We start from the raw sequence: 417,658 nt of genomic DNA on the forward strand, positions 1-417,658 counted from the left end.
CATGGTCGGCGGCCCGCTGGCCGGGGTGCTGGCGGCGCGCTTCGGTCCGGTGGTGACGCTGGCCGGTGCCGTGGCACTCGGAACCATCGGCACCGCAGGCATGTTCGCCGGTGTCGGCTCGTTCCCGGCCGCGCTGGTGTTCGCGCTCCTGCTGGGTTTCACCGTGGGAGCGCTGGGCACCTCCGGGTTCAACGTCGCGGGCAGCCTCGCGCCCGCGAGCCGGCAGGCGACGGTGTCGAGCCTGGTCATGGTCGTGGTCGCGATCGGCTCGGTGATGTTCAATTTCGCGGGCTCGGCGGTGCTCCGGGCCACCGCGCTGCCGGCCGCCTACTCGGGGGCGGGCGTGTTCACCTACATCGCGATCGCCTCCGTCGCCTTCGGCGTCTCCACCGTTCTCGCCGTCGTGCTCATCCGTCAGCGCAAGTCCACCAGGTGAAGGAGAAGAACATGAGGGTGTTGGTATCGGGCGCGAGCATCGCAGGCCCGGCTACGGCGTTCTGGTTGCACCGCAAGGGGTTCGAGGTCACGGTCGTGGAGAAGGCCCCGGCGGTGCGCGACGGTGGCTACCCGATCGACGTGCGGGGAACCGCGCTGGAAGTCGTCCGGAGGATGGGAATCCTGCCGCAGCTGCGGGAAGCCGACATCGAGAGCCGGCGGCTGACGTTCCTCGAAGCCGACGGGACCGTGGCGGCGGCGGTGCACCCGCAGCACGTCACGGGCGGCGTCGACGGCCAGGACCTGGAGGTCCGCCGCGGAGACCTGACCTCGGTGCTCCACGACGCGGTGCGCGAGGACGTGGAGTTCGTGTTCAACGACTCGATCGACGTGCTGGACGAGCGCTCGGAGGGAGTCCGGGTCACCTTCCGCAGCGGAGCGCAGCGGGACTTCGACCTGGTCGTCGGAGCCGACGGGCTGCACTCCCGGACCCGAGAGCTCACCTTCGGCCCCGAGCTCCAGTTCCACCGCTACCTGGGCTTCTGCTTCGCCGGGTTCACCATGCCCAACAACTTCGGGCTCTCCCATGAGGCCGTCCTGTGGAACGCTCCGGGTCGCGCCGCGGCGGTCTACGGCGTGCAGGACAGCGACTTCGTGCACGGGTTCCTCAACTTCCTCGGCCCGCAGCCGCCGATGGAGCTGCTGCGCGATCCCGAGGCGCAGCGCGAGCTGGTCGCCGCCGCGTTCGCCGAGGACGGCTGGGAGATCCCGTCGATGGTCAAGGCCATGCGCGAGGCCGACGACCTGTTCTTCGACACGGTCAGCCAGATCCACCTGCCCGCGTGGTCCCGGGGCCGTGTCGCCCTCGTCGGCGACGCCGCCCACGCCCCGTCCTTCCTGTCCGGTCAGGGGTCGAGCCTCGCGCTGGTCGGACCCTACGTGCTCGCCGACGCGCTGGCGTCGACCACCGACCACGCCGAGGCGTTCACCGCCTACGAAGCTCGCTCCCGGGAATTCGTCGAGCTCAACCAAGCCCTCGTCGGGGAAGGTGACGCGGCCTTGTTCCCGACCACGGCGGAGGCGCTGGAGAGGCGCAACGCGGGGCTTCGCGGGCTCACCGATCCGCCACCGGCGACCGGGCGCCCCGAGCACTCCGCGCTGACCCTCCCCGACTGACCGCCGCCCGCTCTACGGGAGGAGTTCTCGTCGGGCCGCTTCGGTCATCTCCGCCGCGTGGTGCAGGCCGGTTCCGGTGAAGTGGGCGTGCAGCTCGCTCAGTTCCCGCTCGACCGCGCTCGGCTCGGTGCCCCGGCGTGCTCGGCTCTTGACCAGGCCGAGCCGGGCCAGCGCCTCGCCCCGCGGTTCGCTGATGCTCGTGAACTCCTCCACCGTGTCCGAGTACACGCGCTCGGCCTCGGCGTAGCGGCCTGCGCGGTAGAGGACGTTGCCGCGCATCTTGTGGTTGTAGGCCAGCGCCGCTTCGAGGCGCATCCGGCGGCAGGCGACTTCGGCTTCGGCGAGCAGGGCCAGTGCCTCGTCGACCTCACCTCGCAGCGAGGTGAGGTCGGCGATCCCCCGCAACGCCCACGCCCGGCCGCGCTGATCATCACCGTCGGTCGCGATCTGGCACGCCTCGGTGAACATCGCCAGCGCGAGGTCGTAGTTGCCGTCGTGCCGGTGGATCTGCGCGATCCCCTCCAGCGCCCACACGATGTGCCTGGGCTGGCCGTCGGCCCGCGCCTCGGCGAGCAGCTGCTCGTGCAACCGCAGAGTTCCGGCGAAATCCCCTTGCACACGGCCGGTTTCGGCGAGCCCGGCCAGCGCGTACCCACGCGCCACCCGGTCGGTGCCATGCTCGGCGGCCGCCGCGGCACGGCTCAGCAAGCGGTGCGCCAGGACGTAGCGCCCGCACTGCCGGGCGAGCGTGCCGCCGCTCCACAGCGCCCACGCCATCGCGTCCTGATCGACGGCCTCGCGCGCCGCCCGGTAGCTCGCACGCCAGGCGCGCTCCGCCCGATCCACTCTGCCCAGTCGTCTGCACGCCTCGGCGATCGCCAGCAGCGCCCCCGCCCGCTCACCGGGTCCGGTCGCGGCCGCGTCGTGCTTCTCGGCCTGCGCCAGCACCTCGTCGAGCGACGCGTTCACCGACAACGCCGCGAGCCCACCGCGGTATTCGGCCGCCTTGGCGTGCATGGGTCTCCCTCCAGTAGGCGCATCGCCCGGCCCCCACCACGAGAGCCGGGCGATCATGTCCACTGGAAAAACTACGAACCTGACGGCGCCGTAACCTCCGGCCGAATCCCGGAAAAACCAGTTCGGGAACCCTGATTACAACCCGTACGACCAAAGTCGTACGACCCTGAGCGGAGCGGCCGATCAGCCGAAGAGCCCCTGACCCTACGAGCCTCCCGGCTCTGCTCCGGACGAGCGGGCGAACAACCCGGAACCGTTGTGCTGCAGATACTCCATCATCGGCGGCTCCCAGCGGTGCTCGGGACCGTCTCGCGCCGGTGGAGAGGTGGGATCGAAGCTTCTGGTGCGGCGCCTGCGGAGATCGTTCGGGAACAGGACGTCGGCGGCGCGCGTTCAACCTCGTCGGGCCGAGTGGTCCCAACAGGGAGGGAAGCCGATGAGCCTTCGCCAGTTCGAGTACGCGCTGGCCGTGGCCGAGCAGGGGTCGGTGACCGCGGCAGCCGAGTCGCTGCACGTCGCCCAGCCCTCGGTGTCGCAGCAGATCCGGGGACTGGAGCGCGAGCTCGGGGCGACGCTCTTCGCGCGCACGCCGAACGGCCTGGTGCCGACGTCGGTGGGGCTGGCGTTCCTGCGGGAGGCCGAGGTCGCGGTGACCGCGGCCAGGCGAGCGCGGGCGACCGCTCGGGCGGGCGGCGAGGAACTGGTGGGCGAGCTCGTGGTCGCGGCTCAGCTGGGGTTCGGCACCCGGCAGCTGCCGGGTGCCCTGCGCGCGCTGCGGCGACGCTACCCGCGCGTGGAGGTCAGCGTCTTCGAGGAGCCGAGCTCCGCCGAGCTCGACCGGCTGTGCAAGCGAGGAGTGCTGGACCTCTCGCTGATGGCGGCGTGCGAGCGGAGCCCCGAACGCGCCCACCACCTCGGCGACGAGCAGTTCGTGGTGGTGCTGGGCGAATCGCACCCGCTGCTGGCCGCCGATGAGGTCGATCTGCGCGAGTTGGGCGGGCAACCGTGGGTCCGGTTCGACCGCGACAGCGCGCTGGACGCCGTGCTGCTCACCGAGCTGCGCGACAGCGATCTGACTCCCGCCACCGCCGCCCGCGTCTCCCAGACCGCAACGGCCGTCCGCTGGGCCGCCCACGGCCTGGGAGTCGCACTGGTTCCCGCCTCCGCCGTTCCCGACGGCTACGAGCACCTCGCGCGACCGGTCTCACCGGTGGTCACGCAGCCCGTGATCGCCGTGCTCCGGCAGGATCCGGGTCCGGCGGAGTCGGCGCTCCTGCACTTGCTCCGCCAAGAGCTCTGGCACAACGCCCCGACGATCAGTTCGGTTCCCGCGGCGCAGCGTTGAGGTCCAGAAGCGTTCAGCCCCGGTGGAACTCACCGCCGTCGACGATGAGCTTGCTGCCGGTCACCCACTCCGCGCGGTCGGAGGCGAGGAACAGGATCGCGTTCGCGATGTCTTCCGGCGCTCCCTCCCGGCCGAGCGGGACCGGCGCCGCGTCCTGCCCCGGTTCCAGCCGCGCCCACTGGCTGCGCGTCTGCTCCCCGCCCGGCGTCACCACCCGGCCCGGCGTCACGGTGTTGACCCGCACCCCGTGCGGTGCCAGTTCGGCGGCCAGTCCCCTGCTGTAGGTCTCCAGCGCCACCTTGGCCGCCGCGTAGTGCAGGAACTGCGGTGGCGGGCTGTAGATCGCCGCCGAGGACACGTGCACGATCGCCCCCGAACGACGCTCCCGCATGCCCGGCGCCAGCAGCGCGTCCAGGCGCACCGAGGCGAGGAAGTTCAGGTCCAGCGCCTCCTGCCACTCCTCGTCCGGGATCGCCGTGGCCTGTTCGTGCGGCTGCGCGCCGCCCACGTTCTCGACCAGCACGTCCACCCCGCCCAGCACGTCGTGGGCTGCCTCGACGACCTCCTGGATCCCGGCACGTCCGCGCACGTCGGCGGTGACGAGCGCCGCCCCGTCCGGTGCGGTCCTGGCGGTCCTGGCGGTCGTGAGCACCCGGGCCCCCGCGTCGAGCAGACCACGCACGACAGCCGCTCCAATGCCCCGTGAACCACCTGTCACCAGGGCGCGTTTCCCCTCGAACTCCCGAATTCCGACGGCAGTCATGCCCACTCCTCGTTTTCTCGATGCGAAAACGGCCGCACCACGCTCTTTTCGAACCTCTCGACCCGAACAGCTTCACGCTACGTCCGCTCGAAAAGCGAAGGCAAAGACGAAAATGCAGCCGACCGCATAGGCATTCCCTATACCGCCTCGCAGCACGTTCTCGGAAGCGCACCCGGTCCGCACCGGGCGAGGATGTTCCCCGAGATCTTCACCAGGAGGGGCGTTCGATGCGGGAAGTGGTACTGGCGCTGGGTGCGGTCTTCTTCGCCGGGATGGGGGTGTTCGCCCTGGTGGCACCCGCCGCTCTGGTGCGCCCGTTCGGACTGGTGACCTCCAGCGCCGCGAGCAGGTCCGAAGTGCGTTCCGTGTACGGCGGTTTCGGTCTGGCCGTTGCCGGGGTGCTCGGATGGTGCGTGGCGGGTGACGACCCGGTGCGGACCGGTGCGGCGTGGGCGGTCGGAATGGCGCTGGCGGGCATGGCAGCCGGGCGCCTGATCTCCCGGATCCTCGACTCCCCGACCGCCTTCTACCCGATCTGGTTCTACTTCCTGGTGGAAGCCGTGACCAGCGGGTTGATCCTCGGCGTCGTGCGACCATGACGGCCATGAGCGCCGAACGCGCGAGGGTGCGGCTGTGGCCGGGCCAGGCCACCTACCTGGGTCCGCAGTTGCGGTGGGACCTGCACTCCACCCCGGTGCACTGCCTCGCCTTCGGCGTGGACGACGCGTTCGTGGTGCACGCACCCGACGGCGCCTGGCTCCGCCGCAGCGTTCTGATCCCGGCACGGCTCCCGCACCGGATCGAGGCCCGCGAAGGCCGGATGCTGTTCCACTACCTGGATTCCCGCACCGATGTCGCCGGCGTGCGCGAGCTCATGACCGAGGCTCTGGGCACGATCACCGCCACGCACCGGGACGAACCGGCGGTGCTCGACCAGGTCCACCAAACCGGCGAACTCCGCCGGCTCGTCCTCGGCACCCCCTCGGAACGCCTCATCGACACGAGGATCCGGGCGGCGATGGACTCGCTGCTGGCCGAACCCGGGCTCGAACGGGACGCCGAAGCGTTCGCCGCCGAGTCAGGGATCTCGACATCCCGCTTCCTCCACCTGTTCTCGGAGAACGCGGGCACCAGCTTCCGCCGGTTCCGAATCTGGTCCCGGATGCTGCGCGTGGGTGCCGGCGTCGAAGCGGACGCGAACCTCACCACGGCGGCGACCGACGCGGGCTTCGCCTCCGCGAGCCACTTCAGCGACACCTTCCGGCGCATGTTCGGCCTCTCGGCAACAGCGCTGCTGGCCAACGGCACCGAGATCACCACCGCTCCCGCGCTCACGCGAGAGGATCAGACCAGGGGTTTTCCGGCGCGCATGCGGCGGCGGAGGTCCCAGAGGAAGTAGTTGAAGGGGAACCGGCGCAGCGGCTGCGGCAGCCGGAGCGCGACCGCGCCGATCGCGCGGGTGACCCGGTCGAAGCGGCGCTGGTCGCGGTGAGTCCAGGACAGACCCATCTGGTCGCGGAATGTCTGCGGCAGGAAACCGGTGGTGATGAACTTGTTGAACGGCGCGAGGGGGACTCGCAGGACCGCGGGCAGGAAGCGGAGCTCGGCGATGTCCAGGAGGTGCCTGCGGACGGGGTCGTCGATGCGGACCTCGGCGAGGTTCTTCTCCCAGTAGTCGTCGAACTCGTCGCGTGTCGCGGGCCACATCTCCGGCTTGACCTGCAGCGTCGTCCCGAGCGGAGCCGAGGCCGCGTAGATCGGCTCCCTGCGGTCTCGCGGGACGGGCTGCCCCGACATCGCGACGAACGAGTCCTCGTAACCCCGGTACAGGCACGCCGCCACCCACAGCTGCAGCTGCGGGTCGAACGCGTTGTACTTCACCGGGCTCGACTCACCGGAGCGCACCTGGGCGTGCGCCCGGTTGACCGACCGGCGGTAGGCCTTCTTCTCCTCGTCGGTCCCCAGCGTCGCCACCGACAGGTAGGTGAAGGTGGTGCGGGAGCGCTTGTAGGGATGTTTGAAGAGGTTTCCGCTGTCCACTGTGCTCTCCAGGACGCCGTATCCGACTCCCGGGCGCCCCAGCTGCATGATCACGTTCGCGGCACCGGCCATCAGGCCCGCGCCGACGATGACGTCGCCGAACTCCTCCGCCGGTGTCATGGCCGCCTCCCCGTCCTCTCCCGGTCCTCACCTGCTCCCGGCCGCGAGGAGCCGAATTTCGCGCGAAGTTCGACTCCACCCCCGCGCCGGAGCCGGGGCACCCGGTCCGACCGGAGGCCCCACTGGGAATCTTGCCTTTTATTGACGTGTTGTCAATAGATCGATTCGGGTTGGTTCTCATGTATACGGCTCTGTTTGGCTGAGTTCGCTGCCTTCGCGAACGATTGGGCGAACCCTGTTGACATATCGGCAACAGCGGTTCAGCGTGTGTCGACGCAGTAGGTGCGCCCAGGGTTCGCAACGGAGGGAACAGGCCGTGACCACAGCCGAGCAGGTACACCGGGCCGTCGAAGGCCTGACCATCCCGCGCCTGCTGCGCCGCAACGCGCAGGAATTCCCCGACCACCCCGCGCTCACCAGCGGGATCGGCACTGACACCGCAACCCTGACCTGGTCCGAGCTGCGCACCGAGGTCGTCGCGCTGACCACCGGGTTCACCGCGCTGGGCGTGCGACGCGGTGACCGCGTGCTGATCTCGATGTCCAAGCGGCCCGAGCACTGGGTCGTCGACCTGGCGGCGACCCACATCGGCGCGCTGCCCTGCACCACCTACGACACGCTGAGCACCGAGCAGATCCGCTTCGTCGCCCAGCACAGCAAGGCGACCGTCCTGGTGCTGGAAGGCGAGGAGCAGCTGCGCCGCTGGCGCCCGGTGCTCGGCGAGCTGCCCCACCTGCGGACCGTCGTGACCGTGGACCCGGACATCATCCCCGACCCGAGCTTCGTCGACTACGCCGATCTCCGGGGCGAATCGCCGCATCCCGACGGCGCTTTCGAGAAGCTCGCCGACCAGGCCGATGCGGACTCGCCGCTGACCGTCGTCTACACCTCCGGCACCACCGGCGACCCCAAGGGCGTGGTGCTCACGCATCGCAACGTCATCCACGAGTCGCTGATGCAGGACCACCTCGTCCACGTCCCCGAGCACCCGCGGTCGGTCGCCTACCTGCCGCTGGCGCACATCGCCGAGCGGGTGCTGGGCATCTACATGCCGATCTGCAACGCCGGTCACGTCACCGTCTGCGAGGACCAGGCGCAGCTGCTGCCGACGCTGGCTTCGGTGCGCCCCCACGGCTTCTTCGGCGTTCCGCGGGTGTGGGAGAAGCTCGCCGCCGGCCTGCGCGCGAAGCTGGCGAACCTCCCGGCGGAGCAGGCCGAGGCGATCGAGCAGGCGCGGGCGATCGCCCTGGAGGTCTTCCGGCTGCGATCAGCGGGCGAGGACGTTCCCGCCGAGCTGGCGCAGCGCTACGAGCAGGTCGACGAGTTGGCGCTGCGGCCGATCCGCGCGGCCATCGGACTGGAGGACTGCGGCCGCGCGTTCAGCGGAGCCGCCCCGATCCCGACGAGCGCGCTGGAGTTCCTCGCGAGCATCGGACTCTCCGTCTACGAGGTGTGGGGGCTCAGCGAGACGACCGGCGCGGCGACGGTGAGCACGCCCGAGGTCTTCGCGCTCGGCGCGGTCGGGCGGCCCGGCCCCGGCATGGAGGTCCGCGTGGCCGAGGACGGTGAGCTGCTGGTGCGCGGCCCGGTGGTCTTCGCCGGGTACCTGCAGGAGGACGGCACGATCGACCCGGCAACCGATGCCGAGGGGTGGCTGCCCACCGGCGACATCGGGGCGCTGGACGAGCGCGGCATCGTGCGGATCACCGACCGCAAGAAGGAGATCATCATCACCGCGGGCGGCAAGAACATCGCGCCCACCAAGGTCGAATCGCTGCTGCGGGCGCACCCGCTGGTCGGCCAGGCCGTGGCCATCGGCGACGAGCGCCGCTACGTGACCGCGCTGCTGGTGCTCGACGAGGACGCCGCCCCCGGATGGGCCAAGTCCCACGACGTCGACACGACCGACCTCGGGGAGCTCACCACCCACCCCGAGGTGCTCGGCGCGCTGGAGGAGGCGGTGGCGGAGGCCAACCAGCAGCTGGCCCGGGTCGAGCAGATCAAGACCTTCCGGGTGCTCGCGGGCCCGTGGAGCGCCGAGTCCGGCGAGCTCACGCCCAAGCTCAGCCTCCGCCGGAAGGTGATCGCCGAGCGTTACGCGGACACCATCGAAGGGATGTACACGTGAGGTATTGGCACCTGGCCAACATCCCGTATCCCGGCCACCACCAGCACCGCTGTCCGTGCAGACAGGACGGTTGCGGTATCTTGTTGACACATGCACGGTCATCGGTGAGGAGTCGGGATGAACGCCCAGCGTCCGGTCCAGCGGCGACGGATGGAGCCAGACGCGCGGCGCGCCGAGATCCTGGCGGTGGCCCGCAGGCTGTTCGGCAGGGGCAGCTTCTCGACGGTGTCCACTTCGGACATCGCAGCCGAAGCGGGCGTGGCGCGAGCGCTGATCAACCACTACTTCGGCAGCAAGCGCGAACTCTACCTGGAGGTCGTGCGGCAGATGATGGTCGTCCCGGCGTCGGTCTCCGCGCGGCTGCCCCCGACGACGGCCGAGGAGCGGCTGTCGATCTGCGTGGACCGCTGGCTGGACGTCGTCGAGCGGAACCGGGACATGTGGTTGTCGGCGATCGGCTCGGAGGCGATCGGCCACGACGACGAGGTCGAGCAGATCATGCTGGAGGCCGACGAGATCGCGACCGACCGCGTGCTGGAAGCGGCGATGATGGCCGACGTCACCGAGGGCCGGGAGAAGTTGCGGGCGATGATCCGGGCTCAGAGCGCCATGCTCAAGGCCGCTTCCCGGGAGTGGCTCGTGCGCGGGAGCCTGAGCCGCAGCGATCTGCACGTGATGCTCACCCGCTCGGTGCTGCACCTGGTAAACGTGGTGTTCCCCGCCGTTCGCGACAGCTGACCCGGAACCCGCTCTCCGGCAGCGGTTCTCGTGCGCGCCTGACACCGTCCCGATCGGGACGCGGCGGATGAGCCGCCCTCCCGGTCCCGTCGCGGACGCGCTGCTGCAAGCCGGGCTGCTGCTGGACTTCGGCGCCAGGACGGTCGCGGCCACCGCGAGCGTGCTGGCGCGCGCTCGGCTCGCCTGGCGGGAGTGCCTGCACCAGGTGCACTTCCTGGCCGTGGTGACCACTCTCCCGTCGCTGCTGGTGACGATCCCGCTGGGTGTCGTGGTGGCGCTCAACGTGGGGTCGCTGGCCAGCCAGATCGGTGCCGAGGGTTACGGCGGGGCGGTGGTGGCCTTCGTCGTGGTCGGGCAGGCCGCTCCCCTGGTGTGCGCGCTGATGATCGCCGGGATCGGCGGATCGGCGATGTGCGCCGACCTCGGTGCGCGCACGATCCGCGAGGAGATCGACGCGCTCGAGGTGATGGGCGTGCGCACGCTCGAACGCCTCGTGGTGCCGCGGGTGATCGCGGCCGTGGTGACCACGATGCTGCTGGCATGCATCGTGATGCTGGTCGGCATCGGCACCACGTTCCTGTTCCAGGTCTCGGTCCTGGGTGCCTCGCCGGGCATGTTCCTGCAGACGCTGGTCCAGTACTCGCGGGTCTCGGACTTCGTGATGGCGCTGGTCAAAGCGGGGGCGTTCGCCGTGCTCACGGCTCTGGTGGCCTGCTTCAAGGGGATGACCGCCAAGGGCGGCCCGGGCGGCGTGGCCAACGCGGTGAACGAGGCCGTGGTGATCTGCTTCGTGTGCGTGTTCATCGCCAACACCGCCCTCACCGAGCTCTACCCGCTGCTGGTCCCGGCGAAGGGTGAGTTCTGATGCTCGCCGCGCCTTCCCGCTTCGCCTCGTCGGTCGTGCGGAACCTGGCGCTGATCGGGCTGCACGTGACCTTCTACGTCCGCGCGATCGCGGGCGTCCCGGCCGTCCTGGTGCGCTACCCCAAGCACATCGTGCGGCTGGTGACCGAGATCAGCTTCGGATCGGCGTCGTTGCTGGCCGGTGGCGGGACGGTAGGCGTGGTCTTCGCGATGTCGTTCGTCTCCAGCACGCAGGTCGGGCTGGAGGGCTACCGAGGCCTCGACCTGCTGGGCATGTCGCCGATGACCGGGCTGATGGGCGCGCTGGTCAACACCCGGGAGATCGCGCCGATCGTGGCCAGCATCGCGCTGGCGGCGAAGGTCGGGACCGGGTTCACCGCGCAGCTGGGCACCATGCGGGTCGCCGAGGAGATCGACGCGCTGGAGTCGCTGGCGATCCCGTCGCTGCGCTACCTGGTCAGCACGCGGATGGCCGCGGCGTTCATCTCGGTGATCCCGCTGTACCTGGTGGGTCTGTTCGCCTCGTACATGGCGACCGGGTTCGCCATCGTCTACCTCAACGGCGACTCACCCGGCACCTACAACGCCTACTTCCACCTGGCCCTCACCCCGACCGACGTGCTGTTCTCACTGGTCAAGGCCGTGGTGTTCGCGCTGATCGTGACCTTGATCCACTGCGCGCACGGCTACTACGCGACCGGCGGCCCGGAGGGCGTCGGCAAGGCGGCCGGGCGGGCGCTGCGCACCAGCATCGTGGCGATCACCGTGGTCGACGTGCTGCTGAGCCTGCTGTTCTGGGGCGTGCGGCCCTCATTGCCCGCGTTGGGGTTGTGAGCCGATGGCACGCAGGAGCGAACGGACGTCCCTGGCCTTGCGCGGAGTCGCGGCGATCGTGGTGCTCGTCCTCGGCGCGGCGGTCGCCGTCGCCGGCAGCGCGGGGGTCTTCCAGCCCGAACCGGAGGTGACCACCACGCTGCCCGCCGCCGCGGGGCCGATCCGGGAGAGCACTCCGGTGCAGTTCCGCGGCATCGAGGTCGGCGAGCTCTCCGAGGTCGAACCCGACGAGAGCGGGGCGCGGCTGACCTTGCGGCTCGACTCGGAGCGGATCGGCGAGATCCCGGCCGACGTCGTGGTCAGGCTGCTGCCCCGAACCCTGTTCGGAAACCAGTACCTCGACCTCGCCGGACCCGAGAAGCGCGGCGGCGCAAGGCTCGTAGCAGGCGCGAGGCTCGCCCCGGACACCTCGCGGCCCACCGCGCAGCTCTACACCACCTACACGCGGATGTACCAGCTGCTCGACGCGCTGGAACCCGCGCAGCTGCAGGTGGCGCTGACCGCCCTGGCCGACTCGCTGCGCGGGCGCGGTGAGCGGCTGGGCGGGATGATCGACGACAGCGCCGCCCTGATGGACGAGGCCGCTCCGATCCTCGACGGCCTCGGTTCGGACCTGGAGACGATGGCCGCGGTCAGCGACGACCTGCGGGCCGCCTCCCCGGATCTCGTCCGGACGCTGGACAACGCGGTCGCGCTGTCGGCGGTGGTGGTCCAGGAGCGGGAGAACATCGGATCGCTGCTGTCGGGCGGCATCGAGGTCACCGACCGGGCCCAGCGCTTCGTCGACGCCAACGGCGACCGGGCCGTGCAGCTGGTGCGCGCAGCCGACCCGATCACCGACATCCTGGGCGCCGATCCGGGGGCGCTCGGCGACGCCAAGGCGGGCGTCGACTCCTTCCTGGACGGCGCGAACCGCGCGTTCTCCACCGGGTTCTTCAAGATCCGCGCGAAGGCGAGCCTGGAGAGCCCGCACCCCTACGACGCGCAGGACTGCCCGCGCTACGGCGCGCTGCGCGGTCCGAACTGCGCGGCGGCCGACACCGGTCCGATCGGTCCGGTCGGCTCGGCGCAGGAGGACGACGTCCTGCGCCGGCTCGCTCCGCTGCTGCCCGCGCCGGAAGGTGCGCCGCCTGCTCCCCCGTCGCCGGACCTGCTCGGGTTGATGCTCGGCCCGATGGTGCGCGGATCGGAGGTGATGACGCCGTGAAGCGCGTGCCGTGGATCAGGCTCGCAGCGTTCGTGCTCGTCTCGCTTCTGTGCGGAACGGTCGTGATCAACACGATCGGCAACCCGGTGCTCGGTTCGACCCGGCAGTACCGGGCGGTGTTCACCAACGCCGAGGGTCTGATCCCGGGCAGCGACGTGATGGTCGCCGGTGTTCGGGTAGGCAAGGTCAGCGAGGTCGAGCTCGACGACGGGCTCGCCCGGGTGTCCTTCGAACTGGCCACCGACCAGCGGATCCCGTCGGGCGGTGTGGCGGCGGTGCGCTACGCCGACATGCTCGGCGGCCGATTCCTCTCGCTGGCACCCGGTTCGGGCGGTCCGCCGCTCGCCGAGGGCGCGGAGATCCCTTTGGAGCGCACGCGTCCCCCGCTGGACCTCACGGCTCTGCTCAACGGGTTCAAGCCGCTGTTCGAGGCGATCGATCCGCAACAGGTGAACCAGCTGGCGGGCGAGATCGTCGCGGTCTTCGACGGCGAGCGCGGGACGATCACCGACCTGCTGGCCAAGGTCGTCGCGGTCACCTCCGCGCTGGCCGAGCAGGACCAGGTCATCGGGCAGGTGGTGGACAACCTCAACACCGTGCTGGGCACGCTGAACCAGAACCGGGAGCAGATGCGCGGCCTGATCTCCGGGCTCTCGCAGCTGACCTCGGCGGCGGCGCAGCAGGCCCCGCAGATCGCCGAATCGGTGGACAGCGGTGCGGCGCTGGCGGGTTCGCTCAACGACGTGCTCGGCGACATCGGGCCCGGCCTTTCGCACGACGTGCGCTCGATGCAGCAGATCAGCGCCGCGATGGTGCGCGACCAGCAGCGCTTCGCCACCGCCGCGCACGAACTCCCGGGGTTCCTCACCTCGCTCAACCGGGCCGGCGGCTACGGGTCGTGGGTCAACGTCTACATCTGCAACCTCAGCGTCTCGGTCGGCGGGTTGGGCGTGAACCTGGGCGTGGGGCCGCACACGGAGGTGTGCCGATGACTCAGGTGCTGCCGGGCAAGGCCCTGCGCAACGGCACGATCGCCGCGATCGCGGCCGCCGTACTGCTGCTGGCCGCGGTCCTGGTGCCGCAGCTGGCCTTTCGCGCCCGAACCGACGAGCACGTCGCGGAGTTCGCCAACGCCGCCGGGCTGACCACCGGCACGCCGGTCAACGTCGCCGGAGTTCCCGCAGGGCGGGTGACCGGCGTGGAGCTGGCGGGTGACCGGGTGCTGGTGACCTTCCGGCTCGACGAAGGGCAGCGGCTGGGGACCAGCACGCGCGCCGGAATCAAGATCCGCACGGTGCTCGGCACCCGCTACCTCCAGGTCGAACCGGCCGGGCCGGGCGAGCTGGACGGCCCGATCCCGGTGGAGCGCACCGCGGTTCCCTACAGCCTCGACGAGATCAGCCGGGGCGCCACCGCGACCACGGCGGGCCTGGACGCCGACCAGCTGAACCGGATGATCGGCACCCTGCGCCAGGCGTCTCCGGCCGATCCGCGGCTCACCGGTGACGCGCTGGCCGGGATCAGCGACGCTGCGCAGGTCCTCGGTGAGCGCGGCGAGCAGATCAACGCACTGCTGCGCGGCACCCAGTCGCTGACCGCCGCGCTGCTCGACGAGCAGCACTCGCTGGTCACCATGCTCGGCGACGCCCGCCTGATCGCCGACGTGCTCCACCAGCGGCGCGCCACGCTGCGGCAGCTGATCACCGACCTCGATGGCATCACCGCGCAGCTCGACGGCCTGCTGCGCGACAACCGCGAGGTCATCGACCCGCTGCTGACCGACCTGCACACCATCACCGACGCGCTGGAGCGCAGCGACCGCGACATCGCCGAGAGCCTGCGCCAGCTGGGACCCGCGAGCCGCTACGTCACCAACGCGTCCGGGAACGGTCCGTGGGGCGATGTTTCGGCACCGCTCGGGCCCGTCCCGGACAACGTCCTGTGCGTCGCCGGACTGCTCCAGGGGTGCCGATGAACACCGCGACGAAGATCGTCGCCGCCGCGTGCCTGCTCGTGGTGCTGGCCACCACCGGCTGGTACGGGCTGCTGCGCCCGCACCAGACCATGGCCGTGTCAGCGGATTTCGCGTTCGCCGACGGCATCTACCCCGGCAACCGGGTCGCGATCCTCGGGGTTCCGGTGGGCACCGTGCGGTCGGTGCAGCCCGCCGGGACCGCGGTGGAGGTGACGATGGACCTGCCGCCGAACACCGAGATCCCCGGCGACGCCCACGCGTACATCGTCAGCCCTGCGGTGATCAGCGACCGCTACGTCGAGCTCGGCCCGGCCTACACCGGCGGCCCGAAGCTCGCCGACGGCGCGTCGATCCCGTTGCAGCGCACGCATTCGCCGATCAAGTGGGACGAGCTCACCAGTTCGCTGGACACCCTGCTCAAAGCCCTCGGCCCGCAAGGCGGAGCACCTGGTGGGCTCGGCGAGCTGATGCGCGTCGGCGCGGACTCGCTGGACGGACGGGGACCCGCGATCCGGGAGGCGATCACCCACGTCAGCCAGGCCACCGAGGTGCTCGCCGACGGCAGCGGCGACATCAAGGCGGTGCTGGCCAACGTCGACCGGCTGCTCGCGCTGCTCGTCGAGCGGAAGTCCACAATAGACTCGCTCGCGTCGAGCACCACCGATCTCACCGCCGACTTCAACGCCCAGGACCAGCAGATCGGCGACGCCCTGACCCGCTTGTCCTCGTCGTTGACGCAGGTCAACGATCTGATCCGGAACCACGGCGACCAGCTCACCGGCGACGTCGCCCAGCTCACCCAGCTGTCGCGGACGCTGTCCGACCACCAGCAGCAGCTCGCCGAAACCCTCGACGTGCTGCCGCTGGGCCTGGACAACCTGCAGCGCACCCTCGCGCCCGACGAGCGGATGCGGCTGCGGCTGGACGTGTCGACCAACCTCCGGCAGTTCGACACCACCGCCGCCCTGTGCGATCGGCTGCCGCTCCCGCTGTGCGACGGCCCGGGCATCGTCAACCCGATACCGATCCCCCTCCCGCTGCCCAGCGGCTCCACCGGAGGTGGCCGATGAGACGACGGGCGATCGCCGCGCTGCTCGCGGTGCTGACGACCTCCTCGTGCGGGCTGAACCTGCAGAACGCGGGAATCGGCACCGGCCTCGGCGTCCCGAGCAAGCACGTCACCGCCGTGTTCTCCGACGCGGGCAGGCTGCCGCTGGGCGGTGTCGTGCGCTCCGGGCAGGCCGAGGTCGGCCGGGTCACCGCCATCCGCACCCGCGACTTCCAGGCGCTGGTGGAGATGGACATCGACGCTGATTTCCCGCTGCCCAGCGGCACGTCCGCCCAGCTGCAGCTGGCGTCACCGCTCGGCGAGGCGTTCGTGATGCTGGACCGGCCGCCCGGCGGCCCGCAGCTGGCCGACGGCGCGGTCATCCCGATCGAGCGCACCACCCGCGGGCCCGACATCGAGGACACCCTGGCGGCCGTGGGAACCGTGCTCAACGGCTCCGGTCTCGACCAGGCGCGCACCGTCGTCGGCGAGCTCAACACCGCCCTGCAGGGTCGCGAGGACGAGGTCCGCGACCTGCTGCACGAGCTGCAGTCGGTGCTGGGATCGCTGCAACGGCACCGCGACGACATCGACCAGGTCATCACCTCGATGCATTCGGCCTCCGAGGAGCTTGCGCGCAACAAGCCGCTGCTGGAGGCGACCTTCACCGAGATCAAGCCCGGCGTCGACGTGCTGCTGGCCGAGCGCGAGCGCTTCGGCCGGTTGCTGTCCAACACCGCAGCGCTGAGCACCACCACGAACGAGCTCACCCGGCGCACCGCGGGCACCCTCACCGACGAGGTGCACCAGCTGCGCCCCGTGCTCGACGAGCTGCGCGGCTTCGACGGGGAGCTCGGGCGCACGCTCGACGGGCTGGCCCGCTTCTCGCAGCTGTTCCAGCAGGCCACGCCCGGTGACTACGTGCTGTTCAACGGAACCCTGGACGTGCCGGGAACGCTCGGCGAGATCGTCGCTCCGGGCGCTGGTCAGCCCGCACCGCCGGGAGGGGGGACGCCGTGAAGCAGGACCGGTTGATGCTCGTGCAGATCGCGCTGTTCGTGCTGATCAGCATCGGCTGCTCGATCTACGTGGTGACCAACGTGGTGCGCCCGCACATGATCTCCGAGCCGAACCACGTGTCCGTGCGGATGCCCGACGGTTCCGGCATCACGCCGGATTCGCTGGTGACGTTCCGCGGGGTCGAGATCGGTGCCGTCACCGACGTGCGCATCGAGGGCACCGGGGTCACCGTGCTGGTCTCGATCAACGCCTCGGCACGCGTCCCCGCGTCGTCCCGCGCGGTGATCGCCCAGGACACGCCGATGGCGTTGCAGCACCTCGACCTGCGCGCGGACACCGATGCGGGCCCGTTCCTGCGCGACGGCAGCGTCATCGAGGCCGACCGCACCGCGCGCCCGCTGCCGCTGGAGACGCTGCTGACCGACTTCACCGCGATCAGCGACAGCATCGATCCGCGCGACGTCGACCGGCTCGGCGAGGCGCTGGCGACCGGGCTCAACGGCGCGGGCCCGGAGCTCACCCGGATCCTGGACAACACGGCCGAACTGCTGCGCACGACCCGCGAGACCGTGCCGCAGCTGCGGCGGACCCTCGACAACGGCCGCACCTTCGTGGGCCCCGACGGCGAGCAGGGCGATCGGCTGCGCGTGCTCGCCGCGAACCTGCGCTCGCTGACCGACCAGGCGCGCGGCCAGGAACCGCAGGTCCGGTCGCTGCTGGCCAACGCGCCGGAGGGGACCCAGCAGGTGGCGCGGCTGATGGCCGACAACGAGCCGGCGGTGACGGCGCTGCTCGGCAACCTGGTCACCACGGGCCAGATCGTCAGCGTCCGGGGACCGGCGATGCAGCACGCGCTGGTCACGCTGCCCGGCACCTTCGGGGGACTGGGCAAGATCGTGCACGGCGACACCGCGGACTTCGACCTGGTCATCACCCAGGGACCGGTGTGCGTCACGCCGATCGAACGCCGCTCCCCCGCCGACGCAGAACCACGCGATCCGGCGCTGGACTGGCACTGCCCGGGCGACGATCCTCGGATGGGTCAGCGCGGCGCCGCCAACGCGCCCCGACCGATGGCCACCTACGACCCCGCGACCGGCGACACCGGTGCCGGGTTCCGACTCGGCACCTCCGGCGGGCAGAGCGACGTGCTCGGCTCCCGCTCCTGGTACTCGATCCCGCTGCAAGGAGTCCGATGATGACCGACACGACCACCCGGGACGAACCGGACACCGCCACGGCCGGACCGCTGCGCCGCAGCGCGAAAGCCCTTCGCAGGCCGCGATTCCTGGTGATCGCGGTGGTCGTGGCCCTCCTGCTCGGCGCACTGGCCTTCACCGGCCTGCAGCTGCGCCGGCACGCCGCCGACGAGTCGGCCGCCGCGTCGGCGAAGGAGGCCGCCCAGCGCTACGCGGTGGACCTCTCCACCTACGACTACCAGCGTCTGGACGACAACTTCGCCGCCGTCACCGCCAACGCGCACGGCCAGTTCGCCCAGCAGTACAAGCAGGTCAGCGCCAGCCTCACCGAGCTGATCCGGCAGAACCAGGCCATCTCGCGGGGCACCGTCCTGACCGCGGCCACCGTCGAGGCCGATCAGGACCGGGCGGTGATCGCCCTGTTCGTCGATCAGGAGATCACCAACAAGAACAACCCCGAACCCCGCATCGACCGCAACCGCATGCAGATGACGCTGGTCCACGAGGACGACCGCTGGCAGGTCGAGGGGATCCAGCTCCTCTGACGCGTCCTCAGGACTCGGCGCGCTCGTAGGGCAGGAGTTCACCCGCGGTCACCTCGAACGGCAGGTGGTTGCCCTCCGGCGGCAGCGGGCAGGTGGCGAAGTCGGTGAAGGCGCAGGGCAGGTTGATCGCGCGGTTGAAGTCGAGCGCGACGGTGCCGTCGGCGGCCGGTTCGGCGGTGAGCACCGAGCGGTTCGCCGGGTAGGTGGTCACCCCGCTGGTGGCGTCGGTGAACAGGATGTTGAGGCCGCTGCCGGTCTTGCCGTTGAACGCGGTCAGCACGTGCTCGGTGCCGTCGCGCTCGAAGCGCACGAGACCCGGCGCCTGGTACACGTGGTTGAGGCCGGGTGTGACGGCACCGACCGTCGTCGGCCGGGGCTCGGCGAACGGCTCGAAAGTACCGTTCACCACCCATTCCGGGTCCGGCTGGTAGGCCGGAACTCCCCGGAAGTCGCGCAGCGCGGTGGCTTTCGGCGAATGCACCCGGATCAGGTAGCCGGAGCGACGCGCCACCTCGACCTCCACATCACCGGCCGACACCCGCGTGCCCGGCCCGCTGTTGACCAGCTCGAAGCGCCGCACCCCGGTGATCGGTTCGCCCTCGTGGGACAGTTCGGCGCCCTGCGGGTCGACGTAGGCGGCCTCGGCATCCTGCCACCACACGCCCGGGGCTGCCGGGTAGGTGGCGGGAACGTCGGTCAGCCAGTCCAGGGAGACCAGGGCCAGCCAGCCGAGGGGGTCGGCGAGCTCGCGCTCCCGGTTGGCGTGCCAGTCCTGCCACTGCTCGATGTACGTGCTCATGGCCCCTCCATCACGTCGCGTCGTCCCGGTCCGGCGGGCGAAAGCGCCTCCCGGTGGGGACGCCCTCGACGATACGACGGTGAGGCGCGGGCCGACGGCGCCGTCCACAGCGTGGAACCGCCCACGGCACCGCGCTCACCCAGGAATGCGGCGGAGCCGTTGTTTCAAGTGTGAGGCTCAGCTACCCGCACCGCCAAGCACGGCGATTCTGCAATAACTCCTTACAAAGCTGATTGCTCAACAGCCTCAGAGACCGAAGGTCTTGCCGATGATGTCTCGTTGGATCTCGCTGGTGCCGCCGTAGACCGTGGACACCACGGTGGAGCGCAGCATGGATTCCATCCCGTACTCGGTGGCGTAGCCGTAGCCGCCCAGCATCTGCATCCCCTCCAGGGACACGTGCTTGGCGAGTTCGGTGCTCTTGAGCTTCACCATCGACGCCTCGCGCGCGAAGACCCGGCCCGGCTCGCGGTCGATGGCGGCGGCGACGCTGTAGAGCAGCAGCTGGGCGCACTCGATCTCGGTGGCCATGTCGGCGATGCGGTGCTTGAGCGCCTGGAACGACCCGATCGGCCTGCCGAACTGCTCCCGCTGCTTGACGTAGTCGAGCGTGTCGTCGAAGGCCCGGCGGGCGGCGCCGACCATGCTCGCACCCAGGATCATCCGCTCCAGGTTCAGCCCGGCCATCAGCTGCGTCCACGCCTGCCCGACGGTGCCGACCACCGCGGAATCCGGCAGGAAGCAGTCGGTGAAGTACAGGTCGTTGACCTCCCGGCCGCCCATCGTCTCGATGCCGCTGATCTGCAGCCCTTCGACGTCGGTCGGCACCATGAACTGGGTGAGCCCGCGATGCTTGGAGTCCTCGGTCGAGGTGCGCGCGATCAGCAGGACGTGATCGGCGATGTGGGCGTTGGAGCACCAGGTCTTCTGCCCGTTGACCACCCAGCCGCCGTCGACCCGTTCCGCGCGGCAGACCAGAGCGCCGACGTCGGACCCGGCACCGGGCTCGGACATCGACACCGCTTCGACCCGGCCGCGGGCGACCCCTTCGAGCACCGTGCGCTTCTGCTCCTCCGAGGCGAACTTCTCGTAGGCGGCCGCGGTGATGATGGTGGTCGCGAACCCGCTCATCGGCACTCGCCCGTAGGCGGTCTCCTCCAGGAACAGGCACAGCTCGGTCATGCCCTGACCGGCACCGCCGTACTCCTCGGGCAGGTAGATGCCCAGCCACCCCAGGTCGGCCAGCTTGTCGTAGAGCCCCTGGTTGTGCGGCTCCTCGCCGTGGGCGGTCAGCTCGTCCCGCTGCTCCTTGGTACCGCACTCGCGGCGGCAGAACTCTCCGACGGCGTCGACCAGGTCGCGCTGCTCATCGGTCAGGACTCTTGGCATGACGTGCCCTCCAAGGCTGCGAGCGCGATCAGCGCCGCGCCCGCGTCATCCGGCGCGGCACAACTCGCGCGAGATGTACCTCCGGAAGTCTGACAACACTGTTGACAGTCTGTCAATAACCGCACTGGCATCACTCCCGGACGATGTCCTCGTTTGCAACAATGCCAGGCTTTTCAGTTCTGTTGACCTGTGCACAACAAGGCGTTAACTTCGAAGCGTCGATGGTTGGGGAGGTACCTGAAATGCGGCGCTTCGATCGCCTGAAGACGATCCTCGCTCTGGACCCCGAGCAGGACTGCGACGAGATCTACCGGCTGCTGTCCCAGTACGAATTCCCCTGGGACTTCACGCGTTCGCTCGAACTCGCCCTGTTCCGCACCTACGCGGTCCCGACGATCGGCCGGCTGCTCGACCGCACCGGGGAGTTCACACGGTGCACCCAGAAGCGCTACGACGACACGGTTCTGGTGCTCTACGAGATCCTGCTCGGCGACTCCGCGCGCGACCGCGAGCAGGCGCTGGACCACCTCAACCAGATCCACTGGCGCTACCGGATCAGCAACGAGGACTACCTCTACACCCTCGCGACGTTCGTGGTCATGCCGGTGCGCTGGATCAACGAGTTCGGCTGGCGCCGGTTGCACCCCAACGAGATCCAGGCGCTGACGCGGGTGTGGAGCCGGATGGGCGAGGGCATGCGCATCGAGGGGATCCCGGGCACCTACGAGGAGTTCGAGCGCCTGCTCGACGACTACGAGCGCGAGCGCTTCGCCTTCGACGAGGGAGGCAGACGCGTCGCCGAATCCACCATGCGCCTGTTCGGCTCGTGGTTCCCCCGCCCGCTCTCGGCCACCGTCAGCGACGCGACCCGCCTGCTCATGGACCCGCACCTGCTCGACGCGCTGCACCTCCCCCGGCCGCCGCAGTTCGCGCGGCGAGCCGTGGAGCTGGCGCTCAAGGCGCGCGGGCAGTTCCTCCGCCTCGGCTCACCACCCCGTCCGGATTCCCGACCCGTCACCCCGAGCCCCGCCACCTACCCGGGCGGATACCGGCTCCACGACCTGGGGCCGGCGTCCTTCCACCGCAAGCCGACCCGGCGCGACGCCCCGCCGCCGATGTCCTGCCCGGTCACCGCAGAACCCGAGACCACCACACCGCCGCAGCTCAGGTGAGCAGACCCCGCACGGTCGAGGGAAGGTCGTCGCCGACGCTGTCGGCCGGATCGAAGGTCGGGTTGTAGCGGCCTTCGAGGCGGCTGACCCACCCGGTTCGCAGGCCCGCCCTCTTGGCCCCGTGGCAGTCCCACGCGTGCGCGGCGACGAGCGCGACGCGGTGCGGCGGCAGTCCCAGCCACTCCGCGGCGTAGCGGTAAGCGCCCGGCGCGGGCTTCCAGATCCCGACGTCGGCGCAGGACAGCACCGCCTCGACGTGCTCGGACAACCCGTTGTGCGCGAAGAATCCGCTGATCGTCTCGGCCGAGCCGGTCGTCAGGCCGATCACGCGCACTCCCGCCTCGCGGAGCTGCTCCAGCGCTGGGAGCACGTCGTCGTGGGCGGGGAACCGGCCCCACCCTCCGAGCACGTGATCCACCGTCGCCTGGTCGTCCTGACCGGTGACGTCGCGCAACGCGGCGGCGCAGATCTCGTCGAAGCTCCGATACCCACCAGCGGCGGCGAGCGCCATGCCGTCGCGCACCGCGCGGTCGAACCACGCGCCGAAGAGGTCGGCCGGATGGCCGCGTTCGGCCATGCGCCCGGGGACCTCCTCCAGCGACATCAGGGTTTCGACGACGTCGAACGCGACAGCCTTGATCTCGGGCACGTCCCCTCCCAGGGTGAAACGGTCGTTCTAGTAGAACGACCGTTACACTAGGCGGGTGATGACGAACCGGGCAACCCCGGCTCGCGACCGCCTGCTCGCAGCGGCGGACGAGCTGTTCTACGCGCGCGGCATCAACGCCACGGGCATCGACGCGATCGTCGAACGCGCCGGCGTGTCGCTCGCGACCTGCTACAAGCACTTCGGCGGCAAGGACAAGCTGGTCGCCGCCTACCTCGCCCGGCGCGACGAGCGGTGGCGTGCCGACTGGGAAGCGGCCATCGCCGAGAGCGACGACCCCCTGCTGGCCCTGTTCGACGCCCTGGAGCGGTGGTGGACCGCCACCGGGCACCGGCGTGGTTGCGCGCACGTGGACGCGACGGTGGAGCTCACCGACCCGGATCACCCCGCGCTCGCCGTCGTCGCCGAGCACAAGCGCCACCTGCTCGACCGGCTCGCCGAAATCGCTGCCGCGGAGGGGTTTTCATCCCCATCAGAAGTGGCCGCGGACGTCCTCCTGATCTACGAGGGCACCCTCAGCGCACTCCTGCTGAACATCACCCCGGCCCCCTTCGCGCAGGCCCGGCGCCTCGCCGCAGCACGCACCTCACGCTGACCGCGCAACGCACCGGGCCGACAGGAGGACCCACGCAACACCGTTCTGGGGTCGGATTGAGGTGGGTCGGGTCGAGGTGGGTCGGGTTGGGTTGGGTTGGGTTCGGGGGAAGTTTTCATGAAAACTTCCCCCACCCCAGCATCACACCTCCACGCAGGACGACCACGGACACCTCTCACGAAGTCTGCGCGCGCTTGAAGTCCTCCAGCCAGGCGTAGTTCGGGGTGGCTTCGCCGTTCGGTCCGGGGCGCACGGTATTGGAGGCGTAGATGCTGTTGAGCAGCCACGGGGTGCTCTTCGCGGTGAAGTCCTCGCCGGACATCGCCTCGTCCTGGCCGATTCCGTAGGTGGCGACGGCCAGCTTGCCGGTGGCGCGGAACTTCGCCATCTGCTCGCTGATGTAGTGCTTGTTGCCCTCGAACCACGGGCTTTCGCGCAGGAAGTCGTACCAGCGCTCCTTCGGGAAGGCCTCGTTCAACGCGCTGCGGATCACCTGCCAGACCTGGGTGCCCGCCGGAACTCCGTACTTCTCGGCGTAGGCTGCTGGGATCTCGTCGGTGAGGTGGTTCTTCCACAGGTGCACCAGGGAGAACTCGGTGGCGAGGAACTTCTTGTCGCCGAGCTTGGGCAGGACGTAGTCGAGGTACGCCTGGGCTCCGCCGGGCTCGTCGACGTGCGGGTGGATGTCGGTGCCCTCGATCTCGGGCGTCTCTCGGACGTAGGTCATCCAGCGCTCGGTTCCGCTGTGGACCCATTGGGGGTCGTCGAGATGGTTCAGCGCGCCCATGTAGAGGACGGTCTTGCACCCGTCGGGGAAGTTCTTCGTCCGGTAGTCGATGACGTGCTTCGCCACGGCTTCGTAGAAGTCATTGATCGCGCCGTTGGTCCGATCACCCGCCGGGCACTCGATGAACGGCTCGTTGCCGATGACGAGTACGTCGACCTTGCCCATCACCTCGGGCAGCACCTTGTCGACCCTGGCCAGGTCCTTTCTCATCTCCCCGGTTCCCGGGCGGGGAATTTCGTCGTGCGTCTTCGGGAAGTACGGGAACTTCAGCGACAGCACGGCCTTGTGGTCGCGAGCAACGGCTTCCAGCAGGGTTTTGACCGCCCGCTGGCCGGCCGGATCCGGCCCGTCGAAGTCGGGCATCGCCGCGAAGCCGCGCACCCAGGTCGCCTCGGCTCGATCCAGCCCTGTCCAGGTCATGATGCTCGGGTCGCCGTTGAAGTTCGCCCCGAGAGCACCGGTCGGGGAACCCGCCCGGACGGCGCTCGCGGCCGCGTTCGTCGTCGGCCGCACGCCGCAGGACGCGCCACCGAAAGCGGCGGCCCCGACCATTGCCGCCAGTTGGATCAATCGTCGTCTTGAAAAGGAGCTCATTCGTCCACCTCTACGCGACATGAATTCCTCCCACCCAGCATTTGCAGAAAGCCGGACATGATCGGCGCCACCTCGACTTGACGTACGAATGCCGCCGAAGCAGGATTCCCGATCACCATCCGAAAGCGGACACAGGAGTTGACTCGGGTGAAACTGCATCGTTCAAGCAGTGTGCTGGGCGCCGCGCTGCTGGTCACCGCGGGCGCGATGGTGCCCGTCGCGGGCGCTGCCCCGGCGAAGCCGCCTTCGCGTTGCGGGAGCGACGCCACGTGGGAGCTGTCGACCGATCGGTTCGACCCGGCCTACACCGCGCACGCCTTCGTCGGCAACGGCTACCTGTCCCAGCGCGTCCCGCCGACCGGGGCCGGCTACGCCGCCACCGGGGAGAAGACCGGATTCCCGCTCGAAACTCCCCGCTACGACGGTGCTTTCGTGACCGGACTCTACGGCGAAGGACCCAGTTCGCAGACCGACGTGCCGCGGCACGCGATCGCCGCCATCCCCACCTGGTCGTCGCTGACCGTCCGCGCCGGTGAGCACACCTTCACCCCGCAGACCCCGCCCGAGCAGATCTCGAACTTCCGCCAAGCGCTCAACGTGCAGTGCGGCATCCTGTCGACGTCGCTGACCTGGACCACGCCCGATGGCAAGGCCACCGACCTCGCCTTCGACGTCGTGGCCGACCGGACCAACCCGCACGTCGGCGCCGTCCGCGCACGGGTGACTCCGCGCTGGTCCGGGCAGGCCGAGGTGAACGGCGCCATCGAGGGCGCGGGCGCACGCCGGATGCAGCCGACCACGAGCGAGGCCGAGGGCGAAACGGTGCGAGTCGGCTTCGAGACCGACGGCGTCGGTGCGCGGGGCACCGTGGCGTCCACGCTGGTCGCACCCGACGACGTCCGCGGCACCCCCGAACAGCGGGCGGCCGGACTCGACGCCGAGCAGAAGTACCGGTTCGACGCCCGGAGCGGCAAGACCTACGAGTTCGGCAAGTTCGTCGGCGTCGACACCTCGACCACGACGCCGGACCACGAAGCCGCCGCCGTGCGGGCCTCGCAGGAGGCGGCCGATCGCGGCTGGGACGACCTCATCGACGCGCACGTCGAGGCGTGGAAGCGGTTGTGGGAGAGCGACATCCGCGTCCCCGACCGCCCGGATCTGCAGCGGTCGTTGCGGTCCGGCAAGTACGCGATCCTCTCCAGCATCCGCGAGGGCCAGGACACCAGCGTCGCTCCCTCCGGGCTCAGCAGCGACAACTACGCCGGGCTGAACTTCTGGGACACCGAGCTGTGGATGTACCCGAGCCTGCTGCTGCAGCACCCGGACATCGCGAAGTCGGTCGTGGCCTACCGCGAGAAGACGCTGCCCGCCGCCCGCGAGAACGCCCGCTCGATCGGCCAGCAGGGCGCCTTCTACCCGTGGACCAGCGCCGACAGCGGCGACCTGCAGAAGGACTGCCACAGCTGGGACCCGCCGCACTGCCTGACCCAGAACCACCTGCAGAGCGACATCGCGCTGTCCACCTGGCAGTACTACCTGGCCACCGGGGACGAGGCGTGGCTGCGCGAGCACGGCTGGCCGGTGCTGCGCGGCGTCGCCGAGTACTGGGCGGGCCGGGTGACCCCGAACCCCGACGGCAGCGTGTCGATCAACAACGTCGCGGGTCCCGACGAGTACAGCAACGGGGTCAACGACGGCGTGTTCACCAACGCGGGCGCGGCCACCGCGCTGCGCCACGCCACCGAAGCCGCCCGGGTCCTCGGCGAGCCCGCTCCGCCGGAGTGGAACGCCATCGCCGACGAGGTGCGGATGCCCTTCGACCAGCAGGCCCAGGTGTTCCGGCAGTACGACGGCTACGCGGGCCAGCGCATCAAGCAGGCCGACGCGGTGCTGCTGCAGTACCCGCTGGAATGGCCGATGCCGCCCGAGGTCGCCAGGAACACCCTCGACTACTACGCGGCGCGCACCGACCCGGACGGGCCCGCGATGACCGACTCGGCGCACGCCATCGACGCCGCCGCCAGCGGCGAGCCCGGCTGCACGACCAACACCTACCTCGACCGGTCCATCCGCCCGTTCGAGAAGGACCCGTTCGCCCAGTTCTCCGAGGCGCGCGGCGAGCGCGCCGGGGAAGGCGCAGGTGCGCCGACGTTCAACTTCCTCACCGGAGCGGGCGGCTACACGCAGGTCTTCACCCACGGGTTGACCGGAATGCGCTGGAGGGGCGACCGGGTCGTCCTCGACCCCGTGCTGCCGCCGCAGCTGGGCAGCGGTGTCGAGCTGACCGGGCTGAAGTGGCAGGGGCGCACGTTCGACGTCCGCATCGGCCCCGACCAGACGACGGTGATCCAGCGCAGCGGTGAGCCGTTCACGGTGCAGGACCCGCAGGGCGAGCACGTGGTCAGCGAGCAGCAGCCGCTGATGCTCAAGACCCGCAGGCCGGACCTGGCCCCGACCGACAACCTGGCCCGGTGCAAGCCGGCGGAGGCCGACAGCGAGGAACCGGGGCGCTACGCCGAGGCAGCGGTGGACGGCAACGCCTCCACGCCGTGGCACCTCAACGGGCCGCAGGGCTCGGCGACGGTCGATCTCGGCGCTGCGCAACCGATCTCGCGGATCACGCCGCACTTCAGCGAGATCGCCCCGTCCTCGCACCGGCTGCTGACCTCGGTCGACGGCCGGACGTTCACCGAGGTTCCGGCGGACCTGCCGGAGGGGCACATCGCCCGCTACGTGCGGGTGGAGCTCACCGGGCCGGAGGGACCGGAGCACACCGGCATCGCGGAGCTCGAAGTCCGCTGACACCCCGCTTGGGTGGTGGGGAAGTTTTCATGAAAACTTCCCCACCACCCAAGCTCAACGGGTCTCGGCGGGGTGGCGTGCGGTGGCCACGCCGTGGAAGAAGGCCGTGAGCTCCTCGTGGGCGTCGAGGGGTAGGACGTGGGAGACGTAGTGGTCCGGGCGGACGACGACCAGGACGCCTTCGCGGTCGAGGCTCCGGGCTTCGAAGATGTCGTCCGAAGGATCTGCCGCGTAGACCTTCTCGTAGTCGATCAGCTCGTACGGACCGACCTTCGGCAGGTACGCGTCGGGCACCCGGCCGAGGTCCACCTCCGCGTGCGGCTGCTGGTAGACGACCTTGACGTCGAACCAGGCGTCCGGGTCCACCCCGGCCGGTGTCCGCGCCACCACGGGTGAAGCGGGATCGGTCGCGATCCACTCGGCGAACTCCGCGGCCTTCGACCGCTCCCCCGGCGCCGGCCGGTCGGCGAAGGCGTAGAGGCGCCAGCGCCCGTCCGCGCGGTGGTGGTGGCCGAGCTGGACGGGGTTGCCGTCGCAGACCCGCCGCACCAGGTGCGATTTGAACCGCTTGCCGATCGGGAATCCCCCGGCCAGGTCCTGGTGCACCGCCTCCGCCGTGATCATCGACGGCTCGTACTGCGTCATCAGACCGGCCGGGAACTCCGCGGTCTTGACGTAGAAGTCCTCCAGCTCGGTCGGGTCGGAGAGTTCCTCGGGCCGGGCGGCCATCAGCTTCGACCAGCGGCGGTCGAAGTCGATGAGGTTCTGCGCGATCACCTGACGTTCAGCGGAGTAGGTGTCCAGCAGCGAGGGGTCGGCGCGACCGTCCAGGACGTGCCCCACCTTCCAGGCGATGTTCCACCCGTCCTGCATGGAGACGTTCATGCCCTGGCCGGCCTTGGCGCTGTGGGTGTGGCAGGCGTCGCCGGTGATGAACACGCGCGGGTGCCGCGCTCCGACGAGCTCGGCAGGCACGTCGTCGAACTTGTCGGTCAGCCGGTGCCCGACCTCGTAGACGCTGCGCCAGGCGACGTGCTTCACCGTCACCACGTAGGGGTGCATGATCCGGTTCGCGCGCGCCTCCACCTCGGCCTGGGTGGTGTGCCGGACCTCGCCGTGGTCGTCGTCGGAGGTCTCGCCGAGGTCGACGTACATCCGGAACAGGTGGTTGCCCTCACGCGGGATGAGCAGGATGCTGCCGCCGTCGTGGGACTGGATGGCGCACTTGGTGCGGATGTCGGGGAAGTCGGTCTCGGCGAGCACGTCCATCACGCCCCACGCGTGGTTGGCCTGGTCGCCGACGAGCTCCCGCCCGATCGACTCCCGCACCCGGCTGCGCGCGCCGTCGCACCCGATCACGTAACGGGCGCGCACCGTGCGCTCGGAGCCTTCTCCGGGCTCCGCGGTCCGCTCCAGCCGCACGCTCACCCCGTCGTCGTCGGCGTGCAGGTCCAGCACCTCCCACCCGTAGTCCGGTTCTATCCGGCCGGGGGCGTTGCGCGCGGCCTCGGCGAAGTAGTCCAGCACGCGCGCCTGGTTGACGATCAGGTGCGGGAACTCGCTGATCCCGGTCGGGTCGTCGGGGGTGCGCGCGGCGCGCACGATGTTCTCCGGCCGCGCGGGATCGGGCTTCCAGAAGGCCATCTCGGTGATCCGGTAGGCCTCCTCGATGATGCGCGCCGCGAACCCGAAGGCCTGGAACGTCTCGACGCTGCGCGCCTGGATGCCGTCGGCCTGGCCCACTTCGAGACGTCCCGGCCTGCGCTCGACGAGCCGGGTCGTGATGTCCGGGAACTGGGCGAGCTGAGCAGCGGCGATCATGCCGGCCGGGCCGCTGCCCACGATGAGAACGTCGACCTCGTCCGGCAGTTCCTCGGGGCGGTCGAGCCCGACGCCCGCAGCGGGCTGAACACGAGGATCACCGGAGACGTATCCGTGGTGGTGGAACTGCAACGATCTCTCCTCACTCCATCGTGAGTACTCGCTCAAAGCGAGGTGCCGAGTTTGAAGCCCTTCTCCTCGTCGCCCTTGCGCGTGTAGGAGAAGCCGTCGGCGCCCACGGTGACGGCCATCTCGCTGCTGTCGGTGCGCTCGTGCACGGGTTGCGGGTTGCCGTCGAGGTCCAGGACCGGGGACGCCTCGGTGTACCAGGACGGCACGACCGGGTTGCCCCACCAGTCGCGGCGCTGGTTGTCGTGGACGTCCCAGGTCACGACGGGGTTGTCGGGGTCGCCGGTGTAGTAGTCCTGGGTGTAGATCTCCACCCGGTGACCGTCGGGGTCGCGGATGTAGAGGTAGAAGGCGTTGGACACCCCGTGCCTGCCCGGCCCCCGCTCGATGACGTCGGACAGCCGCAGCGCGCCGAGCTTGTCGCAGATCGACAGGATGTTGTGCTTCTCGTGGGTGGCGAAGGCGATGTGGTGCAGCCGCGGCCCATCACCACCGGTCAGCGCCGTGTCGTGGACGGTGTCCTTGCGCCGCAGCCAGGCCGCGTAGGTGATTCCCTCGGCGTCCTTGATGTCCTCGGTGACGCGAAAACCCAACTCCTCCAGGTAATCCCGTCCGCGCGGCACGTCCGGCGTGACCTGGTTGAAATGGTCCAGCCGCACCAGGACGCCCGGGGTGTGGAGCTCGTAGCGCCACGCCAGCCGCTCCACGTGCTGCACCTCGTAGAAGAACTCGTACGGGAAGCCGAGCGGATCGGTGACCCGGACCGAGTCCCCGATGCCCCTGGCGAAGCCGTCCGCCCGGCGTTCGGTGCGACAGCCACGCGCGGCGAACCAGCGCTCCGCCCGATCCACGTCCTCGGGCGTGCGCACCCGGTAGGCGAAGGCCGCGGCCGCGGCGACCGGTCCCTGGCGCAGCACCAGGTTGTGGTGGATGAACTCCTCGGTCGTGCGCAGGTAGATCGCCTCGTCGTCCTCCTCGGTGACCACCAGGCCGAGGACGTCGACGTAGAACTCCCGCGACCTGGCCAGATCCGTGACCACCAGGTCGAGGTAGGCGCAGCGGACGATGTCCGGTGGGGTGAGGTCGGCGCTCATCGTCGAATGCTCCTTCGGTGCGGGCGTCAGGCGCCGAACTTCGGGGTGTGGACCGGGGCGAGCGAGATGTGCACGGCCTGCTGGTCGGAGTAGAAGTCCAGCGACCGGTACCCGCCCTCGTGGCCGAGGCCGGAGGCCTTGACCCCGCCGAACGGGGTGCGCAGGTCGCGCACGTTGTGCGAGTTGAGCCAGACCATCCCGGCGTCGACGCGCTGCGCGAACGTGTGCGCGCGCTCCAGGTTCGAGGTCCAGACGTAGGCCGCCAGGCCGTACTTGGTGTCGTTGGCCAGTTCCAGCGCTTCGGCGTCGGTGTCGAACGGCGTGATCGCCACGACCGGGCCGAAGATCTCCTCCTGGAAGATCCGCGCGGTGGGCGGCACGTCGACGAACACCGTGGGCTGGACGTAGTTCCCGCTCTCCATCCCCGGCGGACGTCCGCCGCCCGCAGCGAGTTTCGCTTCGGACTTCCCGATCTCGATGTAGCCGGTGACCTTCTCGTGGTGCTCCGGGTGCACGAGCGCACCGACCTCGGTGGCCGGGTCGTGCGGGTCGCCGACCTTGACCTTCTCGGCGCGAGCGACGTAGCGGCGGACGAACTCGTCGTAGATGCTGCGCTCCACCAGGATTCGGCTCCCGGCGGTGCAGCGCTCGCCGTTGAGCGAGAACACCCCGAACACGGTCGAGTCGATGGCTGCGTCCAGGTCGGCGTCGGCGAACACGATCGCCGGACTCTTGCCGCCGAGCTCCATCGACAGGCCCTTGAGGGTCGGTGCGGCGTTGGCGAAGATCAGGCTGCCGGTCGCGGACTCGCCGGTGAAGGAGATCAGCTGGACGTCGCGGTGCTTGACCAGCGCGTCCCCGGCCTCCTCGCCGAGCCCGTTGACGATGTTGAACACTCCGTCGGGAACCCCGGCCTCGCGGAAGATATCCGGCCACAGACCAGCCGAAAGTGGCGTGAACTCAGCGGGTTTGAGCACGACGGTGCACCCGGACGCCAGAGCCGGCGCGAGCTTCCAGCTCTCCAGCATGAACGGAGTGTTCCACGGCGTGATCAGGCCCGCCACGCCCTTGGGCTTGCGGTTGACGTAGTTGACCTGCTTGCCCGGCACCTTGTAGGTGTCGTCGGTCTGGGCGACGATCAGGTCGGCGAAGAACCGGAAGTTCTCGGCCGCCCGCTTCGCCTGCCCCAGCGCTTGGGTGATCGGCAGCCCGGTGTCGAAGGTCTCCAGCTCCGCCAATCGCTCGTTGCGGCTCTCGACGATGTCGGCGATCTTGTTCAGGATCCGGGCGCGTTCGCGCGGCAGCATCCCCGGCCACGGCCCGTCGTCGAAAGCCTCGCGGGCAGCGGAGACCGCGCGGTCGATGTCGGTGCTCTTGCCCGCCGAGGCCTGCAGGTAGGGCTTGTTGGACACCGGGTCCAGGACCTCGAAGGTGTCGCCGTCGAGGCTGTCGGTGAACTCGCCCCCGATGAAGTGCTGGATGCGCTCGGGCAGATCGGACGGCATGTGCTGGATGCCCATGTCAGTTCCCTCCGGCGAGGATGTCGGTGTCGTCGACCGGCGACAGCTGGTCGGTTCCTTCGGCGAGCAGCGCGCGGATCTTGTCCTTGCCCGCGTCCGTCGGGGTGATCAGCGGTGAGCGGACGTGGGCGGAGCGGATCAGGCCGCGCTCGGCGAGCACCCACTTGACCGGCGCCGGGTTGGTCTCCACGAAGATCAGGTCGACCAGCGGGTGCAGCCCGTAGTGGATGTCCAGCGCCTCGTCCATCCGCCCGGCGTGGAACGCCTCGTACATCTTCTTCGTCGCGCCGGGCGCGATGTTGGCCGTGGCGCTGACGAAACCGGTGCCGCCCAGGGCCAGCAGCGGCAGGCACAGCAGCTCGATCCCGGACCACACCAGCAGATCCCGGCCGGCGGCCTTGATCACGCGCGAGAAGTGCTCGAAGTCCTTGGTGGTCTCCTTGATCCCCACGAAGTTCGGCACGTCCCGGTGCAACCGGGCCACCGTCTCCGGAGCGATCTCCACCGCGGTCCGGCTCGGCACGTTGTAGGCGATGATCGGCAGGTCCGGGTACTCCCGGGCCACCGCGGAGTACCAGACGTAGAGCGCTTCCTGGGTCGGCTTCGCGTAGTACGGCGTGATGATCAGAGCCGCGTCCACGCCCGCCTCGTAGGCCGCACCGGTGAGCTCGATCGTCTCGTCCAGCTTCGCCGAACCCGTGCCCGGCACGACCGGGGCGCGGCCGTCGACGGTCTTGAGCACCGTGCGGATCGCGTCCGCGCGCTCGTCGATCGACTGCGCGCTGGGTTCACCGGTGGAACCACCGATGGAGATCCCGTCGGATCCCTGCTTGAGCTGCCACTCCACGAGGTTGGCCAGCGATTCGTGGTCCACCGCGCCCTCGTCGGTGAACGGGGTGATCACCGGGGCGATCGACCCCGTCAGCTGCTCGGGTCGGGTACGCCAGTTCGTCATCGCCGTACCGCCTCTCCGCGATTTTCAGTGGTGGTCACGTCCCGATGAATCCCTTCGGTCGCCGGGATTTCCTGCGGCTGAGTCACGTCACGGTCCCCTGAGGTGCGGTTGAGCGGAACTGCAGTTGCTACACGGTGGCTCATTCGGGTCCTCCCTGGTCTCGCTCGGCGTCGTAGCGGCGGCGCCACTCGCCTGTCAGCGGGTAGAGCCCGTCCACGGCCGCGCCTTCGGCGACGCGGGCGGCGATCCACTCCTCCTCGGCTTCCTGCTCGACGGCGGCGTCGAGCACCTGGTCCAGCAGCGCGGGCGGGATGACCAGCACGCCGTCGTCGTCGCCGACGATGACGTCACCGGGCTGCACGGTCGCCCCGCCGCAGGCCACGGTGATGTCGCTGTCCCACGGCACGTGCTTGCGCCCGAGCACCGCCGGGTGCGGGCCACCGGAGAAGGTCGGGATGTCGAGCCCCCGCACCGCCGTGTGGTCGCGCACCCCGCCGTCGGTGACGATCCCCGCCGCACCCAGCACCTGCGCGCGCAGCGCCAGGATGTCGCCGACGGTGCCACTGCCGCGCTCACCTCGCGCCTCGACCACCAGCACGTCGCCGGGGCGCAGCGAGTCGAAGGTGCGCTTCTGCGCGTTGTAGCCGCCGCCGTGGCTGCGGAACAGGTCCTCGCGGGCGGGCACGAAGCGCAGCGTGCGAGCGCGGCCGATGATCTTGCTGCCGGGCGAGTCGGAGCGAATCCCGTCGAGGGAGAGCTGGTTGTAGCCGTGCTTGCGCAGCTGGGCCGACAGCGTCGCCACCGCGACCGAGCGCAGCTTGGCGATGCGGTCCTCGGTGAGCTCGAACGGGGCCTCCAGCCCGGCGGCTTCCCTGCTCCCCCACGCTTCGGCGCGCTGCCCGTCGTCGACCGACGGCTGGGCGCTGAACTCCGGCAGCGGCTCGTCGCCCGCGACCACGCTGGTGCGCAGCCGTCCGGTGCTGCGGTCGGTTCCGGGCACGTCGACCTCGACCTCGACGACGTCGCCGGGATTCACCACGGAGGAGCCCGCGGGCGTGCCGGTGAGCACGACGTCGCCGGGTTCGAGGGTGATCAGCTGGGAGAGGTCGGCGACCAGCTCGCCGAACGGGAAAACCACGGTGCTCGACGAGTCGTCCTGGGCGAGTTCGCCGTTGACCCAGGTGCGCACCCGCAGCGAACCCGGGTCGATCTCCTCGGCCAGGAGGCTCGCCGGACCGAGCGGGGTGTAGCCGTCGCCGCCCTTGGAGCGCAGGTTCGCTCCCTTGTCCGCGGTCCGCAGGTCGTAGACGCCGAGGTCGTTGGCGGCGGTCACGGCGGCGACGTGCGACCAGCCGTCCTCGCGGGAGATCCGGCGCGCGGTCTTGCCGATGACCAGCGCGATCTCGCCCTCGAAGGCCAGCAGTTCGGTTCCGGGCGGCCGCTCGACGGTCTGGTCGGTGGAGGCGAGCGAGGTCACCGGCTTGAGGAAGTACGACGGCTTCGCCGGCGCCCGACCGCGCTGCGCGATCCGCGACGGGTAGTTCAGGTGCAGCGCGATGACCTTGCCCGGTCGACCGACGAGCGGGTGGTGCGCGAGGCCTTCGGCAGGTGAACGAGCGGCATCGGTCGTCATGCCTCAGGATCGTATACGATGACATATCTGATGACAACGCAGCACGCGACGACGTGGGAGGACTTCCTCCCGGCTCCGCAGACCCGGACTCGGTTCATGGAGGTGGGGAAGTTTTCATGAAAACTTCCCCACTGCTCGACACGAGAAGTTCACATGAAAACCTCCCCACCCCCCGGGAAGGGAAGTTCACATGAAAACTTCTCCCTCGGGAAAGATGCAGTGCCACGCGCGAAACGAGGATCGATGACCACCGACGCTGCGGACGACCGCACCGCCACCAGCAAGTCCCAACTGGCGTACGAGTGGCTCCGCGACCGGATCGTCACGCACCGGTTCACGCCCGGGTACCGCTTGGTCCTCAGCCAGCTCGCCACCGAACTGGGCGTGAGCACCGTCCCGGTCCGCGAAGCCGTCCGCAGGCTGGAAGCCGAAGGCCTGGTCACCTACGAGAAGAACGTCGGCGCGCAGGTCGCCCTGGTCGACGAGGGCGAGTACGTGACCACCATGCAGACCCTCGCCGTGGTCGAGGGCGCCGCCACCGGCTTCTCCGCCCCCCTGCTCACCGTCGAGGACCTCGCCAAGGCGCGCGCGATCAACCAGCGCATGCGCGACAGCCTGGAGCACTTCGACCCGCGCCGGTTCACCGAGCTCAACGAGGAGTTCCACTCGGTGCTGTTCCTGCGCTGCCCCAACGAGCACATGACCGACCTGGTCCGCCGCGGCTGGAGCCGGCTGCGCATGCTCCGGGACTCCACCTTCAGCTTCGTCCCGGGCCGGGCCGTGCAATCGGTGGCCGAGCACGACCACCTCATGCACCTCATCGAGACCGGCGCGGACCCCATCGACATCGAGCTGGCGGCCCGCAAGCACCGCACGGCGACGCTCGACGCCTTCCTCGACTCCCAGCACCCGCCGCGCGACTCCTGACCGGTCTCACAGGTGGTGGCGGCGGGCGAGGCGCTGCCGCTCGTAGCGCTCGCGGGCGGCACGAGCGCTGTCGCGGGTGGCGACCTCGGCGACCGGGACGTCCCACCACGCCTCGGCGGGCAGCGACGGCTTCGCCGGATCGGTTTCGACGTGAACCGCTGTGGGCCAGGCGTTCTGGCGGGACTCCCGCAGGGCCCGGCGCAGGTCGTCGGCGGTTTCGGCGCGCAGGACCCGCATCCCCAGGCTCGCGGCGTTGGCGGCGAGGTCCACCGGCAGCGGTTCGCCGGTGAAGGCCCCGCCCTCGGCGCGGTAGCGGTAGGCGGTGCCGAAGCGCTCGCCACCGACGGTCTCCGACAAGCCCCCGATGGACGCGTACCCGTGGTTGTCCACCAGCACCACGTTGATCTTGATGCCCTCCTGCACAGCGGTGACCAGCTCGGTCGGCATCATCAGGTACGTGCCGTCGCCGACCAGCGCGAAGACCTCGCGTGACGGGTCGGCCAGGCGCGCGCCGATCGCGGCCGAGATCTCGTACCCCATGCAGGAGTAGCCGTATTCGACGTGGTACTGACGGAAATCCCTGGCACGCCACATCTTGTGGAGATCACCGGGCATCGATCCGGCGGCGTTGATGAGCACGTCCCGCTCGTCGAGCACCTCGTCGAGCACGCCGATCACCTCGGCCTGACCGGGCCTCTCGTCGGCGCGCTCCACCCGCGTGACCGAGTCGACGACCTCGGTCCAGCGCCGCACCCCGACCCGCACCCGTCCGATGTGGTCGGTGGCGACCCGGAAAGCGGCCAGTGCGCCCGACAACTGCCGCAGCGTGCTGCGGGCATCGCCGATGACCGGCGTGGCCGCCTGCTTGTGCGCGTCGGTCGAGGCGATGTTGACGTTGACGAACCGCACCGCCGGGTTGGCGAACAGCGTGCCCGAAGCCGTGGTGAAGTCCGAGTACCGGGTGCCGACGCCGATGATCAGGTCGGCCTCGCGAGCGAGCTCGTCGGCGATCCGGGTGCCGGTGTGCCCGACGGCGCCCACCGCGCAGGGGTGGTCGTGGCGCAGGCACCCGCGTCCGGCCTGGGTCTCGGCGACCGGGATGCCGGTGGCCGAGGCCAGCTCGGCGAGGTCGCGCTCCGCTCCGCTGTGGTGCGTTCCCCCGCCCGCGATGATCAGCGGGCGGTGCGCGCTGCGGATCGCCTCGACCGCGTCCGACACCGACTGCGGGTCGGCGATCGGGCGGTGCACCCGCCACACCCGGTCGGAGAAGAACTCCTCGGGCCAGTCGAAGGCTTCGGCCTGCACGTCCTGCGGCAGCGCCAGCGTCACGGCACCGGTGGACACCGGGTCGGTGAGCACCCGCATCGCCTCCAGCGCCGAGGGGATCAGCGCCTCGGGTCGCCACACGCGGTCGAAGTAGCGCGAAACAGGACGCAGGCAGTCGTTGACCGACACATCGCGCGCGTGCGGCACTTCCAGCTGCTGAAGCACGGGATCGGCCGGGCGGGTGGCGAAGACGTCGCCGGGCAGCAGCAGGACCGGGATCTGGTTGATGGTGGCCAGCGCGGCCCCGGTGACGAGGTTCGTCGCGCCGGGGCCGATGGAGGTCGTGACGGCCCAGGTCGACATCCGGTTGCGCTGGCGGGCGAAACCCACTGCCGCGTGCACCATCGCCTGCTCGTTGCGGCCTTGCAGGTAGGGCATCCGGTCGCCGGATTCCAGCAGCGCCTGGCCGATCCCGGCCACGTTGCCGTGACCGAATATGCCCCAGCAGCCCTCTATCAGCCGCGTCCGCTCCCCGTCGCGCTCGGTGTGCTGGTGGGACAGGAACCGCAGCAGCGCCTGCGCGACCGTCAGCCGCCGGGTCGTCATCGCGCCTCGTCCTCGGCCGGAGCCCGGTAGAACGGCAACCTCGGATCGACCTGCTGGTCCGGCCACGTCCCGCGCACCCACGCGTGCGCGGGATCGTCGCAGATCAGCCACGCGCGGTCGGGCGAAGGGCCGGCCATGACGTTGAGGTAGTACATGTCGTAGCCGGGCACCGCCATCGACGGGCCGTGCCAGCCGTCCGGGATCAGCACCACGTCCCCGCTACGCACCTCGGCGAGCACGTCGGTGGAGCGCTCCGGGCCGGAGGGGTACACGCGCTGGTAGCCGATTCCGGGAGTGCCGTGGGAACCGGCGATCTCGAAGTAGTAGATCTCCTCCAGCCTCGATTCGCCCTCGCGGTCCTCGTCGTGCTTGTGCGGTGGGAACGACGACCAGTTGCCTGCCGGGGTGAGCACTTCGACGGCGATCAGGCGATCGGCCTCGAAGACGTGCGCGGCACCGAAGTTGTTGACCTGTCGGCTGACCTGACCCGCTCCTCGCAACTCCACCGGAACGCACGACGCGGGTCCGTAGCGCGCGGGCAAACGGTTCTCGCAGCGCGCCCCGGTCAGCGCGAACCTCCCGCCGCCCTCGCTCCCGATCCGCACCGAGGCATCCCTGGGAACGTAGGCGAAGTCCGTCACGCCATCGAAAACCCCTGCGCGACCATCGAGTTCGAACACATCACCGCAGGCAACCGTGCAGGACCCGCTGAGCGGGAGCACGATCCACTCGCTGTCGCCGGTGTCGAACTCGTGCGACTCGCCTGCCGAGAGCTCCAGCACCCGTAACGAGGAGTGCTCCCAGCCGGCCGAGCCGGGGTCGACGAAGGTCCGGTACCCGTCGCGCGCAGATACCCCGTCGGCGAGGTGAAAACCGCTGTTGCCCACCTTCTCTCCTCTCCTACAGCAGGGCGACCGCGGCGTCGACCGCGCTCGCGACGTCGTCGTCCTCCGGGTACAGCAGGCTCCTGCCCACGACGAGCCCGCGCACCTGCGGCAGTTGCAGGGCCGCGCGCCACCGCTGCCGGGTGGCCGCGGGATCGTCGGGCACCTCGCCGCCCAGCAGCACCGTCGGCAGCGTGGTGGATTCGAGCGCTCGGCCGATCTCGTCGATCTCGTCGACCACCGGCACCTTCAGCCAGGTGTAGGCCGAGGTGCCGCCGAGTCCCGAGGCGATGGCGATGGACCGCGCCACGGCCTCGGCCGAGACGTCGTTGCGCACCTCGCCTCCCGCTCGCCGCGACAGGAAGGGCTCCACCATCGCCACCAGCCCACGGTCGGCGAGCTCGTTGATGGCGTGGGCCGCGCCCTGCATGGTGTTCAGGGACCCCGGGTCGTCGAAGTCCATCCGCAGCAACAACTTCCCGGCGTCGAACCGCATCCGGTGCAGGTCCTGCGCGCGGTGACCGGTGAAGCGGTCGTCGAGCTCGAACGACGAGCCCGCCAGGCCGCCCCGGTTCATCGAGCCGATGACGACCTTGTTCTCCAGCGCGCCGAGCAGCAGCAGGTCCTCCAGCACGTCGGCGGTGCCCAGGACCCCGTCCACGCCAGGGCGTGCCAGCGCGGTGCACAACCGGTCGAGCAGGTCCGCGCGGTTGGCCATCGCCAGCGGGTCCCCGCCCGCGGCCAGCGATCCCCGGGCGGGGTGGTCGGCCGCCACGATCATCATCCGGCCGGACTCCCCGAGCAGCGGCCGGCGAGCGCGGGACGCGGCGGCCTCGGCGATGGACTCGGGCCTGGTGGCGCGCGCTTCGGGCAGGTCGGTGATGCTCAACGGGGACAACCGGGTTCTCCTCCCGTCGCGCTCACGCGTTCAGCTCAGTGCCGGAGTTCGCCGTCAGCTCCTCGACCTCGTGGGCGTAGGGCATCGCGGAGGAGCAGGCGAGCCTGCCCGCGACCAGCGCTCCCGCGGTGTTGGCGAAGCGCATGGTCCGCTCCAGCGGCCAGTCGAGCAGCAGCCCGTGGCACAAGGCGCCGCCGAAGGCGTCCCCCGCGCCGAGCCCGTTGACGACCTCGACGGGCACCGGCGGTGCCACCACATGCTGGTCGCGGGTGCGGGCGAGGACGCCGTTCGGCCCCTGTTTGACCACCGCCAGCTCCACGCCGAGCTCCAGGAGCCGCTCGGCGGCGTCCTCCGGGTCGCGGGTTCCGACGGCGACCTCCACCTCGTCGAGGTTGCCGACGGCGACGGTCACGTGCGCGAGCGCTTCCCGGTACCAGCCGGTGGCCTGCGCCTGCTCGCCCCAGAACATCGGCCGCCAGTCGAGGTCGAAGACCGTGGTGCCGCGCTTGGCCCGGTGCCGCAGCGCCGCCAGCGTCGACGAGCGGCTGGGCTCCTCCGAGAGCCCGGTGCCGGTCATCCAGAAGATGCGGGTGCCGGCGATCGAGGGCAGGTCCAGCTCGTCCTCGTGGATCTCCAGGTCCGGCGCCTTGGGACGGCGGTAGAAGTACAGCGGGAAGTCGTCCGGCGGGAACAGCTCGCAGAAGGTGACCGGGGTCGGGAACTGCGGCACCGGGCTGACCCAGCGGTCGTCGACGCCGAAACCGCCCAGCGCCTGGTGGACGTACTCGCCGAACGGGTCGGCTCCGGTCCGGCTGATGACCGCGCTGCGGTGGCCGAGACGGGCGGCGGCGACGGCGACGTTGGTGGCGGTTCCCCCGAGGTACTTCCCGAACGATTCCACCTGCGGCAGCGGGACACCGGTCTGCAGCGGGTAGATGTCGACCCCGATCCGGCCCACGGTGATCACGTCGAACCGATCGCTCATCGCACGATCCCCTCGTTGGGACGCTGCCGCGCGCGACAGCCGGAGCACGGACCTCCTCGTGTCTACGTGCGCGTGATCACCATGTCAAGATATGTCAGAACATCATGACCTGTTCACCTCGTGCGTCCTTGCTATCGTGGCCGCGTGACCGCCGTGCGAGACCGATCCCAGGAACCGAGCTGGGATCCAGCGAGGCAGATCTCGGTCGACCACCGCAGCCCGGTCCCGCTGTACTTCCAGGTCGCCAGCCAGATCGAGGAGGCCATCTCCTCCGGGGCGCTCCCCGTCGGATCCCGCCTGGACAACGAGATCGAGCTGGCCGGGAACCTCGGGCTCTCCCGCCCCACCATCCGCCAGGCGATCGGTTCGCTGGTCGACAAGGGGCTCGTGGTGCGCAAGCGCGGCGCCGGGACGCAGGTCGTGTTCAACCACGTCAAGCGCTCGCTCGGGCTCAGCAGCCTCTTCGACGACCTCAGCAGCATCGACCAGCGCCCGACGACGCGGGTGCTGGTCAACGAGATCCGCACGCCCCCGGAGGAAGCGGCCCGGGCACTGGGACTGTCCGAAGAGGACGAAGTGCGACACCTGGAGCGGGTGCGCTTCGCGCGCGGCGAGCCGATCGCCCGCATGCACAACTACCTGCCCGCCGCCTTGATCAGCCCCAGTGACGAGGCCCTGGCCGAGCGCGGGCTCTACGAGCTGCTGCGCTCGGCGGGCGTCCACCTGCACGCCGCGCAGCAGACCATCGGGGCCAGGAGCGCCACCGGTGACGAAGCCGAACTGCTCGACGAGCCCCCGGGCGCGGCGCTGCTGACCATGCAGCGCATCACCCACGACCACACCGGCAGCATCGTCGAGTACGGCACGCACGTCTACCGCGCCTCCCGCTACACCTTCGACCTCACCCTCCGCGGGGACTCCTGAAACCTCGGGAACGGGAATTCCCGCACCCGGGCCCGGCCACCGCTCCGAACGAACTAACGTTGGCGGGCAAGATGGAGACCGGTACAGGTCGTGATTCGTGAGGTTGTTGCCGTGACCGAAGCACCAGAGGACGAAGCGCGCGTCCCGCTGCGCGACCAGGTCCACGACGAGTTGCAGGCCCGGATCAGCGACGGCCGGCTGCGCCCCGGCGACCGGATCTTCGAGCAGGAGCTCGCGATCGAGTTCGGCATCTCCCGCGTCCCGGTGCGGGAGGCGATCCGGATGCTGCAGAGCGGCGGCATGGTCGAGGTCCGCCCGCGCCGACGCGGCGTGTTCGTCCGCAGCCTCGACCGCCAGCAGCTGGTGGAGCTCTTCGACGTGCGCGAAGCCCTCGAAGCGCTGGCCGCCCGGCTGGCCGCCGAGCGCTGCGACTCCGCCGACGTGGAGCACCTGGGAGAGCTGGCCACCCGTGCCCGCGAAGCGCTGGACTCCGCCGACACCGATGCCATGTCGGAGGCCAACACCGAGTTCCACGACAAGCTCGTGGCCGTCTCCCGCAACGACCTGCTCGCCTCGATGCTCGAACCGCTGCACGGGCGTCTGGCCGCCCTGTTCCGGCTGAACCTGGAGCCGGAGCGGGTCTGCGGCGAGCACGAGGAGCTCTACGCCGCCATCGCGTCCGGTGACGCCGAGCGCGCGGCGACGATCGCGCAGAGCCATGTGCGGGCGAGCCGCGCGATGGTCCTCGACCGCATGGTGCGCTGAACCCGCGCTGACCTCTCTTGACTGGTCCGACTCGCTGGCCATAGTTTACGTATACGTTCAAATATACTTTCGTACTGCGGAATTCGATCTCTCGTGATCGAAGTTCGAGGGAGGTGCCGCGTTGGTGAACTCAGCAACGCCGTTCGACCTGGTCTTCCGGGCGAAGCGGCTCATCGGGCCGAACGGCGAGACGTCGGGCAGCGTCGGCGTCCGCGACGGCCGCATCGCCGCCGTGGAACCGCTCGACACCGAGCTGGACGCCGCCCGGGTCGTCGAGCTCGCCGACGACGAGGTGCTGCTGCCCGGTCTCGTCGACACCCACGTGCACGTCAACGACCCCGGCCGCACCGAGTGGGAGGGCTTCGAGACCGCGACCCGAGCCGCCGCGGCCGGAGGCGTCACCACGATCGTCGACATGCCGCTCAACAGCCTCCCGCCGACCGTCGACACCGATGCGCTGGAGGTCAAGCGCAAGACCGCGCGGGAGAAGGCGCACGTCGACGTCGGCTTCTGGGGCGGCGCGATCCCCGGCAAGCTCGACGAGCTGCGCGGCCTGCACGAGGCCGGAGTGTTCGGCTTCAAGTGCTTCCTGCTGCACTCCGGCGTCGACGAGTTTCCCCCGCTGAACCCCGACGAGCTCGACTCCGCGCTGCGCGAGCTGGCGGGCGTCGACGCGATGATGATCGTGCACGCCGAGGACTCCGACTCGATCGACGCGGCACCGACCCCGCACGGCGAGGACTACGGCGACTTCCTCGCATCCCGCCCCAAGGGCGCGGAGAACGTCGCGATCGCCCAGGTCATCGAGCTGGCCAGGCGGATCGGGGCACGCGTGCACATCCTCCACCTGGCCTCCTCCGACGCGCTGCCGCTGATCGCCTCCGCCCGCGCCGACGGCGTGCGGGTGACCGTGGAGACCTGCCCGCACTACCTGAGCTTCACCGCCGAGGAGATCCCGGACGGCGCCACCCAGTTCAAGTGCTGCCCGCCGATCCGCGAGGCCGCCAACCGCGAACTGCTGTGGAAAGCGCTGGCGGACGGCACGATCGACTGCGTCGTCAGCGACCACTCCCCCTGCACGCCGGAGCTCAAGCGCTTCGACACCGGTGACTTCGGCGTCGCCTGGGGCGGGGTCTCCAGCCTCCAGCTCGGTCTTTCGGCGATCTGGACCCAGGCCCGCCAGCGCGGCTACACCCTGTCCGACGTCGTGACCTGGATGGCCCGCAAGCCCGCCGAACTCGCCGGGATGCGCAGCAAGGGGTCGATCGCCGTCGGAAACGACGCCGACCTGTGCGTGTTCGCCCCGGACGACGCGTTCGTCGTCGACGTCGGCAAGCTCCAGCACCGCAACCCGGTCTCGGCCTACCACGGACGCCCGCTCGCGGGAGTCGTGCGCGAGACCTGGCTGCGCGGCAGCAAGATCGCCGGCGCAGACGTGGAAATCGGCGAGCCCGGCGGAAAGCTCCTCACCCGCGGCGAGGCCTGAGCCCCCGGGCAGTTTTGGTCCGAACTGTCCCGGCAAAAGGGACATTGATCATGGACGGTTCGGACCAAAACTGCCCCCGCGCAAGAACGGGGCCGGACACGCGGCCCGGCCCTCGCCTTTCCTCTGCCGTTGTCTCGCACTTCCTCTGCTGTCCGGTGCTTTCTGACCGTTGGTCGGGCCGTCAGGCTGGGGGCCAGTTGTTCATCTTCTTCGGGCGCGGGGGTGCGTAGGTCCGCACCTTGGAGGTCTTCAGACCGAGGCGGACCAGCGATTCCGCGATCGTCACCGCCGCCGTCACGCCGTCGATCACCGGGACCCCGGTGCGCCCCACGACCCGCTCGGCCAGGCCCGACATCCCGCCGCAGCCCAGGCAGATCGCTTCCGCCCGGTCATCGCGCACAGCGCGCACGGCCTGCTCGGCGATGGCGTCGACGGCCGCCTGCGGATCGCGCTCCAGGTCCAGCACCGCCATCCCGCTCGCGCGCACCGACGCGCAGCGAGCGCTGAGACCCGCCGCGTGCAGCCGGTCCTCGATCAGCGGCACCGTGCGGTCCAGGCTCGTCACCACCGAGTAGCTGCGGCCCACGAACTGCGCCGTGCTCGCCGCGGCCTCGGTGATGTCCACGACGGGGACGTCGAAGAGCTCCTGCAAGCCCTCCCTGCCGTGCTCCCCGTAGCCCGCCTGAATGATCGCGTCGAACGGCTCGGGGTAGGCGCGCACGGCCTCCATCACGGCGATCGCGGCGAGGTAGCTCTCGTAGTTCCCCTCCACCGACTCCGCACCGAAGGACGGTGTCAGCGGCACGATCTCGGTGCCGGGCGCGGCGACTGACGCGGCCTGCTCACCGATCGCCTCGGTGATCGAAGTAGTCGTGTTGACGTTCACGACGAGAATGCGCATGGGATTGACTTTCTCGTGAGGCCCGGATCGGGGCCTGTTGCGGGTGAGCGCAGATCGGCGGTGCGGGACTCAGCCCGCACCGCCGACCGAACCGGTGGTGATGCCCCTCATTCAGCCGAGACCGCGAGGGATTCGCCGTCGACGTCCTGGGCGTCGGGCGCGCGATCCGCGATGATCGCGTAGATGACCGCGCCCAGGATCGCGCCGATGAACCAGGAGAACCCGGCGACCGAGTCGAAGCCGGGCACCAGCGCCAGGACCACGGCGATCGCGGCAGCGGGGAGGAACGCCCCGACCGCCTTCGGGTTGTACCCGCGCCGGTAGTGGTACTCGCCCGCGGTGTCCTCGGTGTAGAGCGCGGGGACGTTCACGCGGGTCCGCCGGATCAGCCAGTAATCGGCCATGATCACGCCGAACAGCGGGCCGAGCAGCGCACCCAGGCCGCCGAGGAAGTAGTTCACGACCACCGGGTTGTCGTAGAGGTTCCACGGCAGGATGAGCAGGCCGATCACCGCGCTCACCAGCCCGGCGCGGCGGAAGTTGAGCTGCTTCGGGAAGAGGTTGACCAGCACGTAGATCGGCGCGACGAAGTTGGCCAGCAGGTTCACCGCGATGGTCAGCACGATCAGCGCGAGCGAGGCCAGCGCCAGCAGGTAGGTGTTGGGGATCGTCTGCACGATGTCGGTCGGGCTGGTGATCACCCGTCCGTTGATCTTGAACTGGGCGCCGCTGAGCACCACCACGATGCCGGCGAAGAACAGCATGTTCACCGGGATCCCGACGAGGTTGCCCAGCACGATCGACCGGCGGCTCTTGGCCGACCGGGTGAAGTCGCAGAAGTTCAGCACGAACGTCCCGTAGATGACCACCCAGAGCGCGGCGCCCTGCAGGATCTGCAGCCACATCGCGCCGCCGGTCAGCGGCTGGGCCGTGGACGTCGAGATCGAGAAGTCCGCGCGGGCGAACATCCAGACCGCGAGGCCCAGCATGGTGATCAAGGTGGTCGGCGCGGCCACCGCCATGTACCTGCGGATGACGTGCATGCCGTAGCTGACGATGAGGACCTGCACCGCCCACAGCGCGAGGAAGGTGATCCAGCCGAGCAGCGAAAGCCCCAGCACCGATTGACCTTCCAGCGCCTTCAGGCCGGGGAAGATCGCCACCAGCAGGGCGTCGAGCACCGAGGAGGCGAGGTAGGTCTGGATGCCGAACCAGGCGATGGCCACGATCCCGCGCACCGCGGCGGGGATCTGTGCGCCTCGGGTGCCGAACGCGATCCGGCTCATCACCGGGAACGGCACGCCGGCCTTGTGGCCCATGTAGCCGGACATCGTCAGCAGCAGGAACAGCAGCGCGGAGGCCAGCACGAACGCGGCCAGGATTCCCCACACGTTGAGCCCGAGGGCGAACAGCCCGATCGCGAAGGCGTAGTTGCCGAGGCTGTGCACGTCGTTGGCCCACAGCGTGAAGACGTTGTAGGCGCCCCAACGGCGCCCCTCCTTCTTCGTGGGGGCCAGGTCGTAGCTGTAGAGCCGCTCGCTCGAAGCGGGCGGGATGTCCACGCCGGACTGGTCGTTCGTGGCAGTCACCTAGCCGCCTCCAAGCTTTCACCCCGCTGCGCTGCGAGATGACCCGTTCCGCAATGCGAAAGTATACGTGCAAGTTGGAGAAGACCGTAGGTCGCGCTCACCCCGTCGTCAACACCGCCGAACGGACGGGCGGGTGTGACCACCTACGCGAGGCGAAGGACTTTCGCAACAGCTCCCGGTTCTCTATGCTGCTCACCGAGCGCGCTTTTGTATACATGGATTTCGCAGTTCACGGGCACCGTCGGGCTCGGTTCGCCCGACGAGGATGGAGCCAGTTTGACCACGCCGTCGTACTACGCGCCTGCCGGCGGGCTGCCGCCGCAGACCGACCTGCTCACCGACCGGGCCATCGTGACCGAGGCCTACACCGTGATCCCGCGCGGCGTGTTGCGCGACATCGTCACCAGCAACTTCCCGGGGTGGACCCGCACCCGTTCCTGGATCCTGGCCAAGCCCGTGCAGGGCTTCGCGACCACCTTCGCCCAGTACGTCGTGGAGGTCGGGCCCGGCGGCGGCAGCGACCAGCCCGAGCCCGAGGCCGGCGTCGAGTCCGTCGTGTTCCTCATGACCGGCCGGCTCGACCTGACCATCAACGGCGCCGAGCACCACCTCGAACCCGGTGGTTACGCCTACCTGCCCGCCGGCGCCGCCTGGAGCCTCGCCAACCCCGGCGAGACGCCCGCGTCGCTGTCCTGGGTCCGCAAGCCCTACGAGCCCGCCCCCGGCATCGACGCGCCGAAGCCCTTCGTCACCCGCGAGCAGGACATCGCCCCCACCCCGATGCCCGACACCGACGGCACCTGGGCCACCACCCGCTTCGTCGACCCCGACGACCTGGCCCACGACATGCACGTCAACATCGTCACCTTCCAGCCCGGCGGCACGATCCCCTTCGCCGAGACCCACGTGATGGAGCACGGCCTCTACGTCCTGGAGGGCAAGGCCGTCTACCGCCTCAACGACGACTGGGTCGAGGTCCAGGAAGGCGACTTCATGTGGCTGCGGGCCTTCTGCCCCCAGGCCTGCTACGCCGGCGGTCCCGGCCCCTTCCGCTACCTCCTCTACAAGGACGTCAACCGCCAGATCCGCCTCACCTGACACCCGGGGCGCCCGTTCCGGGGTCCCGGTGGTGCAGCAGCAGCCATCCGTCCGCGTTGCGACCCCGCACGGAGGTCCGCAACGCGGACGAACCTGCTATCCCGGCATCGAGCCCGCGCCCTGGACCGGCTCAGTCCAGAACCGCGATCGCCTCGATCTCCACCAGGTGCTCCGGGACGTCGAGTGCGACGATCCCGAACAGGGAGGCCGGTGGGACCGGCTGGACCCCGAGCGCCTCGGCCGCCCTGGCGATTCCGTCCAGGACCTGCTCCATCAACTCCGGAGCCCAGTCGACCACGTAGAAGGTCAGCTTCGAGACGTCGTCGAAGGTCGCCCCCGCTGCGGCCAGCGCTGTGCCGACGTTGAGGTAGCACTGCACGATCTGAGCCGCGAGGTCCCCCTCGCCGACCGTCCTGCCGTCGGCGTCCCAGGCGACCTGGCCGGAGAGGAAGACGAGCTTGGTGCCCGAGGAGATCGAGACGTGCCGGTAGATGTCGACTTCCGGCAGCCCGGGTGCGTTGATCAGTGTGACGGCCATGCGAATCCCTCGCTCTCTTGTGGTTACTGGGAAACCGTAGGAGAGTCCTCGCTGACGTGGAAGAACGCACTTCTTGGATACTGAGGAACCTCATGGTGACCACACGGCTCAGCGGCTCAGCGGACGAGGCCGACCTCCGGCGAGCGGATTCCCTGGCGCGCGAGATCTTCTCCGACGTCGCCAACAAGTGGGCGTTGCTGATCATCGAAGCGCTCGGGGAACGCACCCTCCGGTTCAGCGAGCTGCGAACCGAGGTCGAGGGCATCAGCCACAAGATGCTCACCCAGAACCTGCGGATGCTCGAACGCAACGGGCTGGTCGACCGCACCGTGTACCCCACGGTCCCGCCGAGGGTCGATTACGCGCTCACCGGACCCGGTCAGGGCCTGCTCGCGACGGTCGATGCCATGTGCGAGTGGACGCACCGCCACATCGCCGACATCGACGAAGCCCGCCGGCGGTTCACCGCCTGACCAGGGTGCGGGCGGAGGGTCCCAGCCGTTCGTGTGGCGTCGGGCGGCACGCGCCATCGTGCTCATCCTGGAAACCGGAATAAGCTGGTCGCAGACCCCGGAACAGGAGACCCGCCCACGCGGAATCCGTCGATTCCCGGTCGGCTTGGTGAGAGACCAGAGGCGGTCTTGGATGACAGAGGTGCACCGGCTCGACCCGATGTCCCGCGTCCCCGGAAACACCACGGTGTACGGGGCGTGGGAGCGCTTCGTGCGCGGTGAGGACGACCTGCGCGGTGTGCGGCCCGAGGTCGCGATCTCGTGGCACCGCTGCCGGGACACCTACGGCGTCGATCCCGGGCTCACCAAGGCGCCGATCGCCGTCGCCGAGGTCGACCACACGCTGGAGCACGACGTGGTGTTCGCCGAGCTGGGGTTCCGCGCGGCCTCGATCGCCCACGAGGTGAGCAACGTCGGCGGTGTCGTCACGGTCGCCGACGCGACCGGCCGGATCCTGGCGGAGTGGGGCGATCCGGCCACCCGCAAGCTCGCCGCCGAGGCCAACCTCTCCACCTGGTTCTGCTGGTCCGAGCAGGCCACCGGGACCAACGGGATGGGCACGGCCCTGGAGACGACTTCGCCGGTGGTGATCCGCGGCGCGGAGCACTGGTGCCAGGCGTTCCACGACTGGACCTGCGCGGGAGTCGCCGTGCGCGACGTCGTGACGAAGGAACCGGTCGCCGTCCTCAACATCTCCTGCTGGCGCAGCGAACCGCCCAGCGCCGCCGGGGCCTGGCTGGGCAACGCCGCCACCCGGACCCAGAGCACGCTGCGGCAGCGCGCGCGGGACGCCAGCGCCGAGCTGATCGCCGCCTTCCACAACGCCCGTTCCCGCGCGGGGGTCGCGCTGGCCGCGCTGGACCCGGCGGGACGCGTGGTGATCGCCGACGACATGGCAGGCGTGCTGCTGGGCGTGCCGGGTTCCACCCCGGCGACCGACCCGGCCGTGCGGTGGAACCCGCGGCTGCCGGAGCTGATCAAAGCCGCGCAGTACGCCGTCAAGCAAGCCTCCCGCGACCCCGACTGGATCGGGTCGACGCAGGTCCACACCCACCTCAGCGACGAGCCGAGCTCGGTCACCATCCGCCCGGTGTTCCTGTCCGGCCACCTGGTCGGCAACCTCGTGTCGTTCGGCGTCGCCGAGGGCGAGCAGCTGCCGCGCAGCGAGCGCGGCGCACCGAACCAGCAGGGCCGGGCGGACCGGATCGTGGCGATGCGGGAGAACCGGATGGTGCTGCTGCGGTTGCCCGAGGTCTCGTTCGCCGAGTCGGAGGGCAACGACGTGTGGCTGTCCACCGACCAGGGACGGTTGCGCGCCGCCTCCGGGAGCCTCGACAAGCTCGAAACCGATCAGGGCGACGCCGGTTTCCTGCGCGTCCACCGCCGCTACGTGGTGAACCTCGATCGCATCCGAGAGGTGGAGCGGGGTTTCAAGGGCGAGCTGGCACTGGTGATGGACGACGGGGGCAACACGATGGTGCCGGTGTCCCGTCGCAACGCTCCTGCGGTGCGGCGGGCGTTGGACATCTGAGGGAGGTCGTCGTGCCGGAGAACCCGGATGCCGTCGCGATCACCAGGAACTACGACGAGGCGCTGGAGCGGCTCACCGACGGGCGAGTCCGCAACCATCCCGCCGCCGGGGGCGACGGGCGTGATTGGTGGCCGGATCGGCTGGATCTGGGGATCCTGGCCAAGCACCACCCGGCGGCGAATCCGCTGGGTTCGGATTTCGACTACGCGGCGGAGTTCGCCCGGCTGGACCTGGACGAGCTGGCGGCCGACATCGACCGGGTGCTGATCTGCTCGCAGGAGTGGTGGCCGGCGGACTTCGGGCACTACGGGCCGCTGGTGCTGCGGATGGCATGGCACTGCGCGGGGACCTACCGGATCGGGGACGGCCGGGGCGGCCCGAGTTCCGGGATGCAGCGGTTCGCACCGACCAACAGCTGGCCCGACAACCGCAACCTGGACAAGGCCCGGCGTCTGCTGTGGCCGATCAAGCAGAAGTACGGGCGGGCCATTTCGTGGCCGGACCTGATGATCTTCGCGGGCAACCGGGCCCTGGAATCGATGGGTTTCCGCACCCTGGGTTTCGCCGGTGGCCGGGTGGAGACGTGGGAGTCCGACGCGGATGTGTACTGGGGGCCGGAGCGCAGCTGGCTCGGCGACGAGCGCCACACCGGTGTGCGAGACCTCCAGGAACCCCTCGCGGCCGACGAGATGGGGCTGATCTACGTCGACCCGCAGGGGCCCGCCACCGTGCCCGACCCGATCGCCGCCGGCCGCGCCATACGGGAAACGTTCCGACGGATGGCGATGAACGACGAGGAAACCGTCGCGCTCATCGTCGGTGGTCACACCTTCGGCAAGACCCACGGTGCCGCCGACCCCGCCCGGCACCTCGCTGCCAACCCCGAAGGCGCGGGCCTGGAAACCCAGGGACTGGGCTGGAGCAACAACTACCGGACCGGTTCAGGACCAGATGCCATCTCCAGCGGCCTGGAAGGGATCTGGACCCCAACACCCAACCAGTGGGACAACTCCTTCCTGGAAACCCTGTTCGCCTACGAGTGGGACGTGGTGCTCAGCCCCGCCGGCCTGTGGCAGTGGGTCCCCCGCGACGACGCGGGCCAGGGCACCGTCCCCGATCCGCACGACCCGGACGTCACGCACTCCCCGACGATGCTCACCACCGACCTGGCGCTGCAAGAAGACCCGGTCTACGAGCGGATCGCACGCCGCTTCCTGGCCCACCCCGAGCAGCTGGCCGACGCCTTCGCCCACGCCTGGTTCAAACTCACCCACATCGACATGGGACCCCGCCACCGCTACCTCGGCCCCCTCGTACCGCAGGAGCACATGATCTGGCAGGACCCCCTCCCCGAACGCGACCACCTGCTCGTCGACGACACCGACATCCGCGAGCTCAAAACCCGCATCCTGGAAACCGCGATACCGGTACCCGACTTGGTGTTCACCGCGTGGGCCTCCGCCGCCACCTACCGCGACAGCGACAAACGCGGCGGCACCAACGGAGCCCGCCTCCGCCTGCAACCCCAAAACACCTGGGACATCAACGACCCCCACACCACCCAACCGGTCCTGACCACCCTGGAAACCATCCAGCACCGCTTCAACACCGAACAAACCACCGGGAAACAAGTCTCACTCGCCGACCTCATCGTCCTCGCCGGCTGCACCGCCATCGAACACGCGAGCACCGGCGTACGAGTCCCCTTCACCCCCGGCCGCACCGACGCCACCCAGGAATGGACCGACACCGACTCCTTCACCGCACTGCACCCCACCGCCGACGGATTCCGCAACCACACGGGACCGAAACCCCTCCTACGACCCGAACACCACCTCATCGACCACGCCAACCAGCTCACGTTGAGCGTCCCCGAGATGACGGCCCTGCTCGGCGGACTCCGCACCCTCGGCGCCAACCACCACGGCTCACCGCTCGGCGTCCTCACCACCCGACCCGGCGAGCTCAGCAACGACTTCTTCGTCAACCTCCTCGACAACAACACCGAATGGGTTCCCGGAGAATGCACTTTCGAAGGACGAGATAGGCGAACCGGCTCCGTTCGGTGGACCGCGAGCCGGGTCGACCTCGTCTTCGGATCTCACGCGGAACTTCGCGCGGTCGCCGAGGTCTACGCGAGCGACGAGGAGAAGTTCCTGCACGACTTCACCGTGGCCTGGGACAAGGTCATGAACCTCGGGGTCTTCCCGTCTGAGCGGTAGTTCCGGGGCCACGAGCGGTACGGACTCCCGGTCCAGCGGTTTCCGGTTTTGGACCGCCCGCACCCGGCGTAACGTCCGGATTCATTGCAGGACAATTGATTTGATCCACGAGTCGGTCACTCGATCGGCTTGAAGCGCTGTTCTCTCCAGCAATGCGCGCGGTGGGGGCGCCGGCGAATCGAATTCGAGTGGAATTCGCGCATTCCGGTTCAGCACCACCCTCTCGCCGAGCGCGTGCACGAGACGGATTCACAAGGAGGTGAGGTCCGATGACGACAGCGAAGGAACGAACAGACCTTCTCGCTCAGGTCGGATTGGACGTGCAGAACGGGGCGACGATCGGCCGCGTGCTCGGCACCGGGAACATCGAACACGCCACCGAGCGGGCCGACGGCACGATGGAGGCCACGATCCGCATCGAACCGGACGAGATCGCGTTCGACCCGTCGATCCTGATCCTCCCGCACGGCGGCGACCTCGAACTCACGCTCATCAACGACGACCTCAACACGCACTGCGCACTGCTGCCCAGCAACGGCGACCGCAAGTTCATCTGGCTGGTCAACCACTCCAAGGGCGTGGCCAAGCTGAACCTGGACGGCCCCGGCTACTACTGGTTCAGCTCCCCCACCGGCAACGACGAGGGCCGTGGTCTGACCGGCGCCATCGTCGTGCTCGGCGAAGTGCCGCCGGAAGCCCGTCTCGACCGCCCCGACCAGCCGCGCCCGTGAACAGGAGCACGTCATGACCGTGGAATACGTGGACGCCGGTGAGGCGATCGACCAGGGCCTGCTCACCAGCCTTCCCCGCAACGCGCCCGACGCCGCCATGAGCGTCGGGTACGAACGCCTGCTCGACGCGCGCAACGAAGCGCACAACTGGCTCACCTACTACGGCGCGTACGACGGCCAGCGCCACAGCCTGCTCGACGAGATCAACACCGAGAACGTCAAGAGCATCGGCCCCACCTGGATCTTCCAGGCCGGGACCGCGGGCATGATCGCCGGGGCCTCGACCTACGCGTTCGAGGCGACCCCGATCGTCGTCGACGGAGTCATGTACGTCTCCGGCTGGGACGGCTGGGTGTGGGCGCTCGACGCCAAGACCGGTGCCCAGCTGTGGCGCTACAAGCACGCCGTTCCCTACGACGTATCGCTGTGCTGCGGCAACGTCAACCGCGGTGTCGCGGTGGCCAAGGGCAAGGTCTTCACCGTCACCCCCAACGCCCACCTGCTCGCGCTGGACGCGATGACCGGTGAGCGCGTGTGGGACAAGACCATCGGCGACGTGCGGGCCGGGGAGAGCGCCTCGCTGGCCCCCTTGGTGGTCAAGGACATGGTCATCACCGGCAGCGCCGGTGGCGAGTTCGGCGTGCGCGGCCACATGGACGCCTTCGACATGGAGTCCGGTGAGCACCGCTGGCGCTGCTACATGGTGCCCAAGCCGGGCGAACCGGGCTCCGAGACCTGGCCTGCCGACGGCGAGGCGTGGGCGCGCGGCGGTGCGAACCCGTGGATCACCGCGACCTTCGACCCGGACACCAACCTGCTCTACGCGGGCACCGGCAACCCGGCTCCCGACTTCGACGGGGCGGTGCGCGAAGGCGACAACCTCTACACCGACAGCATCGTCGCCGTGGACGTGGACGCCGGGCGCATCCAGTGGCACTACCAGTGCACCCCGCACGACGTGTGGGACTACGACAGCACGATGGAGAACATCCTGTTCGACCAGGACGGGCGCAAGATGCTCGGCCACTTCGACAAGAACGGGTACTTCTTCGTGCTCGACCGCACCGACGGCGAGCTGATCTCGGTCACGCCCTACGTTGACCGGATCGACTGGGGCACCATCACCCGCGACGGCAAGGTGACCCCGCGCAAGTACCCGGACGCCGAAGGCGAGCCGGTCCACTTCTACCCCGGCCCGGCCGGTGCCAAGGAGTGGACGCACGCCGCCTACAGCCCGCGCACCGAGCTGTTCTACGTCCCGGTCCAGGACGTCGGGGCCACCGCCACCCGGCGCCGCCGCGAGTTCCGCGAGGGAATTCCCTACTGGGGTGCGGGTGTTCAGGTGGACGCCGACGACATGCGCGGATCCATCAGCGCTTTCGACTCCAAGGGCGAGGAGAAGTGGCGCTGGCGCAACAACCTGCCGATGTGCTCGTCGGTGCTGACCACCGCCGGGGACCTGGTGTTCGCGGGGACGCCCTCGGGTGAGTTCATCGCCCTGGACGCGCGCACTGGCGAGAAGCTGTGGGAGTTCCAGTGCGGGAGCGGCCACCACGGCAGCCCCATGACCTACTCGGTCGACGACAAGCAGTACATCGCCGTGCCGGTCGGCTGGGGCGGCTGGATCGAGGGGTTCCTGCCGGGGATGCTCGGAGCGGGCCACGGCAGCGCCCTCATCGTCTTCGCGCTGCCGGACATCCCGGCCATGCGGTAGGCGTTCGCACGACACGGCCCCGGGGACCCCGTCACGGTCCCCGGGGCCACTTCCGTGCGGCGCCCGAGGCCACGCTCCGCGACCTCGCGGCTGCCCGCCGACGCGGACCCGTATCCCGCCATGCACACCGCAGCGCGTGCGAACCCGGAGCGCGCGACCGAGAGGCCTCCTAGTCGTCGCCCGCCCGCGTGCGGTGCGAGACCGGCTAAGAAGCCTTCGAGCTTGGCGGAGATGTCGTGGGGCAAGGGCTGAAGGTCGCCGCCGCGACCGTTGGCACCGGCCACGACGACCGGCCCGTGAAGGGTTTCGGTCGGCCACCCGAGGAACGCCGTAGCGGCGGTTGCCGAGGGATTCGGTTCGAGGCCGGGCTTGCCGGGCGCGTCTTCGTCGCACCACAACGTCATCGCCTGCGGCAGCACGTGCACCGTGGAGTAGCCGCCGACGGCGTCCTGTAGGGCGCGCAGTAGCTCGAACTCGTTGCGGGCAGGTAGGTCGAGCTCCACAAACATGCCGTCAGGGTCGATCCGCAGGACTCGCATGTTCGCGTCCTTTCCGGAGAGAAGAGCGGCGGCCGAGCCTCAAAAGGATCGGCCGCCGGTGGCAAAGCATCGAGCAGGCGCTAGAACCTGTTGACCTCGACGACCTTGCACGTGATCTCGTCGGCCGACTCCGCGACCATCGTCATCGCCTCGAAGCCGGTCTTGTGGGTGACCTGTCCGGGCTGTAGCTCGCTGGCGGTGACGGCGATTTCGCCGAGCCGGTTCCCAGCGGCGTCGTCGACGGCGATCGTCGCCCAGTAGGAACGGGCGCGGTCGGTCGAGTTCGTCACGGTCACGTCGGCTTCGGCCTTCGTCGAGCCGTACTGCGATTCGGTCTTGCAGCCGGAAACCACGACGTCGGCAAGTGCGCCGTTGACGTTGGTTCCGGTCGCGGTTCCGCCGGACACGGCCGGAGCGGTCGCGCCGAGATCCTGACTGATCTGGTCCATGTCCTTGACGAACTGGTCGGTTGCCTGGAAAAGGATCACCATTCCCCAGATGCCAGCGGCGGCGACCAGGACGCCGAGCCCGGTGGATATGGCGGACATGGTTCTGTTGGTCGCGATGCCTTTGCGGGCGCGACCCAAGCCCATGAGCCCGAAGACGAACGCGAGTCCTCCGAGGATCAGGGCCATGAAGCCGGTCAAGGGGATCAGCGCGAACACAGCGCCGATGAGGGCGAGGACCAGCGCCGTGATGCCGAAGCCGTTGCGCGGTTGCGGGGCGTACTGCGGGTACTGCTGCTGGTAGCTGACGTTCATGAGTGGCGGGACCTTTCGAAAGTGGGAGTGGCGCAGCGGGAGCGGCGGAGTGACCGTCGCTCCCGGTGTGGTTACTGCCTGCGTGCGTAGGCGAGACCGCCGCCGACGGCACCGACCACCACGACCGTGCCCACCGCGATGCCCGTCCACAGCAGGGACGAGCTCGTGCCGGTCGGGGCGGAGGCGAGCTGCATCGTCACCTCCGGCGTGCCGACCGGGGTCGGCGCGGTGAGCGGAGACTCAGCGACCGATCCGGCCGACGGGACGACGGTCACCGGAGACGTGAGCGCTTTCGGGGTCGACGCCGGAGCAGCGGCCGGGCCGGTCGCGACGGGAGCCGGGCCGGTCGCGGCCACCGGTGCGGCGCTGCCGACCGGCCGCCAGGCCGACGCCTGGCCGCTCGGCGCGCTGGGCTGCACGACGGCGGGCACCTCCGGCGTGGGGTCCGGGGTCGGCTCCGGCGCGGGCTCGGGCTCGCAGACGGGAAGCGCGGCGTTGGCTTCGGCGTCGGCGAGCAGAGCACTGACGTCGACAACGTCGCGCTGACGGGTGGCCACCGCGTCGGCCGCCGCATCGCGGGCAACGGCAAGCTCGGGAATCTGCCGCTGTAGCGCCTGGTACTGCGGGTACAGGGACTTACCCAATGCCGTCATCGTGTCGACGGTGGTCTGAAGCTTCGCGATCCGGTTGCGCTGGTTCTGCTGGCTCGCCGGTCCGTAGTGCTCGATCTGCGCTTCGGCAGCGGCCTTGTCCACCCGGGCGGCTTCGGCGGCAGTGTGGGCGGCGTCCATGCCCGTTTGGTCACCGGCGTTCTTCGCCGTCCGGTAGTCGCGCTGAGCCTTGCCGATGAGGTCAAGGGCGGTTTCGCGCTTGACCTCCCAGATGGGCAACTTCGCCTGGAAAGCGGCGATGTAGCCCTCACGGGTGGCGATCTCGGCGAGCGCGGCGTTCTTGCTGGCGTTGGCCACGCGCACCTGCGCGGCCAGGCTCCCAGCCTGCGAACGGGCGTCGGTGAGAGCCGTCTCCGCGCCGGAGAGCTGGGAGGTTACCAGCGTGAGCGCGTCCTGAGCGGCGGCACGTTGCGCGGCGTAGTCGGTGACGTGACCGGTAGCGGTCTCGTGCTCGGCGGCAGTCACGCACTCGTCGGCCGCGAAGGCGACCGGACCGGACAGCGCCAGAGGCGCGGCGATGGCCGCGATGATGCCCACCTTCGAAACGATCTTCAGTTCTCGCATGGGGTGTCCTTTACCCACTAAGCCGCACACCCATCGGTGCGGACCATGCCGCCGGGAATGACGTCCGGTCGGCAACTGGATAAGCGCAAGACGACGCCCGTTCGTTACTGCGGCCGACGTGTGATCTGCTACGTCTCCGGGGCCTCGCCATGCGGTCTCGTCGGTGGGCCGTGAGAGGCTCGCGCGGGCCGAGCCAGGAGGATCACCGTGCCCATAGCGCACCGCAACGGAGTGCAGATCGCCTACGAGATCGTCGGCGACGGACCACCGATCGTGCTGCACCCGGGCATGTTCCAGCGCGGAGTGCAGTGGACGAAGGCCGGTTACACCTCGGCGCTGGCGCGCACCCACTCGGTGATCATCGTCGATCCGCTCGGTCTTGGCGGCAGCTCCGCTCCGCGCGATCCCGCCAACTACTCGCTGCCCCGACGCGCGGCATCGGTCACCGCCGTCCTCGACGATCTGGGGCTGGCCGAGGCCGCGTTCTGGGGCTACTCCCTCGGCGCCCTGACCGGTTACGCGGTGGCCGTGCACGCTCCGGAACGCCTCACCCGCCTGGTCGCGGGCGCGTTCGACCCGATCAACGGCTTCGGCCCAGCGGCCGACGCCATGCTCCGCGACCTCGGGCTGCCCGCCGATGCGGACCCCTATTCCGCCATGCACGCCGCAGCGCGGGCGAACCCGGAGCGCGCGGCCGAGATCGATGCCCTCGACCCGGCGGCGCTCCGCGCGAACTACGAGGCCTTCTCCCGCGAACCGGGCGTCCACCAGCAGCTGGGCCGGGTAGACGTCCCGATCCTGATGTACGCGGGCAGCGCCGACCCGTGGCACGACGCGATGCGCACGTTCGCCGACCGCACCGGCACGCCCTTCACCTCCCTGCCCGACGCCGACCACCCGCAGGCGTGGCGGGATGCCTCGCGAGCTCTGGCCCTCGCCCGACCTTTCCTCGCGGAGGATTGCGGACGGTGAGCGCGCGGCTCAGGCGCCCGGGGCGACCGCGCGGCCGGTCTCCGGGGAGATCTCGCCCGAACAGAGCCCCTTGCCCTTCAGGGTTTCGGCGATCCCGGGGATCGCGGCGAGGGTGTTGGGCGGCCAGTCGTGCATGACGATGACCTGGCCGTCGGTGAGGCTCGCGCCGGCCTGGACGATCTGATCGACGGTGGCGCCGTTCCAGTCCATCGAGTCGACGTCCCAGAGGATCTCGGTGAGCCCGCGAGCCTCCGCGACCGCGCGCAAGGTCTCGTTGGTCTCGCCGTAGGGCGGGCGGAACAGCACCGGCACCCCTCCCCCGGCGGCGGCGATCGCCTCCTGCGCACGGGAGATCTCCTCGTCCATCTGGGGCTCGGTCAACTCGGTCATGTGCGGGTGGCTGTAGCTGTGGTTGCCGACCCACATACCGGCCTCGACCTCGGAGGCGACCAGCTGCGGGTGGTCCGTCGCGTTGTCGCCCTGGTTGAACATCGTTGCGCGCAAGCCGTTCTCGCGCAGCGCGCTCAGGAGCTTCGCCGTCGTACCACCGGGGCCGTCGTCGAAGCTCAACCCGACGTAGCCGGCGCACCCCTCCACCCCCACCGCGACACCCACCGGACCCGCCACGACCGCCGCCGCGAACACCGCGGCCACGGCGCAGACCCGCACTCCCGCTCTCCCCGACATGCTCACCACGTCCTCTCCCCGCCCACTCCTCAACCCCGCCGAAGAGTCCGCGACTCCGGCGGCCCACCCCCAGCAGACGGACACACGATTAGGTGAAACACCGGGAGCAGCCCAGTTTTAGTCATAACTGAGCATGATCAATGTCCGTTTTGCCCGCTCAATTTGGACTAAAACTGGGACTTGGTGAGGCTCCGGGCGCAGAAGGGCGTCGCTCCGGGGGTTTCCGGTTCGGGGCGAGTATGGGTGTCGTGCTGGGTGGCGACAAAGGGATGCACTCGAAAGGCCTTCGGGATTCTTCTTCCTCGCGCTTCCTGAACATGGTCATCCGCAACGGCTTCGGGAGAGCAGGCCTTCGCGGCAGGGGCCGCCGCGGCCGAGGTCCCGGCTTCATGGGGGCGGCCCGAATTTAACCCTTGTGGTGATTCGTCCCGATGGATACCGTCCCCTAAAACTTACGCCGTTAGTTATCTGGGTCACAGACCCGTCCGACCAACACCACCGGAGGACGACCGGATGGCCGCCACCGCGACGAGTGCGCGTCGAGTAGCGCTCGCGAGCCTCATCGGCACCACCATCGAGTGGTACGACTTCTTCATCTACGGCACCGCCGCAGCGCTGGTGTTCAACCAGTTGTTCTTCCCGAAGTTCGACCCCGTCGTCGGGACCGTCGCCGCGTTCGCGACCTTCGCCGTGGGCTTCCTCGCCCGCCCCATCGGCGGCGTCCTGTTCGCGCACTACGGCGACAAGCTCGGCCGCAAACCCATGCTCATCGCCTCCCTGATGCTGATGGGGTTCGCGACGCTGCTGATGGGCCTGCTGCCGACCTACGCCACGATCGGCGTGTGGGCGCCGGTCCTGCTGACGCTGCTGCGGTTCGCCCAGGGCATCGGCGTCGGCGGCGAGTGGGGCGGGGCCGCGCTCATGGCGGTCGAGCACGCGCCGAAGGGCAAGCGCGGCTTCTACGGCAGCTGGCCGCAGGTCGGAGTGCCCGCGGGCCTGCTGCTGGGCAACCTGACGTTCACGGTGCTCTCGGCGAGCATGTCGGAGGAGACGTTCCTCGCCTGGGGCTGGCGCGTTCCGTTCCTGTGCAGCGCCGTGCTGATCGTGGTGGGCTTCGCCATCCGGCTGAAGATCAGCGAGAGCCCGGTGTTCCAGCAGGCGGTGGAGCGCGAGGATCAGGAACGCGCCGAGCGGATGCCGGTGGTCGAGGTGCTGCGAAGGCACCCGAAGACGATCCTGCTCGCCGCCGGGTCGTTCCTCGCCACCAACGCGACGTTCTACGTCGGAACGACCTGGATCGTCTCCTACACCACCACGACACTGGACTACGAGCGCACCACGATCCTGAGCGCGAACGCGCTGCTGGCGGCCGTCGACATCCCGCTGATGATGGCGTTCGGCCTGCTGTCGGACCGGATCGGCCGACGCGGCATGTCGCTGGGCGGGATGCTGGCGCTCGGGCTGTTCGCGGTGCCGTGGATCATGCTGGTCGACAGCGGGTCCATCGGGTTGTTCCTGCTCGCCGGCATCGTCGTGCAGGCTTGCCGGACCGCCGTGTACGGGCCGCAATCGGCGTTCTTCTCGGAGTTGTTCAGCACCCGGCTCCGCTACAGCGGCGCCTCGCTGGCCTACCAGATCGCGGCGATCCTGGGCGGCGGCATCGCCCCGATGATCTGCACCGCGCTGTTCGCGGCTACCGGGAGCTCCTTCTCCATCGCGGGATACGTCGTGGTGCTGTGCCTGATCTCGTTCGTCTCGACCTACCTGCTCGCCGAGACCTACAAGCGCGACCTCGACGACACCCCTGCCCCGGCCAAGGCCTGACCCCCATCGCGAGAACCGCAGTACTCGTCGACGCGAGTACTGCGGTTCTCGTGCGTCTGCGGCCCGGGCGCGCAGCAACTCCGCACCAGCTCCTAGCGGACGCCTGCGGTGACGGCCGCGAGGGTGACGAGCACGAGCAGGGCGAGGTAGGCGCGGGCGTGCACGACGTCGTCGATCTCCGGCGGGCGCCTGCGCAGCAGCACGATCACCGGGATCGCCGTCACCAGCAGGATCGCGGCCGACCGCAGGTCGATCAGCCCGACCACTCCCTCCCCGGTCACCGCGGGGGTCCCGAGGAAGAACACGACCAGGGCGGGGAGGCTAATCGCGAAGGTCAGCGGGTTGGCCAGCGGTGCCGCGACCGACATCGGCATCCCGCCGCGCCGCAGCAGCGGCACAGTCATGACGCTGCCGCCCACGCCGAGGAAGGAGGCCACAGCACCGATCGGCACGCCCAGGACGGTCGGGATCGGGAACCGCGCGCGGGCGGGAGCCGCAGCCGTGGAGGGCCGGAGGAACCCGGGACGCAGCAGGGCGTCGGCGATCGTCACGCAGAGGTAGGCGACAAAACCCCAGTGGATGAGCGGTGACGGCGCCAGTCCCGCGAGCAGCGCGCCGCAGAGCCCGCCGACCGCGAGCAGACCGCAGAGGACCTTGGCCCCGCCGAGCCGTCGCAGCACGGGGCGCGGCGTGGCGGAGGTGGCGACCGCGGCGTTGACGACCATCACCGCCGAGGAGGTCGCGATCGCGACCACGGCCGTCGATTCACCGAGCGGCGCGTCGACCCACATGATCACCGGGACGGTGACGAACCCGCCGCCGAACCCGAACAGCACGGTCGTCACGCCGGTCACCAGGCCGACCAGGGCGAGGAAGAGCAACTCCATGCCGCCCAGTCCATCGCGTCGACCGGCACGGCCACAATCCGCCCGTCCTTGCCCTGCGCCCCGACGATGGTCGATGATCCGTTTCAGCCCGAACCCCACCACAGGTCGAAGGGGACACCCGTGTCCGAAGACGTCGTCGAACTCATCCTGGCGGATCACCGCCGCTTCGAGGACCTGCTGCGCGCCCTCCGCAGCTCCGCATCCGATCGCGGATCCGCGCTCGGCGAGATCGCCGCGCTGCTGGTCGCGCACGCCGAAGCCGAGGAGAAGGAGGTGTACCCGGTGCTGCGCAAGCTCTCCTCGGAAGACGCGGAGGACGTCGACCACGGCGCCGAGGAGCACGCCGAGGGCCACGAGGCGCTGCTGGCGCTGATGGAGTGCGACGAGCCCGGTTCCGAGCAGTGGGACTCGCGGCTGGAGGAGCTCAGCGAATCGCTCACCCACCACCTCGACGAGGAGGAGCGCACGGTCCTCAACGACGCCCGCTCGGCGGTCGACGCGCAGCGCCGCGCGGAGCTCGGCAGGGCCTTCACCGCCAAGCGCCGCGAACTCATCGACTCGGGCTGCGGACGCATCGAGAACGTCCGAGAGCTCGTCCGCAGCAAGGGACCGTCGCAGCACCAGCACTAGAGCCGTTCGCGGGCCCGGGTTCTCGCGCCGATCGACAGGTCAGGCAGCTGCAGGGACCCGGGCGCCGATCGCTCGGCGCCGGTGGGACGAAGCATCACGACGGGAGCGGCACTCGCCGCGCTCGCGTGATCTAGCGCTGGTAGGTGCTCTCGTCCAGGCCGCTGAGCGTGGGGTCGTGGGCGATCTCGCCGACCTCGTACATCGAGGTCATCCAGTGGTAGAAGTTGTCGCCCCGCTCGCGGAGGAGTTCGTAGAGGCGTCGCATCAGGCGGCCCCGGACCTCCGCCATCTCCGGGTGCGGGTAGCGGTTGATGAGCTCGTCCGGATCGGTTTCCAGGTCGTAGAGCTCGTTGACCGAGTCCGGGTTGACCACGAGCTTGTACCGGTCGGTGCGCAACATCCGCTGGGGGTACGGGAAGTGGTGCCCGTGGAACTCGCAGACGAGCTCCTCCGGCCACTCCACACCGTCCTCATCGGACACCAGAGGCAGCAGGCTCCGGGAATCCACAGCGGGTTCCGGGTCGATACCGGCGAGTTCGAGGATCGTGGCCGTGCAGTCCAGGAGGCTGACGAACTCCGAGCGCACCACTCCCCCGGGCGCACCGGGAACGCGCACGATCCCGGGCGTCCGGTAGATGTCCTCGTACATCGCCGGGCCCTTGTCGTGCAACCGGTGGGCACCGGTGAACTCGCCGTGGTCGCTGGTGAAGAACACCGCGGTGTCGTCGGCCAGTCCCAGGCGCTGCATCGCCTCCAGGACCCGGCCGATCTCGTGGTCGATGAGCGCCACGTACCCCCAGTACACGGCGATCAGCTTGCGGGTGGTCTCCAGCGGCATCGTGTCGAACGTCCAGTGCGCGCTGTAGTTCTGCTGCACCGGGGGTTTGCCGTGGAAGGTCTCGGCGACCGAACGCGGCAGCGGCACGTCCTCCGGGTCGACCATGTCGAAGTACTCGTCGGGGATGATGTAGGGCAGGTGCGGGCCGAAGAAGCTGAGCTCCAGGAAGAACGGCTTCTCGCGCTCGCGCGCGTCGGCGGCGTAGCGCTCCATCATCTCGATGGCGCGGGTGGCCAGGTAGTGCTCGAAGGTCGCCTCGGTCGGCTGGTGCAGCCGGGCCGCCAGGAGGTTTCCCGGCCCGCCGTTGGGCAGGGTGCCGCGGATGCGGTCGCTGATCTCGTAGGGCGGCAGGTCGTTCTCGGCGAGGTAGGCCAGGTAGTCGGGGTGCTCGACGGGGTTGTGCCAGCCCGGCAGGTCCGGCCCGTCGAACCCGAAGCTCCCCGCGTCCCTCTCCGTCCCGATGTGCCACTTGCCGATGAGCCCGCAGTTGTACCCGTGGGCGCGCAACGACTCCGAGAAGGTGAACTTCCCGTCGGGCAGGTCCTCGATGTAGCCGACGTTGCGCTCGTGGTTGGCGAGCAGCTTGTGCCGGAACGGCGCCTGACCGGTGAGCAGGCTGGCGCGGGCGGGCGTGCAGATGGCCGTCGGCGTGTACCAGCGGTCGAATCGGGTGCCGCTGGCGGCCAGCGCGTCGAGGTTCGGCGTGACCGCCCTCGCGTTGCCGTAGGCGCCGAGGGTGTCGGTGCGGTGCTGGTCGGTCATCAGGAACAGGATGTTGCGCTGGTTCATCGATTTCCCGCCGAGGTGAACAGTTCTCCGGTGTAGTAGTCCTGCGGCCCGGTGCTCTGCTTGAGCTGGCCGGTCCCGGTGAAGTAGGCGTCCATCGCCGACAGCCAGCGCTGGGCGGTTCCGTCGCCGGTGATCCGGTCGAGCTCCTCGACGCCGAGCGCTCTCACGTTGGCGGCGTCGGCGCGGACCTGCGCCGGGTCCTTGTCCAGCATGTCGGCGGTGAGCTCGATGGTGCGCTCGGCGTTGTCGGTCCGGTACCGCATCGCGTCCCGCAGCACCGCCAGCACCCGGCGGGCCTTGTCCTGCTGGCCGGTCACCACCTCGTTGCCCGCCACGAACGCGGTCGGGAACTCCATCTGCCCGGCGAAGTCGGAGTTCTTGACCAGCTCGACGAGTCCCGGAACCTGCTTCTTGATCGTGTCGATCGCCGGGTACCAGAACCCGGCGGCATCGATGCGCTTGGCGGAGAAGGCGGACACGATCGTCGACGCGTCCATCGGCACGATCCTGACGTCGCCCTTGGTCATCCCGGCGTTGCGCAGCGCGAGGTCCAGGATCATCTCGCCGGAGGTGCCCTGCGGGACGCCGACCGTCTTCCCGCGCAGGTCCGCCACGCTGGTGATGCCCGGCTGAGCGATCACGCGGTCGGCGTTGCCGAGCGTGTTCAGGGCGACGACCTTGGCCTGCCCCGAAGCGGGCAGCCACATCGCGCCGGGACCGATGTAGCCGAAGTCGAGATCGCCGCTTCCCAGCGCCTGGATCTGCAGCGGACCGTTGGTGAAGACGCTGGTCGTGGCGCTGAGACCGTGCTTCTCCCAGAGCTTCTGGTCCTCGGCCACCGCCAGCAGGCTGGCGCCGTTGTAGTCGCCGATGTAGCCGAACCGGACCTCGTTGGCCTCGTCCGCGCCACCACCGCACCCGGTCAGCACCACCGCGAGCGCGGCGAGCACCGCGGCGATCCCTCTCCTCCTGCTGATCATGACGTCCTCTCAGTCGCTGCGGCGCGCTCGTCGTCCTGGTGGTACACGGAGTTCCAGACCCGGTTGCGCAGCGCCGTGAACTCGGGGCTCAACCGGACCTCCTCGTTGCGCGGGTGGGGCAGGTCGACGTCGACGACGTCGTATACGCGGCCGGGCCGGGAAGCCATCACGACCACCCGGTCGGCCAGGTACACGGCCTCGTCGACGTCGTGGGTGATGAACAGAACCGTCCGCCGTTCCCGGTCCCAGGCGCTCAGCAGCTGGTCCTGGAGCTTGACGCGGCTCAGCGCGTCGAGCGCGCCGAAGGGCTCGTCCATCAGCAGGATCGCGGGGTTCACGGCGTAGGCGCGGGCGATGGCGCAGCGCTGCCGCATCCCCCCGGACAGCGCCTTGGGCAGCACGTCGGCGAACTCCGAGAGCCCGACGACGTCGATGAAGTGCGCTGCGCGCCTGCGCCTCTCGTCTCCCGGGACGCCTGCGATCTTCAGGCCGAACTCGACGTTGCCGCGCACGGTCAGCCACGGGAACAGCGCGTACTGCTGGAAGATCACGCCGCGGTCGGGTCCCGGTCCCGAGACCTCCACCCCGTCGACCAGGGCACGTCCCCCGTCCGGCACCTCCAGCCCGGCGAGGATGTTGAGCAACGTGCTCTTGCCGCAGCCGGAAGGTCCGACGACGGTGACGAACTCGTTGTCGGCGATCTCCAGCGACACGTCGTCGAGCGCGACGAACCGCTCGCCGCCGAGGCTGAAGGTCTTGCCGACGCCCTCCAGGGCGATCTTGGGGTTCACGGCCTCTCCTGCCATCCGGTCAGCTTGCGTTCGGCGAGCAGCAGCAAGCGGTCCATGACCAGGCCGAGGATCCCGATGGTGATCAGGCTGACGAAGATCGTCGGCAGGTCGTAGTACAGCTGGGCGTTCTGCATCCGGAAGCCGAGGCCCTCCTGGGCGGCGATGAGCTCCGCCGCGACCACCGTCGCCCACGCCGAGCCCAGACCGACGCGCATGCCGACCAGGATGAACGGGGCCGAAGCCGGCACCACGACCTTGCCGAAGATGGTCGCGTCGCCCGCACCGAGCACCCGGGCCGCGTTGATCAGCGTCGGATCGACCGTGACCACGCCCTGCAGCGTCGAGATGACGCAGGCCAGGAACGCGGCCAGGAAGATCACGAAGATCTTCGGGACCTCGCCGATGCCCATCAGCACGATGGCGAGCGGGATGATCGCCAGCGGCGGGATCGTGCGGAAGAACTGCACCCACGGTTCCCCGAGCGCCCGCACCGGCCGGTACCAGCCCATCAGGAATCCCACGACGACCGCCAGCGCGGAACCCAGCGCGAAGCCGGCCAGCACGCGCGCGAGGCTCGCCAGGACGTCGTCGAGCAACGTGCCCTCGACGAGCATGTCGGCGCCCCGGGCCGCCACCTCGGGTGGTGCGGGGATCTTGACGCCCAGCGCGGACACAGCCCACCACGCGGCGATGCCGAGCAGGACCGAGGCCGCGTTGAGGGCGAGCGGTGCGCTGCGGCGGCGCGGCGCGGACCGCGGGCCCGCCTTCGGCGCGGCGGCGCGCTCACTGAGGACTGCCATGGTCAGGACTCCTTCGAGGGGCGTTCCGGCGCCCGCACCGCTGGTAAGGCCATGTCTGGAACAACTCCTCACGCCGGCAGCGCGCGCACGGCCGCCGGTTCCGGTTGGTCGGCCAGCAGGGGCGTGCCGCGGAAGAGCGCGGCCAGCGCACCGATCGCGCCGTCGTCGTCGGCGAGCCGCGCGGCCCGGACGACGGGCCTCGCCGCGATCCACGGGAACAGCTCCTCGCCGAGGGTCTCGCTGGTCCGCTCGACGAGAACGGGTGTCAGGCGGGCGATCTCGCCGCCGATCACGATCTCGGCAGGGTTGAACACCATCGCCACCGTGCCCACCACCGCGCCCACCGCCGAGGCGGCCTCGCGCAGCACCTGCTCGACCACCGGGTTCGCGGAGCTCGCCAGGTCCTCGATCGATCCGACGTCGGCACCGCGCTCCCGGCAGGCCGCCAGCATCGAGGGGACCGACGCGACCGTCTCCAGGCATCCGCTCTTGCCGCAGCGGCACCGCGCACCACCCGGCACGACGGTGACGTGCCCGAGTTCCCCGGCCAGCCCGGTCGCCCCGGAGACGATCTGGCCGCCGATCACCAGCGCGCCGCCGACGCCGTCGGAAAGCCGCACGTAGAGCAGGTTCTCGTCGTCGGCGCCGCCGGCCAGCGCCTCCGCCAGCGCGGCGAAGCGGGTGTTGTTCTCCACGATCACCGACGCGCCGAAGCGTTCCGCGAAGGAGACGTCCACGTCGTCGCGCGCGGCGGCGAACCCGGGGCCGAAGGCGCCCTCCGGGGCGAGCGGGGCCGAGGAGCGCGGGTGCGGCCCGGTGACGCCGATGCCGATCCCCTGCAAGGCGCGGAAGTGCACGCCGCGCTCGGCGCTGAGCCGGTCGATGAGGTCGAAGGCGATGCTGATGCGCTCGGGCCAGCCGGTGCTGTCGGGGTAGGCCTGCCGCCCGGACACCACCACCTCGTGGGAGGCGTCGGCCACGGCCACGCGCACCCGGCGGTGCCCGAAGTCGACCCCCATGAACTGCCCGGAGTCGGGGTCCAGCACCAGCCGCTCGGCCGGTCTGCCGCTGCCCGCGCGCGAGGCGGCGTCGGTGTCGAGCACGACGACGGACCCGTGTCGCAGCAGGTCACGGGTGATCTCCGAGACCGTGGTGCGCGACAGGCCGACCGCCTCGGCGATCTCACCCCGGCTCAGCGCACCCCGTTCGCGGAGCGCTCGCAGCACCCGCTCCTGGTGGCTGTGACGCACCAGGGCGTGCGCCTCGCCGGGCATTCGCATGTCGGCCATGCTCGGCGGACGTCATTTTTCCGGCAAGGCTCCGACAGAATTGTTCCGAGGAGTGGAACCCCACCAACCCGCAACAGCTCCCCTTGCCCCGCTGGTCACGCTGATCACCGAGCGCGAGAGTCCCCCTTTCGAGGCATTTCCCAGTTTTAGTCCAAACCGAGGGCCTTCGATGCCCGAAATGTCGGCTCAGTTCGGACTAAAACTGGGAAATGCCGGGGACGCGAGGGCGAGCTCGGCGTGGTGCGGGGGTCAGGTGGTCTTCGGGATGTCTTCGGCGAGGATCTTGGCGATGTTGCGCTCGGCGAGGGCCGTGATCGTGACGAACGGGTTCACGCCGGTGCTGCCCGGGATGAGCGAGCCGTCGGTGACGTAGAGGTTGTCGTAGCCCTTCACCCGGCCGTAGAGGTCGGTGGCCTCGCCCAGGACCAGACCGCCCAGCGGGTGGTAGGTGAACCGGTTCTCGAACGCCCGGGTGTCGCCGAACAGGTCGTAGCGGTAGCTGGTGCCGTTGACCGAGTTGATCCGGTCGAACAGCTGCTTGGCCGCGTCGATCGACGGCTGCCCCTGCTCCTCCCGCCACTGCAGGACGGCGCGGTCGGCCCCGGGGTCGTAGCGGAACGAACCGCGTTCCGGGTTGCGCGTGATGGCCAGGTACAGGCTCGCCCAGGTCTCCAATCCCGCTGGGACCGGGGCGATTTCGGCGAAGACCGGATTCACCGGGTCGTCCCAGGCGTCGATGCCCATCGCGGGCATGCCCGATTCGAGGGGACCGACCAGGTCCTGCGGGAGGTTGGCGCGGCCGAGCATCACGTTGCCGTTGTTGCCCCATCCCTGCCCGATCGCCTCACCGAGGTTCGGCAGCTTCCCGGTGTCGCGGGCGCGCAGCAGCAGCTCGGTCGACCCCAGGCTCCCGGCACCGAGGAAGAGGTGCCGGGTGGTGAGCTGGCGGATGCCGAGCACGTTGCCGAACTCGTCGATCCGCTTCACCGACAGCGCGTAGCTGCCGTCCTGCCGCTGGGCGATGTCGCGGACCTCGCTCAACGTCTCGATGGTCACGTTGCCCGTGCCCAGCGCGGCGGCGAGGTAGCTCTTGTCGAGGGAACGCTTGCCGTGGTTGTTGCCGTAGATGACCTCGGCCGCCAGCGCCGAGCGCGGCACCAGCTCGTCCTCCTCCTGGCGCATGTACTCGAAGTCGTAGACGCTGGGCACGAAGGTGGTCTTGTACCCCGGCCTTCTCCGCCGCCGCCCGCGACACCCGCGCGAACTGGTAGGACCGGGACTTCTCGAACCACTCGGGGTCGATGTGGTTGGTGCCGAGCATCGAGTTGGCCAGCGGGAAGAACCTGCCGTACATCTCGTCGGCGTTGACCTCGGGCAGGATCTCCTCGAAGTACCAGCGCTTGGGCGTCACCGCCATCGCACCGTTGACCAGCGATCCGCCGCCGACGCCCCGGCCCACGTAGACCGACATGTCACCGTGGTGGACGCGGTCGAGAACACCGGCGTAGGGCTCGATGTCCCGGTTCGCGACGTCCATCCACAGGAAGGACGCCAGCGGCATCTCGGTGCGGTCCTTGAACCACGTCGACCGGCGGTCCGGCGTGAGCATGTCGGAGAAGACCGTGCCGTCCTCAGCGGGCCTTGTCCACGACTGACCCATCTCGAGCATCACGGTCGGCACGCCGGCAGCGCCGAGGCGCAGCGCGGTCACCGCCGCTCCGTAGCCCGTGCCGATCACGACCGCCGGTGAGTGCTCGGCAGCCTGCGCGGAACGCCGCGTGGAGATGGTGGTCAGTCCCAGCGCCGAAGCGGAACCGAGCGCTGCCATGCCCATGAACTGGCGACGAGAGGTTGAAGCGCGCACAGAGGGCCTTTCTGTCGTTGACAAGCCTTACAACCACTGTCAACGATGTAAAGGTCAAGCGGTGACGTTCAATCCGCTTATCAGGTGACGGTGCAAGTAGGTGCGCAACTGGGCGTCCGAGCGCGACCTGGCGCTCTCGAAGAGCACCAAGGACACCAACCACCGCAGGCACGTCTCGGCGATCTCGTCCAGCTCGGGCTCCAACTCGGGCTGGAACTCCACCAGCGGGAGCAGGAACGAGCGCGACAGCTCCAACGCCCGCGGACCGACGGCGTCGCCCTCGAACAGGATGCTGCCCCGCTCCGGGAACGCGATCGGCGCCAGCGCCGGGCTGCTGCGGAACTCGGCCCGCGCCGCGACCATGACCTCCACGACGTAGTCGGCGGCCGTGGTCGCCTCCTCTCGGGCGCGCTCTATCACCCGCGAGATCACCTGGACCGCCGCCGTTTCCAGCGCTTCGGACACGAGCTGGTCCAAACCGCCGAAGTGCGCGTAGATCGTCGGCCGGGAGAACCCCGAGATCCGGGAGATGGAGCTGATCGAGAGCCCGTCGTAACCGGCGGTCGCCAAGCGCTGGATCGCAGCGTCGACGATCCTGGTGTGGACATCCATCGGGGCAGTATGCGGTGTCCGCTCCCGCCCGATCAGTCGGCCCGCACGTCCGCGGCGTCAGGCGGCGACACTGCCGGACGCCATCCCGCGAACCGGAGTCCCTCCGGTCCTCGCGCACCGGTGTTGACCACCAGCACACCGTCGAAACCGACGCCCACGAGCGTGATGTCGCCGTTGGGCTCGACCAGCGTTGCGGGGTGCTCGGTCACCGCTCCGCCCAAGTCGATCCACGGGCCACCCGCCCGGTCGGCGACGCGGACCCGCCCCGCGGCGTCCCGGCTCACCCTGATCAGGTCGGCGGATCCCCTCGGCCCCGGGTCGGTCACCGTCGGGTCGCCGATCCCACCGGGAGCGGGCAGAGTCGTGCGGCCGCTCCAGCCGCCGGCCGGGAGCGAGGTGCGCTCGACCAGCTCGCCACCTCGGTCCGTGCGCACGAGCAGCCGGATCGACCCGTCGCGAGCGTGCTCGGCCACCGGCGCGCCCGCCGGGCGGGCCGCGCCGATCGGCACCTGCTCGCCCCTCGCGGCTCCGGTTCGGGGGATCTCCCAGTGCAGCACCCCTCCTCGCGTCGCCGCGAACAGCTGCACCACGCCATCCCGGCCCGCGACGAGCGAGAGCCCGTCCTGGACGTCCCGGGCACCGAGCTCGACCCACGGCCGCCAGCGCCCCGGCGCGGACTCGCGGCGGACGCTGACCCCACCCGCGGAGTTCTTGACGGCGAGCACGATCCGGCCGTCGGAATCGGCGGTCGCCGCAGGCGCGCCGTTCTCGGCCCCGGCGGGGGCGTCCACGACCTCCCACCGCCGGGACCGGACGTCCGCACTCCCCTGCCGCAGGAGCAGGATGCGCGCTCCGTCCTCGCTCTGCGCCACCAGCACCGGCTTCCGGCGACCCTGGCCGAGCAACGACACCTGCGGGCGCAGCGGTTCCGGCAGCGGCAGCAGCTCCGGGTCGTTCCAGGCACCTCCGGGAGTGCGGACCCAGCGGGCGATTCCGTGCGCGCGCACGGCGAACGCCTGCGCCCCACCGCCTTCCGTCGTGATCGCCCACTTCCCGCGTCGCGGCCACCGGTAGGCGCTGTTGTCGCTCCAGCTCCGGTAGACATCGCCCCTGGCGAGGGCGTCGTGGCCGACGTAGGCGGCGAAGGCCTCGCGCGTAGTGGTCTTGTCGGCCTGGGACAGCGGCGACGGGGTGTCACCGACGTTGTAGTCGCGGTAGGTCAGCACCATCGGCGAGAACGCCCGGGGCCGGTGCGCGGTGACCGCTTCCTCGGCCAGGGCCGCTCCCGCGACGTGATCGGGGTGGTTGTGCACCCCGACCCAGTTGGACTGGTAGCGGTGGTCCGGCTGGTCGTCCTGCAACCGGATCACCGTGGGCTGGAAGGCGTCCAGCAGCGCCGTGAGGGACTCGACCACGGCACGCCGGTCGAACTGCTGCGGGTACCCCACGGCCGCCCCCGCCGGAACGGTCGTGGTGACGGTCAGCGCGGGGTCCTGCCGCAGCCGGGTCAGCGCGTGCCTGCCCTGCTGGGCGTTGGCGTCCTCGGGCAGGTTCAGCAGCACCAGCCGCACGTCGGGATCCGCGCGCAGGGTGTCGACCTCGGCGAGACGACCGCGGCCCACCGGAATCGTGGCGCGCGACCAGTCGTTGGGCTTGCCGAGCATCTGCGCGTAGGCGGCCCGCGTGCCTTCCTGCCTCCCGGCGCTGTAACCGGGTTTGTCGGGCATGTCGGCCTCACCGGCGGTCAGGTAGATGCTCGTGGTCGGCCGCCCGCTGCGCATGCCCTCGGCCAGGTCAGGGTTCATGAACAGCAGGTCGTCGTCGGGGTGCGCTACCACCTGCACGTAGTGCTCCTGCGGAACCGGCGGCGGGGGCTCGACCGCGAGCTGCTCCGGAGGTCCCTGGCAGGTGGCCAGGAACGCGAGCACGAGCCCGACGCTGAACGCGGCAGTCCTGCTCATCGGGCTGCTCCTCGTGACGCGCCCGTCTCCCTGCGACGAGCGAAGCCCTGCAGGAGCCCGACTCCCGCCGCGAGCAGCGCTCCGCCGGCGGCCGACATCAGGCCCAGGCGCGCGCTCGGCGGCGTCCAGCTGAGCTCCAACCGCCCTGCGAGACCGTCGGGCACCACGACCTCCAGCAGCCCGGCGGGTCCTGCGCGGGCGGGGACTTCGGCGCCGTTCCATGTCGCCGAGTAACCGGGCCAGGCCGTCCGCGCGAAGACCAGCCGGCCGGCCCCCGGCGCGGTCCGGCGGACCTCCACCTGTTCGGTGCCCGGTCCATCGGAGACGTCGGAGACCACCTCCAGCTGCGGCGAGGACCAGCTGAGATGTCCCGCGCTCGCCACCGGGCGGTCCCGCCGCAGCACGCTCACCCGCGCGTTGCGCTCGGCGAGGTGCCAGCCCCGCGCCACCGCGGGCTGCGGGACGATCGAGTGCTGGACGACGACCGTGTCCAGCAGCAGCAGGTCCGCGAGCGGCGCGTCGGTCCCGCGCGGCGCCCGCCACAGCGCGTCGTAGGTGCCCGGGCAGGCCGATCCTTCGTAGCGCAGGCACAGGACGTCCGAGAGCTCGCGGAAGCCGAGTCCGGTATAGGAGCCGATGCTGTCCACATCGGACAGCAGGAAACCGTTGCCGATGACCACGTCTCGCCACACCTCGCGCTCCGGATCGGGCGCGTTGAGCACGGGGTCGGCGATCTGCAGCACGCGACCCTCGTACCGGCCGGCGAAGTTCTCCCGCATCTGCTGGGGCGACGTCGGGAAGTACTGACCCAGGTCCGTTCCCCCGACGAACCACAGGCACTGCGCGGAGAAGGTGAGCGCCGTGCCGACCTGCAGCACGACCACCAGCGGCCCGGTCCCGTACCTGCGGTGGACCGCCACGGCGGCGGCGACGAGCAACCCGATCAGCACCGCGACGGCAGCCGCCCGGCGCAACGTCACCACGTCGGGAGCCCGCTCGGCGGTGAAGTACACCGACAGCAGCAGGAATCCCGCGGTCGCCGTGGCGCGCGCACGCGGCCGGTCCCGCCGCAGCCCAGCCGTGAGCACCACCGCCAGCAGCACGGCCAGGGCGAGGTATCCGTAGTGCACCACCCGCAGCGGCCAGCGGAACATCCACACCTCGGAGGGCCCGAGCGCGAACAGCAGGTACACCACCGCGATGACCGCGGGCGCGATCAGCTCGCGAAGGCGCTCCCGCAGCACCGAGAAGTCGCACCAGAACGCCAGCGGGACCGCGAACCAGCAGAAGTACACCGCGGGCACGCCCACTCCGGCGATCTCCGGGACGTAGGTGGGGGTGCTGAGGTTGATCAGGTCGGCGAGGTGCGGAGCGAGCGTCCCGCTGTTGTCCACACCGCCCGAGGTGGTCCGCCAGGTCATGTGCGCCGAGCGCACCAGCGGCAGGTACACCAGCGGGACGACCGCGGCGATCGCGGCCGACACCAGCGCGAGCCGGCGCGCGGCCGCCCACCGCCGCTGCACACCGCACTCGACCAGGAGAGCCGCGAGCACCACGGAGACGCCGAGCAGGCCGTAGGGATTTCCCGCGGTCACGGCGAGCGCACCCACCAGGAACACCCAGAAGGCGTTGGTGCGACCGCGAACCATGCGTCGCGCGAGCAGCCAGACGAACGGGACCCACACGAAAGCCAGCAGCGCCGCCGGCCACTTCGCGGCGTCGAAGTGCAGCAGCGGCCCGGCCAGCGGGAGCGCGGTGGCGAGCGCGCTGGACGACCAGCGCGCGGCACCGTGCTCGCGGCACAGCAGGTAGCAGCCCAGCGCGATCACGGCGAAAGCGACAGTCCGCACGACGATTCCGGCGATCCCGATGTCGGTGGAGTACGACACCCCCAGCCACACCAGGGCGTTGACCGGGCTCCACACGCCGAACAGAGTCTCGGCGGCGAGGTTCCCACCCATCATCAGATCGGGATCCAGCACCGGAGGCCAGATTCCCTGCCGCAGCTGATGCCCCAGGTGGTACCACATGGGCAAGATCTGGGTCGCCGCGTCGTCGACGAAGTAGAACCATCCCGGGCGCAACACCGGAAGCTGCGCCAGCGCGGCCACGAACAGGCAGGTGAGCAGCGGCGCCATCACCCGCCCGCGATCGCGCGCGGGCACCGTCCCGCGAGGTTCCACGTCCTCCGCCGCGGCGACCTCGTCGAGCAGTTGGGTCACGGAGTCCTCCCGATGGGCAGGGACGCGTCGGGGCGCGGGTCGGGAACCCGGCCGCGCGAAGTCAGGATCAAGCGGCTCACCAGGTAGGTGGCCGGGGTGGCCAGCAGACCGCCGAGGACCGTGGCCAGCAGCGGGTGGACGGCGACCACCTCGACGAGCAACCACATCGCGGTGACGCTGAGCGCGAGGTTGACGGCGTTCGACGCCGGGTACAGCAGGAAGGTCCGCCACCTCGGCGGGACCCGGAAGGTGAACCGGCAGTTGAGCAGGTACGACACCGACATCGCCGCGATCGTGGCGAGCACGTGGGCGAGCAGGTACCCGACGACGAACCACGCCGGGAGGTAGACCAGGTAGTGCACGACCGTGTTCAAGGCCCCCACCACCACGAAGCGGCCGAAGCTCCCTGCTCCGCTCAGTCGGCGCACTTCTGCCATCCGTTACTCGCGGCGCCGTCGGTCATCACCGGGACCGAGGAGGGGCGGCGAGGTGCGATCACCCTCGGCGCGGCCATCGGCTGCGCGAGACCGCCGGACTCCTTGATGAAGTAGGCCGGGCGGTGCTTGGACTCGACGTAGATGCGCCCGACGTACTCCCCGACCACGCCCAGCAGCAGCAGCTGCATCCCGCCGAAACCGCTGATGCCCACCATCAAGGTCGCGTACCCGGGCACACCGGGATCGCCGGCCAGCGCGCACCAGACGACGTAGACGGCGTAGGCGAAGGCGAGCGCGGTGACGGCCCCGCCCACGTACACCGCCGCGCGCAGCGGTGTGCTGTTGAACGAGACCACGCCGTCGATCCCGTAGTTGACCAGCTTGCCGAAGCTGTAGCAGGACTGGTCGTGCTTGCGGGTCACGTTGCGGTAGGGAACGGTCGCGGTCGGGAACCCGACCCAGGCGAACAAGCCCTTGGAGAACCGGTTGCTCTCCGGGATCGCCAGCACCGCGTCGGCCGCGCGCCGCGACAGCACCCGGAAATCGCCCACCCCGTCCTCCAGCGGGACGTCGGTGAGCTTGTTGACACCCCGGTAGTACAGCTTCGACAGCAGCGATCGGGTGCGCGGTTCGCCGTGCCGATCGCGGCGGGCGACGACCTGGTCGTAACCGGTGTCGAGCAGCCGCAGCATCTCCGGGACCAGCCACGGCGGGTGCTGCAGGTCGGCGTCCATCAGCAGCACCCGGTCACCGGACGCCTCGCGGAGTCCCGCGAGCATGGCCGACTCCTTGCCGAAGTTGCGGCTCAGCGACAGGTACCGGTACCGCGAGTCCAGCGAGCACAACCGGCGGGCCGCGTCGAGCGTGCCATCGGTGCTGCCGTCGTCGACGAGCACGACCTCGAACCGCCCCACCAGCTCGGGCAGCACGGCGTTGAGCTCGTCGCGGAGCTCCTCCAGACCGCGCGCCTCGTTGAAGCAGGGAACCACCACAGAAAGATCCATAATCGCTCTCGCGCCAGATTGAAAACGTGAAATGATCTGCCGAAAATTCCTCGAACAATGAGATCGATCAGGGCGGAGAGGTCTCATCGGAAATCGATCTCGCCGATACGAATCGAGCGGTGAATGGCGGCGAGGAACCGTCGGCCGACGAGGACGCCGCGCAGGACCCGCCGCAGAGGTCGCCGTCGCACGCGCCAGTGACCAGCACGAAACACCTCCACGCTCGCGGGCCCACGTCTCCCGCGCCGCTACCGGCGAGCCGGTGGAAATCCGCGAAAAGACTCACGCCTGAATTCTGATCAGTCCTGATCGACATTAAATGAACACGATCTGGGCCGCACAATTCAGTGGACACGCTCACCCCTTTGCGTGGAGTCGGCGAGCAGTTCCCGCAGCGCTGCGCAATCACCCCCGCACGGCCGCGAGCGCCGAAGCGGGAGGCATCACCGGTTCAGGTACCGGGAGGTGGCCGTCGGCGCCGAGGCGACTCCACGTCGCAGCTCGGCGCCGGAACGATCAGCGGGCGACGAAGGTGCTCAGCAGCGCCTGGACCTCGTAGACGTCGACGCCCTTGCCGAACTGCTGCGAGACGGGCTCGGCGGTGCTGGAGATCCAGATCTTCAGCTCGGCGTCGAGGTCGAAGGTGCCCGCGGTCTCGACGGAGAAGTGCGTGATGCTGCGGTACGGGATCGAGTGGTACTCGGTCTTGCGGCCGGTCACGCCCTGCTTGTCGACGAGGATCAGGCGCCGGTCGGTGAAGATCAGCGAGTCGCGGATGAGCTGGTAGGCGGCGTGGATCTGCTCCCCGTCCGCCAGCAGGCGCCCGAACTCCTTAGCCGCCGCCCGGGGATCGATCCCGGACGCGTTGCCCATCATCCCGCCGAACAGACCCATGTCCCGCCCCTCACTGAAGATCCTCTCCCGCCACCGTACAGAAGATCCGCGCTGCGCCGGGCCGTTCGCAGGAGCTGGGAGCACAAGTCGGCCGGCCCGCGGAAACCCGCGAGCCGGCCGACACCGGGGGCGCTTCTCAGCCTGTGACGGCCACGTGGCCTTCGGTCACCTCGGGCGCCGGAGCGGTGGGCAGCTCCTCGGAGACGTGCTCGACCGGCGGCTTGGGGTGGTGCGTCGGGGGCTTCGGGTGGTGCGTCGGAGGCTTCGGGTGCTCGGTCGGCGGCTGCGGGTGCTCCGTCGGCGGGTTCGGCTTCTCCGGCTTCTCCGGGTGGTCGACGATCGGAGCGTTCACGCACTCGGATTCCTGCGGCGAGCCGATGGGCGCCACGAGTCCGAGCACGCCGACGTTGTTGCCGCACAGCTGAACCGGAAGAACGCTGAGGTTGTTGTCGTTGCCGATGTTCAGGCCGTCGTTGTCGGAGCTGTCGGCGGACGCAGGAGTCGCGCCGACGAGCAATCCCGCACCGAGAGCGAGAACAGCTGTCCAATAAGCAGATTCACGAACGGTTCGCACCGCTACCCCACTTTCGCCAGTGGACAACGCCCGAATCCGGTCGCACATCCACGAACTACAGAGATCAACGCGGAGCGAACGTTAATTCTCCCCCAGCGAGTCCACCACACGAGCGGATCAACGTGAGAGAGAAACGGACATCCCAACTGACCTGCGAGAACGATCTCCTCCTAGATCAAATCGGCCACAATCCGTCCGCATGATCACCCGATCGTGGATCTTCGATCTACCCATCGGAGCGACAGGTGCCTGCTCGTCGGTTCGGACCAGGATCGTCCTCGGGTGGGGAGGTTTTCATGAGAACTTCCCCCTTGCGGAACGAGGTGCTCCCGGGGCGGGAGGGTTGCGCCCGGCAGTGCGCTCGTCTCCCGCCCCGGGCCCCTATCCCCGCACCGTGGATCGCTGGCGCCCGAGGTGCTGGACCTCGATCTCGACCACGTCGTGGGGACGGAGGAACGGGCGCGGCTCCGGGTGGAGAGCCGCCACTCCCGCCGGGGTCCCGGTCAGCACCAGGTCACCCGGGTGGAGCGTCATCAGGCCGCTGAGGTGCGACATCAGCTCGGCGACCCCGAAGACCATGTCGGCGGTGCTGCCCCGCTGCCGCCGAGTGCCGTTGACCCGCAGATCCAGGCTCAGGGCCTGCGGGTCGGGGATCTCGTCGGCGGTCACCAGCCACGGGCCCAGCGGGCTGAACGTGTCGTGGCACTTGCCGCGCACCCACGTCGGCCCGCTTCCGAGCTGGGCCCGCTCGGTGACGTCGTTGGCCGCCACGTACCCGGCCACCGCGCGCAGCGCCGCGGCGGGATCCGGGCAGGAGCGCAGCCGAGTGCCGATCACGACACCCAGCTCCGCCTCCCAGTCGGTGTGATCGCTGCCCGGCGGCAGCACGATCTCGTCCGTCGGGCCGGCGATCCCGCTGCTCGGCTTGAGGAACACGATGGGTTCGGCCGGTGGCGCGGTGCCCGCCGCAGCGGCGTGGTCGTGGTAGTTCAGGCCGATGCCCACGACCTTGCCCGGCTGCGCGAGGGGCGGCCCGAACCGGCCTGCGGGCAGAACCGGGAGGGCCTCCCGCCCCGCCTCGATCGCGGCGAGCCGCTCGGGATCGGCCAGCAGCGCGCCATCGATGTCGTGGGCGAACCCGGACACGTCGCGGACCAGGCCCGCAGCGTCCAACACCCCCGGCCGCTCGGCGCCGGGTTCGCCCACCCTGACCAGTCTCACAACCGGCCCGCTACCGCGGTCGGAGCGTCGTCGCCGGACTCCGCCAGCGCCTCGAACTCGTTGACCGCGTCGATCTCGTTGCCCATCGACACGTTGGTGACCCGCTCGACCACGACCTCCACCACCACCGGGACCCGGTGCTCGGCGACGAGCTTCTTCGCCTGTTCCAAGGCGTCGAAGATGCCGTCGGACTCGAAGACCCGCAGCGCCTTGCACCCCAGGCCTTCGACGACCTTGACGTGGTCGACGCCGTAGCCGGCGACCTCCGGTGCGTTGATGTTGTCGAAGGCCAGCTGCACGCAGTAGTCCATGTCGAAACCGCGCTGCGCCTGCCGGATCAGGCCGAGGTAGGCGTTGTTGATGAGCACGTGCACGAACGGGACGTTGAACTGCGCGCCGACCGCGAGCTCCTCCACGAGGAACTGGAAGTCGTAGTCGCCGGAGACGGCGACCACTGTGGACTCCGGGTCCGCGGTGGCCACCCCGATGGCGGCGGGCACCGTCCAGCCCAGCGGGCCGGCCTGTCCCGCGTTGATCCAGTGGCGCGGGCGGTAGACGTGGAGCATCTGCGCGGCCTGGATCTGCGAGAGCCCGATCGTGGAGACGTAGCGCGTGTCGGGTCCGAACGCGCGGTTCATCTCCTCGTACACCCGCTGCGGCTTGATCGGCGCCGCGTCGAAGTGGGTCTTGCGCAGGAGCCCCGACTTGCGGACCCGGCACTCCTGGCTCCACCCGCCGCGGTCGGCGAGCGTGCCGCTCTCCCGCCACTCGCGCGCGACCTCGACGAAGACCTCCAGCGCGGCGCGCGCGTCGGAGACGATGCCGTAGTCCGGGGCGAAGACGCGCCCGATCTGCGTCGGCTCGACGTCGACGTGGACGAAGGTCCGCCCTCTGCGGTAGGTCTCCAGCCCGCCGGTGTGCCGGTTGGCCCAGCGGTTGCCGATGCCGAGCACGAAGTCCGACTCCAGCATCGTCGCGTTGCCGTAGCGGTGCGCGGTCTGCAGCCCGACCATGCCTGCCGACAGCGGGTGGTCGTCGGGGATCGCGCCCCAGCCCATGAGCGTGGGCACGACCGGCACGCCCAGCGTTTCGGCGAACTCCACCAGCAGGTCCGACGCGTCGGCGTTGATGATGCCGCCACCTGCGACGATGAGCGGCCGTTCGGCGGCGTTGAGCATCTGCAGCGCGTGCTCGACCTGCGCCCGGGTCGCCGCCGGGGTGGCGACCGGCAGCGGCTCGTAGGTGTCGATGTCGAACTCGATCTCGGCCAGCTGCACGTCCAGCGGCAGGTCGATCAGCACCGGGCCCGGTCGGCCTGAGCGCATCAGCTGGAAGGCCTTCTGGAAGGTGCCCGGGACCTGAGCGGGTTCCAGCACGGTCACCGCCCACTTGGTGACCGGCTGGGCCACCGACTGGATGTCGACCGCCTGGAAGTCCTCCTTGTGCAGCTTCGCGACCGGGGCCTGTCCGGTGATGGCCAGGATCGGGATCGAGTCCGCCGATGCGGAGTACAACCCGGTGATCATGTCGGTGCCCGCGGGACCCGAAGTGCCCACGCACACACCGATGTTGCCCGCTTCGGCACGCGTGTAGCCCTCGGCCATGTGGGACGCGGCCTCGACGTGCCGGGCCAGCACGTGGTGGATGCCGCCGTGCTTCTTCATCGCGCTGTAGAACGGGTTGATCGCGGCGCCGGGCAGCCCGAAGGTCTGCGTCGCGCCCTCCTTCTCCAGGATGAGGGCGGCGGCGTCCACGGTGCGCATTCGCGTCATGTTCGTCCTCGTTTCGGCGGAGGGTCAGGTGTCGCTTCGGCCGGAGAGTCGTTCGACGCCGCGCAGCAGCGCGGAGTGGTCGAGGCCGCCGTCGCCCTGAGCCCGGGCGGCGGCCATCAGCTGCGCGAGCAGCGAGCCGACCGGCACGACCACGCCCGATTCGCGGGCCGCCGCGGTCACGATTCCCAGGTCCTTGTGGTGCAGGTCGATGCGGAAGCCGGGGTCGAAGGTCCGGTCGAGCATGTTCTGGCGCTTCTGGTTGAGCACCGTCGATCCGGCGAGTCCGCCGCCGAGGACCTCCAGCGCGGCTTCGGCGTTCACGCCGTAGGACTCGACGAACACCACGGCTTCCGACAGCGCCTGGATGTTCGCGGCGACGATGAGCTGGTTCGCGGCCTTGACCGTCTGCCCCGCTCCGGTCGGGCCGACGTGCACGACGGTCTTGCCGACGTGCTCGAAGACCTCTCCGGCGGCGGCGAAGTCCTCGCCGGGCCCACCGACCATGATGGACAGAGCGGCGTTCTTGGCGCCCGCCTCACCGCCCGAGACAGGGGCGTCGAGCAGCCGGAATCCCTTCTCCTCCGCTTCCCGGGCGAGCTCGATGGTGACGTCCGGCCGGATGCTGGAGAAGTCGATGATCAGCGCGTTCGGCTTGGCGTTGGCGTAGACGCCGCCGTCACCGGTGAGCACCTCGCGCACGTCGGGGCTGTCGGGAACCATGACGCAGACGATCTCGGCGCCCGCGACGGCCTCGGCGATCGAGTCAGCCGTGCTGCCGCCCGCGGCCTTGAGCGGACCGTACTTGTTTGGGGAGAGGTTGTATCCGGTCACGTCGTGGCCGGCGTTGGCGAGGTGCACGGCCATGGGGCTGCCCATGACGCCCAGGCCGATGAACGCGATCGAGCTCATGTCTTGCTTCCTCCTCGAGGTTCTGTCGTTCAGCTGCGGCGCTCGCGCGGGAGCCAGTCGAAGGGGCCCGCTTGACCGCTGGCCTTGTACTCCAGGCCGACCCAGCCGCGGTAGCCGCCGCCGGCGATCGCGGCGAGCTGTCGTTGCAGCGGCAGGGATCCCGTGCCCGGCTCGTTGCGGCCGGGGTTGTCGGCGATCTGCACGTGGGCGATGCGGTCGACGTGGTCGGCGATGACCTTGTCGACGTCGTCGCCGTTGACCGCGAGGTGGTACAGGTCGGCGAGGAGCCCGAGGTTGCTCGCGCCCGACTCCGCCTGCACGCGGTCGATGACGGCGAGGGCGTCGGCGGCGGTCCGCAGCGGGTAGGGCGGCGGACCGCTGACCGGCTCGACCAGCACGGTGCCGCCGATGCGCGCGGCGGACCGGGCGGCGAGCGCGAGGTTCTCCGCGGCGAGGGCGTCCTGCTCGTCCGGGGAGGCGTCGTCGACGCGGTTGCCGTAGAGCGCGTTGAACGCGGTGCAGCCCAGGCGCTCGCCGATCTCGACCGTGACGTCGATGTTGTCCCGGAACTCCTGGCTGCGCGCGGGCCACGAGACCAGGCCGCGCTCGCCGCCGGGCATGTCGCCGGCGAAGAAGTTCAGCCCGACCAGCCGCACGCCCGCGTCCTCGATGGCGCGCACGAAGGCGTCCACGTCGCGCTGCGCGGGCACCGCGGTGTCGAAGGGCCACCAGAACTCCACGGCGCCGAACCCGGCCGCCTTGGCCGCGGCCGGCCGCTCCAGCAGCGGTACGTCGGTGAGCAGGATCGAGCAGTTGACCTCGTAGGGCAGTGCGTGACTCATCGCAGCCGTCCCCTTAATTCCGTATCGCGGATGTATATTTCCGGTTTCCAAAATAGTGGCCGCCATCACCAGCTTTGTCAACACTTTGTTTAAGGGGGTGATCGGAGCGCGCGTCACCCGCGCGGACGGCGGGAAACGGTTGAAAACCGGGGCTTCGCGGTTGCGACTGGGTAGCGTGGGTGGGGTGAAGCGCCCGCACGTACTGCTCAGCGTTGCCGTGAGCGCGGACGGCTGCATCGACGACGTGGACGCGCAGCGGTTCCCGCTGTCCAACGCCGCGGACTTCGACCACGTCGATCAGATGCGCGCGGAGTCCGACGCGATCCTGCTCGGCGCGGGAACGGTCCGCAAGGACGACCCGCGCCTGCTCGTCCGCTGCGCCCACCGGTGCGCGCAGCGAACCGCGCGCGGACGTCCGGAGCACCCGCTCAAAGTCGTCGTCACCGGCAGCGGCGAGCTCGACCCCGCATCCCGGCTGTGGCACCTGGACGGCGGCAAGCTCGTCTACACCACCGACACCGGCGCGGCCGCGACCCGGAGATCACTGGGCGATCTGGCCGAAATCGCTTCTCTCGGAGCAGCACTCGACTTCGCCGCGCTGCTCGACGACCTGGCGGAGCGCGGCGTCGAACGGCTGCTGGTCGAAGGCGGCACCGGTGTTCACACCGAGTTCCTGAAAGCGGGTCTCGCCGACGAGATCCGCATGGCGATCGCTCCGATGTTCATCGGGCAGGCCGCTGCGCCGCGCTTCCTGAACCCCGCCGAGTTCCCCGGCGGCCCCGCCCGCCGCTTCCACCTCGAAGACGTGGCGAAGCTCGGCGATGTGGCCGTGCTGCGCTACTTCCCGAACATCGATTCCGAGAACGGCTGAGCCACAGCACATCCCGTCCGAAAGACCACAGGAGTGCCAGCAGCGCCAACGCGATCAGCTCGCGTGCGCGCGGCACGATCCCCGAGGACGCGGCGACAAGCACGATCCCCTGCACCGCGGCGACGGTCTTGCGGGCGAGGCTCGGCGGCAGCCCCGCGCGAAGCCACGGCACGCACCAGGACGCGGCCCCGAACGCGTAGCGCATCGCCCCGATCGTCAGCACCCACCACCCGAACTCCAGCGAGACGTGCGCGCTGAGCACCAGGATCAGGAAGGCGTCGACCTCCATGTCCAGCCGCGCGCCGAACTCCGACACCGTCCCGGTGCGCCGGGCGAGCTTCCCGTCGACGAAGTCGCTGATCAGCGCCAGCACCCCGAGCACGACGATGATCGCCGGCTCCGCGCGGTCGACCACCAGCGCGGTGATCACGGTGGTCAGCACCGCCCGGACCAGCGTGATCCGGTCGGCGAGGTGCAGCGCCGCCCTTCCGTGCCGCCGCATCGCCCGGAGCAGCAGCACCCCGACGACGATCGCGCAGGAGATCCCCGCCGCCCAGCCGGCCGGTCCGAGACCGGTGGTCGCGGCCACGGCTGCGAGCGCGCCGACCTGGACAGCGGCCCACGCCAGGTGCTCCGCTGTGTTGCGGTGGAGTTCGATCATCGCCACCCTGGTTTCGGAGGTCGTCCATGGCTGAGGCCGCACGAGCATTGTGGGTCACGTCGGCGGGCAAGTGCGAGATTCGGCCCGTTGCGCTGCCGGCGTGTTCTCCGGACCAGGTGGAGGTGCGCACCCTGCACTCGGCGGTGAGCAGGGGAACCGAAAGCCTCGTGCTGCAGGGGCGAATCCCCTCCTCCCAGCACCAGCGGATGCGGGCACCGTTCCAGGAGGGCGAGTTCCCGTGGCCGGTCAAGTACGGCTACCTCAACGTCGGCGTGGTCGAGAACGGCCCGGCCGAGTGGGTGGGGCGGACCGTGTTCTGCCTGTTCCCGCACCAGACCCGCTACGTGGTCCCGGTCGACGCGGTCTCGATCGTGCCGCCCGAGGTGCCGCCGGAGCGCGCCGTGCTCGCCGGCACCGTCGAGACCGCGCTCAACGCCCTGTGGGACGCGGCTCCGCTGATCGGCGATCGCGTCTCGGTCGTCGGCGGCGGCATGGTGGGGTGCGCGGTGACCGCGCTCCTGGCGCGCTTCCCCGGCGTCGAGGTGCAGCTGGTGGACGTCGATCCGGCGCGCGAGGCGACCGCGCACGCGCTCGGCGCGTCCTCCTCCACACCCCAGGACGCCGCCGGGGAGCGCGATCTCGTGGTGCACGCCAGCGCCAGCGAGGAAGGCCTGGCCCGGTCGCTGGAGCTGCTCGCGGCGGAAGGCCGGGTGGTGGAGCTGAGCTGGTACGGCGACCGGCAGGTGAGCCTGCCGCTGGGCGAGTTCTTCCACTCCCGGCGGCTCACCGTCCGCAGCAGCCAGGTCGGGGTGGTCGCGCATCCGCGCCGCGGCTACGCCGAGCGGATGGCGCTGGCGCTCCGGCTCCTGGCCGATCCGGTCTTCGACTCGCTGATCACCGGGGCGAGCCGCTTCGAGGAGATGCCCGACCTGCTGTCCGGGGACCTTCCGGCGCTGTGCCACCGGATTGACTACGGTGCGGACCATGCTCAGCGGTGACACGACGGAGGACGTGCGCGACCGCGGCGCCGACGTCGCGATGCTGCCGATCGGCAGCCTCGAACAGCACGGCGCTCACCTGCCGCTGGTCACCGACACGGTCATCGCCTGCACGATCGCGCGCGAGCTCGCCGCCGCCCACCCGGTGCAGCTGCTGCCGCCGGTGACGATCTCCTGCTCGCACGAGCACGCGGACTGGCCGGGAACCGTGAGCATCTCGGCGCGGACGCTGAGCCTGGTGGTCGCCGACGTGTTCGACTCGCTGCGCCGCTCCGGGGTGCCGAAGCTGGTGCTGGTCAACGGTCACGGCGGCAACTACGTGCTGTCCAACGTGGTCCAGGAGGCCGCCGGAGACATGGCGCTGTTCCCGATGGCCGGTGACTGGGACGTCGCGAGGTCCGCCGCGGGCGTCGAGACGCCGTCCCGCAGCGACATGCACGCGGGCGAGGTGGAGACCTCGATCCTGCTGCACGCCCACCCGGACCTGGTCCGGTCCGGGTACGAGACCGGCGATCACCTCGCCGACGACCGCAGGCACCTGCTCACCACCGGGATGCCGCGCTACGCCGGATCAGGCGTGATCGGGAGACCGTCCCTGGCCTCAGCGGGCAAGGGACGCGACCTCCTCGCGGCTCTCGTCGCGACCTTCGGAGACCACCTCGCGGCGCTGCGCTGAACGCCGGAGGAGCACGAGAGCCCCCGGCAGCGCGGCGATCACGGCGAGCACCCCGTAGACCACCGCGGTCGTCAGCCCCAGGTCCGGGGCGAGTCCGGTGGCGGCGAAGGCGACCGCCAGGAACGCCTCCCTCGGCCCCCAGCCCCCGACGTTGACCGGCAGGGCCATCACCAGCAGCGCCAGCACGAACAGCGGGAGCAGCGTCGCGAGCGGCACGTCGGCACCCGCGACCCGGGCGGCGACCAGGAACATCGCCAGGTGTCCCGCGACCGTCACCACCGAGGAGAGCGCCACGGGACCGGCGGCTCGCCGGGTGAACACGCCGCGACGCGCGTCCCGCCAGAGCGCCAGCACCGCCCGGCGCACCGCCGGGACCAGCAGGCTCAGGCACGCAAGGGCCGCGGCGACGACCAGTCCCGGACCGAGGTGGAACGGCAGCGACGGGCCGATGACCAGGACGACTCCCGCGACGGCGACGAGGGCCAGCTGCCCGGCGAAGCGCTCCAGCACGACGGCTCGGACACCGGCTCCGAGGGCGCCGGAGCGGTGCCCGTGGCTGACTGCTCGGTGCACGTCGCCGAGCACCCCGGCGGGCAGCACCGCGTTGAGCAGCAGCGCGCGGTAGTAGTCGGCCACCGCCACGCGCAGCGGCAGCCGCAGGCCGAGACCGCGCGCGACCACGCACCACCGCCACGCGCTGCACCCGGTGGTGACCAGCCCGATGCCCAGCGCCGCGAGCATCGCGGGCGGGTCGATCGAGCGCACCCCGTCCAGGAACGCGTCCGTGCCCAGCCGCCACACCAGCACCGCGAGGATGCCGACCGCCACGAGAACGCGCAGCCAGGGCCAGATCCGCCGGATCACGCCGACTCCCCCGGCATCGCCAGCAGATCGGCGTGGTGGACCACGACCCGCAGGTCCCCGGCCCGCCGACGCAGGTAGCCGGGAGCCTGCGGGCCCAGTTCCGGATCCTGCTCGCACGCGGCGCCGACCCAGCCGCGCAGCCACTCCTCGGCCAGCGGGCCCGGCCCGAGCCGCCAGGGGCTCGGGCGGGTGAGGACCCGGAAGCCGAGCGCTTCGAAGGCGCCGGCGGCGACCGGCACCGCGTCGGGCCCCAGCAGGTGACGGCGCTGGTGCCGGTTGAACGCCGCCTCGAAGCGCGCGTCCAGCGGCTCCGGCGGATCGAGTTCGACGCGCCCCACCACGGTCAGCGTCAGCAGAGCGGGACAGCGGGCTTCGACGCACGCGGCGGCCAGCGCGCGCACCTCGCCGGCGGTGAGCACGTCGAGCAGAGCCGAGGCCGTGACCAGGGAGGTTCCGCGCAGATCGGGTCCGCGCAGATCGGCCAGCTCGCCCTGGCGGAGCTCGACCGTGACGCCGTCACCGGTCACCGTCGCGCCCGCGACCTCCAGGAGCCGCGGATCGCGGTCCTGCAGCACCCAGTGCTGCGGTCGGCTGAGCTGCCCGGCCAGCCAGCGGCTCATGGAGCCGGTGCCGCAGCCCAGATCGCGGATGACCAGGCGGGACTTCGGCAGCGACTCGCGCAGCGGTACCAGCAGGTCCGCCGCGCGGGCCTCGGCATCGGCGTGTTCGCGGAGCGTCAGCCACTCCGCGGCGAAACCGGCGGCGGTCATACCTCCAGGCTAGTCAGCGCCGCGCCCAGCTGCCGCGCGTTCGCCGACCACGTCGGAAGCTCCTCCCTGCGGCGGAGGGCTGCCGCCCGCATCCCGGCCCGGAACCCCGGGTCGGCCGTCCAGCGGTGCAGGGCCTCGGCGAGCGCACCGGGGTCGCCGGGCGGCAGGAGCAGGCCGCCGTCGCCGAGCGCGTCCGGGGTGGCGCTGGCGATCACCGGGATGCCGCGCGCCAGCGCCTCGGTGACGGCCATGCCGTAGGTCTCGGCGCGGGAGGGCTGCACCACCAGGTCGGCGGCGGCGTAGGCGTCGTCGAGCGCGGTGCCGGTCAGCGGGCCGCGCAGGCTCACCCGCCCGCCGAGCTCGTACCGCTCGATCAGGCGCCGGAGCAGGTCCAGGGTGGCCGGATCGGGTTGCGGACCGACGACCTCGCAGGTCAGCGGCGTTGCCGCGAGGGCTTCGAGCAGGACGTCGTGACCCTTCCGGGCCGTCACCGAGGCGACGCAGAGCAGCCGCGTCACGCCGTCGGTCCCGGGTGCGAGCGGCGCCGGTTCCGTCCCGGGCGCGGCGGTGCGCACGCGTTCGGGGTGGAGCCCGTGGTGACGCACGAGCCGCTGCGCGGCCTGCGGGCCGGTGCCGATGACGAGGGAGGCCGCGTGCAGCGTCCGGCGCTCGGCGGCGTCGAGCATCGCGGCGTCCACCGGGCTCAACCCGGTCTCGTCGGCCAGCGGCAGGTGAACCAGCACCGCGATCCGCAGCCGTCCCGCGTGCGCACCGACGACCTCGGGAACGCCGCAGGCCACGAGCCCGTCGAGCAGCACCGCTCCCCCGTCGGTGACGGCGGCGAGCACGTCGGCCAGCCGGGTCCGCGCCGCCTCGTCCGGCCGCGGCCAGGTTCCCGCGACGGCGACCTCCCGCACGTCGAACCCGAGCTCCGAGAGCCCGGCCGCGGCGTGCCGGTCGTAGGCGTTGCCGCCGCTGGGGTGCGGGTCGTCGGGGACGACGAAGTGGACTCTCACAGCGCGCGTTCGTACCCGGCCCAGGCCACGTGCGACTCGTGCAGCGCCACGCGCAGGCCCTGCAGCCCGCGCCCGCCTTCGCCGAGCGCCCCTGCGTGCACCCTCTCGGCGAGCCGGTCGGCGATGACCTTGGCCAGGAACTCCGTGGAGGTGTTCACCCCGGCGAACTCCAGTTCGTCGTCGAGGTTGCGGTAGTTGAGTTCGCCGAGGACTTCGCCGAGCTGCCCGGTGGCCCGTCCGATGTCGACGACGATGTTGTCGTCGTCGAGCTCCTCGCGCGTGAACGTCGCGTCGACCACGAAAGTGGCGCCGTGCAGGCGTTGCGCCGGACCGAAGACCTCGCCCCGGAAGCTGTGCGCGACCATCACGTGATCACGAACGGTGACGGTGAACAAGATGACCTCCGTTGTCCTGGCGGGTTACTGTCGGGGTTCCGCACCGAGCGTAACGATCGGTGGCCGAGGTGACGAGGGGGTCGGATGCGCGGGGGAGCGAGCCGGGACATCATCGCGGAGGAGGACGTCGCCGAGTCGCAGCTGGTGACGCGACGAGGCCCGTTCCGCGCCTTGGCGTTCCGCGACCCGGTCGACGGATTCGAGCACATGGCCCTGATCTTCGGCCCCGCGACGAGCGAGGACCTCCTGGTGCGGGTCCACTCGGAGTGCCTGACCGGCGACGTGTTCGGGGCGCTGCGCTGCGAGTGCGGTGACCAGCTCGACCTCGCGCTGGAGCGGATCGTCGAGGAGGGGCGCGGCGCGCTGGTCTACCTGCGCGGTCAGGAGGGACGCGGGATCGGCCTGGTCGCGAAGGTGCGCACCCAGGTCCTGCAGGACTCGCGCGGACTGGACACCGTGGACTCGGCGACGACGCTGGGCTATCCCGTCGACACCCGCGACTACGGTCCGGCCGCGAGGATCCTCCGGCACCTCGGGGTGCGCTCGGTCCGGTTGCTGTCGAACAACCCGGACAAGTCGCGCGGGCTGGAGCGCTCCGGGATCGCGGTCGTGGAGCGGGTTGCGCTGCTGGCCCCCGCGCACGAGCACAACCTCGACTACCTCACCGCCAAGCGCGACCGCCTCGCCCACGACCTGCCGCACATCGACGCGCACGCCCTGGACTGATCAGCGCGCCCGCCAGGGACCGCCGCGCGCCAGCGACAGCGCGAGCCCGGACAGCGCGGCCACGCCCATCGCGCCCGCGGCCACCGCGAAACCCAGCCGCACGGTGCGATCGTCGGAGTTCGCGGCGTAGGAGGCGACACCGGAGGGCCCCAGCCAGCTGGTCAGGATCAGCAGCGCCACCGCGGTCCCGGCCGCTTGGGCGCTGTTGAACAGCATCGAGCGGATCCCGTTGGCCACCGCGCGCCGGTCGCTGCTGACCCCGGCCATGATCGAGCCGGTGTTCGGGGCGGTGAACAGCCCGGTCCCACCGCCGATGAGCCCCAGCCACAGCGCCATGAGCACCAGCGGTGCCCCCACGGTCGCCAGCTGACCGGCCAGGCCGGCGATGCCGACCACGACCAGCAGCGCGCCGAGGCTCGACAGGGTGCGCGCCGACCAGCGGGACGAGAGCCGGCCGCTCAACGGCGCGCACAGCATCATCAGCAGAGCCAGCGGCATCACGACGAGCCCGGCCTCCAGCGCCGTGCGGTGCTCCACCATCTGCTGGTGCAGACCGACCAGGACCACGACTCCAGCGCGGCAGAAGGAGTTGAAGAACGCGGCCCCGTAGGCCTGTCCGCGGCCGGGGCGGCGCACCAGCTGGAAGTCCAGCAGCGGAGCCGAGATCCGCAGCTCCACCAGCACGAACGCCACCAGCAGCGCGATTCCGAACAGGATCGCCACCCACACCCGCGGGTCGGCCGCGCCCCACGGACCGATGCGGTTGATGCCGAACAGCAGCACGGCCAGGCCGGTGCTGGACAACGCCGCCCCGGCGACGTCGAAGCGCTCCCCGGGCCCGCGAGTGCGCGACAACTTCGGCAGGAGCTTCGCACCCAGCGCCACGGCCAGGATCCCGATGGGGACGTTGACCAGGAACAGCGCCTGCCAGCCGACGAAGGTGACCAGCAGTCCGCCCAGCGCGGGACCGATCATCTGCGCGATGGACGCGGCGGTGATGTTCAGGCTGAGGCCGCGCACCAGCCGGTCGGGCGGGAAGACGTCGGTGAGGATCGCGGTGGTGTTGGTGACGGTGGTGGCGGCCGCGATGCCCTGCAGCGCGCGCAGCACGATCAGCGCGGTGGCGTTCGGCGCGAAGGCGCACAGCAGGCTGATCGTGGTGAAGCAGACCAGGCCGGCGAGGTAGATCGTCCGCCGCCCCAGCATGTCGGAGATCCGGCTGAACACCAGGATGGACGCGGTGTTGCTGAGCATGAACGCCACCAGGAACCAGTCGGCCGTGGCGGCCGGGACCTGGAAGGAAGCCGACAGCGCGGGCAGCGCCAGGTTCAGCGACGTGGTGTTGACCAGCACCAGCATCAAGCCGAGCGTGGTGACGCCGAGCGCCCGGCGACACCGGCGGCGGACCTCCCGCTCGTCGTCCGCGCCTGGAACCGCCGCATCGCTCCCGCTCGCGTCCTGCGCGCGCCTGGTCACGATCAGCACTCCTTAGCGTCTAAAACATCCTAACCTCCCTCCCCTTCCAACTAGTCACGACATCTCCGTCCTCACCAAGTCCCAGTTTTAGTCCAAACTGAGCAGACATTTCGGGCACGAAAGCCGCCCAATTAGGACTAAAACTGGGAACTGCCTCACGCCACAGCAACCGCAGCGGATCTGCCGAGGACCGCTCCGCCCGCGTCCAAGGCTTCGACCGCTACCAGCGGGTGGGCGCCTTGGGCGTCGATCTTGGTTTCGAAGCCGGACTTGGGGGCGTCCGCGACCGGTGCGAGGTTCTGGTCGTCGGGGCCCGCGAGGACTCGCCAGGTCGCGATCTCCGTCGCGCCGTTCCAGCTGGCGTAGACGCTGGTCACGTTGTCGCCGGGCTTGCCAGCCACCGCCGGGGAGTCGGCAGGCTTGCCGACCCACTGCGAGCGGTAGGCGCGGTAGGAGCCCATCGACTCGGCGAAGCGGCCGTGGAACAGCACCTCGTCGTCCGGGCCGAACTCCGTGAAGTACGGCTTGCCGCCCCAGCCGACGAACATGTGCCCGTTGGTCAGCATCTGCGCGTTGCCCTGGTTGGGAGCCAGCAGCCCCTCCGGACTCTCCGCGCTGCGCAGCAGCGTCGCCGTCTTCGCCGACTCGTCGACCTGCAACGTCATGCCGCGCGACTTGCCGCGACCCGCCGCGTCGGCGTTGTCGAACAGGCTGATCGACCCGTCCGCGTGCCGCCGGACGTCGTGCTGCCAGGCGAAGGCCGCGTCGTCACCCATCGCGAAATCGCTCTTGTTGCCGCACAAGCGCCACTTCACGTCCCCGCTCCTGCGGTCGATCCGGTAGACGGCGTGCGTGCAGCGAGCGGAGACCAGCAGGGCGTCGCCGTCCTCGCAGATCGCGTTGAGGTGGATGTAGTCGTGGAACTGCTCGGGGTCCTTCGGCACCGGGTAGAACGTCTCGTCCAGGCCCACGTGCTCCAGGCTGTTCCACTCGAAGACCAGCTCACCGGAGGCGATGTCGATCTCCTGCACCACGCCTTCCAGCACCTTCGAGTTCGGCTGCCCGCCCACCGACGTCGTGTCCAGGCGCACCTCGCGGTAGGCCAGCAGCAGTGCCGTGCCCTGCGGCGTGATGATGAACTCGTGCAGGTCACCGGTCAGCCCGTTGACCGGCGCGACCTCGGCGATCCGGGTGTAGGTCTCGTCGAGGACCACGAACTTCCCGTGGCCGAACCCGGGCGGCACCACGACGGAGCCCTCCCAGAACGTCAGAACCGGTTTCCCCTGGTACTGCTGGACCTTCAGGTCGAACTGCACGCCCTCGGTCGCCGGCCCGAACCAGACCGCCTGGCCGGTGTCGTCCATGAGCATCGAGCCCGGCTGGATCGGCGCGCGCGGTGCGGGCGCACTCGCGTCCATCGTGCTCGCACCGGTGGGCGTGAGCAGCACGTGCCCCGGCTCGGTGCCCGCCGCCGGGGTGATGATCTCCATCAGCGGCGGGTGCAGGTCGGGACGGCTGACCAGGTCAGCGCCCAGGGTGCCGACGGAGGACCGGGGCGCGGCCTGCGCCGTCCCCGACAACGCGGCAGGAACCAGCGGCGCTGCGGCGAGCATCCGCAACACCGATCTGCGGTCCAACTTGTTGGCGGACATGGATCTCCTCGAAGAGGCTCGAAACGCGAGTGGGTTGTGCGCCCTGTGAGGGGGTGGGGGAAGTTTTCATGAAAACTTCCCCCACCCCCTCAGGCGTCGAACGGCGAGGAGTACTTACCCTCGCGCTGGGTCTGCTCGACCAGGTCCCGGATCGAGCCCGAGTCGTTGACGTGCGGGAAGCTCTCCTCGGGAACCGGGACGTCGAGGAACTCGCACAACCGGTCCCAGCCCTCGCCGACCTTGTAGACCAGCAACCGGTCGGCCGGGACGGCGTCCTGAACGGCGGCGTTGTGGTCCTCGAAGACCTTGATGGCGTGCTCCCGGTCCTCGAAGCGACCGTCGAAGGTGCCGTTCCAGATCATCCGCTCTATGGTCGGCCGCATCCTGGTGCTGAAGTCGTCGTCGGACGGCGGCTCCTGGACGAACTGGTAGATCGTGTTGAACACGCTGTCGTACCAGCGCTCCGGGTCGCGGACGGTCAGCAGCACCTTGGCGTCCGGGTAGAAGTCCATGAGCTCGCGCCAGAAGGTGCAGCCCGGCCAGTCCACGGTGGACTCGAATCCGCCGAGGACGGTCTCCCAGTCGTCGACCGCCCCGTCGAGCGCGCGGTCCCAGTCCTCGGCCCGCTCGGGCTGCGCGATGACCTCGAACATGTGGTAGCACGGCGCGAATCCGAGGTGTTCCAGCGCCGCCTTCGTCGACGCGGTACCGGTCCGGCCGAACCCGGCCCCGATGATCTTGACCATTCCTTGCTCCTTCGTCGTGCTGTTCCCGGTCTGTCAGAGTGCGTCGCGGATCAGGACCGCACCGACCGTGGCGTGGCTGGACTCGTCGATGAGCACCGCACCGCCGGTGGACCTGTTGCGGTCGTAGGGATCGCAGAACACCGGTTGCGCCAGGCGGATCGCGACCTCACCGATGTCGTTGAGCTCCAACGACTCCGCGGGCGCGCGTTCCAGGGTCGTGACGTCGAGCCGTTCGCGGACCTCGGTGACGATCGCCTTGACCACGCGAGTGGTGTGCTTGAGCAGCAGCCGTGTTCCCGGTGTCAGCGCGGACTTCGGCGACATCCAGCACACCGTCGCGGTCAGCTCCTCCGCGGCGGCGGGCGGCTGCCCGACCGCGCAGAGCACGTCGCCCCGGCCGACGTCGATGTCCTCGGCCAGCCGCAGCGCGACCGACTGCGGTGCCCGGCCGCGCTCCAGCTCGCCGTCGGCGGTGTCGACGGCGACGACGCGGCTGCGCATCCCGGAGGGCAGGTGCAGGACCTCCTCCCCGGGCGCGATCGAGCCGCCCGCGATCTGACCGGCGTAACCCCGGTAGTCCTCCTCCTGCGCGCGGATCGCGTACTGCACGGGAAGCCGGAACAGGCCGGTCTCGTCGGAGACCTCGACCTGCTCCAGGTGTTCCAGCAGCGACGGGCCCTCGTACCAGGGCATCGTCACCGAGCGGTCCACCACGTTGTCCCCGCGCAGCGCCGAGATCGGGATGGCAGTGACGTCCTGGAGGTTCAGCCGCTCGGTGAACGCGGCGAACTCGGCGGTGATCGAGTGGAAGACGGATTCGTCGTAGCCGACCAGGTCCATCTTGTTGACCGCCAGGACCAGCCGGGGCACCCGCAGCAGACCGGCGAGCACGGCGTGCCTGCGGCTCTGCTCGGTCAGCCCGTTGCGGGCGTCGACCAGCACGATCGCCAGGTCGGCGGTGGAGGCACCGGTGACCATGTTGCGCGTGTACTGGGCGTGCCCGGGGGTGTCGGCGATGATGAACGCCCGCCGGGCGGTCTCGAAGTAGCGGTGCGCCACGTCGATGGTGATGCCCTGCTCGCGCTCGGCGCGCAGCCCGTCGGTGAGCATCGCCAGGTCCAGCTGCTCGTCGCCGCGCTCCTTGCTGGCCACCTCCAGCTGTTCGAGCTGGTCGGCCAGCAGCGACTTGGAGTCGTGCAGCAGCCGCCCGATCAGCGTGCTCTTGCCGTCGTCGACAGCGCCGGCGGTGGCGAAGCGCAGCAGGCTGTCGGCCGGGGCGAAGACCGGTTCGGTGGTGGTCATCAGAAGTATCCCTCCCGCTTGCGGTCCTCCATCGCCGCCGCGCTGGTGCGGTCGTCGGCGCGGGTCTGGCCGCGCTCGGAGATCCTGGTCGCGGCGATCTCGGCGATCACCTCGGACACCGTGATCGCCGTGGACTCGACGGCACCGGTGCAGGTCATGTCGCCGACGGTGCGGAACCGCACGGAACGCTCGACCAGCTGCTCCTCGGGATAACGCGGCAGGAACGGGTTGTCGGCCAGCAGCATCCCGTCGCGCTCGAAGACCTTGCGGTTGTGCGCGAAGTACAGCGACGGCAGCTCGACCCGCTCGTGGTCGATGTAGGTCCAGACGTCGCGCTCGGTCCAGTTCGACAGCGGGAAGGCGCGGACGTTCTCGCCCGGGTGGATCATGCCGTTGTAGAGGTTCCACAACTCCGGCCGCTGGTTTCGCGGGTCCCACTGGCCGAAGGAGTCGCGGAAGGACAGCATGCGCTCCTTCGCGCGGGCGCGTTCCTCGTCCCGGCGGGCTCCGCCGAACAGCGCGTCGAAGCGGTGCCGCGCGATCGCTTCCAGCAGCGACGCCGTCTGCAGCCGGTTCCGGCTGACCGCGCCCTCGGGTTCGGTGGTGCGCCCGGCGTCGATGGACTCCTGCACCGACGCGACCACCAGCCGCACGCCGAGCTCGGCGACGCGGCGGTCCCGGAAGTCCAGGACCTCCTCGAAGTTGTGCCCGGTGTCGACGTGCAGCACGGGGAACGGGATCGGCGCCGGGGCGAACGCCTTCTCGGCCAGCTTGAGCAGCACCGCGGAGTCCTTGCCGCCGGAGAACAGCAGCGCGGGGCGGTCGCTCTCGGCGACGACCTCTCGGATCAGGTGCACCGCCTCGGATTCCAGCACGTCCAGACGGGACAGTCCGGCGGGCATCATCGACTCCTCTCCAACGGGTCGGGCAGTGCGGCGAGCAGGTCCACGGCCAGCTCGCGGCGGCAGACCAGCAGGTCCGGCAGCCACGGGTCGGGGCGGTCGTAGACGAGTTCGGTGCCGTCGAGCCGGCTGGTGTGCAGTCCGGCGGCCTGCGCGATCCCGACCGGAGCCGCGCTGTCCCACTCGTACTGCCCACCGGCGTGCAGGTAGGCGTCGACGTGACCGAGGACCACGGCGGTGATCTTGGCGCCCGCGGATCCCATCGGGACGAGCTCGGCGCCGATCTCCTCGGCGATCTGGGCGACGAACTCCGGTGGCCTGCTGCGGCTGACGGCGATGCGCGGGCGCACCAGGCCGTGCGTGGGTTGCGCAGGCGGTTCTCCGGTGTCCAGCACGAGGTCCTGGGCCGGGAGGGCTACGGCGGAGGCGATGACCCGGTGGCCTTCGGCGAGGGCGACGTGCACGGCCCAGTCGGAGCGGCCGGCTTCGGTGAACTCGCGCGTGCCGTCGAGCGGGTCGACGATCCAGACCCGTTCCCCCGCAACTCGTTCCGGCCCGGCGATGCCGTGCTCGGAGAGCACCGGGTCGTCCGGGCGCTCCTGCGCGAGCGCGTCGACGAGCAGCTCGTGAGCCGCAGCGTCGCCCGCGTCGCCGAGCGCGCGCGGCTCCAGGTCGGACCCCTCGCGCACCTCCAGCAGGCGTTGTCCCGCTCGTCGTGCCAGCCGCGCGGCCAACTCGTGGTCGTCGCTCACCCCACTACCTCCTTCTCGATCATTCGCGGCGGGCGCCCGCCGCGACGACATCGCGCTGCGCAGCGGTGGGATCACCGCTCCGAGCAGCACCACCAGCAGTCCGGCCACCACTCCCGGGAGGACGTCGCTGCCGAGCATCATCAGTCCGGTGGTCACCAGCATTCCGCCCAGCGCTAGCCGGACCGGCCGGTCCGGGACCTTGGCCGAGATCAGCGATCCGACCAGCACGCCGGGGATCGAACCGGTCAGCAGCGAACCGACCAGTCCGATGTGGACATCACCTGCGAACAGGTGCCCGATGGCCGAGACCAGCACCAGCGGAACGGCCTGGACGAGATCCGTGCCGACCAGCCGCGCCGAGCTCAGCCCTCGGTTGAGCAGCAGCAGGACCACGATGATGATCGAGCCGGAGCCCACCGAGGTCGTGCCCACCACGAGTCCGGCCACGGCGCCGAGCAGCACCGTGGGAACGGGACGCACCCGGGTTCCGTCCGATGTGGAGGATCGGCGGGACAGCAGCATCCGGCCGAACAGCGTGATCGCGGCCAGCAGCACCGCGCCGCCGACGATCTCCTTGAGCACCGATTCGGCTCCGCTGCCCAGCGATCCGGCCAGCAGCGAGCCGACCGCGGCGCACGGCAGCGACCCGAGGCACAGCCAGCCGACGAGCTTCGGCTGCACCGTTCGCCGCCGCAGGTGCACCGCAGCGCCCAGCGGCTTCATCACCGCCGAGGCCACCAGGTCGGAGGACACCGCGGCCAGCGGCGGCACGCCGAAGACCAGCGTCAGCAGCGGCATGGTCAGCGCGCCGCCGCCCATGCCGGTCACGCCCACCATCAAGCCGGTGAGCAGTCCGGTCGCCGCTACACCGAAGTCCACGACCGCACCCAGCCCCGCTCGCGCAACAGCGCGACGACGCGCTCGACCGCTTCGTCCTGCGTCAGCTCCGAGGTGTCCAGCGCGAGGTCCGCGTCCTCGGGCACCTCGTAGGGCGCGGTGACGCCGGTGAACTCCGGCAGCGACCCGCTGCGCGCCTTCCGGTAGAGGCCCTTGCGGTCCCGGCGCTCGCACTCGCGCAGCGGTGTGGCGACGTGGACGAGCACGAAACCGCCCGCGTCGCGCACCATTCGGCGCACCGCCTCGCGGTCGGCGTGGTACGGCGCGATGGGAGCGCAGATGGCCGCACCGCCGTGCCGCGTGACCTCGGCGGCGACGTAGCCGATGCGGCGGACGTTGCGACTGCGGTCCTCGGCGGAGAATCCCAGCCCCTCGCACAGGGTCCGGCGCACCACGTCACCGTCGAGCAGCGTCACCGCGCGGTGGTCGTGGCGGCTGAGCTCGTCGCGCAGCGCTCGGGCCAGCGTCGACTTGCCGGCCCCGGACAGCCCGGTGAACAGCACCGTGAACCCGCGCGCGGTCAGCGGCGGGTGCAACCTGCGCTGCTGCTCGGCGATCTCGGGCGTGGTGAACCACTCGGGCAGCTCGGAACCGCTGTCGAGCAGCGCGCGCAGTCCCTCGTCGCTGAGCCCGGGCCTGCGCTCGGCGGGCGCGACCTCGGCGGCGGGACGCCACCGGTCCGTTCGATCGCGGACCAGCTCGGGGGGTTCGAGCACGTGGATCGGAGCCTGTTCCAGCGGGCCGTCCGCGATCAGGTGGGTGGCGCCGTACGCGGACGCGACGTGCGAGGCGAGCAGGGCGTCGCGCTTCGGATCGGCGCGGCGCACCAGCGGGACGGGGATGATCGTGGTGCCCTCGGGCAGTTCCGGGCGAGCCGCCAGCACCGACTGCACCAGAACTTCCGGGCGCGGGCCCGCCATGCGGGGCAGCACCAGCACGTGCGCGTCGAGTTCGGCGGAGAGCCGGCGGATCTGGGCGAGCTCGCGGTGGTGCAGCGGCGTCTCGGGCAGCACGGCGAGCACGTCACGCGACGAGAGCTCGGTGCGCACCTGGTGGGCGGGCGGGCGGATCTTGCGCAGCACCCCTGCCGGTTCCTCGGCGGCCACCACCGGACCCGCCGGGTGCCATCCGGCCCCGTCGCACCAGGGCTCGTCGTTGCGGACGACCGCGACCGGGGCGCCCTCGACGTCGTGCAGCTCGATCTCCTCGGCCGTCGCGATCTCGTCGGGGACGGTCAGCGTGATCGGTTCGGGCCACGGCACGTCGTCGCCGAGCTGCTGCCTGGTGCGCACGGACTCGACGTCGGCGGCGGAGAGGAAGCCTCGCAGCGGCGGAAAAGCGCCGTCCAGCAGCAGTTCCACATCGGACAGTTCAGCGGGTTCGGGAACCCAGATCGCGCGGCGCAGCGGACCGGTGGGGACGTCCGCTGCCCCGCTCGGGCCGGCATCCGTTCCGTTCGCGCTCACAGGCACCTCTGTCCTCTGGTCGAGGGACGAACCGGTCCATCCCGTGGGACATCTGGATCCATACGGTGGCCGACCGCCCCCACCCGGAGAAGCCCGCTGACGATTACTCGCCAGTTCTGATTTTTCCCATGAGCACGAACGGTTTCACGCCGCAGCGGCAGGCACAACCAGACAAACTTCGCCGCCCTGGCGGACGACCGAACCAGGGCGGCACCAGCGCACGGACCAACACCGCGCGGCACCCAGCGGACGTTAAGCGCGGGGCACCTCGCGTTAACGGGCCGGACGAACGTTCCCAGATTTCACCGAAGTCGCCGGGGAACTACGCGAACACCAGCGAACGAACTCCGAGCGCGAACCGCGTGCGCAGGAACGACCGGCCCAGCACCGGAACTCGGGCGGATCGAGCCCGGCTCGCGCGCACGCCCCTCAGGCCGGGTAGCCGAAGCGCATGATCGCCTGCGGGATCAGCGAGGTGCCCAGCCGCTCGGCGAGCCCCGTGCGGGTCTCCAGCGGGTGCAGCGGCTGCGTCATCATCGACACCACGAGGCCTGCGCTGGTCGCCTCCAGCCACGCCCGCTCGATGGCCTGGCCCACGCGCACGTGGTCCTCGGCGCGGTCGCCCCGAGAGCCCACCAGCAGCACCGACTCATCGCGGAGGAGGTCGGCCAGGGCGCGCTCGTCGGGCAGGTGCGCGCTCGGAGCCGTCAGGTCCCCGGCGTCGAGGCCACCGAGCTCACTGGACTCGTGCCCGAGCTGCCCGCCCTCCGACGTCACCCACTCGGCCAGCTCCCTGTCGCGCTCGTCGTCGGCGTGGACGGCGCCCGCCCGGCCCAGCATCCGGCTCACCTCGCGCACTTCGCCCTCGGTCTTGATCCAGCGCCCGCCGCAGCGGTGGCCGGCCGCGGCATCCCAGATCTTCTCCCGGAGCAGTTCCGGCACGCGCTTGCGGGCGAAGAGCGTGCGGTGGCTGTGGCGCTCGGCGATGGCGCGCGCCCAGGCCGCCTCCCTCGGGCTCGGCGCGTCCGGTTCACCGGCGTGGACGGCTGCGGAGACCAGGCCGCCAGCGGCCCCGACCTCGACCCGCGCGCTGAACCCCAGGTTCCGCACCGTCAGCACCAGGTTCATCACCGCCGCCCCGCAGGACATGCGCTGGTCACGGCCCTGCGGGTCGTGCGGCATCCGCGCGGCGGGGTCCTCCCGGAGCACCGCTGTGCGCTGGCGCAAAGTCAGGGACCACGGGCGGCTGTCGAGCGCCGACGGGGCTCGCCAGACCGACGCGTCGAGCTCCACGGTCTCCGCAGCAGACCACTCGGCCTCCTGCGCGAGAACGTCCGTTCGGATCACCTGTGCGACGCCCATCTGGTCCCTCCCCGTAGTTCCGCCCTGCTCAGGGCCGAGTGGCCAGCGGGCGCACCGCACCCGAGCCGACGTCGAGACTCCCGGTCACGGCCGGGACCGCACAGGGGACAAAGTCCCTGTCGTCCCGGCGCCCGGCCGGGGTGTGACCTATCTCGTCCACCGCGCGGCGCCGTGGTCAACTAGGTTCGGCCCCATGACCTCACACTCGGTGCCCCTGGACCTCCCGATCGCCGGACTCGCCGGGCTGTTCGCAGCCTCCGGCACGTTGCACCTGGTCAAGCCACAGGTCTTCGAGCCGCTGGTCCCGTCGGCGCTGCCCGGTGCACGCCGAGTCGTGGAGCTCTCCGGCGTCGCCGAACTGGTGTGCGCCGCCGGGCTGCTGCACCCGCGCACCCGCCGGGTCGCCGGGCTCGCCAGCGCCGCGCTCCTGGTCGGGGTCTTCCCCGGCAACGTCAAGATGAGCGCGGACGCGGGCAAGCGCGCTGAGCGCAAGCGGGACGCCAAGTCGGCGGCGTTCTTCGCGGGCACGCTCGCCCGCCTGCCGCTGCAGTGGCCGATGATCCGCACCGCGCTCCGGGCCGGGGGACGCTGAGCCCCGCTCAGAACGCGCAGGGCAGCTCCAGCACGGCGTTGACGAAGCTGGTGCGCTGCCGCACCGGCTCCGCGGTGGCGTGGATGTCGGGCACCCGCGTGAACAGCTCCCGCAGCATCAGGCTGATCTCGCGGCGCGCCAGGTGCGCGCCGAGGCAGAAGTGCGGCCCGCGCGAACCGAAGCCGAGGTGCGGGTTCGGGTTGCGCATGATGTTGAACCGGTACGGGTCCACGAACACGGTTTCGTCCCGGTTGGCCGACACGTAGTACATGATCAGCCGGTCGCCTTCCCGGTAGGCGTGACCGAGCAGCTCGGTGTCGCGGGCCACCGTGCGCCGCATCCAGTTCACCGGGGTCGCGTACCGGATCACCTCCTCGATCGCCGCGGGCATCCGCTCGTCGAGGTCGGCGAGCAGCAGGTCCCGCTGCTCCGGGTGGTCGGTGAACAGGGTGAGCGCGTGCGACAGGGCGTTGCGGGTGGTCTCGTTGCCCGCGACGACCAGCAGCACGAAGAACTTGCCCAGGTCGGCGTCGCTGAGCACCTCCCCGCTGATGTCACCGCCGACCATCGCCGTGATGATGTCGTCGGCGGGCTTCTCGCGGCGGTGGCGGGCGAGCTCGCGCATCAGCTCGTGCAGGAACCGCGCGTTGTCGGCCAGCACCGCGCTCCTCGGCTTGCCGCCGGGGTCCTGGTACCCCGGGTCGCCGAGGGCTCCGATGAGCGCGTTGGTCGCCTCGACGACCTCGGGCCGGACGGAGTGCGGCACGCCCATCATCCGGCACACGATCTCCAGCGGCATGGGCATCGCGACCTCGGCGACGAAATCGCACGGGCCTCGCAGCACCAGCCGGTCGACGATCTCGGTGGCGAGCCTGCTGACGTCCTCGGCGGCCTTGGAGATCATCCGCGGGGTGAAGGCGCGGGCGACGATGCGGCGCAGCTGCGCGTGCCTCGGGTCGTCCAGGCTCAGCATCGACCCGAGCAGCGCGGTCACCTCCGGCGGCGGGTCGTCCAGACCCACCGCGATGGGCTCCGAGCTGTAGAGCTGCGGGTTGCGGCTCGCCTCGGCGATCTGGTCGTACCGGGTGATCGCGTAGAACCCCGGGCCGTCCTCGCGCAGGCAGAACACCGGCTCGTCAGCGGCCCGCAGCGCGGCGAAGGTCTTGTCCCACTCGCTCCGGGGCCTCGCCCAGAAATCGAGGTCGGAAAGGTCGATGGTGGTCATCTGCGTTCTCCCCAAGTCGATCACCGACGCTAGGAGCAGGCGCTTGCACCGGGCTTTCACCGGCGGGATCGATCCATCATCGCCACGGGTGTTCTCGGGTGATCGCACCGATTAGCGTCGCGGTTCATGACGCCTCGCGAGCACACCGTCGCCCTCCCGACGCACGACGTCGGAGTGCTGGAGTGGGGTCCGTCCGACGGCGAGCTCGTCGTGGCGCTGCACGGCTTCCCGGACACCGCGTGGACCTGGCGCGCGGTCGCACCGGTGCTCGCCGAAGCCGGGTACCGCGTGGTCGCGCCCTTCCTGCGGGGGTACGCGCCCACCGAGATCCCGCTGGACGGCGACTACTCGGTGAGCGCGCTCGCCGACGACGCCAAGGCCCTGCACGAGCGCCTCGGCGGTGACTCCTCCACCGCGCTCCTCGGTCATGACTGGGGCGCGATCGCCGCGGGTGCGCTCGCGGCCGATCCGTCCTCGCCCTACGCCCGGGTGGGCCTGCTGTCGGTGCCGCCGCCGGCCTGGATGAACCCGACGCCGGCGACGGCCCGGTCCTGGATCTCCGCGCTGATCAGGCAGCCCGCGCACTCCTGGTACACCGCCTACAACCAGGTCCCGGGCTTGGCCGAGCGGCACTTCACCTGGCTGGCCCGGAGGCTGTGGCGAACGTGGTCGCCCGGGTACGACGCCGCCGACGACCTCGCGCACCTGGCGCGAGCGGTCCCCGACCGGGCCCGGGCGAAGGCGGTCGTCTCCTACTACCGGGCGCTCGCCTCGCGCGGCAGCCGAGCGGCGATCGCCGAACCCCGCAGCCCGCTGCTCTACCTCCACGGCGATCGGGACGGGGCCATCGACCCGCGCTTCTACCCGGCCGTGGAGAGCCGGATCGTCCCGCCCTCCCGCGCCGCCCTGGTGCCCGGGGCGGGGCACTTCCTGCACCTGGAGAAGCCTGCCGAGGTCAGCGGTCACCTGCTGGGGTTCCTGCGCGAAGCCGCCAGAGCGAGGTGATCTCGCCCCGCCGCGCCTGGTGCAGCGGATCCGCCTCGTCGGAGGCGCGGGGATGGCTCGGCGCGGTGTCGCAGCGGGCTTCCACGCTCAGCCCCGCGCCTGCGATGCGCTCCAGCAGTTCGTCCCGAGTGCGTAGGCCGAGCCGCTCGGCGAGGTCGGAGAGCACCAGCCAGCCCTCGCCGCCCGGGTTGAGGTGGCCGGCGAGCCCGTCGAGGAACTGGTGCAGCATCCCTGATTCGTCGTCGTAGACCCCGAGTTCCAGGGCCGAGGTCGGCCGGGACGGGATCCACGGCGGGTTGCACACGACGACGTCGGCGCGTCCGCTCGGCCACAGATCGGCGACCTGGACCGTGACCCGCTCGGTGAGGCCGAGGCGGTCGACGTTCGCGCGGGCGCACGCCACGGCTCGCGGGTTGATGTCGGTGGCGACCACCCGCGCCCCGCGCTGCCCGAGAACCGCTGCGAGAACCCCGGTTCCGGTTCCGAGGTCGAAGGCCACCGGGCTCGGACCCGGCAGCGGCGCTTCAGCGACGAGGTCGACGTACTCGCCGCGGACGGGCGCGAAAACGCCGTAGTCCGGGTGGATCCGCGCGCCGAGAGCGGGCACCTCGACTCCCCTGTCGTGCCACTGCTGCGCGCTGAGCACGCCCAACAGCTCCTGCAGGGACACGCACAGCGGCTCGCCGGTGGCGGGACCGTAGGCCTCCAGGCACGCCTCGCGGACGTCCGGTGCGCGCGGGAGCGACAGGGCGTGGTCGCCCTCCAGCAGCACCAGCACCCGGCCGAGCAGTTGGGCCCGGGCCGCGCGCGCCGCGCGGTGGGCGTGGAACTGCGCGGTGAGATCGCCTTCCTGCACCGGCTTGCGGAGCCGCCGGTCGAGGTCCTGCAGGAGCCGGCGGGCGAGGTGGTAGTCCCCGCGCCACAGCATCGCCGCACCCGATTCGGCGGTGCGCTGGGCGGCTCGGGCGGTGGTGCGGTCGTCGACGACCACGACGGTGCGCGGTACCGGCGCCGAGCTCTCGGAATGCCAGCGCGCGAAGTGCGACGATCCGTTCTCGGACCAGTTGATCGTGGCCAATGCCTGCTCCAGCGGGTGACGAAGGGCGCCTCGGGTCGGGGCAGCGCCACACCGCTGGAATGCGTCGGAGATCGCGACCGATCCCTCGTCGAGTCGGGCAATCTTCCCACACCCGTCTCAGCGTTGGGCCAGACGATCGAGATTCGTGCGCTGTTCGTGTGGCAACAACGGGAAAACACCCAGAACGCAGGGAGAATCGAAACCGCTGTCGGGTGTCGCGCGTGGGGTGCGCGACCGCGTCAGGGGGTGCGGGGCATGTCCGACGGATTATCGGGATCGCGGCCGAACATCGTGCTCGTCGTCCTCGACGACCTGGGGTACGGGGACCTGAGCCGGTACGGCTCGGCGGTCGCCACACCGCGCATGGACGAGGTCGGCCGCGCGGGGATGACCTTCCGCCAGGCGAGCTCGGGAGCGCCGATCTGCACGCCGTCGCGGACGGCGCTGATGACCGGCCGCTACGCGCAGCGCGTCGGGCTGCCGCAGGTGCTGTGGCCGGACGAGGACCGCGGTCTGCCCGACTGCGAGCACACCGTCGCGGAGGCGTTGCGCGGCGCGGGGTACCGCACCGGCATCTTCGGCAAGTGGCACCTCGGGGATCCCCGGCTCACCGGCAACCCGTGGAACGCGCAACCCCGCTTCCTGCCCTCCGCGCACGGTTTCGACCACTTCTGCGGGATCCCCTACAGCAACGACCAGGGGTGGGGAGCCAAGCAATGGCTCCCGCTGTACCGGGGCGACGCCGTGGTCGTCGACAACGTCAACACCGAGCGGGGGCAGGAGAGCCTCGCCCAGGAGTACACCGACGCTGCGATCGCGTTCATCCGCAGGAGCGTCGCGCTCCAGCGCCCGTTCTTCGCCTACATCCCGCACAGCTCGGTGCACCAGCCGTTCCACGTGCCCGAGGAGACCGGCGGGGTGGACGGCAGCTACCCCGACGTCATCCGCGAGGCCGACCGGCAGGTGGGCCGGGTGCTCGACGAGCTGCGCGCGCTGGGCCTGGTCGATTCCACGCTCGTCATCGTCACCAGCGACAACGGGCCGTGGTTCGAGGGCAGCACCGGCGGGTTGCGCGGCCGCAAGACCGACCCGTTCGAAGGCGGGATCCGGGTGCCGTTCATGGCCTGCTGGCCAGGCAGGGTCCCCGTCGCCGAGAACCGGTACCCGATCTCGTTCGTGGACGTGCTGCCGACGCTGATCGACCTCGCCGGAGCGCCACCGCCGCCGGCTGACCGCCCGATCGACGGCATCAGCGTCGTGCCCGCGCTGGAGGGCCGGGCGATGCCACCCGGTCGCACGCTCTACATCTACGGCGACCTGGAGGAGGGCCCCACCGGCGAGGTCGATCCTGCCTGGGTGTGGAACGTCGCCGCCGTCCGCCAGGACAGGTGGAAGCTGCTCTGGCCCGCGACCGTGTGGCCCGACCTGGGGCGCGAGATGCTGGTCGACCTGGACCGCGACCCGGCGGAGACCACCGACGTCGCCGGCGCCCACCCGCTGATCCTCCACTCGCTGGCCGAGCGGGCCCGCATCTTCAACGACGAGATCCTGCGCCACCGCGCGGCCGCGATCGAGCGCACCCGGCGGCACCGGTGAGGCGGATGAGAGGCTGCGCGGGTGAGCGTGAACCTGTGCCCCTGCGGACTCGGCGAGCCCTACGACGACTGCTGCGGCCCGCTGCACGCGGGCGAGCGCGAGGCGGCCACCGCCGAGCAGCTGATGCGCTCGCGCTACTCGGCGTTCGCCGTCGGCGACGCCGACCACCTGCTGCGCACCTGGCACCCGAGGACGCGTCCGGCGGAGCTGGACCTCGACCCGGCGCAGCGCTGGCTCCGGCTGGAGATCGTCGACCGCAGCGGCGGCGGCCCGTTCGACACCGAGGGCACCGTGGACTTCCGGGCCCACTACCGCCACCGGGGCGCGACCTCCTCGCTGGCCGAGCACAGCCGGTTCACCCGAGAGGGCAAGACCTGGCTCTACGTCGACGGCGACCACTAGGAGCTGTTTATTGATTCTTTTGCGTGGCGGTGCGGGTAGCGGAACCTGATCGCCGTGGACTCCGTGCGCCGCTCCTTGAGTATGCCGCTTACCCCGGGCGTGGACATCAGCGTCCCGGCGTACTCGCCACGAAGGCGATGGCGAACCCGCGGCGGTGCGAGCTGAGTCCCACACCTGAAACAGCGGCTCCGCCGCCTTCCTCAAGCAACTCCCAGCCGGAGCCCGGGCTCAGCCGGCGTCGAGGATCCTGCTGAGGAACCGGCGGGTCCGCTCCTGCTGAGGATCGCCGATGACCTCGTCGCTGGTGCCCCGCTCGACGATCACCCCGTCGTCGAGGAACAGCACCTGGTCGGCGACCTGGCGGGCGAAGCGGATCTCGTGCGTGACGATCACCGTCGTCCACCCCTGGGAGGCGAGGTCGGTGATCACGGCCAGCACCTCGCCCACCAGCTCCGGGTCCAGCGCCGAGGTGGGCTCGTCGAACAGCACGACCTTCGGCTTGAGCGCGAGCGCCCGCGCGATGCCGACCCGCTGCTGCTGACCACCGGAGAGCTGGAACGGGTAGGTGTCGCCGCGGTCTTCGAGCCCGACCTGCTCCAGCAGCGCGCGGGCGTCGGCGACGGCTTCCTCGCGGGGGCGGCGCTGCGCGACGACGGGTCCTTCGACGACGTTCTCCAGGACCGTGCGGTGCGGGAACAGGTTGTGCGCCTGGAACACCATCCCGCTCTGCGCACGCAGTCCCTCGGTCTTCCTGCGCCCGGAGCGGCCCGCCGGGAGTCCGGCGAAGTCGACCTCGACGTCGCCGATGGCCACCGAGCCTCGCTCGGGGACTTCCAGTGCGTTGAGCGAGCGCAGCAGCGTCGACTTGCCGGAGCCGGAGGCCCCGAGCACAACCGTCGAGGTCCCGACCGGGGAGTCGAAGTCGATGCCGCGCAGGACGGGCCGGTCGCCGAAGGACTTCTCGAGGCCGCGCACCCGGATCCGGAGGTTCTGCTGGGTTTCGGTCATCGGGCCACGTACCTGTCCAGTCGGGTTTCCAGTCGTTTCTGCACCGCCGAGAGCGCGACGCACATCAGCCAGTAGTACAGCCCCGCGAAGGCGTACAGCGCGAGGAACTCGTTGCTCTGGGCCGCCGCCAGCTGCGATTGCCGGAACAGCTCGGTCAGCAGCACCACCGAGGCCAGCGAGGTGTCCTTGAGCAGTGACAGCAGGGTGTTCGACAGCGGCGGGACCGCCGTACGGGTGGCCTGCGGCAGGATGATCCGGCGCAGGGTCTGCGGGTAGTTCAGCCCGATCGTGGCCGCCGCCTCGAACTGGCCCTTGGGCACCGCGAGGATCGCCGAGCGCACGACCTCGGCGGCGTAGCCGGCGACGTTGAGGCTGAAGGCGATGACCGCCGCGGTGAACGGCGGGAACTTCACGCCCAGCTGCGGCAGCCCGTAGAACACGATGAACAGCTGCAGCAGCAGCGGCGTTCCGCGGATGATCGAGATGAACGCGCGGGCGAGGCCGGAGAGCACCCGGTACGAGGAGATCCGGGCGAGCGCGACCAGCAGCGCCAGCGCCAGTCCGATGGCGAAGCTCAGCGCCGTGAGCGGGATGGTCACCTGCACCAGGCCGACGAACATCGGCCACGCCGTGTTGCGCACGACTTCCCAGGTGGACAGGTGGTCCCGCCCCTGCGACGGGTCGGCGCTGCCGCCGTCGGGCACCGAGACGTCGGCCTTGAAGTACTTCTCGGAGATCCCGCGCAGCGTGCCGTCGGCCTTCAGCGAGCTGATCGCGCGGTTGGCCGCGTCGAGCGTCTCGCGGTCGTCCTGCCGGAACGTGAGGACCTGTTCGCTGGTCTCCGAGCCGGCGTTGCCCGCGATCTCCACGTCACCGGATCCGGTGCTCGCCTGGTAGTCGAGCACCGCGATGTTGTCGTTGACGATCGCGTCGACGCGGCCCTGCGACAGCAGCGCGGCGGCCTGCGCGAAGCCCTCCACCGACTCCACCCGGGAGCCGGCTTCGGTGGCGATGCGCGCCCAGTTCGAGGTGGCCGACTCCGCGGTGACCTTGCCCCTGAGGTCGTCGAGGGTCTTGATGCTCTCATCGCCGGTCCGCCGGACGATCACACCGCGGGAGTAGGTGTAGGTGTCGGACAACCCGTACTTGGCCGCGCGCTCGGAGTTCTTGGACACCTGGTTGGCGATGACGTCGATCCGACCGGCGTCCAGCGCGGGGAACACCGCGTCCCACTGGGTTTCGACGAACTCCAGCCGCCACCCGGCGCGCTCGGCGATCGCCTGGACGACCTCGATGTCGTAGCCGGTGAGCGCATCGGATCTGGGGTCGTGGAACGAGAACGGCGGGTAGGTTCCCTCGGTGCCCACTCTGATCACGGGTTGTTCTGCGCCCTGCGCGGCCGCGGCACCTGCCTGCGCAGGAGCGAGCACCACCAGCGTCAGCAACAGCAGTGCGCACCTGAGCGCATGCCGCATCGGCCACTCCTCACCGTCCACAGTGCTCGGTTCGCGCACCGTGCCCGGGAGCATACGACTCGCGCGGCGAGCCCGCTTCAAGATCCACTATGTGGAACCGGGAGTTGACCGAACCTCAGCACCGGACCCGTTCCGTCGGGCACGATGCCGGTATGACGACGGGGACGAGCGCGGTTCTGGCGCTGCACTGGCAGGTCAACGTGATCAAGCCGGAGGGCTTCTTCGGCGCGATGCTCGCCGAGCCGGTGGCCCGCAGCGGCGTGGTCGAGCGAGCGGCGAGCTTCCACGCGAAGGCGGGCCTGCCGGTGCTGTTCACCCGTTTCACGGTCCCGGAGGGCGAGGGGGAGCTGGTGCGCAACACCGACTTCATGCGCGCGGTCGGCGACGCCCAGGAGCAGTTCCGGCCCGACTCCCCCGGCGCCCGGCTGATCCCGGAGATGTCCGGCGGCGGTGTCGTGGTGGACAACCAGAAGCTCTCCGGCCTCGCGGGCAACGACCTGGCCTCGCGCTTGCAGGCAGGCGGCGTCGAGACGGTGTTCATCACCGGCGTCGCCACAAACCTCACGGTCGAGCAGACCGCGCGCCACGCCACCGACCTCGGGTTCACCGCGCACGTGGTGAGCGACTGCACGGCGGCAGCGGACCCCGCCGTGCACGAGACCTCGGTGGCGAACCTGAACCTCACCACCGCGGGCTGCCTCAGCAGCGCCGAAGCGCTCGCCCTGCTGGGCGCGTGAGCCTGCCGGTCACCGGGCGGGCTTCGGCCGGAACTCCTTCGGGGTGAAGGTGAAGATCGTGTACGGGCGATCGTCGAGGGTGAACCTGGCGTGCTTGGTCATGCCGAGCGCGCGGTGCGCCTTCAGCGAGCGCTCGTTGCTGTTCTCGACGAACAGCGCGGCGCTGGGATAGCGGTCGCCGAGCATCATCGCCATCCCGGACAGCAGCAACCGGAGGACGCCCTTGCCGCGGTACTTCGGCGCGACCACCACCGGACCGTAGTAGAGGACGGGTCCTTCGAGCTTCTGGGTCAGCTCCACGGTCCGCCGAGCCGGCGGGGGCAGCGAACCGCCGCCCTCCGAGGTGAGCAGCACCCCGGCGAGCTTGTCCTTGTCCTCGACCAGGAAGATGCCCGGCCCACCGCTGAAGGCGGCGAGCTTGTCCTCGTCCCACTCGCCCTGGACGAACCCCTGCCGCCCGCGCTCGTCCTCCGGCACGGCGTCCTGCTGCGCGGACTGGAGGAGCGCGAGGACCGCGGGGCGGTCCTCGGCGGTGGCGAGGCGTACGGACATCGGCATGCCACGAGCGTATCCGGGCAGCTCACCTGCCGTTCAGTGGTGGTACTGGTGGACCACCGCGTGCCCCTTGCCCCGGCTGATCAGGGCCCGGTTCACCGGGACGGTGAGGACGAAGGCGATGGCCAGGGACGCGACGAGGGACCCCCAGAACAACCAGCTGGTCAGCCCGGCGTCCATGGCTCCGGGGATGAGCACCATGAACAGGTTGTCGACGATCTCCATGACGGTGATGGACAGGGTGTCGGCGGCCAACGCCACGCCGACGGCCGCGCCCAGCCCCACCCCGGCGCGCAGCACCGGCAGCATCGTGAGGCTGTAGCCGAAGACGAAGGCCAGCACGATCGCGAGCACGATGGTGCCGAGGTTCCCCCAGCCCAGCGCGGTGCCGATCACCATGCCCAGCACTTCGCCGATGGCGCATCCGGTCAGGCAGTGCGCGGTCGCGCTGATCGCCGACCGGGTCAGCGCGCGCCGGTCCTGCCCCGCGCCTGCGCCGTGGTGTTCGTGGTTCATGACGCCCCCTCGCAACGGTGCTCCACCCATCCGCACCGAAGATATACCCCCAGGGGGTATTCACGTCAAACCGACATCGGCAACAGCAGGCTCTGACCTGCGACGACGGCGGCGGAAAAAATCTGTTGCCCGTCGGGCCGCACAGGTCATAACCTGCGGGCACACAGGAAAGGAGGTGGTCCGAAGTTGAATACCAACAGGACTTGTGAGGTGGCTGTCCGCTAGGACCGCCCCGGCAACACAGCCGACCCGTCGTGCGCGGATCCCCTGGGTCTCGCCGCGGGAGAGCGGTCGGCGAATTCCAGGCAGCTACCCGGCCCCGGAGCCCCGAACTGCGTCCGGTTCGGCCTCCTCATCGAGGAGGAAACGGCTCCGGGGCTGCTGCTTTCCTCAGACCTGCGAGCGCTCCGCAGCGGACCGGTCGGCGAGCACCGCGCGGGCGTGGTCGACGTCGAGCGCTCCGTCCCACTTCGCGATGGCCAAGGTCGCCACGGCGTTGCCGTAGAAGTTGACCAGGGCCCGGCACTCGGACATGAACTTGTCGATGCCGAAGATCAGCATGATTCCCGCTGTCGGAACGGTCCCGATGGTCGACAGGGTGGCCGTCAGCGCGATGAAACCGCCACCGGCCACGCCTGCCGCACCCTTCGAGGTCAGCAGCATGACCGCCAGCAGGCCGAGCTGCTGGCCGATGCTCAGCGGCGTGTTCGTGGCCTGCGCGATGTAGAGCGTGGCCAGCGAGAGGTAGATCGCCGCGCCGTCGAGGTTGAAGCTGTACCCGGTCGGGACCACCAGGCCGACGGTCGAGCGGTCCGCACCCAGGAATGTCATCTTGCGCATCAGGCCGGGGAGCGCCGGCTCCGCGGTGGAGGTGCCCAGCACCAGGAAGAACTCGTCCTTGAGGTAGGCGAAGAGCTGGAAGATGTTCAGCCGCACGTAAGCGGCGAGGAACCCGCCCAGGACCACCACAACGAACACCAGCGAGGTGACGTAGAACAGGGCGATCAGCGAACCGAGGCTGGTCAGCGTGGAGAGCCCGAACTTCCCGATCGCGTAGGCCATCGCGCCGAACGCGCCCAGCGGAGCGGCCCGCATCACGAAGCTCAGGACCTTGAACACGATCTCGGTGAGCCGCTTGACCCCCGCCACCACGGGTTCACCGATCTCCCCCACCGCGTTGATCGCGATGCCGAACAGCACGGCCAGGAAGATGACCTGCAGGATGTCGCCCTCGACGAACGCGCCGAAGAAGCTCTCCGGGACGAGTCCGGTGAACAGCTCCCACCAGTGCTGGTCCTGCCCCGACTCGACGTACTGCTGGGCGGTTCCACTGGCATCGAGCGTCGCGGGATCGGCGTTGACGCCGTCGCCGAGCCGGACCAGGTTGATCGCCACCAGGCCGATGGCGAGCGCGACGATCGTTCCGGCCTGGAAGTAGGTCAGCGCCTTCAACCCGGTCAGACCGACCTTCTTCAAGTCCGCGACGCCGGCGATCCCGCCGATGATCGTGAGGAAGACGATGGGCCCGATGAGCATCTTCATCGCGGCGATGAAGGTCTCGCCGATCGGCTGCATCGACTCTCCGACGCCCGGCCACACCCCGCCGACCACGATCCCGAGGACGATGGCGACGAGCACCTGCACGTACAACTGCCGGCACCAGGGCTTCGGCTCGGGTCGAACCCCGTTGTGCGGCAACGGGTTCTGTGCGGTCTGCGTCATTGCACACTCCTGCACATCGATCAGGACGCCGTCGTCGGCGCGAATCTGGGGAGCACCACCGTGACCCCGGGCGCAACGGCAGGTCCAACAGGGAATCACTACCCGACTGATAGGTTGCGCGAATGAATGAGCTCTGACCGGGGAGGTCGTCGGTGGACGCGCGCCAGCTCGAATACTTCCTCGCGATCGTCGACCACGACGGCTTCGGCAAGGCCGCTGCGCGCCTGCACATCGCTCAGCCGTCGCTGTCGCAGACGATCGCCGGCCTGGAGAAGTCGCTCGGCGTGCGGCTCTTCCACCGGATCGGCCGCGGCGTGGTGCTCAGCGAAGCCGGCCGGGAGCTCATCGAGCCCGCGCGCCAAGTCCTGCGCGACCTGCGCACCGCCCGCGCGACGATGGAATCGGTCAAGGGCGTCGCGCGCGGCCGGGTGGAGCTGGTGACGATGCCCTCCCCCGGCATCGAACCGCTCGCGACGCTGACCCGCGTGTTCTGCGAGCGGCATCCGGGGATCACCGTCGGTGCCGACGCCGCCTTCACCCCGGACGAGGTGGTGGACAAGATCAGGCACGGGGCGTGCGAGCTCGGCCTGGTCGGCACCCCTGGCCCTGTGCGAGCACCCGGTGTCGACGTGCTGCCGCTCGGATCGCAGGACTTCGTGCTCGTCGGCACACCGGAGGCCGGCATGCCCGAGGGGACACCGGTTTCCCGCTCCGCGCTGGAGGGCGCCCGACTGATCGTCTCGCCGCGCGGCAGCCTGATGCGCCAGATCGCCGACGAGGTCCTGGCTTCCGGCGTCGATGCGCAGATCGTCGTCGAGGCGGCGCACCGGACCTCGATCCTGCCGCTGGTCACCCAGCACGTCGGGCTCGCGATCCTGCCGTCCGCCTGGGCGCCGCTGGCCCGCCGCGCGGGGGCGAGAGCCGCGCGCATCGAGCCGTCCGCCGAGCTGCACGTCGCCCTGCTGAGCCGGTCCGCCCCGCTGTCGCCGGCCTCCCGAGCCTTCCTCGACGTCGCCCGCACCCACCCGCTCGAACCGGTGGAGCAGCACGCATAGCCAGGTCCTATCGGTGCGATCGGCATCCGGTCTTGGACGGATCGTCTCCCGGCGCGCTTCACTCGAACCCGCAACGGCCGTCAGCGCAGCGGGGAGTGACCGACAGTGGCAGCACAGGAGTTCAAGATCGCCGCCATCCCGGCCGACGGGGTGGGCGCGGAGGTCGTCGCCGCGGGCCGCGCCGTCCTGGACGCGCTCGCCGCGGGTTCGGGGGGCGAGTTCTCCTTCTCGTGGACCGAATTCCCCTGGGGATGCGGCTACTACGAGAAGACCGGCCGCATGATGGACGAGGACGGCCTGGACGAGCTCCGCAACTTCGACGCCCTGTACTTCGGCGCGGTCGGCTGGCCCACGGTGCCCGACCACATCAGCCTGTGGGGGCTGCGGCTGCGGATCTGCCAGAACTTCGACCAGTGGGCCAACGTCCGCCCGGTGCACTTCCACCCCGGCATCACCTCGCCGCTGCGCAAGGCCGACAGCATCCCGCTGGACTGGGTGGTGGTCCGGGAGAACAGCGAGGGCGAGTACGCGGGCCTCGGCGGCCGGAACCTCGCGGCCCGGGGCCCGGGCAACGAGGTGGCGCTGCAGACCGCGCTGTTCACCGAGAAGGGCTGCGAGCGCATCATGCGCTTCGCCTTCGACCTCGCCCGCGGCCGGGAGCGCAAGAAGGTGTCGTCGGTGACCAAGAGCAACGCCCAGCAGTACGGGATGGTGCTCTGGGACGAGGTCTTCGAGCGCGTCGCCGCCGACTACCCGGACGTGGAGACCGAGAGCGTGCTCGTGGACGCGATGTCCGCGAAGTTCGTCCTCAAGCCCGAGGACCTGTCGGTGGTGGTGGCCTCCAACCTCAACGCCGACATCCTCTCCGACCTGGGCTCGGCCCTGGCAGGCAGCCTGGGGCTCGCGGCCAGCGCGAACCTCAACCCGGACCGCCGATTCCCCTCGATGTTCGAGCCCGTCCACGGCTCCGCCCCCGACATCGCAGGTCAGGGCCTCGCCAACCCGATCGGCGCGATCGGCAGCGCTGCGCTCATGCTGGAGCACTTCGGCCTGACCGAGGAAGCAGCCCGCGTCCGCCGGGCCATCGAGGCCACCACCGCGGCAGGCCTGCTCACCCCCGACGTCGGCGGGAACGCCGGCACCGACCGTGTGGTCGAGTCGATCCTGGCGAACCTCTGACAACCGTCGGGATTGCCTTGCGTGGCGAACCTCTGACAACCGTTCGGGACGCCTTGCGTGGCGATGCAGTTACCGGAAGCGCAAGGCCTCCGCCGATTCCATGCGCCACTCCTGATGCACGTCGTGTTGTGGGTGGCTTGTTGGTTGGGTGGGGAAGTTTTCATGAAAACTTCCCCACCCACCCAACAACACGACGGCGCCCGCCAACCACCCGCCAACCGCGTACCTAACCTCTCAGGTCAGTACACCTAGGCGCCGCCTCGCGCCGCCTGGAGATGGCCTGCGGCGGCGGCTTCCAGGTGCAGGAGATCGCAGGAGACGCTGGCGAAGGTGTAGCCCTGAGCCAATCGCGGCGCGACGCCGCTGCCCTCCGAGACGTGGAAGCCGGCGGCGATCCCGGCCTCGGCCGCCGCCTGCCGGATCGTCTCGACTGCGGCTTCGAACTCCTCGGCCACCGCGGGATCGCCCGGGTGGGCACCGCCGACGGCCAGGCACAGGTCGGCGGGACCGACGTAGACGCCGTCGAGCCCGTCGGTCGCGCAGATCTCGCGAACGTGGGCCAGCCCCTGCGGGGTCTCGATCATCGCGATCACCACCGTCGCCTCGTCGGCCTCCGACGGCCGCGGGCCGACCCGCAGGCTCGACCGCATCGGCCCGTAGGACCGGCGCCCGCGCGGCGGGTATCGGGTGGCTTCGACCGCGGCGGCGGCGTCCTCCGGCGTGTCGACCAGCGGCACGATGACGCCCGCGGCCCCTGCGTCCAGGGCGTGGCCGATCGCGGCGGGGTCGTTGGCCGCTACGCGGACGAGACCATCGGCACCACCCGCCGCGTCGATGGCGAGCATCGCGTTGAGCATCCCGGAACGGCCGATGAGTCCGTGCTGGACGTCCACGACCACGTAGTCGTAGCCCACCCGCGCGACCCGCTCCGTGGCGGCGGGCGCGTCCAGCGCGATCCAGTAACCGACCAGTTCGTCCCGAGCGCGGAGCTTGCGCGCGAATTCGGCTGCGGACACGAGGAACCCTCCCGGCGCGATGATCAGCGGCGAGCCCGGCCGCTGCCGCGCTCCTCCCTCGTTCCTACCGATCCGCACACGGGGTTCCAACAGACCGCGCTCCGGCATCACCCGGACGCGCGGGTGGCTCAGAGGCCGAACATCGACACGACCGAGACGAGCGCCAGTCCCACTACCGCGAGTGCACCGGAGGTGACCGCGAGCCGTTGCGCGACGACCTTGCGGCCGACCATGGCGGCGGCCGTCCCGATCACCACGGCGAGCGGGATCAACACAGCGCACAGCAGGTCAAGAGGCGCCATCGCCCGATCCCTCCCCTAACAGCGTCGTCAAGTCCGGACAGCGGCCCCCAAACTAACGATCAGGCAGGCCACCGTCCACACCTCACGGTCAGTGACTTCCGGCACCCACCCCATCCCGCGTGTCCACCCCGGCCCCACGACCGGTCGCACAGGCCGCGCCCTGGCAGCCGCCACGCCGCTGCGCCCACCCGAGCGTGATCCGGCGAGGGGCGACGATACGGGCCGTTGTCGTGTCACGAAAGAGAACTTCACAGTCTACTGTGGACTGTGACGGGTGGATCGGTATCCGCGAAGCTCGCTCCGCGAACGGTTCTCCACGACCTCAGCGGACACGCGCGCCCTCGCTGTGCTCGCGCACCGCGTCGGCGACGCGCTCGACCTCGCCGTCGGTGAGGTGCGGGTGCACCGGCAGCGCCAGGATCCGCGCGCAGGCGTGCTCGGCGTTCACCCACCGCTCGGCGACCGGTGCGTGCGGCGCGAACGCGGGCTGCTCGGGCAGCGGACGCGGGTAGTGCACGTGCGAGCCGATCCCCCGCGCGGCGAGGAATGCGCGCAGCTCGTCCCGCCCGTCGCTCTGCACGCAGTAGACGTAGTAGCACCGCCCGTCGTGCCCGGCCGGTGGCGGGACGATTCCGGGCAGGCCGGCGAAGCGCTCGGTGTAGTGCTCGGCGATGCGCGCACGCCGGGCCAGGCGCTCGGCGAACCCCGCCGACCGGTAAGTCTGGAACGCGGCCTGGATCTCGTCGAAGCGGCTGTTGAGGCCGATGACCTCGTGCACGAACCGCTCCCGCTGACCGTGGTTGCGCAGCATCCGGATCCGCGCGCCCAGCTCGGCGTCGCGGGTCACCACCGCTCCGCCCTCGCCCGGCATCCCGAACGACTTGACCTGCACGAAGGAGTAGACGCCCGCCTCTCCCCACAACCCGGCCGGGGTTCCCGCCATGACCGCGCCCTGGGCCACCGCCGAGTCCTCCACGAGCCGGAGCCCGCGCGAGGCTGCGATCTCGGTCAGCCGCGGCATGTCGGCCATGACCGAGAACATGTGCGCGGGCATGATCGCCTTCGTGCGGTGGGTGATCCGCGCGGCCACGTCGTCCGGGTCGATGACCATGGTGCGCCGGTCGACGTCGGCGAACACCGGGTGCGCGCCGACCTCCAGCACCGACGAGGCCAGCGGCGCGCAGCCGAACGCGGGCACCACGACCTCGTCGCCGGGCCCGATGTCCATCGCGCGCAGCACCAGGCCGAGCGCGCTGGTGCCGCTGCCGCAGGCGATGACGTCGGCCGCGCCGAGCTTCTCGCGCAGGGTCTCCTCGAACACCCGGGTGTGCTCGCCGAGGATGAACTTCTGCTCCGGCGCGACACCGATCTCGCGGATCAGGTCGAGCATGACCTTGCGGTCGTCCTCGAACAGGTCCGGCGGGAAGAACGGGATCTCCATCAGGGCCTCCCGGCGTAGAACTCGCGGATCGCCGCGCACACCCGGTCGACCTCGTCCGGAGTCAGGTCGGGGTGCAGCGGCAGGGCGAGGGCTCGCGCGCCGGCCGCCTCGGCGCGCGGGAAATCACCGCGCTCGTGCCCGTGCCCGGCGAAGCACGGCTGCAGGTGCAGCGGCGCCGGGTAGTAGGTCTCGGTGCCGATCCCCCGCTCCGCGAGGTGCTGCGCCAGCTCGTCGCGGAGCTCGACCTCGATCAGGTGCACGTAGAACACCGGGTCCTCCCCCGGCTCCGGCAGCCGCACGACTCCTTCGAGTCCGCGCCGGTAGCGCTCGGCGAGCTCCGCCCGGCGCGCGATGGCCTCGTCGAGGTGCCGCAGCTTGACGAGCAGGATCGCGGCCTGGATGTCGTCCATCTTGCTGTTGGTGCCGCACAGCGCGGTCTCGGAGGAGATCGCTGCGAAGTCGTTGAGGGTGCCTCCCCGGCGCCCGTGGTAGCGCAGGCTGGCGACGGTGTCGGCCAGCCGGTCGTCGTCGGTGAGCACCGCCCCGGCGTCACCGAGCGCGCCGAGCGTCTTGGTGGGGAAGAACGACAGCACCCCGCCGGCGCCGTGCAGGCCCGCGTGCACCCCGCGCTGGCGCATCCCGATGCCCTCGGCGCTGTCCTCGACGACGGTCAGCTCGAGATCGCGGGCGACCTGGTTCAGACCGCTCATGTCCGCCATCCGGCAGAACAGGTGCGCGGGCATCACGAATCGGGTTCGCGGTGTGGCCGCCCTGGCGACCTCCGCCGGGTCCAGCGCGTGGGTGATGGGGTCGATGTCGGCGAAAACCGGTGTGCCGCCTGCCAGGACCACGGCCGATGCGGTGGCGATGAAGGAGTACGCCGGGACGACGACCTCGTCGCCCGCGCTGAGCCCGAGCGCCCGCAGGAGCAGGACCAGTGCGTCGGTCCCGCTGTTGACGCCGACCACCCGACGCGCGCCGGTATATGCCGAAAGCGCGGATTCCAGTTCCCCGACCTGCTTTCCGCGGGAGAACTTCCCGCTGTCGAACACCTCCGCCACGCGGGCACCGATCTCCGGCCAGAACCGTTCGAAGGTGCGCGCCTGGGAGAAGAACGGAATCGGCTCTTCTCCCGCTCCCCCAATGAATTCCGTCCCGAGGGACACCTTGACCCAACCCCCTGCGAAGTGCTCGGTATCGCTGCCGGACCTAGATCGAACCTAACGACTCCTGATCGCTCCCGATGGCCGAAAGCACCATCTTCACTCCTTCCAGTGAGACGGCGTTTTTGCGTCTGCAGAACGACTTCCGGCTCATGCTCCGATCTGCACAATAGTCACCGGCCGGGATCAGTCCACAAAGGACGTCGATCCGGGCTGAGGCGAAGCTGGATCTCGCCTCAGCGGCCCGCGGCTGCCTCACGGGAGACCTGAAGCCGGTCGACTTCAACGGCACGTACGAGCTGAGCCGGCGACCTCGTCACGGGGTGGGGGCTGGGCGGGGCTACGGCTCCGGCCAACCCTCCACCTGCAAATCAATCATGCGCGCTTGATTTTTCTCCTTCGCGGGCTCACCCTGGTCGGCATGGCCAACGTGGGCGCGCTGCTGGATGACCTGTGTGCGGAAGGCGATGAGCTCGACGAACTCGTCGCCGGGCTCGACGAGTCGCGGTGGGCGCTCGTGACTCCCGCTGAGGGGTGGACGATCGCCCACCAGATCGCCCACCTGGCCTGGACCGATGATGTGGCGCTGCTGTCGACCACCGACCCGGACCGGTTCGCCACCGTCGTCGAAGAGGCGATGCAGGACCCGTTCGGCTTCGTCGACGCGGGCGCCGAGGCGGGTGCCCGCGCTCGCCCCGCAGATCTGCTCTCGACCTGGCGGCTCGGCCGAGGCCACCTGGCCGAGTCGCTGCGCCGGATCGAGGACACGCGCAAGCTCGCCTGGTTCGGCCCGCCGATGAGCGTCGCCTCGATGGCCACCGCGCGGTTGATGGAGACCTGGGCGCACGGCCAGGACGTCGCCGACGCGCTCGGCGTCACGCGCGCCCCCACCGCACGCCTGCGCAACGTCGCGCACATCGGCGTGCGCACTCGCGACTTCGCCTACGCCACCCACGGCCAGAACCCGCCGGCCGAACCGTTCCGCGTCGACCTCGTCGGACCGCGCGGCGAGGCGTGGGAATGGGGCCCGGCCGACGCCGCGCAGCGGATCTCCGGTTCCGCGCTGGACTTCTGCCTGCTGGTCACCCAGCGCAGGCATCGCGACGACCTGGCCGTCGAGGCGGTCGGCGAGGACGCGGCGCACTGGCTCACCATCGCGCAGGCCTTCGCCGGAGCGCCGGGCAAGGGCAGGAAGGCGGGGCAGCACTCGTGATCGGATCCGACCCGGAACTCCTCCGCATCGGCAACTGCTCGGGCTTCTACGGCGACCGGTTCTCGGCCATGCGCGAGATGCTCACCGACGGCGAGCTCGACGTGCTCACCGGCGACTACCTGGCCGAGCTGACGATGCTCATCCTCGGTCGCGACCGGCTCAAGGACCCCGAACTGGGATATGCCAGGACGTTCCTCCGCCAGCTGGAGGACTGCCTCGGGCTCGCCGTGGAGCGCGGCGTGCGGATCGTCGCCAACGCCGGTGGCGCCAACCCGGCCGGTCTCGCGGCGCGGATCCGCGAGCTCACCGGCCGGCTCGGCCTCGACGTCGCGGTCGCGCACGTCGAGGGCGACGACCTCACCGCGCGGGCCGCCGAGCTGAACCTGGGCTCTCCCCTGCTCGCCAACGCCTACCTCGGCTGCTGGGGAATCGTGGAGTGCCTCAACGCCGGTGCCGACGTCGTGGTCACCGGGAGGGTCACCGACGCCTCGGTCATCGCCGGCCCCGCCGCGGCCCACTTCTGCTGGGGGCGCGACGACCACGACGCGCTCGCCGGCGCGGTCGCGGCCGGCCACGTCATCGAGTGCGGCACGCAGGCCACCGGGGGCAACTACGCCTTCTTCACCGAGATCGACGACCTGACCCGGCCGGGCTTCCCCATCGCCGAACTGCGGCGCGACGGGTCCAGCACCATCACCAAGCACCCCGGGACCGGCGGCGCGGTCACCGAGGACACCGTGACCGCGCAGCTGATGTACGAGATCCAGGACGCGCGCTACGCCGGTCCGGACGTCACCACCAGGCTCGACACCGTCGAGGTCACCCAGGAGGGCCCGGATCGGGTCCGGCTCAGCGGCGCGCGCGGTGAGGCACCGCCGCCCGCGCTCAAGGTCTCGCTCAACTCCCTCGGCGGCTTCCGCAACGAGATGACCTTCGTGCTCACGGGTTTGGACGTGGAGGCAAAGGCCGAACTCGCGCAGCACCATCTGGAATCCGGGCTGGAGCGCCGCCCCGCGGAGCTGACCTGGACTCTGGCGCGCCTCGACCGCCCGGACGCCGACACCCAGGAACGGGCCAGCGCTCTGCTGCGCTGCGTGGTGCGGGACGCGGACCAGGACGTGGTGGGCCGCGCCTTCTCCGGCGTGGCCGTGGAGATGGCCCTGGCCAGCTACCCCGGGTGCTCGCTGACCGGCGTCCCCGGGAAGGCCTCGCCCTACGGCGTTTTCACCGCGGGCTACGTCGACCCGGCCCAGGTCCCGCACACCGCCGTGCTCCCGGACGGCGACCGGGTGGACGTACCGCCGCAGGCGGAGGCGCGACGGCTGGAAGTCCTGCCCGAACCGGCTCTGCCGCCGCCACTTCCCGAAGGCCCCACCCGCCGCGCCCCGCTGGGGACGTTCGTGGCGGCGCGCAGCGGCGACAAGGGCGGCAACGCCAACGTCGGCGTGTGGGTGCGCACCGAGCAGCAGTGGCGCTGGCTGGCGCACGCGCTCACCGCAGACCGCCTGCGGGAGCTGCTGCCGGAAGCCGCCGAACTGCCGATCTCCCGGACGGTGCTGCCGAACCTGCGGGCGCTGAACTTCGTGATCGAGGGCATCCTCGGCGACGGCGCGGCGGCCCAGGCGCGTTTCGACCCGCAGGCCAAGGGGCTCGGCGAGTGGCTGCGGTCCCGCCACGTCGAGGTCCCGGAGGCGCTGCTGTGAACCCGTGGGAGGACGACGAGCGCCGAGCGCTGCGGGACACCGTGCGCCGCTTCGTCGACAGCGAAGTCCTGCCGCACCAGGACGGCTGGGAACGCGACGGCGAGCTGCCGCGCCGGCTGCACGAGAAGGCCGGCGAGCTGGGACTTCTCGGCGCAGCCCTGCCGGTCGAGGTGGGCGGTGGCGGCGGTGATCTCATCGACGCGGCGGTCATCGCCGAGGAGATGCACTACGCGGGCGGCTCGGGCGGCACCTTCGCCTCGCTGTTCACCTGCGGGATCGCCGTGCCGCACATGGTCGCCGCGCACGATCCGCGGCACATCGAGCGCTGGGTGAGACCCACGCTGGCCGGTCGCAAGATCGGGTCGCTGGCCATCACCGAGCCCGGTGGCGGCTCCGACGTCGGGCACCTGCGCACCCGCGCCGACCGCGACGGCGACCACTACGTCGTCAACGGCGCCAAGACGTTCATCACCTCCGGCTGTCGCGCCGACTACGTCGTGACCGCCGTGCGCACCGGCGAGGACGGCGCGGGAGGCGTGTCGCTGCTGGTGGTGGAGAAGGGGACGCCGGGGTTCACCGTCTCCCGCCGGCTGGAGAAGATGGGCTGGCAGGCCTCCGACACCGCTGAGCTGTCGTTCACCGACGCCCGCGTTCCCGCCGAGAACCTGGTGGGCCCGGAGAACTCCGGTTTCCTCCAGATCGCGCAGGCCTTCCTCAGCGAACGCCTGTCGCTGGCCGTGCAGGCCTACGCGAGCGCGCAGCGCTGCCTGGACCTCGCCGAGCAGTGGTGCCGGGACCGGGAGACCTTCGGCCGCGCGCTGATCACCCGCCAGTCCGTGCAGACCACGCTCACCGAGATGGCCCGCAAGATCGACGTCGCCCGCGTCTACACGCGCAGGCTCGCCGAGCGCGCGGTCGCGGGCGAGCAGGACCTGACCGTCGAGGTGTGCTTCGCCAAGAACACCGCCGTGGAAGCCGGTGAGTGGGTGGCGCACCAGGCGCTGCAGCTGTTCGGCGGGCTCGGCTACATGCGCGAGTCCGAGGTCGAACGCCAGTACCGGGACATGCGGATCCTGGGCATCGGCGGCGGGACCACCGAGATCATGACCGGACTGGCGGCGAACCGATTGGGGTACCGAGCATGACGATCCTGCGATCCGCGCTGGACACCGGTTCCGGCGATTACGCCGAGGCCGTCGAGGCGATGACCGGCAAGCTCGCCGAGGTCGAGGCCGCGCACGAGACGGCGGTCGCCGGTGGTGGCCCGTCGAAGGTGGAGCGGCACCGCAAGCGCGGCAAGCTCACGGCGCGGGAGCGCATCGAGCTGCTCCTCGACGAGGACTCGCCGTTCCTGGAGCTGTGCCCGCTGGCCGCGTGGGGCAGCGACTTCCAGGTGGGCGCCTCGGTGGTCACCGGCATCGGCGTCGTCGAAGGCGTCGAGTGCATGATCGTCGCGAACGACCCGACCGTGCGCGGCGGCACCAGCAACCCGTGGACGTTGCGCAAGTCGTTGCGCGCCAACGAGATCGTGGAGCGCAACCGGCTCCCGGTGATCTCCCTCGTCGAGTCCGGTGGAGCGGACCTCCCGACGCAGAAGGAGGTCTTCATCCCCGGCGGCGCGATGTTCCGCGACCTCACCCGCCTGTCGGCGGCGGGGATTCCGACCATCGCGCTGGTCTTCGGCAACTCCACGGCGGGCGGCGCCTACATCCCGGGCATGTCCGACCACACGGTGATGGTCAAGGAGCGCTCGAAGGTGTTCCTCGGCGGACCACCTCTGGTGAAGATGGCCACCGGGGAGGACTCCGACGACGAGTCGCTGGGCGGCGCCGACATGCACGCAGGGGTGTCCGGCCTGGCCGACCACTACGCGCTGGACGAGCCCGACGCGCTGCGCATCGGCCGTTCCATCGTCAAACGCCTGAACTGGCGGAAGAGGGGACCGGCCCCTCGCGCGGAGGTCAGCGAACCGCTGCACTCCCCCGACGAGCTGCTGGGCGTGGTGCCCACGGACCTGAAGGTGCCGTTCGACCCGCGCGAGGTGATCGCGCGGGTCGTCGACGGCTCCGACTTCGACGAGTTCAAACCGCGCTACGGGTCGAGCCTGGTCACCGGGTGGGCCGAGCTGCACGGCTACCCGGTCGGCATCCTCGCCAACGCGCGCGGGGTGCTGTTCTCCGAGGAGTCGCAGAAGGCGACCCAGTTCATCCAGCTGGCCAACCGCGCCGAGACTCCCCTGCTGTTCCTGCACAACACCACCGGCTACATGGTGGGCGCCGAGTACGAGCAGGGCGGCATCATCAAGCACGGCGCGATGATGATCAACGCGGTGTCCAACTCCAAGGTCCCGCACCTCTCCCTGCTGATGGGCGCCTCCTACGGGGCCGGGCACTACGGCATGTGCGGCAGGGCCTACGACCCCCGGTTCCTGTTCTCCTGGCCCAGCGCGAAGTCCGCGGTGATGGGGCCCGCCCAGCTGGCCGGCGTGATCTCGATCGTCGGCCGCGCGGCCGCGGAGGCCAAGGGTCAGCCGTTCGACGAGGCCGGCGACGCGGCGATGCGCGAAGCCGTGGAGAACCAGGTCGAAGCCGAGTCGTTGCCGATGTTCCTGTCCGGTCGTCTCTACGACGACGGCGTGATCGACCCGCGCGACACCCGCACGGTGCTGGGGATGTGCCTGTCGGCGATCCACAACGCCCCGATCGAAGGCGCCGAGGGCTTCGGCGTCTTCCGGATGTGAGGAGCCACGCGATGATCACCCACGTTCTCGTCGCCAACCGAGGTGAGATCGCCCGGCGCGTCTTCGCCACGGCACGCCGGATGGGCCTGTCCACGACCGCGGTCTTCTCCGACACCGACGCCACCGCACCGCACACCGCCGAAGCCGACGTGGCCGTCCGGCTCCCCGGCGACACCCCCGCCGAGACCTACCTCCGGGCCGAGCAGCTGGTGCGGGCCGCGCGGTCGTCCGGTGCCGACGCGGTGCATCCCGGTTACGGCTTCCTGTCGGAGAACGCCGCGTTCGCCCAAGCGGTCATCGACGCCGGTCTGCGCTGGGTGGGCCCTCCGGTCGAGGCCATCGAATCGATGGGGTCCAAGGTCGAGGCCAAGGCGCTGATGGCAGACGCCGGGGTCCCGGTGCTGCCCGAGCTCGATCCCGACGCCGTCACCGAGGCCGACCTCCCGGTGCTGGTCAAGGCCTCCGCTGGTGGCGGTGGCCGCGGCATGCGGGTGGTCCGGGCACTCTCCGAGCTGCCCGGGCAGCTCGACGCCGCGCGCCGCGAAGCGGAATCCGCCTTCGGCGATCCGGCGGTGTTCTGCGAGCGGTACCTGGAAACCGGCAGGCACATCGAGGTTCAGGTCCTGGCCGACCGGCACGGGACGGTGTGGGCGCTCGGCGAGCGGGAGTGCTCGATCCAGCGCAGGCACCAGAAGGTCGTGGAGGAAGCCCCGTCCCCGCTGGTGGAGCGGATCGGTCAGCAGATGCGCACGCGCCTGTTCGACGCGGCGCGGCTGGCCGCCTCCGCCATCGGCTACGAGGGTGCGGGCACGGTCGAGTTCCTCGCCGACGAGGCGGGCGAGTTCTACTTCCTGGAGATGAACACCCGCCTCCAGGTGGAGCACCCGGTCACCGAGAACACCACCGACGTCGACCTGGTCCGGCTCCAGCTGCAGATCGCCGACGGGCACGCATTGCCGCCGACACCGCCCGCCTGTCAAGGGCATTCGATCGAGGTGCGGCTCTACGCCGAGGACCCCGCCCACGACTGGCGCCCGCAGAGCGGAACGCTGCGGCGGATCGAATTCGGCGGCACCGCAGCGGAGTTCGATGTGCTGACCTCCCCCGGTGTGCGGCTGGACTCCGGTTTCCGCAGCGGCGACGCGGTGAGCATCCACTACGACCCGATGCTGGCCAAGGTCATCTCCTTCGGCGACACCAGGGACGAGGCCGCCCGGCTGCTGGCCGCGAGCCTGTCCCGCGCGCGGATCCACGGCCTGGTCACCAACCGCGACCTGCTCGTGCGGATCCTGCGGCACCCCGCGTTCCTGGCAGGCGACACCGACACGGCGTTCTTCGACCGGCACGGCCTGGACACCCTGGCCCGACCGCTGGCGTCCGAGGACACCGCGGACCTCGCCGCCGTGGCCGCGACGCTGGCTTACGCTGCCGAGAACCGGCTCGCCGCAGGCGTCAACGCGCGGATCCCGTCCGGGTGGCGGAACCTGCCGTCGGTCCCGCAGACCAAGGTGCACACCTGCGGGGAGCGGGAGGTCGCGGTGTCCTACCTCGCGAAGCGCACAGGGTTCGAGATCGTCGAGCACCCCGGTCTCGCGGTCGTCGAGTCCTCCCCGTCGGAGGTGGTGCTCGACGTCCCGGGCGAGAACGGCCCGCTCAGGCGGAGTTTCAGCATCGCCCGCTACGACGATCTGGTCTGCGTGGATTCCCCGCTGGGCCCGGTGGCGCTGGTGCGCCGGCCCCGCTTCACCGACCCGGCGGAACGGGTCGTGGAGGGATCGCTGCTGGCACCGATGCCGGGCAAGGTCATCCGGCTGGCCGCGAGCGCCGGCGACCGCGTCACCGCAGGACAGCCGATCCTGTGGCTGGAGGCGATGAAGATGGAGCACACCGTGGCCGCGCCCACCGACGGGGTGCTCGCAGAGCTGAACGTGACCGCAGGACAGCAGGTCGAGGTCGGGACCGTGCTGGCCGTGGTCGACACCCCGGACTCCGAGGAGAGCTGATGAGCTTCATCGAAACCGACGAGCAGAAGGAGCTGCGGGCCTCCGTCGCCAAGCTCGCCCAGCGCTACAACCACGTCGACTACGTGCTGCCGAAGGCCCGGAAGCAGGAGCCGCTGACCGAGCTCTGGGCGGAGGCGGGCAGGCTCGGCTTCCTCGGCGTCAACATCCCCGAGGAGTACGGCGGGGGCGGCGCCGGGATCTACGAGCTCGCGCTGGTGCAGGAGGAGCTCTCCGCCGAGGGCGCCGGGTTGCTGCTGGTGGTGGTCTCGCCCGCGATCTGCGGCACGATCATCGGCAAGTACGGCACGCCGGAGCAGAAGCAGCGCTGGCTCCCCGGCCTCGCCGACGCCAGCACCACGATGGTCTTCGCGATCACCGAGCCCGGCGCGGGATCGAACTCGCACCACATCAGCACCACCGCCCGGCGCGACGGCGCGGACTGGATCCTCAGCGGCCAGAAGGTGTTCATCTCCGGCGTCGACCAGGCCGACGCCGTGCTCGTCGTCGCGCGCACCGAGGACGCGGCGACCGGCAAGCTCAAGCCCGCGCTGTTCGTCGTGCCCACCGACGCGCCGAACTTCGTCGCGCACCCGATGGAGATGGACATCATCGCCCCGGACCGGCAGTTCTCGCTGTTCCTGGACGACGTCCGCCTGCCGGCCGAGGCCCTGGTCGGCGAGGAGGACGCGGCGCTGATGCAGTTGTTCTCCGGCCTCAACCCGGAGCGCATCCTCGGCGCGGCGCTGTCCACCGGCATGGGTCGCTACGCGCTGTCCCGGGCCGTGTCCTACGCCAACCAGCGGCAGGTCTGGAAGACGCCGATCGGCGCGCACCAGGGCATCGCGCACCCGCTGGCGCAGCACAAGATCGAGGTGGAGCTGGCGAAGGTGATGATGCAGAAGGCCGCCACGCTCTACGACGCCGGGCAGGACATGGAGGCCGCGGAGGCGGCGAACATGGCCAAGTACGCCGCGGCCGAGGCGAGCATCGCCGCGCTGGACCGGGCCATCCAGACCCACGGCGGCTCCGGACTGACCGCCGAGCACGGTCTGGCGGCCATGCTCGGTGCCGCGCGCATCGCCCGCGTCGCCCCGGTCAGCCGTGAAATGATCCTGAACTACGTCGCCCAGCACAGCCTGGGCCTGCCGAAGTCGTACTGAGCGGCACCGAAACCCGGCCGGGACGGTGCGAGCTGCCAGAGCGGGGGGACCACGGAGATGACGTCGCGCGAGCCGAAGCAGGACCGCAGCCGAGCGACGCGGCAACGCCTGCTGGAAGCCACCATCGACTGCCTCGCGACCCAGGGCTGGGACGCGACGACGGTCACGGCCGCCGCCCAGCGGGCCGGGGTGTCGCGCGGCGCCGCGCAGCACCACTTCCCGGCTCGCGAGGACCTCATCACCGCTGCCCTGGAGCACATGTTCGACGCGCGGATGTCGGAGATCCGCGCGGAGAGCACGCACCTGCCCGACGGCCCCGGACGCACGGAGTACGTGGTCTCCCGGGTCGTCGACTACTACACGGGCGACCTGTTCAAAGCCGCCCTCCAGGTCTGGACGGCAGCGGCTGCGGATTCGGGCCTGCGGGAACGGATCGTCCCGCTGGAAGCGAAGTTCGGCCGCACGGTCCACCAGGTCGCCATCGAGATGCTCGGCGCGGACGACTCCGATCCCACCACCCGGCGCCTCGTCCAGGCCACCCTCGACCTCGCCAGGGGCCTCGGCCTGGCCGACGTCCTCACCGACGACTCCCCCCGCCGGAAGAACATCGTCGCCCAATGGGCCGCCACCCTCGCCGAGGCGCTGCCCAGAACCCCGTGACCCCACCACCTCTCAACCAGCCCCGCACACACCCCGAACCACCCCGAGCCGAGCTTCAGTCCGCGCCGACGGCATGATCTCGGCGTGCCGCTGCGCGCGGTCGAGAGCATCGCGAGCTGCGTCCAGATCTCCTGCGCGTGCGTGGGATTCGGCGAGCCACGACAGGTAGAGCGCGACCTCCCGAGCGTGATCCGGCGGGTAGTGGGCGATCGCCCGCGCCAGCAGCGGCTCGGCATCAGCCGGTCGACCCAGTTCGATCATGCAGCGGCCCGCCATGACATCGATCTCCGAACGGTCCAGCCAGTAGACCCACTCCGGCTCGCTACCGCTCCCGCCGCGTCGCTCGTACGCCTCGTCCACCGCTTCCAGCGCTCGCCAGGTGCCGGTGACGTCCGCGGCTCTCACCGAGGCCCAAGCAACCCGTTCCAGGAACAGCGCGCGAACGACCGGCGTGGCGCCCTCAGCGCCCAGGGCCGCCGTGCGGGCGAGCAGGACCGCGTCGCGCGGGTCGCAGACGTTCGCGACCTGGTAGCTCAAGCTCGACAACAGCTGCGCACCGAGCACGCGATCCGAGGCCTCTCCCGCAGCTCCCACGCCGGAGACGTAGAACCGCTGCGCCTCGGCGTGACGCCCGGCGTCGCTAGCGATCCAGCCTGCCAGTTGGGCCAGCTCGCCGACGGCGGTGAACAACCGCCGCCCGACCGGCTCCGAGAAGCTGGCCGACCGGACCAATTCCCCGGCATCCGCCAACTCGCGGGACACGGCGGGCAGGAGGTCCCGGCAAGCCACGACGTCGTCGAGATGCCGGAGCTCGACCACGCGCCTCTCCAGCTCGGTCGCCAGCTCGGCACCCACCCGTCGCCCCGCCCGCACCTGCACGACCATCGGCGACTCGCCCACGAGCCATTCGTGCGCGACCCGCACCGGGTCAGCAGGCGCAGGCCGCAGCGGGACACCGAGAACCTGCTCGTAGGCATCGGCCACATCCGGTGCCACGGGCCGCTTCCCGGTTTCGACCATGCTCAGGTAGGACTTCGCGAAGTGGGTTCGCCGCGCCAGCCCGCACAGGCTCACCCCAGCCGCTTCCCGGGCAGCTCGAAGATCCGCACCCGTGGCCATGCCCCCACCCCCGCTGCGAACGCCTGTGAACGGCCGAAGCCTCCGGCATGCCTTCTTCGGGATCAGCGGTGACGCCGGACCGTCGGCGACCTCTGCGTGCGACGGCGTTTTCGCGTTGGCCAGGCCGTCGGAGTTCGACTGGATTCATGCGCCCACCTGCGCGGACTGCAACGAGGTCTTGAAGAGCGCGAAAGGCCCGTGACTCCGGTTCCGCGAGTCACGGGCCTGGTCGTGGGGCGTCCGTTACGGGACGACCTGGACCTCGTCGCCGACCTGGAGCTTGTCGAAGAAGACCTCCGAGGACTTCTTGGACAGGTGGAGGCAGCCCGCAGAACGCTCGGTCAGGCTGCCCTGGTGGAACGCCACGCCGGTGTCGGTGAAGAACACCGAGTTCGGCATCGGGGCGTCGAACTCCTTGCTGTGGTGGTCCTTGTCCTTCCACGTTACGTGGAAGACGCCGGCCGGCGTGGGCGTCTCGGGGCGTCCGCCGAGCGCCGAGGCCTCGCCGTAGTAGACCTCACCGGCCCGGATCAGCCACGCCCGGTTGGCCGACAAGCTCACGCACGCGTGCGCTGTCGCCGTGCACGGCGTTCCCGGGACGAGTTCCGGTGCGGCCGGTTGTGCTGCGGCACTGGCCGCGCCGAGCGGCAGAACGGCGGCCGCAGCGGTCACCGACACCATCGCGATCCTGCTTAACATGGGTTCTCCCATCGTTGTCCACCTCGCCCGGAGCACCGGTTCACGCGAGGAAGGGACCAGGAACCTGTCTTTCAGTGATCATGACGACACGGACTGTAGCGGAGCGGATCTCGGCTTCGTGGCCGAATCCGTGAAAACCACCCGTGCCGCGCAATCGGCGGTTCAGCCCGCGACGCGACGCACCGAGTTGATCTCGCCCATGTACTCGACCTCTTCGACGGTGACCGTCTGCCCCTCGGTCGGGGCGTGCACCATCTTGCCGTTGCCGATGTAGATGCCGTCGTGGCTGGCGGAGCTGTAGAAGAAGATGATGTCGCCGGGCTTCATCTCCGACTGCGACACCGAACGGCCCACCGACACCTGCGACCGCGTCGAACCCGGCAGGTCGACACCCGCCTGCTTGTAGGCGTACTGCACCAGTCCGGAGCAGTCGAACTGCGAGGGGCCCTTGGCGCCGTACACGTACGGGGAGCCCTGCTTGCTCAGCGCGGCGTTGACCGCCTTGATCGCGGCACCGGAACCGGCGAGCTGGCCGACGGTGCTCTTCACGCCGGACAAGATCCCCTTGTCCTTCTCGCTGAGCTCGTTGTACTGCTCCTTGACCTTCGCGACCTGCGCGTCCATCTCCTTCTTGCGGCCCGCGATGTCGCCCTCCAGGCGCGCGGCGTCCGCCTCGGCCTTCTCGGCACCGGCACGCGCGTCGAAGGCTTGACGGCGGGCGCCCTCGGCGCGGTGGGTGGCGTCGGAGAAGGCGCGCACCGACTCGGAGTTGTGCTGCGCCATCAGGTCGAGCGTGGAGGCGCGGTCCAGGAACGCGTCCGGGTTCTCGCTGTCGAGGACCGCCGCGATCGAGTTCATCTGCGAACCCTTGTAGGAGGCCTTGCTCAGCCGGTCGACCTGGCCGCGCAGCTGCTCCTCCTGCACGCGCGCCTCGCCCGCGACCCGGTCGGCCTGCTGGGCTTCGGCGTTGAACCGGTCGAGGTCGTTGCGCTTGGCGGTGTGATCGTCCTGCGCCTTCTTGTAGTCCTCGGTGAGCACTTCCGCCTGCTTGGACAGCTCGCGCAGCTTCTGCGCCGCCTGCGAGGCTTCGCCCGATTCGGGCTCGGCGGTGGCCGGTGCGCTCCCGAGCACCACGGTGGACAGCGCTGCAGCCGCCACCAGCGCGGTGCGTCGCGGAGCGGGGTTGGCGTTCGACATGAGAGCCGATCACTCCTTCGAGTGGGGACTGCGGCAGTGGGCGGTCACCCTAGATCCCCGCGGTTGCAGCTCCGAGACCCGGTCGAAACCATCCCGCACCCGCCATGCGCTGGAACGATCGATGAATCGGCGGGCCGTCGTCCGTCTCTCGGCCACCGCTGGCCGATCGTGATCCTTCGCACCGCTCGAAGCCGCTAACGCTCGCAGCCCCGGGAACGACAAGCCGCGGCGTCCGGCGGAACGCGACGCGGCATTCCGACGCCGCGGATGCAGCGCGCGGCCGAGAGTCGTTGCGTAGTCCCGCCAAACTGGTCTAGACCCATTGACTGGGTGACCTGGTGCACATACCTTCCTCCGCGCTGGAGATCTCCGCAGTGCCCGTCCGGAGCCGAGCGCGCCGCGCTTCCGGATCGATTCACGACCCCGACCGATCGGCCGGGTCGTCCCGAGGGGAGCACCCTTTGACCAGGAAACCGGCCCGATGGGCGGCACTGGCCGCCGGCCTGCTGATGCTGCCGATCGCCGGCGCCATGACGGCGCAGGCCGCTCCGGGCGAGCTCAAGGCCGCGCCGTACTACATGCCGCTGGACAACGAACCCCAGGACATCGCCGAGGCCATCGAGGCCAGCGGGCAGAAGGACTACACCTTCGCCTTCGCCCTGGCCCCGTCCACCGACTCCTGCACTCCCACCTGGGACGGCAAGGTCGGCCAGGAAGTGGCCACCGACACCGCGGTGAAGGCCAACGCCGACGCCGTGCGGGCCGCGGGCGGCAACATCTCCGTGTCCTTCGGCGGCTACAACGGCATCGAGCTCGCGGCCGCTTGCGCTGACGCGACCGCACTGGCCGACGCCTACCAGCAGGTGATCGACAAGTACGAGTTGACCCACATCGACCTCGACATCGAGGGCGACGATCTGGGCGACGTCCCGAACGAGACCAAGCGCTTCGAAGCGATCAAGACGCTCAAGGAGCGCAACCCCGACCTCCACGTCACGCTGACGCTGCCGATGACCACCGTCGGGCTCAACGAGGCGGGCAAGGCCGAGATCCAGCGCGCCAAGGACATGGGCGCTGAGATCGACCTGTTCAAGATCATGGACTTCGACTACGGCGGCCCCGGTCAGGACATGGCCAACAGCGCGATCTCGGTCGCCGAGGCCTTCCACGAGCAGCTGCGCGGACTGCACCCCGAGTTCGACGACGCCGCCGCCTACGCGCGCACGGGCGTGATCCTCATGAACGGCCACACCGACCAGCCGTCCGAGCTGTTCACCCCGGACACCTTCCGCGCGCTGCTGGACTACGCCGAGCAGAAGCAGATCGGTCGTCTCTCCTACTGGGCGCTCAACCGCGACCGCGTGTGCACCCAGCCCGGCGGATGGGCCGACGGCAAGTGCAGCAGCGTCGAGCAGCAGCCCTACGAATTCACCAAGATCATCTCCGAGTTCCAGTGATCCCCTGGAGTAGCACCATGCGAATCCCCCGAAAGATCGTCACCGCGCTGGTCGCGGGCTCGATGCTCCCGCTGGCCGCGGGTTCCGCGCTCGCGCAGGAAGCGCCTGCCGAGATCAGGTCCGCGCCCTACATCGATGTGATGCAGGACGAGCCCACCCTGGTCGACGTCGCCAAGGCGACCGGCCAGCAGCACTTCACGCTGGCCTTCGTGCTCGGCAGCGCCGCGGGCTGCACCCCGATGTGGGGCGGCGAGCGGGCCATCGACGACCCGGCGATCAAGGGTCAGATCGACGAGCTGCGCGGCATGGGCGGCGACGTCATCGTCGCCACCGGCGGCGCCATGGGCCCGTACCTGGAAAGCGTGTGCGGCACCGCCGACGAGCTGCTGAACGCCTACAAGACGATCCTGGACGCGACCGGCGCCAACCACCTCGACGTCGACGTCGAGGCGACCATCCCGCACGACGTCGTCAACGAAGCCCTGGCCAAGCTGCAGGCCGAGCGCGGCACCAAGGTCAGCTACACGCTGCGGGTGCAGGCCGACGAGACCGGACTCGACCCGTACTCGCTGCAGGTGCTGCAGAGCGCCGCGGCGCACGGGGTCGACGTGCTGGTCAACCCGATGGCCATGGAGTTCGGCTCGCAGAAGCCCTGGGGCGATGCGGTGATCGCCGCTGCCGAGAGCACCCTGCGGCAGATGAAGGAGATCTGGCCGGACCTCAGCGACGCCGACCTCAAGGCGCGGCTGGGCGTGACGCCGATGATCGGCCGGAACTTCAACGGCAACATCTTCAACCAGGACCACGCGCGTCAGCTGCTGGACTGGGCGAACACCAACGGCATCGGCCTGCTGTCGTTCTGGTCGGCCGGCCGCGACAACGGCGACTGCCCCGGCGGCGCGGTGTCGCCTACCTGCAGCAGCATCGAGCAGCAGCCGTTCGAGTTCACCACCATTTTCAAGGGCTTCGGCGCCTGACCGACCCGGAAGCGCCACGAGCCGGCGGCCGAGAGGTCGCCGGCTCGTTCTCCTCCGATGCGATCAGGGGGTCTCGCCGAGACACTCGTAGGCGGTGCGCACGTAGTCGCGGGTCTTGGCCGCACCGACGAGCTCGGCGGCCATCTTGTTCATCGTGTAGGCCACCGTCATCCGCCGGTCGAGGTCGTTGACCACCACCGCGCCACCGTTGCCCACCCACCAGCAGATCCGCCCCGGGGGCGTCGGCATCAGCTCCGGCGCCGCCAGCGCGAAGCCGAGCCCGAAGGGGATGCGGCGGCCGAGAACCCGGTCGCGCGAATCGGAGTGGACCTCGAAGATCCGCTCGATCACCTCGGGCGACAGGAAGCGCCTGCCCGCGACCGCGCCACCGTGCGAGATCACCGATTGCAGGCGCGCGACCGAGCGGGCGTTGCCCTGCCCGTTGAACCCGCCCATCTCGGCTCCCAGGAACTCCCGCGTGGTGGTCACCTTCATCGAGAACAGCGGGTTGCCCAGCGCCCGCCTGCCGAACTCGTCGAGGTCGGGGGCGTGCGGCGGCGATTTCAGCATCGCGACCCGATCGTCCACGGATTCCGGTGCGCCGAGCCAGAAGTCAGCGTCCAGCGGCTCGGCGTAGTAGGTGCGCAGCACGGTCCCGGCGGTGCGGCCGGTGACGCGGAGGACGAGCTCGCCGAGGAGGTTCCCGTGGCTGATCGCCTGGTAGCCCGACCCGTCCCCCGGCTCGAACCACGGCTTCTGCGCGGCCAGCAGCGCAGCGGCACGACGCGGGTCGTAGAGGTCTTCCAGGGTCATCTTCTCGTCCCAGCCCGGAAGCCCGCTGCTGTGCGCGAGCAGGTGTCTGACCAGAACTCCCGACTTGCCCTCCGCCGCGAACTCGGGCCAGTATCGGGCGACCGGCGCGTCGGGATCGAGCTCGCCGGAGTCGATGAGGCCGAGCGCGACCAGAGCGAGCATCGTCTTGGTCACCGAGAAGGTGTTGACCAGCGTGTCCCGCTCCCACGGCACGCCCTCGCGGGCCTCGCCGGCCCACAGGTCGACCACCACTTCGCCGTCCTGGACGACGCAGAGCGAGGCACCGCGTTCCTCCCCTTCGTCCAGCTTGCGCTCCAGCAGGTCGCGCAGCGGTGCGAAGCGGGGCGCGCAGTCGCCGTTCATCGAGTGGCTCGCTTTCTGCCGGAGGCGATCTCGCGGTGCAGATCGCGCACGTACCGGGCGAAGTCGAGCTGGATGGTATGCCTGGGCGAGTTGTAGTACTGCCCGAGGTTCTTGCGCTCGTCGCGGTTCATGATCCGCTGCATCTCAGCGGCCCCCGGCAGCCGGTACTCCCCCGCCAGGTGCGCGGCGATCAGCTTGCTCTGCTGCTCGGCGAGGTTGACGATCGTCGGCGAGGCCTGCGCGAGCCCGGCGAAGTACAGGTTGTCGACCCCCGGCTTGACGATCCGCTTGAACAGCGGGAACCGGTGCTCGGCGTCCGGCTGCAACTCGCGGTCGTCGAAGAACGGGAAGCTCATCTTGTAGCCGGTCGCGAAGACGATCACGTCGGCCACGACCTTCGTCCCGTCGGTGCACACGACCTCCGAACCTTCCAGCCGCTCGATGGCGGGGACGCAGGTCAGGTCGCCGGAACCGGCCTTGGCCAGGAAGTCGATGCTCACCGACGGATGCGCGGACAGCGGCTCGTGGTCGGGTTCGGGGAGGCCGTAGTTCTGCATCGCCCCGACGTTGCTCTTGATCGCCTTGCGCGCCAGGCGAAGGCCCAGCTTCTTGGGCATCCACGGGGGCATCATCAGCTTGTCGGAGGGCTTGCCGCCCCGGTACTTCGGCAGCACCCAGACGCCACGACGTGCGGAGACCCAGACGTGCTCGGCGATGGAGCGGTGCGACAGCTCCGCGGCGATGTCGAGCGCCGAGTTTCCCATGCCCACGACCACGACCCGCTTGCCGCGCATGTCCACCGGCGAGAACGGGCTGCGGTAGGAGTGGCTGTGCAGCGTCGTTCCGTCGAACTCGCCCGGGTACTGCGGGGTTCGCGGATCCCAGTGGTGGCCGTTGGCGACCACGAGCGCGTCGTACCGGCGAGTCTCGCCGCTGCTCAACCGGACTTCCCAGCGTCCCTCCGGGGTCCGGCGCGCGTCCTCGACCCGGGTGTTGAAGGTGATGGTCTCGCGAAGCCCGAAGTGCTCGACGTAGTCCCGGAAGTACTCGTGGATCAGCGTGTGGTGCGGGAAGTCCGGCCAGTCTCCCTCGGCCGGGAAGTCCTCGAACTGCAGCCGGGTGGTCGAGGTGTCGATGTGCAGCGACTCGTAGCAGGCGGAACGGCCGTTGGGGTTGTCGAAGTACCAGTTCCCGCCGACGTCGTCGGATTCCTCGAAGCAGTCGTAGCGGATCCCCGCGTCGCGCAGCCGCTTGGCCGTGGTGAAGCCGGAGCACCCGGCTCCGATGATGCAGACCACCGGATCGGAACCCATCGGCAACCTCCTCGTCGAGCTGCGATCACCGATCGACCTTGCCATTTCGCTGACGTGGTGTCTAGTGAGTGGGCAGCGGTATGGTCGGACTCGTGACCGACGTTCAGCGCCCCACCCTCCGGCAGCAGCAGAAGGAGCGGACCAGAGCAGCGCTGGTCGCAGCCGCCCGGCGCCGGTTCGTCGAGGACGGGTACGCGGCGGTCACGATCGACGACATCACCGCCGAGGTGGGGTGCAGCCGCGCGACCTTCTACCTGCACTTCAGCGGGAAGCCCGACGTCCTTCGGCAGATCAGCGCCGAAACGGTGCACCAGCGCGCCGCCTCGGTCTACGCCGACCTGGACGAGGTGCTGGAATCCGGTTCGCGCGCCCGCTTCACCGACTGGCTGCGCCGGGCGATGAGCTGGTTCGAGGCGAACCGGGAGATCCTGCCGGTGTGGGACGAGGCGGTCGCGCTGGAGCCCTCGTTCCGGCCGATCGCGACGCAGGCCGTCGCGGACCTGCCCGCAGCGATGCCGAACTACCTGCGTCGCTGGGGCGACCAGCGCGTCGACGAGGCGCGGCTGCGGGTCGGCCTCCTGGTGACGCAGTTGGAGCGCTTCTTCACCCGCTGGGCGGTGCAGGGAACGCTGGACGCGGCCGATGCCGACCCCGCGGAGACGCTCACCGACATCTGGTACCCGGCACTGCTGCCGCCCGAGGAGCGCCACTCCGCAGTGGACGCATGAAACCGGTTTCCGCGCAGTTCGTTTCGCAGAGTGACGAAGTAGATCACCCCATCCAGCGACCCGAATTCGCTCGCGCGTTCGAGCCCTCATGCGGCATCATTTAGCACATGAGTTCGACGCTGAAGCCGCGCCCCACCCCTCGCACCGACCACTCCTCGCTCGGCCATCCCTCCCTTCACCCCACCACGCTCGCCGGTTGGGGACCACCGGACACCATCGTCCTGAGCGCACCCACCCCGCTCGCGCTCGACGCCCTGGCGGGATCACGGGGCCCGCCAGCGCTCGACCGATGAACCAGCTGCTCCACCGATTCCCCAACGTGCCTGCTGCGCTTGCTCTTTGACAAATTCAGAGTGGGAAAACGGGACCTCGCGCACTGCGCGGTCGCCGTGCCGGAGCGCTGGTTCCGCACGGCGACCGCGCGGAATGGCCGTTCGCGCTCACCGCGTTTCACCGGAGCCGAACCAAAAACAGTCCATGGCACGTGTGTGGAAAAAGACCCGACCGCCCAACGGAAGAGCCCGCATGCCGATCCCCGCCCCCGACTTCGACCAGATCTTCGTCGACGGTTCCCGCCACACCCTGCCCGATGGCGACGAGGCCACCGTCCAGCTGCGTCGGGAGGCCTCGCTGTGGATACCCTCCGGCAAGGTCTGCGCCGGCGAGCCGATGATGTTCGGTTCGGATGATGACGGGTCCTTCGTGCAGACCGTCGCACCCGGTACCTACCCGGTCGTGCTGGCCGAGGCGCGGTTCGGCGACGCCGACATGTCGAGCTGGTACCAGATGGTGGCCGCGCTCAAGATCGAGATCCGTGACGAACCCTCCACCTCCTGGGAGATGGCGGTGGTCGACGGGCAGGACGCGTCGACCCTCGGCGGCGGCTCGTTCTTCGGCTACCCGGTCGATGGCGGGACGGGTGGTTTCGTCGACGCGGGCAACCTCGCGTTCTGCGACGACGAGGCCTACATCGACGACGTGCTGGAGACCCTGGAAGAACGGGACCGCACCGGGATCGGGCGGCTCACCGATGACGAGGACCGCACCGTGGTGGTCGTGTGCTCCTCGGGCTGCGGGGACGGGCACTACCCGACCTGGGTCGGACGCAACGCCCGCGGCGAGATCACCTGCTTCGTCACGGACTTCTTCGTCCTGACCGACGACGAGGACGACGACCAGGCCGACACCGGCCCGGACGACGCGCCGGACTGCGCCCTCGGCGACTACGCGACGGGTCACGAGATGCGCGCCGGGCAGGCGCTGCGCCGCGAGTCGCTCACCTCGGAGAACGGGCGATTCACGCTCGTCCACCAGGACGACGGCAACATCGTGCTCTACGAGAACGAGACGCTGCGGGCGTGGTGGGCGTCGAACACCTGCGGTGCGGAGTCCGCCTTCTGCGCGCTGCGCGAGTCCGACGGGCTCGCGCTGTTCTCCCCCGGCGGCAGGCGGATCTGGTCCACCGGCGCGACCCGGCCTGCTGCGACGCTGGTGGTCCAGGACGACGGCAACGTCACCATCGCCGACGTCGACGGTGAGCCCGTCTGGAGCTCCGAGAGCGCGCCCTCGGTCCCGGGTGGCCCGGCGGCGACCGGCGACCGGATGCTCCCCGGTCAGACCCTCGGTCGCCAGTCCCTGACCTCGGAGTCCGGTCGCACCACGCTCGTGCACCAGGACGACGGGAACCTGGTGCTCTACAGCAACGAGGGCCGCGGTGCGCTCTGGGCGTCGGACACCCAGTTCCGAGGGACCGGTCGCTGCAAGCTCCTCGACGACGGCGATCTCGTCCTCTACGACCGGCGCGGTCAGGTCGTGTGGTCCACCGACACGTCGGGAAACCCCGGCGCCGGCCTCCTCGTCGGCGACGACGGCCTGGAGCTCCGAACCACCGACGACGTCGTGGTGTGGAGCGTGCGCACGACCCCGGGAACGGAGTTGATCAGCGGCGGCTTGACCGAGCCGGCTGCCCCGGCATCGGCGGTGGCGCCGTGCCTCGCGACGATGGCGCAGCCGCTGCAGCCGGTGGTGCAGAACGTGGGCGTCGAGGCGACCGCTGCCGTTCCGGCCATCCCCATGGGGTGGTCGATCCCGGCGGAGGAGGCCCAGGACTGATCCTCGGGGTTGCTCGGCGAGGCGGAGCGGCACGTGGGTGCCCGTCCTCGCCGAGCACCGCTCGACCAGTTCTCTTCCGGCCCGGTCCTCGCTGCCGGAACGGGGTCACTCCCCGGCGGCGACCGGCTGCGGCTTCGCAGGCTCCTCGTCCTCGACCTTGTCCTCTCCCCGGCGGCGGAAGAACTGGAACCCGGGGATGCCGGCGATCGCCCGCCGAACGTCGTAGGTGACTTCGAGGAGTTCGTGGATCTCCGGACCGACCCGGTCCAGGGTGCGCAAGATCGGCAGGATGTCGGTGAGAACGTGCTCGGTGAGCTGCGGCAGCTCGTCGACCAGGCGGATCGCCGCGTCGACCTCGGAATCGGAGAGCTCCTCGACGAACCGGTCCAGCAGCGGTGCGGCCTTCTTGGCCGTCGGCGAGTAGAGCGCGAGCAGTTCGTCGGCGTTGGCCGAGGTTCGCTGCGCCTCCACCACGGTCTTGGCGGCTTCGTCGCACACACCGCTCGCGCGTCCCACCACGGTTTCCGCCTGGGAGGAGACCTTCCCGGCGGCGGCCACGATGGGGGCCGCCGCGACGACGATCGCGCGGGCGTCCTGGACGGCCTCCTCGGCGGCCTCGACGGTTCCGTTGGCGCGCTCCGCGAGGTGCTCGACCTGGTCGACCACGGTGGTGATGCGTCCGACCAGCTTCTCCGCCTCTCCGAGGAGGCCGAGCACGCGGACCGGGGCGGTTGCCGCGGCCGTCGCCGTTTCGGTCACCAAGCCCACGGTGGACTTCGCGAGGCCTAGGACGTCAGTGGGCGTGGGTACGCGGAAAACCATGGTCTCCACTGTGCACACCGTCTGATCGAAACGCCACCACATCCCGGCCCTTCGCCTGTTGAGATCTCCCACTGGGGCGCGTTCGGGACACCAACAGTCCGCGGTAGCCGTGCCGGAGCGCGTCGGTGGCCGCGCTCCGGCTGTCGACCAGCACCGCTGCGCACCAGCCCCGAACTCCTAGGTCACCCGCGCGCGGTCGCTCTCACCCCCGGAGAGCAGCAGCGCCAGCTCACTCCCCCGCTCCAGCAGGTCCAGGCGCTGCGCACGCGAGAACGAGTGCAGCGGCGCGATGTTCACGCCCCCGTCGCGGAACTTCCAGGTGGCGGCGACACGTCCGTCCACCAGCACCACGCGCTCCCCGGCAACCGACAGGCCGCGGTGGGCGTCGTCGATGATCCGGCTGCGGTCGTCGTAGCCGAGGATGGCGTTGTCGAAGGCGGGCAGGAACAACGCGCGCACGGGCACGTCCGGGTCCGGCCGGGGTGCATCCGGTAGATCCAGCAGCTCGCGGCCGCGCTGGTCGCGGAAGGACACGAGCCGGTCACGCACCGACTTCACCGCGCCGGGCAGGCCGGCCAGTCCCGACCAGGCGCGGATGTCGGCGGTGGCGGCCGGCCCGAAGGCAGCGAGGTAGCGCAGCACCAGTTGCCGTCCGACCTCGTCGTCCGACGACTCCCGGTCGACCTCACGCCCCAGCCAGGTGGAGGCAGGCAGGTAGCGGGCGGCGCCACCGGTGCGCCACAGACCGCGCGGTGGCAGCTGCACCACGGGGATCAACGCCCCGACCACCACCTCACCCAGCGCGCGGGTGCTGCGGTCCGGCCAGCGGTGCGCGATGGCCCTCGCGAGCTCGGACTGCGAATGCGGTTCGCCCTCGGCCAGCACGTCCCGGCCCGCGGCGGCGAGCTCGTCGAGATCGATCTCCGCGAGCTCGCGCCGGTACACGCCGAGGACCCGCTGGAGCAGCATCGCCTCGTGCCGAGACCGCCAGGCCAGCAGGTCCTCGGCCGTCAGCAGGTGGATGGTGCGGCGCATCAGGTGGGTCCGCACCACTCGCCGTCGCGTCAGCAGCTCGGAGAGCTCGGCTGGATCGAACACGCGCAGCCGGGCCCAGAGTCCGACGAACGGTTCCTGCGGTTCCTGCGCCTGCAGGCCGCACAGGTGCCTGATGGCGTCGTGCGGTGCGAGATCCGCGGGTTCCAGCAGGAGCTGCCGGGCAAGCGTCGCGCGGTTGAGCGCGCGTTCGTCGAGAACGGTCATGCGGTCAGGTGGTCTTCTGGCCGTCGATGGTCTCGCGGATGATGTCCGCGTGCCCGGCGTGCTGGGCGGTTTCGGAGATCACGTGCAGCAGCACGCGCCGCGCGCTGAGCTCCGTGCCCGGTTCGTTCCACGGAGCATCGGGAACCGGGTGCGTGATCAGCAGGTCGGGCAGTTCGGTGACGATCTGCTCGGTGCGCGCGGCGACCTGCTCGTAGTGCGCGACGATCCCGTCGAGGGTGTCGCCGGGGAGCATCTGGAACTCCTCGGTCCGATCGATGATCCACTGCGGGTACTCGCGGGCCGTGCCCGCCTCGATGTCATCCCAGGTGACACCGTCCGGCAGTGCGAAGGTCATCGCTGAAGGACCTTCCAGCACGAACCTCAGCCACGAGTTCTCGGTGTTGGCGACGTGCTTGACGATCCCGCCTAGGCACAGCGCGCTGGCGGTCGGGCGCTGGCCCAGCTGCTCGTCGCTGAGCCCCCGCACGCTGGTGAGCAGCTGGCCGCGCAGGGTGGCGAGCTCGGTGAGCAGGTCGCGCTTCTCGACGTCGAGTGCGTTATCGGTGATGGGCATGGAAGAAGGATGGCACCGGTAGCGGTCAGGAGCTGTCCGCTACCGCGGGCAGTATGGAGTTCATGCGGAAGACCTCTGCCCGGCTGCTGGCCATGCTGTCGCTGCTCCAGGCACGGCGCGATTGGCCCGGATCCTTGCTGGCCGAGCGCTTGGAGGTCAGCGACCGCACGGTCCGGCGCGACGTCGACCGTCTGCGCGAGCTCGGCTACCCGATCTCGACGGTCAAAGGCCCGGACGGCGGCTACCGGCTGGAAGCGGGCAGCGACCTGCCTCCGCTGCTGTTCGACGACGAGCAGGCGGTCGCGCTGGCCATCGCGCTGCGCATCGCCACCACCGCCGGCGCGGGCATCGAGGAGAACGCCGCTCGTGCGCTGACCACGGTTCGCCAGGTGATGCCGTCACGACTGCGGCACCGCATCGACGCGGTTCAGGTCACGGCCGTCGAGCGCAGCTCGGCCCAGCGGGTGGGCAGCGACGTCCTGATGACGCTGAGCGGCGCGGTGCACGCGCGCGAAGAACTCCGGTTCGGCTACGCCGGTTCGGCCGACCCGCGCCGGGTGCAGCCGCACCACCTGATCACCTGGGGCGGCCGCTGGTACCTCATCGCCTGGGACCTGGACCGCGATGACTGGCGCACCTTCCGCGCCGACCGGATCACCCCGCGCGTCCCGACCGGCCCGCGCTTCACCCGGCGGGAACTTCCCTGCGGGGATGCGGCCACCTTCATCCGCAACAGGTTCCAAGGCGCGGAGAACTGGCCCTGCCGAGGCGAGGTCATCCTCGACCTGCCCGCCGCGACGGTCTCCCGCTACACCTACGACGGCGTGGTCGAAGAACTCACCGACGGCCGCTGCAAGCTCGTCTCGGGATCGTGGTCCTGGCGAGCGCTCGCAGCAGAGATCGGGAAGTACGACGCGGACGTGGAAGTGATCGGACCGCCGGAACTCAGATCGGCCTGCGCCCAACTCGCCGACCGCTACGCCAGAGCAGCTGCTGGCGAACCGAAATCGTTGTGAGGAAGGCTATTTCAACCTTCCCGACGAGTCGCCTTGGCGGCCTCGGCGTACGGGTGCACCGCCGCTCGCCCCGCGGCCGCGCTGAAGCGGTAGGCCAGCAGGAAGTAGATCGCCAGTATCTTCGGTCGAGTGGTCACGATTCCTGAACTCCTTCTGTCATGCGGTTTTCCACGTTCGGTAGTACCGCATGATCATGGAACCTCGACGAGGCCGGGGGCGTTTTGTCGGTGTTTAACCCGGATGAGCTATCCGCGTTGACCACTTCAGAGCGACGCAGCTCGACCTTTCGCCACCGAAAGTCCTTTCATGAACAAAATTCCCGAATTTCCGAGTCCGGCGCTCACGGTTCGATGAGGCCGGCCCTGATCGCGTAGCGGGTGAGTTCCAGCCGGTCCTTCATGCCCAGCTTCGCCATGAGGTTGGAGCGGTGCCGCTCGACCGTCTTGATGCTGATCACCAGCAGGTCCGCGATCTCCTTGGAGGAATGCCCCTCGGCCACGAGCTTCAGGATTTCCTCCTCCCGATCGGTGATGGCGCGCTCCGGAACGGCCTCGCCCTGACCCGCGCGGTCGAGGTAGCTGCGGATCAGCGAGGTAACCGCGCCCGGGTACAGGAACGGTTCGCCGCGCACCGCCGCGCGGCAGGCTTCCACCAGGTCGCGGTCGGCGACGGACTTGAGCACGTAGCCGGAGGCCCCCGACTTGAGCGCCTCGAAGAGGTACTGCTCGTTGTCGTACATCGTCAGAATCAGGATGCGCAGGTCCGGCAGCAGCCTGGTGAGCTGGCGGGCCGCCTGCAACCCGGTCATCCGGGGCATCGCGATGTCGAGGATCGCCAGGTCGGGTTGCTCGACGTGGGCGAGCTCGACCGCTTCGGCACCGTCACCGGCCTCGGCGACGACCGACAGATCGGGTTCGTTGTCCAGGATGAGTCGTACCCCACGGCGGACGAGCACGTGATCGTCGGCGAGCAGGATGCGCGTCGTGCTCCTCATCGCTCGCTCCCGCTCGTGATCGGCACGTCGAGCCGGACTTCCGTTCCGCCTTCCGGGCCGGGCTCGACCGCGAGAGCGGCGCCGGCCAGCAGCGCGCGCTCGCGCATGCCGCGGATGCCCGCGCCCTCCGGGGCGTCGCCGATGCCGACGCCGTCGTCGCGCACCCGCAACCGGACCTTCGCGGCGTCGGAGCGCACCAGCACGTTGATGCGCGTCGCGCCCGCGTGGCGGACGGCGTTGGTGATGCTCTCCTGCGCGACCCGGTAGATCACGAGCTCCACCTCCTCCCCCAGCTCCGGCAGCTCGCCCTCGATCCGGCACCCGGTGGACACGCCGTGCCCCTCACCCGCCAGAGACTTGAGCGCGCTGGCCAGACCGAGGTCCTCCAGCACCCCGGGGCGCAGCCGCCGCGCGATGCGACGGATCTCGTCGAGGCTGTCGCGGGTGGTCTCCTGCACGTCGTGCAACACCGCGGAGACGGCCTCCGGGGCGTCGTCGGCGACCCTGCGCAGCTCGAGCAGCACCGCGGTCAGGCTCTGCCCGACCTCGTCGTGGAGCTCGCGGGCGATGCGGCGCCGCTCCGCCTCCTGAGCCGACAGCGCCCGGGCGTTGCTGGTCGCGCGCTCGAACTCCAGCCGGTCCAGCATCGAGTTGAACGCCATGATCAGGTCCGCTATCCCGCCGTGCCCGGACACCGGCGGACGCATCCCCGGCCGCAGCAGGTCGATGGTGGTCATCGCCCGGGTCAGCCGCCGCAGCGGCAGGAACCCGATGCGCAGCAGCACCGCGTTGGCGACGAGCATCGCGCCGAGTCCCGCGACCAGGATCAGACCCTCCGCGGGCAGCACAGGCGTGGACACCGTCGCAGGGCTGAGCACCAGCAACGCCGTGGCGCCCGTGAGCACGGCGGCGTTGAGCAGGAACACCCGCCAGAACAACGACACGTCCAGCACCTCCTCCTCAGCGCTCATTCGACCACCGCCGGTGAGTCGAACACCCATACGGGTCGTGCGCACCAAAAATGGGTGTCAGCCCCGATGGCGAGAAGTCGCCCGCATGGGTGAGGCTTGTTCGGGAACTGACGCAGAGGAAGAGCAACAAGGGTGACGACAGCCGGACCCGGCGGTACGAAGAAGAGCCGCCGGAAGATCAGCTGGGATCTTGTTCGTGCCGGTTGCGTGGTGCTGGTGATGCTCTATCACTCCACGAGTCTGAGCGTCTTCCTCCACCCGGAGCTTGAGCCGCGGACCTTCACGTTCCCGTACCAGGTCGGAGCGAGCCTGCTGCTCGTCGTCTCCGCCTACTTCGTGTGCGTGACGATCCGCCGCGGGACCATGCTGCGCTACTGGTGGGGCCGGGTTGCCCGGCTCCTGCCGTCGTTCCTGGCGGCGGTGCTGATCAGCTACTCGGTGCTGCGGGCGTTCCCGATCGAAGGCTATTTCTACCCGCTTCCCGAGGACCTGCGGGCCAACCTCCTGATGCTGTGGCACTGGAAGCCCCAGTTCTACCTGTTCATCGACGGGTCGCACTGGACCGTGCCACTGCAGCTGATGGGTTTCACCGTCGCCGCCCTGCTCTACCGGAGCTGGTTGGGACACGGCCGCCGGATCCTGATCGTGCTGTGGACCGCGGTGCTGCTGCCGGTGGCGCAGTGGCCACTTCGAGTCGCCGACCCGGTCGACGAGACCTACCGGACCGTGGTCGACGGGCTGGGAATGCACCGCTGGCACCTGTTCGTGGCGGGTGTGGTGATCTGGCTCTGGTCGGTGAAGCGGCTGAGCACCCCGCACTTCGCCGCCCTGCTGGGGCTCTGCATGGCCGCGCAGGAGCTGCACAACTACACCCGCACGCCCGAGGGCCTGCTGGGCGACACCGGTTCGTCGATCGGCGTGGCCATCGGCATGTGCGTCATCGCCCTGGTCGCGCGCAGCCCCGACATGACGATGCCGCAGCCCGCCAGGCGCGCGATCAGCTGGTTCGCCGGCATCTCCTACGGCACGTTCCTGATGCACCAGGGCATCGGCTACATCGTCCTCCGCAAGCTGCAGGACGCGGGCGCCGACACCGTCACCCAGACCCTGGCGATGCTCGTGACCGGCACGCTCCTGGGCTGGATGCTCACCCGCGTGGTCGAACAACCGGCGCACAAGTTCCTGATGAAGCCGTTCGACCGGAGCCGGCCGGATGCGAACCGGGAAACAAAACCGGTCGGCCCGCGTTGAACCTGATGTGAAAAAGATCGGTTTCCTGTCGTTCGGGCACTGGTCGGCCTCGCCGCACTCGCAGACCCGCTCGGCCTCGGACGCGCTGCACCAGGCGATCGACCTCTCCGTCGCCGCGGAGGAGCTCGGCGCCGACGGCGCGTACTTCCGCGTGCACCACTTCGCCCGGCAGCACGGGTCACCGTTCCCGCTGCTGGCGGCGATCGGCGCCCGGACCAGCCGGATCGAGATCGGCACCGGCGTGATCGACATGCGTTACGAGAACCCCCTCTACATGGCCGAGGACGCCGGCGCCGCCGACCTCATCTCCGACGGCAGGCTGCAGCTCGGCATCAGCCGCGGTTCACCGGAGCAGGTCATCGACGGCTGGCGCTACTTCGGCCACCAGCCACCGGAGGGCCAGACCGATGCGGACATGGCCCGCACCCACACCGAGGTGCTGCTCCAGGTGCTCAAAGGCGAGGGCTTCGCGCAGCCCAACCCGCGGCCGATGTTCCCCAACCCACCCGGGCTGCTGCGCGTCGAGCCGCACGCGCCGGGCCTGCGCGATCGCATCTGGTGGGGATCGAGCTCCAACGCGACGGCCAGGTGGGCGGCGAAGCTGGGGATGAACCTGCAGAGCTCGACGCTCAAGGACGACGAGAGCGGCGAACCTCTGCACGTCCAGCAGCGCAAGCAGATCGAGGAGTTCCGCGAGGCGTGGCGCGCGGAGGGGCACGAGGGCGAGCCCAGGGTTTCGGTCAGCCGGAGCATCTTCGCCATCGTCAACGACCTCGACGACATGTACTTCGGCGACGACGACAACACCGAGGACAAGATCGGCCACATCGACGCCACCACCCGGGCGATCTTCGGCCGCTCCTACGCGGCGGAGCCGAACGTGCTGGTCAAGCAGCTGGCCGAGGACGAGGCGATCGCCGCGGCCGACACCCTCCTGCTCACGGTCCCCAACCAGTTGGGCGTGGAGTACAACGCTCACGTCATCGACAGCGTCCTCCGGCACGTGGCCCCGGAGCTCGGCTGGCGCTGACGGTGCCGCTCCGGTGCTCGTACCGAGGTCCGCCCACGCACTCGGCGTGAGGACCCACAACCGCCGCCCCAGAACTGGCTGAGCCAGTTGACCAGTTCGGTCTTGACTTCGCGCGTCGTTTCACGGAAAGTGGCTGAGCCAGTGAGCCACTGTGCCGCGCACCACACCCCCGTCGTGGTGCGCGGGCCGCGCAGGCAAGGAGGCAAAGGTGCCGCCCGAAGTCATATCGATCCTGGTGCTGGTCGCCGCGTTCGTCATCGCCACGACGCTGTCGGTGAACATGGGCGTGCTGTGCTTCGCAGCCGCGTTCCTGGTGGCGACCGTGTTCGGCGGGCTGTCCGAAGACGACATCTTCGACGGCTTCCCCGGAGACCTGTTCGTGGTCCTGGTGGGCGTGACGTTCCTGTTCGCGATCGCCCGGGCGAACGGCACGACCGACTGGGTCGTACAGCGCGCGGTGCGGCTGGTGGGTGGCCGGATCGCGTTGATCCCGTGGGTCATGTTCGGCATCGGCGCGGCGCTGACCGCCATCGGCGCGGTGAGCCCGGCCGCCGTGGCGATCGTCGCCCCGATCGCGCTGAACCTCGCCGCGCAGTACCGGATCAACCCGCTGCTCATGGGCGCGATGGTCGTGCACGGCACGCAAGCCGGTGGGTTCTCCCCGATCAGCATCTACGGCAGCATCGTGAACGAGGTCGTGGCCAACAGCGGACTGCCCGGCAGTCCGATGGTGCTGTTCCTGGGCAGTTTCGCGGCCAACGCGGTGATCGCCGGTGTGGTGTTCGTGGTGTTCGGCGGCGTGCGGCTGCGCCGGGCCTCCGAGGACAAGCAACTCGTCACGACCGGCTCCGGCGGGGTCGCGGAGACCTCCGACGACGAGCCCGCCGAGGAGCTGCGGCTCAACCGCGACCGGGCGCTGACCCTCACCGGCCTCGCCGTGCTGGTCGTCACCACGCTCGGATTCGGGCTGGACGTCGGACTGGTGGCGATGAGCGTCGCCGTGGTGCTCAGCGTCCTGTCGCCGAAGGCCGGCAAGGCCGCGCCCGGTGAGGTCGCCTGGCCGACAGTTCTGCTCATCTGCGGTGTCCTCACCTACGTCGGCGTGCTGGAGAAGATGGGCACGATCGACTACGTGGGGCATTCGGTGGCGGGCATCGGTGTTCCGCTGCTCGCGGCTCTGCTGCTCTGCTACATCGGCGCGATCGTGTCCGCATTCGCCTCGTCGGTGGGCATCATGGGTGCGCTCATCCCGCTCGCGGTGCCGTTCCTGCAGACCGGCAGCGTCGGCCCGATCGGCATGATCACCGCGTTCGCGGTGGCCGCGACGGTGGTCGACGTGAGCCCCTTCTCCACCAACGGCGCCATCGTGCTGGCCAACGCCAAGGACGTCGACAAGGAAGCCTTCTTCCGGAAGCTCCTGATCTACGGCGGTGTCATCGTCGCAGCGGCACCGCTGGCGATGTGGGTCCTGCTGGTGCTACCGGGCTTCGGCTGACCCCCGGCCGCGGCGGTTCCGCATGCACCGACCCGGAGCTCCTCAGTCCGCGAGGTACCAGAGCAGGCGGTAGTAGGCCGTGCGGTCCGGGTCCGGGGAGATGCCGTAGGCGTCGAGCAGCGGTTCTTCCCAGCCCGGGCCGTAGTTCCAGCGGGTCGCCAGCGTGGCGATGGCGAGGTCGGCCCAGCGGTCGGCCACGCCGAGCGCCCCGAGGTCGACGTGCCCGGCGAACCGGCCGTCCTCACCGATGAGCGTGTTGGGGGCGCAGGCATCGCCGTGGCAGACGACCGCGCGGTCCACGGGCGGGGCGTCGGCTAGGACGGCGAGCGCGTCGTCGACGTCCATGCGCGGCAGCTCGGGCGGCCAGTCCGCCGGGTCGATCCGGCCCGCGGCCGCCCGTCGGCGGGCGACGGTCGTCCTGACGTCGGCGGACCAGTCGAAGGGGCAGTCCGCCGTCGGCGCCGTCTCGTGGAGTGCGCGCAGCCCGGAACCGATCGCGCGCACCGCCGTTCGCGGCTCGGCGATCCACCGGTCGTCCACCGCGGAGAGCCCCGGCAGCCCGACGGTCACCATCCACTCCCCGGCGCTGTCCGCCCCGTGGTCGAGCACGCGAGGAACCGCGGCGTACTTCGCCGCCCAGCGAAGCCTTTCCACCTCGGGGGACAACGAGAATCCCGGTGGCGACCACTTCACGAACCGCACCTCGACCCCGGAGTCGATGCGGAACGTCAGGCCGCCGAGTTCGTTCTCCCACACCGCCTGAGCCGGGCTGTCGCCGGCGATCTCGCGGACGATGCGCGGTGGTTCCACCGGTTCTCGTGGTGCTGCTGCGATCACAACGCCATTGTCCACGCCGTCAGACCAGCTGACCGCCCTGAACGACGTGGCGGATGCGCTCGGGTTCGGCGAGCGCGGCGATGTCGGTGACGGGGTCGCCGTCGACGACCAGGACGTCGGCCGCCGCTCCGACGCGCAGCGTGCCGATCTCACCTGTCATGCCGAGCAGCTCGGCCGCGACGCTGGTCGCGGAGCGGATGACCTCCAGAGGCGGCTGGACCTCGCTGCGGATCCGGAACTCCTCGTTCTGGTGGCGGTGCATCCCGCCGAGCAGGTCCGTGCCGTAGGCGATGTTCACCCCGCCGCGGTGCGCGGTCTCCAACGCCTGCAACCCCGCACCCAGCACCTCGTCGACCTTGCGCCAGCTGTCCTCGGGCAGCCCGAACTCCCGCCCTTCGGTCTTGAGCGCCCAGTAGGTGACCAGCGTGGGGACCAGGAACGCGTCGTGCTCGCGGAACTCGGCCACCGTGGACTCGTCGATGAGGTTCCCGTGCTCGATGGAGCGGACCCCGGCGCGCAGCGACCTGCTGACCGAGCGCGCCGTGTAGGCGTGCGCCGCGACATAGCGGTTGGCGGCCTCGGCTTCCTGCACCACGGCGCGCAATTCGTCCATCGAGTACTGGGTGGAGTCGATGCGGTCGGTGGGTGAGGCGACCCCTCCCCCGGCCATCACCTTGAGGTGGTGGGCGCCCTTGCGCAGCTCGTCGCGGGCGGCGGCCCGCACCGCGTCGACGCCGTCGGCGATCCGCCCGAGCCCGGCGCAGCACTGGTGCCCGTCGTGCATCCGGGTACCGCGCGGGCGGCTGTCACCGTGACCTCCTGTCTGGCTCAGCGCCTTTCCGCAGAAGGCGAGCCGCGGCCCGCGAACGAGCCCTTCGGCCTGCGCGTCGGCGAGCCCGAAGTCCGCGCCGGAGGCGTCGCGGACTGTGGTGAAGCCGCGGTCGAGCATCCCACCCATGATCCGGGCGGCGTGCGCGGCGGCGTAGGACGGCGACCAGCTGGTCAACGCGCCCAGGTCCGCGGTGGCGGCGGTGACGTGCACGTGCGCGTCGATGAGTCCGGGCAGCACCGTCGCGCCGGCGAGATCGACGGTCCGCGCACCGTCCGGGGCCTTCAGCCCGCGCCCGGTCTCCACGATGCGACCGTCGGCGCACAGCAGGTCACCTTCGGCCTGCTCACCGGTCTCGACGTCGAGCAGCGCGCCGGATCGCAGCAGCAGAGCGGTCATGTTCTCGGTTCCTCCACTTCGGACCACCTCATCGCGAAGCAGTCCTCGTCCCTTCGGTTTCGGTGAGGTCCTCCAGCGAGCGTCCAGCCGTGGACAGCCCGAACAGCAGCGTGCACGCCACACCGACCGCGAGCACAGCGGTGGTGAGGCCGAAAACCCCCGCGAAGCCCAGCGTCGCGGCGGAGACGCCGATCACCGACGGTGCGATGATGCTTCCGACGCGGCCGAACGCGCTGGACAGCCCGGTTCCGGACGCGCGGATCCAGGTCGGGAAGACCTCCGGGGTGTAGGAGTAGACGGCCGCGTAGGTGCCGTTGAGGAAGAACGAGAGCACCGCCGCCGCGACGGTGATCAGCACCGGATCGGTCATCTGGCTCATCCAGAACGCGCTGCCGGCCGCTCCGGCGAGGTAGAGGGCGATGGTGTTCTTGCGATCGAGGAACTCGCCCAGCCAGGCGGCTGAGAAGTACCCCGGCACCTGCGCGAGGTAGATGATGATCGAGAACTCGAAGCTCTTGGTGACCGTGATCCCCTGCTGCACCAGCAACGTCGGGATCCAGGTGAAGAACCCGTAGTAGGAGAAGGTGATCACGAACCAGATCAGCCAGGTGATCGCGGTGCGCCTGGCCATGGACCCGCTCCACAGGTACTTCAGCGCCGAGAGCAGTCCGATCTTGCGCGCCTCCACCGGCTTGTCCACCACCGCTTCCGGGATCGGCGGGAGCGGTTTCCGGGTCGCGGCCCGCACCTTCTCCTCCAGGCCGACCACGACCCGTTCCGCTTCCGCGTTGCGGCCGTGGGCCAGCAGGTACCGGGGTGATTCGGGGAGCGAGCGGCGCCACCACAGCAGCATCACGATCGGCGCGGCGGTGATCACCTGCGCCCAGCGCCAGCCTTCGGGAACCGGTTGCACCACGAACCGGCCGAGCAGCGCGGCGGCGACGAAGCCGAAGGAGAAGAACCCCGCGAGGGCACCCACGAACCAGCCTCGCCGGGCAGCGGGCACGAACTCGGACAGGAACGGCGCGATGATCGCGCTCTCGGCACCCGCGCCGAACCCCGCCAGCACCCGGGCGCCCAGGAAGATCTCGTAGTTCGGCGACAACGCGCCGATCACCGAGAAGACCGCGTAGACGGCCAGGGCCCACATCATGACCTGGCGGCGACCGATTCGGTCCCCGAGCAGGCCGGCGCAGGTCGCCCCGAACAGGAATCCGAAGGGCGTGGCCGAGCCGATCAGGCCGAGCTGGGCGTTGGTCAGCCCCCACGCGTCCTGCACGCTGGGCAGCAGGAACGCCACCACGGCGGAGTCCATGCCGTCGAAGGTGTAGCCGAGCCCACCGAGCAGCAGCAGGACGTAGTGCGGTCGGCTGAGAGGTAACCGGTCGAGTCGGGCCAGCAGGGACACGAGGTGCCTCCAGACGGATCGCAGCGCCGAGCGAAGTGTCGAGCAACATATAGTGCAGTTGTGACGAACTGCAATGCCTGTTGCGGAATTGCGGATCGTTAAGCTGTGGACCCGCCAGCCGGACCACGAGGAGCCCGATGACCTCCACACGCTCCGAACCCGACGGGTTCGAGGCCTGGTTGCGGGGACGCGTGCCCGAACGCGGTTTGCGCAGCAAGGGCGCTTCGGTGCTGCAGGTGCTGCTCACCCGGCCCCGGCGGGTGTCCTACAGCTCGGCCGCCGAGACCGCCGAGCTCGCCGGGGTCAACGTCGCCACGGTCAGCCGGACCGCTCAATCCCTGGGGTTCTCCGGCTGGTCCGACCTTCAGCAGGAGCTGCGGGCCCGCTACCTCTCGTCGCTCAGCGCTCCCGAGGTCGCCGCCGCGCAGCACACCGAGGGCGAGCTGGGCGGCGCCTCGTTGCGCCGCGACCTGGACTCGCTGGCGCTGCTCAACCGGCGGCTCGACGAGCAGGTGATCCGCACCATCGCGGAGGCGATCGCGGGCGCCCGACGGGTCGTGATCGTGGCCAACGGCAGCTACTACTCGGTGGGGTCCGCGCTGGGGCACAACGTGCAGCTCGCCGGCTACGAGGCGACCGTCGTGCACGACGACGCCGAGCTGGCCAACGCGATGTCCCGGACCGATCCGGGTGACGTACTGATCGCGATCAGCTTCTGGCGGCTGTACCAGAGCACGGTCACCGCGGCGGAGGAAGCGCACGCCCGGGGCGCGCGGGTCTTCGCGCTCACCGACGCGGCCAGTCCCGCGCTGACGGCCGCGTCCGAGGAGGTCGTGCTGATCCCCGCGGAAGGCGTCGCGTTCTTCCCCTCGCTGGCTCCCGGTCTGGCCGTGGCTCAGGCCATCGCGGCCCAGCTCTCCGCCGTGGATCCCGAACGCACCCGTCGCTCGATCGAGGCGGCGGAGACGCAGTGGTCGCGCTTCCGCCTCCTGCACCGCCGGCCCCGCCACGGCTGAGCACCGATGAGTTCGCTCGCCGCGAGCAGTCCAACCCGATGACGACTACGGGGAAGGACGACGATGATGAAGCTGAGCGTGACCACGTTCCTGTCCGTTGACGGCGTGATGCAGGGGCCCGGCGGCCCGGACGAGGACCGCACCGGTGGCTTCGAGCGCGGCGGCTGGCTGGCGCCGCTGTTCGACGACGAGACCGGCCAGTTCATGGACAGGACGTTCCAGCGGGTCGACGCCTTCCTCCTCGGACGGCGCACCTACGACATCTTCGCGGCCTACTGGCCGAAGGTGGACGATCCCGACAACCCGATCGCCACGAAGCTCAACTCCCTGCCGAAGTACGTGCCCTCCACGACACTGGTGGACCCGGAGTGGGCGGGCACCACGGTGCTCACCGGCGACGTGGCGGCAGCGGTCCGCGACCTCAAGGCAGGCTCGGGCGGCGAGCTCCAGGTGCACGGCAGCGCCACCCTCGTGCGCTTCCTGCTGGCCAACGACCTCGTCGACGAGCTCACGCTCATCACCTTCCCGGTGATCGTCGGCCAGGGCATGCGGCTGTTCGCCGACCAGGGCTCCGACGTCGAACTCAGCCTCACCGAGAACCGCACGACGTCGAAGGGCGTGACGATCCGGACCTACCGCGCCGCGGGCCGTCCGGACTACGGCACGGTCGGCGACTAACCCAGCGAGACGGGTGCGTTGACCCGATTCCGGACCAGCGCTGCCCGCTCGGCTTCCGCCGGGGCGCGCCTGCCGGTGCCCACCAGCAGCGCGTCGACGTCGGAGAAGGAATCCGGGAACGCCCCGCCGACGATCTCGCCCAGGGCCGCTCGCGATGCGGCGAGCGAGTCGGCGGGCGGGCCCGGAACGTGGGGCAGATGCGCGATCAGGTCGAGGTGGTGCAGGGTCCACTCCACGACGTAGGCGTCGAGGTAGTCGCCGACCTCGATGACCTCGTCCTTGGTACCCACCCGCCCTCGCGGGTCGGCGCTCTGCGCGGCGCGACCGGCCGCCGAGCCGACGTCGTCCAGGTGGAACTTCAGCAGACGCGAGTCCTGGTAGGCCGCGGCCAGCCGGACGGTCAGCGCGTCCAGCGGATCATCGCCGGACGGAGGCGTTCTCGAAATCTCCCAGTAGGTGATCGCGTCCCGGGTCGGCTCGGCGTCCGACGGCGTGGCTAGCGTGATCAGGACGTCCTGCGCATCGATGATCAGGTGGCAGACCAGGTCGCGGACCAGCCAGCCTCGGCACCCGGACGGCCGCAGCAGGTCGTCGTCGGAAAGACCTGCCACGACCGAGCGCAACGAATCCCACGACGCGTTGAAGGACCCCATCCCGTCACGGTAGCGGCCGAACGACGCTCAGCCCGCCGATGCCCGTGCTCTGAGACCGTCGAGGAGCAGCTCCAGGCTCTGCTCGAAATCACTCTCACCGCCGGGGTTCCGGTCGATGGCACCGGCGCTGGCCGCCTGCATCGCCGTCTGCTCCTCGACGGTGTGGCCGAAGACCAGGTGCAGGATCGCGCGGGTGCCCACGTCCACCAGCTCAGCGGGCAGCCCGCCGTCGCTCAGCGCCGAGCGCAACGATGCCGCGGGCTCCCGCGCACCGAGCCCGAAGGTGTGGGCGGTGACGACGACCTCGGCGCCGTCGCGGTAGGCCAGCATGGCGTCGCGCAGCTCGGCGCAGACCTCGATCACCCGGCGGTCCCAGCGCTCGGCGCGCCGGGGCCGGGCACCTCGCTGGAGGATCTCGTCGGCCACGGCCGCCAGCAGGGATTGCTTGTTGGGGACGTGGTGGTAGAGCGCGCTGGCCTGCACGCCGAGCTCGGAGGCGAGGCGGCGCATGGTGAGCGATTCCAGCCCGTACTCGTCGAGCACCGTGATGGCCCGAGCCACGACATCGCTGCGGTGGTAGCGCACTGAACCTCCAATTGACCGGCTGCCTCTCCCAGTCTAGCCTGAACGGCGTTCAGGTGAACACTGTTCAGGTCGACTCCGGGAGATGGCATGGGCTCCACCTTCGATCAGCTCGCCGACGCGGTCCTCGCCGGGACCCCGGCCACCGCCGACGACGCGCTCGCCGCGCTGCGCGCCGACGACGCCGAGTTGATGTCACTCGTGGCGGCGGCGGGCAGGCTGCGTCGCGCGCACTTCGGCAACACCGTCAAGGTCAACTACCTGGTGAACCTGAAATCGGGTTTGTGCCCGGAGAACTGCAACTACTGCTCGCAAGCCCTGGGATCCAGCGCGCCGATCCTGAAGTACTCGTGGCTGTCCAAGGACGAGACGCTGCGGCAAGCGGGAGCCGGTCTCCAGGGCGGCGCGAGCCGGGTGTGCATGGTCTCGTCCGGCCGCGGGCCGTCCCACCGCGACATCGACAAGGTCACCGAGATGGTCGGGGCGCTGAAGTCCGAGCACCCGGACGTCGAGGTGTGCGCCTGCCTGGGCCTGCTGTCCGATGGCCAGGCCGAGCGGCTCAAGGACGCCGGCGTGGACGCCTACAACCACAACATCAACACGGCCGAGAGCAACCACGACAACATCGTCCAGACCCACACCTACGGCGACCGCGTGGACACCGTGACCAAGGCGAAGACCGCGGGCCTGTCGCCGTGCTCGGGCCTCATCGCGGGCTTGGGCGAGACCGACGAGCAGCTGGTCGAGGCGCTGTTCGCGCTCAAGGAACTCGAATCGGACTCGATCCCGGTGAACTTCCTGATGCCCTTCGACGGCACCCCGTTCGAGAACACCTGGGAGCTCTCCCCCGTGCGTTGCCTGAAGATCCTGGCCACGGCGCGGCTGGTCTGCCCGGACCGGGAGATCCGGATCGCCGGGGGCCGCGAGATGCACCTGCGCTCCTTGCAGCCGACCGCGCTGCAGGTCGCCAACTCGATCTTCCTCGGCGACTACCTCACCTCCGAGGGCCAGGAGGCCGAAGCGGACCTGGCGATGATCCGGGACAGCGGATTCGTCGTGCTGGGTTCCGACGAGGAGCTCGCGCAGCGGCCCGCCGACCCCGCGATCCGCCGCCGGGGAGCGGGAACCGACGTCCTGCCCAACGCGTGATGAGCGCACCGGACCTGCTCGCCTTCGACCGCGAGCACCTGTGGCACCCCTACACGTCGATGCACGATCCGGCGCCGACGCGGCTGGTCACCGGTGCTTCCGGGAGCCGGATCACCCTCGACGGCGTCGGCGAGGTCGTCGACGGGATGGCGTCGTGGTGGTCGGCGATCCACGGCTACCGCCACCCCGTGCTCGACGACGCCCTCCGCAGGCAGGCCGACGAGTTCTCGCACGTGATGTTCGGCGGCCTGACCCACCAGCCCGCGGTCGAACTGGCCAGGCGGCTGGTCGAGCTCACCCCGGAGGGACTCGACCGGGTGTTCCTGGCCGACTCCGGCTCGGTCAGCGTCGAGGTCGCGATGAAGATGGCGCTGCAGTACCAGCGCGGCGCGGGCCTCCCCCAGCGCACGCGGTTCCTCACCGTCCGCGGCGGCTATCACGGCGACACCTTCGACTGCATGAGCGTGTGCGATCCCGAGGGCGGCATGCACTCGATGTGGTCGGGCGTCCTGCCGGAGCAGGTCTTCGGCGAGCGACCACCCGGCCTCGGCGGCGACGTCGAGGCGTGGGCAGCCGGTTTCCGGGAGCTGGCCGCGGAGCACGCGGGATCCGTGGCAGGCCTGATCGTGGAGCCGCTGCTGCAGGGCGCCGGCGGGATGCACCCCTACCCGGCGGAGTGCCTGCGGGTGTTCCGGGAGGTCGCCGACGAGCACGGGCTGGTGCTGGTGTTCGACGAGATCGCCACCGGTTTCGGCCGCACCGGAACGCTTTTCGCCTCGGAGGCTGGCGGGGTGAGCCCGGACGTGCTGTGCCTGGGCAAGGCGCTGACCGGCGGCTACCTGACGCTGGCGGCGACGCTGTGCACCGCCGAGGTGGCGCGCGGGATCTCCAGCAGCGATTCGGGCGTGCTCATGCACGGTCCGACGTTCATGGGCAACCCGCTGGCCTGCGCGGTCGCCTCCGCGAGCCTCGACCTGCTGGCCACCGGCCGGTGGGAGGACGACGTCCGGCGGATCAACACCGGGCTGCAGGCGCTGCACGACATCGACGCGGCCGAGGTCCGGGTTCTCGGGGCCGTCGGCGTGGTTCGGCTCGATCAGCCCGTGGACGTGGCCAAGGCGAGCGACGCGGCGCTGCGGGCAGGGGCCTGGCTCCGCCCGTTCCGGGACCTCATCTACACGATGCCGCCGTACGTGTGCACCGACGAGGACGTGGCGACGCTGTGCGCGGGCATCGCCGCCGCGGTGGAGGCCGGATGAGCTGGGACGCGTGGCTTGCCGAGCAGCGGGACTCGCGGGAGGGCGCGGGGTTGCAGCGAACGTTGCGCCCGCGCTCGGCGGACGAGCAGGTCGTGGACCTCGCGAGCAACGACTACCTGGGGTTGAGCGCACATCCGGACGTCCGCCGGGCCGCGTCCGCAGCGGCGTTGTCGTGGGGCGCGGGGTCGGGTGCGTCTCGGCTGGTCACCGGGACGACGACGTTGCACGCCGAGCTGGAGGCCGAGATCGCCGACTTCACCGGGCGCGACTCGGCGCTGGTGATGTCCACCGGGTATCACGCGAACCTGTCCGCGGTGACCGCGCTGGCCGACCGCAACGCCCTCGTCGTCTCCGACGCGCACGTGCACGCGTCGCTGATCGACGCGGCCCGGTTGTCGCGGGCGACGGTAGAAGTGGTGCCGCACAACGACGTCGACGCCGTGCGGGCCGTGCTCGCCGATGCCGGGGAACGACGGGCGATCGTGCTGACCGAGTCGGTGTTCTCGGTGCTGGGCGACGCGGCCCCGCTCCCCCGGCTCGCCGAGGTCTGCGCCGACCACGGCGCGTTGCTCCTGGTAGACGAGGCGCACGGACTCGGGGTCGTCGGCGGCGGCGGGCGGGGGCTCGTGGCCGGTCTCGGCGAGGCGTCGCAGGTCGTCATGACGGCGACGTTGTCGAAGTCGCTCGGTGCGATGGGCGGTGCGGTGCTCGGGTCCGCCGCGGTGATCGACCACCTCGTCAACCGCGCACGACCGTTCATCTTCGACACCGCGCTGGCCCCGGCTCCCGCCGCGGGCGCGCTGGCCGCCCTGCGCGAGTTGCGCGAGCGGCCCGAGCTGCCGGGCGTCATCCACCAACGCGCCGCGCAGCTCGCCGACCGACTCGGGATCGACCGCGCGGCGGGCGCAGTGCTGTCGGTGCCGATGCCGTCCCCGCAGGTGGCGCTCACCGCGCAGGCCGCCGCGCGGGACGAGGGCGTGCGGGTCGGGTGCTTCCGGCCGCCGTCGGTGCCCGACGGCCTCGCCCGGTTGCGGATCACCACCCAGGCCGGGATCTGCGACGCCGACTGGGCGCGCGCGGTCGAGGTGCTGGCGGGCGTCGTCGAGCAGCACCGGGAGGACCCGTGATCACCTTCGTGACCGGTACCGACACCGGCGTCGGCAAGACGGTCGCCACAGCCGCTCTCGCGGTCCACCTCGGACCGGACGTGGTGGTGGCCAAGCCGACGCAGACCGGCGCGGACGAACCCGACGTCGAGGTGGTCCGCGGCCTGGCGGGCTGCGAGGTCGTCCAGTTCACCCACCTCGCGGACCCGCTCGCACCGGACACCGCCGCCCGGCTGCGGGAGGTCGAGATCCCCGGGATCGACGCCCACGAGTCCCGCGTCCGCGAGCTCGCCGAGCACCACGGCACGGTGATCGTCGAGGGCGCGGGCGGTGCGCTGGTCCGCCTCGACACCGCCGGCGGCACGCTGCCCGATCTCGCCGCCGCTCTCGCCCGCGACCACGAGGTCCGCGTTCTGGTCGTCACGCGGGTCGGGCTGGGCACGCTCAACCACACCGAGCTCACCGTCGAGGCGCTGCGCTCACGAGGCGTGCAACCGACCGGACTCGTGCTCGGTTCCGTGCCCGAGGAGCTCGACCTCGCCGCGCGGTGCAACCTCGCCGAGCTCCCCCGCATCACCGGCGTGCCGGTCCTCGCGGCGCTGCCCGAGGGCTCGGGCGCGCTGCCTCCCCAGGAGTTCCGGGCCCGGGCCGCCTCCTGGTTCCGACCGCGCTGACGGGGGTGCGCAGCGCCTTTTCGCCTCGTCGAAAACCCGTTGCCGACTCATCGCGTGCGTCGGCACGGTGTGGTCGGCCACACCCGGGGTTCTGGGGGTGGCGCCGAGACTTCTCCCGACGTCCGGCGCAGTCCCGGGTGTGGCCTGCGGACACCGAATTCGTGGGGGGCGCATGGTGCTCGACGGGGCTCGTCTGCGAGCCGACCAGCAGCGGCGACGAGCCCGTGACGCCTACTCGTGGTTCGTACGCTCCGCGCAGCGGTGTCCCGGCGGCGTCGCGCTGGAATCCGCCGGGCAGCGCGTCACCTACGCCGAGCTGCGGGACCAGGCGGAACGACTGAGCGCGGTGCTGGTCGAGCTCCGTCCCCGGCGAGTCGGACTGCTGGCAGGCCCCTCGCCGGAGGCCTGCGCGGGCCTCCTCGCGGTCCTGCGGGCCGGAGCGGCCGCCGTACCGCTCGATCCCGACGCCCCCGCCTCGCACGTGCGCGCCATCATCCGCGCCACCCGCCTCGACGCGCTCATCACCGATCGGGAGAACGCGGACACCGGGTTCGGCGTACCGGAATACCTCGCGGGCGTCGACGGAGCCGACCCGGCATCGAGGCCGCCGGCACCGTCGCTCCCCGGCAGCGATGCCTGCATCCTGTTCACCCGGGTGTCAGCCGAACGGCTCCGCGGTGTCCCGATCTCGCACGGCGACCTCGCGGATTCGCTCGACCAGGCCGTCGACGACGGGGAGCGAGTTCCAGTCGGCCTCGGCCGCGTCTCCTCGCTCACCGCGATGTTCCGGACCTGGGCACGCGGCGGAACGCTGGTCGTGCAGCACCCGGTCGCGCCCGCCGGACCCGGAGTGCGCACTACCTCGGCGTGACGAGGCGGTGATCGAAGGCGTAGACGATGGCGGCGGCTCGGTCCCGCAGGCCGAGCTTGACGAAGATGTGGCCGACGTGGCTCTTCACCGTCACCTCGGAAATGCCCAGTTCCGCGGCGATCTCGGTGTTGGACCGGCCTCCGCCGATGAGCACCAGGACGTCGTGCTCGCGAGCGGTCAGCTGGTCGACAGCGGCGGGCGGGGCCGGGGACGTCGCGCGGTAGGCGTTGAGCACGCGTCCGGTGACCGCCGGGTCCAGGCACGCCTCCCCGGCCGCGAGCGAGCGGACCCCGCGGATGACCTCCTCGGCGGGCGAGTCCTTGAGCAGGAAGCCGCTGGCACCCGCGCGCAACGCACCGGAGAGCAGCTGGTCGTCGTCGAAGGTGGTCAGCACCAGCACCGGCGGCGGATCGGCGGCCTGCTGCAGCTCGCGAGTCGCCTCGATGCCGTCCACGTGCTTCATCCGCAGGTCCATCACGACCACGTCGGGCCGGTGCTCGGCGACGCCCGAGGCGACCTCGCCGCCGTCCGCGCACTCCCCGACCACCGCGAAACCGTCCTTGCGGCGCAGGATCCGGCGCAGTCCCGAGCGGACGAGCTCCTGGTCGTCGACGAGCAGCACCTTGATCATCGCGCCTCCCCCGGTGTCGACAGCGTCTCCTGCGCTTCGGCCGCGAAATCCACGCGCACCACCCATTCGCCGCCCTCGGGACCGGCGTCCAGGCGACCGCCGAGCAGCTCGGCGCGCTGGCGCATCCCGGCGATGCCGTTGCCCGCCTCGACCGCCGCGACGGCGCTCGGCAGCTCATTGCGCACGGTCAGGCTCACCCCGTCGTCGACGACCAGCCGCACCAGCGCAGTGGAGCCCGGCGAGTGCTTCACGACGTTGGCCAGGGCTTCGCGGGCGATCCGGTAGAGCGCGAGACCCGTTGCGGCGGAGACGGACCGGGAGTCTCCCTCCACCCGGTAGGTCACCGCCACACCTGCGCGCACGACGTCGGTGACCAGTTCCTCGATGTCGTCGATCCCCGGCTCCGGACGGACTTTCGACGGCTCGGAGTCCAGGAGCCCCACGGTGCGGCGGATGTCGGCGACGGCCTGGCGACCGAGGCGCTCGGCGTCGGTGAGCGCCTCGACGGCGTCGTCGACGTCGCGGTCCTCCTGCAACGCGCGCCTCGCCCCGGTGAGGTGCAGCAGCGTGATGCTCAAGGAGTGGGCCACGACGTCGTGCACCTCGCGGGCGATGCGTCGGCGCTCGTCGTCGGCGGCCTGGGCCGCCCGCTCGGCCTGGGTCTCGCTCTCCTGCTGGAACAGCCGCAGCTGGGTCTTGATGATGAATCCCGTCGCCCAGCCCAGCGCGACCGCCACCAGGTAGAACGGCAGGCCGTAGCCGAGGTGCCCGACCACGGACGCCACCGTCGGGATCAGCGCGGCCAGCGCCGCGAGCGTCAGGCTGACCCGCCCGGAGGTCACGGCCGCGCACTCGGCGAGCATGACCACCAGGATCAGCGGTGCGAGGTCGTTGACCACCGGGTGCAGGAGCAGGATCGTGGTGCCCACCATCGCGCACCCGGCCACGCCGATCGGCCTCTCGCCGTTCCGGACGGGGAGCCCGGCCAGCAGGTACACCACGGGCAGGATCGCCAGCAGACCGCCGACCAGGGTCCAGTCCGCGACGTCCGCGGCCAGCCGTTGCGCCACGACCACCACCGACACCACCACCAGGCAGGCGTGCCCGGGCAGCACGACGGCGGGCGGGTAGCCGAACGGCAGCGCCGCCGCCCTGCCGTTCGCGTAGCGGATCAGACCTCGCATCCGGGCTAGCCTAGAACGCCGCTCGCTCTCGCCGGAACGATCGCGGGCTCCTCCTCAGGTAGGAGACGCGACCGGGCCCGCAGCACGATGTGCCCGCCGTCACTCGTCGATAGCGTCGTGGTCATGACGACCTCCACCGCAGCTTCCACGAGCGAGCACGGGCGCCACTGGTGGGAGGGCGCGACGCCGACAGGCTCCCGGGAGTTCGAGCCGTCGCCCGCCGGACCGACCGACGAGGTCGGCGCGCCGCCGCCGCTGCACGGTTCCGGACCGCTGCTGCAGACCGTGCGGTTCGCTCGCGACCAGGGGCGCGCGCTGTTCGACGGGGTCCGGCGGCACGGGGACGTCTTCCGCATCGACACGCTGCTGGAGAAGCGGCCGCTGGTCGTCACCTCGCACCCGGATCACGTGAAGTCGCTGTTCACGGCGGGTCCGTCGCTGGCGCCGAGCACGGCCGGGCAGTCGCAGCTGCGGCCGATCGTCGGCGAGTCGGTGCTGACCGTGACCGGCGCCCGGCACCGCAGGCAGCGCAAGCTTCTGATGCCGCCGTTCCACGGGAAGGCGATCGCCCGCTACCGCGAGCAGATCCTGGAGGCCACCACCCGCGAGATCGACGGGTGGCAGACCGGGTCCCGGATCCGGCTCGCCGACGCGGCACAGCAGGTCACGCTGGAAGTGATCATGTCCGGGGTGTTCGGCATCGACTACCGCTCCGGTGAGTCCGAGCAGCTGCTGCGCAAGCGCATCCGGCAGATGCTGGCGCTGTCGGTGAGCCCGCTCGCGCGGGTCAGCGAGCTCGTGGCGATGCGCAGGTCGCAACCGGTGGGGCTGCAGAAGTGGGGCCTGGCGCACCTCGACCGCGCGATCCTGGCGGTGATCGCCGAGCGCCGCGCGGCGCACGTCCCCGGCGAGCGGCACGACATCCTGTCGCTGCTGCTCGACGCCCGCGACGACGACGGTGCGGCGCTCACCGACGCGGAACTGCGCAACGAACTGCTGACGCTGGTGCTCGCGGGCCACGAGACGACCGCGAACTCCATCGGCTGGGCGTTCGAGCGGTTGGTGCGGCACCCCGATGCCTACGGCAGGCTGCGGGACGCCGCCCGCGCCGACGACGACGGCGGCTACGTCGACGCCACGATTCACGAGGCCATGCGGGTGCGGCCGGTGATCCCGGTGCTGGGCAGGCGGGTGATGGCGAACTGGCGGTTCGGCGATTCGGTCGTGCCCGAGGGGACGCGGGTGCTGATCGGCGTGCTCCCGCTGCACCACCGCGCGGACGTCTACGCCGACCCGTTCCGCTTCGACCCGGATCGGTTCGTCGGCGTGAAACCCGGTTCCAGCACGTGGATCCCGTTCGGCGGCGGCGACCGGCGCTGCCTCGGTGCCACCTTGGCGATGGAGGAGATGCGCATCCTCACCCGCGAGATCGCCCGCCGGGCCGACCTCAGCGCGCTCGCGTCCTCCCCCGAGCGGCCGGTGCACCGCAACGTCACGATGATCCCCGGCAGGGGTGGCGCGGTGGAGATCTGCTCGGTGGCGCCGTGATCTCTCACGTGGCGTGCGCAACTTCCGGCTAATCCCCGGCATCCCGGTGACGATCAACGGAGTGGGAGAACAGCCCGCCGATCGGAAGCCGAACCATGAGCGCTGACGCGAAGACCCGCACCGTGCTGGAGAACCTGGCCCCGCTCCTCGAGCGCGCCGAGCCCTACGACGACTGGCGCCGGCTGGAAGGCATCGCCGCGTCCGCGGCCCGCCGCGTGCTGGCCTGCGAACTCCCGGGCCGGCGCACGACCGCCGAGCGCGAGACCGCCGCGCACTGAGGAGTCAGGCGCCGGGAGCCAGCGCTTCGGCGTCGAAGCCGACGGCTTCCAGCTCGCTCTTGGGGTCGGCGACGAGCTTGCGGGCGTCGAGGTCCATGAGACCCAGCACGCAGGTGATGTCGGCCGAGATCGTGCCGTCGGCCTTGGTGATCACCGTGTCGAGGTGGAAGGACTTGCCGGAACCGAACTTCGCCTCGCAGGAGGCCTCGACGTGCTCGTTGGCGCGCAGCTCGCGCCGGAAGTTCACGGTGGTGCTCAGCAGGACCGGCGCCAGGCGTTGGGCGACCAGCCCGTGCCAGTCGCACCCGGCCGCCTGGAAACCCGCGACCCGCGCCACCTCGCCGTACTGGTGGTACACGGCGTGGTTGACGTGGCCGAGAGCGTCGAGCTCGTAGCTGCGGACCTGGAGCGGAACACGAAAAGTCACCCGTCCACCGTAAGCAGCGGTCGCGGCGCGAGCGTCGCAATCATGACGAGGATCGCACCAGGTCCGGACCGGCTCCGCGGCCTCCGCCGCGGGTTCAGGGGACCTGGTAGTCGCTGTCCCGGGCGTCGGTGATGGCCATGTGGCCGGGGGCGTGGCCGATCGCGAACGGCGGCTTGGAGTGCATCACCGCGGCTTGCGGCGTGACCCCGCAGGCCCAGAAGACCGGGATCTCGCCGGGCCGGATCTCCACGGCCTCGCCGAAGTCGGGGCGGGCGAGGTCGGCGATGCCCAGCTCCTCCGGTGCGCCGATGTGCACCGGGGCGCCGTGCACGGCCGGGTACCGCGAGGTGATGCGCACGGCGGCGGCGACGAGGTCGGCGGGGACGGGCCGCATCGAGACCACCAGCGGGCCGGACAGCCGCCCGGCGGGGCGACACTGCCGCGAGGTCCGGTACATCGGGACGTTGCCGCCGGTCTCGATGTGCCGCACGGGAACGCCCGCTTCCAGCAGCGCGGCTTCGAAGGTGAAGCTGCAGCCGACGAGGAAGCTGACCAGATCGTCCCGCCACAGGTCGGCGACCTCGGCGCGTTCCTCCACCAGTTCGCCGTCCCGGTAGACGGTGTAGGCGGGCAAGTCGGTGCGCAGGTCGCCGCGGAACAGCGACGCGCTGGTCTCCCCCGGCTCGGTCACGTCCAGCACCGGGCACGACTTCGGGTTGCGCTGCGCGAACAGCAGGAAGTCGTAGGCGTGCTCGCGGGGCAGCGAGATCAGGTTCGCCTGAGTCCACCCGGCGCTGAATCCCGAGGTCGGAGCGCGCAGACCGCCGCGGAACGCGGCCCGGGCCTCTTCGGGTGACATGTCCTTCGACATCGTGGCCTCCTCAGGTGAAGCGGAAGTGGACGCGCTGCCCCGGCCTCGCCTGCGCGGCCTTGGCCACGTCCGCGGCCACCACCACGCCGATCACCGGGTACCCGCCGGTCACCGGGTGGTCTGCCAGGAACAACGTCGGGGTGCCCAGCGGCGGCACCTGGAGCGCGCCGGTGACCATGCCCTCGCTGGGCAGTTCCTCGTTCCGGCTGCGCTGCAGCGCCGGCCCGTCGAGGCGCATGCCGACCCGGTTGCTCTCGGCGGTGACCTCGTACGGCGCGCTCACCAGCGCCGTCAGCGCCTCCTCGGTGAACCAGTCGGCCCGGGGGCCGCGGTGCACCCGCAGCACGAGCTCCTCGGGGGGTTCGGCGACCGGTGCCGCGTCCACGACCGGGAACCGGGAGGGCGCCGCACCGACGGGCAGCACCGCACCGGGCGCCAGCGGGTCGGGGCCGAGCCCGGAGAGCACGTCGGTGGAGCGGGAGCCGAGGACGGGGTCGACGTCGATGCCACCGCGCACGGCGAGGTAGCTGCGCAGCCCCCGCGTGGGGATTCCCAGGCGCAGCTCGGTCCCGGCCGCCACGCGCAGCACCGCGTTCGCGGCAGCGCCTCTGCCGTCCACGGTGACCGGGCACGGCGCGCCGGTGAGCGCCACCGTCACGTCGCGGGTCGCCCGCACTGCCAGGCCCCCGCAGGTGATCTCGATGGCGGCGGCGTCCTCGTCGTTGCCCACCAGCCGGTTCGCCAGCCGCAGCGAGGTGGTGTCGGCAGCGCCGGAGGTGCCCACGCCGATCCCCGCCAGGCCCGGCCTGCCGAGGTCCTGGATCGTGGAGAGCGGGCCGGTGGCCAGGACTTCCAATGTCATCCGATCTCCCGGAACCGCACTCGCACGCCCGGGCGCAGCAGGGCGGGCGGATCGCGGTCGATGCTAAAGATCTGCAGTTCGGTGCGTCCGATGAGCTGCCAGCCACCGGGCGACTCGCGCGGGTAGATGCCGCTGAAAGCGCCCGCCAGGCCGACGGCTCCGGCGGGAACGGCCGTGCGCGACTCGGCCCGGCGCGGCACCACGAGGTCCTGCGGGCCGCCCGCGAGGTAGCCGAAACCCGGTGCGAAGCCGCCGAAGGCGACCTTCCACTCGGCTCCGGTGTGCTTGTCGACGACCTCGCGCTCGGTGAGCCCGGTCAGCCGGGCGACTTCAGCGAGGTCGGCCCCGTCGTAGACGACCGGAACCTCCAGGCGCTCACCCTCGTCGCGCAGGCCCGCGCGGGGTTCGGCCGCGCGCACCGCGTCCTCGATGGCGCGGACGTCGGCGCGCTGCGGATCGAGTTGCAGCAGGAGCGTTCTCGCCGCCGGGATCAGGTCGGTGACGCCGTCCGGCGGCGAGTCGACGAGCGCCGCGTACAGGGCGTGCACCTCCTGCAGGTCGGCGAGTTCGACCAGCAGTCCCGAATCGGCGCAGGGCAGGAAGCGCATCAGCTCCCCCTGGGCGCGAAGGGCCGCAGCCGCACCCCGGCCTCGCCGAGCCGGTCGCGCACGGCCTGCGCGATGGCCACCGCGCCCGGGCTGTCGCCGTGCACGCAGATCGAGTCGGCCCGGACCTCGATCTCGGTTCCGTCGACGGCCCGGATCGGTTCGCCCGCGGCGAGCGTCAGGCAGCGCTGCGCGATCTCCTCGGGATCGTGCAGCACAGCGCCGGGTTCGCGCCGCGACACGAGAGTGCCCTCGGGGGTGTAGGCGCGGTCGGCGAACGCCTCGCGGAAGGTCCGCAGCCCGGCCTGCTCGGCTTGGGCGAGCCACTGCGATCCGGGCAGGCCGAGCACGGCCATGCCGGGGTCGTAGGAACGCACCGCTTCGACCACGGCGGCGGCCTGCTCGGCGTGGTGCACGATGGCGTTGTAGAGCGCGCCGTGCGGTTTGACGTAGGTGACCTCGGTGCCGGCGACGCGGGCGAAACCGGCCAGCGCGCCGATCTGGTAGATCACGTCGTCGGTCAGCTCGCGCGGCGGCACGTCGATGAACCGTCGCCCGAACCCGGCCAGGTCCCGGTAGCCGACCTGAGCGCCGACCGCCACGTCCCGCTCGGCGGCGCGGGCGACCGCCTCGCGGATGACGACCGAGTCGCCGGCGTGGAACCCGCAGGCCACGTTCGCACTGGTCACCACGCCCAGCAGCGCTTCGTCGTCGCCGAGCTCCCAGCGACCGAAGCCCTCGGCCAAGTCCGCGTTGAGATCCATGGTCGCCCTCACTTCCACAACGCCGCGATGCCGCTGACCGAGTTGACGCCCAGGTAGACCGTCAGCAGCCACGCGAGGATTCCGATGGCCAGCAGCCAGCGCGGGTAGCGGTAACCGCCGAGCAGGTCGCCGCGCCGGGCGGCCACGAACATCAGGACGCCGAAGCCCACCGGCAGGATCAGCCCGTTGAGCGCTCCGGCGAGCACCAGCAGTGTGGTGGGTGCCTGGTCGAGCATCACGAACACGAGCGCGGAGATCGCCACGAACGCCACGACCAGCCAGGTGCGGGCCTTCTCCAGGGAGCGGGAGAACGTGACCAGGAACGAGACCGAGGTGTAGGCGGCGCCGACCACGGAGGTGATGCTCGCGGCCCAGAGGATCATGCCGAACATCCGCAGCCCGACCTCGCCGGCGGCGTGCTGGAAGGCCTCGGCGGTGGGGTTGCTGGAGCCGAGCGCGACGCCGCCGGCCACGACGCCGAACACCGCGAGGAACAGCACCAGCCGCATCACGCCGGTGACCAGCAGCGAGACCACGGAGCTGCGGCTGACGTCGACGATCTTCTCCGGACCGGTGACCCCGGCGTCGACCAACCGGTGCGCGCCAGCGTAGGTGATGTAGCCGCCCACGGTGCCGCCGATGAGGGTCGTGATGGCCAGGAAGTCGACCTCGCTCGGCCACACCGCCTGCACCAGGGCCTGGCCGACCGGGGGCGCTGAGGAGAACGCGACGAAGGCGGTCAGCGCGATCATGACCACGCCGAGCACCACCACGACGCGGTCCATGGCCACGCCCGCGCGCTTGCTCAGGAAGATCCCGATCGCGATCACCGCGGACAGGGTGCCGCCGATCTTGGCGTCGAGCCCGAACATGGCGTCGAACCCCAGCGAGGTGCCCGCGATGTTGCCGATGTTGAACACGAGGCCGCCGAAGATGACCAGCGCGGCCATCACGTAGCCGAGGCCGGGCAGCACCTTGTTGCCCAGGTCCTGGGCGCGCATGCCGGAGACGCCGATGACCCGCCAGACGTTCAGCTGGACGGCGATGTCGACCAGGATGGACACCAGGATCGCGAAGGCGAACGCCGCACCGAGTTGCACGGTGAACTGCGTCGTCTGGGTGATGAACCCGGGTCCGATGGCGCTGGTGGCCATGAGGAACACCGCGCCGAGCAGCGTGCTCCGCCTGCCCTTCGAACCGTTCTGCCGGGGCGTGCTCGTCTCGGTCATGGCACTCCGATCCCGCCGTTGCTGTGGTTCGGAACAAGATAGAGAATTGTTCAACAATACTGCAATACCCTGAGCTGAACTTCTTCGATAAACTGTTGATCAGCTACACCTACGTACTGGGGAGCCGGATTGACCACGACGGACCCGTGGGCGGACCTGCTGGCGGCCGACCGGGCGCTGCTCGACCGCACCAGCACCGCCGAGCGGGTCGCCGACGTGCTGCGCCAGCGGATCATCGACGGTGCGCTCTCACCGGGCACCCGGCTGTCGGAGGAGAGCGCGGGCAAGGCGCTGTCGGTCTCCCGCAACACGCTGCGCGAAGCCTTCCGGCTGCTGGTGCACGAGCGGCTGCTGGTGCACGAGTTCCACCGCGGCGTGTTCGTCCGCGTGCTCTCCGCCGAGGACGTCATCGACCTCTACCGGATGCGCCGGCTGCTGGAGACCAGCGCGGTGCGCCGCGGTGAGCACCCCGACCTGGTCGCCGCCGTCGATCGCGCGGTCTGCGACGGCGAGCGCGCGGCCACCGAGGAGCGCTGGTGGGACGTGGGTACGGCGAACATGCGCTTCCACGAGGCGCTGGCCGCCCTGGCCGGTAGCCCTCGCGTCAACGACACGATGCGCCAGCTGCTGGCCGAGCTGCGCCTGGCGTTCCACGTGATGTCCCGCCCCGAGGAGTTCCACCGCCCCTACCTCGGGTTCAACCGGGAGATCGCCGACCTGCTCACCCAGGGGCAGCGCGAGGCGGCGGCGGAGAAGCTCGACGCCTACTTCGACGCCGCGGAAACGCAGCTCGTCTCCGCCTACCGCGACTACCAGGGCTGACGCAGCCGGCCACTTCCTCGACCCGCTCCTAGAAGAGCGCGAGACTGGTGAGCAGGACGTGGGCCGCGGTGCCGCTGAGAATGCTCAACACCGCGTTGCGCCGCCACAGGTGCAACCCGACCGTCAGCGCCAGGGCGAGCGCGGTCGGCGCGTACGCAGCGACCTGCGTGTCGTGCAAGGTGTAGACGGCGAGGATCACCATGACGCCGACCGGCATCCGTTCGCCCAGGAACCGCACGGTCGCGCTGTCGCGCAGCGGGGCGAGCGCGGCGAACGGCATCGCCCGCAGCGCCCACGTGATGGCCGCGGACACCGCCGCGGCACCGGCGATGTGGATCGGGTCAGGCATCGGAGTTCTTCTTCCTCAACGCGATTCGGCTCACCAGCAGGGCCGCGGTGAAGAGACCGAGGGAGACCGGCAGCATCTGGTCCGGGAACAGCACGGCGCTCACCAGCGCGCAGACCATCGCCATCGCCGGGACGGGAACGCTCCGCCGCACCCGATAGGCGTCGATGGCCAGCACGACGAACAGCGCGGTGAGCGCGAAGTCCAGGCCGTCGAGCCGGAACGGGACAAGTGCGCCGAACAGAGCGCCGAGCGCCGCACCCGTCACCCAGTAGCACTGCAGCAGCACCTGCAGCCACACGATCCGCTTGCCGCTCCACCCCTGAGCGGCGGGCGCGGTGGCCAGCGCGTAGGCCTCGTCGGTGAGCGCGAAAGTGCTGTAGGCCTTGCCGATTCGGCTCCGAACCCGGTGCAGCGGGAACGAGAGCGCGTAGAACACGTGCCGGAAGTTGACCAGGAAGGCCGTCACCGCGACCTGCGTCAGCGGCGCGACGGCCACGACGAGCCCGATCAGCAGGAACTCCAACGATCCGGCGTAGATCAGGGCGGCGAAGGTCGGCGCCCACCACCAGTCGAGCTCGGCGTGCACCACGAGCAGTCCGAACGCGATCCCCAGCGGAATCATCGCCAGTCCGACGGCGCTCGAATCCTTCAGAGCGCCCCGGAATTCGCTCCGCGCGGGCGTAGCGGTCTTGTCGACCAGAACGGCAGGCATACCTGCAATTTTAGGTGGCGAACCGAGTAACATGGTTGCTCTGCGTTCTCCACTTTCGCCTCTGAGAGCAACATGATGTCGATGGATGACCTTGATCGAGCAATATTGTCGCACCTGCGTCAGGACGGCAGGTTGACCAACGTCGAGTTGGCCCAGCGGGTCGGGCTCACGCCCGCACCGTGCCTGCGGCGCGTGAAGCGCCTGGAAACCGAGGGGATCATCGCGGGCTACCGGGCGCGCATCGATCCGGCCGCGGCCGGACGCGGGTTCGAGGTCATGGTGTCGGTCGAGATCAGCATCAACGACCGGGAGACCGTCGAGGAGCTCGAAGGAGCCATCACCGCCTACGACGAGGTCATCGAGGTCCACCGCCTCTTCGGCCGTCCCGACTACCTCGTCCGCGTCGCCGTGGAGGACTCCGCGACCTTCGAGACGTTCCTGACCACCAAGCTCATGTCCTTGCGGGCGGTCGCCCGGGTCGACTCGCACATGATCATGAAGAAGCTCAAGACCAGCGACTGACCCGCCGCGAACTGCCGTCAGAGCTCGGTCCCGGTCCGGTCGGCGGTGAGCAGGGCCGCTCCGAGACGGGTGAGGCTGTGCAGGACCGCGCCACCTCGGCGGTCGCTGCTGATCAACCCCGATTCGCGCAGGACAGCGGCCTGCTTGCTGGCCGTGCCGACCGAGCAGCCGAGGCTCGCGGCGAGATCGCTGGTGGTTCTCGGCGAGCTGAGGGCGACGAGGCATTCGGCCCGGGTGCGACCGAGCAGCGCGACCAGCCGGGGCGACGGGGAACTCGGCTCCCCCGGCTCGGGCACGGGAGCGGCCGGGTAGATGAGCACCGGCGGGAGTTCCGGGTCGATCCAGGTGACCGGGGTCCCCACGCAGAAGTAGCTGGGCACCAGCGTCAGTCCGCGCCCGGCGAGGTCCACCGTGCGCGTGGACGGGTAGGCGGTTTCGAGCACCGTGCCGTTCCAGCCGGTGACGGTCGGCGTGCCGGCCAGCAGCTCGTGGACACCGCCTCGGGCGAGTGCGTCGAGCCTGCTCTCGCGGTCGGTGGCGACCGTCCGCCGGATCTGGTGCCACTGCGGCGCGATCAGCGCGTCGTGCGCGCCGCGGACAGCGCCCACCACCGAGTGCAGCGCATCGCGGTCACCGTCGGCCAGCGAGCGCACCCAGCTGGGCACGTCGCGGTCGGCGAACACCGCACCGAGGTCGGCCCGCAGGCGCGAGCGCGCGGTGCACGCGATCCGCTCGCAGCCCTCTTCGTGGTGGGTCGTCGTCGGTGCCGGGGTGAGGAAGTCCGGGAACCCGCCCTGGGGCGGCACCAGCGTGAACAGCGTCCGCAACCAGTCCTGGGCCTGTTCGCTCGACCCGGCCCGCTGCCTGGCCCTCCTCAGCCACGGCAGGTAGTGCTGCGGCACGCGCTGTTCCCTCGCCAGGTGCGAGCTCAGCACCAGCTCCCACATCGGATCCGGGGATTCGGCAAGCCGGACCCGGGCCAGATCATCCCGGTTGAACACCAAGCGCAGCGTCACGTCCCACCCCCCGAGACCCAGGAGCCCGCGCTCCGGATGCTCCCAGCCGCGCATTGCGCGCCGCTTTCCCTCATCCGGAGGTCGCGGGCGCCGGGACGGCGTCAGCCCGCCACTTCACCCGTGGGTTTGCCGGGGCGGTCGTGGTTGCCGTGCCTCGGCGGGTGCATCGGTTCCGGCGAGCCGGACGGGCTCACCGGCGACCCCTTCGGGGTGTCGCGCGCCTCGGCGGGCTCGGCCCGGTGCTCACCCGGAGCCGGTTCGGCGCCGTTGCGGAGTTCGTCGAGCCGCTGGTTCATCGCTTCGACGACCTGCGGGCGGTTGTTGTGCGCCTGTTCGTAGTCCAGCACGCGGGTCAGCTCTGGCCTGCCGAGCGAACGGATCATGTGCTGGATCGAACCCGTCGACAAGTGGTCGTAATCCGGCAGCGGGAAGTCCTCGTCGGACATCTGGAGCCTCCTCCTGGAGAACCACCGGACCTCCCCGGCGGGAGCAGCCCCGCCCGGGAATCCGGTCGAGCAGCAGCGACTTCCACCGAAGTCACTCGTTCGGGCGGATCGCGTCCTTCGCGTTCTCGCCCGCCTGCTTGAGGCTTCCCTTCGCCTGCTCGGTCTTGCCCTCGGCCTGGGTCCTGCGGTCGCCGGTGGCACTGCCGAGCTTCTCCTTGGCCTTGCCGACGGTCTCCTCCACCTTGTGGCGGGCCTTGTCCATCGCAGACATGTGGTGCTCCCTTGCTCATCATCGGGAGACCAGGGGCTACCCCGCGCACCCCGGACCCGAAACACCCGTGCTGCGGGCCGGGAGTCACTTCCCGCAGTGCGGGCCGACCACCGTCAGGCCGGATCGTCCTGCGGAAGCGCCGCCGCGGGCACGGCCAGGGCCGAGGGGACCAGCAGGACCGCGACGAGCAGCAGCGCGTGCAGGGTGCCGACGTGGTCGGCGAGGTAGCCGAGCAGCGGCGGGCCCGCGAGGAACGCGGTGTAGCCGACGGTGGACACGACGCTGACCCGGGCGGCCGCGCGAGCCGGATCGTCGGCCGCCGCGCTCATCCCGACCGGAAATCCCAGGGAGGCACCGACTCCCCAGACCACGGCACCGAAGAAGACCAGCGGGAGCCAAGTTCCGTAGACCACGAGCAGCACACCGACGGCGGCGGTGGCCATGGTCGTCCAGAGGACCTTGGTGCGGCCGAAGCGGTCGAGCAGCACCGTCCCGACCACGCGGCCGGCGGTCATGGCACTGAGGAACACCGCGAAACCGACCGCGCCGAGCCACGGCGGGATGCCGTGACCGTCGACCAGGGCCACGGCCAGCCAGTCGTTGGCGGTGCCCTCGGTGAGCCCGAGCGCGAGCACCATCAAGCCGATCAGCAGGGTCCGCGGTTCGGCCCACGCGCGCAGGAGGCCGCCACTGGGCGAGGAATCGTCCTGCTGCTCGTCGTCGCGCGCGGGCAGCAGGAACGGGGACGCGAAGGCCGGGACCACCGCGACCAGGACCGCCGCGCCGATCAGGTGCACCACGACCGGCACGCCCAGCCCGGCGCAGGCCGCGCCGACCCCTGCGCCGATGACGGTGCCGAGGCTGAAACCCGCGTGGAAGCGTGGCATGATCGTGCGGCCGATCCGGCGTTCCACCGCAGCGCCGTCGATGTTCATCGCCACGTCCCACACGCCGGTGCCGAGACCGAACGCGAACAGTCCCGCGGCGGTGACCCAGACGTCGCCGAACACGCCGGCGCCGGTGCCGGCCAGTGCCACGCCGAAGGCGTCCAGCACCGCAGCACCGGTGATGACCGCGCGAGCACCGAAGCGGTGCACCAGAGCGCCCGCGAGGGGCAGCGCGAGGATCGAGCCGAGGGAGATCGCCAGCAGCAGCCTGCCCAGCTCCCCCGGTGTCACCGACAGCGCGTCGCGCGCCTCGGGGATCCGCGACATCCAGCTGGCCATCGCGAAACCGTTGAGCGCGAACACGACCGCAACGGCGTTGCGAGCGCGCAGCACACCGGAATCGACGCGCGTTTCGACCGCCACGACACCCCCAGCATCGATCCAGAACCCGCACGAGTCTGCGCGTGCGGTTCCCTCCGGTCAAACCGTTTTCAGCCGGGCCCGGCGTTGCTCATCCGACGTCGACGTGGCTGTCGAGGCCTGCCGGATCGTGCGCTGCGAAGATGTCGATCCCGTCCGCGCTCGTGGCGAGTTCTCGAAGCCGCGCCTGGTTGGCCAGTCGCGCCCGGTCGTCCACCGCCATGATCCGCTGGAAGGCGCGCAGCGCCGGCGGGCAGTGCGGCGGCTGCGCCAGCTCTCCGGACGAGAAGCACGCGTCGCCCGCGTGCAGCAACCACTTCGCGCCCACGTCCACCGCGACACCGACGTGGCCGGTCGTGTGACCGCGCAGCGGGACGAGCAGGATCTCCTCGGGCAGGCCGTCGAGCGCGCGCACCGCTTCGAAGCCGAACCAGTCCTGCCCGGACGGGTCGTCGTAGACGGCCCAGTCGGGCCCGTGCGCCCACTGCCGCTGCCGGTAGCGCATCTCCGAACTGCCCGTCGCCGCGCGCAGTTCCGGTCCGTGGACGTGCACCTTCGCCTGCGGGAAGTCCCGCAGTCCTCCGGCGTGATCGAGGTCCAGGTGGGTCAGCACGACGTGCCGCACGTCGGCGGGGTCGAACCCGAGCCGCCTCAGCTGCGCGACCGCGGTGGTGGCGGGGTCCAGCTGCGGGTTCATGAGCATCCGGAACGCCCGGGGCAGCGACGTCCGCGCGGGATCCGAGTCCTCGGTGGCGAAACCGCTGTCGACCAGCACCAATCCGGCCTCGGTCTCGATCAGCAGGCAGTGGCAGACCATCCGCGCGCGGCGCAGCGGATGGCCTCGGCCGTCGATCAGGCTGCCGCCGAACGGCAGCATCGGGCCGCAGTCGAGGTGGTGGACCAGCATGCGAACCTCCGCGTCGGAGAAAGGGCCACCACCCTAACGACGATCAACCGCCCGCCATCGCCCCGATGATCATGTACGGCTCCTTTCCCGCCACGACCTCCTCCGGCAACGGCTCGTCGAGGGGTTCGTTGGACAGGTCCTGCTCGCAGGCGAAGAACCGGATGAACGCGCGGCGCTTCTTGGTGTCGTGATCGCGGACCGTGCCGCGCAGCGCCGGGTAGCGGGTTTCCAGCGCGTCGAGCACTAGGCGTTGAGTCGCCGGGCCGTCGACGTCCACGACCACCTCGTGCTCGGGGATCTTGGCCAGGGTGCGCAGGTGCGCGGGCAGCAGGATGCGGATCATGGCGTCTCCTCTCGGCGGGCTCCGCGGGGACCGGCCCTCAGGGCAGCGTCTGCACCTCGACCGACAGCACCGAGGGCAGGTTGTTGACGATGGGCCGCCAGGTGTCGCCGGAGTCGGGCGAGACGTACACGTCGCCACCGGTGGTGCCGAAGTAGATCCCGCAGTCCTCCAGGTCGTCGACGCACATGGCGTCGCGCAGCACGTTGACGTAGCAGTTCTCCTGCGGCAGGCCCCGGGTCAGCGGCTCCCACTCGTTGCCGCCGACGCGACTGCGGTAGACCCGCAGCTTGCCCTCCGGCGGGTAGTGCTGCTCGTCGCTGTGGATCGGCACCACGTAGACCGTGTCGGGCTCGTGGGCGTGCACGTCGATCGGGAAGCCGAAGTCGGTCGGCAGGTCGCCGCTGATCTCGTACCAGGACTCGCCGGCGTCGTCGCTGCGCATCACGTCCCAGTGCTTCTGCATGAACAGCACGTCGGGCCGGTCGCGGTGCAGGGCGAGGCGGTGCACGCAGTGGCCGACGTCGGCGTTCGGGTCCGGGATCTGGCCGGAGTTGAGCCCCTTGTTGATGGGGCGCCACGACTTTCCGCCGTCGTCGGTGCGGAACGCGCCCGCCGCCGAGATGGCGATGTAGAAGCGGTCCGGGTTGTGGGGCGCCTGGATGATCGTGTGCAGGCACATGCCGCCCGCGCCGGGTTGCCAGCTCGGTGCGGAGTCGTGCTCGCGCAGGGCGGGAAGCTCGTGCCAGCTGCGGCCGGCGTCGGTGCTGCGGAACAGCGCGGCGTCCTCGACCCCGGCGTAGATCGTGTCGGGGTCGATGGCCGACGGTTCCAGGTGCCAGACCCGGGTGAACTCCCACGGGCGCTGCGTGCCGTCGTACCAGAGGTGCGTGCCGGGTGTTCCGTCGTAGGAGAAGTGGTTGTCGACCGGCTGCCAGCTGCGCCCGCCGTCGTCGGAGCGCTGGATCTGCTGCCCGAACCAGCCCATCGACTGGGAGGCGAACAGCCGGTCGGGGTCGACCTCGGAGGCCTTGAGGTGGTACAGCTCCCAGCCCCCGAAGAGCGGGCCCTGCACCTCCCAGGACTCGCGCTTGCCGTCGGCGGTGAGGATGAAGGCTCCCTTGCGGGTGCCGACGAGGACTCGGACACGACTCATGAGTGGCTCCCTGCGCTGGTCACAGCTGGTGTCTGAGTTCAAGCTAGGCCTGCTGCGAGGGGCTGTCTTCTCCGATCTTGCGCAATCGGCGAAGCCAGCGGCGGCAGCGCGACCAGCACCGGAGCCGACCAGGGCGGCACCACCTGCAGGGTGATCTCGCGGTGTTCAGGCGGCCGGGCCGGTCCGACGCGCACCGGTGTGGCGGAACCGCCGACGACGTTCCAGCCGGGCACCAGCTGCTGGGCGTGGTCGGCCCGCGCGGCGAAGGCCGTGGCCAGCAACCAGTAGCTGCCAGGCGGGATGCCGGTGAGCCCGAAGCGCCCCTGCTCGTCCAGCAGCGCGCCGACGATCGGTACGCCCCTGGGCGCGCGTTGGGCGAACAGGCCCACGTAGATCGCGGCCGCGCCGCCGACCGCGGCACTGGCGGCGGGGTCGAGGTGGACCGCGCCGGTGACCACGCCTCCCGCCTCGGCGCCGCCGGGCACCAGCACCGGGCGCGGTGGTGCGTCGCTGAGCACGTCGGGAAGCCGGCGGAAGCTCACCGGCGAGAGGCCGATCTCCGCGGTGAAGCGGCGGGTGAAGGTGCCCACCGAGCTGAAGCCGACCTCGCAGCAGATGTCGCTGACGCGTTCGTCGCCGGCCAGCAGCAGCCGTTTCGCGCGCTGGAAGCGGTGCGCAGCCAGGAACCTGCCGGGCGGTTGGCCGTGGGCGCGTTCGAACGAGCGGGCGAGGTGGAACGGGCTGTAGCCGACGTGGTCGGCGACGTCGGCCAGGGTGATCGGCTCGGCGGCGTGCTCCGCGATGAAGCACGCGGCCCGCACTGCGACGTCTGCCATCTCCACTCCCCCGACCGGCCCATTCCCCCGCTGAGCGCGACGGTACCGCGCACATCCGACAATCCGGATTCGGAATCGGGCCGTGACACGGCTGGGCTACGCTCCGACCCGAGTTTTGATCTTGAGCTTCGGGAGTGGCGGTGCGGAAACTGGTGCGGCGCGCCCGGTCCAGGTCCGATTACGCGTGGTACCTGGCGGCGCGCGAGTGGCCGCTGCTGGTGATGGCGCTGGGTGTGCTGCTCGGTGCGCTCGTGGCGCTGCCGGTCGGGGCCGGTGCCGCTCTGGCGCTGATCGTCCTGGTCCTCGGTGCCGTCCTGCTCACCCGCGATGTGCGCGGCCTGCGCGGCCGCTGGTCGGGATTCGAGTTCTCGCCGGACGGTGAGCCCTTCCCGCGCACCGAGATCGCGGTTCCCGCCGCCTACCCGGCCCCGTTCTACAGCCACCTGCCCGGTCGCGGGACGGCGCTGCTCAGCGACGAGATCGACCACGCCGTGCGGGAGCGCCGGTTCGACGTGCGGGTCGCCGAGCAGCGGTACCGGCCGGCGCCGCGGTTGCGGGCGACCGCGCCGCACCTGCCGCAGCTGCGCTCGGCCGCGCGTCCCTTGCTCGACCGCCCCGTCGTGGGCCTGCGCTCGGACCCGCTTCCCGGGGCCGGTGACGCCGAGATCCGGGTCCACCGGGCGCGTTCCTTCGACGTCCAGTGCTCCAACGACCTGTGCGGGATGCGGATCGCGGACCGGGAGACCGGCGAGGAGTTCGATCCGCGGCGCCGGCTGCGCGAGTCGACCGGGCTGTCCCGGGGGTCGGTCGCGGGAACGGAGCTCACCGGGTTCGCCCGCTGGATGGAGCGCGGCGCGAAACCGGAGTTCTTCGGCATCACCCGTCTCTCGGCGTCCAGCAACAGCATCCGCGGCGCCGACCTGTCGTTCTTCGAGGTCGACCTGGCGACGTTGCGCCGCGAACTCCGCACCGGCGCGGCAATGCTGGACGCACCGAGCCTGCCCGTGCAGCTCCGGGAAACCGGCTCGCTGCGGCTGCTCCTGGCGGTGCGTGCCGCGGCGCTGCGGTAAGAGGTTCCCGCGGAGCCCGCTTCGGAAAATGTCCAATGCCGGGGTGCGGCTACCATCCCTGATCTAGGTTTGGCCCAGACCACGGGGACACCCGGGGCCGTTCCTCGAACGACAGGACTCGCCATGCCTGTGACCAGTGAGAACGACGCCACGCGCACCAGTCTCAGACGGGTCGGACTGGCCAGCGGCGTGGGTTCCACGCTGGAGTTCTACGACTTCGCCATCTACGGCACGGCCGCGGCGCTGGTGTTCGGGCAGATCTTCTTCGTCAGCGACGACGAGTGGTTCAGCGCGTTCCTGGGACTGGCGACCTTCGCCGTGGGATTCCTGTTCACCCCGCTGGGCGCGCTGCTGTTCGGGTGGATCGGCGACCGCTACGGGCGCCGGTTCTCGCTGATGCTGACGTTCGTAATGATGGGGTCTTCCACGCTGCTCATGGGTTTGCTGCCCTCGTACCTCGCGATCGGGATCACCGCGCCGCTGCTGCTGGTCGTGCTGCGGGTGTTCCACGGGCTCTCGCGCGGCGGGGAGATCGGCGGGGCCGCGGTGCTCGCCGTCGAGCACGCGCCTGCGCAGCGCCGCGGGCTGTACGGGTCGTTCGCGCCGCTGGGCTCGCCGATCGGCCAGCTGCTGGCGAACCTGGCGTTCGTGCTGGTGCTGCTGCTGCCGATGCAGGCCGTGATCGACTGGGGCTGGCGGGTGCCGTTCCTCGTCGGCGGTGTCGTGCTGGCGCTCGGCGTGTGGGCACGCCGCGGCATCGACGAGACACCGGAGTTCGCCGCCCTCCCGGCGAAGCGCTCGACACCGTTCTTCGCGGTGTTCCGGCGGGACTGGCGGCGGCTGCTGCTCGGCGCCGGGGTGAACTTCGGCCTGAACGCCAACATGTTCATCCTCGTGACGTTCATGCTGTCCTACGCCACGGCCGCCGCACCGGAGGGACTGGCGCTGCCCCGGCAGCCGATCGTGCTCGGCAGCATGGCCGGGCTGCTGTGCCACGGGATCACGACCGTGCTGGCCTGCTGGCTGTCCGACCGGGTGGGGCGCAAGCCGGTGATGCTCTCCGGCGTGGTGGCGTCTCTGCTGTACGCGCTGCTGATGTTCCAGATCACCGACATCGGCACGCCGCTCGCGGTCAGCCTGGCGCTGATCATCGGGTTCACCCTCACCGGGTTCGTGTGGGGCCCGCTGCTGACCTACTTCTCGGAGCTGTTCACCGTCGAGCAGCGCCAGTCGGGCGTCGGCCTGGCCTTCCAGCTCGGCAGCGTGCTGGGAGGCGGGCTCGCACCGATGATCGCCAACCGGCTCGTCGCCGTCACCGGCAGCTCGGCGTCGGTCGGCTGGTACATCGCCGCTGGACTGCTGGTGTCGCTGATCTGCCTGCGGGCTCTGCCGGAGACCGCGCCCGCGCGCACCAGGGAGGCAGCATGACCGATCCGACGATCGCCGCGCTGACCAGGCGGATCGAGGTCCTGGAAGCCGAGGCGGAGATCCGCCGAATCCAAGCCCGCTACATGTTCCTCTGCGACACGCCGTGCCCGGAGTTCGCGGTGCGCGACGACGCCGAGCGCATCGAGAAGATCGTCGAGCTCTACGCGGCCGATGCGGTGTGGGAGGGCGTCGGCGAGTACTACGACGGCCAGTTCGGCCGCGCCGAGGGGCATTCCGAGATCAGGGCGCACTTCCAGCGGTTCTGGAGCGAGGATCGACACCCCGCGCTGCTGCTCAACGCGCACTACCTGACCTCCGAGCAGATCCAGGTGGACGGCGACGAGGCCACCGGGCTGTGGATCCACATGCAGCCCTGGCTGTTCGCCGACGGCAGCGGGGTGCTGCGTTCCAGCAGGCTCAACAACGCCTTCCGCAGGGAACCCGATGGCTGGAAGATCACCCGCACGCGCACGGAGAACGTCTTCATCGCTCCCCTTCCCGACCGCTTCGCCTCCGACCACCCGTCGGAGTCGGTGCTGCTGCGGCCCACCGACGACCGCTGAGGGATCCGCCGGGCCGAGACCGCAACTCCGCGCACACCGTTCCCCTGGTTCGTCTGGAGGGATCCTGTGACGACGACGCTTCCCGCGGTGGTGCACATCGTCGACGACGACGAGGCCCACCGGCAGTCCCTGGTGTTCCTGCTGCAGACCGTCGGCATCCATGCCCTGACCTACCCCGACGCGGCCGGTTTCCTCGCGGAGTTCGACCCGGACGAGCCCGGCGTGGTGATCGTGGACGTGCGGATGCCGGGGTTGAGCGGATTTCAGCTGCAGGAGGCGCTGGTCGAACGGGAGTACCCGGCACCGGTGATCTTCTGCTCCGCCCACGGCGACATCCCGATGTCGGTGCGGGCGATGCGGCGGGGAGCGGTGGACTTCCTGGAGAAGCCCTACGAACCGCAGCGCATGCTGGAGGTCGTGCAGGACCAGCTGCGCGAGGCCGAGCGGTGCTTCACCGCCCACGCCGAGCGGCTGCGGGTCCGCGACCGGGTCGCCTCCCTGACCCCGCGCGAGCGGGAAGTGCTGCGCCTGGTGGTCGACGGCCTGTCCAGCCAGCTCATCGCCCGCGAGCTCGGCACCAGCGTGAAGACCGTGGACGTGCACCGCGCACGCATCAAGGCCAAGACCGGGTCGGAGAGCCTGGGCACGCTCGTCCGCGACGTCCTGCAGCACGGCGTCCCCATCTAGCAGCTGTTTCAGGAGCGGACTCGCTCAGCGGTCATGGCGTCATCGCCCAGGTCGGTGAGGCCGAACAGCAGGACGCTGACGGTGTCACCGCGCGAAGGCGCGGCGGTAGGCGGAAGGCGTGAGGCCCGTCTGGTCGGCGAGACGCGTGCGGAGGTTCGCGGACGAGCCGAGACCGCTGCGACGCGCGATCTCCTCGACGACGAGGTCCGTCCGCTCGAGAAGCCGTCGGGCGTGCTCGACCCGCACGCTCGTCAACCACTCAAGCGGGGTGCAGCCGAGCTCGCTGCGAAAGCGCCGGTGCAGAGTGGCAGGGCTCATCGCCGCTCGCGAGGCGATGTCCGCGACCGAGACGGACCCCAGAGCAGCCCACCCACCTCGGGCCGGTCGATCGCCAAGCCCTCGGTCAGGCATGCCAGCTCGAACGGGTTGGAGCCCTCATCGACCAGTGCGACGACGACGTGCGGGCGCGAGAAAACTTGCGACATGCGTCATTTCTCGCACTGTCGGCAGCGCGGTGCAAGCCGCAAGATCGGCGCATGACGAACATCGACACCGTCCTGGCGTCCTTCGAGGACCGCTGGAGCCCGCGAATCCTCACCCAGGTCAACGATTGGGACGTCCGCCTGGCGAAGGTCGAGGGCACCTTCGTCTGGCATTCCCACCCGGACACCGACGAGCTGTTCATCGTGCTCGACGGCAGCCTCGACATCCGCCTCCGGCTGGCAGCGGGTGAGACCGTCGTGCACCTCGACCGCCACGACGTCTTCGTCGTGCCGCGCGGAACGGAGCATTGCCCGGAATCACCGAGCGGCGCATCGGTGATGCTGTTCGAACCGACCGGAACGCTCAGCACCGGCGACTACGACGACGACGTCCCAGGCCACATCAACTCGACGACAGGGCTCCCCGCCTGACCCGGCCCGTCATGGCCTTCGACCTGACTCCACTCCCCGAGCCGTTGCCAGCAAGGCTGTTTCGTCGTCGCGGCGGCCGATCAGCTGGATTCCCAGGGGAAGTCCGGCGTCGTCGCGCGGGCCCGGGACGGTGGCGACCGGGAGTCCGAGCGCCTGCCACGCGCGGCTCAGCACGGGATCACCGGTCGCCTCGATCCCGTGCGGCGCGGCACCGGGGGCAGCGGGTCCGAGGACGGCGTCGCAGGACTCGGCGAGCTCCGCGATCCGGCGGCCCGCCTCGATGACGACCCGGCGGGCCGCGCGGTAGTCGGCGTCCGGGGTGGCCGCTCCGGTGCGCAGCAGACGGGCGAACCGGTCGCTGATCTCGTCGGCCGCCGCGAGTTCCTCGGCGCGTTCCCGAGCCGCCTCGTAGGCCATGACCACCGGGTGAGCTTCGGTGAGCTCGGCGACGAGCTGCCCTCCCGGGAAGTCGGTGATCAGCGCGCCTCGCGCGGCCAGCCTCGCGCAGGTCTCCTCGACGGCCGCGCTCATCGCGTCGTCGACGCCCAGCGGCGCGGCGTCCCAGCGCAGCAGCCGCGGCTCGTGGTTCGGGGCGGCTTCCGGTGTTCGGCTCAGCGCCGCCCACGCGAGGGCGAGGTCGTCGGCGGTCGCGGTGAGCAGGCCGTGCGAGTCGAGGCTCGGTGCGAGGCCCACGACTCCGTCGGTGGGAAAGCGGCCTCGGCTGAGCACCAGCGAGGCGACCCCGCAGAACGAGGCGGGCCGGGTGACCGAGCCCGCGGTCTGCGAGCCGAGGGCGAGCGGGACCTGGCCGGAGGCCACCGCCGCGGCCGAACCGCTGGAGGAGCCACCCGGGGTGTGCTCGGGCGCGGCGGGGTTGCGGGTCGGTCCCGGCGAGAAGAACGCGAACTCGGTGGTCGCGGTCTTGCCGACGGGCGAGGCGCCGGCCTCTCGCCAGGCCCGCACGATCGCGGCGTCCTCGGCCGCTTCCCCGGCGTGCGCGCGCAGTTCCGATCCGCACCGGGTGGCGGCACCGGCGACGTCGATGATGTCCTTGACGCCGAGTGGAACGCCGCCCAGCGGGCCTGCTTGCGGACTGACCTCGCCGAACCGCTCGACCCACGCGCGCAGCACCGGCTCGGTGTCGGCGATGCGGGCGCGGCTGCGCTCGCACGCCTCGGCGGCGGTGGTGCGCCCCGCCGCCAGGTCGCCGACCAGCTCGCGCAGCGACCACGGGTCCCACAGCGTCACGCCTGCCCCCACTCGGCATCGGCCACCCAGTAGTCCATGCCGGACGCGCTGACCCCGTGCCGCCACGACGAGGTGCGGCGCAGCAGCGGTTCGACCTCGGCGGTGGCGGCGTCGGCGGCGTCCGGCCCGTCCGCGGCGACCTGCCAGTGCACCCACTCGACCTCGCGGCCCTCGGCGTCGTGCACGAACAGGTCCACGTGCCGCCACCCATATCCGTGGGTGTCGTTGTAGCAGGTCAAGGTCATGTTCCGGTCATCCACGACTGGCTCCCGCAAGGCTGTGGAACTCCCGCTGGAAGTACACCAGACCACCGCTGCCGGAGCGCGTGATCACCCGATCGACCTCGACGATCATCACCGAGTGCGAGCCCTGCGGCCGAACCCAGCTCACGCGCCCGATCAGCGATGCCGCCGCGTCGCGCAGCACCGGCACCTCGGCGAAATCGCAGGCCGCAGCGGCGAAGCGCTCGTGCATCGGCTGACCGGTCGCGCCCGCGAACCGCAGCGCGAGGTCCTGCTGCCCGGAGCCGAGGACGTTGACGCACGCTCTCTCGTTGGCGGCCAGCACGTCGTGCGCGCGACTGCTGCGGTGCACGCACACCAGCATCGTCGGCGGTTCGTCGGTGACGGAGCACGCCGCGCTGACCGTGATCCCGGCGCGTCCACGTGGCCCGTCGGTGGTGACGATGTTGACCCCTGCCGACAGGTTCGCCATCGCCGCGCGGAACTCCCGCTGCGCGGACGTCAGATCCGCCACGACCCCTCCTCCCGACGCTTCCCCGGAAACATACGGGCGGCCGTCCGGTCCCCGGTATCGAGATTTCCCAGCCGAGCCCTGAAGCTTTCCCCTAGACGACGGCGCGGTTCAACGCCTGACCAGGCTCGGAGATCGTCACGCTGACGGCAGCGAGAAGCCGAAGACCGATCCGCCTCCCTCGCGCGGCGCGCACCAGATCGCGCCGTGCTGCCGGGTGATGATGCGGTAGCTGAGCGCCAGACCGATGCCGCTGCCGTGCTCCTTGCTGGTGAACGACTCGACGAACACGTCCTCGCGCACACCCCGGCCGTGGTCGGCGACCGTGACGGTGCCGCCCTCGTCCCGGGTTTCGGTGACGAGCTCGATCCGCCGGTCCGCGGTGTCGCTCTCGGCCATCTCGTCGATGGCGTTGAAGCAGAGGTTGAGCACCACCTGGCCAGTCAGCACCCGCTCGCAGCGCACCAGCACCGGGTCCTCGTCCAGCCGCACCTCGACTTCCACGCCGACGGCGGCCGCGCGCAGCCGGACGAAGTAGAGGCATTCGCCGATCACCGCGTTGAGGTCGGCGACCTGCTCCAGGTGTTCGAGGTGACCGACGAACGACCGCAGCGCGCTGACGATCGCCGACACCCGGTCGATCTGCCGGTTCGCGCTGTCCAGGCCGTATTCGAGCTGTCCGGTGGTCCCCTCCGGGACGTGCCCGGAGCTCTCCAGCAGCTTCGCGCGGGCGTGCACGCCGGCGATGAAGTTCGCGGCCGCCGCCAGCGGCTGGCCGAGCTCGTGGGCGATGGCCATCGCCATGTCGCCCATCGCGTTGTAGCGGGCGAGGTAGTTCTCGTGGCGGAGCTCCAGGCTGCGCTGCTCCTCGCCGCGGACCCGGGTGGAGACGTCGTGCAGGATCATCAGGTACGCGTCGACCTCGCGCAGCCGTTCCAGGCTGCCTTCCAGCGTCACCGGCTCGGTTCCCGGCACTTCCAGCCGCACCGGGGCCACCGGGGCCGCCGCGGCGGCGGCCTGCTCCCAGCCCGCCTCGCCGCCTTCGCCGCGCACCGTCGCGTAGGACTCCAGCAGCCGCCCGACCGGTGGTTCCGCGTCACCCGACAGGCCGAGGTGCGCGAGGGCCGTGTCGGTGGCGAAGCGGATCGCACCGGCGGAGTCGAGCATGAACGCGACCGTCGAGGTGTGCCGGGCGAGCGCGTCGACGTAGGAGGTGGTCTGGCGCAGCTCGCGCTCCACGCGCTGCTCCCGCTCCACGTCCCGGAACTGCACCATCACCGCAGTTCCCTGGGCCAGTTCGACCCGCGTCGCGATCGCGTCGGTGGGGATGACCCGGCCCGACTTGGACCGGTAGTGCCACTCGATGCGGCTCATGCCCTTCTCGACCGCTTCGTGCAGCCACGCCCGGCCGATCACCCGGTCGTACTGCTGGGCGGAGCTGCTCATGTGGTTGGCCTTCAGCGGGCGCAGCTCGGTGACGCTCCACTCCAGCAACTCGCAGGCAGCGGGGTTGGCCCACAGGATGTTCTTGGTCGCGGAGTCGTGGATCAGCACGCACAGGTGGGAAGCGCGCATCATCGCGACGAAGTCGGAGTCCACCATTTCGGGAGCCTGCGGGTCGACCACCACCGCCCCAGGCTAGATCCTCGCGACCCGGTGAGCGGATAGGTCATCGGCCCACCGGGGCTGAAGGATTCCCCTACTCTTCATCTGGGCAATCCCGATGTCGCCCAGCGTTGCCCCTGCATAGCGTCGAATCGCAACCGCCAGACGAGGAGCGTGTCATGCCCGAGGCATCCGCCGACGACGCGGCGTGGGAAGTCGTCCTGGCCGAGCTCGCCGAGCGCCGCGAGGAGTTCCACGCGCAGTCCTACGTCCCGCGCGACTTCGTCGAGCGGCTCGAGGAGCTCGGCCTGTTCCGCGCCTCGACCCCGGCGATGTTCGGGGGTGCCCCGATGCCGCCGCCGGAGTTCCTGCGCCGCATCGAGCAGATCTCCGCGGTCGACGGCTCCACCGGCTGGGTGGCCGGTTTCGGCTCCGCCGGGACCTACCTGTCGTGCCTGCCCCTGGAAACGCAGGCCAAGCTCTACGCCGACGGGCCCGACGTGGTCTACGGGGGCGCGATGTTCCCCGTGAACCCGGTGACGCCGACCGAGGACGGGTACCGGGTCTCGGGCCGGTGGCGGTTCGCCAGCGGCTGCATGGCGGCCGACATCCTCAGCGTCGGCATCCCGGGCGACGCCGAGGGCGACAACCGGCCGCGCGCGGCGATGCTGCGGCCCGAGCAGGTCGAGATCGTGCAGGAGTGGGACGTCTCCGGGATGCGCGCCTCGGGTTCCTTCGACGTGGTCGTCGACGACGTCGAGGTGCCTCGCGAGTGGACGTTCATCCGCGGTGGCAGCCCGTACGTCGACGAACCGCTCAACCGCTACCCCACCATCGGCTACCAGGCGCAGGTGCACTCGGCGGTGGGCATGGGCGTGGCCCGGGCGGCGCTGGAGCACGCCTCGCGGGCGGGTTCGCGCACCGGCGTCACGGCTGCGCCACCGCTGGCCGACCGCGCGTACTACCGCACCGGGTACGCCCAGGCCGTGGCCGCGCTGCGGTCGGCGCGGGCGTTCTACTTCGAGGTCGCCGAGGACGTCTGGAACACCGTGGCTTCCGGCGGCCAGGCCACCGACGAGCAGAACGCGATGATCCGGCTCTCGGCCACCAACATGGCCTCCACGGCCGCGCAGGTCGTGCACGACGTGTGCGGCTTCTCCGGGACCTCGACGATCGACAACTCCCACCCGCTGCAGCGGATGCGCCAGGACTCGCAGGTGCCGACGCTGCACGCCTTCCTGATGCCCTCGATGTACGACGCAGCGGGCGCCGTGCTGCTGGGACGACCGCCGACCGTTCCCGGATTCCGCTGACCCACCACAACACAGGAGATCTCATGGCCAACCCGCCGCTGCGCGTGCTGTTCTGCATCGGCATCAACCAGAACTTCTTCGACCTGCCGCGCGACGGGGTCACCGCGGGAGACGTCTGGTCGGCCTTCGTCGAGATGATGGACGGCATCAAGGCCCTGCCCGGGGTCGACTTCATCGGCGACATCGACGACGACAGCCACCTGGTCGGCCCGTCCGATTCCTGGCCGTGGACCTGCTACCTGCTGGCCGACGTCGACACCCAGGAGACCGTGAAGGCCGCTTGCAACCTCTTCCGCACCGTCCAGGTAGGACAGTCGGAGTGGAAGCTGTGGAAGTACGCCAAGATCGAGGCCCGGATCGGCCGGGCGCTCACCCCGCGCGAGTACTGAGGTGCCCATGACCTCCGAGATCACCGCGAGCAACGTGCACGACCTGGCGCCGGCCGACCTCGTCGCGCCGGACCGGGTCGCCGCCCGGATCTACACCGACCCGGAGATCTTCCAGCTGGAGATGACGCGGATCTTCGAGCGCACCTGGGCGTGGGTGGCCCACGACAGCGAGCTGCCCGGCCCGGGCACGTTCAAGTCGACCCACGTCGGCGGCCAGCCGGTCATCGTCACCCGCGACCGCGAGAACGTCCTGCGCACGATGCTCAACCGCTGCCGCCACCGCGGGGCGAGCGTCTGCGAGCGGAAGTCGGGCAGTGCCAACGGTTTCACCTGCCCCTACCACGCCTGGTCCTACGGCCTGGACGGGTCGCTGCGCGGCCTGCCCTACCCAGACGGCTACACGGGCGTGATGGACCGCAGCGGGATGGGGCTCAAGAGGCTGCGCACCGAGTCCTACGGCGGCATGATCTTCGCGACGTTCGCGGAGGACGCCGAGCCGCTCGCCGAGTTCCTGGGCGACGCGCGGGGCTGGATCGACCGGTTCATGAAGCAGGGCGCGGGATACCCGGTGAAAGTTCTGGGCACGCACCGGTTCCGGTATCGCGGGAACTGGAAGATCCAGTTGGAGAACACCACCGACGGCTACCACTTCCCGATCGTGCACCGGTCCTGGATGGCCTCCGTGGACGCCGAGACCGCCAACATGATGAGCTTCATGACCGACCCCGAAGCCATCACCCACGACCTGGGCAACGGGCACTCGGTCATGCAGATGGTGCCCGAGCACTCGGATCTCGACGTCGACGACGGCGCGGAGAAGCTCCAGGACCGCTTCAGCGGCCTCATCGCCCAGCTGGAGGCGGCGGGCGTCGAGGACGCGCAGGTGCGCAAGCTCGTGCGCGCGATGCACGGGACGGGGTTCAACCTCAACCTGTTCCCGAACGTGTCGATGTCGATCTCGTTCTTCCGGGTGCTCCGCCCGATCAGCGTCGACGAGACCGAGATCGAGCACATCGCGATCGGTCCGGACGGGCCGCCGGAGATCACCGGCCCGGTCAACCGAGAGCGGCTGCGGGCGCACGAGCACTTCCAGGGCCCGTTCGGCTTCGGCACGCCCGACGACGCGGAAGGCTGGGACCGCGTGCAGCGCGGCACCGCAGGCGCCCCCGAGATGCCGATCATGGTCAACCGCGGCCTGGGCCGCGAGAAGCCGTCGGCCGAGGGCTGGCCGACCTCCCACGTCACCGACGAGACCGGGATGCGCGCCGCCTACGAGAAGTGGAAGCGGATGATGAGCGATGACTGACCTGCGCGGCGCGACCACGCTCGGCGACGTCCGCGTGTCCCGGGCCATCGAGCTGGTGTGGCGGGAAGCGGATCTGCTCGACCGCAAGGACTACGTCACCTGGCAGGAGCTCTACGCCGAGGACGGCGTCTACGTCGTCCCGATCGACCGCGATGCCGAGGAGTTCGACGACGTCCTCAACATGGTCTACGACGACCGGCGGATGCGGAGGCTGCGGGTGAACCGGATGACCGAGGGGTACGCGATCGCCGCCGTCGACTCGGCGACCACCGTGCGCACGGTCTCCCGATTCGTGACCACCGAGGTCACCGACACGGCGGTGTCGCTGCGCGCCGCGCAGGTGCTGGTCGCCTACAAGCGCGGTACCCACGACCTGTGGGCCGCCGACATCGACTACGCGGTCCGGCTCGGCGCGGATCCCACGCAGGACCTGCTCGTGCGCAAGGTGGTTCGACTGGTCAACAGCGAAGACGCCGTTCCGGCAGCGGGATTCCTGCTGTGACCGCCGTCGTCACCGGAGGCGCGCGCGGACTGGGCGAGGCGATCGTCCGGCGGCTGCACTCCGGGGGTCAGCCCGTGGCGATCGCCGACGTCGACGGCGCAGGCGCGGTGCGGCTGGCCGAGTCGCTGGACGCAGATGGGCGGACCGCGCGCGGCTACACCGCGGACGTCGCCGACCGCGCCTCGCTCGGCGAGCTGCGGGACTCGGTCGTCGCGGACTTCGGGCCGATCCGGGTGCTGGTGAACAACGCGGCCCGCACCCAGGCCACGCCGCTGTTCGAGATCACCCCCGAGGAGCTGGAGTCGGTGATGGCGGTGAACTTCACCGGGACCTTCAACGCCTGCCAGATCTTCGGCGCGCACATGGCCGAGCAGGGCTACGGCCGCATCGTGAACATGGCCTCCCTCGCAGGTCAGAACGGCGGCACCGCCACAGGCGGGCACTACGCCTCGTCCAAGGGCGCGGTCATGTCGGCCACCAAGGTCTTCGCTCGGGAGCTCGCGGCCCGGGGCGTGACGGTCAACGCCGTCTCCCCCGGTCCCCAGGACTCCCCGATGGTCCGGGACATCGTGGGCGAGCAGAACGTCGAGGCGTTCCAGCGCTCCATCCCGGTCGGTCGCCTCGGCGATCCGGCGTTCATCGCCGAGACCGTCGCCCTGCTCGCCTCGCCGGGTGCTCACTCGGTCACGGGTGCCTGCTGGGACGTCAACGGCGGCCTGTTCATGCGCTGAGGGAGTTCCGCTCCGCGGAATCGCGGCGCGCTGACCGCGTCACAGCACCCGGGTCCGGTCTTGTACCCGCGCGCGCTCGTCCGCGGGTCCCAATTTCACGCGAAATTGGTAATCGCCCACGCGGCCGTGCGTGTCTGCCGAGGTCAGTGGCCGTTTCGAAGCGGGCATCTCAATTTCGCGCGAAATTGGGAGCCGCCCTGTGGTCGGGACTCCGGGCTCGTGCGGTGCTAGGTGGAGGTTCCGACGTAGACGGTGTTGGCGGACTTCCCACCGGTGTAGTGGTTGTCGAACTCGACGACGTGGGCGGTGACGTCGTCGAAGACCTCCGCGAGGGTGCGGGTGAACCCGTCCTCCGGCGGGTCGTCGGACCACAGCGCGAAGACCCCGCCCGGACGCAGGTGCGCGGCCATCTTCCGCAGGCCCTCGGCCGCGTAGAAACCGGTGTGCCCGCTGTCGAGCACGTTCTGCGGCGAGTGGTCGATGTCGAGCAGGATCGCGTCGAACTCCCGACCGCCGTCGAAACCCTCGGCTGATTCGGCGAGCGCGAAGAAATCACCGTGCAGGAACCGGTTTCGCGCATCACCGGTCAACTCCGGCGCGAGCGGGAGCAGACCGCGCTCGTGCCACTCGATCACCTCGCCGAGCCCCTCCACGACCAGCAGCGACCGCACGCGCTGGTCCTCCAGGGCCGCGCGAGCGGTGTAGCCGAGCCCGAGGCCGCCGACCACGACGTCCAGGTCGGACCCGGGCAGCCGAGCAAGGCCGAGCCGCGCGAGCTCGACCTCGGCGACCGTGAACAGGCTCGACATCAGGTACTCGTCGTCGAGCTTCACCTCGAAGACGTCCACGTCGAGCACCGGGTCTCGCCGTCGCCGCAGGCTGATCGCACCGATCGGCGTCTCCTGCCAATCGAGCTCCTCGAAACGCACGCCCACAGCTCCCACCTCTCACGAAATGCCCGACCCTACCCGCCACCGGCCGGAACCCGGCACGAGCGGGGCCCGTTGCCTCGCGATGGCCGATTTCGCCGGTATTTCCGGATGGCGCAACGTTCGAACGCGAAGACGGTTCCTCCGCAACGAATGCGGGTTCTCTGTACACGACGGCCTCGCTAACGTAGCCCGCCGAGCGAGGTGTGGCAGTTCACATCGAGCAACCGTGTCACGGGCGCACCGCAGCGTCCGAAGTGGAGGAATTCGTGGTGGAGGACGCTCTCGCGCCGTCGCGTGGTCCCGGCAACGGCGTGGGGGCGCAGCTCCTGCGGCGCAAACCCATCGCGGACCTCGTGGCCGACAGCGGCCAGGGCGAGGGCGGCTCGCTGCGTCGCTCGCTGGGGCTGTGGCAGCTGACCATGCTGAGCGTCGGCGCGACGCTGGGCACCGGGATCTTCGTGGTGCTGGGCGAAGCCGTGCCGCTGGCCGGGCCGGGTGTGGCGCTGGCGTTCGTCATCGCCGGGGCCACGGCGCTGCTGTCCGCCCTGTCCTACGCCGAGCTCGCGGGCATGATCCCGGTCGCCGGATCGTCCTACTCCTACGCCTACGCGACGATGGGCGAGCTCGCGGCCTGGGTGTGCGGCTGGTGCCTGATGCTGGAGTACGGCGTGTCCGTGGCGGTCGCGGTCGGCTGGGGCCAGTACGTCAACGAGCTCTTGCAGCTGCTGGTGGGCGTGTCGCTCCCCGAATCGCTCAGCGCGCCACCGGGTGACGGCGGAATCCTGAACCTGCCCGCCGCCGTGGTCGTGATCCTGGCGATGGTGGCGCTGCTGGGTGGCGCCCGCGAGAGCGCTCGGGTCAACACGGCGATGGTGCTGATCAAGACCGCGACGCTGGTGCTGTTCTGCGCGCTGGCGTTCACCGCCGTCCAGGACGGGAACTTCTCGCCGCTGCTGCCGCTGGGCATGGGCGGGGTGACCGCCGCAGCGGGCAAGCTGTTCTTCTCCTACATCGGCTTCGACGCCGCCTCCACCGCCGGGTCGGAGGCACGCGATCCGCAGCGGGACCTGCCGCGGGCGATCATGCTGTCGCTGGCGCTGGTCACGGTGCTGTACTGCCTGGTCGCGCTGGCGGCCGTGGGCGCGATGCACTGGACGCTGTTCGAAGGCACCGAGGCCGCGCTGAGCAAGGTACTGGGTGGCACGACGGGGTCGATCCTGCTGTCGGCGGGGGCGATCGTGGCGGTCGCCAGCGTGGTCCTCACGGTCCTCTACGGACAGACCCGCATCCTGTTCTCGATGTCCCGGGACGGGCTGGTGCCCGGGATGTTCTCGCGAGTGGACCCGCGCACCGGCGTGCCGAGGGCCAACACGGTCCTGGTGTCGGTGTTCATCGCGGTGCTCTCGGCGGTGGTTCCGCTCGGCGAGCTCGCCGACGCCACGAGCATCGGGACCCTGTTCGCGTTCGCCCTGGTCAACATGGCGGTGGTGGTGCTCCGACGGCGCAATCCGGAGCTGCCGCGCTCGTTCCGGGCACCGCTGGTGCCGCTGGTGCCGGTGCTGGGCGTGCTCTCCTGCTGCTACCTGATGTTCAGCCTGGGCGCGGCGACGTGGCTGACGTTCGGAGCGTGGATGCTGGCCGGGATGGCGATCTACTTCGGTTACGGGCGACGGCGCTCTAGTCTGTCGAACTGATGCTCACCGTCGCACTGGACCAGGGTCCGCTCGAACCGCACACCCCGCAGGAGGCGTTGCGACGCCTCGACGAGATCGCCCGCCGGGCCGCTGCCGGCGGCGCCCGGCTGCTGGTGTGCCCGGAGCTGTCGATCTCCGGCTACAACATCGGGGCCGACATCGAGCGGGTCGCCGAGCCCGCGAGCGGTCCGGTCGGCGAGCGCGTCCGCGCCATCGCGATGGAGAACGGGATCGCGATCGTCTACGGCCACCCCGAGCGAGACGGCGACGCGGTCCACAACACGGCGTTCCTGGTCTCCCCCACCGGCGAACTGCTCGCGGCCTACCGCAAGACCCACCTCTACGGGGAGATGGAGCAGGCGCACTTCAGGCCCGGAGCGGTCCCGGTCGTGCAAGCGACCCTCGACGGCGTCCGCGTCGGCCTGCTCATCTGCTACGACATCGAGTTCCCGGAACCGGCCCGCGCCCACGCGCTGGCGGGCACCGAGTTCCTGGTGGTCCCGACCGCGCTGCTGCCACCGGAGGACGTCGTAGCCGAAACCCTGGTTCCCGCAAGGGCTTACGAGAACCAGATGCACGTCGCCTACGTCGACCGCTGCGGCACCGAAGCCGACCTCAGCTACCTCGGCAAGTCCTGCCTGATCGCCCCCGACGGCACCGAGCTCGCCCGCGCGGGAAGCAGCGAGGAGCTCCTGTTCGCCCGCGTCGACCCGACAGCCACCACCGCAGCCAGGCGCGTGAACACCCAGCTCGCCGAACGCCGCCCCGACCTCTACGGACACCTGACCGAGGCTCCCTGACCGGTCTGGTTACGGGATGATCTTCGGGACGGTTCTCGTCTCTCGTGTGGGGAAGTTTTCATGAAAACTTCCCCACACCCACACACGACCGCCACACACGACGGCGTCCTCTCACCGAGGCCGGGCCATCCCCGCGATGGCGATGTGCGCGTTGTCAGCGGCCTGACGCGCTTCGGCGAGCCGCGTGCGGGCCTCGCCCAGCCACTGGTTCGCGGTGAGGGCGGATTCGACGGGGTCACCGGCGAAAGGGCCTTCGACGTTGGCGAGCTCGCCCGCGCACGCGCGGTCGACGAGACCGTCGCCGAAGCTGCCGAACGCGGCGTCGAGCGAGGTCAGCAGCCGGCGCAGCGAGCCGAGCGTCCAGTAGGCGTCGTCGCCCAGCGCGTTCGCGCCGGTCTGCCGCGCCGCGACGGTCAAGGTCTCTCCGACGGAGCGGTAGGCCCGGTCGGGCTGTTGTGATCGCACGAGGACCAGTGTTCACGGGATTCGACCTGAGCGAAAGTTACTTTTTCTCCATCACTGATTTAGCCTGAGTGAATGCCGCTCGACCCTCGCCGCCTGCTGATCCTGCGCACCGTCCGGCGGACGGGCAGCGTGCTGGGCGCGGCGCACCTGCTGCACCTGACGCCGTCCGGGGTGTCCCAGCACCTCACCAAGCTGGAGAACGAGCTCGGCCTCGAACTCGTCGACCGGGAGCAGCGCGGCGGCGGCCGCACGATCCGCTTCACCCCCGCGGGCAACGCGCTGGCCGACCGCGCCGACCGGGTCGCCGAGGCGCTCGCGGAGGCCGAGCTGGACATGGAGCAGTTCCGCGACGGACCGGCCGGACCGCTGCGCATCGGTGGCTTCTCGGTGGCGCTCAGCGAGCTGGCGGCACCGGTCGCCATGCGGATGGCCGCGGTGAACCCGGCGCTGGACCCGTGCATCTACGAGATCTCCGAGACGGAGCGGCTGCACGCGCTGAGCACCGGTGAGCTGGACCTGATCCTCAGCGAGCGGCCCGGCGACGACGGGCCGGTGCGACCGCCCGGAGTCGTCGAGGTCGATCTGATGCGCGACCCGTTCCGGGTGGTCGTGCCCGTCACCTGGCCGTCGGACTCCGAACCGGCGACGCTGCTGGCCAGGCCGTGGATCACCACGTCGTTCGGCCCCGCGACCCGGCGCCACCTGGAGCGGATGTGCCGCGAGCACGGGCTGGAGCTCGACGCGCACGACATCGGCACGGGCACCACGCCGACGTTGCTCGGACTGGTCGCGCACGGGCTCGGCGCGACGATCATCCCGTCGCTCACGCTGCGCCAGAACCCCTCGCCGAACGTGCGCCTGAGCAACGCCATCGCCGATCCGGGTTCGCGCGTGCTCACCTGCCTGCACCGGGAGAACGCTCCCGCGCTCGTGCACCACATGATCAACGAGATGCGCCACTACGCGGCGACCGAGCTGCAGCACGTACCGTCGGGGTGAGGACGAAACCCGGCAGAAGGGCGGAGAGTTGCGCAAGGTCAAGGACCTCACTGGACCCGGCATCACCGACCACCTGGGCATCGGCGGCACCGATCTCGGGGTCGCGACGATCGCGCCGGACGGAAGACTGGTGGCGGTCTTCGGGGACACCTTCGACCGCGCCGGGGTCGGCGGACCGGGCTGGCGCTCACCGGTCGTGGTCTTCGGCGACGCGGCCACCGCGCTGTCGGGCATCCGGTGGACCGGATCGTTCGGCCCGCGCAGCGACTACGCCGACCAAGCCCTGCCCTACCACCACGATTCGGTCATCGAGGGCTACCAGGTCAGCACCGTGCTGCCGACCGACGTCATCACCGTCGGCGACGAGATGTTCTTGCACGTCATGGTGTGCCAGGGGCTCGGCAACGTGCACTGGACGGAGATCCACCGCTCGACCGACAACGGCGAGACCTGGGAGCACACCGGGGCGACCTGGTCGGGCCAGGCGCACGGCGGCCTGTTCCAGATGCTGACCTGGGAGCTCGGCGACGACGGGTTCGTCTACGCCTTCTCCACCGGTTTCCAGCGCGACCAGGGGCTGCTCCTGCACCGCGTGCCCGCCGACCGGATCACCGATCCGGGCGCGTGGCAGGGCTGGGGCTTCCGCGACGGCCAGTGGGCGTGGCACAACCCGCCGACGGTCGTGCTCACCGGCGCCTACGGCGAGCTGTGCCTGCGGAAGGTCGAGAACCGCTGGCTGCTGGCCCTGTTCAACGCCGGTGACTACCGGGTGGACGTGCTCAACCTCGGCGAGCCGACCGAGAACCTCTACGAGGCGGTGCGCGGCACGGTGCTGCACGGCTGCGCGTGGGGCTGCGAGGACCACGACGCGGGCCACGTCGCCCAGCTCTACGGCGGCTACATCGTTCCCGGCTCCACGCTCGACGACCTGCACCTGGTGGTCAGCCAGTGGAACACCGAGCGCAACTGGCCGTACCGGGCGATGCAGTTCGCGGGCACGGCACCTCGCCCGGGGGATCAGCCGCTGCCGCCGCCTCCGCCACCCGGCGAGGGCGGTGGTGTGCTGCGCGGTGCGGCGAAGCTGGCGCGGAGGTTCCTGGGCTGAGGAGCGTGAGCCCGGGCACCACCACCTGATGGTTACTGGCGAGTAATATAGCCTCTCGGTCATGAGCTCCCAGACTCCGACCTTCGCGCTCTGGAACAAGATGTCCAAGGTCTTCGGCGGCCGCGGACTGTTCTCGCTGAGCGTGAGCCTCAAGGCGCCCTACTTCCGGACGATCCTGCCCACGATCAGGGAGATGAAGCCCGGGCGCTGCGTGGTCAGCTCGCCGAAGTGGTGGGGCGTGCACAACCACATCGGCACCTACCACGCCATCGCCGCGTGCAACCTCGCCGAGGTCGCGATGGGCATGGTCGCCGAGGCGACGGTGCCCACCACGCACCGCTGGCTGCCGAAGAAGATGAACGTCGAGTACCTCGCGAAGGCCGAGACGAGCCTGCGCGCCGTCGCGGAGCTCGACTCCATCCCCGACTTCGGCGACGAGGGCCAGGAGATCGACGTCCCGGTCAACGTCTACGACAAGAAGGACCAGGTCGTCGTCCGCGCGACCATCACCATTTGGGTCACCCGCAAGAAGAAGTAGCCCCGGTCCGTCCGGACAGGACGAGCCGACCCTGCGAAGTTCGCCGCGCCGCCGGGACTTTCACACTGGGCCGCGACCGATCCTCCCGCAGACACGACGAGACCCCGCCCAGTGGACGGGGTCTCGTTCGCGTTCAGCCTCAGACCAGGTCGTAGCGGTCCAGGTTCATGACCTTGACCCACGCGTTGACGAAGTCCTGGAGGAACTTCTCCTTGCCGTCGGCCGAGGCGTAGACCTCGGCCAGCACGCGCAGCTCGGAGTTCGAACCGAAGACCAGGTCCGCACGGGTACCGGTCCAGACGACCTCACCGGAGGCGTTGGTGGCCTCGAAGGAGGACTGGTCCTCCGAGGTCGAGCGCCAGGTGTAGGCCATGTCGAGCAGGTTCACGAAGAAGTCGTTGCTCAGCACGCCCGGCTTGCTGGTGAGCACGCCGTGCGACGACCCGTCGTAGTTGGCGCCCAGCACGCGCAGGCCACCGATCAGCACCGTCATCTCCGGGGCGCTCAGCGTGAGCAGGTTGGCCCGGTCGACGAGGCTGTACTCGGCCGGCATTTCCGCGGCCTTGCTCGAGTAGTTGCGGAACCCGTCGGCGATGGGCTCCAGCGCGTCGAAGGAGTCGGCGTCGGTGTGCTGCTCACCGGCGTCGACGCGACCCTGGGTGAAGGGCACCTCGATGCTGGAACCGGCGTCGGCGGCGGCCTTCTCGATGGCGGCGGAACCGCCGAGCACGATCAGGTCGGCCAGCGAGACCTTCTTGCCGAACGACTGCTGCACGCCCTCCAGCGCGGAGAGCACGGTGGCCAGCTGGTCCGGGTTGTTGACCTCCCAGTTGCGCTGCGGCTCCAGGCGGATGCGGGCACCGTTGGCGCCGCCCCGCTTGTCGCTGCCGCGGAACGTCGAGGCCGAGGCCCACGCGGTGGACACCAGCTGCGACACGGTCAGGCCCGAGTCGAGGATCTTGGCCTTGAGGGCCTTGACGTCCTCGTCGGACAGCGCGTCGTTGTCGTTGGCCGGCAGCGGGTCCTGCCAGATCAGCTCTTCCTCGGGAACCTCAGGGCCGAGGTAGAGCGACTTGGGACCCATGTCGCGGTGGGTCAGCTTGAACCAGGCGCGGGCGAAGGCGTCCGCGAACTGGTCCGGGTTCTCCATGAAGCGACGCGAGATCGGCCCGTAGATCGGGTCGACCTTCAGCGAGATGTCGGTGGTCAGCATGTTCGGCGCGATCCGGTTGGACGGGTCGTGCGCGTCGGGCACGGTGCCCTCGCCGGCGCCGCCCTTCGGACGCCACTGCCAGGCGCCACCCGGTCCCTGGTAGACCTCCCACTCGAAGCTGAGCAGGTTCCACAGGAAGTTGGTGGTCCACTTGGTGGGCGTGGAGGTCCAGGTGACCTCCAGACCGCTGGTGATGGTGTCGCCACCCTTGCCGGTGCCGTAGTTGTTCTTCCAGCCCAGGCCCTGGGCTTCCAGGCCCGCGCCCTCGGGCTCGGCCTCCAGGTTGGAGTCCGGTGCGGCACCGTGGGTCTTGCCGAAGGTGTGACCACCGGCGATGAGGGCGACGGTCTCCTCGTCGTTCATCGCCATCCGGCCGAAGGTTTCGCGGATGTCGCGCGCGGCGGCGACCGGGTCGGGCTGACCCTCCGGGCCCTCCGGGTTGACGTAGATCAGACCCATGTGGGTCGCGCCGAGCGGACGCTCCAGCTCGCGCTCACCCGACTCGGTCGAGATGCGCTTGTCGCTGCCCAGCCAGGTCGTCTCGGCACCCCAGTAGACGTCGTCCTCGGGCTCCCACTCGTCGACGCGGCCGCCGCCGAAGCCGAAGGTCTTGAAGCCCATCGACTCGAGCGCGACGTTGCCGGTGAGGACCATCAGGTCGGCCCAGGACAGCTTGCGGCCGTACTTCTGCTTGACGGGCCACAGCAGGCGGCGCGCCTTGTCCAGGCTGACGTTGTCCGGCCAGGAGTTCAGCGGGGCGAACCGCTGCTGACCGCCGCCGGCGCCGCCGCGGCCGTCGCTGATGCGGTAGGTGCCCGCGGAGTGCCAGGCCATGCGGATCATCAGCGGGCCGTAGTTGCCGAAGTCCGCGGGCCACCAGTCCTGCGAGTCGGTCAGGACCGCCTCGATGTCCTTCTTGACCGCGGCCAGGTCCAGCTTCTTGAACTCCGCGGCGTAGTCGAAGTCCTCGCCCAGCGGGTTCTTGTTGGGGTGCTGCTTGGCCAGGATCTTCAGGTTGAGCCGGTTCGGCCACCAGTCGCGGTTGGCGTCACCTTGGGTGGGGTGAGTCAGGCCCCCGTGCGCGACCGGGCAACCCCCGGATTGGTTCGTCTCTTGGGTGTCAGGGCTGTCAGACACGGGAATCCTTCCGAATTTCAGTGCGGTTCTTCAGCGGATTCGGGGGCGCAGGTTGCGCAGAGCCCCCAATAGATGACCTCTGCTTCGTCGATGACGAAGCCGTGGGCGTCGGACGCCTCCAAGCACGGCGCGGAACCCACGGAGCAGTCGACGTCGTGGATCTCTCCGCACGACCGGCACACGACGTGGTGGTGGTTGTCCCCGACCCGCGCCTCGTAGCGGGCCACGGACCCCATCGGCTGGATCCGGCGCACCAGACCGGCCACGGTGAGCGCACGCAGGACGTCGTAGACGGCCTGGTGGGACACCTTGGGCAGGTCGTTCCGAACTTGACCGATGATCGAATCTGTGTCGGCGTGCGCGTTGTCGTGCACTGCGGAAAGCACTGCCACCCGAGGTCGCGTCACACGCAGAGCGACCTCGCGCAACATGCGCTCGTAATCCGCAGTCGTCGTCACGTCCGCCACCCTGCCGCATTTTCTTGAACTAATCAAGTCAAACTCCGGACTCATCACCGACCCGAGTGATCCGGAAGCACCCCACCGGCCGTGTGGTGGTTGCGGAACGCACCGCGCGACGATCGACGACCGGAAGTGAGACACCCGTGCCCGTACCAGGTTTTCCACCGAGCGCTCTGGACGACGACGGCGATCCGAAGTGGATCACGGAGCTGGCCTGCGCGGACCCGAACCACGTCCTGCACGTCGTCCGCGTCCTCGACCCCAAGGCGGCGCTGGAGGCCATCGGCGCCAAGCCGCACCTGATCCAGCCCTGCGTGCTGCCGGAGAGCAAGCCCGACGACTGGACCTCCCTGCCGGGATCGGCGCTGGGCATCGAGCCCGGCACGTCCGCCGCGCTGCTGGCCGGCCAGGTCGGCGAGTGGACCTTCGTCTACGACGACTCCGGGCACACCGGCGAGGACGCGACCGAGAACCTGTCGGCGTCCGGCCGGACCGCGGCGACCAGCGTGTTCACCATCAACGCCGACGCCAGCATGTCCTTCGCCGTCGACGGCGAGGAGGTCGCCTGGATCAACGTCGACGACCTGGTGGAGGACGACCTCGCCGGTTTCCCCGAGGAGCTCCGCACCGCGTTCGAGCTGGCGGGCGTCGTCGAGGACGAGGACCTGGAGCCGGGGCAGTTCGACTACGCGGTGACCATGCGCGCCACCTGCGCCCTCGCCAACCTCACCTGCACCCTCGACCACATCCGGACCCTCCCCCTCGTCGGCGCCTCCTTCGGGTGACCGCTCCCAGTTTTAGTCCAAACTGAGCCGACATTTCGGACATGATCATGGCTCGGTTTGGACTAAAAACTGGGACTTGCCGCACCGCCCAGCACCACGACCCGACTCCTCGGGTGGCCGCTCGGGGTCACTTCGCGGCTGCGGCTTGGAGGGCTGGGCGGAACTGGTCGAGGGCGTAGGGAAGCGAGAGGGGTGACGGGGTGTTCAGGCCTGCGATGGTCGGGTAGGCCAGCGACGCCACCGTGCCCGGCAGCCGGTCGAAGCCGGGGATCTGCGAGAGCGAACCCCGGTCACCTCCGGTGACCAGCAGCGCCACCAGGTCCGCGCGCAGCAGGTCGACGCGTTCCGGGCTGACCCGGATCCTGGCCTGGTGACCGGCCTTCCCGGCATCCACCACCGGCGGGAGGATGTGCATGCCGAGCGCGCGGAACAGCTGCATCGCCCCGTCCTGCTCGTCGGCCACGATGTAGAGCGCGTCGCCGACGACGTACTGCCCCATCGCGAAGGACTTGCCGCGCAACCCCGGCAACCGCCGCGCGGTGTCGGCGATCCGCCCCTCCACCGAGGCCACGACCCGCTCGGCGTCCCCCGGCCTGTCGAGCATCCGGCCCGCGGTGCGCACGAGGTCCTGCCAGGCCGGTACTGAATCCGCCTTGGCGGGCGCGGCGATGGTGGGCGCGGCGTTGGACAGCAGGCGGTAGGTCGCCGGATCGGTGATGGCGTAGGACGAGACGATGAGGTCGGGCTTGAGCGCCAGGATCCGCTCCACCGGCACACCACCGGTGGTGTCGATGCCCATGCTGCCCGGACCGACGTTCTCCCAGGGGATCTCGCCGACGGGCATCCTGGCGTCCACGCCGTACCCGACCGGCTGCACGCCGAGCGAGAGCATGACGTCGGTCCACTGCCGGTCGAGCGTGACGACGCGTCGCGGGACGTGGTCGACCGCGGTGACGCCGAAGCGGTGCCCTACCGCGACCGGCGTCGCCAGCGGCTTGGCGTGCTCAGCTGAATCCTGCTGTCCCGGCGCACATCCGGTGGTGCTCGCCAGGAGCAGCAGCAGTGCGACGAGCACCCCGACCCGATCTCTCACGGGAGATCACGCTAGCGCCGCGGAGATCGGGTGGGAACCCGTCATCGCCTTCGATCACCTCCGCCGCAGCACCACCGGCAGCCCGTCCACGGGCACCGGCAGTGACACGTAGTCCCACTTGACCTCGTAGTCGTCCGGGACCGTCCAGGTGTAGGCGCGCAGCATCTCGTGCAGCAGCAGCTTCACCTCCAGGGTCCCGAAGTGCAGGCCGATGCACTTGTGCGCACCGCCACCGAAGGGCATCCAGGCGAACCGGTGCGACTTGTCCTCCCGGCGGTCCTCGCCGAAGCGCTCGGGATCGAACTCGAAGGGGTTCGTCCAGTGGTCCTCCGAGAAGTGGTTGACCAGCGGGGACACGCCCACCATCGTTCCGGCGGGGACGTGGTGGCCCAGGACGTCGGTGTCGCGGACGGTCGTGCGCACCATCGAGGGCACCGGCGCGACGAGCCGCAGCGCCTCCTTGATCACCAGGTCCAGCGTCTCCAGCTTCTCCACCGCTTCGATGTCGGGGATGTCGTCGCCCAGCGCCAGCGATTCGGCGCGGGCGCGCTCCTGCCACTCGGGGTGCTTGGCCAGGTAGTAGGCCACGGCGGAGCTGGTGATGGTGGAGGTGTCGTGGGCGGCCATCATCAGGAAGATCATGTGGTTGATGACGTCGTCGTCGCCGAACTGCTCACCGTCGTCGCTGCGCGCGTGGCACAGCGCGGAGAACAGGTCATCGCCTTCGACCGCGCGGGCGGAGCCGATGTTGTCGGCGAAGTAGCGCTCCAGCAGCTTGCGGCCGGCCAGCCCCGCGGCCCAGCGACCGCCGGGGACCGGGTAGCGCACCACGGCGGTGGCCGCGCGCACCGAGTCGACGAAAGCGCGGTTGACGCGGTCGGCTTCGGCACCGCTGCCGCGGCCCATGAACACCCGCGTCGCCACGTCCAACGTCAGCTGCTTGAGCAGCCAGTACAGGCGCGGACGCTCCTGGCCGCCCCACGCGACGACGCCTTCCCGCAGGGTCGGGCCCATCTGGTCGACGTAGCCGGTGAGCCGCTGCCGGGTGAAGGCCTGCTGCATGATGCGCCGGTGGCCCATGTGCTCGTCGAAGTCCAGCAGCATCAGACCGCGGTGGAAGAAGTTGTCGATGAGCTTGCGCCAACCGCCCTGGGAGAACGCCTTGTCCTTGTTGACCAGGGCGATCGAGGTGGCTTCCGGCCCGCCGAGGGTGACCATGCGCTGGCCTAGCGAGTACGCCCAGGAGACCTGGCCGAAGAGCTGGTAGCGGCGCAGCGCGAACGCGGGTCCGTAGCGCATGAAGTCCAGCGAGTGGCCGATCAGCGGCGCCCCTGAGTCGCCGAGCACGGGCTTGAGCCCGCTGCCCGCTGGCGGCGGCGCCAGTTCGGTTACCGGCCAGCGCTTTTCGAATATTCGTCGATCCACCGAGCGCGGCAGCGGCATCGAGGTGAGCGGTGGAACCCGCCTGCGGATAGCTTCGTTGACCTTCTCCAGCTGGAAAACCATTGCTGCTCCTCCCCCTTTGGAAGAACGGCTTGGTTCCTGCCGAGCTTTCAGCCGACCATCGAGCGACGACCTCCGCCCGGGAAACGGCCTGAGCAGGAAGGAACCTCGGCGAACGAAGAGGAAGATCAGCTCTAGAACTCAGCGGAACGGGCTCTGTCGCGGCACGTCGTGGACAACGTCGTTGACAGCGATAGTGGCACCGCGCACCCTCCGGGTCAACATCACACCAGAACTGATACATGAAAGGAGTCCCACCTGCGCTGTTCAAGGGCGGGACACCATCGATCAGCGATCTGACCTGTTCACAAGGTGTCCATCTTGGACACCAGCCAGTCTTCCCCGGTCTTCTCCAAGGTCACCCGGACCCGGGCACCTTCGATCAGCGGAGTTGTCTGGCGGGCGCTGGTGGTGAGCTGGTTGATGAACGCCAGCACCACCACGCGGTTCTCCTCGGCGCTGACGACACCCAGGGCGGAGACCGTGGTGCGGGTGCTGATCCGGTCGCGCACCGCGGCGGGACGCACCGCGCTGCGCTGCAGTTCGAGGTAGTCGCGGGCGAAAGGGCCGGTGACCGCGCGCTGGGCCGCGTCGAGGTCGCGGTCGAGGGTGTCGTGGCTGTAGCTGAGCACTTCCGGGATGCGCTGCGCCGCGGCCCGCCCGGCCTCGGCCCGCGCCGAGTCGAGGCGCGCGGCGGCCGCCTGCCGCAGGTGCAGGACGCCGACGCCGGTGGCTGCCGCCAGCAGCACCACCACGACCAGTGCGGTCACGATCCTCCGCCGCCGCGGCGTCGCGACGGCCTCCTGCTCGTCGGTGGCTTCAGCGGTGGTGGTCATGGCACGAACTCCAGGTTGGCGACGAGCCAGTGCTCGGCGGTCTTCTCCAGCGTGATCCGGAGCCGGTACTGGCGCTGCTGCCCTTCCGGCGAACCCGCGTTGCCGACCGTGGCGCGCACCGCGGCGAGCGCGACCGCCGTGCGGTCGTCGGAGTGCGACAGGGCCGACTCCACGACCTCACCCCGGGAGGTCACCTGGGAACCGGTGACGATGTCGTGGAATGCCGTGCTCTGCTGGGCGAACTGGTCCGAGAAGGCGCCGGTCGCCAGCGACGCCAGCCGCTGGGTGTCCTGTTCGATGGTCGGCGCGCTGATGTTGGTCAGGGCCAGCGCGGCCTGGCGGGCGACGGCGACGGCCTGCCGGCCGGACTCTTCTCGCTCGGCCGCTGCCCGCGCCGAGTCGTGGAACCGCGTGCCCACCACCACGAGCCCGATGAGCAGCGCGGTCGCCACCACCAGGCCCGCGGTGCGCCTCACTTCAGCAGCAGATCGCGCCACGTCCCCTGCTCCTCTCCTCGTTGTTCTCGCACGTCGCCGAGCAGGACCAGGTGTCCGTCGGGCAGCATCGCGTTGCCGGTGCGCGGGTCGTAGGGCGCCACGACCTCCTCCTGCCGGGCCCCGCAGGCGGCCGCGCTCGGGCCGCGCCGTCCGGGGTCGTTGGCGCACGGGTAGTTCCGCGTTCCGCGGACCGAGCGCGGGTCGTCGGGCGCGACCTTGCAGTACTGGTCTGGCGGCGTCTCGGCGGGTGCTTCGTCGCCGAAGGCCCGCTGCTGCGACATCGGCGTGTAGCCGGTGTAGCAGGGCGGCGTGCTGTTGATGCTGGTGCGGATGCCCAGGTGCGCGCTCCCGGGCGCGGCTCCCGGTTGCTGCACGACTCGTTGCAGCGCGGCGGTCACCGCCGGGTAGAGCACCAGGGTCTGCGAGACCCCGGGCAGCTGGGTCCGGATGACCTGACCGGTCGAGTCCAGGTCGGCGAGCAGCTGCGGCAGCGCGGGCGTCAGCCTGTCCTGCAGACCGATCAGCGCGTCGGCCGCGGGCGGCGCGTCGGCCAGGACCCCGCGCAGGTCCGCGTCGCTGCGGCGCAGCTGGTCGGTGAACGACGCGAGATCCCGCAGGGTGGACCGGGTTTCCGGTGCGATCTGGTGCTGGGTCCGCAGGAACGGCCCCAGCTCGTGGATCAGCCCGACCGTCGGTTCCAGGTCGATCCCGGCCCGGTGCAGCACCGTCCGGGTGTTCTCCAGCAGCGCGCTGACCTGCGCTTCCTGGCCTCCGAGCCCGGTGATCAGCTCGTCCAGGACGACGTTGAGCTCCTCCTGGGGGACGGAGGCGGCGAGATCGTCGAGGCTGGTGATCAGCTCGTCGGTGCGCGGCAGCGTCGCCGTCTCGGTGATGCGGTCGCCCGGTGCGAGCCACGGCGGACCGCCGTCGGACGGGGTGAGGTTGACCGACTGCTCCCCGATCGCCGATTTGCTGCGGATCGCCGCGCTGACCCGGGCCGGCACGCGGACGTCGTCGTCGATGCCGAGGGTGGCCACGGCGGTGCCGTCGCCGAGCTCGACCGAGCGCACCTTGCCGATCTCGACGTCCCGGTAGCCGACCATGGCTCCCGGGTGCAGCCCGGTGGCGTCGGTGAACACGGCGGTGACCTCGTACTGCCCGAAGCCCAGCAGCTGGCGCAGGTCGAGGTAGTTCACCAGCACGGTGCCCACGCCGAACACGGTGAGCGCGGCGAAGACCGCCAGCTGGACCCGGATCTTTCTGGTCAGCATCAGTTGCCTCCCAGCAGGTCGCCGAGCAGCGGGAGCTCGGGGTCGGGCGGCGGGTTCTCCGGCGGCGGCGAGGGCGGTGCTTCCTCGATGGGGGAACCGATGCCCAGCGGTCCGCGGATCGGGTCGGTGGCCTGCAGCGCGGTGCGGGCGACGCCGAGGACGGTCTCGACGGGAGTCCCCGCCAGCAAGCCGGATTCGAGCGCGGGGACCGAGAGGTCGAGCGTCACGGCCAGGTTCAGGTAGTCGCCGCGCACGACCTTCTTGTAGGTGCTCAGCGGGAAGAGCAGGGTTCCCAGCGTGTCCAGGGATTTCGGCACGCTGTCACCGGCTTCCACGAGCTGGTGCAGGGTGGGTCGCAGGTCGCGCACGCCTGCCAGCAGGTCGTCGCGGGAGCGGTCGAGCACGTCGGTGCCCACCGCGCCCAGGCGGCTGGAGGCGTCCAGGGCCGAGCGCAGCGAGTCGCGCTGCTCGTTGAGCACGCGGATTCCCGGGCCCAGGTCGTCGAAGGCGCGACCGAGCCGCTGGGAGTCCGCGCGCAGCCTCGCGGCGAGCCCGTCGACCGCTTCGATGGAGCGGATGATCTGCGCCTTCTGCTCGTCAGCGGAGCGCGCGAGGGTGTCGAGCCGGTGGATGAGGTCCTTCGCCTGCTGCTCGTTGCCGCTCAGCGCGCGGTTGAGCTCGTCGGTGATCTCCCGGACCTGGCGCAGCCCACCGCCGTTGAGCCACAGCGACAGCGCCGCGAGCAGTTCCTCGGTGCCCGGGTAGCGGTTGGTCCGCTCCACCGGGATGAGGTCGCCGTCGCGCAGCCGTCCCGTCGCCTGGCCCTCCGGTCTGGCCAGCTCGACGTACTGGGCGCCGAGCAGGCTCTTCTGCCCGATGTTGGCCACGGCGTCGGCGGGCAGCACCACGTCCGGCTCCAGGCCGATCTCCACCTCCGCCTGCCAGCCGTGCAACCGGATGCTGCGCACCGTGCCCACGGTGACGTCGTCGACCTTGACCTCCGAGCGGGGCACCAGGTTGGCGACGTCGGCGAAGCGCACCACCACCACGCACTGCGCGTCGGATCCGCTGCCCGGTCCGCCCGGCAGCGGCACCATCTGGGCGCTGTCGACCGCGCAGCCGGCCAGCAGCGCGGGGACCAGCAGGAGGGCGGCGAGCCGGCGCATCACGGGCCTCCCGGTGGCGGTTGCTGGTGCGGGTTGCCCGTGCGGTGCAGCGGGTCCAGGCCGACCGGCGGGTGCGGCAGGTCCAGCGGCCGCAGCAGCGGGTCCAGCGCGGCCCTGCAGTCGTCGATGGTCCCGCCTGCGGAGAACACCATCTGGCAGGTGAAGCTGGAAAGGCTGGCGGTGTAGGGCATCTGGAGGCGGGTGCTGGCCGATCCGGTGGACGGTTCGTAGACGTTGTAGAGGTTGGCCAGCGTCTGCGGCGCGATGTGCAGCACCTCGGCGAGATCGGCGCGGCTCGCGGCCAGCGTGGAGGTGACGTCGCGCAGCGAGCCGACGGTGTCGCCGAGCTGCTGCTGGTGGGTCCGGGTGAAGTCGGTGATCGTGACCAGCGCGCGGTCCGACGAGGCGAGCGCCTGGCCCAGCTGCGCGCGGTTGTCCTCGGCCAGCGCGCTGATCGAGGCGAGCTGGGTGGAGAAGGTCCGCAGCCGGTCCTGGCTCGCGTTGAGGCCCGAGGTGAACTCGTCGAGGTCGCGCAGGCTCGCGAACAGGTCCTCGCTGCCCGCCGCGACGGTGGTGGAGGTCCCGGCGAGCTGGTCGAGGGTGCGGCGGAACTCCGCGCCGTTGCCGCCCAGGTTGGCGGCACCGGCTTCGACGGCGCGGGACACGGCCCCTTCGCGGTTCGCGCCGGCCGGTCCGAGCGCTTTCGCCAGTTCGGTGAGCTCGGCGTTGGTCTGGTCCCACTCGGCGGGCACCACCGTGCGCGACTGCGGGATCTCGGCCTCGTCGGCGAGCAGCGGGCCGCCCCGGTAAACCGGCGCCAGCTGCAGGTACCGGCCGCTGACCAGGCTCGGCGCCACCAGGGCCACCGAGGTGCCGGCCGGGACGGCGCGGTCGGCGTCGTAGCCGAAGCGGACCCGGACCCGGGTGCCTTCGGGGACGATCTCGTCGATCTCGCCGACCCGCACGCCCAGCACCCGCACCTCGTCGTCGACGTGGATGCCGCTCGCGCTCGGGAAGTAGGCGGTCGCGTGCTTCTGCCGCTCCGCGGTCAGCAGGCCGACCGCGGCCGCCACGATGAGCGCTCCGAGCAGGATCGCCAGCACTCGCCGGATCATCTGGTCCCCCTCCCGAGAAGCTGTTCCAGCCCGGGCACCGCGTTGGTCGGCGGGATGTTCGCGAAGTACGCGTCCAGCGCGGGCATCGTGGCCAGCACCTCGCCGAGGGTCCGCAGCATCGGGACCGCCTCGTGCACGGCGGCGGTGATGTTGTCGCGGTTCTCCCGCAGGATCGTCAGCACCGACCGCAGTTCGGTCAGCGCCGGGCCCAGCTGGGCGTCGTTCTCGCGGGCGAGCGCGTCGAGCTCGTCGGCGGTCGTGGTCAGGTCCGCCAGCAGCCGCTCGATGGCGGCTTGCCGTTCGTTGAGCGCCAGCAGTAAGGTGGTTCCCTCGTCGAAGACGGCGCGCAGGTCCGCGTCGTGCTGCGCGAGGACCTGCGTGGTGGCGCGGGTGTGCTCCAGCAGCGAGCGCAGTTCCGCGTCGCGGGCGTTGACGCTCTCGGCCAGCCGCCGCAACCCGCTCAGCGCGCCGGGAACGCTGCGTGCGGTGCCTTCGAGGGTGTCGGCCACGGTGTCGATCGCCGTGGTCAGCCGCGCGGTGTCCAGCCGGGAGGTGTTGTCGGTGAGGCCCTGCAGCGCTTGGGCCACGTCGTAGGGCGGCACGGTCCGCGACAGGGGGATGTGGGCGTCGGCGGGGAGCTCGCCGGGCCCGGCCGGGGCGAGGCTCAGCGCCTTCTCGCCGAGGGCGCTCTGGGCCTTGACCGCAGCGGTGCTCGTCTCCCCGATCCGCAGGTCGGGCTCGTCGACGTGGAAGGAGATCAGCACGTCGGTGTCGCGCAGTTCGACCTCCTCGACGCGGCCGACGGTCATGCCGGAGACCACCACGGGATCGCCTTCGACGAGTCCTCCGGCCTCGGCGAACACCGCGTGCAGGCTGCGTCCGGCCAGCAGCGGTGAGATGGCGTCACCGCTGAGCGAGAGCAGCACGAGAACGGCCAGCAGCGCTGAGCCGATCACGCCGAGCTTGGAGTCGGTCATCCTCCGCCCTCCGGTTCGGCGCAGCGCCGCACGTCGCTGTCGATCCACGGCGTGTAGAGGTACCCACCGGTCGGGGCGCTGGACCGGATGCGCACGCTGCACAGGTAGGCGTTGAAGAAGTTGCCGTTCACTCCGATCCGCCCGATGCGGCGGTAGGCCTCGGGCAGTTCGGTCAGCGCGGTGCGCAGCTGCTCGTCGTTGGCGTTGAGCGTGCCGGAAAGCGTTCGCAGGTCACCGATCTCGGCGTGCAGGTCGGGTCGCAGCCGGGGTAGCAGGTCGGCCGCGGCCGCGGTGAGCCCGTGCAGGTGGTCGACGGCCCCGGTGATCGAACCGCGGTCGGCGGCCAGTCCGCTCACCAGTTGCCGGGTCTGGGCGATGACGTCGGAGACCTGTCGGTCGTGCTCGTCGAAGGTGGCCAGCGCGGCGTTGAGGTTGCCGATGACGTCGCCGATCAGCCGGTCGCGGTCGGCGAGGGTGTGGGTGACCGACGCCAGGGACGTCAGGAACGAGTTCAGCGCCCCGGCTTCGCCCTGCAGGGTCTGGATCAGCGAGCCGGACAGCTGGTTGACCTGCTCCGGCGACATCGCCTGGAACAGCGGTTGGAAGCCGCCGACCAGGACGTCGAGGTCCAGGGCCGGTCGGGTGCGCTCCAGCGGGATCACCCCACCGGCCAGCGGCGGGCCTCCTTCGCCCTCGCCGAGTTCCAGGTAGCGGTTGCCGACGAGGTCGCGGTACTTGACGGTCGCGCGCGTTCCCTCGGTCAGCGGCGGGGCTCCCGAGACCGCCATCGTCACCAGCACGGTCGCGTCGGGTCGCATCCGCAGCGCCTCGACGTGCCCGACGCGCACCCCCGCGACCCGCACCGGGTCCCCGGTTTCCAGGTAGGACACGTCGGAGAACACCGCCCGCACCGCGGTCTCCGGTCCGGCGCGGCGGGTTTCGCCCAGCAGGATCGCGATGTAGCCGGCGGCGACGGCCGCGATCGCGAAGAACACCGACAGCTTGACGATCTCGCCCCTCACCGGCCACCTCCGAGCGGTGAGAGCGGCCCGAACAGGTAGAGCGCCAGCAGGTCCGGGTTCAGCGTCACGGTCTCGTCGGGTCCCCGGTACGGGTTGGCACCGGTGTCGTAGTTGACGTACGGCGGGATGCCCCGCACCTCCGGCAATCCGTGGCATTGCGGGCCGGTGTCGACGCCGGTCTTGGGCAGGTTCTCCGGGTACCGGTAGGCGGGCATCCCGGGCAGCAGGCTGATGGTGACGTGCGTGTTGGGGTGGGTTCCGCCGAACTCGGGTCCCCCCATGACCGCGCGGATGAGCCGGCCGTTGTGCTCCATGCCCCGGAAGAAGCACGGCACCCCGGGCGAGTAGCGGCGCAGCAGTTCGGTGCTGGGCGCGAGGGTGTCCAGCGTGGTCACGAGCTGGTCGCCGTGGCGTTCCAAGTAGTCGCCGGTGGTGTTGCCGACTTCGGTCATCGACAGCAGGAACGCGGCGAACTGCTCGTCCTGCTGGACCAGCGTGGTGCTGGTGCCGCCGAGGTTGCTCGCGGTGGTGGTGAAGTCGCCCGCGACGGCCCGGTAGTCGTCGGCGACGGCTGCGATCTGGGGCAGACGGGCTTCGAGCTCGGGCAGGTTCGGGTTGAACGCGCGCAGGTAGCCGTCGGTGTCGGCGATGATCTGGTGGAGGCGCTCGCCGTTGCCGCGCAGGGATCCCGAGACGGAGGTCAGGGCAGCGTTGATCTTGCTCGGCGGCACGCCCTGCAGCGTGCGCATGACGTGGTCGAAGGTGTGGTCCAGCTCGACGTTCACCCGCGCGCGGTCGATCACCGCACCCGCCGCGATGTGCTCGCCGGCCCCCTCCCGCGCCGTCAGCTCGACGTACTTGGCGCCGAACACCGTGGAGGGAACGAGGTTCGCCGACACCTCGGCCGGGATCCGCTCGGCCTGGTCGGGGTCGAGCTCGACGGTCACCCGCGCCCCGGAGCCGTCGGTGCTCACCTCGCTCACCGACCCGACCTCGACGCCGCGCAGCTTGACCGGTGAGCCCGGTTCCATGAGCAGCCCGGACCGGTCGGCGAGGAGCGAGACCACGACGACGCGGTCGAACACCCGGTGGTACTGGGCGATCGACAGCACGGCCAGCAGTCCCAGGAACGCCGTGAATCCGGCGCCCGCGAGCACGTACCTCCAGTTCACCGGCATCACCCCGCGATGTGGACCGACGAGTCGGAGCCGTAGATCGCGAGGTCCAGCAGCAGGTCGACCAGCATCACGCCGATCAACGAGCCCCGCACGGCCTTGCCCACGGCCTGGCCCACGCCCGCAGGACCGCCGCTGGCGGCGAAACCGTGGTAGCAGTGAACCGACATCACCACGACCGACATGGCCAGCGCTTTGACGAACGACCACAGCAGGTCCGAGGGCACCAGGAAGACGCTGAAGTAGTGGTCGTAGGTGCCGCCGGACTGTCCATACGCGACGGTCACGACGAGCCTGGTCGCCGCGAACGATCCCAGCACCGCCAGCGAGTACAGCGGGATGATGGCGACGAACCCGGCGATGATCCGCGTGGTCACCAGGTACGGAACCGACCGGATGGCCATGACTTCCAGCGCGTCGATCTCCTCGCTGATCCGCATCGCCCCGAGCTGCGCGGTGAAGCCGGCGCCCACGGTCGCGGTGAGCGCCACCCCGGCGATCACCGGTGCGGCCTCGCGGGTGTTGGCGTAGGAGGAGACGAATCCGGCGAGAGCTTCGACGCCGATGTTGGCCAGCGAGGAGTAGCCCTGGAGTCCGACCTCGACACCGATCGCGGCGGTCATGAACACCACGATCACCACGGTCCCGCCGATCACCGCGAGGCCGCCGGTGCCGAGGCTGACCTCGGCGATCAGTCGTGCCACCTCGCGCTTGTAGCGGGCGAGCGCCGTCGGCACCGAGGCGTACACGCGGCCGTGGAAGACGACCTGGCGCCCGGTGTCCTCCAGCTTGCGCAGCGGCACCCGGATCACCTTGCCGCGCTTGGACTCGCCGATCGCCATGCGCTAGCCCCTCGCCTGCAGGAACACGGCCGTGATCAGCGAGTTCGCGGCGAACAGCAGGATGAAGCTGAACACGACGGTCTGGTTCACCGCGTCGCCGACGCCCTTGGGCCCGCCCTTGGCGTTGAGACCGAGGTGGCAGGCGACCAAACCGGACAGCAACCCGAAGACGGCCGCTTTCAGCTCGCTCACGAGAAGATCGTCGATCCCGGTCAGCAAGGTCAGGTTCGCCAGGAAGAGCCCCGCGCTGGAGTTCTGCACGAGCACCGAGAACAGGAAGCTCCCGCCCAGTCCGACGAACGTGACCAGCCCGTTGAGCGCGAGGGCCACGACCGTGGAGGCCAGCACCCGCGGAACCACGAGCCGCTGCACCGGGTTCAGGCCCATCACGCTCATCGCTTCGATCTCGTCGCGGATCTTGCGCGCCCCCAGATCAGCGCAGATCGCGGTCGCACCGGCACCCGCGACGACCAGCACGCTGACCATCGGCCCGATCTCCCGCACCACCGCCAACCCCGCTCCGGCCCCGGCCAGGTCAGCCGCACCGAGCTCGGTGAGCAGCTGGTTCAGCTGGAACACGACGATGACGCAGAACGGGATGGCCACCAGCAGCGTCGGCACCACCGACACGCTCACGATCATCCACGCCTGCTGCAGGAACTCACGACCCTGGAACGGACGCCGGAACCCGAGCCGGAACACCTCCGCCGACAACCGGTAGAACGACCCGACGGGAACGCTGATCCTGCCCAGCCCGGAATCAGCCATCGACCAACCTCCCCCGAACGGGCGGAAATCCACGACGAGGAATCAACCCCGCGTAGCGATTAGTGAGGAAAGGACACCAAGCAAACAGAACGTGCACGAGCGAAAATTCGGCGATGGCTGGCTCAGCGGTGCGCTAGATAGTCGCATTACGCACCCTTAACGTCAACAACCGCATCCTGAAACCCCGTCCAGCGGAACACGATCCAGCATCCAGGGTTGCTCCAACGAGGTGAAGATCGTTTCGGCCTGCCTTCGATCCCGAGATCCACCCGTTCAGTGGCAACCAATCGCTCGAAAAGCGCTAGCTGTGTCCGCGATTTCCCACGGATGATCACCGGGTGGATCTTGGGGGCACGGCAGAAGACGTCGACACCGGCTATCTGCCCGCGCAGGACAGCTTCGTCACTCATGCGGGCACGGACCTCTGCACCGAGCTACGCGAACTAGGTGCTCGGGCCGACTTCGACCGCAACGAACTGCTGTTGCTCGTCGATCGGCCGAGCGACTACGTCCTGCTCATCGAGCGCGGATTCGTCAAAGTTCAGCTGGCCGGCAATGGTCGCGACCTGATCGCGGGACTGTACGGCAAGGGCGAACTCATCGGCGAGCAAGGCGTGATGGAATCCAAGCCTCGCAGCGCCACGGTCGTGGCGCATACCGCGTGCGAGGCTACGAGAATCCACCATCGGGACTTCAAGGACGTCTTGCGACGACACCCGGAGCTGCCGCTGATCCTCGGTCGCATTGCTTACGAACGCCTGCATCGCGCGGATCAGCGCCAGATCAACCTGGCATCTGAGGACGTGCCCACCAGGGTGTGCCGTCAACTTCTCGCGTGGGGCCAAGCACTCGGTGAACGGACCCACGACGGCGTAGCCATCAGCGGCCTGAGCCGCAAGGACCTGGCTCAGTGCGTCGGTGCCGGTGAGGCGACCGTAGACGCGGCGTTGAAGCAGCTGGGAGACCTGGGTCTGCTTCACACCCGTCGGCTGACCTTCGTACTGCCCGATCCCCACCGCCTCCGCGGCCACCTACGCGCTCGCCCGATCACGTGAAGTAATCGAAAGAACACGCGCATCTCCCTGATTTCGGGGAGATGCGCGTCCATCTACTCAGCAAGACTCCGTTCACCCACCCGGAGTGACAGAACGGAGTCGACCCTTGCGCCGAACGAATGACCCAACGCTGATGCCCGAGCACTGCGCTCTGCTGACCGCGGACACGATCGAATCGGGCGGGACCAGGCCGGAACACCTCGGCACGATTCCCCACCTCGTGGAGAAGATCGTAGCGGAGGCCTCGAGCGAAGTCGGAATAGCCGAGAACGTGCACCGCAATGGGCAGTTCAGCGGCGACGGCTTCCTGCGGGCATACCCGAGTCAGTACCTCCCCGCGCTGATCGACCTGGTCGCTTCGATCGACGCGCTGCTGATCCAGCACAACCTGTCGGCCAAGCCCGAGATCCGGCTGCGCATCGCGTTGCACCTCGGCCCCTTGCCGACCGAGTTCGGGCTGTACCGGCCCAACATCGACGTCTGCCGACTTCTGGACGCCGACGAGTTCCAAGCACTCGTCAAGCGCTGGCGTTCCTCCCTGCACGCCGACCGTTTCACCACGGCGCTCATCCTGTCCGATGACGCACATCGAGCGGTCTTCGGCGGTGACTACACCCGGACCATCACCCGCCACGACTTCGGGCCGATGAACATCGAGCACAAGGAGTTCGAGCAGAAGGCCTGGGCACGCATCGCAGGTGTCAACCCGGCACAGCTCACCGAGCCTCCTGCGAGCCCGCCGGACTCGCAGGAACCTGGCGATGACACTCGCCCCGCCGGTCACTCGGTCAGCAACAGCGGGGGCAACCAGGGAGTTCAGATCGCAGGCGACCGCAACCACGTGGAACAGCAGCCACGACAGGTCCACGTCAACAACTTCACGGGTGAGAACAACTACGGCGTCAGCGCGGGCCAGATCAACGGGTCGGTCAATTACAACACCCGGGAGTCGCGATGAACTCCGTCGAAACACCGGAACGCACTGCGGATTCCGACACCACTCCCCCGAAGAACGACGCCGCGAAGACCGCCTCCACGAGCACGGTCAACAACGATACGAAGACCAACAACGGCGTCAGCGTCGGCCATGTCAGCGGGTCGGTCAACTACAACAACTACACGGGGTCGGCGTTCTCCAAGCCGGAGCTGCAGGACTTCCGCGTTTCCGACCACGATCTGGAACGTGCCAAGAATCATTTCGTCCCCTGCCCGGGGTTCGACGATGCCTTGGCCACGCTGAAGAAGACCAATCTCGTTCTCTTGCGAGGTAAGGGCACCGGCAGGTCGTTGGCCGCGATCCGGATGCTGATCGACTGCGGTGCGCGCACGTTTTCACAGCTCAACGTACGTCGTTCGTTCGACAGCATCACCGACGAGCAGCTCGACAGCGACGGCGGATTCATCTGGCAAGGAACCGAATCGCAATGGCAGCAGAAGATCGCGCCCCACACGGCCGAGCGCGTAGCGACCTGGGCTCAGCGGAATCAGTGCTACGTGGTGGTCATCGTCGACGAGGTGTTGGAGCTCGGTCTTCAGAAGTTCGAGAGCTGGCTCGGTCGACCCGACTCCACCGAGGTAGCGAGGGAGTTCCTGAGATCGCACCCGGACTGCCCCACGGATCTCGTCGACACGATCCTCACCGAGAAATTCCGCGCACATCTCCGCGACGATTCCGCACCGAACGAGGCAGAACTCGTAGCCATCCGTGCGTGGGACGTGCACGAAAAGAAGCGAGAGCTTGAGCCGGCTCTCGCCGATCTCTCACGTGAAGCCCAGCACCTGGTCGCGGACTGGTTCCGCGAGGATCGGTCGACGATCGAGTACGCCATGCTGGTCGCGATCTCCGTCTTCACGAACCGCGACTACGGCGACGTGATGAGCGCCGCCGAGGAGCTGGAGGAGATGATCGCCGAGGCGGACAATCCGGAGGACAAGCGTCTCAGCCAGCGGAAGATCTTCGACTTCAGCAAGAGCGTCATCCTCAGCAGCTTGAACGCGACGACGACGTGGCATCCCCATGCCAAAGGGGCCAGTCTCTTCCGAGAGACCGTCCACTTCAGACGATCAGACGTCGCGAAGTGGGCCTTCCGCCGAGCTTGGCTCGAATACGACCTGTTCCGCCCGGTGATCGTGGACTGGATGGCGCACCAGGCCAAGAACGGATTCCAGTGGTACTGCGCGAAGGCCTTGCACGATGTCATCACCGGTCTTCCCCACACCGACCCGTTGGAACACATCAAGACGCTCGCGAGCAAGCAATCTCTGACTTCCAACGAGCTCGCCGCGGAGCTCCTGGCGAGGTTCGCCGACGATCCCGGCACGAAGGACTTCGTCGAACCGCTTGTTCGGGACTGGTGCACGGGATCGGGCTTCCACCGCAAGTGGACTGCCGCTCTGGTGTACGCCACCGAGCACGGCGTGCGTGATCCGGATCGAGCGATGACCCGTCTTGAGACGGTCGCTCGAAGCGACGCTCGACTGGTTCCAGCCGTCAAAGTCGCGGTGACCTCGCTGCTGAGCCGGCCGGCCAACCGCGAGCTGGTTCTTCGTGCCCTGGTCAAGTGGACGCGGCCGCACGGTCACCGTCGTGACGCCGAGAAGCTGAGCAATCTCCGCTCAGTCGGGCTCGACTGCGCACAAGCCGCACTCGGCCTCACCGACCCGAAGTACTACTTGCAACCCCTTCCCAAGCAGGAGGACCCGCTCCTCATCGACCCGCACCCGAATCTGGTCGCGCGGCTCTTCTGGCGGGTCTTTCTCGACCAGCGCACTCGCGCTTCATCGCTACGAGCCTTGCTCAGCCTGTGCGAGCAGTGCGAGAAGAACCCCCGCAGCGAACGAGCACGTGGGGTGGCACAGCTGGTCGCCACTGTCGCCCCGGACCTCCACCGGGACGATCACCATCGACTTTTCGAAGATTGGAAGACGGAGTACCCGGGCAACTCCGGCCGAGTCGATCGGGCCTTCAGTACCGTGCAGTTGCTCCACCAGAGGTACGCGCCGTCTCAGACCCCCGGGTAACAGCATGCGAGTCACCGGTGTCGTCGTCGAGGCGGGAGAGCTCGGCGGGGAGTTCGGTGCGCTTGCGGACGTCGAGCTTGCGGTAGACGCGGGTGAGGTGCTGTTCGACCGTGCTGACCGTGATGTAGAGGTGGCGGCCGATCTCGCGGTTCGTCTGGCCCTTGGCGGCGAGTTCGGCGACCTTGCGCTCGGCGTCGCTGAGCAGCGGCCCGCTCGCCGGGGCCGGTTCGCGTTCGGCGCGTTCGTCCTCGCAGGACTCCCCGCTCCGGGCCGCCAGGACGTCGACCTGGCAGGTCTTGGCCATCTGATCGGCCTTGCGCAGGACCAGCCGGGCGTTGCGGAGCTGACCGAGATCGCTGTGCGCCTGGCTCAGGTCGGCCAGCGCGCGAGCCAGCTCCAGCCGGTCGCCGCAGCGCTCCAGGAGCTGGATCGCCTCGCGCAGCACGGCCACCCGCTGCCGGGGTTCGCTGCAGGCGGCCAGGACCCGCAGGGTGATCGCGCGGACGCGGACACCGCCGGACGAGCCACCGAGCTGCTCGGCGACCAGGTCCCGCGCCTCCTTCCGCCTGCCCAGCAGCAGGTAGGTCTCGGCGAGATCCGCGCGCCACGGGAACGTCGTGGGGATCGCCGGATCACCGGCTCGCATCCGGGCCGCGACCCTCTCGAAGGCGTCCAGCGCCGCGAGGAGCCGACCGGTGGTGAGGTGGTGCCTGCCCGTCGCGTGCAGGTGGCGGAGGCCGATGGCGGTGCCGGCCATCTCCTCCGGGACCGGGCGGGCGAGCAGTTCGGCCGCTGCGTCGTGCCTGCCCAGGGCCGAGTTGATCAGGATCAACGTGGACAGCGGCAGCCCCACCAGCACGCCCCAGCTCTGCTCGTGCAGCAGCCGCAATGCCTCCTCGGCCCGGGATTCGGCGAGGACGAGTTCGCCGCGCCGCCACGACAGGTCCGCGCGCACCGCGGCGATCAAGGCCTGCGCGGTGGTGGCCCCCTGCCTGCCGGCCTGGGCCGCCAGGACGTCGCACCAGTGCCGGGCGCGTTCGGCGTGCCCGGTGTGGTCAAGGGCCAGGACGGCGGCGCACACCGCCTCGGGCAACGACTCCCCCGCGTTGCTCTGCAGGACGTGTTCGGCCGCGCGCAGCGTCTCGCCGGGTCTCTCCCCCGCCCACGTCCGCAGCAGACCCGCACTGGCCCGCCACGAGCCGTCCTCGCAGTTCAACGCCTCGGAATGGCGGATCCCGCCGTGGATCCACTCGGCGGCGATGCGCAGTTCGGCGACGGCGCGGGGACGCGGCCGCCCGGCGAGCGCGCGGGTGGTGCGCAGCAGCTCCCCCGCCGCGTCCGGATCGCCCTTCCAGAGCCGCAGGCGCGCCACGGCGATCGCGTCCCGCCAGCCCAGGTCCCGCCGATGCGCGAGCGGGCCGAGATGCCGGACGGCGATGGCGGGGTTGATGCGCCAGGCCGCACGGACCAGGGCGGCGCCCACCGCGACGCGCTCGCCCTCGTCCGGGCAGGCGCCGAGGGCGAGCTCCAGCGCGTGGACGGCGAGACCCGGATCGTCCACCTGGGCCTGCTCGGCGGCGTCGCGCAGCAACCGCGTCGCCCATCGCCCGGGAACCTCACCTGCCGCGATGAGATGGCGGGCGATCTCGACGGCGGGAGCTCCACGCCGGTGCAGCAGCGATGCGGCGCGGGCGTGCAGCCTCGCCGCCTCGGCAGGGGCGAGGCTCTCCAGCACGACGTCGGGATGGCGCAAGCCGTTGCCGCAGCACAGGCCCGCCGCGCTCAGCGCGTCGAGGGCGGAGTCGACCGCGCGCGGGGTCATCTCCAGCAGATCCGCGATCAGCGCGGAGGAGGACGACGTGCCCAGCACGGCGAAACCCTCGGCCACCGCGAGGAATTGCGCGTCCCAGCGGGTCAGGCAGTCCAGCACCGCGCGCCGGAAGTGGGACCCCACGACCATCCCGTCTTGACGCAGAGCGTTGAGCAGGAACGGATTTCCACCGCTGATCTCGAAAGCGGTTGCCGCATCCTCGACTTCTACACCGAGCAGTTCGGCGGCACCGGCGGCCGAAAGCGGGGCGAGGCAGATCCGGTGATCCGGCTGCCGGGCCAGCTCCGCGTGCAGGGGTTCTCGCACGAGGCTCGGACGTTCCCACTCGGTCAGCACGAGCAGCATCCGAGCCGAGGCGACCCGCCTGCGGAGGTAGAGCAGCACCTGCTGGGACTCGGGATCGGCGAAGTGCACGTCGTCGACCGCCAGCACCAGCGGCCGGCCCCCCGCGCGGCCGTGCAGCAGCGCGGCGACCTCTTCCACCGAGCGGACGTCGAGCGGCTCCGCGGCGAGGCTCGCGAGCCGGTCGCGGACCTCGGGTTCGGCATCGGCGAGCAGCTGGTTGACCACGCCGAGCGGCAGCTCGCGCTCGCCGCGCGAACCGACGGCGCGCAGCAGCGGCGCGCGCCGGCCGACGAGGTCGCCGAGCGCGTCCAGCAACGCGGACTTGCCGGTCGCCGGCCCGCCACCGATGAGCACCACCCGACCGCGACCCCGGGCGCAGTCGGCGAAGGAGTCGGCCAGTCGGGCCAACTCGCTGGTCCGTTCGGTCACCATCGGTGGTCTCCACATCCTCACCCGCGCAACGGTTCTCGCGCTGCGCTGAGCCCTGCCCAACACCGGTCGGACGTAGCCGACCCCGGTGCGGTTCCCGCGGCGGGCGTGGAGAGCCGACCCGCTGCGGCCCGGTCAGCCCGGGGTGGTGGAGGTGCGGAGGAGGCGGGCCGCTTCCAGGGCGGCCGGGTCGAGGTCGTGCGGAGGAACGTCGGCGAAGCGGTCGAACTCCGCCCTCATCCGCGGGTCCCAGAACATCCTGATGTGCTTCGCGACCTCGCCGGCCGCCTGGTGGAACGGGAGGTGCGCGAACTGGACCGCGATGTCGTTGGCCATCCGGACCTGCGGCGATTCACTGGTGCTCATGACTCGGTCAACACCGCCTCCCGGTGCTGCTCGGCGGCCTTCTCCGCGCTGGTCTCGCGAGCGACCTGCACGGCGGTGACCTTGTACTCCGGGCAGTTGGTCGCCCAGTCGGAGTTCTCGGTGGTCACCACGTTCGCGCCGGTGATCGGGTGGTGGAAGGTCGTGTACACCACGCCCACGGGCATCCGGTCGGAGATCTTCGCCCGCAGCGAGGTCGTGCCCACCCGGCTGGACAGGTTGACCACGTCGCCGGAGGAGATGCCGCGGTCCTCGGCGTCGTGCGGGTGGATCTCCAGCACGTCCTCCGGATGCCAGGCGACGTTGGCCGTGCGCCGGGTCTGCGCGCCGACGTTGTACTGCGACAGGATGCGGCCGGTGGTGAGCACCAGCGGGAACCTGCGGGTGCTGCGCTCGCGGGTCGCGACGAACGGGGTGAGCACGAACTTGCCCTTGCCGCGCACGAACTGCTCGGCGTGCATGATCGGCGTGCCCTCGGGAGCCTTGTCGTTGCAGGGCCACTGGACGCTGCCGAGCTCGTCGAGCTTGCCGAACGACACTCCCGCGAAAGTCGGCGTCACCGCGGCGATCTCGTCCATGATCTCGCGCGGGTGGTCGTAGTGCATGTCGTAGCCCATGGCCTGGGCGATCTCGCAGGCCACCTGCCACTCGTCCTTGCCGGTCTTGGGCACCATCACCGGGCGGACCCGGTTGATCCGCCGCTCCGCGTTGGTGAAGGTGCCGTCCTTCTCCAGGAACGAGGTACCCGGCAGGAACACGTGCGCGAACTTGCTGGTCTCGTTGAGGAACAGGTCCTGCACCACCACGAGCTCCAGTGCCGAGAGCGCCGCGGCGACGTGCTGGGTGTTGGGGTCGGACTGCGCGATGTCCTCGCCCTGCACGAACAACCCGTGGAAGCTGCCGTCCACGGCGGCGTCGAACATGTTCGGGATCCGCAACCCGGGTTCGGGCAGGATCGGGCGCTCCCAGAGCTTCTCGAACACCTCGCGCACCGCGTCGTCGGCGACGTGGCGGTAGCCGGACAGCTCGTGCGGGAACGAGCCCATGTCGCAGGAGCCCTGCACGTTGTTCTGCCCGCGCAACGGGTTCACGCCAACGCCGTCGCGCCCGATGTTGCCGGTGACCATCGCCAGGTTGGCCATGCCCATCACCATCGTGGAGCCCTGGCTGTGCTCGGTGACGCCGAGCCCGTAGTAGATGGCGCCGTTGCCGCCGGTGGCGTACAGGCGCGCGGCTTCGCGCAGGTCCTCGGCCGGGACGCCGGTGATCGACTCGACGGCTTCCGGGCTGTTCTCCTCGCGGGCGATGAACTCCGCCCAGTCCTCGAACCCCTCGCAGCGCGACGCCACGAACGACTCGTCGATGAGCCCTTCGGTGACCACGACGTGCGAGAGCGCGTTGACCATCGCGACGTTGGTCCCCGGCGCGAGCTGGAGGTGGTGCGCCGCCTCGATGTGCGGGCTGCGCACGAGGTCGATGCGGCGCGGATCGATCACGATGAGCTTCGCGCCCTCGCGCAGCCGCCGCTTCATCCGGGAGGCGAACACCGGGTGCCCGTCGGTCGGGTTGGCACCGATCACCACGATCACGTCGGAGGAGGCCACCGACCGGAAGTCCTGCGTGCCCGCCGAGGTCCCGAAGGTCTGCTTGAGCCCGTAGCCGGTCGGCGAGTGGCAGACGCGTGCGCAGGTGTCGACGTTGTTGTTGCCGAACGCCGCGCGCACCATCTTCTGCACCACGTAGACCTCTTCGTTGGTGCAGCGCGACGAGGTGATCCCGCCGATCGAATCGGACCCGTGCCGCGCCTGGATGTCGCGGAACTTCTCGGCGACGTAGGAGATCGCGGTCTCCCAGTCGGTTTCGCGCCACTCGTCGGTGATGCTCTCGCGGATCATCGGGTTGAGCCGCCGGTCCGGGTGGGTGGCGTAGCCGAAGGCGAAGCGGCCCTTGACGCAGGAGTGCCCCTCGTTGGCGCCACCGTCCTTGTACGGCACCATGCGCACCAGCTCGTCGCCGCGCAGCTCCGCCTTGAACGAGCAGCCCACACCGCAGTAGGCGCAGGTCGTCAGCACCGACCGGGTCGGCATCCCGAGGTCCACCACCGACTTCTCCTGCAGGGTGGCCGTCGGGCAGGCCTGCACGCAGGCGCCGCAGGACACGCAGTCGGACTCCAGGAACGGGTCACCGGCACCCGCGGCGACCTTGGAGTCGAAGCCGCGCCCCTCGATGGTCAGCGCGAAGGTGCCCTGCACCTCGTCGCAGGCCCGGACGCAGCGGGAGCACACGATGCACTTGGAGGCGTCGAAGTCGAAGTAGGGGTTGCTGCTGTCGGTGGGGGCGTCGAGGTGGTTGGCGCCCTCGTAGCCGTAGCGGACCTGGCGCAGGCCGACCACCCCGGACATGTCCTGCAGCTCGCAGTCGCCGTTGGCCGAGCAGGTCAGGCAGTCCAGCGGGTGATCGGAGATGTAGAGCTCCATGACGCCCTGGCGCAGCTTCTCCAGCCTCGGCGTCTGGGTGCTGACCTTCATGCCCTCGGCGACCGGTGTCGTGCACGAGGCCGGTGTTCCCTTGCGGCCGTCGATCTCCACCAGGCACAGCCGGCACGAGCCGAACGCCTCCAGGCTGTCGGTGGCGCACAGCTTGGGGATGTCGGTGCCGGACTCGGCGGCGGCGCGCATCACCGAGGTGCCCTCGGGCACGGTGACCGGCACGCCGTCGATCTCGACGGTGACGGTGTCCTCCCCCGCCCTGGCCGGGGTGCCGTAGTCGGGTTCCTTCAGCAGACCCATCGCCTACTTCGCCTCCTTCAGGAAGTCCTCGGGGAAGTGCGTCAGCGCGCTGCGCACCGGGTTCGGGGTCAGCCCGCCCATCGCGCACAGCGATCCGTCGGTCATCAGCTCGCACAGGTCGCCCAGCACGGCGAGGTTGCCGTCGCGGTCCTCGCCGCCGACGATGCGGTCGACGGTCTCGACACCGCGCACCGCGCCGACCCGGCACGGCGTGCACTTGCCGCAGGACTCCTCCGCGCAGAACTCGAACGCGAAGCGCGCCATCGCCGCCATGTCCACGGTGTCGTCGAAGACGGTGATGCCGCCGTGACCGAGCATCGCCTGCGCCTCGCCCATTGCCTCGTAGTCCATCGGCAGGTCGAACTGCTCTGGCGGCACGTAGGAGCCCAGCGGCCCGCCGATCTGCACCGCGCGCACCGGGCGGCCGGAGCGGGTGCCACCCCCGTAGCCGTTGACCAGCTCCTCGATGGTGATGCCGAACGCGGACTCGAAGACGCCGCCGCGCGCGACGTTGCCCGCCAGCTGGAAGACCTGCGTCCCCCGCGAGCGCTCCACGCCCAGTTCGGCGTAGGACTGACCACCGTCGGCGAGGATCGCCGGAACGCTGGCCAGGGTGAGCACGTTGTTGACCGCGGTGGGCTTGCCGAACAGGCCGGTGATCGCCGGGATCGGGGGTTTGGACCGGACCATGCCGCGCCTGCCCTCCAGGCTCTCCAGCATGGAGGTCTCCTCGCCGCAGATGTAGGCACCGGCGCCGACCCGCACGAACAGGTCGAAGTTCAGCTCCGACCCGAGCACTCCCTCACCGAGCCAGCCTGCCGCGTAGGCGGCGTCGATCGCGCGGCGCAGGGCGCGCACGGCGTCGGGGTACTCGGAGCGGACGTAGATGTAGCCCTCGGTGGCGCCGACCGCGTGGGCGGCGATGGTCATGCCCTCGATGAGGCAGAACGGGTCGCCTTCCATGAGCATCCGGTCGGCGAAGGTCCCCGAGTCGCCCTCGTCGGCGTTGCAGCAGACGAACTTCGCGGGCCCCTCGGCCTTGAGCACGGTGTTCCACTTGATGCCTGCGGGGAATCCGGCGCCGCCGCGCCCGCGCAGCCCCGAGGTGGTGACCTCCTCGACGACCTCGGCGGGTGTCGCGGCCAGTGCCGCGCGCAGCCCGCGCAGTCCGCCGTGCGCCTCGTAGTCCGATGTGGACAACGGGTCGGTGACGCCGACCCGGGCGAAGCACAGCCGCTGCTGGTCGCACATCCACGGCAGGTCGTCGACCACGCCGTGGCAGAGCTCGTGGTCGGCGCCGCGCAGCATCCCGGCCGCCACCAGCTCCGGAACCCGCCCGGCGGTGACCGGGCCGTAGCCGACGCGACCGCGATCGGTCTCGACCTCGACGAGCGTTTCGAGCCACAGCATGCCGCGAGAACCGTTGCGCACCAACCTGATGGGCTCGTCGGCCGCGTGCTGGAGGGCCGCGGCGACCTCGTTGGCGCCGACCGAGACCGCTGCCGAGTCCTGGGGAACGTAGACGGTGATCACGCGCGTCCCTCCGCGAGGATCTCGACGAGCCGGCCGCGGTCCACCCGGCCGTACAACCTGCCGTTGACCTGCGCCGACGGGCCGAGAGCGCAGTTGCCCAGGCAGAACACCTGGCCCAGGGTGACCGACCGGTCGGTGGTGGTCTGCCCGACCTTGACGCCGAAGACCTGCTCGGCGTCGGCGACCAGCCGTTCGGCCCCGACCGACTGGCACGCCTCGGCGCGGCAGATCTTGACCGTCGTGGTGCCTGCGGGCTCGGAGCGGAAGTCGGTGTAGAAGGAGATGACGCCGTGCACGTCGGCGCGCGAGAGGTTGAGCTCCTCGGCCAGGACCGGGATCACCTGCGGATCGATCCAGCCGAACTCCTCCTGGAGGTGGTGCAGGATCGGCAGCAGCGCACCGCGCTCGCCCCGGTGCGCTTCGACGACGCCGCGCACCCGTTCGGATATCGTCATCTCCGGGCTCCACTCCGTTGTAGATTGGCTCCACCGTCGCGCCGCGTGGCCCAGAGTTCAACGCACGCGTTTTTATGCAGCGATAAGCACCGGGTATCGCTGCGCACTCCCTGTCACCAAATTGATTGCGTTCTCGCTGGACAGGTGGCTTCGTGAACTGTTTTCGCGCCATTTTCGGCGTTTTCGCCCACGCAGCGGAACCGGCGGCGACCAGCCTTTTCACCCATACGCGTCACGCCGTGATCATTTCACCGGTCATGCCCGGAGGCTCCCGCTGGTTGTGCCGAGGATGCCGCTCATGCGGGGTTGTCGCGCACTCGTCCCGCTCGGCTTGCCCGGGGCTCGCCGGTGCGCCTAACTTCGATTCCAGCGCGGAATTCGGGAATTGTTGCGTTCCCGGCTCCCGCTGCGGCCGGAAACCTCAACCGGCCGGGACGAACTGAGGAGAATGCGATGACCTGGGAAACTCCTGAATACACCGTGATCGACGTCTGCGCGGAGGTCACCGGATACCTCCACCGCGCTGAAGAGGACTGACGCGACCGCTCCCACCACGCGGCTCGAACCGCACTGAGTGCCGCAAGGCCCTCGCCGCATCCGCCTGCCGGATCGGACGAGGTCCTTGCGGCACCGTCATCAGCGGGGCCGGTCGGAGTCACCGGCGCCGCCGAGCTCCTGGTGAAGGGGAGTGACATCGATGCCCCCGGCCACGCATCGAGTCCGGGTGTGCCGGCTGCACGAGTTCCCGCCGGGAACCGTGAGACGGCTCAACACCCTGCCGCCGGTCGCGGTGTTCAACGTCGCCGGACGGCTCTACGCGATCGACGACATCTGCTCGCACGACTACGCGCTGCTGAGCGAGGGCCACTTCGACGGCACCTCGTTGGAGTGCCCGGTGCACATGTCCCGCTTCGACGTCCGCAACGGCGAACCGCTGTGCCTCCCGGCCACCGAGCCGCTGCGCACCCACCGGGTCGAAGTCACCGGAGACGAGGTCGTGGTCCACATCGACATAGGCCGCCTCCTCTAGACCCCAAAATACCTCCCAAATCCCAGTTTTAGTCCAAACTGAGCCGACATTTCGGGCACCGAAAGTCCTCGGTTTGGACTAAAACTGGAAGCTCCCCGCCCACCCGCACTTCGGCGACGATCGCGAGGGAGGCGGAGGTCAGAAGACGACTACCGAGCGGAGGACCTCTCCTCGCTCCATCTTGGCGAAGGCGTCCTCGACCTCGTCGAGGGTGATCTCCTCCGTCACGAACTTCTCCAGCGGCAACCGGCCCTGCTGGAAGAGGTTGGTGAGCATCGGGAAGTCGCGGCTGGGCAGGCAGTCGCCGTACCAGGAGGACTTCACCGCACCGCCGCGCCCGAAGACGTCCAGCAGCGGGAGCTTGAGCTCCATCTCCGGAGTGGGCACGCCGACGAGCACCGCCGTGCCCGCGAGATCCCGCGCGTAGAAGGCCTGTTCGAAGGTTTCCGGCCGACCCACCGCGTCGATCACGACGTCCGCGCCGTTGCCGCCGGTGAGCGACCGGACCGCGGACACGGTGTCGAGCTCGGCGGCGTTGACGGTGTGGGTGGCGCCGAATTCCTCGGCCCAGGCCAGCTTCTTGGGGTCCCGGTCGACGGCGATGATCTTCTCGGCCCCCGCGAGCGCCGCTCCGGCGATCGAACCGTTGCCGACGCCGCCGCAGCCGATGACGGCGACCGAGTCGCCCCGGGCGACCCCGCCGGTGTTGATCGCCGCGCCGATCCCGGCCATCACGCCGCATCCCAGCAGCGACACCACCACCGGGCGGGCGGCCGGGTCCACGCGCGTGCACTGACCGGCGTGCACCAGCGTGCGCTCGGAGAACGCGCCAATGCCCAGGGCAGGCGACAGCTCGGTGCCGTCTTCCAGCCGCATCGGCTGGTCGGCGTTGTTGGTGTCGAAGCAGTACCAGGGCTTGCCGCGCGAGCAGGCGCGGCACTGGCCGCACACCGCGCGCCAGTTGAGCACCACGAAGTCGTTCTCCGCCACGTCCGACACCCCGGGGCCGACGGCTTCGACGACGCCGGCGGCCTCGTGCCCCAGCAGGAACGGGAACTCGTCGTTGATCCCGCCTTCCCGGTAGTGCAGGTCGGTGTGGCAGACACCGCAGGCCTGCACCCGGACGAGGACTTCACCGGGTCCGGGCTCGGGCAGGTCGATCCGGACCACCTCGACGGGCTTGCCCTTCCCCGGTGCGATCACGGCGCGCGATTTGATCATCTGGTCCTTCCTCTCCCGAAAAGGCGCCGGTGGCGGCGGGAGCGGTCGGGGACGCTCGCACCGCCACCGGACAGCTCGACTCCCACACGCCGAGTCGAGGACCGGTTGGTCACCGACACCATCGCGCGCCGGATCCGGAGTGGACAACGAATCCGGTACGGGCGGAGCGTGATCACCAACGAGCGGCGGGATTTCGGTGACGAATCGCGATCACTCCGCAGACGCGCGCGGACGCCGGTAGACCGGTTCGGGCGCGCTGGCGGGAACCTGGTTGGCGCGGTCCACGGCGTCCTGCACGAGGTGGTGGTCCGGCGAGTAGGTGCACACCGGGTCGGTGCGCGCGGCGTCGCCGGTCAGCGCGAACGCCTGGCACCGGCATCCGCCGAAGTCGATCTCCTTCCGGGAGCACGACCGGCAGGGGTCCGGCATCCAGTCGGTGCCCCGGAACGCCTCGAACGCCGACGAGGTGAACCAGATCTTCTCGAGCGGGTGCTCCAGGACGGTCGGGAACTCGAGGGTCTCGATGTCGGCGGCGACCGGGCACGGGTAGACCGACCCGTCGGGGGCCACGGTCAGCGCGGTCTGCGCCCACCCGCCCATGCACGGCTTCGGGAAGCGCTCGTAGTAGTCCGGCAGGATCCACAGCAGTTCCATCCGGCCGGCGAGCTCGGCCTTGCGCCGCTCGTAGACCTGCTGGGCGGCGGCCAGCTGATCCCGGCTGGGCAGCAGCAGGTCCCGGTTGCGCAGCCCCCACCCGTAGTACTGGGTGTTGGCGAGTTCGAGCCGCTCGGCACCCCACGATTCGCAGACGTCGATGATGGCGTCGAGCCGGTCGAGGTTGAGCCGGTGCAGCACGACGTTCATGTTCAGCGGCAGCCCGGAATCGACGATGATCCGCGCGGCGTCCCGCTTCTTGTCGAACCGCTTGCTGTCCGCGACGAGCTCGCTGGCCTCGGCGTTCTCGCCTTGGATGCTCAGCTGGACGCTGTTGAGGCCGGCGGCGACTAGCGACTTGGCCCGTTCGCGGGTGAACCCGAGACCGCTGGTGATCAGGTTGGTGTAGAGCTCGCAGCCGCGGGCTTCGGCGATCAGCTCGGCGAGGTCGCCGCGCACGAGCGGCTCGCCCCCGGAGAAGTGCACCTGCACCACGCCGAGATCGGCGGCCTCGCGGATCACCCGCAGCCAGTCCTCGGTGCTGATCTCGGTGTTGCGCGCGCGCAGCTCCAGCGGGTTGGAGCAGTACAAGCAGTGCAGCGGGCACTGGTGGGTCAGCTCGGCGAGCAGACCGTAAGGCGCGGGAGTCATCCGGACACCACCCAACCCTGACCGTGCGCATCGCGCAGGAACGTCAGCACGTCGTCGAGGAGCCCGGTCGCGCCGAACTCCTCCTCCAACCGGTCCACGAGCTCCTGCACCGTGCGGGTCCCGTCGCAGAGCCGCAGGATCGCCGCGCCCGAGGTGTTGAGCCGCACCACCCGCTCGGGCAGCAGCAGCATGTCGGCGTCCCGGACCTTGTCGTGCTTGAGCATCGCCTTGGGCACCAGGCGAGGCCTGCTCCCGGCGTCCATCACTCCGCCTTGCCGTAGGTGTGCTGCACCGTGTCGAGCAGGGTCCACAGCACGTCGCACTTGAACTCCAGCGAGCGCAGGCAGGCCTCCTGCTGCTCGCGGGTCTCGGCGTGGGTGAGCACCAGGCCGAGCAGGTGCGCGATGTCCGCGGGCTGCTGGGTCAACCGGGTCCGGAAGTACTCCAGACCCCGCGAGTCCAGCCACGGGTAGTGCTTCTGGACGTCGACGATGCGCCTGCTGAGCAGGTCCGGCGCGAACAGCTCGGTCATCGCCGAGGCCACGGCCTCCAGCCACGGCTTGTGTCTGCAGAAGTCGACGTAGGCGTCGACGGCGAAGCGCACGCCCGGCAGCACGGTGCGGGTGTCGTAGAGCTCGTCGCGGGTCAGGCCGACGGCTTCGCCGAGCCGGACCCAGCGCTCGATGCCGCCCTCGACCTCCGCGGTGCCGTCGTGGTCGGTGATGCGCTTGATCCACTTCCGGCGTTCTGCGCCGGTGGGCAGCTTGGTGAGGATGAAGGCGTCCTTCACCGGCAGGTTGATCTGGTAGTAGAAGCGGTTGCGCACCCAGCCGCGGAACTCCTCCTCGGTCAGGTCACCGGCGTGCATCCGCTCGTTGAACGGGTGCAGGTGGTGGTAGCGCGCCTCGCCGACCGCCCGCAGCTCCGCCTCGAACTCCTCAGACGACCAGGGCCTCATAGTTCTACCTCCAGACCCGCACGCCCCACCTCGATGCCCAGCGCCGCGAGCTCGGCTCGTTCCGCTGATGCCTCGTCGAGGATGGGGTTGGTGTTGTTGACGTGTACGTAGATCTTGCGCCGAGCGGGCAGCGCGGCCAGGTGTCGCGCGGACCCGTCCGCTCCGCTGACGGGCATGTGGCCCATGGACCGGCCGGGCCGATCACCGGTGCCGTGGCGGGACATCTCGTCGTCGGTCCAGAACGTGCCGTCGACGAACACGCAGTCGGCCTCGGCGACCTGCTCTGCGAAGTTCTCGTCCCAGCTTGGCACGGTCGGGGCGTAGACGGCGGTTCCGCCGCTCACCGGGTCGTGCAGCAGGTAGCCCGTCTCCCAGTCCCCCGGCCCGGCGTGGTGCCCGACGTAGCGCGGTGGTTTGGAGCCCGTGGCGAAGGCGGTCACCCGGAGCCGTTCGTCGAGGTCGATGGGCTTGCCCAGGTCGACGGTGTTCCACCGCACGGCGGCGTAGTCGGCGACGAGGTCGCGCACCGGGAAGTGGTCGGTGAGCGCCGCCAGCACCGGTGCGGTCCCGTGGACGTCGAGCGACGAGCCCTCGCGCAGCACCAGTAGACCGATCGTGTGATCGAATTCGGCGTCGGTGAGCAGCACTCCCGCCACCGGCGTCTCCCGCGCTCCGGGTCCCGGGTGCAGGCTGGGGTCGGCGGCGATCTGGTGGTGCACGTCGGGCGTGGCGTTGAGCAGGAACCACCGCTCGCCGGTGCCGGAGACCGCCATGCCTGCGTGCGGCGAAGCCTGTTCGGGTGCGGTTCGAGCCTTGCGGCAGCCGGGGCAGGCGCAGTTCCACTGCGGGTACCCGCCCCCTGCCGCGACTCCCAGGCAGTGGAGAAGCACGGCGGGCCCTCAGCTCTGGCAGGGGTGGCCGATGATGTCCTCGCGGTCGGGTGTCCACCAGGTCATGAATGCCTCCTAGATCCGCGTTCCAGCAGTTCACAGCCTCAGCGATCGGTCACGGCGATGACAACCGATCCCCGACCGGCGGCGCGGAACTCCCAACGAACGGCATCGCCGCCACGACGAGCGGTGCGAGTACGAGAGTGCGCTCCCGCACGCGGTCCGGCAGCGCGCACCACTCGGCGGTCGGCCGTTCGCGCTGGTGACGGCCTGGCCGTCAAACGCCCAAGAGGCGGCGGATTTCGGGTGCGTGACGGCGGGACACCGGGACCAGCTCGGGCACCCGCGGGTCGGTGACGAGGAACAGCTCGCCCTTGGTCCCCCGCTCGACCTCGGCGACCCTGCGGAGGTTGACCAGGAACCGGCGGTGCACCCGGCGGAAGCCGTGGCGGGACAGCGCCTGGTCGACGTGGTCCAGACCCCTGGTGGCGGAGAGGATGCGGCCGCGGTCGGTGCTGAGCCACACGGTGTTGCGGTCCGCTTCGGCGTAGCGGACCTCGGACGGCGCGAGCAGCACCAGGCGGTCGTTGCGGATGCCGATCACTCGGGGCGGCATGGGCACGGCGCCGCCTTCGGCCGCCCGGCCGTAGGGCTCGCCTTCCTGCAGCCCGAACGCGCAGAGCATGCCGACCACGCGTCCCGCGGAGGTGATCGGTCGCAGCGTGGCGGGCATCGCGCCATCACCCGCGACGCCGAGCTGCGCGTAGCCGCTCCACTGTGGATTCTGCGCGGACCGGCCCGCCGCCCAGCGGACCACATCGGACAGCTCGGGGATGTCCGGGGTGGAGCGCTCGGCCGGTTCGATCGCGCCGCGGGAGGCCGGGCTCCCGGCGGGCAGGCGCAGCACCGACAGGGCGGCGTCGTTGGCCGCGACGACCCGGCCACCCCGGTCGAGCGCGACCAGCGGACCGCTGCTGTCGGTGCGCTCCTGCTTGAACGCGGTGCACACCTGCTTGGCCTCGCCTACGGCCCTGCGGTGGATCTCCTGCTCGATGCCCGCGGCGGCGCGCTGCAACCAGCCGGGTACTTGATCGGAAAGCGTTGCCCCCCAGCGTGAGATGTTGATGGAGGCGATGGGCGATCCGGTGACCACGTCGCGGATGGCGATGCCTGCGCACGCCCACTGGTGGAATCCCTCGCACCAGTGCTCGGCGCCGGTGACCGTCACCGGCCCGGTGACCTCGAAGGACGTCCCCATCCCGTTGGTGCCGGTGCACTGCTCGGACCACGACGACCAGGGCGCCATGTTCGACTGCTCGGCTCGGCGCCGGGCGGACGGATCGCCCCAGGTTCCGAGGATGCGCCCACCACCGTCGGTGACCGCGACGACGCCGCCGCTGAGCTCCACGTCCCGGCCGGCCAGCGCCCCGAGCCCGCCGAGCTGGGTGAAGATGACGTCGTTGTCCGGGCCTTGGTCCTGCTGGCCGGGTGCCGCCGGGGCGACGTCGAGCGCGGGGTCCACTTCGTACTGATCACGACATCGGTACCAGGACGCGAGGATGTCGGGGCGGATGCTGGAGGTGACGTCCTCTCCGGTCGCGAAGGCCTCCCACGCCTTGGCGACCTGCGTCGACGACCCGGTGGCGAGCGAATCTCCGCCCGGCGATTTCGACGCGATCTCCAACGGCGTGACCAAGCCGGTCATCACGACCTCCTCGTCGAACGTCGACATGCGTCATCGACCGACCCGGGCCGTGACCTCGATCACGCTAAGGGGTGTTCACCATCGGAATCAAGCACGGCCATCCGCTTGCAGCAGTCACCGGGCGTGCTGTTGGTCCAGCTCGGGAGCAAGGAGAAACCACCGATCGGGTGTTTTCTCCGCGGTGAATCTTGTTTTCCAGGATCGACTTCCACGATTCCGCAACTGCCCCGGCGCATCCCCCGCCGGGGGGAGGCCGAGGACTTCAGCGCTCCGTAACGTCGAGACCTCGCCACCGGGCGGAAACCTCGCCGAGGGCAGGCCGATCGAACCCAGCGCGCCGGAGGAGCAGCGCCGACGGAGGGAGAATTCCGTGCCCGACAAGCAACTGCGCATCCACCGCGCTCAGGCGGCGCGACCGGACACCCGCCCCACGATGCTCGGCATCTCCGGCGACAGCGCCGCGGGCAAGACCACCTTGACCCGCGGCCTCGTCGACGCCCTCGGAACGACGCGCAGCACCTCGATGTGCGTCGACGACTACCATCGCTACGACCGCCGGGAGCGCAGGGACCTGCCCTTCACACCGCTGCACCCGGACTGCAACTACGTGCAGATCATGGAGCAGCACCTGCGGCTGCTGGCCACCGGCAACCCCATCCTCAAACCCGTCTACGACCACTCGACGGGCGAGCTGGCCCGGCCGGTGCTGGTCGAACCGCACGAGTTCGTGCTGGTCGAAGGCCTGCTGCCGCTGCACACGAAGCTCGCGCGCGCCTGCTTCGATGTCACCGTCCACCTCGACCCGCCCGAGGACGTGCGCGCGGCGTGGAAGATCCAGCGCGACACCCGCAAGCGCGGTTACCGGCCGGAGCAGGTTCGCGCCGAGCTGGGCCGCCGCGAACCGGAGTCCGCGGAGTTCATCCGGCCGCAGCGCGAGCTCGCCGACATCGTCATCTCGTTCGCCCCGATCGAGGGACGCGACGACCCGCCCGGGACCCCGCTGTCGGCGACGATCCTGATGCGCCCGACGATCCGGCACCCCAACTTCACCGAGATCCTCGCCAAGGCGCCCACCAAGGCGTTGCACCTGGCGCTCAAGCGCGACAGCGACGGCCGGCCGGTCGACGCCCTGCACATCCACGGCTACGCCCCGCCCGAGGAGAGCACGATGGTCGCCAAGGCCATCTGGGAAGGGCTCGACGTGGACGACCCGCTCCCGGAACACCTCGGCGTGCTCGACGACGGCAGGCGCAACGAACCGCTGCGCCTGGCGCAACTGATCCTGCTGCACCACCTCATCCGCGGCAGCGGCTGAGGTGGCACCGAGCCGTCGACCGGGCGATTAGCATGCCCGCATGCTGCTGCGGCAACTGGAATACCTGACGACCTTGGCGCGCGAGAAGCACTTCGCCCGCGCCGCCGAGGCCTGCTTCATCTCGCAGCCGGCCATGTCGGCGGCGATCCGCAAGCTCGAAGCCGAGCTGCACGTCCAGATCATCCAGCGGGGGAACCGGTTCATCGGTTTCACCCCGGAGGGCGAGCGGATCTTGAAGTGGGCCTACCGCATCCTGGCCGAGCGGGACTCGCTGATCGAGGACGTCGGGGCGATGCGGGAGGGGCTCAGCGGCCGCCTGCGGATCGGGTGCATCCCGACGGCGCTGTGCGTGGTGCCGATCCTGACGTCGCTGCTGTGCCAGGACCAGCCGCGCGTGCGGGTGCAGGTGAGCTCGATGACCTCGATCGAGATCCAGCGGGGGCTGTCGCAGTACGGGCTGGACGTCGGCGTGACCTACATCGACAACGAGCCGCTGACCGGTGTCCGCACCGTCCCGCTGTACCGGGAGCGCTACCTGCTGCTGGCCGCCGAGGACGACCTCGACGAGGGCGACGCGGCGACCTGGGCGGAAGCCGCGGAGCACCCGCTGTGCATGCTCTCCGAGGACATGCAGAACCGCCGCATCCTCAACTCCGTGTTCGAGCAGGCGCAGGCCAAGCCGCAACCCGCGGTGGAGACCAACTCCATCAGCGCCCTCTACGCGCACGTGCGCGAAGGCCCGTGGGCCACCGTGCTCCCCCATTCGTGGCTTCTGCGGTTCGGGGTCCCCGAGGGGATGCGCGCGGTCCCGCTCGTGGAACCGGAGATCAGCAAGACGATCGGCCTCGTCCTGCACGACCGCGACCCCGAACCCATCCTCGCCAGAGCCTTCGTCGACACCGCCCGCCGAGTCGACCTCGACGAACTCCTCAACGCCACCACTCCAGCCTGATCACGCACCGTTTCGCGTCAGCTTCCGGTTATGCCCTTGTCTGCGTACTCTTTTCGAATGAGCCTGGGCGAGGAGCCGTTGCGGCTGGTGGTCGTCGACGACCACCAGATGGTGCTGGACGGGCTCAAGGCGATGCTGGAGCCGCACTCCGACCGGGTTCGGATCGTCGGTGAGGCGGGCACTCCCGCGCAGGCGGTCACCGAGATCCTGGAGCACGCACCGGACGCGGTGCTGCTCGACGTCCGGTTGCGCGGTTCCAGCGGTTTGGACCTGTGCGGCGAGATCCTGGGGCACCGCCCGGACTGCAAGGTGGTGTTCCTGACCGTCTACGACGACGAGCAGTACCTCTACCAGGCGCTGCAGCTGGGCGCGTCCGGGTTCCTGCTCAAGCGGGTCCGCGGCTCGGAGCTCGTGGAGTACCTGACGCGCATCCGCGGCGGAGAGGTGCTCATCGACCCGGCGCTGGACACCAGGGTGGCGATGTCGGCGGCGCGGATCCGCAACGGCGAGTTCTGGCCCGGCGCCCACCTGGGCATCACGCAACGCGAGAGCGACGTGCTGTCGCTGCTGGTCGCGGGCTTGTCGAACCGGGCCATCGCCGCGAAGCTGTTCATCACCGAGGAGACCGTCAAGACCCACCTGCGGGCCCTCTACCGCAAGCTGGACGTCGGCGACCGGGCCGGAGCCATCACCGTTGCCCTGCGGGAGGGGGTGTACCGGTGAAGCGCAGATCGTTGGGCATGGCCGACGCCGAGCAGGAGTCCCACCTGCTCATCCGCATCATCGAAACCATCTCCGCGCGGCTGGATCTCGACGAGATCGTGCAGAACGTCGCGGCGATCATCACCGAGATGACCGCGACCGACGTGTGTTTCGTGCACCTGCTCGACGACGACCGGCAGCGGCTGAAGCTCTGCGGCGCGACACCGCCGTTCGACCGGCTGGCGGGACAGGTGGAGCTCGCCGTCGGCGAAGGAATGGCCGGCTGGGTCGCCGCGCACGGCGAACCCGCGGTCATCGTGGAGGACAAGCTCGCCGACCCTCGCTACAAGTACATCCCGGAGCTGCACGGCGAGGAGTTCACCTCGATGGTGTCCGTGCCGATCCTGACCCGGCTGGGCCACCTGGTGGGCGTGCTCAACCTGCACAGCAAGCGGCGTCGCGAGTTCGGCGACGACGTGGAGCTGCTGCGCTCGCTGGCCGGTCTCGTCGCCGGCGCCATCGAGAACGCAAGGCTGTACCGCAGGCTCGCCGACCGGGAGGAGGCGCTGGAGCGCTTCACCGAGCGGATGGTGCAGCTGCAGGAAGCCGAGAGCCGCCGCCTCGCCGGGGAGATCCACGACGGCATCAGCCAGCGGATCGTGAGCCTGTTCTTCCACCTCTCCGCAGCACGCGACCTGGTCGGTGACGACTCGTCGCGCGCGGAGCAGCAGATCGCCACCGCGCAGGACCTGGCCGCCGCCGCGCTGGACGAGACCCGCTACGCGATCGCGGGCCTGCGGCCCCCGGTGCTCGACGACCTGGGCCTGACCGCGAGCCTGCAGAGCCTCGCGAGCGGGATCGCCGACCTGCGAGTCCGCGTCGACGCCGGGGTCTGCGACGTGCCGGAGTTCCTGGAGAGCGCGATCTACCGTAGCGCTCAGGAAGCGCTGCAGAACATCCAGAAGCACGCGCAGGCCGGCAGCGCGGTGATCCGGCTGCGCGCCACCTCCGCCGGGGTGGTGCTGCAGGTCAGCGACGACGGCGTGGGATTCGACCCGGCCTCGCTGCGCGTGAGCACCGGCCCGACCGGCCACGGCCTGTCCGGTCTGCGCGAACGCGCCCGCCTCCTCGGCGGCACGCTGGACGTCCGCAGCACACCGGGCGAGGGCACGACGCTCACCCTCAACGTCCCACCCCAGCAGGATTCGTCCTAGGACCACAACCGCAGGGTGTTGTGCTTGAGGATCACATCCTTCTGTCCTGTGTCCTGTGTGTGGGGTGTGTGGGGTGGGGAAGTTTTCATGAAAACTTCCCCACCCCACACACGGGATACCCCACCCACAGGACACAGGACACAGGACACAGGACACAGGACACAGGACACAGGACACAGGACACAGGACACAGGACACAGGACACAGGAGGAGCCAAACCCGGTGTCAGGACTTGAAGTCGACGGGCTCGAGGCGGATGAGATCGTCGAGACCGCAGTCGTCGAGGGTGTCCACGAGACGGCTCGCGTGCCGCAACCGGGCTCGTTCCAGCACGTTCCGCACCGTCCGGGCGTTGGCGAAGCGAGGTTGCGCCCGCTGCTCGTCGAGGAGTTCGCGGAACACCTCCGCCGCCTCGCCGCCGATGCGGTAACCGTCCTGTTCAGACATCAGACCGGCGATGGACTCCAGCTCACCGAGGTCGTAGTCGCCGAACTCGATGTGGTGCGCCACCCGCGAGCTCATGCCCGGGTTGGAGCGGAAGAACTCCGCCATCCGGTCGCCGTATCCCGCCAGGATCACCACCACGTCCTCGCGCTGGTTCTCCATGACCTGCAGCAGGATCTCGATGGACTCCTGCCCGTAGTCGCGCTCGTTCTCGGCGCGGTAGAGGTAGTAGGCCTCGTCGATGAACAGCACACCGCCCATCGCCCGCTTGAGCACCTCCTTGGTCTTGGGCGCGGTGTGGCCCACGTACTGGCCGACGAGGTCGTCGCGGGTGACGGCGACCAGATGACCGCGTTCCAGGTAACCGATGCGGTGCAGCAGCCCGGCCATCCGCATCGCGACGGTCGTCTTGCCGGTGCCCGGGTTGCCGGTGAAGCACATGTGCAGGTTCGGGCGCGTGGAGCTCACCCCGAAGCGCTGGCGCACGCGGTCCACCAGCAGCAGCGCGGCGACCTCGCGGATGCGGGTCTTGACCTCGTGCAGCCCGATGAGTTCGGCGTCGAGCGAGGCGATCAGCTCGTCGATGCCCGCCTCGTCCCGCTCGGCCGCGAGGTCCACGCGCGACCGCTGCGAGAGGATCGATTGCGTTGCTTCCGTGTCCATTTCGCCGGGTCGCATGCCGAAACCCGGCCGCGTCGCGGTGTTCACGATGAGTACCGGTCGCCTCTCGGTCGGTCCAGCGCGTAGGGGTGGGTGCTGTAGCGCAGCCGCCGGTCGGCGGCCTCCTGCCGGTCGAGCCGGAACCCGGGTTCCTCGGGCGGCCGGTTGACCAGGAAGGTCAGCGCCGTGGTCTGCCTGCCCAGCGAGGCGTCGTAGGCGTTGACCCGGATGTAGTGGTGCGGGTAGGCCTTCCGGCACTCGTTGACCTCGTAGAGCACGCCGGCCGCGTCGGCGAGGTCGAACATCGGCAGTCCCCACATGTCCCAGTAGTTGTTGCGGGGATGCGGGTCGTCGGTGAACTCCACCGACAGCGGCCAGCCGTTGTCCAGCGCGTACTGCGCCTGCGCCCGGATCTCGGCGTCGGTCAGCTCCGGGAGGTAGGAGAAGGTTCCTTGGGTGATGCGCATGTCGGGTCTCCTCACACCAGGGTCGGCATCTCGACGACGTCCGGGGAGTCGGTGGAGTCGTAGTTGAAGCTCACGTCTCCCCACAGGGCCAGCGCGGTGTCGAGCTCGCGGCTGTGCCGCGCGGCCGCGCGCAGGATGTCGGGTCCTTCGGCCAGGAAGTCGCGACCTTCGTTGCGCGCCTTGATCATCGCTTCGAGCGCGACCCTGTTCGCGGTGGCACCGGCTGCGATGCCCATCGGGTGACCGATCGTGCCGCCGCCGAACTGCAGGATCACGTCCTCCCCCAGGTGGTCGAGCAGCTGGTGCATCTGACCGGCGTGGATGCCCCCGGAGGCCACGGGCATGACGCCCGGCATCGACGCCCAGTCCTGCTCGAAGTACAGGCCCTTGGCCGGGTCCGGCTCCGCCTTGTTGACGCGCAGCACGTCGTAGAAGCCGGCCACCGAGTTCGGGTCGCCTTCGAGCTTGCCGACCACCGTTCCGGCGTGGATGTGGTCGACGCCTGCCAGCCGCATCCACTTGGCGATCACCCGGAAGCTCACGCCGTGGTTCTTCTGGCGCGTGTAGGTGGAGTGACCGGCACGGTGCAGGTGCAGCAGAACACCGTTGGCGCGCGCCCACTTCGCCATCGACTGGATCGCGGTGTAGCCGACGGTCAGATCGATCATCACCACGACGCTGCCGATCTCCTTGGCGAACTGCGCCCGCTCGTACATGTCCTCCATCGTCGCGGCGGTGACGTTGAGGTAATGGCCCTTGATCTCACCGGTTTCGGCCTGGGCGCGGTTGACGCCCTCCATGCAGAACAGGAACCGGTCGCGCCAGCGCATGAAGGGCTGGGAGTTGATGTTCTCGTCGTCCTTGGTGAAGTCGAGACCACCGCGCAGGGCCTCGAACACCACCCGCCCGTAGTTGCGCGCGGACAGCCCCAGCTTCGGCTTGACGGTGGCGCCCAGCAGCGGCCGCCCGTACTTGTTCAGGTACTCCCGCTCCATCACGATGCCGTGCGCGGGCCCCTGGAAGGTCTTGGTGTAGTGCGGCGGGATCCGCATGTCCTCCAGCCGCAGCGCCTTGAGCGCCTTGAACCCGAAGACGTTGCCGATGATCGACGAGGTCAGGTTCGCGATCGAGCCCTCCTCGAACAGGTCGAGGTCGTAGGCGATGTAGGCGATGTGCTGACCGGGCTGGCCGGGCACGGGGTCGACCCGGTAGCACTTGCCCTGGTAGTGCTCGTAGGTCGTGAGCCGGTCGGTCCACACCACCGTCCAGGTCGCGGTCGAGGACTCCCCCGCCACCGCGGCTCCGGCCTCCTCGGGCGGCACCCCGTCCTGCGGGGTCACGCGGAACGCGGCGAGCACGTCGCTCGGCTTCGGCTCGTAGTCGGGCTGCCAGTAGCCCATCTCGGCGTAGGGGATCACTCCGGCGCCCCAGCGCTCGTTCTCGGCTGCCATGCGTCCTCCCTCGACGTGAGTGGATGCGTTTGACGATGGCGGCCGATTGAGCAACTGTCTATCAAGAATCCGGGCACGACACTTGAGCGAACGGTTGAGAAGATGACGCTGACGCAGCTGCGCACGTTCCTGGCCATCGCCGACACCGGCTCGGTGCACGCCGCCGCGCGCCAGCTGTACGTCACCCAGTCAGCGGTCTCGGCGGCCCTCAACGCTCTGCAGAAGTCGCTCGGCCTGCATCTGCTGGAGCGCGACGGGCGCGGCCTGCGGCTCACCCGCGCGGGCGTGGTCTACGCCGACCACGTCCGCACCGCCCTCGGCCTGCTCGACCAGGCCCACACCGCCGCGACGGCGGAAACCGACCCGGAACGCGGTGAACTGCGCATCGCGGCCCTGACGACCGCGGGCGAGCAGATCCTGCCCGGCGTGCTGGCGAGCTTCCGCGAGCGGCACCCGCACGTGGGCGTGCGCCTGGAGGTCGGCAACCGCGAAACGGTCCGCCGACTGCTGGAGCGCCACGAGGTCGACCTGGTCCTCGGCGGACGCCCGGAGCCCGGCCGCGAGGTCGAGGTCCTCGCCACCCGGCCGCACGAGCTCATCGTCGTCGCCCACTCCCCCGGTCCGGGCGACCCCGCCTGGCTCGCGGCCCAGACCTGGCTGCTGCGCGAACCCGGCTCGGGAACCCGCGCCATCACGGAGTCCTTCCTCGCCCAGCTCGAACTCGACCCGCCGCCCCGGACCCTCACGCTGGGCTCGAACACCGCGGTGATCGAGTCCACGTTGGCGGGCCTGGGGATCACGCTCGTCTCCCGGGACGCCGTCAGCCGTCATCTCGACGACGGCCACCTGACCGAGATCAGCACTCCGGCCACGCCCCTCCCCCGCGACTGGCACCTCACCGCCAACCCAGGCCTCAAAGCCCCCACCACAACCCTCTTCACCACCCACCTCACCACCACGGCCCACTTCCACACGCCGGAGGACTAGGAGCCGTTCAAAGCTGCGGCGAAGCGCATCCTCTTTCACCACTTGGGCAGCTGGCACCTTCACCACCTGGGCAGCCGGCACCGCCGCGGGATCGCCCGCGATTTCGTGGCGAGCACGCCGGGACGCCGTGTGGGTGGGGTGGGGTGGGGAAGTTTTCATGAAAACTTCCCCACCCACACGACATGCAACAGGTTCCGCGACCCGCACCGCCCGCCAGACCAATTCCCGAACGGTTCTTAGGTGCTCAGATGGAGCATGACCTTGCTGCTGCCCGTGGTGCGGTCGGCTGCGACCGCGAGGGCTTCGGCGGCCCGCTCCAGCGGGAAGGTGTGGGTGATGAGCGGGGTGACGTCCAGGCCGTCGCGCAGCGCGGTCAGGGCGTCGGTGATCTCGTCGACGAAGCGGTAGGAACCGACCCAGGTGATCTCGCGGGTCACCAGGTCGCCGAGCGCCGCCGGAGCTGTCTCACCCGGGAGGTTCCCGACTTGGACGACGGTTCCGCCTCGCCTGGTGGCACGCAGCACGGGGCCGATCGCGGCCGGTGCGCCGGAGGCCTCGAACGACACGTCCACCTCTTCGGGCAGCGATTGCGTTGACAGATCGCGGGTTTCGTCGGCGCCCATGCGTTTCGCGATGTCCAGCGAGGTCGCGGCCAGGTCCGCCGCCACCACCGCGGACGCTCCCCGGTGCTGGGCCGAGGCGACCACGAGTGCCCCGATCGGACCGGCTCCGTTGACCAGAACCGTTCTGCCGCGCAGAGATCCGGCTCGACCGACCGCGTGCAGCGCGACGCCGAGCGGCTCGGCGAGCGCACCGAGCCGCGTGGACACCCCGTCCGGCAGCGCTCGCAGCTGGTCCGCCGGGACGACCCGGTACTGGCTGAAACCGCCGTCGGTGTGCGGGTCGAAGGCGGCCGATCCGAAGTAGCGCACGTGCGGGTGCAGGTTGCTGCGCCCCTCCGGGAAGGCGTGCTCCCCCACCAGCTCGGCCGGGTGAGCCGTCACCGGCTGCCCGACCTCCACCCCGGTCACACCAGGACCGAGACCGGCCACGCGTCCGGCGATCTCGTGCCCGAGGATCATCGGATGGCGCAGCGCGGCCGTTCCGGTGCCCCCGTGGCGCCAGTAGGAGATGTCGGACCCGCAGATCCCGCCCCACTCCAGCGCCAGCAGCACCTCGCCCTCGCCGGGCACCGGGTCCGGCACCTCGTCGACGCGGACGTCGCGGGTTCCGTGCACGACAACGGCTTTCACAGGGCATCCTCCATTCGGACGAGGTCGCGGCCGCGGGTCTCCGGCGCCAGCCAAGTGGAGACGAACGTGATCAGCGAGTAGGCGACGAGCATCGCGGCGATCGGCCACCAGTGCTGCGTCCAGGCGGTCAGGCCGGCGGCCAGGACCGGTCCGATCGCGGTCGCCAGCGTGCCGCCGATCTCCTTGGCCACGGCCAGCTGGGTGAAGCGGGTGCGCGAGCCGAACAGCTCGGCCATCGTCACGCTCTCCACCGCGAACAGCCCCAGCACACCGATGTTGAGCCCGAGGATCATCGCGAGCGTCAGCATCACCTCGTTGCCACCGGCGATGGTCGCCATCATCGGCACCGCGAGGATCGCGGTCAGCAGGCTCAACCCCAGGTAGACCGGACGCCTGCCGAACCGGTCTCCGAGCAGGCCCACCAGCGGGATCGTGGCGAAACCGAGCAGCGAGCCGTAGACGATGGCGTTGGTGGGCACCGCACGGCTGACCGCCAGCGACGAGGCGATGTAGCCCACGAGGAAGGTCTGCACGAGCCCGGAGTTGCCGGCCTGGCCGAAGCGGAGCCCGAGCGAGAGCAGGAAGGCCCTGCCCTTGCGCCGCGTCAGACCGGCCTCGACGGGCACGGAGTCCTCGCGCTCCTCGAACACGGGGCTCTCCTTGAGGTTCGAGCGCATCCAGACGCCGAACAGCAGCAGCACGAAGCTCAGCAGGAACGGGATCCGCCAACCCCAAGCGATGACCTGCTCCTCGGACAGCACGAGGAGCAACAAGGCCCACAGCCCGGATGCGGCGAGCGTGCCCGAGTTGGTCCCCAGCGATACCAGCGAGGAGATCAGCCCGCGTCGCTTGACCGGCGCGTACTCGACGAGCATCACGGTCGCACCGGCGATCTCGGCGCCCGCACCGAATCCCTGGATCAACCGCAGAACGACCAGCAAGATCGGCGCCGCGATGCCGATCGTCTGGTACGGCGGCAGGACGCCGATGAGCGTGGTGGAAGCGCCCATGATGACGATCGTGAGGAACAGGACCTTCTTGCGGCCGATCCGGTCGCCCATCCGCCCGAAGTAGAAGGCGCCGACGAGCCGCGCGACGTAGCCGACGCCGTAGGTGGCCATCGCCGCGATCAGCCCGATGGCGGGGCTGACGTCGGGGAAGAAGATCTTGTTGAACACGATGGCCGCCGCCAGCGAGTAGAGCTGGAAGTCCATGAACTCCATCGCCGTGCCCAGCCAGCCCGACACGGCGGCCTTGCTCAGCTCGCGAGTCGACCGTCTCGCGGCACCCGCCGTCTGGGTGCTGTCCGTCATCGTGCGCTCCTTCGCTCCACGCCGACCCACTGGTAGGTCAGTACTGGTATACAAGCACTGACCGATCAGGGTGGTCAAGACTCGTCTAGTCTTGGCCCGTGCCCGCACCCAGGAACCGCCCGAACCGCCGCGTCATCTACGAGACGTTGCGTCGCAAGGTGCTGACCCTCGAACTCGAACCGGGCTCGGCCCTGTCGGAGAAGGACCTGGCCGCGAGCCTGGGCGTCAGCCGCACGCCGGTGCGCGAGGGGCTGATCCTGCTCGCCGAGGAAGGCCTGGTGCAGGTGTTCCCGCAGATCGGCTCGTTCGTCTCCCGGGTCGATCCGCAGCGGGTCGCCGACGCTCAGTTCCTGCGCGAAGCCGTCGAGCTCACCGCGCTCGACGACGTGCCCGACGACCTCGACGAGGAGCTGCTGGCGGAACTGGCGGACAACCTCGCGCGGCAGCGCTCGGCGGAGGTCGACGTCGAGGAGTTCTTCGCCCTCGACGAGGAGTTCCACCGCGGCTTGCTGCGCCTGTCGGGGCACGAACGCGCCTGGCCGACGGTCGTCTCGGCGAAGGGCCACCTGGACCGCGCTCGCCGGCTCGGGCTCTACGAGTCGAGCCCGCCCGAGGTCTACGCCGATCAGCACGTCGAGATCCTGGACGCGATCCGCGCTCACGACCTCGCGCGGGCCCGCGCGACCATGCGCACCCACCTGCGCGCGGTCTTCGACGACATCGAGCGCCTCCGCGCCCGCAAGCCGGAGCTCTTCGCCTCCAACGCCGAAGCCACCCCGGTCCGCAAGTCCATCACAGTCTGGCAATGACCCGAGAAGTGATTCCGGGGGTCGAGTTGCCGGCGTCACCGCGGCAGGTCCCAGTTTTAGGGGTCGTTGCAGAATCACCTTGCTTGGCGGTGCGGGTGGCGGAACCTCACACGCCGTCTGGACTCCGTGCGCCACTCCTGATGTATGCCAATACACGGCGTCGCGGCGTACTCGCCAGACGACGTGTGAGAACCCGCGGCGGTGCCAGCTGAGTCCCACACCTGAAGCAACGGCTCCGCCGCATTCTGAAACGACTCCTTAGTCCAAACTGAGCCGACATTTCGGGCATGAACCCGGCTCGGTTTGGACTAAAACTGGGATTTGGGGGGCACTCCCCCCTCTCGGGCGACGCTGACCGCTTGACGCGCGGAGGCGTCGCCGTCCCCCGGTTCGGCCGAGGGGGACGGGGGAAGACCTCGGGCGACGGGGGTACGGCGACGGCCCCGGACCGGAGCGCGCTCACCTCGGGGGCGTTCGGGCTTACCGGTTTACTGGACGCCGCAGGGCCACGTCAATGGTTTGTCCGGACATTCTCACCTGTTGGCGCAAGGTGGCGGTGCGGGGACCGCCGTTCGGAGCATTCCCGCGTGCTCCACAATGGACATGACTTCTGGAACTGCGCTGGAAATCCGGGTCTTGACATCGTTGTGATTCACCGCACAGCATTGATCGGCGCCCAGCGTTCCCCCAGACGAATCGAGGCCCTCGCCGAGATGAAGATCGGAGTAGCCGGGGTCGGTCGAATCGGCTCCATGCACGCCACGAATCTCGCCGCGCTCGACGAAATCGACCAACTCCTGCTGTTCGACCCTGCACCGGGCAGGGCGGAATCGGCTGCGGCCGAGATCGGACCACCCGCCACCGCGGTGACCACTGTGGACGAACTCCTGCGCGCCGACGGCGTGCTGATCGCCACCCCGACCGACACGCACCCCGACCTGGTGCGCGCGGCGCTGGCCGCCAGAACTCCGGTTCTGTGCGAAAAACCGCTGGCCGCCGACCTCCCCTCGATGTCCGCGCTCGTCGACGAGATCGAGCGAGCCGACGTCCCGGTCCTGGTCGGGTTCCAGCGCCGCTTCGACCCCGACACCGCCGAGGTGCACCGGCGGTTGCGCGACGGCACCGCCGGTTCGGTGTACCTGGTGCGGGCGGTGTGCAACGACCACCTGCCCCCGCCGAAGGAGTTCGTCGCGACCTCCGGCGGGCTGTTCCGGGACTGCCTGATCCACGACCTCGACGCCGTGCCGTGGCTGCTCGGCGAACCGGTCACGGAGGTCTACGCGTCCGGATCCGTGCTGGTGGACGAGTCCTTCCGGGAGGCGGGCGACGTGGACAACGCCGTGGTGTCGCTGCGCTTCGCCGGTGGTGCGCACGCGCTGCTGTCAGCCGCGCGGCACGATCCCGTGGGCTACGACTGCCGCCTGGAGGTCTTCGCCTCGCGCGACACCCTCACCGTCGGCCTCGACGAGCGCACACCGCTCAACACCGTCGGCGGAGTCGGGCCGGACCGACCGTGGAAGTCCTTCACCGAGCGCTACCACGACGCCTACGTGCAGGAGTCCCGCGTGTTCCTCGACGTCATCGCACGCCGCGCCGAGAACCCCTCACCGCCTGGGGAAGCGCTGGTCAGCCTGCGCCTCGCCGAGGCCTGCGAAGAGTCGCTGCGCGCGGGCGCACCGGTGGAGGTGAACCAGTGAAGTTCAAGGTCGCCGCCGCGCCGATCTCCTGGGGCGTGAGCGAAGTTCCCGGCTGGGGGCGGATTCTCGAGCCCGACCATGTCCTCTCCGAGATGGCGGGGCTGGGCGTCTACGCCACCGAGCTCGGCCCGCCCGGCTACCTCCCCGACCCGCGGACCATCATCGGCCGGCACGGGCTGGAGCTGGTGGGCGGCTTCCTCGCCGTCCCGCTGCACGACGCCGCGACGGCCGACGACAGCGTCGCGCAGGCCGCGGGCGCAGCCCGCGAGATCGCTCGCGCGGGCGGCGAGATCGTGGTGCTCGCGGCTGCCACCGGTCTCGACGGCTACGACGAGCGACCGGCGCTCGACGACGCGCAGTGGGCCGCGCTGATCGACACCTGCCGCCGCGTCACCGAAACCGTCACCGCCGAGGGGCTGCGCGTGGCGATGCACCCGCACGTCGGCACCCACGTGGAGACCGAGGCGGAGGTCGAGCGCTTCCTCACCGACTCCCCGATGCCGTTGTGCCTGGACACCGGGCACCTGCTGGTCGGCGGCACCGATCCGGTGGCGCTCGCCGAGCGTCACCCGGACCGCATCGGGCACCTGCACCTCAAGGACGTCCGCGCCGACCTGGCCACCGCGGTCCGCAACGGCGACGTCGGGTTCGCCGACGCCGTCGCCCGCGGGCTGTTCGTGCCGCTCGGGGACGGCGACGTCGACACCGACGCCGTGGTCCGCTCGGTGCACGGCGCGGGATACCGTGGCTGGTACGTGCTGGAGCAGGACACCGCGCTGGGCCCGGACTCCGCCATCGGCGGCCCCCGGCGCGACACCGCGCGCAGCCTGGTCCACCTGGACCAGGTCTTCTCCCGGATCCAGGAAGTCCGATGACCCAAACCCGCAGGTCCGCACCGTCGCGGTTGCTGCCGGTGCTCCTGATCGGAGCGCTGGCGCTGGCCGGGTGCACCGGCCCCAAGGCGTCCGGCCCGATGCCGGGCGCGCACGAGCGCACCGAGAACCGCGACGGCCCACTGCGCATCGCGGTGATCAGCCACAGCACGCCCGGCGACGCGTTCTGGAACGTCGTGCAGAACGGCGCCGAGCGCGCGGGCGAAGACCTGGGAATCGAGGTCCAGTACCACGCCGACCCCGACCCGGGGAACCAGGCGAAGCTGGTGGACAACGCCATCGCCCAGGGGGCCGACGGTCTCGTGGTCTCGCTCGGCAGCCCGGACGCCATGCGCACGTCGGTGACCAGCGCTGTCGCCGCGGGCATTCCGGTGATCACGATCAACGCGGGCGAGGAGGTCAGCGCCGCGTTCGGCGCGATCACCCACGTCGGGCAGAGCGAGACCGTCGCGGGACAGGCTGCGGGGCAGCGCTTCTCGCAGGAGGGCAAGCGCAAGGTGCTGTGCGTGATCCACCAGGCCGGCGTGGAGACGCTCAACCAGCGCTGCGAGGGTGCGCGCGAGGGGTTCTCCCCCGGCCAGGTCACCAACCTGCAGGTCGACATCAACAACCCGACGGACGCGCAGTCCCGGATCAAGGGAGCGCTGCAGTCGGATCCCGGCGTGGACGGGGTGCTCACGCTCAACCCGCAGGTCGCCGCGAACGCGGTGAACGCGGTCCGCGAATCCGGTTCCCGCGCGGCGGTGTCCACCTTCGACCTCAACGGCGACGTGGTCGCCTCGATCCAGGCCGGTGAGCTGCTGTTCGCCGTCGACCAGCAGCAGTACGAGCAGGGATATCTGCCGGTGGTGCACCTGAAGCTATTCCTGGAGAACGCCAACACGGTCGGCGGCGGCAAACCCGTCTACACCGGACCGGGTTTCGTCGATCGGTCCAACGTGGACGTGGTCGGCGAGTACGCACGACGCGGAACGAGGTAGGCATGACGACTCCGTGGGCTCGGCTGCTCACCCGGCCGGAGCTGGGCGCGGTGATCGGCGCGCTCGGCGTGTTCGCGTTCTTCTCGCTGGTCACCGACGAGTTCCTGTCACCGCTGGGAACGGCGACCTGGCTGGACGACTCGGCGACGCTGGGCATCATGGCCGTCGGAGTGGCGCTGCTGATGATCGGCGGCGAGTTCGACCTCTCCGCGGGCGTCATGACGGCCTCGACCGCGCTGGTCACGGCCATGGTGGCCACCGAGCTGGGGTGGAACGTCTGGGCCGGGCTCGCGCTGTCGCTGGTGTTCGCGCTGGTGGTCGGCGCGTTCAACGGCCTGCTGGTGATGCGCACCGGGTTGCCCAGCTTCATCGTCACCCTCGGCACGTTCTTCGCGTTGCAGGGTCTCAACCTCGGCGTGACGCGGCTGGTCACCGGGACCGTGCAGGTCTCGGGGATCCGCTCGGCACCCGGTTACGAATCGGCGGGGTTCGTCCTCGCCTCCACCGTGGACATCGGCGGCACGTCGTTCCAGATCTCCATCGCCTGGTGGATCGGTGCCGCGCTGGTGGCGTCGTTCCTGCTGCTGCGCACGCGATTCGGCAACTGGATCTTCGCGGTCGGCGGCTCGTCCGCGAGCGCCCGCGCGGTCGGCGTGCCGGTGCTGAGCACCAAGGTCGGGCTGTTCATGACCACCGCGCTGTGCGGGTGGCTGGTGGGCTCGATCAACATCCTGCGGTTCACCACCGTGCAGGCGAACCAGGGCGTGGGACTGGAGTTCCAGTTCATCATCGCCGCGGTGATCGGCGGTTGCCTGCTCACCGGCGGTTTCGGCTCGGCGATCGGGGCTGCGGTCGGCGCGCTGATCTTCGGCATGGTCCGGCAGGGCATCGTGTTCGCGCGCTGGGACAACGACTGGTTCTTCCTGTTCCTCGGCGTGCTGCTGCTCGGAGCGGTGCTGGTCAACAACTCCTTCCGCCGCCGCGCGGAACGGCAACGGAGGTAGGGCGATGACTCCGCTCCTGCAAGCGCGCGGCATCGGCAAGAACTACGGCAGCGTCTCCGCGCTGGAGGACGTCTCGACCGTGGTCAACCGAGGCGAGGTCACCTGCGTGCTGGGCGACAACGGCGCAGGCAAGTCGACGCTGATCAAGGTCCTCGCGGGCGCGCACCAGCACGACGCGGGCGAGCTGCTGCTCGACGGTGCGCCGGTGCGCTTCGGCTCCCCGCGCGACGCGCTGGAGCGGGGCATCGCCACGGTGTTCCAGGACCTGGCGGTGGTTCCGCTGATGAGCGTGTGGCGGAACTTCTTCCTCGGCTCCGAACCCGGCCGGTGGGGGTTGATCGACCGGAAACGGGCACGGGAGACGACCCGCGACGCGCTCGCCGAGATGGGCATCGAGCTGCGCGACGTCGAGCAGCCGGTGGGCACGCTGTCGGGTGGTGAGCGGCAGTGCGTGGCGATCGCCCGCGCGATGCACTTCGGCGCGAAGGTCCTCATCCTCGACGAGCCGACCGCCGCGCTGGGCGTCAAGCAGGCCGGGCTCGTGCTCAAGCACGTGGTCCGGGCCCGCGACCGCGGCCTCGGCGTCGTGCTGATCACCCACAACCCGCACCACGCCTACCCGGTGGGCGACCGGTTCCTGCTCCTCAAACGGGGCCGGAGCCTCGGCAGCCACGAGAAGGCGGACATCACCCTGGACCACCTCACGCACCAGATGGCGGGCGGCGCGGAACTCGAAACCCTCACCCACGAGCTGGAATCCGACTGACCCTGGTCATCTCCGGAGCGACCGGTTAGCCTACCAAGCACTTGCTTGTGGCATGAGCTGCGGCTGCTCGACGAGGTGAGGAGACGGGATTGGCGACGCTGCCGATGTTCCGGCTTGAGGGCCGGGTCGCGTTGGTTTCCGGCGCGGGGCGCGGGATCGGGGCCGCGACGGCGTTGGCGCTGGCGGAGGCCGGCGCCGACGTGGCGGTGCTCTCGCGCACGCCGGATCAGATCGAGGCGGTGGCCCAGCAGATCCGCGATCTGGGGCGGCGCGCCGTGGCCATCCCCACCGACGCCGGGGACGCCGAGGCGGTCTCCGCCGCGGTCGCCCGGGCCGCCGACGAGCTCGGGCGCATCGACGTCGTGGTGAGCGTGACGGGCGGTTCGATGCCCCGCCCGTTCACCCACACCCACGACGAAGCGCTGCGGAAGTCCTTCGAGAACAACGTCGTGCACGGGGTCCGGCTGGTGCGCGAAGCCGTCCCGCACCTGGTGAAGTCGGACGCGGCGAGCGTCGTGATGGTCTCCAGCAGCACCGGGCACCTCGTCGGGCGCGGCTACCTCGCCTACGGTGCCGCCAAGGCCTCGCTCGACCACGCGGTGCGCATGATGGCCGCGGACCTCAACCCGCGCATCCGGGTCAACGCGGTCGCGCCCGGCGCGATCCTCACCGAGGCGCTGGAGGTCGTGGCCGCCGAGCCGCAGATGAAGGCGACCTTGGAGGAGCACACCCCGCTGCGGCGCATCGGCACCCCGGAGGACATCGCGGCGGCGATCCTCTACCTCTCCTCCCCCGCGTCGTCCTACGTCACCGGCCAGGTCCTGGCGGTGGACGGCGGCCTGGTCACCCCCAACATGCCCCTCCCCATCCCCGACGTGGACGCCGAGTAGGGCAGTTTTGGTCTGAACTGACCGGGCAAAACGGACTTCGATCATGGACGGTTCGGACCAAAACTGCCCCCTGCCCCGGCGAACGCCACCCGGCACGCGGTATCCGCGCGGAGTGACTCGGCGGTAGCTTCGGGCTCGGACAGCGTCGTGCCCGCGGGGAGGAGCCGCCGTGCGTGATGACCTGGACGTGCTGATCGTCGGAGCCGGACTCGCCGGGATCGGGGCCGCGCACCAGCTGCAATCGGCGTTCCCCGGCCTCGACTACGCGATCCTCGAATCGCGGGATGCGCTGGGCGGGACGTGGGACCTGTTCCGCTACCCCGGAGTCCGCTCGGACTCCGACATGTTCACCATGGCCTACCGCTTCCGGCCGTGGCCCGGCGCGCAGTCCTTCGCCGGCGGCGAATCGATCCTCGACTACGTGCGCTCCACCGCCGCCGACGGCGGCGTCGACCGGAGGATCCGCTACCGGCACCGGGTCCTCAGCGCCTCCTGGTCCAGCGACGATGCCCGCTGGACCGTGCTCGCCGAGCACGACGGCGAGCAGGTCCGGCTGACCGCGAAGTTCCTGCACCTGTGTCCGGGCTACTACCACTACGAGCAGCCCCACGCGCCCGAGTTCGACGGCGTCGAGCGCTTCACCGGAACCCTCGTGCACCCGCAGCACTGGCCCGACGACCTCGACCACGCGGGCAAGCGGGTCGTGGTGATCGGCAGCGGGGCCACGGCGATCACGCTGGTCCCCGCGATGGCGGAGACCGCCGCGCACGTCACGATGCTGCAGCGCTCCCCCAGCTACGTGATGGCGACGCCGGCGCAGGACCCGCTACTCGCCCGGCTGGGCGGCAGGCTCGGCCGGCGCGCGACCTACGCCCTGGTGCGGTGGAAGAACATCGTGCTCGGTTCGAGCACGTACCGGTTCAGCAGGCTGTTCCCGAAGTGGATGCGCCGCTCCATCCGCAAGTCCACCGCCGAGCGGCTACCAACGGGCTACGACGTCGACACGCACTTCAACCCGCGCTACGACCCGTGGGACCAGCGCATGTGCCTGGCCCCGGACGGCGACATCTTCGACGCGCTGAGCAGTGGGAAGGCCTCGGTCGTCACCGACCACGTCGAGGAGTTCACCGAGACCGGACTGCGCTTGCGCTCCGGGCAGCAGCTCGACGCGGACCTCGTCATCACCGCAACCGGCCTGCGGCTGCGCGCGTTCGGCGGCATCACCTTCACCGTCGACGGACGTGACGTCGCGCCGAGCGAGACGACCGTCTACAAGGGAGCGATGCTCTCCGGGATCCCCAACCTGGCCTTCACCTTCGGCTACACCAACCACAGCTGGACGCTCAAGGCCGACCTGGTGGGCGAGTTCGTGATCCGGCTGCTGCGCGAGATGCGCCGCAACGGCCACGACCTGTGCGTCCCGGTCGCGACGGACCGGGGCACGCTCCCGATGATCGAGAACTTCACCTCGGGCTACGTCCAGCGCGGCATCGACGCCTTCCCGCGCTCGGGCTCGAAGGCCCCGTGGCGGGTCAAGATGGCGTACTTCCACGACCTGCTGGTGCTGCGCCACCTCCCGGTCGCCGACCACCACCTGCGCTTCGGCCGCGCTCATTCGCAGGCGAGACCGTCGCCGTCGCTGTCCATCTCGGACGAATAACCGGTGTCTCCCCTGCGCAGCGGCACCGCACCGGCGGCTTCGGCCTGGCGGCAATCGGCGTAGTCGGCCGGCCGCACCTCGGCCTCCGGCGTCGTCGACGGCGTCCCGGCGCCGCACTGCGGCCCCCACACGCCCAGGCCGGCGGACTTCGCGGTGGCCTCGGCCTGGCCGAGCTCCGATGCGAGACCCTCGCCGAGGAAGGCCTGCGGGTAGAGCCGGGCCGCGCCCTGCTGCAGCGCCAGCGACGAGTAGCCCGCCCCGTCGGGCAGGGTCAGCGCGACCTCGGGGTCGGGGCTGCGCCCGCTGCTCCAGCCGACGCCGAAGGTGACCTGCACGGTCGCCCCGTCGAGGGCCTGCTCGGCGAACGCCCGCGACTCCGAGCTCCAGCACTCCCCCGCAGCAGGCGCCTGGACACCGGCGATGCGCACGACCTGCGGATCCGCGCCCGGGATCTGGAGCCGTACCCGGTCGTCGTCGAGAACGTCCTGCACCAGCGCCTCCTCGTGCAGCGGAGGCGGTGCGACCACCGGTTCCGGTGTGATCACCGACGGTGGCGGCGAGCTCGGTTGCCGCAGCAGCTGCGGACCGGACGGCTGCGCGCGCTGCGCGGGTTCCGCGAGTCCGCCGACCACCATCAGCACCACCACGGCGCCCAGCGCGCAGCCTCCGGCGACCAGCGGGGCCCGCTTCGAACCGCCTTCCCGGTGCCAGTACGCGGCGACGGCGAGGCAGAGCGTCAGCGGCCAGAGCGCGGCCGCGACGAGACCGGCCATCAGCCACGGCCACGCTCGTCCCTGCCTGGCGCGCTGCCGCCAGAGCAGAGCGCTCATCACCACCGTCGCCACCGCTCCGATCAGGTGGACGATCCCGAAGACCATCGAACTCCTCGCTGCGCTCGGGTTGAACGCCCGATCATCCCTCACTCGATCGAGTGACCACCCGCAGGTCGGGAGCAACACCACCCCACTGGAGCAGTCGGAGCTTGGAAGGCGATCCGCAGCTCGGAGGCGGGGGTGGGGTGGGTGTGGGGGTGGGGGGAAGTTTTCATGAAAACTTCCCCCCACCCCCCCACGAATGCGCGCAGCGACGAGACGACGATCTCCTCGCGAATCCCGGACGAGCGCGCAGCGCGTGGGAGTAGCATTCGTATGCAGCACGCCGAGGGGAGGACGACCTTGATCACCAGTCGCGATGTGGCACGTCTGGCGGGTGTTTCGCAGCCGACGGTGTCGCGGGCGCTGCGCGGTGATCAGCGCGTGTCGGCGGCCACCCGCGAACGGGTCCAGCGCGCGGCCGACGCGCTCAGCTACGTGCCGAGCGAGACCGGGCGCAGCCTGTCGACGCGGACGACCAAGCGCATCGGCGTCGTGGTCACCGACCTGACCAACCCGTTCTACCCGCACCTGATCGGCCCGCTGCACGACGAGCTGGAGCAGCACGGCTACCGGATGATGCTGTTCACCGAGCGCTCCGAGACCGCGGTGGCCAGCCAGCGGCTGCTGGACCGATCCATCGACGGCGTCGTGCTGGCGACGGCGACCATCGGTTCCCGGCTGCCCAACGACCTGCAGCAGCGGGAGCTGCCGTTCGTCTTCCTCAACCGCGAGTCCGGCGGGCAACCGGCCGACGCCGCCGTGGTCGACAACGAGCTGGGCGGGCGGCTGGTCGCCCGCGAGCTGGCCGAGCTCGGGCACCGCGACATCGCCCACATCGGCGGCCCGCAGGACACCACCACCGGGCGCGATCGCGAAATGGGTTTCCGCGTGGGGCTTTCCGAAGCCGGCATCGGGCTGGCCGAGGACGCCGTGCGGCGCGGGTCCTTCGACTTCGACACCGGCTACCGGGGTCTCACCGAGCTGCTCGCCGGGCCGACGCGCCCCACGGCGGTGTTCTGCGGAAACGACGTCATCGCCATCGGCGCCTTCAACGCCGCGCGCGCCCAGGGCGTGCGCATTCCCGAAGACCTGACGCTCATCGGTTTCGACGACATCCCGATGGCGGCGTGGGAGGCGTTCGGGCTCACCACCGTCCACTACGACCTGGGCGAACTCGCCCAGGAGGCCGCGCGCCTGCTGGTGCGGCGCATCGACGCCGAGGGCGAGCAGGAACCCCGCCGGACGCTGTTCACCCCGGAACTGGTCCTGCGCACCACCCACGCAGCGCGCTGATCAGCAACGGCGTGCTCCCGCGAGCGTCACGCCGTTGCTGATCCGGACACGGCCCATCCCCTTCGAGCGAGCTTCAGGACGCGAGCGTCCTCAACAGCTGCATGAGGATGTGGGTGAGGTTGTAGAGCACCATCCCCGGCGGGGCCTTCGCGCCCTGCTCGGTGGAGCCCACGATCGTCATCAGCGGTTTCCCGGCCGCCGCCTCGACGACCTGGGCGAGGCGGGCGGCGACGTCCGGGTCCGCCGGGCCGCTGCGTCCCATGGCGACCGAGAGGTCGGCCGGCCCCACCAGGACCGAATCGACTCCCCGGACGGCGAGGACGTCCGCCGCCGCGTCGCATGCCTGCGGGGTCTCCAGCATCGGGATGACCATCGTGCTGCGCTCGGCCTGCGCCAGGTGCTCGGCGATGCTGTTGGTGCCGAACCGGCCCGCGCGGCTGTAGGTGGCGAACCCGCGCTCGCCCAGCGGCGGGTAGTGCGCGGCGGACACCACTGCCCGAGCCTGCTCCGGGGTGTCGACGTGCGGGACGATGACCCCCTGCGCGCCGAGGTCCAGCACGCGCAGCACCAGGGCCGGCTCGTGCTCCCCCACCCGCACCAGCACCGGGAGGTCGTGAGCAGCGGCGATCTGCAGGTGCTGCTGGAGGCTCAGCAGATCCGCGGGACCGTGCTCGCAGTCGATGACCGCGTAGTCGAGCCCCGCCACCGCGGCCATCTCCAGTAGGTTCTCCGACGGCAGCCGCAGCAGGCCGCCGTGCAGCCGCTCGCCTGCCCGCACTCGTTGCTTCAAGGTCGTCATCGCGCCACCATTCCCGCCGACAGGTCGATGTCGGCTCCGCACATCCCGCGCATCTGCAGCATCGCCACCAGCGCCTGCCCCACCTCGTCCTCGGTCACCATGCGCTGCAGCAGGGCCCGCGAGACGAACTCCCGCTCGGCGGCCTCCTCCGTCGTCCCGGTCCGCTCGGCTTCGAGCCGGAAGTTGCGGGCCATGCGCGGCCCGTCCACCGGCCCCGGCGACAGCGAGTTCACCGTCACCCCGTGCGGACCGACCTCGCCCGCGAGCGTCGTGGTCAGCCCGATCACCGCGGTCTTCGACGCGCAGTACGGGGTTCGGCGCAGCAGCGGGCGCTTCCCGGACACCGAGGCGACGTTGACGACGTCACCGCTGCCCCGGTCGACCATCTGCGGCAGGAACGCGCGGCACATCAGGTAGACGCCGCGCACGTTGATGTCGAACACCTCGTCCCACTCGTCGGGTTCGATCTCCAGCAGCGGCTTGACCGGGCCGGCGATCCCGGCGTTGTTGACCAGGACCGAGATCTCCTCGCCCGCCAGCTCCTCGGTCAGCACCGACACCGAGGACGGATCGGAGACGTCGCAGGTCGCCGCGCGCCCGTCGAGACCGTCGAGGGTCTCCTCCAGCACGTCGAGCCTGCGGCCCACGGCGACGACCCGGGCGCCCGCGGCGGACAGAGCTCGGGACATGGCCCGCCCCAACCCGTTTCCCGCGCCGGTGACCAGGGCTGTTCGCCCGGTGAGCGGTGTGGTCATGCTTCTCCTCGTTCCAGTAGTCGCCGGATGAGCGCGCCCACCACGGCGGGTCGTTCCAGCGGCAGCAGGTGCCCCGCTCCGGAGAGCACGTGCAGCCGTCCGCCGGGCGCGTGCTCGGCGATCTCCTCGTGGAAGTCCACCGGGCACAACGCGTCCCGGTCGCCGCACAGCACGCTCACCGGGCCCCCGTACTCCGCGAGGGCGCCGTAGGCCTCGGTGCGGGTGGCCTGCGCGGCGAGCTGGGCGCGGAAGACCTCGGGCCCGATCCGCTCGGCCATGCTCCGGAACCGGTCCTGCAGCGGGCTCGCGGGTTCGGCGAACATCGCGGGCAGGATCTCCTCGACGACCTCGTCGAACTCCCCCATCGCCTGACGCCGCCAGGCCCGGCGCTGCTCCGGCCGGGGCGCCCCGGCGTTGGTGGACAGAGCGCCGAACGCGCGCACCCGCTCCGGGGCCCGGCGCAGCACCTCGAAACCGACGATCGCGCCGAGGCTCAGCCCGATCAAGGTGAACTCACCCTCCACAGCGGACAGGACCTGGTCGGCCATGCCGCCGATGCTGGGCTCGGTGATCGCCGCGTGGACCACCTCGCCCGGCAGCTCCGACAACTCCGAGAACAGGTCGGCGTCGCAGAGCATGCCGGGCACCAGGACGATCGGGCTCACTTGCCGACCGGCCGCGGGATGAGGTGGAACGGTGCCAGGTAGCCGTTGTGGTCGACGCCGACGCCGGCGTCCGCGGCGGCCTTGACGACCTCGTCGTCCCACTCCAGCCGGACCCGGCCGTCACCGCTGTTGATCACCAGCATGCTCGCGGTCTCCCCGGAGACGTTGCGGACGCTGCGCCACGCGCCGGCGGGCACCGAGACCATGTCCCACGGGCCGAGCCGCACGGAGACCTCCTCGTCCCGGTTCAGCGTCACGTCCCACTCGCCGTCGAAGACCATCAACACCTGCGTCTCCGGGTGCCGGTGGGTGAGCATGCCCTCGCCCGGGGCCGCGCGCAGCCAGGAGATGTTGTGGCCGTGCGGGTTGTAGATGCGGGGTTCCTGCACCCGGTCCTCTGTCATGCCGAAGCCGATGACCTGCGCCAGCTCGGCCGCCCCGCCCGGCAGCGCCGACCCGAGCAGCCCCGCCGACGACCACTCCAGGTCGTCGGCGGTGGCGACGCGCTGACGCATCTTCTCCACCGGGTAGGAGTGCAGGCCGCTGATGTCCTCCGGGCTCATCGGCCGCTTGAGCTCGACGTCCTCGGGCTTCTCGTCCCCGGCGACCGTGTCGACGAGCCGGTTATCCTCGGTCAGGAACAGCCCGTGTCCCTCGGCCTTCCGCAGCACGCTCGGACCCCAGATGATGCCGCCGGTGTCGTCATGCCCGAGGCAGGTGAACAGCCAGCCGTCGTCGGGGCCGATGTTGGTGAAACCCCGGTAGATCCAGGTCGGGATGGAGGCGATGTCGCCCTCCCGCAGCACGAGCTCGCCCTCCTGCCCGTCGGCGCCCCAGCGCAGCAGGAACTCGCCCCGGAAGCAGAGGAACACCTCGGCGGTGAAGTGCAGGTGCAGGTTGTTGACGATGCCGTTCGGCATCGCCGCGGCGCCGATGTTGTAGCCGTGGGCCTCGCGCAGGTTCACCACCTGGTTCGCGCTCTGGGTCACCCCCGGCCCGATCATCGAGTAGTTCTCCTTGCGGTCGGAGCCCGGCGTCCGGCAGTCGATGAACGCCTGGTTGCACGAGACGAAGTCCGATCGCCGGATCGTCCGCCGCTCCAGTTCCTGCCGGGTCACCTCGACCTGAGACATCAGCACCTCCGTGTGAATACGTATGTATCGATAAGAACCCTTGCGCCGAGCCATGTCAAGAGCAACCGGGAAACCGTCTACCGGTGACGTAGGGTTCGGCCGTGACCCTCAACCAGCTGCGCGCCTTCCTGCTGGCGCACCGACTCGGCACGTTCACCGCGGTGGCCGGGGAGCTCGACATGGCCCAGCCGTCGGTGTCCGAGCTCGTCCGGCGGCTCGAAGAGGAGCTGGGCGCCGCGCTGTTCGTGCGCGGCAGCCGCAAGCTGACGCTGTCGGAGGCCGGGCGCGAACTGCTGCCCTTCGCCGAACAGGCGTTGACGGCGGTGGACCAGGGCGGATCGGCGGTCCGGGCGCTGAACTCGCTCAGCGGGGGCACGGCCACGTTCGGCCTGCTGCGCAACGCCGACTACTACCTGCTGTCGGACCTCGTGCAGCAGTTCCTCAACCGCTACCCCGACGTGAAAGTCCGCCTGGTGGGCCAGAACTCGGCCGAAACGGCCGCCGCGGTCCGCGACGGCGACCTGGAGGCCGGGCTCGTCGTGCTGCCGATCGACGACGAAGCCCTGTCGGTCACCCCGCTGGCCCGCGACGAGGTCCTCTACGTCAGCCCCTCCGCCGAGCGCACCCTGCAGCCGGTCACCGTGGAAGATCTCACCGCCGCGCCGCTGATCCTCTACGACGCGCGCTACGGCTGGGCCGATCCGACCCGCCGCCAGCTGGCCGACCGCGCACAGCTTGCCGGAGTGGCGCTGGACGCCGCGATCGAGGTCGAGCACGTGGAATCCGCGCTGCGGCTGGCGGCCCAGGGCATCGGCGACACCATCGCCTCCCGCGCCGTGGTCAGCAGCCGCCGCTTCCCGGCCGAGCTGCACACCGCGCCGTTCGCCGAACCGCTCTACGACACGATCGCCCTCATTCACCGCCGCAACCGCACGCTCTCCCCGGCCACCGGCGAACTCGCCCGCCTCGCCCAGGAAGCCCTCCTCGGAGGAGCGACTTCCCGGGTGGACGCGTGAACTCCCGGACCGGACGCGAGCGGTGCGGCCGCGAGACCTGAGAACCGGCCCGCAACCTGCACCGCCGCGCGTTCCGCCACCCGCCGAGCAGGCCTAGGACATCGGCTTTCCCGTGGTCAGGTCGAGCCGGTAGCTCTCCTGCATCCACTTGACGACCACGACCAGGGAGATCACCGCGGCGACCGCGAGGTAGCCCCAGACCGCGTAGATCGTGCCGAAGGTGCTCACCAGCAGCGCCGAGACGAACGGCGTGATGCCGGAGAACAGGGCGAACGAGCTGTTGTACGCGACGCCACCGGCGCTGAACCGGGTCTTGGTCGCGAACAGCTCGGCCACGCAGACCGTCACGATTCCGGTCAGGAAGAACTCCGGGATCACGTAGATGAGCTGCGCGATCACCGCGGTGGTGAACGTGCCCATCTGCGCGAACGCGAAGGCCACCGGGATCAGCACGAGCGCCGAGAGGTACCCGGCGATGAGCATCGGGCGCCGGCCGATGCGGTCCGACAGCGCGCCCGCCAGCGGCAGCAGCGGGATGATCACCGCGACCGAGATGGCGTTGGAACCCAGCGCCTCCGCCCGGGACAGGCCGGCGTTGGACGACAGGAATTCCGGCAGGTACGTGACCCAGGTGTAGGACACGATCGCCAGGGTGATCGACGAGCCGCAGAACACCAGCATCTCGCGCCACTGCGACTTGAACGCCTGGGTGAGCGGCGCCTTGACGACCTCCGCGCCGTCGGCGGTGGCCTTGACGAACTCCGGCGTCTCACCGACGCGCTTGCGCACCCAGAGCCCGACGAGGCTCAGCGGCAGCGCGAGCAGGAACGGGATGCGCCAGCCGTAGCTCTGCAGCGCGGCCTCGTCGAAGACAGCGGCGGTGAGCGCGGAAACGCCTGCGCCGCCGAGGATTCCGACGAACACGCTGATCGAGACGAACGAGGTGTAGTAGGCACGTCGTTTCGGTTCGGCCCATTCCACGACGAACGCGATGGCGCCCACGTACTCGCCGCCGGAGATCAGGGCCTGCACCATCCGCATCGCCAGCAGCAGCAGCGGTGCGAGCATGCCGACCTGCGCGTAGGTGGGCAGCACACCGATCAGCGCGGTGCACAGACCCATCAGCGCGATCGTCCACAGCAGAACGCTCCGGCGGCCGAAGCGGTCGCCCCAGCGCCCGAGGATCATGCCGCCGAGGGGGCGGATGATCGTACCGATGGCCAGGATCGCGTACGTGCTCAGCACGGCGACGACGGGATCCTGGGACGGGAAGAACACCGGCGCCATGACCGGTGCGAGATAACCGTAGATGCCGAAGTCGAACTGCTCGACGAAGTTGCCGATCACGCCGGCCGTGACGGCTCTGCGCATCGGTGTCTTGGACTGTGCCTGCTTTTCGGGCACGGGAGTGGAAGTCGACAAACCTAGCTCCGAGATCCGGGGCGGGCCTCTTCGCCCGCGCATGCCTGTTGCTCGCTGAAGACGAGTCGGCGGATTCGGAAGAGAGTTGCAGCGCCTGAATCGTGTGTCAAGCCCCACATGCATACGGATGAATTCACGATGAGGGAGGGTCAGGCCAGCTCGACACCGGCTGTGCATACGGATTAGCCGATCGTGACGGAATAGGGTTTTCCTATGCTTCGCACAAGGAACTCCTCCCTTGTCCTGTGCTCCGGCCCCGCTTAGCGTTCGCCCCATGCGATTCAGCCCACGACTGCTCGGCGACCTGGCCGGACGGTTCGAACACCTCAAAGCGCCCGCCGCGGACGCACCCGCGGCGCAGCAGGATCCGGCCGTGGCGCAGCGCGTCTCGGAGATGCTCGGCGAGATCGAGCGGAACGGCTTCGACGCGGTGCTGCGCTACGCGCGCGACCTCGACGGCTGGACCAAGCCCGACGTCGAGCTGAGCCCGGACGCCGTCCGGGCAGCGGGCGACGCGCTCGCGCCCGAGCACCGCGCGGCGCTGGAGCTCGGCGCCGAGCGGACCCGCCGCTTCGCCGAGCTGCAGCGTTCCGGGCTCTCCGACGCCGAGATCGAGCTCGCGCCCGGTCTGACCACCGGCTACCGCTACGTGCCCGTGCAGAACGTCGGTGCCTACCTGCCCGCAGGACGCTTCCCGCTGACCGCGGGCGCGTTCATGACCGTGGGCGTGGCCAAGGCCGCCGGGGTGCCGACCGTGGTCGCGTGCCTGCCGCCGGGGCGCAACGGTGAGGCGGACCCGGCGGTGGTGCACGCCGCGCACCTGTCGGGCGTGGACCGGGTGTTCGTGCTGGGTGGCGTGCAGGCGCTGGCCGCGATGTCGTTCGGGCTGCTCGGCGAGGCACCGGTGGACATGATCGTCGGCGCGGGCAACGCCTTCGTCGCCGAGGCCAAGCGGCAGCTGTTCGGCCGGGTGGCCATCGACCTGCTGGCCGGCCCGTCGGAGGTGGCGGTGATCGCCGACGAGACCGCTGACCCGGAGCTGGTCGCGGCCGACCTGCTCGGCCAGGCGGAGCACGGCATCAACTCCCCTGCCGCGCTGGTGACGACGTCCCGGGAGCTGGGCGCGGCGGTCGTCGAAGAAGCGGACAAGCAGCTGTCCGCGCTGTCGACCGCAGAGATCGCGGGCCCGGCCTGGCGGGACTTCGGCTCGGTCACCGTCGCCCAGGACCGCGAGACGGCCGTGGCGCTGATGGACGACCTGGCTCCCGAGCACCTGGAGATCCAGACGGCCGACGACGACTACTACCACGACTCGCTGCGCAACTACGGCTCGATCTTCCTGGGAACGTGGAGCACGGTCGCCTACTCCGACAAGGGGATGGCGGGCACCAACCACGTGCTGCCCACTGCGGGCGGCGCCCGGCACAGCGCGGGCCTGTCGGTGTCGCGGTTCCTGAAACCGCTCACCTACCAACGCGTTTCGCGCGAGTCCACTCCGCTGCTGGCCGAAGCGGTGGAGACGATTTCCGAGTACGAAGGCATGGCGGCGCACCAGGCCACAGCAACGCTGCGGCTGGAGCGCCTCCGGGAAGGCGGCGAGGCATGACCGAGATTTCCGAACAGCCCGCGGGTTCGCCCGGCGGCACGATGGAGTCCGGCAAGCGCACGATGCCGAGCGACTTCAGCATCGCCGTGCGTCCCGGCGCGGGCGCCACGTTGGGCGCGGCGAACTACGGCGGCGAGCGCCGCCAGTCGATGGAGGGGTTCGAGGACGCCTACACCGACATCGTCGACTACATCGTCCGGATCACCCACCGCATCTGGGAAGACCAGGACATCGGCTACATCTACGACACCTACGCCCCGGGCTGCCGCCTCTACGACGACAGCGGCGTGAAGTTCGGGGTGGAGCGGCTGATCGACGGCACGACCCAGAGCATCAACGCCTTCCCGGACTGCCGCCACTACGCCGACGACGTGATCTGGGCCGGCAGCGACACCGAGGGCTTCGTGACCTCGCACCGGGCCATCAACCTCGGCAGCCACACCGGCCCGTGGCGCTGGGGCCCGCCGACCGGCCGCAGGCTGGAGACCTGGGTGATGGCCAACTGCGTGGTGTGGCAGAACGAGATCTACGAGGAGTGGGTCCTCTACAACACCGCGGCCAAGCTGCAGCAGCTCGGCATCAACGTCGCCGAGGCGGCGCGCACCTACGCCCGCGAAGGCGGTCTGACCCCGGTCACCGAGCGCCCCTCCTCGGAGGCTCTGCGGCTGGTCGGCGGGCGCAAGCCGATCGCGCTCCCAGAACCGGACAACCAGGCCGGTTTCGACGTGGAGGGGTCGGTGCGGGCGTTGTGGCACAACGTCTTCAACCGGCGCGACCTGAGCGCGATCGACCGCTTCTACGCCGAGAACGTCCGCTGGCACGGCACCACCAACCGAACCGGGTACGGGCGCTCGGACGTGCGCGCGATGGCCCGCGGCCTGCTGGCGACCTTCCCGGACCTGGGCGTGCAGGTCGACGAGGTCTACTGGATGGGCAACGACACCGACGGGTACAGCATCTCGGCGCGCTGGTCGGGCGTCGGAACCCACCGGGGATTCGGCCTCTACGGCAAGCCCACCGGCAAGCGAGCTCATCTCTGGGGCATGTCGCAGCTCTACGTGATGAACGGCCGCATCGTCGAGGAGTGGTCGCTGTTCAACGAGTTCGACGTGATCGCTCAGCTGGTCGCGGAGGACGGCGGGCCCGAACTGGGCTGACCTGGTACGGCTCGGGTGTCCGCGGCTGCGGGCACCCGAGCGCGGGGTCCACGTCCTGGCGAACTCCGGTGCTGGCAGACTCGACGAGCTAGACATTACCAACAGGTAATGGCACATTCGAGGTTGCACGCACGGCCGCGAGGAGGCAGTGGACGTGAGCGGTTCCGAGGTCGACGCCCTGCTCGACGAGCTCCGCAGGCACGGCTGGGAGACCTACGTGTTCGGGCGGCGCGACAACCCGCACGCGGTCGGCATGGCCTACCGCTGGGAGGCCTGCGCCGACGTCCTGATCCTGCACGCGGAGGACGACGCCACCGCCTACCGGATGCCGCTGCTGCCCGACGCCGACCTGTTCGCCCCGGAAACGGTGTCCTGGCACTACCACGCCACGGCCGCGTGGACGATCCGCGCCGTGCTCGCCCTCCCCCGCCCCGGCGCCCCCGGCGCACCGCTGGCGATGCTGACCCCGCCACCGGACTGCGGCGTCCCCGCGCAGCTGCGGCGCACGATGACGATCCGGCCGAACCCGAACGCCGGTCGGCAACGCCGCGTCACCACCTGATCGAGCGCTGCCGCGGCCCGCATCTCGGGGCAACCTGAGCTGGTGCCGCTGACGCATCCGGACAACACGCCGCGCCCGAGCCGCGACGAGATCGCGGTGAACCCGATCTTCGCGCGCGAGCCCGCGCACGTGCCCGCCTTCGACTTCCCCAGCGCGGGAACCGATCCCGAGGTCGCCTACCAGGTCGTGCACGACGAGCTGATGCTCGACGGCAACGCGCGGCTGAACCTCGCGACCTTCGTGACGACCTGGATGGAACCGCAGGCCGCGCAGCTCATGGCGGAGTGCTTCGACAAGAACATGATCGACAAGGACGAGTACCCGCGCACGGCGGCCCTGGAGGACCGGTGCGTGCGGATGCTCGCCGGGCTCTGGCACGCGCCCGATCCGCACGACGTCATCGGCTGCTCCACCACCGGCTCGTCCGAAGCGTGCATGCTCGCGGGCCTCGCGCTCAAGCGCCGCTGGAGCGGACCCGGCAAGCCCAACATCGTGCTCGGCGCCAACGTGCAGATCTGCTGGGAGAAGTTCGCGAACTTCTTCGAGGTCGAGCCGCGCTACGTGCCGATGGAGGGCGACCGCTACGTGCTGTCGGCCGACGAGGCGCTGAAGCGGGTCGACGAGAACACCATCGGCGTCGTGACGATCATGGGATCGACCTTCGACGGCTCCTACGAGCCCGTGGCCGAGGTGTGCCGCGCGCTCGACGACCTCGCCGCTCGCGGTGGCCCGGACGTGCCGGTGCACGTCGACGGGGCGTCCGGGGCGATGATCGCGCCGTTCCTGGACCCAGAGCTGGTGTGGGACTTCCGGCTGCCCAGGGTGGCCTCGATCAACACCTCCGGGCACAAGTACGGGCTGGTCTACCCGGGAGTCGGCTGGGTCGTGTGGCGCGCCTCCGACGCGCTGCCGGAGGACCTGGTGTTCCGGGTGAACTACCTCGGCGGGGAGATGCCGACCTTCGCGCTGAACTTCTCCCGGCCGGGCGCGCAGGTGGTCGCGCAGTTCTTCACCTTCCTCCGGCTGGGGTTCGAGGGATTCCGCCGGGTCGCGCAGGAGTGCCGCGACGTGGCGACTCGGCTGGCAGGTGAGATCACTGCGCTCGGACCGTTCGAGCTGATCAGCGACGGCAGCCACATCCCCGCCTTCGCGTTCGCGCTGCGCGAGGAGGTGGAGGGGTATTCCGTCTTCGACGTGTCGGAGGCGTTGCGCGCCTGCGGGTGGCAGGTGCCCGCCTACACGTTCCCGGCGAACCGGACAGATCTGGCGGTGCTGCGCATCGTGGTGCGCAACGGGTTCAGCCACGACCTGGCGGACCTGCTGCTCGACGACCTGCGCAGGGCCCTGCCGCGGCTCAGCGCCCAGACCGCGCCCGCCCGCGGGCGCGAATCCGCGAGCTTCGCCCACGGCGCCCGTTCCCGCACATCGCAGCGCGACCGGTGAAAATTCCCGGACACCGGGAAAGCGCAGCGCTGAGCGGTGCGAGCCGTCCGCTCAGCCGATCAGCTGATCAACCGCCTCACCGGGCCGACTAACCTGCCTGGTTATGAGTCGTTCCGAGGACGCCAACGCGCGGCTGACCGAGCTGGCGCTGCACGCGCGTCGCGGTGACCCGCACGCGATGGAGTCCTTCATCCGGGAGAGCCAGCACGACGTGTGGCGCTTCGTCGCGCACCTCTCCGGGCCGCACCTCGCCGACGACCTCACCCAGGAGACGTTCCTGCGCGCGTTCCGCAGCGTCCGCCGGTTCAACGCGCGCTCCTCGGCGCGCACCTGGCTGCTGACCATCGCCCGACGCGTGGTGGTCGACCAGATCCGCTACGAGCGCTCCCGGCCGCGGACGACTCACACCACTCCCGCCGCCGAGCCGGCCTCACCGGACACCGGGTTCGAGAACATCGTCGAGCTCAACCTGCTGCTGCAGGACCTCGACCCGGAGCGCCGGGAAGCGCTGATCCTCACCCAGGTCCTCGGCCTGCCCTACGCCGAAGCCGCCCACGTCACGGGCTGCCCGGTGGGCACCATCCGCTCCCGGGTGGCCAGAGCCCGAGACCAGCTCCTCACCACCCACTCCCACACCGACGAGGAAACCGGCTGACCCCCTCACCTCGGCAGGTCCCAGTTTTAGTCCAAACTGAGCCGACATTTCGGACATGATCATGGCTCGGTTTGGACTAAAACTGGGATCGGGTGACCCGGTGGGAACTTCCGGAGGGCTCGGCGCGACAGTAGTGACGTGGAGTGTTCTGCTTGTCGGGAGTCCTTGTCGGCCCGGCTGGACGGCGAAGAACCGTCGGCGGCCGAGGCCGAGGTGCAGCAGCATTTCGCCGAGTGCGGCGCCTGCGCGGATTGGGAGCGTCGCGCCGTCGCGCTGAGCCGGGAACTGCGGGTGCGGGCCGTGCCGACCACGCCCGATCTGAGCGCCGCGGTGATGCGGGCGCTGCCTGCTCCCGCTGTCCGGCGCTGGCCGCGGGTGCTGCTCGGGCTGGTCGCCGCCCTGCAGATCGGCTTGGGCGTGCTGCAGCTGCTGGGCACCGGCGGCCACGAGGCGATGGCCGGGCACCTCTTCCACGAGAGCACCGCCTGGAACCTGGCGCTGGGCGCGGGCTTCGGCTGGGCGGCCTGGCGGGTGCGGGCGGGCGCCGGGATGCTGCCCGTGCTGAGCGCGTTCCTCGCCGTGCTGACCGTCGTCAGCGTCCAGGACCTCATCTCGGGAGTGGTCACGGCCGGCCGACTCGTCTCGCACCTGCCGCTGGTCGCGGCGCTGGTGCTGCTGCTGGTGGTGCGGCACGACCACCGCGACAGCGAGCCCGGACCGGGGCACGGCGTCCGGCCGGACGAGGACGCCGTCACCACCGACGACCCCGACGAGCCCGCACCGCCGCGCGAACTGGGTCCCACCGCCTACCGCGAGGCGAGCTGACCCTCCCGCCACCCGACAGGGCGGGGAATATTCGAATCGCGCCTGCGCGTCGCAGCGTTGCCGCTCGACTGCCTAGTTCTTGCGGCCCATCGCGGCCCAGTAGTAGGCGCTGTGCGGGTCGGCCAGGTGTTCCGGGTGGAGCCTGGTGAGCTCGGCGGGCTCCGGGTCCGGTCGCCACGCCAGCACCGGCGCGACTCCGGGCTCGACCAGTTCCAGGCCGTCGAAGAGCGCCGCGACCTCGTCCCGGCCGCGGGGCTGGAAGGGGATGCCGGACTGCTCGGCCGAGGCCACCACACCGGCCATCGCCTCGGGATCGAAGTCGGCGGTGGGGTGGGTGATCGTGAGGTAGCTGCCGGCGGGAACGGCCTTCATCAGCTTGTCGAGCACCTGCCGCACCTCGCCGGTCTCCCGGAAGTACATCAGCACCGCCACCAGCATCACCGCGGTCGGCTGCGTCAGGTCCAGGGTTTCGGCCACCGCCGGGTCGGACAGGATCGAGTCCGGGTCGTGCAGGTCGGCGAAGACGAACCGGGTCGCCCCCTCCTCGGTGCTGGTCATCAGCGCGCGGGCGTGCGCGAGGACGATCGGGTCGTTGTCGACGTAGACCACCCGACTGGCCGGTTCCGCGCGCTGGGCGACCTCGTGCACGTTGCCGCTGGTGGGGATTCCGGTGCCGATGTCCAGGAACTGCCGGATGCCGCACTCCCGCACCAGGTGCCGAACCGCGCGCCCGACGAAGGCCCGGTTCGCCCGCGCCATGGTCTTGATGGTCGGGATGTGCTCGGCGATGGCGTCGCCCAGCGCCCGGTCGGCCTCGAAGTTGTCCTTGCCGCCCAACCAGTAGTCGTAGACCCGCGCCTCGTGCGCGACGGTGGTGTCGATCTCGACCGGAAGCCGGCCGGCCTGCTCGCTCATCCGCGTCCTCTTCGGTTCAGTACTCCTGCATCAGCGCGCGCAGCAGCTGCGGGGTTTCCTCCGGAGTCGCCGCCTGCACGCTGAGCATGTTCATCACGGCCTGGTACTGGTCAAGGTCGTTGCGCTTGTCCAGGTACAGCGCGCTGGTCAGCTGCTCCAGGTAGACCACGTCGGGCAGGTCGGACTCCGGGAAGCGCACGATGGTGAACGGCCCACCCGCGGCAGCGTGCCCACCGACGCTGTAGGGCAGCAGCTGCACCGTCACGTTGGGCAGCTCGGCGATCCGGATCAGGTGCTCGATCTGCCCGCGCATGATCCGCTCACCGCCGATCGGGCGCCGCAACGCCGCCTCGTCGATGACCGCCCACAACGTCGGCGGTTCCTGGCGGGTGAGGATGTCCTGGCGGCGGGTGCGCAGCGCGACGCGGCGATCGACCTCGCTCGCCGGTTCCTGCCCGTGCCCGAGCAGGATGACCGCGCGCGCGTAGTCGGGTGTCTGCAGCAGGCCCGGCACGAACTGCGCCTCGTAGGTGCGGATGATCTCGGCCGCCTGCTCCAGGCCCAAGTAGGTCTCGAACCACGCCGGCAGCAGGTCGCCGTACTGGTGCCACCAGCCGGGTTCGTTGGCCTGCTTGGCCAGCGACAGGAACGCAGCGCGCTCCTCCGGGCTGTCCACTCCGTAGAGGGTGAGCAGGTCGTTGAGATCCCGCTCCCGGAAGCTGACCCGCCCCAGTTCGAGTCTGCTGATCTTCGCGTGGGACCCGCGGATGGCGTCACCGGCGGCCTCGCGGCTGATCCCGCGCTCTTCCCGCAGACGGCGGAGCTGACCGCCGAGCGCGATGCGCAGCACGGTGGGGCCGGCGGTGGACCCACCCTGCTGCCCGCCGCGCTGAGAGCTGGGCCTGCCTTGTCTCTCCGGCTCGATGCTCATCGTGTCGATACCCCCATCGGGAGCAATGCGGCGTCCGATCGCCGCCAAAGCCAGTCAGCAGATTAGATCATCGAAGTCGCCTTCTTTAACCCCTTCGAGAAAAGCGGCAATTTCCTCACGTGTGTAGACCAGCACCGGCCCTTCGACGAAGCGGGAGTTGCGCACGGCGATCCGGCCGCGCTCCAGCTCGGCGACCTCGACGCAGTTCCCGCTCGGATTGCTGTGCGCGCTCTTCCGCCAACGCAGGTCGGACCGCCAGCTCAGGTCAGCCCACCGCGGCCCTCCCGGCACCACGGAGTCCGGCATGGATGCCTCCAACATTCGGGCGAAATCGCGTCCGTGCTTGCAAGTGTTCTTGCAAACGTTCTTGCATCTGCAAGGCCCGTCCGGGACAGTAGCAGCAGCAGGTCGATCGTCGATCTTGATCCGACAGCGGGAATCCGGTGTCCGGCAAACGGACTCCGGAACGCGCGGGAGGAGGCCGAGGGCATGATCCGCTCGTCGCGGCGACGCATCGCTCGCCGCGCGCATCCGACTCGCCCGGCTTCGACTCAGGTTCGGGTTGTGCGATGAGCGGGCTGGTCGCGGTCTGCGCGTTATGCGCCTGCGCGGTTCTCGCCGCGGGCCTGCTGGATTCCCGCATCAAGCGCCGAAAGCTCGAGCAGCAGCTCGCCGTCGCCGATCGCGCGGCGCACACCGATCCGCTCACCGGCCTGTCCAACCGCGCGGGCTTGAACCGAGCGCTGGACCACCAGCGGGCCACCGCTCGACCCGGCGATCACGTCGCGATGATCCTGCTCGACCTCGACGGACTCAAGCAGACCAACGACATGTACGGCCACGAGTTCGGCGACAGCGTTCTGGTCGCGGTGGCGCTGCGGATCCACGAAAAAGCCGGGCACGCGGCGTGCGCGGCCCGGCTGGGTGGGGATGAGTTCGTGGTTCTGCTCGGCGCCGAGGGCTATGCCACCGGGGACGCCGAGTCGCTGGCCGACGATCTGTGCGCCGACATCGCCTCCGCCGAGGTCATGGCGGAGATGCCGATCCGCTGCACGGCCAGCGCGGGGGTCGCGGTGCTGCCTGCGCACCGGATGCACCAGCTGATCACCGCCGCGGACAAGGCCATGTACCGAGCCAAGTCCTCGCGCGCCGGAGCTCTCCGGTACCAGCCTCTTGCGGACGTCTCGGACCGGATCCCGCGCAACCGCGCGGCGCTGGTGGCCTTGGAAGGCGGGGCTTCGAAGGAAGCCCAGGGCTGACGGGCTCGCACCTCAGGGCGAGCCGGATTCTCCTCAGACGGGCGCTGTCTGCCGGACGCCGCCGACCATGCGGTGCGCTTCGGCGTTGCAGGCCGGGCACGTGGTCCAGAGCCAGGCCATCTCTCCCACCTCGGCGTGCATGTCCTGCTCGCAGAGCGTCGTGATCGTGCTGCCTGCCGGGTAACCCCCGGACGGCCGGGGATCGGTGCTCGCGTGACGCTCCCCGAGGGCCGGAACCCAGTGGAACGGATGCATCCGCACTCTCCTTCGCTGCCGTTGTCCCGCTAGCGCTGTCTCACGTCGTGCCTGATCAGGACCCGGATCGCTGGCCGGGGCGCAATCCGGATAATCAGGCGGTCAGATCGATTCCAGTCCCACGATGTTGGCCGTCGCCGCCAGGCACTGACAGCAGGGCGAGGCCCCGTCGGATGGAATATTCCTAATCATCTCATGCCGGAGGACGAGTCCGCACGCAGCACGTGTGGTGTCGGCCTGTCGGCCCACTCCCGAAACGGCGTGCGCCTGCGGGAGCGTCACCCGAGAGGCGGTATGCACGACCCAGATCTGCTCCAGGTTGGAGCCCTCCGCCTTCACCCTCGGGGTGTGCCCCGCCAAGCTGAGTGGCATGATCCCTCCCGTGATCGTCTACGATTAATCGTAAGCATATTCGAGCGATGGAGTCGAGAGCTCCGGAAGGGATCACAGCGATGCGTCACCCGGAACCGAACGAGAACCCGGTCTTCAGCGCCACCGGCTGGGGTTCGGCGTCCGCCTGCGGGCCCAACGGGGGGAACTGCGTCGAGGTGAACTTAACCGCCCCAGGACGTGTCGCCGTGCGTGACAGCAAGCGGCTCACCGGTGACGTCCTGCTCGATTTCGACACGGCGAGCTGGAGCCGATTTCTGACCGGGATGCGCTCCGGGATCTTCGACGTCGGCTAGATCGCCGCAGCTCACGAGGCCTATGTGGATTAATCGGACCCACGCCGGATCACCGCCCGCGACCCGTTTGCCACGCCACCACGTCCGAGTGCATTACAGTGTTGTTCTTGACAGACGCGTTTGCGCTCGTCAGACGTGGTGACGGCAAGAGCACACGAAGCGGAGATCTGGTGCCGAGCACGGTAACCTCGCGGCGCAGGCAACTCGGGAACGAGATTCGCCGCGCGCGGCAGGCCGCGGGCATGACCCAGCAGGACGTCGCCGAGCTGCTCGGATGCAGCCAGGGCAAGATCAACAAGGTCGAGTCGGGCACGGTCGCGGTCAAGAAGGCCGAGCTGCAGAAGATGCTGGAGTCGTTCAACTCCGGCAAAGCGGAGGCCGAGCTGATGCTCGAGCTGGCGCAGTCCAGCTCCGGGCAGCGCGGCCAGTGGGCCGGCTACCGCTCCGCCGTCCCGCAGTGGTTCCGCACGTTCACCGACCTCGAACCCGCCGCGACGGAGATCCTCAGCTGGCACGGCGAGCGAATCCCGGGGCCGCTGCAGTCCGAGCACTACATGCTCACCCAGTTCTCCGAGGACCGCGCCACCGACGTGACCGCGCTCGTGCGCAACAGGCTGGACCGCAGGCGGGTCTTCGACCTCCCGCGCCCGCCCTACTACCGATTCGTGCTCAGCGAAGCCGCTTTCCACCGGATGCCGGGCGGACCGAACCCGTCGGTCGCGCTGGACCAGGTGGAGCACCTGCTGGACCTGCAGACCCGGTACCCCAAGGCCTACGTGCACATCCTGCCGTTCGACGTGCGGCTGCCCTACGTGCCCAACGACTTCACCATCATGCGCTTCGCCGACGGCACCAAGGACTTCGTGTTCGTCGAACACGTCGCGGGCGGGCTGTACCTGGACGACGAGGACGACTTCAACCTGTTCAACGACGCCTGGGACCGGCTGCGCGGAGCCGCTCTGGAGCGTCACGACACCGTGGCCCACCTGCAGGAACTGGCCAAGAAGTACAAGTCCCAGATCGACTTCTGATTAATCGTGAAAGCACACGATCGGGTTTAGGGATCCTTGCAGAATCACTTTGCTTGGCGGTGCGGGTAGCGGAACCTCACACGCCGTCTGGACTCCGTGCGCCACTCCTGATGTCTTCCGCTTACCCAGGGGTGGACATCGGCGTCGCGGCGTACTCGCCAGACGACGTGTGAGAAATCCCCACAGGGGAAGGCCACAGCGGTGCGGGCTGAGTCCCACACCTGAGGCAACGGCTCCGCCGCAATCAGAAACGACTCCTCAATCCAGCATGTCGACGATCATCGAGGCCATCACGCCCGGATCGCCGGTCTCCGGCCGCAGCACCAGGTCCGGGTCCTCCGGGGTCTCGTAGGCGTCGTCCACGCCGGTGAAGCCGGTGATCTCGCCCGCGCGCGCCCGTGCGTAGAGCCCCTTGGGGTCTCGCGCCTCGCACACCTCGATCGGGGTGTCGACGAAGATCTCCACGAAGGTGAGCCCGGCTTCCTCGTGCGCCCGCCGCGCTCGTTCGCGGTCGACGCGGTACGGGCTGATCAGCGACACGATCGACACCACTCCGGAGTCGGCGAACAACCGCGCGACCTCGCCCACCCGGCGCACGTTCTCGGTGCGGTCCTGCGCGCTGAAGCCCAGGTCGGCGTTGAGCCCGTGGCGCAGGTTGTCGCCGTCGAGCAGGTAGGCGGGCTTGCCCGCGGCGACCAGCCGTCGTTCCAGCTCGACGGCCACGCTCGACTTGCCCGAGCCGGACAGCCCGGTGAGCCAGATCGTGGCGCCGCGGGTGCGGCGCTGCTCGCGGCGAACCGCGGTGGAGACCCAGGTGACGTTCGACTCGGCGACGTCGGGGCCGGTGATCATGCCTGCGGCGACGGTGTTGTTGGTGTTCTCGTCGACGAGGATGAAGCTGCCGGTGGTCCGGTTGCGCCGGTAGGCGTCGAACAGCAGCGGCTGCTGGGTGCGCAACCGGATCCGGCCGATCTCGTTGAGCGACAACGACTTCGCGCCCGTGTCGCGGTGCAGGGTGTTGACATCGAGCCGGTAGTCCAGCTGCCGCACCCGGGCGCGCGTGCCGCGCGAGGTGTGCTGGAGGGCGTAGCGCCCGCCGGGTTCCAGCGCGGACTGCTCGGTGAGCCAGCAGACGATGGCGTCGACGTCCTGACCGGCGTGCGGCCGGTTCTGCGGACGGCAGATCATGTCGCCGCGCGAGACGTCGAGGTCGTCGGTGAGCCGCACGGTCACAGCCTGCGGGGTGAAGGCCTCCTCGACCGGTTCCCCGCCCGGCCCCCGGATCTCCTGGATACCGCTGGTGAAGCCAGAGGGCAGGACCACGACGTCGTCGCCGGGCTTGAGCACGCCGCCCGCGACGGTCCCCGCGTATCCCCGGAAGTCGCCGTCCCGGATGACGTACTGCACGGGCAGCCGCACGTCGATGAGGTTGCGGTCCGACGCCACGTGGACCTCTTCGAGGTGGTGCAGCAGCGAAGTCCCCTCGTACCAGGGCATGTTCTCGCTGCGGTGCACGATGTTGTCGCCGCGCAGCGCCGAGACGGGGATGAAGGTCAGGTCGGGCGCGTCGAGCTTCATCGCGAAGGAGGCGAACTCCGCGCGGATCTCCTCGAACCGCTCCTGCGAGTAGTCCACCAAGTCCATCTTGTTGACGCACAGCACCAGGTGCGGAATGCCCAGCAGGCTGGCCAGGAAGGCGTGCCTGCGGGACTGCTCCAGCACGCCCTTGCGCGCGTCGATGAGCACCAGCGCGAGGTCCGCGGTGGAGGCGCCGGTGACCATGTTGCGGGTGTACTGGATGTGCCCGGGGGTGTCGGCGATGATGAACTTCCGCCGGGGCGTGGCGAAGTAGCGGTGCGCGACGTCGATGGTGATCCCCTGCTCGCGCTCGGCCCGCAGGCCGTCGGTGAGCAGAGCCAGGTCCGGCCCGGTCTCACCCCGATCACCGCCGGCCCGCTCCAAGGCCTCCAGCTGATCGCTGAGGATCGTCTTGGAGTCGTAGAGCAGCCGCCCGATCAGCGTGGACTTGCCGTCGTCGACGCTGCCCGCAGTGGCCACCCGCAGAAGCTGCCCCATCGAAGCTCCTTGGAAGAGAGGTAGTTTCAGGACGCGGTGGCACCAGCCACCGCTTCAGTGAAGGGACGCCGGAGGATTCAGAAGTAGCCTTCCTTCTTCCTGTCCTCCATGCCCGCTTCCGAAACCCGGTCGTCGGCCCGGGTGGCACCGCGCTCGGTGACGCGGGCCGCCGCGACCTCGGCGACGACGTCCTCGGCGGAGCGCGCCGCGGAGGGCACGCAGCCGGTGCACGTGGTGTCCCCGACGGTCCGGAACCGGACGGTCGCCTGGTAGGGCTCCTCGTCCTCCCCCGGCGTCAGGTGGGGGTTGGTGGCCAGCAGCATCCCGTCGCGCTCGAAGACGGTGCGCTGGTGCGCGTAGTAGAGGGACGGGAGCTCGATGTCCTCGTCGAGGATGTACTGCCAGATGTCGAGCTCGGTCCAGTCCGAGAGCGGGAAGACGCGGATGTGCTCGCCCTTGCGGTGCCTGCCGTTGTAGAGGTGCCACAGCTCGGGCCGCTGGTGGCGCGGGTCCCACTGGCCGAATTCGTCGCGGAAGCTGAACACCCGCTCCTTGGCGCGCGCCTTCTCCTCGTCGCGGCGGGCTCCGCCGAAGACCGCGTCGAACCGGTGCTCGTCGATGCTGCGCAGCAGTGTCGTGGTCTGCAGCCGGTTGCGGCCCGCTCCGGGCCGCTCGACGGACCGGCCGGCGTCGATGTCGTCCTGCACGCTGCCGACCAGCAGTCGCAGGCCCAACCGCTGCGCGGTGCGGTCGCGGAAGTCCATGACCTCGTCGAAGTTGTGCCCGGTGTCGATGTGCAGTACCGGGAACGGAAGCGGGGCCGGCCAGAACGCCTTGACCGCGATGTGCAGCATCACGGCGGAGTCCTTGCCGCCGGAGAACAGCAGGGCCGGCCGCTCGAAGGACGCGGCGACCTCGCGGAACACGTGCACCGTCTCGGCTTCCAGGCCGCGCAGATGGGTCAGTTCGTAGGTCGCGGTCACCATCGACCCGCCCTTTCATCGAAACCTGACTAGAACTAGTTTCACAGAAAAGTAGAACAAGTTCTTGCGCTCGGTCAAGCTGGGCGGAAAGCTGGGCCCCACCCTCGGAGCCAACCCGCGGAAGACACTAGGAGGCGTCATGGACCTGGTCGCGCTGGAGGAGATCAAACGCCTGAAGTACCGCTACCTGCGCGCGGTGGACCTCAAGCTGTGGCACGTCCTGGCCGAGACGCTCACCGAGGACGCGGTCGCCGAGTACGGGACCGAGGCCATGGGTTCCAAGCTGGACCTGACCGGCCGCGAGGAGATCCTGAAGTTCATGCGGGAGAACCTCGGCCCGACGATCATCACCACGCACTCCGCGGGCCAGCCGGAGATCGACGTCGACGGCGACGCGGCGAAGGGCATCTGGAGCTTCGAGGACACGGTGGTGGCCACGGAGTTCAAGACGGTCATCAAGGGCGCCGCCTTCTACGAGGACACCTACCGCAGAGAAGCGGACGGCCAGTGGCGCATCAGCAACACCGGCTACACCAGGACCTACGAGTTCATGCACACCTTCGACGACCTCCCCAACTTCAAACTGACGGGAAACCGCTGGGCGTGAGCAGACCTCCTGGGCACAACCGAAGTTTTCATGAGAACTTCCCCAACCCACGACCCAAGACCCAGACCCACGTCAGGCAAGCACCGAAGGTGCTTTCTCAGTGCCCCACCCCAGCAACCGGCACCGCCGGGGGTTCTCAGACACCTTCTGGGGAGGACAGCCGACGCGTCGTGTATTGGCATACATAAGCCTCGGATCCCGGACCCAGAAGGCGTCTGAGGTTCCGCTACCCGCACCGCCAAGCAGAGGGACCACTGAGTAGTTGTCAGTAGAACCCGCACCGCGAACCACAGGAACCACCGAACTACGCGTCAGCAACCCCAAAGAAGAACCCAAACTCCTAGAACGCGTTCTAAAGAGGACCCCATGCTGACTCAGCCATTCGCCGATGCCATCGCCGAGGCCGAGAAGGTCATCACAGGCGCCAAGCACATCCAGGACGAGCAGGATCTGATCGAGGGTTACGAGTACCTGGCAGGCAGCATCCAGGCCTCCTTGATGCTGGCCTGGGCCTACGAGCGGGATTTCCCGTACTTCGTCCAGTCCACTGGCCCGTACACGAAGATGGGCTTGGACAACCCGGATGCGCTGTACTTCCACTCCTACATCCGCGATGACGCCGAGTACGTGGTGACGGGAAAGCGCGGCAGCACCACGGATCTGAGCTTCCAGGTGCTCAACGGCGACTACTCGCCGGTGGACGTCCCGGACAGCCTGGCGGCTTTCGACGACCGGCGGATCGAGATCGACTCGCACGGTGAGTTCGAGGTGCGGTTCGGTCCTGGCCCGGCTGGTCCGAACTACTTCACGCTGGCACCGGGTTCGGCGATGCTGGTGGTGCGCGAGGTCTACAGCGACTGGGATTCGGAGCAGCGCGGGCGGATCCGGATCCGGCGCGAGGACACCACGGGCACCGCTCCCCCGCCGCGCACGATGGACGCGTTGACGAAGCGCTACGGCGTGGCGGGCAAGATCCTGCTCAGCCGGTTGCGGACGTTCTTGGCGTTCCCGGAGTGGTTCTACTTGAACCAGCCGGCGAACACGATGAACGAGCCGCGGTCGACGCCGGGCGGGCTGGCGACGCAGTTCTCCTCGGCGGGGCACTTCGAGCTGTCGGAGGACCAGGCGATGATCGTCACTGTTCCGCGATCAGAGGCTCCTTACCAGGGGATTCAGCTGGGCAGCGGGTGGTACATCTCCACCGACTACATCAACCACCAGACGAGCTTGACCGCCGAGCAGGCCCGCACGGATCCGGACGGCAAGATCCGGTTCGTGCTCTCGGAGCGGGATCCGGGTCTGGCGAACTGGCTGGAGCTGACCGGTCACGCGCGCGGGTACGTCCAGATCCGCTGGCAGCGGCTCTCCCGCGATCTCGGGCCGGAGGACGGTCCGCAGGTCGAGGTGGTCAGGTTCGACGAGTTGCCGAAACGACTTGCGCACCACGAGCGTTCGCGGGTGTCTCCGCAGGAGTGGCGCGAGCGCATCGCCGCGCGGCAGGCCGCCGTGCACGACCGGATGCTGGGGTGAGGCTGATGCTGGACGGGATGTTGCGCGACAAGGTGGTCGTGGTCTCCGGGGTGGGGCCGGGCCTGGGCAGGGCGCTGGCGCAGCGCTGCGCGATGGCCGGCGCGGATGTGGTGCTGGCGTCGCGGACGGAGTCGCGGTTGGAGCAGGCCGCCGAGGAGGTCACCGACCTCGGCAGGCGTGCGCTGGTGGTGCCGACCGACATCACCGACGAGGACGCGGCCGGCGAGCTGGTGACGCGCTCCGTGGAGACCTTCGGGCGAGTCGACGCGCTGATCAACAACGCGTTCGCGATCCCGCCCCTGTCCGATCTCGCCGACACCGATCTGGACGCGATCCGGCAGGGCTTCGAGACCAACGTGCTGGCCGCGTTGCGACTGACCAGGTTGTTCACCCCGGCCCTGGCCGATGCCCGGGGCGCGGTGCTGATGGTGAACTCCGCCGTCCTGCGGCATTCCCGCCGCAACTACGGCGCCTACAAGATGGCCAAGTCGAGCCTGCTGTCGCTGGCCCAGAGCCTGGCGACCGAGCTCGGGCCGAAGGGCGTGCGGGTCAACTCGATCGCGCCCGGCTACATCTGGGCGGATTCGTTGAAGTGGTACCTCGGCTACCTCGCCGAGCAGCGCGGCATCACCCGCGACGAGGTCTACGAGGAGACCGCGGCGACGACGGACCTGCGCAAGCTGCCGGAGCCGGAGGAGATCGCGGACGCGGCGCTGTTCCTGATCTCCGACCTCTCCCGGATCATCACCGGCCAGTGCCTGGACGTCAACGCAGGCGAGTTCCACCACTGAATCGGCTGCGCGCGGGTGCTTTCCGGTTCTCCCGGAGCACGCCGAGGGCGGCGTCGCGCCCGCACGCGCACATCACGAACGAGGACTGAGGAGTGTGTCCATGAGCATCGGCCGCGAGAACGTGGGCACGGTCGAGGACCTGCACGCATCGGCGACCCGCCTGATCGGCCTGGACGACTTCGGCACCGACGACTACACCGAGGGCCTGGGGGTGCTGCTGGAGTCCTACGAGCGGGACGCCGACCTCACTCCGCTGGGCAACAAGGTCAAGCGGGCGTTCCTGCGGGGTGCGCTGACCGCCCGGTTGTTCAGCGAGGCCGCGTGGCGGAAGCACCCGCAGCACGCCGATGTCGCGGTCGAACGCCCGATCTTCGTGACCGGGCTGCCGCGCACGGGCACGACCGCGCTGCACCGGCTGCTCACCGCCGACCCCGGCAACCAGGGCCTGGAGCTGTGGCTGACGGAGGTGCCGCAGCCGCGGCCGCCGCGCGAGACCTGGGAGGACGACCCGGTCTTCCAGGGCATCCAGCAGGGCTACACCCAGCACCACGTGGAGCACCCGGAGTTCATGGGCGTGCACTACATGTCGGCCGAGCAGGTCGAGGAGTGCTGGCAGCTGCTGCGCCAGTCGATGCGCTCGATCTCCTACGAGTGCCTGGCGCACCTGCCGACGTACTCCCGCTGGCTGGCGGGCCAGGACTGGACCTCGGCCTACGCTCGGCACAAGCGCAACCTGCAGCTGATCGGGCTGCCGGAGCAGAACCGCCGTTGGGTGCTGAAGAACCCCAGCCACCTGTTCGCGCTGGACGCGCTGCTGGAGGCCTACCCGGACGCGCTGGTGATCCAGACGCACCGGGAGCCGCGCACGGCCATCGCCTCGGTGTGCAGCCTGGCCGCGCACGCGACCGACGAGTGGTCGGAGACCTTCCACGGCGAGACGATCGGCCGCGACCAGCTGGAGCTGTGGTCGCGCGGCCTGGCGGAGTTCACCGCCGCGCGGGCGCGGCACGATCCCCGGCAGTTCTTTGACGTGCGCTACGAGGACTTCGTGTCCGATCCGCTCGGCGTGGTGGAGCGGATCTACGACCACTTCGACCTGCCGCTGGGCGAGGGCGCGGAGCGGTCGATGCGGGCGTTGCACTCCGAGAGCACCGCCGGTCACGCGAAGCCGAGCCACCGGTATGCGCTGGCGGACTTCGGCTTGCGGCCGGAGGAGGTCGACGAGCGCTTCGCCGGGTGGGCACCCGTCGGTTAGATTCGCGTCGGATCCGACACCGGAGGGACGCGCATGGCTCACGGCGATTACCAGCTCGAGATCTACCTCAACGGACTGAGCGGGGTGGTGCCCGATCTGCCGATGGAGTTCGAGGAGCTGGCGCAACGCGCGAAGGCGGCGATGTCGCCTTCGGTGTGGTCCTACGTCCACGGCGGCGCGGGCTCGGAGCGCACGCAGCGGGCGAACGTCTCGGCGTTCGACCGCTGGGGGCTCGTCCCGCGCATGTTCGTGGGCGCCGCCGAGCGCGACCTCGAGGTGGACCTGTTCAGCCTGAAGCTGCCCTCACCGATGTTCATGGCGCCGATCGGGGTCCTGGGGATCTGCGGTCAGGACGGCCACGGCGACCTGGCCACCGCCCGCGCGGCCGCGCTCAGCGGAGTGCCGATGGTGGCCTCCACGCTGTCCTCGGATCCGCTGGAGGACGTGGCCGGGGAATTCGGGGACACACCGGGCTTCTTCCAGCTCTACACGCCGAAGGACCGGGAACTGGCGGAAAGCCTGGTCCACCGCGCCGAGAAGGCCGGTTACCGGGGCATCGTCGTCACGCTGGACACCTGGATCCCGGGGTGGCGGCCGCGCGACCTGGCCACCTCGAACTTCCCGCAGCTGCGCGGGCACTGCCTGAGCAACTACTTCAGCGATCCGGTCTTCCGGGCCGGCCTGGACAAGAGCCCGGAGGAGGATCCCGGTGCGGCGGTGCTGCGCTGGGTCTCCACCTTCGGCAATCCGCTGACCTGGGACGACCTGTCGTGGTTGCGTTCGCTCACCGACCTCCCGCTGATCGTCAAGGGGATCTGCCACCCCGATGACGCGCGCCGCGCCAAGGACGGCGGCGTCGACGGCATCTACTGCTCCAACCACGGCGGGCGCCAGGCCGACGGCGGTCTTCCCGCGCTGGAGGTGCTGCCCGAGGTCGTCGACGCCGCGGACGGGCTGCCGGTCCTGTTCGACTCCGGTGTCCGATCGGGCGCCGACGTCGTCAAGGCCCTCGCGCTGGGCGCCACGGCGGTCGGGATCGGCCGTCCCTGCGCCTACGGCCTGGCCCTCGGTGGCACGCCCGGTGTGGTGCACGTCCTGCGGAGCCTGCTGGCCGAGGCGGACCTCCTGATGGCCGTGGACGGTTACCCCGCTCTCGCGGACCTGACGCGGGATGCGTTGCGCCACCTGGCCTGAGGTTCCGCGAAGGTCGCGGTTTCGCATCGTCGTCGTTGCCGGATAACCGTTTTCGCAAGCCATGACCGGCCAATTCCGCAACGCCTGCCCGAAAACGCCCTGCGGCGCGGGGAACCGATCTCCGCGCCAAGTCGATCCCCGCTACACTGCCCGCCAAGAGGTGATCAACCCCACTGGAGCTCTGGACCGATGGGATTCGAAGGCGGGGCCGCTGGAGTCGGACCGGACACCGGCAAGGCGAGCATCGCCCGCGTCTACGACATGTTCCTGGGCGGCAAGGACAACTTCGCCGTCGACCGCGAGGTCTACGAAGCGATCCAGGCCGTCTCGCCGCACGGTGACGACGTCGCCAAGTCGATCCGGCGTTGGCTGATCCGGGTCGTGCGGCACCTCGCGGGCTTCGAGGTCGGGGTCGACCAGTTCCTCGACATCGGTTCCGGCCTGCCGACCGTGGACAACACCCACGAGGTCGCGCAGCGCCACAACCCGGACGCGACGGTGGTCTACGTCGACAACGACGCGACCGTCGCCGCCTACGGCCGCGCGCTGATGGCGGAGAACGACCACACCCACTTCGCCACCTCCGACCTGCGGGACCCGGCGACCCTGCTGGCGACCCCGCAGGTCGCGAAGCTGGACTTCTCCCAGCCGATGGTGCTGATCCAGTGCGCGACGCTGCACCACGTGGACGACGACGCGGAGCCCGCCGCGTTCATGCGGCGCTACGTGGACGCGCTGCCGTCGGGCTCGTACCTGGCGATCTCGCACTGGTGGGATCCCGGCGAGGAGCTGCCCGAAGGCCACCGGATGGCCCGGGAGCTGGAGCAGCGCTGGCGGGAGTCGTCGATGGCCACGGGTCGTTACCGCACGCGCGAGGAGATCACCGAGTTCTTCGGCGGCCTGGAGCTGGTCGCACCGGGCCTGGTCGAGCTCAACGACTGGTGGCCGGACGGGCCACCGATGCGCGAGCCGTCGCTGGTGGAGCGGCTGATCCTCGGCGGCGTCGCCTACAAGCCCTGATCAGCCCGCAGGCGCTCGACGAGGGCCGCCTGCAGCAGCTCCGCCTGCTCGTCGCTGACCGAGGCGGCGAAGTGCGCGAGGACCGCGTCCGGATTTCCCGAGACCGCGAGGACCTGGTGCAGGGTTCGCGTGGCCGCTTCTTCTCGGGTGCGCCGCGCCTCGTACCGGTAGGCCCGGCCGTCCCTCTCCCGCTCGACCCAGCCCTTGCGGTGGAGGTTGTCGAGCACCGTCAGCACCGTCGTGTAGGCACGCGAGCGACCGGTGTCGAGCCGTTCCAAGACCTCTCGCACCTTGATCGGCTCCGCCGATTCCCACATCACCCGCATCACCGCGGCTTCGAGCTCACCCAGACAACGCATCGGCCTTCCTCCCCGGCCCCATCGTACGTCTGGAAGCGCACGTCGCGCGCGCTTTGTGAACGCGGTTCGGGTTTTCTCGACGGCAGCGATCCATTTAGGACCGCTTGCGATCCGAAACACCGTTGACCCGCAACCAGATTCACATCTACTATGATCATTAGTAGCGGCGCCCCATCCCCCGACGTCGCTACCACGCGAGGTGACCGGTGCTCCCCCCTCATCGGCCCTCGCCCAATGCTGGGCGGGTCCCACTCCCCCAGGGATCCCGCCCAGCCCCTGGCGAAAACAACGCGTTGAAACGGAATTCCCATTTCCGCATCACGCGATTCGCCGAATTCCGCGGACAGGCCCGATCAACCTTGCCCCGAGCGCTTTCGCTCCCGCAACGCGGAGCTCAGGGCTCCGGTCGGCGCAAAGCCGCTGCGAACAGACCCGGGAGCTGCGATTCGGTCGCCCCACCAGCGCAATCACGACCGCACTCGCCGAAGGAGGTTACCGGCGCGTGATTGGCGCGTTTTCGGATCGTTTTCAACGATGTGAATTCGATCCTATTTCGCTCCGGTGGGCTCTGCGATGCTAGCTCGCCGTTCCCGGACGACAGCCGAACCAGCGCACCGCAGAAGAATTCGGACGGCTCCCATGACACCCACCGCACCGCAATCACCGATCGCCGACGCCGCGCACCTGCGGGGCGACCGGTGACCGCGCAGGACGACCTCGGCGAAGTGGAGCAGCTGCTGCGCACCTTCGAGGCGGCGCTGGCCGAGACGGACCTGCTCGGCAGGCACGCCGACCCCGACGAGGAGCCCGAGGAACTGCGCGCCCTGCGCCACCGGGTGGTGCAGCAGGTGCAGGCGGTGCCGGCGGCCGAGCTGCCGCGCGAGCAGTGCCGCAACTGCGAGGGCCGGCGCGAGGTGTCGGCGATGCACGTGCGGCGGGACGAGGGGACCTCCCCACCGGAGGTCACCACCACGCAGCGGCTGTGCCCCAACTGCTGGGGAACCGGGCTCTCGCTCCGGCACACCGACCAGCCGCCGGATCTACACGAGTAGCTCACTCACGCCCAGGAACCCTTCCCCCGAACCGGGTTTCGCGCTGGTCAGCGCGATCCTGAGCCGGTCGGTGGTGACGGGCTCGAAGGTGATCCGGGTGACCGGCGACGGTTCACCGCTCTGCTCGCGGACCGGTGCGAAGCCGGTGCCGTCCCAGTAGCTCACCGCTACCGAGGCGGGCACCGCGTGCGCGGCGTCGACGGTGAAGGTCAGCTCGACCGCCTCGACGCTCCGGGCGTCCGGCCACCTGATCGACACCCACTCGCGCGCGTGCGCCGCGCTCACGGCGTGCAGCAGGCCGGTGGCCTCCTTGACGTAGTGGTTCGACCAGCGCGTGCCCGGGTCACCGTCGATCATCTTCGCGGGCCCGGTCTCGGCCGAACCGGAGTAGCTCGCGTCCGCGACCGTCCCGGACGGCCGCGGGGGCTCGGCCATCGTGACGCGCACCTCGGATCCTGCGGGCGCGATGGCCAAGGCCCTGCCGCCGAACGCCTTCCGGGTCGCCGAGCGGTAGTTGGCGGCACTGTCCTGCTCGCCGTTGTCGGTACCCAGCAGGCTCCCGCCCACGACGGTGAAGGTCAGCTCGTACTCCGCCGAGGGGACCAGGACACCCGCCGCATCCACGACCTCGGCGGTGACGAACGACAGCGCACCGACGTCCTCACCGCTCAGCCGCACCTCGGCCGCCGGCCCGGCCGTGCGCAGCACGTCCCGGGCGATCTCGGTGCCGTCCTGCTTGGCCACCGCGACCAGCTCCCCCGGTTCGAACGGGACCTCCCAGGTCAGGTGCAGCTTCCCGGCGCTGCCGTTGGGGCTGGTGTAGCTGCCCGGGAACGGACCGCCGGTGACGGTCTTGTCGTCGCCGGTCGCCTCGGTGGTCTCCAGGTACTCGCGGCCGTCGGTGGTGGTCTTGCGGTCGAAGCTGCGCTCCCCCAGCGAACGGCCGTTGAGCAGCAGCTCCACCGTCCGCGCGGTGCTGTGCGCCCACACCACCACCGTCTCGCCGGGTTCGTGGTCGGTCCAGTTCATCGGCACCAGGTGCACCATCGGCTCGCGGGTCCACTGGCTGCGGAACAGGTGGTACTGGTCCTTGGCGAACCCCGCGGTGTCCACCGCGCCGAAGAACGAGGCCTTCACCGGGAAGACGTCCGAGTACGGGGTGGGTTCCCCGATGTAGTCGATGCCCGACCACAGGAACTGCCCGGCGAAGAACACCCGGTCCCGGTCCTTCTTCAGCCCGTACTCGCCGCTGTAGGTCCACGACGAGAGGTTGTTGTCGTAGGAGGACGTCCCGTGCTTCCCCGGCGTGTGGTTCTCGCCGGTGTTGAGCTGGTGCGGGCTGTCGTAGACGCCGCGCGTGGAGGTCTCCGACGACGACTCGGACTCGAAGAGGAACACCTGCGGGTACTTCGCGTGGAGCTCGTCCACCGAAGAGGCGTTGTTGTAGTTGAGCCCGACGCCGTCGAGCATACGCAGGATCTCGTCCTGCGGCGAGCCGTCGGCCGGGACCTCGCGGTGCTTGTCCGAGCCGATGACCACAGGACGCGTCGGATCCAGCGCCCGCACGCGGTCGACCAGGCGGCGCGCGATCGGAACCCCTTCCGGGAGCGTCGAATCGGGGATCTCGTTGCCGATCGACCACATGATCACGGCCGGGGAGTTCTTGGCGGCCTCGACCATCTCGGTGAGGTCCGCGTCGCTGTGCTCGTCGAAGAACCGGTGGTAGTCGTTGTCGGTCTTGCCGGTGCGCCAGCAGTCGAAGGCCTCCACCTGCAGCAGCACGCCCTCCCGCTCGGCCGCGCGCAGCAGCTGCGATGACGGCGGGTTGTGCGAGGTGCGGACGGCGTTGACGCCCATGCTCCGCATGATCCGCAACTGCCGGACGATCGCGTCGTAGCTGGTGGCGGCGCCGAGCGCACCCAGGTCGTGGTGCAGGTTCACGCCCCGCAGCTTCATCGCCTCGCCGTTGAGGGAGAAACCGCGCGCGGGATCGAAGGCGAACCAGCGGATGCCGAAGGGGGTTTCGGCAACGTCGACGACCGCTCCGCCCGCGCTCACCGAGACCTCGGCGGTGTGCAACCGCGGCGAATCCAGCGACCACGTCTGCGGATCGTCCACGCGGAGGTCGAGCTCGACCGCGCGGGGTTCGGGCCCGAGATCGACGGGCGCGCTCGCGCGGGCGACCTCCGCTCCGCCGGGGTCGCGCAGGACCACGGTCAGTCCCGCCCGCGTCGCACCGGTTTCGGCGACAGCGGTGGCGGTGACTCGCACGTTCGCGTGCCCGGGCAAGGTCTCGGCGAGACCCGGTGTGGTGACCGCGATGCCGTGCCGGACCACGTGGACCGCATCGGTGATCACCAGGTGCACGTCGCGGTAGATGCCGCTGCCGGAGTACCAGCGGCTGCTGGGGATCTGGTTGCGCGCCTTGACCAGCAGCTCGTTCTCCCCGCCGTCGGTGCGCGCCTGCGGGGTGAGGTCGACCGCGAAGCCCGTGTAGCCGTAGGGGTGCGCGGCGACGCGATGGCCGTTGAACACGACCTCGGAGTCCATGTACACGCCGTCGAACTCGACGGAGATCTTCTTGCCCGCGGTCGTCGGTGGCAGCGCGAAGGTCTTGCGGTACCAACCGAGCCCGCCGGGCAGGAAACCGGTGCCTCCCGTGGTGCGCTCGTCGTCGACCGGGTCGAGCCCGATGCTCCAGTCGTGCGGCAGGTCCAGGGGCCCCAGGCGGGATCGTCCGGCGCGGGCGCGGGGGCGTCCTCCCCGGTGGTGTTGAGCAGGCAGAACCGCCAGTCACCGCCGAAGTCGATGCTGCGCTGCGCCCCCGGCGCCGCGAACGCCCGCGGTGCACCGCTGAGCAGGGCGGGTACTGTGACCGCAGCTGCGGCGAGCACGACCATCCGCCGCCGGGTGAGCACGAAGTCACACATGATCGAACACCCCTCATCGTGATTCCACGCCCGCTTCAACACGACCGAACGGGATGTTTCGCGACCGCCGAGATGATGTCAACGCTGCCGATCGGGTGCTCGCGGCCGAAAAATCGGTGGCGCACCCGGAACTTCGGTGTCATCGTTCGGCACGTGGTTGTGGACCATTTCGGCGAGGCCGTCGCGGCGGAGTACGACTCCGACGAGGCGGAGATGTTCGCCCCCGCGGTTCTCGGGCCCGCGGTGGAGTTCCTCGCCGGGCTCGCCGGTTCCGGTGCCGCGCTGGAGCTCGGCATCGGAACCGGACGGGTGGCGCTGCCCCTGCACGAGCGCGGTGTGCCCATGCACGGCATCGACCTGTCCGAGGCGATGCTGTCGCGGTTGCGCGCGAAGCCGGGTGGCGATCAGATCAGCGTCACCGCAGGTGATTTCGCCGAAACCCGGGTTCCCGGGGAGTTCGGGCTGGTGTACCTGGTCTTCAACACGATCAACAACCTCACCACCCAGGAGGAGCAGGTCGACTGCTTCCGCAACGCCGCCCGGCACTTGGCTCCGGGCGGGCACTTCGTGATCGAGGTCGGCGTGCCCGAGCTGCAGAAGCTGCCGTTCGGCGAATCCCACGTGCCCTTCGACTTCCGCGCCGACCACGTCGGCGTCGACGAGTACGACGTGGTGAACCAAGGCCTGATCTCGCACCACTTCTGGATGCGCGGGGGCCGGTGGCACCTCGACTCGATGCCCTTCCGCTACGCCTGGCCCGCCGAGCTCGATCTCATGGCCAGGATCGCGGGTCTGCGGCCGGTGGAGCGCTGGGCGGACTGGGACCGCAGCCCGTTCACCGCCACCAGCACCAGGCACGTCTCGGTCTGGCGCAAGCCCGCTGGGTGAAACCGTGCTGATCGTCGCGCCATTCGCCATTCTCTTTCCATTGTGGACGATCGACGGATGGGGTCGGCTCTGGTAGGAATCGCGCATGCGCTTCTACGCCGAACGTCCGGTCCGCCTCGCGGGGCAGCTGCTGTCCGATCTCGTCGCGATCACCTGGGTGGCCGCGTTCTGCTGGCTGGCCGGTGAGGCGAAGTCGGCCGTGCTCCAGCTGCAGGCACCGGGGCACCGCATGATCGAGGCCGGTGGCGGACTTCGGAGCACCTTCGCCGACGCCGCCTCCACCGCCTCGGGCGTCCCGTTCGTCGGCGACGACCTGGCCGGAGCGCTGGGTCGCGGCGGTTCGGCGGGGGACGTGCTCGTCGACGCGGGCGCGCAGCTGCTGGAGGCGATCGGACTGGCCGCCACGAGCGTCGCGGTGGTGATCGTGGCGGTCTCGCTGATCCCGGTGCTCGCGTGGTGGTTCCCGCGGCGGATCCGCTACGCGCGCGCCGCCGGGCAAGCCGTGGCGATGCGCGCGCAGGGCGCGGACCTGCTGGCGTTGCGCGCGCTGACCGAGCTGCCCCACCGACGGCTCCAGCGGATCGGCACCGAGCCGGCCGCGGCCTGGCGCGCGGGCGACGCGGAGGTCATCGAACGGCTGGCCGGGATGCGGCTGGACGCGCTGGGGTTGCGCGTCAGCTGATCGCGCCGGAGCGGTCGACGAGCCCCAGCCGCAGGTGTTCGCTGTGGTAGACCGCCTCGTCGAGCAGCTGGGCGACGTGGTTGTCGTAGAGGCTGTAGACGATGCTGCGCCCCGAGCGCGCCCCGACGACCAGGCCGAGGTTGCGCAGCAGCCGCAGCTGGTGGGACACGGCGGATTGCTCCATGCCGACCGCCTCGGCGAGCTCGGTGACCGGACGCGACCCCTGCCGCAGTTCGGTGAGGATCAGCAGCCGGCTCGGGGTCGCCAGCGCCTGCAGCGTGTTCGCCACGTGCGCGGCCGACTCCGCGTCGAGCCTGGTCGCCTCCCGGTCCACTCCGTGTCCCATGAGTCGCAGTCTAAGGGGGCATTGCGCAATCGCCTTGCTTGGCGGTGCGGGTAGCGGAACCTCACACGCCGCCTGGACTCCGTGCGCCACTCCTGATGTATGCCAATACACGGCGTCGCGGCGTACTCGCCAGACGACGTGTGAGAACCCGCGGCGGTGCCAGCTGAGTCCCACACCTGAAACAGCGGCTCCGCCGCATCTTGAAACGACTCCTAAACCGCAGTTTGCATGAACATCTCTTCATGTGATCCCCTGAGCGGGTCAGCTCGGCTCTGCGGAGGTCCCACCCGTGGTCACGTCCACCCCCACTCCCCCACGTCTCGCCCCGCCCGCGCGCACGCGGCTGTTCGGGCTGCCCGAGATGCGCTGGGCCGCCGCGGCGCTCGGGCTGTTCGCGGCCGGGCTGTGCCTGCAGCTCGCCGGCGGCCCGGAGTGGTCCTGGTGGTCGCTCTACCTCGCCTGCTACGTCACCGGCGGCTGGGAGCCCGCGCTGGCCGGGCTGCAGGCGCTGCGGGAGAAGACCCTCGACGTCGACCTGCTGATGGTGCTGGCCGCGATCGGCGCGGCGTCCATCGGCGAGATCACCGACGGCGCGCTGCTCATCGTCATCTTCGCCACCTCGGGCGCCCTGGAAGCGCTGGCCACCGCGCGGACCGAGGACTCCGTGCGCGGGCTGCTGAACCTGGCACCGGACACCGCGACCGTCGTGACCAGCGCCGGTGCGGAGCACCTCCGCCCGGCATCCGAGCTGGAGGTCGGGGACGAGGTGCTGGTCAGGCCCGGTGAGCGCGTCCCGGCCGATGGTGAGGTGCGCTCAGGCGCCAGCGCCGTCGACCAGGCGACGATCACCGGCGAACCGATCCCGGTGGACGTCTCGACCGGGTCCGAGGTCTTCGCAGGCACCCTCAACGGCACCGGTTCGCTGCGCGTGTGGGTCAGCCGCCGCGCGGAGGACTCCGTGGTCGCGCGGATCGCCGCCCTGGTCGAGCAGGCCGGGCGGACCAAGGCCCGCACCCAGCTGTTCATCGAGAAGGTCGAGCAGCGCTACTCGATCGGCATGGTCGCGGCGACCGTCGCGCTGTTCGCGATCCCGCTGCTGCTCGGCTCCGATCTGCGGGAATCCCTGCTGCGGGCGATGACCTTCATGATCGTCGCCTCGCCGTGCGCGGTGGTGCTGGCCACGATGCCGCCGCTGCTGGCCGCGATCGCCAACGCGGGCCGCCACGGCGTGCTGGTGAAGTCCGCGGTGGTGATGGAGCAGCTGGGCACGACCACCAAGGTCGCCTTCGACAAGACCGGCACGCTCACCAGGGGAACCCCGGAGGTCGCCGAGGTCCGGGTGCTCGACGCGGGCTGGAGCCGGGACGAGCTGCTGCGGATCTCCGCCGCGGCCGAGAAGCCCAGCGAGCACCCGCTGGCCGCCGCCGTCGTGCGCGCCGCCGAACGGGCGGAGCTCGCACTGCCCCCGGCCGAGGACTTCGCCGCCCAGCCGGGACGCGGCGTCATCGCCCGGGTGGACGGCCGGCGCGTCGAGATCGGCGCCGCACCAGCGGAGTTCGAGGTCGAGGCGGGCTGCACGGCGGTGCTGGTGCGCTGCGACGGCGAGCCGATCGGGCTGCTGTCGATCAGCGACCAGCCGCGCCCGGAAGCCCCCGCCGCGGTGGCCGCGACGCGCGCGCTGACCAGCGATCCGGTGCTGCTGACCGGCGACACCGCCGCCGGGGCCCGCCGCCTGTCCGAGCACGTCGGCATCACCGACGTCCGTGCGGGCCTGCTCCCGGACCAGAAGCTCGACGAGGTGGACCGGCTGCGCTCGGACGGCCACCGGGTGGCGTTCGTCGGCGACGGCATCAACGACGCACCCGCCATGGCCGGCGCGCACGTGGGCATCGCGATGGGCGGCGCGGGCTCCGACCTCACCCTCCAGGCGGCGGACGCGATCATCGTCCGCGACGACCTCCACGCCATTCCGGCCGTCGTCGAGCTCTCCCGCAGGGCGCAGCGCGTCGTCACCGCCAACCTCGTGATCGCGGGAACCTTCATCGCGGTCCTGGTGACCTGGGACCTCGTCGGCCACCTGCCGCTCCCCCTCGGAGTCGCCGGCCACGAAGGATCCACGATCCTCGTGGCCCTCAACGGCCTCCGCCTCCTCCGCCGGAACGCCTGGGAATCCGCCTGACCCTCGCCCCTCGCCCCTGCTGAGGAGCGACGACGACCGCACCGGGATCAGGCCGTCAGAGGTCGAGTTCGAGGGTGCCCCTGGCCCGGGACACGCACGGCGCGATCCTGGTCGCGCGCTCGTCGTCGGCGAGGCAGAGGTCCTGGTGGACGAGGTCTCCGGACACGACGGGCGTGATGCACTCACCGCACACCCCCTTGCGGCACCGGCTGGGGACGTCCGCCCCCGCTGCCTCCAGCGCGTCCAGGAGCGCGTCGCCTTCCCCGACGCGCAAGGTCGTGCCCGTCGCGCGCAGGCGGACCGAGAAGGCCTCGCCGGTCGCGGGAGTCGCGCCGAAGCGCTCGGTGTGGATGCGGGTGCGCGGCCAGCCCGCCTGTACCGCCCGGACTACGACCTCGTCCATGAACGGAGCCGGGCCGCAGACGTAGAGGTGGGTGCCCAGCGGCTGGTCGGTGAGGTCCAGGCCGTTCCAGAACTCGGTCCGAGACGCGGTGATGCGCGCCCGATGCTCCCGGAGATCGTCCGCGTGGGCTCCGTTGCGGGATATGTAGTGGATTTCGGCTGACCGCTGCCACCTGCGAGCCGCCCTGGCGTGCGAGAGGATCGGGGTGATGCCGATGCCCGCGGCCACCAGCAGGTGGTGGCGCGCGGTCTGCACGGGCGCGAAACCGCTTCGCGGACCATCGGTTTCGACGACATCACCAGGCCGCAGCGCGTGCATCCAGCGCGATCCGCCGTCCCCGAGGCGCACCGAGATCTCGTGGTGCGACGGCCGGAACCCGTCGCCGGTCAACGAGTAGGAGTTGCGGCGCGGCCGTCCCCGCTCGTCGACGCCGCACCGCACGTCGAGGTGGCTGCCGGGCGGGTGCGAGGTGACCTCGCCGCCCAGGCGGATCCGTCGGACGCCGTCGGCGATGAGGCCGGTGTCGGTCACGGTGAGCCTGCTCATCGGCGCAACCACTCCAGCAGCGCGGGACGGATCTCGCCGTAGCCCTTGTAGTCGGCCATCTCGTCGGGCAGCTCGGCGAGCACGGTCGCGAACTGCTCGCGCCACGACGGGACGAGCGCGAGTTCGCGCATCGGCAGCAGGTAGGTGCGGATCAGGAACATGATCGAGCCCGTCATCGGCAGCCGCACCAGGTGCTGGACCTCCACCCGCAGGTGCAGCGACTCGGCGATGTCCACCTCCCCTGCGCGTTCGGCGCCCCACCGGTCGTAGGTCTCCAGCGAGGCGTCCAGCCGGTGCCCGACGGTGGAGCTCCAGTTCTGCCGCCGATAGCACTCCCCCGGGTGCAGGCCGAGCAGGAAGCGCTCGGCCCGGGGGATCGCCCCGTCGGCGAAGTCCCGGGGAACCGGGCCGTGCAGCTCGGCGAAGGACATGCCGAGCACGAACCGGATCGACCAGTTCGACGCGAAGGTCACCACCCCGGCGTCGGCGAACAACCGGCCCTCCCGCTCGTCGAGCAGCACGACGTCGTCGGGCACCTGGGAGGCGGCGAACCGCAGCGGCGGCTCGCCGAGCGAGTCCTCGTCACCGAACCGGAACCGCCGCGAGACCCCGAGTCTCGCGTTCTCCCAGAGGAATTCGCGATCACCGCAGCGCGTCAACGTCATCGCCGGGTCGGTGCGGGCGGCATCGGAGAGCAGGTGCAGCAGGGCGTCCCACGACGCGGCGCGCATGTGCCCGAGCTCCACGTGCCTGCCCGGGTCGCGGTCGAGGATCGCCGCGCGCTCGGCGAGCTCGTCCTCGTAGGCGGCGTCGAAGTCCAGGACGGTGCTGCCCCACTCCCCGGCGGCCGTGCGGTGCGCTCGCGGCGCCGGCTCGACGTTGACGCCGTAGCGGTAGCGGTCGCCCTCCAGCGGCCACGGGAATCGCCGGACCCGCTCGGGCAGGCTCACCGGAAGGCCTCCACGTCGGCGCGGAAACCCAGGTAGGCGCCGCGGAGCCGGGACACGTGGGAGTAGACGTGCAGCGTTTGTCCGCACCCGCCGCACCGGATCTCGGATCCCGGCGAGGCCGTCACCTCGGTCTCGGCGGCGCAGTGCGCGCAGTGCACGACCAGCCGCTCCCGCGAGGTGACCTGGCAGCGGATCTCCTCGTCCACGGCACCGGCGGCGATCGCCCGCGAGCGCAGTGCCAGCACGTCGGCCTCCGGCCCCGCCAGCATCAGCCGCCACCCGACCCGAGCCGCCCGCAGCTGCGCGTCCAGCGCCTCGGCCACCTCCTCGGCGCGATCCCCGTGCACCGCCCAGCAAGCGCCCGGTGCCGAGCAGGCCCAGCGCCGGGTGATCTCCCGGGCGCCGGGGCCGATTCCGATGATCGCGAACCGCCGGCCGGTCGGATCGACCTCGACCGGCTCGTGCCACTCGGGCAGGCTGGTGCGCGCACCCGCCGCCATCCGCTCGTCGCTCATCGCACCCGAGTACACGAAAGCCCGGGGCGGGTGTCAACCGCGCCCGCCCGAGGTCACCGGGTCACTGGACCGCCCAGTAGCCGAAGGACTTGTAGTCAGGAGACGGGCCGAACGAGGTCATCGCGGCCATCCGGACGGTCAGCTCGGTGCCCGTCACGTGCTCCGCCGGGATCCTGATCACGGTCTCCGACCAGCCCTTGGTCTCCGGCTTGAGCCAGTGCTTTCCCAGGTCCGCACCATCGGCGAACACCCGCACGTCGCGGGCACCGGTGTACAGGCCGGGTTTCGGGCCGGTCGAGTCGTGCCGCGCGATGAGCCGGACCTCGCGTCCCGGAACGAGGCCGCGCAGTGTGAACTCCTCCTCGCCGATGACGTGCCGGGCGCTGTCGACGACCTCGCGCCCGCCGACCTCCAGCGTGCGCGCCTCGGTGAGCGGCTGGAAACCGGCGCGCGCGGTGCTCACCACGTGGTCGTGATCGGCTTCCGAGTCCCGGGATCCGACGTTGACGTGATCGCGGATGACGCCGCTGATCGGCCTGATCGGCACGTCACCGGTGTCGATCAGGCTCCAGTCCGCCTTGTAGACCGTCATCACCGGCAGTGAGAGCACCGGCGCTCCGAGGACACCGGCGTCGGCGAGGTGCTCCAGCTGCACTCCGTTGGGCATCCGGTCGTAGATGGCGATGTAGTCGGGGCGGTCGTCGGGCGACATCGCGCGCAGTTCCTCGTAGAGCGCACCCATCCCGTGCAGAGCGGGCTCGGCCAGGCCGTTGGTCGTCAGACCCACGAGGTCGACCGTGGGATGTCCGCCCAGGTAGGCGGCGGCACCGACGTCGTGCACGCCCAGCCGCGCCCCCTCCGGCAGGTTCCCCTTGGTCCAGGTGGCCAGGGCGACGACGCGTTCGCGGATCCCGCCGGAGTCCTGAACGGTGTTGTGCACCCAGGTCGGCACGGACAGGGCCGTGAACAACCCGGCCACCGCCAGCAGCGCCACCGGTGTCCTCTCCCCCAGGCGCAGCCGCTTGCCGACCTCGACCAGGCCGATGACCGCGACGAGCACGAACAGCGGCAGGAACGGCTGCAGGTACCGGACCTGCTGCCACAGCGCGGTTCCCATCGTGGAGATCGCGCCGAGGCCCAGCACCGTCCCGACTCCGATGATCCAGCCGACCCAGCTCCGCGTTCCGCCGTCGCGCACCAGCACCGCCACGCCGAGGGCCGCGAGCAGCAGCGCGCCGGGGAAGGCGAAGTCCTGCCGGTTGAGACCCGCCAGGATCTCCATGAACGCCGAGAAGTTGTCGGCTGTCTTGCCCGCCAGCTCGCCGAAGCTCAGGTTCGGCATGCTCAGGTGGGACTTGGCCTGCGACCCGTTCGGCGAGGAGTGCCCCGTCGCGACCAGGTAGAACACCAGCTGCGAGCCGATCACGGCGAAAGGCAGCGCGCACCAGGCGGTCGCAGCGATCCGGGTGCCGAGGTGGCGCCCGCGGCGCGCGCTCACCGCCATCATCAGCGCGGGCACCAGCACCAGGAACACCAGCGCTTCCATCCGGCACAGCGCGGCGAGAGCCACCAGCACCGGGGTGAACCTGAAGACCCCGCTGGGCGCTTCGCGGACCAGCATCAGCAGCGTCGCCACCAGCAGCAGCGCGGTCGCGGAGACCTCCATGCCGCTGGTCGCGCCCCACAGCAGCGGGCCGCTGAGCGCGACCAGGGCGCCCGCCCAGGCACCCGCGACCGGGCCGGCCACGCGACGGCCGAGCAGCACCACACCACCTGCGGTCAGCGCGTGGCAGACGACGCCGAGGAGCACCGCGGCGGGCAGCAGCGCCGCACCGTGCAGGCCGACGAAGTGCAGCGCACCCAGGACCACGACGTAGAGCAGGCTGCTGGCACCGGTGCTGATCGGATCGCCGTCGTTGTAGCGCAGGAACTCGCCCTGTCCGATCTGCTTCGCGTACTGGAGGTGGATGTAGGTGTCGTCCAGCGGCGGGATGTAGAAGCCGCCGTTGTAGTGGACGTTCACCAGCACGAAGCCCAGGCCCGCGACCGCGGCCAGCAGCGGCACCGCCCACAGGGCGATCCGGTCCCAGCGCCGCCGGGGAGCGGGGACGTCACCACCTCGTCGCGTCTGCTCGGATAACTCGTGTTCGTCGAGGTCGTTCGTCACGCTCAACCCTGCGGGTCCTTCCAGGCGGATGTTCTCGAGTGCTGCGCACCACCGGGGTGTCGACCTGATCGACTATAGATGGGCGTTTCGTCGGCTTTTTCGGGACGTCCGGTTCGCCGTCGCATCTCGACGAGTCGCGGCGCGACCGCACCCGGGATCCACACGCGACAGAGGTCGATCGGGTTGCCCGTCACACCCAGGTGTCGACGGCGTGGAGGAGGCTTTCCGCCCAGGCGTTGAGGATTCGTCGTCCTTCGGCGGCACCGGCGCCGCGCGGGTCGCCGAGCACGCCGTTGTCGCTGACCGCTGCGGTCCCGCCCGCGCGCAACCTCTCGACTAGCGCGGACAGCGGTTCGGTGTTGCCGATCTCGGCCCGTTCCAGGTGAACCGCGTGCGGACGGAGGGCGAGCATGACGGAGGTCTCGGTGCGCCCGGCGTGGCTGTCGTCGGCAGGACCGCTGGGCGACCAGGCCAGGACCTCACGGCCTTCCTCGCGCAGGAGACGAACGGCTCGCCGCACCGGTCCGGCGTTGCCGCCGTGGCAGGACACCAGCACGACACCGGCGAAGGCGTCGGCGGACCGGCCGAGCTCGACGAGCAGGAGCTCGGTGGCGCGCTGGCCGAGGGACAGGGTTCCGGGGAACGCGGCGTGCTCGCCGCTGGAACCGTAGGCCACGGCGGGCGCCACCACGACGCCCCGCTGCTCGGCCAGCCTGTCGCACAGCGCGACCGCGATGTCGGTGTCCACGGTGCAGGGCAGGTGCGGCCCGTGCTGCTCGGTCGCGCCGACCGGCACCGCGAGCAACCGCGGCTCGCGCAGCTCGGGCCAGGCGGTGTCGCCGAGGTTCACGACGCGCCTCCGCCGACCGGAACGCTGCTGCGCCCTCCCCTGTCGGTGAGCACGGGCCGCAGCGCGGTGGTGCTGCGTTCGCGCAGCGCCCCGCTCAGGACACCGCATCCGTAGGCGGCGTCGTCGGCGAGGTGGGCGAGGCAGTGCCGCACCGGGTCGAGTTCGCCCACCTCCGCGAGGTGCCGGGCGGCGACGAGCACGAGGACGCGGCGTCCGCGCTTGCTCAGCAGCAGCGGCGGGATCGCCAACGGCGCCCAGGAACGGCCGATCGCGTCCGCGAGGAGCCGTGCCGCCCCGAGGTTCCCGTGGAGCGCGAGCTTGACCGACTCCGACGCGGGAACGCCCAGCGCGCCGAGCTTCCGGGTGAGCAGCGCAGCAGCAGCACCGGTGACGACCAGCGCGAGCCGGGGACGTCCGGCGGCGATCAGCGACCAGGTCAGCACGCTCCACAGCGAGATCCGCACGGGGGCAACGTGTTCGCCGTGCCGTCGGCCGAGAGGCCCTGCGGAGCAGCCGTAGCCGTAGCGCTGGCGCAGCAGCGCCGCCCAGCTGCGGCGAGGGGTGTGCTCGACGATCGCGGCCGGCTCGTACCGGGCCTGGTGAGCTGCGCTCAGCCGCCACACCAGGTCGACGTCCTCGCCGAAGCGCATGGTCTCGTCGAACCCGCCGAGTTCGGCCAGGACGTCGGTGCGGATCAGCAGGGCGGCGGTGGGCACGTAGCTGATGCGACTGCCCGGCAGCACCGGTCCGGGCCGGGGTCCGAGGTCCAGCGGCGAACGGGTCCGCTCGTAGCGCTCCAGCGCTGAACGTCCCCGCGTGCTGCGCACTCTCGGCGCCGCGGCCGCGACACCGGGTGCCTCGAAGTGGCGCAGCAGCGGGTCCAGCCAGCCCGGTTCCGGGAGCGTGTCGGCGTCGAGGAACGCCACCAGCGGCGTCGTGGCCAGGCGCCACCCCGCGTTGCGAGCGGCGGCGGGGCCGCGCGCGGTGTCGTGCCGCACGGCCGCACCGGGGATCGGCGTCGGGGATCCGTCGTCCACGACGACGACCCGCATGCCCTCCAGCGCGGCCAGCAGCGCGGTCGGGTTCGGCCCGTGGACCGGGACGACGACGGTGACGTCGTCGGGTCCCAGGCTCGCGGCGTCGTGCTCCGGGTGCACCACGCCGGTGCGGATGAGCCGCTCGGCCAGCGAATTCCCTGCGGTGACGGGCTTTCCGCCGAGCCAGTCGTCGAGGAGCGCGCTGCCGCGCGCGGTCAACCGCAGGACGCGGTAGGGCGAACCGCCCGCGACGGTCCTCCCCTCCTCCCAGCGCTGCAGGCTGGGATCGGCCACCAGCCTCACGCCGTGAACCCCCCGTCCGCGTGGACGACCGTGCCGGTGACCGCGGAGGCGCGTTCGTCGCACAACCAGCACACGGCGGCGGCGACCTCCGCCGGCTCCAGCAGGCGCTCGACGACCTGGTGCTCGGCGAACTCCTCGACGTCGTCGAGGTCGTAGCAGGCGGCCGTGGCGGTGAGCATGGCCGTGCGCGTGGAGCCGGGCGAGACCGCGGTGGCGTTGATGCCGGTGCCGCGCAGGTCGGTGGCCAGCCCGCGGATCAGCCCGACCACCGCGTGCTTCGCCGCGTTGTACCCGGCCAGGTGGTAGAGCCCCCGGTGCGCCGCTGCCGAGGCCAGGGCGACGAAGCGTCCCGCGCGCGGTTCGGGCCGTCGCAGCATCGCGGGGACGGCTGCGCGCGCCAGGTTCGACACGCCTCGGACCCCGATGTCGAAGAGCAGGTCGAGCTCGGTGTCGGTGGTCTCCCACAGCGGTGCGCCCCCGGCCATCACGGCCGCGGCCCCGACTGCGGCGTCGAGCCCGCCGAACTCGTCCTCGGCCACCCGGACCGCTTCGGCCAGCGCCTCGGCGTCGCGGACGTCGGCGACCACGTCGCGCACCGAACCCGGGTGCTGCTCGGCGAGCCGGCGCAGTTCCTCCCGGCTGCCGAGCGGGTAGGCCACGCCGGGCAGATCGGCGCACACGTCCAGCGCGACCACCCGCCAGCCGTCCGCGGCGAGCTGCCGCACCACGGCCGCACCCACTCCCCTGGCGGCTCCGGTGACGATCGCGACCCTGCTCATGAGCTCACCCCGAACCCGTTGCGCTGCAAGTAGGACAACAGCTCGTCGGCCGCGTCGGCGGCGCTCAGCGGGCCGATCACCGTGGGCGGCGTCCTCTCGACCAGCGCGCCGGTCAGCTCCAGCACCCGGTGGTGGGGCGTGTCGCCGCTCGGCGCGGGGTACTCCCGCGCGCGGGGGCGCCGGGGGCGAGCGCTCACGACGTCGGTGCGAAACCCCTTCTCCGGCGCGGCAACGACTTCGACCTCCGCGTCCTGCGCCGCCAGCACGGCCGGAAGGGACGCTCGGCGCAGCCGCAGGCCGCCCTCGACGGAGACCACGGCTGGGCTGGGCAGGCGCAGGATCTCGCGGGCTCCGCCGTCCAGGCGGCGGTGGGCCAGCAGCCGGTCGCCGTCGAGCTCAAGGTGGACCGCGCCGAGAGCTTGAGCCGCGCCCAGGTGCGCGGCGAGGAACGCCGGTGTGGCACCGGTCCCCCCGTCCGCGGACCGGTCGCCGCACAGCACCAGGTCCGGCGTCTCCGGCAAGGCCGCGATCAGCGCAGCCGCCGCAGACGTGCTGCGCGCCAGAACATCCGGGGTCAGCGGGGTGTCGAAGTCGACGCGGCTGGCGTGGTGCGCACCGGCGGCCAGCGCTTCGCGCAACCCCTCCTCGGCCTCCACCGGGCCTGCGGTGAGGGCGTGCACCCGGCCACCGGTCCGTTCGGCGACCCGCAGCGCGTGCTCCAGCGCGGCGTGCTCGGCCGGGCTCTCCCCGCGATGCCCGCCGCTCATCGCACCGGTGAGCGGGTCGACCTCGACCCGCTGCCAGGACCGGCTCAGTGCCACCGCGATGCGCATCTCCTCAGCCCTTCCGGAACACGACGCCGTGACCGCCATCGGGGTAGGTCCAGCTGATGGCGCCCTCGTTGTTGCAGATCTGGTAGCAGGTCCCGCATTCGAAGCACTGCTCGTAGTTGAACAGGATGCCGCCGTCACCGGTCGGCACGAACAGCTTCGCCGGGCACGCCGACACGCAGGCCTGGGTGGTGCACGACCGGCAGACCTCGGTGTCGACGGTGATGTGCGCTCGCTCGCCGACGTCGAACTCGACCGCGTCCATCCGGTCCTCGAACGAGATGTCTCGGTACATCGCCTCGCCTCCTCAGCCGAAGGTGCGCAGCCCGGTCCAGGCGTCCGCGGCGAGCTTGCGCAGGCGGACGCCGTGACGGGCCGCGGTGTCGCGGAAGAGCTTGCCCATAGCCGGTTTCGGCTTCGGGTTGCCGACGGTGAACACGCCTTGGGCGAAGTCGCACAGCAGCTTCGGGTACTGCTGCTGCACCCGCTCGGACAGCACCAGACCGGGCGCGCGTTGCAGCCGCTTGTGGTCGGCGAGCACGAAGTTGTCCTCCAGGCGTTTCCGGTAGCCGTCGAGCGCACCGCCGTTCTCGACGGCGTCGGCGGCGGTGCGTCCGGCGGCGAGCCCGGAGCCGAGGGCGAAGTTGACGCCCTCCAGCCAGATCCCGGCGGCCAGGCACATCGCCGCCGCGTCACCGGCGATCAGCATGCCGGGAGCCGACAGCGGTGGCATGCTGCGGTATCCGCCTTCCGGGATGAGGTGCGCCGAGTACTCCTTGAACTCCGCCCCTCGCAGGTAGGGCGCGATCGCCGGGTGCGCCTTGAGGTCGGCGAGCACGTCCTCCGGCCGCCTGCCCGAGGACGCCAGACCGGTGAGCGAGAGCACGACTCCGACGCTGACCGTCTCGCGGTTGGTGTAGAGGAAGCCGCCGCCGGGGATCTCCCCCGTGCAGCCGAGGATCTCGAAGTCCGCGCCCTGGTCGCCGCCGAGCTGGAAGCGCTCCTCGATGGTCTCGCGCGGCAGTGCGAGCGTCTCCTTGACGCCGAGGGTCTGGTGCTCCGGGTCCTTCTCCGGCAGCAGCCCGGCCTGCTTGGCCAGGAAGGAGTTGACGCCGTCGGCCGCGATGACCACGCCAGCCCGGATGTCGCCGTCCGGCCGGTCGGTGCGCACGCCGGCGATCCGGCCGTTCTCCCGCAGCAACCCGGTGGCCACCGTCGAAGTCACCAGCCGCGCTCCGGCCTCGACCGCCTTGTCCGCCAACCACGAATCGAAGTCCGCGCGGTAGGTGGTCATCCCGTTGTAGGGCTCGCTCCCCCAGTCCTCGCTGCGGAAGTCCACGGTCAGCGCCTGGTTCTCGGTGAGCATCATGGTGCTGCGCCGGGTCACCCAGCGCTGCACCGGCACCTCGCGCCACCACTCCGGCAGGACCTCGTCGAGCACCCGGCCGTAGACGACCCCGCCGTAGACGTTCTTGGAGCCGGGGAACGGCCCGCGTTCGAGCAGGATGACGCTGCGCCCGGCGCGGGCGAGTTCCAGCGCGGCGGCCGACCCGGCGGGTCCGGCGCCGACGACGACGGCATCGACTTCAGGCATCTCGTCTCCGGCGGTCGAGTTCGCGCAGGACTTCGGGGGCGTCGGCGATGATCCCGAGGTCCGCCATCGCGGTCATCGGGCACGACGGGTCGGTGTTGATGCTGACCACGTGCTCGGGCCGGCCCAGGCCGCCGGTGTGCTGGGTGGCACCGGAGATGCCGAAGGCGACGTAGAGCTGCGGGTCGACGACGACGCCGGTGGTCCCGATCTGCCGGTCGTGCCCGGCCCAGCCCGCGTCGGTGACCACGCGGGTGGCCCCGGCGGAGGCTCCCAGCCACGCCGCGACCTCGGTCAACGTTCGCATCGCGGCGGTCCCGTCCGCACCCGGGCCGACCAGACCGGCGCCTCCGCCGAAGATGCGGGTGGCTTCGGTCAGCTCGACCGTCTCCGGTTCGGGCTCGCGGACCTCGACCACCTCGGCGTCGAGCGCCTCCACCGGATCGACGGTCAGCGCGACAGGTTCCGGCGGCGGGAGCGGGTGGCCGACGCCGCGCACTCCTGGCGTCAGCGTGACCACGACCGGTCCGTCGAAGCGGACCACGACCTCCACCGAATCGTCCACCCTGGACAGTTCTGCAGCGTCGGTGCCGCAGCGGACCGCACCCGCGTGCAGCGGTCGACCGGACTCGAACGCCAGCCGTGGCGCGAGGTCTCGCCCGTCCGGCGAGGCGGGCAGCAGCACCACCCGCACCCCGTGCAGCGCGGGCGCCAGCGTCGCGGCCAGCGATCCGGGTGCGACACAGGGTGTTTCGACGTTCCAGGCACTGCGCGCGGTCCGGAGCCCCTTCGCCGCGCGTCCCGTCCCCGTGCCCGCGAGCAGCACGGCACCGCCGGCCTCGGCGACCGCCTCGTCCGCTCCGCCGGGCAGTGCGCCGTCGCGGACCACGACCACGGCCAGGACCTCCGGGAGCGCGTTCACAACGCCACCGCCGCTCGATGCCCCTCGACCACGGCGGCGTGCGCTCGGCGCGGGGCGAGGCAGTCGCCCACCCGGTGGACCGGGAAGGGGGCGTCGCGCAACTCCTGCCACAGCTCGTCGACCGGGCTCTGGTGCACGGCGCACACAACCCAGTCGAAGACGTCCTCGGTCATCGCACCGGTGGTGTGCTTGAGGATCTGCAGCGACACTCTGTCGCCGTCGGCCGCAGCGCCCATCACGACCTCGTCGGTGCGCTGCCCGATCCCCTTGGCGTGGGCGCGGATGGCGAAGGTCTCCATGTCCAGCGTGACGCCGAGGTCCTGGCAGACGACCATCCCCGGGGTGCTGATCTGCACCCGGCAGCCCCGGTCGGCCAGCAGCTCGGCGACCGAAGCCGCCTGGTGGAAGCCGAGTTCGTCGACGATCAGCACCTCGCCCTCGGGCGCGGCGTCACCGGTGAGCACGTCGCGGACGTCGACCACGCGCGGCAGCTCACCCGCCCAGTGCGGAGGCTCCGGGCGAGCACCCGTGGCCAGCACGACCGCGTCGGGCCGCTCCTCGCGCAGCAGCTGCGCGGTGGCCTCGACCCCGGTCTTGATGTCGACGCCGTAGCGCTGGCACTCGGAGCGGAGGTTGCGCACCACGTCCAGGAATTCCGCCCGCCCCGGCACGCTCGCGGCCTCGGACACCTGCCCGCCGGTCTCCGGTGAGCGTTCGAAGAGGGTCACGTGGTGACCGCGTTGGGCGGCGGTGGAGGCCGCTTGGAGGCCCGCGGGCCCACCTCCGACCACCAGGACCCGGCTGCGCCTGCGCGGTTCCGGCAGCGCGACGGATTCCCGCCCGGTGCGCGGGTTCTCGATGCAGCCGAGCCAGCGGTTGAGACCCATCCGGCCCACGCACTCCTGGTTGCAGGACAGGCAGGTCCGGATCTCGGTGGCGTGACCCGACCGGGCCTTGGCCGCGAAGTCGGCGTCGGCGATCTGGCCGCGCACCACGCCGACCAGGTCGCAGTGTCCCTCCTCCAGCGCGCGTTCGGCCTGCAACGGGTCCTTGATGCGGCCGACGCCGACGACCGGGAGGTCCACCGCCTTGCGGATGGCGTTGGAGATGAACAGCGCGTAGCCCGGCGGGATCGCCATGGACGCCTCGATCATGTACAGCGTCGAGGTGGCCACGCCGATCGAGGTGTTGATGTAGTCGACCTGTCCGGTGGCCTCCACCATCCTGGCGACCTCGACCGCCTCGTCGATGGTGGTGCCGCCCTCGATCAGCTCGTCCCCGCAGATCCGCACGCCCAGCGCCCGGTCCGGCCCGAGGGACTCGCGGACCGCGGCGACGATCTCCAGCAGCAGCCTCGCCCGGTTGGCCAGCGATCCGCCGTAGGCGTCGGTGCGCTTGTTGGTGGCGGGTGAGAGGAACCCGCGCACGATCGACGAGTGCGAGCACTGCAGCTCCACCCCGTCGAACCCGCCTTCGGCGCAGTGCGCGGCGACGGTCGCGTACCCGGCGACGATCTCGGCGATCTCGTCCGCATCCACGGCTTTGGGCACTTCCCGGAACATCGGGTCCGGCACAGCGGAGGGTGCCCACACCGGCAGCCGCGAGTACATCGACGACGCCTGCCCGCCGTTGTGGTTGAGCTGCGCGAAGATCGGCGCCCCGTGGGCGTGCACGGCCTCGGTGATCCGGCGGTACCCGGAGATCACCGACGGGTCGAACCCGTGGATGAGCTTCTCGTACGGCCAGTCGGTGGGGTGGGTCGAGTGCTCCTCGGTGATCACCAACCCGGCACCGCCCTCGGCCCGGGCGGCGTAGTACGCGGCGTGCTGCTCGGTCGGACGGCCGTCGCGGGCGTAGTTGGTCAGGTGCGCGGAGAACACGATGCGGTTGCGCACCGTGACCGGTCCGAGCCGCAGCGGGGAGAACAGGTAGCGGGTCATCGCAGACCTCCCGCGACCCGGCGGCCTTCCAGGACCGCCTCGTGGATCGTGCGGGGCGCGACGCAATCCCCGATCCGCCGTCCGCCGAGCTGCTGATCCGGCAGCCGGTGTCCGCAGTGGACGACGGTCGCGGCGGACCGCTCCCGGGGTTCGGCGGTGTGGACGTCCTCCAGGACCACGTGGTCGTCGCGCACCTCGCGCAGCAGGGAGCGCTTCTCCAGCGCGACCCCCGCCCGCTGCAGCCGGGCGTTGGCGTCGGCGAGGTCGCCGGTGAGCGCGAGCTGCGTGCCCACGACCTGGTCCTGCGTCACGATCGCGGTCTCCACTCCTCGGGATGCCAGCAGCTCGGCCACGCCGACGCCGACGAAGTCGCCGACGGGATCGTGCACGACGACAGGGCCTTCCGGCGTCTGACCGCTCAGCGCCTCGACCACGTCCAGCACGACGCCTCCGTCGATCTTGAAGCCCCAGGGGCCGGGCGCCGAACCGGTGGCCACCACGACCTCGCGGCCGGACAGCTCCTCGTGCCGGGCCTCGGCACCGAGACGCACGGCGACCCCGAGGCGCCGGATCTCAGATTCCCACCACCGGATCAGTTCGAGCAGGCGCCCGCGCCCGGCCACCTCGGCCGCGGTCGGCACCATCCCGCCGAGGCGCTCGGCGCGCTCGACGACTTCCACGCTCCGCCCCCGCAGCGCCAGCACCCGCGCGGCCTCCAAACCGGCAGGTCCGCCGCCCACGACCACGACCGGTTCCCCACCGGGTGAGGTGATCTCCACCGCGACCGGGTCCGGCTCGGTCTCGTGGCCCGCGGCGGGGTTGCCGATGCAGGTGACCAGCGGGTTGCGGTTGTCCCGGACAACGCACTTCTGGTTGCACAGGACGCACGGGCGGACCGGGGTGCCCGCGCGGGTCTTGACGACGAGGTCGGGGTCGGCGATCTGAGCTCGGGTCATCTCGACCAGGTCGGCGACGCCGTCGTCGAGCGCCCACTGGGCCTGTCCCGGATCCACGACGCTGCCCTGGAGGACCACCGGCGTGCCACCCGCGGACTCGCGGATCGTCCGGCAGAGCTCGACGTTGAAGCCGGGCTCGGTGTGCAGGTCGGGACGGGTCGCGGAGGTGCCCATCGCAGAACCGCGGACCACCGCGACGTAGTCGGCCTGATCGCGGATCGCCTCGACGATCCCGGCCGCCGCGTCCGGGGTGATCCCCGCCCACGGGGCGAGCTCGTCGCACGACAACCGCACGCCGATCACGCCGTCGCCGACCGCGTCACGCACCGCGTCCAGGACCTCGCGCAGCAGGCGGGTGCGATCGGTCCCGTAGTCGTCCCCGCGCAGGTTGGTCAGCCCGGACAGGAACTGCCGCAGCAGCGAGAACTGACCGGCGTTGAGCTCCACGCCGTGCAGGCCGCTGCGCGCCGCCTCACCAGCGGCTCGGGCGAAACCCCGTACCAGCTCGTCGATCTCGGGTTGTTCGAGCTCCATCGGCATCTCGCGGCCGGCCACGTCGGCCACCCGCGAAGGCGCCCACAGCACTCGCTGCGAGAACGCCGACGAGCCCTGCGAACCGGAGTGCCCCAGCCCGGCCAGCACCACGGTCCCGTGCGGGCGGCAGGCCTCGGCCACCGCCGCCCAGCCCGGACCGCAGTCCGAGGCCAGCGGGGCGCGTTCGTAGGGCCAGTCCGAGTCGTGCACGCTCGCGGTCTCGGTGACCAGCACGCCGGCACCACCGGCGGCGCGCGCCGCGTAGTAGGCGACGTGCCGGTCCGAGATGTCGCGAGCGCGGCCCAGGTTCGTCTCGTGCGGTCCGAACAGGACGCGCGACGGAGCGGAGCACGGGCCGAGCCGAAACGGTTGGGCGAGGCTCATGGCTAGCTCACCAGCGGTGAGGAGTCGCACGGCTTCGCGGGCATGGCCGGCATCCCGAGCCCGACCTTCCGCGAGGAGCGCGAGTGGTCCTGGGTGGCCTTGGGCAGCTCGTCCTTGTCCACGATGGACAGCGCGGACTGCCCGTACCCCTGCACGCACTCCGGATCCGGACCGTCGAGCGGGAGCCCGGTGAAGAACTTCGCGGCCATGCACCCGCCCTGGCAGGCGTCGAAGTGCGAGCAGGAGGCGCACGCACCGGCCGACTGCGGCTGGCGGAGGTCGTTGAACAGCTCCGATTCCCGCCACACCTTGGCGAAACCGCCTTCTCCGCGGACGTTCCCGCCCTTGAAGACGTCGTGGATGGCGAACGGGCACGCGTAGACGTCGCCGACCGGGTCGATCAGGCACACCACCCGGCCCGCCCCGCACAGGTTCAGGCCCGGCAGCGGGGTCGAGCCCAGTGCGTTGAGGTGGAAGAACGAGTCGCCGGTGAGCACCTGGTCGCCGCGGGCCACCAGCCAGTCGTAGATCTGCCGCTGCTGGGCGTCGGTGGGGTGCAGCTCGTCCCACACGTCGGCACCGCGCCCGGACGGCCGCAGCCGGGTGATGCGCAACTGCGCGCCGAAGCGGTCGGCGATGACCTTGAAGTCGTCCAGCTGGTCGACGTTCTGGCTGGTCATCACCACGGAGATCTTGAAGTCGCGCATGCCGGCGTCGGAGAGGTTCTGCAGCGCGGTCATCGCCATGTCGAACGATCCGGGACCGCGCACCGCGTCGTTGACCTCGCGCGTCGCGCCGTCGAGTGAGATCTGCACGTCGACGTAGTCGGTGGCGGCCAGCCGGCGCGCGCGTTCGGCGTCGATGCGCAGGCCGTTGGTGGAGAACTTGACCCCGACCTGGTGGTCGATGGCGTAGTCGAGGAGTTCCCAGAAATCGGGCCGCACGGTGGGTTCACCACCGCCGACGTTGACGTAGAAGACCTGCATCCGCTGCAGCTCGTCGATGACCGCCTTCATCTCGTCGGTCGAGAGCTCGTCCGGGTCTCGCCTGCCCGAGGAGGACAGGCAGTGCTCGCAGGCCAGGTTGCAGGCGTAGGTCCATTCCCAGGTCAGGCAGATGGGCGCGTCGAGACCGCCCTTGAACTGCTCGACGAGGGAGGGAACCGGTGCTGTGGTGGTCATGTCGGCTCACTTCCAACGGGACTTCGTCGTCTGCATTGGATCCGGGCATGTTCCCCGCCCCCGAGCGCGCTTGGCGCTCCGCGCGCGGTTCGTGTGTGAGGTGCGCGAAGTTTTCATGAAAACTTCCCCCACCCACAAAAAGCTCCTAGTCGTTCTGCGGACGAATCATGTCCGAGGCCGCGAGGGAGGCCAGGGCGTCGCGGAACTGCGGCCGACGCTGCTCGGGGATGTCCGCCAGCGCGTCTTCGACGCTGGCGTGGTCACCGAGGTGGCGAACGAGTTCCACCAGTTCGGGCACTTTCAGGAACGACAGCTTCCGGTTTCCGAAGTGGTACGCGAGCGCCCCGAAGGGCTCGGGGCGCAGCGCGACCTGCGGGTTCAACCGGTAGCCGCGGTCGATGTCGAACTCCGCGGCGGCCACGGTCAGTAGACCCCGCACATCCCGTCGATGGAGACTTCTTCGACCAGGAGCTCTTCCTCGACGACGGGCTCGGTTCCGGTGCTCTGTTCGATCTGCTGCTCAGCCATGCGATGCTCCTCACAGTGTCGAGCTACCATCGACACGGTATTTGCACCGAGTGCACATTCACAAGACGTGGAGCGGAATTCGTTGCGGCCTGACACATCTGGAGCACAGCGACCCGGTGGACGGCGAAAGATCACCACTGCGGCGGAACTTGAGCAGGTCGCCTTCGACCTGTTCGACGAACAGGGCTTCGAACGCACCACGATCGCCGACATCGCCGCTGCCGCCGGCATCGCCCGGCGCACGTTCTTCCACTACTTCCCGTCGAAGAACGACATCCCGTGGGGCGACTTCGAGGCGGGGCTGGAGCGGATGCGCGCCGAGTTCCGCGCGCTGCCGGAGGACGTCCCGCTCATGGAAGCGGTGCGGCACTGCCTGGTGGAGTTCAACCGGGTGCCGGACTACCAGGTCCCCGCTCATCGCAGGCGGATGCGCCTGATCATGGGAGTGCCCGCGCTGCAAGCGCATTCGACGCTGCGCTTCGAGTCCTGGCGCGAGGTGGTGGCCGAATGGGTCGGCCACCGCCTCGACCAGTCGTCAACCGCGCTGATCCCGCAGACCATCGCCCACGCCGCGCTCGGCGTGGCCTTGGCGGCCTATCAGCACTGGCTGGACCATCCCGAGAGCAAGATCGCGGATCTGCTCGACACGGCGATGCGCGAACTCGCCCGGGCTCACGCCGATCAGTAGTCGGCGTCGGTGTAGCGGATCAGACCGCGGAGGTTCTTGCCCGCCATCATGTCGGCGTAGCCGGTGTTGATGTCCTCCAGCTTGTACTCGGTGGTGACCAGCTCGTCGAGCTTGAGCGTGCCGTTGCGGTAGTGCTCCAGCAGGCGCGGGATCTGGGTCCGCGGGCTGACACCGCCGAAGATCGCTCCCTGCACCCGCTTCTGCAGCAGGGTCAGCTCGAAGAGGCTGAGCTGGGCGTCGATCTGGTCCGCGCGCCCCATGCCGGTGACCACGACCTGACCGCCCTTCTTGGTCGTCGACAGCGCGGGTTGCAGGTGTTCGCCGGTGGTCTCGCCGATGCAGATCAGCACGCTGTCGGCCATCTGACCCCAGGTCAGCTCCCCGACGGCCGCTTGGGCCTCCTCCATCGTGGCGAAGGAGTGCGTGGCGCCGAGCTCTTCGGCCTTGGTCCGCTTGAAGTCGACCGGGTCCACCGCCACGACGTAGCGCGCTCCCGCGGCGGCCGCGCCCTGCACCGCGTTGATGCCGACACCACCGCAACCCACGACGACCACCGTGTCGCCTGTGCGGGTCTCGCCGATCTCGGTCGCCGTTCCCCAGCCGGTCGACACGCCGCAGCCCAGCAGCGCCGCCTTGTCCAGCGGGATGTCCTTCTCGATGGTCAGCACCGAGGCCTGGTTGACCGTCACGTACGGCGCGAAGGTTCCCAGCAGGCACATCGGCGCCGCCGGAGCCCCGTTGACGGTGATGCGGTGACCACCGGAGATCGCGGTGCCGGAGAGCAGGCCCGCGCCCTCGTCGCAGAGGTTCTGCATCCCCTTGGCGCACGCGCGGCATCGGCCGCAGCCCGGGATGAACGTGAGCACCACGTGGTCGCCCTCGTTGATCCCGGAGACGCCCGCCCCCACCTTGGTGACCACGCCGGCGCCCTCGTGGCCGCCGACCGCGGGGTAGAGCGCCATCGGGGTGGCACCGGTGCGCAGGTGCTCGTCGGAGTGGCACAGGCCCGAGGCCGCAAGCCTCACCTGCACTTCGCCCTCGATCGGATCGCCCAGCTCGATCTCTTCGATTTCCCAATCTCTGCCCGGCTCGTGCAGGACTGCGGCCTTCGTCTTCATGTCCACTCCTCGTCGAGTGCGGAAGAACGTTCGGAACGAGAATGAGAAACCGATCAGACCCAAGTCAAGGCCGCGAACGAACGATCAGCAGCGGTGACGGTGTGTGGTGGATCAGCTTGTGGCTGGTGGATCCCAGGTGAGCGCCCGCGACTCCACCTCGCCCGTGCGCGCCGACGACCACCAGTTGCGCCTCGGTCGAGTGGTTGATCAGCGCGGCCACCGGCGAACCGCGGCCGACGATCCGCTCGACCGCGACACCGGGGAAGCGCTCCTGCCACCCGGCCAGGGCCTCGGCCAGGAACCGCTGCTCGGTATCCGCGATCTCGTCAGTGGGCAGCCTGCTGCGCAACCACTTCAGGTCGATGCCGACGATCTCCCAGGTGTGCACCACGCGCAGCGGTTCACCGAGCGAGTCGGCCACCCGGAACGCCTGTGCGAGCACCGGAGCGGCGGACTCGGCGTCGTCCACACCGGCCACCACCGGCCCGGCGGACGGGAAGGTCGGCGGTTCGCCGACGTCGGGCACGACCGCCACCGAGCCGAGCGCGTGCGCGGCGACCTTGACCGCCACGGCGCCGGCCAGCAGACCGGTGAAGCCGCCGAAGCCTCGGTCGCCCACCACGAGCAGTTCGGCCGCGGCCGACTCGGCGACGAGCACCCGCTCCGGAGGTCCCGGCAGCGCCGCGGTGGTCACCTGGAGGTCGGGCTGCTCGGCGGAGGCCTGCCCAACGGCGTCGGACAGCGCGCGGGCGACCGGCTCGCGGACGTGCTCCTCGCCGGGATGCTCGGTCGGGTCCGCGTAGACGATCCGCAGCCCGCACCCGCGACGCACGGCTTCGCGCGCCGCCCACGCGGCCGCGTTGCGCGCGACCGCTGAGCCGTCGACTCCCACCACGACGTTCATCGCGTCCTCCCCGGTCGAGACCTCCAGGGTCCTCGACCGGGGCTCCGCCCGCCTTCCGGATCAGCGCGGCAGGCGGCCCGGCAGGAGCAGCTCGGTGTTGCGGTCGGTGTGCTCGCCGAGCTGCGACAGATCGGTGTGCGGGTCGTTGAACGACAGCTCCCGGTACAGGGCGGCCAGCGCCGCGGGCGAGCGGTCGTCGTAATCGGCCTGGTAGGGGCTGTCTGCCTCGATGAGCGTGGTGAACAGCGAGACCGTGCCGTCGTGGTTGTCGGCGATCTCGATGACCCTGGCCAGCTGCGGGAAGTCGACGTGCGACGCGGTGTTGATCTCCCAGAAGCCGCGTTCCGGTTCGTCGGCGGTGTGCGGGGTGATGGTGTTGCGGTGGGTGTGCCCGTTGACCCAGGCCAGCACGTTCGGGAACCGCTGGAGCAGCCGCACCACCCCGGCACCGCTCACGCGGGCCTCGCCGGGCGAGCGGAAGTCGGGCCACAGCGCGGTCATCGTGTCCGAGGTGTGGTGGCTGAACAGCACGAACATCTCGTCGGTGACGTGCTGGGCCTGCTTGCGGCCGACCTCGTCGTAGTAGCCGGAGCTGCCCCGGGTGAGCACCTGCTCCAGCCACCGGTACTGGCTGAGCCCGAGCGAGCCCTCGGCCAGACCCGCGGTGTTGGTGCTGTCCATGGCGATGCCGGTGACGCCCGGCGCGATCCGGAAGGTGTAGTGCGACGCGGGGTCGTCGGCGTCGAAGCCGTGCCCGACCGGACCGGGCCCGGTGTGGGCCTCGTCGAGGTGGGCGGCGATGAACTGCTCGGGGGTGAAGGGGTGGCGCCGCTCGTCGGGCGTCACGGTGCGCACGATCGTGTTGCCGCCGAGCACCATCTGGCCGGAGGTCTCCCGCGTTCCGCGCAGCATCTCGGCGACCGCCCGGGCTTCGCGCTCGTCCCGGCCGATGATCTTGCGATCACCGGTGTACCAGTCGTTGACGCGCGGGATGGCCTGGTCGGCGAGCGTACCCATGACGCTGTTGTCGTGGTTGCCGAACACGGCGTACCAGGGGATGTTCAGCCCCGGGCTCTCGAAGGGCCGCAGCGCGTCGGTGAGCAGCCCCGGCAGCACCGGGAAGCCCCGCTCCCGGAAGCGGTCCTCGACGCCGCCTTCGGGGTGCCAGTACAGCGGATCGCCGGAGTCCTGGACGCCTTCGTAGTGCGCGGCCCCGGTGTTCTGCGCGATCCGCCCGCCGTTGAGGACGGCGAAGTACCAGTCGAGCTCGGCGAACTCGTGGTTGTCGGTGCTGTCGCCGGTGGTGATCATGAAGTCCATCGGGCGGCCGGTGACCGGGCCGGTGCGCAGCTCGTTGACCCGCTGCACCAGGTGGGAGGCCGACAGCGCGCCCAGCGTCTCCTGCGGCCGGAACGCCCCGCCGGCCAGCGGGTGCAGGTATTCGAAGCGGGCCGGGCTCTGCGCGTCGGTCACGTGCAGGTCGGTGAACTGGGTGAACGCGGTGACCGGGGTCCGGCGGTCCACCCGTCCGGGATCGGCGGGGGCGAGTTCGGTGCGCACCACCTGCGGCCAGCCGGGTCCGGCGATCAAGCGCCGGTAGCCCTCGCCCGCCGACGGTTGCGCCGCCACCTCCAGCGTCGTTCGCGCAGGTCGAGCGCTCGCCGACGCGGAGCCGAAACCGAGTGCCATGCCCGTGATCCCTGCGGCCAGCATGAAGCCGCGCCTGCTCACATCCGCCATGTCCAGTCCTCTGATCGCCCCGTTGAACTGATCAGAAAACCTTTCATGTTTTGCGCTTCCGATACACCCCGGTTCAGGTGAAAACGAGGGGAACACCGCCCGAACGGCTCAATCGAGCACTCCGACCGGCAGCACCGCGTGCACTCCCCAGGTGCCGTTCGCGATCTGGGTGATGCGCAGGTCCACCGTCGCGCTCGCCAGCGCCAGCGCGGCACCGCGGTCCAGGGCCTGCTCGATCTGCAGCCAGTCGAGCATCGCGCTCAGCGCCGTGGCGGTGGCCTCGTTGAGGTCGGCGTCGAACCCGAAGGTGACCAGCCCACCGGGAGCTTCCGCGTGCACGCCCGGAACCGGACGGTCCACGACCAGTTCGAGGCGCACCCGCGTGGTCATCCCGCACTCGATCGCGGTGCCGCCGACTTCTCCGTCGCCCTGCCTGGCGTGGCCGTCGCCCAGCAGCAGCATCGCGCCGGGGACCGTGACCGGCAGGTACAGGGTCGAGCCTGCGACCAGCTCGCGGCAGTCGATGTTGCCGCCGCCTTCGGCGCGCGGCGGGATCGTCGAGTGCTCACCCGGCTCGTCCGGCGGCATGCCGACCACTCCGAGGAACGGCGCGAGCCGCACGGTGTGCCCGTGCTGGTTCGTCGCGGTTCCCCCGCCCAGCTCCCACAACAGCCAGGCCCGCTCGACGTCGGCCACCCGCAGCCTGCGCAGCAGCCACTCGTCCTTGCCCGCGGACGCGGTCCAGCCCCACTCGGCCGGCGTCAGCTGCTCGAAGTGCACGGCCAGCACCATCCCCGGCTTGGCGCCGCGCACGGCGATCGGGCCGGTCAGGCAGTGACCCCGGCGCTCGGCGAACATCAGGGGCCGCTGCTCCCCCGGCACCGCTTGGCGCTCCAGGTGGCCGCTGGAGTCCAGCGACTCCACCGTCACCACGTCCCCGGAGTCGACCTCCAGGACGGGCGCGGTGTCCCGGCTGAACACGTCGACGACGCTGTCGGGCTCTGCCCTGACCTCGAACGAACCCACCACGACCTCCGCCCCTCGAACCTCCCACACCCAACCAGGGCAGGCGTGCCGAGGCCAAGAGAAGGAGCCCAGGTCAGCTGTGGGTCACGTCGAGGGCGGCACGGATGATGCTGTCGGTGTCGAGACCGTGGTGCCGGTAGACGTCGTCCAGCGAACCGGACTGGCCGAAGCCGGTGACACCCAAGTGCGCACCGCGAACCCCGTTGACACCGGCCAGAAACGCCAGCGCGTGCGGGTGTCCGTCCAGGACGGTGACCATCGGCCTCGCTCGCTCCGCGGGCAGGACCTGGCCCAGCACGCCCCGGTCGGCATCGCCGCGGTGAGCCCGGAACAGCAGGTCTGCGCTGGTCACGCAGACGACATCGGCCCCGATGCCCTGGTCCGCCAGCCGGTCGGCCGCGGCGAGGGTCTCGGTCATCAGCGCGCCCATGCCCACCAGCGTCACCTGCGGGTCCGGGTCGCGCCGCAGCAGGTAACCGCCACCGACGACCTGCCTGCGGCGACGCTCGCGGGCCGCCGGATCAGCGGGCACCGACCCCAGCGACTGGTCCACCGGACGCGTCGAGAGCCGCAGGTAGGACGAGGACCCGCCGGGCTTGCCCAGCTGCGACATGGACTCCAGCAGGCACCACTCGGTGTCCACCGCGAACGCGGGCTCGTAGCTGGTCACCCCGGGTTGCTCCAACCCGATCGACGGCGTGCCCACCGACTGGTGCGCCCCGCCCTCGGGCGCCAGGCTCACCCCGGAGGGAGTTCCGACCAGGATCGACTGCCCGCCCGCGTACACGCCGAAGGACCACGGTTCCAGCGCGCGCCCCAGGAAGCAGTCGTAGACCACCCCGATCGGCAGCAGCGGCTGACCCCACCGGCTCCACGTCGACCCGAGCTCGCCGAGCAGACCGACCAGGTTGGTCTCGGCGATACCCAGCTCGATGTGCTGACCGGCGGGCCGTTCCCGCCAGTGCAGGATCGTCTCGGCGTCGTCGGCGAACCAGTCGACGCGTTCCGCAGGCGACCACACGCCGACCTTGTTCAGCCAGCCGCCGAGGTTGGTGGTGGAGCTGACGTCCGGCGCGAGCGTCACGATCCGCTCGGCTGCCTCCGGCGCCTCGCGGGTCAGGTCCAGCAACGTCCGTCCCAGCGCCGCCTGCGTCGTGGTGGTCCCGCTGGGGGTGCGCCCGATGTCGGCGGGCAGCTTCGGCGGCTTGACGCGGGCGCGTTCGCGACGACGCAGCCGCGAAGCCGTTTCCGCGCAGCGCTTCCCGGCCTGGCTGTCGTCGGCGAAGCGGTGCCACGGGTCGTCGAGGTCGGCGCCGAGGAGCGTCGCCAGCTGCCGCATCTGCTCCTCGCCGAGCAGCGAACCGTGGTTCTGCGGGTGGCCTTCGGTGGACAGGCCGTAGCCCTTGATGGTGTAGGCGAAGATGACCGTGGGCCGGGTGTCGTCGATGGCCTTGAACGCGGAGTCGAGCGCGTCCAGGTCGTGCCCACCGAGGTTGCGAATCGCCGTCGCGAGGGTGTCGTCGTCCACATCGGACAGCAGTTGCTCGAGCGCGCTGTCCCCTGCGGGAATCCGCTCCCGGAGCTGTTGCGGGGTGCAGCGCAGCAGGCGCTGGTACTCGGGGTTGCTCATCCCGTCGATGCGCTCGCGCAGCGCCGCACCTCCCGGGCGGGCGAACAGCTCTTCCAGCACCTGCCCGTACTTGAGGGTGATCACCTGCCAGCCCGCGGCGGTGAACATGCCCTGCAACCGGTGGGCGGCGATGTTGGGCACGACGCGGTCCAGCGACTGCCGGTTGAGGTCGACGATCCAGACCACCTCGCCGAGATCGGCGACGGTCGGGTCGAGGATCGCCTCCCAGCAAGCACCTTCGTCCAGTTCGGCATCTCCGAGCAGCGAGTACTGGCGTCCCTTGCCGGATCCGCCGCCGTGGGTGTCGACGTAGCGGCGGGCGACGGCGCCCCAGATCGGCGCGGTGGCACCGATGCCGACCGAACCCGTCGAGTAGTCCGCCGGGTCGGGGTCCTTGGTGCGGCTCGGGTAGCTCTGGATGCCGCCGTAGGAGCGCAGCGTGCCCAGGTGCTTCTCGTCGAGCGAGCCGAGCAGGTAGTTGATCGCGTGCAGCACCGGCGAGGCGTGCGGTTTCACCGAGACGCGGTCGGCGGCGGTCAGGTGCTCGAAGTACAGCGCGGTCATGATCGACACCATCGAGGCGCACGACGCCTGGTGCCCGCCGACCTTGAGCCCGGAGTTGTTGGGCCGCACCCGGTTGGCGTGGTCGATCATCGCGGTCGCCAGCCAGAGCACCCGCTGCTCGACCGCGCGCAGATCCGCCGTCTCGGTGCGCTCCGGTACCAGGCTCGTCATCACGCCTCCTCGCGTTGCCACATTGCGCTCAGAAGAACACCAAGACAAGAATCACTGCACAAGCCCTGTCCGGCGAATCGAGCAATCTGCTCACCGGGCGGGGCGGGAACGACCGACGAGGTGAACAGATTGCCCACCGCCGAGCCGCTCGACGACATCGACATCCGGCTGCTGCTGGCCCTGCGCGAGGAACCGCGGGCGACCGTGGTCGCACTGGCCGATCGAGTCGGTCTGTCCCGCAACACCGTTCAGGCGAGGCTGGCGAAGCTGGAACCGAAGCTCGGTTCGTTCGAACGCCGCATCGACCCGTCGACGCTCGGTTACCCGCTGACCGCGTTCATCACCGTCCAGGTCACCCAGCAGCACCTCGACCGGCTCGCCGACGCCCTGGCCGAGATCCCGGAAGTGGTGGAGGTTTTCGGCCTCACCGGTGACTCGGACCTGCTGGTGCGGGTGGTCGCCACCGACGCCGACCAGCTCTACCGCATCGCCGGTCGCGTCCTGGACACCCCGGGCGTGGAGCGCACCAGCTTCTCGCTGGCCATGCGCACTCTCGTCGACTTCCGCGTCACACCGCTACTCGCGGACAAGCTCCGCACGGACGCCCAGTAGCCGGACCGGCCGGTCCAGCGGGAACCGGCCCAGGGCCAGCTGCGCCGCGACGTCGATGGGCCCGAACGCCCTGGTGGGTTCGGTCAGCGTGACGCCGTGGGTGTGGGTGCCGAAGCGGGAGTCGCGGACCTTGACCACCACGCGCCTGGCCAGGGTGTCGTCGGCGGCCAGGTCCTCGGATACCTGGCGGGCGAGCCGGGTGATCTCGGCGCGCATCGGTTCGACCTCCCGCAGGTCGCGCTGGAAGGTGACCTCGCGGCCGTGCGAGCGGGCGCGGAACGGCTCGTCGCTGACCGGGCTGGAGTCGTAGCCGTGCGCGACCGCCACCAGCCACGGACCGATGTTCGGCCCGAACTCGCCGGCCATGTCCGCCATCGAGGTGGCCGCCAGGTCGGCGACGGTGGCGATGCCCCGGGCAGCGAGCTTCTTGGCGGTCTTGCCGCCGACGCCCTGCAACGCGTCGGTCGGCTTGCCCGCCATCACCTCGACCCAGTTGGACATGTCCAGCCGGAACACGCCAGCCGGTTTTCCCATGCCGGAGGCCAGTTTCGCCCGGAGCTTGTTGTCGCCGATGCCGATCGAGCAGTTCAGCGCCGTGCGCTCGCGCACGTAGCGCTGGATGTAGCGGGCCGTGTCGACGGCGTCCTCGGTGTCCACCAGCATGAACGCCTCGTCCCAGCCGATGACCTCCAAGATCCCGCCCAGCTCGCCGAGCGCGGTCATCACGTCGGCGGACGCGGCCAGGTAGGTCTCCCGGTCCGCAGGCAGGAACACCGCCTCCGGGCACCGCGCCGCCGCGGTGCGCAGCGGCGTCCCCGACTTCACGCCCTGGGCGCGAGCCTCGTAGGACGCTCCGGCGACCACGCCGCGTTCGGTCGGATCACCCGATCCGCCGACCAGCACCGGCTTGCCGACCAGCTCAGGATGCCGGAGCAGTTCCACCGCGACGATGAACTGGTCGAGATCGATGTGCAGCACCACCCGTTCCACGACGGTCAGCATCGTCGGAAACGCCCGGTCGCGCCAGGTCCCGCGCCGATGCGCGAGACTGATGCGGTGAGCAAGCGAAGTGCCGGAATCCTGCTGTACCGACTCGACGGACCGAGCGTGCTGGTGGTGCACCCGGGCGGACCGTTCTTCAGGAACTCCGACGCCGGGGCCTGGACGCTGCCCAAGGGCGAGCACGAACCGGACGAGGAGCCCCGGGCCGCGGCGCTGCGCGAGTTCGCCGAGGAGACCGGCATGTCCCTGGACGACCGCGAGATGCTGCCGCTGGGCGAGGTCCGGATGCGCAGCGGCAAGGTCGTCGTCGCGTGGGCCGTCGAGGGCGAGTTCGACGTGGACTCGTTGCGCAGCAACACCTTCGAGATCGAGTGGCCGCCGCGGTCCGGCCGCAGGCAGACCTTCCCCGAGGTCGACCGCGCACTGTGGTGCGACCCGGACACCGCCCGCGAGAAGCTCAACCCCGCCCAAGCCACCTTCGTCGACCGCCTCGTCGAACTGTTGCGCTGATCTCGGGGGCCCGCCTCCGGCACACTGCTGCCATGGAGCAGATCGACCCACCGATGACCGGCGGCGAGCGCGAGACGCTGCGCCGCTTCCTCGACCACCACCGCGGCATCCTCGCGAGCAAGTGCGCGGGGCTCACCGACGAGCAGCTGCGCCTGCCCGCCTCGCCCCCGTCGACGCTGACGCTGCTCGGGCTGGTCCGGCACATGGCCGAGGTGGAGCGCGTCTGGCTCCGGCTGTGCGTCAACGGCGAGCACGACCTGACCCGGGTGTGGGCGCACGAGGACTTCCAGGTCGCCTTCGACGTCTCCGATGCCGGCACCGACGAGGCGTTCGGCGCGTGGGAGGCGGAGGTCGAGCGAGCCCGCCAGATCGAGCGCTCCGTCGACTCGCTGGACACCGTGCTCTGGCACCCGCGGTGGGACGAGCACCTGTCGCTGCGCTGGATCGTCCTCCACATGATCGAGGAGTACGCGCGCCACAACGGTCACGCTGACCTGCTCCGCGAAGCCATCGACGGCAAGACGGGGGACTAAGCGCTGTTCAGGGGTTGTCTTGCACGGCGCCACCGGGGAATGACGCGATCGGGCCCCGCCCGGAGTGACCGGACGGGGCCCGACCCGCCAGAGCCTCAGGCCTCCAGGGAGCGGTCCCTGGTTTCGCGGCTGGCCAGCAGGGCGCCCAGCGTGATCGCGCCGGCGACCGCCAGGTAGACGCCGACCCAGCCCAGACCGAACGAACCGGCCAGCCAGGTGGCGATGTAGGGCGCGACCGAGGCGCCCAGCAGGCTCGCCAGGTTGTAGGACACCGAAGCGCCCGTGTAGCGCACCGCGGTCGGGAACAGCTCGGGCAGCAGCGCCCCCATCGGACCGAAGGTCATGCCCATCAGGCCCAGGCCGACCACCAGGAACAGCACGGTCGCCACCGTCGAGTGGGCGCCGAACCACGGCCCCATGAGCAGGCCGAACACGATGATCGCGGTCGTGGTGACCACCAGCGTGGGACGCCGCCCGTAGCGGTCGGCCAGCAGCCCGGCCACCGGCACGGTCAGCCCGAAGAACACGACGCCGACCAGCAGCATCACCAGGAACGTCGAGCGCTCGTAGCCCAGACCGGACTCGGAGGTGCCGTAGGACAGCGAGAACACCGTCATCAGGTAGAACAGCACGTAGGTGGCGAGCATGATCAGCGTGCCCAGCACCAGCGCCTTGAGGTCGGTGCGGAAGACCTGCACGAACGGCACCTTGGCGCGCTCGTTGTTCTCCAGCACCTTCGCGAACGCCGGGGTCTCGTTCAGGCTCAGCCGCACCCACAGGCCGACGATCACCAGCACCGCCGAGACCAGGAACGGGATCCGCCAGCCCCACGAGGCGAACGCGGCGTCGGACATCACGCCGGAGAGGATCAGGAACAGGCCGTTGGCGAAGAAGAACCCGATCGGCGCCCCCAGCTGCGGGAACGTGCCGAACAGCGCTCGCTTGCGCGGTGGTGCGTTCTCGGTGGCCAGCAGGGCGGCTCCGCCCCACTCGCCGCCCAGGCCCAGTCCCTGGCCGAACCGGCACAGCGCCAGCAGCAGCGGCGCCACGATGCCGATCTGAGCGTAGCCGGGCAGCAGGCCGATCAGCACCGTCGAGATGCCCATCGTCAGCAGCGACGCCACCAGCGTCGCCTTGCGCCCGATGCGGTCGCCGAAGTGGCCGAACAGCGCCGAGCCGACCGGCCTGGCGACGAAGGCGATGCCGAAGGTCGCCAGCGAGTTCAGCGTCGCCGCCGCCTCATCGCCCGCCGGGAAGAACAGCTTCGGGAAGATCAGCACCGCGGCCGTGGCGTAGACGTAGAAGTCGTAGAACTCGATCGAGGTGCCCACGAGGCTGGCGAGCACGACCTGTCGGGTCGAGTTCCGCGGGGCCGGCGGCCCCGATTCCCCGGAGCCTGGCACATGCGATGCCGAGGCGTGGCCGACAGCCATAGCGCCGAACCTCCTGATTAACACGAACGGACGAACGACACCCTAAACCTTCGGCGACCACGTCCCGAGACGGGGTTCCCGCATGCTGGACGCTCAGGAGGCGAGGAAATCCATGATCAGCGCAGTCACCCGCGCCGGGTTGTCCTCCTGGACGAGGTGTCCGGCCTGTGGGATCCACTCCAAACGGGCCTGCGGGATGCGCCGCGCCAGCTCCCGGCCGCGGTCCGCCGGCAGCCAGGAGTCCTCCTCGCCCCAGCCGATGAGCACCGGGCAGTCCAGGTCGCCGTAGCGGTCCTCGACCTCCCGGGTGTAGCGCTCGTCGGCCTGGGCGATCTGCCGGTAGAAGGCGGGCTGGCCGTCCTCGCCGAGCCACGGCTCGACCATCCTGTCCAGCACCTCGGGCCGCAGCTCGCGGTGCGCGGCGGTGGCCAGGTAGCCGCGCACCAGCGACTCGTGCAGGTGCGGCGGCAGCGCGGCGAACACCGGTGCGTTGACGTTGACCAGGCGGAAGAACTCCGAGCCCCACGGCCGGACGCTCACCGCGTCCAGCAGCGCCAGCCGCCGGTACCGCACCCCGTCGAGCAGCGCGCTGCGCAGCGACACCGCGCCGCCGAAGTCGTGCGCGATCACCGAGGGCTCGTTGATCCCGCAGTGCCGCAGCAGCCCGGTGAAGACCTCCTGCTGCGCGGCCAGCGACACGTCCTGCCCCTCGAACTTCTCCGAGGTCCCGTAGCCGGCCATGTCCCACAGGTGCACGCGGTAGCGCGCGCTCAGCGCGTTGGCCACGTCCCGCCACACGAAGGAGGAGAACGGCGTGCCGTGCATGAGCACCACGTCCGGCCCCTCCCCGAAGCTGTCCCACCGGACCTTCCCGTGCGGGGACTCGTAGACCTCGGCGAGCTCCCAACCCATCTACGCCTCCGCAGCGATCGAGGAAACACCTGGCCGCACCCGCCTCCCGCCCCGCAGGCGCGGTTCGAATCCCACGCGAAATTCGGATCCGGAACCCGACGCCGCGGTCACACGACGGCCTCTTCTTCGTCCGGGGTGTCGTCGGAGCGGGTCGGCAGGCTCGCGAAGGCCGCGGGCGGATCCTGCCAGTACGTCGCCGAGGAACCCTCGCTGATGGCCCGCCACACCCGTTCCGGCGTGGTGGGCATGTCGATGTGGCGCACGCCCAGGTGCTTGAGCGCGTCGACCACGGCGTTCTGCACCGCCGGGGTGGACCCGACCGTCGCCGACTCGCCGATCCCCTTGGCGCCCAACGGGTTCAGCGGCGTCAGCGTCTCGGTGTTGGACGCCTCGAAGAACGGCAGCTCGGCCGCCGACGGGATCGTGTAGTCGGCCAGGGTCGCGGTCTCCGGGTTGCCGTCGGCGTCGAAGGTGACCTGCTCCCACAGCGCCTGCGCGATGCCCTGCGCCGCCCCGCCGTGCTGCTGGCCGCGCACCAGCAACGGGTTGAGCACCCGGCCGCAGTCGTCGACGGCGATGTGCCGCAGCGGCGTGACGTACCCCGTCTCGACGTCTACCTCCACGACCGAGACGTGCCCGCCGAACGGGAAGGTCGCGCCATCCGGGGCGAAGTCGACGTTCGCCGCCAGCCGCTCCCCCTCGCTCGCGGCGGCCTCGACCAGATCCGCCCACGCCACCGTCGCGCTCGGGACTCCGGCCACGCCGAGCTCACCGCCGTCGGTGACCTCGATGTCGTCGACGTTGGCCTCCAAGCGGGACGCCGCGATCTCCTTGGCCCGCCGCAGCACCTTCGCGCCCGCCTCGCGGACCGCGCTGCCACCGATCTGCAGCGAGCGGGAGCCGCCGGTGCCGCCACCCCGCGGCACCTCGGCGGTGTCGGACTGGACGAACTCGATGGACTCCAGGGGAATCCCGAGCGCGTCGTTGACGATCATCGCGAACGCCGTGGCGTGCCCCTGACCGTGCGCGGAGGTGCCGACCCGGATCCGGGCGCCCTCGGAGTGCACCTCGACCTCGGCGTACTCGCCCGCGCCACCGCCGGTGATCTCGACGTAGGCGCTCACACCGATGCCCAGCAGCTTCTGCTCACCGGCGGCGATCCGGCGGGCCTGCTCGGCGCGCAGCTCCTCGTACCCGGCCAGACGCAGCGCCTCGTCGAAGGGCACCGCGTACTCGCCGCTGTCGTAGGTGGCACCGGTCAGCGTCTTGTAGGGGAAGCTGTCGGGAACCAGGAAGTTCTTGCGTCGCAACGCGACCGGATCCACCCCCAGCTCGGCGGCGGCCAGGTCCATCATCCGCTCCACCATCGCCGCGGCCTCCGGGCGGCCGGCACCGCGGAACGCTCCGACCGGCGTGGTGTTGGTCAGCGCGGCGATCCCGTCGTAGCTGATCTTCGGGATGTCGTAGACGGCCTGCGCCATGGTCCGCGTCGGCCCGAGCGCGAGCGACCCGCCGAAACCGGCGTAGGCACCGCAATCCCCGACGACCCGGCAGCGCATCCCGACGATCTCGCCGTCGCGCCGCAACCCGAGCTCGGCGTACTGCACCTGGCCGCGGCCGTGCGGCATTCCCTGCATGTTCTCGGAGCGGCCCTCGACCCAGCGCACCGGCCGGCCCAGCTTCAGCGCCAGTCCGACGGCCACCACGTGCTCGGAGATCGCACCGGCCTTGCCGCCGAAACCGCCGCCGACGTGCGGCGAGATCACCCGCACGCGATCGGCGTCGAAACCGAACGCCTTGGCCAGGCCCCCGCGCACGCCGTGCGGCATCTGGGTCGAGACGTGCACGGTGATGTCGTGGTCCTGGTCGGGCCCGCCCGGCTGGACCGCGACGGCGTTGCCCTCCAGCGGGACCACGGCGACGCGCTGGTTCTCGATGCGGGCCCGCACCACCACGTCCGCGCCGTCGAGCACCGAATCTCCCGCGCGGTCGCGGTAACCGGCGGCGATGTTCGACCCGAGCTCCGGGAACTGGCGCTCGGCGTCGTCGTCCAGCGCGCGCTCCACGTCGCTGACCACCGGCAGTTCGCGGTAGTCGACGTCGACGAGTTCGATCGCGTCGGCCACGGCTGCGGCGGACTCGCCGACGATGACTGCCACCGGCTCTCCGACGAACCGGACCCGGTCGGTGGCCAGGGGCGGGCGCGCGACCTCCGGGTTCACCTCGACGAACGGCGCTGGAATCGGCAGCCGCAGGTCGGCCGCGGAGTAGGCGCCGACGATGCCCGGTGCGCTCGCGGCCGCGGAGGTGTCGATCTCGGCGATCTCGGCGTGCGCGACGTGGGAGCGCACGAAACCGATGTGCAGCAGTCCTTCCACGCCCAGGTTGCCGATGTAGGTGCCGCGTCCTCGCAGCAGATCCGGATCTTCGACGCGCTGAACCTCAGTCCCCAGCAGTGAACCCACCATGCGAAAAACCCTATCCCTCCGGACGAACACCGGCAGCGGTCGAAAAACCGCGTCGCGATGGGTGATCAACCAGGAGCGCGGGGGAAAAATTCCCGGCTCACCGGACCGATTGACCGCCCCTGTTCGCGTGGGTAGCTTTTCACAACCCAACAAAACTTTCACAACCGTGAAAACTCAGGTCGTCTCTTGCAGAACCTCTAGGCACAAGGGAGTGCCCGATGGGAACCAAGGTCGCGAGCGCCAACGGCGATCCCTACCTCCTGACCGCCGACGGCATCAAAGAACCACCCACCGGCTGGGCCGGCAGCCTGCGCTATCTCGGCCCGGGACTGATCGTCAGCGCCTCGATCGTCGGCTCCGGCGAACTCATCGCCACCACCGCGCTCGGCGCGAAGGTCGGGTTCGCCCTGCTGTGGATGGTGATCCTCTCGACGGCGGTGAAGGTGGCCGTGCAGGCCGAACTCGCCCGCTGGACCATCCTCACCGGCAAGCCCGCGCTGACCGGGTTCAACGAAGTACCGCCCAAGATCGGCAAGCTCGGCTGGATCAACGTGCTGTGGATCCTCATGGCGATGTCGAAGTTCCTGCAGATCGGCGGGATCGTCGGTGGCACCGCCTCGGCCCTGAGCTTGCTGATCCCGGTCGGCGGGGAACCGCTGAGCGCCACCTCGCTGGGCGTGTGGACCCTCATCGTGGTGGCGGGCAGCATCGCGCTGCTGTACTCCAACAGCTACTCCCTGATCGAGCGCGGCGCGTTCGCGCTGGTGGTGGTGTTCTCGGTGGCCACCGTGGTCATCGCGCTGGGACTGCCGTTCACTCCCTTCTCCTACGGCGGCGAGGACGTGCTCGGTGGCCTGACCTTCACCATCCCCGCAGGGGCGATCGGCGCAGCGGTGGCGATGTTCGGCATCACCGGCGTCGGGGCTGACGAGATCACCTTCTACACCTACTGGTGCGTGGAGAAGGGCTACGCGCGCTGGGTCGGCCCGAACGACGGCAGCCCGGAGTGGAAGAACCGCGCCCAGGGCTGGATCCGCGTGATGTACAAGGACGTCTTCGTCTCGTGGATCATCTACACGGTCGGCACGCTGGCGTTCTTCATCATGGGCGCGGCGGTGCTCCACCCGCAGGGCCTGGTGCTCGAGGGCAACGAGATGATCACCACGCTCTCGCAGATGTACACCGACGTGATCGGCGAGTGGGCGGCCATCGGCTTCCTCATCGGCGCGATCGCGGTGCTCGGCTCCACTTTGTGGGCCTCGATCCCGAGCTGGTCGCGGATGTACACCAACGTGCTGGCCACCATGGGCGTGCTCGACTGGAACAACCCCGTGGCCAGGGAGAAGTGGGTCCGCGGCTTCATCGTGGTGCTGCCGATCCTGTGGGGCGCGACGTACCTGTCGATCTCCTCGCCGGTGGTGATGGTCCAGATCGGCGGCGTCGCCACCGGCATCTTCCTGCCCGCGGTGGTGATCGCGACCTGGTACCTGCGCAACCACCAGGTCGACCCGGAGCTGCACGGCGGGCGCTGGTTCAACGTCGTGCTCCTGGTCAGCAGCATCGCCATCACGCTGCTCGGCATCTACACCCTCCTCAACGTCTTCGGCGTCGAGTTCGGATAGGACCTGTTCCGCCACCCGCTCCGGCCGGCGGAGCGGGTGGCGCGCGACCACGGGCGGCGAAATCCGGTGGACGCGGCGACGAGAATCGTCACGTGCGCACTCAGCGGAAGGTCGTTCCCACCGCGGTCGACGGGCCGCTCGCACTCGCCCTGCTGCGCGAGTACACCGACGAGATGGTCAGCCGGTACCACGGTCGCGCGGCCACCGGGTCCGAGGTGGACGCGGCGATCGCCGAAGACCCGAACGACGGCCTGCACCCGCCGGAGGGCGTCTTCCTGGTCGCGTTCGACGGACCCGACGCCGTCGGCTGCGTCGGAGTCCGCGAGCTCACGCCGGGCGTCGCGGAGCTGAAGCGGATGTACGTCGTCCCCCGCTCACACGGGCGCGGGTGGGGTGGTGCGCTGCTCGACGAGGTCGAGCAGCGCACCACCGCTCTCGGATACCACGCGATCCGGCTGGACACGCGGTCCGATCTGGTCGAAGCGCGTGGTCTGTACGCCACGCGCGGTTACGTCGAAATCCCGGCTTACAACGATGCGCCCTACGCCTCACACTGGTTCGAGAAGACCCTGTGGAGAGGACGTGTGGTGGGCAACGCTTTCGACGCCGTGACCATCGAGGACCTTCGTGCGCGCGGCAGTCTCAAGTGGACGTTGCACGGCGACGCGATCGGCGCCTTCATCGCGGAGATGGACTTCGGCACGGCTCCGCCCGTGCTGGAGGCCCTGCACGTGGGCGTCGACTCGCTGCACCTGGGCTACCAGCCGCCTCGCCTGTTCGCCGAGTTGTCGCAGGCGTGCGCCGACTACCAGCTCGCGCAGCACGGCTGGCGGGTGTCCCCGGAGCGCGTCCACGCGATCCCGGACGTGATCCGCGCCCTGACCCTGACCATCGAGCACTTCAGCGCGCCGGGCGGCAAGGTCATCCTGCCCACTCCGGCGTACATGCCGTTCCTGAAGGTCCCCGGCGGGATGGGCCGCGAGCTGATCACCGTGCCGATGGTCGTCGACCAGGACCGCCCCGCGCTCGACCTGGACGCGCTCGACGCGGCGTTCAAGGCGGGCGGGGACCTGCTGGTCCTGTGCAACCCGCACAACCCGCTGGGCCGGGTGTTCACCCCCGAAGAGCTGACCGCGGTCTGCGAGGTCGTGGACCGCAACGGCGGCCGGGTGTTCTCCGACGAGATCAACGCTCCGCTGGTCCACCCCGGTCACCGGCACGTGCCCTACGCGTCGTTGTCGGACACCGCCGCCGGTCACACGATCACCGCGACGTCCGCGTCGAAGGCCTGGAACCTCCCGGGCCTGAAGTGCGCGCAGCTGATCATCTCCGACGAAGCCGACGCCGCCACCTTGCGCTCGCTGGGCGAGCACGTCACCGAGGGGGCCTCCAACCTCGGTGTCATCGCCAACACCGCGGCCTACGTCTCGGGTCGGCCGTGGCTGGAGGAGGTGCTGGACTACCTCGACGGGAACCGCCACGCCGTCCGGTCCTCGCTGGCCGAGCACCTGCCGGAAGTCGGCTACCGGATCCCCGAGGGCACGTACCTGGCGTGGCTGGACTTCCGCGCGCTGGACCTCGGAGACCACCCGGGCGAGTTCTTCCACGAGAAGGCGGGCGTGGTGCTCACCGACGGCCCGGCGTGCGGCGAGGAGGGACGGGGCCACGCGCGCCTCAACTTCGCCACCCCGCGCCCCATCCTCGAGCACATCATCGCCACCCTCGCCAAAGCCGTCCGCAACCGCTGATCACTCCCCGCGAGAAACGTCGCCAAGTCCCAGTTTTAGTCCGAACTGAGCCGACATTTCGGACATGATCATGGCTCGGTTTGGACTAAAACTGGGAAATGCCCCGCGCACCGCCGCACGCGGTCCCGGCGCGGAGCGACTGCCCGGGGATGTGGGGAGAGTTTTCGCCGAAGGGTCGTTCTCGCTTCACCCTCGCCTTACCCCGCGAGGAACTCCCGACCGCACGATGATCACGTGCAAGACGCGACGACAGCCGGGTGGCCCGGCTCGCGAAGAGCGCGCAGCCTCGCCGTCCTCGGTGACTCCGTCGCCGCGGGAATGGGCGATCCGGTCGCGGGCGGCGGGTGGCGCGGCTTCGCGCCACTGCTCGCCGACGCCGTGCAGCCCGCGCGCTTCACCAACCTCGCCACCAGCGGCGCCCGGGTCGCCGACGTCCGGCGCAGCCAGCTGCCCGCCGCGCTGGACGCGCGACCGGACGCCGCGGTGCTGATGATCGGCATGAACGACACGATGCGCTCGGACTTCGACGTCCTGCTGCTGCGGCAGCAGCTCGACCACGTCGTGTGCTCGCTGGTCGGGGCGGGCGCGGCCGTGGTGACGATCCGCTACCACGATCACGCACGGGTGTTCCGGGTTCCGGGACCGCTGCGGCGGTTGCTGACCCGGCGCATCGAAGCGCTCAACCGCGTCCTCACCTCCGTCGCCGAAACCCACGGCACCGCCATCGTGGACCTGGACCGCCTTCCGGGCGCCTACCACCCGGACGCGTGGAGCGTGGACCGCCTGCACCCCTCCGAGCTGGGCCACCGGATGCTGGCAGCGGCCTTCGCCGAAGGCCTCGCCGATCAGGGCGTCGCGGTGCCCTCGGAGGTCCCGCTGACCTGCTCGGGCGGGGTCCCGGTGACGCGGCTCGACCACGTGCGGTGGCTGCTGATCAAGGGCGTGCCGTGGCTGGCGGGCAGAACCGGGGATCTGACGCGGTATTCGCTGCTCTCGTTGCTGCGCGCCCTCCTCCGCAGGCGGCGCCGGCCCGAGGTCGTTCCCACCCACGTGTGCCCGGCTAGCGAGTCGCCCCGGGCGTGGCCGGCCGGTTGAGACCGTGCCGCCCGCCCGGCAGCCGGGTCGGCGACTGTCCGGGCAACCGCAGGGTGGCGACGCTGCCCCGGGGGACCTCCACCTCGAACTCCCAGGTGTCCTCGCGCCGCCGCCAGGCCACCCCGGCGTGCCCCTCGGGAGTCGAGTGGCGGACGTCCGCCCAGTTCACCCGCTCGTCCTGCACCGGTGCGATGTCGAAGGTCCGCCACCCGGGACTCGTGGCCCGCAGTCCGCCGATGCGCTGCTGGATCCACGCGGAGGCGGCGCCGAGGAAGTAGTGGTTGTGGGATCGGGCGGTCTCGTCCCACGACTCCATCAGGGTTTCCATTCCCGACCGCTGCCAGACGCCCCATCCCGGCCTGTCCGGCTGGGTCGCGACGGTCACGGCCAGGTCGGCGCGTCCCACGTCGGCCAGCACTCCGAGCAGGTGCTTGGCGGCCACCGCTCCGCAGTCCAGGTGCCCGCCGGTGCGTTCCTCGATGTCGTCGACGAGCCCGGCACCCACCGCCCCGGCGACGTAGGCCGGAACAGCGCCGAAGGCCAGCGGCAGCACGTTCATCGACTGCCGGTAACCGGCTGCTGGCGACCGGTAGGTTCCGCTGGGCTCGTGGAAGTACTTCGCGTGGTAGGCGGCGGCGATGGTGCGTGCGGCGTCGCGGTAGCTCTCCGCCTCGCCCGTCATCCCCAGCGCGTGGCAGATGTCGGCGGTGCGGCTGGTGACGCGGTGGAGCATCATCGTCGCGGTCGGCTCGGGACCTTCGGGCGCGTGCCAGTGACCGGGAGAAAGCCAGTCGCCCCAGCTGTCCCCGTGCCACAGACCGTCGTCGGAGAGCTCCAGCAACCGGTCCGTGTAGGTGCGGATCGGGTCCTGGTAGCGCTCCAAGAGGGCCGGATCTCCGTGCTCCCAGTAGAGGTTCCACGGGATGAGCACCATGGAGGCGCTCCACGCCGGATCGGGTTCTCTCCCCCACCCGGGAGTGGGCACGATCATCGGGACCATCCCGGTCGCATCGCGCGCGTCGACGTGGTCGTCGAGCCACTTGACCAGGAAGGAGCGCAGGTCGAAGTGGTGCAGCACCGCTTCGGTGCCGAGGTGCGCGTCGGCGGTCCAGCCGTTCTTCTCGTACACCGGCGTGTCGGTGGGCACGCCGTGGAGGTTGTTCAGGAAGGTGCGCGCGGTGGCCGCGTCGATCCAGCTCAGGATCGGGTCCTCGCAGGTGAACGAACCGCTCGCCGCCACATCGGCGCCCAGCCGGACGGCCCGCACGTCGCTCACCGACGCTTCACCGCGGACCTGCACGCTCAGGTAGCGGAAGCCCTTGTAGCTGAACTGCGGTTCCCACCGGACGGGGTCATGGCCCAGCACGTACCGGTCGACCTGCGACTCTCCGGCTGCCAGCACGTTGTCGCAGCGCACGGAGCCGTCTGCGGCGAGCTGCTCCGCGTAGCGCACGACGACCTCGGCTCCCGGCTCACCGCTGATCGTGCACCGCACCCGGCCCGCGAGGATCGTGCCGAAGTCGTGGACCGTCACGTCGCCGACTCGCGTTTCCCGCTGCGCTGACAGGACTTCGGTGCGCCGGACGGGTGGCGCGGTCGCCTCCCGGAGCCGTCCACCCGGCGGTGGTACGACGATCGCGCGCTCCCAGCGGGTTTCGGCTGATGCGTCCACTGCTTCCCCGGTGTAGAGCACGTCCTCGGTGGTGTTCCCCGCCGCGGCTTCCCAGTCCGGCCCCGAGGTGACCACGTGCCGGACGCCCTCCTCGTCGAAGTGCTCGAGGTGCGCGAGCAGCACGGGTTCCCGGTGCCACGGCGCCAGGTTCCAGCCCCACGTGTTGGCTCCGCGCGCCGCGTAGAAACCGCGCCCGAGTTCGGCGGTGAGCGTGTTGTGACCAGGTTCCAGGAACTCCGCGACCTGGTAGGTGCGGTGCAGGATCGTCTTGTCGTAGGCGGTCTGGGCGGGTTCGAGGACGTCCTCGGTCACCTCGCGCCCGTTGATGCGGAACACCCCGTAGCCGAGTCCCACCGCGGTCAGCCGAGCGTCGCGCGTTCCACCGGGTGCCTCGAAGGTGGTGCGGAACACCGGGTTCGGGGCCGGGACCGCCTCCACCGCGATCGCACGGGTTCCTGCCTCCTCGATCCCGTCGCGCGTCGCGATGCCCTCGATCGGCAGCGGCGAGACCCCGTCGTCCTCGCCTGCGGGCACAGGTGAGGAGCTGGTCCGCCAGCCGACCTTCCCGCTCTCCAGGCTCAGCCTGACCAGGTAGTCGCCGGGCTCGGCCGGTTCGGGCAGCTCCAGGTAGTGGGCGAACCGGTCCCACCGGAACCCGCCGACCTCCACCGCAGCGCTCACGAGCACGGCACCTTCGGGACCGCGCAGTTCGAGCCGTCCGCGCGGTTGCCCTTCGCAGACCAGGTCGACGCAGACCGCGGTGAACCTCCCCGGCGCGGTGAAGGACTGCCCCAACCACTCCCCCGGTCTCATCCAGGCGATCTCGTCGGAGTCGATCGAGCGCCGGATCCGGTGGGCCGGGTCGGTCCACCGGCCGATCCAGAGCGCGGAGTTGTCGATTCCTGCAGGGGACTGCGGTTCCACGAGGTCCTTTCGCCGTGCGTGTCAGTGATCGGTCACCGCGAGCTGCCGCGCGCCCGGAAGCCGCGGTATCCAGAGAAGGCCAATGCCACCGGCCAGGACCGCCAGGACCGCGACCCCGGCGAACGTCAGCCCGGGACTGGCCGCGGCCAGCGCGGGAGTCCCGAACCCGACCAGCGCCGCCACGACGCGGCCGAACGCGATCGTGATTCCCTGCGCCGTTCCGCGCAGCAGCGTCGGGAACGATTCCTGCGACCACACCTTGTAGATGGTCTCGCCGGCGAAGGAGTTGCCCAGCCCGGACAGCAGCAACGTCGCCAGCAGCGAGAACTCGCTGAAGCCCAGCACCAGCGGGACGAGCCACGCCAGCACGATGAGCACCGACCCGGCGGCGAACATGTGCGGGCGCGCGGTGGTGTCGACGAACCGCATGAACACGAGGCCGGCCAGCAGGCCCACCCCGAGACCGACGGTGCTCACCAGCGAGTACGTCGCGACTTCACCGCCGCCGACGTTGACGTAGAGGAACGAGCCGAACTGGCCCATCGTGTTCGCGCCGACGTTCCACATCGCGTAGTACAGCCCCGTCGCCAGCAGGGCCACGAGCAGTGGCGGGCGGACCAGCTGCGCCAGGTCGCGGAACCGGACCGACTCTCCGACCTCGACGGCACGCCGGGCGGCCTGCCACTCGGCGGATTCCCGCATCGTCAGCCGCAAACCCAGGACGATCAGCGCGACCACGACCAGGTAGCCGAACAGCGCTCGCCCACCGGCCGCGCCGAAGCCCGACAGCACCGCGCTGATCAGCATCGTCACGGCGATGCCGATGTTCCACAGGACCGAGGAGAACACGACGAGGGTGGCCTTCTTGCCCTCCGGCGCCTGCTCGTTGATCATCGCGAGCGACACCGGCAGGTCCGCACCGATCGCCAGCCCGATGACCACCGCACCGATGACCAGCGGGGCCGGCCCGCCGGCGACGGCCAGCAACGCGGCGCCGAGCGCGTAGACGGCCATCGACCAGGTGAACACGCGGCGACGGCCGAACCTGTCGCCGAGCCTGCCGCCGAACAGCGCGCCCATCGCGAAGGCCAGGGTCTGCGAGCCGAGGACGATCCCGATCTGCGCTTCCGAGAGCCCCATGTCCTCCGCGTAGAGCGCGCCGACGACGATCCCGGCCGAGACCAGCGCGCTGGAGTCGAGGAACGAGGCCATCCCGGCGAGAAGCGCGGTGCGCCAGGGGCGCACCGGAGTCGGGGTGCTGTCCATCGAGCTCTCCACGGTCGATGTTCCACCGATCTCTCGCAGCGTGAGCGGATCACGAAGCAAGTCCCGCAGGTCTCATGCTAACGATCGATGACCGCCTCCGGTTCGGAAGATCGGGTGACGGTCGAGGTCTGGGAATAGCGGCATCGGAATCCACGCTCACCTGTGGATTCGTCCATAGTGGTCGCTCAATGGTGTTGTTTTGGCGTCGGTTTCGAAGCGTGACCGAACATCTCACCGGATCGTGCGTCCGCTTTTCCTCGCCGTTCCGTTCGACCGTCCGGCACAATGGGAATACCAGTTCGAACTGGCTGCCCTTTGACAACTCAAGAGTGGGAAACCAGCGCCCCGGACCGCTCCGGGGACGAGCGAGGACGTCCGCCCCACCGCTCCGCAGCACCCGTTCACGCTCAACGAGAGGAGCGCAGCCGTGCTTTCTGCACCTTGCCCGAACCCGTTTTCGGCAATCCGTCCACGACGTGGAGCTCCCGCGGGATCTTGTACTTCGCCAGCCGCGAGACGAGGAACTCCCGCAGCGCCTCCAACGTCGGCCGCTCGCCCGATCCGCACACCACGTACGCGCACCCGACCTCACCCCACGTGGGGTGAGGCACTCCGATCACCGCCACCTCGCTCACCGACGGGTGGTCGAAGATCGCGTTCTCCACCTCCGCGGGGTACACGTTCTCGCCCCCGGAGATGAACATGTCCTTGACCCTGTCCACGACGTAGAGGTGGCCCTCGTCGTCCACCTTCGCCACGTCCCCGGAGCGGAACCAGCCGTCGGCGGTGCGCGACGCCGCCGTGGCCTCGGGATCCCGCCAGTACCCCGGGCTCACGTTCGGTCCCTTGACCAGCACCTCGCCGGGCTCGCCCGGCGCTGCGCCGCTGCCGTCGCCGCGCGCCACGCGGACGCTGGTGAACATGGTCGGCACGCCCGCCGACCCGACCTTGCGCGCGCTCTCGCTCCCCTCGAGGAAGGTTGCTCCCGGCGCTGTTTCGGTCAGCCCGTAGCCCTGGCAGAACACCAGCCCGCGCTCCTGGAAGGTGCGGATGAGCGATTCGGGCACGGCGGAACCGCCGGTCATCACCGTGCGCACCGACGACAGGTCCGCCTCCGCCCACCGGGAAGATCCCGCGAGTCCCGCGAACATCGTGGTCACGCCGAACAGCAGGGTGATGCGCTCGCGCTCGATCAGGTCGTAGGCCAGGTCCACGTCCCAGCCCGGCAGGATCACCGCGCACCCGCCCTTGAGCAGCGTTGGCAGCAGGCACTGGTTCAGCGCGGCCACGTGGAACAGCGGTGAGCTGATCAGCGTGCGCTCCTCGCTGGTGATGTCCACGCCCACCAGCAGGTTGTAGGTGTTCCAGACGAGGTTGGCGTGGCTGAGCATCGCGCCCTTGGGCCGCCCGGTCGTGCCCGAGGTGTAGAGGATCAGCGCGATGTCCTCGCCCCGCGCCGGCACGTCGGCAGCCCCCGGAGCGTCTTCGCTCTCGTGCAACCACGTCTCGTAGTCGAGCTGGCCGTCGTCCGGCCCCTCCAACGCCACCACCGCGCCGGGCAGGTCGTCGAGCGCGCGGACCACCTCCCGCGATCCCGGCCCGTAGATCAGCACCTCCGGGTCCGAATCCGCCAGCGCGTAAGCGATTTCGGGAGCGGCCAGCCGGAAGTTCAACGGCACGAAGATCGCGCCGAGCCGGTAAGCGGCGAACATCGCCTCGACGAGCGACGGGTGGTTCGTACCGAGGTAGGCGATCCTGCTTCCCGGCCCCACACCGGCTGCGCGGAACCGGTCGGCCAACCGCGCGACCCGATCGGCCAGCTCCGCGTAGGTCAGCGACCGCTCGCCGAAGAGCACGGCCGTGCGGCCCGGTGTCATGACGGCCCGGCGGGCGATCCAGGCGCCCACGCCTTCGTGCTCGGTCACGTCGCCTCCCGCGGTGATCCGGTCCCTCCCGACGCGCGATCAGCGCGGGCGAGGACCGGGAAAACGCCCCAGCGCCAAGAACATAAAGCGGCGCACGAGATCGGTCAAAGGGCCGTTCGGCGTTCCCCGGAAAAGAGCCCGGTCGATCACCGGCGGCGGTTCGTACCGCGCGTCGGCACCGCGTCGGTCGGGTCCTCGGGCCACGGGTGCTTCGGGTAGCGGCCGCGGAGTTCAGCGCGGACCTGCGGGTACCCGTTCCGCCAGAACGATTCGAGGTCCCCGGTGACGGCAGCGGGGCGGCCGGCGGGCGACAGCAGGTGCAACACCACCGGGACCCGGCCCTCGGCGATGCGCGGCGCCTGCCGCCAGCCGAAGACCTCCTGCAGCTTGACGGGCAAGGCGGGCTGCTCGGCTCCGTAGTCGACCCGGATGTGCGATCCGGTGGGCACCTCGATTCGGTCCGGCGCCAGCTCGTCCAAGCGCCCCGCCTGCGACCACGGGATCAACCGCCGCAACGCCTCCCCCGCCGACAGACGCAGGTCCGCGCGGCGGCGCGCTCGCGACAGCTCGGGCTCCAGCCAGTGCTCCGCCGCCGCGAGCAGGGACTCGTCGTCGGTGGCCGGCCAGGGCTCGCCGATCGCCCCTCGCAGGAATCCGAGGCGCTGTCGCAACCGGCGGGCGTCCTCGCTCCACCGGAGGAGGCCGAGGGATTCCGCGCGCAGCCCCTCCAGCAGCGCCTCGCGGACGCGGTGCGGCTCGGGGTCGCGCAGCGCCCGCGTGGCCAGCGCGATCGCACCCAACCACTCCACCCGGACGGCCCGCACGTCCCCGTCCGCCCAGCCGATCTCGTCCTCGCTGCTCACCAGCGCTGGGGCGGCGCGGCGGGCGAGCTCTTCGTCCGCGGTCGCAGCGAGCCGGGCGATCCCGGTGGAACGGCCGGGCGAGCGATCCGCGACCGCCACGGCCAGCCATTCCGAACCGCGCAGCGCGGATCCACCGGGGAGCTCGACCGCTGTGCCCGAGGCCATCAGGTACGTGGCGGAGTCCTCGTCACGCCTGCGCGCCAGCCGCTCGGGCTGGGCCAGCGCCACCACCAGCGCCGCGTCCCCGTCCCGGCTCCGGCGAGGCGCGTCGGGCACCTGCGAGGCGAGCCTGCGGACCTCGTCCTTCCACCGCTTCGCGCCGGGCCCACCGCGACGCAGCCGGGACAACGCGCTGGACACGTCTGTTTCACCAGTCCGGTCATCGTTGTCGAGCAGCGCGACGACCTCGGCCGCGACCTCGCTGCCCGCGCTGTCCGCACCGTCGAGCAGGGCCCGCGCGAGTCGCGGGTGCAGGCCGAGCCCCGCCATCCGCCGCCCCCGCTCGGTGACGGTGCCCGAGTCGTCGAGCGCACCGAGGCCTCGAAGCACCTCGCGACCGGCGGTCAGCGCTCCGCTCGGCGGGGCGTCCCACCACGACAGCGCCGAACCGTCGGGAGTGCCCCAGCAGGCCAGTTCCAGTGCGAGCCGGGTGAGCTCAGCGGTGCGGATCTCCGGTTCCGGGTAGGCGGGCAGCGTCGAATGCTCGTGCTCCGGCCAGCAGCGGTACACCGACCCGGGCCCCTGCCTGCCGGCACGACCCGCTCGCTGCTCGGCGACCGCGGTGGACACCCGCACCGTCGCCAGCCCGGACAGGCCCCGCCGGGTGTCGACGCGGGACACCCGGGCGAGCCCGGAATCGACCACGGCCCGCACCCCGGGGACGGTCAGACTGGACTCCGCGATCGCCGTGGCCAGCACGACCCGCCTCCGGTCGCCCTCACGCAGCGCGCTGTCCTGCTGCGCGTGCGCCTGACGGCCGTGCAGCGCAACGACGTCCACACCGGACAGATCGGCGAGCTGCTCGGCGACACGCCGGATCTCACCTGCTCCCGGCAGGAACACGAGCACGTCACCGTCCTGTTCGGACAGAGCGCGGCGAGTCGCCCGGGAAACCACCGATTCCGCCCGCTCGCCGCGTTGCGGCGCCACGTGCGCCACCCGGACCGGATAGGTGCGGGCTTCGGCGTGCAGCACCGGGGCACCGGCGAGCAGTTCGGACACGCGCTCGGCCGCCACCGTCGCCGAAGTCGCCAGCACCTTCAGATCAGGACGAAGCCCCTCCCTCGCGTCCAGCAGCAGCGAGAGCAGCAGATCGGCGTCGAGATGGCGTTCGTGGCACTCGTCGAGCACGACCACGTCCACCCCGGGAAGTTCCGGATCAGCCTGCAACCGGCGCACCAGCAGCCCCGAGGTCACCACCTCGACGACGGTGTCCCGTCCTCGTCTGCGCTCGCCGCGCATCGAGTAGCCGACGCGGTGCCCGACCTGCTCCCCCAGCAGCTCGGCCATGCGCCCGGCCGCAGCTCGGGTCGCCAGCCTGCGCGGTTCGGCGACCACGACCCGGAGCCCGGCCTCCGCCAGCGCCAGCGGCACGAGGGTGGTCTTGCCTGTGCCCGGCGGAGCGACGAGAACGGCCGTGCCGTGCGCGGTCAACGCGGAGGTGACCTCACCGAGGACCGGCCGGACCGGGAGATCGGGGAACTCCATCGACGGCGCCGGACTCAGACGAGTTCGTCGTCTTCGGGGTCGTGCTTGAAGATCGTCTGCCCGCGCAGGACCGTGCGCAAGCAACGCGGCATGGCCGCCTCCGGCGACAAGTCCGGCAGCGGCGGCACGCCCGAACGCGGATCGGTCGACCAGCGCTGCACGCGCGAATCGGTGGCGGCCACCACGAGCTCCCCGGTGTCCCAGACCGCGTAGGTCGCGGGGGCACCGGGCACCAGCGTGCCGGTCACCCCGTCATCGACGCCCGCAGCCCGCCAGCCACCACGGGTGTGCGCGGTGAACGCGGCCCGCGGCGAGATCCCGAAACCGTCGGTGCGGTGGTTGACCGCGGCCTGCACCGAACGCCACGGATCGACCGGCGTCACCGGCGCGTCCGAACCCAGCGCCAGCAGCACGCCGTTGGCGGCCAGCTGCGAGAAGGGGTTCAGCTGCGTGCCGCGCGGCAGTCCGAGACGACGCGCGTACATGTCACCGGTGCCGCCCCACGAGGCGTCGAAACCCGGCTGCACCGACGCGACCACGCCGAAGGAGCCCAGCTCCGCGGCCTGCTCCTCGTCGATCATCTCCAGGTGCTCCAGCCGGTGCCGCATGCTCGCCAGCGCGGGAGCGCCGAGCACCTCGGCCGCCTTCCGGAACCCGGCGCTCACCTCGGCGACGCCTGCGTCACCGATGACGTGGAACCCGGCCTGCAGACCGGCTTTCGTGCACGTCACCAGGTGCTCGGCGACCGCATCCGCGTCCAGGTAGAGCACACCGGCGGTGCTCGGGTCGTCCGTGTAGGGCTCGCGCAGGGCGGCCGTGCGAGACCCGACGGCACCGTCCACGAACAGGTCACCCGCCAAGCCCCGGGCACCGAGCTCGCGAGCGCGCTCGACGGCGCTCAGCTCACCCCAGTACCCGACGACCTCCGGCACACCGCCCTGCTGCGACAGGGCCAGCAGCTCGACCAGGTCGTCGGCACCGGAGATGTCCGGGCCGGCGCACTCGTGGACGCAGGCCACGCCCCGGGCGGCGGCCTGCTGGAGGAACGCCAGCTGCGCCTCCTTGCGCTGCCCGGATCCCAGCGCATCGCGGGCGGCGCGACGCACGTGGTGGTGGGCGACGCGCGTGAGCGGGCCGTCCTCGCTCCAGCCCTCGGCGCTGCGCGCCAGCGGAGCGAGGTCGACCAGAGCCGTGGACACCAGCGCGGAGTGGACGTCGATGCGCGAGAGGTAGACAGGAGCTCCGCTGGAGGCGGTGTCGATCTCCTCGCGTGTCGGGGGGCGGCGCTCCGGCCACCAGGTCTCGTCCCACCCGTGACCCCACACCAGCGCGCCCGGGTACTCGGCCACGTGGTCGCGCAAGGCGTGCAGGAACTCGGTGAGCGACGCGCAGCCGGTCAGGTCCAGGCCGCGCAGCAGAAGTCCGGTCGAGGTGGCGTGCACGTGGGCATCGACGAAGGCCGGCGCGACGAACGCGCCTTCCAGATCGACCACCTCGGCATCGGGGTGCAGCGCACGGCCGACCTCGTCGGCGCCGAGCCACGAGATGACGCCATCGGTGACGGCCATCGCGGTGGCGGCGGCGTCGGCGGGCGAGTGGATTCGGCCGCCGAGCAACAACGTGGTCTCGGGCATGTCCTTCGTGCTTTCCGCGTTCCGGGGTTCAACTGCGCCGTTCGCTCTCGTCCGGGCGACTCAAAGGCGCCCGACCCCTTGATCGAACTCAGCCCCCGATCCGCCCCGGCAACGATCGTTCTGACGAGCTTACCCGCACTAAACACCTGAGTTTGAAAGTGTCGTGCTTAGCGAGAACGCAAAGCTCAGGCACACCGCCCGCGATCACACCGGTCTGAGCACGTCAGCGCTGCGGGGGCTCATCGAGCCGTTCGGCGCGCACCGACTGCGGAGGAAGGATGATCGGCGTGCCGCGGGAGGCACCTGCGGCGGTCCCGTCGCCCTCGGTCTCGTCCACGACCTCGCCGTCGACGAAGTCGCCCGGCCGACCGCCGGCCCGGTTGAACCGCTGCTGGTGCAGCCACACCTGGTCCTGCATCTGCTTGGCCCGCTTCTCCGCCGCGCTCATCATCCGCTTGCGCACCAGCGCCCTGGTCGGCGGCAGGAGCAGCAGCAGGCCCGCGACGTCGCTGAGGAAGCCGGGCAGCACGATCAGCAGGCCACCGGCCGCGATGAGCATGCCGTCGGAGATCTCGCGGTCGGCCGGCCTGCGCATCCGTGCGGCCTCGCGGACCTCGCCGAGGGTGCGGCGCCCCTCGCGGCGCAGCAGCCAGCTGCCCACGACCGCGGCCAGCACCAGCAGACCGATGGTGGGCAGCACACCGATCGCCTGCCCCAACGCGATCAGCACCGCGAGTTCGGCGACTCCGGCGACGAGCAGCAGCACGAGAATCGGCACCCAGGACCTCCAGTGATAAAGCCTTCTCAACGCCCCAACGAACGGGGCGCTCGAAATTCTCCCAAAACGCATCGGCGCATTTCGGGCGAACCTCTCGACCTCGGCGTTCCACCGGGTGCGGGCGGCCACAACGCCGCGTAGTCGAACTCCCCGCACCGCCTTCGGCCACCGCTCGGCGACCCGGCTCCTCGCTCGCGCGGGCATGTCGGCGCTCACACCGCCGCGCAGCAGGAGCGTGAAAGCGGACCCGCAACTCGGCGGTGCTGCCGTGCCTCCGGCGAGAAGTTCGTAGACTGCCTGGTGATGCGGGCGTACAAGTCGAAATCGCTCATCCTCGTGCTCGCGGGCTGCCTCCTGGCGCTCGCGGTGCTGATCAGCGATCGGAACCTCCCTGGTCTGCCGCTGCAGCCCAAGCCACTCCCGGCCGCCGTGGTGACGGTCGGTGACTCGACGCTGTCCGGAGAAGGCGGCGGCAACTACACCGCGGGCACGAACGGGGAGGGCGACAACTGGTGTCACCGCTCCCCCGCCGCACCGGTGCACCAGCTGCCGCTGCCGCCCGACGTGACGCGGATCAACCTGGCCTGCTCGGGGGCCCGCGCCGAGTCGCTGCGGTCGAGCCCGGAGCACGTCGGCGTGGAGAAGTCGCAGTCGGCCCAGCTGGCGGAGCTGACCCAGCGCTACCGGATCACCGACGTGATCGTGCAGATCGGGGCCAACGACGACCCGGGGTTCTCCGAGGTCGTCAACCAGTGCGTGGAGGCCTGGGCGCGGCGCGCACCGGTCGGCTGCTCGGCGCAGCTGGAAGGCCCGTGGCAGGAGCGCATCGCCCGGATGCAGCCGAAGGCGCTGGCAGCCGTGCGCGACATCCGCGCGGCGATGGACGGCGCCGGCTACGCGCACGACAGCTACCAGCTGATCATGCAGTCCTACGCCTCACCGGTGGGTCCGGAGGTGCGACCGGAGTTGCAGGGCCTGTCCGGCTGCCCGTTCCGGACCGAGGACCTGGCGTGGATCAGGGACGTGGGCGTGCCGCAGCTCTCAGCCGGGCTGCACGACGTGGCCCGCGAGGCCGGGGCCCGGTTCCTGGACCTCTCCCGCGCGGGCGTGGGTCACGAGGCGTGCACGGGCGACCCGAAGACGGCTCAGGGCGAGTGGTTCACCCGGCTCACCGTGGACTGGGAGGCGTTGAAGGACGAGAAGCGCGCACCGCACGCGATGCAGGAGTCCTTCCACTCCAACGCGACCGGTCACGCCCAGTTCGCCCGCTGCCTCGGCGAGTTCATGGCCACCACCGATCCGGGCGCCTCGTGCGTGCCCGACGAACGCGGCAACCTCACGGCGGTCGCGCTGTCGGACGCGCACCGCTAGCAGCCCGGAACCGGGCGAGGAGCGCGACTTCTCACCACGGCCCGGATCACCGGCTGCCGTTCGTCCTAGATCGCGGGCGGGCGGTTCTCGAACGGCGTCGAGAGCACGACCGTGGTCCGGGTGGAGACCTTCGCGGCCTCGCGGATCTGGCGCAGCAGCTCCTCCAGTCCGAGCGGCGACGCCACTCGCACCTGGAGGATGTAGGACTCGTCACCCGCGACCGAGTAGCAGGACTCGATCTCCGGAAGGTGCTGCAGCCGCTGCGGGTAGTCGTCGGGCGCTGCCGGGTCGATCGGCGTCAGCGAGATGAACGCGGTCAGCGGCAGACCGATCTGCTCACCGTCCACCTTGGCCGTGTAGCCCTGCAGCGCCCCGCGCTGCTCCAGCCGCCGCACGCGCTGGTGCACGGCGGACACGCTCAACCCGACGCGTTCGGCCAGGTCGGTGAAGCTGCACCTGCCGTCCCGGGCGAGCTCGCGCAAGATCGCCCGGTCGGTGTTCTCCAGCGGCCCCGGGCCCCCTGTCCGTTCGCTCACGCCGGCAGCACCACCAGCTCGTGCGGCTGGTTGTTCACGCTCTCCACGCCGTCCTCGGTGACGATCACGATGTCCTCGATCCGCGCACCCCAGTGGCCCTGCTGGTAGATGCCCGGCTCGATGCTGAAGGCCATGCCCGGTTCGAGCACCAACTCGTTGCCGCCCACGATGTAGGGCTCCTCGTGCACGTCGAGCCCGATGCCGTGGCCGGTGCGGTGCACGAAGTTCTCGCCGAAACCGGCAGCGGCGATCGGCTCGCGGGCGGCGGCGTCGATCGACTCGGCGGTAGCGCCGGGCCGGACGGCATCGACCGCGGCCCGCTGGGCCGCCTGCAGCACCGCGTAGGTCTCGCGCACGTCCGCTTGGGCGGGCTCGCCGACCGCGTAGGTGCGGGTGCAGTCGGAGTTGTAGCCGTTGGCGATCGGCCCACCGATGTCGATGACGACCACGTCACCGCGCTCGATGACCCGGTCGGACACCGAGTGGTGCGGGCTCGCGCCGTGGGGGCCGGACCCGACGATGATGAAGGCGGCTTCGGTGTGGCCCTCGGCGAGGATGGCCTCGCCGATGTCGGCGCCGACTTCGGCCTCGGTCCTGCCGGGCTTGATGAACTCGGCCATCCGGGCGTGCACCCGGTCGATCGCGGCACCGGCGTCGCGCAGCCCCTGCAGCTCGGTCGCGTCCTTGCGCATCCGCAGCTCGCGCAGCACCGGCGAGGCGAGCACCTGCTCGGTGCCCGGCAGCTTGGCGCGCAGCGGGAGGGTGTGCAGGGCGGGCATCGCGTCGGCCAGCGCGACCCGCGAGGGCGCGCCGAGCCGGTCGACCACCAGGCCGTGCGAGTCCTGCCCGTCGACCCAGGTCACGACCTCGATTCCGAGCTCGGCCAGCGGGAGGTCGTCGTACCCGGGCGCTTCCAGCTTGGGCACCACCAGCGCGGGTGTGCCCTGCGCGGGCAGCACCAGGCAGGTCAGCCGCTCGTGCGACTCACCTCCGGCGCCCAGCAGGTACTGCAGGTCGGATCCAGGCGTGATCAGCAGCGCGTCCAGGTCGGACGCCGCTGCGGTCTGCGCGGCACGGGTCAGGCGAGCCGCGAGCACTGCGGGATCCTGCTTCAGCGAGACAGTGGCCATGCGCCAAGCCTAATCCCGCAGCGCGTCGACGCGGTTCGCACGGTCCGGACGTGCTGCGGGAGGTTCCGGGACCGCCTGCCGACCGACGAGCGCTGGGACGCCTCCGGTCGTCTGCGGTCCTCCGCGGAAACCCCGCGGTGGTGCGCGCTCTCGACGCCGGACCGCACCGGCGCACCGCGACCGGTTCGGGGTCGGCGAGCGCGCGGATCGGCAGGTCGGAAGCGTGAGCCGGTCTGAACATGACAAGCTGGGGCACGTGACCGGACCTCTCATGCTCGTCGATTCGGCCGGGTTGTGGTTTCGCTCGTTCTACGCGCTGCCCGACTCGTTGACCGCTCCTGATGGCACGCCGGTGAACTCGGTGCGCGGCTTCTGCGACATGCTGGCGAAGCTGATCACCGACCGCCGCCCGTCCCGGCTGGTGGCGTGCCTGGACAACGACTGGCGTCCGCAGTTCCGGGTCGACGCGCTGCCGTCGTACAAGACCCACCGGGTGGCCGAGGAGGACCCGGACGCGGAGGACGTCCCCGACACGCTGTCCCCGCAGGTCCCGGTGATCCTCCAGGTCCTCGACGCGGCGGGCGTCGCCACCGCCGAGGCGGAGGGCTTCGAGGCCGACGACGTCATCGGGGCGCTGGCCGACCGCGAGCGCACCGACCCGGTGGAGGTCGTCACGGGTGACCGGGACCTGTTCCAGCTGGTGCGCGACGAGCCGCCGGTCCGGGTCATCTACATCGGCGCGGGTCTGGCGAAGGCGCAGGACTTCGGCCCCGACGAGCTCGCCGAGAAGTACGCGCTGTCACCGCGCCGCGCGGGGGCGGACTACGCGGAGATGGCCGTGCTGCGCGGCGACCCCTCCGACGGCCTGCCCGGTGTGCCCGGGATCGGCGAGAAGACCGCGGCGAAGCTGATCACCCAGTTCGGGTCGCTCAACGCGCTGCTGCGCGCAGCCGCCGACGGCGACGCACGCCTGACCTCGCGGGTCCGCACCAAGCTCGCCGAGTCCGCCGGGTACCTGGCCGCGGCACCGGCCGTGGTCAACGTGGTCCGGGACGCCCCGGTCGTGATGGACCGCGAGTCCGACGCCGTGCCCGCCGCCCCCGACCTCGACCGGCTGCGCGAACTCCAGTCCAGCTGGGGACTCGGTGCCAGCATCGACCGCCTCATCGCGGCCCTCCAGGACTGAGGGGTGGTTGCAGAATGCGGCGGAGCCGTTGTCCCAGGTGGGGAACCAGCCCGCACCGCCAAGCAAGGTGATCCTGAAAGAACCCCTGAGCCACCCCTACGGGCGCGCGCCTGTCAGAAGCCGGTGCCGCACCACGGCGCGCGCCTCGTCTGGAACAGCTGGTCGGCCACCGCCAGCGCCCCCGGCTCGTGGACCTGGACGAGTCCTGCCGCGGCGAGCGCCGACGCCGGCTGGTCGCCCAGGTAGAGAGCCGCCAGTGCAGCGGCGTCCACGGTCAGCTGCGGGCTCTCGTCCGCGGTCGTGACGCCGTCCGGGCTGATCAGGTAGCGGCCCGCGTTGGCGGGCAAGAATCCGTCGGTGACCTCCAGGACCAGCGGCGCCCCGTGCTCGTAGCTGCGAGCCCGCAGAGCCGCCGGGACGTCGACGAGCCGAACCCACAGGTCGTCGTCGACTCCGGTGGTGCGGCACGCCCTGCGGTCGGACAGCCACCACTCCACGGGTTCGTCGACCGGGCGTCCGAGACCGGCCACGGTGCTCACCAGGTCGATCCCCAGAAGGAAGCGCCACAGCTCGCTCGCCGCGATCTCGTTGTCCGCCACCAGGTCCCAGACGTCCACAGTGGTCGATTCACCGCGCGACTGGTACACCGCGAACCCGTCGTCCACACCGGAATCGTCGGCGTGCACGGCGATCACGTGGTTCTTCTTCATCACACCGGCCCGGCCCGGCCACCAGCCGTCAGGGCGGTGCATCCGGCCAGCCCGGTCCGCCGCGCAGGTCCGGTGTAGCTCGGGCAGCAGCTCCCCGGCGCGTTCCTGAGTGACCAGGCGGACCCGCCCGCCGCGCGGCACGGTATCGCGCAGTCGCGCTTGCGCGCGGTCGATCTCGACGGTGCGGGTGCGACAGGCCACGCCGTACCCGAACCGCTCGTAGATCCGTCCCTCGCTGGCGTGCAGCATCGCCACGACTTCGCCGCGCTGCGCGGCGTCGTCCAGCTGGTGCCGCATCATCCGCGTGAGCAGGCCCTGCCGGGTGGCGTCAGCTCGGACGGCCACCCCGGTCACCGCAGCGGCCGGCACCGCTGCTCCGCCGGGAACCGCCAGCGAGCTCGTCATCGACAAGGCGGTGCCCGCGAGCTCGCCGTCGACGAACGTGCCGAGCACCCTGCCGGGTTCCATCATGGCCCGCGTGTGCGCCGACCACGTCTCCTCGTCGGTCGCCGGCAGGAGCAGCGCCTGCCGGAAGAGCTCGTTGGCCGCGAAGTAATCGGATTCGGACAGCACGCGCAGTTCGGGTTCGCCCACGCCCACGATCGTCGCCGACCGCGCGCACCGCGTCCACCGAGATTACTTCGGGTGCCCGACCTCGTAGACGCCTTGGTCGTTCTTCACGGTCACGCTGACGGTCTTGTCGGCGCCGTTGATCTGGACACGGCAGTCGAAGCGGTGCGCCACCTCCACCGGCTCATCGTCCGGGCAGGTCACCGCCCCCACACCCGCGATGTTGTAGGAGCCCTTGAGCGTTTGCGTGACGCCCTTCTCCACGCTGGCCGCGTCGAACACCGAGCGCACGAAGAACCCGGGCGCGACGAATCCCAGGATCAGCACCACGGCGAGGACCACCAGCGCACCGGCACCACCGAGGATCCACGGCAGCGCCGAACGCTTCCGCTTCGGCGGAACCGTCGGGAAGCCGAACCCGCCCGGCGACTGGTAGTAGGGCTGCGGCTGCCCGTACCCGTAGGGAGGCGCGTACTGGGGCTGCTGGATCGGCTGCTGCTGCACCGGCTGCGCGGGCGGCGGGGCCGCGTACCCGCCCTGCTGCGGATAGCCCTGCTGGGGATAGCCCTGCTGCGGGTAGCCCTGCGGCACCCCGCCCGGCTGCATCCCGGGCCCCTGGGGCTGCTGCCCCCACTGGGGGTAACCCCCTGGCGGGCCGTAGGGCGACGACATCTTCACCTCCGGACGACTTCAGCCGGCGCGGCCGGCTGCCAGTGATCCAACCACAGCCGGGTCACACACCACCGGCGGCCACCACACCGCGGCGGATCGCCGTGACAGCCTTGGCCGCCGAGTCGCCGACCTGCTGCTTGGTCCCGACGACGTCGCGGATCTGGTCCAGCAGGTCGATCACCTGCCGGCACCAGCGCACGAAGTCACCGGCGGACAGTTCGTGCCCGCTGGACTCGGCGGCGGTGAGCACCTTCTCCAGCGACTCGCCACGCGCCCACCGGAAGACCGGCCAGGCGAAACCGGCGTCGGGTTCGCGGGTGCGGTCGAGCTTGTGCCGCCGCTCGTCGTCCTCCAGCTCCGCCCACAGCTGCCAGGTCGAGGTCAGCGCGTCGGTGATCGGACCAGCAGGCACCTGCGGCGAAGGTCCTTCCCGCCGCGACTCGTAGACCAGGGAGGACACCACCGCGGCCAGCTCCGCCGGACCGAGCCCCTTCCAGGTCCCGACCCGCAGGCATTCGGCGGCCAGCAGATCGGACTCGCTGTAGAGGCGGGAGAGCCGCCGGCCGTGCTCGGTGACCTGCCCCGCCTGGGTCTCCGGCTCGTCCACGTCACCGGGCTTGCCCTCCGGAGCGGGCAGGTAGTCGCGCTCGGTCAGCAGCGCGACGATCCGGTCGAACGACCGGGCCAGCGAATGCGTGGTGCTGCTGACCTTGCGGCGCAGGTTCTCGTTCTCGCCGCGCAGCCGCTCGTAGCGCTCCGCCCAGCGGGCGTGCGCCTCGCGCTCGTCGCAGCCGTGGCAGGGGTGCGCCTTCAACGCGCGCCGCAGGGTCGCCAGCTCCGAGTCATCTCCCGCGCTGGAGCGCTTACGGCCACGCCCCTCCGAGGAGCTCAACCCCGTGCTGCGCAGCGAGGACGCAAGGTCCCGGCGCGACCTCGGCGAACGGGTGTCCACGTGCTTGGGCAGCTTGAGCTTGCCCAGCGCTTCCACCGGCGAGGTGAAGTCGGCGACCGACAGACGACCCGACCAGCGGTCCTCGGTCACCACCAGCGGGCGCGGCTCGTTCATCGGTTCCAGCCCCGGGTCGATCACCACGGCCAGCCCGGACCTGCGTCCGGCGGGCACCGCGATGACGTCGCCCTTGCGCAGCTTCTCCAGCGACTTCGCCGCCTCGGCGCGCCGCGACTGCCGGTTCTGCCTGGCCAGGGCCTTCTCGCGCTCCGAGATCCGGCGCCGGAGGTCGAAGTACTCGGCGAAGTCGCCCAGGTGGCACTCCATCGCCTCGGTGTAGCCCGTCAGCGCTTCGGCGTTGCGCTCCACCCGGCGCGAGAGCCCCACGACCGACCGGTCGGCCTGGAACTGGGCGAAGGACTGCTCGAGCAGATCGCGCGCCGAGTCCTGCCCGACGCGCTGGACCAGGTTGACCGCCATGTTGTAGCCGGGGCGGAACGACGAGCGCAGCGGATAGGTGCGGGTCGAGGCCAGACCGGCCACCTGCTTGGGGTCAACACCGGGCTGCCAGACCACCACCGCGTGGCCCTCGACGTCGATGCCGCGTCGCCCGGCACGACCGGTCAGCTGCGTGTACTCGCCCGGGCTGAGGTCGACGTGCGACTCGCCGTTGAACTTCACCAGCCGCTCCAGCACGACCGTGCGGGCAGGCATGTTGATGCCCAGGGCCAGCGTCTCGGTGGCGAACACGGCCTTGACGAGGCCGCGCACGAACAGCTCCTCGACGGTCTCCTTGAAGGCAGGCAGCAGGCCCGCGTGGTGCGCGGCCACTCCGCGCTCCAGCGCCTCCCGCCACTCCCAGAAGCCCAGCACGCCCAGGTCGGAGTCGGGCAGGTTGGCGGTGCGCTCGTCGATGACCTCGCGGATCTCCTCGACCTCGGACTCGCTGGTCAAGCGCAGCCCTGCCCGCACGCACTGCGCGACCGCCTGATCGCAGCCGTTGCGGCTGAAGATGAACACGATCGCTGGCAGCAGTCCTGCGGCGTCGAGGCTGGTCAGCATCTCCAACCGGGACGGCGGCGAGAACCGCGGCGGCCGGGGGCCCTTGCGCTTGTGCGGCGGCCCGCCCCGGCGTCCGCCCTGGGGCAGGTGGGTGCGGGCCAGCTGCTGGGTCTGCCGCAGCAGCTGCGGGTTCATCTTCAGCTCGTGGTCTTCGGCTTCCCCGCCGAACAGGTCGAACATCCGCGGGCCGACCTGCATGTGCTGCCACAGCGGCACGGGCCGGTGCTCGTCGACCACGACGGTGGTCTCACCGCGCACCTCTTGCAGCCACTCGCCGAACTCCTCGGCGTTGCTCACCGTCGCCGACAGGCTCGCGACCTGCACGTAGTCCGGCAGGTGCAGGATCACTTCCTCCCACACCGCGCCCCGGAACCGGTCGGCCAGGTAGTGGACCTCGTCCATCACCACGTAGCCGAGCTGGTCGAGCCCGCGCGACCCGGCGTAGAGCATGTTGCGCAGCACCTCTGTGGTCATCACGACCACCTGCGCGTCACCGTTGATCGAGGTGTCGCCGGTCAGCAGCCCGACCGCGTCGTTGCCGTACCGCTCGCAGAGGTCGGCGAACTTCTGGTTGGACAGCGCCTTGATCGGCGTGGTGTAGAAGCAGCGGCGCCCTTCCGACAACGCCAGGTGCACGGCGAACTCGCCCACCACGGTCTTTCCCGCGCCGGTCGGCGCGCACACCAGCACGCCTCTCCCGGCCTCCAGCGCCTGACATCCGGTGAGCTGGAAGGGGTCTAGTTCGAAGGACAGCTCCGCGATGAAGTCGGCCAGTTTCGGGTGGGCGTTGCGACGGGAATGCGCCGCGAACGCGTCGGCCGGCGAGAGCTTGGTCGGGTTGGAACGGCTGGCAGCCACACCCCAAGGTTTTCACATCACCCCGACCGGTGTCTCAACCGAATCGGCCTCACCCGCGTGTTGGGGCGCAAGCCACGCTCAGTGCAGCGGGCGTGCAGCGGATGGTCAGCGGCAACCTGGCCTGGGGTTCGCCGTCGGCGTAAGCCAGCCACCCGTTGTCACCGCCCAGGCGCACGGACTTGGCGCGCAGCGTGGTGACCGCCGGGTGGTCCACGTGGCGTCCGGTGCGCAACCTGGGCAGGATGCGCACCAGTTCGCGGCGGGCCACCTCGCCCACCACCGTCACGTCGAACAGGCCGTCGTCGGCGACGGCGTCCGGGCAGATCGGGATGCCCCCGCCGTAGGAGCCGGTGTTGCCGACCGCGATCAGCGTGGCCTCGACGTCGCGCACACCGTGCTCGGTCTCCAACCGGACCGACCTGGCGCGCAGACCCAGCAGCTCCCGCACCAGCGCGATGTCGTAGCGGCGCTGCCCCCGAGGCCAGTGCATCCGGTTGGCGCGGGCGTTGACCTTGGCGTCGAACCCGGCGCACAGCACGGTCGCGAACCAGCCGGTGCCCGCGATCTTGCCGAGGTCGATGTGCTGCCTGACCCCCGCGGAGATCGCCTTGGCCGCCGCACGCGCGGCCGCGACCGGTTCACGCGGGACGCCCAGGCTTCGGGCGAGATCGTTGCCGGTGCCCGCGGGGATGAGCGCCAGGGCGGTGGCCGACTCGGCGCACGCCTGCACGGCCAGGTGCGCGATCCCGTCCCCGCCCACCACGGCCAGCACGTCGGCGTGGTCCTCCACGGCGCGCCGGACCGCGGACTCCGTCCCAGCCGCATCGGTGGCGATGACCGTCCGGACCTCGCACACAGCGCGAAGGTGGTCGGTGAGTTCACCGACCACCTTCGCGGAAAGGCCACCACCGGCCACCGGGTTGATCACCAGGACGCAGCGCATGGGCATGCATCTAATCGCATGCGCGCCCCCGTTGGCCAGGGTTCGACGGGATGGACCGTCAGGTGACGTCGTCGTGCTTCGGCGGTGCCGACGGAGTCGTGTCCAGCTTGGACGCCATCGGGTCGATGTCGGACGCCTCGTCGAGGCCGACACCGGTCAAGCCCTCGGCCGCCAGCTTCTTGGCCTTGCGCCGGTCGTGAGAGCGGCAGATCAACGCCGCGATCAGGAACAGCAGCGACAGGGCCGCCGACAGCGCCAGCATCGAGAACGGGTCCTGGCCGGGCGTGGCGATCGCGGCGAACACGAACAACGCGAACACCAGTCCCCGCCACCACCTGCGGAGCTTCTCGTAGGTGACGACGCCCGCGCGGTTGAGCATCACCAGGATCAGCGGCAGCTCGAAGCTGACCCCGAAGATCACCAGCAGCAGCAACATGAAGTTGATGTACTTGCCACCGGTGAGCGCGGTGAAGAACGCCTCCCCGCCGAAGCCCGCCATGAAGCTCAGCGCCTCGGGAACGATGTAGTACGCCAGCACCGCGCCCGCGACGAAGAGGACCGTCGCGAAGAACACGAAGGACCGGGCGAACTTGCGCTCGTTGAGGTGGAGACCGGGCGTGATGAACGCCCACAGCTGGTACAGCCACACCGGGCTGAACAGGACCGCACCGACCGACAGACCCACCTTCATGCGGAGCATGAAGATCTCGAACGGCTCGGTCTGCAACAGCTGGCACGTGCCGTTCGGGCTCAGCCGCTGCTCAACGGGCAGCGCGCAGTACGGTCCGAGCAGCACATCACCGAGCGTCGGCCAACCGAACGGTGCGGTGGAAAACCAAATGAACCCGAGGATGGCTCCGATGATCACTGCGGTCATCGCCACCCCGAGCCGGTAACGCAGCTCGAAGAGGTGATCGATGATCGTCATGGTGCCGTCGGGGTTGTGCCTGCGTCCCCACCGACGGCGATCATTTCGGAACGGGTTCAAGCGACGCAGTGGACTGGCACCCACTTCGCTAGCCCCGTCCTCAGTCAGTTCTTCTGTTCGTTCTGCTGCTTGTCCTCGACCGGTGACGTAGCCGGGGGCGCGCTCGGCTCACCAGCCGTCAGCTCCGGCTTCTGCTCCTTCTCCGACTGAGTCTTCTTCGCAGCTTCCTCGTCGGACTTCATGCCTCGCGTCTCAGCCTTGAACACCCGAGCGGACTGTCCCAGAGAACGGGCCATCTGCGGGAGCTTGGTGGCGCCGAACAGCAGCACCAGCACCAAGACGATGAGGACCAGCTCCCAGCCACCTGGCAAACCCATCCGTACACAACCTTTCGTGATGTCCCTGCAGACGCCATGGTACGCGGGGCAGGGGTCGGCAAATAGGGCCGTTTCTGGTTCTCGTCAACTACCCCGGCGCTGCGAGACCGCGACCTTGAGGCCGGCGATCCGCGCCTTGACCATGCCGCTCCGGCCGGCGAGGTCGCGGGTCGCCCCGCGCTGCACGCGCTGGAAGCGGCGCACCCCGAGAAACGTCCTGACCAGCAGGAACACCAGCAGGACGAGGCCTACGGCCAGCAGCACGAGAGTCCACACGAACGGCACGCTGTTCACCGTATCGGGCTCAGGTGGACGGTAGGTGACGGGTCCGCTTCAACGCGGCATTGGCTCGTTGACGCACGTCACCCCCGAGTTCCGGTGGGCTGATCACCTCGACCTGGCCTCCCAGGCCGAGGAGCAGCCGGGTCATCCACGCGTGGTCGGCGTAGCGCATCCGCACCCGGGTGCGACCGCCGTCGAGCTCGGTGACCTCGTCGACCTGGTAGTACTCGGCGACCCACCGGGCGTCCGGTTCCAGTTCGAGCTCGGCGGTCTGCTGATCGGGCGCCGGCTGGAACAGACCTGCGGAAACGTCGGTCGGCTCGGCTTCCGACGGCGGCCTGGCCGGCTCGTCGAGCTGCCCGGCCTCGTCGATGCGGTCCAGCCGGAACATCCGGACGCCGCGCGCGCTGCGGCACCACGCTTCCAGGTAGCTGCGACCGTCGACCAGCAGCAGCCGCATCGGATCGACCGTCCGCTCGCTGATCTCGTCGCGCGAAGCCGTGTAGTAACGGATGCGCAACGCTTTGCCGCCGGTGACAGCGCTGTGGACCGTTCGGCGGACATCGGCGTCCACCGCTTCCTCCGCACCGAACCCGATCACGACGCCCGAGGGGCGGGCTTGGCCGACCGCGTTCTCGACCTTCGCCAGCGTCCGCTGCACCGCGTCGGAGTCGGGCACGCCGGGGGTGTCGGCGAGCGCCCGCAACGCGACGAGCAGCGAGGTCGCCTCGGAGGCGGTCAGCCGCAGCGGACGCCGCATCCCGGCGTCGTAGGTGACGGTGATCGAGTCGCTCTCGAAGGACAGGTCGATCAGGTCGCCCGGTCCGTAGCCGGGCAGCCCGCACATCCACAGCAGTTCCAGGTCCTTGCGCAACTGCTGGGAGGTGACGCCGAAGTCGGCTGCCGCGTCGGCGACGGGGATGCCCGGACGGCTGAGCAGGTAGGGAACGAGCGCCAGCAGCCGGGGCAGGCGTTGCGTCGCGCTGGTCATCTCCGCTCCTCCCCCAGTGCGTCCAGGTGGATCTCGTGGACGGCCTTGCGCAGGGTGTCGGGCTGCAGCACGGCGACGTCGGGCCCGTACCCGGCGAGCCAGCTCGCGGCGGACTCCGGGTACTTCACGTCCAGCTCCAGCACCTCGCCGGGATCGCCGTCGAGCTCGGCGCGCTCCACGACCTTGCCGATGCGCCGCACGCCGTGCGCGCGACCGTCGGCCACCCAGACCCGGGACGCGGTCGGCGGTGGCGCGTCACGCTGGTCGCCGGCGACCATGCGCAGCAGGTCCACGTCCTGAGGCCGGTGCACGACGCCGCTTCTCCCGACGGCCTCGACCTGGCCCTGGATGCGGGAGAGCCGGAAGCAGCGCGGTGCCTGCCGGTCGCGGTCGTGGCCGACGACGTACCAGCGACCGCGCCAGGACACCACGCCCCAGGGTTCGACGACCCGGTGCCGGACCTCGGTGCTGCTGGGCCTCCGGTAGTCGAACTCCACAACGCGACCGGCCTGCACGGCCGAGTGCAGCGCGCCGAAGGCGGGTTCGCTGGTGCGCACCTTCGGTTCCACGGCCGCGGAGGCGTGCTCGTCCACGTCGACGCCGGCGGCGCGGAGCTTGAGCAGCGCACCGTGAGCGGCGGAGGTGAACTCCGGGGAGTCCCACAGCCGGACGGCAAGCGCCACGGCGGCGGCTTCGTCCGGTTCGAGGTCGATGTCGCCGAGTTCGTAGTCGCGCCGGGCGATGCGGTACCCGTCAGCGCTGTCGAACGCCGAGTTGCGCCCGGTCTCCAGCGGGATGCCCAGGTCTCGCAGCTCGGCCTTGTCCCGCTCGAAGGTCCGGAAGAACGCCTCGTCGGAGGGCGCGTCGGCGTACCCCGCGACGATATGACGAATCCGCTCTGCGGTGAGGTACTGGCGGGTCGACAGCAGGCAGAGCACCAAGTTCACCAAGCGTTCAGCACGCGCAGTGGCCACTCCGAAACTCTAGCGCCACAGCGTTCGATCATGAGTTCGGGTGCGGGCGTGTCGTCGCCGAAAAGACCCGTTCGACGGACGGTTGATTTCGATCGGCCCTGAAACCATCGTCGACGCGAAAGTCGTTCATGTCGCGTTCGGGTTCCTATCCTGGTTCCATGCCCGTTCTGATGATCACCGGTGCCTCGCGGGGCATCGGGGCCGCCACCGCCCGGCTCGCCTCCGCCGAGGGCTACCGGCTCGCCCTGCTGGCCAGGGATGCCGATGCGCTGTCCGGTCTCGTCGAAGAGCTGGGCTCGACCAGCGCGGTGGCGTTGCCCTGCGACGTCACCGATCACACGAGCCTGACCGAGGCGGTCGCGGCGACCGAGGAACGCTTCGGCGGTGTGGACGCGGTGCTGGCCAACGCCGGGATGAGCGTGCCGACCTCGTTCCTGGGCAACGGCGGTGCCGAGCCCGAGCAGTGGCGCGAGATGGTGCTCACCAACGTCTACGGCGCGGCCATCACGGCCCGAGCGGCGCTGCCCGCCCTGGTCCGCAGCCGGGGACACCTGGTGCTGACGGGTTCCAACGCCGGCCGGGGCATCCGCCCGGGCAACCTCTACTCCGCCACCAAGTGGGCGGTGACCGGCATGGCCCAGAACATCCGCGCCGAATGCGTGGGCACGGGTGTCCGCGTCACGCTGGTCCAACCGGGCATGGTCGAAACGGACATGACGGCCGACCGCCAAGACGTCCCCAAGCTGGCAGCCGACGACGTGGCCCGGGGCATCCTCTACGCCCTGACCCAACCCGAGACCGTGGACGTCAACGAACTCACCATCCGCCCCACAGGCCAAGCCCCGCAGAGCTGAACGAAAGGCACAAAACCCCAGCCGGGGAGCACCCGAGCAACCCACGTCAGGCAAGCACCGAAGGTGCTTCCTCAGTGCCCCAAGCAAGCAACCGGCACCGCCGCGGGTTCTCAGACGCCTTCTGGGGAGGACAGCCGTAGCGCCGGAACCCGCCACCGCGAAGCAGCGAGACCCCCTGAGCAGTTGTCAGTGAACCGGCACAACCCAGCAACACGAACCGCTGAGCAGTCACCGGCACCCGCCTACAAAGAGCTGATCAACCGCTCGACCCGCTCATCTACAGCCCGGAACGGATCCTTGCAGAGCACTGTCCTCTGGGCTTGATCGTTGAGCTTGAGATGCACCCAATCCACCGTGAAGTCCCGCCCAGCCGCTTGAGCGGCGGCGATGAAGTCTCCGCGCAGCTTGGCCCGGGTGCTCTGCGGCGGCGTGTCCTTGGCCGCCTCGATCTCGCCGTCCTCGGTGGCCCGGTCGACGAGGTCCTTGCGCTGCAGCATGTCGAATAGGCCGCGTCCGCGCCGGATGTCGTGGTAGGCGAGGTCGAGCTGCGCGATGCGCGGGCTGGACAGCTCCAGGCCGTGCTTGCTGCGGTAGCGCTCGAGCAGCCGGAGCTTGATCGCCCAGTCGACCTCCCGGTCGATCAGCGAGTAGTCCTCCTGCTCGACGGCGTCGAGGGCGCGGCCCCACAGGTCGAGGATGCGTTCGGACATCGGGTCCGACCCGCGTCGCGCGACGTGGTCGACGGCCCGGCTGTGGTACTCGCGCTGGATGTCCAGGGCTGACGCTTCGCGGCCGCCTGCCAGCCTCACGGTGCGGCGACCGGTGAGGTCGTGGCTGATCTCGCGGATGGCGCGGATGGGGTTGTCCAGGCTGAAGTCCCTGAACTGCACGCCCTGCTCGACCATCTCCAGCACCAGGTTGGCCGCCCCGACCTTCAGCAGGGTGGTCACCTCCGACATGTTGGAGTCGCCGACGATGACGTGCAGCCGCCGGTAGCGCTCGGCGTCGGCGTGCGGTTCGTCGCGGGTGTTGATGATCGGGCGGGAGCGGGTGGTGGCGCTGGAGACGCCTTCCCAGATGTGCTCGGCGCGCTGCGACAGGCAGTAGACGGCGCCGCGCGGGGTTTGCAGGACCTTCCCGGCACCGCAGATGAGCTGGCGCGTGACCAGGAACGGGAGCAGCACGTCGGCGATGCGGGAGAACTCGCCGGAGCGCCCGACCAGGTAGTTCTCGTGGCAGCCGTAGGAGTTGCCCGCCGAGTCCGTGTTGTTCTTGAACAGGAAGATGTCCCCGCCGATGCCCTCGTCGGAGAGCCGGCGTTCGGCGTCTATGAGCAGGTCTTCGAGGATTCTCTCGCCTGCCTTGTCGTGCGTGACCAGCTGCGTGAGGTCGTCGCACTCGGCCGTGGCGTACTCGGGGTGGGAACCCACGTCGAGGTAGAGGCGGGCACCGTTGCGCAGGAAGACGTTCGACGACCTTCCCCACGACACGACCCGCCGGAACAGGTACCTGGCCACCTCGTCCGGGGACAGTCTGCGCTGCCCGTGGAACGTGCAGGTGACCCCGAACTCGGTTTCGATGCCGAAGATCCGCCGCTGCATGTCTCCACACTAGGCGCAAAACCGCCCTCGCGGCGGTCCGCCGTTCGGGCAAGTGTCAGATCGAGTTCGACAGATTTTGGTCGCAGGCCGTCACGCACCCGTTCCGCACGCCCCCGCACGGAGCAGCCGAAATCGCCGTACATCCGTACGATTTCCCGGGATGTGGGCGCGCCGCACCCGCGGCGGCGCACGCGCTCCCGCACCCACCGGCGGGTGCGGGAGCGGTCAGCTCAAGCGCCGGCTCACTTGCCGGAGGGGGTTTCCTCGTCCCCGGACTTGCCGGAGTCCTCAGTCGACTCGGGCAGCAGGGCGGTGAGGGCGGCACCTTGGATCCGGCGGAACGTCCGGTTGGGACGGGCCCGGTCGAGGACCGCGACCTCCAGGGCCTTGGTGCCCAGTTCCCTGCCGGAGTCGCCGCTGGACGAAAGTCCCTTGACAGCAACCCGGATGGCGTCGCCGAGTTCCATGCCGTCGCTGAACGAGTCCTTGAGGGAGCTGGTGATCGTGTCGGCCTGGCCGCCCATCACCACGTACTGCGGTTCGTCCACGATGGAACCGTCGTAGGTGAGCCGGTACAGCTGGTCGGCTTCGGCGGTCGTTCCGACCTCGGCGACGCAGATCTCCACCTCGAACGGCTTGATCTGCTCGGTGAAGATCGCACCGAGGTGCTGCGCGTAGGTGTTGGCCAGCGACCGCCCGGTCACGTCGCGGCGGTCGTAGGAGTAACCGCGCACGTCGGCGATGCGCACTCCGGCGACCCGCAGCGCCTCGAACTCGCTGTAGCGGCCCACCGCGGCGAAACCGATGCGGTCGTAGATCTCGGACACCTTGTGCAGGGTCGGAGACGGGTTCTCGGCGACGAACAGCACTCCACCGGCGTACTTGAGCACCACCACGCTGCGGCCCCGGGCGATGCCCTTGCGGGCGAGCTCGGAACGCTCCCGCATCAACTGCTCGGGGGAGGTGTAGAACGGCATCGTCACGGCTTCTGCACTCCTGAATCTGCTCGCTGTGGCAGGCGGGATCGTGGGACGGCGCTGGTCAGCCGCCCGGGTTCTCCATGCGTCCGCTGACCACGGCTGTGGCGATCTCCGACGTCTGCTCCTCGGTCAGCCGCACCGCGCCGTCGGCGGCGGTGATGGTGATGACCGACGGGTAGATCCGCCGGGTCACGTCCGGGCCACCGGTGGCGCTGTCGTCGTCGGCCGCGTCGTAGAGGGCTTCCACCGCGGCGCGCGCGGCGGTGTCCCGGTCGGCGTCCGGGTCGAAGCGCTTCTTGAGCGCGGACTTGGCGAACTGCGAGCCGGATCCGACCGCGTGGTAGCCGCCGGCTTCGTTGTAGCGGCCGCCGACCACGTCGTAGGACACGATCCGCCCCGCGCGATCGGGGTCCTCGGCGTCGGTGTCGTACCCGGCGAACAGCGGTACGACCGCCAGGCCCTGCATGGCGGCGGAGAGGTTCCCGCGCAGCATGGTGGCGAGCTTGTTCGACTTGCCGTCCAGGGACAGCGAGATTCCTTCGAGCTTCTCGTAGTGCTCCAGCTCAACCGCGTAGAGCTTGACGAGTTCTTGCGCGACACCGGCCGTTCCGGCGATGCCCACCGCCGAGTAGGCGTCGGTGACGAACAGCTTCTCCATGTCGCGCTGCGCGATGACGTTGCCCATCGTCGCCCGGCGGTCGCCTGCCAGCAGCACGCCGCCGCGGAAGGTGACCGCGACGATGGTGGTGCCGTGCGGTGCCTGCACGGTGCCTTCGGGCGCCTTGCGCCCGCCCGGCAGCAGTTCTGGCGACGTTTCTCGGAGGAAGTCGGTGAATGACGAGGATCCGGGGGTCAAGTAGGCGGCGGGAAGCGCCTGGCCGGGGAACTGGGCCGAGCTCTGGTCCATCAGCGACATCGTCTCCGTTCTCACAGGACTCCTGCGACAGGATGCACTGTAGTCATGATCGAGTGCGCAGCGAGAGTCACCGGGCCGGTGTTTCTCCGGCCCGGTGACCGGTTCTCGCTTCGATCGCCGCCCGGTCGCACCGGCGGCAGGGGGCCTACTGGCCGCCCTTCTGCACGTAGGCGCGCACGAAGTCCTCCGCGTTCTCCTCCAGGACGTCGTCGATCTCGTCCAGGATGGCGTCGACATCTTCGCCGAGCTTTTCGCGGCGTTCCTGACCGGCGGCCTCTGGACCGTTCTCTTCCTCGCCGTCGCCGCCGCCCTGCCGCTGAGCCTTCTCCTGAGACATCTCGCCTCCCGGTGTTGAAGTCCCGGACACCCCCGGATTCGGGGACGTCCTGCCTTGAACACTACCTAGCCGACCACCCGTTCGCCCACGCCCAGCCGGGCGTCTTTGACGATCTTTCCGACTACCTGACGTGCGCGAAACGCAGTTTCGGCGGGTCATCCCCTCGTCAGCGAGTCCACCAGTTCCTCGGCGCTGTTGCTGGCTTCCAGCAGCGCTCCGACGTGGGCCTTGGTGCCACGCAGCGGTTCCAACGTCGGGATCCGCACCAGGGATTCCCGGCCGAGGTCGAAGATGACCGAGTCCCAGGACGCGGCGGCCACCTCGGCTGGGTAGCGCTCCAGGCAGCGTCCGCGGAAGTAGGCCCGGGTGTCCTCCGGCGGGGCGCCGACGGCTTCCTGCACCTCTTCCTCGCTGACCAGGCGTTTCATCGATCCCCTGGTCACCAGGCGGTTGTAGAGGCCCTTGTCCAGCCGCACGTCGGAGAACTGCAGGTCGATCATGTGCAGCCGGGGCGAGGCCCAGCCCAGGCCATCGCGGCTGCGGTAGCTCTCCATCAGGCGCAGCTTGGCGGGCCAATCCAGCCTGTCGGCGCAGGACATGGGATCGGTGCTGAGCATGTCGAGCACCTCGCCCCAGGTGTTGAGCACGTCGCGGGAGGCGCGCTCGGCGCCGTGGGCGTCGAGGAATTCCGCGGCCCGATCGTGGTAGGCGCGCTGGAGGTCCAGACCGGTGAACCGGCGGCCGTCGGCGAGCTCCACGGACTGCTTCAAGGTCGGGTCGTGGCTGATCAGGTGCACCGCTTGCACCGGGTCGGCCAGCTTGAGGTCGTCGAACCGCAGCCCGTTCTCGATCATGTCCAGCACGAGCGCCGTGGTGCCGAGCTTGAGGTACGTCGCGGTCTCGGCGAGGTTGGCGTCGCCGATGATGACGTGCAGCCGCCGGTACTTGTCGGCGTCGGCGTGCGGTTCGTCGCGGGTGTTGATGATGCCGCGCTTGAGCGTGGTCTCCAGGCCGACCTCGACCTCGATGTAGTCCGAGCGCTGGGACAGCTGGAAGCCCGGTTTCTCGCCTGCCTGGCCGATGCCGACCCGGCCGGACCCGCACATCACCTGCCGGGAGGCGAAGAACGGCGTCAGACCACCGATCACGGAGGTGAAGGGGGTGTTGCGGGCCATCAGGTAGTTCTCGTGGGTGCCGTAGCTGGCGCCCTTGCCGTCGACGTTGTTCTTGTAGAGCTGTATCGGCGCGGTGCCGGGCACGCTGGCCGCGCGCATCGCGGCCTCCTCCATCACGCGCTCGCCTGCCTTGTCCCAGATGACCGCGTCGCGCGGGTTGGTGACCTCGGGCGCCGAGTACTCCGGGTGCGCGTGGTCGACGTAGAGCCGCGCGCCGTTGGTGAGGATGACGTTGGCCGCGCCGAGGTCGTCGCCGTCCGAACCGTTGGACTGCTGAGCCGCTGAGCTGAGGTCGAACCCGCGCGCATCGCGCAACGGCGACTCGACCTCGTAGTCCCACCGGGCACGTCTCGCCCGGGGGATCTCGGCCGCCGCCGCGTACGCCAGCACGATGTGGGTGGAGGTCAGCACCGGATTGGCGCTGGAATCGCCCGGTACGACGATGCCGTACTCCACCTCGGTTCCCATGATCCGCCGCATACCTCGCAGAGTACGGGGTATCGGCGACCGAGCAGAGTGCTTGAAGCAACAGGTTCGCCGATCGTGCCCCGAAACCGCTGCACCGACCGGGTGGCACGATCGTGGTGTGGGTGCGGATGAGGAGCAGGTCGCGCTGTACGACGCGGCCGGGCGTGTCGTGGGCCGGACTTCGAGGCGCGAGATGCGCGAGCGGGGCTCGTGGCACGCGGCGGCGGCAGTCCTGGTGGTCTCCGGCGACGGCCGGCGGATCTACGTGCACCGGCGCACCGACACCAAGGACGTCTACCCCGGCATGCACGACTGCGCCGCCGGAGGCGTGGTCGGCGCAGGCGAGGACCCGTACGACGCCGCTCGCCGCGAGCTGGCCGAGGAGCTCGGCGTCCACGCCGAGCCGGAGTTCCTGTTCCGCGAGGACTTCGTGCAGGGCACCGTCCGCTACCACGGTTTCCTGTTCCAGGCGAGCTGGGACGGGCCCGTGGTGCACCAGCCCGAGGAGGTCGCCGACGGGTGGTGGATGCCCATCACCGAACTGCGGCAGCGCCTGGACGACCCGGACTGGCCGTTCGTGCCGGACGGCCGCCAGTTCGCCCTCCGCTGGCTCCGGTCCCGCGAGGAGCCGGCTGACACCACCGGGTCACCCCGATGACCGGAGCTCCGGCCGGACGCTGACGGTCAGGGTCCTAGTGCCACGGGAGTTCGGCCCGGTCGCCCCAGTAGGTGGCCGGATCCGATGCCTGCGACTTCAGCGCGGCCAGGTCCTGGTCGCCGAGCTCCACGTTCACGGCCTGGAGGTTGGTCTCCAACTGTTCGACGCTGGCGGGGCCGAGCAGCACCACGTCGGCCCACGGCTGGGCCAGTGCGTGGGCGACGGCGACGGCGTCCGTCCCGACGCCGTGGCGCGCGGCGATGGTGGCGACCTCGTCCGGCGGTTTCATCGCGAGCCGGCCGTTGGCCAGGGTTTCCTTCAGCAGGACCCGCCACCCGCCGGTGTGCACCTCGTTGAGGACCCGCCCGACCGACGGTTCGAGGGTGTTCCAGGTCGACTGCACGGCGCTGAACAGCTGCGTGCCGCCGACCTCCAGCTCCCAGGCCCGCTCGATGCTCTCGCCCTGCGCGGCGCCGCTGGTGGAGAACCCGAGGCGCACTCCGGAGTCTCGGATGCGGGCCAGCTCGTGCTGCAGCTCCATGTCCTCGAACAGCGGGCTGGCGTTGGTCAGCGAGTGCACCTGGTACAGGTCGATGCGATCGCCCAGCAGCGCGCGGGTCTCGGCCCACTGACCGCGGAGCCGCTCCAGCGAGTGCTCCTTGATCTCGTGGACCTCGGTCTCGATGCGCCACTGCGCGACGTAGGCGTAGCCCCACTTGCTGGAGACGGTCACGTCCTCGTGGCCCCGCTCCCCCAGCCAGTCGGCCAGGAACTGCTCGGCGCTGCCGTAGGAGCGGGCGGTGTCGACCCAGCGGATGCCGCGCGCGTAGGCGGCGTCCAGGACGGCGCGGGTCCGTTCGCGCATCGCTTCGGCGGTGCGCTGCTGCGGGAGCACGTCGGCGCGACCCACGTTGATGTAGGCGGGTCTGCCCAGCGCGGCCAGCCCGAGTCCCAGTCGCTGCACGGGCTTCTGCGCGGAGATCATGCCTAGCAACGTAGCCCGTCGCGAAGCGGCCCGCACGAGCTCGGGGCCGCCACCCCGAAGTGGGGTGACGGCCCCGAAGCACCGGCGGCCGCGCGGGTCCTTACAGGTACTGACCCGTGTTGGTGGCGGTGTCGATCGCTCGGCCGGATTCCTGGTTCTTCCCGCTGACCAGGGTGCGGATGTAGACGATCCGCTCGCCCTTCTTGCCGGAGATGCGGGCCCAGTCGTCCGGGTTGGTGGTGTTGGGCAGGTCCTCGTTCTCGGCGAACTCGTCGATGATGGCGTCCTGCAGGTGCTGGACCCGCAGGCCGGGCTGGTTGGTCTCCAGCACCGACTTGATCGCCGCCTTCTTGGCCCGGTCCACGATGTTCTGGATCATCGCGCCGGAGTTGAAGTCCTTGAAGTAGAGGACTTCCTTGTCACCGTTGGCGTAGGTGACCTCCAGGAACCGGTTCTCGTCGGTTTCGGCGTACATGCGCTCGACCGTGGCCTGGATCATCGCGTCCAGGCACGCGGAGTTGTCGCCGCCGAACTCCTTGAGGTCTTCCTCGTGGATGGGCAGTTCCGTGGTGAGGTACTTGGAGAAGATGTCCTTGGCCGATTCGGCGTCCGGACGCTCGATCTTGATCTTCACGTCGAGACGGCCGGGCCGCAGGATCGCCGGGTCGATCATGTCCTCGCGGTTGGAGGCACCGATGACGATGACGTTCTCGAGCCCTTCCACACCGTCGATCTCGCTCAGCAGCTGCGGGACGATGGTGGTCTCCACGTCGGAGGACACACCGCTGCCGCGGGTCCGGAAGATCGAGTCCATCTCGTCGAAGAACACGATCACCGGCGTGCCCTCGGAGGCCTTCTCCCGAGCGCGCTGGAAGATCATCCGGATGTGCCGTTCGGTCTCACCGACGAACTTGTTGAGCAGCTCGGGGCCCTTGATGTTCAGGAAGTAGGACTTCGCCTGACCATCGTCGTCGCCTCGCGCCGCGGCCACCTTCTTGGCCAGCGAGTTGGCCACCGCCTTGGCGATGAGCGTCTTACCGCAGCCCGGTGGTCCGTAGAGCAGGACGCCCTTGGGCGGGCGCAACTGATACTGCACGTAGAGGTCGGAGTGCAGGAACGGCAGCTCCACGGCATCGCGGATCTGCTCGATCTGCCCGCCCAGGCCACCGATGTCGCGGTAGCCGACGTCGGGCACCTCCTCGAGCGTGAGGTCCTCGACCTCGGCCTTGGGCACGACGTCGTAGGCGTAGCCGGCCTTGCTGTCGACCAGCAGGGAATCGCCGGACTTGAGCCCGGAGTCGGCCAGGGGTTCGGTCAGCCACACGACGCGTTCCTCGTCGGTGTGCCCGGTCACGAGCGCGCGGGGGGCCTCGCCCTCGGCGTAGGACAGGATCTCCCGGAAGGAACACACCTCACCGGTCTGCTCGAACGCGCCCGCCTCGACCACCGTCAGGGCCTCGTTGAGGCGAACCGACTGCCCCAGCTTCAAGCCCTCGATCTCGACGTTCGGCGACACCGCCACCCGCATCTTGCGACCGGAGGTGAATACGTCGACCGTGCTGTCCTCGTAGCCGTGCAGGAACACGCCGTACCCGCTCGGGGGTTGGGCGAGGCGGTCGACCTCCTCGCGCAGGGCCGTCAGCTGGCCTCGCGCTTCTTTCAGGGTCTCGGTGAGTTTGGCGTTCCGTTCGGTGAGCTGGCTCACTCTCTCGGATGCCTCGGCCAGCCGCTTTTCCAGCAGGCGGGCCTGTTGAGGAGACTCGTTGAGCCTGCGGCGAAGCAGTGCGACCTCGTCTTCGAGAAGACGGATCTGGCTGCGGAGCTCCGCGGAGCCCGCACCCTGCTCGCCGTCGCCCTCCTCAGGCCGGCTGCCGGGACGGTCGTGCTGCATGTCGGCACCCTCCTCCCGTGCTCGTACCACCACGGTACCGGCGATCACCGACGACGGCGGCGTCGTGAGGTGTCCGCCGGATCGCCCAGCGTGCCACAGAAATCCCCGAATACCCATGACTTAAACAAGGTTGTTCCTCCCGCGTTACATCGTGGCTGGTCGGGGCGGATACGGTGGGTTGTCGATCATGGTCCGTTCGATACTCCCGGAGGGGTCGCCGACACCCCCTCGGAAACCCCGCGACCACGGGTTTTTCCGTTGCGCCACAGCGGTCGTGTGCGCTCTGCGATCAACCGGGTTAACCACTCCGGCATCCGGGTGGCATTTCATCGGGAGCCGCGCGACTTCTCCCATCATTTGGAACAACTTGCGGCGTCCGGACATTCCGGACTCCCGATGAGGAGCTCGACTTAGGTTGTAATCCGGTTACTCCGCAACCGCGGGCCGAAAGCCTCTGGTCTACTTACCGCCGCTAGCGCACAACCCGGCGTCGAATGCCGCAAGAACACTCCTGGGAGGAGTCCATGACCTATCCGCCGCAGCAGCCTGGACAGGGCGGGTGGGGGCAGCAACCCACGGGGAACGGATTCCCCCCTCAGCCTTCCGGCAACCCGCAGCAACAGCCCAACTGGTACGGCAACCAGCACACCGGATGGGGACAGCAGGGCCCGGAGCAGGGACAACCCGGCCAGATGCACCCGGGTCAGCCGCAACCCGCGCAGCCGCAGCAGCCCGGCCAGCCGATGCCGCCGCAGTGGGGCAGCGAGTTCGGGCCGGGTTCCTGGCTCAACGAGCCGGGCGGCTTCGGCGACGTCGAACCGCCGGAACCGCAGAAGTCGAAGCTGCCCGTGATCCTCGGGATCGTCCTGGGCGTGCTGGTGCTCGCCGGCGCGGGCGTCGGCCTCTTCTTCTGGCTCGGCAGCGGACCCGGCGAGCCGCGTCCGGTCGCCCAGGAAGTCGTGTCCAAGGTGAACGCGGGCGACTTCGGCACCATCGGCGCGCTGTTCTGCGACTCCAACAAGAGCCAGCTCAACACCGCGGTCGGCCAGCTCAAGCAGTGGAAGTTCGACGTGCGCCTGGGCGAGGTCACCCGCAACGGTGACAAGGCCTCGGCTCGGCTCACCGGAACCTACGAAGCCGACGGAGCGTCCCAGCCGGTGGACCAGACCATGGGCCTGGTCGTCGAGAGCGGCGAGTGGAAGGTCTGCGACCTCGGCGGGTAGCCGGGGGCGTTTTCAAGGGGAACAACAGAAGAGAATCAGGGGGATTCCACGTGACGTACCCACCGCAGCAGCCGCCCGGACAGGGCGGGTGGGGGCAGCAGCCCGGTGGCCAGTACCCGCAGCAACCCGGCGGGCAGTTCCCGCCCAGCGGCGGCCAGCAGCACCCGCAGCCGGGCGGCGCCTACCCGCCGAGCGGCGGCCAGCAGTACCCGCAGCAACCCGGTGGCGCCTACCCGCCCAGCGGGGGCCAGCAGTTCCAGCAGGGCGGCTACCCGCAGCAGTACCCGAACCAGTTCGGCGGTTACGGGCAGCCCCCGAAGAAGAAGTCCCCGCTGCCGTGGATCCTCGGCGGTCTCGGCGGCCTGGTCGTCATCGGCGTCATCATCGCCCTGGTCGTCGTCTTCACCGGCGGCCCCGGTGATCCCAAGGCCGTGGCGCAGGACGCCGTGGAGAGCATCAACGCGAAGGACTTCGCGGCGCTGCAGTCCGTCAGCTGCAAGAAGGAGCGAGCGGGGCTGCAGGAGGTCATCGACTCGATGGAGGGCAAGGGCGGTGACGTCGCCCAGCTCAAGGAGCTGGGGCTGACCGACGCCGACGTCAAGAAGTTCGTCGACGGCTTGTCCTTCCGCGCCACCCTCGGCCCGGTCGTCGACAACGGCGACGACACCGCCACGGCGAAGGTCACCGGCGAGATGCGGGCGACCGGCACGGTCATGGGCAGGGACCTGAGCCAGATGCCCCCGTTCCCGCTGGACGAGGACTTCAAGATGGTCGTCGAAGGCGGCGAGTGGAAGATCTGCTGACGTCCGGCCCCGGATGTCAGGACGGCCCGCACCGAGCGATCGGTGCGGGCCGTTCTGACGTCTGGATCAGCCCTTGCTGGGGCGGCGCTGGACGCGCGGGGGTGTGACTCCGTCGGCGAGGCGGCGGGTGGTGAGCAGGAACGCCGTGTGGGCGACCATCCGGTGCTCGGGGCGGACGGCCATGCCGACGACGTGCCAGGGCCGCAGCAGCGTTTCCCACGCCTGCGGTTCGGTCCAGTTCTGCTGCTCGCGGATCGCTTCGGTGACCCGGGAGAGCTGGGTCGTGGTCGCCACGTAGACGATCAGCACGCCGCCGGGGTTCAGCTTCTCCTTCACCAGCTCCAGCACGTCCCAGGGAGCGAGCATGTCGAGCACGATGCGGTCGACCGGCTCGCCGTCGTACTCCAGCAGGTCGCCGAGCCGCAGGTCCCAGTTCTCCGGGATCTCGCCGAAGAAGCGCTTCACGTTGCGCTCGGCGTGCTCGTGGTGGTCCTCGCGCACCTCGTAGGAGGTGACGCTGCCCTCCGAACCGACCGCGCGCAGCAGCGAACAGCTCAGCGCGCCGGAACCGGCACCGGCTTCCAGCACCTTCGCGCCCGGCCGGATGTCGCCCCACATCAGGATCTGGGCGGCGTCCTTGGGGTAGATGACCTGGGCGCCGCGCGGCATGGACAGCACGTAGTCGGCCAGCAGCGGGCGCAGCGCCAGGAACGACGTGCCGCCTGCGGAGACCACCACCGAACCCTCCGGCTGCCCGATGAGGTCGTCGTGCGCGAGCGCGCCGCGGTGGGTGTGGTACTCCCCTCCCTTTTCCAGCAGGACCGTGTACTTGCGCCCCTTGGGGTCGGTCAACTGGACCCGGTCGCCGGGCTGGAACTCACCGCTGACGGTGCTGCTCAACTGCTGCCTACCTTCTCCACGCTCACCTCGCGTGCTCGATGCACGGCGAACCATCGTCGCAGACCGACCGGTCTTCACCCCCGCCGGGAGCGCAGCGCGGAGCGCAGGTCTTCGCGGCGGAGCACGCCGCTCGGACGACCCTCGGAGTCGATGACGAGGAACTGCCACGCCAGCACCGACTGCACCCTCTCCAGCACGGCGTCCGGGGACTCGCTGTCCAGCAGGATCGTGTCCGCCTCGACCGGTTCGGCGGCGCGTTCGGCAGGCTCGTTCGGGGCGTGGGTGGCCAAGCGCTCGGCGGCAGTCTGGTCCAGCAGGCCGACCGCGATGCCGTCGGCCCTGACCAGCACGACACCGCGCCCTGCGGCGGCCACCAGCGCGTCGGAGACCGGGCTCTCCGCGGGCAGCTGCAGCACCGGGCGCACGAGATCGGACAGTTCGAGCCCGCTGGGCCAGCGGCGGCGCTGCTCCGCCTGGTGCTCCGCGCTCGCCCCCGCCACGACGAACCAGGCCATCAGCACGCACACGCCGAGGCGCAGCCACTGGTCCTCGGCTCCGCTGAACAGCCCGACCAGCGCGTAGACCAGCAGTGCGACGGCGACCGCACCGGCGCCCACGACGCCGGCCGTGGTGCCCGCGACGCGGCGTCCGGTGACCTGCCACAGCAGCGCCCGCAGCATCCGCCCGCCGTCCAGCGGCAGTCCGGGCAGCAGGTTGAACACGCCGACGGCGAGGTTGGCCACGCAGGTCTGGGCGACCAGCAGCCAGATGGCACCGCCCGGCGTCATGGCGTACCAGGCGATGCCCGTCGCACCGGCCAGCACCAGCGACACCGCGGGGCCGGCGGCGGCGATCAGGCCTTCCTGGGACGGTCTGGGCGGCGTGCGGGAGATCTCGGAGAGACCGCCGAGCAGGAACAACCGCACCCGCCGCACCGGCAGCCCCATCCGCAGCGCGACGATGCAGTGCCCGAGCTCGTGCAGCAGCACCGACGCCGCCAGCAGCACCGTGAACACGGCCGCCAGCACCGCGCTCGCCCACACCCCGGCGCCGGGCAGGATGCGACCGACCATGGGCGTGTAGAGCAGCACGATGAGCGCGGCGCCGAGCCACCAGGATGTGGACAGCAGCACCGGCACTCCGGCCACTCGGCACAGCAGCAACCCGCCGTCGTCGAGCTTGGGCCGGACGGGCGAGGACGCGGTCGGCGGCATGGCCGAAGGGTAGTCCGTCGGAGGTGAGGCGACTGTGACGCCCGGATGCCGTGACGCGAATTCGCGACGATGTCGATCGGAGGTCCCTCCCGCGCCGACGTGGTGTCAGGCGGTTTCGTTAAGGTCCGTGGTCATGGCCGAGACCGTGCAGCAGGAAACCGCCAAGCCCGCGGACGCGACCCGGCGGCGTCCGGCGCTCTCGCCTTCGCGGGCCGGGGATTTCAAGCAGTGCCCGCTGCTCTACCGCTTCCGCGCGGTGGACCGGCTGCCGGAGAAGCCGACGCGCGCGCAGGTGCGCGGCACGGTCGTGCACTCGGTGCTGGAGCGGCTCTACGGCCTGCCCACCGAGCAGCGCGACCGGCAGCGGGCGGGAGATCTGCTGACACCGGCGTGGGAGGAGATCCTCGCCGAGCAGCCTGAGCTGGAGCAGCTGTTCGAGGGCCCGGACGATCCCGAGCTGGCCCAGTGGCTGACGTCCGCGAGCAGCCTGCTGGACGCCTACTTCGAGATGGAGGACCCGCAGCGGCTGCAACCCGAGTCGTGCGAGCTGCGGGTGGAGACCGAGCTGCCGTCGGGTGTGCTGCTGCGCGGTTTCATCGACCGCGTGGATGTCGCCCCGACAGGTGAAATCCGCTTGGTGGACTACAAGACCGGCAACGCTCCGCGTGAGATCGGCGAAGCCAAGGCGATGTTCCAGATGAAGTTCTACGCCTTGGTGCTGTGGCGGTTGCGCGGTGAGGTTCCCCGGCAGCTGCTGCTGATGTACCTGGCCAACAAGCAGAAGCTCGCCTACTCCCCCGACGAGGACGAGCTGCGCCGCTTCGAGCGCACGCTCGAAGCGATCTGGCAGGCGATCCTGCGCGCGGGCAAAACCGGGGATTTCCGGCCGAATCCGAGCAAGCTCTGCGACTACTGCGATCACAAGGCCCTCTGCCCTGCCTTCGGCGGCACCCCGCCGCCCTACCCCGGCTGGCCGGAAGACCCCACCACCAACGAAGAGTCCATCCTGGACCGAACGGACTGAGGTAAACGCGCCGCCAGGTGAGCGACACCGCCGCGCGGACTCGGTTCCTGCTGGGGGACCAGGTCGAAGTTCTCATGAAAACTTCCCCACCCCAGGCAACCGGCGAAGCCGGTTTCTCAGTGCCCCACGCAAGCAACCGGCACCGCCGCGGGTTCTCAGACGCCTTCTGGGGAGGACAGCCGTAGCGCCGCGTATCCGTTCCATACTCAAGTCTCGGATCCCGGACCCAGAAGGCGTCTGAGGTTCCGCATCCCGCACCGCAAAGCAAACAGACCACTGAGTAGTTGCAGTAGAACCCGCACCGCGAAGCAGCGAGCTCCCTGAGCAGATGCGGTGAACCGGCACAACAGAAGCAAATCCGTCGGTAGCACCCGATGAACGGGACGATCAGTCCTCGTACGGGTCGTAGTTGGCCGCGGTGCCGTACTCGCCGGCCTGCGTCTGGTCGATGACCGCGAACCGCGCGCCCGTCGGGTCCCGCAGCACGGCCATCCGGCCGATGCTGGAGTCGTAGGGATCGACCCGGACGCGGCCGCCGTTGGCGATGGCCGTGCGGACGAGCTCGTCGGTGCCGATGTCCGGGTCGGCCCCCAGGTACAGCAGCCAGTGCGGGTGGGTGGATTCGGTGATGAAGTCGCGGATCATGCTGACCCGGGCCAGCACGGATTCTTCGCCGAGGTACCAGACCGAGTAGTCCGAGCGGTGCACGGTGCCGAACTGCTCCGCGCTGTAGCCGAACAGCTCCTGGAAGAAGTTGTCGGCGGCCTGCGCCTTGATGGTGACCAGCTCGGCCCACATCAGGGTGCCTGGCAGCCCGACGTCGAACTGCCAGGACTCCTCCGGTTCGAGCAGCCCGAACTCCGCGTCGGAGGGGCCCATCAGCACGGCCTTGCGGCCCACCCTGGGCACCGTGTTCAGCGGCACGGTCTGCACGGCGCCGTGCTCTTCGGCTTCGGCGACCTTCTCCGCGCAGTCGGCAGCGGCGAGGTAGAGCCGCCACATCGACTGGTCACCGGAGGCCGCGCGCAGGCTGGCGACCGGGAAGCCGTCGCGCAGCGCGATGACGTGTTCCCCGGACACCGGGTCGGAGTGGGTCTCGTACTCCCAGTCGAACAGGTTCGCGTAGAACTCACGGGCTTTCTCGAGGTTCGTCGTGATCAGCTCGATCCAGCAGGGCATACCTGCGTAGAGCTGCCACTGCGGCGGCGTTTTCCCCGGGACCACTACTGCCATGCCAACCCCCATCGGCGTCGCCCAAGATCGTCACCGTCGAAAATACGCCTCCGGTGTGACAACCGCGGACGCGCCGGACCAACTCGCGCTCACCCGACCCAGCGTCCCCCGACGAGGGCCAGGTGAACACGATTGAGACACCTGTTCGCCCGAATGGCGCAACCACTCCCAGTTTAGGTCCAAACTGAGCCGACAAAACGGACATGATCATGGCTCGGTTTGGACTAGGGAGTCGTTTCGGGATGCGGCGGAGCCGTTGCTCCAGGTGTGGGACTCAGCCCGCACCGCCGCGGGTTCTCACACGCCGTCTGGGTGAGTACGCCGCGACGCCGTGTATTGGCATACAAAAGGAGTAGCGCACGGAGCCCAGGCGGCGTGTGAGGTTCCGCCACCCGCACCGCCAAGCAAGGCGATCCTGCAAGAACTCCTAAAACCGGCCGTTGCTCAGAGGCGGCAGGCTCGGATGTCGGAGGAGAGGATCGCCTTGGCTCCCACTTCCACGAGCCGGTCCATGATCGCCGGGGCGTCCTTGCGGGACACCATGGCGCGGACCGCGACCCAGCGCTCGTCGGCCAACGGCGACATGGTCGGCGAGCCGAGTCCCGGGGTCATCTTCGTGGCGTCGTCGATCAGTTCCTTCGGGCAGTTGTACTCCAGCATCACGTACTGCTGGGCGAACACCACGCCCTGCAACCTCGCGATCAGCTGGTTCTTCACCTGCTCCTGGTCGGAGCCGCGACGTTCGAGGACCACCGCCTCGGACTTGCAGATCGGGTCGCCGAAGGCCACGAGCCCGTGCTGGCGCAGAGTGCGGCCCGACCCGACGACGTCGGCGATCGCGTCGGCGACCCCGAGCTGGATGGAGATCTCCACCGCTCCGTCCAGGCGGATCACCTCGGCCGTCACCCCGTAGCGGGCGAGATCGTCGGCCACCAGCCGCGGGTAGGAGGTCGCGATGCGCTTGCCCTGCAGATCGGACACCGTCCACTCACCGGCCTCGGCGGGCGCCGCGTAGCGGAAGGTCGACCCGCCGAACCCCAGCGCCAGGCGCTCGTCGACCGGTGCTCCGGAGTCGAGCGCCAGGTCGCGTCCGGTCAGACCGAGGTCGAGCTCACCGGAGCCGACGTAGATCGCGATGTCCTTGGGCCGCAGGAAGAAGAACTCGACCTCGTTGGCGTTGTCGATCACCGTCAGGTCCCGCTGCTCATGGCGCTGCCGGTACCCGGCTTCCGCGAGCATCTCGGACGCGGGACCGGCAAGCGTGCCCTTGTTGGGCACTGCGACGCGCAGCATGGGGAACTCCTCCTGGGACAGCACTCGGCTTGACGAACCGGGAACGCGGACGCCCACCGGTTCGAGATCTCGGAGCTCATGTGCGCCGCGGAGCGGCTCCGACGCGCCCGCGGCGACCTGAGCTCTGGTTGCGTACTACAGGTAGCGGTAGACGTCCTCCAAGGACAGTCCGCGACCCAGCATGATGACCTGCAGCCGGTAGAGCAGCTGCGAGATCTCCTCGGCGAGTTCCTCGTCGGACTCGTGCTCGGCGGCGAGCCAGACCTCTCCGGCCTCTTCCAGGACCTTCTTGCCCTGGGCGTGCACACCGGACTCGAGCGCGGCCACCGTCGAGGAACCCTCTGGGCGGGTCCGGGCACGTTCCTGCAGCTCGGCGAACAACTCGTCGAAGGTCTTCACGTTCTCGATCCTTGCATCCGTCCTGGGCGGGTTCACATCGGACCCGTCCGTTTGCGGGCTCGATCACGGCCGATCAGCGGAAGCCGGTGGTGGCTTCCAAGACCGCGCCGAGCGTGTCCTTGATCATCGCGAGCGCCGCTCCTCGCGGACTGGAGCGCCCGCCGGAGACGGTGATCTCCCCGGCGTCGCCGCAGTCGTAGCGCACGGCCTTGTCCGGGCCGCGCAGCGCCCCCAGCGACGAGCCCTCCGGCTCCGCTGACAGCACCACCCGCACCACCCCGGGCTCGTCGCGCACCGCCCTCGCCACCTGCCGCAAGCGATGACCTGCTGGGACAGCGGGCAGCGGAGTCGCGATCGGCTCGGCCTCCACCCGGGTCCCCGCCGGGTCCCAACCCCACAGCAGCGCGCTGATCAGCCGGAACTTGGTCGCGGCGTCGGCACCGGAGAGGTCGCTGCTCGGATCGGCTTCGGCGATGCCTGCGCGCTGCGCATCGGCCACGGCCTGCGCAGGCTCAACACCGTCGGCGAGGCGGTCGAGGACGAACGTGGCGGTGCCGTTGACGCAACCGGACACCTCGGGCACGTCGAAGCCGCGCAGCACCGACCGGGCGAGGTCGCCCGCGGGCATCGCGGCGCCGGTGGCGCCCGAGATCCGCACGGACCGCCCGGCGGCCTCGGCCGCTGCGTCCAGCTCGTTCCAGTGCGTGAGCAGGTGCGACTTGGTCGCGGTGACCACGTGCGCGCCCGCGCGCAGCGCCTGCAGCGCTTCGCGCGCCGCACGCGGGTCGCCGTCGGAGGGCACTGCCTGCGCGAACACGCGCGCGCCGGTCCGCTCCAGGAGCTCGGGCAGGTCGGTGAGCGACTCCCACTCCCCTGATTCCCGCTGGCGGTCCCGGCCGCGCACGGCCACAACCCGCAGGTCCAGGCCGTGCCGCCGGCCGCGTTCGGTGACGAGGCCGGCGTAGGCCCGGCCGACCGGCCCGCAGCCGGCGAGCACGATCGGCAGCGGGTCGGTCACGCCGCCGGGGCGAGCAGATCGCCCAGCGCGGCGAAGTCGACGTCGGTGAGCGAATGGCGCAGCGTCCGCCGGGGGCCGTCCTCCAGCGGCACCTCGCACGGGATCGCCAGCACCGCGCAGCCGGCGGCCTCGGCGGAGGCGACGCCGGTGGGCGAGTCCTCGACGGCGACGCAGTCGGCGGGGTCCACGCCGAGCAGGCGGGCGGCCTTGAGGTACGGCTCGGGGTCGGGCTTGTTCTTGCCGTCGACCTCGTCACCGCAGACCGTGACGTCGAAGGAGTCGTGGCCGAGGGTGTCCAGAGCCATGTCGGTGAGCGGCCGGATCGTGGAGGTCACCAGCGCGGTCGGCAGACCCAGCTCCTTGGTGCGGCGCAGCGCTTCCTCGGCGCCCGGACGCCAGGGCAGACCCTCGCCGAACAGGCGGGTCATGCGGCGCGCGACCCAGCTGGCGGCGCCCGCGATCTCCGACGGCCCCTCGGGCAGTCCGAGGTCGACCAGCAGGAGGCGCATGCTGCGGGTCATGTTGGAACCGACCATGTCCTCGCGCACCTGCGGCGAGAGGCTGCCGCCCCGATGCGCCGCGTAGTCGTCGAGTGCGATGGTCCACAACTTCTCGGAATCGACGAGCGTGCCGTCCATGTCGAACAGCACGGCGGCGGGCTGGGCCACGCGCAACACTCCGTTCACAGCGGTAGAGGGTTCCGCCACCAGTACACACGACTCTCTGTACCGATTCCTACCCAACGTGTCCGAAGACTCCTCAGATGACGCCGCGGTGTTGCAGGTAGCGGAACATGAGGATGCCCGGTAGGACCGGGATCCAGTAGGTGAGCAGCCGTGACAGCAGCACGGCGGCCACGGCTTCGGTCGGCGGCACGCCCATCGCGCCGAGCCCGGCGAGCAGGACGGCTTCGACCGCACCAAGCCCGCCCGGTGAGGGCACCAGGTGGCCGAGGGTGTTGCCGACGACGAACACGATGGTCACCGCGATCCAGGAGAAGTGCGGGTGCAGCGCGGCCAGCGACGTCGCCAGCCCCAGCCCGGAGACCACCAGGTATCCCAGAGCTCCCCCGAAGAGCTGCAGCGCTCGCACCGGGTGCCGCAGGGTGTCCACCAGTTCCCGGCCGACCTCACGCACCGAGGGCATCAACCGGCGACGGCCCGGTGGCGAGAGCAGCACCACGACGGCGACCACCACCAGCGCCGCGACGGCGACGATCAGCTGCCAGCCGGGCAGCGACAGGTTGGTGAAGGTGCCGGAGAGGCCGACGGCGAAGACGCCGACCACCGAGACCACGAACGCCACGGCTCCGGTGCCCGCCTGGTTGAGCAGCGTCACCCCCACCGCGAGCGGCCTGCGCAGACCGAGCCGCTCCAGGTAGACGACGTTGATGCCGAAGAACCCGGCACCGCCCGGTGTGGTGCGCCCGGTGAACCCGGCGGCGATCTGCACCTGCAGGGTCTGCCAGAACGGCAGCGGGATACGGCTGGAGCCCTGCACCGAGATCGACGACAGCAGGATCGCGACGAACCCGGTCACGACCGCCACCGCCAGCCAGCCCCAGTGGGCGTGCCGCAGCGCCCCGAGCACGTCGCGCGTGTTGGACAGCTCCGGGATCAGGAGGTAGACGGCGGCGCCGACGAGCAGCAGGCTCAGCACGGTGGTCGGGCGCACGGGCGAGCGGAACCCCGGGATCGGCAGGCCGAGCCGGTCGGCGAGGGTCTCGCGCAGTTCCGCCAGGAAGTACCGGCCGCGTTGGGCCTGCGCCCGGATTCGGCGCGGCAGCGCCAGCGGCACCAGGCTGCCCAGCGCGGCCGACAGCGATTCGACCGGCAGCGCGGAGATCGCGCTGCTCACGGCCCGCTCCACGCCGACGAGCGCGGCAACCGACACCAGCGCTTCGGCCAGGTCCTGCGCGCACCGCGCGTCGTCGGCACCCGGGTGGCTGAAGGTGAACGACAGCAGCCAGGTCCTACCCTGCTCGTCCACCAGGACGTTCTTGGCCCGCAGGTCGTGGTGGGCGATGCGCGCGTTCGCCAGCAGCGCGACCTGCTCCCAGATGTCCGCCAGCAGCTCCTCGTCGATCTCCTCCGGCCGCAGTTCGGTCAGCCGCCGCCCGCTGACCTCCCGCACCACCAGCAGGGCGGGCGCGTAGGCGACGTCGCAGGCCAGCACGACTTCGGGGGTCCGCACCCCTGCGCGGGAGGCCAGCAGGGTCGCGTAGGCCTCGTGCTCGACCTCGTGGTGCGGCGTCGACAGGCTCGGCTCGTCCTGCACGTCGAGCAGCATGAGCAGCCGCTTGAACTTGTACCAGCCGCCCGCGCGGCGGCTGAGCCTGCGCACGACCTTCACCCGCAGCGGCGGCCCGTCCACCGTGTCCACGGCGAACTCGCGCGGTTGCAGCAGCCGGTGCCGGAGCGCGGTGATCGCCACCGGCGCGAGCCCTGCCTGCTCCAGCTCGTCGAAGATGAGCAGCTGCGAGACCTTCCTGCCGGGTGCGCCCCACGCGACGTGGCACAGCAGCCCGACGCCCCACCCCAGCAGCGCCCCTCCGACCGCGCCCAGCGGCAGGTCCAGGTTCAGGTGCACCACCGCGATGCCGGTCAGCAGGACCACGCCCCACCCGAGGTAGCGCGCGACCCGGCCGACGTAGGGGGTGGCGACGACGGCCAGCACGGTCACCACCGCGACCTCCTCCGACGGGAAGGACCGGCCCAGCAGCTGGTGCATGAGCATCGCGATGCACCAGGTCAGCGCCCCGGAGCCGCCGCACAGCAGCGCCACCCTGATCCAGCCCAGGTAGGAGGTCACGACCACGACGCCGACGATCCCGGCCCACGACCCGACCCAGGTCAACACCACCCAGAAGGGATCGGCGACGCGGGAGAGAGCGATCAGCTGTTGGTGAACAGCGAGCTCCACCGGGTTCGCCGGGATCAGCGCCAGCAACGCCCCCAGCACCAGCAGCCCGGCGACCAGGCCTAGTTTGCCCAGGTCACCGGGGTGACGTCCGATCGACAACCGCAGCCGCGAACGTGGGGAAACACCTGTTCTCCCACTCGGCGCTGAAGGACTCCGCTCCACAGGCACCTGCTCCGCACAGACTGTCAACCCAGCCTCGGACTCCGGGACAACGCCGTCAAACCGACCTCGCCGCCGGGCCCCTGCCGAGGAGAAACCGCACCGCAACCGGGGTTTCAGAGACAGCCCGGGACCGCGTGCGGGCGGGCCGCCGACGGGCCTGCGAGGGGCTTCGCCACGTGATCATGAATTACCCGAGGGAGTAGCGCTGGGGGATGGCTTAGGTCGTAGGCTTGCGCGGTGACCGATCGCGAACAGACACCCGAACCGAACGCCGACCTGCCGCGGTTGACGGACCCGATCGTGGTCTGCGCGTTCGAAGGATGGAATGACGCCGGGGACGCAGCCAGCTCCGCGATCGAGCACCTGCAGCTCATCTGGGACGCCGAGTCCCTCAGCGAGATCGACCCCGACCCGTACTACGACTTCCAGGTCACCCGTCCGACCGTCAAGCTCGTCGACGGCGTCACCCGGCAGGTCACCTGGCCGACCACCCGCTTGACCGTCTGCCGCCCGCCCGGCGCGGAGCACGACGTGATCCTCGTGCACGGCATCGAGCCGAACATGCGCTGGCAGGCGTTCTCCAGCGAGCTCGTGGAGCGGATCGAGAAGCTCGGCGCGCGCACCGTGGTGACCTTGGGGGCCTTGCTGGCGGACGCCCCGCACACGCGCCCGGTCCCGGTCAGCGGGACGGCCTACGACGCCGATTCGGCGGAGACGTTCGGTCTGGAGCGCACCCGCTACGAGGGCCCGACCGGGATAGTCGGGATCTTCCAGGACGCCTGCGTGCAGGCGGGCATCCCGGCGATCTCGTTCTGGGCGGCGGTACCGCACTACGTCTCGCAGCCGCCCTCGCCGAAGGCGACGCTGGCGCTGCTGCACCGCGTCGAGGAGGCCTTGGACGTGGAGGTGCCGCTGGGCAACCTCCCCGACCAGGCCGAGGAGTGGGAGGAGACGGTCAGCGAGATGGCCGAGGAGGACGAGGACGTGCGCAACTACGTCCGCGCCCTCGAGGAGCGCGGCGACGCGGAGGTCCGGCTGACCGAGGCCAGCGGCGACGCGATCGCCGCCGAGTTCGAGCGCTACCTGCGCCGCCGCGGGCCGGGCGGCAAGGGCCCGCTGGGCCCCGGTCCCGGCTGAGCACCTGATCCACGAGCGGCCGAGGCGCGATGGCTGATCGCGCCTCGGCCGTTGCTCGTCAGGCCGCGCACTCCGCGATGAAGGCCCCCGCGGCGTCCGGGTCGAGGAACCACGACGTCAGGTCATCGGGGTTGGCGAAGCCGTCGGCGAACCGCTCGCCGACCGCGGGCAGCTGCCCGGCGGCGCCGAAGATCTCCAGCACGTGCGGGGGCGGCGGCTGCAGGGCAGCGTTCGCCCACATCGTGATGTGCTGGGCGAAGTCCCAGTAGCGGTCGAAGGTGCGCTGCATCCAGTCCCAGTCGAACGGACCGCCGGCGCGTTCGAGGATGCTCTCCAGGTAGATCTGGGCGCCCTGGCACGCGGCGTTGGAGCCCTGCCCGGTGACCGGGTCGTTGAGCACCACGCTGTCCCCCAGGCCGAGCACCAGGCGTCCGGAGGGCAGCTGCCCGATCGGCTTCTTCACCGTCGGGGTCACCGCGCCGACCAGGGTCGCGCCCTCGTCGGTGAGCTCGGCTTCGGCGAACCGGTCGAACTCCCACGGGCAGTGCTCGCGCAGCAGGCCGAGCATCCGCTCCCACTGCTGCTGCGGCGCGGGCCGGTCGCCGAAGGCGTCCAGCGGGCCGCCGGGAACACCTTCCAGCAGCACGATCTCGCAGGTGCCGTCGACCGTCTCCGCGGGGAAGCTGATGACCTCGCCGAGGCCGGCGAGCGCGCTGAAGTGAGCCGCGGACGAGTCCGCCGAGTCGGTTCCGCTCCGGGTGCCCCGCACGTAGGCGACCGCGAGCGCGCGCTGCGGTTCGGCGTAGGGCGAGCGCTGCGGGTCGCGTTCGAACAGCGCGGCGAGCTCTCCCCCGCCCGCGGCTACCACCACGAGGTCGTGGTCGCCCGCCATCTCGTCCAGTTCGGACACCGTCAGCGCGCGGTGGTCGACCTTGCCGCCGCGTTCGGCGAACAACTCCAACCAGGCGGCGAACTTGACGCGCTGGTCGACCGACAGCGCGTATCCCTTCAGCGGCGCGAGCCAGTCGACGGCCCGTTGCCCGTCGGGACCCGCGACCGACATGCGCAGCCCGGTGAGCCTCGGGGCCGTGTCGTTCCAGAGCGAGAGTCCGTGCCGCCGTTCGATCTCCAGCGCCCGGTAGTACATGGTCTGCGTCGACATGACGCCTCCGCCGCGGATCTCCTCCGGCGTCCGCGCCGAGACCAACGTGACGTCGTAGTCCTGCGCCTGCAACGTGAGAGCCAGCTGCAGGCCCGACTGCCCGGCACCGACGATCAGGACTCTCCGCATTTCCCCGTCACCTCTCGACCATCCGCAGATTCGCGTTGCGGGGCGCGGGGCGGCCTTTCGGATCGGCACCATCGCTCCCCGTGACTACGCGATGATCAAACCAAACCCGTTCGGACCTGTCGATGGACGGCGGATCTCGTTTCGGCGGAGCCGAGATCAACCCGCAGTTGCCGTTTTTGCCAGATGCGATGGGAAAAGAGTGACCGGTGAGTCCATTGCGGACTCACCGGTCAGCTTCGCAGTGCTTCGTTCAGAGCTCGACGCCGAGCAGAGCGTCCACCGCCGCGCGGACCTGAGCCGGCGCACCGCCCTCGCCGCCGCCGGAGACCAGCGCCGACTCCACCCAGGCGTCGACCGCGCGCAGCGCACCCGAAGCGTCCAGGTCGTTCGACAACGCCTCGCGGAGCCCGGCGATGGCCTCCGCGGCCGGAGGGCCGGAGTTCAGCGCGACGGCCTCCCGCCACCGTGCCAGCCGGGCGCTGCCCGCGGTGAGCGCATCGGCGGTCCAGGAGCGGTCCTGGCGGTAGTGCCCGTCCAGCAGCGCCAGTCGGATCGCCATCGGGTCCACCCGGTCACCGCGCAACCGCGAGACGAACACGAGGTTCCCGCGCGACTTGGACATCTTCTCGCCGTCCAGCCCGATCATGCCGGAGTGCACGTAGTGCTTGGCGAACGGGAAATCGCCCGAGAGCGCTTCGGCGTGCGCGGCGCTGAACTCGTGGTGCGGGAAGATCAGGTCCGAACCGCCGCCCTGGACGTCGAACCCGAGCCCGAGCTTGTTCAGCGCGATGACCGAGCACTCCAGGTGCCAGCCGGGACGACCGGCGCCCAGCTCCGATTCCCAGGACGGCTCGCCGGGCCGGGCCATCCGCCACAGCAGGGCGTCCAGCGGGTGCTCCTTGCCCTGCCGGTCCGGGTCTCCCCCGCGCTCGGCGAAGAAGGTGTTCATGGTGGCTTCGTCGTAGTTCGACTCGGAACCGAACCGGCCGGTGGCCTGGTGCCGGAAGTAGACGTCGGGGTACTCGCTGTCGTCGGCCCGGTAGGCGGCGCCGGAGGCCAGCAGCTTCTCGACCGCCTCGACGATCTCCGGGATCGACTCGACCGCGCCGATGAAGTCGCCGGGCGGCAGGACCCGCAGCGCCTCCATGTCCTCCCGGAACAGCGCGGTCTCGCGCATCGCGAGGACCACCCAGTCCTCGTTGTCCCGCTCGGCCCGCTCCAGCAGCGGGTCGTCGATGTCGGTGACGTTCTGCACGTAGTGGACCTGGTGACCGTTGTCCAACCACACCCGGTGGATCAGGTCGAACGCGAGGTACGTCGCGGCGTGACCGAGGTGGGTGGCGTCGTACGGGGTGATGCCGCAGACGTACATCCGCGCCTCGGGCCCGGGTTCGGTGGGCCTGACCTCACCGGCCGCGGTGTCGAACAGCTGGAGTGGACGTGGGGTGCCTTCCACCTTGGGGACGGAAACCGATGACCAGGGTTGCATGCATCCGACCTTAAACGTCCGGGCAGAGGTGCCGCCGCCATCTGGACCATCGCCCGTGTCACATGCTGGGACACCCGCGGTCGCAGATCTTTTCCGCAGATACCCGCATTTGGTTTCCTAATTTCCGGTTACGGCAATTCACGACGAACTGTAACGATTCTTCGGTTCCTTTTCGGACACTTCCCGCACGCCACCCCGAGAGTGGGTCTATCTTTTCCTGAGAACGCCGAGTTTCCAGGTCAACCGTGCAACACGAGCCACACAAGGCACTGCGGAACACAAACGCGACAAACGAGATCGACGATTTTCGCCGAGCTGCAACGCTGGAGGCGATCGGTGAGTTCGGTACGCGTGGAACGGCTGTACAAAATCTTCGGGCCACAACCGGCGGAGAAGGTTCGGCTCCTCGAGGAGGGGGCCGATCCGGCGGACCTCGTGGCCGGAGGGGCGACCGCCGCCGTCGTGGACGCCACCTTCACCGTCTCGGAGGGCGAGACGTTCGTGGTGATGGGCCTTTCCGGGTCCGGGAAGTCGACCCTCATCCGCATGCTCAACGGGTTGCTGGCACCCACCGCCGGCGAGGTCTTCGTCGACGACGTCGACGTCACCGCGATGAGCGCCCGTGAGCTCCGCTCCATGCGGCAGCAGAAGATGAGCATGGTCTTCCAGCACTTCGCGTTGTTCCCGCACCGCACGGTGCTCGACAACGCCGGTTACGGGTTGCACGTGCGCGGCACCGACGAAGGCGAGATCTCCGAACGCGCGAACGAGGCCCTGCGGCTGGTCGGGCTGGAGGGCTGGGAGCAGCGCTATCCGCAGCAGCTCTCCGGCGGGATGCGCCAGCGCGTCGGCCTGGCCCGCGCGCTGGCCGCGGGGACCGACGTGCTGCTGATGGACGAGGCGTTCAGCGCCCTGGACCCGCTGATCAAGCGCGAGATGCAGGACCAGCTGCTGGAGCTCAACGCGCAGCTGGGCAAGGCCATCATCTTCATCACCCACGACCTCAACGAGGCGATGCGCCTCGGGGACCGGATCGCGGTGATGCGCGCGGGCCGGATCGTGCAGATCGGCACCGCCGAGGAGATCCTGCGGGAGCCCGCCGACGACTACGTGGCCGAGTTCGTCCAGGACGTCGACCGCAGCCGGGTGCTCACCGCGGCGGCCATCGCCGACCCGCACGCCGAACCCGCCGACGGGGTCGCACCGGTGCCCGGCTCGACCCCGTTGAAGGACCTGTTCGCGCTGATGAGCGACCGGGCCGAACCGCGACCGGTGGTCGACGAGCAGAAGCGGGTGCTGGGAGTGATCACCCCCGCCGCGTTGTTCGCGGCGCTGAGCCACCGGGAGGCGACCTCCGATGCTTGATCCGGTCCTGCTCACCCAGCTGCCCCGGGTGCCGATCGGCGACGCGTTCCAGACCGTCGTGGAGTGGTTGAACAACAGCATCGGCCCGGTGTTCGACTTCATCGAGCTCGTGGTCAGCGGTGCGGTCGCCGGTCTGACCGCCGCGCTGACCTGGCTGCCGGACCTGGTCATGGTGCTGGTGTTCACCGCGTTGGCCTGGTGGTTGCGCAGCTGGCGCTTCGCGCTGTTCAGCCTGATCGGCTTCGGGCTGATCGCCAGCATCGAGGAGTTCGGTCCTGCGATGGAGACCTTGGGGCTCGTGCTGGTCTCCAGCGTGCTGGCGGTGCTGATCGGCATCCCCCTGGGCGTGCTGGCCGCGCGCAACCAGCACGTCAGCCGCGTCGTGCGGCCGGTGCTGGACCTGATGCAGACCTTGCCCGCGTTCGTGTACCTGGTGCCTGTCATCGTCTTCTTCAACATCGGCGTCGTTCCCGGAGTGGTGGCGACGGTGATCTTCTCGCTGCCCCCGGGCGTGCGGCTCACCGAGCTCGGCATCCGCCAGGTCGACGGCGAGGTCGTCGAGGCCGGTGAGGCGTTCGGCGCGCGGACCGGGCAGATCCTCACCGGGATCCAGCTGCCGCTGGCGATGCCGTCGATCATGGCCGGCATCAACCAGGTGATCATGCTCTCGCTGTCGATGGTGGTCATCGCGGGCATGGTCGGCGCCCCCGGGCTGGGCACCAACATCTACGAGGCGGTCACCCGGGTCCAGCTGGGCCAGGGGTTCGAGGCCGGCCTGTCGGTGGTGATCCTCGCCGTCTACCTGGACCGGATCACCGCAGTGCTGTCGGACCGCTCGCCGGTCGCGCGAGCGGAGCGCAAGGCGGCCAAGACCGGTTGACCCGGCCTTGACCAGAAGGGCGGATGATGATGTCGCACAGCAGATCCACACGTCTCCTGGCGCTGTTGGCCGCTCTGGCGGCGACGCTGTCGATGGCAGCCGGCTGCGGCGGGAGAGAGGCTCAGACGGGTCAGGAAGCCAAGCAGATCAACATCGGGTACATCGCGTGGGACGAGGACATCGCGGTCACCTACCTGTACAAGGAGCTCCTCGAGCGCCGCGGCTACAAGGTGAACGCGACCGAGCTCGAAGCGGGGCCGATCTACGCCGGTCTCGCGCAGGGGAACCCGGACCTGTTCCTGGACGCCTGGTTGCCGGAGACCCACGCCGACTACTGGCAACAGTACGGTCCGAAGTTGGAGGACCTGGGCGTCTGGTACGACCAGGCCACCCTGAACATCGCCGTGCCCCAGTACATGACCGACGTCAACACCATCGCCGACCTCAAGGGGCGCGGCGCCGAGTTCGGCGGGGTCATCACCGGCATCGACCCGGGTGCGGGCCTGAGCCGGACCACCAAGGACAAGGCGATCCCGGCGTACGGGCTGCAGAACGAGTTCCAGCTGCAGACCTCGTCGACCACCGCGATGCTCGCCGCGCTGCAGAAGGCCACCACGGAGCAGAAGCCGATCGTGGTCACGCTGTGGCACCCGCACTGGGCCTACGCCCGGTTCCGCATCAAGGATCTGCAGGACCCGATGGGTGCGATGGGTGCGGCGGAGCAGATTCACGCCGTCGGCCGCCAGAACTTCAGCAAGGACTTCCCCGAGGTCACCGAGATGGTGAAGAGGTTCCGGCTGAACGACCAGCAGCTGGCAGGCCTGGAGAACGAGATCAACAGCGCCCCGAAGGGCCAGGAGCAGGCGGCGGCCAAGAAGTGGGCCGACGCCAACCCGGAGATCATCAACTCCTTCGCCGGATGACGCGGAAGAGCGTGGTCGGTGGGAATTTCCCACTGACCACTCCCGGGACCCCGGCCGGTCGGGGCTCCGTAATCTGGGTCGGTGCCCAGCACCTACCTGCTGCCGGTCAAGTCGGCCGCACTCGTGTTCCCGCTGCTCGCCCTGCTGCTGTACCTGCCCGCCGCGGTGATCACCTATCGCAGGCACGGGATCATGTCGAGCTGGCGAACGCTGTCCTCGTACAGCTTCCTGTTCTACGGGCTGACCGCGTTCTGCATGACCTTGGTGCCGCTGCCCGGTCCGTCGGTGGACGTGTGCGCGGCGTACCCGAGCATGGCCGAGCCGCAGCTGACGTTGGGCAACACCGTCGCCGACATCCGCAAGGAGGCCGGTGGCGCAACGGGTTTCGGTGCGCTGGTGCTGCACAACTCCGCCGTGAGGGACGCGCTGCTGAACCTCCTGCTGCTGGTGCCGCTCGGCGTGTACCTCAGGTACCACTTCCGCCGCGGTCTCGCGTTCACCGCCGCAGCCGGGCTGGGATCCTCGCTGTTCTTCGAAATAACGCAGGTGACCGGCGTTTTCGGTCTCTACGAGTGCCCGTACCGGTTGTTCGACGTGGACGACCTGGTCATCAACACCTCGGGCGCGGTGGTGGGCTGGTTGCTGGCGGGCGGCATCACCCGGCGGCTGCCCGCGCTGGAGGCGCTCGACGACGCCGCACTGGCCCGCCAGGAGGTCCCGTTGGGCAGGCGCCTCACCGCGCTGCTGGTGGATCTGCTCGTCCTGCCGTGGGTGGTGCTCGCGGTGATGCTCGGCTGCGTGGTGCTGCTCGGGCTGGGCCGGGAGAGCTGGTGGCTCGGGCCGATCGGTGGAGCCCTGGTCCAGTTCGTCGTGTTCCCGCTGGCCTTCCGCGCCACACCGGGCAAGCGCCTGCTCCTGCTGGAGCTCACCGGTCCGGGCGGTGAACGCCCCTCGGCCGGCCGGTTGCTGGCGCGGGCGGTGCTGCTGATCGCACCCGTCCTGCCGTTGGCGGTGATCGCGCTGTTCGCGGTGATGCTGGCGGTCGACTCGCCCTCGACCACCGCGCACCGGACGATCGCAATCCTGGAGTGGCTTCCGGAGGCGGCGAACCGACCGGCGCGGCTGGTCGGCGCGCTGCGGGACTACCTCGCCCCGGCACTGGTGGGCACCTTCCTGGTCGGCCTCGGGTTGAGCGCGTCCGGCGCGTTCCTGTTCACCCTGTTGAGGCACCCGGAGCGTCTCGGCGTGCACGAAACGTCAACGGGCGTCCGCAACCGAGCCCTGCCGCACCACCGCGCCAGGGCCGAGCGGACCGATCCGGAGACCGCCGAAACCGCCTCCTGACCGGGCGTTCGGCGACGTACACGGATGAAATGCGGCGAATCGACGCGCCTTTCACGACGACCACCTGATCGTGTGGCCGCTATTCGCTCGCATTTTCGAACCGCGGCGTGCACCATTGACACATGCGTTCGAGAGCGATGACGAAGCCCAGGACCACCCGCGACGCGATCCGGCACCTCGCCCCACGACGAGAAGACCGCGAACCCGAGCCATCCCGACCACGACCAGCTGATGCAGCCGATGACCTGATGATCGGCCGACCCCTCATGCCCTTGTGGCGCTTGTTCTTTGACAACTCCAGAGTGGGAACACCAGCGGGCCGCTCAACGACGGCGCTTGGTGCGGAGGTAGTCGCCGACCACCGCCGCACCGAGCCCGTCGGAATCCGGGGCGAGGACCCGGCCTCCGCCGCGCCTGGCGACGACGTCGACGAACGCGGCGAGGCTGGGGTCCTCCCCGAGCATGAACACGCTCAGCGTGGTGCCCAGCCGCCGCAGAGCGTCCACTTCGGACAGCGTGACGCTCAGCGCGTGCGGGCTCGGCGGGTACTGGAAGACCGCTTCCCCGTCGGGTTCCAGGTGAGCGGTCGGCTCACCGTCGGTGACCACGAGCACGACCGGCTGCGCGTCGGCGTGGCGGCGCAGGTGCCGCCCGGCCAGCAGCAGCGCGTGGTGCAGGTTCGTCCCCTGCTCCCACACGCCTTCCAGGGCGGCGAGCTCGCCGACGTCCACGGTGGAGGCGTACCGCCCGAAGGTCACCAGCTGCAGGGCGTCCGAGCGGAACCGCGTCGCGACCAGGTGGTGCAGCGCCAGCGCCGTGCGCTTCATCGGCACCCACCGCCCGTCCTGCACCATCGACCACGAGGTGTCCACGCACAGCACCACCGCTGAGCGCGAACGCTGCTCGGTCTCGGAAACCTCCAGGTCGGAGAGGTCGAGCACGGGCGAGTTCTCGCCCTCCGCGGCACGACGCAGCACCGAGTTCCGCACGGTGCGGACCGCGTCCCAGGGTTCGGCGTCGCCGTAGGTCCACGGTCTGCTCGTTCCGGTCAGCTCTCCCGCAGCTCCCGCGCGATCGGCGTCGCGCTCGCCCCTGCGGGTCTTGAGCTGCGAGATGACCGATTGCAGCGCGTTCTCCCCCAGCCTCCGCATCGCGCGGGGGCTCAGCCGGAGGCTGCCGTCCGGGGCGCGCTGCAGCAGGCCCTGCTCGCGCAGCTGGCGTTCGATCTCGGACAGGCGCTGGGCGTCGACCACGGCCTGCGGACCGAGCTGGCGCTGCAACGCTTCCAGGTCGATGTCCTCCAGGCTCGCGCCCGGGTAGGACTGGCCGAGCTGCTCGGCCAGCCGGTCCATCTCGCCCAGCTCGGCCATCGCCGCCGTCGCCTCGGCCAGGCCCATGGGCTGGTCGCCGCGGAACCGAGCCCGCCCCTTCCAGTCCTCGCCAGGACGCAGCCCCTGCAGCTGGCGATCGATCTGCTGCAGGGCCTGAGGGATGCGGGGGTCACCGAACGCCTGCTGGGACAACGCCATCAGCTCGTCGCGCTGCTGCTCGCTCATCGAGTTGAGCATCCGCTGCGCGGCCGCTGACCGGGCTGCCAGGGCATCGACCAGTTCGTCCACGTCGCGCGGGTTCTCCGGGAAGAACTCGCCGTGCCGGTCCATGAATTCCTCGAACCGGGACTGGACGTCATCATCGCCCCGTGCGTGCGCGGCCAGCAGGTTCGAGAGGTCGTCGAGCATCTCCCGAACCCGGTCGACGTCCTCCGGGGACGCCTGCTGCATCGCTTCCTTCATGCCCTGGAAGCGCTGTTCGAGGACCTCCGTGCCCAGCATCTGCCGGATCTCCTCGAAGGTCTCGCGGGCATCGGCGGAGCGCCAGTCGTACCCGGAGAGCTCGTTGACCTGTCCGGAGACGTCCGGCGGCAGTGCGCTCAACTGCAGTTCGCGGAACCGGGCGTCTTCGCCGCCGTCGGCCGACAGCGCCAGCCGCTCCTGTTCGAGGGCGCGCTCCAGCAACCTGCGGACTTCGGACAGGGTGCCGTCCAGGCGGTGCCTGCGCTGCATCTCGCTGCGCCGCTGCCACATCCGGCGGGTCAGCTCGTCCAGGCCCGCCGAATCGCGGGTACCGGTGCGCAGCAGTTCCTCCAGCGCCGAGCGCGGTGAAGCGCCCTCCATCACGTCCCGGCCGATCTGGTCCAGCGCGTCACGCAGGTCGACCGGTGGCTGCAGCGGGTCGGGCCCGCCGTGCCACGCGGAGTACCGGTACCGCGGACTCATCAGCTGTACACCGAGCGGTCGTCGTCGGAGTCCTTGCCCAGCCGCTGGGCGAGGTACAGGGATTCCAGTGCGAGCTCCACGGCACTGGCGATGCGCCCGGGCGGGTCTTCCGCGCGCACGCCGGCGCGTTCGGCGACCTGGTGCAGCACGGGCAGTTCCGGCAGCGCGGTGAGCACGCCCTTGCCGGTGATCTGCTCGCCGGTGGCCACCGGGTGCCCGTCCACGACGGCGTCGGCCAGCGACTGCAGTTCGAGGCCGGCGAACAACCCCCGCGAGGTGTCGGCCACGGATCTGCGCAGCAGGTACCCGAGCAGTTCGTCCTCGCGGCCCTCCTCGCCGGCCTCGAACTCGATCTTGCCGCGGAGCACGGCGGGAACGGCCGCGAGGTCGACCGGGCGCGCCACCGGAGGTTCCTCGCCCGTCAACGCGGATCGGTGCAGCGCTGCTGCGGCGACGGTTTCGGCTGCCGCGATGGCGAAGCGGGCCGAGACGCCCGAGCGCTGGTCCACGGCGCTGGACTCGCGCAGGTGGTTCACGAAGCGGGCCAGCACCTCCAGCAGGTGGTCACCGACCTCGGCAGGCAGGTCGGCTTCCTGCCGCATCAGGGAGACCTCGTCGTCGATCTCCTCCGGGTAGTGCGTGCGGATCTCGGCGCCGAAGCGGTCCTTGAGCGGGGTGATGATGCGCCCGCGGTTGGTGTAGTCCTCGGGGTTCGCGGTCGCGACCAGCAGCACGTCCAGCGGGAGCCGCAGGCTGTAACCGCGGATCTGGATGTCGCGCTCCTCCATGACGTTGAGCAACGCGACCTGGATCCGCTCCGCGAGGTCGGGGAGCTCGTTGATCGTCACTATGCCCCGGTGAGCCCGCGGTACGAGTCCATAGTGGATGGTCTCGGGGTCGCCCAGCGACCGCCCTTCGGCCACCTTGACCGGATCGACGTCGCCGACCAGGTCACCGACCGACGTGTCCGGCGTGGCCAGCTTCTCGACGTAGCGCTCGCTGCGGTGCCGCCAGGCGACCGGCAGCTCATCGCCCAGTTCAGCGGCGCGGCGCAGCGACACCGGCGTGATCGGCTGCAGCGGGTGCTCGCCGAGCTCGGAGCCCTCGATGACCGGGGTCCACTCGTCCAGCAAGGCGTGCAGACCGCGCAGCAAGCGGGTCTTTCCCTGGCCGCGCTCGCCGAGCAGCACCACGTCGTGCCCGGCGATCAAGGCGCGTTCCAGCTGCGGCAGCACCGTCCGGTCGAACCCGACGATGCCGGGCCAGAGCGCGTGCCCGGAGCGCAGCGAGGTCAGCAGGTTCTCGCGCATCTCGACCTTGATGCTGCGCGGTGCGTGGCCGCTGTTCCGCAGCTCCCCCGCCGTGCGGGGCAGCCCAGGAGGTGGGGTCGGAATCGTCACGCGTACGACGCTACTCCCGCGCAAACGTGAACGCCGCCACCGCGTCGAGGATTTCGGATGCTGGATCGGAGGAGTAGACAAGGCCTGGGAACGTCATGTCGCACGACGCAGTAGGAGGCCCTGGTGGCACTGGAAATCGAGGTGGATCCCGGTGAGGTCGGCTTCGACCCTGCCCGGTTGCAGCGGATCGATCGGCACTTCGAGGACTACGTCGCGACGGGCAAGCTGCCCGGCTGGCTCGTGCTCGTCGCTCGCCAGGGCAAGATCGCGCACCTGTCCACGCACGGCCTGCGGGACGTCGAAGCCGGCGCACCGGTGGAGACGGACACGCTGTTCCGCATCTACTCGATGACCAAGCCGATCACCTCGGTCGCGGCGATGATGCTTCTACGAAGAGGGCGCGTTCGAGCTCACCGACCCGGTCAGCGACTTCATCCCGTCGTTCGGCGACCTGCGCGTCTACACGGGCGGTCCGGCGCGCAACGTCCAGTCCCGGCCGGCCACGGAGCCGATGCGGATCTGGCACCTGCTCACCCACACCTCCGGGCTCACCTACGCCTTCAACTACCTGCACCCGCTCGACGAGCTGCACCGCCGCGCGGGATTCGAGTTCGGCATGGCGCCCGATCTCGACCTGGCGGCCTGCTGCGACGCCTGGGCCGAGATCCCGCTGCTGTTCGACCCCGGCACGCGCTGGAACTACTCGGTGGCCACCGACGTGCTGGGCCGGGTCGTGGAAGTCGCCTCCGGTCAGTCCCTCGACGAGTTCTTCCGCACCCGCATCCTGGACCCGCTGGGCATGAACGACACCGGGTTCCAGGTCGCCGACTCCGACGCCGACCGGCTGGCCTCGCTGTACTCCGCCGATGCGCGGGGCAGGGCTCGACTGCACCCCAAGCACGACCAGTTGCGCAGGACAGCGTTCGAGTCCCCGAAGGCACCGTCCGGCGGTGGCGGCCTGTTCTCCTCCGCCCGCGATTACCACCGGTTCTGCCAGATGCTGCTGCGGCGCGGTGAGCTGGACGGGGTGCGGCTGCTCGGTGGGCGCACGGTCGACTTCATGACCCGCAACCACCTGCCCGGGGGCGCGGACCTGGAAACGCTGGCCATGGGGTCCTTCTCCGAGGTCGCCAACGCGGGCAAGGGCTTCGGCCTGGGCTTCTCCGTCGTCGACGACCCACTCGCGGCCAAGGTCCTCAGCTCGAAGGGCGAGTTCGCCTGGGGCGGTCTGGCCAGCACCGCGTTCTGGGTCGACCCCGCCGAAGACCTCACGGTCCTGTTCCTGACCCAGCTGATGCCCTCCAGCACCCACCCGATCAGGCCGTACCTGCACCAGCTCGTCTACCAGGCCCTGGTGGACTGAGCGGGAACGGCGATCAGAAGGCGGGCCAGGGAATCGCAGGCCAGTCGCCTGACGGTTCCGGGAACACCCCGGCTTCCAGCAGCCGGTCGATCCGGGCGCTGACCGCCTGGACCTCCTTGATGGTGAGGTGCTCGGACAGCTGTTCGGCGAGGTCCCCCTCCATGAGGGCGCGGACCTCGCCGAGGCTCGCGATCTCGGCCTCTGGGACGGCCTGGCCGACCCAGCCCCACAGCACCGTGCGCAGCTTGTCGTCGGTGTTGAGGCTGACGCCGTGGTCGATGCCGAAAACCCGGCCGTCGGGCGCTCGCAGGATGTGCCCGCCCTTGCGATCGGCGTTGTTGATCACGATGTCGAGCACGGCGAGACGCCGCAGCTGGTCGTGATCGGCGTGGGCCAGCACCACCGGGTCACCGTCGGGGTCTTGCGCGCGCAGCACCTGCCGCCACCCGTCCCGCACCTCGCTGGGGTGGGTGATGTCGACCAGCTGCGCGTCCTCCTCGACGACCTCGTCGATCCACAGCTGGACCATGCCCGGGCCGAACGGCCCGTTGCGCAGCAACGTCGGCGGGACCAGGCCCCAGCCGGCGGCCTCCGACAGCAGGTACGCCGAGACCTCCCGACCGGCGAGGGTGCCGTCGGGGAAGTCCCACAGGGGCCGCTCTCCGCGCACCGGCTTGTACACGCACTCGCCCGAGACGCCGTCCAGCTCGACCGAGCAGAACAGGGTCGCGTTGGACGCCTCCACCAGCCGCCCCTGGACCTCCAAGCTCCCGTGCCGCAGCAGCTCGCAGGTCGCGGGCTCCTCCACGGCCACGGTCCTCAGACCTCTTCCGAGCGGCGGTAACCGTTCTGGCGGGGGCAGATGTGCCCGGCCGGGTCCAGAGGTTCGTTGCACAGCGGGCAGGGCTTGCGGCCAGCGCTGATGACCCGCTCGGCTCGCTCCGCGAAGGCGCGCGCGTGCACCGGGCTGAGGAACACCCGCAGGGCGTCGGGTCCCTCCTCGGTGTCGTCGAGCACGACCGATTCGTCGATCTCCTCCTCGGTGACCGCGAGGAGTTCGACGACGACGGCTTCGGACTCGGCGTCCCAGCCCAACCCCATGGTGCCGACGCGGAACTCCTCGTCGACCGGAACCGCGAGCGGTTCGGTGTCGACGAGGTCCTCGGGGGTGTGACCGGGCATGTCGGCGTCGAAACGCCGCTGCACCTCGTCCAGGAGCGCGCCGATTCGTTCGGCGAGGACCGAGACCTGTTGCTTTTCCAGTTGCACGCTCACCGTGCGGACGTCCTCGGACGCCTGCAGGTAGAAGGTGCGCTCACCGGGTTCCCCGACCGTTCCGGCGACGAATCGGTCGGGTTGACGGAAGACGTGGATGACACGAGCCATGGCCCCTCCGACATTAGGCCACCGAGTGCGCGTCCTGCGCGGCTGGCCCCCGTTTTGTACATCACCTTCTCCCACAACGCGGTGACCTGCGGTGAACAGTCCCGGTGACGCCGCTTCCCGGTCGTGTTCGCTGTCGGCGAACTGCGGCGCGCCACGCTGACTGCCGATACCCTCGCGGCAAGATCAGGGCTGTTCGAACCGATCCGGATGGAGCACGCCGATGAGCATGCGCGAACTGACCCGCCCTCCGCGGCTGCGCCGGGGCGACACCGTGGCGCTGGTCGCCCCGGCCGGCCCGGTGCCCGAGGAGCTCCTGGAGGCCGGGATCGCCCAGCTGCGCACGTGGGGGCTCGACGTGCGCGTCGGCAAGCACGTCCTGGACCGCCACCCCCGGCTGGACTACCTGGCAGGCACCGACGCGGACCGAGCCGCCGACCTCCAGGAGGCCTGGTGCGATCCGCAGGTCTCGGCGGTGCTGTGCGCCCGGGGCGGCTACGGCAGCCTCCGGATGATCGATCACCTGGACTTCGCCGAGCTGGCAAAGGCGGGCCCGAAGCCGCTGGTCGGCTCCAGTGACATCACCGCCCTGCACGAGGTGTTCGCCGCGGAGCTGGGACTGGTCACGATCTTCGCGCCCATGGTGGCGACCAAGGCGTTCGTCCACGACGAGAAGGCCCGCGACCACCTGCGCCGCACCCTGTTCGAGCCGCAGGGCGTGACCATCCTGACCGGCCGCAGCGCGCGCACGATGGTGGCGGGGCGGGCGCTGGGCATCACCTACGGCGGCAACCTGAGCCTGCTCGCGGGCTCGTTGGGCGCGGGTCTGGCCGCTCGACCACCGGAGCGCGGCATCGCGCTGCTGGAGGACGTCACCGAAGAGCCGTACCGCCTGGACCGCTTCCTGATCCAACTGATCCGCGCGGGCTTCTTCAAGGGCGCCACCGGGATCGCCCTCGGCTCCTGGACCGACTGCGGCGAGGTCGACGAGGTCTACGCCATGCTGGAGAACCTCCTCGGCGACCTCGGGGTGCCGATCCTGTGGGAACTCGGCTTCGGCCACTGCGAGGCCCAGCGCACGGTCCCGCTCGGCGTCGCAGCAGAACTCGACGCCGACGCCCAGCGGCTGTCCATCCTCCAACCGGCATTGCGCTAGGCGCCCGGTCGAGGATCAGCAGCTCGCCGACCAGCGCACGGTCCCGCCGCACGCGTTGGTAGCTTCGAGGTGTGCGTGCGCGGCCGATCTCCCCTGAAGCCCTGGTGGCCGAGGTGGTGGAGCGCGTTGACGCCGTGCAGGGGCGCTGGGCGCGAGTCGCCGTCGACGGCGCACCGGCGGCCGGCACCGGTGATCTCGCGGAGCGCCTGGTCTCTCCGCTGCGGGAGCGGGGCCGCGAGGCCGTGCGGGTGCGCGCGCAGGACTACCTCCGCCCGGCCTCGATTCGCCTGGAGCACGGTCACCACGACCCGGACTCCTACTACCTGTCCTGGTTCGACACCGCGGGCCTCGCCCGGGAGGTCCTGCAGCCGCTGGCGCCGAACGGCACCGGGCAGGTCCTGCCCGCGCTCTGGGACCCGGCCGCCGACCGCTCCCCTCGGATGAACCGCATCGCCCTGCCGGAGCGCGGCGTGGCCATCGTGGACGGTCCGCTGCTGCAGGGCGTCGGCCTGGACTTCGACCTCGTGATCCACTTGTGGCTCTCCGACGCGGCGCTGCAGCGCACCACCCCGGAGGACCAGCGCTGGACGCTGCCCGCCTTCGAGCGCTACGCGGACGAGGTCGCTCCCGCTTCGCTGGCGGATCTCGTGGTCCGCACCGACCACCCCGACCGTCCGGCCGTGATCGACAGCTTCGCCTAGCGGCTGTTCATCAAGGTGGCGGAACCGCATCCTCTTCCGCCACCTGAACAACCGGCACCGCCGCGTGTTCGCCAGCGCCTTCGTGGCGAGTGCGCCGGGACGCCGCGTTCGGCATGCATCAGGAGCAGCGCACCACGAAGGCGCTGCGCCTTCCCCTTCGGGGGTTTCCGCCACCCGCACCGCCGGGCAACGCAATTCCCCAGCAGTCTTCAGCCCGCTCGGATCGCGGCGGTTCCTAGGTGTAGTGCCTCGGGAGGTTGTGTACGGGACACGGGGCGGATGATCTTGGAATGAGTGAGGACCTCCGGGTTCGGTGTGGATCACCACATCACACGCCGAACACGCAGGAGGTCCTCGTGTATCACCGTAACGCCCCGTTGACCGAGACGGGCAGGCTGCGCCTGGCCCGGTGTGTCGTGGAAGACGGGTGGGTGCTGCGGCGGGCCGCGGAACGGTTTCAGGTATCGGTGACCTGCGCGAAAAGGTGGGCTGATCGCTATCGGGCCCACGGCGAGGTCGGCATGCTCGACCGGTCCAGCCGGCCACGCCGCAGTCCCGGACGCACACCCACCCGCACGGAACGGCGGATCATCAAGGTCCGTGTGCTGCGCAGGTGGGGGCCGGCACGGATCGCCGGGCTGCTGGGCCGGGAAACGCCACCGCACCCACACGCCGGGCAAGACCCTCGACCGCAACGGCGGCAGTCATGTCGGCTACAGCTACTTCTGCACAACGCCGTAGACGATCACTCCCGGCTGGCCTACAGCGAAATCCTGCCCGACGAACGCAAAGAAACCGCCGTCGCGTTCTGGCGACGAGCCCAGACCTTCTTCCACACCCACGGAATCACCGTCGAACGAGTCCTGACCGACAACGGGCCCTGCTACATCTCCCGCGCCTGGAAAGACGCCCTCGCCCAAGCCGGGATCACGCACAAACGCACACGCCCCTACCGGCCCCAAACCAACGGGAAAGTCGAGCGCTACAACCGCACCCTGCTCGACGAATGGGCCTACGACCGCCCCTACGACTCCGAAACCCAACGCCGCGCCGCCCTGCCCGCCTGGCTGCACTACTACAACCACCACCGCGCCCACACCGCACTCGCAGGCCAACCACCCGCCAACCGCGTACCTAACCTCTCAGGTCAGTACACCTAGGCCACGCGACGCGTGGTGGTGGGCACCGCGGCGAGCAAGGTCTTGGTGTAGTCGTGCTGCGGGTCGAGCAGCACCTGCTCGACCGTTCCGAGCTCGACGATCTCGCCTTGGTACATGACCGCGACCCGGTCGGCGATGTTCCACGCGAGTCCCAGGTCGTGGGTGATGACCAGCGTGGACAGCCCCCTCTCCACGCGCAGCCGCAGCAGCAGCGAGAGGATCTCGCCGCGGACCGTGGCGTCCAGCGAGGCGACGGGTTCGTCGGCGATGAGGACTTCCGGTTCCAGCACCAGAGCACCCGCGATGACGACTCGCTGGCGCTGCCCGCCGGAGAGCTCCTGCGGGAAGCGGGAGAAGTACTTCTCCGCCGGGCGCAGCTCCGCCGCTTCCAGCGCCGCCGCCACCCGCTCGGGCTCGCCATCGGTGACGCCGTGGATCCGCAGTCCCTCGGCGACCGCTTCGTACACGGTGTGGCGGGGGTTGAGGGCGCCGGTCGGGTCCTGCAGGACCAACTGCACCTTGCGGCGGTAGTCGCGCAGCGCCGCCGTCCCGCTGGGCAACCCGACGCCGCCGAAGCGGACCGCGCCCTCGGTGGGGCGCTGCAGCCCGAGGAGCGTGCGGGCCAGCGTGGTCTTGCCGGAGCCGGACTGCCCGACCAGCGCCACGATCTCGTTGTGCCCGACCGCCAGATCCACCCCGCGCACGGCGCGCACCGAGTGCCCGGCCCGGCTGCGGAAGGTCACCGCGACCCCCTCCGCGGACAGCAGCGGCTCACCTCCGGAATCACCGTCGGTGAGGCGGAACCGCGGGTCTCCCACCGTCGGGAAGGCGTCGGCCAGCGCCCGGCTGTGCTCGTGCTGGGGTTCGCCCATCACCTGCTCGGTAGGGCCGTGCTCGACGACCTCACCGCGGTACATCACCGCGAGCCGAGAGCACGTCGCCGACAGCACGGAGAGGTCGTGGCTGATCATCACCAGCGCGATGCCGCGTTCGGCGACGAGCCGCTTGAGCAGGTCCAGCACCTGCGCCTGCACGACGACGTCCAGCGCGGTGGTGGGTTCGTCGGCAATGACCAGGCTGGGTTCGCAGGCCAGCGCCATCGCGATCATCACGCGCTGCTTCTGCCCACCGGAGAGCTCGTGCGGGTAGGCGCCTGCCCGCTCGGCCGGGAGCTCGACCTGGCCCAGCAGCTCGGCGACGCGTTCGCTCAGATCGCCTGTGCCCCCGTGCAACCGGATCGGTTCGGCGATCTGCTCGCCGACGGTGCGCACCGGGTTCAGCGCGTGCATCGCCCCCTGGAACACCACCGACGCACCGGCCCAGCGCACCGCCCGCAACCGCCCGAAGCTCATGCCCCGGACGTCCTCCCCTTCGAGCAGCACCTCGCCGTCGACGCGGGCGGTCCGCGGCAGCAGCCGGAGCACCGACATCGCCAGGGTCGTCTTGCCGCAGCCCGACTCCCCTGCCAGACCGATGGTTTCGCCCGGTTCGAGGCTCAGGTTCACACCGGAGACGGCAGGCTCGTCGGAGCCGCCGTAAGTGATCGACACGTCGTTCAGTTGCAGAATCGGACTCACCGTCGCCCCCGCAGCCTCGGGTTGAACACCGCTTCCAGCGCCCGGCCGCAGAGCGTGAAACCGAGCACCACCAACACGATTCCCAATCCCGGTGGCAGCAGGTACCACCAGGCTCCTCCGGTGACCGCGCCGGTGTCCATCGCCGACTTCAGCATGGTGCCCCAGGAGACCCGGCTCGGGTCGCCGAGGCCGAGGAACGACAGGGTGGATTCGGAGATGATGGAGCTGGCCACCGACAACGTGGTGTTGGCGAACACCAGCGGGAGGACGGCGGGCAGCACGTGCTTGAAGATCACGTGCCCGTGCCCGGCTCCGAGCGCGAGGGAGCGCTCGATGTAGGGGCGGGCCTCGATGGTGAGCGTCTGGGCGCGGACCACTCGGGCGGTGTGCGGCCAGGAGGTGACGCCGATGGCCAGCACGATCGTCCACAGCCCGCGATCGAGCACCGTGGACAGGGCGATCGCCAGCACCAGCGAGGGCAGCACCAGGAAGAAATCGGTGAACCGCAGCAGGATTCGCGACGTCCAGCCGCCGAAGTGCGCTGCCGCAACCCCGACCAGCGCACCGATCAGCACCGACAGGATCGCGGCCGACAGCCCGACGACCAGCGAGACGCGAGCGCCCCACCAGGTCAGCAGCAGCACCGATCGCCCGGATTCGTCCGTCCCCAGCGGGTTCTCGGCGCTGGGCGCCTGCAAGGCCGCACCGGTGGCTCGGGTGACGTCCAGCCCCCCGGAATCGGTGAGCAGCGGAGCCAGCAGCGCGAGCAGCACGATCGCGGCCAGCAGGACCAGTCCCACCAGGCCTGCGCGGTCGGTCCGGAAGATCCGCCAGCCCTCGGCGAAGCGCGCCTTCCGCCGGGCGCGCACGACCTGAGCCGCGGTGGGCGCGGTCATGATTCACGCACCCGGGGGTCGATGACCCGGTAGAGCAGGTCGGCCAGCACGTTCATCACCACCACGCTCCCCGCCAGCACGATGAAGATGCCCTGCAGCAGCGGCAGGTCGGGCACCCGCAGGGCTTCGAAGGTCAGCAGCCCCAGGCCGGGCCAGGAGAACACGGTTTCCACGGTGATCGCTCCGGCGACTACCAGACCCAGCCGGAGGAAGATCAGCGTCACCGCCGGCAGCAGCGCGTTGGGCACCGCGTGCCTGCTGCGGACCAGGTCCTCCCGCAGCCCCTTGGCGCGGGCCGTGGTCAGGTAGTCCTCGCCCATCTCCTCCAGCAACGAGGACCGCATGACCATCAGGTATTCGGCGTAGATCACCGCGAGCATGGTCAGCACCGGCAGCACCATGTGGTGCGCGACGTCGAGGATCTGCGGCAGGAACTCCGGTGGCGTGTCCGGGTCGGAGATGCCGCCGACCGGGAACAGCCCGGGGATCGGGCCGACCCCGACCCCGAACGCCATCAGCACGATCAGGCCCAGCCAGAAGGTCGGCACCGACCACAGCGCGAGGGCCACCGAACTGGTGGCCTTGTCGAAGGCGCCGCCGTGCTTCCACGCCGCGCGCGCACCCATCCACAGCCCCAGCACGATCGCCAGAACCGTCGCGGTGCCGACCAGCAGCACGGTGGGGCCGACTCGCTGCACGATCAGCTCTCCGACCGGACGGCTGTAGGTGTAGGAGGTGCCGAGGTCACCCCGCAGCAGGTTGCCCAGGAAGTCCAGGAACTGCTTCCACAGCGGCTGGTCGAGGCCGAGCCGTTCGCGCAGGTCGGCGATCTGCTGCGAGGTCATCGGAGCACCGCGGGTCATGGTGCGCACCGGATCGCCCGGCATCACCCGGAACAGGAAGAAGCCGAGCACGGCGACCAGCAGCAGGCTCACCAGCCCGCCGCCGATCTTGCCGCCGACGAAGCGCAGGAGCCGACCCCCGTTGCCGGAGGCCGGTTCCTGTTCGTCCACAGTGGTCAGAAGGTCCGACACGCGGTCACTCCCGGTCGTCCGCGGTGGCCCGGCGCCGCACGACGACCACCACGCCCACGAGCACGACCACCACCACGAGCCCGCCCAGGACCCAGGCGATGGTCGTGTAGTCGGTGCCGTCCGAGCCGTTGATCGCCTGTTCGGTGGGCTCGGCGCCGTAGTAGCCCCAGTAGCCCTGCTGCCCGGTGATCACGCCTTCGGACGCCGGCTGCGTGGTGAACCCGTGGTACCGGTCGGTGCGGTGGGCCTCCAGTGAGTTCGCGTAGAACAGCACCAGTCCGGTCGCCTGGTCGTAGAACCGCGCCTGAAGTTGCTTGACCAGGTCGATCCGCTTGGCCGGGTCGAACTCCGCGAGCTGCTTGTTGTACAGGTCGTCGTACACCGGATCGCACTGCAGCGTGTCCGGGGTGCCGTTGCCGTCCGGCGTCGGTCGCGCCCCGCAGGTCTGCAACCGCAGCACGTAGTCCGGGTCGGGGTTGGCCGACCAACCGCTGATGACCATGTCGAAGTCACCGGCGGTGGTGCGGTCGTTGAGCTGGTTGTCCGACACCGGCTGCAACTCGACGTTGATGCCCAGGTCGGCGAGCCAGCGCTTGACGAACTCACCGACCTGCGAGTCCATCGACTCGTCGCCGTGCAGCACGAAGTCGAAGTTCAGCGGCTCGCCCTGCGGCGTGCGGCGGATGCCGTCGGGACCGCGGGTGTAGCCGGCCGCGTCGAGCATCCGGTTGCCCTCGGCGGGGTCGAAGGTGCGCGGTTGCGGCGGGGTCCAGTGGTAGTCGCCGAAGATCGGCGGCAGGTATCCCCCGCCGACCTGCCCGTACCCGCCGAGAACGCGGTCGACGAGCGCCTTCCGGTCGATGCCGTGCTCGATGGCCTGCCGGACGCGGGCGTCCTTGAGCGCCGGGTGACCGCTGCCGATCGGCTGGTTCTCGCTGTTGGTGGCGCCGGGATTGAGGATCATCTCGTAGAACCGCCGGCCCTGGCCCTTGACCTGCTTGATGTCGGCCTCGCCCGCCAGCGCGTCGAACTGCGCGGGGGTGACCTTCTGGACCACGTCGACGTCGCCCTTGCGCAGCGCCTGCACCGCGGCGTCGCTGTTCTTGTACTGGACGAACTGCAGCTCGGACACCTTCGGCGCACCCCGCCAGAAATTCGGGTTGGCGGTGAGCGTGACGTCCTGCTCCTGCCGGTAACCGGTGAGCGTGTAGGGGCCGCTGCCGACGATCGGCATCTGGTCGTTGGCGAAGTTCGCGACGTCGGAGACCTTCGACCAGACGTGCTCGGGCACGATCGGCGCGTCGATGGCCAGCATCGTGACCTGCGGTGTCTTGGTGCGGATCACCAGGGTCGAGTCGTCCGGCGCGGAGACGTTCTCGAAGTTCTCCACGAAGTTGCCGTTCGCGGTGGCCGCGGCCGGATCGCTCATCATCCGGTTGTAGGTGTAGGCGGCGTCGCGCGCGGTCACCGGACGGCCGTCCGACCACGTGACCCCGGGCCGGATGTGGAAGGTCCAGGTGAGCTTGTCCGGAGTGGATTCCCACCGCTCCGCCAGCTCCGGCTCGACCCCGAAGTCCTGGGCGCTGTAGGTGGTCAACGTCGGGTAGATCGCCCGGAAGATGTCCGTTGCGGCCAGCGAGTAGCCCAGGAACGGGTTGAGCGAGTCGATCTGCTGCTGCAGCCCGATGCGCAGCGTGGCGCCCTCGGGGCGGTCCCCGTTCTCCTGTGCCGACGCCGGTGCGGGCAGCAGGAAGCCGACCAGCAACGCGGCCCCCAGCGCGACGAGTCGTCTACGCACGTGTGGCCCCCTTCGTCCTCGCGCGAATGGAAAGAAGGAACCACCTTTTCCTGCTGTTAGTCAATGCTTCACCACGGGTTGTCGCGAACCCGCGTCACTCTCGGACGCGAAACCGTTACCCAGGGGTCCGCTGACCTACACGTCACCCCAGCGGGCCGGCTGCCACTGCACGCATTCCGGACGAGCTCCGGTCCGGGTGAACTCGTCCAGGGCGCCGCGGAGTTCGCGGAACGACAGCACGGCGTCTCGCGGGAACTTGAGCGTGCTGCCCGCGTCGAAGGGCAACGCGGGCGCGTCCGCCGAGGGCTGCGGGTTGCAGGTGTGCCAGGAGGTCATCTCGCCCTCGGCGTCCTCTTCGGTGAAGTTGAGGACCCCGATCTCCTTCTCGGCGTCGGTGACGATCCTGATCTGCTCGTACGGTCCGGGGGCGTCGGGATCGGTGTGCGGCCGGTCCCAGACGTAGACGTGGCCGGCGCCGTCGCCCGTGGAGCGCAGCAGCTTGTCGACGAGCTCGGCCTTGTCGTCACCGTTCTGGGCGTAGTGCCGCTCACCCCGGATCACCGCGGTGGTGACGGTGACGCCGAGTTCGGTGTTGCGGGCACCGACCGCCTCGGCCCGCAGGCCTTCCAGGCACTCCTTGGCCTCGATCAGCGCCTTCATCGCCGAACCCTGGTGGTAGACGAGATCGCCCCAGTACGGGTGGCCGAGGACCTTGTTCAGGTCGTCGTAGACGGCGCGGGTGTCCTCGATCAGCTTGTCCATGGCGTCGACCGGAACATCGGTCAGACGCGCGAAAACCACCGCGGGCGGTTCCAGCGGTGCGTGCGGGTCGGGCTCATCCTGTGCTGGATTCGACATGCCTTCCCTGCATCCACTCCGATCACGGGCACCAGCTCGGGCACCCCAGGCGCAGCTCGTTCACAGTGAGGCTACCGCGAGTCATCTCCCGGTCCCGCAGCGCATCCGGTTGATCTTCGAACCGATCAACCCGCCCAGTCGCGCAGCACTTCCAGGGCCGGTTCGTCGTGGGTGGCGCCCAAGGTCAGCAGCGCTCGGGTGATCCCGTCCGCGTCGTCCAGCCCGAGTTCGCCGACCAGGTCGCCGGGCAGGCTCAACGATGAGAGCGCGACGCCGAGCATGCCCGCGTCGAGCAGTCCCGCGCCGCGCCTGCTGATCCCGCGCCCGACCGCGGTGTGCAGCTGGACGGCCGTGTCGACGCTCGCCCGGCTGATCGCGCCGAGCTTCGCGCGCACCTCGGCGTTGCGGACGGCTTCCAGGTGCAGCTCGAACAGCGCGAGGAACTGGGATCGGGCGTTGCCCGACATGCGGCGCAGCATCGCCGCGTACAGCGCGGTGACGTCGTCCGGGCAGACGTCGTCGGGGATGTGAGCGCAGAGCGCTTCGAGCGCGGCGACGTGACGTTCGGCGAGGTGGTGCGCGATCGCCTCGAACAGGGCGTTGCGCGTCGGGTAGTAGTTCTTGGTCGTGCCTTCCGGAACCCGCGCCTCGCGGTCGATCGCACGATGGGTCAGCCCGCGGCCGCCGTCACGTGCGAGCACCTCGGTGGCGGCGTCGGCGAGCAGTTCCCGACGGTTTCCTCGCTGCGTCATGCATCCCCTAGATCTCGCTCACTTGAGCAAGATCGTATCCCCGTCACCACAGAAGTGGTGCGAGGGCGTACGGGTGTTGCGCAGCGCGGGACGCTATTACCAGTCGATGATCATCATCTGGTCGCGCCGAGCTGGTCGGCCAGCTCGGCGATGCGGCGGAGCTGCGCAGCGCGCTCGGCCGCGAGCTGCTGCTCCGGGTCGACCGCCTCGTCGGCCAGGGCGAGCAGCGACAACGTCTCGCGCACCGCGCCCTCAGGCGGTCCCGACACGGACTCGACCAGAGCGTCCACCGCCGCGTCGAGCGCGTCCGGCGCGACGACCTGGTTGGCGAGACCGATCCGCAACGCCTCGTCGGCGTCGACCTCGCGTCCGGTCACGCAGATCTCCACGGCCCGCGAATATCCGACCGCGCGCACCAGCGGCAGCGTCCCGCCGAGGTCGGGCACCAGCCCGAGCCCGGTCTCGGCCATCCGCAACCGCGCATCGGCGGCCAGCACCCGCAGGTCGCAGGCGAGCGCCAGCTGGAACCCGGCCCCGATCGCATGCCCTTGCACGGCGGCGATCGTGACCCGCTCCGGTTCGCGCAGCCAGCTGAACGCCTGCTGGTAGCCGGCGATCTCGGCGTCGGACTGCTCGGTGGGGCGCTCGGCCAACGCCGCCAGGCCCGGAGCACCGTCCACCCCGTCAGGGCTGAACATCCTCCGGTCCAGTCCGGCCGAGAACGCCCGGCCGGATCCGCGCAGCACGACGACCCGGATCTCAGCGCTCAGCGATCGGCCGATCTCCCGCAACGCCTGCCAGGTGTGCGGAGTTTGCGCGTTGAGCTTGTCCGGGCGGTCCAACGAGATGGTGGCACGCCGCCCGTGGATCGTGAGCCCCACACCGCCACGATCCAACAGGCCGGCGTCCACTACCGACTCCGCCAAGCGGACCTCCAGGCTTGACGGCTCGGCCGGGAGCGGCCGGCCGTCGGTGTCACTTCTTCTTGGACCGCGTCGCGCCGCCACGACCACGCAACTGCACTCCTGATTCGCTCAGGACCCGGTGCACGAAGCCGTAGGACCGACCGGTCGACTCCGCCAGTGCGCGGATGCTCGCCCCCTTCTCGTACTTCTTTCTCAGATCACTGGCCAGCTTGTCGCGCGCGCTTCCCGTAATGCGCGCGCCCTTCTTCAGCTCAGCCACGGTGTCCCCGCCTTCCCTCTGAGCAGGTCGGGCCTCGCGACCCCTGTCAGCGCAATGATCGAACAGGAAAGGCCCGAACGCCAGGCGATCATGGAAAAAAGATCGGCCATCGGTCGAGATGTGCACGCGGCGATCACCGGAATGCACTAATCCATCCGTAGTAGCCCGGCGGCGACGTATACGGAGCGCTACGCCAACTGGACCAGATCCAGGTATTCCGCCGACCAGTGGTCCTCCGTGCCGTCCGGCAACAGGATGACCCTTTCGGGCTCCAGTGCTTCCACGGCGCCGGGGTCGTGGGTGACCAGCACCACGGCGCCCGCGAAGTTGCGCAGCGCGTCCAGCACCTGCTCGCGGCTGGCGGGATCGAGGTTGTTCGTCGGCTCGTCGAGCAGCAGCACGTTGGCCTGGCTGGAGACCAGTCCGGCCAGCGCGAGCCGGGTCTTCTCACCGCCCGAGAGGGTTCCTGCCGGTTGCTGCAGCTGCTCCCCCTGGAACAGGAAGGTGCCCAGCAGGTTGCGCAGCTGCTGCTCGGGGGCGTCGGGCGCCGCGGCACGCACGTTCTCCCAGACCGTGGCGTCGTGGTCGAGCGTTTCGTGCTCCTGCGCGAAGTAGCCGATGCGTAGGCCGTGACCTGGGACGACCCCGCCGGAATCGGCGCTCTCCTGCCCGCCCAGCAGCCGGAGCAAGGTGGTCTTGCCCGCACCGTTGAGGCCGAGCACCACGACCTTGGACCCGCGATCCACCGCCAGGTCGACGCCGCTGAAGATCTCCAGCGAGCCGTAGGACTTGGACAGGCCGTCCGCGGTCAGCGGGGTCTTGCCGCACGCCGCGGGCTCCGGGAAGCGGATCTTGGCGACCTTGTCCTTGGCCTGCTCCTGCTCGGCCGAGGCCAGCAGCTTCTCGGCGCGCTTGGCCATGTTCTGCGCGGCGACCGCCTTGGTGGCCTTCGCCCGCATCTTGTCGGCCTGCGTCATCAGCGCGGACGCCTTCTTCTCCGCGTTGGCGCGTTCGCGGCGGCGGCGCTTCTCGTCAGAGGCGCGCGCGTCCTGGTAGCGCGTCCAGTCCATGTTGTAGACGTCGGCCTCACCCCGGACCGCGTCGAGGAACCAGACCTTGTTGACCACGGCCGAGAGCAGATCGATGTCGTGGCTGATGACGACCAGACCGCCGTCGTGGTTCTTCAGGAAGTCGCGCAGCCAGCTGATCGAGTCGGCGTCGAGGTGGTTGGTGGGCTCGTCGAGCAGCAGCGTGGTCGCCGAGCGACCGCCCGGGCCGGCTTCGGAAGCGGCGAACAGGATGCGCGCCAGCTCGACGCGGCGGCGCTGACCACCGGAGAGCGTGCTCAGCGGCTGGTTGAGCACGCGGCTCGGCAGACCCAGGTTGCTGCAGATGCGCCCGGCTTCGCTCTCGGCCGCGTACCCGCCTCGGGCGCCGAAGCGCTCCTCCAGCTTGCCGTAGCGGTTGATGGCCTTGTCCCGCTCCTTCTCGTCGACGAGCTCGGCCATCGCGGTCTGCGCCTTCTCCATGTCGCGCAGCATCTTGTCGAGGCCTCGCGCCGAAAGCACCCGGTCCTGGGCGGTGACGGTCAGGTCGCCCTCGCGCGGGTCCTGCGGCAGGTAACCGAGCTCGCCGCGCCGGGTGACGTCACCGGCGTGCGGCTGGCCCTCCCCGGCCAGCACCTTCAGCGTCGTGGTCTTGCCCGCGCCGTTGCGCCCGACCAGGCCGACCCGGTCGCCGGGCTGGACGCGCAGCGTGGCGTCGGAGAGCAGGATGCGGGAACCGGCGCGCAGTTCCAGGCCAGTGGCTGAAATCAAGGAGAACTCCGGGTAATAGGTGGTCTGCGTGGCATGAGTGCGCCCACCGGCGAGAAACGGGTGGGCGTGCGGGCGCGGAGCTAATCGACGCGCGGCGTGGCGCGGGAACGCACCAGGATTCGCTTGCTGACCACGTCACCCAGTCTACCGGGCGGCATCCACCCCTTTTTCCCTGCGGTGAACCTCACCGCGGGTCGCGCACCTCGATCTCCACCGCGACGGCCCGCTTGGCGGCCTCGTCGAGCACGGCCCGGCGTGGCTCCGGCACGTCGAGCACGCGCGCCTCCGCGCGGTCGAACAAGCTGGTCAACCGGGTGTCCTCGTGCAGCGCTTGCAGCGCCTGCCGGTCACCGCCGAGGACGACGGCGTCCAGTTCACCGGCGACGGGCAGCAGCGCTTTGGCGACGGCATCGGCCGCCGACGCGAGCGACCGCGCCGACTGCCCCTCGCGGCGCCGGGCGAACCGCTGCTGCGACCAGCCACCCGCCTTGTTCCGGCCGTGCACCAGGTGCCGATCGGTGGTCGAGGACTGCACGACGCCGTCCACGGCGACGCCGATGCTGTGCGCTCCGAGCCGCACCAGCACCAGTCCGATCCGACGGGACCGCGCCACGTGCTCGACCAACGACGACACGTCCAGGCCGGGCAGTTCTCCGTGCGGGGGCGGGAGGGCTTCGAAGGGGACCGCAACGGTCGCGGTGGCACCGTCCTCGGCGGTGACCAGCACCGTGCGCGGTTCCACGGCCGTGGCCGTGGCGCCGCCGTGGGAGGTGGCGAAGCGCTCGAACCAGCCCGCGACCCGCGCCGGTGCCACCTCGACGGCTCGGCCGCCGCCGGCCAGCTGACGAACCTTGCTCACATCCCGCTCCGCTCGGTGCTCGACATCGAAGGCGCTGCGTCAGGTGGGAGTCGGCCCGCAAGGCCGACTCCGGGACGCCCCTCAGAGGACGAAGGTGTCGTTCCACAGCTGCGTGGTGCGTCCCGACAGGGCTTCCAGCAGCGCGGCGGCCTGGTCATCGGTGAGCGAGGCGATGAAGTCGATCACCGCTCGGCCCCGGGCAAGCGTCGTCAGGTCGGCCTCGGCGGGCAGTGCCTCGCGGGGCAGCTCGTCGAACTCCTCGCGCGCCAGGTCGAACAGGTCGCGCAACCGGTGCGGTGCGACCTCGAGGTCGTCGACCAGCCACTCGTCGAGGGCCTCCACCAGGTTGCTGATCAACCGGTCCTGGCCGCGCTGGTGCAGCGCGAGGTCCGGGCGCTGCAGCACGAAGTGCCGGTGCACGAACTTGAGCACCTGCACCTCGTGCCACTGCTCGGGGGCGAGCGCCACGTGGCCCGAGCGGGGCTGGAGGGCCGAGTCGACGCGAATGCCCTCGACCAGCCGCCGCGTCCAGTCCCCGGAGAACCGCGCCACGGCCTGCTCCGCCTGCTGCGACCGGTCGAAGGGCACTTCGAGCAGGTCGATCGCGAGTTCGGTGCGCACCTTCTTCACCGCGTCGGTGAACGCCTCGTCGTCGGCGATCCAGGCGTCCTTGGCGTGGAGGCGGCGGCGCAGCAGCTCCAGGGAGGCACCGGGCCGCGAGTCGCTCGCGGCGACGTGCTCATCGGCGGCGAACTCCACGCTGTGGCCGAGCCATTGCTGCAGCTCGTGGTGGACGGTCGTGAACTGGAGGATGCCGACGCGGTGGAAGTCCTCCAGGTCGTGGATCGCGTAGGCGATGTCGTCCGCGGTGTCCATGATCGACGCCTCGACGGTCTGCTGCCATTCCGGCACCGCCTTCTCGAACGGGATCCGCGCGTCGAGCAGGTCGTCGAGCTCCGTGCTGTAGGCGGAGAACTTCGCCGCCCCGGTGCCCGGTGCACCGGCGGGCTCCGAGGCGCCGCGCGGCAGTTCAGCGGCCTGCCGGGGAACGGGTGACTGCCTGGTCCACGGGTACTTCAGCAGCGCCGCCCGCACCGCTGCGGTCAGGTCGAGGCCCTTGCCTTCCACGCCGCGCACGTCGATGCGGGTGACCACGCGGTAGGTCTGGGCGTTGCCCTCGAAGCCGTCGGGCAGGGCGAAGCGCTCGCGCGCGAGCCGGTCCAGCACGCTCTCCCCCAGGTGCCCGAACGGCGGGTGGCCGAGGTCGTGGCCGAGCCCGGCGGCTTCGACGACGTCCAGGTCGCAGCCGCCGAGCTCGTCGAGCCTGGCGCTGGTGACCGGGTCGGCGAGCAGGCGTTCGGCGATCGCGCGGGCCACCTGGGCGACCTTGAGGCTGTGGGTGAGCCGGTTGTGCAGCAGCAGGCCCGAGCCGGACGGGCTCACCACCTGGGTGACGCCGCCGAGCCGGGCGAAGAAGGCCGAGGCGGAGATCCGGTCGCGGTCGGCGCGGAACGGGCTCGCGGCCAGGTCACCGGGCATGGTGTGCCCGGTCCGGTCGCTGCGGCGGGCGGCGCGTGCGTGCACTTCCTCCATGCGGTCAAGGTATCGGCGACCACCACGCGCGCCCCACCGCGGTCGTGATCTGATGATCGGGTGGCGGATGTCGTGGTGGTCGGTGGCGGGCCTGCGGGTCGGGCCGCCGCTTCGGCCTGCAGCGATGCCGGTCTGGCGGTGGCTCTGGTCGATCCGGCCCCGCGCAGCGGCTGGGCGAGCACGTTCGGCTCCTGGGCCGACGAGCTGCCGCCGGACGTCGCAGCGCTGTCGACGATCATGGATCGCGTCCGCCTGCACGGCACGAGCGCGCACGTGTGGCGACGGCCCTACGCGGTGCTGGACAACACCGCCCTGTGGAAGCACCTCTGGCGCGCCGACGTCACCGAGGTGACCGGCCGCGCGGTGGCCGCCGAGCACGGGCCCACCGGTTCCACGGTGATCCTCAAGGACGGCAGGCGGTTGGCGGCCGGCGTGGTCGTCGACGCCACCGGACCTGCCCGGACGCTGTCCAGCGGCCGGCCACCGCACCCTCCCGCGCAGCAGACCGCGATCGGCTGGGTCGTCGACTCCGCCACCGCCGGCGCCTTCTGCGGTCCTGGTGAGGGCGTGTTCATGGACTGGCGGTCGGCGCCGCGCACCCGCGGCGGCTGGCCGACGTTCCTCTACGCCGTGCGGCTGGGTCCGGACCGGGTGCTGCTGGAGGAGACGTCGCTGGCCCGCCGCCCGGCGCTGCCCCTGGCCCTGCTGCGGCGCAGGCTCGCCGGACGCCTCTCCGACGCCGGGATCGATCCGCAGGCGCAGCTCGGCGAGGAGCGGGTGCGGTTCCCGGTCGATGATCCGCTGCCCCGCCCCGGCAGGGTCGTGCCGTTCGGCGCGGCGGCCGGTTTCGTGCACCCGGCCAGCGGGTTCAGCGTCGCGCGGGCACTGCTCCGGGCGCCGTGGCTGGCGGCGGCGCTGAGCGGTGGCCTGACCACCGGACCGGCCACCGCCGCCCGGGCGGGCTGGCAGGTGCTGTGGCCTCCGGACGCCATCGCCGCGCACGTCCTCCGCCAGCGGGCGCTGCGCGCGCTGCTGTCCCTGCCGCCCGAGTCGGTGCCGGAGTTCTTCGAGGCGTTCTTCTCGCTGCCCGAAGCCCACCGGATCGAGTTCCTCGCCGGTGAGGGCACCTCCGGCGGCACCGCACGCGCCATGTCGGCGTTGTTCGCCCGAGTGCCCTGGAGCGTCCGCCGTAGCATCGTCTGGGGCGGGATGTCGCTCGGGCGGCCCCCGGCCAAGCACGGACTCGGCGGAAGTTGATCTGCACCAGATCTCGGATGAATTTCCGGCGAAATACCGTCCGCTTTCTTCCGCGCGCAAGACGCGCACATCACAAAACGGTTTTCGAGTCGGCCTATTCACGGAACGTTCACGGAGCGTGCAGGGCTTTACCCGATAGGCTTTGGGCATTGTCCACGCAGGGTGAGCAGGCAGACTCAGTATGACGTGCCCAGTGCCACACACCGTTCGTCCGGCTGATGTTAGGCGCTGGTCAAGCACGCTAAGTTGGTCGGCGGGAATGGCGGCGCTCCGCCGAAGTGGAGGAGCTGAGATGTCGGTGAACAGATCGTGAACACGGTCGCTGGAGAAACATGAGTCGAGGCAATATCGACTCCGTGCTCGCGCTGGTGGACGAAGTGCGCTTCGCGTTCCAGCCATTGATCAACATCAAGACCGGTGCCATCGTCGCGATCGAGGCGTTGGCTCGGCCTGCGGGGGCGCACGTCCAAGACCTCTTCCAGGAGGCGGCGCGCGTCCGGCGGCTCACCGAGCTCGATGTGAACCTGGCGGTGAACGCGGCGCAGGCGGCGGCGGAGCACGAGTCGCTGCTCCCCCTGCACCTGAACCTCTTCGGCGGCACCGTGGTGCACGACCGCGACCGGATCCAGCTGCTGCGCGACAAGCTGCGCGAGGTCGGCAGGCGCGAGCAGGAGATCACCCTGGAGATCGGCCCGCCGTTCGCGCGGATCGACCCCGCCCAGCTGCTGGAGGGGGTCGAGAAGCTGCGGTCCGACGGCTTCCAGATCGCCCTCGACGGCGTCGGTGAGGGCGACATCCCGCTGACGTTGATCGGCGACATCGGCCCGGCCACCATCAAGCTCGACCGAGGTGTGGTGCAGGGGCTCCCGGACGACCCGGCCCGCGTCGCCGTCGTCGAGTCGGTCCGCCACCTGTGCGAGGCCACAGAGAGCCAGCTGGTCGCCGAGGGCGTGGAGAGCGACCGCCAGCTCAACGCGCTGCGCCGCAACGGCGTGCGGCTGGTGCAGGGCAACCTCCTGGCCCCGGCCGGCCGCAGGCCACCGACCACGAGCACGGTCCCGGGCGTGGCCGCCGAGGTCACCGACCCGCAGGCCCCGTCGGTCAACACCCTGGCCAGCGGCCCGCGCGTCACCGAGTTCCTGTCCCCCGCGACGGCCCTGTCCATCGACGTCACGGCCGACAAGGTGCGCGAGGTGCTGGCCGACCACACCGAGATCAGCGGTGTCGTGCTCGTGGACGAGCAGAACCGGCCGCGGTACACGATCGACCGCAACCGCTTCCTGCTGGCGGTCACCGGCCCGTACGGGCACGCGCTGCACGCGAAGCGCCCGGCCTCGCGCCTGGCCGACGAGCCGCGCGTGGTCAACACCGCCACCACGGCGATGGAAGCGCTGAGCATGGTCACCCGCTCCGACCAGTACCGGATGTACGACGACGCGATCGTCGTCGACGAGGCGGGGCGGTGCCTGGGCGCCGTCCGGGCGGGCGACCTTATCCGCGGCATGGCCGAGATGAAGGTCGAGGAGGCCGCTGCGCTCAACCCGCTGACCCGCCTGCCTGGCAGCGAGTCGATCGCCCGCGACGTGGCCCGCCGGATCGCCGCCGGGGAGATCTTCGCGGTGAGCTGGCTGGACATCGACGAGTTCAAGTCGGTCAACGACACCGCCGGCTTCTCCGCCGGGGACGACGTGATCCGCTCGATCGGCCGCAGCCTCACCGACGCGGCGGCGGCGTTGACCTCGGTGCAGGTCGGCCACGTGGGAGGCGACGACTTCCTGCTGGTCGCAGACCTGGACGACCTGGTGACGCTGGCCGATTCGGTGCTCGGCTCGGCGCGCGCCGCCGGCGACGTGGAGATCACCGTGTCGTTGGCGACGCTGGTGTGCACGACGCAGACGGTCGCCGACTACGACCAGGCTTCCAGCAAGCTCGCCCCGCTCAAGCACTACGCCAAGCAGCTCGCGGGCTCCAGCTGGGTCATGTCCCGGCCGGGCACGGACCGGATCGAGGTCCTCCGGGGCCAGCCGACCGGAGCCGCACCGCACGACACGCCGTTCACCCGGAACCCGCCACCGGCACCCCCCGCCCAGGGGCCTCCGCCATCACCGCCCATGGGCTTCCCGACCCAGGACCCGGAGCAGATGCACCACGGGCACTGAGCGCGAAGCAGCCCCCGGCACGCGTGCCGGGGGCTGCTCACATCCGAGGTTCCCCACCTGCGGGAACCGCCTCGGAGAAAATCAGACGGTGAAACCGAGGGCTCGGAGCTGCTCGCGCCCTTCCTCGGTGATCTTCTCGGGACCCCACGGGGGCATCCAGACCCAGTTGATCCGGAAGTCCGAGACGAGTCCGCCGCCCGGGCCACCGCAGAGGGCGGCGCGGGCCTGGTCCTCGATGACGTCGGTCAGCGGGCAGGCCGCCGACGTCAGCGTCATGTCCACCGTGGCGGAGTTGTCCTGCTCGACGCGCACGTCGTAGACCAGTCCGAGGTCGACGACGTTGATGCCCAGCTCGGGGTCGACCACGTCGCGGAGCGCCTCTTCGACGTCCTCCAGCTTGGCGACCTCGGCGGCCGGGGCGGCCTGCTCGGGCAGGGCGTCGGCATTGCGCGCCACGTCGTCCTGCACTTGGGTCTCGTCGCTCACATTGCCTCCTGAAAGTCTCTGCTCACTCTGGCCCGGAGCCGTGCTGTCGGGCAAGCGGCGGAGCCGCTCCCCCGTCACCTCGCCTCAGCACCCGGCGCCGTCGCGGGTCCTGAGCGGCTTCGCGGTGAGGACGGCGAACCAACGTCACCCCTGGGATCGGGAGACGGCGTCCTTGAAGGCCATCCACCCGAGCAGGGCGCACTTGACCCGCATCGGGTACTTGGCCACGCCGGCGAAGGCGATGCCGTCTTCCAGCACGTCCTCGTCCGGTTCGACCTTGCCGCGGCCGTGCATCAGCTCGCTGAAGGCGGCCTCGGTCTCCAGCGCTTCCTTCAGCGGCCTGCCGACGACCAGGTCGGTCAGAACGGACACCGCCGCCTGGCTGATCGAACAGCCCTGTCCCGCGTAGGAGACGTCTTCGACGACGGCGCTGTCGTTGTCGCCGGTCAACCGCACCCGCAGCGTCACCTCGTCCCCGCAGGTCGGGTTGACCTGGAAGGACTCGGCGTCGAACGGTTCCCGCAGCCCGTGCCGGTGCGGGTTGCGGTAGTGGTCCAGGATGATCTCCTGGTACATCTGCTCAAGCTGCATGTCGCGATCCTCGGCGGTATCGGACCGGCTAGCGGTCACGCCAGGTACTGGCGGATCAGACGACGCGGAAGAAGCGCTGCGACTCGCGCACCGCGTCCACCAGCGCCTTGACCTCGTCCAGTTCGTTGTACAAGTAGAACGACGCGCGCACGGTCGCGGGAATTCCCATCCGCCGGTGCAGCGGCCACGCGCAGTGGTGGCCCACCCGGACCTCCACGCCCTGGTCGTCGAGCACCTGACCGGCGTCGTGCGGGTGCACCCCGTCGATCACGAAGGACACCGCGCCACCGCGGTTCCCGGTGTCTTCGGGGCCGATGATCCGGACCCCGTCGATCGCTCCGAGCTCGCGCAGCGCCGCCTCGGTGAGCGCGTGCTCGTGCGCCGCGACCCGGTCCATGCCGACCCCGGAGAGGTAGTCGACGGCGGCACCGAGCCCGACGACCTGCGAGGTCATCGGCACGCCCGCCTCGAACCGCTGCGGCGGCGGGGCGAACGTGGAGCGCTCCATGTGCACCAGCTCGATCATCGATCCACCGCTGATGAACGGCGGCATCCCGTCGAGCAGCTCGCGCCTTCCGTAGAGCACGCCGACCCCGGAGGGCCCGAGCATCTTGTGCCCGGAGAACACCGCGAAGTCCACGCCCATGGCCTTGAAGTCCACCGGCGCGTGCGGCACCGACTGGCACGCGTCGAGCACGACCAGCGCGCCGACCTCGTGGGCGCGGCGGATGATCTCCTCGCCCGTGTTCACCGTGCCCAGCACGTTGGACTGGTGGGTGAAGGCCACGACCTTGGCCCGCTCGGAGATCACCGAGGCGACATCAGAGGTGTCGAGCCGGCCTTCGTCGGTGACGCCGAACCAGCGCAGCGTGGCACCGGTGCGCTCGCACAGCTGCTGCCACGGCACGAGGTTGGCGTGGTGCTCCATCTCGGTCACCACGATCTCGTCCCCGGGGCCGAGGCGGAAGCGCTCGGCTTCCGCCCCGGCCGTCGCGGCGTTGCTCATGGCGTACGCGACGAGGTTCACGCCCTCGGTGGCGTTCTTGGTGAACACCACCTCGTCATCCCCGACGCCGATGAAGTTCGCGATGCGTTCCCGCGCGCCTTCATAGGCGTCCGTGGCCTCCTCGGCCAGCTGGTGCGCGCCGCGGTGCACGGCCGCGTTGGAGGTCTCCAGGAAGGAACGCTCCGCGTCGAGCACCTGGCGCGGCCGCTGCGAGGTCGCCCCGGAGTCGAGGTAGACCATGCGCTTGCCATCGCGGATCGTCCGCCCGAGGATCGGGAAGTCCGCGCGGATTTCCCTGACGTCCAAGGGCACTGCGACGTCGGCCGAAGCACTCGCACCAGTGGTGCGAAGAGGCTGCTGGGTCATGACTGGGCGGCCGCCTCCTTCTTACCGGTGAACCGCACGTAGCCGTTGGCCTCGAGCTCGTCGGCGAGCTCGGCGCCACCGGACTCGACGACCTTGCCGTCGGAGAACACGTGCACGCGGTCCGGGCGGATGTGGTTGAGGATCCGGGTGTAGTGGGTGATCAGCAGAACACCCTTGTCGCCCTTGTCCTTGAACCGGTTGACGCCGTCGGAGACGACGCGCAGCGCGTCGACGTCGAGGCCGGAGTCGGTCTCGTCCAGGACGGCGAACTTCGGGTTGAGCAGGTCGAGCTGCAGGATCTCGTGGCGCTTCTTCTCACCGCCGGAGAAGCCCTCGTTGACGCTGCGCTCGGAGAAGGACGGGTCGATGTCCAGGTCGGACATCGACTGCTTGACCTCCTTGACCCAGTGCCGGATCTGCGGGGCCTCGCCGCGCACGGAGGTGGCGGCGGTGCGCAGGAAGTTCGACATCGACACGCCCGGCACCTCGACCGGGTACTGCATCGCGAGGAACAGGCCCGCGCGGGCGCGCTCGTCGACGGTCATCTCGAGGACGTCCTCGCCGTCGAGCAGCACGGTGCCCGAGTCGATCTGGTACTTGGGGTGACCCGCCAGCGCGTAGGCGAGGGTCGACTTGCCGGAGCCGTTGGGGCCCATGATGGCGTGGATCTGACCGGAGTCGATGGTCAGGTTGACGCCCTTGAGGATCGGCTTCGCGCCTTCCTCGGTGAGGACCGAACCGTGCAGGTCCTTGATCTCCAGGGTGGCCATTTCTTCTCGTTCTCCTGGTGTGGTGGTACCGAAGGTCTGGATTCGATCGTGGTGCGCTCAGGCGCCGACGACTGCGAGCTCTTCCTCGATCTCGGCTTCGAGGCGCTCGCGCACCTCGGGAACCTTGATCTTCTGCAGCAGCTCGCCGAAGAAGCCGCGCACGACCAGGCGCCGGGCCTGGTCCTGCGGGATGCCCCGGGCCTGCAGGTAGAACAGCTGCTCGTCGTCGAACCGGCCGGTGGCGCTGGCGTGGCCGGCACCCTCGATCTCGCCGGTCTCGATCTCCAGGTTCGGCACCGAGTCGGCCCGCGCACCTTCGGTCAGCACCAGGTTGCGGTTGAGCTCGTAGGTGTCGGTGGCCTCCGCTGCGGCCTGGATGAGCACGTCGCCGATCCACACCGAGTGCGCGCCATCGCCCTGCAGCGCGCCCTTGTAGAGCACGTTGCTGCGGCAGTTGGGCACGCTGTGGTCGACCAGCATGCGGTGCTCGAGGTGCTGGCCCGCGTCGGCGAAGTAGATGCCCAGCAGCTCGGCGTCGCCGCCCTTGTCGGCGTAGTTGACGGTGGTGTTGACCCGCACCAGGTCGCCGCCGAGGGTGACGGCGAAGTGGCGGAACACCGCGTCGCGGCCGAGCGTGGCGTGCTCGGAGCTGACCTGCGTGGCGTCGTCGGCGAAGTCGTGGATGGACACGACCCGCAGCTGCGCGCCGTCGGAGACGACGAACTCGACGTTGTCGCCGATGGTGCCGGAACCGCGGTAGTCGATGACGACCACGGCTTCGGCGAACTGCTCGGCGTGGATCTGCAGGTGGCCGAAGGCGACCTGGCCGGCACCGGGGCCGTCGACCGTGACGGTGATCGGCCCGTCGGGCTTGGTCTCCTTGGGCACGGTGACGACGGTGGCCTCGGTGAAGGCGCTCCAGGCCTGGGCGGCGACGCGGTCGGCGGGCACGCCGCCGTTGCCGATGCGCGCGTCGTCGCGGCCCACGGTCTCGGTCGTGGCCTCACCGGTGACCTCGATCTTGAGGTTGCCGGTGGCGGTCGCGGAACCGTCGTGCAGGCCCTTGAGCCGCTTCAGCGGGGTGAACCGCCAGTTCTCCTCGCGCCCGCCGGGGACCTCGAAGGCCTCGACGTCGTAGGAGCGGAAGCGCTCGCCCCGGGAGGCCTGCGGGATCACAGGCCCCCCGTGGGAGTGCTCGGTCAAGCCGTGCTGAGCGGCGTCGGTCTCAGTGGTGCTCATCTTTAGCCGACGGCCCCTTCCATCTGCAGCTCGATCAGTCGGTTGAGTTCAAGCGCGTACTCCATCGGCAGCTCGCGCGCGATGGGCTCGACGAAGCCCCGGACGATCATGGCCATCGCCTCGTCCTCGGTCAGACCGCGCTGCATCAGGTAGAACAGCTGGTCATCGCTGACCTTGGACACCGTCGCCTCGTGACCCATGGTCACGTCGTCCACGCGGACGTCGACGTACGGGTAGGTGTCCGAGCGGCTGATGGTGTCGACCAGCAGCGCGTCGCACTTCACGTTCGACGAGGAGTGGTGGGCGCGCTTGGCGACCTTGACCAGACCCCGGTAGGAGGTGCGGCCACCACCGCGGGCGATCGACTTGGAGACGATCGTCGAGGAGGTGTGCGGCGCCAGGTGCTCCATCTTCGCGCCGGCGTCCTGGTGCTGGCCCTCGCCGGCGAACGCGACGGACATGACCTCGCCCTTGGCGTGCTCGCCCATCAGGAACACCGAGGGGTACTTCATGGTGACCTTGGAGCCGAGGTTGCCGTCGACCCATTCCATGGTCGCGCCCTCTTCGGCCTTGGCGCGCTTGGTCACCAGGTTGTAGACGTTGTTCGACCAGTTCTGGATCGTCGTGTAGCGGCAGCGGCCGCCCTTCTTGACGATGATCTCCACGACCGCCGAGTGCAGCGAGTCGCTGGAGTAGATCGGAGCGGTGCAGCCCTCGACGTAGTGCACGTAGGCACCCTCGTCGACGATGATCAGCGTCCGCTCGAACTGGCCCATGTTCTCGGTGTTGATCCGGAAGTAGGCCTGCAGCGGGATGTCGACGTGCACGCCCGGCGGCACGTAGATGAAGGAGCCACCCGACCACACGGCGGTGTTCAGCGCGGAGAACTTGTTGTCACCGGCCGGGATGACCGAGCCGAAGTACTCCTTGAAGATCTCCGGGTGCTCGCGCAGCGCCGTGTCGGTGTCCAGGAACAGGACGCCCTGCTCCTCCAGGTCCTCGCGGATCTGGTGGTAGACGACCTCGGACTCGTACTGCGCGGCGACACCCGCGACCAGCCGCTGCTTCTCCGCTTCCGGGATGCCCAGCTTGTCGTAGGTGTTCTTGATGTCCTCGGGCAGGTCTTCCCAGGTCTGGGCCTGCTGCTCGGTGGACCGCACGAAGTACTTGATGTTGTCGAAGTCGATGCCCGACAGGTCCGCGCCCCAGTTCGGCATGGGCTTGCGGTCGAACAGCTTCAGGGCCTTCATGCGAGTCTCGAGCATCCACTCGGGCTCGCTCTTCTTGTCCGAGATGTCGGTGACGACGTCCTCGGACAGACCTCGCTTGGCGGAAGCGCCCGCGACGTCCTCATCGGCCCAGCCGTATTCGTAGTTGCCCAGCGTCGCCAGGGTTTCTTCCTGGGTGAGCTGACCAGAACCGTCGGTGGTGGGATTGCGCTGCTCCGCAGCGGCAGTCATACGGACTCCCCTCCAGCAGGAATCGGGGCGGTGTTCTGCCGGTCCTTCGGGACCGGACCGGCAGAGGTCTGTTCGGTCTCCGGGTCGTGCCGACCCGGATCCGACAACCGCGCGGTTGGTACGTGCGTGGTGCAGGCCGCATCACCGTTCGCGATCGTGGCCAGCCGCTGCACGTGGGTGCCGAGTACTTCGGCGAACGCCGCCGTCTCGGCTTCGCACAGCTGCGGGAAGTCCGCAGCGACGTGCGCCACCGGGCAGTGGTGTTGGCAGAGCTGCTCGCCGCTTCCGACGCTGCGCGCCGAGGCAGCGTAGCCCTCCCGGGTGAGCGCGTCGGCGAGTACCTCCGCGCGCTCGGCCGGGGTCCGGGCGGCCACGAGCGCGTCGCGGTGATGGGCCACGAGGGCTGCCATCCTCCGCTCGGCGAACTCGCGCACCGCCTGTTCCCCTTCGTTCTCGGCGATGAACCGCAACGCGGCCACCGCCAGGTCGTCGTAGGCGTGCCCGAACCTGGCCCTGCCTGACTCGGTGAGCAGGTAGAGCTTCGCCGGCCGGCCACGACCACGGCGACCGCGCGGAGAGGACTCCCGGGTGTAGGCCTCACCCTCGGCGACCAGCACGTCCAAGTGCCGGCGCACCGCGGTGGGGCTTACCCCGAGCTCTTCGGCCACCGCCGCAGCGGTGATCGGCCCCCGTTCCAGCAGCAACCGCGCAACCGTGTGCCGGGTCCTGCCGTCGCCTTGCGCAGCCGCGCCGGGGTGGCCCGCAGGCCCCGTCTCGGTGGCGGCTGCGGTCGGCGTCGACGTCCCGACCTTTTTCACAACACGAATGTTACCTATTTCGATCGCACGCACCAGGGCGCGGGGCGGGCACGTGATCTGACTCACGCGATTAGGCTGCGTCCTCGTGGCTGCAGGCGAAACGACGGACCAGGCGGAATTGCTCCCCGGATCGGACTCAACCGAACGGACGAGCACGTCGCCGATCGACCATGCCGAACGGAGGCAGCTCGACCACGTCCGCCGCTTCGGCACCACCGGTTCGCTGATCCTGGCCGCCGGTGCGTTCGGCGCGGGCGCCAACCCGGTGATCAACCCGCTCTACGGCGCCCGCCTGCTCGGCCTGCTCACCCGGATGCCCACGGTCGCGATGGCGATCTGCTGGCTCGGGATGCTCATGATCGTCGCCGCCTGGCTGTGGCTGGGCCGGCTGTGCCTGCCCGGTCGCGAGCGGATCGTCAGCGTCGGCCAGCTCGCGCGCACCGCCGGGATGTGGGGGCTGCCGCTGGCGCTGTGCCCGCCGCTGTTCAGCACCGACATGTACAGCTACCTCGCGCAGAGCGAGGTAGCCGCTCGCGGGTTCAACCCGTACCTGGTCAGCCCGGCCATCGGCCTGGGCGTGGACCACCCGTTCACCAGCAACGTGCCCAACATCTGGCGCGACACGCCCTCGCCGTACGGCCCGCTGTTCCTGATGTTCGGCCAGCAGATCTCGCGGATCATCGGCGACAACGTGATCTTCGGCGTGCTGCTCTGGCGCGTCGTGATGCTGTGCGGGCTGGCGCTGGCCGTGTGGGCGATCCCCCGCCTGGCCCGCCGTTGCGGGGTGCACCCGGCCGCCGCGCTGTGGCTGAGCGTCGCCAACCCCATCGTGCTGTTCCACGTGATCAGCGGCATGCACAACGAGGCGCTGATGGTCGGCATCATGCTCACGGCCATCGAGCTGGGCCTGCGGTACCAGTCGATCCCCGGCACGGTCGGGGCCGGAGTGCTGCTGACCATCGCGGGGGCGATCAAACCACCGGGGTGGATCGCGCTCGGGTTCTTCGGCATCTGCCTGGTGCTGCTGCAGGGCGGTCGATGGCGCGACCTGGTGCGCGTCGGCGGCCTGCTGGGCGCCGTGTTCCTGACCACGATGACGGTGATCACCTTGAGCAGCGGGTGGGGCCTGGGCTGGATCGACACCTTCGACGTGCCCAACCGGGTCAAGACCTTCATGGCACCGCTGACCGCCTTCGGCATGACCGGCGGCGGGGTGTCCACGCTGCTGGGGCTGGGCAACCAGACCGACGCCATGCTGGTCATCACCAAGATCATCGGCTACCTGATCGTGGCCGGCGTGTGCCTGTGGATGCTGTGGCTGTCCTTCCGCGGCCGCGTCCAGCCGCTGGTGGCGATGGGCGCGACCTTCCTCACCCTCGCGCTGGCCGTGCCGGTGCTGTGGCCCTGGTACCTGCTGTGGTCCGTGGTGCCGCTGGCGCTGTCGACCAACAGCTCCCGGTTCCGGATCACCGCGACCGTGATCTGCGCGGCCGTGTCCCTGGTGATCCCGCCGACCGGGGCCGGATTCGTGCTGCGCGCCTACCAGATCCCGCTCGCCGTGATCGCCGCGATCATCGCCTTCGCGATCACGGTCGTGCTGGTGAGGAAGCGCATGCCCGCGCTCTGGCCCACCCTCGACCGCGTTCGCCCCGTCACGCAATAGGCTGTGAATCCGTGAGCAACGAGAGTCCGGCCGTCCTGCTGCGCGGGCTGGAGAAGCGCTTCGGGGACACCACCGCGGTCGCCGGGCTCGACCTGCGCCTGCCGCGCGGCAGCGTGCTCGCGCTGCTGGGCCCCAACGGCGCGGGCAAGACCACGACGGTCGAGATCTGCGAGGGCTTCCAGCGCCCGGACGGCGGTGAGGTCCGCGTCCTGGGCCTCGACCCGCGCACCGAGGGCGAGCAGCTGCGCCCCCGCATCGGCGTGATGCCCCAAGGCGGCGGCGCCTACCCGGGCGTGCGCGCCGAGGAGATGCTGCACCTCGTCGCCGCGTGCACCGCCAACCCGCTCGACCCGGCCTGGCTGCTGGAAGTGCTGGGCCTGGAGTCGGTGCGCCGCACCTCCTACAAGCGGCTCTCCGGGGGTCAGCAGCAGCGCTTGTCGCTGGCCTGCGCCCTCATCGGCCGCCCCGAGCTGGTCTTCCTCGACGAACCGACCGCAGGCCTCGACCCGCAGGCCCGCCGCCTGGTGTGGGACCTGATCGCCGCGCTGCGCCGGGACGGCGTGAGCGTGCTGCTGACCACGCACCTGATGGACGAGGCCGAGGCCCTGGCCGATCGGGTCGTCATCGTCGATCACGGCCGCGCGGTCGCCGACGGCACCGCCGAGGAGCTCACCTCACCGGCCGACGGCAAGCAGGAGCTCCGGTTCCGCTCGCAGACCGGCCTGGACCTGGACCTGCTGCTCGCCGCGCTGCCCGAGGGCTACAAGGCCGAGGAGCTGCGGCCCGGCGACTACGTCGTGCGCGGCGAGATCAACCCGCAGGTGGTCTCCACCGTGACCGCGTGGTGCGCTCAGCACAGCGTGCTGGCGCACGAGCTGCGGGTCACCCGCCGCAGCCTGGAGGACGTCTTCCTGGACCTGACCGGACGGGAGCTTCGATCGTGACCGCCGAGCTCGGCGACCGGTTCCCCGGAGGAACCTTCAAGCCCGCCCCCGGCCGGGGCCGCCCGCTCCGGATGCTGGCCGCGCAGACCCGCATCGAGACGCTGCTGATCGTCCGGCACGGCGAGCAGGCCCTGCTCACGCTGATCATCCCGATCGCACTGCTCATCGGCATGAGCGTCATCCACATCGGCGACCTCCCGGAGCCCCGGGTGAACTCGGTGATGCCGCGCATCCTGGCGCTGGCGGTGATGTCCACGGCGTTCACCGGCCAAGCCATCGCCCTGGGCTTCGACCGCCGCTACGGCGTGCTCAAGCGGCTCTCGGCGACCGCCCTGCCGCGCTGGACGCTCATCTCGGGCCGGGTGCTGGCGACCCTGCTCGTCGTGGCGCTGCAGGCCGTGGTGCTGGGCGTGACGGCCCTGCTCCTGGGCTGGTCACCGGCCCTGGCCGGACTGCTGCCCGGGGCCGGGCTGCTGGTGCTGGGCACGCTGGTCTTCGGCGCCGCGGGCGTGCTCGTCGGCGGCTCGCTGCGCCCGGAGATCGTGCTGGCCCTGGCCAACGCGATCTGGTTCGTCCTGCTGCTCGCCGGAGGCCTGGCCCTGCCCGCCGAGGACCTGCCCGGCCCGCTCAGCACCATCGCCGGGTTCCTGCCCTCGGGCGCGCTGGCCGAAGCCCTCGACGCCGGTCTGGTCCACGGCGCGCTGCCCGGCGTGCAGCCGATCCTCGTGCTCCTCGCTTGGGGCGTCGCGTGCGGGGCCACCGCGCTGCGCACCACCAAGCTGACCTGACGCGGGCGCACCACCGGACGACGGGGATCCCTACAGTGGCGGCATGACGAAGATCGCTCGCCACGCCAAGGCATCTCTCGAATTAGTCCACGCGATGATCTACTTCGCGCCGGAAGCCGAGGACCGGTTCACCTCCCTCGGCCTCAAGCCCGGTCGGATGAGCTACTACGCGGGCCGCTCGGCTGCGATGGGCCCGGTCGGCGCTGGTGTGGTCGCCGCGACCTTCTACAACTTCAACCCGGTGTCGGTCGCCAAGTCGATCCCGGACGCCTGGGACATCGCCGCACCGGCCGACGTGCTGGACGCCCGCCTGGACGCCGTGGACGCCGCGCTGCACCGGCTGCTCGGTGACGAGGTGCTGGCCTCCGACGACGTCGCCGAGGCCGCGGAGCTGGCGCGGATCGCCACCGGCGGGTGCAGCCCGGAGGGCAAGCCGCTCTACGCCGGGCACGCCGACCTCGCCTGGCCGGAGGCACCGCACCTCAAGCTGTGGCACGCGATCACGCTGCTGCGCGAGTTCCGCGGCGACGGCCACATCGCGGCGCTGCAGCAGGCAGGCGTCTCGGGCATCCAGTCGCTCGTGCTGCACAGCAGCGTGCGCGGCGGGTTCACCCCGGAGGCCGCCCGCACGCTGCGCGAGTGGTCCGAGCAGGAGTGGGCCGAGGCCACCGAGCAGCTGCGCGAGCGCGGCCTGGTCGACGCCGAGGCCGTGCTCACCGAGCAGGGCGAGCAGTTCCGCGAGGAGATCGAGGTCCGCACCGACGAGATGGCGCTGGCGCCGTGGCAGGCGCTCGGCGAGGAGCGCACCGCCACGCTCGTGGAGAAGGGCGGCAAGCTCAGCAAGGCCCTGGCCGGGGCGGGTGCGCTGCCATCCGGCCTGTTCAAGTGACCCGGACTGCCCAGGCGTGACCTGCGGGCGGGTTGATCCGAGCGGCGGAATACCATTCAGTTGTGGCGCTACCTACTTGGATCTCCCGCCCGTCACCGCGCACCGTGCGGATCCTCGCGATCGCCGTGCTGGTGACGCAGGCACTGATCTCGGTGACCGGTGTGACCGTCCGCGTGACGGGCTCGGGTCTGGGATGCCCGACCTGGCCCCAGTGCTTCCCGGGCAGCATGGTCCCGGTGCCGCACGCGGAGGTCGCCGCCCTGCACCAGGCGATCGAGTTCGGGAACCGGCTGCTGACCGGGGTCGTCGGCTTCATCGCGCTGGCCTGCTTCCTGGCGGCGTGGCGCTGCCTGCCCCGCCGCACGCGCCTGGTGCGGCTGGCGCTGCTCATGCCGCTCGGCGTCCTCGCGCAGGCGGTCATCGGCGGTATGACCGTGCTGGTGGACCTGGCCTGGTGGAGCGTCTCCGTGCACTTCATGGCCTCGGCGATCCTGATCTGGCTGGCCGCGATGCTGGTCAAGGCCACCACCGAGGGCGACCGCGCACCGCTGGGGATCGTGCCCAAGCCGATGCGGCGCCTGCTGACCGCGCTGGTCGTGGTCACCGCGGCCGTGCTGGTGGCGGGCACGCTGGTGACTGCGGCCGGTCCGCACGCGGGCGACCCGGACACGCCTCGCCTGGGCCTCGCGGTCACCACAGCGGTCCAGCTGCACGGCCTGCTGGTGATGGCCTACGTGCTGATGCTGGCGGTCTTCGGCGTCTGGCTGCGCTCGGCCCGCCCCACCAAGGCGCTGATCAAGGCCTACATCACCGCCTGCGCGATGGTCCTGGTGCAGGGCGCGATCGGCTCGGCCCAGTACTACCTGGGCGTCCCGGAGGCGATGGTGGTGCTGCACGTCGCCGCCGCCACGGGCGTGATCATCACGACCGCGGCCCTGTGGACGGAGTCCCGCAACCGCGGCCCGCTCCCCCACCCCGAGGTCGCCGAGGAGCAGGAGTCCGTGGCGGTCTGACCCACCGCTCGGAGACCGCCGAGGAGCTGCGCCTTCCCTCTCGGGAGTTTCCGCCACCCGGAGCGACTCCCGAGCAAGATCAGAACCGGAGCTTGGGCTTGCCCTCCCGCTCCCAGCGCCGCCAGAGCTCCGGCATCTCGCCGGCGAGCCACTTGTAGAACTCGTTGACCGTCCGCAGGCGGCGGGCGCGCTCGCCCTGGCCGCTGAACATGCGCAGCCCGGTGGCGGTGAGCTCTTCGAGGTCGGTGACGCGTTCCATCCGCTGGCGGACCAGGGCGGGCCAGCGGTCCTCCTCCACCTGGTAGAGGGCGGCTTCACGGCCTTGGCGCGTGGTCTTGGAGATGACGCCGAGGCGCATCAGGAGCCGGACGTTGGTGCTGATCGAGCCGGTGCTGGCGGCCAGCGCGTGCGAGAGCTCGCTGGCGGTGCGCTCCGGCGGGTCGCAGATCAGCAAGAACGCCAGGATGCGGCCGGCGATCAGCGGCATCCCCTCGGTGGCTTCGAAGTGAGCGGCCATCTGCTCGATCCACTCGGACATGGCCGGTCGGTCGGTGCGCTGCAGGTAGTCGTCGGCCTCGGACACGCCGCCTCCCTAGATCGAGTTCAGTATCCGCTGAAAACATAAACCACAACGAACGACTCGACCAGCCGGCGCGGCGGCGTGTCCGCCGAAGAACCAGGTCAGCGGGCTCGCGGACCGGCCATCTTGCGACGGTGCGCGGCACCGATCTTCAGCGCGGCGGTGGTGTCGGCGTCCCACTCGCTGGAGGTCAGGCCGTCGACGGCCTCGACCAGCGCCTCGCCGACAGCGGGGCTGGTGACCATGACGTCGCCGAGGCGGCCGTCCTCACCGACCAGCACCACGCGGGCGCCGGCGCGGCCGATGTTCTCCACCACCGCGCGGGCCGATCCGCCGTGGTCGGCGACGAACGCCTTGGCCACGGCCAGGGCCTTCGGGGTCGGCGCGGTGCTCTGCTCGGTGTCCTTCTCGGCTGTCATGCCGGGATCCTAAACAGCTCCCGCCCCCGGGCAGAACCGGTCGTTGCGCACGACACTCGATCTCTGCGGTTCGGCGGCGCGCGAATCGCGCGGGACGCGCGCGCGACGCCGAAGATGCGAGCAGGTCGTCGCGGCCGGGATGATCGACGGCGACGACGGCGTTGCTCCTCAAGGACACAGAAGCAAGCCCCTGCGAAGGAGAAGACACATGCGCGCGATCCGGGTGGCGACCAACGGCGGGCCCGAGGTCCTCGAACTCGGTGAGGTCGAGGTGCCCGAGCCGGGCTCCGGGCAGCTGCTCGTCGACGTCGCCGCGGCCGGGGTGAACTTCATCGACACCTACCAGCGCAGCGGCGTCTACTCGATGCAGCTGCCCTTCACCCCGGGTTCCGAAGGCGCGGGCGAGATCGTCGCCGTGGGCGCGGACGTCGACGGGTTCTCCGTCGGTGAGCGGGTGGCGTGGGCGATGGCGCCCGGCAGCTACGCCGAGAAGGCGCTGGTCCCGGCGAGCGCCGCGGTCAAGGTTCCCGAGGGCGTCGCCGCCGACACCGCCGCCGCGGCGATGCTGCAGGGCATGACGGCGCACTACCTGGTGACCTCGACGCACCCGGTCGCCACCGGCGAGACGGCGCTGGTCCACGCGGCCGCAGGCGGCATGGGCCTGCTGCTGACCCAGCTGATCAAGGCCAAGGGCGCGAACGTCATCGGCACCGTGTCCACCGACGAGAAGGAGCGGCTGGCGCGCGAGGCGGGAGCGGACGAGATCATCCGCTACACCGACGCCGACGTGGCCGCCGAGGTTAGCGACCTCACCGACGGGCGCGGCGTGGACGTGGTCTACGACGGGGTCGGGAAGTCGACCTTCGAGGCGAGCCTGGCGAGCCTGCGCCCGCGCGGCACGCTGGCGCTCTTCGGCGCCTCCAGCGGCCCCGTCCCGCCCGTCGACCCGCAGCGGCTGAACTCCAGCGGCTCGCTGTTCCTGACCCGGCCGTCGCTGGCGCACCACATCCTCACCCGCGCCGAGCTCGACTGGCGCGCGGGCGAGGTCTTCGACTGGATCGCCCGCGGCACGATCACCCTCCGCGTCGGCGGCACCTACGCGCTGGATGACGCCCGCAAGGCCCACGAGGACCTGGAAGCCCGCCGGACCACCGGCAAGCTCCTCATCGTCCCCTGACCGGTCCGACGTTCGCGCGGCACTCGGGTGCGGTGACGTCGTGGGGTCGGGGAGGTTTTCATGAGAACTTCCCCGACCCCACGAACGACAACGGTCCCCACGAACGAGAACGGTCAGCGGGTCACCAGGGCCAGCCGAGGACGGGGAGGCTCAGGGCCGAGTCCACCGCGAGGGCCACGAACACGATCATCAAGTACGTGTTGGACATGTGGAACAGGCGCATGGGTTTGGTGGGCACCCCGCGCTTGGTGGCCGCGTGCAGGCGGTGGGCGAGCACGATGAACCAGGCGCCGGAGACCACCGCGAAGGCGGCGTAGAGCCAGCCGGTGGCCGGGACCAGCAGCAGCGTCCACGCCACCATCAGCCACGTGAACAGCACGATCTGCCGGGACACCGCGGTCGGCTGCGCCACCACCGGCAGCATCGGGACACCGGCGCGCTCGTAGTCGTCCTTGTACTTCATCGCCAGCGACCAGGTGTGCGGCGGCGTCCAGAAGAACACCACGCCGAACATCACCAGCGCGGGCCAGTCGACGCGGCCGGTCACCCCGGCCCAGCCGATCACCACGGGCATGCAGCCCGCCGCGCCGCCCCAGACGATGTTCTGCACGGTCCGCCGCTTGAGGACCATCGTGTAGATGAAGACGTAGAACAGGATCGTGACCACGGCCAGCACGCCTGCCAGCAGGTTCGTGGCGGCCCACAGGACGAGGAACGATCCGGCGCCCAGCGCGATGCCGAAGATCAGCGCGTGCCGGTTCGAGACCGTGTGGCGCACCAGGGGTCGGGCCCGCGTGCGCTTCATCACCTGGTCGATGTCGGCGTCGACGACGCAGTTGAGCGCGTTGGCGCTGCCGGCGGCCATCGTTCCGCCGACGAGCGTGGCCAGCACCAGGAAGGGCGAGGGGATGCCGCGCACGGCCAGCAGCATGGCGGGGATGGTGGTCACCAGCAGCAGCTCGATGACCCGCGGCTTGACCAGGCCCAGATAGGCTTTGAGCAGGTCAGCGACCTTGCGGGTGGGCTGACGGGAGAGGTGCGCGGCGGTGGTCACGACGCTGCGCTCACCGCTGACATGGCACTCCCCGCACTTGCTGATCGCACTCCCGCCGGTCCCGGAGAAGAACGGAACCGAACCGTTAAGCAATAGTAGTCGCGCTACAGAACCCCGTCCCGCGCGGGTGCGAGTGCGCCTGTTCACACGGTCGTGGGGCTAAACTGGAACCGTTCGGCGATAGCCGCGTTTACGGCGGTTCACCAGCGCGAAGACCGGTTCTGGTGCACGCTGGTCGACGAATCGCCGGCTCCCCCACCGTGCGAAGGAACGGTTCTCGCAGGTCGAGGCTGGTTCAGCAGGGGGACGACACCGTTTCTCAAACGGGCCGCCGGGCACCTGATCGGCAGCGACTAGGCTGCCCGACGGACGAGGGATAACTGCGGTTCGAATCGGTCCAGTGGACCGTTCGCCGCGTTGAGGGAAATACCGCCGAAGGAAAACTGGAGCTGCGTCCGTGTCCGTCACCGACGACCTTGCCCGCTTGACGACCAAGCGACTGCCCAACGACTGGACCGAGCTGGATCAGCGCGCTGTGGACACCGCACGCGTGCTCGCCGCCGAC

The 417,658-nt window shown here is 70.3% G+C and carries 387 protein-coding genes and 4 pseudogenes (1 of these 391 only partly in view); 155 read left to right on the forward strand and 236 right to left on the reverse strand.

Annotated elements, in window-relative coordinates:
* Both ACYVF3_RS27615 and ACYVF3_RS27620 read left to right on the forward strand, forming a co-directional pair.
* Nucleotides 1-436, forward strand: partial view of an MFS transporter gene (locus ACYVF3_RS27615; protein ID WP_461157188.1) — the 3' end only. It extends 974 nt beyond the left edge of the window; the window shows 436 of its 1,410 coding nt (coding positions 975-1,410); the start codon falls outside the window, past its left edge; it ends in the stop codon at nt 434-436.
* Nucleotides 437-447: 11 nt separating this feature from the next.
* Nucleotides 448-1,611 (forward strand): FAD-dependent monooxygenase, encoded by a 1,164-nt coding sequence (locus ACYVF3_RS27620; protein ID WP_461157189.1) that lies wholly within the window; start codon nt 448-450, stop codon nt 1,609-1,611.
* A 12-nt stretch (nt 1,612-1,623) separates the two neighbouring features.
* Here ACYVF3_RS27620 and ACYVF3_RS27625 read toward each other — a convergent pair whose 3' ends face one another.
* Complete coding sequence (locus ACYVF3_RS27625) at nt 1,624-2,628, reverse strand: tetratricopeptide repeat protein (protein WP_461157190.1); 1,005 nt, start codon at nt 2,626-2,628, stop codon at nt 1,624-1,626.
* 436 nt (nt 2,629-3,064) lie between these two features.
* On the opposite strand from ACYVF3_RS27625, the gene ACYVF3_RS27630 reads away from it, so the two are divergent.
* The gene (locus ACYVF3_RS27630) at nt 3,065-3,973 is read left to right on the forward strand and encodes a LysR family transcriptional regulator (protein ID WP_461157191.1); all 909 of its coding nucleotides are present in this window, start codon (nt 3,065-3,067) and stop codon (nt 3,971-3,973) included.
* Between the two features lie 13 nt (nt 3,974-3,986).
* Here ACYVF3_RS27630 and ACYVF3_RS27635 read toward each other — a convergent pair whose 3' ends face one another.
* The gene (locus ACYVF3_RS27635; protein ID WP_461157192.1) at nt 3,987-4,736 is read right to left on the reverse strand and encodes an oxidoreductase; all 750 of its coding nucleotides are present in this window, start codon (nt 4,734-4,736) and stop codon (nt 3,987-3,989) included.
* Nucleotides 4,737-4,963: 227 nt separating this feature from the next.
* On the opposite strand from ACYVF3_RS27635, the gene ACYVF3_RS27640 reads away from it, so the two are divergent.
* On the forward strand, nt 4,964-5,335 hold the full coding sequence (locus ACYVF3_RS27640; protein WP_461157193.1) for a DUF4345 domain-containing protein: 372 nt from the start codon (nt 4,964-4,966) through the stop codon (nt 5,333-5,335).
* Nucleotides 5,336-5,340: 5 nt separating this feature from the next.
* The gene (locus tag ACYVF3_RS27645; RefSeq protein WP_461157194.1) at nt 5,341-6,135 is read left to right on the forward strand and encodes an AraC family transcriptional regulator; all 795 of its coding nucleotides are present in this window, start codon (nt 5,341-5,343) and stop codon (nt 6,133-6,135) included.
* Here ACYVF3_RS27645 and ACYVF3_RS27650 read toward each other — a convergent pair.
* Nucleotides 6,081-6,896, reverse strand: coding sequence for an oxygenase MpaB family protein (locus tag ACYVF3_RS27650; RefSeq protein ID WP_461157195.1), 816 nt, complete (start codon nt 6,894-6,896; stop codon nt 6,081-6,083). The two genes, ACYVF3_RS27645 and ACYVF3_RS27650, sit on opposite strands and share 55 nt — an antisense overlap.
* 316 nt (nt 6,897-7,212) lie before the next feature.
* Between ACYVF3_RS27650 and ACYVF3_RS27655 the strand changes: the two genes are divergently transcribed.
* From ACYVF3_RS27655 to ACYVF3_RS27705, 11 genes are all read left to right on the forward strand, one after another.
* Nucleotides 7,213-9,024: an AMP-dependent synthetase/ligase gene (locus tag ACYVF3_RS27655; RefSeq protein ID WP_461157196.1), complete on the forward strand. Its 1,812-nt coding sequence runs from the start codon at nt 7,213-7,215 to the stop codon at nt 9,022-9,024.
* A 117-nt stretch (nt 9,025-9,141) separates the two neighbouring features.
* The gene (locus ACYVF3_RS27660) at nt 9,142-9,762 is read left to right on the forward strand and encodes a TetR/AcrR family transcriptional regulator (protein ID WP_461157197.1); all 621 of its coding nucleotides are present in this window, start codon (nt 9,142-9,144) and stop codon (nt 9,760-9,762) included.
* A gap of 67 nt (nt 9,763-9,829) precedes the next feature.
* Nucleotides 9,830-10,627, forward strand: a complete 798-nt coding sequence (locus tag ACYVF3_RS27665; RefSeq protein WP_461157198.1) for an MlaE family ABC transporter permease — start codon at nt 9,830-9,832, stop codon at nt 10,625-10,627.
* Nucleotides 10,627-11,460: an MlaE family ABC transporter permease gene (locus tag ACYVF3_RS27670; RefSeq protein WP_461157199.1), complete on the forward strand. Its 834-nt coding sequence runs from the start codon at nt 10,627-10,629 to the stop codon at nt 11,458-11,460. The genes ACYVF3_RS27665 and ACYVF3_RS27670 overlap by 1 nt, the downstream gene beginning before the upstream one ends.
* Nucleotides 11,461-11,464: 4 nt before the next feature.
* A complete protein-coding gene (locus ACYVF3_RS27675) occupies nt 11,465-12,667 on the forward strand; it encodes an MCE family protein (RefSeq protein ID WP_461157200.1) in 1,203 nt (400 codons plus the stop codon).
* Nucleotides 12,664-13,659: an MCE family protein gene (locus tag ACYVF3_RS27680; RefSeq protein WP_461157201.1), complete on the forward strand. Its 996-nt coding sequence runs from the start codon at nt 12,664-12,666 to the stop codon at nt 13,657-13,659. The genes ACYVF3_RS27675 and ACYVF3_RS27680 overlap by 4 nt, the downstream gene beginning before the upstream one ends.
* Nucleotides 13,656-14,642, forward strand: coding sequence for an MCE family protein (locus ACYVF3_RS27685; protein ID WP_461157202.1), 987 nt, complete (start codon nt 13,656-13,658; stop codon nt 14,640-14,642). Before ACYVF3_RS27680 ends, ACYVF3_RS27685 begins: the two co-directional genes overlap by 4 nt.
* Complete coding sequence (locus tag ACYVF3_RS27690) at nt 14,639-15,712, forward strand: MCE family protein (RefSeq protein ID WP_461157203.1); 1,074 nt, start codon at nt 14,639-14,641, stop codon at nt 15,710-15,712. The genes ACYVF3_RS27685 and ACYVF3_RS27690 overlap by 4 nt, the downstream gene beginning before the upstream one ends.
* Complete coding sequence (locus ACYVF3_RS27695) at nt 15,709-16,710, forward strand: MCE family protein (protein ID WP_461157204.1); 1,002 nt, start codon at nt 15,709-15,711, stop codon at nt 16,708-16,710. Before ACYVF3_RS27690 ends, ACYVF3_RS27695 begins: the two co-directional genes overlap by 4 nt.
* A complete protein-coding gene (locus ACYVF3_RS27700; protein ID WP_461157205.1) occupies nt 16,707-17,909 on the forward strand; it encodes an MCE family protein in 1,203 nt (400 codons plus the stop codon). Before ACYVF3_RS27695 ends, ACYVF3_RS27700 begins: the two co-directional genes overlap by 4 nt.
* On the forward strand, nt 17,909-18,454 hold the full coding sequence (locus ACYVF3_RS27705; protein ID WP_461157206.1) for a hypothetical protein: 546 nt from the start codon (nt 17,909-17,911) through the stop codon (nt 18,452-18,454). Before ACYVF3_RS27700 ends, ACYVF3_RS27705 begins: the two co-directional genes overlap by 1 nt.
* 7 nt (nt 18,455-18,461) lie before the next feature.
* Here ACYVF3_RS27705 and ACYVF3_RS27710 read toward each other — a convergent pair whose 3' ends face one another.
* Nucleotides 18,462-19,253 (reverse strand): DUF1684 domain-containing protein, encoded by a 792-nt coding sequence (locus tag ACYVF3_RS27710; RefSeq protein WP_461157207.1) that lies wholly within the window; start codon nt 19,251-19,253, stop codon nt 18,462-18,464.
* A gap of 246 nt (nt 19,254-19,499) precedes the next feature.
* The gene (locus tag ACYVF3_RS27715; protein WP_461157208.1) at nt 19,500-20,642 is read right to left on the reverse strand and encodes an acyl-CoA dehydrogenase family protein; all 1,143 of its coding nucleotides are present in this window, start codon (nt 20,640-20,642) and stop codon (nt 19,500-19,502) included.
* A gap of 242 nt (nt 20,643-20,884) precedes the next feature.
* On the opposite strand from ACYVF3_RS27715, the gene ACYVF3_RS27720 reads away from it, so the two are divergent.
* On the forward strand, nt 20,885-21,814 hold the full coding sequence (locus ACYVF3_RS27720) for an oxygenase MpaB family protein (protein ID WP_461157209.1): 930 nt from the start codon (nt 20,885-20,887) through the stop codon (nt 21,812-21,814).
* On the opposite strand, the gene ACYVF3_RS27725 is transcribed toward ACYVF3_RS27720, so the two are convergent.
* On the reverse strand, nt 21,807-22,463 hold the full coding sequence (locus ACYVF3_RS27725; protein ID WP_461157210.1) for a haloacid dehalogenase type II: 657 nt from the start codon (nt 22,461-22,463) through the stop codon (nt 21,807-21,809). The genes ACYVF3_RS27720 and ACYVF3_RS27725 overlap by 8 nt on opposite strands.
* A gap of 58 nt (nt 22,464-22,521) precedes the next feature.
* Here ACYVF3_RS27725 and ACYVF3_RS27730 point away from each other — a divergent pair, with 58 nt between their 5' ends.
* The gene (locus tag ACYVF3_RS27730; protein ID WP_461157211.1) at nt 22,522-23,076 is read left to right on the forward strand and encodes a TetR/AcrR family transcriptional regulator; all 555 of its coding nucleotides are present in this window, start codon (nt 22,522-22,524) and stop codon (nt 23,074-23,076) included.
* 175 nt (nt 23,077-23,251) lie between these two features.
* Here the strand turns inward: ACYVF3_RS27730 and ACYVF3_RS27735 are convergent, their stop codons facing one another.
* Entirely contained in the window at nt 23,252-24,457 is a 1,206-nt protein-coding gene (locus ACYVF3_RS27735; protein ID WP_461157212.1) for a hypothetical protein, read from the reverse strand.
* Between the two features lie 147 nt (nt 24,458-24,604).
* Between ACYVF3_RS27735 and ACYVF3_RS27740 the strand changes: the two genes are divergently transcribed.
* A complete protein-coding gene (locus ACYVF3_RS27740) occupies nt 24,605-27,259 on the forward strand; it encodes a glycosyl hydrolase family 65 protein (protein ID WP_461157213.1) in 2,655 nt (884 codons plus the stop codon).
* Between the two features lie 54 nt (nt 27,260-27,313).
* On the opposite strand, the gene ACYVF3_RS27745 is transcribed toward ACYVF3_RS27740, so the two are convergent.
* From ACYVF3_RS27745 to ACYVF3_RS27765, 5 genes are all read right to left on the reverse strand, one after another.
* A complete protein-coding gene (locus ACYVF3_RS27745) occupies nt 27,314-29,212 on the reverse strand; it encodes an FAD-binding monooxygenase (RefSeq protein WP_461157214.1) in 1,899 nt (632 codons plus the stop codon).
* A 32-nt stretch (nt 29,213-29,244) separates the two neighbouring features.
* A complete protein-coding gene (gene hpaD, locus ACYVF3_RS27750) occupies nt 29,245-30,303 on the reverse strand; it encodes a 3,4-dihydroxyphenylacetate 2,3-dioxygenase (RefSeq protein WP_461157215.1) in 1,059 nt (352 codons plus the stop codon).
* A gap of 26 nt (nt 30,304-30,329) precedes the next feature.
* Complete coding sequence (gene hpaE, locus ACYVF3_RS27755) at nt 30,330-31,823, reverse strand: 5-carboxymethyl-2-hydroxymuconate semialdehyde dehydrogenase (RefSeq protein ID WP_461157216.1); 1,494 nt, start codon at nt 31,821-31,823, stop codon at nt 30,330-30,332.
* A 1-nt stretch (nt 31,824) separates the two neighbouring features.
* Nucleotides 31,825-32,778, reverse strand: coding sequence for a 4-hydroxy-tetrahydrodipicolinate synthase (dapA, locus tag ACYVF3_RS27760; protein ID WP_461157217.1), 954 nt, complete (start codon nt 32,776-32,778; stop codon nt 31,825-31,827).
* Nucleotides 32,779-32,917: 139 nt separating this feature from the next.
* Nucleotides 32,918-34,411 (reverse strand): fumarylacetoacetate hydrolase family protein, encoded by a 1,494-nt coding sequence (locus tag ACYVF3_RS27765; RefSeq protein ID WP_461157218.1) that lies wholly within the window; start codon nt 34,409-34,411, stop codon nt 32,918-32,920.
* Between the two features lie 243 nt (nt 34,412-34,654).
* Here ACYVF3_RS27765 and ACYVF3_RS27770 point away from each other — a divergent pair, with 243 nt between their 5' ends.
* Nucleotides 34,655-35,338, forward strand: a complete 684-nt coding sequence (locus tag ACYVF3_RS27770) for a GntR family transcriptional regulator (RefSeq protein WP_461157219.1) — start codon at nt 34,655-34,657, stop codon at nt 35,336-35,338.
* A 6-nt stretch (nt 35,339-35,344) separates the two neighbouring features.
* Here the strand turns inward: ACYVF3_RS27770 and iolD are convergent, their stop codons facing one another.
* The 4 genes from iolD to iolC are packed head-to-tail and all read right to left on the reverse strand — an operon-like array spanning nt 35,345 to nt 39,977.
* Nucleotides 35,345-37,210 carry a 3D-(3,5/4)-trihydroxycyclohexane-1,2-dione acylhydrolase (decyclizing) gene (iolD, locus tag ACYVF3_RS27775; protein WP_461157220.1) on the reverse strand — a complete coding sequence of 622 codons (1,866 nt, stop codon included), beginning with the start codon at nt 37,208-37,210 and terminating at the stop codon, nt 35,345-35,347.
* On the reverse strand, nt 37,207-38,097 hold the full coding sequence (gene iolB, locus ACYVF3_RS27780; RefSeq protein ID WP_461157221.1) for a 5-deoxy-glucuronate isomerase: 891 nt from the start codon (nt 38,095-38,097) through the stop codon (nt 37,207-37,209). The genes iolD and iolB overlap by 4 nt, the downstream gene beginning before the upstream one ends.
* Before the next feature lie 13 nt (nt 38,098-38,110).
* Nucleotides 38,111-38,992: a Cgl0159 family (beta/alpha)8-fold protein gene (locus ACYVF3_RS27785; RefSeq protein ID WP_461157222.1), complete on the reverse strand. Its 882-nt coding sequence runs from the start codon at nt 38,990-38,992 to the stop codon at nt 38,111-38,113.
* 22 nt (nt 38,993-39,014) lie between these two features.
* Nucleotides 39,015-39,977 carry a 5-dehydro-2-deoxygluconokinase gene (gene iolC, locus ACYVF3_RS27790; protein ID WP_461157223.1) on the reverse strand — a complete coding sequence of 321 codons (963 nt, stop codon included), beginning with the start codon at nt 39,975-39,977 and terminating at the stop codon, nt 39,015-39,017.
* A gap of 144 nt (nt 39,978-40,121) precedes the next feature.
* Here iolC and ACYVF3_RS27795 point away from each other — a divergent pair, with 144 nt between their 5' ends.
* The 3 genes from ACYVF3_RS27795 to allB all read left to right on the forward strand — a co-directional run bounded on the left by ACYVF3_RS27795 (nt 40,122) and on the right by allB (nt 43,152).
* Nucleotides 40,122-40,901 (forward strand): GntR family transcriptional regulator, encoded by a 780-nt coding sequence (locus ACYVF3_RS27795; protein ID WP_461157224.1) that lies wholly within the window; start codon nt 40,122-40,124, stop codon nt 40,899-40,901.
* A gap of 111 nt (nt 40,902-41,012) precedes the next feature.
* Nucleotides 41,013-41,666: a GntR family transcriptional regulator gene (locus tag ACYVF3_RS27800; protein WP_461157225.1), complete on the forward strand. Its 654-nt coding sequence runs from the start codon at nt 41,013-41,015 to the stop codon at nt 41,664-41,666.
* Nucleotides 41,667-41,790: 124 nt separating this feature from the next.
* Nucleotides 41,791-43,152 carry an allantoinase AllB gene (gene allB / locus ACYVF3_RS27805; protein ID WP_461157226.1) on the forward strand — a complete coding sequence of 454 codons (1,362 nt, stop codon included), beginning with the start codon at nt 41,791-41,793 and terminating at the stop codon, nt 43,150-43,152.
* Between the two features lie 181 nt (nt 43,153-43,333).
* On the opposite strand, the gene ACYVF3_RS27810 is transcribed toward allB, so the two are convergent.
* Both ACYVF3_RS27810 and ACYVF3_RS27815 read right to left on the reverse strand, forming a co-directional pair.
* On the reverse strand, nt 43,334-44,053 hold the full coding sequence (locus tag ACYVF3_RS27810) for an aspartate/glutamate racemase family protein (protein WP_461157227.1): 720 nt from the start codon (nt 44,051-44,053) through the stop codon (nt 43,334-43,336).
* Between the two features lie 107 nt (nt 44,054-44,160).
* Nucleotides 44,161-45,642, reverse strand: a complete 1,482-nt coding sequence (locus ACYVF3_RS27815; protein WP_461157228.1) for an NCS1 family nucleobase:cation symporter-1 — start codon at nt 45,640-45,642, stop codon at nt 44,161-44,163.
* A gap of 276 nt (nt 45,643-45,918) precedes the next feature.
* Here ACYVF3_RS27815 and ACYVF3_RS27820 point away from each other — a divergent pair, with 276 nt between their 5' ends.
* Entirely contained in the window at nt 45,919-46,740 is an 822-nt protein-coding gene (locus ACYVF3_RS27820; RefSeq protein WP_461157229.1) for a bifunctional allantoicase/(S)-ureidoglycine aminohydrolase, read from the forward strand.
* Nucleotides 46,741-46,870: 130 nt separating this feature from the next.
* Here ACYVF3_RS27820 and ACYVF3_RS27825 read toward each other — a convergent pair whose 3' ends face one another.
* Nucleotides 46,871-47,278: a RidA family protein gene (locus ACYVF3_RS27825; RefSeq protein WP_461157230.1), complete on the reverse strand. Its 408-nt coding sequence runs from the start codon at nt 47,276-47,278 to the stop codon at nt 46,871-46,873.
* 92 nt (nt 47,279-47,370) lie between these two features.
* On the opposite strand from ACYVF3_RS27825, the gene ACYVF3_RS27830 reads away from it, so the two are divergent.
* The 5 genes from ACYVF3_RS27830 to ACYVF3_RS27850 all read left to right on the forward strand — a co-directional run bounded on the left by ACYVF3_RS27830 (nt 47,371) and on the right by ACYVF3_RS27850 (nt 53,988).
* A complete protein-coding gene (locus tag ACYVF3_RS27830; protein ID WP_461157231.1) occupies nt 47,371-47,751 on the forward strand; it encodes a winged helix-turn-helix transcriptional regulator in 381 nt (126 codons plus the stop codon).
* 172 nt (nt 47,752-47,923) lie between these two features.
* Entirely contained in the window at nt 47,924-49,321 is a 1,398-nt protein-coding gene (locus ACYVF3_RS27835; protein WP_461157232.1) for a LytTR family transcriptional regulator DNA-binding domain-containing protein, read from the forward strand.
* An 11-nt stretch (nt 49,322-49,332) separates the two neighbouring features.
* Nucleotides 49,333-51,543, forward strand: a complete 2,211-nt coding sequence (katG, locus tag ACYVF3_RS27840; protein WP_461157233.1) for a catalase/peroxidase HPI — start codon at nt 49,333-49,335, stop codon at nt 51,541-51,543.
* 269 nt (nt 51,544-51,812) lie between these two features.
* Complete coding sequence (locus ACYVF3_RS27845) at nt 51,813-52,274, forward strand: MSMEG_3727 family PQQ-associated protein (protein ID WP_461157234.1); 462 nt, start codon at nt 51,813-51,815, stop codon at nt 52,272-52,274.
* A gap of 13 nt (nt 52,275-52,287) precedes the next feature.
* Nucleotides 52,288-53,988 carry a PQQ-dependent dehydrogenase, methanol/ethanol family gene (locus ACYVF3_RS27850; protein ID WP_461157235.1) on the forward strand — a complete coding sequence of 567 codons (1,701 nt, stop codon included), beginning with the start codon at nt 52,288-52,290 and terminating at the stop codon, nt 53,986-53,988.
* Between the two features lie 233 nt (nt 53,989-54,221).
* Here the strand turns inward: ACYVF3_RS27850 and ACYVF3_RS27855 are convergent.
* The 3 genes and pseudogenes from ACYVF3_RS27855 to ACYVF3_RS27865 form a co-directional block, all read right to left on the reverse strand.
* Nucleotides 54,222-54,527, reverse strand: a pseudogene (locus tag ACYVF3_RS27855) (DUF3846 domain-containing protein); the annotation flags it as partial.
* An 80-nt stretch (nt 54,528-54,607) separates the two neighbouring features.
* Nucleotides 54,608-55,288, reverse strand: coding sequence for a hypothetical protein (locus ACYVF3_RS27860; protein WP_461157236.1), 681 nt, complete (start codon nt 55,286-55,288; stop codon nt 54,608-54,610).
* 71 nt (nt 55,289-55,359) lie between these two features.
* Nucleotides 55,360-56,523: a hypothetical protein gene (locus tag ACYVF3_RS27865; protein WP_461157237.1), complete on the reverse strand. Its 1,164-nt coding sequence runs from the start codon at nt 56,521-56,523 to the stop codon at nt 55,360-55,362.
* A gap of 207 nt (nt 56,524-56,730) precedes the next feature.
* Here ACYVF3_RS27865 and ACYVF3_RS27870 point away from each other — a divergent pair, with 207 nt between their 5' ends.
* Nucleotides 56,731-57,495, forward strand: a complete 765-nt coding sequence (locus tag ACYVF3_RS27870) for an alpha/beta fold hydrolase (protein WP_461157238.1) — start codon at nt 56,731-56,733, stop codon at nt 57,493-57,495.
* Between the two features lie 9 nt (nt 57,496-57,504).
* Here the strand turns inward: ACYVF3_RS27870 and ACYVF3_RS27875 are convergent, their stop codons facing one another.
* Nucleotides 57,505-58,182 carry a polysaccharide deacetylase family protein gene (locus ACYVF3_RS27875; RefSeq protein WP_461157555.1) on the reverse strand — a complete coding sequence of 226 codons (678 nt, stop codon included), beginning with the start codon at nt 58,180-58,182 and terminating at the stop codon, nt 57,505-57,507.
* Nucleotides 58,183-58,695: 513 nt separating this feature from the next.
* On the opposite strand from ACYVF3_RS27875, the gene ACYVF3_RS27880 reads away from it, so the two are divergent.
* Nucleotides 58,696-60,006 (forward strand): MFS transporter, encoded by a 1,311-nt coding sequence (locus ACYVF3_RS27880; RefSeq protein ID WP_461157239.1) that lies wholly within the window; start codon nt 58,696-58,698, stop codon nt 60,004-60,006.
* A 92-nt stretch (nt 60,007-60,098) separates the two neighbouring features.
* Here the strand turns inward: ACYVF3_RS27880 and ACYVF3_RS27885 are convergent, their stop codons facing one another.
* On the reverse strand, nt 60,099-60,893 hold the full coding sequence (locus ACYVF3_RS27885) for a sulfite exporter TauE/SafE family protein (protein WP_461157240.1): 795 nt from the start codon (nt 60,891-60,893) through the stop codon (nt 60,099-60,101).
* A 120-nt stretch (nt 60,894-61,013) separates the two neighbouring features.
* On the opposite strand from ACYVF3_RS27885, the gene ACYVF3_RS27890 reads away from it, so the two are divergent.
* Nucleotides 61,014-61,523, forward strand: a complete 510-nt coding sequence (locus tag ACYVF3_RS27890) for a hemerythrin domain-containing protein (protein WP_461157241.1) — start codon at nt 61,014-61,016, stop codon at nt 61,521-61,523.
* 130 nt (nt 61,524-61,653) lie between these two features.
* Here ACYVF3_RS27890 and ACYVF3_RS27895 read toward each other — a convergent pair whose 3' ends face one another.
* The 17 genes and pseudogenes from ACYVF3_RS27895 to ACYVF3_RS27975 form a co-directional block, all read right to left on the reverse strand.
* Nucleotides 61,654-63,150: a sulfatase-like hydrolase/transferase gene (locus ACYVF3_RS27895; protein WP_461157242.1), complete on the reverse strand. Its 1,497-nt coding sequence runs from the start codon at nt 63,148-63,150 to the stop codon at nt 61,654-61,656.
* Nucleotides 63,147-64,130, reverse strand: coding sequence for an aliphatic sulfonate ABC transporter substrate-binding protein (locus ACYVF3_RS27900; protein ID WP_461157243.1), 984 nt, complete (start codon nt 64,128-64,130; stop codon nt 63,147-63,149). Before ACYVF3_RS27900 ends, ACYVF3_RS27895 begins: the two co-directional genes overlap by 4 nt.
* Nucleotides 64,127-64,921, reverse strand: coding sequence for an ABC transporter ATP-binding protein (locus ACYVF3_RS27905; RefSeq protein WP_461157244.1), 795 nt, complete (start codon nt 64,919-64,921; stop codon nt 64,127-64,129). Before ACYVF3_RS27905 ends, ACYVF3_RS27900 begins: the two co-directional genes overlap by 4 nt.
* The gene (locus tag ACYVF3_RS27910) at nt 64,918-65,721 is read right to left on the reverse strand and encodes an ABC transporter permease (RefSeq protein WP_461157245.1); all 804 of its coding nucleotides are present in this window, start codon (nt 65,719-65,721) and stop codon (nt 64,918-64,920) included. The genes ACYVF3_RS27905 and ACYVF3_RS27910 overlap by 4 nt, the downstream gene beginning before the upstream one ends.
* Before the next feature lie 68 nt (nt 65,722-65,789).
* Nucleotides 65,790-67,010 (reverse strand): ROK family transcriptional regulator, encoded by a 1,221-nt coding sequence (locus tag ACYVF3_RS27915; protein WP_461157246.1) that lies wholly within the window; start codon nt 67,008-67,010, stop codon nt 65,790-65,792.
* 249 nt (nt 67,011-67,259) lie between these two features.
* Nucleotides 67,260-68,844, reverse strand: a pseudogene (locus tag ACYVF3_RS27920) (GMC oxidoreductase).
* Nucleotides 68,845-68,928: 84 nt separating this feature from the next.
* Nucleotides 68,929-69,486 (reverse strand): TetR/AcrR family transcriptional regulator, encoded by a 558-nt coding sequence (locus tag ACYVF3_RS27925; RefSeq protein ID WP_461157247.1) that lies wholly within the window; start codon nt 69,484-69,486, stop codon nt 68,929-68,931.
* Nucleotides 69,487-69,518: 32 nt separating this feature from the next.
* Complete coding sequence (locus tag ACYVF3_RS27930) at nt 69,519-71,447, reverse strand: PIG-L family deacetylase (protein ID WP_461157248.1); 1,929 nt, start codon at nt 71,445-71,447, stop codon at nt 69,519-69,521.
* Nucleotides 71,444-73,669, reverse strand: a complete 2,226-nt coding sequence (locus ACYVF3_RS27935; RefSeq protein WP_461157249.1) for a hypothetical protein — start codon at nt 73,667-73,669, stop codon at nt 71,444-71,446. Before ACYVF3_RS27935 ends, ACYVF3_RS27930 begins: the two co-directional genes overlap by 4 nt.
* Complete coding sequence (locus tag ACYVF3_RS27940) at nt 73,666-74,106, reverse strand: GtrA family protein (RefSeq protein WP_461157250.1); 441 nt, start codon at nt 74,104-74,106, stop codon at nt 73,666-73,668. Before ACYVF3_RS27940 ends, ACYVF3_RS27935 begins: the two co-directional genes overlap by 4 nt.
* Complete coding sequence (locus ACYVF3_RS27945; protein ID WP_461157251.1) at nt 74,085-75,098, reverse strand: glycosyltransferase family 2 protein; 1,014 nt, start codon at nt 75,096-75,098, stop codon at nt 74,085-74,087. Before ACYVF3_RS27945 ends, ACYVF3_RS27940 begins: the two co-directional genes overlap by 22 nt.
* A 528-nt stretch (nt 75,099-75,626) precedes the next feature.
* Nucleotides 75,627-76,004, reverse strand: a complete 378-nt coding sequence (locus ACYVF3_RS27950) for a PH domain-containing protein (RefSeq protein ID WP_461157252.1) — start codon at nt 76,002-76,004, stop codon at nt 75,627-75,629.
* A 136-nt stretch (nt 76,005-76,140) separates the two neighbouring features.
* Nucleotides 76,141-76,521, reverse strand: a complete 381-nt coding sequence (locus ACYVF3_RS27955; RefSeq protein ID WP_461157253.1) for a hypothetical protein — start codon at nt 76,519-76,521, stop codon at nt 76,141-76,143.
* A 438-nt stretch (nt 76,522-76,959) separates the two neighbouring features.
* Nucleotides 76,960-77,784 carry a fumarylacetoacetate hydrolase family protein gene (locus tag ACYVF3_RS27960; protein ID WP_461157254.1) on the reverse strand — a complete coding sequence of 275 codons (825 nt, stop codon included), beginning with the start codon at nt 77,782-77,784 and terminating at the stop codon, nt 76,960-76,962.
* 11 nt (nt 77,785-77,795) lie between these two features.
* Nucleotides 77,796-79,571, reverse strand: a complete 1,776-nt coding sequence (gene gcl / locus ACYVF3_RS27965; protein ID WP_461157255.1) for a glyoxylate carboligase — start codon at nt 79,569-79,571, stop codon at nt 77,796-77,798.
* Nucleotides 79,572-79,595: 24 nt separating this feature from the next.
* Nucleotides 79,596-80,480 carry a 2-hydroxy-3-oxopropionate reductase gene (locus ACYVF3_RS27970; RefSeq protein WP_461157256.1) on the reverse strand — a complete coding sequence of 295 codons (885 nt, stop codon included), beginning with the start codon at nt 80,478-80,480 and terminating at the stop codon, nt 79,596-79,598.
* 29 nt (nt 80,481-80,509) lie between these two features.
* On the reverse strand, nt 80,510-81,322 hold the full coding sequence (locus tag ACYVF3_RS27975; protein ID WP_461157257.1) for a hydroxypyruvate isomerase family protein: 813 nt from the start codon (nt 81,320-81,322) through the stop codon (nt 80,510-80,512).
* A gap of 244 nt (nt 81,323-81,566) precedes the next feature.
* On the opposite strand from ACYVF3_RS27975, the pseudogene ACYVF3_RS27980 reads away from it, so the two are divergent.
* A pseudogene (locus tag ACYVF3_RS27980) lies at nt 81,567-82,085 on the forward strand (RibD family protein); the annotation flags it as partial.
* Here ACYVF3_RS27980 and ACYVF3_RS27985 read toward each other — a convergent pair.
* Entirely contained in the window at nt 82,045-82,854 is an 810-nt protein-coding gene (locus ACYVF3_RS27985; protein ID WP_461157258.1) for a CDP-alcohol phosphatidyltransferase family protein, read from the reverse strand. The pseudogene ACYVF3_RS27980 and the gene ACYVF3_RS27985 overlap by 41 nt on opposite strands.
* Nucleotides 82,855-82,880: 26 nt before the next feature.
* On the opposite strand from ACYVF3_RS27985, the gene ACYVF3_RS27990 reads away from it, so the two are divergent.
* On the forward strand, nt 82,881-83,852 hold the full coding sequence (locus ACYVF3_RS27990; protein WP_461157259.1) for a zinc-dependent alcohol dehydrogenase: 972 nt from the start codon (nt 82,881-82,883) through the stop codon (nt 83,850-83,852).
* A complete protein-coding gene (locus ACYVF3_RS27995) occupies nt 83,839-84,528 on the forward strand; it encodes a creatininase family protein (protein WP_461157260.1) in 690 nt (229 codons plus the stop codon). Before ACYVF3_RS27990 ends, ACYVF3_RS27995 begins: the two co-directional genes overlap by 14 nt.
* Here ACYVF3_RS27995 and ACYVF3_RS28000 read toward each other — a convergent pair.
* The 4 genes from ACYVF3_RS28000 to ACYVF3_RS28015 are packed head-to-tail and all read right to left on the reverse strand — an operon-like array spanning nt 84,454 to nt 87,573.
* Nucleotides 84,454-85,392 carry a lysylphosphatidylglycerol synthase transmembrane domain-containing protein gene (locus ACYVF3_RS28000; protein WP_461157261.1) on the reverse strand — a complete coding sequence of 313 codons (939 nt, stop codon included), beginning with the start codon at nt 85,390-85,392 and terminating at the stop codon, nt 84,454-84,456. The two genes, ACYVF3_RS27995 and ACYVF3_RS28000, sit on opposite strands and share 75 nt — an antisense overlap.
* Nucleotides 85,389-86,162: a class I SAM-dependent methyltransferase gene (locus ACYVF3_RS28005; RefSeq protein ID WP_461157262.1), complete on the reverse strand. Its 774-nt coding sequence runs from the start codon at nt 86,160-86,162 to the stop codon at nt 85,389-85,391. Before ACYVF3_RS28005 ends, ACYVF3_RS28000 begins: the two co-directional genes overlap by 4 nt.
* On the reverse strand, nt 86,159-87,178 hold the full coding sequence (locus ACYVF3_RS28010) for a glycosyltransferase family 4 protein (RefSeq protein ID WP_461157263.1): 1,020 nt from the start codon (nt 87,176-87,178) through the stop codon (nt 86,159-86,161). Before ACYVF3_RS28010 ends, ACYVF3_RS28005 begins: the two co-directional genes overlap by 4 nt.
* The gene (locus tag ACYVF3_RS28015; protein ID WP_461157264.1) at nt 87,175-87,573 is read right to left on the reverse strand and encodes a 6-pyruvoyl trahydropterin synthase family protein; all 399 of its coding nucleotides are present in this window, start codon (nt 87,571-87,573) and stop codon (nt 87,175-87,177) included. Before ACYVF3_RS28015 ends, ACYVF3_RS28010 begins: the two co-directional genes overlap by 4 nt.
* Nucleotides 87,574-87,657: 84 nt before the next feature.
* Between ACYVF3_RS28015 and ACYVF3_RS28020 the strand changes: the two genes are divergently transcribed.
* The gene (locus ACYVF3_RS28020) at nt 87,658-88,299 is read left to right on the forward strand and encodes a GTP cyclohydrolase II (protein WP_461157265.1); all 642 of its coding nucleotides are present in this window, start codon (nt 87,658-87,660) and stop codon (nt 88,297-88,299) included.
* Here ACYVF3_RS28020 and ACYVF3_RS28025 read toward each other — a convergent pair whose 3' ends face one another.
* The 8 genes from ACYVF3_RS28025 to ACYVF3_RS28060 all read right to left on the reverse strand — a co-directional run bounded on the left by ACYVF3_RS28025 (nt 88,300) and on the right by ACYVF3_RS28060 (nt 98,854).
* Nucleotides 88,300-89,775 (reverse strand): MFS transporter, encoded by a 1,476-nt coding sequence (locus tag ACYVF3_RS28025; protein ID WP_461157266.1) that lies wholly within the window; start codon nt 89,773-89,775, stop codon nt 88,300-88,302. It abuts the gene before it with no gap.
* 155 nt (nt 89,776-89,930) lie between these two features.
* Entirely contained in the window at nt 89,931-91,427 is a 1,497-nt protein-coding gene (locus tag ACYVF3_RS28030; protein ID WP_461157267.1) for an arylsulfotransferase family protein, read from the reverse strand.
* 89 nt (nt 91,428-91,516) lie between these two features.
* Nucleotides 91,517-92,173 carry a sulfotransferase family protein gene (locus ACYVF3_RS28035; RefSeq protein ID WP_461157268.1) on the reverse strand — a complete coding sequence of 219 codons (657 nt, stop codon included), beginning with the start codon at nt 92,171-92,173 and terminating at the stop codon, nt 91,517-91,519.
* A gap of 33 nt (nt 92,174-92,206) precedes the next feature.
* On the reverse strand, nt 92,207-93,475 hold the full coding sequence (locus ACYVF3_RS28040) for a sulfate adenylyltransferase subunit 1 (RefSeq protein ID WP_461157269.1): 1,269 nt from the start codon (nt 93,473-93,475) through the stop codon (nt 92,207-92,209).
* Nucleotides 93,475-94,380 carry a sulfate adenylyltransferase subunit CysD gene (cysD, locus tag ACYVF3_RS28045; RefSeq protein ID WP_461157270.1) on the reverse strand — a complete coding sequence of 302 codons (906 nt, stop codon included), beginning with the start codon at nt 94,378-94,380 and terminating at the stop codon, nt 93,475-93,477. The genes ACYVF3_RS28040 and cysD (ACYVF3_RS28045) overlap by 1 nt, the downstream gene beginning before the upstream one ends.
* Entirely contained in the window at nt 94,377-96,008 is a 1,632-nt protein-coding gene (locus tag ACYVF3_RS28050; RefSeq protein ID WP_461157271.1) for a TSUP family transporter, read from the reverse strand. The genes cysD (ACYVF3_RS28045) and ACYVF3_RS28050 overlap by 4 nt, the downstream gene beginning before the upstream one ends.
* Nucleotides 95,993-97,492 carry an adenylyl-sulfate kinase gene (cysC, locus tag ACYVF3_RS28055; RefSeq protein ID WP_461157272.1) on the reverse strand — a complete coding sequence of 500 codons (1,500 nt, stop codon included), beginning with the start codon at nt 97,490-97,492 and terminating at the stop codon, nt 95,993-95,995. Before cysC (ACYVF3_RS28055) ends, ACYVF3_RS28050 begins: the two co-directional genes overlap by 16 nt.
* A gap of 429 nt (nt 97,493-97,921) precedes the next feature.
* The gene (locus ACYVF3_RS28060) at nt 97,922-98,854 is read right to left on the reverse strand and encodes a nitroreductase family protein (RefSeq protein ID WP_461157273.1); all 933 of its coding nucleotides are present in this window, start codon (nt 98,852-98,854) and stop codon (nt 97,922-97,924) included.
* 193 nt (nt 98,855-99,047) lie between these two features.
* Here ACYVF3_RS28060 and ACYVF3_RS28065 point away from each other — a divergent pair, with 193 nt between their 5' ends.
* Complete coding sequence (locus ACYVF3_RS28065; RefSeq protein ID WP_461157274.1) at nt 99,048-99,446, forward strand: DoxX family protein; 399 nt, start codon at nt 99,048-99,050, stop codon at nt 99,444-99,446.
* Between the two features lie 7 nt (nt 99,447-99,453).
* Here the strand turns inward: ACYVF3_RS28065 and ACYVF3_RS28070 are convergent, their stop codons facing one another.
* Nucleotides 99,454-100,671 carry a cytochrome P450 gene (locus ACYVF3_RS28070; RefSeq protein ID WP_461157275.1) on the reverse strand — a complete coding sequence of 406 codons (1,218 nt, stop codon included), beginning with the start codon at nt 100,669-100,671 and terminating at the stop codon, nt 99,454-99,456.
* Between the two features lie 126 nt (nt 100,672-100,797).
* Here ACYVF3_RS28070 and ACYVF3_RS28075 point away from each other — a divergent pair, with 126 nt between their 5' ends.
* The gene (locus ACYVF3_RS28075) at nt 100,798-101,676 is read left to right on the forward strand and encodes an alpha/beta fold hydrolase (RefSeq protein ID WP_461157276.1); all 879 of its coding nucleotides are present in this window, start codon (nt 100,798-100,800) and stop codon (nt 101,674-101,676) included.
* On the opposite strand, the gene ACYVF3_RS28080 is transcribed toward ACYVF3_RS28075, so the two are convergent.
* On the reverse strand, nt 101,627-102,754 hold the full coding sequence (locus ACYVF3_RS28080) for a methyltransferase (protein ID WP_461157277.1): 1,128 nt from the start codon (nt 102,752-102,754) through the stop codon (nt 101,627-101,629). The genes ACYVF3_RS28075 and ACYVF3_RS28080 overlap by 50 nt on opposite strands.
* 255 nt (nt 102,755-103,009) lie before the next feature.
* Between ACYVF3_RS28080 and ACYVF3_RS28085 the strand changes: the two genes are divergently transcribed.
* Together ACYVF3_RS28085 and ACYVF3_RS28090 are read left to right on the forward strand one after the other, a co-directional pair.
* Nucleotides 103,010-104,350, forward strand: coding sequence for a sulfatase-like hydrolase/transferase (locus ACYVF3_RS28085; RefSeq protein WP_461157278.1), 1,341 nt, complete (start codon nt 103,010-103,012; stop codon nt 104,348-104,350).
* Between the two features lie 21 nt (nt 104,351-104,371).
* Nucleotides 104,372-104,752 (forward strand): YchJ family protein, encoded by a 381-nt coding sequence (locus ACYVF3_RS28090; RefSeq protein WP_461157279.1) that lies wholly within the window; start codon nt 104,372-104,374, stop codon nt 104,750-104,752.
* A gap of 228 nt (nt 104,753-104,980) precedes the next feature.
* On the opposite strand, the gene ACYVF3_RS28095 is transcribed toward ACYVF3_RS28090, so the two are convergent.
* Both ACYVF3_RS28095 and ACYVF3_RS28100 read right to left on the reverse strand, forming a co-directional pair.
* Nucleotides 104,981-105,760 (reverse strand): amino acid ABC transporter ATP-binding protein, encoded by a 780-nt coding sequence (locus tag ACYVF3_RS28095; protein ID WP_461157280.1) that lies wholly within the window; start codon nt 105,758-105,760, stop codon nt 104,981-104,983.
* Nucleotides 105,757-107,235, reverse strand: coding sequence for an ABC transporter substrate-binding protein/permease (locus ACYVF3_RS28100; RefSeq protein ID WP_461157281.1), 1,479 nt, complete (start codon nt 107,233-107,235; stop codon nt 105,757-105,759). Before ACYVF3_RS28100 ends, ACYVF3_RS28095 begins: the two co-directional genes overlap by 4 nt.
* Nucleotides 107,236-107,387: 152 nt before the next feature.
* On the opposite strand from ACYVF3_RS28100, the gene ACYVF3_RS28105 reads away from it, so the two are divergent.
* Nucleotides 107,388-107,972 (forward strand): cysteine hydrolase family protein, encoded by a 585-nt coding sequence (locus ACYVF3_RS28105; protein WP_461157282.1) that lies wholly within the window; start codon nt 107,388-107,390, stop codon nt 107,970-107,972.
* 9 nt (nt 107,973-107,981) lie between these two features.
* Here ACYVF3_RS28105 and ACYVF3_RS28110 read toward each other — a convergent pair whose 3' ends face one another.
* The 3 genes from ACYVF3_RS28110 to dctA form a co-directional block, all read right to left on the reverse strand.
* Nucleotides 107,982-108,530: a GNAT family N-acetyltransferase gene (locus ACYVF3_RS28110; protein WP_461157283.1), complete on the reverse strand. Its 549-nt coding sequence runs from the start codon at nt 108,528-108,530 to the stop codon at nt 107,982-107,984.
* 33 nt (nt 108,531-108,563) lie between these two features.
* Complete coding sequence (locus tag ACYVF3_RS28115; protein ID WP_461157284.1) at nt 108,564-109,043, reverse strand: DUF4396 domain-containing protein; 480 nt, start codon at nt 109,041-109,043, stop codon at nt 108,564-108,566.
* Nucleotides 109,044-109,433: 390 nt separating this feature from the next.
* Nucleotides 109,434-110,765 (reverse strand): C4-dicarboxylate transporter DctA, encoded by a 1,332-nt coding sequence (gene dctA, locus ACYVF3_RS28120; RefSeq protein WP_461157285.1) that lies wholly within the window; start codon nt 110,763-110,765, stop codon nt 109,434-109,436.
* Between the two features lie 152 nt (nt 110,766-110,917).
* Between dctA and ACYVF3_RS28125 the strand changes: the two genes are divergently transcribed.
* A complete protein-coding gene (locus ACYVF3_RS28125) occupies nt 110,918-111,820 on the forward strand; it encodes a LysR family transcriptional regulator (protein WP_461157286.1) in 903 nt (300 codons plus the stop codon).
* Nucleotides 111,821-111,925: 105 nt separating this feature from the next.
* The gene (locus ACYVF3_RS28130) at nt 111,926-112,999 is read left to right on the forward strand and encodes a tartrate dehydrogenase (RefSeq protein ID WP_461157287.1); all 1,074 of its coding nucleotides are present in this window, start codon (nt 111,926-111,928) and stop codon (nt 112,997-112,999) included.
* Between the two features lie 248 nt (nt 113,000-113,247).
* On the opposite strand, the gene ACYVF3_RS28135 is transcribed toward ACYVF3_RS28130, so the two are convergent.
* The 4 genes from ACYVF3_RS28135 to ACYVF3_RS28150 form a co-directional block, all read right to left on the reverse strand.
* Entirely contained in the window at nt 113,248-114,015 is a 768-nt protein-coding gene (locus ACYVF3_RS28135; protein WP_461157288.1) for an HpcH/HpaI aldolase family protein, read from the reverse strand.
* Between the two features lie 128 nt (nt 114,016-114,143).
* Nucleotides 114,144-114,317 carry a hypothetical protein gene (locus ACYVF3_RS28140; RefSeq protein ID WP_186459233.1) on the reverse strand — a complete coding sequence of 58 codons (174 nt, stop codon included), beginning with the start codon at nt 114,315-114,317 and terminating at the stop codon, nt 114,144-114,146.
* A 322-nt stretch (nt 114,318-114,639) separates the two neighbouring features.
* Entirely contained in the window at nt 114,640-115,758 is a 1,119-nt protein-coding gene (locus ACYVF3_RS28145) for a DegT/DnrJ/EryC1/StrS family aminotransferase (protein ID WP_461157289.1), read from the reverse strand.
* Complete coding sequence (locus ACYVF3_RS28150; protein WP_461157290.1) at nt 115,758-116,924, reverse strand: DegT/DnrJ/EryC1/StrS family aminotransferase; 1,167 nt, start codon at nt 116,922-116,924, stop codon at nt 115,758-115,760. The genes ACYVF3_RS28145 and ACYVF3_RS28150 overlap by 1 nt, the downstream gene beginning before the upstream one ends.
* Nucleotides 116,925-117,342: 418 nt before the next feature.
* Between ACYVF3_RS28150 and ACYVF3_RS28155 the strand changes: the two genes are divergently transcribed.
* From ACYVF3_RS28155 to ACYVF3_RS28185, 7 genes are read left to right on the forward strand one after another with little or no spacing between them, the layout of a single operon-like run.
* A complete protein-coding gene (locus ACYVF3_RS28155; protein ID WP_461157291.1) occupies nt 117,343-118,134 on the forward strand; it encodes a TIGR03084 family metal-binding protein in 792 nt (263 codons plus the stop codon).
* On the forward strand, nt 118,131-119,837 hold the full coding sequence (locus ACYVF3_RS28160) for an acyclic terpene utilization AtuA family protein (protein WP_461157292.1): 1,707 nt from the start codon (nt 118,131-118,133) through the stop codon (nt 119,835-119,837). The genes ACYVF3_RS28155 and ACYVF3_RS28160 overlap by 4 nt, the downstream gene beginning before the upstream one ends.
* A complete protein-coding gene (locus tag ACYVF3_RS28165; RefSeq protein WP_461157293.1) occupies nt 119,834-120,982 on the forward strand; it encodes an acyl-CoA dehydrogenase family protein in 1,149 nt (382 codons plus the stop codon). The genes ACYVF3_RS28160 and ACYVF3_RS28165 overlap by 4 nt, the downstream gene beginning before the upstream one ends.
* On the forward strand, nt 120,979-122,577 hold the full coding sequence (locus tag ACYVF3_RS28170) for an acyl-CoA carboxylase subunit beta (RefSeq protein ID WP_461157294.1): 1,599 nt from the start codon (nt 120,979-120,981) through the stop codon (nt 122,575-122,577). The genes ACYVF3_RS28165 and ACYVF3_RS28170 overlap by 4 nt, the downstream gene beginning before the upstream one ends.
* Nucleotides 122,578-122,588: 11 nt before the next feature.
* The gene (locus ACYVF3_RS28175; RefSeq protein WP_461157295.1) at nt 122,589-124,580 is read left to right on the forward strand and encodes an acetyl/propionyl/methylcrotonyl-CoA carboxylase subunit alpha; all 1,992 of its coding nucleotides are present in this window, start codon (nt 122,589-122,591) and stop codon (nt 124,578-124,580) included.
* On the forward strand, nt 124,580-125,740 hold the full coding sequence (locus ACYVF3_RS28180) for an acyl-CoA dehydrogenase family protein (RefSeq protein ID WP_461157296.1): 1,161 nt from the start codon (nt 124,580-124,582) through the stop codon (nt 125,738-125,740). Before ACYVF3_RS28175 ends, ACYVF3_RS28180 begins: the two co-directional genes overlap by 1 nt.
* Before the next feature lie 57 nt (nt 125,741-125,797).
* Nucleotides 125,798-126,400, forward strand: coding sequence for a TetR/AcrR family transcriptional regulator (locus ACYVF3_RS28185; protein ID WP_461157297.1), 603 nt, complete (start codon nt 125,798-125,800; stop codon nt 126,398-126,400).
* A gap of 12 nt (nt 126,401-126,412) precedes the next feature.
* Here ACYVF3_RS28185 and ACYVF3_RS28190 read toward each other — a convergent pair whose 3' ends face one another.
* The 3 genes from ACYVF3_RS28190 to ACYVF3_RS28200 form a co-directional block, all read right to left on the reverse strand.
* Nucleotides 126,413-127,519: a helix-turn-helix domain-containing protein gene (locus ACYVF3_RS28190; RefSeq protein WP_461157298.1), complete on the reverse strand. Its 1,107-nt coding sequence runs from the start codon at nt 127,517-127,519 to the stop codon at nt 126,413-126,415.
* 243 nt (nt 127,520-127,762) lie between these two features.
* The gene (locus ACYVF3_RS28195; protein ID WP_461157299.1) at nt 127,763-128,218 is read right to left on the reverse strand and encodes a L,D-transpeptidase; all 456 of its coding nucleotides are present in this window, start codon (nt 128,216-128,218) and stop codon (nt 127,763-127,765) included.
* Nucleotides 128,219-128,380: 162 nt separating this feature from the next.
* The gene (locus ACYVF3_RS28200; RefSeq protein ID WP_461157300.1) at nt 128,381-129,415 is read right to left on the reverse strand and encodes a C40 family peptidase; all 1,035 of its coding nucleotides are present in this window, start codon (nt 129,413-129,415) and stop codon (nt 128,381-128,383) included.
* Between the two features lie 461 nt (nt 129,416-129,876).
* Here ACYVF3_RS28200 and ACYVF3_RS28205 point away from each other — a divergent pair, with 461 nt between their 5' ends.
* Both ACYVF3_RS28205 and ACYVF3_RS28210 read left to right on the forward strand, forming a co-directional pair.
* Nucleotides 129,877-130,872 (forward strand): chitinase, encoded by a 996-nt coding sequence (locus ACYVF3_RS28205; RefSeq protein WP_461157301.1) that lies wholly within the window; start codon nt 129,877-129,879, stop codon nt 130,870-130,872.
* Between the two features lie 17 nt (nt 130,873-130,889).
* A complete protein-coding gene (locus ACYVF3_RS28210; RefSeq protein WP_461157302.1) occupies nt 130,890-131,849 on the forward strand; it encodes a chitinase in 960 nt (319 codons plus the stop codon).
* Between the two features lie 63 nt (nt 131,850-131,912).
* Here the strand turns inward: ACYVF3_RS28210 and ACYVF3_RS28215 are convergent, their stop codons facing one another.
* The gene (locus ACYVF3_RS28215) at nt 131,913-133,025 is read right to left on the reverse strand and encodes a serine hydrolase domain-containing protein (protein ID WP_461157303.1); all 1,113 of its coding nucleotides are present in this window, start codon (nt 133,023-133,025) and stop codon (nt 131,913-131,915) included.
* Nucleotides 133,022-134,338, reverse strand: coding sequence for a flavin-containing monooxygenase (locus ACYVF3_RS28220; RefSeq protein ID WP_461157304.1), 1,317 nt, complete (start codon nt 134,336-134,338; stop codon nt 133,022-133,024). Before ACYVF3_RS28220 ends, ACYVF3_RS28215 begins: the two co-directional genes overlap by 4 nt.
* A 92-nt stretch (nt 134,339-134,430) precedes the next feature.
* Between ACYVF3_RS28220 and ACYVF3_RS28225 the strand changes: the two genes are divergently transcribed.
* From ACYVF3_RS28225 to ACYVF3_RS28235, 3 genes are all read left to right on the forward strand, one after another.
* Nucleotides 134,431-135,066, forward strand: coding sequence for a TetR/AcrR family transcriptional regulator (locus tag ACYVF3_RS28225; RefSeq protein ID WP_461157305.1), 636 nt, complete (start codon nt 134,431-134,433; stop codon nt 135,064-135,066).
* 107 nt (nt 135,067-135,173) lie between these two features.
* Entirely contained in the window at nt 135,174-135,359 is a 186-nt protein-coding gene (locus ACYVF3_RS28230) for a hypothetical protein (protein WP_461157306.1), read from the forward strand.
* Nucleotides 135,360-135,591: 232 nt separating this feature from the next.
* Nucleotides 135,592-137,178, forward strand: coding sequence for a DUF4241 domain-containing protein (locus ACYVF3_RS28235; RefSeq protein ID WP_461157307.1), 1,587 nt, complete (start codon nt 135,592-135,594; stop codon nt 137,176-137,178).
* Nucleotides 137,179-137,283: 105 nt separating this feature from the next.
* Here the strand turns inward: ACYVF3_RS28235 and ACYVF3_RS28240 are convergent, their stop codons facing one another.
* From ACYVF3_RS28240 to ACYVF3_RS28250, 3 genes are all read right to left on the reverse strand, one after another.
* Nucleotides 137,284-137,937 carry a hypothetical protein gene (locus ACYVF3_RS28240; protein WP_461157308.1) on the reverse strand — a complete coding sequence of 218 codons (654 nt, stop codon included), beginning with the start codon at nt 137,935-137,937 and terminating at the stop codon, nt 137,284-137,286.
* Nucleotides 137,938-138,177: 240 nt separating this feature from the next.
* On the reverse strand, nt 138,178-139,260 hold the full coding sequence (locus tag ACYVF3_RS28245; RefSeq protein WP_461157309.1) for a winged helix DNA-binding domain-containing protein: 1,083 nt from the start codon (nt 139,258-139,260) through the stop codon (nt 138,178-138,180).
* A gap of 4 nt (nt 139,261-139,264) precedes the next feature.
* Entirely contained in the window at nt 139,265-139,834 is a 570-nt protein-coding gene (locus tag ACYVF3_RS28250; protein ID WP_461157310.1) for a DinB family protein, read from the reverse strand.
* A 62-nt stretch (nt 139,835-139,896) separates the two neighbouring features.
* Here ACYVF3_RS28250 and ACYVF3_RS28255 point away from each other — a divergent pair, with 62 nt between their 5' ends.
* Entirely contained in the window at nt 139,897-140,850 is a 954-nt protein-coding gene (locus tag ACYVF3_RS28255) for a helix-turn-helix transcriptional regulator (protein WP_461157311.1), read from the forward strand.
* 11 nt (nt 140,851-140,861) lie between these two features.
* Here the strand turns inward: ACYVF3_RS28255 and ACYVF3_RS28260 are convergent, their stop codons facing one another.
* The 3 genes from ACYVF3_RS28260 to ACYVF3_RS28270 form a co-directional block, all read right to left on the reverse strand.
* Nucleotides 140,862-140,987, reverse strand: a complete 126-nt coding sequence (locus ACYVF3_RS28260; protein WP_461157312.1) for a hypothetical protein — start codon at nt 140,985-140,987, stop codon at nt 140,862-140,864.
* 203 nt (nt 140,988-141,190) lie between these two features.
* Nucleotides 141,191-141,844, reverse strand: coding sequence for a response regulator (locus ACYVF3_RS28265; protein ID WP_461157313.1), 654 nt, complete (start codon nt 141,842-141,844; stop codon nt 141,191-141,193).
* A complete protein-coding gene (locus tag ACYVF3_RS28270; RefSeq protein WP_461157314.1) occupies nt 141,841-142,815 on the reverse strand; it encodes a HAMP domain-containing sensor histidine kinase in 975 nt (324 codons plus the stop codon). The genes ACYVF3_RS28265 and ACYVF3_RS28270 overlap by 4 nt, the downstream gene beginning before the upstream one ends.
* 132 nt (nt 142,816-142,947) lie before the next feature.
* Between ACYVF3_RS28270 and ACYVF3_RS28275 the strand changes: the two genes are divergently transcribed.
* From ACYVF3_RS28275 to ACYVF3_RS28285, 3 genes are all read left to right on the forward strand, one after another.
* A complete protein-coding gene (locus ACYVF3_RS28275) occupies nt 142,948-144,066 on the forward strand; it encodes an acyltransferase family protein (RefSeq protein WP_461157315.1) in 1,119 nt (372 codons plus the stop codon).
* A gap of 7 nt (nt 144,067-144,073) precedes the next feature.
* Nucleotides 144,074-145,096: an LLM class flavin-dependent oxidoreductase gene (locus ACYVF3_RS28280; protein ID WP_461157316.1), complete on the forward strand. Its 1,023-nt coding sequence runs from the start codon at nt 144,074-144,076 to the stop codon at nt 145,094-145,096.
* Nucleotides 145,097-145,304: 208 nt separating this feature from the next.
* Nucleotides 145,305-146,591, forward strand: coding sequence for an SLC13 family permease (locus ACYVF3_RS28285; RefSeq protein ID WP_461157317.1), 1,287 nt, complete (start codon nt 145,305-145,307; stop codon nt 146,589-146,591).
* Between the two features lie 42 nt (nt 146,592-146,633).
* Here the strand turns inward: ACYVF3_RS28285 and ACYVF3_RS28290 are convergent, their stop codons facing one another.
* The 3 genes from ACYVF3_RS28290 to ACYVF3_RS28300 are packed head-to-tail and all read right to left on the reverse strand — an operon-like array spanning nt 146,634 to nt 150,064.
* On the reverse strand, nt 146,634-147,428 hold the full coding sequence (locus ACYVF3_RS28290) for a phosphotransferase (protein WP_461157318.1): 795 nt from the start codon (nt 147,426-147,428) through the stop codon (nt 146,634-146,636).
* 19 nt (nt 147,429-147,447) lie between these two features.
* The gene (locus tag ACYVF3_RS28295; RefSeq protein WP_461157319.1) at nt 147,448-148,656 is read right to left on the reverse strand and encodes a metal-dependent hydrolase family protein; all 1,209 of its coding nucleotides are present in this window, start codon (nt 148,654-148,656) and stop codon (nt 147,448-147,450) included.
* A gap of 28 nt (nt 148,657-148,684) precedes the next feature.
* Complete coding sequence (locus ACYVF3_RS28300) at nt 148,685-150,064, reverse strand: MFS transporter (RefSeq protein WP_461157320.1); 1,380 nt, start codon at nt 150,062-150,064, stop codon at nt 148,685-148,687.
* A 137-nt stretch (nt 150,065-150,201) separates the two neighbouring features.
* Here ACYVF3_RS28300 and ACYVF3_RS28305 point away from each other — a divergent pair, with 137 nt between their 5' ends.
* Both ACYVF3_RS28305 and ACYVF3_RS28310 read left to right on the forward strand, forming a co-directional pair.
* Entirely contained in the window at nt 150,202-151,080 is an 879-nt protein-coding gene (locus tag ACYVF3_RS28305) for a MurR/RpiR family transcriptional regulator (RefSeq protein WP_461157321.1), read from the forward strand.
* 66 nt (nt 151,081-151,146) lie between these two features.
* Complete coding sequence (locus tag ACYVF3_RS28310; protein WP_461157556.1) at nt 151,147-151,758, forward strand: dihydrofolate reductase family protein; 612 nt, start codon at nt 151,147-151,149, stop codon at nt 151,756-151,758.
* Here ACYVF3_RS28310 and ACYVF3_RS28315 read toward each other — a convergent pair.
* Nucleotides 151,755-152,411 carry a maleylpyruvate isomerase N-terminal domain-containing protein gene (locus ACYVF3_RS28315; RefSeq protein WP_461157322.1) on the reverse strand — a complete coding sequence of 219 codons (657 nt, stop codon included), beginning with the start codon at nt 152,409-152,411 and terminating at the stop codon, nt 151,755-151,757. The genes ACYVF3_RS28310 and ACYVF3_RS28315 overlap by 4 nt on opposite strands.
* Before the next feature lie 27 nt (nt 152,412-152,438).
* Nucleotides 152,439-152,996, reverse strand: a complete 558-nt coding sequence (locus tag ACYVF3_RS28320) for a TetR/AcrR family transcriptional regulator C-terminal domain-containing protein (protein WP_461157323.1) — start codon at nt 152,994-152,996, stop codon at nt 152,439-152,441.
* An 87-nt stretch (nt 152,997-153,083) separates the two neighbouring features.
* Here ACYVF3_RS28320 and bioB point away from each other — a divergent pair, with 87 nt between their 5' ends.
* The 5 genes from bioB to ACYVF3_RS28345 all read left to right on the forward strand — a co-directional run bounded on the left by bioB (nt 153,084) and on the right by ACYVF3_RS28345 (nt 158,052).
* Nucleotides 153,084-154,142 carry a biotin synthase BioB gene (gene bioB, locus ACYVF3_RS28325; protein ID WP_461157324.1) on the forward strand — a complete coding sequence of 353 codons (1,059 nt, stop codon included), beginning with the start codon at nt 153,084-153,086 and terminating at the stop codon, nt 154,140-154,142.
* Entirely contained in the window at nt 154,142-155,401 is a 1,260-nt protein-coding gene (locus tag ACYVF3_RS28330; protein WP_461157325.1) for an adenosylmethionine--8-amino-7-oxononanoate transaminase, read from the forward strand. Before bioB ends, ACYVF3_RS28330 begins: the two co-directional genes overlap by 1 nt.
* The gene (locus ACYVF3_RS28335; protein WP_461157326.1) at nt 155,398-156,528 is read left to right on the forward strand and encodes an 8-amino-7-oxononanoate synthase; all 1,131 of its coding nucleotides are present in this window, start codon (nt 155,398-155,400) and stop codon (nt 156,526-156,528) included. Before ACYVF3_RS28330 ends, ACYVF3_RS28335 begins: the two co-directional genes overlap by 4 nt.
* Nucleotides 156,525-157,181 carry a dethiobiotin synthase gene (gene bioD, locus ACYVF3_RS28340; protein WP_461157327.1) on the forward strand — a complete coding sequence of 219 codons (657 nt, stop codon included), beginning with the start codon at nt 156,525-156,527 and terminating at the stop codon, nt 157,179-157,181. The genes ACYVF3_RS28335 and bioD overlap by 4 nt, the downstream gene beginning before the upstream one ends.
* Before the next feature lie 172 nt (nt 157,182-157,353).
* A complete protein-coding gene (locus tag ACYVF3_RS28345; RefSeq protein WP_461157328.1) occupies nt 157,354-158,052 on the forward strand; it encodes an AMP-binding protein in 699 nt (232 codons plus the stop codon).
* Here ACYVF3_RS28345 and ACYVF3_RS28350 read toward each other — a convergent pair.
* Together ACYVF3_RS28350 and ACYVF3_RS28355 are read right to left on the reverse strand one after the other, a co-directional pair.
* The gene (locus ACYVF3_RS28350; protein ID WP_461157329.1) at nt 158,039-158,683 is read right to left on the reverse strand and encodes a response regulator; all 645 of its coding nucleotides are present in this window, start codon (nt 158,681-158,683) and stop codon (nt 158,039-158,041) included. The genes ACYVF3_RS28345 and ACYVF3_RS28350 overlap by 14 nt on opposite strands.
* The gene (locus tag ACYVF3_RS28355) at nt 158,680-159,867 is read right to left on the reverse strand and encodes a sensor histidine kinase (protein WP_461157330.1); all 1,188 of its coding nucleotides are present in this window, start codon (nt 159,865-159,867) and stop codon (nt 158,680-158,682) included. The genes ACYVF3_RS28350 and ACYVF3_RS28355 overlap by 4 nt, the downstream gene beginning before the upstream one ends.
* A 123-nt stretch (nt 159,868-159,990) precedes the next feature.
* Here ACYVF3_RS28355 and ACYVF3_RS28360 point away from each other — a divergent pair, with 123 nt between their 5' ends.
* Together ACYVF3_RS28360 and ACYVF3_RS28365 are read left to right on the forward strand one after the other, a co-directional pair.
* Nucleotides 159,991-161,415 (forward strand): cytochrome P450, encoded by a 1,425-nt coding sequence (locus ACYVF3_RS28360; protein WP_461157331.1) that lies wholly within the window; start codon nt 159,991-159,993, stop codon nt 161,413-161,415.
* A 95-nt stretch (nt 161,416-161,510) separates the two neighbouring features.
* A complete protein-coding gene (locus ACYVF3_RS28365) occupies nt 161,511-161,693 on the forward strand; it encodes a hypothetical protein (RefSeq protein ID WP_461157332.1) in 183 nt (60 codons plus the stop codon).
* Nucleotides 161,694-161,697: 4 nt separating this feature from the next.
* On the opposite strand, the gene ACYVF3_RS28370 is transcribed toward ACYVF3_RS28365, so the two are convergent.
* The 6 genes from ACYVF3_RS28370 to ACYVF3_RS28395 form a co-directional block, all read right to left on the reverse strand.
* The gene (locus ACYVF3_RS28370) at nt 161,698-162,120 is read right to left on the reverse strand and encodes an acyl-CoA thioesterase (RefSeq protein WP_461157333.1); all 423 of its coding nucleotides are present in this window, start codon (nt 162,118-162,120) and stop codon (nt 161,698-161,700) included.
* Between the two features lie 94 nt (nt 162,121-162,214).
* The gene (locus tag ACYVF3_RS28375) at nt 162,215-162,991 is read right to left on the reverse strand and encodes a putative hydro-lyase (protein ID WP_461157334.1); all 777 of its coding nucleotides are present in this window, start codon (nt 162,989-162,991) and stop codon (nt 162,215-162,217) included.
* Between the two features lie 10 nt (nt 162,992-163,001).
* Nucleotides 163,002-163,853, reverse strand: coding sequence for a 5-oxoprolinase subunit C family protein (locus ACYVF3_RS28380; protein WP_461157335.1), 852 nt, complete (start codon nt 163,851-163,853; stop codon nt 163,002-163,004).
* Nucleotides 163,850-164,461, reverse strand: a complete 612-nt coding sequence (gene pxpB / locus ACYVF3_RS28385) for a 5-oxoprolinase subunit PxpB (protein WP_461157336.1) — start codon at nt 164,459-164,461, stop codon at nt 163,850-163,852. The genes ACYVF3_RS28380 and pxpB overlap by 4 nt, the downstream gene beginning before the upstream one ends.
* Nucleotides 164,461-165,222, reverse strand: a complete 762-nt coding sequence (locus tag ACYVF3_RS28390) for a LamB/YcsF family protein (protein ID WP_461157337.1) — start codon at nt 165,220-165,222, stop codon at nt 164,461-164,463. Before ACYVF3_RS28390 ends, pxpB begins: the two co-directional genes overlap by 1 nt.
* Before the next feature lie 8 nt (nt 165,223-165,230).
* Nucleotides 165,231-166,451, reverse strand: a complete 1,221-nt coding sequence (locus ACYVF3_RS28395) for an NRAMP family divalent metal transporter (protein WP_461157338.1) — start codon at nt 166,449-166,451, stop codon at nt 165,231-165,233.
* 129 nt (nt 166,452-166,580) lie between these two features.
* On the opposite strand from ACYVF3_RS28395, the gene ACYVF3_RS28400 reads away from it, so the two are divergent.
* Nucleotides 166,581-167,273 (forward strand): GntR family transcriptional regulator, encoded by a 693-nt coding sequence (locus ACYVF3_RS28400; RefSeq protein WP_461157339.1) that lies wholly within the window; start codon nt 166,581-166,583, stop codon nt 167,271-167,273.
* A gap of 28 nt (nt 167,274-167,301) precedes the next feature.
* Here ACYVF3_RS28400 and ACYVF3_RS28405 read toward each other — a convergent pair whose 3' ends face one another.
* Both ACYVF3_RS28405 and ACYVF3_RS28410 read right to left on the reverse strand, forming a co-directional pair.
* Complete coding sequence (locus tag ACYVF3_RS28405; protein WP_461157340.1) at nt 167,302-167,622, reverse strand: branched-chain amino acid transporter permease; 321 nt, start codon at nt 167,620-167,622, stop codon at nt 167,302-167,304.
* Complete coding sequence (locus tag ACYVF3_RS28410; RefSeq protein ID WP_461157341.1) at nt 167,615-168,334, reverse strand: AzlC family ABC transporter permease; 720 nt, start codon at nt 168,332-168,334, stop codon at nt 167,615-167,617. Before ACYVF3_RS28410 ends, ACYVF3_RS28405 begins: the two co-directional genes overlap by 8 nt.
* Before the next feature lie 132 nt (nt 168,335-168,466).
* On the opposite strand from ACYVF3_RS28410, the gene ACYVF3_RS28415 reads away from it, so the two are divergent.
* Nucleotides 168,467-168,856 carry an Lrp/AsnC family transcriptional regulator gene (locus ACYVF3_RS28415; RefSeq protein ID WP_461157342.1) on the forward strand — a complete coding sequence of 130 codons (390 nt, stop codon included), beginning with the start codon at nt 168,467-168,469 and terminating at the stop codon, nt 168,854-168,856.
* A gap of 17 nt (nt 168,857-168,873) precedes the next feature.
* Here ACYVF3_RS28415 and ACYVF3_RS28420 read toward each other — a convergent pair whose 3' ends face one another.
* The 8 genes from ACYVF3_RS28420 to ACYVF3_RS28455 form a co-directional block, all read right to left on the reverse strand.
* Entirely contained in the window at nt 168,874-169,872 is a 999-nt protein-coding gene (locus ACYVF3_RS28420) for an ArsR/SmtB family transcription factor (RefSeq protein ID WP_461157343.1), read from the reverse strand.
* A 101-nt stretch (nt 169,873-169,973) separates the two neighbouring features.
* Nucleotides 169,974-170,318 carry a hypothetical protein gene (locus tag ACYVF3_RS28425; RefSeq protein ID WP_461157344.1) on the reverse strand — a complete coding sequence of 115 codons (345 nt, stop codon included), beginning with the start codon at nt 170,316-170,318 and terminating at the stop codon, nt 169,974-169,976.
* 91 nt (nt 170,319-170,409) lie between these two features.
* Nucleotides 170,410-170,589 (reverse strand): CsbD family protein, encoded by a 180-nt coding sequence (locus ACYVF3_RS28430; protein WP_461157345.1) that lies wholly within the window; start codon nt 170,587-170,589, stop codon nt 170,410-170,412.
* A 113-nt stretch (nt 170,590-170,702) separates the two neighbouring features.
* Nucleotides 170,703-171,899: an MFS transporter gene (locus tag ACYVF3_RS28435; RefSeq protein ID WP_461157346.1), complete on the reverse strand. Its 1,197-nt coding sequence runs from the start codon at nt 171,897-171,899 to the stop codon at nt 170,703-170,705.
* An 88-nt stretch (nt 171,900-171,987) separates the two neighbouring features.
* Nucleotides 171,988-172,803, reverse strand: a complete 816-nt coding sequence (locus ACYVF3_RS28440) for an MBL fold metallo-hydrolase (RefSeq protein ID WP_461157347.1) — start codon at nt 172,801-172,803, stop codon at nt 171,988-171,990.
* Nucleotides 172,804-172,846: 43 nt separating this feature from the next.
* A complete protein-coding gene (locus ACYVF3_RS28445) occupies nt 172,847-173,146 on the reverse strand; it encodes a MoaD/ThiS family protein (protein ID WP_461157348.1) in 300 nt (99 codons plus the stop codon).
* A 37-nt stretch (nt 173,147-173,183) separates the two neighbouring features.
* Complete coding sequence (locus ACYVF3_RS28450; protein WP_461157349.1) at nt 173,184-174,299, reverse strand: WD40/YVTN/BNR-like repeat-containing protein; 1,116 nt, start codon at nt 174,297-174,299, stop codon at nt 173,184-173,186.
* Nucleotides 174,300-174,337: 38 nt separating this feature from the next.
* Nucleotides 174,338-175,135 (reverse strand): helix-turn-helix domain-containing protein, encoded by a 798-nt coding sequence (locus ACYVF3_RS28455; RefSeq protein WP_461157350.1) that lies wholly within the window; start codon nt 175,133-175,135, stop codon nt 174,338-174,340.
* A gap of 140 nt (nt 175,136-175,275) precedes the next feature.
* Here ACYVF3_RS28455 and ACYVF3_RS28460 point away from each other — a divergent pair, with 140 nt between their 5' ends.
* From ACYVF3_RS28460 to ACYVF3_RS28475, 4 genes are all read left to right on the forward strand, one after another.
* Nucleotides 175,276-176,205 carry a hypothetical protein gene (locus ACYVF3_RS28460; RefSeq protein WP_461157351.1) on the forward strand — a complete coding sequence of 310 codons (930 nt, stop codon included), beginning with the start codon at nt 175,276-175,278 and terminating at the stop codon, nt 176,203-176,205.
* A 123-nt stretch (nt 176,206-176,328) separates the two neighbouring features.
* A complete protein-coding gene (locus ACYVF3_RS28465) occupies nt 176,329-177,633 on the forward strand; it encodes an MFS transporter (protein ID WP_461157352.1) in 1,305 nt (434 codons plus the stop codon).
* On the forward strand, nt 177,630-178,196 hold the full coding sequence (locus ACYVF3_RS28470; protein ID WP_461157353.1) for a nuclear transport factor 2 family protein: 567 nt from the start codon (nt 177,630-177,632) through the stop codon (nt 178,194-178,196). Before ACYVF3_RS28465 ends, ACYVF3_RS28470 begins: the two co-directional genes overlap by 4 nt.
* 66 nt (nt 178,197-178,262) lie before the next feature.
* A complete protein-coding gene (locus ACYVF3_RS28475; protein ID WP_461157354.1) occupies nt 178,263-178,883 on the forward strand; it encodes a response regulator transcription factor in 621 nt (206 codons plus the stop codon).
* A gap of 84 nt (nt 178,884-178,967) precedes the next feature.
* Here the strand turns inward: ACYVF3_RS28475 and ACYVF3_RS28480 are convergent, their stop codons facing one another.
* Both ACYVF3_RS28480 and ACYVF3_RS28485 read right to left on the reverse strand, forming a co-directional pair.
* The gene (locus tag ACYVF3_RS28480; RefSeq protein ID WP_461157355.1) at nt 178,968-179,201 is read right to left on the reverse strand and encodes a helix-turn-helix domain-containing protein; all 234 of its coding nucleotides are present in this window, start codon (nt 179,199-179,201) and stop codon (nt 178,968-178,970) included.
* Nucleotides 179,198-179,368, reverse strand: a complete 171-nt coding sequence (locus ACYVF3_RS28485) for a hypothetical protein (protein ID WP_461157356.1) — start codon at nt 179,366-179,368, stop codon at nt 179,198-179,200. The genes ACYVF3_RS28480 and ACYVF3_RS28485 overlap by 4 nt, the downstream gene beginning before the upstream one ends.
* A gap of 51 nt (nt 179,369-179,419) precedes the next feature.
* Between ACYVF3_RS28485 and ACYVF3_RS28490 the strand changes: the two genes are divergently transcribed.
* Nucleotides 179,420-179,797, forward strand: a complete 378-nt coding sequence (locus ACYVF3_RS28490) for a cupin domain-containing protein (protein ID WP_461157357.1) — start codon at nt 179,420-179,422, stop codon at nt 179,795-179,797.
* Between the two features lie 9 nt (nt 179,798-179,806).
* On the opposite strand, the gene ACYVF3_RS28495 is transcribed toward ACYVF3_RS28490, so the two are convergent.
* The 4 genes from ACYVF3_RS28495 to ACYVF3_RS28510 form a co-directional block, all read right to left on the reverse strand.
* Nucleotides 179,807-181,045, reverse strand: coding sequence for an amidase (locus tag ACYVF3_RS28495; RefSeq protein ID WP_461157358.1), 1,239 nt, complete (start codon nt 181,043-181,045; stop codon nt 179,807-179,809).
* Nucleotides 181,042-181,305, reverse strand: a complete 264-nt coding sequence (locus tag ACYVF3_RS28500; protein WP_461157359.1) for a hypothetical protein — start codon at nt 181,303-181,305, stop codon at nt 181,042-181,044. Before ACYVF3_RS28500 ends, ACYVF3_RS28495 begins: the two co-directional genes overlap by 4 nt.
* A complete protein-coding gene (locus tag ACYVF3_RS28505) occupies nt 181,298-181,801 on the reverse strand; it encodes a flavin reductase (protein WP_461157360.1) in 504 nt (167 codons plus the stop codon). The genes ACYVF3_RS28500 and ACYVF3_RS28505 overlap by 8 nt, the downstream gene beginning before the upstream one ends.
* Before the next feature lie 135 nt (nt 181,802-181,936).
* Entirely contained in the window at nt 181,937-183,427 is a 1,491-nt protein-coding gene (locus tag ACYVF3_RS28510; RefSeq protein ID WP_461157361.1) for a PAS domain-containing sensor histidine kinase, read from the reverse strand.
* A gap of 155 nt (nt 183,428-183,582) precedes the next feature.
* On the opposite strand from ACYVF3_RS28510, the gene ACYVF3_RS28515 reads away from it, so the two are divergent.
* The 5 genes from ACYVF3_RS28515 to ACYVF3_RS28535 are packed head-to-tail and all read left to right on the forward strand — an operon-like array spanning nt 183,583 to nt 187,644.
* Nucleotides 183,583-184,716, forward strand: a complete 1,134-nt coding sequence (locus tag ACYVF3_RS28515) for an acyl-CoA dehydrogenase family protein (protein ID WP_461157362.1) — start codon at nt 183,583-183,585, stop codon at nt 184,714-184,716.
* Nucleotides 184,717-184,739: 23 nt separating this feature from the next.
* Complete coding sequence (locus ACYVF3_RS28520; RefSeq protein WP_461157363.1) at nt 184,740-185,105, forward strand: hypothetical protein; 366 nt, start codon at nt 184,740-184,742, stop codon at nt 185,103-185,105.
* A 7-nt stretch (nt 185,106-185,112) separates the two neighbouring features.
* Nucleotides 185,113-186,411, forward strand: coding sequence for an aromatic ring-hydroxylating oxygenase subunit alpha (locus ACYVF3_RS28525; protein ID WP_461157364.1), 1,299 nt, complete (start codon nt 185,113-185,115; stop codon nt 186,409-186,411).
* On the forward strand, nt 186,404-186,913 hold the full coding sequence (locus ACYVF3_RS28530) for an aromatic-ring-hydroxylating dioxygenase subunit beta (RefSeq protein WP_461157365.1): 510 nt from the start codon (nt 186,404-186,406) through the stop codon (nt 186,911-186,913). The genes ACYVF3_RS28525 and ACYVF3_RS28530 overlap by 8 nt, the downstream gene beginning before the upstream one ends.
* Nucleotides 186,910-187,644, forward strand: coding sequence for an SDR family NAD(P)-dependent oxidoreductase (locus ACYVF3_RS28535; RefSeq protein ID WP_461157366.1), 735 nt, complete (start codon nt 186,910-186,912; stop codon nt 187,642-187,644). Before ACYVF3_RS28530 ends, ACYVF3_RS28535 begins: the two co-directional genes overlap by 4 nt.
* Before the next feature lie 227 nt (nt 187,645-187,871).
* Here the strand turns inward: ACYVF3_RS28535 and ACYVF3_RS28540 are convergent, their stop codons facing one another.
* Entirely contained in the window at nt 187,872-188,579 is a 708-nt protein-coding gene (locus ACYVF3_RS28540) for a polyamine aminopropyltransferase (protein ID WP_461157367.1), read from the reverse strand.
* A 263-nt stretch (nt 188,580-188,842) separates the two neighbouring features.
* On the opposite strand from ACYVF3_RS28540, the gene ACYVF3_RS28545 reads away from it, so the two are divergent.
* A complete protein-coding gene (locus ACYVF3_RS28545; protein ID WP_461157368.1) occupies nt 188,843-190,270 on the forward strand; it encodes an APC family permease in 1,428 nt (475 codons plus the stop codon).
* Nucleotides 190,270-191,070 (forward strand): carbon-nitrogen hydrolase family protein, encoded by an 801-nt coding sequence (locus ACYVF3_RS28550; RefSeq protein ID WP_461157369.1) that lies wholly within the window; start codon nt 190,270-190,272, stop codon nt 191,068-191,070. Before ACYVF3_RS28545 ends, ACYVF3_RS28550 begins: the two co-directional genes overlap by 1 nt.
* A gap of 111 nt (nt 191,071-191,181) precedes the next feature.
* On the opposite strand, the gene ACYVF3_RS28555 is transcribed toward ACYVF3_RS28550, so the two are convergent.
* Complete coding sequence (locus ACYVF3_RS28555) at nt 191,182-191,535, reverse strand: hypothetical protein (RefSeq protein WP_461157370.1); 354 nt, start codon at nt 191,533-191,535, stop codon at nt 191,182-191,184.
* Between the two features lie 72 nt (nt 191,536-191,607).
* On the opposite strand from ACYVF3_RS28555, the gene ACYVF3_RS28560 reads away from it, so the two are divergent.
* The 3 genes from ACYVF3_RS28560 (at nt 191,608) to ACYVF3_RS28570 (ending at nt 194,177) form a co-directional block, all read left to right on the forward strand.
* On the forward strand, nt 191,608-192,534 hold the full coding sequence (locus tag ACYVF3_RS28560; RefSeq protein ID WP_461157371.1) for a LysR family transcriptional regulator: 927 nt from the start codon (nt 191,608-191,610) through the stop codon (nt 192,532-192,534).
* 28 nt (nt 192,535-192,562) lie between these two features.
* Nucleotides 192,563-193,639: a DUF4185 domain-containing protein gene (locus tag ACYVF3_RS28565; protein ID WP_461157372.1), complete on the forward strand. Its 1,077-nt coding sequence runs from the start codon at nt 192,563-192,565 to the stop codon at nt 193,637-193,639.
* A 61-nt stretch (nt 193,640-193,700) separates the two neighbouring features.
* Nucleotides 193,701-194,177 carry a hotdog fold domain-containing protein gene (locus tag ACYVF3_RS28570; RefSeq protein WP_461157373.1) on the forward strand — a complete coding sequence of 159 codons (477 nt, stop codon included), beginning with the start codon at nt 193,701-193,703 and terminating at the stop codon, nt 194,175-194,177.
* A 139-nt stretch (nt 194,178-194,316) separates the two neighbouring features.
* Here ACYVF3_RS28570 and katG (ACYVF3_RS28575) read toward each other — a convergent pair whose 3' ends face one another.
* Nucleotides 194,317-196,527, reverse strand: coding sequence for a catalase/peroxidase HPI (katG, locus tag ACYVF3_RS28575; protein WP_461157374.1), 2,211 nt, complete (start codon nt 196,525-196,527; stop codon nt 194,317-194,319).
* 17 nt (nt 196,528-196,544) lie between these two features.
* Nucleotides 196,545-196,958 (reverse strand): Fur family transcriptional regulator, encoded by a 414-nt coding sequence (locus tag ACYVF3_RS28580; protein WP_461157557.1) that lies wholly within the window; start codon nt 196,956-196,958, stop codon nt 196,545-196,547.
* A 173-nt stretch (nt 196,959-197,131) separates the two neighbouring features.
* Between ACYVF3_RS28580 and ACYVF3_RS28585 the strand changes: the two genes are divergently transcribed.
* Nucleotides 197,132-197,773, forward strand: a complete 642-nt coding sequence (locus ACYVF3_RS28585; RefSeq protein WP_461157375.1) for a hypothetical protein — start codon at nt 197,132-197,134, stop codon at nt 197,771-197,773.
* 127 nt (nt 197,774-197,900) lie between these two features.
* Here ACYVF3_RS28585 and ACYVF3_RS28590 read toward each other — a convergent pair whose 3' ends face one another.
* From ACYVF3_RS28590 to ACYVF3_RS28645, 12 genes are all read right to left on the reverse strand, one after another.
* Entirely contained in the window at nt 197,901-198,866 is a 966-nt protein-coding gene (locus ACYVF3_RS28590) for an ABC transporter substrate-binding protein (protein WP_461157376.1), read from the reverse strand.
* A 54-nt stretch (nt 198,867-198,920) separates the two neighbouring features.
* Nucleotides 198,921-200,372, reverse strand: coding sequence for a cytochrome P450 (locus ACYVF3_RS28595; protein WP_461157377.1), 1,452 nt, complete (start codon nt 200,370-200,372; stop codon nt 198,921-198,923).
* A gap of 302 nt (nt 200,373-200,674) precedes the next feature.
* Nucleotides 200,675-201,205: a hypothetical protein gene (locus ACYVF3_RS28600; RefSeq protein ID WP_461157378.1), complete on the reverse strand. Its 531-nt coding sequence runs from the start codon at nt 201,203-201,205 to the stop codon at nt 200,675-200,677.
* Nucleotides 201,202-201,681, reverse strand: a complete 480-nt coding sequence (locus tag ACYVF3_RS28605) for a hypothetical protein (protein ID WP_461157379.1) — start codon at nt 201,679-201,681, stop codon at nt 201,202-201,204. The genes ACYVF3_RS28600 and ACYVF3_RS28605 overlap by 4 nt, the downstream gene beginning before the upstream one ends.
* Nucleotides 201,678-202,973, reverse strand: a complete 1,296-nt coding sequence (locus ACYVF3_RS28610; RefSeq protein WP_461157380.1) for an MCE family protein — start codon at nt 202,971-202,973, stop codon at nt 201,678-201,680. Before ACYVF3_RS28610 ends, ACYVF3_RS28605 begins: the two co-directional genes overlap by 4 nt.
* Nucleotides 202,973-204,139, reverse strand: a complete 1,167-nt coding sequence (locus ACYVF3_RS28615; RefSeq protein WP_461157381.1) for an MCE family protein — start codon at nt 204,137-204,139, stop codon at nt 202,973-202,975. Before ACYVF3_RS28615 ends, ACYVF3_RS28610 begins: the two co-directional genes overlap by 1 nt.
* Nucleotides 204,139-205,254 (reverse strand): MCE family protein, encoded by a 1,116-nt coding sequence (locus tag ACYVF3_RS28620; RefSeq protein ID WP_461157382.1) that lies wholly within the window; start codon nt 205,252-205,254, stop codon nt 204,139-204,141. Before ACYVF3_RS28620 ends, ACYVF3_RS28615 begins: the two co-directional genes overlap by 1 nt.
* Nucleotides 205,251-206,231, reverse strand: coding sequence for an MCE family protein (locus ACYVF3_RS28625; RefSeq protein WP_461157383.1), 981 nt, complete (start codon nt 206,229-206,231; stop codon nt 205,251-205,253). The genes ACYVF3_RS28620 and ACYVF3_RS28625 overlap by 4 nt, the downstream gene beginning before the upstream one ends.
* Nucleotides 206,228-207,253: an MCE family protein gene (locus tag ACYVF3_RS28630; protein WP_461157384.1), complete on the reverse strand. Its 1,026-nt coding sequence runs from the start codon at nt 207,251-207,253 to the stop codon at nt 206,228-206,230. The genes ACYVF3_RS28625 and ACYVF3_RS28630 overlap by 4 nt, the downstream gene beginning before the upstream one ends.
* The gene (locus ACYVF3_RS28635) at nt 207,250-208,425 is read right to left on the reverse strand and encodes an MCE family protein (RefSeq protein WP_461157385.1); all 1,176 of its coding nucleotides are present in this window, start codon (nt 208,423-208,425) and stop codon (nt 207,250-207,252) included. The genes ACYVF3_RS28630 and ACYVF3_RS28635 overlap by 4 nt, the downstream gene beginning before the upstream one ends.
* A gap of 5 nt (nt 208,426-208,430) precedes the next feature.
* A complete protein-coding gene (locus ACYVF3_RS28640) occupies nt 208,431-209,270 on the reverse strand; it encodes an MlaE family ABC transporter permease (protein WP_461157386.1) in 840 nt (279 codons plus the stop codon).
* A 3-nt stretch (nt 209,271-209,273) separates the two neighbouring features.
* Nucleotides 209,274-210,038, reverse strand: a complete 765-nt coding sequence (locus ACYVF3_RS28645; protein ID WP_461157387.1) for an MlaE family ABC transporter permease — start codon at nt 210,036-210,038, stop codon at nt 209,274-209,276.
* A 338-nt stretch (nt 210,039-210,376) separates the two neighbouring features.
* Between ACYVF3_RS28645 and ACYVF3_RS28650 the strand changes: the two genes are divergently transcribed.
* The 3 genes from ACYVF3_RS28650 (at nt 210,377) to ACYVF3_RS28660 (ending at nt 214,114) form a co-directional block, all read left to right on the forward strand.
* Nucleotides 210,377-211,093, forward strand: a complete 717-nt coding sequence (locus tag ACYVF3_RS28650; protein ID WP_461157388.1) for a Crp/Fnr family transcriptional regulator — start codon at nt 210,377-210,379, stop codon at nt 211,091-211,093.
* Between the two features lie 133 nt (nt 211,094-211,226).
* Nucleotides 211,227-212,051 carry a hypothetical protein gene (locus tag ACYVF3_RS28655; protein WP_461157389.1) on the forward strand — a complete coding sequence of 275 codons (825 nt, stop codon included), beginning with the start codon at nt 211,227-211,229 and terminating at the stop codon, nt 212,049-212,051.
* The gene (locus tag ACYVF3_RS28660; protein WP_461157390.1) at nt 212,048-214,114 is read left to right on the forward strand and encodes a hypothetical protein; all 2,067 of its coding nucleotides are present in this window, start codon (nt 212,048-212,050) and stop codon (nt 214,112-214,114) included. The genes ACYVF3_RS28655 and ACYVF3_RS28660 overlap by 4 nt, the downstream gene beginning before the upstream one ends.
* On the opposite strand, the gene ACYVF3_RS28665 is transcribed toward ACYVF3_RS28660, so the two are convergent.
* The 5 genes from ACYVF3_RS28665 to ACYVF3_RS28685 form a co-directional block, all read right to left on the reverse strand.
* Nucleotides 214,059-216,722: an AAA family ATPase gene (locus tag ACYVF3_RS28665; RefSeq protein WP_461157391.1), complete on the reverse strand. Its 2,664-nt coding sequence runs from the start codon at nt 216,720-216,722 to the stop codon at nt 214,059-214,061. The two genes, ACYVF3_RS28660 and ACYVF3_RS28665, sit on opposite strands and share 56 nt — an antisense overlap.
* Nucleotides 216,723-216,854: 132 nt before the next feature.
* Nucleotides 216,855-217,085 carry a formate dehydrogenase subunit delta gene (locus tag ACYVF3_RS28670; RefSeq protein ID WP_461157392.1) on the reverse strand — a complete coding sequence of 77 codons (231 nt, stop codon included), beginning with the start codon at nt 217,083-217,085 and terminating at the stop codon, nt 216,855-216,857.
* Nucleotides 217,082-219,892 carry a formate dehydrogenase subunit alpha gene (gene fdhF, locus ACYVF3_RS28675; protein ID WP_461157393.1) on the reverse strand — a complete coding sequence of 937 codons (2,811 nt, stop codon included), beginning with the start codon at nt 219,890-219,892 and terminating at the stop codon, nt 217,082-217,084. Before fdhF ends, ACYVF3_RS28670 begins: the two co-directional genes overlap by 4 nt.
* A 3-nt stretch (nt 219,893-219,895) precedes the next feature.
* Complete coding sequence (locus ACYVF3_RS28680; RefSeq protein ID WP_461157394.1) at nt 219,896-221,425, reverse strand: formate dehydrogenase beta subunit; 1,530 nt, start codon at nt 221,423-221,425, stop codon at nt 219,896-219,898.
* The gene (locus tag ACYVF3_RS28685) at nt 221,422-221,880 is read right to left on the reverse strand and encodes an NAD(P)H-dependent oxidoreductase subunit E (protein WP_461157395.1); all 459 of its coding nucleotides are present in this window, start codon (nt 221,878-221,880) and stop codon (nt 221,422-221,424) included. Before ACYVF3_RS28685 ends, ACYVF3_RS28680 begins: the two co-directional genes overlap by 4 nt.
* Before the next feature lie 697 nt (nt 221,881-222,577).
* On the opposite strand from ACYVF3_RS28685, the gene ACYVF3_RS28690 reads away from it, so the two are divergent.
* Nucleotides 222,578-222,910 carry a bifunctional 3-phenylpropionate/cinnamic acid dioxygenase ferredoxin subunit gene (locus ACYVF3_RS28690; RefSeq protein ID WP_461157396.1) on the forward strand — a complete coding sequence of 111 codons (333 nt, stop codon included), beginning with the start codon at nt 222,578-222,580 and terminating at the stop codon, nt 222,908-222,910.
* Nucleotides 222,911-223,048: 138 nt separating this feature from the next.
* On the opposite strand, the gene ACYVF3_RS28695 is transcribed toward ACYVF3_RS28690, so the two are convergent.
* From ACYVF3_RS28695 to ACYVF3_RS28720, 6 genes are all read right to left on the reverse strand, one after another.
* Nucleotides 223,049-224,131 carry an S-(hydroxymethyl)mycothiol dehydrogenase gene (locus ACYVF3_RS28695; RefSeq protein WP_461157397.1) on the reverse strand — a complete coding sequence of 361 codons (1,083 nt, stop codon included), beginning with the start codon at nt 224,129-224,131 and terminating at the stop codon, nt 223,049-223,051.
* A 210-nt stretch (nt 224,132-224,341) separates the two neighbouring features.
* On the reverse strand, nt 224,342-225,436 hold the full coding sequence (pqqE, locus tag ACYVF3_RS28700) for a pyrroloquinoline quinone biosynthesis protein PqqE (RefSeq protein ID WP_461157398.1): 1,095 nt from the start codon (nt 225,434-225,436) through the stop codon (nt 224,342-224,344).
* Nucleotides 225,433-225,699, reverse strand: coding sequence for a pyrroloquinoline quinone biosynthesis peptide chaperone PqqD (gene pqqD / locus ACYVF3_RS28705; RefSeq protein WP_461157399.1), 267 nt, complete (start codon nt 225,697-225,699; stop codon nt 225,433-225,435). Before pqqD ends, pqqE begins: the two co-directional genes overlap by 4 nt.
* Complete coding sequence (gene pqqC / locus ACYVF3_RS28710; protein ID WP_461157400.1) at nt 225,699-226,394, reverse strand: pyrroloquinoline-quinone synthase PqqC; 696 nt, start codon at nt 226,392-226,394, stop codon at nt 225,699-225,701. Before pqqC ends, pqqD begins: the two co-directional genes overlap by 1 nt.
* Nucleotides 226,391-227,284, reverse strand: coding sequence for a pyrroloquinoline quinone biosynthesis protein PqqB (gene pqqB, locus ACYVF3_RS28715; RefSeq protein WP_461157401.1), 894 nt, complete (start codon nt 227,282-227,284; stop codon nt 226,391-226,393). Before pqqB ends, pqqC begins: the two co-directional genes overlap by 4 nt.
* A 277-nt stretch (nt 227,285-227,561) precedes the next feature.
* The gene (locus ACYVF3_RS28720) at nt 227,562-228,989 is read right to left on the reverse strand and encodes a LytTR family transcriptional regulator DNA-binding domain-containing protein (protein WP_461157402.1); all 1,428 of its coding nucleotides are present in this window, start codon (nt 228,987-228,989) and stop codon (nt 227,562-227,564) included.
* 370 nt (nt 228,990-229,359) lie between these two features.
* Here ACYVF3_RS28720 and ACYVF3_RS28725 point away from each other — a divergent pair, with 370 nt between their 5' ends.
* Genes ACYVF3_RS28725 through ACYVF3_RS28740 form a run of 4 tightly spaced genes read left to right on the forward strand, consistent with a single transcriptional unit; the run spans nt 229,360 to nt 233,172 of the window.
* Nucleotides 229,360-230,304 (forward strand): phosphoribulokinase, encoded by a 945-nt coding sequence (locus tag ACYVF3_RS28725; RefSeq protein ID WP_461157403.1) that lies wholly within the window; start codon nt 229,360-229,362, stop codon nt 230,302-230,304.
* Nucleotides 230,305-230,344: 40 nt separating this feature from the next.
* Nucleotides 230,345-231,256, forward strand: a complete 912-nt coding sequence (locus ACYVF3_RS28730) for a LysR family transcriptional regulator (RefSeq protein ID WP_461157404.1) — start codon at nt 230,345-230,347, stop codon at nt 231,254-231,256.
* Between the two features lie 57 nt (nt 231,257-231,313).
* Entirely contained in the window at nt 231,314-231,979 is a 666-nt protein-coding gene (locus ACYVF3_RS28735) for a response regulator (protein WP_461157405.1), read from the forward strand.
* Nucleotides 231,976-233,172, forward strand: a complete 1,197-nt coding sequence (locus ACYVF3_RS28740) for a GAF domain-containing sensor histidine kinase (RefSeq protein WP_461157406.1) — start codon at nt 231,976-231,978, stop codon at nt 233,170-233,172. Before ACYVF3_RS28735 ends, ACYVF3_RS28740 begins: the two co-directional genes overlap by 4 nt.
* A 225-nt stretch (nt 233,173-233,397) precedes the next feature.
* On the opposite strand, the gene ACYVF3_RS28745 is transcribed toward ACYVF3_RS28740, so the two are convergent.
* The 3 genes from ACYVF3_RS28745 to ACYVF3_RS28755 are packed head-to-tail and all read right to left on the reverse strand — an operon-like array spanning nt 233,398 to nt 236,194.
* Nucleotides 233,398-234,279, reverse strand: a complete 882-nt coding sequence (locus tag ACYVF3_RS28745) for an AAA family ATPase (protein ID WP_461157407.1) — start codon at nt 234,277-234,279, stop codon at nt 233,398-233,400.
* A gap of 41 nt (nt 234,280-234,320) precedes the next feature.
* A complete protein-coding gene (locus ACYVF3_RS28750) occupies nt 234,321-234,743 on the reverse strand; it encodes a ribulose bisphosphate carboxylase small subunit (RefSeq protein WP_461157408.1) in 423 nt (140 codons plus the stop codon).
* Nucleotides 234,744-234,754: 11 nt separating this feature from the next.
* Entirely contained in the window at nt 234,755-236,194 is a 1,440-nt protein-coding gene (locus ACYVF3_RS28755; RefSeq protein WP_461157409.1) for a form I ribulose bisphosphate carboxylase large subunit, read from the reverse strand.
* Between the two features lie 102 nt (nt 236,195-236,296).
* Here ACYVF3_RS28755 and ACYVF3_RS28760 point away from each other — a divergent pair, with 102 nt between their 5' ends.
* Nucleotides 236,297-237,181, forward strand: a complete 885-nt coding sequence (locus ACYVF3_RS28760; protein WP_461157410.1) for a LysR family transcriptional regulator — start codon at nt 236,297-236,299, stop codon at nt 237,179-237,181.
* Between the two features lie 236 nt (nt 237,182-237,417).
* On the opposite strand, the gene ACYVF3_RS28765 is transcribed toward ACYVF3_RS28760, so the two are convergent.
* Both ACYVF3_RS28765 and ACYVF3_RS28770 read right to left on the reverse strand, forming a co-directional pair.
* Nucleotides 237,418-238,434 carry an L-idonate 5-dehydrogenase gene (locus ACYVF3_RS28765; RefSeq protein WP_461157411.1) on the reverse strand — a complete coding sequence of 339 codons (1,017 nt, stop codon included), beginning with the start codon at nt 238,432-238,434 and terminating at the stop codon, nt 237,418-237,420.
* Nucleotides 238,431-239,747, reverse strand: a complete 1,317-nt coding sequence (locus ACYVF3_RS28770; protein ID WP_461157412.1) for an MFS transporter — start codon at nt 239,745-239,747, stop codon at nt 238,431-238,433. Before ACYVF3_RS28770 ends, ACYVF3_RS28765 begins: the two co-directional genes overlap by 4 nt.
* A gap of 98 nt (nt 239,748-239,845) precedes the next feature.
* Here ACYVF3_RS28770 and ACYVF3_RS28775 point away from each other — a divergent pair, with 98 nt between their 5' ends.
* The 8 genes from ACYVF3_RS28775 to ACYVF3_RS28810 all read left to right on the forward strand — a co-directional run bounded on the left by ACYVF3_RS28775 (nt 239,846) and on the right by ACYVF3_RS28810 (nt 248,446).
* Nucleotides 239,846-240,556 (forward strand): GntR family transcriptional regulator, encoded by a 711-nt coding sequence (locus tag ACYVF3_RS28775; protein WP_461157413.1) that lies wholly within the window; start codon nt 239,846-239,848, stop codon nt 240,554-240,556.
* 713 nt (nt 240,557-241,269) lie between these two features.
* Nucleotides 241,270-242,253: a Gfo/Idh/MocA family protein gene (locus ACYVF3_RS28780; RefSeq protein ID WP_461157414.1), complete on the forward strand. Its 984-nt coding sequence runs from the start codon at nt 241,270-241,272 to the stop codon at nt 242,251-242,253.
* A complete protein-coding gene (locus ACYVF3_RS28785; RefSeq protein ID WP_461157415.1) occupies nt 242,250-243,128 on the forward strand; it encodes a sugar phosphate isomerase/epimerase family protein in 879 nt (292 codons plus the stop codon). The genes ACYVF3_RS28780 and ACYVF3_RS28785 overlap by 4 nt, the downstream gene beginning before the upstream one ends.
* On the forward strand, nt 243,125-244,126 hold the full coding sequence (locus ACYVF3_RS28790; protein WP_461157416.1) for a sugar ABC transporter substrate-binding protein: 1,002 nt from the start codon (nt 243,125-243,127) through the stop codon (nt 244,124-244,126). Before ACYVF3_RS28785 ends, ACYVF3_RS28790 begins: the two co-directional genes overlap by 4 nt.
* 2 nt (nt 244,127-244,128) lie before the next feature.
* Nucleotides 244,129-245,130 carry an ABC transporter permease gene (locus ACYVF3_RS28795; protein WP_461157417.1) on the forward strand — a complete coding sequence of 334 codons (1,002 nt, stop codon included), beginning with the start codon at nt 244,129-244,131 and terminating at the stop codon, nt 245,128-245,130.
* A 4-nt stretch (nt 245,131-245,134) separates the two neighbouring features.
* Nucleotides 245,135-245,896 (forward strand): ATP-binding cassette domain-containing protein, encoded by a 762-nt coding sequence (locus ACYVF3_RS28800; RefSeq protein WP_461157418.1) that lies wholly within the window; start codon nt 245,135-245,137, stop codon nt 245,894-245,896.
* Between the two features lie 89 nt (nt 245,897-245,985).
* Nucleotides 245,986-246,786: an SDR family oxidoreductase gene (locus ACYVF3_RS28805; RefSeq protein ID WP_461157419.1), complete on the forward strand. Its 801-nt coding sequence runs from the start codon at nt 245,986-245,988 to the stop codon at nt 246,784-246,786.
* Nucleotides 246,787-246,955: 169 nt separating this feature from the next.
* On the forward strand, nt 246,956-248,446 hold the full coding sequence (locus ACYVF3_RS28810) for a flavin-containing monooxygenase (RefSeq protein WP_461157420.1): 1,491 nt from the start codon (nt 246,956-246,958) through the stop codon (nt 248,444-248,446).
* Here the strand turns inward: ACYVF3_RS28810 and ACYVF3_RS28815 are convergent.
* Complete coding sequence (locus ACYVF3_RS28815) at nt 248,398-249,324, reverse strand: excalibur calcium-binding domain-containing protein (protein WP_461157421.1); 927 nt, start codon at nt 249,322-249,324, stop codon at nt 248,398-248,400. The two genes, ACYVF3_RS28810 and ACYVF3_RS28815, sit on opposite strands and share 49 nt — an antisense overlap.
* A 297-nt stretch (nt 249,325-249,621) precedes the next feature.
* Between ACYVF3_RS28815 and ACYVF3_RS28820 the strand changes: the two genes are divergently transcribed.
* Entirely contained in the window at nt 249,622-250,614 is a 993-nt protein-coding gene (locus ACYVF3_RS28820; RefSeq protein ID WP_461157422.1) for a LacI family DNA-binding transcriptional regulator, read from the forward strand.
* A gap of 73 nt (nt 250,615-250,687) precedes the next feature.
* Here ACYVF3_RS28820 and ACYVF3_RS28825 read toward each other — a convergent pair whose 3' ends face one another.
* The 4 genes from ACYVF3_RS28825 to ACYVF3_RS28840 are packed head-to-tail and all read right to left on the reverse strand — an operon-like array spanning nt 250,688 to nt 253,966.
* On the reverse strand, nt 250,688-251,413 hold the full coding sequence (locus tag ACYVF3_RS28825) for an HpcH/HpaI aldolase family protein (RefSeq protein WP_461157423.1): 726 nt from the start codon (nt 251,411-251,413) through the stop codon (nt 250,688-250,690).
* Nucleotides 251,410-252,168 carry an SDR family NAD(P)-dependent oxidoreductase gene (locus tag ACYVF3_RS28830; protein ID WP_461157424.1) on the reverse strand — a complete coding sequence of 253 codons (759 nt, stop codon included), beginning with the start codon at nt 252,166-252,168 and terminating at the stop codon, nt 251,410-251,412. Before ACYVF3_RS28830 ends, ACYVF3_RS28825 begins: the two co-directional genes overlap by 4 nt.
* On the reverse strand, nt 252,165-252,833 hold the full coding sequence (locus ACYVF3_RS28835) for an alpha/beta fold hydrolase (RefSeq protein ID WP_461157425.1): 669 nt from the start codon (nt 252,831-252,833) through the stop codon (nt 252,165-252,167). The genes ACYVF3_RS28830 and ACYVF3_RS28835 overlap by 4 nt, the downstream gene beginning before the upstream one ends.
* A complete protein-coding gene (locus ACYVF3_RS28840) occupies nt 252,830-253,966 on the reverse strand; it encodes a cupin domain-containing protein (RefSeq protein ID WP_461157426.1) in 1,137 nt (378 codons plus the stop codon). The genes ACYVF3_RS28835 and ACYVF3_RS28840 overlap by 4 nt, the downstream gene beginning before the upstream one ends.
* Before the next feature lie 101 nt (nt 253,967-254,067).
* Between ACYVF3_RS28840 and ACYVF3_RS28845 the strand changes: the two genes are divergently transcribed.
* Nucleotides 254,068-254,982, forward strand: a complete 915-nt coding sequence (locus ACYVF3_RS28845; RefSeq protein ID WP_461157427.1) for a LysR family transcriptional regulator — start codon at nt 254,068-254,070, stop codon at nt 254,980-254,982.
* 93 nt (nt 254,983-255,075) lie between these two features.
* On the opposite strand, the gene ACYVF3_RS28850 is transcribed toward ACYVF3_RS28845, so the two are convergent.
* Nucleotides 255,076-256,353 (reverse strand): MFS transporter, encoded by a 1,278-nt coding sequence (locus ACYVF3_RS28850; RefSeq protein WP_461157428.1) that lies wholly within the window; start codon nt 256,351-256,353, stop codon nt 255,076-255,078.
* A 325-nt stretch (nt 256,354-256,678) separates the two neighbouring features.
* On the opposite strand from ACYVF3_RS28850, the gene hisD reads away from it, so the two are divergent.
* The 6 genes from hisD to ACYVF3_RS28880 all read left to right on the forward strand — a co-directional run bounded on the left by hisD (nt 256,679) and on the right by ACYVF3_RS28880 (nt 262,652).
* Entirely contained in the window at nt 256,679-258,010 is a 1,332-nt protein-coding gene (hisD, locus tag ACYVF3_RS28855; protein ID WP_461157429.1) for a histidinol dehydrogenase, read from the forward strand.
* Nucleotides 258,007-259,167: an ester cyclase gene (locus tag ACYVF3_RS28860; RefSeq protein WP_461157430.1), complete on the forward strand. Its 1,161-nt coding sequence runs from the start codon at nt 258,007-258,009 to the stop codon at nt 259,165-259,167. The genes hisD and ACYVF3_RS28860 overlap by 4 nt, the downstream gene beginning before the upstream one ends.
* Nucleotides 259,168-259,321: 154 nt before the next feature.
* Nucleotides 259,322-259,729 (forward strand): hypothetical protein, encoded by a 408-nt coding sequence (locus ACYVF3_RS28865; protein ID WP_461157431.1) that lies wholly within the window; start codon nt 259,322-259,324, stop codon nt 259,727-259,729.
* A 42-nt stretch (nt 259,730-259,771) separates the two neighbouring features.
* Nucleotides 259,772-261,172, forward strand: coding sequence for a glutamate decarboxylase (locus ACYVF3_RS28870; RefSeq protein WP_461157432.1), 1,401 nt, complete (start codon nt 259,772-259,774; stop codon nt 261,170-261,172).
* Between the two features lie 103 nt (nt 261,173-261,275).
* Nucleotides 261,276-261,827 carry a sigma-70 family RNA polymerase sigma factor gene (locus tag ACYVF3_RS28875; RefSeq protein WP_461157433.1) on the forward strand — a complete coding sequence of 184 codons (552 nt, stop codon included), beginning with the start codon at nt 261,276-261,278 and terminating at the stop codon, nt 261,825-261,827.
* Between the two features lie 138 nt (nt 261,828-261,965).
* A complete protein-coding gene (locus ACYVF3_RS28880; protein WP_461157434.1) occupies nt 261,966-262,652 on the forward strand; it encodes a zf-HC2 domain-containing protein in 687 nt (228 codons plus the stop codon).
* Between the two features lie 72 nt (nt 262,653-262,724).
* Here ACYVF3_RS28880 and ACYVF3_RS28885 read toward each other — a convergent pair whose 3' ends face one another.
* From ACYVF3_RS28885 to ACYVF3_RS28895, 3 genes are read right to left on the reverse strand one after another with little or no spacing between them, the layout of a single operon-like run.
* Entirely contained in the window at nt 262,725-263,567 is an 843-nt protein-coding gene (locus ACYVF3_RS28885; protein WP_461157435.1) for an SAM-dependent methyltransferase, read from the reverse strand.
* A 16-nt stretch (nt 263,568-263,583) separates the two neighbouring features.
* A complete protein-coding gene (locus ACYVF3_RS28890; RefSeq protein WP_461157436.1) occupies nt 263,584-264,498 on the reverse strand; it encodes a helix-turn-helix domain-containing protein in 915 nt (304 codons plus the stop codon).
* A 54-nt stretch (nt 264,499-264,552) separates the two neighbouring features.
* Entirely contained in the window at nt 264,553-264,804 is a 252-nt protein-coding gene (locus ACYVF3_RS28895) for a DUF397 domain-containing protein (RefSeq protein ID WP_461157437.1), read from the reverse strand.
* A gap of 263 nt (nt 264,805-265,067) precedes the next feature.
* Here ACYVF3_RS28895 and ACYVF3_RS28900 point away from each other — a divergent pair, with 263 nt between their 5' ends.
* Nucleotides 265,068-265,757 carry a GGDEF domain-containing protein gene (locus ACYVF3_RS28900; protein ID WP_461157438.1) on the forward strand — a complete coding sequence of 230 codons (690 nt, stop codon included), beginning with the start codon at nt 265,068-265,070 and terminating at the stop codon, nt 265,755-265,757.
* Nucleotides 265,758-265,790: 33 nt separating this feature from the next.
* On the opposite strand, the gene ACYVF3_RS28905 is transcribed toward ACYVF3_RS28900, so the two are convergent.
* Nucleotides 265,791-266,012 carry a zinc finger protein gene (locus tag ACYVF3_RS28905; protein ID WP_461157439.1) on the reverse strand — a complete coding sequence of 74 codons (222 nt, stop codon included), beginning with the start codon at nt 266,010-266,012 and terminating at the stop codon, nt 265,791-265,793.
* Nucleotides 266,013-266,464: 452 nt separating this feature from the next.
* Between ACYVF3_RS28905 and ACYVF3_RS28910 the strand changes: the two genes are divergently transcribed.
* Together ACYVF3_RS28910 and ACYVF3_RS28915 are read left to right on the forward strand one after the other, a co-directional pair.
* Nucleotides 266,465-266,698 carry a DUF397 domain-containing protein gene (locus ACYVF3_RS28910; protein ID WP_186459242.1) on the forward strand — a complete coding sequence of 78 codons (234 nt, stop codon included), beginning with the start codon at nt 266,465-266,467 and terminating at the stop codon, nt 266,696-266,698.
* Between the two features lie 170 nt (nt 266,699-266,868).
* A complete protein-coding gene (locus tag ACYVF3_RS28915) occupies nt 266,869-267,729 on the forward strand; it encodes a helix-turn-helix domain-containing protein (RefSeq protein ID WP_145736725.1) in 861 nt (286 codons plus the stop codon).
* Between the two features lie 258 nt (nt 267,730-267,987).
* Here ACYVF3_RS28915 and cysC (ACYVF3_RS28920) read toward each other — a convergent pair whose 3' ends face one another.
* Together cysC (ACYVF3_RS28920) and cysD (ACYVF3_RS28925) are read right to left on the reverse strand one after the other, a co-directional pair.
* Entirely contained in the window at nt 267,988-269,805 is a 1,818-nt protein-coding gene (gene cysC, locus ACYVF3_RS28920) for an adenylyl-sulfate kinase (RefSeq protein WP_461157440.1), read from the reverse strand.
* Nucleotides 269,806-269,882: 77 nt separating this feature from the next.
* On the reverse strand, nt 269,883-270,791 hold the full coding sequence (gene cysD, locus ACYVF3_RS28925; RefSeq protein ID WP_461157441.1) for a sulfate adenylyltransferase subunit CysD: 909 nt from the start codon (nt 270,789-270,791) through the stop codon (nt 269,883-269,885).
* A 136-nt stretch (nt 270,792-270,927) separates the two neighbouring features.
* Between cysD (ACYVF3_RS28925) and ACYVF3_RS28930 the strand changes: the two genes are divergently transcribed.
* From ACYVF3_RS28930 to ACYVF3_RS28955, 6 genes are all read left to right on the forward strand, one after another.
* The gene (locus ACYVF3_RS28930) at nt 270,928-271,395 is read left to right on the forward strand and encodes a nuclear transport factor 2 family protein (protein ID WP_461157442.1); all 468 of its coding nucleotides are present in this window, start codon (nt 270,928-270,930) and stop codon (nt 271,393-271,395) included.
* Between the two features lie 366 nt (nt 271,396-271,761).
* Complete coding sequence (locus ACYVF3_RS28935) at nt 271,762-272,925, forward strand: hypothetical protein (protein WP_461157443.1); 1,164 nt, start codon at nt 271,762-271,764, stop codon at nt 272,923-272,925.
* A gap of 5 nt (nt 272,926-272,930) precedes the next feature.
* Nucleotides 272,931-273,716 (forward strand): SDR family oxidoreductase, encoded by a 786-nt coding sequence (locus ACYVF3_RS28940; protein ID WP_461157444.1) that lies wholly within the window; start codon nt 272,931-272,933, stop codon nt 273,714-273,716.
* Between the two features lie 100 nt (nt 273,717-273,816).
* Nucleotides 273,817-274,971, forward strand: coding sequence for a sulfotransferase family protein (locus tag ACYVF3_RS28945; protein WP_461157445.1), 1,155 nt, complete (start codon nt 273,817-273,819; stop codon nt 274,969-274,971).
* 33 nt (nt 274,972-275,004) lie between these two features.
* A complete protein-coding gene (locus ACYVF3_RS28950) occupies nt 275,005-276,165 on the forward strand; it encodes a lactate 2-monooxygenase (RefSeq protein WP_461157446.1) in 1,161 nt (386 codons plus the stop codon).
* 189 nt (nt 276,166-276,354) lie between these two features.
* Nucleotides 276,355-277,185 carry an SAM-dependent methyltransferase gene (locus ACYVF3_RS28955; protein ID WP_461157447.1) on the forward strand — a complete coding sequence of 277 codons (831 nt, stop codon included), beginning with the start codon at nt 276,355-276,357 and terminating at the stop codon, nt 277,183-277,185.
* Here ACYVF3_RS28955 and ACYVF3_RS28960 read toward each other — a convergent pair.
* Nucleotides 277,173-277,544, reverse strand: coding sequence for a BlaI/MecI/CopY family transcriptional regulator (locus ACYVF3_RS28960; protein WP_461157448.1), 372 nt, complete (start codon nt 277,542-277,544; stop codon nt 277,173-277,175). The two genes, ACYVF3_RS28955 and ACYVF3_RS28960, sit on opposite strands and share 13 nt — an antisense overlap.
* A 698-nt stretch (nt 277,545-278,242) precedes the next feature.
* Between ACYVF3_RS28960 and ACYVF3_RS28965 the strand changes: the two genes are divergently transcribed.
* On the forward strand, nt 278,243-278,596 hold the full coding sequence (locus ACYVF3_RS28965) for a hypothetical protein (RefSeq protein ID WP_461157449.1): 354 nt from the start codon (nt 278,243-278,245) through the stop codon (nt 278,594-278,596).
* On the opposite strand, the gene ACYVF3_RS28970 is transcribed toward ACYVF3_RS28965, so the two are convergent.
* A complete protein-coding gene (locus ACYVF3_RS28970; RefSeq protein ID WP_461157558.1) occupies nt 278,585-281,389 on the reverse strand; it encodes a glycoside hydrolase family 2 TIM barrel-domain containing protein in 2,805 nt (934 codons plus the stop codon). The genes ACYVF3_RS28965 and ACYVF3_RS28970 overlap by 12 nt on opposite strands.
* Nucleotides 281,390-281,739: 350 nt before the next feature.
* Here ACYVF3_RS28970 and ACYVF3_RS28975 point away from each other — a divergent pair, with 350 nt between their 5' ends.
* Together ACYVF3_RS28975 and ACYVF3_RS28980 are read left to right on the forward strand one after the other, a co-directional pair.
* Nucleotides 281,740-282,414 carry a class I SAM-dependent DNA methyltransferase gene (locus tag ACYVF3_RS28975; protein ID WP_461157559.1) on the forward strand — a complete coding sequence of 225 codons (675 nt, stop codon included), beginning with the start codon at nt 281,740-281,742 and terminating at the stop codon, nt 282,412-282,414.
* Nucleotides 282,415-282,499: 85 nt separating this feature from the next.
* Complete coding sequence (locus tag ACYVF3_RS28980; RefSeq protein ID WP_461157450.1) at nt 282,500-283,096, forward strand: hypothetical protein; 597 nt, start codon at nt 282,500-282,502, stop codon at nt 283,094-283,096.
* On the opposite strand, the gene ACYVF3_RS28985 is transcribed toward ACYVF3_RS28980, so the two are convergent.
* Nucleotides 283,089-283,442: an ArsR/SmtB family transcription factor gene (locus ACYVF3_RS28985; RefSeq protein WP_461157451.1), complete on the reverse strand. Its 354-nt coding sequence runs from the start codon at nt 283,440-283,442 to the stop codon at nt 283,089-283,091. The genes ACYVF3_RS28980 and ACYVF3_RS28985 overlap by 8 nt on opposite strands.
* Nucleotides 283,443-283,803: 361 nt before the next feature.
* On the opposite strand from ACYVF3_RS28985, the gene ACYVF3_RS28990 reads away from it, so the two are divergent.
* Nucleotides 283,804-285,621: a heavy metal translocating P-type ATPase gene (locus ACYVF3_RS28990; RefSeq protein WP_461157560.1), complete on the forward strand. Its 1,818-nt coding sequence runs from the start codon at nt 283,804-283,806 to the stop codon at nt 285,619-285,621.
* 55 nt (nt 285,622-285,676) lie between these two features.
* Here ACYVF3_RS28990 and ACYVF3_RS28995 read toward each other — a convergent pair whose 3' ends face one another.
* The 16 genes from ACYVF3_RS28995 to mftA all read right to left on the reverse strand — a co-directional run bounded on the left by ACYVF3_RS28995 (nt 285,677) and on the right by mftA (nt 302,037).
* Nucleotides 285,677-286,570, reverse strand: coding sequence for a PDR/VanB family oxidoreductase (locus ACYVF3_RS28995; RefSeq protein WP_461157452.1), 894 nt, complete (start codon nt 286,568-286,570; stop codon nt 285,677-285,679).
* Nucleotides 286,567-287,520: a heme-dependent oxidative N-demethylase family protein gene (locus tag ACYVF3_RS29000; RefSeq protein WP_461157453.1), complete on the reverse strand. Its 954-nt coding sequence runs from the start codon at nt 287,518-287,520 to the stop codon at nt 286,567-286,569. The genes ACYVF3_RS28995 and ACYVF3_RS29000 overlap by 4 nt, the downstream gene beginning before the upstream one ends.
* A complete protein-coding gene (locus ACYVF3_RS29005; protein WP_461157454.1) occupies nt 287,517-288,035 on the reverse strand; it encodes a dimethylamine monooxygenase subunit DmmA family protein in 519 nt (172 codons plus the stop codon). The genes ACYVF3_RS29000 and ACYVF3_RS29005 overlap by 4 nt, the downstream gene beginning before the upstream one ends.
* Before the next feature lie 61 nt (nt 288,036-288,096).
* Nucleotides 288,097-290,208, reverse strand: coding sequence for a hypothetical protein (locus tag ACYVF3_RS29010; protein ID WP_461157455.1), 2,112 nt, complete (start codon nt 290,206-290,208; stop codon nt 288,097-288,099).
* A gap of 184 nt (nt 290,209-290,392) precedes the next feature.
* Nucleotides 290,393-291,052: a mycofactocin biosynthesis peptidyl-dipeptidase MftE gene (gene mftE / locus ACYVF3_RS29015; RefSeq protein WP_461157456.1), complete on the reverse strand. Its 660-nt coding sequence runs from the start codon at nt 291,050-291,052 to the stop codon at nt 290,393-290,395.
* Nucleotides 291,049-292,392, reverse strand: coding sequence for a mycofactocin biosynthesis glycosyltransferase MftF (gene mftF, locus ACYVF3_RS29020; RefSeq protein WP_461157457.1), 1,344 nt, complete (start codon nt 292,390-292,392; stop codon nt 291,049-291,051). The genes mftE and mftF overlap by 4 nt, the downstream gene beginning before the upstream one ends.
* On the reverse strand, nt 292,389-293,171 hold the full coding sequence (locus ACYVF3_RS29025; protein ID WP_461157458.1) for a mycofactocin-coupled SDR family oxidoreductase: 783 nt from the start codon (nt 293,169-293,171) through the stop codon (nt 292,389-292,391). Before ACYVF3_RS29025 ends, mftF begins: the two co-directional genes overlap by 4 nt.
* Nucleotides 293,168-294,004 (reverse strand): mycofactocin-associated electron transfer flavoprotein beta subunit, encoded by an 837-nt coding sequence (locus tag ACYVF3_RS29030; RefSeq protein WP_461157459.1) that lies wholly within the window; start codon nt 294,002-294,004, stop codon nt 293,168-293,170. The genes ACYVF3_RS29025 and ACYVF3_RS29030 overlap by 4 nt, the downstream gene beginning before the upstream one ends.
* 4 nt (nt 294,005-294,008) lie before the next feature.
* Nucleotides 294,009-294,296: a ferredoxin family protein gene (locus ACYVF3_RS29035; protein WP_461157460.1), complete on the reverse strand. Its 288-nt coding sequence runs from the start codon at nt 294,294-294,296 to the stop codon at nt 294,009-294,011.
* 12 nt (nt 294,297-294,308) lie between these two features.
* A complete protein-coding gene (locus tag ACYVF3_RS29040; RefSeq protein WP_461157461.1) occupies nt 294,309-295,595 on the reverse strand; it encodes an FAD-dependent oxidoreductase in 1,287 nt (428 codons plus the stop codon).
* Complete coding sequence (locus ACYVF3_RS29045) at nt 295,588-296,514, reverse strand: mycofactocin-associated electron transfer flavoprotein alpha subunit (RefSeq protein ID WP_461157462.1); 927 nt, start codon at nt 296,512-296,514, stop codon at nt 295,588-295,590. Before ACYVF3_RS29045 ends, ACYVF3_RS29040 begins: the two co-directional genes overlap by 8 nt.
* Nucleotides 296,511-298,454 (reverse strand): mycofactocin system FadH/OYE family oxidoreductase 2, encoded by a 1,944-nt coding sequence (locus ACYVF3_RS29050; RefSeq protein WP_461157463.1) that lies wholly within the window; start codon nt 298,452-298,454, stop codon nt 296,511-296,513. Before ACYVF3_RS29050 ends, ACYVF3_RS29045 begins: the two co-directional genes overlap by 4 nt.
* Nucleotides 298,451-300,328, reverse strand: a complete 1,878-nt coding sequence (locus tag ACYVF3_RS29055) for a mycofactocin system FadH/OYE family oxidoreductase 1 (protein ID WP_461157464.1) — start codon at nt 300,326-300,328, stop codon at nt 298,451-298,453. The genes ACYVF3_RS29050 and ACYVF3_RS29055 overlap by 4 nt, the downstream gene beginning before the upstream one ends.
* Nucleotides 300,329-300,330: 2 nt before the next feature.
* Nucleotides 300,331-301,509 carry a mycofactocin radical SAM maturase gene (gene mftC, locus ACYVF3_RS29060; RefSeq protein WP_461157465.1) on the reverse strand — a complete coding sequence of 393 codons (1,179 nt, stop codon included), beginning with the start codon at nt 301,507-301,509 and terminating at the stop codon, nt 300,331-300,333.
* Between the two features lie 145 nt (nt 301,510-301,654).
* Nucleotides 301,655-301,930: a mycofactocin biosynthesis chaperone MftB gene (gene mftB, locus ACYVF3_RS29065; protein WP_461157466.1), complete on the reverse strand. Its 276-nt coding sequence runs from the start codon at nt 301,928-301,930 to the stop codon at nt 301,655-301,657.
* Between the two features lie 2 nt (nt 301,931-301,932).
* Nucleotides 301,933-302,037 (reverse strand): mycofactocin precursor MftA, encoded by a 105-nt coding sequence (mftA, locus tag ACYVF3_RS29070; protein ID WP_461157467.1) that lies wholly within the window; start codon nt 302,035-302,037, stop codon nt 301,933-301,935.
* Nucleotides 302,038-302,119: 82 nt separating this feature from the next.
* On the opposite strand from mftA, the gene mftR reads away from it, so the two are divergent.
* The gene (mftR, locus tag ACYVF3_RS29075; protein WP_461157468.1) at nt 302,120-302,725 is read left to right on the forward strand and encodes a mycofactocin system transcriptional regulator; all 606 of its coding nucleotides are present in this window, start codon (nt 302,120-302,122) and stop codon (nt 302,723-302,725) included.
* On the opposite strand, the gene ACYVF3_RS29080 is transcribed toward mftR, so the two are convergent.
* The 5 genes from ACYVF3_RS29080 to ACYVF3_RS29100 all read right to left on the reverse strand — a co-directional run bounded on the left by ACYVF3_RS29080 (nt 302,719) and on the right by ACYVF3_RS29100 (nt 309,878).
* Complete coding sequence (locus ACYVF3_RS29080) at nt 302,719-303,843, reverse strand: NDMA-dependent alcohol dehydrogenase (RefSeq protein ID WP_461157469.1); 1,125 nt, start codon at nt 303,841-303,843, stop codon at nt 302,719-302,721. The genes mftR and ACYVF3_RS29080 overlap by 7 nt on opposite strands.
* Before the next feature lie 64 nt (nt 303,844-303,907).
* Nucleotides 303,908-304,747 (reverse strand): universal stress protein, encoded by an 840-nt coding sequence (locus ACYVF3_RS29085; protein WP_461157470.1) that lies wholly within the window; start codon nt 304,745-304,747, stop codon nt 303,908-303,910.
* A gap of 60 nt (nt 304,748-304,807) precedes the next feature.
* A complete protein-coding gene (locus tag ACYVF3_RS29090; protein ID WP_461157471.1) occupies nt 304,808-306,487 on the reverse strand; it encodes a TIGR03767 family metallophosphoesterase in 1,680 nt (559 codons plus the stop codon).
* 108 nt (nt 306,488-306,595) lie between these two features.
* Nucleotides 306,596-307,513, reverse strand: a complete 918-nt coding sequence (locus ACYVF3_RS29095) for an acetamidase/formamidase family protein (RefSeq protein ID WP_461157472.1) — start codon at nt 307,511-307,513, stop codon at nt 306,596-306,598.
* A gap of 73 nt (nt 307,514-307,586) precedes the next feature.
* A complete protein-coding gene (locus ACYVF3_RS29100) occupies nt 307,587-309,878 on the reverse strand; it encodes a transketolase-like TK C-terminal-containing protein (RefSeq protein WP_461157473.1) in 2,292 nt (763 codons plus the stop codon).
* Nucleotides 309,879-310,007: 129 nt separating this feature from the next.
* Between ACYVF3_RS29100 and ACYVF3_RS29105 the strand changes: the two genes are divergently transcribed.
* Nucleotides 310,008-310,490 (forward strand): Lrp/AsnC family transcriptional regulator, encoded by a 483-nt coding sequence (locus ACYVF3_RS29105; protein WP_461157474.1) that lies wholly within the window; start codon nt 310,008-310,010, stop codon nt 310,488-310,490.
* On the opposite strand, the gene ACYVF3_RS29110 is transcribed toward ACYVF3_RS29105, so the two are convergent.
* Nucleotides 310,455-311,492, reverse strand: a complete 1,038-nt coding sequence (locus ACYVF3_RS29110) for a DNA polymerase IV (protein WP_461157475.1) — start codon at nt 311,490-311,492, stop codon at nt 310,455-310,457. The two genes, ACYVF3_RS29105 and ACYVF3_RS29110, sit on opposite strands and share 36 nt — an antisense overlap.
* A 36-nt stretch (nt 311,493-311,528) precedes the next feature.
* Between ACYVF3_RS29110 and ACYVF3_RS29115 the strand changes: the two genes are divergently transcribed.
* Both ACYVF3_RS29115 and ACYVF3_RS29120 read left to right on the forward strand, forming a co-directional pair.
* On the forward strand, nt 311,529-312,002 hold the full coding sequence (locus ACYVF3_RS29115) for an NUDIX domain-containing protein (RefSeq protein WP_461157476.1): 474 nt from the start codon (nt 311,529-311,531) through the stop codon (nt 312,000-312,002).
* 32 nt (nt 312,003-312,034) lie between these two features.
* Complete coding sequence (locus ACYVF3_RS29120; RefSeq protein ID WP_461157477.1) at nt 312,035-312,535, forward strand: DinB family protein; 501 nt, start codon at nt 312,035-312,037, stop codon at nt 312,533-312,535.
* Between the two features lie 95 nt (nt 312,536-312,630).
* Here the strand turns inward: ACYVF3_RS29120 and ACYVF3_RS29125 are convergent, their stop codons facing one another.
* From ACYVF3_RS29125 to ACYVF3_RS29135, 3 genes are all read right to left on the reverse strand, one after another.
* Nucleotides 312,631-313,881 (reverse strand): MFS transporter, encoded by a 1,251-nt coding sequence (locus tag ACYVF3_RS29125; RefSeq protein ID WP_461157478.1) that lies wholly within the window; start codon nt 313,879-313,881, stop codon nt 312,631-312,633.
* A gap of 180 nt (nt 313,882-314,061) precedes the next feature.
* The gene (locus ACYVF3_RS29130) at nt 314,062-314,880 is read right to left on the reverse strand and encodes an alpha/beta fold hydrolase (protein ID WP_461157479.1); all 819 of its coding nucleotides are present in this window, start codon (nt 314,878-314,880) and stop codon (nt 314,062-314,064) included.
* A 107-nt stretch (nt 314,881-314,987) separates the two neighbouring features.
* Entirely contained in the window at nt 314,988-317,348 is a 2,361-nt protein-coding gene (locus tag ACYVF3_RS29135) for a xanthine dehydrogenase family protein molybdopterin-binding subunit (RefSeq protein WP_461157480.1), read from the reverse strand.
* Nucleotides 317,349-317,566: 218 nt separating this feature from the next.
* Between ACYVF3_RS29135 and ACYVF3_RS29140 the strand changes: the two genes are divergently transcribed.
* The 3 genes from ACYVF3_RS29140 to ACYVF3_RS29150 all read left to right on the forward strand — a co-directional run bounded on the left by ACYVF3_RS29140 (nt 317,567) and on the right by ACYVF3_RS29150 (nt 321,813).
* Entirely contained in the window at nt 317,567-318,970 is a 1,404-nt protein-coding gene (locus ACYVF3_RS29140) for an Nramp family divalent metal transporter (RefSeq protein WP_461157481.1), read from the forward strand.
* A gap of 92 nt (nt 318,971-319,062) precedes the next feature.
* Nucleotides 319,063-320,718, forward strand: coding sequence for an aminotransferase class I/II-fold pyridoxal phosphate-dependent enzyme (locus ACYVF3_RS29145; RefSeq protein ID WP_461157482.1), 1,656 nt, complete (start codon nt 319,063-319,065; stop codon nt 320,716-320,718).
* 234 nt (nt 320,719-320,952) lie between these two features.
* Nucleotides 320,953-321,813 (forward strand): SGNH/GDSL hydrolase family protein, encoded by an 861-nt coding sequence (locus tag ACYVF3_RS29150; RefSeq protein WP_461157483.1) that lies wholly within the window; start codon nt 320,953-320,955, stop codon nt 321,811-321,813.
* Here the strand turns inward: ACYVF3_RS29150 and ACYVF3_RS29155 are convergent.
* The 6 genes from ACYVF3_RS29155 to ACYVF3_RS29180 form a co-directional block, all read right to left on the reverse strand.
* Nucleotides 321,779-324,409 carry a family 78 glycoside hydrolase catalytic domain gene (locus ACYVF3_RS29155; protein ID WP_461157484.1) on the reverse strand — a complete coding sequence of 877 codons (2,631 nt, stop codon included), beginning with the start codon at nt 324,407-324,409 and terminating at the stop codon, nt 321,779-321,781. The two genes, ACYVF3_RS29150 and ACYVF3_RS29155, sit on opposite strands and share 35 nt — an antisense overlap.
* Before the next feature lie 21 nt (nt 324,410-324,430).
* Nucleotides 324,431-325,675 carry an MFS transporter gene (locus ACYVF3_RS29160; RefSeq protein ID WP_461157485.1) on the reverse strand — a complete coding sequence of 415 codons (1,245 nt, stop codon included), beginning with the start codon at nt 325,673-325,675 and terminating at the stop codon, nt 324,431-324,433.
* Between the two features lie 407 nt (nt 325,676-326,082).
* Nucleotides 326,083-327,600, reverse strand: coding sequence for an acyl-CoA synthetase (locus ACYVF3_RS29165; RefSeq protein ID WP_461157486.1), 1,518 nt, complete (start codon nt 327,598-327,600; stop codon nt 326,083-326,085).
* A gap of 146 nt (nt 327,601-327,746) precedes the next feature.
* Nucleotides 327,747-330,170: an ATP-dependent helicase HrpB gene (gene hrpB / locus ACYVF3_RS29170; RefSeq protein ID WP_461157487.1), complete on the reverse strand. Its 2,424-nt coding sequence runs from the start codon at nt 330,168-330,170 to the stop codon at nt 327,747-327,749.
* 14 nt (nt 330,171-330,184) lie between these two features.
* A complete protein-coding gene (locus ACYVF3_RS29175) occupies nt 330,185-331,804 on the reverse strand; it encodes an amidohydrolase (protein WP_461157488.1) in 1,620 nt (539 codons plus the stop codon).
* A 223-nt stretch (nt 331,805-332,027) separates the two neighbouring features.
* On the reverse strand, nt 332,028-332,582 hold the full coding sequence (locus tag ACYVF3_RS29180; protein ID WP_461157489.1) for an FxsA family protein: 555 nt from the start codon (nt 332,580-332,582) through the stop codon (nt 332,028-332,030).
* A 303-nt stretch (nt 332,583-332,885) separates the two neighbouring features.
* On the opposite strand from ACYVF3_RS29180, the gene ACYVF3_RS29185 reads away from it, so the two are divergent.
* Entirely contained in the window at nt 332,886-333,953 is a 1,068-nt protein-coding gene (locus ACYVF3_RS29185; protein WP_461157490.1) for a GDSL-type esterase/lipase family protein, read from the forward strand.
* Nucleotides 333,954-334,018: 65 nt separating this feature from the next.
* On the opposite strand, the gene ACYVF3_RS29190 is transcribed toward ACYVF3_RS29185, so the two are convergent.
* Nucleotides 334,019-334,489: an Lrp/AsnC family transcriptional regulator gene (locus tag ACYVF3_RS29190; RefSeq protein WP_425474095.1), complete on the reverse strand. Its 471-nt coding sequence runs from the start codon at nt 334,487-334,489 to the stop codon at nt 334,019-334,021.
* Nucleotides 334,486-335,619 carry a M24 family metallopeptidase gene (locus tag ACYVF3_RS29195; RefSeq protein ID WP_461157491.1) on the reverse strand — a complete coding sequence of 378 codons (1,134 nt, stop codon included), beginning with the start codon at nt 335,617-335,619 and terminating at the stop codon, nt 334,486-334,488. Before ACYVF3_RS29195 ends, ACYVF3_RS29190 begins: the two co-directional genes overlap by 4 nt.
* Before the next feature lie 271 nt (nt 335,620-335,890).
* On the opposite strand from ACYVF3_RS29195, the gene ACYVF3_RS29200 reads away from it, so the two are divergent.
* Entirely contained in the window at nt 335,891-336,805 is a 915-nt protein-coding gene (locus tag ACYVF3_RS29200) for a 5'-3' exonuclease (RefSeq protein WP_461157561.1), read from the forward strand.
* A 113-nt stretch (nt 336,806-336,918) separates the two neighbouring features.
* Here ACYVF3_RS29200 and ACYVF3_RS29205 read toward each other — a convergent pair whose 3' ends face one another.
* From ACYVF3_RS29205 to ACYVF3_RS29245, 9 genes are all read right to left on the reverse strand, one after another.
* A complete protein-coding gene (locus ACYVF3_RS29205) occupies nt 336,919-338,109 on the reverse strand; it encodes a GNAT family N-acetyltransferase (RefSeq protein ID WP_461157492.1) in 1,191 nt (396 codons plus the stop codon).
* Between the two features lie 42 nt (nt 338,110-338,151).
* A complete protein-coding gene (locus tag ACYVF3_RS29210) occupies nt 338,152-338,757 on the reverse strand; it encodes a DUF4333 domain-containing protein (protein ID WP_461157493.1) in 606 nt (201 codons plus the stop codon).
* A gap of 61 nt (nt 338,758-338,818) precedes the next feature.
* Complete coding sequence (locus tag ACYVF3_RS29215) at nt 338,819-341,626, reverse strand: DEAD/DEAH box helicase (protein WP_461157494.1); 2,808 nt, start codon at nt 341,624-341,626, stop codon at nt 338,819-338,821.
* A 49-nt stretch (nt 341,627-341,675) separates the two neighbouring features.
* Nucleotides 341,676-342,575, reverse strand: coding sequence for a diacylglycerol/lipid kinase family protein (locus ACYVF3_RS29220; protein WP_461157495.1), 900 nt, complete (start codon nt 342,573-342,575; stop codon nt 341,676-341,678).
* 52 nt (nt 342,576-342,627) lie between these two features.
* Nucleotides 342,628-343,497 (reverse strand): twin-arginine translocase subunit TatC, encoded by an 870-nt coding sequence (tatC, locus tag ACYVF3_RS29225; RefSeq protein WP_461157496.1) that lies wholly within the window; start codon nt 343,495-343,497, stop codon nt 342,628-342,630.
* A gap of 104 nt (nt 343,498-343,601) precedes the next feature.
* Nucleotides 343,602-343,874, reverse strand: a complete 273-nt coding sequence (gene tatA, locus ACYVF3_RS29230) for a Sec-independent protein translocase subunit TatA (protein ID WP_461157497.1) — start codon at nt 343,872-343,874, stop codon at nt 343,602-343,604.
* Nucleotides 343,875-343,958: 84 nt separating this feature from the next.
* Nucleotides 343,959-344,159, reverse strand: coding sequence for a bacteriophage holin (locus ACYVF3_RS29235; protein ID WP_461157498.1), 201 nt, complete (start codon nt 344,157-344,159; stop codon nt 343,959-343,961).
* Nucleotides 344,160-344,178: 19 nt separating this feature from the next.
* Nucleotides 344,179-345,147, reverse strand: coding sequence for a helix-turn-helix transcriptional regulator (locus ACYVF3_RS29240; protein WP_461157499.1), 969 nt, complete (start codon nt 345,145-345,147; stop codon nt 344,179-344,181).
* Entirely contained in the window at nt 345,144-346,121 is a 978-nt protein-coding gene (locus ACYVF3_RS29245) for a helix-turn-helix transcriptional regulator (RefSeq protein ID WP_461157500.1), read from the reverse strand. The genes ACYVF3_RS29240 and ACYVF3_RS29245 overlap by 4 nt, the downstream gene beginning before the upstream one ends.
* 158 nt (nt 346,122-346,279) lie before the next feature.
* On the opposite strand from ACYVF3_RS29245, the gene ACYVF3_RS29250 reads away from it, so the two are divergent.
* Entirely contained in the window at nt 346,280-346,975 is a 696-nt protein-coding gene (locus ACYVF3_RS29250) for an SDR family oxidoreductase (RefSeq protein WP_461157501.1), read from the forward strand.
* A gap of 242 nt (nt 346,976-347,217) precedes the next feature.
* On the opposite strand, the gene pafA is transcribed toward ACYVF3_RS29250, so the two are convergent.
* The 5 genes from pafA to dop form a co-directional block, all read right to left on the reverse strand.
* Nucleotides 347,218-348,576, reverse strand: a complete 1,359-nt coding sequence (gene pafA, locus ACYVF3_RS29255; protein ID WP_145736928.1) for a Pup--protein ligase — start codon at nt 348,574-348,576, stop codon at nt 347,218-347,220.
* Nucleotides 348,577-348,818: 242 nt separating this feature from the next.
* Nucleotides 348,819-349,559: a proteasome subunit alpha gene (prcA, locus tag ACYVF3_RS29260; protein WP_461157502.1), complete on the reverse strand. Its 741-nt coding sequence runs from the start codon at nt 349,557-349,559 to the stop codon at nt 348,819-348,821.
* A 58-nt stretch (nt 349,560-349,617) separates the two neighbouring features.
* Nucleotides 349,618-350,463 carry a proteasome subunit beta gene (prcB, locus tag ACYVF3_RS29265; protein ID WP_461157562.1) on the reverse strand — a complete coding sequence of 282 codons (846 nt, stop codon included), beginning with the start codon at nt 350,461-350,463 and terminating at the stop codon, nt 349,618-349,620.
* 154 nt (nt 350,464-350,617) lie between these two features.
* Complete coding sequence (locus ACYVF3_RS29270) at nt 350,618-350,809, reverse strand: ubiquitin-like protein Pup (protein WP_125089420.1); 192 nt, start codon at nt 350,807-350,809, stop codon at nt 350,618-350,620.
* Nucleotides 350,810-350,964: 155 nt separating this feature from the next.
* Complete coding sequence (gene dop, locus ACYVF3_RS29275) at nt 350,965-352,464, reverse strand: depupylase/deamidase Dop (protein ID WP_461157503.1); 1,500 nt, start codon at nt 352,462-352,464, stop codon at nt 350,965-350,967.
* Nucleotides 352,465-352,570: 106 nt separating this feature from the next.
* Between dop and ACYVF3_RS29280 the strand changes: the two genes are divergently transcribed.
* A complete protein-coding gene (locus ACYVF3_RS29280; RefSeq protein ID WP_461157504.1) occupies nt 352,571-353,110 on the forward strand; it encodes an NUDIX hydrolase in 540 nt (179 codons plus the stop codon).
* 34 nt (nt 353,111-353,144) lie between these two features.
* Here the strand turns inward: ACYVF3_RS29280 and ACYVF3_RS29285 are convergent, their stop codons facing one another.
* Together ACYVF3_RS29285 and arc are read right to left on the reverse strand one after the other, a co-directional pair.
* Nucleotides 353,145-354,095, reverse strand: a complete 951-nt coding sequence (locus ACYVF3_RS29285; protein WP_461157505.1) for an aldo/keto reductase — start codon at nt 354,093-354,095, stop codon at nt 353,145-353,147.
* A gap of 100 nt (nt 354,096-354,195) precedes the next feature.
* Nucleotides 354,196-355,986 carry a proteasome ATPase gene (gene arc, locus ACYVF3_RS29290; RefSeq protein ID WP_145736945.1) on the reverse strand — a complete coding sequence of 597 codons (1,791 nt, stop codon included), beginning with the start codon at nt 355,984-355,986 and terminating at the stop codon, nt 354,196-354,198.
* Between the two features lie 524 nt (nt 355,987-356,510).
* Between arc and ACYVF3_RS29295 the strand changes: the two genes are divergently transcribed.
* Together ACYVF3_RS29295 and ACYVF3_RS29300 are read left to right on the forward strand one after the other, a co-directional pair.
* On the forward strand, nt 356,511-357,209 hold the full coding sequence (locus ACYVF3_RS29295) for an Rv0361 family membrane protein (RefSeq protein WP_461157506.1): 699 nt from the start codon (nt 356,511-356,513) through the stop codon (nt 357,207-357,209).
* Nucleotides 357,210-357,259: 50 nt separating this feature from the next.
* Complete coding sequence (locus tag ACYVF3_RS29300) at nt 357,260-358,012, forward strand: Rv0361 family membrane protein (protein WP_461157507.1); 753 nt, start codon at nt 357,260-357,262, stop codon at nt 358,010-358,012.
* A gap of 66 nt (nt 358,013-358,078) precedes the next feature.
* Here the strand turns inward: ACYVF3_RS29300 and ACYVF3_RS29305 are convergent, their stop codons facing one another.
* Both ACYVF3_RS29305 and ACYVF3_RS29310 read right to left on the reverse strand, forming a co-directional pair.
* Entirely contained in the window at nt 358,079-358,912 is an 834-nt protein-coding gene (locus ACYVF3_RS29305; protein ID WP_461157508.1) for a tRNA (adenine-N1)-methyltransferase, read from the reverse strand.
* Nucleotides 358,913-358,986: 74 nt separating this feature from the next.
* On the reverse strand, nt 358,987-360,126 hold the full coding sequence (locus tag ACYVF3_RS29310) for a site-2 protease family protein (RefSeq protein WP_461157509.1): 1,140 nt from the start codon (nt 360,124-360,126) through the stop codon (nt 358,987-358,989).
* A gap of 133 nt (nt 360,127-360,259) precedes the next feature.
* Here ACYVF3_RS29310 and ACYVF3_RS29315 point away from each other — a divergent pair, with 133 nt between their 5' ends.
* Nucleotides 360,260-361,150: a RecB family exonuclease gene (locus tag ACYVF3_RS29315; protein WP_461157510.1), complete on the forward strand. Its 891-nt coding sequence runs from the start codon at nt 360,260-360,262 to the stop codon at nt 361,148-361,150.
* A gap of 387 nt (nt 361,151-361,537) precedes the next feature.
* On the opposite strand, the gene ACYVF3_RS29320 is transcribed toward ACYVF3_RS29315, so the two are convergent.
* The 6 genes from ACYVF3_RS29320 to ACYVF3_RS29345 all read right to left on the reverse strand — a co-directional run bounded on the left by ACYVF3_RS29320 (nt 361,538) and on the right by ACYVF3_RS29345 (nt 368,114).
* Nucleotides 361,538-362,383, reverse strand: a complete 846-nt coding sequence (locus ACYVF3_RS29320) for a VOC family protein (protein ID WP_461157511.1) — start codon at nt 362,381-362,383, stop codon at nt 361,538-361,540.
* Nucleotides 362,384-362,827: 444 nt separating this feature from the next.
* Nucleotides 362,828-363,676 (reverse strand): ATP phosphoribosyltransferase, encoded by an 849-nt coding sequence (hisG, locus tag ACYVF3_RS29325; protein ID WP_461157512.1) that lies wholly within the window; start codon nt 363,674-363,676, stop codon nt 362,828-362,830.
* A 135-nt stretch (nt 363,677-363,811) separates the two neighbouring features.
* Entirely contained in the window at nt 363,812-364,075 is a 264-nt protein-coding gene (locus tag ACYVF3_RS29330) for a phosphoribosyl-ATP diphosphatase (protein WP_132622409.1), read from the reverse strand.
* 73 nt (nt 364,076-364,148) lie between these two features.
* Entirely contained in the window at nt 364,149-365,093 is a 945-nt protein-coding gene (locus ACYVF3_RS29335) for a homoserine dehydrogenase (protein WP_461157513.1), read from the reverse strand.
* Nucleotides 365,090-365,779: an HAD family hydrolase gene (locus ACYVF3_RS29340; RefSeq protein WP_461157514.1), complete on the reverse strand. Its 690-nt coding sequence runs from the start codon at nt 365,777-365,779 to the stop codon at nt 365,090-365,092. Before ACYVF3_RS29340 ends, ACYVF3_RS29335 begins: the two co-directional genes overlap by 4 nt.
* 73 nt (nt 365,780-365,852) lie before the next feature.
* On the reverse strand, nt 365,853-368,114 hold the full coding sequence (locus ACYVF3_RS29345) for a lysylphosphatidylglycerol synthase domain-containing protein (RefSeq protein WP_461157515.1): 2,262 nt from the start codon (nt 368,112-368,114) through the stop codon (nt 365,853-365,855).
* A gap of 300 nt (nt 368,115-368,414) precedes the next feature.
* Here ACYVF3_RS29345 and ACYVF3_RS29350 point away from each other — a divergent pair, with 300 nt between their 5' ends.
* Entirely contained in the window at nt 368,415-369,314 is a 900-nt protein-coding gene (locus ACYVF3_RS29350; protein ID WP_461157516.1) for a PAC2 family protein, read from the forward strand.
* A gap of 58 nt (nt 369,315-369,372) precedes the next feature.
* On the opposite strand, the gene ACYVF3_RS29355 is transcribed toward ACYVF3_RS29350, so the two are convergent.
* Both ACYVF3_RS29355 and mshC read right to left on the reverse strand, forming a co-directional pair.
* Complete coding sequence (locus ACYVF3_RS29355; RefSeq protein WP_461157517.1) at nt 369,373-370,605, reverse strand: styrene monooxygenase/indole monooxygenase family protein; 1,233 nt, start codon at nt 370,603-370,605, stop codon at nt 369,373-369,375.
* A 250-nt stretch (nt 370,606-370,855) separates the two neighbouring features.
* On the reverse strand, nt 370,856-372,094 hold the full coding sequence (gene mshC / locus ACYVF3_RS29360; protein ID WP_461157518.1) for a cysteine--1-D-myo-inosityl 2-amino-2-deoxy-alpha-D-glucopyranoside ligase: 1,239 nt from the start codon (nt 372,092-372,094) through the stop codon (nt 370,856-370,858).
* Nucleotides 372,095-372,430: 336 nt separating this feature from the next.
* Between mshC and ACYVF3_RS29365 the strand changes: the two genes are divergently transcribed.
* The 4 genes from ACYVF3_RS29365 to ACYVF3_RS29380 all read left to right on the forward strand — a co-directional run bounded on the left by ACYVF3_RS29365 (nt 372,431) and on the right by ACYVF3_RS29380 (nt 376,606).
* On the forward strand, nt 372,431-373,459 hold the full coding sequence (locus ACYVF3_RS29365) for a quaternary amine ABC transporter ATP-binding protein (RefSeq protein ID WP_461157519.1): 1,029 nt from the start codon (nt 372,431-372,433) through the stop codon (nt 373,457-373,459).
* Nucleotides 373,452-374,339 carry an ABC transporter permease gene (locus ACYVF3_RS29370; RefSeq protein ID WP_461157520.1) on the forward strand — a complete coding sequence of 296 codons (888 nt, stop codon included), beginning with the start codon at nt 373,452-373,454 and terminating at the stop codon, nt 374,337-374,339. Before ACYVF3_RS29365 ends, ACYVF3_RS29370 begins: the two co-directional genes overlap by 8 nt.
* Before the next feature lie 29 nt (nt 374,340-374,368).
* A complete protein-coding gene (locus ACYVF3_RS29375) occupies nt 374,369-375,262 on the forward strand; it encodes a glycine betaine ABC transporter substrate-binding protein (RefSeq protein ID WP_461157521.1) in 894 nt (297 codons plus the stop codon).
* Nucleotides 375,263-375,343: 81 nt separating this feature from the next.
* The gene (locus ACYVF3_RS29380; protein ID WP_461157522.1) at nt 375,344-376,606 is read left to right on the forward strand and encodes a VanZ family protein; all 1,263 of its coding nucleotides are present in this window, start codon (nt 375,344-375,346) and stop codon (nt 376,604-376,606) included.
* 323 nt (nt 376,607-376,929) lie between these two features.
* Here ACYVF3_RS29380 and ACYVF3_RS29385 read toward each other — a convergent pair whose 3' ends face one another.
* Both ACYVF3_RS29385 and ACYVF3_RS29390 read right to left on the reverse strand, forming a co-directional pair.
* Nucleotides 376,930-378,882: a vWA domain-containing protein gene (locus tag ACYVF3_RS29385; RefSeq protein WP_461157523.1), complete on the reverse strand. Its 1,953-nt coding sequence runs from the start codon at nt 378,880-378,882 to the stop codon at nt 376,930-376,932.
* Nucleotides 378,882-380,282 (reverse strand): ATP-binding protein, encoded by a 1,401-nt coding sequence (locus ACYVF3_RS29390; RefSeq protein ID WP_461157524.1) that lies wholly within the window; start codon nt 380,280-380,282, stop codon nt 378,882-378,884. Before ACYVF3_RS29390 ends, ACYVF3_RS29385 begins: the two co-directional genes overlap by 1 nt.
* Nucleotides 380,283-380,402: 120 nt before the next feature.
* Between ACYVF3_RS29390 and ACYVF3_RS29395 the strand changes: the two are divergent.
* Nucleotides 380,403-381,645: pseudogene (locus ACYVF3_RS29395) on the forward strand (serine hydrolase domain-containing protein).
* Between the two features lie 13 nt (nt 381,646-381,658).
* Here the strand turns inward: ACYVF3_RS29395 and ACYVF3_RS29400 are convergent.
* Both ACYVF3_RS29400 and ACYVF3_RS29405 read right to left on the reverse strand, forming a co-directional pair.
* Complete coding sequence (locus ACYVF3_RS29400; protein WP_461157525.1) at nt 381,659-382,459, reverse strand: SCO1664 family protein; 801 nt, start codon at nt 382,457-382,459, stop codon at nt 381,659-381,661.
* Between the two features lie 5 nt (nt 382,460-382,464).
* Nucleotides 382,465-383,031 (reverse strand): DUF3090 domain-containing protein, encoded by a 567-nt coding sequence (locus ACYVF3_RS29405; protein WP_461157526.1) that lies wholly within the window; start codon nt 383,029-383,031, stop codon nt 382,465-382,467.
* Nucleotides 383,032-383,251: 220 nt separating this feature from the next.
* Here ACYVF3_RS29405 and ACYVF3_RS29410 point away from each other — a divergent pair, with 220 nt between their 5' ends.
* From ACYVF3_RS29410 to ACYVF3_RS29420, 3 genes are all read left to right on the forward strand, one after another.
* Nucleotides 383,252-384,184 carry a S66 peptidase family protein gene (locus ACYVF3_RS29410; protein WP_461157527.1) on the forward strand — a complete coding sequence of 311 codons (933 nt, stop codon included), beginning with the start codon at nt 383,252-383,254 and terminating at the stop codon, nt 384,182-384,184.
* Between the two features lie 71 nt (nt 384,185-384,255).
* Complete coding sequence (locus tag ACYVF3_RS29415; protein WP_461157528.1) at nt 384,256-384,885, forward strand: nucleoside/nucleotide kinase family protein; 630 nt, start codon at nt 384,256-384,258, stop codon at nt 384,883-384,885.
* A 356-nt stretch (nt 384,886-385,241) separates the two neighbouring features.
* Complete coding sequence (locus ACYVF3_RS29420) at nt 385,242-386,045, forward strand: integrase core domain-containing protein (RefSeq protein ID WP_461157563.1); 804 nt, start codon at nt 385,242-385,244, stop codon at nt 386,043-386,045.
* Here the strand turns inward: ACYVF3_RS29420 and nikE are convergent.
* The 11 genes from nikE to ACYVF3_RS29475 form a co-directional block, all read right to left on the reverse strand.
* Complete coding sequence (gene nikE, locus ACYVF3_RS29425) at nt 386,042-387,622, reverse strand: nickel ABC transporter ATP-binding protein NikE (protein ID WP_461157529.1); 1,581 nt, start codon at nt 387,620-387,622, stop codon at nt 386,042-386,044. The genes ACYVF3_RS29420 and nikE overlap by 4 nt on opposite strands.
* The gene (locus tag ACYVF3_RS29430; protein WP_461157530.1) at nt 387,619-388,518 is read right to left on the reverse strand and encodes an ABC transporter permease; all 900 of its coding nucleotides are present in this window, start codon (nt 388,516-388,518) and stop codon (nt 387,619-387,621) included. Before ACYVF3_RS29430 ends, nikE begins: the two co-directional genes overlap by 4 nt.
* The gene (locus tag ACYVF3_RS29435; RefSeq protein WP_461157531.1) at nt 388,515-389,552 is read right to left on the reverse strand and encodes an ABC transporter permease; all 1,038 of its coding nucleotides are present in this window, start codon (nt 389,550-389,552) and stop codon (nt 388,515-388,517) included. The genes ACYVF3_RS29430 and ACYVF3_RS29435 overlap by 4 nt, the downstream gene beginning before the upstream one ends.
* 4 nt (nt 389,553-389,556) lie before the next feature.
* The gene (locus tag ACYVF3_RS29440) at nt 389,557-391,350 is read right to left on the reverse strand and encodes an ABC transporter substrate-binding protein (protein WP_461157532.1); all 1,794 of its coding nucleotides are present in this window, start codon (nt 391,348-391,350) and stop codon (nt 389,557-389,559) included.
* Nucleotides 391,351-391,485: 135 nt separating this feature from the next.
* Entirely contained in the window at nt 391,486-392,208 is a 723-nt protein-coding gene (locus ACYVF3_RS29445; RefSeq protein WP_461157533.1) for an Imm1 family immunity protein, read from the reverse strand.
* A gap of 125 nt (nt 392,209-392,333) precedes the next feature.
* Nucleotides 392,334-392,960 carry a TetR/AcrR family transcriptional regulator gene (locus ACYVF3_RS29450; RefSeq protein WP_461157534.1) on the reverse strand — a complete coding sequence of 209 codons (627 nt, stop codon included), beginning with the start codon at nt 392,958-392,960 and terminating at the stop codon, nt 392,334-392,336.
* Between the two features lie 113 nt (nt 392,961-393,073).
* Nucleotides 393,074-393,886, reverse strand: a complete 813-nt coding sequence (locus ACYVF3_RS29455; RefSeq protein ID WP_461157535.1) for an enoyl-CoA hydratase/isomerase family protein — start codon at nt 393,884-393,886, stop codon at nt 393,074-393,076.
* A gap of 49 nt (nt 393,887-393,935) precedes the next feature.
* Complete coding sequence (locus tag ACYVF3_RS29460) at nt 393,936-394,145, reverse strand: helix-turn-helix domain-containing protein (RefSeq protein WP_093260265.1); 210 nt, start codon at nt 394,143-394,145, stop codon at nt 393,936-393,938.
* A gap of 188 nt (nt 394,146-394,333) precedes the next feature.
* Nucleotides 394,334-395,962: an ABC-F family ATP-binding cassette domain-containing protein gene (locus tag ACYVF3_RS29465; RefSeq protein ID WP_461157536.1), complete on the reverse strand. Its 1,629-nt coding sequence runs from the start codon at nt 395,960-395,962 to the stop codon at nt 394,334-394,336.
* A gap of 184 nt (nt 395,963-396,146) precedes the next feature.
* Nucleotides 396,147-396,821, reverse strand: coding sequence for an acVLRF1 family peptidyl-tRNA hydrolase (locus ACYVF3_RS29470; protein ID WP_461157537.1), 675 nt, complete (start codon nt 396,819-396,821; stop codon nt 396,147-396,149).
* Nucleotides 396,822-396,902: 81 nt separating this feature from the next.
* A complete protein-coding gene (locus tag ACYVF3_RS29475; RefSeq protein ID WP_461157538.1) occupies nt 396,903-398,414 on the reverse strand; it encodes a deoxyguanosinetriphosphate triphosphohydrolase family protein in 1,512 nt (503 codons plus the stop codon).
* A 60-nt stretch (nt 398,415-398,474) separates the two neighbouring features.
* Here ACYVF3_RS29475 and ACYVF3_RS29480 point away from each other — a divergent pair, with 60 nt between their 5' ends.
* Together ACYVF3_RS29480 and ACYVF3_RS29485 are read left to right on the forward strand one after the other, a co-directional pair.
* The gene (locus ACYVF3_RS29480) at nt 398,475-399,671 is read left to right on the forward strand and encodes a lycopene cyclase family protein (protein WP_461157539.1); all 1,197 of its coding nucleotides are present in this window, start codon (nt 398,475-398,477) and stop codon (nt 399,669-399,671) included.
* A 332-nt stretch (nt 399,672-400,003) separates the two neighbouring features.
* Nucleotides 400,004-401,830 carry an EAL domain-containing protein gene (locus ACYVF3_RS29485; protein WP_461157540.1) on the forward strand — a complete coding sequence of 609 codons (1,827 nt, stop codon included), beginning with the start codon at nt 400,004-400,006 and terminating at the stop codon, nt 401,828-401,830.
* Nucleotides 401,831-401,911: 81 nt separating this feature from the next.
* Here ACYVF3_RS29485 and ACYVF3_RS29490 read toward each other — a convergent pair whose 3' ends face one another.
* From ACYVF3_RS29490 to ACYVF3_RS29520, 7 genes are all read right to left on the reverse strand, one after another.
* Entirely contained in the window at nt 401,912-402,316 is a 405-nt protein-coding gene (locus ACYVF3_RS29490; protein WP_145737058.1) for a metal-sulfur cluster assembly factor, read from the reverse strand.
* A 144-nt stretch (nt 402,317-402,460) separates the two neighbouring features.
* Nucleotides 402,461-402,907: a Fe-S cluster assembly sulfur transfer protein SufU gene (sufU, locus tag ACYVF3_RS29495; RefSeq protein WP_461157541.1), complete on the reverse strand. Its 447-nt coding sequence runs from the start codon at nt 402,905-402,907 to the stop codon at nt 402,461-402,463.
* Between the two features lie 55 nt (nt 402,908-402,962).
* On the reverse strand, nt 402,963-404,279 hold the full coding sequence (locus tag ACYVF3_RS29500) for a cysteine desulfurase (RefSeq protein ID WP_461157542.1): 1,317 nt from the start codon (nt 404,277-404,279) through the stop codon (nt 402,963-402,965).
* Nucleotides 404,276-405,049: a Fe-S cluster assembly ATPase SufC gene (gene sufC / locus ACYVF3_RS29505; protein WP_461157543.1), complete on the reverse strand. Its 774-nt coding sequence runs from the start codon at nt 405,047-405,049 to the stop codon at nt 404,276-404,278. The genes ACYVF3_RS29500 and sufC overlap by 4 nt, the downstream gene beginning before the upstream one ends.
* A gap of 57 nt (nt 405,050-405,106) precedes the next feature.
* Nucleotides 405,107-406,288 carry a Fe-S cluster assembly protein SufD gene (gene sufD, locus ACYVF3_RS29510; protein WP_461157544.1) on the reverse strand — a complete coding sequence of 394 codons (1,182 nt, stop codon included), beginning with the start codon at nt 406,286-406,288 and terminating at the stop codon, nt 405,107-405,109.
* A 2-nt stretch (nt 406,289-406,290) separates the two neighbouring features.
* On the reverse strand, nt 406,291-407,748 hold the full coding sequence (gene sufB, locus ACYVF3_RS29515) for a Fe-S cluster assembly protein SufB (RefSeq protein WP_461157545.1): 1,458 nt from the start codon (nt 407,746-407,748) through the stop codon (nt 406,291-406,293).
* The gene (locus ACYVF3_RS29520) at nt 407,745-408,566 is read right to left on the reverse strand and encodes a helix-turn-helix transcriptional regulator (RefSeq protein WP_461157546.1); all 822 of its coding nucleotides are present in this window, start codon (nt 408,564-408,566) and stop codon (nt 407,745-407,747) included. The genes sufB and ACYVF3_RS29520 overlap by 4 nt, the downstream gene beginning before the upstream one ends.
* 85 nt (nt 408,567-408,651) lie before the next feature.
* On the opposite strand from ACYVF3_RS29520, the gene mptB reads away from it, so the two are divergent.
* The 5 genes from mptB (at nt 408,652) to ACYVF3_RS29545 (ending at nt 413,863) form a co-directional block, all read left to right on the forward strand.
* Entirely contained in the window at nt 408,652-410,229 is a 1,578-nt protein-coding gene (mptB, locus tag ACYVF3_RS29525; protein ID WP_461157547.1) for a polyprenol phosphomannose-dependent alpha 1,6 mannosyltransferase MptB, read from the forward strand.
* Between the two features lie 11 nt (nt 410,230-410,240).
* A complete protein-coding gene (locus tag ACYVF3_RS29530) occupies nt 410,241-411,173 on the forward strand; it encodes an ABC transporter ATP-binding protein (protein WP_461157548.1) in 933 nt (310 codons plus the stop codon).
* Nucleotides 411,170-411,961, forward strand: a complete 792-nt coding sequence (locus ACYVF3_RS29535) for an ABC transporter permease (RefSeq protein ID WP_461157549.1) — start codon at nt 411,170-411,172, stop codon at nt 411,959-411,961. The genes ACYVF3_RS29530 and ACYVF3_RS29535 overlap by 4 nt, the downstream gene beginning before the upstream one ends.
* Nucleotides 411,962-412,004: 43 nt before the next feature.
* The gene (locus ACYVF3_RS29540) at nt 412,005-412,850 is read left to right on the forward strand and encodes an SCO6745 family protein (protein ID WP_461157550.1); all 846 of its coding nucleotides are present in this window, start codon (nt 412,005-412,007) and stop codon (nt 412,848-412,850) included.
* A 62-nt stretch (nt 412,851-412,912) separates the two neighbouring features.
* Nucleotides 412,913-413,863: a COX15/CtaA family protein gene (locus ACYVF3_RS29545; RefSeq protein ID WP_461157551.1), complete on the forward strand. Its 951-nt coding sequence runs from the start codon at nt 412,913-412,915 to the stop codon at nt 413,861-413,863.
* 79 nt (nt 413,864-413,942) lie between these two features.
* Here ACYVF3_RS29545 and ACYVF3_RS29550 read toward each other — a convergent pair whose 3' ends face one another.
* Nucleotides 413,943-414,446 (reverse strand): GbsR/MarR family transcriptional regulator, encoded by a 504-nt coding sequence (locus tag ACYVF3_RS29550; RefSeq protein ID WP_461157552.1) that lies wholly within the window; start codon nt 414,444-414,446, stop codon nt 413,943-413,945.
* A 98-nt stretch (nt 414,447-414,544) separates the two neighbouring features.
* On the reverse strand, nt 414,545-414,862 hold the full coding sequence (locus ACYVF3_RS29555; RefSeq protein WP_145737067.1) for a hypothetical protein: 318 nt from the start codon (nt 414,860-414,862) through the stop codon (nt 414,545-414,547).
* A 208-nt stretch (nt 414,863-415,070) separates the two neighbouring features.
* Between ACYVF3_RS29555 and ACYVF3_RS29560 the strand changes: the two genes are divergently transcribed.
* Entirely contained in the window at nt 415,071-416,039 is a 969-nt protein-coding gene (locus tag ACYVF3_RS29560; protein ID WP_461157553.1) for a quinone oxidoreductase family protein, read from the forward strand.
* Between the two features lie 121 nt (nt 416,040-416,160).
* Here the strand turns inward: ACYVF3_RS29560 and ACYVF3_RS29565 are convergent, their stop codons facing one another.
* Complete coding sequence (locus ACYVF3_RS29565) at nt 416,161-417,093, reverse strand: heme o synthase (RefSeq protein ID WP_461157554.1); 933 nt, start codon at nt 417,091-417,093, stop codon at nt 416,161-416,163.
* Nucleotides 417,094-417,658 lie beyond the last annotated feature (565 nt).

It is taken from the genome of Saccharopolyspora tripterygii (genome assembly GCF_054778355.1).

Coding starts and splice junctions, on each gene's coding strand:
- ACYVF3_RS27620 (WP_461157189.1), top strand. CDS start 448: ATGAGGGTGTTGGTATCGGGCGCGAGCATCGCAGGCCCGGCTACGGCG.
- ACYVF3_RS27625 (WP_461157190.1), bottom strand. CDS start 2,628: ATGCACGCCAAGGCGGCCGAATACCGCGGTGGGCTCGCGGCGTTGTCG.
- ACYVF3_RS27630 (WP_461157191.1), top strand. CDS start 3,065: ATGAGCCTTCGCCAGTTCGAGTACGCGCTGGCCGTGGCCGAGCAGGGG.
- ACYVF3_RS27635 (WP_461157192.1), bottom strand. CDS start 4,736: ATGACTGCCGTCGGAATTCGGGAGTTCGAGGGGAAACGCGCCCTGGTG.
- ACYVF3_RS27640 (WP_461157193.1), top strand. CDS start 4,964: ATGCGGGAAGTGGTACTGGCGCTGGGTGCGGTCTTCTTCGCCGGGATG.
- ACYVF3_RS27645 (WP_461157194.1), top strand. CDS start 5,341: ATGAGCGCCGAACGCGCGAGGGTGCGGCTGTGGCCGGGCCAGGCCACC.
- ACYVF3_RS27650 (WP_461157195.1), bottom strand. CDS start 6,896: ATGACACCGGCGGAGGAGTTCGGCGACGTCATCGTCGGCGCGGGCCTG.
- ACYVF3_RS27660 (WP_461157197.1), top strand. CDS start 9,142: ATGAACGCCCAGCGTCCGGTCCAGCGGCGACGGATGGAGCCAGACGCG.
- ACYVF3_RS27665 (WP_461157198.1), top strand. CDS start 9,830: ATGAGCCGCCCTCCCGGTCCCGTCGCGGACGCGCTGCTGCAAGCCGGG.
- ACYVF3_RS27670 (WP_461157199.1), top strand. CDS start 10,627: ATGCTCGCCGCGCCTTCCCGCTTCGCCTCGTCGGTCGTGCGGAACCTG.
- ACYVF3_RS27675 (WP_461157200.1), top strand. CDS start 11,465: ATGGCACGCAGGAGCGAACGGACGTCCCTGGCCTTGCGCGGAGTCGCG.
- ACYVF3_RS27685 (WP_461157202.1), top strand. CDS start 13,656: ATGACTCAGGTGCTGCCGGGCAAGGCCCTGCGCAACGGCACGATCGCC.
- ACYVF3_RS27690 (WP_461157203.1), top strand. CDS start 14,639: ATGAACACCGCGACGAAGATCGTCGCCGCCGCGTGCCTGCTCGTGGTG.
- ACYVF3_RS27695 (WP_461157204.1), top strand. CDS start 15,709: ATGAGACGACGGGCGATCGCCGCGCTGCTCGCGGTGCTGACGACCTCC.
- ACYVF3_RS27705 (WP_461157206.1), top strand. CDS start 17,909: ATGACCGACACGACCACCCGGGACGAACCGGACACCGCCACGGCCGGA.
- ACYVF3_RS27710 (WP_461157207.1), bottom strand. CDS start 19,253: ATGAGCACGTACATCGAGCAGTGGCAGGACTGGCACGCCAACCGGGAG.
- ACYVF3_RS27715 (WP_461157208.1), bottom strand. CDS start 20,642: ATGCCAAGAGTCCTGACCGATGAGCAGCGCGACCTGGTCGACGCCGTC.
- ACYVF3_RS27720 (WP_461157209.1), top strand. CDS start 20,885: ATGCGGCGCTTCGATCGCCTGAAGACGATCCTCGCTCTGGACCCCGAG.
- ACYVF3_RS27730 (WP_461157211.1), top strand. CDS start 22,522: ATGACGAACCGGGCAACCCCGGCTCGCGACCGCCTGCTCGCAGCGGCG.
- ACYVF3_RS27735 (WP_461157212.1), bottom strand. CDS start 24,457: ATGAGCTCCTTTTCAAGACGACGATTGATCCAACTGGCGGCAATGGTC.
- hpaD (WP_461157215.1), bottom strand. CDS start 30,303: ATGAGCGCCGACCTCACCCCACCGGACATCGTCCGCTGCGCCTACCTC.
- hpaE (WP_461157216.1), bottom strand. CDS start 31,823: ATGGGCATCCAGCACATGCCGTCCGATCTGCCCGAGCGCATCCAGCAC.
- dapA (WP_461157217.1), bottom strand. CDS start 32,778: ATGACGAACTGGCGTACCCGACCCGAGCAGCTGACGGGGTCGATCGCC.
- ACYVF3_RS27765 (WP_461157218.1), bottom strand. CDS start 34,411: ATGACGACCGATGCCGCTCGTTCACCTGCCGAAGGCCTCGCGCACCAC.
- ACYVF3_RS27770 (WP_461157219.1), top strand. CDS start 34,655: ATGACCACCGACGCTGCGGACGACCGCACCGCCACCAGCAAGTCCCAA.
- iolD (WP_461157220.1), bottom strand. CDS start 37,210: ATGACGACCCGGCGGCTGACGGTCGCGCAGGCGCTGCTGCGGTTCCTG.
- iolC (WP_461157223.1), bottom strand. CDS start 39,977: ATGAGCGATCGGTTCGACGTGATCACCGTGGGCCGGATCGGGGTCGAC.
- ACYVF3_RS27810 (WP_461157227.1), bottom strand. CDS start 44,053: ATGCGCATTCTCGTCGTGAACGTCAACACGACTACTTCGATCACCGAG.
- ACYVF3_RS27825 (WP_461157230.1), bottom strand. CDS start 47,278: ATGGCCGTCACACTGATCAACGCACCCGGGCTGCCGGAAGTCGACATC.
- ACYVF3_RS27830 (WP_461157231.1), top strand. CDS start 47,371: ATGGTGACCACACGGCTCAGCGGCTCAGCGGACGAGGCCGACCTCCGG.
- ACYVF3_RS27835 (WP_461157232.1), top strand. CDS start 47,924: ATGACAGAGGTGCACCGGCTCGACCCGATGTCCCGCGTCCCCGGAAAC.
- ACYVF3_RS27845 (WP_461157234.1), top strand. CDS start 51,813: ATGACGACAGCGAAGGAACGAACAGACCTTCTCGCTCAGGTCGGATTG.
- ACYVF3_RS27850 (WP_461157235.1), top strand. CDS start 52,288: ATGACCGTGGAATACGTGGACGCCGGTGAGGCGATCGACCAGGGCCTG.
- ACYVF3_RS27860 (WP_461157236.1), bottom strand. CDS start 55,288: ATGAACGTCAGCTACCAGCAGCAGTACCCGCAGTACGCCCCGCAACCG.
- ACYVF3_RS27865 (WP_461157237.1), bottom strand. CDS start 56,523: ATGCGAGAACTGAAGATCGTTTCGAAGGTGGGCATCATCGCGGCCATC.
- ACYVF3_RS27875 (WP_461157555.1), bottom strand. CDS start 58,182: ATGTCGGGGAGAGCGGGAGTGCGGGTCTGCGCCGTGGCCGCGGTGTTC.
- ACYVF3_RS27880 (WP_461157239.1), top strand. CDS start 58,696: ATGGCCGCCACCGCGACGAGTGCGCGTCGAGTAGCGCTCGCGAGCCTC.
- ACYVF3_RS27885 (WP_461157240.1), bottom strand. CDS start 60,893: ATGGAGTTGCTCTTCCTCGCCCTGGTCGGCCTGGTGACCGGCGTGACG.
- ACYVF3_RS27895 (WP_461157242.1), bottom strand. CDS start 63,150: ATGAACCAGCGCAACATCCTGTTCCTGATGACCGACCAGCACCGCACC.
- ACYVF3_RS27900 (WP_461157243.1), bottom strand. CDS start 64,130: ATGATCAGCAGGAGGAGAGGGATCGCCGCGGTGCTCGCCGCGCTCGCG.
- ACYVF3_RS27910 (WP_461157245.1), bottom strand. CDS start 65,721: ATGGCAGTCCTCAGTGAGCGCGCCGCCGCGCCGAAGGCGGGCCCGCGG.
- ACYVF3_RS27915 (WP_461157246.1), bottom strand. CDS start 67,010: ATGGCCGACATGCGAATGCCCGGCGAGGCGCACGCCCTGGTGCGTCAC.
- ACYVF3_RS27925 (WP_461157247.1), bottom strand. CDS start 69,486: ATGGATGTCCACACCAGGATCGTCGACGCTGCGATCCAGCGCTTGGCG.
- ACYVF3_RS27930 (WP_461157248.1), bottom strand. CDS start 71,447: ATGAGCAGGACTGCCGCGTTCAGCGTCGGGCTCGTGCTCGCGTTCCTG.
- ACYVF3_RS27940 (WP_461157250.1), bottom strand. CDS start 74,106: ATGGCAGAAGTGCGCCGACTGAGCGGAGCAGGGAGCTTCGGCCGCTTC.
- ACYVF3_RS27950 (WP_461157252.1), bottom strand. CDS start 76,004: ATGGGTCTGTTCGGCGGGATGATGGGCAACGCGTCCGGGATCGATCCC.
- gcl (WP_461157255.1), bottom strand. CDS start 79,571: ATGACGCGAATGCGCACCGTGGACGCCGCCGCCCTCATCCTGGAGAAG.
- ACYVF3_RS27970 (WP_461157256.1), bottom strand. CDS start 80,480: ATGAGCTCGATCGCGTTCATCGGCCTGGGCGTCATGGGCAGCCCCATG.
- ACYVF3_RS27975 (WP_461157257.1), bottom strand. CDS start 81,322: ATGAGTCACGCACTGCCCTACGAGGTCAACTGCTCGATCCTGCTCACC.
- ACYVF3_RS27985 (WP_461157258.1), bottom strand. CDS start 82,854: ATGATCGAACTCCACCGCAACACAGCGGAGCACCTGGCGTGGGCCGCT.
- ACYVF3_RS27990 (WP_461157259.1), top strand. CDS start 82,881: ATGGCTGAGGCCGCACGAGCATTGTGGGTCACGTCGGCGGGCAAGTGC.
- ACYVF3_RS27995 (WP_461157260.1), top strand. CDS start 83,839: ATGCTCAGCGGTGACACGACGGAGGACGTGCGCGACCGCGGCGCCGAC.
- ACYVF3_RS28005 (WP_461157262.1), bottom strand. CDS start 86,162: ATGACCGCCGCCGGTTTCGCCGCGGAGTGGCTGACGCTCCGCGAACAC.
- ACYVF3_RS28020 (WP_461157265.1), top strand. CDS start 87,658: ATGCGCGGGGGAGCGAGCCGGGACATCATCGCGGAGGAGGACGTCGCC.
- ACYVF3_RS28030 (WP_461157267.1), bottom strand. CDS start 91,427: ATGTCCGCCAACAAGTTGGACCGCAGATCGGTGTTGCGGATGCTCGCC.
- ACYVF3_RS28035 (WP_461157268.1), bottom strand. CDS start 92,173: ATGGTCAAGATCATCGGGGCCGGGTTCGGCCGGACCGGTACCGCGTCG.
- ACYVF3_RS28040 (WP_461157269.1), bottom strand. CDS start 93,475: ATGACCACCACCGAACCGGTCTTCGCCCCGGCCGACAGCCTGCTGCGC.
- cysD (WP_461157270.1), bottom strand. CDS start 94,380: ATGATGCCCGCCGGACTGTCCCGTCTGGACGTGCTGGAATCCGAGGCG.
- ACYVF3_RS28060 (WP_461157273.1), bottom strand. CDS start 98,854: ATGGGCGTCGCACAGGTGATCCGAACGGACGTTCTCGCGCAGGAGGCC.
- ACYVF3_RS28065 (WP_461157274.1), top strand. CDS start 99,048: ATGACCTCACACTCGGTGCCCCTGGACCTCCCGATCGCCGGACTCGCC.
- ACYVF3_RS28070 (WP_461157275.1), bottom strand. CDS start 100,671: ATGACCACCATCGACCTTTCCGACCTCGATTTCTGGGCGAGGCCCCGG.
- ACYVF3_RS28075 (WP_461157276.1), top strand. CDS start 100,798: ATGACGCCTCGCGAGCACACCGTCGCCCTCCCGACGCACGACGTCGGA.
- ACYVF3_RS28085 (WP_461157278.1), top strand. CDS start 103,010: ATGTCCGACGGATTATCGGGATCGCGGCCGAACATCGTGCTCGTCGTC.
- ACYVF3_RS28095 (WP_461157280.1), bottom strand. CDS start 105,760: ATGACCGAAACCCAGCAGAACCTCCGGATCCGGGTGCGCGGCCTCGAG.
- ACYVF3_RS28100 (WP_461157281.1), bottom strand. CDS start 107,235: ATGCGGCATGCGCTCAGGTGCGCACTGCTGTTGCTGACGCTGGTGGTG.
- ACYVF3_RS28105 (WP_461157282.1), top strand. CDS start 107,388: ATGACGACGGGGACGAGCGCGGTTCTGGCGCTGCACTGGCAGGTCAAC.
- ACYVF3_RS28110 (WP_461157283.1), bottom strand. CDS start 108,530: ATGCCGATGTCCGTACGCCTCGCCACCGCCGAGGACCGCCCCGCGGTC.
- ACYVF3_RS28115 (WP_461157284.1), bottom strand. CDS start 109,043: ATGAACCACGAACACCACGGCGCAGGCGCGGGGCAGGACCGGCGCGCG.
- dctA (WP_461157285.1), bottom strand. CDS start 110,765: ATGACGCAGACCGCACAGAACCCGTTGCCGCACAACGGGGTTCGACCC.
- ACYVF3_RS28140 (WP_186459233.1), bottom strand. CDS start 114,317: ATGGCGCCTCTTGACCTGCTGTGCGCTGTGTTGATCCCGCTCGCCGTG.
- ACYVF3_RS28145 (WP_461157289.1), bottom strand. CDS start 115,758: ATGGAGATCCCGTTCTTCCCGCCGGACCTGTTCGAGGACGACCGCAAG.
- ACYVF3_RS28155 (WP_461157291.1), top strand. CDS start 117,343: ATGGCCAACGTGGGCGCGCTGCTGGATGACCTGTGTGCGGAAGGCGAT.
- ACYVF3_RS28170 (WP_461157294.1), top strand. CDS start 120,979: ATGACGATCCTGCGATCCGCGCTGGACACCGGTTCCGGCGATTACGCC.
- ACYVF3_RS28175 (WP_461157295.1), top strand. CDS start 122,589: ATGATCACCCACGTTCTCGTCGCCAACCGAGGTGAGATCGCCCGGCGC.
- ACYVF3_RS28180 (WP_461157296.1), top strand. CDS start 124,580: ATGAGCTTCATCGAAACCGACGAGCAGAAGGAGCTGCGGGCCTCCGTC.
- ACYVF3_RS28185 (WP_461157297.1), top strand. CDS start 125,798: ATGACGTCGCGCGAGCCGAAGCAGGACCGCAGCCGAGCGACGCGGCAA.
- ACYVF3_RS28190 (WP_461157298.1), bottom strand. CDS start 127,519: ATGGCCACGGGTGCGGATCTTCGAGCTGCCCGGGAAGCGGCTGGGGTG.
- ACYVF3_RS28195 (WP_461157299.1), bottom strand. CDS start 128,218: ATGTTAAGCAGGATCGCGATGGTGTCGGTGACCGCTGCGGCCGCCGTT.
- ACYVF3_RS28200 (WP_461157300.1), bottom strand. CDS start 129,415: ATGTCGAACGCCAACCCCGCTCCGCGACGCACCGCGCTGGTGGCGGCT.
- ACYVF3_RS28210 (WP_461157302.1), top strand. CDS start 130,890: ATGCGAATCCCCCGAAAGATCGTCACCGCGCTGGTCGCGGGCTCGATG.
- ACYVF3_RS28215 (WP_461157303.1), bottom strand. CDS start 133,025: ATGAACGGCGACTGCGCGCCCCGCTTCGCACCGCTGCGCGACCTGCTG.
- ACYVF3_RS28220 (WP_461157304.1), bottom strand. CDS start 134,338: ATGGGTTCCGATCCGGTGGTCTGCATCATCGGAGCCGGGTGCTCCGGC.
- ACYVF3_RS28230 (WP_461157306.1), top strand. CDS start 135,174: ATGAGTTCGACGCTGAAGCCGCGCCCCACCCCTCGCACCGACCACTCC.
- ACYVF3_RS28235 (WP_461157307.1), top strand. CDS start 135,592: ATGCCGATCCCCGCCCCCGACTTCGACCAGATCTTCGTCGACGGTTCC.
- ACYVF3_RS28245 (WP_461157309.1), bottom strand. CDS start 139,260: ATGACCGTTCTCGACGAACGCGCGCTCAACCGCGCGACGCTTGCCCGG.
- ACYVF3_RS28250 (WP_461157310.1), bottom strand. CDS start 139,834: ATGCCCATCACCGATAACGCACTCGACGTCGAGAAGCGCGACCTGCTC.
- ACYVF3_RS28255 (WP_461157311.1), top strand. CDS start 139,897: ATGCGGAAGACCTCTGCCCGGCTGCTGGCCATGCTGTCGCTGCTCCAG.
- ACYVF3_RS28265 (WP_461157313.1), bottom strand. CDS start 141,844: ATGAGGAGCACGACGCGCATCCTGCTCGCCGACGATCACGTGCTCGTC.
- ACYVF3_RS28270 (WP_461157314.1), bottom strand. CDS start 142,815: ATGAGCGCTGAGGAGGAGGTGCTGGACGTGTCGTTGTTCTGGCGGGTG.
- ACYVF3_RS28295 (WP_461157319.1), bottom strand. CDS start 148,656: ATGACCGCTCTGCTGCTGCGATCCGGCGCGCTGCTCGACGTCGAGACC.
- ACYVF3_RS28305 (WP_461157321.1), top strand. CDS start 150,202: ATGACCTCCACACGCTCCGAACCCGACGGGTTCGAGGCCTGGTTGCGG.
- ACYVF3_RS28310 (WP_461157556.1), top strand. CDS start 151,147: ATGAAGCTGAGCGTGACCACGTTCCTGTCCGTTGACGGCGTGATGCAG.
- ACYVF3_RS28315 (WP_461157322.1), bottom strand. CDS start 152,411: ATGGGGTCCTTCAACGCGTCGTGGGATTCGTTGCGCTCGGTCGTGGCA.
- bioB (WP_461157324.1), top strand. CDS start 153,084: ATGGGCTCCACCTTCGATCAGCTCGCCGACGCGGTCCTCGCCGGGACC.
- ACYVF3_RS28330 (WP_461157325.1), top strand. CDS start 154,142: ATGAGCGCACCGGACCTGCTCGCCTTCGACCGCGAGCACCTGTGGCAC.
- ACYVF3_RS28335 (WP_461157326.1), top strand. CDS start 155,398: ATGAGCTGGGACGCGTGGCTTGCCGAGCAGCGGGACTCGCGGGAGGGC.
- ACYVF3_RS28345 (WP_461157328.1), top strand. CDS start 157,354: ATGGTGCTCGACGGGGCTCGTCTGCGAGCCGACCAGCAGCGGCGACGA.
- ACYVF3_RS28350 (WP_461157329.1), bottom strand. CDS start 158,683: ATGATCAAGGTGCTGCTCGTCGACGACCAGGAGCTCGTCCGCTCGGGA.
- ACYVF3_RS28355 (WP_461157330.1), bottom strand. CDS start 159,867: ATGCGAGGTCTGATCCGCTACGCGAACGGCAGGGCGGCGGCGCTGCCG.
- ACYVF3_RS28360 (WP_461157331.1), top strand. CDS start 159,991: ATGACGACCTCCACCGCAGCTTCCACGAGCGAGCACGGGCGCCACTGG.
- ACYVF3_RS28365 (WP_461157332.1), top strand. CDS start 161,511: ATGAGCGCTGACGCGAAGACCCGCACCGTGCTGGAGAACCTGGCCCCG.
- ACYVF3_RS28375 (WP_461157334.1), bottom strand. CDS start 162,991: ATGTCGAAGGACATGTCACCCGAAGAGGCCCGGGCCGCGTTCCGCGGC.
- ACYVF3_RS28380 (WP_461157335.1), bottom strand. CDS start 163,853: ATGACATTGGAAGTCCTGGCCACCGGCCCGCTCTCCACGATCCAGGAC.
- pxpB (WP_461157336.1), bottom strand. CDS start 164,461: ATGCGCTTCCTGCCCTGCGCCGATTCGGGACTGCTGGTCGAACTCGCC.
- ACYVF3_RS28390 (WP_461157337.1), bottom strand. CDS start 165,222: ATGGATCTCAACGCGGACTTGGCCGAGGGCTTCGGTCGCTGGGAGCTC.
- ACYVF3_RS28395 (WP_461157338.1), bottom strand. CDS start 166,451: ATGACCGAGACGAGCACGCCCCGGCAGAACGGTTCGAAGGGCAGGCGG.
- ACYVF3_RS28405 (WP_461157340.1), bottom strand. CDS start 167,622: ATGCCTGACCCGATCCACATCGCCGGTGCCGCGGCGGTGTCCGCGGCC.
- ACYVF3_RS28410 (WP_461157341.1), bottom strand. CDS start 168,334: ATGCCTGCCGTTCTGGTCGACAAGACCGCTACGCCCGCGCGGAGCGAA.
- ACYVF3_RS28425 (WP_461157344.1), bottom strand. CDS start 170,318: ATGTCCGACGAGGACTTCCCGCTGCCGGATTACGACCACTTGTCGACG.
- ACYVF3_RS28430 (WP_461157345.1), bottom strand. CDS start 170,589: ATGTCTGCGATGGACAAGGCCCGCCACAAGGTGGAGGAGACCGTCGGC.
- ACYVF3_RS28440 (WP_461157347.1), bottom strand. CDS start 172,803: ATGCTGGTCCACCACCTCGACTGCGGCCCGATGCTGCCGTTCGGCGGC.
- ACYVF3_RS28445 (WP_461157348.1), bottom strand. CDS start 173,146: ATGATCCGCATCCTGCTGCCCGCGCACCTGCGCACCCTGGCCAAGATC.
- ACYVF3_RS28450 (WP_461157349.1), bottom strand. CDS start 174,299: ATGAGTCGTGTCCGAGTCCTCGTCGGCACCCGCAAGGGAGCCTTCATC.
- ACYVF3_RS28455 (WP_461157350.1), bottom strand. CDS start 175,135: ATGGCAGACGTCGCAGTGCGGGCCGCGTGCTTCATCGCGGAGCACGCC.
- ACYVF3_RS28465 (WP_461157352.1), top strand. CDS start 176,329: ATGCCTGTGACCAGTGAGAACGACGCCACGCGCACCAGTCTCAGACGG.
- ACYVF3_RS28470 (WP_461157353.1), top strand. CDS start 177,630: ATGACCGATCCGACGATCGCCGCGCTGACCAGGCGGATCGAGGTCCTG.
- ACYVF3_RS28480 (WP_461157355.1), bottom strand. CDS start 179,201: ATGAGCCCTGCCACTCTGCACCGGCGCTTTCGCAGCGAGCTCGGCTGC.
- ACYVF3_RS28485 (WP_461157356.1), bottom strand. CDS start 179,368: ATGTCGCAAGTTTTCTCGCGCCCGCACGTCGTCGTCGCACTGGTCGAT.
- ACYVF3_RS28490 (WP_461157357.1), top strand. CDS start 179,420: ATGACGAACATCGACACCGTCCTGGCGTCCTTCGAGGACCGCTGGAGC.
- ACYVF3_RS28515 (WP_461157362.1), top strand. CDS start 183,583: ATGCCCGAGGCATCCGCCGACGACGCGGCGTGGGAAGTCGTCCTGGCC.
- ACYVF3_RS28520 (WP_461157363.1), top strand. CDS start 184,740: ATGGCCAACCCGCCGCTGCGCGTGCTGTTCTGCATCGGCATCAACCAG.
- ACYVF3_RS28525 (WP_461157364.1), top strand. CDS start 185,113: ATGACCTCCGAGATCACCGCGAGCAACGTGCACGACCTGGCGCCGGCC.
- ACYVF3_RS28530 (WP_461157365.1), top strand. CDS start 186,404: ATGACTGACCTGCGCGGCGCGACCACGCTCGGCGACGTCCGCGTGTCC.
- ACYVF3_RS28550 (WP_461157369.1), top strand. CDS start 190,270: ATGCTCACCGTCGCACTGGACCAGGGTCCGCTCGAACCGCACACCCCG.
- ACYVF3_RS28560 (WP_461157371.1), top strand. CDS start 191,608: ATGCCGCTCGACCCTCGCCGCCTGCTGATCCTGCGCACCGTCCGGCGG.
- ACYVF3_RS28570 (WP_461157373.1), top strand. CDS start 193,701: ATGAGCTCCCAGACTCCGACCTTCGCGCTCTGGAACAAGATGTCCAAG.
- ACYVF3_RS28580 (WP_461157557.1), bottom strand. CDS start 196,958: ATGTTGCGCGAGGTCGCTCTGCGTGTGACGCGACCTCGGGTGGCAGTG.
- ACYVF3_RS28595 (WP_461157377.1), bottom strand. CDS start 200,372: ATGGTTTTCCAGCTGGAGAAGGTCAACGAAGCTATCCGCAGGCGGGTT.
- ACYVF3_RS28600 (WP_461157378.1), bottom strand. CDS start 201,205: ATGACCACCACCGCTGAAGCCACCGACGAGCAGGAGGCCGTCGCGACG.
- ACYVF3_RS28610 (WP_461157380.1), bottom strand. CDS start 202,973: ATGCTGACCAGAAAGATCCGGGTCCAGCTGGCGGTCTTCGCCGCGCTC.
- ACYVF3_RS28615 (WP_461157381.1), bottom strand. CDS start 204,139: ATGCGCCGGCTCGCCGCCCTCCTGCTGGTCCCCGCGCTGCTGGCCGGC.
- ACYVF3_RS28620 (WP_461157382.1), bottom strand. CDS start 205,254: ATGATCCGGCGAGTGCTGGCGATCCTGCTCGGAGCGCTCATCGTGGCG.
- ACYVF3_RS28625 (WP_461157383.1), bottom strand. CDS start 206,231: ATGACCGACTCCAAGCTCGGCGTGATCGGCTCAGCGCTGCTGGCCGTT.
- ACYVF3_RS28640 (WP_461157386.1), bottom strand. CDS start 209,270: ATGGCGATCGGCGAGTCCAAGCGCGGCAAGGTGATCCGGGTGCCGCTG.
- ACYVF3_RS28645 (WP_461157387.1), bottom strand. CDS start 210,038: ATGGCTGATTCCGGGCTGGGCAGGATCAGCGTTCCCGTCGGGTCGTTC.
- ACYVF3_RS28655 (WP_461157389.1), top strand. CDS start 211,227: ATGCCCGAGCACTGCGCTCTGCTGACCGCGGACACGATCGAATCGGGC.
- ACYVF3_RS28660 (WP_461157390.1), top strand. CDS start 212,048: ATGAACTCCGTCGAAACACCGGAACGCACTGCGGATTCCGACACCACT.
- ACYVF3_RS28665 (WP_461157391.1), bottom strand. CDS start 216,722: ATGGTGACCGAACGGACCAGCGAGTTGGCCCGACTGGCCGACTCCTTC.
- ACYVF3_RS28670 (WP_461157392.1), bottom strand. CDS start 217,085: ATGAGCACCAGTGAATCGCCGCAGGTCCGGATGGCCAACGACATCGCG.
- fdhF (WP_461157393.1), bottom strand. CDS start 219,892: ATGGGTCTGCTGAAGGAACCCGACTACGGCACCCCGGCCAGGGCGGGG.
- ACYVF3_RS28685 (WP_461157395.1), bottom strand. CDS start 221,880: ATGACGATATCCGAACGGGTGCGCGGCGTCGTCGAAGCGCACCGGGGC.
- ACYVF3_RS28690 (WP_461157396.1), top strand. CDS start 222,578: ATGCCCCCGGCCACGCATCGAGTCCGGGTGTGCCGGCTGCACGAGTTC.
- ACYVF3_RS28695 (WP_461157397.1), bottom strand. CDS start 224,131: ATGATCAAATCGCGCGCCGTGATCGCACCGGGGAAGGGCAAGCCCGTC.
- pqqE (WP_461157398.1), bottom strand. CDS start 225,436: ATGACTCCCGCGCCTTACGGTCTGCTCGCCGAGCTGACCCACCAGTGC.
- pqqD (WP_461157399.1), bottom strand. CDS start 225,699: ATGGACGCCGGGAGCAGGCCTCGCCTGGTGCCCAAGGCGATGCTCAAG.
- pqqC (WP_461157400.1), bottom strand. CDS start 226,394: ATGAGGCCCTGGTCGTCTGAGGAGTTCGAGGCGGAGCTGCGGGCGGTC.
- ACYVF3_RS28720 (WP_461157402.1), bottom strand. CDS start 228,989: ATGACCGGCTTGGTCACGCCGTTGGAGATCGCGTCGAAATCGCCGGGC.
- ACYVF3_RS28730 (WP_461157404.1), top strand. CDS start 230,345: ATGCTGCTGCGGCAACTGGAATACCTGACGACCTTGGCGCGCGAGAAG.
- ACYVF3_RS28735 (WP_461157405.1), top strand. CDS start 231,314: ATGAGCCTGGGCGAGGAGCCGTTGCGGCTGGTGGTCGTCGACGACCAC.
- ACYVF3_RS28745 (WP_461157407.1), bottom strand. CDS start 234,279: ATGGACACGGAAGCAACGCAATCGATCCTCTCGCAGCGGTCGCGCGTG.
- ACYVF3_RS28750 (WP_461157408.1), bottom strand. CDS start 234,743: ATGCGCATCACCCAAGGAACCTTCTCCTACCTCCCGGAGCTGACCGAC.
- ACYVF3_RS28755 (WP_461157409.1), bottom strand. CDS start 236,194: ATGGCAGCCGAGAACGAGCGCTGGGGCGCCGGAGTGATCCCCTACGCC.
- ACYVF3_RS28760 (WP_461157410.1), top strand. CDS start 236,297: ATGACGCTGACGCAGCTGCGCACGTTCCTGGCCATCGCCGACACCGGC.
- ACYVF3_RS28770 (WP_461157412.1), bottom strand. CDS start 239,747: ATGACGGACAGCACCCAGACGGCGGGTGCCGCGAGACGGTCGACTCGC.
- ACYVF3_RS28780 (WP_461157414.1), top strand. CDS start 241,270: ATGAAGATCGGAGTAGCCGGGGTCGGTCGAATCGGCTCCATGCACGCC.
- ACYVF3_RS28790 (WP_461157416.1), top strand. CDS start 243,125: ATGACCCAAACCCGCAGGTCCGCACCGTCGCGGTTGCTGCCGGTGCTC.
- ACYVF3_RS28795 (WP_461157417.1), top strand. CDS start 244,129: ATGACGACTCCGTGGGCTCGGCTGCTCACCCGGCCGGAGCTGGGCGCG.
- ACYVF3_RS28800 (WP_461157418.1), top strand. CDS start 245,135: ATGACTCCGCTCCTGCAAGCGCGCGGCATCGGCAAGAACTACGGCAGC.
- ACYVF3_RS28815 (WP_461157421.1), bottom strand. CDS start 249,324: ATGGTCTTCGGGATCGTCCACCTGATCGGAGCGGTGGCGACGGTGGTG.
- ACYVF3_RS28825 (WP_461157423.1), bottom strand. CDS start 251,413: ATGACGACCTTGAAGCAACGAGTGCGGGCAGGCGAGCGGCTGCACGGC.
- ACYVF3_RS28830 (WP_461157424.1), bottom strand. CDS start 252,168: ATGACCACACCGCTCACCGGGCGAACAGCCCTGGTCACCGGCGCGGGA.
- ACYVF3_RS28840 (WP_461157426.1), bottom strand. CDS start 253,966: ATGTCTCAGGTCGAGGTGACCCGGCAGGAACTGGAGCGGCGGACGATC.
- ACYVF3_RS28850 (WP_461157428.1), bottom strand. CDS start 256,353: ATGCGCAGAGCCGTCACGGCCGGCGTGATCGGCAACTTCGTCGAGCAG.
- hisD (WP_461157429.1), top strand. CDS start 256,679: ATGCGATTCAGCCCACGACTGCTCGGCGACCTGGCCGGACGGTTCGAA.
- ACYVF3_RS28860 (WP_461157430.1), top strand. CDS start 258,007: ATGACCGAGATTTCCGAACAGCCCGCGGGTTCGCCCGGCGGCACGATG.
- ACYVF3_RS28875 (WP_461157433.1), top strand. CDS start 261,276: ATGAGTCGTTCCGAGGACGCCAACGCGCGGCTGACCGAGCTGGCGCTG.
- ACYVF3_RS28885 (WP_461157435.1), bottom strand. CDS start 263,567: ATGAGCGAGCAGGCCGGCCGGCTTCCGGTCGAGATCGACACCACCGTC.
- ACYVF3_RS28890 (WP_461157436.1), bottom strand. CDS start 264,498: ATGAGCATCGAGCCGGAGAGACAAGGCAGGCCCAGCTCTCAGCGCGGC.
- ACYVF3_RS28895 (WP_461157437.1), bottom strand. CDS start 264,804: ATGCCGGACTCCGTGGTGCCGGGAGGGCCGCGGTGGGCTGACCTGAGC.
- ACYVF3_RS28900 (WP_461157438.1), top strand. CDS start 265,068: ATGAGCGGGCTGGTCGCGGTCTGCGCGTTATGCGCCTGCGCGGTTCTC.
- ACYVF3_RS28905 (WP_461157439.1), bottom strand. CDS start 266,012: ATGCATCCGTTCCACTGGGTTCCGGCCCTCGGGGAGCGTCACGCGAGC.
- ACYVF3_RS28910 (WP_186459242.1), top strand. CDS start 266,465: ATGCGTCACCCGGAACCGAACGAGAACCCGGTCTTCAGCGCCACCGGC.
- cysC (WP_461157440.1), bottom strand. CDS start 269,805: ATGGGGCAGCTTCTGCGGGTGGCCACTGCGGGCAGCGTCGACGACGGC.
- cysD (WP_461157441.1), bottom strand. CDS start 270,791: ATGGTGACCGCGACCTACGAACTGACCCATCTGCGCGGCCTGGAAGCC.
- ACYVF3_RS28930 (WP_461157442.1), top strand. CDS start 270,928: ATGGACCTGGTCGCGCTGGAGGAGATCAAACGCCTGAAGTACCGCTAC.
- ACYVF3_RS28935 (WP_461157443.1), top strand. CDS start 271,762: ATGCTGACTCAGCCATTCGCCGATGCCATCGCCGAGGCCGAGAAGGTC.
- ACYVF3_RS28940 (WP_461157444.1), top strand. CDS start 272,931: ATGCTGGACGGGATGTTGCGCGACAAGGTGGTCGTGGTCTCCGGGGTG.
- ACYVF3_RS28945 (WP_461157445.1), top strand. CDS start 273,817: ATGAGCATCGGCCGCGAGAACGTGGGCACGGTCGAGGACCTGCACGCA.
- ACYVF3_RS28950 (WP_461157446.1), top strand. CDS start 275,005: ATGGCTCACGGCGATTACCAGCTCGAGATCTACCTCAACGGACTGAGC.
- ACYVF3_RS28955 (WP_461157447.1), top strand. CDS start 276,355: ATGGGATTCGAAGGCGGGGCCGCTGGAGTCGGACCGGACACCGGCAAG.
- ACYVF3_RS28960 (WP_461157448.1), bottom strand. CDS start 277,544: ATGCGTTGTCTGGGTGAGCTCGAAGCCGCGGTGATGCGGGTGATGTGG.
- ACYVF3_RS28975 (WP_461157559.1), top strand. CDS start 281,740: ATGTTCGCCCCCGCGGTTCTCGGGCCCGCGGTGGAGTTCCTCGCCGGG.
- ACYVF3_RS28980 (WP_461157450.1), top strand. CDS start 282,500: ATGCGCTTCTACGCCGAACGTCCGGTCCGCCTCGCGGGGCAGCTGCTG.
- ACYVF3_RS28985 (WP_461157451.1), bottom strand. CDS start 283,442: ATGGGACACGGAGTGGACCGGGAGGCGACCAGGCTCGACGCGGAGTCG.
- ACYVF3_RS28990 (WP_461157560.1), top strand. CDS start 283,804: ATGCGCTGGGCCGCCGCGGCGCTCGGGCTGTTCGCGGCCGGGCTGTGC.
- ACYVF3_RS28995 (WP_461157452.1), bottom strand. CDS start 286,570: ATGAGCAGGCTCACCGTGACCGACACCGGCCTCATCGCCGACGGCGTC.
- ACYVF3_RS29005 (WP_461157454.1), bottom strand. CDS start 288,035: ATGAGCGACGAGCGGATGGCGGCGGGTGCGCGCACCAGCCTGCCCGAG.
- ACYVF3_RS29025 (WP_461157458.1), bottom strand. CDS start 293,171: ATGAGCAGGGTCGCGATCGTCACCGGAGCCGCCAGGGGAGTGGGTGCG.
- ACYVF3_RS29030 (WP_461157459.1), bottom strand. CDS start 294,004: ATGCGCATCGCGGTGGCACTGAGCCGGTCCTGGCAGCGGGTCGAGGTC.
- ACYVF3_RS29035 (WP_461157460.1), bottom strand. CDS start 294,296: ATGTACCGAGACATCTCGTTCGAGGACCGGATGGACGCGGTCGAGTTC.
- ACYVF3_RS29040 (WP_461157461.1), bottom strand. CDS start 295,595: ATGCCTGAAGTCGATGCCGTCGTCGTCGGCGCCGGACCCGCCGGGTCG.
- ACYVF3_RS29050 (WP_461157463.1), bottom strand. CDS start 298,454: ATGACCCGCTACCTGTTCTCCCCGCTGCGGCTCGGACCGGTCACGGTG.
- ACYVF3_RS29055 (WP_461157464.1), bottom strand. CDS start 300,328: ATGAGCCTCGCCCAACCGTTTCGGCTCGGCCCGTGCTCCGCTCCGTCG.
- mftC (WP_461157465.1), bottom strand. CDS start 301,509: ATGACCACCACAGCACCGGTTCCCTCCCTCGTCGAGCAGTTCAAGGGC.
- mftA (WP_461157467.1), bottom strand. CDS start 302,037: ATGGCTGAGCAGCAGATCGAACAGAGCACCGGAACCGAGCCCGTCGTC.
- ACYVF3_RS29080 (WP_461157469.1), bottom strand. CDS start 303,843: ATGAAGACGAAGGCCGCAGTCCTGCACGAGCCGGGCAGAGATTGGGAA.
- ACYVF3_RS29085 (WP_461157470.1), bottom strand. CDS start 304,747: ATGAACGTCGTGGTGGGAGTCGACGGCTCAGCGGTCGCGCGCAACGCG.
- ACYVF3_RS29090 (WP_461157471.1), bottom strand. CDS start 306,487: ATGGCGGATGTGAGCAGGCGCGGCTTCATGCTGGCCGCAGGGATCACG.
- ACYVF3_RS29100 (WP_461157473.1), bottom strand. CDS start 309,878: ATGACGAGCCTGGTACCGGAGCGCACCGAGACGGCGGATCTGCGCGCG.
- ACYVF3_RS29110 (WP_461157475.1), bottom strand. CDS start 311,492: ATGCTGACCGTCGTGGAACGGGTGGTGCTGCACATCGATCTCGACCAG.
- ACYVF3_RS29115 (WP_461157476.1), top strand. CDS start 311,529: ATGCGCGAGACTGATGCGGTGAGCAAGCGAAGTGCCGGAATCCTGCTG.
- ACYVF3_RS29120 (WP_461157477.1), top strand. CDS start 312,035: ATGGAGCAGATCGACCCACCGATGACCGGCGGCGAGCGCGAGACGCTG.
- ACYVF3_RS29130 (WP_461157479.1), bottom strand. CDS start 314,880: ATGGGTTGGGAGCTCGCCGAGGTCTACGAGTCCCCGCACGGGAAGGTC.
- ACYVF3_RS29135 (WP_461157480.1), bottom strand. CDS start 317,348: ATGGTGGGTTCACTGCTGGGGACTGAGGTTCAGCGCGTCGAAGATCCG.
- ACYVF3_RS29140 (WP_461157481.1), top strand. CDS start 317,567: ATGGGAACCAAGGTCGCGAGCGCCAACGGCGATCCCTACCTCCTGACC.
- ACYVF3_RS29160 (WP_461157485.1), bottom strand. CDS start 325,675: ATGGACAGCACCCCGACTCCGGTGCGCCCCTGGCGCACCGCGCTTCTC.
- hrpB (WP_461157487.1), bottom strand. CDS start 330,170: ATGGAGTTCCCCGATCTCCCGGTCCGGCCGGTCCTCGGTGAGGTCACC.
- ACYVF3_RS29175 (WP_461157488.1), bottom strand. CDS start 331,804: ATGCCCGAGACCACGTTGTTGCTCGGCGGCCGAATCCACTCGCCCGCC.
- ACYVF3_RS29185 (WP_461157490.1), top strand. CDS start 332,886: ATGCGGGCGTACAAGTCGAAATCGCTCATCCTCGTGCTCGCGGGCTGC.
- ACYVF3_RS29195 (WP_461157491.1), bottom strand. CDS start 335,619: ATGGCCACTGTCTCGCTGAAGCAGGATCCCGCAGTGCTCGCGGCTCGC.
- ACYVF3_RS29200 (WP_461157561.1), top strand. CDS start 335,891: ATGCTCGTCGATTCGGCCGGGTTGTGGTTTCGCTCGTTCTACGCGCTG.
- ACYVF3_RS29210 (WP_461157493.1), bottom strand. CDS start 338,757: ATGTCGTCGCCCTACGGCCCGCCAGGGGGTTACCCCCAGTGGGGGCAG.
- ACYVF3_RS29220 (WP_461157495.1), bottom strand. CDS start 342,575: ATGCCCATGCGCTGCGTCCTGGTGATCAACCCGGTGGCCGGTGGTGGC.
- tatC (WP_461157496.1), bottom strand. CDS start 343,497: ATGACGATCATCGATCACCTCTTCGAGCTGCGTTACCGGCTCGGGGTG.
- tatA (WP_461157497.1), bottom strand. CDS start 343,874: ATGGGTTTGCCAGGTGGCTGGGAGCTGGTCCTCATCGTCTTGGTGCTG.
- ACYVF3_RS29240 (WP_461157499.1), bottom strand. CDS start 345,147: ATGACCAGCGCGACGCAACGCCTGCCCCGGCTGCTGGCGCTCGTTCCC.
- ACYVF3_RS29250 (WP_461157501.1), top strand. CDS start 346,280: ATGCCCGTTCTGATGATCACCGGTGCCTCGCGGGGCATCGGGGCCGCC.
- pafA (WP_145736928.1), bottom strand. CDS start 348,576: ATGCAGCGGCGGATCTTCGGCATCGAAACCGAGTTCGGGGTCACCTGC.
- prcB (WP_461157562.1), bottom strand. CDS start 350,463: ATGGACCAGAGCTCGGCCCAGTTCCCCGGCCAGGCGCTTCCCGCCGCC.
- ACYVF3_RS29270 (WP_125089420.1), bottom strand. CDS start 350,809: ATGTCTCAGGAGAAGGCTCAGCGGCAGGGCGGCGGCGACGGCGAGGAA.
- dop (WP_461157503.1), bottom strand. CDS start 352,464: ATGCGGCGGATCATGGGAACCGAGGTGGAGTACGGCATCGTCGTACCG.
- ACYVF3_RS29285 (WP_461157505.1), bottom strand. CDS start 354,095: ATGATCTCCGCGCAGAAGCCCGTGCAGCGACTGGGACTCGGGCTGGCC.
- arc (WP_145736945.1), bottom strand. CDS start 355,986: ATGCAGCACGACCGTCCCGGCAGCCGGCCTGAGGAGGGCGACGGCGAG.
- ACYVF3_RS29295 (WP_461157506.1), top strand. CDS start 356,511: ATGACCTATCCGCCGCAGCAGCCTGGACAGGGCGGGTGGGGGCAGCAA.
- ACYVF3_RS29310 (WP_461157509.1), bottom strand. CDS start 360,126: ATGCCGCCGACCGCGTCCTCGCCCGTCCGGCCCAAGCTCGACGACGGC.
- ACYVF3_RS29315 (WP_461157510.1), top strand. CDS start 360,260: ATGGCCGAGACCGTGCAGCAGGAAACCGCCAAGCCCGCGGACGCGACC.
- ACYVF3_RS29320 (WP_461157511.1), bottom strand. CDS start 362,383: ATGGCAGTAGTGGTCCCGGGGAAAACGCCGCCGCAGTGGCAGCTCTAC.
- hisG (WP_461157512.1), bottom strand. CDS start 363,676: ATGCTGCGCGTCGCAGTGCCCAACAAGGGCACGCTTGCCGGTCCCGCG.
- ACYVF3_RS29355 (WP_461157517.1), bottom strand. CDS start 370,605: ATGCGGAGAGTCCTGATCGTCGGTGCCGGGCAGTCGGGCCTGCAGCTG.
- mshC (WP_461157518.1), bottom strand. CDS start 372,094: ATGCAACCCTGGTCATCGGTTTCCGTCCCCAAGGTGGAAGGCACCCCA.
- ACYVF3_RS29370 (WP_461157520.1), top strand. CDS start 373,452: ATGCTTGATCCGGTCCTGCTCACCCAGCTGCCCCGGGTGCCGATCGGC.
- ACYVF3_RS29375 (WP_461157521.1), top strand. CDS start 374,369: ATGTCGCACAGCAGATCCACACGTCTCCTGGCGCTGTTGGCCGCTCTG.
- ACYVF3_RS29385 (WP_461157523.1), bottom strand. CDS start 378,882: ATGAGTCCGCGGTACCGGTACTCCGCGTGGCACGGCGGGCCCGACCCG.
- ACYVF3_RS29405 (WP_461157526.1), bottom strand. CDS start 383,031: ATGGCTCGTGTCATCCACGTCTTCCGTCAACCCGACCGATTCGTCGCC.
- ACYVF3_RS29410 (WP_461157527.1), top strand. CDS start 383,252: ATGAGCATGCGCGAACTGACCCGCCCTCCGCGGCTGCGCCGGGGCGAC.
- ACYVF3_RS29430 (WP_461157530.1), bottom strand. CDS start 388,518: ATGACCGCGCCCACCGCGGCTCAGGTCGTGCGCGCCCGGCGGAAGGCG.
- ACYVF3_RS29445 (WP_461157533.1), bottom strand. CDS start 392,208: ATGTCGAATCCAGCACAGGATGAGCCCGACCCGCACGCACCGCTGGAA.
- ACYVF3_RS29450 (WP_461157534.1), bottom strand. CDS start 392,960: ATGACGCAGCGAGGAAACCGTCGGGAACTGCTCGCCGACGCCGCCACC.
- ACYVF3_RS29475 (WP_461157538.1), bottom strand. CDS start 398,414: ATGGAGGAAGTGCACGCACGCGCCGCCCGCCGCAGCGACCGGACCGGG.
- ACYVF3_RS29485 (WP_461157540.1), top strand. CDS start 400,004: ATGAGTCGAGGCAATATCGACTCCGTGCTCGCGCTGGTGGACGAAGTG.
- sufU (WP_461157541.1), bottom strand. CDS start 402,907: ATGCAGCTTGAGCAGATGTACCAGGAGATCATCCTGGACCACTACCGC.
- ACYVF3_RS29500 (WP_461157542.1), bottom strand. CDS start 404,279: ATGACCCAGCAGCCTCTTCGCACCACTGGTGCGAGTGCTTCGGCCGAC.
- sufC (WP_461157543.1), bottom strand. CDS start 405,049: ATGGCCACCCTGGAGATCAAGGACCTGCACGGTTCGGTCCTCACCGAG.
- sufD (WP_461157544.1), bottom strand. CDS start 406,288: ATGAGCACCACTGAGACCGACGCCGCTCAGCACGGCTTGACCGAGCAC.
- sufB (WP_461157545.1), bottom strand. CDS start 407,748: ATGACTGCCGCTGCGGAGCAGCGCAATCCCACCACCGACGGTTCTGGT.
- ACYVF3_RS29540 (WP_461157550.1), top strand. CDS start 412,005: ATGACGAAGATCGCTCGCCACGCCAAGGCATCTCTCGAATTAGTCCAC.
- ACYVF3_RS29555 (WP_145737067.1), bottom strand. CDS start 414,862: ATGACAGCCGAGAAGGACACCGAGCAGAGCACCGCGCCGACCCCGAAG.
- ACYVF3_RS29560 (WP_461157553.1), top strand. CDS start 415,071: ATGCGCGCGATCCGGGTGGCGACCAACGGCGGGCCCGAGGTCCTCGAA.